General features: G+C 66.6%; 407 protein-coding genes, 6 tRNA genes and 4 pseudogenes (2 of these 417 cut by a window edge). 218 read left to right on the top strand and 199 right to left on the bottom strand.

All coding sequences use genetic code 11. From position 1 onward, the window contains the following. On the bottom strand, positions 1–665 hold the 5' end (the start) of the coding sequence (locus AAG895_RS11560) for a crotonase/enoyl-CoA hydratase family protein (protein ID WP_345792159.1). Its footprint begins 2,239 nt before the window's first position; only the first 665 of its 2,904 coding nucleotides appear in the window; its start codon is at positions 663–665; its stop codon lies beyond the left edge, outside the window. 234 nt (positions 666–899) lie between these two features. Here AAG895_RS11560 and AAG895_RS11555 point away from each other — a divergent pair, with 234 nt between their 5' ends. Next, a complete protein-coding gene (locus tag AAG895_RS11555; protein ID WP_345792158.1) occupies positions 900–1,436 on the top strand; it encodes a PadR family transcriptional regulator in 537 nt (178 codons plus the stop codon). Positions 1,437–1,486: 50 nt separating this feature from the next. Here the strand turns inward: AAG895_RS11555 and AAG895_RS11550 are convergent, their stop codons facing one another. From AAG895_RS11550 to AAG895_RS11540, 3 genes are all read right to left on the bottom strand, one after another. Next, positions 1,487–2,584 (bottom strand): NADH:flavin oxidoreductase/NADH oxidase, encoded by a 1,098-nt coding sequence (locus AAG895_RS11550; RefSeq protein WP_345792157.1) that lies wholly within the window; start codon positions 2,582–2,584, stop codon positions 1,487–1,489. 40 nt (positions 2,585–2,624) lie between these two features. Continuing rightward, positions 2,625–3,782, bottom strand: coding sequence for an iron-containing alcohol dehydrogenase (locus AAG895_RS11545; protein WP_345792156.1), 1,158 nt, complete (start codon positions 3,780–3,782; stop codon positions 2,625–2,627). Between the two features lie 143 nt (positions 3,783–3,925). Beyond that, complete coding sequence (locus AAG895_RS11540; RefSeq protein ID WP_345792155.1) at positions 3,926–4,510, bottom strand: TetR/AcrR family transcriptional regulator; 585 nt, start codon at positions 4,508–4,510, stop codon at positions 3,926–3,928. A 97-nt stretch (positions 4,511–4,607) separates the two neighbouring features. Here AAG895_RS11540 and AAG895_RS11535 point away from each other — a divergent pair, with 97 nt between their 5' ends. Continuing rightward, the gene (locus AAG895_RS11535) at positions 4,608–5,135 is read left to right on the top strand and encodes a CIA30 family protein (protein WP_345792154.1); all 528 of its coding nucleotides are present in this window, start codon (positions 4,608–4,610) and stop codon (positions 5,133–5,135) included. Positions 5,136–5,266: 131 nt separating this feature from the next. Here the strand turns inward: AAG895_RS11535 and AAG895_RS11530 are convergent, their stop codons facing one another. Both AAG895_RS11530 and AAG895_RS11525 read right to left on the bottom strand, forming a co-directional pair. After that, on the bottom strand, positions 5,267–6,001 hold the full coding sequence (locus AAG895_RS11530; protein WP_345792153.1) for an ABC transporter ATP-binding protein: 735 nt from the start codon (positions 5,999–6,001) through the stop codon (positions 5,267–5,269). Next, on the bottom strand, positions 5,991–6,764 hold the full coding sequence (locus AAG895_RS11525; RefSeq protein ID WP_345792152.1) for an ABC transporter ATP-binding protein: 774 nt from the start codon (positions 6,762–6,764) through the stop codon (positions 5,991–5,993). The genes AAG895_RS11530 and AAG895_RS11525 overlap by 11 nt, the downstream gene beginning before the upstream one ends. Before the next feature lie 218 nt (positions 6,765–6,982). On the opposite strand from AAG895_RS11525, the gene AAG895_RS11520 reads away from it, so the two are divergent. Further along, entirely contained in the window at positions 6,983–7,978 is a 996-nt protein-coding gene (locus AAG895_RS11520) for a hypothetical protein (RefSeq protein ID WP_345792151.1), read from the top strand. Between the two features lie 6 nt (positions 7,979–7,984). Here the strand turns inward: AAG895_RS11520 and AAG895_RS11515 are convergent, their stop codons facing one another. The 3 genes from AAG895_RS11515 to dbpA form a co-directional block, all read right to left on the bottom strand. Beyond that, positions 7,985–8,821: a DUF429 domain-containing protein gene (locus tag AAG895_RS11515; RefSeq protein ID WP_345792150.1), complete on the bottom strand. Its 837-nt coding sequence runs from the start codon at positions 8,819–8,821 to the stop codon at positions 7,985–7,987. Between the two features lie 76 nt (positions 8,822–8,897). After that, entirely contained in the window at positions 8,898–9,818 is a 921-nt protein-coding gene (locus tag AAG895_RS11510) for a histone deacetylase (RefSeq protein WP_345792149.1), read from the bottom strand. A 130-nt stretch (positions 9,819–9,948) separates the two neighbouring features. After that, positions 9,949–11,412 carry an ATP-dependent RNA helicase DbpA gene (dbpA, locus tag AAG895_RS11505; RefSeq protein WP_345792148.1) on the bottom strand — a complete coding sequence of 488 codons (1,464 nt, stop codon included), beginning with the start codon at positions 11,410–11,412 and terminating at the stop codon, positions 9,949–9,951. Positions 11,413–11,656: 244 nt separating this feature from the next. Here dbpA and AAG895_RS11500 point away from each other — a divergent pair, with 244 nt between their 5' ends. The 5 genes from AAG895_RS11500 to purT all read left to right on the top strand — a co-directional run bounded on the left by AAG895_RS11500 (position 11,657) and on the right by purT (position 18,193). Continuing rightward, entirely contained in the window at positions 11,657–12,829 is a 1,173-nt protein-coding gene (locus AAG895_RS11500; protein ID WP_345792147.1) for a M20 aminoacylase family protein, read from the top strand. Between the two features lie 10 nt (positions 12,830–12,839). Next, positions 12,840–15,338 (top strand): FtsX-like permease family protein, encoded by a 2,499-nt coding sequence (locus tag AAG895_RS11495; protein WP_345792146.1) that lies wholly within the window; start codon positions 12,840–12,842, stop codon positions 15,336–15,338. Positions 15,339–15,341: 3 nt separating this feature from the next. Then, positions 15,342–16,598, top strand: coding sequence for a DNA recombination protein RmuC (locus tag AAG895_RS11490; RefSeq protein WP_345792145.1), 1,257 nt, complete (start codon positions 15,342–15,344; stop codon positions 16,596–16,598). 76 nt (positions 16,599–16,674) lie between these two features. Then, positions 16,675–16,959 (top strand): hypothetical protein, encoded by a 285-nt coding sequence (locus AAG895_RS11485; protein ID WP_345792144.1) that lies wholly within the window; start codon positions 16,675–16,677, stop codon positions 16,957–16,959. Positions 16,960–16,993: 34 nt separating this feature from the next. Continuing rightward, the gene (purT, locus tag AAG895_RS11480; protein WP_345792143.1) at positions 16,994–18,193 is read left to right on the top strand and encodes a formate-dependent phosphoribosylglycinamide formyltransferase; all 1,200 of its coding nucleotides are present in this window, start codon (positions 16,994–16,996) and stop codon (positions 18,191–18,193) included. Positions 18,194–18,212: 19 nt separating this feature from the next. Here purT and AAG895_RS11475 read toward each other — a convergent pair whose 3' ends face one another. Together AAG895_RS11475 and AAG895_RS11470 are read right to left on the bottom strand one after the other, a co-directional pair. Next, complete coding sequence (locus AAG895_RS11475; protein WP_345792142.1) at positions 18,213–20,123, bottom strand: diguanylate cyclase; 1,911 nt, start codon at positions 20,121–20,123, stop codon at positions 18,213–18,215. Positions 20,124–20,273: 150 nt separating this feature from the next. Further along, complete coding sequence (locus AAG895_RS11470) at positions 20,274–21,875, bottom strand: sulfatase-like hydrolase/transferase (RefSeq protein WP_345792141.1); 1,602 nt, start codon at positions 21,873–21,875, stop codon at positions 20,274–20,276. 128 nt (positions 21,876–22,003) lie between these two features. On the opposite strand from AAG895_RS11470, the gene AAG895_RS11465 reads away from it, so the two are divergent. Next, positions 22,004–22,876: a creatininase family protein gene (locus AAG895_RS11465; RefSeq protein WP_345792140.1), complete on the top strand. Its 873-nt coding sequence runs from the start codon at positions 22,004–22,006 to the stop codon at positions 22,874–22,876. A gap of 32 nt (positions 22,877–22,908) precedes the next feature. Here the strand turns inward: AAG895_RS11465 and ribA are convergent, their stop codons facing one another. Then, positions 22,909–24,066, bottom strand: coding sequence for a GTP cyclohydrolase II (ribA, locus tag AAG895_RS11460; RefSeq protein WP_345792139.1), 1,158 nt, complete (start codon positions 24,064–24,066; stop codon positions 22,909–22,911). A 261-nt stretch (positions 24,067–24,327) separates the two neighbouring features. Between ribA and AAG895_RS11455 the strand changes: the two genes are divergently transcribed. Then, positions 24,328–25,014 carry a RibD family protein gene (locus AAG895_RS11455; RefSeq protein ID WP_345792138.1) on the top strand — a complete coding sequence of 229 codons (687 nt, stop codon included), beginning with the start codon at positions 24,328–24,330 and terminating at the stop codon, positions 25,012–25,014. A 346-nt stretch (positions 25,015–25,360) separates the two neighbouring features. Beyond that, a complete protein-coding gene (locus AAG895_RS11450; RefSeq protein ID WP_345792137.1) occupies positions 25,361–26,188 on the top strand; it encodes a helix-turn-helix transcriptional regulator in 828 nt (275 codons plus the stop codon). A gap of 11 nt (positions 26,189–26,199) precedes the next feature. Here AAG895_RS11450 and AAG895_RS11445 read toward each other — a convergent pair whose 3' ends face one another. The 5 genes from AAG895_RS11445 to AAG895_RS11425 form a co-directional block, all read right to left on the bottom strand. Beyond that, positions 26,200–27,144, bottom strand: a complete 945-nt coding sequence (locus AAG895_RS11445; RefSeq protein ID WP_345792136.1) for a lysylphosphatidylglycerol synthase transmembrane domain-containing protein — start codon at positions 27,142–27,144, stop codon at positions 26,200–26,202. Positions 27,145–27,170: 26 nt separating this feature from the next. Continuing rightward, complete coding sequence (locus AAG895_RS11440) at positions 27,171–28,115, bottom strand: class I SAM-dependent methyltransferase (protein ID WP_345792135.1); 945 nt, start codon at positions 28,113–28,115, stop codon at positions 27,171–27,173. 26 nt (positions 28,116–28,141) lie between these two features. After that, entirely contained in the window at positions 28,142–29,185 is a 1,044-nt protein-coding gene (locus tag AAG895_RS11435) for a glycosyltransferase family 4 protein (protein WP_345792134.1), read from the bottom strand. A gap of 100 nt (positions 29,186–29,285) precedes the next feature. Next, entirely contained in the window at positions 29,286–29,684 is a 399-nt protein-coding gene (locus AAG895_RS11430; protein ID WP_345792133.1) for a 6-carboxytetrahydropterin synthase, read from the bottom strand. A 22-nt stretch (positions 29,685–29,706) separates the two neighbouring features. Beyond that, positions 29,707–30,714 (bottom strand): zinc-binding alcohol dehydrogenase, encoded by a 1,008-nt coding sequence (locus AAG895_RS11425; RefSeq protein ID WP_345792132.1) that lies wholly within the window; start codon positions 30,712–30,714, stop codon positions 29,707–29,709. 173 nt (positions 30,715–30,887) lie between these two features. Here AAG895_RS11425 and AAG895_RS11420 point away from each other — a divergent pair, with 173 nt between their 5' ends. Together AAG895_RS11420 and AAG895_RS11415 are read left to right on the top strand one after the other, a co-directional pair. Then, entirely contained in the window at positions 30,888–31,625 is a 738-nt protein-coding gene (locus tag AAG895_RS11420; protein ID WP_345792131.1) for a CDP-alcohol phosphatidyltransferase family protein, read from the top strand. A gap of 42 nt (positions 31,626–31,667) precedes the next feature. Further along, the gene (locus tag AAG895_RS11415) at positions 31,668–32,282 is read left to right on the top strand and encodes a YceI family protein (protein WP_345792130.1); all 615 of its coding nucleotides are present in this window, start codon (positions 31,668–31,670) and stop codon (positions 32,280–32,282) included. A gap of 24 nt (positions 32,283–32,306) precedes the next feature. Here the strand turns inward: AAG895_RS11415 and moaA are convergent, their stop codons facing one another. Beyond that, on the bottom strand, positions 32,307–33,386 hold the full coding sequence (gene moaA, locus AAG895_RS11410; protein WP_345792129.1) for a GTP 3',8-cyclase MoaA: 1,080 nt from the start codon (positions 33,384–33,386) through the stop codon (positions 32,307–32,309). A 150-nt stretch (positions 33,387–33,536) separates the two neighbouring features. On the opposite strand from moaA, the gene AAG895_RS11405 reads away from it, so the two are divergent. Then, on the top strand, positions 33,537–35,966 hold the full coding sequence (locus AAG895_RS11405) for an AAA family ATPase (protein WP_345792128.1): 2,430 nt from the start codon (positions 33,537–33,539) through the stop codon (positions 35,964–35,966). Between the two features lie 23 nt (positions 35,967–35,989). Here AAG895_RS11405 and AAG895_RS11400 read toward each other — a convergent pair whose 3' ends face one another. The 4 genes from AAG895_RS11400 to AAG895_RS11385 form a co-directional block, all read right to left on the bottom strand. Then, entirely contained in the window at positions 35,990–36,601 is a 612-nt protein-coding gene (locus AAG895_RS11400) for a DUF2238 domain-containing protein (protein WP_345792127.1), read from the bottom strand. An 80-nt stretch (positions 36,602–36,681) separates the two neighbouring features. Beyond that, positions 36,682–36,757: transfer RNA gene (locus tag AAG895_RS11395), tRNA-Asn, on the bottom strand. 79 nt (positions 36,758–36,836) lie between these two features. Continuing rightward, positions 36,837–36,912 (bottom strand) — tRNA-Asn (locus AAG895_RS11390). Positions 36,913–37,009: 97 nt separating this feature from the next. Then, on the bottom strand, positions 37,010–38,218 hold the full coding sequence (locus tag AAG895_RS11385; protein WP_345792126.1) for an amino acid aminotransferase: 1,209 nt from the start codon (positions 38,216–38,218) through the stop codon (positions 37,010–37,012). Positions 38,219–38,369: 151 nt separating this feature from the next. Here AAG895_RS11385 and uvrB point away from each other — a divergent pair, with 151 nt between their 5' ends. After that, positions 38,370–40,457 carry an excinuclease ABC subunit UvrB gene (gene uvrB / locus AAG895_RS11380; protein WP_345792125.1) on the top strand — a complete coding sequence of 696 codons (2,088 nt, stop codon included), beginning with the start codon at positions 38,370–38,372 and terminating at the stop codon, positions 40,455–40,457. Positions 40,458–40,483: 26 nt separating this feature from the next. Next, on the top strand, positions 40,484–40,957 hold the full coding sequence (locus tag AAG895_RS11375) for a low molecular weight protein-tyrosine-phosphatase (RefSeq protein WP_345792124.1): 474 nt from the start codon (positions 40,484–40,486) through the stop codon (positions 40,955–40,957). A 117-nt stretch (positions 40,958–41,074) separates the two neighbouring features. On the opposite strand, the gene AAG895_RS11370 is transcribed toward AAG895_RS11375, so the two are convergent. Then, positions 41,075–44,098 carry an Rne/Rng family ribonuclease gene (locus AAG895_RS11370; protein ID WP_345792123.1) on the bottom strand — a complete coding sequence of 1,008 codons (3,024 nt, stop codon included), beginning with the start codon at positions 44,096–44,098 and terminating at the stop codon, positions 41,075–41,077. A gap of 448 nt (positions 44,099–44,546) precedes the next feature. Between AAG895_RS11370 and AAG895_RS11365 the strand changes: the two genes are divergently transcribed. Together AAG895_RS11365 and AAG895_RS11360 are read left to right on the top strand one after the other, a co-directional pair. Next, positions 44,547–45,506 (top strand): RluA family pseudouridine synthase, encoded by a 960-nt coding sequence (locus AAG895_RS11365; protein WP_345795281.1) that lies wholly within the window; start codon positions 44,547–44,549, stop codon positions 45,504–45,506. Further along, a complete protein-coding gene (locus AAG895_RS11360) occupies positions 45,499–46,155 on the top strand; it encodes an HAD-IA family hydrolase (RefSeq protein WP_345792122.1) in 657 nt (218 codons plus the stop codon). Before AAG895_RS11365 ends, AAG895_RS11360 begins: the two co-directional genes overlap by 8 nt. An 8-nt stretch (positions 46,156–46,163) precedes the next feature. Here the strand turns inward: AAG895_RS11360 and AAG895_RS11355 are convergent, their stop codons facing one another. Both AAG895_RS11355 and AAG895_RS11350 read right to left on the bottom strand, forming a co-directional pair. After that, the gene (locus AAG895_RS11355) at positions 46,164–46,916 is read right to left on the bottom strand and encodes an SAM-dependent methyltransferase (RefSeq protein WP_345792121.1); all 753 of its coding nucleotides are present in this window, start codon (positions 46,914–46,916) and stop codon (positions 46,164–46,166) included. Further along, positions 46,913–47,488: a Maf family nucleotide pyrophosphatase gene (locus tag AAG895_RS11350; RefSeq protein WP_345792120.1), complete on the bottom strand. Its 576-nt coding sequence runs from the start codon at positions 47,486–47,488 to the stop codon at positions 46,913–46,915. Before AAG895_RS11350 ends, AAG895_RS11355 begins: the two co-directional genes overlap by 4 nt. Before the next feature lie 205 nt (positions 47,489–47,693). On the opposite strand from AAG895_RS11350, the gene AAG895_RS11345 reads away from it, so the two are divergent. The 9 genes from AAG895_RS11345 (at position 47,694) to AAG895_RS11305 (ending at position 54,435) form a co-directional block, all read left to right on the top strand. After that, positions 47,694–48,218, top strand: coding sequence for a YceD family protein (locus tag AAG895_RS11345; protein ID WP_345792119.1), 525 nt, complete (start codon positions 47,694–47,696; stop codon positions 48,216–48,218). Positions 48,219–48,247: 29 nt separating this feature from the next. Further along, positions 48,248–48,427 (top strand): 50S ribosomal protein L32, encoded by a 180-nt coding sequence (gene rpmF / locus AAG895_RS11340; RefSeq protein ID WP_320367401.1) that lies wholly within the window; start codon positions 48,248–48,250, stop codon positions 48,425–48,427. Positions 48,428–48,523: 96 nt separating this feature from the next. After that, positions 48,524–49,540, top strand: coding sequence for a phosphate acyltransferase PlsX (plsX, locus tag AAG895_RS11335; RefSeq protein WP_345792118.1), 1,017 nt, complete (start codon positions 48,524–48,526; stop codon positions 49,538–49,540). Next, the gene (locus AAG895_RS11330; protein WP_345792117.1) at positions 49,537–50,502 is read left to right on the top strand and encodes a beta-ketoacyl-ACP synthase III; all 966 of its coding nucleotides are present in this window, start codon (positions 49,537–49,539) and stop codon (positions 50,500–50,502) included. The genes plsX and AAG895_RS11330 overlap by 4 nt, the downstream gene beginning before the upstream one ends. A gap of 36 nt (positions 50,503–50,538) precedes the next feature. Beyond that, positions 50,539–51,468, top strand: coding sequence for an ACP S-malonyltransferase (gene fabD, locus AAG895_RS11325; protein ID WP_345792116.1), 930 nt, complete (start codon positions 50,539–50,541; stop codon positions 51,466–51,468). Positions 51,469–51,471: 3 nt separating this feature from the next. Then, positions 51,472–52,221, top strand: a complete 750-nt coding sequence (gene fabG / locus AAG895_RS11320) for a 3-oxoacyl-ACP reductase FabG (RefSeq protein WP_345792115.1) — start codon at positions 51,472–51,474, stop codon at positions 52,219–52,221. An 88-nt stretch (positions 52,222–52,309) separates the two neighbouring features. After that, the gene (acpP, locus tag AAG895_RS11315; protein ID WP_002930040.1) at positions 52,310–52,549 is read left to right on the top strand and encodes an acyl carrier protein; all 240 of its coding nucleotides are present in this window, start codon (positions 52,310–52,312) and stop codon (positions 52,547–52,549) included. A 101-nt stretch (positions 52,550–52,650) separates the two neighbouring features. After that, positions 52,651–53,886 (top strand): beta-ketoacyl-ACP synthase II, encoded by a 1,236-nt coding sequence (gene fabF, locus AAG895_RS11310; protein ID WP_345792114.1) that lies wholly within the window; start codon positions 52,651–52,653, stop codon positions 53,884–53,886. Positions 53,887–53,973: 87 nt separating this feature from the next. Beyond that, complete coding sequence (locus tag AAG895_RS11305; RefSeq protein WP_345792113.1) at positions 53,974–54,435, top strand: hypothetical protein; 462 nt, start codon at positions 53,974–53,976, stop codon at positions 54,433–54,435. 41 nt (positions 54,436–54,476) lie between these two features. On the opposite strand, the gene nadB is transcribed toward AAG895_RS11305, so the two are convergent. After that, positions 54,477–56,075, bottom strand: coding sequence for an L-aspartate oxidase (nadB, locus tag AAG895_RS11300; protein WP_345792112.1), 1,599 nt, complete (start codon positions 56,073–56,075; stop codon positions 54,477–54,479). Between the two features lie 287 nt (positions 56,076–56,362). Between nadB and rpoE the strand changes: the two genes are divergently transcribed. From rpoE to uvrC, 16 genes are all read left to right on the top strand, one after another. Then, on the top strand, positions 56,363–56,962 hold the full coding sequence (gene rpoE / locus AAG895_RS11295; protein ID WP_345792111.1) for an RNA polymerase sigma factor RpoE: 600 nt from the start codon (positions 56,363–56,365) through the stop codon (positions 56,960–56,962). Positions 56,963–56,971: 9 nt separating this feature from the next. Continuing rightward, the gene (locus AAG895_RS11290) at positions 56,972–57,517 is read left to right on the top strand and encodes a sigma-E factor negative regulatory protein (RefSeq protein WP_345795280.1); all 546 of its coding nucleotides are present in this window, start codon (positions 56,972–56,974) and stop codon (positions 57,515–57,517) included. Next, entirely contained in the window at positions 57,514–58,482 is a 969-nt protein-coding gene (locus tag AAG895_RS11285) for a MucB/RseB C-terminal domain-containing protein (RefSeq protein WP_345792110.1), read from the top strand. Before AAG895_RS11290 ends, AAG895_RS11285 begins: the two co-directional genes overlap by 4 nt. Continuing rightward, positions 58,482–58,949 carry a SoxR reducing system RseC family protein gene (locus AAG895_RS11280; RefSeq protein ID WP_345792109.1) on the top strand — a complete coding sequence of 156 codons (468 nt, stop codon included), beginning with the start codon at positions 58,482–58,484 and terminating at the stop codon, positions 58,947–58,949. The genes AAG895_RS11285 and AAG895_RS11280 overlap by 1 nt, the downstream gene beginning before the upstream one ends. After that, positions 58,946–60,403, top strand: a complete 1,458-nt coding sequence (locus AAG895_RS11275) for a DegQ family serine endoprotease (protein ID WP_345792108.1) — start codon at positions 58,946–58,948, stop codon at positions 60,401–60,403. Before AAG895_RS11280 ends, AAG895_RS11275 begins: the two co-directional genes overlap by 4 nt. Continuing rightward, positions 60,400–60,666 carry a glutaredoxin family protein gene (locus AAG895_RS11270; RefSeq protein WP_345792107.1) on the top strand — a complete coding sequence of 89 codons (267 nt, stop codon included), beginning with the start codon at positions 60,400–60,402 and terminating at the stop codon, positions 60,664–60,666. The genes AAG895_RS11275 and AAG895_RS11270 overlap by 4 nt, the downstream gene beginning before the upstream one ends. Positions 60,667–60,744: 78 nt before the next feature. Further along, a complete protein-coding gene (gene lepA, locus AAG895_RS11265; RefSeq protein WP_345792106.1) occupies positions 60,745–62,541 on the top strand; it encodes a translation elongation factor 4 in 1,797 nt (598 codons plus the stop codon). A 48-nt stretch (positions 62,542–62,589) separates the two neighbouring features. Continuing rightward, positions 62,590–63,378 (top strand): signal peptidase I, encoded by a 789-nt coding sequence (gene lepB / locus AAG895_RS11260; protein WP_345792105.1) that lies wholly within the window; start codon positions 62,590–62,592, stop codon positions 63,376–63,378. Between the two features lie 16 nt (positions 63,379–63,394). Continuing rightward, complete coding sequence (locus tag AAG895_RS11255) at positions 63,395–63,757, top strand: DUF4845 domain-containing protein (protein ID WP_345792104.1); 363 nt, start codon at positions 63,395–63,397, stop codon at positions 63,755–63,757. Between the two features lie 4 nt (positions 63,758–63,761). Beyond that, entirely contained in the window at positions 63,762–64,433 is a 672-nt protein-coding gene (rnc, locus tag AAG895_RS11250; RefSeq protein ID WP_345792103.1) for a ribonuclease III, read from the top strand. After that, positions 64,430–65,362 carry a GTPase Era gene (era, locus tag AAG895_RS11245; RefSeq protein ID WP_345792102.1) on the top strand — a complete coding sequence of 311 codons (933 nt, stop codon included), beginning with the start codon at positions 64,430–64,432 and terminating at the stop codon, positions 65,360–65,362. Before rnc ends, era begins: the two co-directional genes overlap by 4 nt. A 15-nt stretch (positions 65,363–65,377) precedes the next feature. Continuing rightward, the gene (gene recO / locus AAG895_RS11240; RefSeq protein ID WP_345792101.1) at positions 65,378–66,130 is read left to right on the top strand and encodes a DNA repair protein RecO; all 753 of its coding nucleotides are present in this window, start codon (positions 65,378–65,380) and stop codon (positions 66,128–66,130) included. Next, positions 66,130–66,882, top strand: a complete 753-nt coding sequence (locus tag AAG895_RS11235; protein ID WP_345792100.1) for a pyridoxine 5'-phosphate synthase — start codon at positions 66,130–66,132, stop codon at positions 66,880–66,882. The genes recO and AAG895_RS11235 overlap by 1 nt, the downstream gene beginning before the upstream one ends. A gap of 60 nt (positions 66,883–66,942) precedes the next feature. After that, a complete protein-coding gene (gene acpS, locus AAG895_RS11230; RefSeq protein ID WP_345792099.1) occupies positions 66,943–67,320 on the top strand; it encodes a holo-ACP synthase in 378 nt (125 codons plus the stop codon). Between the two features lie 19 nt (positions 67,321–67,339). Then, on the top strand, positions 67,340–68,485 hold the full coding sequence (gene nagZ, locus AAG895_RS11225) for a beta-N-acetylhexosaminidase (RefSeq protein ID WP_345792098.1): 1,146 nt from the start codon (positions 67,340–67,342) through the stop codon (positions 68,483–68,485). A gap of 317 nt (positions 68,486–68,802) precedes the next feature. After that, positions 68,803–70,626, top strand: a complete 1,824-nt coding sequence (gene uvrC, locus AAG895_RS11220) for an excinuclease ABC subunit UvrC (protein WP_345792097.1) — start codon at positions 68,803–68,805, stop codon at positions 70,624–70,626. 53 nt (positions 70,627–70,679) lie between these two features. Here uvrC and AAG895_RS11215 read toward each other — a convergent pair whose 3' ends face one another. The 12 genes from AAG895_RS11215 to cydP all read right to left on the bottom strand — a co-directional run bounded on the left by AAG895_RS11215 (position 70,680) and on the right by cydP (position 79,752). Continuing rightward, positions 70,680–71,120, bottom strand: a complete 441-nt coding sequence (locus AAG895_RS11215; protein WP_345792096.1) for a GatB/YqeY domain-containing protein — start codon at positions 71,118–71,120, stop codon at positions 70,680–70,682. Positions 71,121–71,235: 115 nt separating this feature from the next. Beyond that, positions 71,236–72,591, bottom strand: a complete 1,356-nt coding sequence (locus AAG895_RS11210; protein ID WP_345792095.1) for a GAF domain-containing protein — start codon at positions 72,589–72,591, stop codon at positions 71,236–71,238. Beyond that, positions 72,588–73,079 carry a hypothetical protein gene (locus AAG895_RS11205; protein ID WP_345792094.1) on the bottom strand — a complete coding sequence of 164 codons (492 nt, stop codon included), beginning with the start codon at positions 73,077–73,079 and terminating at the stop codon, positions 72,588–72,590. Before AAG895_RS11205 ends, AAG895_RS11210 begins: the two co-directional genes overlap by 4 nt. Before the next feature lie 70 nt (positions 73,080–73,149). Next, the gene (locus tag AAG895_RS11200; RefSeq protein ID WP_345792093.1) at positions 73,150–73,641 is read right to left on the bottom strand and encodes a cytochrome C; all 492 of its coding nucleotides are present in this window, start codon (positions 73,639–73,641) and stop codon (positions 73,150–73,152) included. Between the two features lie 201 nt (positions 73,642–73,842). After that, positions 73,843–74,391: a rhodanese-like domain-containing protein gene (locus tag AAG895_RS11195; RefSeq protein WP_345792092.1), complete on the bottom strand. Its 549-nt coding sequence runs from the start codon at positions 74,389–74,391 to the stop codon at positions 73,843–73,845. Positions 74,392–74,474: 83 nt separating this feature from the next. After that, entirely contained in the window at positions 74,475–74,813 is a 339-nt protein-coding gene (locus AAG895_RS11190) for a hypothetical protein (protein ID WP_345792091.1), read from the bottom strand. An 11-nt stretch (positions 74,814–74,824) separates the two neighbouring features. Then, positions 74,825–76,177: an FAD/NAD(P)-binding oxidoreductase gene (locus AAG895_RS11185; protein ID WP_345792090.1), complete on the bottom strand. Its 1,353-nt coding sequence runs from the start codon at positions 76,175–76,177 to the stop codon at positions 74,825–74,827. A 126-nt stretch (positions 76,178–76,303) separates the two neighbouring features. Continuing rightward, complete coding sequence (locus AAG895_RS11180; RefSeq protein WP_345792089.1) at positions 76,304–76,612, bottom strand: cyd operon YbgE family protein; 309 nt, start codon at positions 76,610–76,612, stop codon at positions 76,304–76,306. A 19-nt stretch (positions 76,613–76,631) separates the two neighbouring features. Next, on the bottom strand, positions 76,632–76,814 hold the full coding sequence (cydX, locus tag AAG895_RS11175; RefSeq protein ID WP_345792088.1) for a cytochrome bd-I oxidase subunit CydX: 183 nt from the start codon (positions 76,812–76,814) through the stop codon (positions 76,632–76,634). A 29-nt stretch (positions 76,815–76,843) separates the two neighbouring features. Beyond that, positions 76,844–77,986: a cytochrome d ubiquinol oxidase subunit II gene (gene cydB, locus AAG895_RS11170; protein ID WP_345792087.1), complete on the bottom strand. Its 1,143-nt coding sequence runs from the start codon at positions 77,984–77,986 to the stop codon at positions 76,844–76,846. A 16-nt stretch (positions 77,987–78,002) separates the two neighbouring features. Further along, positions 78,003–79,565, bottom strand: coding sequence for a cytochrome ubiquinol oxidase subunit I (locus AAG895_RS11165; protein WP_345792086.1), 1,563 nt, complete (start codon positions 79,563–79,565; stop codon positions 78,003–78,005). Next, positions 79,555–79,752 (bottom strand): cytochrome oxidase putative small subunit CydP, encoded by a 198-nt coding sequence (gene cydP, locus AAG895_RS11160; RefSeq protein WP_345792085.1) that lies wholly within the window; start codon positions 79,750–79,752, stop codon positions 79,555–79,557. Before cydP ends, AAG895_RS11165 begins: the two co-directional genes overlap by 11 nt. Positions 79,753–80,256: 504 nt before the next feature. Here cydP and petA point away from each other — a divergent pair. Further along, the gene (gene petA / locus AAG895_RS11155; protein ID WP_345792084.1) at positions 80,257–80,850 is read left to right on the top strand and encodes a ubiquinol-cytochrome c reductase iron-sulfur subunit; all 594 of its coding nucleotides are present in this window, start codon (positions 80,257–80,259) and stop codon (positions 80,848–80,850) included. An 85-nt stretch (positions 80,851–80,935) separates the two neighbouring features. Next, positions 80,936–81,289: a nitrogen fixation protein gene (locus tag AAG895_RS11150; protein WP_345792083.1), complete on the top strand. Its 354-nt coding sequence runs from the start codon at positions 80,936–80,938 to the stop codon at positions 81,287–81,289. Positions 81,290–81,461: 172 nt separating this feature from the next. Here AAG895_RS11150 and AAG895_RS11145 read toward each other — a convergent pair whose 3' ends face one another. The 6 genes from AAG895_RS11145 to AAG895_RS11120 all read right to left on the bottom strand — a co-directional run bounded on the left by AAG895_RS11145 (position 81,462) and on the right by AAG895_RS11120 (position 87,439). Beyond that, positions 81,462–82,322, bottom strand: a complete 861-nt coding sequence (locus tag AAG895_RS11145; protein ID WP_345792082.1) for an MBL fold metallo-hydrolase — start codon at positions 82,320–82,322, stop codon at positions 81,462–81,464. Positions 82,323–82,362: 40 nt separating this feature from the next. Next, positions 82,363–83,355 carry an SLAC1 anion channel family protein gene (locus AAG895_RS11140; protein WP_345792081.1) on the bottom strand — a complete coding sequence of 331 codons (993 nt, stop codon included), beginning with the start codon at positions 83,353–83,355 and terminating at the stop codon, positions 82,363–82,365. 236 nt (positions 83,356–83,591) lie between these two features. Further along, positions 83,592–85,646 carry a TonB-dependent receptor gene (locus AAG895_RS11135; RefSeq protein ID WP_345792080.1) on the bottom strand — a complete coding sequence of 685 codons (2,055 nt, stop codon included), beginning with the start codon at positions 85,644–85,646 and terminating at the stop codon, positions 83,592–83,594. Positions 85,647–85,756: 110 nt separating this feature from the next. Further along, complete coding sequence (locus tag AAG895_RS11130) at positions 85,757–86,209, bottom strand: hypothetical protein (RefSeq protein ID WP_345792079.1); 453 nt, start codon at positions 86,207–86,209, stop codon at positions 85,757–85,759. 59 nt (positions 86,210–86,268) lie between these two features. Continuing rightward, positions 86,269–86,685, bottom strand: coding sequence for a hypothetical protein (locus AAG895_RS11125; protein WP_345792078.1), 417 nt, complete (start codon positions 86,683–86,685; stop codon positions 86,269–86,271). Between the two features lie 109 nt (positions 86,686–86,794). Then, the gene (locus AAG895_RS11120; protein WP_345792077.1) at positions 86,795–87,439 is read right to left on the bottom strand and encodes a peroxiredoxin; all 645 of its coding nucleotides are present in this window, start codon (positions 87,437–87,439) and stop codon (positions 86,795–86,797) included. Between the two features lie 345 nt (positions 87,440–87,784). Between AAG895_RS11120 and AAG895_RS11115 the strand changes: the two genes are divergently transcribed. Then, positions 87,785–89,173 carry a sigma-54-dependent Fis family transcriptional regulator gene (locus tag AAG895_RS11115; RefSeq protein ID WP_345792076.1) on the top strand — a complete coding sequence of 463 codons (1,389 nt, stop codon included), beginning with the start codon at positions 87,785–87,787 and terminating at the stop codon, positions 89,171–89,173. Positions 89,174–89,434: 261 nt separating this feature from the next. On the opposite strand, the gene AAG895_RS11110 is transcribed toward AAG895_RS11115, so the two are convergent. After that, positions 89,435–89,896: a cytochrome c gene (locus AAG895_RS11110; protein WP_345792075.1), complete on the bottom strand. Its 462-nt coding sequence runs from the start codon at positions 89,894–89,896 to the stop codon at positions 89,435–89,437. A 220-nt stretch (positions 89,897–90,116) separates the two neighbouring features. Here AAG895_RS11110 and AAG895_RS11105 point away from each other — a divergent pair, with 220 nt between their 5' ends. Then, positions 90,117–92,738 (top strand): PEP/pyruvate-binding domain-containing protein, encoded by a 2,622-nt coding sequence (locus AAG895_RS11105; protein ID WP_345792074.1) that lies wholly within the window; start codon positions 90,117–90,119, stop codon positions 92,736–92,738. Between the two features lie 69 nt (positions 92,739–92,807). Further along, positions 92,808–93,278: a hypothetical protein gene (locus AAG895_RS11100; protein ID WP_345792073.1), complete on the top strand. Its 471-nt coding sequence runs from the start codon at positions 92,808–92,810 to the stop codon at positions 93,276–93,278. Here AAG895_RS11100 and AAG895_RS11095 read toward each other — a convergent pair. Continuing rightward, positions 93,268–93,930: an MBL fold metallo-hydrolase gene (locus AAG895_RS11095; RefSeq protein WP_345792072.1), complete on the bottom strand. Its 663-nt coding sequence runs from the start codon at positions 93,928–93,930 to the stop codon at positions 93,268–93,270. The two genes, AAG895_RS11100 and AAG895_RS11095, sit on opposite strands and share 11 nt — an antisense overlap. 238 nt (positions 93,931–94,168) lie before the next feature. Then, the gene (pgi, locus tag AAG895_RS11090) at positions 94,169–95,824 is read right to left on the bottom strand and encodes a glucose-6-phosphate isomerase (protein WP_345795279.1); all 1,656 of its coding nucleotides are present in this window, start codon (positions 95,822–95,824) and stop codon (positions 94,169–94,171) included. A 169-nt stretch (positions 95,825–95,993) separates the two neighbouring features. Here pgi and pgsA point away from each other — a divergent pair, with 169 nt between their 5' ends. The 5 genes from pgsA to AAG895_RS11065 all read left to right on the top strand — a co-directional run bounded on the left by pgsA (position 95,994) and on the right by AAG895_RS11065 (position 98,386). Continuing rightward, positions 95,994–96,569, top strand: coding sequence for a CDP-diacylglycerol--glycerol-3-phosphate 3-phosphatidyltransferase (gene pgsA, locus AAG895_RS11085; RefSeq protein WP_345792071.1), 576 nt, complete (start codon positions 95,994–95,996; stop codon positions 96,567–96,569). A gap of 161 nt (positions 96,570–96,730) precedes the next feature. Beyond that, positions 96,731–96,806: transfer RNA gene (locus AAG895_RS11080), tRNA-Gly, on the top strand. A 73-nt stretch (positions 96,807–96,879) separates the two neighbouring features. Next, a tRNA-Cys gene (locus tag AAG895_RS11075) sits at positions 96,880–96,953 on the top strand. A gap of 69 nt (positions 96,954–97,022) precedes the next feature. Then, a tRNA-Gly gene (locus tag AAG895_RS11070) sits at positions 97,023–97,098 on the top strand. Positions 97,099–97,207: 109 nt separating this feature from the next. Further along, positions 97,208–98,386 (top strand): alkaline phosphatase family protein, encoded by a 1,179-nt coding sequence (locus AAG895_RS11065; protein WP_345792070.1) that lies wholly within the window; start codon positions 97,208–97,210, stop codon positions 98,384–98,386. Between the two features lie 57 nt (positions 98,387–98,443). Here AAG895_RS11065 and AAG895_RS11060 read toward each other — a convergent pair whose 3' ends face one another. From AAG895_RS11060 to AAG895_RS11010, 11 genes are all read right to left on the bottom strand, one after another. Continuing rightward, positions 98,444–98,887: a DUF1178 family protein gene (locus tag AAG895_RS11060; RefSeq protein ID WP_345792069.1), complete on the bottom strand. Its 444-nt coding sequence runs from the start codon at positions 98,885–98,887 to the stop codon at positions 98,444–98,446. 84 nt (positions 98,888–98,971) lie between these two features. Continuing rightward, positions 98,972–99,056 (bottom strand) — tRNA-Leu (locus AAG895_RS11055). Positions 99,057–99,065: 9 nt separating this feature from the next. Beyond that, complete coding sequence (gene minE, locus AAG895_RS11050; RefSeq protein ID WP_345792068.1) at positions 99,066–99,326, bottom strand: cell division topological specificity factor MinE; 261 nt, start codon at positions 99,324–99,326, stop codon at positions 99,066–99,068. A 1-nt stretch (position 99,327) separates the two neighbouring features. Next, positions 99,328–100,140 (bottom strand): septum site-determining protein MinD, encoded by an 813-nt coding sequence (gene minD, locus AAG895_RS11045; protein ID WP_345792067.1) that lies wholly within the window; start codon positions 100,138–100,140, stop codon positions 99,328–99,330. Between the two features lie 31 nt (positions 100,141–100,171). Continuing rightward, on the bottom strand, positions 100,172–100,942 hold the full coding sequence (gene minC, locus AAG895_RS11040) for a septum site-determining protein MinC (RefSeq protein ID WP_345792066.1): 771 nt from the start codon (positions 100,940–100,942) through the stop codon (positions 100,172–100,174). Between the two features lie 107 nt (positions 100,943–101,049). After that, complete coding sequence (locus AAG895_RS11035; protein ID WP_345792065.1) at positions 101,050–101,913, bottom strand: Hsp33 family molecular chaperone HslO; 864 nt, start codon at positions 101,911–101,913, stop codon at positions 101,050–101,052. Between the two features lie 36 nt (positions 101,914–101,949). Next, on the bottom strand, positions 101,950–102,303 hold the full coding sequence (locus AAG895_RS11030; RefSeq protein WP_345792064.1) for an ArsC family reductase: 354 nt from the start codon (positions 102,301–102,303) through the stop codon (positions 101,950–101,952). Positions 102,304–102,366: 63 nt separating this feature from the next. Further along, on the bottom strand, positions 102,367–104,721 hold the full coding sequence (locus tag AAG895_RS11025) for a Tex family protein (RefSeq protein ID WP_345792063.1): 2,355 nt from the start codon (positions 104,719–104,721) through the stop codon (positions 102,367–102,369). Between the two features lie 92 nt (positions 104,722–104,813). Beyond that, complete coding sequence (locus AAG895_RS11020) at positions 104,814–105,662, bottom strand: D-hexose-6-phosphate mutarotase (RefSeq protein ID WP_345792062.1); 849 nt, start codon at positions 105,660–105,662, stop codon at positions 104,814–104,816. A 3-nt stretch (positions 105,663–105,665) separates the two neighbouring features. Then, entirely contained in the window at positions 105,666–108,353 is a 2,688-nt protein-coding gene (locus AAG895_RS11015) for a GNAT family N-acetyltransferase (RefSeq protein WP_345792061.1), read from the bottom strand. Positions 108,354–108,534: 181 nt separating this feature from the next. Next, positions 108,535–109,803 carry an ATP-binding protein gene (locus tag AAG895_RS11010; protein WP_345792060.1) on the bottom strand — a complete coding sequence of 423 codons (1,269 nt, stop codon included), beginning with the start codon at positions 109,801–109,803 and terminating at the stop codon, positions 108,535–108,537. Between the two features lie 402 nt (positions 109,804–110,205). On the opposite strand from AAG895_RS11010, the gene AAG895_RS11005 reads away from it, so the two are divergent. Then, complete coding sequence (locus tag AAG895_RS11005) at positions 110,206–110,748, top strand: methyltransferase domain-containing protein (RefSeq protein WP_345795278.1); 543 nt, start codon at positions 110,206–110,208, stop codon at positions 110,746–110,748. A 24-nt stretch (positions 110,749–110,772) separates the two neighbouring features. Here the strand turns inward: AAG895_RS11005 and mnmH are convergent, their stop codons facing one another. Beyond that, positions 110,773–111,819 (bottom strand): tRNA 2-selenouridine(34) synthase MnmH, encoded by a 1,047-nt coding sequence (gene mnmH, locus AAG895_RS11000; RefSeq protein ID WP_345792059.1) that lies wholly within the window; start codon positions 111,817–111,819, stop codon positions 110,773–110,775. A gap of 58 nt (positions 111,820–111,877) precedes the next feature. On the opposite strand from mnmH, the gene selD reads away from it, so the two are divergent. Further along, positions 111,878–112,918: a selenide, water dikinase SelD gene (gene selD, locus AAG895_RS10995; protein WP_345792058.1), complete on the top strand. Its 1,041-nt coding sequence runs from the start codon at positions 111,878–111,880 to the stop codon at positions 112,916–112,918. A 6-nt stretch (positions 112,919–112,924) separates the two neighbouring features. Here the strand turns inward: selD and AAG895_RS10990 are convergent, their stop codons facing one another. Further along, the gene (locus tag AAG895_RS10990; RefSeq protein ID WP_345795277.1) at positions 112,925–113,596 is read right to left on the bottom strand and encodes an arylesterase; all 672 of its coding nucleotides are present in this window, start codon (positions 113,594–113,596) and stop codon (positions 112,925–112,927) included. Here AAG895_RS10990 and AAG895_RS10985 point away from each other — a divergent pair. Then, positions 113,580–114,290 (top strand): ABC transporter ATP-binding protein, encoded by a 711-nt coding sequence (locus AAG895_RS10985; RefSeq protein ID WP_345795276.1) that lies wholly within the window; start codon positions 113,580–113,582, stop codon positions 114,288–114,290. The genes AAG895_RS10990 and AAG895_RS10985 overlap by 17 nt on opposite strands. A 112-nt stretch (positions 114,291–114,402) precedes the next feature. On the opposite strand, the gene serB is transcribed toward AAG895_RS10985, so the two are convergent. The 4 genes from serB to AAG895_RS10965 form a co-directional block, all read right to left on the bottom strand. Further along, positions 114,403–115,236: a phosphoserine phosphatase SerB gene (gene serB / locus AAG895_RS10980; protein ID WP_345792057.1), complete on the bottom strand. Its 834-nt coding sequence runs from the start codon at positions 115,234–115,236 to the stop codon at positions 114,403–114,405. Then, on the bottom strand, positions 115,233–116,312 hold the full coding sequence (locus AAG895_RS10975) for a 3-deoxy-7-phosphoheptulonate synthase (RefSeq protein WP_345792056.1): 1,080 nt from the start codon (positions 116,310–116,312) through the stop codon (positions 115,233–115,235). The genes serB and AAG895_RS10975 overlap by 4 nt, the downstream gene beginning before the upstream one ends. Positions 116,313–116,487: 175 nt before the next feature. Beyond that, positions 116,488–116,832 (bottom strand): diacylglycerol kinase, encoded by a 345-nt coding sequence (locus AAG895_RS10970; RefSeq protein WP_345792055.1) that lies wholly within the window; start codon positions 116,830–116,832, stop codon positions 116,488–116,490. Beyond that, positions 116,829–117,506, bottom strand: a complete 678-nt coding sequence (locus tag AAG895_RS10965; protein WP_345792054.1) for a phosphatase PAP2 family protein — start codon at positions 117,504–117,506, stop codon at positions 116,829–116,831. Before AAG895_RS10965 ends, AAG895_RS10970 begins: the two co-directional genes overlap by 4 nt. Before the next feature lie 345 nt (positions 117,507–117,851). Between AAG895_RS10965 and AAG895_RS10960 the strand changes: the two genes are divergently transcribed. Next, positions 117,852–118,421, top strand: a complete 570-nt coding sequence (locus AAG895_RS10960) for a DNA-3-methyladenine glycosylase I (protein ID WP_345792053.1) — start codon at positions 117,852–117,854, stop codon at positions 118,419–118,421. Between the two features lie 54 nt (positions 118,422–118,475). After that, positions 118,476–119,105 (top strand): LysE family translocator, encoded by a 630-nt coding sequence (locus AAG895_RS10955; protein WP_345792052.1) that lies wholly within the window; start codon positions 118,476–118,478, stop codon positions 119,103–119,105. A 68-nt stretch (positions 119,106–119,173) separates the two neighbouring features. Here AAG895_RS10955 and corA read toward each other — a convergent pair whose 3' ends face one another. From corA to AAG895_RS10940, 3 genes are all read right to left on the bottom strand, one after another. Further along, the gene (gene corA, locus AAG895_RS10950; RefSeq protein WP_345792051.1) at positions 119,174–120,139 is read right to left on the bottom strand and encodes a magnesium/cobalt transporter CorA; all 966 of its coding nucleotides are present in this window, start codon (positions 120,137–120,139) and stop codon (positions 119,174–119,176) included. Positions 120,140–120,152: 13 nt separating this feature from the next. Beyond that, positions 120,153–123,632, bottom strand: a complete 3,480-nt coding sequence (gene mfd, locus AAG895_RS10945; protein WP_345792050.1) for a transcription-repair coupling factor — start codon at positions 123,630–123,632, stop codon at positions 120,153–120,155. Between the two features lie 111 nt (positions 123,633–123,743). Further along, the gene (locus tag AAG895_RS10940; RefSeq protein WP_345792049.1) at positions 123,744–124,319 is read right to left on the bottom strand and encodes a putative metalloprotease CJM1_0395 family protein; all 576 of its coding nucleotides are present in this window, start codon (positions 124,317–124,319) and stop codon (positions 123,744–123,746) included. 348 nt (positions 124,320–124,667) lie between these two features. Here AAG895_RS10940 and AAG895_RS10935 point away from each other — a divergent pair, with 348 nt between their 5' ends. After that, positions 124,668–125,360 (top strand): nitroreductase, encoded by a 693-nt coding sequence (locus AAG895_RS10935; protein ID WP_345792048.1) that lies wholly within the window; start codon positions 124,668–124,670, stop codon positions 125,358–125,360. A 12-nt stretch (positions 125,361–125,372) separates the two neighbouring features. Here AAG895_RS10935 and AAG895_RS10930 read toward each other — a convergent pair whose 3' ends face one another. The 4 genes from AAG895_RS10930 to amrB are packed head-to-tail and all read right to left on the bottom strand — an operon-like array spanning position 125,373 to position 128,557. Continuing rightward, a complete protein-coding gene (locus AAG895_RS10930) occupies positions 125,373–126,029 on the bottom strand; it encodes an alpha/beta hydrolase (RefSeq protein WP_345792047.1) in 657 nt (218 codons plus the stop codon). Then, complete coding sequence (amrS, locus tag AAG895_RS10925) at positions 126,026–127,183, bottom strand: AmmeMemoRadiSam system radical SAM enzyme (RefSeq protein WP_345792046.1); 1,158 nt, start codon at positions 127,181–127,183, stop codon at positions 126,026–126,028. Before amrS ends, AAG895_RS10930 begins: the two co-directional genes overlap by 4 nt. Then, positions 127,180–127,746, bottom strand: a complete 567-nt coding sequence (gene amrA, locus AAG895_RS10920) for an AmmeMemoRadiSam system protein A (RefSeq protein WP_345792045.1) — start codon at positions 127,744–127,746, stop codon at positions 127,180–127,182. Before amrA ends, amrS begins: the two co-directional genes overlap by 4 nt. Then, positions 127,733–128,557: an AmmeMemoRadiSam system protein B gene (amrB, locus tag AAG895_RS10915; protein ID WP_345792044.1), complete on the bottom strand. Its 825-nt coding sequence runs from the start codon at positions 128,555–128,557 to the stop codon at positions 127,733–127,735. Before amrB ends, amrA begins: the two co-directional genes overlap by 14 nt. Positions 128,558–128,743: 186 nt before the next feature. Between amrB and ispD the strand changes: the two genes are divergently transcribed. The 3 genes from ispD to thpR are packed head-to-tail and all read left to right on the top strand — an operon-like array spanning position 128,744 to position 130,537. Next, positions 128,744–129,454, top strand: coding sequence for a 2-C-methyl-D-erythritol 4-phosphate cytidylyltransferase (ispD, locus tag AAG895_RS10910; RefSeq protein WP_345792043.1), 711 nt, complete (start codon positions 128,744–128,746; stop codon positions 129,452–129,454). Then, positions 129,451–129,945 (top strand): 2-C-methyl-D-erythritol 2,4-cyclodiphosphate synthase, encoded by a 495-nt coding sequence (gene ispF / locus AAG895_RS10905; RefSeq protein WP_345792042.1) that lies wholly within the window; start codon positions 129,451–129,453, stop codon positions 129,943–129,945. Before ispD ends, ispF begins: the two co-directional genes overlap by 4 nt. Next, positions 129,938–130,537 carry an RNA 2',3'-cyclic phosphodiesterase gene (gene thpR / locus AAG895_RS10900; protein ID WP_345792041.1) on the top strand — a complete coding sequence of 200 codons (600 nt, stop codon included), beginning with the start codon at positions 129,938–129,940 and terminating at the stop codon, positions 130,535–130,537. The genes ispF and thpR overlap by 8 nt, the downstream gene beginning before the upstream one ends. A 213-nt stretch (positions 130,538–130,750) precedes the next feature. Here the strand turns inward: thpR and AAG895_RS10895 are convergent, their stop codons facing one another. The 3 genes from AAG895_RS10895 to AAG895_RS10885 form a co-directional block, all read right to left on the bottom strand. Then, complete coding sequence (locus AAG895_RS10895; protein ID WP_345792040.1) at positions 130,751–131,191, bottom strand: host attachment protein; 441 nt, start codon at positions 131,189–131,191, stop codon at positions 130,751–130,753. 226 nt (positions 131,192–131,417) lie between these two features. Next, the gene (locus tag AAG895_RS10890; RefSeq protein WP_345792039.1) at positions 131,418–131,882 is read right to left on the bottom strand and encodes an NAD(P)H-dependent oxidoreductase; all 465 of its coding nucleotides are present in this window, start codon (positions 131,880–131,882) and stop codon (positions 131,418–131,420) included. Further along, positions 131,875–132,675, bottom strand: a complete 801-nt coding sequence (locus AAG895_RS10885; RefSeq protein WP_345792038.1) for a M90 family metallopeptidase — start codon at positions 132,673–132,675, stop codon at positions 131,875–131,877. Before AAG895_RS10885 ends, AAG895_RS10890 begins: the two co-directional genes overlap by 8 nt. Before the next feature lie 160 nt (positions 132,676–132,835). On the opposite strand from AAG895_RS10885, the gene AAG895_RS10880 reads away from it, so the two are divergent. Further along, a complete protein-coding gene (locus AAG895_RS10880; protein ID WP_345792037.1) occupies positions 132,836–135,040 on the top strand; it encodes a bifunctional (p)ppGpp synthetase/guanosine-3',5'-bis(diphosphate) 3'-pyrophosphohydrolase in 2,205 nt (734 codons plus the stop codon). 80 nt (positions 135,041–135,120) lie between these two features. On the opposite strand, the gene ppk1 is transcribed toward AAG895_RS10880, so the two are convergent. Beyond that, positions 135,121–137,202, bottom strand: coding sequence for a polyphosphate kinase 1 (ppk1, locus tag AAG895_RS10875; RefSeq protein ID WP_345792036.1), 2,082 nt, complete (start codon positions 137,200–137,202; stop codon positions 135,121–135,123). A 184-nt stretch (positions 137,203–137,386) separates the two neighbouring features. Between ppk1 and ppx the strand changes: the two genes are divergently transcribed. The 4 genes from ppx (at position 137,387) to AAG895_RS10855 (ending at position 142,452) form a co-directional block, all read left to right on the top strand. Beyond that, on the top strand, positions 137,387–138,889 hold the full coding sequence (gene ppx / locus AAG895_RS10870) for an exopolyphosphatase (protein WP_345792035.1): 1,503 nt from the start codon (positions 137,387–137,389) through the stop codon (positions 138,887–138,889). Between the two features lie 188 nt (positions 138,890–139,077). Then, positions 139,078–140,730, top strand: a complete 1,653-nt coding sequence (locus AAG895_RS10865; protein WP_345792034.1) for an acyl-CoA synthetase — start codon at positions 139,078–139,080, stop codon at positions 140,728–140,730. A 129-nt stretch (positions 140,731–140,859) separates the two neighbouring features. Continuing rightward, the gene (locus AAG895_RS10860; RefSeq protein ID WP_345792033.1) at positions 140,860–141,660 is read left to right on the top strand and encodes an enoyl-CoA hydratase; all 801 of its coding nucleotides are present in this window, start codon (positions 140,860–140,862) and stop codon (positions 141,658–141,660) included. A gap of 21 nt (positions 141,661–141,681) precedes the next feature. Continuing rightward, positions 141,682–142,452 (top strand): TatD family hydrolase, encoded by a 771-nt coding sequence (locus AAG895_RS10855; RefSeq protein ID WP_345792032.1) that lies wholly within the window; start codon positions 141,682–141,684, stop codon positions 142,450–142,452. A gap of 2 nt (positions 142,453–142,454) precedes the next feature. On the opposite strand, the gene AAG895_RS10850 is transcribed toward AAG895_RS10855, so the two are convergent. After that, positions 142,455–143,060: a TetR/AcrR family transcriptional regulator gene (locus AAG895_RS10850; RefSeq protein ID WP_345795275.1), complete on the bottom strand. Its 606-nt coding sequence runs from the start codon at positions 143,058–143,060 to the stop codon at positions 142,455–142,457. A 168-nt stretch (positions 143,061–143,228) separates the two neighbouring features. Here AAG895_RS10850 and AAG895_RS10845 point away from each other — a divergent pair, with 168 nt between their 5' ends. From AAG895_RS10845 to AAG895_RS10830, 4 genes are read left to right on the top strand one after another with little or no spacing between them, the layout of a single operon-like run. Beyond that, positions 143,229–143,978, top strand: a complete 750-nt coding sequence (locus AAG895_RS10845; RefSeq protein ID WP_345792031.1) for an electron transfer flavoprotein subunit beta/FixA family protein — start codon at positions 143,229–143,231, stop codon at positions 143,976–143,978. A gap of 2 nt (positions 143,979–143,980) precedes the next feature. Continuing rightward, the gene (locus AAG895_RS10840; protein WP_345792030.1) at positions 143,981–144,910 is read left to right on the top strand and encodes an FAD-binding protein; all 930 of its coding nucleotides are present in this window, start codon (positions 143,981–143,983) and stop codon (positions 144,908–144,910) included. A 21-nt stretch (positions 144,911–144,931) separates the two neighbouring features. Then, complete coding sequence (locus AAG895_RS10835; RefSeq protein WP_345792029.1) at positions 144,932–145,597, top strand: energy-coupling factor ABC transporter permease; 666 nt, start codon at positions 144,932–144,934, stop codon at positions 145,595–145,597. 34 nt (positions 145,598–145,631) lie between these two features. Then, on the top strand, positions 145,632–147,428 hold the full coding sequence (locus tag AAG895_RS10830; protein ID WP_345792028.1) for an acyl-CoA dehydrogenase: 1,797 nt from the start codon (positions 145,632–145,634) through the stop codon (positions 147,426–147,428). A gap of 175 nt (positions 147,429–147,603) precedes the next feature. Here AAG895_RS10830 and AAG895_RS10825 read toward each other — a convergent pair whose 3' ends face one another. Genes AAG895_RS10825 through ompR form a run of 6 tightly spaced genes read right to left on the bottom strand, consistent with a single transcriptional unit; the run spans position 147,604 to position 151,796 of the window. Further along, positions 147,604–148,386 (bottom strand): peptidylprolyl isomerase, encoded by a 783-nt coding sequence (locus AAG895_RS10825; protein WP_345792027.1) that lies wholly within the window; start codon positions 148,384–148,386, stop codon positions 147,604–147,606. A gap of 10 nt (positions 148,387–148,396) precedes the next feature. Next, the gene (locus tag AAG895_RS10820) at positions 148,397–148,684 is read right to left on the bottom strand and encodes a BolA family protein (RefSeq protein ID WP_345792026.1); all 288 of its coding nucleotides are present in this window, start codon (positions 148,682–148,684) and stop codon (positions 148,397–148,399) included. Next, the gene (locus tag AAG895_RS10815; RefSeq protein WP_345792025.1) at positions 148,681–148,980 is read right to left on the bottom strand and encodes a YciI family protein; all 300 of its coding nucleotides are present in this window, start codon (positions 148,978–148,980) and stop codon (positions 148,681–148,683) included. Before AAG895_RS10815 ends, AAG895_RS10820 begins: the two co-directional genes overlap by 4 nt. Next, a complete protein-coding gene (locus AAG895_RS10810) occupies positions 148,980–149,588 on the bottom strand; it encodes a septation protein A (protein WP_345792024.1) in 609 nt (202 codons plus the stop codon). The genes AAG895_RS10815 and AAG895_RS10810 overlap by 1 nt, the downstream gene beginning before the upstream one ends. Next, positions 149,585–151,018 carry an ATP-binding protein gene (locus tag AAG895_RS10805; protein WP_345792023.1) on the bottom strand — a complete coding sequence of 478 codons (1,434 nt, stop codon included), beginning with the start codon at positions 151,016–151,018 and terminating at the stop codon, positions 149,585–149,587. Before AAG895_RS10805 ends, AAG895_RS10810 begins: the two co-directional genes overlap by 4 nt. A gap of 10 nt (positions 151,019–151,028) precedes the next feature. Then, a complete protein-coding gene (ompR, locus tag AAG895_RS10800) occupies positions 151,029–151,796 on the bottom strand; it encodes a two-component system response regulator OmpR (protein WP_345792022.1) in 768 nt (255 codons plus the stop codon). A 241-nt stretch (positions 151,797–152,037) separates the two neighbouring features. On the opposite strand from ompR, the gene AAG895_RS10795 reads away from it, so the two are divergent. From AAG895_RS10795 to AAG895_RS10780, 4 genes are all read left to right on the top strand, one after another. Further along, a complete protein-coding gene (locus AAG895_RS10795; protein ID WP_345792021.1) occupies positions 152,038–152,415 on the top strand; it encodes a hypothetical protein in 378 nt (125 codons plus the stop codon). A gap of 77 nt (positions 152,416–152,492) precedes the next feature. Next, a complete protein-coding gene (gene tsaB / locus AAG895_RS10790; protein WP_345792020.1) occupies positions 152,493–153,185 on the top strand; it encodes a tRNA (adenosine(37)-N6)-threonylcarbamoyltransferase complex dimerization subunit type 1 TsaB in 693 nt (230 codons plus the stop codon). Next, entirely contained in the window at positions 153,185–153,631 is a 447-nt protein-coding gene (gene rimI, locus AAG895_RS10785) for a ribosomal protein S18-alanine N-acetyltransferase (RefSeq protein ID WP_345792019.1), read from the top strand. The genes tsaB and rimI overlap by 1 nt, the downstream gene beginning before the upstream one ends. Beyond that, a complete protein-coding gene (locus AAG895_RS10780) occupies positions 153,631–154,539 on the top strand; it encodes a uracil-DNA glycosylase (protein WP_345792018.1) in 909 nt (302 codons plus the stop codon). The genes rimI and AAG895_RS10780 overlap by 1 nt, the downstream gene beginning before the upstream one ends. A gap of 93 nt (positions 154,540–154,632) precedes the next feature. On the opposite strand, the gene lplT is transcribed toward AAG895_RS10780, so the two are convergent. Next, positions 154,633–155,883, bottom strand: coding sequence for a lysophospholipid transporter LplT (gene lplT / locus AAG895_RS10775; RefSeq protein WP_345792017.1), 1,251 nt, complete (start codon positions 155,881–155,883; stop codon positions 154,633–154,635). A 228-nt stretch (positions 155,884–156,111) separates the two neighbouring features. Between lplT and AAG895_RS10770 the strand changes: the two are divergent. Further along, a pseudogene (locus tag AAG895_RS10770) lies at positions 156,112–157,023 on the top strand (LysR family transcriptional regulator). A 75-nt stretch (positions 157,024–157,098) separates the two neighbouring features. Continuing rightward, positions 157,099–158,511 carry a DNA repair protein RadA gene (radA, locus tag AAG895_RS10765; RefSeq protein WP_345792016.1) on the top strand — a complete coding sequence of 471 codons (1,413 nt, stop codon included), beginning with the start codon at positions 157,099–157,101 and terminating at the stop codon, positions 158,509–158,511. 132 nt (positions 158,512–158,643) lie between these two features. Here radA and AAG895_RS10760 read toward each other — a convergent pair whose 3' ends face one another. The 6 genes from AAG895_RS10760 to AAG895_RS10735 form a co-directional block, all read right to left on the bottom strand. Beyond that, the gene (locus AAG895_RS10760; RefSeq protein ID WP_345792015.1) at positions 158,644–159,090 is read right to left on the bottom strand and encodes a hydrogenase maturation protease; all 447 of its coding nucleotides are present in this window, start codon (positions 159,088–159,090) and stop codon (positions 158,644–158,646) included. Beyond that, the gene (locus tag AAG895_RS10755) at positions 159,087–160,553 is read right to left on the bottom strand and encodes a Ni/Fe hydrogenase subunit alpha (protein WP_345792014.1); all 1,467 of its coding nucleotides are present in this window, start codon (positions 160,551–160,553) and stop codon (positions 159,087–159,089) included. The genes AAG895_RS10760 and AAG895_RS10755 overlap by 4 nt, the downstream gene beginning before the upstream one ends. Before the next feature lie 10 nt (positions 160,554–160,563). Continuing rightward, on the bottom strand, positions 160,564–161,154 hold the full coding sequence (locus AAG895_RS10750) for an NADP oxidoreductase (protein WP_345792013.1): 591 nt from the start codon (positions 161,152–161,154) through the stop codon (positions 160,564–160,566). Continuing rightward, positions 161,154–161,903 carry a 2Fe-2S iron-sulfur cluster-binding protein gene (locus tag AAG895_RS10745; RefSeq protein ID WP_345792012.1) on the bottom strand — a complete coding sequence of 250 codons (750 nt, stop codon included), beginning with the start codon at positions 161,901–161,903 and terminating at the stop codon, positions 161,154–161,156. The genes AAG895_RS10750 and AAG895_RS10745 overlap by 1 nt, the downstream gene beginning before the upstream one ends. After that, a complete protein-coding gene (locus AAG895_RS10740; protein ID WP_345792011.1) occupies positions 161,900–163,786 on the bottom strand; it encodes an NAD(P)H-dependent oxidoreductase subunit E in 1,887 nt (628 codons plus the stop codon). Before AAG895_RS10740 ends, AAG895_RS10745 begins: the two co-directional genes overlap by 4 nt. 96 nt (positions 163,787–163,882) lie before the next feature. Further along, positions 163,883–165,520 (bottom strand): alpha-D-glucose phosphate-specific phosphoglucomutase, encoded by a 1,638-nt coding sequence (locus tag AAG895_RS10735; protein ID WP_345792010.1) that lies wholly within the window; start codon positions 165,518–165,520, stop codon positions 163,883–163,885. A 212-nt stretch (positions 165,521–165,732) separates the two neighbouring features. Here AAG895_RS10735 and AAG895_RS10730 point away from each other — a divergent pair, with 212 nt between their 5' ends. Next, positions 165,733–168,381, top strand: a complete 2,649-nt coding sequence (locus AAG895_RS10730) for a molybdopterin-dependent oxidoreductase (RefSeq protein WP_345792009.1) — start codon at positions 165,733–165,735, stop codon at positions 168,379–168,381. A gap of 34 nt (positions 168,382–168,415) precedes the next feature. Here the strand turns inward: AAG895_RS10730 and torT are convergent, their stop codons facing one another. Next, the gene (gene torT, locus AAG895_RS10725; RefSeq protein WP_345792008.1) at positions 168,416–169,483 is read right to left on the bottom strand and encodes a TMAO reductase system periplasmic protein TorT; all 1,068 of its coding nucleotides are present in this window, start codon (positions 169,481–169,483) and stop codon (positions 168,416–168,418) included. Positions 169,484–169,556: 73 nt separating this feature from the next. Between torT and AAG895_RS10720 the strand changes: the two genes are divergently transcribed. Then, entirely contained in the window at positions 169,557–172,613 is a 3,057-nt protein-coding gene (locus AAG895_RS10720; protein ID WP_345792007.1) for an ATP-binding protein, read from the top strand. Here the strand turns inward: AAG895_RS10720 and AAG895_RS10715 are convergent. After that, complete coding sequence (locus AAG895_RS10715) at positions 172,610–173,344, bottom strand: response regulator (protein WP_345792006.1); 735 nt, start codon at positions 173,342–173,344, stop codon at positions 172,610–172,612. The genes AAG895_RS10720 and AAG895_RS10715 overlap by 4 nt on opposite strands. 243 nt (positions 173,345–173,587) lie before the next feature. Here AAG895_RS10715 and AAG895_RS10710 point away from each other — a divergent pair, with 243 nt between their 5' ends. Next, positions 173,588–174,931 (top strand): helix-turn-helix transcriptional regulator, encoded by a 1,344-nt coding sequence (locus AAG895_RS10710; RefSeq protein WP_345792005.1) that lies wholly within the window; start codon positions 173,588–173,590, stop codon positions 174,929–174,931. Positions 174,932–174,997: 66 nt separating this feature from the next. Here the strand turns inward: AAG895_RS10710 and AAG895_RS10705 are convergent, their stop codons facing one another. From AAG895_RS10705 to AAG895_RS10690, 4 genes are all read right to left on the bottom strand, one after another. Next, the gene (locus AAG895_RS10705) at positions 174,998–175,786 is read right to left on the bottom strand and encodes a hypothetical protein (protein WP_345792004.1); all 789 of its coding nucleotides are present in this window, start codon (positions 175,784–175,786) and stop codon (positions 174,998–175,000) included. A gap of 3 nt (positions 175,787–175,789) precedes the next feature. Then, entirely contained in the window at positions 175,790–176,104 is a 315-nt protein-coding gene (locus AAG895_RS10700; RefSeq protein ID WP_345792003.1) for a hypothetical protein, read from the bottom strand. Beyond that, the gene (locus AAG895_RS10695; protein WP_345792002.1) at positions 176,079–177,173 is read right to left on the bottom strand and encodes a nitronate monooxygenase; all 1,095 of its coding nucleotides are present in this window, start codon (positions 177,171–177,173) and stop codon (positions 176,079–176,081) included. The genes AAG895_RS10700 and AAG895_RS10695 overlap by 26 nt, the downstream gene beginning before the upstream one ends. 159 nt (positions 177,174–177,332) lie before the next feature. After that, positions 177,333–178,562 carry a CoA transferase gene (locus AAG895_RS10690; protein ID WP_345792001.1) on the bottom strand — a complete coding sequence of 410 codons (1,230 nt, stop codon included), beginning with the start codon at positions 178,560–178,562 and terminating at the stop codon, positions 177,333–177,335. 329 nt (positions 178,563–178,891) lie between these two features. Here AAG895_RS10690 and AAG895_RS10685 point away from each other — a divergent pair, with 329 nt between their 5' ends. Genes AAG895_RS10685 through AAG895_RS10670 form a run of 4 tightly spaced genes read left to right on the top strand, consistent with a single transcriptional unit; the run spans position 178,892 to position 183,537 of the window. After that, a complete protein-coding gene (locus tag AAG895_RS10685) occupies positions 178,892–179,203 on the top strand; it encodes a hypothetical protein (protein ID WP_345792000.1) in 312 nt (103 codons plus the stop codon). A gap of 4 nt (positions 179,204–179,207) precedes the next feature. After that, positions 179,208–180,716, top strand: coding sequence for a class I adenylate-forming enzyme family protein (locus tag AAG895_RS10680; protein WP_345791999.1), 1,509 nt, complete (start codon positions 179,208–179,210; stop codon positions 180,714–180,716). Positions 180,717–180,730: 14 nt separating this feature from the next. Next, positions 180,731–182,149 carry a CoA transferase gene (locus AAG895_RS10675; protein ID WP_345791998.1) on the top strand — a complete coding sequence of 473 codons (1,419 nt, stop codon included), beginning with the start codon at positions 180,731–180,733 and terminating at the stop codon, positions 182,147–182,149. Continuing rightward, entirely contained in the window at positions 182,143–183,537 is a 1,395-nt protein-coding gene (locus AAG895_RS10670; RefSeq protein ID WP_345791997.1) for an amidohydrolase family protein, read from the top strand. Before AAG895_RS10675 ends, AAG895_RS10670 begins: the two co-directional genes overlap by 7 nt. Positions 183,538–183,541: 4 nt before the next feature. Here the strand turns inward: AAG895_RS10670 and AAG895_RS10665 are convergent, their stop codons facing one another. Both AAG895_RS10665 and AAG895_RS10660 read right to left on the bottom strand, forming a co-directional pair. After that, entirely contained in the window at positions 183,542–184,582 is a 1,041-nt protein-coding gene (locus tag AAG895_RS10665) for an enoyl-CoA hydratase/isomerase family protein (protein WP_345791996.1), read from the bottom strand. A 45-nt stretch (positions 184,583–184,627) separates the two neighbouring features. Continuing rightward, a complete protein-coding gene (locus AAG895_RS10660; RefSeq protein ID WP_345791995.1) occupies positions 184,628–185,266 on the bottom strand; it encodes an SRPBCC family protein in 639 nt (212 codons plus the stop codon). A 586-nt stretch (positions 185,267–185,852) separates the two neighbouring features. On the opposite strand from AAG895_RS10660, the gene AAG895_RS10655 reads away from it, so the two are divergent. Then, a complete protein-coding gene (locus tag AAG895_RS10655; RefSeq protein WP_345791994.1) occupies positions 185,853–186,725 on the top strand; it encodes a TIGR03619 family F420-dependent LLM class oxidoreductase in 873 nt (290 codons plus the stop codon). Between the two features lie 18 nt (positions 186,726–186,743). On the opposite strand, the gene AAG895_RS10650 is transcribed toward AAG895_RS10655, so the two are convergent. Continuing rightward, the gene (locus AAG895_RS10650; protein WP_345791993.1) at positions 186,744–187,940 is read right to left on the bottom strand and encodes an XdhC family protein; all 1,197 of its coding nucleotides are present in this window, start codon (positions 187,938–187,940) and stop codon (positions 186,744–186,746) included. Positions 187,941–188,205: 265 nt separating this feature from the next. Between AAG895_RS10650 and AAG895_RS10645 the strand changes: the two genes are divergently transcribed. The 3 genes from AAG895_RS10645 to AAG895_RS10635 all read left to right on the top strand — a co-directional run bounded on the left by AAG895_RS10645 (position 188,206) and on the right by AAG895_RS10635 (position 191,951). Then, the gene (locus AAG895_RS10645; RefSeq protein ID WP_345791992.1) at positions 188,206–189,210 is read left to right on the top strand and encodes an AraC family transcriptional regulator; all 1,005 of its coding nucleotides are present in this window, start codon (positions 188,206–188,208) and stop codon (positions 189,208–189,210) included. A gap of 163 nt (positions 189,211–189,373) precedes the next feature. Continuing rightward, positions 189,374–189,892 carry a nitroreductase family deazaflavin-dependent oxidoreductase gene (locus AAG895_RS10640; RefSeq protein ID WP_345791991.1) on the top strand — a complete coding sequence of 173 codons (519 nt, stop codon included), beginning with the start codon at positions 189,374–189,376 and terminating at the stop codon, positions 189,890–189,892. 61 nt (positions 189,893–189,953) lie between these two features. Further along, a complete protein-coding gene (locus AAG895_RS10635; RefSeq protein ID WP_345791990.1) occupies positions 189,954–191,951 on the top strand; it encodes an FAD-dependent oxidoreductase in 1,998 nt (665 codons plus the stop codon). A gap of 241 nt (positions 191,952–192,192) precedes the next feature. Here AAG895_RS10635 and AAG895_RS10630 read toward each other — a convergent pair whose 3' ends face one another. Then, positions 192,193–193,572 carry a DUF1329 domain-containing protein gene (locus tag AAG895_RS10630; RefSeq protein ID WP_345791989.1) on the bottom strand — a complete coding sequence of 460 codons (1,380 nt, stop codon included), beginning with the start codon at positions 193,570–193,572 and terminating at the stop codon, positions 192,193–192,195. A 29-nt stretch (positions 193,573–193,601) separates the two neighbouring features. Then, complete coding sequence (locus tag AAG895_RS10625) at positions 193,602–195,170, bottom strand: DUF1302 family protein (protein ID WP_345795274.1); 1,569 nt, start codon at positions 195,168–195,170, stop codon at positions 193,602–193,604. Between the two features lie 434 nt (positions 195,171–195,604). On the opposite strand from AAG895_RS10625, the gene AAG895_RS10620 reads away from it, so the two are divergent. The 9 genes from AAG895_RS10620 to AAG895_RS10580 all read left to right on the top strand — a co-directional run bounded on the left by AAG895_RS10620 (position 195,605) and on the right by AAG895_RS10580 (position 204,379). Beyond that, positions 195,605–196,786, top strand: a complete 1,182-nt coding sequence (locus tag AAG895_RS10620; protein WP_345791988.1) for a CoA transferase — start codon at positions 195,605–195,607, stop codon at positions 196,784–196,786. Positions 196,787–196,807: 21 nt separating this feature from the next. Next, positions 196,808–198,016: a CoA transferase gene (locus AAG895_RS10615; protein WP_345791987.1), complete on the top strand. Its 1,209-nt coding sequence runs from the start codon at positions 196,808–196,810 to the stop codon at positions 198,014–198,016. A 53-nt stretch (positions 198,017–198,069) separates the two neighbouring features. Continuing rightward, on the top strand, positions 198,070–198,999 hold the full coding sequence (locus tag AAG895_RS10610) for an enoyl-CoA hydratase-related protein (protein WP_345791986.1): 930 nt from the start codon (positions 198,070–198,072) through the stop codon (positions 198,997–198,999). A gap of 3 nt (positions 199,000–199,002) precedes the next feature. After that, positions 199,003–200,166 (top strand): transporter, encoded by a 1,164-nt coding sequence (locus AAG895_RS10605; protein WP_345791985.1) that lies wholly within the window; start codon positions 199,003–199,005, stop codon positions 200,164–200,166. 25 nt (positions 200,167–200,191) lie between these two features. Then, positions 200,192–200,617 (top strand): OB-fold domain-containing protein, encoded by a 426-nt coding sequence (locus AAG895_RS10600; protein ID WP_345791984.1) that lies wholly within the window; start codon positions 200,192–200,194, stop codon positions 200,615–200,617. Between the two features lie 63 nt (positions 200,618–200,680). Continuing rightward, positions 200,681–201,460, top strand: coding sequence for an enoyl-CoA hydratase-related protein (locus tag AAG895_RS10595; protein ID WP_345791983.1), 780 nt, complete (start codon positions 200,681–200,683; stop codon positions 201,458–201,460). Positions 201,461–201,499: 39 nt separating this feature from the next. After that, entirely contained in the window at positions 201,500–202,480 is a 981-nt protein-coding gene (locus tag AAG895_RS10590) for an amidohydrolase family protein (protein WP_345791982.1), read from the top strand. Further along, positions 202,480–203,193 carry a hypothetical protein gene (locus tag AAG895_RS10585; protein ID WP_345791981.1) on the top strand — a complete coding sequence of 238 codons (714 nt, stop codon included), beginning with the start codon at positions 202,480–202,482 and terminating at the stop codon, positions 203,191–203,193. The genes AAG895_RS10590 and AAG895_RS10585 overlap by 1 nt, the downstream gene beginning before the upstream one ends. Positions 203,194–203,230: 37 nt before the next feature. Then, positions 203,231–204,379 (top strand): MFS transporter, encoded by a 1,149-nt coding sequence (locus AAG895_RS10580; protein WP_345791980.1) that lies wholly within the window; start codon positions 203,231–203,233, stop codon positions 204,377–204,379. Between the two features lie 52 nt (positions 204,380–204,431). On the opposite strand, the gene AAG895_RS10575 is transcribed toward AAG895_RS10580, so the two are convergent. The 15 genes from AAG895_RS10575 to AAG895_RS10505 all read right to left on the bottom strand — a co-directional run bounded on the left by AAG895_RS10575 (position 204,432) and on the right by AAG895_RS10505 (position 220,230). Then, positions 204,432–205,706, bottom strand: a complete 1,275-nt coding sequence (locus AAG895_RS10575; RefSeq protein WP_345791979.1) for a CoA transferase — start codon at positions 205,704–205,706, stop codon at positions 204,432–204,434. A gap of 70 nt (positions 205,707–205,776) precedes the next feature. Then, a complete protein-coding gene (locus AAG895_RS10570) occupies positions 205,777–208,194 on the bottom strand; it encodes a xanthine dehydrogenase family protein molybdopterin-binding subunit (protein WP_345791978.1) in 2,418 nt (805 codons plus the stop codon). 46 nt (positions 208,195–208,240) lie between these two features. Further along, positions 208,241–208,735, bottom strand: a complete 495-nt coding sequence (locus AAG895_RS10565) for a (2Fe-2S)-binding protein (protein ID WP_345791977.1) — start codon at positions 208,733–208,735, stop codon at positions 208,241–208,243. A 23-nt stretch (positions 208,736–208,758) separates the two neighbouring features. Then, positions 208,759–209,637: a xanthine dehydrogenase family protein subunit M gene (locus AAG895_RS10560; RefSeq protein WP_345791976.1), complete on the bottom strand. Its 879-nt coding sequence runs from the start codon at positions 209,635–209,637 to the stop codon at positions 208,759–208,761. A 129-nt stretch (positions 209,638–209,766) separates the two neighbouring features. Beyond that, a complete protein-coding gene (locus AAG895_RS10555) occupies positions 209,767–210,417 on the bottom strand; it encodes a nuclear transport factor 2 family protein (RefSeq protein WP_345791975.1) in 651 nt (216 codons plus the stop codon). Positions 210,418–210,440: 23 nt separating this feature from the next. Continuing rightward, complete coding sequence (locus tag AAG895_RS10550; RefSeq protein ID WP_345791974.1) at positions 210,441–211,271, bottom strand: enoyl-CoA hydratase/isomerase family protein; 831 nt, start codon at positions 211,269–211,271, stop codon at positions 210,441–210,443. Between the two features lie 60 nt (positions 211,272–211,331). Beyond that, a complete protein-coding gene (locus AAG895_RS10545) occupies positions 211,332–212,255 on the bottom strand; it encodes a TIGR03619 family F420-dependent LLM class oxidoreductase (protein ID WP_345791973.1) in 924 nt (307 codons plus the stop codon). A 69-nt stretch (positions 212,256–212,324) separates the two neighbouring features. After that, entirely contained in the window at positions 212,325–213,545 is a 1,221-nt protein-coding gene (locus AAG895_RS10540; RefSeq protein WP_345791972.1) for a CoA transferase, read from the bottom strand. Positions 213,546–213,566: 21 nt separating this feature from the next. Then, positions 213,567–214,799, bottom strand: coding sequence for a CoA transferase (locus tag AAG895_RS10535; RefSeq protein ID WP_345791971.1), 1,233 nt, complete (start codon positions 214,797–214,799; stop codon positions 213,567–213,569). Positions 214,800–214,814: 15 nt separating this feature from the next. After that, entirely contained in the window at positions 214,815–215,567 is a 753-nt protein-coding gene (locus tag AAG895_RS10530; protein WP_345791970.1) for a DUF2889 domain-containing protein, read from the bottom strand. Positions 215,568–215,601: 34 nt separating this feature from the next. Continuing rightward, positions 215,602–216,762, bottom strand: a complete 1,161-nt coding sequence (locus tag AAG895_RS10525) for an acyl-CoA dehydrogenase family protein (protein WP_345791969.1) — start codon at positions 216,760–216,762, stop codon at positions 215,602–215,604. Between the two features lie 49 nt (positions 216,763–216,811). Continuing rightward, a complete protein-coding gene (locus tag AAG895_RS10520; protein WP_345791968.1) occupies positions 216,812–217,300 on the bottom strand; it encodes a hypothetical protein in 489 nt (162 codons plus the stop codon). Then, positions 217,297–217,818: a MaoC family dehydratase N-terminal domain-containing protein gene (locus AAG895_RS10515; RefSeq protein ID WP_345791967.1), complete on the bottom strand. Its 522-nt coding sequence runs from the start codon at positions 217,816–217,818 to the stop codon at positions 217,297–217,299. The genes AAG895_RS10520 and AAG895_RS10515 overlap by 4 nt, the downstream gene beginning before the upstream one ends. A gap of 52 nt (positions 217,819–217,870) precedes the next feature. Continuing rightward, a complete protein-coding gene (locus AAG895_RS10510) occupies positions 217,871–219,031 on the bottom strand; it encodes a CaiB/BaiF CoA-transferase family protein (protein ID WP_345791966.1) in 1,161 nt (386 codons plus the stop codon). A gap of 17 nt (positions 219,032–219,048) precedes the next feature. Beyond that, positions 219,049–220,230, bottom strand: coding sequence for an acyl-CoA dehydrogenase family protein (locus AAG895_RS10505; RefSeq protein WP_345791965.1), 1,182 nt, complete (start codon positions 220,228–220,230; stop codon positions 219,049–219,051). 404 nt (positions 220,231–220,634) lie between these two features. Here AAG895_RS10505 and AAG895_RS10500 point away from each other — a divergent pair, with 404 nt between their 5' ends. The 8 genes from AAG895_RS10500 (at position 220,635) to AAG895_RS10465 (ending at position 228,890) form a co-directional block, all read left to right on the top strand. After that, on the top strand, positions 220,635–221,582 hold the full coding sequence (locus tag AAG895_RS10500; RefSeq protein ID WP_345791964.1) for an electron transfer flavoprotein subunit alpha/FixB family protein: 948 nt from the start codon (positions 220,635–220,637) through the stop codon (positions 221,580–221,582). Between the two features lie 10 nt (positions 221,583–221,592). Further along, entirely contained in the window at positions 221,593–222,006 is a 414-nt protein-coding gene (locus AAG895_RS10495; RefSeq protein WP_345791963.1) for an OB-fold domain-containing protein, read from the top strand. A gap of 12 nt (positions 222,007–222,018) precedes the next feature. Beyond that, the gene (locus AAG895_RS10490) at positions 222,019–223,212 is read left to right on the top strand and encodes a hypothetical protein (protein WP_345791962.1); all 1,194 of its coding nucleotides are present in this window, start codon (positions 222,019–222,021) and stop codon (positions 223,210–223,212) included. 53 nt (positions 223,213–223,265) lie between these two features. Continuing rightward, complete coding sequence (locus tag AAG895_RS10485; RefSeq protein WP_345791960.1) at positions 223,266–225,230, top strand: (Fe-S)-binding protein; 1,965 nt, start codon at positions 223,266–223,268, stop codon at positions 225,228–225,230. 197 nt (positions 225,231–225,427) lie between these two features. Further along, complete coding sequence (locus AAG895_RS10480; RefSeq protein ID WP_345791959.1) at positions 225,428–226,522, top strand: alkene reductase; 1,095 nt, start codon at positions 225,428–225,430, stop codon at positions 226,520–226,522. 39 nt (positions 226,523–226,561) lie between these two features. Continuing rightward, a complete protein-coding gene (locus AAG895_RS10475; RefSeq protein ID WP_345791958.1) occupies positions 226,562–227,314 on the top strand; it encodes an electron transfer flavoprotein subunit beta/FixA family protein in 753 nt (250 codons plus the stop codon). Between the two features lie 9 nt (positions 227,315–227,323). Beyond that, positions 227,324–228,271, top strand: coding sequence for an FAD-binding protein (locus AAG895_RS10470; RefSeq protein ID WP_345791957.1), 948 nt, complete (start codon positions 227,324–227,326; stop codon positions 228,269–228,271). 46 nt (positions 228,272–228,317) lie between these two features. Beyond that, the gene (locus AAG895_RS10465) at positions 228,318–228,890 is read left to right on the top strand and encodes a nucleotidyltransferase family protein (RefSeq protein WP_345791956.1); all 573 of its coding nucleotides are present in this window, start codon (positions 228,318–228,320) and stop codon (positions 228,888–228,890) included. A 101-nt stretch (positions 228,891–228,991) separates the two neighbouring features. Here AAG895_RS10465 and AAG895_RS10460 read toward each other — a convergent pair whose 3' ends face one another. From AAG895_RS10460 to AAG895_RS10415, 10 genes are all read right to left on the bottom strand, one after another. Further along, positions 228,992–230,554: an MFS transporter gene (locus AAG895_RS10460; RefSeq protein ID WP_345791955.1), complete on the bottom strand. Its 1,563-nt coding sequence runs from the start codon at positions 230,552–230,554 to the stop codon at positions 228,992–228,994. Positions 230,555–230,929: 375 nt separating this feature from the next. Continuing rightward, positions 230,930–233,329: a 5-amino-6-(D-ribitylamino)uracil--L-tyrosine 4-hydroxyphenyl transferase CofH gene (gene cofH, locus AAG895_RS10455; protein WP_345791954.1), complete on the bottom strand. Its 2,400-nt coding sequence runs from the start codon at positions 233,327–233,329 to the stop codon at positions 230,930–230,932. Then, positions 233,275–233,949: a 2-phospho-L-lactate guanylyltransferase gene (gene cofC / locus AAG895_RS10450; protein WP_345791953.1), complete on the bottom strand. Its 675-nt coding sequence runs from the start codon at positions 233,947–233,949 to the stop codon at positions 233,275–233,277. The genes cofH (AAG895_RS10455) and cofC (AAG895_RS10450) overlap by 55 nt, the downstream gene beginning before the upstream one ends. 93 nt (positions 233,950–234,042) lie before the next feature. Next, positions 234,043–234,714, bottom strand: a complete 672-nt coding sequence (npdG, locus tag AAG895_RS10445; RefSeq protein WP_345791952.1) for an NADPH-dependent F420 reductase — start codon at positions 234,712–234,714, stop codon at positions 234,043–234,045. A gap of 266 nt (positions 234,715–234,980) precedes the next feature. Continuing rightward, positions 234,981–236,282 (bottom strand): MFS transporter, encoded by a 1,302-nt coding sequence (locus tag AAG895_RS10440; RefSeq protein ID WP_345791951.1) that lies wholly within the window; start codon positions 236,280–236,282, stop codon positions 234,981–234,983. Between the two features lies 1 nt (position 236,283). Further along, positions 236,284–237,318 carry a 4-hydroxy-2-oxovalerate aldolase gene (dmpG, locus tag AAG895_RS10435; protein WP_345795273.1) on the bottom strand — a complete coding sequence of 345 codons (1,035 nt, stop codon included), beginning with the start codon at positions 237,316–237,318 and terminating at the stop codon, positions 236,284–236,286. 27 nt (positions 237,319–237,345) lie between these two features. Beyond that, positions 237,346–238,272 carry an acetaldehyde dehydrogenase (acetylating) gene (locus AAG895_RS10430; protein WP_345791950.1) on the bottom strand — a complete coding sequence of 309 codons (927 nt, stop codon included), beginning with the start codon at positions 238,270–238,272 and terminating at the stop codon, positions 237,346–237,348. 133 nt (positions 238,273–238,405) lie between these two features. Then, the gene (locus AAG895_RS10425; RefSeq protein ID WP_345791949.1) at positions 238,406–239,194 is read right to left on the bottom strand and encodes a fumarylacetoacetate hydrolase family protein; all 789 of its coding nucleotides are present in this window, start codon (positions 239,192–239,194) and stop codon (positions 238,406–238,408) included. Between the two features lie 40 nt (positions 239,195–239,234). Continuing rightward, positions 239,235–240,008, bottom strand: coding sequence for a glucose 1-dehydrogenase (locus AAG895_RS10420; protein WP_345791948.1), 774 nt, complete (start codon positions 240,006–240,008; stop codon positions 239,235–239,237). A 59-nt stretch (positions 240,009–240,067) separates the two neighbouring features. Continuing rightward, positions 240,068–241,045: a flavin reductase family protein gene (locus AAG895_RS10415; protein WP_345791947.1), complete on the bottom strand. Its 978-nt coding sequence runs from the start codon at positions 241,043–241,045 to the stop codon at positions 240,068–240,070. Between the two features lie 206 nt (positions 241,046–241,251). On the opposite strand from AAG895_RS10415, the gene AAG895_RS10410 reads away from it, so the two are divergent. After that, positions 241,252–242,688: an aldehyde dehydrogenase family protein gene (locus AAG895_RS10410; protein ID WP_345791946.1), complete on the top strand. Its 1,437-nt coding sequence runs from the start codon at positions 241,252–241,254 to the stop codon at positions 242,686–242,688. A gap of 139 nt (positions 242,689–242,827) precedes the next feature. Here AAG895_RS10410 and AAG895_RS10405 read toward each other — a convergent pair whose 3' ends face one another. Beyond that, positions 242,828–244,333 carry an FAD-dependent oxidoreductase gene (locus AAG895_RS10405; protein WP_345791945.1) on the bottom strand — a complete coding sequence of 502 codons (1,506 nt, stop codon included), beginning with the start codon at positions 244,331–244,333 and terminating at the stop codon, positions 242,828–242,830. Positions 244,334–244,520: 187 nt separating this feature from the next. Between AAG895_RS10405 and AAG895_RS10400 the strand changes: the two genes are divergently transcribed. From AAG895_RS10400 to AAG895_RS10385, 4 genes are read left to right on the top strand one after another with little or no spacing between them, the layout of a single operon-like run. Continuing rightward, positions 244,521–246,230: an FAD-dependent oxidoreductase gene (locus AAG895_RS10400; protein WP_345791944.1), complete on the top strand. Its 1,710-nt coding sequence runs from the start codon at positions 244,521–244,523 to the stop codon at positions 246,228–246,230. Between the two features lie 23 nt (positions 246,231–246,253). Beyond that, on the top strand, positions 246,254–247,015 hold the full coding sequence (locus AAG895_RS10395; protein ID WP_345791943.1) for a glucose 1-dehydrogenase: 762 nt from the start codon (positions 246,254–246,256) through the stop codon (positions 247,013–247,015). Between the two features lie 26 nt (positions 247,016–247,041). Next, positions 247,042–248,631 (top strand): FadD3 family acyl-CoA ligase, encoded by a 1,590-nt coding sequence (locus tag AAG895_RS10390; protein ID WP_345791942.1) that lies wholly within the window; start codon positions 247,042–247,044, stop codon positions 248,629–248,631. A 58-nt stretch (positions 248,632–248,689) separates the two neighbouring features. Beyond that, entirely contained in the window at positions 248,690–249,916 is a 1,227-nt protein-coding gene (locus tag AAG895_RS10385) for an NADH:flavin oxidoreductase (RefSeq protein ID WP_345791941.1), read from the top strand. 89 nt (positions 249,917–250,005) lie between these two features. Here the strand turns inward: AAG895_RS10385 and AAG895_RS10380 are convergent, their stop codons facing one another. Together AAG895_RS10380 and AAG895_RS10375 are read right to left on the bottom strand one after the other, a co-directional pair. Continuing rightward, positions 250,006–250,797, bottom strand: a complete 792-nt coding sequence (locus AAG895_RS10380; RefSeq protein ID WP_345791940.1) for an SDR family NAD(P)-dependent oxidoreductase — start codon at positions 250,795–250,797, stop codon at positions 250,006–250,008. 108 nt (positions 250,798–250,905) lie between these two features. Continuing rightward, positions 250,906–251,709, bottom strand: a complete 804-nt coding sequence (locus AAG895_RS10375) for an enoyl-CoA hydratase (protein WP_345791939.1) — start codon at positions 251,707–251,709, stop codon at positions 250,906–250,908. Between the two features lie 172 nt (positions 251,710–251,881). Between AAG895_RS10375 and AAG895_RS10370 the strand changes: the two genes are divergently transcribed. From AAG895_RS10370 to AAG895_RS10360, 3 genes are all read left to right on the top strand, one after another. Beyond that, positions 251,882–252,685 carry an SDR family oxidoreductase gene (locus AAG895_RS10370; RefSeq protein WP_345791938.1) on the top strand — a complete coding sequence of 268 codons (804 nt, stop codon included), beginning with the start codon at positions 251,882–251,884 and terminating at the stop codon, positions 252,683–252,685. A gap of 125 nt (positions 252,686–252,810) precedes the next feature. Further along, positions 252,811–253,263, top strand: a complete 453-nt coding sequence (locus AAG895_RS10365) for a VOC family protein (RefSeq protein ID WP_345791937.1) — start codon at positions 252,811–252,813, stop codon at positions 253,261–253,263. 342 nt (positions 253,264–253,605) lie between these two features. Next, positions 253,606–254,094: a cytochrome P460 family protein gene (locus AAG895_RS10360; RefSeq protein WP_345791936.1), complete on the top strand. Its 489-nt coding sequence runs from the start codon at positions 253,606–253,608 to the stop codon at positions 254,092–254,094. 70 nt (positions 254,095–254,164) lie between these two features. Here AAG895_RS10360 and AAG895_RS10355 read toward each other — a convergent pair whose 3' ends face one another. Both AAG895_RS10355 and AAG895_RS10350 read right to left on the bottom strand, forming a co-directional pair. After that, positions 254,165–254,413, bottom strand: a complete 249-nt coding sequence (locus tag AAG895_RS10355) for a bile acid:sodium symporter (RefSeq protein ID WP_345791935.1) — start codon at positions 254,411–254,413, stop codon at positions 254,165–254,167. Between the two features lie 107 nt (positions 254,414–254,520). Next, complete coding sequence (locus AAG895_RS10350) at positions 254,521–254,751, bottom strand: hypothetical protein (RefSeq protein ID WP_345791934.1); 231 nt, start codon at positions 254,749–254,751, stop codon at positions 254,521–254,523. A 147-nt stretch (positions 254,752–254,898) separates the two neighbouring features. Between AAG895_RS10350 and AAG895_RS10345 the strand changes: the two genes are divergently transcribed. Continuing rightward, on the top strand, positions 254,899–255,738 hold the full coding sequence (locus AAG895_RS10345; protein WP_345791933.1) for an AraC family transcriptional regulator: 840 nt from the start codon (positions 254,899–254,901) through the stop codon (positions 255,736–255,738). Positions 255,739–256,669: 931 nt separating this feature from the next. On the opposite strand, the gene AAG895_RS10340 is transcribed toward AAG895_RS10345, so the two are convergent. The 4 genes from AAG895_RS10340 to AAG895_RS10325 form a co-directional block, all read right to left on the bottom strand. Beyond that, a complete protein-coding gene (locus tag AAG895_RS10340) occupies positions 256,670–256,909 on the bottom strand; it encodes a hypothetical protein (protein WP_345791932.1) in 240 nt (79 codons plus the stop codon). Between the two features lie 499 nt (positions 256,910–257,408). Next, the gene (locus tag AAG895_RS10335; RefSeq protein ID WP_345791931.1) at positions 257,409–258,425 is read right to left on the bottom strand and encodes a hypothetical protein; all 1,017 of its coding nucleotides are present in this window, start codon (positions 258,423–258,425) and stop codon (positions 257,409–257,411) included. A 21-nt stretch (positions 258,426–258,446) separates the two neighbouring features. Continuing rightward, positions 258,447–258,800 (bottom strand): helix-turn-helix transcriptional regulator, encoded by a 354-nt coding sequence (locus AAG895_RS10330; RefSeq protein WP_345791930.1) that lies wholly within the window; start codon positions 258,798–258,800, stop codon positions 258,447–258,449. Positions 258,801–259,182: 382 nt separating this feature from the next. Continuing rightward, on the bottom strand, positions 259,183–259,746 hold the full coding sequence (locus AAG895_RS10325; RefSeq protein ID WP_345791929.1) for a helix-turn-helix domain-containing protein: 564 nt from the start codon (positions 259,744–259,746) through the stop codon (positions 259,183–259,185). Between the two features lie 109 nt (positions 259,747–259,855). Here AAG895_RS10325 and AAG895_RS10320 point away from each other — a divergent pair, with 109 nt between their 5' ends. Next, positions 259,856–260,353, top strand: a complete 498-nt coding sequence (locus tag AAG895_RS10320; protein ID WP_345791928.1) for a cytochrome P460 family protein — start codon at positions 259,856–259,858, stop codon at positions 260,351–260,353. Between the two features lie 150 nt (positions 260,354–260,503). Here AAG895_RS10320 and AAG895_RS10315 read toward each other — a convergent pair whose 3' ends face one another. Further along, positions 260,504–262,084, bottom strand: coding sequence for an MFS transporter (locus AAG895_RS10315; RefSeq protein WP_345791927.1), 1,581 nt, complete (start codon positions 262,082–262,084; stop codon positions 260,504–260,506). A gap of 337 nt (positions 262,085–262,421) precedes the next feature. Here AAG895_RS10315 and AAG895_RS10310 point away from each other — a divergent pair, with 337 nt between their 5' ends. The 13 genes from AAG895_RS10310 (at position 262,422) to AAG895_RS10250 (ending at position 274,846) form a co-directional block, all read left to right on the top strand. Beyond that, entirely contained in the window at positions 262,422–263,399 is a 978-nt protein-coding gene (locus AAG895_RS10310; protein WP_345791926.1) for an OB-fold domain-containing protein, read from the top strand. A 10-nt stretch (positions 263,400–263,409) separates the two neighbouring features. After that, positions 263,410–264,543 carry an acyl-CoA dehydrogenase family protein gene (locus AAG895_RS10305; RefSeq protein ID WP_345791925.1) on the top strand — a complete coding sequence of 378 codons (1,134 nt, stop codon included), beginning with the start codon at positions 263,410–263,412 and terminating at the stop codon, positions 264,541–264,543. Beyond that, positions 264,515–264,934, top strand: a complete 420-nt coding sequence (locus AAG895_RS10300) for a MaoC family dehydratase (protein ID WP_345791924.1) — start codon at positions 264,515–264,517, stop codon at positions 264,932–264,934. The genes AAG895_RS10305 and AAG895_RS10300 overlap by 29 nt, the downstream gene beginning before the upstream one ends. A 19-nt stretch (positions 264,935–264,953) precedes the next feature. Further along, positions 264,954–266,132 (top strand): lipid-transfer protein, encoded by a 1,179-nt coding sequence (locus AAG895_RS10295; RefSeq protein ID WP_324525350.1) that lies wholly within the window; start codon positions 264,954–264,956, stop codon positions 266,130–266,132. A 17-nt stretch (positions 266,133–266,149) separates the two neighbouring features. Further along, positions 266,150–267,316: an acyl-CoA dehydrogenase family protein gene (locus AAG895_RS10290; RefSeq protein WP_345791923.1), complete on the top strand. Its 1,167-nt coding sequence runs from the start codon at positions 266,150–266,152 to the stop codon at positions 267,314–267,316. Between the two features lie 20 nt (positions 267,317–267,336). Beyond that, positions 267,337–268,560, top strand: a complete 1,224-nt coding sequence (locus tag AAG895_RS10285; RefSeq protein ID WP_345791922.1) for an acyl-CoA dehydrogenase family protein — start codon at positions 267,337–267,339, stop codon at positions 268,558–268,560. Between the two features lie 13 nt (positions 268,561–268,573). After that, on the top strand, positions 268,574–269,740 hold the full coding sequence (locus AAG895_RS10280) for an acyl-CoA dehydrogenase family protein (protein WP_345791921.1): 1,167 nt from the start codon (positions 268,574–268,576) through the stop codon (positions 269,738–269,740). 3 nt (positions 269,741–269,743) lie between these two features. Then, positions 269,744–270,544, top strand: coding sequence for an SDR family oxidoreductase (locus AAG895_RS10275; protein ID WP_345791920.1), 801 nt, complete (start codon positions 269,744–269,746; stop codon positions 270,542–270,544). Between the two features lie 14 nt (positions 270,545–270,558). After that, positions 270,559–271,998, top strand: a complete 1,440-nt coding sequence (locus AAG895_RS10270; RefSeq protein WP_345791919.1) for a DHA2 family efflux MFS transporter permease subunit — start codon at positions 270,559–270,561, stop codon at positions 271,996–271,998. Positions 271,999–272,115: 117 nt separating this feature from the next. Further along, positions 272,116–272,505 (top strand): hypothetical protein, encoded by a 390-nt coding sequence (locus AAG895_RS10265; RefSeq protein WP_345791918.1) that lies wholly within the window; start codon positions 272,116–272,118, stop codon positions 272,503–272,505. Between the two features lie 5 nt (positions 272,506–272,510). Beyond that, positions 272,511–273,011 (top strand): sigma-70 family RNA polymerase sigma factor, encoded by a 501-nt coding sequence (locus tag AAG895_RS10260; RefSeq protein WP_345795272.1) that lies wholly within the window; start codon positions 272,511–272,513, stop codon positions 273,009–273,011. Then, a complete protein-coding gene (locus tag AAG895_RS10255; RefSeq protein ID WP_345791917.1) occupies positions 273,008–273,808 on the top strand; it encodes an anti-sigma factor in 801 nt (266 codons plus the stop codon). Before AAG895_RS10260 ends, AAG895_RS10255 begins: the two co-directional genes overlap by 4 nt. Positions 273,809–273,835: 27 nt before the next feature. Next, positions 273,836–274,846 (top strand): catalase family peroxidase, encoded by a 1,011-nt coding sequence (locus AAG895_RS10250; RefSeq protein WP_345791916.1) that lies wholly within the window; start codon positions 273,836–273,838, stop codon positions 274,844–274,846. A 30-nt stretch (positions 274,847–274,876) separates the two neighbouring features. Here AAG895_RS10250 and AAG895_RS10245 read toward each other — a convergent pair whose 3' ends face one another. The 17 genes from AAG895_RS10245 to AAG895_RS10165 form a co-directional block, all read right to left on the bottom strand. Continuing rightward, positions 274,877–275,905, bottom strand: a complete 1,029-nt coding sequence (locus AAG895_RS10245) for a TIGR03617 family F420-dependent LLM class oxidoreductase (RefSeq protein ID WP_345791915.1) — start codon at positions 275,903–275,905, stop codon at positions 274,877–274,879. 35 nt (positions 275,906–275,940) lie between these two features. Beyond that, positions 275,941–276,792, bottom strand: coding sequence for an SDR family NAD(P)-dependent oxidoreductase (locus AAG895_RS10240; RefSeq protein WP_345791914.1), 852 nt, complete (start codon positions 276,790–276,792; stop codon positions 275,941–275,943). 13 nt (positions 276,793–276,805) lie between these two features. Then, positions 276,806–278,257, bottom strand: coding sequence for a hypothetical protein (locus AAG895_RS10235; RefSeq protein ID WP_345791913.1), 1,452 nt, complete (start codon positions 278,255–278,257; stop codon positions 276,806–276,808). Further along, the gene (locus tag AAG895_RS10230) at positions 278,250–279,443 is read right to left on the bottom strand and encodes a sulfotransferase (RefSeq protein WP_345791912.1); all 1,194 of its coding nucleotides are present in this window, start codon (positions 279,441–279,443) and stop codon (positions 278,250–278,252) included. Before AAG895_RS10230 ends, AAG895_RS10235 begins: the two co-directional genes overlap by 8 nt. 10 nt (positions 279,444–279,453) lie before the next feature. Continuing rightward, positions 279,454–280,116, bottom strand: coding sequence for a TetR/AcrR family transcriptional regulator (locus AAG895_RS10225; protein WP_345791911.1), 663 nt, complete (start codon positions 280,114–280,116; stop codon positions 279,454–279,456). A gap of 176 nt (positions 280,117–280,292) precedes the next feature. Beyond that, positions 280,293–281,075, bottom strand: a complete 783-nt coding sequence (gene cysQ, locus AAG895_RS10220; protein WP_345791910.1) for a 3'(2'),5'-bisphosphate nucleotidase CysQ — start codon at positions 281,073–281,075, stop codon at positions 280,293–280,295. 53 nt (positions 281,076–281,128) lie between these two features. Next, the gene (gene cysN / locus AAG895_RS10215) at positions 281,129–283,036 is read right to left on the bottom strand and encodes a sulfate adenylyltransferase subunit CysN (protein ID WP_345791909.1); all 1,908 of its coding nucleotides are present in this window, start codon (positions 283,034–283,036) and stop codon (positions 281,129–281,131) included. Then, a complete protein-coding gene (cysD, locus tag AAG895_RS10210) occupies positions 283,036–283,935 on the bottom strand; it encodes a sulfate adenylyltransferase subunit CysD (RefSeq protein WP_345791908.1) in 900 nt (299 codons plus the stop codon). Before cysD ends, cysN begins: the two co-directional genes overlap by 1 nt. Before the next feature lie 92 nt (positions 283,936–284,027). Further along, complete coding sequence (gene cofH, locus AAG895_RS10205; protein ID WP_345791907.1) at positions 284,028–286,448, bottom strand: 5-amino-6-(D-ribitylamino)uracil--L-tyrosine 4-hydroxyphenyl transferase CofH; 2,421 nt, start codon at positions 286,446–286,448, stop codon at positions 284,028–284,030. Continuing rightward, positions 286,430–287,062, bottom strand: coding sequence for a 2-phospho-L-lactate guanylyltransferase (gene cofC, locus AAG895_RS10200; protein ID WP_345791906.1), 633 nt, complete (start codon positions 287,060–287,062; stop codon positions 286,430–286,432). The genes cofH (AAG895_RS10205) and cofC (AAG895_RS10200) overlap by 19 nt, the downstream gene beginning before the upstream one ends. A 285-nt stretch (positions 287,063–287,347) precedes the next feature. Further along, the gene (locus tag AAG895_RS10195) at positions 287,348–289,081 is read right to left on the bottom strand and encodes an SLC13 family permease (RefSeq protein ID WP_345791905.1); all 1,734 of its coding nucleotides are present in this window, start codon (positions 289,079–289,081) and stop codon (positions 287,348–287,350) included. A gap of 280 nt (positions 289,082–289,361) precedes the next feature. Then, a complete protein-coding gene (cofD, locus tag AAG895_RS10190) occupies positions 289,362–290,312 on the bottom strand; it encodes a 2-phospho-L-lactate transferase (RefSeq protein WP_345791904.1) in 951 nt (316 codons plus the stop codon). Next, complete coding sequence (cofE, locus tag AAG895_RS10185; RefSeq protein ID WP_345791903.1) at positions 290,309–291,076, bottom strand: coenzyme F420-0:L-glutamate ligase; 768 nt, start codon at positions 291,074–291,076, stop codon at positions 290,309–290,311. The genes cofD and cofE overlap by 4 nt, the downstream gene beginning before the upstream one ends. A 10-nt stretch (positions 291,077–291,086) precedes the next feature. After that, a complete protein-coding gene (gene npdG / locus AAG895_RS10180) occupies positions 291,087–291,767 on the bottom strand; it encodes an NADPH-dependent F420 reductase (RefSeq protein ID WP_345791902.1) in 681 nt (226 codons plus the stop codon). A 348-nt stretch (positions 291,768–292,115) separates the two neighbouring features. Continuing rightward, entirely contained in the window at positions 292,116–292,793 is a 678-nt protein-coding gene (locus tag AAG895_RS10175) for a hypothetical protein (protein WP_341649107.1), read from the bottom strand. A gap of 88 nt (positions 292,794–292,881) precedes the next feature. After that, entirely contained in the window at positions 292,882–293,814 is a 933-nt protein-coding gene (locus AAG895_RS10170) for a hypothetical protein (protein ID WP_345791901.1), read from the bottom strand. Between the two features lie 336 nt (positions 293,815–294,150). Continuing rightward, complete coding sequence (locus tag AAG895_RS10165) at positions 294,151–294,720, bottom strand: tyrosine-type recombinase/integrase (RefSeq protein ID WP_345791900.1); 570 nt, start codon at positions 294,718–294,720, stop codon at positions 294,151–294,153. Positions 294,721–294,826: 106 nt separating this feature from the next. On the opposite strand from AAG895_RS10165, the gene AAG895_RS10160 reads away from it, so the two are divergent. Continuing rightward, positions 294,827–295,126 (top strand): type II toxin-antitoxin system RelE/ParE family toxin, encoded by a 300-nt coding sequence (locus tag AAG895_RS10160; protein WP_345791899.1) that lies wholly within the window; start codon positions 294,827–294,829, stop codon positions 295,124–295,126. Positions 295,127–295,129: 3 nt separating this feature from the next. Continuing rightward, the gene (locus tag AAG895_RS10155; protein ID WP_345791898.1) at positions 295,130–295,417 is read left to right on the top strand and encodes an addiction module antidote protein; all 288 of its coding nucleotides are present in this window, start codon (positions 295,130–295,132) and stop codon (positions 295,415–295,417) included. A 222-nt stretch (positions 295,418–295,639) separates the two neighbouring features. Here the strand turns inward: AAG895_RS10155 and AAG895_RS10150 are convergent, their stop codons facing one another. From AAG895_RS10150 to AAG895_RS10135, 4 genes are all read right to left on the bottom strand, one after another. Continuing rightward, positions 295,640–296,095 (bottom strand): nuclear transport factor 2 family protein, encoded by a 456-nt coding sequence (locus tag AAG895_RS10150; RefSeq protein ID WP_345791897.1) that lies wholly within the window; start codon positions 296,093–296,095, stop codon positions 295,640–295,642. 128 nt (positions 296,096–296,223) lie between these two features. Beyond that, positions 296,224–298,356, bottom strand: coding sequence for an FAD-dependent oxidoreductase (locus tag AAG895_RS10145; RefSeq protein ID WP_345791896.1), 2,133 nt, complete (start codon positions 298,354–298,356; stop codon positions 296,224–296,226). An 8-nt stretch (positions 298,357–298,364) separates the two neighbouring features. After that, positions 298,365–299,195: an alpha/beta hydrolase gene (locus tag AAG895_RS10140; protein ID WP_345791895.1), complete on the bottom strand. Its 831-nt coding sequence runs from the start codon at positions 299,193–299,195 to the stop codon at positions 298,365–298,367. Between the two features lie 36 nt (positions 299,196–299,231). Next, on the bottom strand, positions 299,232–300,575 hold the full coding sequence (locus tag AAG895_RS10135; RefSeq protein WP_345791894.1) for an MFS transporter: 1,344 nt from the start codon (positions 300,573–300,575) through the stop codon (positions 299,232–299,234). 260 nt (positions 300,576–300,835) lie between these two features. Between AAG895_RS10135 and AAG895_RS10130 the strand changes: the two genes are divergently transcribed. The 4 genes from AAG895_RS10130 to AAG895_RS10115 all read left to right on the top strand — a co-directional run bounded on the left by AAG895_RS10130 (position 300,836) and on the right by AAG895_RS10115 (position 304,545). Beyond that, positions 300,836–301,570, top strand: coding sequence for an SDR family NAD(P)-dependent oxidoreductase (locus AAG895_RS10130; RefSeq protein WP_345791893.1), 735 nt, complete (start codon positions 300,836–300,838; stop codon positions 301,568–301,570). 11 nt (positions 301,571–301,581) lie between these two features. Continuing rightward, complete coding sequence (locus tag AAG895_RS10125) at positions 301,582–302,223, top strand: nuclear transport factor 2 family protein (RefSeq protein ID WP_345791892.1); 642 nt, start codon at positions 301,582–301,584, stop codon at positions 302,221–302,223. Between the two features lie 55 nt (positions 302,224–302,278). Next, the gene (locus AAG895_RS10120; RefSeq protein WP_345791891.1) at positions 302,279–304,126 is read left to right on the top strand and encodes a long-chain-acyl-CoA synthetase; all 1,848 of its coding nucleotides are present in this window, start codon (positions 302,279–302,281) and stop codon (positions 304,124–304,126) included. Positions 304,127–304,341: 215 nt separating this feature from the next. Beyond that, complete coding sequence (locus tag AAG895_RS10115) at positions 304,342–304,545, top strand: hypothetical protein (protein ID WP_324525334.1); 204 nt, start codon at positions 304,342–304,344, stop codon at positions 304,543–304,545. Between the two features lie 90 nt (positions 304,546–304,635). On the opposite strand, the gene AAG895_RS10110 is transcribed toward AAG895_RS10115, so the two are convergent. Then, entirely contained in the window at positions 304,636–306,705 is a 2,070-nt protein-coding gene (locus AAG895_RS10110) for a PQQ-dependent dehydrogenase, methanol/ethanol family (protein ID WP_345791890.1), read from the bottom strand. Between the two features lie 226 nt (positions 306,706–306,931). Here AAG895_RS10110 and AAG895_RS10105 point away from each other — a divergent pair, with 226 nt between their 5' ends. Both AAG895_RS10105 and AAG895_RS10100 read left to right on the top strand, forming a co-directional pair. Continuing rightward, positions 306,932–308,143 carry a thiolase family protein gene (locus tag AAG895_RS10105; protein WP_004256711.1) on the top strand — a complete coding sequence of 404 codons (1,212 nt, stop codon included), beginning with the start codon at positions 306,932–306,934 and terminating at the stop codon, positions 308,141–308,143. Positions 308,144–308,148: 5 nt separating this feature from the next. Continuing rightward, positions 308,149–309,108 (top strand): OB-fold domain-containing protein, encoded by a 960-nt coding sequence (locus AAG895_RS10100; RefSeq protein ID WP_345791889.1) that lies wholly within the window; start codon positions 308,149–308,151, stop codon positions 309,106–309,108. 387 nt (positions 309,109–309,495) lie between these two features. On the opposite strand, the gene AAG895_RS10095 is transcribed toward AAG895_RS10100, so the two are convergent. Further along, complete coding sequence (locus AAG895_RS10095; RefSeq protein WP_345791888.1) at positions 309,496–310,017, bottom strand: GNAT family N-acetyltransferase; 522 nt, start codon at positions 310,015–310,017, stop codon at positions 309,496–309,498. Continuing rightward, the gene (locus AAG895_RS10090; protein WP_345791887.1) at positions 310,014–310,295 is read right to left on the bottom strand and encodes a DUF1778 domain-containing protein; all 282 of its coding nucleotides are present in this window, start codon (positions 310,293–310,295) and stop codon (positions 310,014–310,016) included. Before AAG895_RS10090 ends, AAG895_RS10095 begins: the two co-directional genes overlap by 4 nt. A gap of 394 nt (positions 310,296–310,689) precedes the next feature. On the opposite strand from AAG895_RS10090, the gene AAG895_RS10085 reads away from it, so the two are divergent. From AAG895_RS10085 to AAG895_RS10020, 14 genes are all read left to right on the top strand, one after another. Beyond that, the gene (locus AAG895_RS10085) at positions 310,690–311,592 is read left to right on the top strand and encodes a VOC family protein (protein WP_345791886.1); all 903 of its coding nucleotides are present in this window, start codon (positions 310,690–310,692) and stop codon (positions 311,590–311,592) included. 26 nt (positions 311,593–311,618) lie between these two features. After that, entirely contained in the window at positions 311,619–312,494 is an 876-nt protein-coding gene (locus tag AAG895_RS10080; protein ID WP_345791885.1) for a CoA-transferase, read from the top strand. Positions 312,495–312,508: 14 nt separating this feature from the next. After that, complete coding sequence (locus AAG895_RS10075; RefSeq protein ID WP_004256781.1) at positions 312,509–313,309, top strand: hypothetical protein; 801 nt, start codon at positions 312,509–312,511, stop codon at positions 313,307–313,309. Positions 313,310–313,331: 22 nt separating this feature from the next. Then, positions 313,332–314,243 carry an enoyl-CoA hydratase gene (locus tag AAG895_RS10070; protein ID WP_004256783.1) on the top strand — a complete coding sequence of 304 codons (912 nt, stop codon included), beginning with the start codon at positions 313,332–313,334 and terminating at the stop codon, positions 314,241–314,243. Continuing rightward, positions 314,240–315,382, top strand: coding sequence for a nitronate monooxygenase (locus AAG895_RS10065; RefSeq protein WP_345791884.1), 1,143 nt, complete (start codon positions 314,240–314,242; stop codon positions 315,380–315,382). Before AAG895_RS10070 ends, AAG895_RS10065 begins: the two co-directional genes overlap by 4 nt. A 63-nt stretch (positions 315,383–315,445) precedes the next feature. Continuing rightward, a complete protein-coding gene (locus AAG895_RS10060; protein ID WP_345791883.1) occupies positions 315,446–316,198 on the top strand; it encodes an enoyl-CoA hydratase family protein in 753 nt (250 codons plus the stop codon). 7 nt (positions 316,199–316,205) lie between these two features. Continuing rightward, entirely contained in the window at positions 316,206–317,375 is a 1,170-nt protein-coding gene (locus AAG895_RS10055) for an acyl-CoA dehydrogenase family protein (RefSeq protein WP_345791882.1), read from the top strand. A gap of 13 nt (positions 317,376–317,388) precedes the next feature. Further along, positions 317,389–318,447, top strand: a complete 1,059-nt coding sequence (locus AAG895_RS10050; protein WP_345791881.1) for an acyl-CoA dehydrogenase family protein — start codon at positions 317,389–317,391, stop codon at positions 318,445–318,447. A 2-nt stretch (positions 318,448–318,449) separates the two neighbouring features. After that, positions 318,450–319,613, top strand: coding sequence for an acetyl-CoA C-acetyltransferase (locus AAG895_RS10045; protein WP_153169034.1), 1,164 nt, complete (start codon positions 318,450–318,452; stop codon positions 319,611–319,613). 14 nt (positions 319,614–319,627) lie between these two features. Then, positions 319,628–320,503 (top strand): SDR family oxidoreductase, encoded by an 876-nt coding sequence (locus AAG895_RS10040; RefSeq protein ID WP_345791880.1) that lies wholly within the window; start codon positions 319,628–319,630, stop codon positions 320,501–320,503. Position 320,504: 1 nt separating this feature from the next. Then, positions 320,505–322,091 carry an amidase gene (locus AAG895_RS10035; protein ID WP_345791879.1) on the top strand — a complete coding sequence of 529 codons (1,587 nt, stop codon included), beginning with the start codon at positions 320,505–320,507 and terminating at the stop codon, positions 322,089–322,091. A gap of 18 nt (positions 322,092–322,109) precedes the next feature. Further along, positions 322,110–322,934, top strand: coding sequence for an SDR family oxidoreductase (locus AAG895_RS10030; protein WP_345791878.1), 825 nt, complete (start codon positions 322,110–322,112; stop codon positions 322,932–322,934). A gap of 52 nt (positions 322,935–322,986) precedes the next feature. Beyond that, complete coding sequence (locus tag AAG895_RS10025; RefSeq protein WP_345791877.1) at positions 322,987–323,868, top strand: SDR family NAD(P)-dependent oxidoreductase; 882 nt, start codon at positions 322,987–322,989, stop codon at positions 323,866–323,868. Between the two features lie 12 nt (positions 323,869–323,880). Next, the gene (locus AAG895_RS10020) at positions 323,881–324,306 is read left to right on the top strand and encodes a nuclear transport factor 2 family protein (protein ID WP_345791876.1); all 426 of its coding nucleotides are present in this window, start codon (positions 323,881–323,883) and stop codon (positions 324,304–324,306) included. A 37-nt stretch (positions 324,307–324,343) separates the two neighbouring features. On the opposite strand, the gene AAG895_RS10015 is transcribed toward AAG895_RS10020, so the two are convergent. Both AAG895_RS10015 and AAG895_RS10010 read right to left on the bottom strand, forming a co-directional pair. After that, complete coding sequence (locus AAG895_RS10015; protein ID WP_345791875.1) at positions 324,344–324,634, bottom strand: type II toxin-antitoxin system RelE/ParE family toxin; 291 nt, start codon at positions 324,632–324,634, stop codon at positions 324,344–324,346. Further along, entirely contained in the window at positions 324,627–324,872 is a 246-nt protein-coding gene (locus AAG895_RS10010; protein WP_345791874.1) for a type II toxin-antitoxin system ParD family antitoxin, read from the bottom strand. Before AAG895_RS10010 ends, AAG895_RS10015 begins: the two co-directional genes overlap by 8 nt. 147 nt (positions 324,873–325,019) lie before the next feature. On the opposite strand from AAG895_RS10010, the gene AAG895_RS10005 reads away from it, so the two are divergent. After that, positions 325,020–325,292 (top strand): AbrB/MazE/SpoVT family DNA-binding domain-containing protein, encoded by a 273-nt coding sequence (locus AAG895_RS10005; protein ID WP_345791873.1) that lies wholly within the window; start codon positions 325,020–325,022, stop codon positions 325,290–325,292. A 164-nt stretch (positions 325,293–325,456) separates the two neighbouring features. On the opposite strand, the gene AAG895_RS10000 is transcribed toward AAG895_RS10005, so the two are convergent. After that, on the bottom strand, positions 325,457–326,071 hold the full coding sequence (locus AAG895_RS10000) for a HipA domain-containing protein (RefSeq protein WP_345791872.1): 615 nt from the start codon (positions 326,069–326,071) through the stop codon (positions 325,457–325,459). A gap of 284 nt (positions 326,072–326,355) precedes the next feature. Next, positions 326,356–326,616, bottom strand: a complete 261-nt coding sequence (locus tag AAG895_RS09995) for a helix-turn-helix transcriptional regulator (protein WP_345791871.1) — start codon at positions 326,614–326,616, stop codon at positions 326,356–326,358. A 220-nt stretch (positions 326,617–326,836) separates the two neighbouring features. Here AAG895_RS09995 and AAG895_RS09990 point away from each other — a divergent pair, with 220 nt between their 5' ends. From AAG895_RS09990 to AAG895_RS09960, 7 genes are read left to right on the top strand one after another with little or no spacing between them, the layout of a single operon-like run. Further along, complete coding sequence (locus tag AAG895_RS09990; RefSeq protein WP_345791870.1) at positions 326,837–327,622, top strand: SDR family oxidoreductase; 786 nt, start codon at positions 326,837–326,839, stop codon at positions 327,620–327,622. 16 nt (positions 327,623–327,638) lie between these two features. Further along, a complete protein-coding gene (locus AAG895_RS09985; RefSeq protein WP_324525305.1) occupies positions 327,639–328,094 on the top strand; it encodes a MaoC family dehydratase in 456 nt (151 codons plus the stop codon). A gap of 22 nt (positions 328,095–328,116) precedes the next feature. Continuing rightward, positions 328,117–329,319 carry an acetyl-CoA C-acyltransferase gene (locus tag AAG895_RS09980; RefSeq protein WP_345791869.1) on the top strand — a complete coding sequence of 401 codons (1,203 nt, stop codon included), beginning with the start codon at positions 328,117–328,119 and terminating at the stop codon, positions 329,317–329,319. Continuing rightward, positions 329,319–330,443, top strand: coding sequence for an acyl-CoA dehydrogenase family protein (locus tag AAG895_RS09975; protein ID WP_345791868.1), 1,125 nt, complete (start codon positions 329,319–329,321; stop codon positions 330,441–330,443). Before AAG895_RS09980 ends, AAG895_RS09975 begins: the two co-directional genes overlap by 1 nt. 24 nt (positions 330,444–330,467) lie before the next feature. After that, the gene (locus tag AAG895_RS09970; RefSeq protein ID WP_345791867.1) at positions 330,468–331,625 is read left to right on the top strand and encodes an acyl-CoA dehydrogenase family protein; all 1,158 of its coding nucleotides are present in this window, start codon (positions 330,468–330,470) and stop codon (positions 331,623–331,625) included. 55 nt (positions 331,626–331,680) lie between these two features. After that, the gene (locus AAG895_RS09965) at positions 331,681–332,697 is read left to right on the top strand and encodes a nitronate monooxygenase (RefSeq protein ID WP_345791866.1); all 1,017 of its coding nucleotides are present in this window, start codon (positions 331,681–331,683) and stop codon (positions 332,695–332,697) included. Then, complete coding sequence (locus AAG895_RS09960) at positions 332,694–333,371, top strand: EthD domain-containing protein (protein ID WP_345791865.1); 678 nt, start codon at positions 332,694–332,696, stop codon at positions 333,369–333,371. Before AAG895_RS09965 ends, AAG895_RS09960 begins: the two co-directional genes overlap by 4 nt. A gap of 8 nt (positions 333,372–333,379) precedes the next feature. Here AAG895_RS09960 and AAG895_RS09955 read toward each other — a convergent pair whose 3' ends face one another. The 11 genes from AAG895_RS09955 to AAG895_RS09905 form a co-directional block, all read right to left on the bottom strand. Then, positions 333,380–333,769 (bottom strand): type II toxin-antitoxin system RelE/ParE family toxin, encoded by a 390-nt coding sequence (locus tag AAG895_RS09955; protein ID WP_345791864.1) that lies wholly within the window; start codon positions 333,767–333,769, stop codon positions 333,380–333,382. Further along, positions 333,766–334,059 (bottom strand): type II toxin-antitoxin system Phd/YefM family antitoxin, encoded by a 294-nt coding sequence (locus AAG895_RS09950; protein ID WP_345791863.1) that lies wholly within the window; start codon positions 334,057–334,059, stop codon positions 333,766–333,768. Before AAG895_RS09950 ends, AAG895_RS09955 begins: the two co-directional genes overlap by 4 nt. A gap of 62 nt (positions 334,060–334,121) precedes the next feature. Next, positions 334,122–335,018 (bottom strand): alpha/beta hydrolase, encoded by an 897-nt coding sequence (locus AAG895_RS09945; RefSeq protein WP_345791862.1) that lies wholly within the window; start codon positions 335,016–335,018, stop codon positions 334,122–334,124. An 83-nt stretch (positions 335,019–335,101) separates the two neighbouring features. Then, positions 335,102–336,487: a hypothetical protein gene (locus AAG895_RS09940; protein WP_345791861.1), complete on the bottom strand. Its 1,386-nt coding sequence runs from the start codon at positions 336,485–336,487 to the stop codon at positions 335,102–335,104. A 47-nt stretch (positions 336,488–336,534) separates the two neighbouring features. Next, a complete protein-coding gene (locus AAG895_RS09935; protein ID WP_345791860.1) occupies positions 336,535–338,187 on the bottom strand; it encodes a VWA domain-containing protein in 1,653 nt (550 codons plus the stop codon). After that, complete coding sequence (locus AAG895_RS09930) at positions 338,180–339,223, bottom strand: VWA domain-containing protein (RefSeq protein ID WP_345791859.1); 1,044 nt, start codon at positions 339,221–339,223, stop codon at positions 338,180–338,182. Before AAG895_RS09930 ends, AAG895_RS09935 begins: the two co-directional genes overlap by 8 nt. Then, a complete protein-coding gene (locus AAG895_RS09925) occupies positions 339,220–339,810 on the bottom strand; it encodes a DUF4381 domain-containing protein (protein WP_345791858.1) in 591 nt (196 codons plus the stop codon). Before AAG895_RS09925 ends, AAG895_RS09930 begins: the two co-directional genes overlap by 4 nt. A 7-nt stretch (positions 339,811–339,817) precedes the next feature. Then, positions 339,818–340,879, bottom strand: coding sequence for a DUF58 domain-containing protein (locus AAG895_RS09920; protein WP_345791857.1), 1,062 nt, complete (start codon positions 340,877–340,879; stop codon positions 339,818–339,820). After that, positions 340,876–341,934 (bottom strand): AAA family ATPase, encoded by a 1,059-nt coding sequence (locus AAG895_RS09915; protein WP_345791856.1) that lies wholly within the window; start codon positions 341,932–341,934, stop codon positions 340,876–340,878. The genes AAG895_RS09920 and AAG895_RS09915 overlap by 4 nt, the downstream gene beginning before the upstream one ends. Next, positions 341,931–343,466: an arylsulfatase gene (locus tag AAG895_RS09910; protein ID WP_345791855.1), complete on the bottom strand. Its 1,536-nt coding sequence runs from the start codon at positions 343,464–343,466 to the stop codon at positions 341,931–341,933. The genes AAG895_RS09915 and AAG895_RS09910 overlap by 4 nt, the downstream gene beginning before the upstream one ends. A gap of 34 nt (positions 343,467–343,500) precedes the next feature. After that, positions 343,501–344,766, bottom strand: a complete 1,266-nt coding sequence (locus tag AAG895_RS09905) for an anaerobic sulfatase maturase (RefSeq protein WP_345791854.1) — start codon at positions 344,764–344,766, stop codon at positions 343,501–343,503. 169 nt (positions 344,767–344,935) lie between these two features. Here AAG895_RS09905 and AAG895_RS09900 point away from each other — a divergent pair, with 169 nt between their 5' ends. From AAG895_RS09900 to AAG895_RS09880, 5 genes are all read left to right on the top strand, one after another. Then, positions 344,936–345,676 carry a TetR/AcrR family transcriptional regulator gene (locus AAG895_RS09900; RefSeq protein ID WP_345791853.1) on the top strand — a complete coding sequence of 247 codons (741 nt, stop codon included), beginning with the start codon at positions 344,936–344,938 and terminating at the stop codon, positions 345,674–345,676. Positions 345,677–345,844: 168 nt separating this feature from the next. Then, a complete protein-coding gene (locus tag AAG895_RS09895) occupies positions 345,845–346,636 on the top strand; it encodes an enoyl-CoA hydratase-related protein (protein WP_345791852.1) in 792 nt (263 codons plus the stop codon). Positions 346,637–346,714: 78 nt separating this feature from the next. Next, complete coding sequence (locus AAG895_RS09890) at positions 346,715–347,401, top strand: nitroreductase (RefSeq protein ID WP_345791851.1); 687 nt, start codon at positions 346,715–346,717, stop codon at positions 347,399–347,401. A gap of 1 nt (position 347,402) precedes the next feature. Beyond that, positions 347,403–349,007, top strand: coding sequence for a GMC family oxidoreductase N-terminal domain-containing protein (locus tag AAG895_RS09885; protein WP_345791850.1), 1,605 nt, complete (start codon positions 347,403–347,405; stop codon positions 349,005–349,007). Between the two features lie 37 nt (positions 349,008–349,044). Continuing rightward, on the top strand, positions 349,045–350,490 hold the full coding sequence (locus tag AAG895_RS09880) for an aldehyde dehydrogenase family protein (protein ID WP_345791849.1): 1,446 nt from the start codon (positions 349,045–349,047) through the stop codon (positions 350,488–350,490). 36 nt (positions 350,491–350,526) lie between these two features. Here the strand turns inward: AAG895_RS09880 and AAG895_RS09875 are convergent, their stop codons facing one another. Continuing rightward, positions 350,527–350,820: a hypothetical protein gene (locus AAG895_RS09875; protein WP_345791848.1), complete on the bottom strand. Its 294-nt coding sequence runs from the start codon at positions 350,818–350,820 to the stop codon at positions 350,527–350,529. 81 nt (positions 350,821–350,901) lie between these two features. Continuing rightward, positions 350,902–352,008, bottom strand: coding sequence for a Rieske 2Fe-2S domain-containing protein (locus AAG895_RS09870; protein ID WP_345791847.1), 1,107 nt, complete (start codon positions 352,006–352,008; stop codon positions 350,902–350,904). Positions 352,009–352,255: 247 nt separating this feature from the next. On the opposite strand from AAG895_RS09870, the gene AAG895_RS09865 reads away from it, so the two are divergent. The 4 genes from AAG895_RS09865 to AAG895_RS09850 all read left to right on the top strand — a co-directional run bounded on the left by AAG895_RS09865 (position 352,256) and on the right by AAG895_RS09850 (position 358,273). After that, positions 352,256–353,329, top strand: a complete 1,074-nt coding sequence (locus tag AAG895_RS09865; protein ID WP_345791846.1) for an MBL fold metallo-hydrolase — start codon at positions 352,256–352,258, stop codon at positions 353,327–353,329. 16 nt (positions 353,330–353,345) lie between these two features. Then, complete coding sequence (locus AAG895_RS09860) at positions 353,346–355,046, top strand: class I adenylate-forming enzyme family protein (RefSeq protein WP_345791845.1); 1,701 nt, start codon at positions 353,346–353,348, stop codon at positions 355,044–355,046. 174 nt (positions 355,047–355,220) lie between these two features. Beyond that, complete coding sequence (locus tag AAG895_RS09855) at positions 355,221–356,603, top strand: DUF1329 domain-containing protein (RefSeq protein ID WP_345791844.1); 1,383 nt, start codon at positions 355,221–355,223, stop codon at positions 356,601–356,603. 32 nt (positions 356,604–356,635) lie between these two features. Continuing rightward, the gene (locus AAG895_RS09850; protein ID WP_345791843.1) at positions 356,636–358,273 is read left to right on the top strand and encodes a DUF1302 family protein; all 1,638 of its coding nucleotides are present in this window, start codon (positions 356,636–356,638) and stop codon (positions 358,271–358,273) included. 186 nt (positions 358,274–358,459) lie between these two features. Here AAG895_RS09850 and AAG895_RS09845 read toward each other — a convergent pair whose 3' ends face one another. The 6 genes from AAG895_RS09845 to AAG895_RS09820 form a co-directional block, all read right to left on the bottom strand. Next, positions 358,460–360,085, bottom strand: a complete 1,626-nt coding sequence (locus AAG895_RS09845) for an AMP-binding protein (protein WP_345791842.1) — start codon at positions 360,083–360,085, stop codon at positions 358,460–358,462. Between the two features lie 73 nt (positions 360,086–360,158). After that, positions 360,159–361,331 carry a CoA transferase gene (locus tag AAG895_RS09840; protein WP_345791841.1) on the bottom strand — a complete coding sequence of 391 codons (1,173 nt, stop codon included), beginning with the start codon at positions 361,329–361,331 and terminating at the stop codon, positions 360,159–360,161. 25 nt (positions 361,332–361,356) lie between these two features. After that, complete coding sequence (locus AAG895_RS09835; RefSeq protein ID WP_345791840.1) at positions 361,357–362,586, bottom strand: acyl-CoA dehydrogenase family protein; 1,230 nt, start codon at positions 362,584–362,586, stop codon at positions 361,357–361,359. Between the two features lie 15 nt (positions 362,587–362,601). Then, positions 362,602–363,702 carry an acyl-CoA dehydrogenase family protein gene (locus tag AAG895_RS09830; protein WP_345791839.1) on the bottom strand — a complete coding sequence of 367 codons (1,101 nt, stop codon included), beginning with the start codon at positions 363,700–363,702 and terminating at the stop codon, positions 362,602–362,604. Between the two features lie 76 nt (positions 363,703–363,778). Next, positions 363,779–365,962 carry a 3-hydroxyacyl-CoA dehydrogenase NAD-binding domain-containing protein gene (locus AAG895_RS09825; protein ID WP_345791838.1) on the bottom strand — a complete coding sequence of 728 codons (2,184 nt, stop codon included), beginning with the start codon at positions 365,960–365,962 and terminating at the stop codon, positions 363,779–363,781. 33 nt (positions 365,963–365,995) lie between these two features. Further along, positions 365,996–367,204: an acetyl-CoA C-acetyltransferase gene (locus AAG895_RS09820; RefSeq protein ID WP_345791837.1), complete on the bottom strand. Its 1,209-nt coding sequence runs from the start codon at positions 367,202–367,204 to the stop codon at positions 365,996–365,998. 276 nt (positions 367,205–367,480) lie between these two features. On the opposite strand from AAG895_RS09820, the gene AAG895_RS09815 reads away from it, so the two are divergent. After that, positions 367,481–368,239 (top strand): TetR/AcrR family transcriptional regulator, encoded by a 759-nt coding sequence (locus AAG895_RS09815; RefSeq protein WP_345791836.1) that lies wholly within the window; start codon positions 367,481–367,483, stop codon positions 368,237–368,239. A gap of 46 nt (positions 368,240–368,285) precedes the next feature. Here the strand turns inward: AAG895_RS09815 and AAG895_RS09810 are convergent, their stop codons facing one another. Together AAG895_RS09810 and AAG895_RS09805 are read right to left on the bottom strand one after the other, a co-directional pair. Next, the gene (locus AAG895_RS09810) at positions 368,286–369,212 is read right to left on the bottom strand and encodes a TauD/TfdA family dioxygenase (protein ID WP_345791835.1); all 927 of its coding nucleotides are present in this window, start codon (positions 369,210–369,212) and stop codon (positions 368,286–368,288) included. A gap of 28 nt (positions 369,213–369,240) precedes the next feature. Further along, the gene (locus tag AAG895_RS09805; protein WP_345791834.1) at positions 369,241–370,011 is read right to left on the bottom strand and encodes a class II aldolase/adducin family protein; all 771 of its coding nucleotides are present in this window, start codon (positions 370,009–370,011) and stop codon (positions 369,241–369,243) included. Between the two features lie 277 nt (positions 370,012–370,288). Here AAG895_RS09805 and AAG895_RS09800 point away from each other — a divergent pair, with 277 nt between their 5' ends. The 3 genes from AAG895_RS09800 (at position 370,289) to AAG895_RS09790 (ending at position 372,294) form a co-directional block, all read left to right on the top strand. Continuing rightward, entirely contained in the window at positions 370,289–370,525 is a 237-nt protein-coding gene (locus AAG895_RS09800) for a hypothetical protein (protein ID WP_345791833.1), read from the top strand. Positions 370,526–370,633: 108 nt separating this feature from the next. Continuing rightward, on the top strand, positions 370,634–371,266 hold the full coding sequence (locus tag AAG895_RS09795; RefSeq protein WP_345791832.1) for an NAD(P)-dependent oxidoreductase: 633 nt from the start codon (positions 370,634–370,636) through the stop codon (positions 371,264–371,266). Positions 371,267–371,289: 23 nt separating this feature from the next. Continuing rightward, positions 371,290–372,294, top strand: coding sequence for an AraC family transcriptional regulator (locus AAG895_RS09790; protein ID WP_345791831.1), 1,005 nt, complete (start codon positions 371,290–371,292; stop codon positions 372,292–372,294). A 91-nt stretch (positions 372,295–372,385) separates the two neighbouring features. On the opposite strand, the gene AAG895_RS09785 is transcribed toward AAG895_RS09790, so the two are convergent. Further along, complete coding sequence (locus AAG895_RS09785) at positions 372,386–374,839, bottom strand: efflux RND transporter permease subunit (protein WP_345791830.1); 2,454 nt, start codon at positions 374,837–374,839, stop codon at positions 372,386–372,388. Then, positions 374,836–375,825 (bottom strand): YCF48-related protein, encoded by a 990-nt coding sequence (locus AAG895_RS09780; protein ID WP_345791829.1) that lies wholly within the window; start codon positions 375,823–375,825, stop codon positions 374,836–374,838. The genes AAG895_RS09785 and AAG895_RS09780 overlap by 4 nt, the downstream gene beginning before the upstream one ends. Before the next feature lie 328 nt (positions 375,826–376,153). Here AAG895_RS09780 and AAG895_RS09775 point away from each other — a divergent pair, with 328 nt between their 5' ends. From AAG895_RS09775 to AAG895_RS09730, 10 genes are all read left to right on the top strand, one after another. After that, positions 376,154–377,368 (top strand): acyl-CoA dehydrogenase family protein, encoded by a 1,215-nt coding sequence (locus AAG895_RS09775; RefSeq protein WP_345791828.1) that lies wholly within the window; start codon positions 376,154–376,156, stop codon positions 377,366–377,368. Between the two features lie 31 nt (positions 377,369–377,399). Beyond that, positions 377,400–378,443 carry a ferredoxin--NADP reductase gene (locus AAG895_RS09770; RefSeq protein ID WP_345791827.1) on the top strand — a complete coding sequence of 348 codons (1,044 nt, stop codon included), beginning with the start codon at positions 377,400–377,402 and terminating at the stop codon, positions 378,441–378,443. Positions 378,444–378,630: 187 nt separating this feature from the next. Beyond that, positions 378,631–380,295, top strand: coding sequence for a DUF1302 family protein (locus tag AAG895_RS09765; RefSeq protein WP_345791826.1), 1,665 nt, complete (start codon positions 378,631–378,633; stop codon positions 380,293–380,295). A 19-nt stretch (positions 380,296–380,314) separates the two neighbouring features. Beyond that, complete coding sequence (locus AAG895_RS09760) at positions 380,315–381,700, top strand: DUF1329 domain-containing protein (RefSeq protein ID WP_345791825.1); 1,386 nt, start codon at positions 380,315–380,317, stop codon at positions 381,698–381,700. A gap of 257 nt (positions 381,701–381,957) precedes the next feature. Further along, positions 381,958–382,725, top strand: coding sequence for an SDR family NAD(P)-dependent oxidoreductase (locus AAG895_RS09755; RefSeq protein WP_345791824.1), 768 nt, complete (start codon positions 381,958–381,960; stop codon positions 382,723–382,725). Positions 382,726–382,733: 8 nt separating this feature from the next. Beyond that, positions 382,734–383,816, top strand: coding sequence for an alkene reductase (locus AAG895_RS09750; RefSeq protein ID WP_345791823.1), 1,083 nt, complete (start codon positions 382,734–382,736; stop codon positions 383,814–383,816). Then, a complete protein-coding gene (locus tag AAG895_RS09745; RefSeq protein ID WP_345791822.1) occupies positions 383,813–384,265 on the top strand; it encodes a MaoC/PaaZ C-terminal domain-containing protein in 453 nt (150 codons plus the stop codon). Before AAG895_RS09750 ends, AAG895_RS09745 begins: the two co-directional genes overlap by 4 nt. Positions 384,266–384,304: 39 nt before the next feature. Further along, the gene (locus tag AAG895_RS09740; protein ID WP_345791821.1) at positions 384,305–385,054 is read left to right on the top strand and encodes an electron transfer flavoprotein subunit beta/FixA family protein; all 750 of its coding nucleotides are present in this window, start codon (positions 384,305–384,307) and stop codon (positions 385,052–385,054) included. A gap of 8 nt (positions 385,055–385,062) precedes the next feature. Then, positions 385,063–386,007 (top strand): FAD-binding protein, encoded by a 945-nt coding sequence (locus AAG895_RS09735; protein ID WP_345791820.1) that lies wholly within the window; start codon positions 385,063–385,065, stop codon positions 386,005–386,007. Between the two features lie 47 nt (positions 386,008–386,054). After that, positions 386,055–387,194 carry a helix-turn-helix transcriptional regulator gene (locus AAG895_RS09730; RefSeq protein ID WP_345791819.1) on the top strand — a complete coding sequence of 380 codons (1,140 nt, stop codon included), beginning with the start codon at positions 386,055–386,057 and terminating at the stop codon, positions 387,192–387,194. Between the two features lie 96 nt (positions 387,195–387,290). Here the strand turns inward: AAG895_RS09730 and AAG895_RS09725 are convergent, their stop codons facing one another. Continuing rightward, positions 387,291–388,181 carry a cache domain-containing protein gene (locus AAG895_RS09725; RefSeq protein ID WP_345791818.1) on the bottom strand — a complete coding sequence of 297 codons (891 nt, stop codon included), beginning with the start codon at positions 388,179–388,181 and terminating at the stop codon, positions 387,291–387,293. Positions 388,182–388,334: 153 nt separating this feature from the next. Here AAG895_RS09725 and AAG895_RS09720 point away from each other — a divergent pair, with 153 nt between their 5' ends. From AAG895_RS09720 to AAG895_RS09700, 5 genes are all read left to right on the top strand, one after another. Then, a complete protein-coding gene (locus tag AAG895_RS09720; protein WP_345791817.1) occupies positions 388,335–389,102 on the top strand; it encodes an SDR family oxidoreductase in 768 nt (255 codons plus the stop codon). 141 nt (positions 389,103–389,243) lie between these two features. After that, positions 389,244–390,098: an SDR family oxidoreductase gene (locus tag AAG895_RS09715; RefSeq protein ID WP_345791816.1), complete on the top strand. Its 855-nt coding sequence runs from the start codon at positions 389,244–389,246 to the stop codon at positions 390,096–390,098. 32 nt (positions 390,099–390,130) lie between these two features. After that, entirely contained in the window at positions 390,131–391,780 is a 1,650-nt protein-coding gene (locus AAG895_RS09710) for an electron transfer flavoprotein-ubiquinone oxidoreductase (protein ID WP_345791815.1), read from the top strand. Positions 391,781–391,918: 138 nt separating this feature from the next. Then, on the top strand, positions 391,919–392,527 hold the full coding sequence (locus AAG895_RS09705) for a TetR/AcrR family transcriptional regulator (RefSeq protein WP_345791814.1): 609 nt from the start codon (positions 391,919–391,921) through the stop codon (positions 392,525–392,527). Positions 392,528–392,844: 317 nt separating this feature from the next. After that, entirely contained in the window at positions 392,845–393,447 is a 603-nt protein-coding gene (locus AAG895_RS09700; protein ID WP_345791813.1) for a transposase, read from the top strand. Positions 393,448–394,003: 556 nt separating this feature from the next. Here AAG895_RS09700 and AAG895_RS09695 read toward each other — a convergent pair. Further along, positions 394,004–394,947: pseudogene (locus AAG895_RS09695) on the bottom strand (IS5 family transposase). Positions 394,948–395,671: 724 nt separating this feature from the next. Here AAG895_RS09695 and AAG895_RS09690 point away from each other — a divergent pair. Next, the gene (locus tag AAG895_RS09690; protein WP_345791812.1) at positions 395,672–397,699 is read left to right on the top strand and encodes a hypothetical protein; all 2,028 of its coding nucleotides are present in this window, start codon (positions 395,672–395,674) and stop codon (positions 397,697–397,699) included. 154 nt (positions 397,700–397,853) lie between these two features. Here the strand turns inward: AAG895_RS09690 and AAG895_RS09685 are convergent. Beyond that, positions 397,854–398,254: pseudogene (locus AAG895_RS09685) on the bottom strand (transposase); the annotation flags it as partial. A 221-nt stretch (positions 398,255–398,475) separates the two neighbouring features. On the opposite strand from AAG895_RS09685, the gene AAG895_RS09680 reads away from it, so the two are divergent. After that, positions 398,476–399,465, top strand: coding sequence for an ATP-binding protein (locus AAG895_RS09680; RefSeq protein ID WP_345791811.1), 990 nt, complete (start codon positions 398,476–398,478; stop codon positions 399,463–399,465). A 5-nt stretch (positions 399,466–399,470) separates the two neighbouring features. After that, the gene (locus AAG895_RS09675) at positions 399,471–400,913 is read left to right on the top strand and encodes a hypothetical protein (RefSeq protein WP_345791810.1); all 1,443 of its coding nucleotides are present in this window, start codon (positions 399,471–399,473) and stop codon (positions 400,911–400,913) included. Positions 400,914–401,427: 514 nt separating this feature from the next. On the opposite strand, the gene AAG895_RS09670 is transcribed toward AAG895_RS09675, so the two are convergent. The 5 genes and pseudogenes from AAG895_RS09670 to AAG895_RS09650 form a co-directional block, all read right to left on the bottom strand. Next, on the bottom strand, positions 401,428–401,703 hold the full coding sequence (locus AAG895_RS09670) for an H-NS histone family protein (RefSeq protein ID WP_012585333.1): 276 nt from the start codon (positions 401,701–401,703) through the stop codon (positions 401,428–401,430). Between the two features lie 72 nt (positions 401,704–401,775). Then, complete coding sequence (gene umuD, locus AAG895_RS09665) at positions 401,776–402,231, bottom strand: translesion error-prone DNA polymerase V autoproteolytic subunit (protein WP_345791809.1); 456 nt, start codon at positions 402,229–402,231, stop codon at positions 401,776–401,778. Between the two features lie 372 nt (positions 402,232–402,603). Beyond that, positions 402,604–403,076, bottom strand: a pseudogene (locus tag AAG895_RS09660) (IS1634 family transposase); the annotation flags it as partial. Between the two features lie 476 nt (positions 403,077–403,552). Further along, the gene (locus AAG895_RS09655; protein WP_345791808.1) at positions 403,553–408,028 is read right to left on the bottom strand and encodes a TIR domain-containing protein; all 4,476 of its coding nucleotides are present in this window, start codon (positions 408,026–408,028) and stop codon (positions 403,553–403,555) included. Between the two features lie 452 nt (positions 408,029–408,480). After that, positions 408,481–409,101, bottom strand: a complete 621-nt coding sequence (locus AAG895_RS09650) for a tyrosine-type recombinase/integrase (RefSeq protein ID WP_004265658.1) — start codon at positions 409,099–409,101, stop codon at positions 408,481–408,483. Positions 409,102–409,442: 341 nt separating this feature from the next. Here AAG895_RS09650 and AAG895_RS09645 point away from each other — a divergent pair, with 341 nt between their 5' ends. After that, a complete protein-coding gene (locus AAG895_RS09645) occupies positions 409,443–409,904 on the top strand; it encodes a GNAT family N-acetyltransferase (protein ID WP_345791807.1) in 462 nt (153 codons plus the stop codon). Positions 409,905–410,039: 135 nt separating this feature from the next. Here AAG895_RS09645 and AAG895_RS09640 read toward each other — a convergent pair whose 3' ends face one another. Continuing rightward, positions 410,040–410,990, bottom strand: a complete 951-nt coding sequence (locus AAG895_RS09640; RefSeq protein ID WP_345791806.1) for an IS5 family transposase — start codon at positions 410,988–410,990, stop codon at positions 410,040–410,042. Between the two features lie 114 nt (positions 410,991–411,104). Here AAG895_RS09640 and AAG895_RS09635 point away from each other — a divergent pair, with 114 nt between their 5' ends. From AAG895_RS09635 to AAG895_RS09600, 8 genes are all read left to right on the top strand, one after another. Next, positions 411,105–411,713 carry a DUF1780 domain-containing protein gene (locus AAG895_RS09635; protein WP_345791805.1) on the top strand — a complete coding sequence of 203 codons (609 nt, stop codon included), beginning with the start codon at positions 411,105–411,107 and terminating at the stop codon, positions 411,711–411,713. Between the two features lie 181 nt (positions 411,714–411,894). Beyond that, positions 411,895–412,890, top strand: a complete 996-nt coding sequence (locus tag AAG895_RS09630; protein ID WP_345791804.1) for a hypothetical protein — start codon at positions 411,895–411,897, stop codon at positions 412,888–412,890. A gap of 316 nt (positions 412,891–413,206) precedes the next feature. Next, positions 413,207–413,773 (top strand): hypothetical protein, encoded by a 567-nt coding sequence (locus AAG895_RS09625; RefSeq protein ID WP_345791803.1) that lies wholly within the window; start codon positions 413,207–413,209, stop codon positions 413,771–413,773. Between the two features lie 89 nt (positions 413,774–413,862). Continuing rightward, positions 413,863–415,563 carry an IS1634 family transposase gene (locus AAG895_RS09620; protein ID WP_345791802.1) on the top strand — a complete coding sequence of 567 codons (1,701 nt, stop codon included), beginning with the start codon at positions 413,863–413,865 and terminating at the stop codon, positions 415,561–415,563. A gap of 1,289 nt (positions 415,564–416,852) precedes the next feature. Beyond that, complete coding sequence (locus tag AAG895_RS09615; protein ID WP_345791801.1) at positions 416,853–417,488, top strand: hypothetical protein; 636 nt, start codon at positions 416,853–416,855, stop codon at positions 417,486–417,488. A gap of 150 nt (positions 417,489–417,638) precedes the next feature. Next, complete coding sequence (locus AAG895_RS09610; protein WP_345791800.1) at positions 417,639–418,262, top strand: uracil-DNA glycosylase; 624 nt, start codon at positions 417,639–417,641, stop codon at positions 418,260–418,262. Between the two features lie 83 nt (positions 418,263–418,345). Beyond that, complete coding sequence (locus AAG895_RS09605) at positions 418,346–418,876, top strand: hypothetical protein (protein WP_345791799.1); 531 nt, start codon at positions 418,346–418,348, stop codon at positions 418,874–418,876. A 22-nt stretch (positions 418,877–418,898) separates the two neighbouring features. Further along, on the top strand, positions 418,899–419,333 hold the full coding sequence (locus AAG895_RS09600; RefSeq protein ID WP_345791798.1) for a hypothetical protein: 435 nt from the start codon (positions 418,899–418,901) through the stop codon (positions 419,331–419,333). A 604-nt stretch (positions 419,334–419,937) separates the two neighbouring features. Here the strand turns inward: AAG895_RS09600 and AAG895_RS09595 are convergent. Then, on the bottom strand, positions 419,938–420,978 hold the full coding sequence (locus AAG895_RS09595; RefSeq protein WP_345791797.1) for an IS630 family transposase: 1,041 nt from the start codon (positions 420,976–420,978) through the stop codon (positions 419,938–419,940). Between the two features lie 890 nt (positions 420,979–421,868). On the opposite strand from AAG895_RS09595, the gene AAG895_RS09590 reads away from it, so the two are divergent. The 6 genes from AAG895_RS09590 to AAG895_RS09565 all read left to right on the top strand — a co-directional run bounded on the left by AAG895_RS09590 (position 421,869) and on the right by AAG895_RS09565 (position 428,281). Then, positions 421,869–422,546, top strand: a complete 678-nt coding sequence (locus AAG895_RS09590; RefSeq protein WP_345791796.1) for a hypothetical protein — start codon at positions 421,869–421,871, stop codon at positions 422,544–422,546. Between the two features lie 949 nt (positions 422,547–423,495). Next, positions 423,496–423,702: a hypothetical protein gene (locus tag AAG895_RS09585; RefSeq protein ID WP_345791795.1), complete on the top strand. Its 207-nt coding sequence runs from the start codon at positions 423,496–423,498 to the stop codon at positions 423,700–423,702. A gap of 480 nt (positions 423,703–424,182) precedes the next feature. Then, positions 424,183–425,262: a tetratricopeptide repeat protein gene (locus AAG895_RS09580; protein WP_345791794.1), complete on the top strand. Its 1,080-nt coding sequence runs from the start codon at positions 424,183–424,185 to the stop codon at positions 425,260–425,262. A 19-nt stretch (positions 425,263–425,281) separates the two neighbouring features. Further along, positions 425,282–425,812 carry a hypothetical protein gene (locus AAG895_RS09575; RefSeq protein WP_345791793.1) on the top strand — a complete coding sequence of 177 codons (531 nt, stop codon included), beginning with the start codon at positions 425,282–425,284 and terminating at the stop codon, positions 425,810–425,812. A 22-nt stretch (positions 425,813–425,834) separates the two neighbouring features. Beyond that, positions 425,835–426,506 (top strand): SOS response-associated peptidase, encoded by a 672-nt coding sequence (locus AAG895_RS09570; protein ID WP_345791792.1) that lies wholly within the window; start codon positions 425,835–425,837, stop codon positions 426,504–426,506. Positions 426,507–426,538: 32 nt separating this feature from the next. Beyond that, positions 426,539–428,281 (top strand): NERD domain-containing protein, encoded by a 1,743-nt coding sequence (locus AAG895_RS09565; RefSeq protein WP_345791791.1) that lies wholly within the window; start codon positions 426,539–426,541, stop codon positions 428,279–428,281. A gap of 81 nt (positions 428,282–428,362) precedes the next feature. Here AAG895_RS09565 and AAG895_RS09560 read toward each other — a convergent pair whose 3' ends face one another. Genes AAG895_RS09560 through AAG895_RS09550 form a run of 3 tightly spaced genes read right to left on the bottom strand, consistent with a single transcriptional unit; the run spans position 428,363 to position 434,444 of the window. Beyond that, positions 428,363–430,186, bottom strand: a complete 1,824-nt coding sequence (locus AAG895_RS09560) for a hypothetical protein (protein WP_345791790.1) — start codon at positions 430,184–430,186, stop codon at positions 428,363–428,365. Positions 430,187–430,210: 24 nt separating this feature from the next. Next, the gene (locus AAG895_RS09555; protein WP_345791789.1) at positions 430,211–433,342 is read right to left on the bottom strand and encodes an SNF2-related protein; all 3,132 of its coding nucleotides are present in this window, start codon (positions 433,340–433,342) and stop codon (positions 430,211–430,213) included. Continuing rightward, complete coding sequence (locus tag AAG895_RS09550; RefSeq protein ID WP_345791788.1) at positions 433,335–434,444, bottom strand: hypothetical protein; 1,110 nt, start codon at positions 434,442–434,444, stop codon at positions 433,335–433,337. Before AAG895_RS09550 ends, AAG895_RS09555 begins: the two co-directional genes overlap by 8 nt. Before the next feature lie 216 nt (positions 434,445–434,660). Here AAG895_RS09550 and AAG895_RS09545 point away from each other — a divergent pair, with 216 nt between their 5' ends. From AAG895_RS09545 to pglZ, 14 genes are all read left to right on the top strand, one after another. Next, entirely contained in the window at positions 434,661–435,548 is an 888-nt protein-coding gene (locus AAG895_RS09545) for a WYL domain-containing protein (protein ID WP_345791787.1), read from the top strand. Then, positions 435,545–436,144 carry a DUF1819 family protein gene (locus AAG895_RS09540; protein WP_345791786.1) on the top strand — a complete coding sequence of 200 codons (600 nt, stop codon included), beginning with the start codon at positions 435,545–435,547 and terminating at the stop codon, positions 436,142–436,144. The genes AAG895_RS09545 and AAG895_RS09540 overlap by 4 nt, the downstream gene beginning before the upstream one ends. Before the next feature lie 2 nt (positions 436,145–436,146). Further along, positions 436,147–436,731: a DUF1788 domain-containing protein gene (locus AAG895_RS09535; RefSeq protein ID WP_345791785.1), complete on the top strand. Its 585-nt coding sequence runs from the start codon at positions 436,147–436,149 to the stop codon at positions 436,729–436,731. Positions 436,732–436,774: 43 nt separating this feature from the next. Beyond that, on the top strand, positions 436,775–440,386 hold the full coding sequence (brxC, locus tag AAG895_RS09530; protein WP_345791784.1) for a BREX system P-loop protein BrxC: 3,612 nt from the start codon (positions 436,775–436,777) through the stop codon (positions 440,384–440,386). A gap of 53 nt (positions 440,387–440,439) precedes the next feature. Next, positions 440,440–441,057: a hypothetical protein gene (locus tag AAG895_RS09525; protein WP_345791783.1), complete on the top strand. Its 618-nt coding sequence runs from the start codon at positions 440,440–440,442 to the stop codon at positions 441,055–441,057. Continuing rightward, positions 441,044–442,033 (top strand): nucleotidyl transferase AbiEii/AbiGii toxin family protein, encoded by a 990-nt coding sequence (locus tag AAG895_RS09520; protein ID WP_345791782.1) that lies wholly within the window; start codon positions 441,044–441,046, stop codon positions 442,031–442,033. The genes AAG895_RS09525 and AAG895_RS09520 overlap by 14 nt, the downstream gene beginning before the upstream one ends. 3 nt (positions 442,034–442,036) lie before the next feature. Beyond that, positions 442,037–445,597, top strand: coding sequence for a BREX-1 system adenine-specific DNA-methyltransferase PglX (pglX, locus tag AAG895_RS09515; protein WP_345791781.1), 3,561 nt, complete (start codon positions 442,037–442,039; stop codon positions 445,595–445,597). Then, entirely contained in the window at positions 445,590–451,013 is a 5,424-nt protein-coding gene (locus tag AAG895_RS09510) for a hypothetical protein (RefSeq protein WP_345791780.1), read from the top strand. Before pglX ends, AAG895_RS09510 begins: the two co-directional genes overlap by 8 nt. Positions 451,014–451,153: 140 nt before the next feature. Further along, positions 451,154–451,279, top strand: coding sequence for a hypothetical protein (locus AAG895_RS09505; RefSeq protein ID WP_281054840.1), 126 nt, complete (start codon positions 451,154–451,156; stop codon positions 451,277–451,279). 13 nt (positions 451,280–451,292) lie between these two features. Next, on the top strand, positions 451,293–452,165 hold the full coding sequence (locus tag AAG895_RS09500; protein WP_345791779.1) for a GTPase domain-containing protein: 873 nt from the start codon (positions 451,293–451,295) through the stop codon (positions 452,163–452,165). Further along, positions 452,165–453,040 (top strand): hypothetical protein, encoded by an 876-nt coding sequence (locus AAG895_RS09495; RefSeq protein ID WP_345791778.1) that lies wholly within the window; start codon positions 452,165–452,167, stop codon positions 453,038–453,040. Before AAG895_RS09500 ends, AAG895_RS09495 begins: the two co-directional genes overlap by 1 nt. Beyond that, positions 453,037–454,431, top strand: coding sequence for a hypothetical protein (locus AAG895_RS09490; RefSeq protein WP_345791777.1), 1,395 nt, complete (start codon positions 453,037–453,039; stop codon positions 454,429–454,431). Before AAG895_RS09495 ends, AAG895_RS09490 begins: the two co-directional genes overlap by 4 nt. Before the next feature lie 72 nt (positions 454,432–454,503). Next, a complete protein-coding gene (locus AAG895_RS09485) occupies positions 454,504–455,418 on the top strand; it encodes a hypothetical protein (protein WP_345791776.1) in 915 nt (304 codons plus the stop codon). A gap of 102 nt (positions 455,419–455,520) precedes the next feature. Next, positions 455,521–455,532, top strand: partial view of a BREX-1 system phosphatase PglZ type A gene (pglZ, locus tag AAG895_RS09480; protein WP_345791775.1) — the start only. The gene runs 2,607 nt beyond the window's last position; only the first 12 of its 2,619 coding nucleotides appear in the window; its start codon is at positions 455,521–455,523; its stop codon lies beyond the right edge, outside the window.

Genomic DNA, 455,532 nt, shown 5'->3' with positions numbered 1-455,532 from the left:
AGGTCGAGGAGCGACAGGCGAAAGATGATGATGAACTCGCGCCCGAGGCGCTCGCGCGTACGGCGCACGATCTCGGTGGCGAAGCGGATGCGGTTGGCGTAGGCGCCGCCCCATTCGTCCGTGCGCTTGTTGGTGTGGGCGACGATGAACTCGTTGATCAGGTAGCCCTCGGAACCCATGATCTCGACGCCGTCGTAGCCGCCTTCGCGGGCGAGTTCGGCGCAGCGCACGAAGTCCTCGATCGTGCGCTCGACGTCGTCGCCAGAAAGCTCGCGCGGCGCGAACGGTGAGATGGGTGCCTGGATCGGGCTGGGCGCAACCAGCTCGGGGTGGTAGGCGTAGCGGCCGAAGTGCAGGATCTGCATGGCGATCTTTCCGCCCTCGCGATGCACCGCGTCGGTGATCACGCGGTGGCGGGCGGCTTCCTCCGCGGTGGTCAGGGTGGCGCCGCCGCTCCATGGCCGGCCCTCGAGGTTGGGGGCGATGCCGCCGGTGACGATGAGTCCGACGCCGCCGCGCACCCGCTCGGCGTAGAAGGCCGCCATGCGTTCGAAGCCCCCTTCGGCCTCTTCCAGACCGACATGCATCGAGCCCATCAGGAAGCGGTTGGGCAGGGTGGTGAAGCCGAGGTCCAGGGGGCGGAACAGGTTCGGATAGGTGGCCATCGTCTCGCTCGCAATCAGGTCTGGGGGCGCGTGATTCCGCGTGGTTTTGTCCGGGGCTGGCCGCATGGCCGGACGAGGACCCGAGGGAGGCCGACGCGCGCGCGAGGGGAGGGAGAACGCGCGCGCCGGCAGGCAGCCCCATCCGACTATGCAACCAGTTGCAGGACTGTAGAAGATCCTGTGCGACTATGCAACGCGTTGCATGGTTGCGCGGCGCACGGCTAGACTTCGCGAATGTCGCTCGCTCACGCCCTGCTCACCTCGCTGCTCGAACAACCCTCGTCCGGCTACGACCTGGCGCGGCGCTTCGACAAGTCCATCGGTCACTTCTGGCAGGCCACGCACCAGCAGATCTACCGAGAGCTCGGCCGCATGGAAAATGCAGGCTGGATCCAATCCGAGCCCGATCCCGAAGCCGGCCGCACACGCAAGCGCACCTACCTCGTGCTGCCCGCCGGGCGCGACGAGCTGATGCGCTGGGCGGCGGAGGCTGCGCCCCTGCCCGAGCTGCGTGACGAGTTCATGGTGCGCCTGCGCGCCGATGCGGTCATCGGACCGCTTGGCCTGCTGCCAGAGCTCCAGCGCCGCCGCGCACGCCACGCCGACAAGCTGCGCGCCTACCGCGCCATCGAGGCGCGCGACTTTCCGGCCGGCGGTGAATCCACCCGACAGCGCCGCATCCACCACCTGATCCTCAAGGCCGGCATCCAGTACGAACAGGGCTGGATCGCCTGGTACGACGAGGCGGTGAAAACACTCTCGGAAGTGTAATCAACGCCCGCGGTGGCCTGCGCCCCCGGGCGTTGCTTCGAACGTCTGGATCAGCGCGCAGAATAGCGCTCCAGCCAGTGTGCATACGGGGCCGGCAGCACCCAGGTCGGGCGCTCGACGCCGAGCGCGCGTGCAGCCTGCATCGGCCAGTGGGGGTTGGCGAGGTGGGCGCGGCCGACCATCACCAGGTCGAGCTGGCCGTCGCGCACGCAGGCGTCGGCGATCGCCGGGTTGTCGATGCCCCAGGCCGCAGCCACCGGCAGGTCGGCCTCCCGACGCACGCGCTCGGCGATCGGGGCGAGGAAGGCCGGGCCCCAGGGCACCTTGGCCGCGAGGGTGGAGAAGCCCACGCTGACGCTGAGCAGATCCAGGCCCTCGCGCCTGAAGTTGCGCGCGAGCTCGATCGACTCGGCCAGCGTCTCCTCGTCGCGGCCGTCGTACTCGATGACGCCGAAGCGCGCGGTCAGCGGCAGGTGCTCCGGCCACACCTTGCGCACCGCCTGCAGGGTCTCGAGTAGGAAGCGGCTGCGGTTGTCGAAGCTGCCGCCGTATGCGTCGTCGCGCTGGTTGGCATGCACCGAGAAGAAGCTCTGGCCGAGATAGCCGTGCGCAAAGTGCAGCTCCAGCCACTCGAAGCCGGCCTCGCGCGCGCGCCGGGCGGCGGCGACGAAGTCCGCGCGCACGCGGGCGATGTCGTCCACCGTCATCGCGCGCGGGACCTTGGGCAGGTTGGCGCCGAAGGCCGTCGCCGAGGGCGAGATCGTCGGCCAGCCGCGCGCATCGTCGGCGGCGATGTGGTCGTCGCCCTCCCACGGCCGGTTGGCGCTGGCCTTGCGGCCGGCGTGGCCGATCTGGATGCCGGGCACGGCGCCCGCGGCCTTGATCGAGGCGGCGATCGGCGCCAGCGCCTCGGCCTGGGTGTTGTTCCACAGCCCGGTGCAGTTGGGCGTGATGCGGCCTTCGGGCGACACCGCGGTGGCCTCGACGATGACCAGGCCGGCGCCGCCGCGCGCGATCGCGGGGTAGTGCACCCGGTGCCAGTCATTGACCACACCGTCGGTGGCCATGTACTGGCACATCGGCGGCACGACGATGCGGTTGCGCAGGGTGAGGTCCTTGAGCTTGAAGGGCTCGAAAAGTGCGGTCATGCGGGGTGTCCTTGCAGGGTGTTCGGGAAGCGATGGGGTTTCAGAGGCAGGCTTCGAGGATGCGGCGGCTGGTGGCGAGGTCGAGGTCGCGGTGTTCGCCGATCGCGGTCATGCCGTGGGCCTCGAGCTGGGCGACCAGCGCGTCGATCGCTTCGGCACCGATGCCGTAGCCCGATAGCCGCGTCCTCACCCCGAGCGACTCGAAGAATTCACGCGTGCGCGCGATCGCGGCATCGATGCGTGCGTCCTCGTCGCCGTCGCGGATGTTCCACACCCGCGCGGCGTACTGCAGCAGCTTCGCGCGCTTGGGCGCCCGGCGCTCGGCGAGCAGGGCGGGCAGTACGATCGCCAGCGTCTGGGCGTGGTCCAGGCCGTGTAGCGCGGTGATCTCGTGGCCGATCATGTGCGTCGCCCAGTCCTGCGGCACGCCTGCGCCGACCGGGCCGCTGAGCGCCTGCGTCGCCGCCCACATCAGGTTGGCGCGCACGTCGTAGTCCTGCGGCGTGGCCAGCGCCTGCGGGCCGACCTCGATCAGGGTCTGCAGCAGGCTCTCGGCGTAGCGGTCCTGCACCGCTGCGCTCACCGGGTAGGTGAGGTACTGCTCGGCGACGTGCACGAAGGCGTCGACCACGCCGTTGGCGATCTGGCGCGGCGGCAGGGTGTACGTCTTCACCGGGTCGAGTACCGAGAAGCGCGGGAACACATGCCGGCTGAAGAAGCCGATCTTGGCGTTGAGGGACCTGCGCGTGACGACCGAGGCGCAGTTCATCTCGGAGCCGGTCGCGGGCAGGGTGAGCACGCAGCCGAGGGGCAGGGCGCTGGAGACGCTCTTGCCTCGCGTCTGCAGGATCTCCCACGGGTCGCCCGCGTGCCCGACCGCTGCGGCGACGAATTTGGTGCCATCGATCACCGAGCCGCCTCCCACCGCGAGCAGGAAGTCGAGGCCCTCGCGGCGGATCTGCTCGACGGCCTTCATCAGGGTCTCGTAGCTCGGGTTGGGCTCGATGCCGCCGAAGCGCTGCACGCTGCGCTGCCCGAGCGCGGCCTCGACCTCGGCCAGCGTGCCGTTGCGTTCGGCGCTGCCGCCGCCGTAGAGCACCAGCACGCGCGCATCGGCGGGCACGAGCTCGTCCAGGCGGGCGATGGTGCCCTCGCCGAAGACGACGCGGGTGGGGTTGTAGAAGTCGAAGTTCAGCATGTGAGGGTCCTTGGTTCGTGGCGTCGGGCGACAGTGGCCGGACGGGGATGCGTGGGGATCGAGCGGATCGGCCCGCGGTTCGACATGGCGAAATGCTGTGGGGCGCTTTGCGCGCACTGCGTGATTGGGCGCACGCTGCCGGATCAGGCCGCCAGCAGGTGCAGGCTCGCCGTCCACGCCTGCTCGAGCGGTTCGGCGTTGCGGTGGAGCTTGGCGAGCAGGTTGGCGCCCAGCCACAGCGAATAGAGCGTGCGCGCCGTGGAAAGCGGCTCGACCGCCGCGAGCGAGCCGTCCTCGACAGCGTCCGCCACGCACTGCGCCAAGCGCGCGATGACGCGCTCGGTGCCGTCGCGCAGCGTCAGCCGCATCGGCTCGGACAGGTCCGAGACCTCGGCGCTGAGCTTGACCACCAGGCATTTCTGCTCGTCGCAATCGTCCGCCTGGGTCGTGCGCCACTGCTCGAAATAGCGCAGCAGACGATCCCGGCCCGACAGGGCGGGCGTCTGCATCAGCGTGTCGAGCTCGGCGAGATAGTCGGTGAAGTAGTCCTCGAGCAGCGCCTGGCCGAAGAGCTCCTTCGACTTGAAGTAGTGATAGAACGAGCCCTTCGGCACTTCGGACGCCTGCAGCAGCTCGGCGAGGCCGACGCTGGAAAAACCCTTGGCCGCGATGATCTGCTTGCCGATACAGAGAATGTGCTGGCGGGTGTCGGTATGGCGGGTCGTCATGGGCCGTCAGTGTACGCAGGAATAGACCGGTCGTCTAGATGTGTGCCGGAATTCTGCTCCGCATCGCAATGCCGGTCATCGGCGCCATAATCCCGCCATGCCCGAAACGCTATTCCACTTCGACCGCCCCGAAACGGTGGTCGCCTGGTCCGCCATCGACGACCGCGTCATGGGCGGCCTCTCCCGCAGCGCGCTGCGCTTCGATCCGGCCGGCCACGCCGTGTTCGGCGGGCAGGTCTCGCCAGACAACAACGGCGGCTTCGCCTCGGTGCGCGCATCGGTTTCACCGCCGCTGGCCTCGGACATCGACGCGATCGAACTCGTCGTGCGCGGCGATGGCCACCGCTACAAGCTCAACCTGCGTACGGACCGCGGCTTCGATGGCGTCAATTACCAGGCCGCGTTCGAGCCACCTGCCGGACGGTGGGTCACGCTGCTCTTGATGATCGATGCTTTCCAGTCGAGCTGGCGCGGTCGAGCCGTGCCCGACGCACCGCGCTTGCGCGGCGCGCGTATCGAACAGGTCGGGCTGATGATTGCCGACCGACAGTTCGGAGCCTTCGCGCTTGCCGTTGGCGCGATCCGCGCGCGAAGGGCTGGCGCGCGCGACGAGGCGCCTGGATGAAGCAGTGGCGCGGCATGCCGATGCCGTCGGCGAGCATGCAGACGGTCAGTCCGCACGCGCTGGCGACGATGAATGCCATGCGCTGTTCGGCGCCATCGAGCCACGCCGGACGGGCGCGCTTGCGCTTGTCCTCAGGGCGCCTCGCCGAGGTACGCCGCGCGCACGCGCGGGTCTGCGAGCAGGTCGGCGCCGCGTCCGGCGAGGACGATGCGGCCGGTGTCCATCACATAGCCGCGCGCGGCGAGCTCCAGCGCAAGGCGCGCGTTCTGCTCGACGAGCAGCAGCGCGACGCCCTCGCGGGCGATGTCCTGGATGACGGTGAACACCTTTTCCACCATCCGCGGTGCCAGACCCATCGAGGGTTCGTCCAGCAGCAGCAGGCGCGGACGCGACAGCAGGGCACGTCCAATGGCCAGCATCTGCTGCTCGCCGCCCGAGAGCGTACCGGCGACCTGATGCAGGCGTTCGCGCATGCGCGGCAACAGCGCATGCACGCGCTCGAGATCGGCCGTTACGCCGGCGCGGTCGCTGCGGCTGTACGCGCCCATGCGCAGGTTTTCCTCGACCGTGAGGCGGGCGAAGATGCCGCGGCCTTCCGGCACCAGCGCGATGCCGCGGCGCACGCGCTCGTGGGCGGGCAGCGCGTCGATGCGCGCGCCGGCGTAGCGGATCTCGCCGGCGAGCGGCTGGATGCCGGCCAGCGCGTGCAGCGTGCTCGTCTTGCCTGCTCCGTTGGCGCCGATCAGGCAGACCAGTTCGCCCGCGCCCAGTTCGAGGTCGATGCCGCGTACCGCGCGCACCCCGTTGTAGGCGACGTGCAGGTTGCGGATCTGCAGCAGGGGCGACGGCGCCTGATCAGTGCCCATGGGGGCCGCCTCCCAGGTAGGCTTCGATGACCCGGGGGTCCCGCTGGACAACGGCGGGGGCGTCCTCGGCGATCTTGCGGCCGAAGTCGAGCACCGCGACGCGGTCGCACAATCCCATGACCAGCTTCACGTCGTGCTCGATCAGCAGCACGGTGATGCCGTTGGCCCGGATGCGCTCGATGAGTTCGCGGAGCGCGCCGGTCTCGGTCGCGTTCATGCCGGCGGCCGGCTCGTCGAGGGCGAGCAGGCGCGGCTCGGTGGCAAGGGCGCGGGCGATCTCTAGCCGGCGTTGGTCCCCGTAGGACAGCTGCTGGGCGAGGCTGCCGGCAAGGCGGCCGATGCCGACGTAGTCGAGCAGCGCGCGCGCGCGCTCGGCACACGCCTGCGCCTCGGAGCGGCTCGCTGCGCTGCCAGCGAGCACGCTCCATACTCCGGCGCGGGTGTGCACGTGCCGCGCGGCCATGACGTTCTCGAGCACGCTCAGTTCGCGGAAAAGGCGGATGTTCTGGAACGTACGGGCGATCCCGCGCGCAACGGCAGCCTGCGGGCTGCCCGGAATCAACGCGGCCCCATCGAATACGAAGCGGCCCCGATCGGGCGGGTAGAGCCCGGTAAGCGCGTTGAAGAAGGTCGTCTTCCCGGCGCCATTGGGGCCGATGAGGCCGTAGATCTCGCCGCTGCCGATGCTCAAGGACACGCCGTCGAGCGCCTGCAGGCCGCCGAAGCGCTTGGCGATGTCATGGGCTTCGAGGAGCGCGCTCATCGGCGACCGCCGCATCGGGCGAGCGGCCCTTGCCTGAACTGATGGGTGTTCGCTGCTGGCAGCACGAACGGCGCAGAGTTCGGATCAAGGAGGCAGTTGCAGGGCAGGGGGGCTCTTTCGGGCAAGATCGTTCGACGTCCATGTCATTTTTCGCAGGGGACTACCACGCCCCGTGGCTATACTGCGCAGCCTTCGAGAAGCTGTCGTGGAGTTTCGTAATGCCAATCCAGCGTTGTAATCAATGCGGCCATACCGGCGAAGTCCTGGATATTTTGCCCGGAACGCAGGCGAGTTGCCCTTCCTGTCAGGCCGATGCGCCGGTCTACGACACCACATTCTTCGTGCGCCGACTGCTTCAGCAATACGGGGTGCTGAACAAGGAGGTCAAGCGTCTGCGGGCGCTTCAGCCCGAGGTTGCCGAGGCGCCTGCGGCTTCCGCTGTCGGCAGCGAGCTTGCCGGACTGGACCTCCACAACACTTCGGCTCTGGCGGCGGCCGAGCAGCATGCCCCCATCGTCGCGTGGTTCCACCAGCGCGGCATCCAGGCGCGGCCCGTGCCGGAGTCCGTCGAGACCTCCGGGTTCTTCGACGAGATCGCGGTCGAGATCGGTGACAACTACGCACTGCTCGGCGAAGTCGTGTCCAAGATCCGCTGGGGGCAGCGCAAGGACGTGCCGAACTTCAGCCTCAAGCTAGGCGACTACAGCCAGAAGGACGCCCAGGTCATCAATGCCTTCTGCAAGCGCCTTTACGAACACACCTTTCTTGCCAAGTACTTCTATCAGAAGCCCGAGAAGATCGTCCGCGTGACGCTTCAGCAGGCCGCACCGGTGCGCGACTTCTTTGGGGGCGAATGGGTCGAGTGGTACGTCCTGATGAAGGCGCTGACCCTGCTCAAGGATGGGCGCCACAACGCGGCCTGCGCACGTAACCTCGACATCGTCTTCGACAACGATGACCTGCACGAATTGGACGTCTTCATGCTCGTCGACGGTAACAAGCCGGTGGTGGTCGAGTGCAAGAGCGGCGAATTCCGCCAGGACATCGAGAAATACCTGAAGCTGCGCAGGCGCATCAACGTCGACCGTAGCCAGTTCATCATCTTCAGCCCCGATTTGAGCGAGGAGCAGGCGGTGGCACTCAGCAACATGTACGAGCTGACCTTTGCCAACCGTGAGCGTCTGGACAGCCACCTGCGGGGGTTGCTGCGCTAGGCCTGGCTAGCTGTCGACGATCCAGCCTTCCAGCGGGTCTGTCGTGGCGGGCAGTCCGAACGCGGGCGGGCCGGCGCGCGCGGCGGATGCGGCCTGGAGCAGGGCGAGCGTGGCGTCGAGCAGATCGCCGCTCGCGTCGTCGATGAGGGCCGCGCGCAGTGCCGGAGGGGCGCACAGCCAGTTGCGTGCATCGGCAGGGGTATCGGCCGAGCGAGGAGCGGTGATCGCATCGACCATGAGCGCGCGCGCCGCGCGCCGCTCGGCGGTCTGCTTGCGGCGCTCGTCGCTCTTGTAGGAGGCCGTCGTGATGCGGCGCGCAAGCAGTCCGGGGTAGGCCTCGACGGCAATTCGCAGCGGATCGCCCGCGTGCATGCCGGGCACATGCACGCCGGCAGCGAGCAGTCGCGGCGCGCCCTCGAGAAACATCAGCCCCACCGGCGGATTGACCAGCTTCAGGGGGCTGTGCGAGCGCGCCGGCAGATCGGTGGCGCGGTGGGCATAGCGCTGGCCCACCGGGCGCGTCGCCCTGTAGGTATCGAGCGCGGCGCGAAAGCCGGCCTTGCCGAGTGCTGCGCAGTGGCGCACCAGCGCCGGCCAGGTCTGCGGCCAGCCGAGGTCGATGACCGCCTCGCGCGGCAGGCCGAAGGGAAAGTCGAAAGCCCCCAGCCACGGGCCCGGCTCCGCGAGCACGGTCTCGAACGCCGGCCAGTCCTCGCAACGGGCGATGTGGTCGAGGACCACGCGCGTGCCGTCGATCCGGCCCCGGGCAACGGTGATGGGCTTGGCGCGGCGGGGGGCGGAGGTGAAGTCGACGCCGAGCAGGCGAGGCGTGGTCGGTGGCACGGGCTGGGTCCAGTCGAGGCAACGGGCGTTTTGGGCGTGTCCAGGCAGCGGTGGCGCGGAGCGCGTGGCGCCGGTGTCAGCTGCGCCCGGCGAAGAGGCGCGCCGCGGTGCTCACGGTGTTGAAATGCACGGTAACGGTGTCCTCGATCGGCTGCGCATAGCCGCCCGCCATCGCGACCGCGACCGCCACGCCGGCCGACTTGCAGGCGCCGAGCACGCGCTCGTCGCGGGTCTGCAGGCCCTCGATGCTGAGCGCGAGCCGCCCGAGGCGGTCGCCGGCGTAGGGGTCGGCGCCGGCGAGGTAGATCACCAGCTCGGGGCGGGCGCGGGTGAAGACGGTGTCGAGCGCCGCGTCGAGCGCGGCGAGGTAGGCCGCGTCGCCGGTGTCGTCGGGCAGTTCGACGTCGAGGTCGCTCGCCTGCTTGCGGAAGGGGAAGTTCTTCGCGCCGTGCAGGCTGCAGGTGTAGACCTCGGGGACGTCGGCGAGGATGGCGGCGGTGCCGTCGCCCTGATGCACGTCGCAGTCGATGATGGCGATGCTGCCGGCGCGGCCTTCGGCGCGCATCGCCAGCGCGGCGATGGCGGCGTCGTTGAAGACGCAGAAGCCCGAGCCGAAGTCGCGGTGGGCGTGGTGGGTGCCGCCGGCGAGATTGGCGGCGCAGGCGCTGCCGCCTTCGTGCGCGAGCGCGCTGCGGCAGGCGGCGAGCGTGGCACCGGCCGAGCGGCGCGAGCGCTCGACCATTGCTTCTGACCACGGAAAGCCGATGCGGCGCACCTCGGCCGCGTCCAGCGTGCCGGAGGCGACGCGCGCCAGATAGCCGGCGTCGTGGGCGCGCAGGATCTCGGCGTCGCTGGCGGCAGCGGGCACGCGGAAGTCATCGTCGTCGAAGCGCGCGCTGGCGTGCAGGCGCGCGCGGAGAAGCGAATACTTCTCCATCGGAAAACGGTGCCCGTCGGGCAGCGGGAGGACGAAGTGATCGGCGTAGTAGAGCTTCAAGATGGCTGGCTTCCTTCCGGGAGGTCGCGGTCGGTTTGCTGGGCGCCCGGCACGGTTCTCGCGTCCGCCGCCCTCGGACACCGCGCGCGGCGCGAAGTGCGCACAGGATAAACCGCCTCCTGTGCGCGCCTCACGCTTCCAGCGCGCGCACCTTCACCTTTCTGCCCTTGAGCCTGCCGGCCGACAGGCGACGCACCGCCTCGCGCGCGATCGCGCGCTCGACCGCGACATAGGTGGTCTGGTCGGTGACGGTGATCTTGCCGACCTGCTCGCGGGTGAAGCCGGCTTCGCCGGTGAGCGCGCCCAGTACGTCGGCCGGGCGGATCTTGTCCTTGCGTCCGCCCAGGATCAGCAGCGTCGTCATCGGCGGCTGCGCCGGCCGGGAGTCGTCCTCGACCAGCTCGTCGATCGCGTGCCACTCGGGCTCGAAGCCCAGCACCTGGGCGATGGCCGCGACCCGGCGCCTGTCCGCGCTGCTGCACAGGCTCAGCGCCCAGCCGTCTTCCTCGCCGCGGCCGGTGCGGCCGATGCGGTGGATGTGGATCTCCGGGTCGGGGGTGACGTCGACGTTGATCACCGCCTCGAGCTGGGCGATGTCCAGCCCGCGTGCGGCGACATCGGTGGCGACGAGTACCGAGCAGCTGCGGTTGGCGAACTGGATCAGTACCTGGTCGCGCTCGCGCTGCTCCATCTCGCCGTTGAGGGCGAGGGCGGCGAAGCCCTGCGCGCGCAGCAGCTCGACCAGGTCGCGGCACTGCTGGCGGGTGTTGCAGAAGGCCAGTGTGCTTGCCGGGCGGTAGTGGCGAAGCAGACGGGCAACCGCCTGCAGCCGCGCCGGGTGCTCGATCTCGTAGAAGCGCTGGCGGATCTTGCTGCCGGCGTGCTGCTCGAGCAGCTTCACCTCCTGCGGCCGGCGCAGGAAGCGTGCGGCCAGCGAAGCGATGCCTTCGGGGTAGGTGGCGGAGAACAGCAGGGTCTGGCGTGCGGAAGGACAGCGGCTGGCGACGAAGGCGATATCGTCGTGGAAGCCCATGTCCAGCATGCGGTCGGCCTCGTCCAGCACCAGGGTGTTCAGGGCATCGAGCACGAGGCTGCCGCGCTCGAGGTGGTCCATGATGCGCCCGGGCGTGCCGACGACGACATGGGCGCCGTGCTCAAGGCTGTCGCGCTGCGGCCGCATGGGCGTGCCGCCGCATAGCGCCAGCACCTTGATGTTGGCCTCGAAGCGCGCCAGGCGGCGGATCTCCTGCGTGACCTGGTCGGCCAGCTCGCGCGTCGGGCACAGCACCAAGGCCTGCACGGCGAGCGTGCGCACGTCGAGCCGGGCCAGCAGCGGCAGCGCGAAGGCCGCGGTCTTGCCGCTGCCGGTCTTGGCCTGGGCGATGAGGTCGTGCCCGGCGAGCGCCAGCGGCAGACTGGCGGCCTGGATCGGGGTCATGGTCCGGTAGTCGAGCTGGCACAGGGTGTCCAGCATGGCCGGGGAGAGCGGCAGACCGTCGAAGGGCAGGCCGGGAGGCGTTGCCGCGGCGTGCCCCGGGGACTCGGTCTGGGGGCTCGCGGTGGAGGCGGAGGAGGGGTCGATAATTTCGGTCATGCGCAATTATCGGGCCTGACCCGGGCTCGTCAGCAGAAAACTTGTCGATCGAAGTGGGCGCGGCTGGCCTCGTGTGACTCGGCCACGCCGGTCCGGGGGCGTTGGCTGCAAGGGCGGGAACTTCGTCCGTGCCCCGGCTTCAGATCGGGCGAGTCCCGAGAAGTGCGCAAGGCATGAGCCGCCGGCCCGCCCGCCTGTACTAAACTCGAACACCCGCAACAAACCACAACAACACGGTGCAGCCATGAGCCTCATCGAAAGCGTCCGCCCCCTGCAGAACAAGCTGACCGCGATTCGCCGCGACATCCACGCCCACCCGGAGCTCGCCTTCGCGGAGCACCGCACCGCCGAGCTGGTCGCCCGCCATCTGGAAGCGCTCGGCATCGAGACCCATCGCGGCATCGGCGGCACCGGCGTGGTCGGCGTGGTGCGCGGCCGCCGCGGCCTGCGCGCCATCGGCCTGCGCGCGGACATGGATGCGCTGCCGATCACCGAGCGCAACGAATTTGCGCACAGGTCCACCATCCCGGGCTGCATGCACGCCTGCGGCCACGATGGCCACACCACGATGCTGCTCGGCGCGGCCGAGGCGCTCGTCGCACGCAAGGACTTCGATGGCACCGTGTACCTGATCTTCCAGCCCGCCGAGGAGGGCGAAGGCGGTGCGCCGGCGATGATCGCCGACGGCCTGTTCGAGCGCTTCCCGATGGAGGCGGTGTTCGGCATGCACAACTGGCCGGGCATGGAGGCGGGGACCTTCGCCATCCACAGCGGGCCGGTGATGGCGAGCGCCGACCGCTTCGACATCCGCTTCACCGGTGTCGGTGCGCACGCGGCGATGCCGCACCTCGGCGTGGATCCGGTGGTGGCGGGCGCAGCCTTCGTGCAGGCGGCGCAGACCCTGGTGAGCCGTGTGCTCGACCCGATCGACGCCGGTGTCGTCTCGGTGACCCAGTTCCACGCCGGCGAGGCCTACAACGTGATCCCCGACCGCGCCGAGTTGTGCGGCACGGTGCGCACCTTCTCCGCCGAGGTCCGCGACCGCCTCGAGCGCGGCCTGCGCCAGGTCGCCGAGGGCATCGCGCAGAGCCATGGCGTGCAGGTCGATTTCGCGTTCCGCCGCGGCTACCCGCCGACGGTGAACACCTCCGCCGAGGCTGCGCTGTGCGCCGAGGCTGCGCGCGAGGTGGCGGGGCCGGAGCGCGTGTTCACCGACCGGCGCCCGAGCATGGGCGCGGAGGACTTCGCCTATTTCCTCGAGCACAAGCCGGGCGCCTACGTCTGGATCGGCAACGGCCCGGGCGAGGGCGGCTGCATGCTGCACAACCCCAACTACGACTTCAACGACGAGGTGATGCCGGCGGGCGTGGCCTACTGGTGCGCGCTGGTGCGCCGCCTGCTCGGCGAGCGCGCCTGAGGCCGGGCCGATGATGCGGAACCTCCGCCTCGCCCTGCGCATGATGCTGCGCGACCTGCGCGCGGGCGAACTGCACCTGCTCGGGCTGGCGATCGTGATCGCGGTGGCGAGCCTGACCAGCGTGGGCTTTCTCGCTGACCGCGTCGGCCGTGCGCTCGACCGTGAGGCCAACCAGCTGCTCGGCGGCGACCTGCTGCTGCGCGCCGATCGGCCCTGGCCCGCCAGCTTCACCGAGGAGGCGCGCGGCCGAGGCCTGCAGACGGCGCAGACCGTGCTCTTCACCAGCATGGCGAGCACGGCCGAGACGTCCGCGCTCGCCGGGGTCAAGGTGGTGGAGGACGGCTATCCGCTGCGGGGCGCGATCCGGATCGCGCCCGGGCCCAACCAGCCCGACGCGCCGGCCGTTCGGGCGCCTGAAGCGGGCGAGGTCTGGCTGGACGAACGCCTCTTCGCCGAACTCGGCGTCAGGACCGGCGACACCGTCGGCCTGGGCGAGCTCGCGTTCCGCGTCGGTGGCATGGTCAGCTTCGAGTCCGACCGCGGCGCCAACTTCTTCAGCCTGCTGCCGCGGGCGATCTTCAATCTGAAGGACCTCGATGCCAGTGGCCTGATCGCGGAGGGCAGCCGTGCAACCTGGCGGCTGCATGTCGCCGGCACGCCACAGGCGGTCGAGTCCTATGAGCGCTGGGCGCGTTCGGAGCTCGGCCGCGGCCAGCGCGTGGAGACGGTGGAGAACGCCCGTCCCGAGGTGCGTGCCGCGCTCGACCAGGCCCAGCGCTTCCTGCGCCTGGCGGCGCTGCTGGCGGTGATCCTCGCCGCGGTGGCGGTGGGGCTGTCCGCGCGCCGCTTCATGGCGCGCCATCTGGATGGCTGCGCGGTGATGCGGGTGCTCGGTGCGCGCCAGGCGCAGGTGCTCGGGATCGTGGTCGGCGAATTCCTGATCTTCGGCCTGGCGGCGGCGGTCACCGGCACCGCGCTCGGCTGGAGCGTGCAGTGGGGATTGGCCGGCGGACTGCGCGAGATCCTCGCCACCGAGCTGCCGGCACCGTCGCTGTTGCCGCTGGCGCACGGGCTGGTGGTGGGGATGGCGCTGCTGGTCGGCTTCGTCCTGCCGCAGTTGCTGCGCCTTGGCAAGGTGAGCACGCTGCGGGTGTTGCGGCGCGAGTTCGACTTTGCCGAGCCGGTGTCGGGGGCGGCGTGGGCGCTCGGACTGGCCGCGCTGCTTGGCCTGATCTTCTGGATCGCCGCGGATGCGCGCCTGGGCGCCATGGTGGCGGCGGGTTTTGCGGTGGCGCTCGGCGTGTTTGCGCTCGCGGCCTGGGGGGTGCTCCAGCTCGCGGGCCGCCTCAAGGGCCAGGGCAGCCTGCGCGGCGGCGGCTGGCGCTACGGCATCGCCGCGCTGGGCCGGCGCATGGGCAGCAGCGTGATCCAGGCCGCCGCGCTCGGCCTGGGCATGACCGCGTTGCTGCTGCTGACCCTGGTGCGCGCCGACCTCCTCGACAACTGGCGCAGGATGGCGCCGCCCGATGCGCCCAACCGCTTCGTCATCAACATCCAGCCCGATCAGCGCGCGGGCATCGCTGCCGCCTTCGCCGCCGAGGGGCTGGCGGTGCCGGCGATCCAGCCGATGATCCGCGGCCGCATGGTCGAGATCAACGACACGCCGGTCGATCCGGCTGCGTACGAGGACCAGCGGACGCGGCGGCTCGCCGAGCGCGAGTTCAACCTCTCCTACGGCGCGTCGCTGCCTGCGGGCAACGTGGTGCAGGCCGGGCGTTGGCACGGCGAGGGGGGCGCGCCGCAGTTCTCGGTGGAGGCCGGGCTCGCGCAGACCTTCGGTCTCGAGGTCGGGGACCGCGTCACCTTCGAGATCGCCGGACAGCGTGTCGAGGCACCGATCACCAGCGTGCGCAAGCTCGACTGGGACTCGATGCGGGTGAACTTCTTCTTCATCGCCTCCGAGGGCCTGCTCGAGCGCCATCCCGCCAGCCTGATCACCAGCTTCCATCTTCCCGCGGGCAAGCATGACTTCACGACGCGACTGGTGGCGCAGTTCCCGAACCTGACCGTGATCGACACGGCTGCCGTCATCGCTCAGGTGCAGGCAATGACCGACAAGCTGATCGTGATCGTGCAGTTCGTGTTCGGCTTCGCCGTGCTCGCGGGGCTGGTCGTGCTCTATGCCGCGCTGCAGTCGACGCACGACGAACGCGACTACGAGCTTGCCATGCTGCGCACGCTCGGCGCGCGCAACCGCCAGGTGCGCCAGGCACTGTTCGCCGAGTTCCTCGTGCTGGGCGGCGTGGCGGGTGTGCTGTCCGGCGCCGGTGCGAGCGCGCTCGGCTGGGTGCTGGCCGAGCAGGTCTTCCGCATGGCCTATGTGCCGGCGCTGCTGCCGGTCGTGGTGGCGGTCGCGCTGGGCGCGGCGGGCGTGGTGGCGGGAGGCTGGCTCGGCACCCGCGCGCTGTTGAAACGGCCGCCGCTGGCGAGCCTGCGTGCGCTGGGCTGACGGGTGCAGACGCTGCAACTGACCCAGGCCGAGCTGCTGCTCGCCGGCCTGCTCGCCGCGGCGCTGGTGCTGCTCGCCTGGCTGCTGGTGCGCAGCCACGCGGCCGAGCGCAGTCTGCGCACCCAGCTTGGGGATGAGCTGGCGGCGTTGATGGAGCAGCAGCTCAACGTCCAGCACCGCGATCTGTTGCGTGACCTGCACGAAGGCCTCGCCCGCCAGACCGACCGCATCGGCGAACACGCCCGCGCCGACCGCGAGTTGCTGCAGCGCGGCCTCACCGCCGCCTCGCTGCAGCTGTCGCGCGGCATGAAGGTGCTGACGCAGAGCGTCGATGGCCGCCTCGACACGCTGTCGGGCCAGGTCAACCAGCGCCTGGACGAAGGCTTCCGCAAGACCAACGAGACCTTCGCCAGCGTGATGGCGCGGCTGGCCACCATCGACGAGGCGCAGAAGAAGATCGACGGGCTCACCACCAACGTGGTGAGCCTGCAGGAGCTGCTCGGCGACAAGCGCGCGCGCGGCGCCTTCGGCGAGGTCCAGCTCGAGGCCCTGGTGCAGAACGTGCTGCCGCCCGACGCCTACGCCTTCCAGGCCGTGCTGCCCAACAACACCCGCGTCGACTGCCTGCTGACCCTGCCGGCGCCCACCGGCCTGGTGGCGGTGGATGCCAAGTTCCCGCTCGAGAACTACCACCGCATGTTCGACACCGAGGCGGCCGAGCTCGACCGCCGCGCCGCGCAGCAGGCTTTCCGCGCCGACGTGAAGCGCCACGTCGACGCGATCGCCTCGAAGTACATCCTGCCCGGCACCACCTCGGACGGCGCGGTGATGTTCCTGCCCGCCGAGGCGGTGTTCGCCGAGCTTCACGCCTACCATCCCGAGGTGGTCGCCTACGCGCAGACCAGACGCGTGTGGATCGTGTCGCCGACCACGCTGATGGCGGTGCTCAACACCGCCCGCGCGGTGCTGAAGGATGTCGAGACGCGCAAGCAGATCCATGTCATCCAGGATGCGCTCGCCAAGCTGGCCAAGGACTTCCGCCGCTTCGACGAGCGCATGGCTGCGCTCGCGCGCCATATCGACCAGGCCAACCGCGACGTGCAGGACGTGCAGACCAGCAGTCGCAAGATCAGCGCGCATTTCGAGAAGATCGAGTCGGTGCAGCTCGAGGACGAGGGGGCCAAAGCGTCCCCATCGGTAACCAGGGACGCTGCGGCCGACGCTGCCCACCCTCAGCAGACGATCGATCCCCGGATTTGACCCGGAACAGGGACGCGACCGCCCGAGGCCCGTATGGTCCTGAAACTTCTTGTCTTTTCATGAGGCGCACGAGCCGATGTCTTCCGTTCCCTTACCGATCCTCTTCATCATGGCGGTCTTCTTCACCTTCTGGCTGATCCTGCGCAAGTTCCATCGCCTGGAGCAGAAGAAGCGCGCGCTGCCCGACCTCGCGGGCTACCTCGACGCGAACAAGCAGGCCGAGGCGCGGTGCTCGGCCTGCGACTGCACCGAGTTCAAGGACGAAGGCCTCAGCCATGGCAAGGACGCGCGCCGCATCATCTCCTGCGCGCGCTGCAATACACTGCTTTACCGTTTCGATCCACCCGAACAGCCGGGCTGATCGAATTCCCGGCAACGCTTGAAGGAGACCCTCGATGAATCTCGGAACCCCGCTGTCGGACGCTGCGCTGCGCGTGATGCTGCTCGGCGCCGGCGAGCTCGGCAAGGAAGTCATCATCGCGCTGCAGCGCCTGGGCGTGGAGGTGATCGCGGTCGACCGCTATCCCGACGCGCCGGGGCATCAGGTGGCGCATCGTGCCCACGTGATCCAGATGACCGACGGTGCCGCGCTGCGCGCGCTGGTCGAGCAGGAGCGCCCGCACCTGATCGTGCCCGAGATCGAGGCGATCGCCACCGCCATGCTGGCCGAGATCGAGGCAGCCGGCCTGGCCGAGGTCATCCCGACCGCGCGCGCCACCCAGCTCACCATGAACCGCGAGGGCATCCGCCGGCTGGCGGCGGAGACGCTCGGCCTGCCCACCTCGCCCTACCGCTTCGCCGACTCCCTCGAGGCCCTGCAGGCGGCGATCGACGGTGGCATCGGCTATCCGTGCATCGTCAAGCCGGTGATGTCGTCCTCGGGCAAGGGGCAGTCCACGCTGCGCGGGCCGGACGACGTGCGCAGGGCGTGGGATTACGCGATGCAGGGCGGTCGGGTGAGCCAGAGCAGGGTCATCGTCGAGGGCTTCGTCGACTTCGAGTACGAGATCACCCTGCTCACGGTCCGTGCACGCGATGCGCACGGCGAGGTGCAGACCTACTTCTGCGAGCCGATCGGGCATCTGCAGGTGGCGGGCGACTACGTCGAGAGCTGGCAGCCGCAGGCGATGCGCCCCGCGGCGCTGGCGCGGGCGAAGGAGATCGCCGCGGCGGTCACCGGTGACCTGGGCGGGCGCGGGGTGTTCGGCGTCGAGCTGTTCGTGAGGGGCGACGAGGTGTGGTTCTCCGAGGTCAGCCCGCGTCCGCACGACACCGGGCTGGTCACGCTGTGCTCGCAGCGCTTCTCCGAGTTCGAGCTGCACGCGCGCGCGATCCTGGGGCTGCCGGTGGATACCGCGCTGCGTGAGCCGGGGGCGTCCGCGGTGATCTACGGCGGGGTCGATGCCCAGGCCTTGCGCTTCGAGGGCGTGGCCGAGGCGCTGGCGGTGCCGCGCAGCGACCTGCGCCTGTTCGGCAAGCCGGAGTCCTTCGTCAAGCGCCGCATGGGCGTGGCGGTCGCCAATGGCGCCGATGTCGCCGAGGCGCGCGCGCGCGCGAAGCTGGCGGCAAGCAAGGTGAGGCCGTCGAGGGCCTGACGCGTCTGGGCGGTCGGGGTCAGGCGGCCGGAGCGCGCCGGGAGAAGCGGTTCTTGCCGGCGTCCTTGGCTGCGTACATGGCGGTGTCGGCGTGCGCGAGCAGCGTCGCCGACTCGTCGCCGTCGTCAGGAAAGACCGCAGCACCCACGCTGGCCGAGATGCGCACCGTCACACCGTCGATGTCGAACGGCACTGCAAGGGCGTCGATGATCTTGCGGCCGACCGCCTCGCAGTCTTCCGTGTGCGTCAGGTTGGCCAGTACCGCGCCGAATTCGTCGCCCCCGAAGCGCGACACCGTGTCCTCTGCCCGTACGCAGGCGGTGAGGCGTTGTGCCACCTGTACCAGCAGCCGATCCCCGGCGGCATGGCCGTGGCTGTCGTTGACGGCCTTGAAGCCATCGAGGTCGATGTAGAGCACTGCGGCCCGGCCGCCGTGGCGGCGTGCGCTCAGGAGCACCCGCGACAGGCGGTCCATGAATACGACGCGGTTGGGTAGCGCGGTGAGCGGGTCGTGCAGCGCGGCATGCTGAAGGCGCGCTTCGAGGTCCTTGCGTGCCGTGATGTCTTGCGCGACGGCGACGAGGAAGTCCGGTTCGCCGTGGGCGTCGGCAATGACGCCAAGCGCCTCGCACACCCAAAGTGTCGTGCCGTCCGCGCGGCGATAGGTCTTCTCGATCTCGGGCGAGCCAGCCGGCTGGGCTCCGGATAGCCGCTGGGCCAGGAAGTGGCGCGCGTCGTCCTGGTGTAGCGGGTCGCTGAGCTCGAATATCGAGCGAGCGCGCAAGGCCTCGAGCGTGTAGCCGAGCATGTCGCAGAACTTGTCGTTGGCGCCGAGGATGCGGCCGTCGGGCGCGATGTGGGCGATGCCCATGGCAGCCTGGTTGAAGGTTGCGCGGTAGACCGCCTCGCTGGCATGAAGGGCGCGTGCGGCCGCACGTTGGCGGGCGAGGACGACGATAAGAAGCGTGGCAAAGACCAGCAGTGCCGCGCTGGCACTCCATGCCATCAAGCGGTAGTGCGCTCGCCTTTGCTCGACGTCGGCGAGATCGGCTGCGTAGGACGTGCCGACGGTGACCATCAGGGGGTAGTCGGCCATGCCGCGATAGCTGACGATGCGCGCCACCCCGTCGAGGGCGGCTCCGTCGTCGACGAATGCGCCGGCCGCTTCTTCGGCGCGGCGGACGAACCACGGCAGGCGTGCGGCATCGAGTCCGAAGCTGCTGTCGTTGCCGGTCTTGCGCCCGCGCACCACGCCGTCCAGCCCGGTCAGCTCCAGCAGGCCTTGCGGGCCGAGGTCGGCGTGGCTGTAGAAATCGGTGAGGTTGGCGGGGGCGACGGACATGACCACCACGCCGCCGAAGCTGCCGTCCGCTTGCGAGATCCGCAGCGACATCGGGATCTGCCACTGTCCCGAAACGCGGCCGAGCACGGGCGGGTTGACGAACAGGCTGTCGTGGGTGCCGTCGCGCTGGGTGGTGAAGAACGGGCGGTCGGCATAGTTGACCGTGCCCGCCGCCGAACGCGTCGTGCTGGCGACGATGTCTCCGTCCTGGTCGACCACGCTGACGATCGTGAACGCGGCGTCGCGGATCACTCGTTGATCGACGAGCTTGTGCAGGTCGATCCCCGCGCCCTCGCGCACGTACTGGTCGCACACGAAGGCGGCAACCTGCTCGGCGGCCTTGAGGGTACGGGACACCTGCTGCTCGAACGCGATCGCGAGGTTCGAGTTCGACTTCATCGCCGCTTCGACGGCCTGCTCACGCTCGAGCGCGATGCGTTGCAGGGTGATGAGCCAGATGGCGACGACTGCGGCGAGAGCCGCGATGACGATTGCCAGGTCAGGAAGGGCGCCGGGTCGCCCGGAGCGCCGCGCGCGAGGCGATCGCGTTGCTTCGCTGCAAGCATCCGACAGCCGTTCGGACGTCATCGAGTCGCGCTCCTGAGGGAAGATCATTGGGCCTGCGACGGTGTGCCGAGCCGGCGTCGCGTGCGTATTCTAAACGGCCGCGCTGCGTTGCTGACCCGACCGGCGCTTCGGCTTGCGCGCCGGATCCATGAAGGGCCGACGCAGCCGGCTTCAATCGCGTCCGAAGGCTTCGATCAGCAGCGGTGTCATCGCGCGCATCGGACCGAGCGCGGGGCGCTGTGGCACCAGGCCGTGCACGAAGCCGCGCGCGACGAGGCGAGCGAGCAGGGTCTCGTTGCGGGTGATCACGTGCACCGGCACGTCCCAGTCGGCCCCCGGGCCCGTCACGGTGCCGATCGGCTGGTGGTCGCCGATGACGATCAGCACCGCGTCGGGCGGCGCATGTCCCTTCAGCCAGCCCGCCAGCCAGTCGAACTGATAGCGCATGGCGGCGAGATAGGCGGGGATCGGCTGCTCCCAGGACACCGGGGCGGCGCGGGCGGCGACGGCCTCGGCGCCCGCGTAGGGCTGGCCGGCGTGCAACTCGGCCCAATCCTCCACATACGGCGCAAGCGGGCGGAAGGGCGCATGGGTGCTGATGGTCGGGAAGACGACCAGGCGCGGTCGGTGCGGGTCCTCGCGCCGTTGGCCGAGCTCCTGGTCCTGCAGCAAGGCCATCGCGGCCTGATCGGGTATGCGCCAGTAACCGAACACCGGCCCCCCGTAGCCCACGGTGTCGGCGGTTCCGATGCGGTCGAAGCCGTAGAACCGCCCCTCGGGCCAGGGACGCTGGATGCCGGGCATCCAGCCCACGGTGCGATAGCCGTGAGCGGCGAAATGGCTTGCCAGGGTAGGCCTTCGGGTGGTCAGCAGCAGCCGGTAATCGCTCTGGTTGCGCATGTCGAGCCCGGACAGCAACTCCGCATGCGCCAGCCAGGACCCCCCGCCGAAGGTGGGCGAAACGAGGCGGGCCGACACGACCTGGCGGCCGCTGCCCTCGATCGCCTCGCGCAGCGTGCGCCGCGGCTCGACGAGGGCGGCGGCGAATGCGGGGTGATCGAGCGTGATCGCTCCATAGGCCTCGGCAAACACGATGATCACGTCGGCTCCCTCGAGCGTGTCGAGGTCTGCATCGAAGGCCGGGCTCGCGCCGAGCAGCCGCTCGTCGTCGGCCGCGATCAGGGCGCGATCAAGCAGGCCCGCCTGCTCCGCAAGGAGGCCTGCGACGGTGGGCGCGTAGGCGCGTTGCGCTGCGGGTCCGAGTTGCCCGGCCAGTAGCCCGACCCCCGAGACCACGAGCGCTGCCGCCAGCACCGATGACCGAACGCGCGGATGCTGCAAGCTGCCTGCGAGCACGGCCAGGCAGCGGCGGACGAGGCCGTAGAGGGCGGCAATGGCGAGCGCGAGAACGACGCCGACCCCCACGAGCTTGCTCGCCGAGGGGCTGGCCGCGCCCATCTTCAGCACCTCCCATGCGTGCTGCCCGTCCCAGTACAGATCGAGCCTGCGTCCGAAGACCGCGGGTACCGTGACGTTCGTATAGTGAAGCAGGATGCTCGCCGCGATCAGGCCCGCGGCGAGGCTCAGGACGCCGCTGCGCAGCGGTCCGCGGCGGCCGCCCAGGGCGAGCGCAGCGATGACGATGGCCAGTTCCAGCGACAGCCGCGCTTCCGGTCGCGGCCACAGCGTGGGCCAGGCATTGCCGAAACTCAGCAGGAGGTTCAGCAGCCCGATCGCGACGAGGGCGTGGAGTGCGGCGCGGCGCAGGCTCATGTCGGCGAGCGGGGGGCGTGCGCGCAGTGCAGCGGCGTGCCGGCCGCTGTCGCCGGGAGCGCAAGGGTGCCCGCAGCGCGCGCCTGCGCATCGGCGAGGGCTGGCCCGTGTGCGCCGGGACAGCTAGCATGCCCTTCATCGACGAGCCCGCTGGAACGACCCCGATGACCGACACCGCAGCGCACGGCGCAGCAAGCCCATGGTGGCAGGACCGCACCCCGCAGGAGATCGCCGCGCTCGCGGCCGCGGATGGCGTGGCGCTGCTGCCGCTGGCCGCGATCGAACAGCACGGCGAGCACCTGCCGCTGTCGACCGACCTCGACATCGCGCTCGGCCTCGTCGACGCTGCGCTGCCACGGGTGCGCGCAGGCGTGCCGGTGTGCGTGCTGCCGCCGCTCGCGGTCGGCTTGAGCCTCGAGCACAGCGCCTTCGCAGGGACCCTGAGCCTGCGCCCGGAGACCGCTCTGGCGGTGATGGTGGAGCTGGGCGAGCGGGTGGCCGCGGCGGGCTTTCGTCGCCTCGTCCTCTTCAACAGTCATGGCGGCAACAAGGCGCTGGTCGATCTGGCCGCGCTGAAGCTGCGTGTCGAATGCCGGATGCTGGTCGTGCGCGCGAACTACTTCCGCTTTGCGCCCCCGCCGGACGCGCTGCCCGCGGACGAGCTCCGCCACGGCCTCCATGGTGGGGCGCTGGAGACGGCGATGATGCTGCATCTGGCGCCGGCCAAGGTACGCAGCGGGCGGGTCGGCAACTTCGACTCGCTCGGCCGGCATCTGGCGGCTGCCGGGCGATTGCTCGGCCCCGAGGGCGAGGCGGGCTTCGCGTGGATGGCGCAGGACCTCAACCCCTGCGGCGCCACGGGTGATGCGCGCCTCGCCACGCCGGCTCTGGGTGACCGCCTCGTGCAGCACTTCGCCCGCCAGCTCGCCCGCCTCGTCGAGGAGGCGCATGCATTCGATCTTGCCCGCCTCGATGGCGGTGCGCTCGACCGCGCTGACTGATCCGCAGCGACGCGCACGCACCTTCGCCGTACTCAATCGCGCGCGATGGTGGCCGGCGCAGGCAGGCTCTCGGGCGTCGCGGAGGCCGGCTCGCCCTGCTCGTTGAGCAGTTCGTGCAGCCAGTGGCCGTGACGGCTGGCCTTGGTCTTCAGGTAGCGCTGATTCTGCTCGGTGACTTCGCCGTAGATGGCCTGGCGTGCGACGACGTTGATGCCGGCATGCTGCAGGGCCTCGACCTTGCTCGGATTGTTGGTCAGCAGGAGGACCTGGTTCACGCCGAGCTGGTCGAGCATCTCGTGGGCGACGCGGAAGTCGCGCTCGTCCTTCGAAAAACCGATGACCTGGTCGGCGTCGATCGTGTCGAGGCCTTCGTCCTGCAGCCCGTAGGCGCGCAGCTTGTTGGCGAGGCCGATGCCGCGCCCCTCCTGCGACAGGTAGAGCAGCACGCCGCCGCCGAGGGCGTTGATCGCGGCCACGCCGCGGCGCAGCTGCTCGCCGCAGTCGCAGCGCAGGCTGCCGAAGAGGTCGCCGGTGAGGCAGGACGAGTGCAGGCGCACCGGTACCGCGTCCGGCCATTGCGCGGCATCTCCGATCACGATGGCGACGTGCTCGTGCACGCCGTCGGCTTCGCGAAAGAGCACGAAGCGGCTGTTCTCTGCCTCGGCGAGCGGCACGCGCGCCTCGCTGATTCGTGTCAGCGTACCCGGGCCGCTTTCGCACAGCTGCAGCGCTTCGGCCGCGGTGACGGCGAGCAGGCGGCCGCTCGCCATCTCGGCGTTCACGGCCTCGACGCGCTCGGCGACGACGTCGCAGACGACGGCTGCCGGAACGAGCTGCGCGCGGCCGAGCAGGCGCAGGGCGGCACGCTCGATCGCCGCGCCCTGGGTCTGGTTGGCGCCTGCGGGCAGGACTGCGTTGCGCGTCCAGGCGAGGTCGCGCAGGGCGCGGGCGGACGGCAGCGGCGACAATGCGAGCGCCGCGGCTTCCGGAGCATCGTGCTGACCGAGCGCCGCCATGCGATGCTGGCTGAGGACGAGCCGCGCCGGGGCGCCGGTGAGGGCCTGCATGGCGGCGAGCGCCGCGTCATCGAGGCCCTCGACCGCAGACACCACCGCGTCACGGCCGGGTTGGCGCAGCAGGATAGGAAGTCCGCGTCGCAGGTCGAAGAGGGCACGCTCGGCTTGGCGCATTTGTTTTTCTCCGTCGGGGGATTGGGCCTGTCCTGGTTCGATGCGCAAGGGGTGGGGCGCAAGGACAAACCGTATTTGAAGGAATGATGAATGTCGGAAAGACTTCTACCAGATTGGGGCTGGCGCTGCATCCTGCAAGCGCGTGACACGGATTGGGCCGCGTCACGCGCCACAAGTTTCATGGTCGAGGGGGTTCGCATCGACATCCATGCCGGCGGGGCGTGGAACTGCGATGCGCCCGTCGCGGACGAGACCGCGCGCATGCTCGATCTGTTCCTGCCCTGGGTTGCCGCGCCCGGGCCGCTCACGATCGGACAGCTCGGCCAGAGCCTGGACGGCCGGATCGCCACCGAGAGCGGCGCGTCGCACTACATCAACGGCCTCGAGGCGCGCACTCACCTGCATCGGCTGCGCGCCCTCGTCGATGCGGTCGTGGTCGGTGTGGGCACGGTCAATGCCGATGACCCGCAGCTGACCGTGCGCCACGTGAGCGGCCCGAACCCGGTGCGCGTGGTGCTCGATCCGCGGGGGCGGGCAGACCCTGCAGCGAAGCTTTTCACCGATGGCGTGGCGAGGACGCTTCACTTAGTCGGCCAGACGCTGGCGGCACCGTACGCCGCGCAGGCAAAGGTCGCGGAGCGCGTTGCCTGCAGACGTGTCGGGCTCGCGGTGGATGAGCGCGGCTTCGATCCCGCCGACGTGATCGCGCTGCTCCACGCCTCGGACTGCCGGCGCGTGCTCATCGAAGGCGGTGGGGTCACGGTGTCGCGCTTCCTCGAAGCAGGACAGCTCGACCGGCTCCATCTGCTGGTCGCACCGATGCTGATCGGGTCGGGACGCCCAGGGCTGGACCTGCCGGTGATAGACAAGCTCGACGATGCCTTGCGGCCCGAGTGCAGGCTTTTCATGTGCGGCGGGGACAGCCTGTACGACCTGAGATTCCGATGAGGTGCAGGCATTCCACCAGGAGGAAGCTGTTGTAAAAAATTTTCGAGAATAAAGAAAAAACTCGAGAAAAAATTGATGAAGAGAGACTTCCTCACCCACAATTCGCGCCGCTTCACGCCCCGATCGTTCCCGATGGGGCGGCCTTGCGGAACCCGATGCCAGGCTGACTCCTTACAGGGGGGACGGTCGTGCTGGATTCACCAGCGCCGGGATCACGTCTTGCGGTGGAAAACGTATGTCAGAGGAAGTTCGGTCGAAGTCTGGATCTGTGCCGGTGCTTGGAGATGTGCCTGCTTCGGCGCGTCCGCGCGTCATCGGGAATGCTGCGGCAGCAGCAGGGCTTCCGGTGCGTCCGGCAACCGAGCACCGCCTCGACTTCTGCCGGTTGCTGTCAACGGCGGGGACCGAGCGCACGCCGACGGAGGCGAGCGAGCAGTACGAGGTGCTGGTGCTCGTGCAGGGGGGGTGCCAATTCCGTACGGAGCGCGCGACCGTGACCCTCGAGCCGGGGCAGGTCTTCATCAGCGCCGGCATTTCCCCCGAACTGGCCTACTCCGCCGACTGCGTGGTCTGGAGCGTTCTGCTTCCGGCGACGGTCCTGCGCGAATCGTGCGCCCAGACCGGCTGGTTCAAGCTCAGCGAATGCGTGCGCTTCAACAGCAACCCCTGCCCGCGTGACGAACTCGACCACCTGCTGGCCATGTTGCGACTGGTGGCGACCGAGACCGCCACGGGGAGCCACCAGGGTGCGCTGTTCACCCACTACGCGCATGTGGTCGCGAACAAGCTGCTGTCCATCCTGCAGCGCAACCGGCCGGCCTCGCATGAATGTGCACACACACGGCTGTTCGAGCGCGTCGAGCGTCATATCGAGTCGCGTATCAAGCAGGACATCACGGTCGAGCAGCTCGCCCATTTCGCGGGCCTGAGTCAGCGTTCGCTGTATCAACTGTTCCGCCAGCATGCGCGCATGTCGCCGCGCAACTTCATCCGCCACAAGAAGCTCGAGCACGTCTATGCGACGTTGATGGATCCGGCGGTGCGGGTGGCGAGCGTGACCGCAGTCGCGCTCGACTATGGCTTCACCCACCTTGGCCGCTTTGCCGAGCTCTACAAGGCAAGCTTCGGTACCCTGCCTTCGGAAAGCCTCAAGGCCAGGCTCCCGCGCAAGTAGCGCCCCGCCCTTCAGTGAGTCCGTGCCATCCCCGCGGGCGCACGCAGGGCGAGCGCGCCGGGAAGGCTCGACAGCAGCACCACGACGCCGTAGCTGACCGAGATCGCCACCCCTTCCGCCGGATTCAGCCCCGCTGCATGCCAGACGAGCGCGGCGGCGCCCTCGCGTATGCCCCAGCCTGCGACCGAGAGCGGAATCGCCATCGCCAGCAGCACCCAGGGCACCAGGGGTGCGGCGTCCGCCACCGGCGTACCGATGCCGATCATGCGCATGCAGCACAGATAGATGCCGACGTAGCTGGCGATGATCAGCCACGAGGCGAGCAGCTGGCGCAGGACGACCTCGCGTGCGAGCAGGGCGTGGCCAGCCGCACGTGCGAACCGGCGCAGCAGGTTGCGCACGCGCCCTGCGCCCAGCACGCCGGCGAGGAGCGCCAGCGCAGCGAGTGCGAGCATCGGCATGGCCACGCCGCCGGCTGGGGTGGACGACAGGCGCTCAGGGAGCGCGCGTACCGTGGGTGACAGGAGCAGGGTGGCGAGCACGACGGTCAGCAGCGCCGCCTGGCCGGATGCGCGTTCGAGCACCACGGCCTGCCAGGCTGCGAGCGTGCTTGCCGCACCCGAGCCGGCGTCGCGTCCATGGCGCCAGGCGCGCGCCGCGTCACCCATCACCCCGCCCGGCAGCACCTGGTTCAGGAACGTGGCGAGGTAGTACTCGCGCACCGCACGCGCAAAGCCGAGCGGCGCGCCAAGGCGGGCGGCGGTGAGCTGCCAGCGCCAGGCCGACAGCAGGATCTGGGGTACGCTCAGGGCGAGCGCGAGCGCGAGCCACGCCGGTTGCGGCGCGGCGAAGGCGGTGGCGAGGGCGCTGGGTTCCAGCCACCACAACACGACGGCGAGCAGGGCGAGGCTCGCGGCCAGGCGGAACCGGTTGGTCAGCTGCAGCGGGCGATCCATGGCGCGTCAGGCTCGGGGCGCCTGGCTCAGGCGGCGGACGGGGTGGCGGATGGGGTGGCGAAGAGGTCGACGTGGCCGACCTCGAGCATGCCGGATCGCGGGGTGCCACCGGCACCCCCGGCGCCGGTCTCGCAGGCGCTTCGGCGGCGGCGGTGCCAGGCGCGGATGCGGTCGGCCGCCTCGGGGCACTGTGCGACGGCAGCGTCGCGCCAGCCGTCGATCAGCGCGCCTGCGAGCGCGGCGTGCTGCGTGCGGGCGAGATCGAGGCGCCACGGGCTGGGCTCGCACTGGACTTCGAAGCTGCGTGCCGCGAGTGCGCGCGCGAGCGCAGGCGCGGCGTCGGGGCCGAGGGCAGCGCCCAGGCCCTTGTCGCGGCGCTGGTGGTCGTTGAAGGCGTTGCGCACGAAGCGATCTTCGGGGTCCTCGGGGACCGTCCACGGGGCCTCGCCTGCCTCCCGCGCGCCATCGAGGAAACGCCAGCTCCCGTCCACGCTGAGGGTGACCAGCAGCGCGCATTTCGCGCGCGCACAGGCCTGGGCGAGTCCTTCAAGCCATTCAGCGGACATCAGGTCGAGGAGTGCCGAGGCGCACACGAGGTCGCACGCAGCCAGCATGTCCGCCCCCGGCTCGCCCAGATCGAGGCAGCGCGTGTGGACGGCGACGGCGCATCCGTCGGCGTCGCGCAGGGTCGCGCAGCGTCGGCCTGCCTGCTCGAGCAGGCGGGGGTCGTGGTCGAGCAGTGTCCAGCTTTGCGGACCGGGCAGGCGCGGAGCGAGGTGGCAGGGGTTGGCGCCGCTGCCCGTCCCGAGGTCGATCAGCCGCAGCGGTCCGGTCCCCCTGCGTGCACGCAGCCACGCCGCCGCACGCGCCTCGAGCGCGGGGGCGCGCGCGGCGCGGTCGGCCGGGGCGCGCAGTGCCAGCCAGTCGGCGTCGAAGCAGGCGTCGGGATGAAGCGTCGGCATGGCATCCATGGCGTTCTCGCGTCTGTCGTTTGGATTCATGGGTTGGCGAGGGCGCGTGCGAACTCGGCCCCGGCTTGCGGCCAGGTGCGCAGGCCGGCGCGCGCGCGGCGGGCGCCGGCGCGCAGGCGAGCGCGCCGCGCGTGATCGGTGAGGAGCGCGCCGAGCGCCTCGGCGAGTGCCTCGACATTCCCCGGCGGCACCGCGATGCCGGCTTCGGCAGGCAGGGTCTCGGCCAGGGCGCCGCCGGTGGTGGTGAGTACCGGGAGGCCGGCTGCGATCGCCTCGGTCACGACCATGCCGTAGCCCTCGTAGAGCGAGGGCAGCACGAAGAGATCGGCGGCGGCGTAGGCCGCGCGGAGGGCTGCGTCGCTGCATTCGCCGCGCATGTGGATGCGTCGCGCGAGTCCGGCTGCGGAGATCTGGCTCGCCACGTCCTGCGCATAGGCGGGCGCGCGGGTGGTGCTGCCGATCAGCTCGCATTGCCAGGGCAGGGCATGGAGGCGGGCCAGCGCGCGCACCAGCAGGTCCTGTCCCTTACGCGGAGCGAGGCTGCCGACGCAGAGCAGGCGCGGTGGGTGTCCATCGGCCGTGGCCTCGGGGAGCGCCGCGACGCCGGGTTCGACGACGCGCATCCGCTCCGGGCGCAGGCCGAAGGCAGCGATGCGGCGGGCGGTGAAGGCGCTGGTCGTGATCACGCGCTGGACGGCGGCGAGGGCCGCGCGCTCGCTCGCCAGGAGACAGCGCCGCTGCACAGGATCAATGCCGGCCTCGTCGCCGAGGGGATGGTGCACGAGGGCGATCAGGCGCAAGCGCCGGGCGTGCTCGATCGCCACCTCGGGCAGCCCACCGAGCGCCAGGCCATCGACGACCACCGTGTGGCCGGCGGGCAGCGCCTGCAGGGTGTGCCGCAGCGCGTCGCGCGCCCTTGCGTCCGCGCTGGGAAAGCGACCGGGCAGGCCATGGACCTCCACCTTCCAGCCCAGCAGGCGCAGTTCGGAGACGACGTGCGCGTCGTACAGATACCCGCCCGTGCGCTGAGTCGGGTCGCCTGGGACGATGAAGGCCAGCTGCCGGCTCATGCACCCGCCTGCCCGTCGCCCGCGCGCGGCCACGCCCGGCGGAGCCTGCCGCGACCGCTTCGGCGCGCGTGGCGGGCGGCGCCCGGCTGGCGTGCAGGCGTCACAGCACGCCCTCGTAGCTCGCCCATGCGATGTGCGACTCGTGCAGCGTGATCTTGAGCCGCACGAGGTCGAGCGCGCCCGCGCCCAGACGACCCGCGCGGATTGCCGTGGCCATGCGATCGAAGATCGCCCGCGCCATGAACTCGGTGGTGGTGTTCACGCCGCGGAACTCCGCCACCTCGTCGAGATTGCGGAAGTTGAGCTCGGCGAGCACGGCCTTGAGCGTCTCGCTGGCCAGGCCGATGTCGACGACGAGGCCGTCGTCATCGAGCTCGCCGCGCTGGAAGCAGGCATCGACGATATAGGTGGCGCCGTGCATGCGCTGGGCAGGGCCGAAGACCTCGCCCCGGAAACTGTGGGCGATCATGAAGTGGTCGCGGACGTTCAAGCTGTACATGGGGATCTCCGGTGAAGGTGGGTCAGGGGATGCTCGGAGCCGAGGCGTCGTAGCGGATGCGTTCGCACAGCGCGCCCGCGGGGGCGTGGGCGAGCCGCTGCATCAGCGCCGGAAGCGCGTTGAAGTCGGTCTCGCCGCTGATGAGCGCATCGAGTCGTGGATCGACGAGCAGGGCGAGCGCGAGTTCCATGCGCCGACGAAAGTCCCAGCGCGCGCCGCGTTGCGGCGGCAGGTGGCCGACCTGGCTCGACTGCAGGCGCAGTCGACGGGCATGGAAGGCGGCGCCCAGCGGGAGGCTGACGGCCGTGCTGCCGTACCAGCTCATCTCGACCACGGTGGCATCCTGGCCGGCGAGCTCGAGCGCACGCACCAGCCCCGCGGGGTTGCCGCTGGCATGGAAGACGAGGTCGCGATCGCCGCTTGCCGCGCCGGGAAGACGATGGACGAGGCCGAGCGCCGCGGCCAGATCGGCGCGGGCCGGATCGTTGTCGATGAGCTCGACTTCGACGCCCGGGACGCGCGCGCACAGCCAGGCCACCAGGCTGCCGACCACCCCGGCGCCGACCACCGCGATGCGGTCGCCGACCGTCGGCGCACCGTCCCAGCACGCGTTGATCGCGGTCTCCATGTTTGCGGCGAGCACGGCGCGCTGCGGTGGCACCCCCGGCGGCAGCGGAACGACTGCGCGGGCGGGCACGACGTAGCGCTGCTGGTGGGGGTGCAGGCAGAACACCGTGCGTCCGCGCAGCGCTTCCGCGTCGCGGCCGACACCGTCGTCGACCCGGCCGACGCTGATGTAGCCATACTTGACCGGGCCCGGAAAGTCACCCTCCTGGAAGGGGGCGCGCATGCGCGCATACTCGCTTGCCGGCACCTCGCCGCGGAAGACCAGGCCTTCCGTGCCGCGGCTGATTGCGCTGAACAGGGTGTGCACGAGAACCTCGCCCTCGACGGGAGCACGCAGCGGGGCGGGGCGCAGCGCGCCCTGTCCGGGGCGGTCGATCCAGAACGCGAGATTGGTGTCGGGCATGCGCTGTGTGACTCCTGTGCGGCCTGCGGGTGACCTCGGCGCCGGACGGGGAACGGTGCCGGGCGCGAACCCTTTCGTGGCGGGAATGATCGAAGCGGGCATGGTAGCAGGGCTGCGCACCGCGCTCATCGAGCGGGGGCGCGAGGATCAGCAACGGAGGAACAGGGGTGCGCATGGAGGACCGTGGGTTGCCGATGCGGTGCCGGGTGTCGCCGCGCCTGGGGCTGGAGCTGGCCGTGGCGCTGGCGGCCATGCTGGCGCTGGCGCTGCTGGCGATGAGCGCGCTGGCCATGCCCGCGCAAGCGGCGGCGGGGGCGGTCGGGATCTTCGTCGCGATGGGCGCGCTGATCCTGTACCAGTGGCCGGATCCGCAGCGCGGGCTGGGACCGGCGAACCAGGTCACGCTGGTGCGCGCGGTGCTGGTGGCCTTGCTGGCAGGCGCGCTCGGGGCGCCGCAGTGGGTCGAGGCGCACGCGTTGCCGATCGCGGCGGTGGCGGGTGTGGCGCTGCTGCTCGACGGGGTCGATGGTTGGGTGGCGCGCCGCTACGCATGCGCGAGCGCCTTCGGTGCCCGCTTCGACATGGAGCTCGACGCCTTCCTGATCCTCGTCCTGTGCGTGCAGCTGCTGATGATGGGCAAGGCCGGACCGTGGGTGCTCGCGATCGGCGCGATGCGCTACGCCTTTGTTGGCGCGATGCGTCCGTGGCCCTGGCTGGATCGCCCGCTGCCGGAGCGTTTCCGGCGCAAGCTGGTGTGCGTCTGGCAGGTGGGGACGCTGCTCGTGTGCCTGCTGCCGGTGATCGACGGCGGACTGGCGACGGTGCTGCTTGCCCTGGCGCTCTGGCTGCTGGCGGTTTCATTCGCGATCGACGTTCGATGGCTGCATCGCACCCGTCCGCGCCGGTCGTGACCGCCCAGAAGTGTTCCCGACAACCCGGAGGAGAATGCACAAATGGAATCGAGCAAACGGTATTCGCGCCTGCTGGCCGCGGCCGCGCTTGCAGGCACGCTGGGCGTCGGCCCCGTGTGGGCCGAGACCCGCAGCTACACGATCGACCCCGACCACTTCGCGATCGCGTTCCAGGTCAATCACATCGGCTATTCGGACGTGATCGGCATGTTCCTGAAGGCGAACGGCCGCTTCGAGTACGACGAGGCGGCGCGCACGCTGAAGTCGGGCAGGGTGGTGGTAGCAGCCGACAGCGTGTTCAGCAACCACAAGGCGCGCGACCGCCATGTCCGTGACAGTGATTTCCTCGATGCGGCCAAGCATCCGGAGATCGTCTTCGAGGCCACCGCGTTCGAGCCCGGCGCCGAGGAGGGCGGGCGGCTCATGGGCAAGCTGAGCGGACAGCTCACCCTGCTCGGCCAGACGCACCCGGTGGTGCTCGAGGTCAGCCTGAACAAGGCGGCTGCCTATCCCTTCGGGCATCGCAAGCACACGCTGGGGATCTCCGCGCGCACCACGATCCAGCGCAGCCAGTGGGGCATGAACTACGGCATCGACCGCGGCATGGTGGGCGATGACGTCGTGCTCAGCTTCGAGCTGGAGGCGCTCCGCGACTGATCGGGCGCAGCGCCCGCCGTGCGGTCAGCCGCCGATGTAGGACATCTCGATCTTGCGCAGCGCGGCCGTGTCGGCGGTGCGGATCTCGGAGTAGCGATCCTCGCGCGCCAGCCACACGCCGGCGATCGCCGCATCGATCGCGTCGTCGGCGGCGTCGCCACGCAGCAGCGTGCGCAGGTCGTGGCCCTGCTGGGCGAACAGGCAGGTGTAGAGCTTGCCCTCGGTGGACAGCCGGATGCGGGTGCAGGTGGAGCAGAAGGCCTGGGTGACCGACGAGATCACGCCGATCTCGCCGGATCCGTCCCTGTACCGCCAGCGCTCGGCGACCTCGCCCTCGTAGTTGGGGTCGATCGGTTCGAGCGGGAACAGCCGGTCGATGCGGTCGATGACCTCGCGCGAGGGCAAGACCTCGTCCATCTTCCAGCCGTTGGAAGCGCCCACGTCCATGAACTCGATGAAGCGCAGGATGTGGCCGCTGTGGCGAAAATGCGCGGCCATCGGCTCGATGTCGGCGTCGTTGGTACCGCGCTTGACGACCATGTTCACCTTGATCGGGCCGAGGCCGGCGATCTTCGCGGCTTCGATGCCTTCGAGCACCTTCGCGACCGGATAGTCGGCGTCGTTCATGCGCCGGAAGAGCGCGTCGTCGAGCGCGTCCAGGCTCACGGTGACGCGATGCAGGCCGGCGTCCCTGAGACGGCGCGCGAGCTTGGGCAGCAGCACCCCGTTGGTGGTGAGGGTGATCTCGACGCCGTCGAGCGCGGCGAGCATGCCGATCAGGCGATCCACGTCCTTGCGCAGCAGGGGTTCGCCGCCGGTGATGCGGATCTTGCGCACGCCGCGGGCGACGAACAGGCGCGCCACGCGCGTGATCTCCTCGAAGCTCAGCAGCTCGCGCCGGGGCAGGAAGGCGTAGTCCTCGCCGAACACCTCGCGCGGCATGCAGTACACGCAGCGGAAGTTGCAGCGGTCGGTGACCGAGATGCGCAGGTCGCGCACGCTGCGTCCGCGGCGGTCGAGGAGCGCCTCGCCGGGCGCCGGGCGGCATGCGGGATCCGCTGCGGTGACGGGAGCAGCGGCCTGCTGGATCGGAATGACTTTCATGGTCGGCTGCGGGTTGGAGTGGCGGGATTATCGAACCGTGGACAGTGGGGTGCAAGGGTGGGTTCGGTCCGGCACCCGGGACGAGGCGCTGCGCGGTGGGGGTGTATCATTGCGCTCCGTGCCGACCGGGCACAAGGAGAAAAATCGAACATGGCCGATCTCGTGCCGCTGCCGCCGACGGCATTGCGCAAGCGCTGCGACCCCACCTGCTTCACCTTCGAAACCACCGAATCCCTCGCCGACCATGCCGGCGACCTCGGCCAGGAGCGCGCCGTCGAGGCGATCCGCTTCGGCCTCGCGATGGGGCACACCGGGTATCACGTGTTCGTGCTCGGCGACGCCGGCAGCGGCAAGCACGCGACCACCTTCCGCCTGCTGCGCGAGCGCGCGGCGGGCGAGCCGGTGCCGCCCGACCTGTGTTACCTGCACAACTTCGACGAGGCGCTCAAGCCGCGCCTGCTGACCCTGCCCGCCGGGCGCGGCGTCGCGCTGCGCACCTGCATGCAGACCTTCATTCGCGATCTCGGCCCGGCGCTTGGCGCGGCGCTCGACAGCGACGCCCATGTCGAGCGCGTCGAATCGCTGCAGAGCGCGCACAAGGCGCGCGAGGAGGCGGCGTTGCGCGAGCTCGGTCAGGCCTGCAGCGCCGAGGGCATATCGCTGCTGCAGACGCCGGAAGGCTTCGTGTTCGCGCCGACCAAGGATGACGAGCCGATGTCGCCGGAGGTCTTCGAGGCGCTCCCCGATGACGAGCGCAAGGCGATCGAGGCGCGCATCGGTGCCTGGAGCGACCGTCTGGAGGACCTGCTCAACGACTTCCCGGGGTGGCGCAAGTCGGTGCGCGAGTCGATCGACCGCGCCGAGCGCGAGGTGCTCGGGCCTGCGGTCGCGCACCTGCTGCGCGAGGTGCGCGAGGCGCACGAGGACCTGCCCGCAGTGCTCGCCTTTCTGGATGCAGTCGAGCGCGACGTCATCGACAGCGCGGTGCGCGGCACCATGCTCGACGAGGAGGACGACGAGGCGCCCGAGCCGGAGGAGAACACCCGCTACCACCGCTACCAGGTGAAGCTGCTGGTCGACCACTCCGCATCTCACGGCGCGCCGGTGGTGTTCGAGAACAACCCCGGCTACGGCAACCTGATCGGCCGCATCGAGCATGTCGTGCAGCAGGGCAACCAGGTCAGCCACTTCAACCTGATCCGTGCGGGGGCGCTGCACCGGGCCAACGGCGGCTACCTGGTGCTCGACGCCGAGCGCCTGCTGTCGCAACCCTTCGCCTGGGAGGGGCTCAAGCGCAGCCTGCGCGCAGGCGAGATCCGCATCGAACCGCCCGCCGAGGCGCAGGGCTGGAGTGGCGCGCTGACGCTGGAGCCGGAGGCGGTGCCGAGCGCGCTCAAGGTGGTGCTGATCGGCGACCGCGACGTGTATTACTTGCTCATGGAGCACGATCCCGAGTTCGCCGACCTGTTCAAGGTGGCGGCCGACTTCAACGACGACATCCCGCGCACGCCCGACAACGAGTGCGAATACGCGCGCCTCATGGCGCTGCTCGCGCGCGGCGCGAAGCTGCTGCCGGTGCATCGCAGCGGTGTTGCCCGCCTGGTCGAGGAAGCGTCGCGGCTTGCCGAGGATTCGGGGCGTCTGTCGCTCAATACGCGTTCGCTGTCCGACCTCATGCGCGAAGCCGACTTCCACGCTCGCCAGAAGGGCCTGAGCGCCACCGGACGGAGCGAGGTGGAGGACGCGCTCGCGGCCCGAGAACGGCGCGCCAACCGCTATCCGACACGCGTGCTCGAGTCGATGCTCGACGGCACGACGCTGATCTCCACCGACGGCGAGCGCGCCGGCCAGATCAACGGCCTGGTGGTGATCGAACTCGCCGGCGAGCACTTCGGCCATCCGGTGCGCATCACCGCCACGGTGCGCATGGGCGAGGGCGACGTGGTCGACATCGAGCGCGAGACCGAGCTCGGCGGCGCGATCCACTCCAAGGGCGTCCTGATCCTGTCCGCCTTCCTCGCCGCGCGCTACGCCCGCCACCAGCCGCTGTCGCTGTCGGCGAGCCTGGTGTTCGAGCAGTCCTACGCGCCGGTCGAGGGCGATTCGGCCTCGCTCGCCGAGCTCTGCGCGCTGCTGTCGGCGCTCACGCAGATCCCCATCCAGCAGCGCTTCGCGATCACCGGCTCGGTGAACCAGTTCGGCGAGGTGCAGGTGATCGGCGGGGTGAACGAGAAGATCGAGGGCTTCTACGACCTGTGCAAGGCGCGCGGGCTGGATGGGTCGCACGGCGTGGTCATCCCGGCCGCCAGCGTGCGCCACCTGATGCTGCGCGAGGACGTCGTGCAGGCGGCCGCCGAGGGACGCTTCCACATCCATGCGGTGGAGACCGTCGACCAGGCGATGAGCGTGCTGACCGGGGTCGAAGCGGGCGAGCCCGACGCCAAGGGCGTGATCCCGAAGGGGACGCTCAACCACAAGGTGGCCACCGTGCTGGCCGAGATGACTGCGGCGCGGCATGCATATGCGGATAGCGAAAGTTCGGCTGCGTCGCGCCAGCATCGCCGGCGGCACGGCGTCTGAGGATATGAAGCGCCCGGCCCGCCTCAGTCTGCGGTGCCGGGTAATCGTCCGAGCTGACGATCATGCAGGCGGCTCAGCGCCGCCTGAGCCAGCATCGCCCCCAGCAGTGCCATCAGCATGTCGGCTTGCGCGTCCCAAGGATCGCCCTGCATGCCGACGAACTCCACCGCCCCGCCCGCCCACAGCTCGGCGGCTGCCCATTCGATCAGCTCGTAGAGCGCGCTGATGCCAAGACAGCTCAGGGTGACGAGGGCGAACAGCCACTTGCCCGGGCGCAGCGGCGAGGTGCGCAGTAGCAGTTCGCGGCCGAGGATGGCCGGCGTCACGCCCTGGAAGAAATGGCCGAATCGGTCGTATGGGTTGCGCGCGAGATCGAACCAGTCCTGCACCGCGAAGCCGATTGGCACCCGCGCATAGGTGTAGGTACCACCCAGGATCAGGATCAGTGAGAAGAAGGCGATCAGACCGTAGGTGAGCGGGGTGAGCGGGAAGCGGCGCGCACTTGCGACCAGGATCGGCACGGCGATCAGCACCGGCATCACCTCCGCCCACCACACGCCTCGATCGTACGGCGACACGCCGGAGGCGAGGAGGGCGGCGAGTACGATGATCAGGAGCAGGGCGGGAAGGCGCATGTTCGCGGATACGGTGCTGGCGCGAGGGCGCCCACGCAAAGCAAAAGGCCAACCCCGGAAGGTTGGCCTTTTGCCTGTCTTGGCTCCCCGACCTGGGCTCGAACCAGGGACCTACGGATTAACAGTCCGGCGCTCTACCGACTGAGCTATCGGGGAATTGACTTTTTTGCAGCCTGCGCTGCGGGTGACGCTGTGCGACTTGCTGTTCCTTGGAGAAACACCAAGTCCTGAAACTTGGCTCCCCGACCTGGGCTCGAACCAGGGACCTACGGATTAACAGTCCGGCGCTCTACCGACTGAGCTATCGGGGAACAGAGGCGCGCATTCTAGGCAGCGTGCGCGCTTGCGTCAAGGCGAAGGCGGCAAATTTGTTGAGTCAGCCGCTTCCGCCTCGACGCGGGAGGACGATCAGCCCTTGACCACCTGCGCGATCGCCTTGGCGACGTAGCCGATGTTCTTGGAGTTGAGCGCCGCCAGGCAGATACGGCCGGTCGACACGGCGTAGATGCCGAAGTCCGACTTCAGCTGCTCGACCTGGGCGGCAGTGAGGCCGGTGTAGGAGAACATGCCGCGCTGCTTGATCACGAAGGAGAAGTCCTGCGCCACGCCCTCGGCCTTCAGCTGCTCGACCAGGCCGGTGCGCATGGCGCGGATGCGCTCGCGCATGCCGCCGAGCTCGTCTTCCCACATCTGGCGCAGCTCGGGCGAGGAGAGCACCGCGGCGACGATGGCGCCGCCGTGGATCGGCGGGTTGGAGTAGTTGGTGCGGATCACGCGCTTGACCTGCGACAGCACGCGCCCGGCTTCTTCCTTGCTGGCGGTGACGATGGACAGCGCGCCGACGCGCTCGCCGTAGAGCGAGAAGCTCTTCGAGAACGAGCTCGACACGAAGAACTGCAGGCCGCTGGCCGACAGCGCACGCACCGCCACGGCGTCGGCGTCGATGCCTTCGGCGAAGCCCTGGTAGGCCATGTCGAGGAAGGGGATGAGGCCACGCTCACGGCACACGGCGACGACTTCGTCCCACTGCGCATCCGACAGGTCGGCGCCGGTGGGGTTGTGGCAGCAGGCGTGCAGCACGATGACCGAGCCGGGCTGCAGGCTGTCGAGCTTGGCCTTCATGCCGGCGAAGTTCACGCCGCGGGTGGCGGCGTCGTAGTAGGGGTAGTTCTCGACCGGAAAGCCGGCGGACTCGAACAGCGCGCGGTGGTTCTCCCAGCTCGGGTCGGAGATGTACACGGTGGCGCCGGGCACCAGGCGCTTGAGGTAGTCGGCGCCGACCTTGAGCGCGCCGGTGCCGCCCAGGGCCTCGATGGTGACGGTCTGGCCGCTGGTGGCGAGCTGCGAGTCCTTGCCGAAGAGCAGGCCCTGCACCGCGTTGTTGTAGGCGGCGGGGCCTTCGATCGGCTGGTAGCCGCGCGGCGGCATGGCTTCGAGGCGGGCCTTCTCGGCGGCGCGCACGGCGGCGAGCAGCGGGATCTTGCCGTTGTCGTCGTAGTACACGCCGACGCCGAGGTTGACCTTCTCGGCGCGGGTGTCGGCGGCGAAGGCCTCGTTCAGGCCAAGGATCGGGTCACGGGGCGCCATCTCGACGGCGGCGAAGATCGAAGCGGACATGAGGACTCCAGTTGTTCCGGTAGGGCAGCAGTGGGTGCGCGTGGCGGGAACGGCGGTGCACCGTGCCTTGTCACGCGATTTGGGAAATAATCGGCGTTTTCGTCCGGTGCCGCCGGGTGGCGATGCACCGGAATGGAGCGGGAATTTTAGCATGACGAGTCAAGGCAATAGCGGCGGAAACGATGCGCTGCAGCAAGGCGGGACCGTGCTCACTTACGCGGGCAGCCCCTTCCGCCTGCACCAGCCCTTTCCGCCCGCCGGCGACCAGCCCGAGGCGATCCGCCTGCTGTGCGAGGGGGTCGAGGACGGCCTGATGTACCAGACCTTGCTCGGCGTAACCGGCTCGGGCAAGACCTACACCATGGCCAACGTCATCGCCCGCATGGGGCGGCCGGCGCTGGTGCTGGCGCCGAACAAGACGCTGGCGGCGCAGCTGTATGCCGAGTTCAAGGAGTTCCTGCCCGAGAACGCGGTCGAGTACTTCGTCAGCTACTACGACTACTACCAGCCCGAGGCCTACGTGCCCTCGCGCGACCTCTTCATCGAGAAGGACTCATCGATCAACGAGCACATCGAACAGATGAGGCTGTCGGCGACCAAGAGCCTGATGGAGCGCCGCGACGTGGTGATCGTGGCCACGGTGTCGTGCATCTACGGCATCGGCGACCCGGTGGATTACCACGCGATGATCCTGCACCTGCGCGAGGGCGAGCGCCTGGCGCACCGCGACCTCATCCAGCGCCTGGTGGCGATGCAATACACCCGCGCCGACATCGACTTTCGCCGCGGCACCTTCCGCGTGCGCGGCGACGTGATCGACGTGTTCCCGGCGGAGAACGCCGAACTCGCGGTGCGCATCGAGATGTTCGACGACGAGATCGAGCATCTGACCCTGTTCGACCCGCTCACCGGCCACCTCAAGCACAAGCTGGCGCGCTTCACCGTGTATCCGTCCAGCCACTACGTGACGCCGCGCGCGACCGTGCTGCAGGCGATTGAGGCGATCAAGGAGGAGTTGAAGGAGCGTGTGTCCTTCTTCCAGCGCGAGGGCAAGCTGGTGGAGGCGCAGCGCATCGAGCAGCGCACCCGCTTCGACCTTGAGATGCTCAACGAGATGGGCTTCTGCAAGGGCATCGAGAACTATTCACGGCACTTGTCGGGGCGCGGCCCGGGCGAGCCGCCGCCGACGCTGATCGACTATCTGCCGCAGGACGCGCTGCTGTTCATCGACGAATCGCACGTGGCCATCGGTCAGGTGGGCGGCATGTACAAGGGCGACCGCTCGCGCAAGGAGAACCTGGTCGGCTACGGCTTCCGCCTGCCCTCGGCGCTGGACAACCGGCCGCTGAAGTTCGACGAGTTCGAGCGCCTGATGCCGCAGACCGTCTTCGTCTCCGCCACGCCGGCCAAGTACGAGGAGGAACATCAGGGCCAGGTGGTGGAGCAGGTGGTGCGTCCGACCGGCCTGATCGACCCGATGGTCGAGGTGCGCCCGGCGATGACGCAGGTGGACGACCTGCTCGGCGAGATCAAGAAGCGCCTGGCGGTGAACGAGCGCGTGCTGGTCACCGTGCTCACCAAGCGCATGGCCGAGGACCTCACCGACTACCTCGCCGACAACGGCATCCGCGTGCGCTACCTGCACTCGGACATCGACACCGTGGAGCGGGTCGAGATCATCCGCGACCTGCGCCTGGGCGAGTTCGACGTGCTGGTGGGCATCAACCTGCTGCGCGAGGGCCTGGACATCCCCGAGGTGTCGCTGGTGGCGATTCTGGACGCCGACAAGGAGGGCTTTCTGCGTTCCGAGCGCTCGCTGATCCAGACCATCGGCCGCGCCGCGCGCCACCTGCACGGCACCGCGATCCTCTACGCCGACCGCGTCACCGACTCGATGAAGGCGGCGATCGGCGAGACCGAGCGCCGCCGCCACAAGCAGATCGCCTTCAACGAGGCCAACGGCATCGTGCCGAAGTCGGTGACGAAACGGATCAAGGACATCATCGACGGGGTCTATGATTCGGATGGAGCCAAGCGCGACGTGGCGCGCGTGGCCGACAAGGGCGCCGACTACGCGGTGATGGACGAGAAGGCGCTGGCGCGGGCGATCAAGCGCCTGGAAAAGGAGATGCAGGAGCACGCCCGCAACCTGGAGTTCGAGAAGGCCGCCGCCGCGCGCGACGAGCTGTTCAAGCTGCGCCAGCGCGCGTTTGGCGCGGACCAGCACGGTAGCGTTTGAAGAAGAAAAAACAAGGAGGGGAAGACATGACCAGGATCCTGTTCGTGTGCTCTGGAAACATCTGCAGGTCACCGACCGCGGAAGGGGTGGCGCGGCACTTCATCGAGACGGGGGGGCTCGCCGGGCGGGTCGAGGTTGATTCGGCCGGCACCCAGGGTTACCACGCGGGCGAGGCGCCCGATCCGCGCACGCAGAAAGCGGCGAAGCTGCGCGGCTACGATCTGTCGAGACTGCGGGCGCGCAAGATCGAGCTGCTCGACTTCCAGAGCTTCGATCTGGTGCTCGCGATGGACCGCGGGCATCTCGAGTCGATGCGACGGCTGTGTCCGCCGGTGTATCAGCCGCGGCTGGGCCTGTTCATGCAGTTCGACGGTTCGGGGCGCTTCGATGACGAGGTCCCCGATCCCTATTACGGCGGGCCGCGCGGCTTCGACCTCGTGCTCGACATGTGCGAACACGGGGTGCGTGGCTTGCTGGAAACGATCAGCGCCCGGGTCTGAACGCCGCGCGAGGGGTGCGCGACCAGCGCGGATGGTGCTTGCGCGCGCGGGTCCGGCAAGCTGAAAGAAAAAGGCCACCCGTTTCCGGGTGGCCTTTTCGTCAGCGGCTGCGCAACCTTACTTGTGCGTCTCGACCTGTTGCAGCGGTTCCTCGATGATCACCGGCGCAGGCCGCGGCTTGCGACCGAGCCGGGGCGCTTCCACCGCGCCGCTACCGAACTGAGCGAGCTTGCTCGGGTCGGTCTCGATCTTGATCAGGCCGCTTGCAGCCTCCTGGGCGGGCAGCGTGATCGGCGCGCTCGGCGCGCGGTCGTCCTGGGCGGCGACCGCCTCGACCGCAGCCGGCTCGACTGCGGTCGGTGCCTCTTCGACCTGGGTGTCGGCGACGACAGCGGGCGTGGCTTCGGGTGCCGACTGCTCGGCAACCGCGGCGGGCGCCACGGCTTGCGTCGCGAGCTCGACGGGCGCTTCGGCCGGAGCCGCTTCGGCCGCGACTACCTCCGTCACCTCTCCCGCAGCCACTTCGGTCACGACCTCTGCGGCCTTGACCTCTTCTTCCCCGGTTGCAATTGCCGCGGCGACCGTCTCGGTGTCGCGCGCCGGCTCAGCCTCGGCCTGGGCCTCGGGTCCGACCGTCGGCACCGTCTCCACGGCCTCCGGGGCGGTCGCAACGACCACCGGCATCGGCGCAGGTTCGGGCGATGCGCTCGCCGTCACCGTGGTCGCCTCGGTCGCCGGAGCGGGCACCGGCAGGTCGGCAACCGGAGCCGATTCCTGCTCGACCGCCGGGGAGGCACTCGCCGGCGTGGTTGCGGCATCGGCACTGACCATTGCGGAGGCTTCGGTCTCGTCGGCAAGATCGGCCGCCTCGGCGCTCGTGCCGGCGGCGGCTTGTCCCTCGCCACTGCGACGACCGCGGCCGCGGCCACGACGGCGACGCTTTTCGGTGGGCGCTCCTTCCTCGCCGGCGGTATCACCCGTGACCGCTTCGGCGGCGACCTGGTCACCTGCGTCTGCGCTGGGGGCGATCGTGCTCGCCGCGGCGGCGGCCTTCAGCATGTCCTCGTCCGCCGCGGCACGCTCCTCGGCCACCTTGTCATTGCGTTCGACGGCCTCGTCCGTTCGCGCGCCGCGCTGATTGCGACCGCGGCCGCGGCCGCCCTCGGCACGTTCGCCGCGCTCGTTGCGCTCCTGCCGCTCGGTGGCGGAGCGTTGGGGCTTGTCGGCACTCTCTCCCCGGTCGGCGCGTTCGCCGCGTGCGCCGCGGCCGGCCTGCGGCTGCGCTTCGCCATCGCGCTCGTTGCGGCGGCCACGGTTGCCATTGCCGCGGCGACCTTCGCCGCTGCGTTCGCCTCGGCTGCGAGGCTGCTCGCGCTTGGCGGGCTCTTCCACCACCGGCGCAGGTGCGGGGGACGGCTCGGCCTTACCGCCGCCGAACCAGCTCATGATGCGGGCGATGAGGCCCTTGGGCGCGTCGGATGCAGGTGCCTGCGCGGCGGCCGGTGCCGGTTCGACCGCCGCAACGGGAGCGGGCTGAGCCGGTGCGATGCCCTTGACCGCGGCTTCCGGACGCGTCGGGCGTTCGTTCGCCTTGGACGGCAGGCGGGCGTCCTCCTCGGCGGGCTTCTGCACCATCTGATAGCTCGCCAGCGCGATGTCCTCGGCGTTGAGCTGGTCGTGGCGCAGGCGGATGATCTCGTGTGCCGGCGTCTCGAGGTGGCGGTTCGGGACGATGATCAGCTGCACCTTGTGGCGCATCTCGATGCGGGCAATGTCCACCCGCTTCTCGTTGAGCAGGAAGGTGGCGACATCGACCGGCACCTGCAGGTGCACCGCTCCGGTGTTCTCCTTCATCGCTTCCTCTTCGAGGATGCGCACGATGTGCAGCGCCGACGATTCGGTGCTGCGGATGTGACCGGTGCCGTTGCAGCGCGGGCAGGTGATGTAGCTGGTCTCGGCGAGCGCCGGGCGCAGGCGCTGGCGCGACAGCTCGAGCAGGCCGAAGCGGCTGATCTTGCCGGTCTGCACCCGCGCGCGATCGTGGCGCAGGGCGTCGCGCAGGCGGTTCTCGACCTCGCGCTGGTTCTTCGCCGACTCCATGTCGATGAAGTCGATGACGATGAGGCCGCCGAGGTCGCGCAGGCGCAGCTGGCGGGCGATCTCGTCCGCAGCCTCGCAGTTGGTGCGGAACGCGGTCTCCTCGATGTCCGAGCCCTTGGTGGCGCGCCCCGAGTTGACGTCGATCGAGACCAGCGCCTCGGTGTGGTCGATGACCACGGCGCCGCCCGAGGGCAGGTTCACCTGGCGGGAGTAGGCCGACTCGATCTGGTGCTCGATCTGGAAGCGCGAGAACAGCGGCACGTCGTCGCTGTAGCGCTTCACGCGGGCGACGTTGCCGGGCATGACGTGAGCCATGAACTGGCGCGCCTGCTCGTAGATGTCGTCGGTGTCGATCAGGATCTCGCCGATGTCGGGCTGGAAGTAGTCGCGGATCGCGCGGATGACCAGGCTGCCTTCCTGGTAGATCAGGAACGCGCCGGTCTGGCCCTGGGCTGCGCCTTCGATTGCGGTCCACAGCTGCAGGAGGTAGTTGAGGTCCCACTGCAGCTCTTCGGCGCTGCGGCCGATGGCTGCGGTGCGCGCGATCAGGCTCATGCCCTGCGGCACCTCGAGCTGGTCCATGGCCTCGCGCAGCTCGGCGCGCTCGTCACCCTCGACGCGGCGCGAAACGCCGCCGCCGCGGGGATTGTTGGGCATGAGCACCAGGTAGCGGCCGGCGAGCGAGATGTAGGTGGTCAGCGCCGCCCCTTTGTTGCCGCGCTCGTCCTTCTCGACCTGGACGATCAGTTCCTGGCCTTCCTTGAGGGCCTCCTTGATCGAGGCCTTGCTCGCGTCGACGCCCGGCTGGAAGTAGGCGCGCGAGATCTCCTTGAAGGGCAGGAAACCGTGGCGATCGGCGCCGTAGTCGACGAAAGCCGCCTCGAGGCTGGGCTCGATGCGGGTGATGACCGCCTTGTAGATGTTGCTCTTGCGTTCTTCCTTGGCGGCCGATTCGATATCGAGGTCGATCAGTTTTTGACCGTCCACGATCGCGACGCGCAGTTCTTCGGCCTGCGTCGCATTGAAAAGCATGCGCTTCATTTGGATCGTTCTCCCGCGAAAAGACACACGGGCAGGACGAACGGCGCGCACCATCGCGCTTTCCGGGTTCAGGAGCGATTGGGTAGGACTGCTGCTTTCATCCGGTGGGTTTGTCGGGCTGTGATGGGTCGGCTGGTCGAAATTCTCTTGCTCCCGCCCGGCGGGCCGTTTGGGCCTCGGGCCGGAGCATTTGATCCTGCGTGTGCGGCTAACGCGTCAAAATCCAACCCTCGGGCTGGATGGGTATGTCGAAGGGAGTCTGTTGCGTTACCATCGGCGCCTTTTCGGCCTTGGATGGCGGAGCAACGGTCAAGCCGGGAGCGCTCTTCAGGGCTCTTTGCCAGCAGTCTGCGCGCGTCTTCCGGAGCAGGTGTTTCGACCTGACGGAGCTTGCGACGTGCCGCACTTGGCTGGCCGCGACCGGTTTAACCGCGCAGAAGTATATTTCATGACGATGATTGAAGGCAAAGCCATTGCTGTCCGCCACGAGCGCATCGACGAGGGCGCGGCCGGTCAGCGCATCGACAACTACCTGATGCGTATCGCCAAGGGCGTGCCGAAGAGCCACGTCTATCGGATCCTGCGCAGCGGCGAGGTGCGGGTCAATGGCCGCCGGGTGCAGCAGACCTATCGCCTTCAGGAAGGCGACGAGGTGCGCATTCCCCCGGTTCGCGTGGCCGAGCCGGCGCAGGGTGCGCCCGCGCCGGTGGGGAAGGCCCTGCCCGTGGTGTACGAGGACGATGCGATCCTGGTCATCGACAAGCCCTCGGGCAAGGCGGTCCACGGTGGCAGCGGAGTGAGCTATGGCGTGATCGAGCAGCTGCGGGCGCAGCGGCCCGAGGCGCGGATGCTCGAACTCGCGCATCGCCTCGATCGCGAGACGTCCGGTCTGCTCATCGTGGCGAAGAAGCGCTCGGCGCTGACGGCGTTGCACGACATGATGCGCGAGGGCAGTGTCGAGAAGCGTTACTTCACCCTGGTCGCGGGGCGCTGGTCGAACCCGTTGCAGCACGTGAGGGCGGCGCTGCACAAGTACCTCACCCCGGAAGGAGAGCGCCGCGTGCGCGTCAGCGATGAGGGCAAGGCCGCGCACAGCATCGTGCGGCTGGTGAAGCGCTGGCGGGAGTACAGCCTGCTCGAGGTGGAACTGAAGACCGGTCGTACCCATCAGATTCGCGTGCATCTGACCCATCTCGGGTTTCCCTTGTGCGGCGACGACAAATATGGCGATTTCGCACTCAACAAGCGCCTGGAAGGGGAGGGGCTGCGGCGCATGTTCCTTCACGCGGCGCAGCTGCGCTTCGCACATCCGCTGACCGGTGTGCCGCTCGCCTTCGCCTCGCCGCTGCCTGCCGACCTGCAATCCTTCATCGAGCGGCTCGATGCCGCGGAGAAAAAGAATGGCTGAGCGTTTCGATCTGATCGTCTTCGACTGGGATGGCACGCTGATGGATTCGGCCGGTGCGATCGTGCGTGCCATGCAGGCTGCCGCGCGCGACCTCGGTCTTGCCGAGGTCCCCGCCGAACGGGCGCGCTTCGTGATCGGACTCGGACTGGGCGAGGCGCTGCGTCACGCCGTGCCCGATCTTGAAGAGGCTGCCTATCCGCGCATGGTCGAGCGCTACCGCCACCATTACCTGTCCTCGGATCACGAACTCACGCTGTTCGAGGGCGTGACCGAGATGATCGATGCGCTCGCCGCGCGCGGGCACATGCTCGCGGTCGCGACCGGCAAGAGCCGGCTGGGGCTGAACCGCGCGCTCGGTCATTCGGGGCTGGGCGCCTACTTTCACGCCACGCGCTGCGCCGACGAGTGCTTCTCAAAGCCACATCCGGCGATGCTCGAGGAGTTGATGGGCGAGCTCGGTGCCCGCCCCGAGCGCACGCTGATGATCGGCGACACGACGCACGATCTGCAGATGGCGCGCAATGCGGGTACTGCGGGAGTCGCGGTCAGTTTCGGGGCGCACCCCGTGGCTGCGCTCGAGGCCGAGGGGCCGCTGGCCTGCATGCATACCCCGGGGGCGCTCGCGCGCTGGTTGCGGGAGAACGCCTGAGTCGGTTCTCAGGCCAGCAGCAGGAAGAGCGCCGGGCGCTTGGCCAGGGCGGGGCGCTCGGTGCGGCGCCAGTCGCGTACGCTGCGGGTGTGCAGGGTTTCGTTCGCGGTGTTCAGTTCGCAGGCCACGCACAGCCGCGTGTCGGGCTTGAGTTGCTTGAGCATGGCCTCGAGCATGCGCTCGTTGCGGTATGGCGTCTCGATGAAGATCTGTGTGCGCCCGAGCTTGCGCGATTCGTCCTCGAGCGCACGCAGCATCGCGTCGCGCTCGATCTCGCCGACCGGCAGGTAGCCATGAAAGGCGAAGCTCTGGCCATTGAGCCCGGAGCCCATCAGTCCGAGCAGGATGGACGACGGCCCCACGAGCGGGACGACGCGGATCCCGAGTGCGTGCGCGCGCGCCACCAATAGCGCGCCAGGGTCGGCGACTGCGGGGCAGCCGGCGTCGGACATCAGGCCGAGATCTTCGCCAGCCAGCGCGGGTGCGAGCAGGGCGTCGAGCACGGCGTTGCCAGCGCGCGCAGTGTCTGCCGGGAGCTCGCGGATGTCGGTTTCGCGCAGGGGGTGCGGGTAGTCGATCTGCTTCAGGTGGGCACGCGCGGCGCGCGCCGTCTCGACCACGAAATGCCGCAGGCCTGAGGCGATCGCCTGTACCTGCGCGGGTAGGAAATGCGGCCATGGCGCCGCCTCCCCGAGGGCGACCGGAAGAAGGTAGAGCGTGCCGCGGCGTGCCTCGCGGTCGGTCTTTGCGCCTGTGGTCACGGCAGCTCCAGCCCCTCGGCGCGGAGCATGCGTGAGAGCGCGATCAGCGGCAGGCCGATCAGCGCGGTGGGGTCCTCTCCGGGCATGGCGTCGAGCAGGGTGATGCCGAGTCCCTCCGACTTGGCGCTGCCGGCACAGTCCAGCGGGCGCTCCTTGGCGACGTAGCGACGGATTTCCGCGTCGCTCAGGTCGCGAAACCGTACCTCCGTCGGAACGCCCTCGACCTGGAGGCGGCCGTTGCCCGTATTGAGGAGCGCGAGTGCGGTGTGGAACACAACTGTCTTGCCCCGCATGCGCTGCAACTGCGCGATCGCGCGCTCTTCCGTACCGGGTTTGCCGAACACCTCGTCACCGATGTAGGCAACCTGGTCGCTGCCGATGACGAGCGCGTCGGGCCAGCGTCCCGCCACTGCGCGCGCCTTCTCGGCGGCGAGGCGCTCGGCGATGGCAGCGGGCGCCTCGCCGGGAAAGGGGGTTTCGTCGGTCTCGGGGCGGTCGGTCTCGAACGGGACGTGCAGGCGCTCGAGCAGCATCTTGCGGTAGGCCGAGGTGGAGGCGAGGACGAGTTTCATAGGGAAAATGGGCTCGGGCTGTGGAAGACGCCGGGAGTGGTGGGGTGGCGGGTCGTGCGTGCGCGGCGGGCAAGCGATCATGCATGCCGGGGTGGCGGCAAGCCGATGGCCCTGCAAGGGATCGAGGCGCGACGCTGGTGAAGCCGTTTACAAGTGAATTGAAGGCTTTACACGCGACTCGAAAAAATAATATCATGCCGGGCTTATGTCGCAACAAGGCGTTCCGTCCAGAATCATCCCGGACCCATTCCGGTTCGCCGCGGAGTCCCGCTCGATCGAGGGCGAACTCGCCGTGGCCGATCTGTTGCGCCTGTCCGATGCGCTGGCGTCCACGCAAGACGTGCTCGGCTGGCGGGTCGCGGGCTCGATGGTCGAGGGTGCCGAGGGCATGGAGCCGCGCCTGCGCTTGCAGGTGGATGGTGTGCTCCAGCTGCGTTGTCAGCGCTGTCTGGCCGGGCTCGAGTGGCCGCTCAGGCTCGATACCTTGCTGCAGCCGGTGCGCGTCGGCCAGCCGATTCCCGAAGAGGAGCTGGAGAACGACGAGGTCGACGCGATCGAGATTGAAGGGGAGCTCGATGTGCTGGCGCTGCTCGAGGACGAGATCCTGCTGGCGCTGCCGATCGCCCCGCGACACCAGGTTTGTGAGGCGCCCCGCCCTGATGGCGGGTCGTCCAAAGAATCGCCTTTCGCTGCGCTGGCGTCGCTGCGAGGCAGTCCCAGCGCGAAATAGGCGCGATATTTGATTTAGGAGCTTTACTCATGGCCGTTCAGCAGAACAAGAAGTCCCCGTCCAAGCGTGGCATGCACCGTGCGCACGACTTCCTCACCGGTCCGGCGCTGGCCGTCGAGCCGACCACCGGCGAGGTGCATCTGCGTCACCACATCAGCCCCAACGGTTTCTACCGCGGCAAGAAGGTCCTGAAGACCAAGGGCGAGTAATTCTGCAGCCCCAGAAAAGCAGGGCGGCGCAGGGCGCATCGCGCCTGCGCCGCCTTTTTTCCGACCTCTATAACTAGAAGATCACGCGAGATGCCGATGGGTGTCACCATTGCGATCGACTGCATGGGTGGCGATCACGGCCCGGTCGTGACCGTGCCCGCCGCGTTGTCGTTCCTGCGTTCGCATCCCGATGCCAGTGCCGTTCTGGTCGGGCGCGAGGAAGCGATCCGCCCGCTGTTGGGCAGTGCAGCCGCGGAGTTCGGTTCCCGACTGCGCCTGCATCCGGCAACCGAGGTCGTGGCGATGGACGATCCGCCCGCGATCGCGATGCGCACGAAGAAGGATTCCTCGATGCGGGTCGCGATCGACCTCGTCAAGGAAGGTGTCGCCAGTGCCGCCGTGTCGGCGGGTAACACCGGCGCGTTGATGGCGATCTCGCGCTTCGTGCTCAAGACGCTGCCCGGGATCGACCGCCCGGCGATCGCGACCGTGCTGCCCTCGATGCACGGCCACACCTATGTTCTCGACCTTGGTGCCAACGTTGATTGTTCTGCCGAGCATCTCCTCCAGTTCGGCGTCATGGGCGCGATGCTGGTCGCCGCGATCGAGCACAAGGACCGCCCGTCGGTGGGTCTGCTCAACATCGGCGAGGAAGTCATCAAGGGCAACGACGTCGTCAAGGAAGCCGGCGAGCTGCTGCGCAACAGCGGCCTGAATTTCTACGGCAACGTCGAGGGCAACGACATCTACGAGGGCACGGTGGACGTCGTGGTATGCGACGGCTTCGTCGGCAACGTCGCGCTTAAGACTTCGGAAGGCCTCGCGCAAATGATCGGTGCCTTCCTCAAGCAAGAGTTCAAGCGCACGCCGCTGACCAAACTGCTGGCGATCCTCGCACTGCCGGTGCTCAAGCGCTTCAAGCAGCGCGTCGACCACCGCCTGTACAACGGCGCGCCGCTGCTCGGACTGCGCGGCGTGGTCCTCAAGAGCCATGGTTCCGCCGACCCGGTGGCCTTCCAGAACGCGCTCTCGCGCGCCGCCGAGGCGGCATCGAACCGGCTGATCGAACGCATTTCCGAACGCATGGCGAGCATGAACGAGGTGAAGGCATGATCTACGCACGGATTGCGGGCACCGGCAGTCATCTGCCGGGGAACCCGGTCAGCAACGACGACCTGGTCGCGCGCGGCATCGATACCTCGGACGAGTGGATCGTTTCGCGCTCGGGCATCCGCAGCCGCCACCTTGCCGCCGCCGACGTCGGCGCGAGCGACCTTGCCCGCGTCGCTGCGGAGCGCGCGATCGAGGCTGCAGGGTGCGAGCCGGACGACATCGACCTCATCATCGTCGCCACCTCGACCCCGGACTACATCTTCCCGAGTACCGCGGCGCTGGTGCAGGCCAAGCTCGGTATCCGCAATGGCGGTGCGGCCTTCGACGTGCAGGCGGTGTGCAGCGGCTTCGTGTATGCGCTCACGGTGGCCGAGAAATTCATCCGTTCCGGCAGTCACAAGCGTGCGCTGGTGATCGGCGCGGAAGTCTTCTCGCGCATCCTCGACTGGTCGGACCGCGGGACCTGCGTGCTCTTCGGCGACGGTGCCGGCGCAGTCGTTCTCGAAGCCTCCGATCGTCCGGGCATCCGTGCCTCGGCCCTGCATGCCGATGGCAGCCACCATCCCATCCTGTGCGTGCCGGGCGGCGTCGCGTCGGGTCAGGTGATCGGCGACCCGTTCCTGCGCATGGACGGCCAGGCAGTGTTCAAGTTCGCGGTGAAGGTGCTCGGCGACGTCGCCCAGGAGGTTCTGGAGCAGGCGGACGCGGGCGCGGACAGCGTGGATTGGCTGATTCCGCACCAGGCCAACATCCGCATCATCCAGGCCACCGCCAAGCGCCTCGGGCTGCCGATGGAGCGCGTGATCACCACCGTCGACCATCACGGCAACACCTCGGCTGCCTCGATTCCGCTCGCGCTCGATGAAGCAGTGCGCTCGGGCCGGGTGCGTTCGGGACAGCGCGTGATCGTCGAGGGCGTGGGCGGCGGCTTTACCTGGGGCGCTGCCCTGATCGATTTCTGAGTGTCCTCCCCCAACAACCGAAAAGTGGAGAACAGCATGCCATTTGCGCTGGTTTTTCCCGGCCAGGGTTCGCAGTCGGTCGGCATGATGGCCGCCTACGGCGAGTCGGCCGTGATTCGCGACACCTTCGCCGAAGCGTCCGACGCCCTGGGTGAAGACCTCTGGGCCATGGTCTGCGATGGCCCGGCCGAGCGGCTGGCCCTGACCGTGAACACGCAGCCCCTGATGCTGACTGCTGGCGTCGCCGCGTGGCGTGCCTGGCTCGCCGCCGGTGGCCCGAAGCCGGCCATGGTCGCCGGCCACAGCCTGGGCGAGTACTCCGCGCTCGTGGCGGCAGGTGCGATGGCGTTCAAGGATGCCGTGCCGCTGGTGCGCTTCCGGGCGCAGGCGATGCAGGAAGCGGTGCCTGCCGGTGAGGGTGCGATGGCTGCGGTGATGGGCCTCGAACCAGACGCGGTGCATGCCGCGTGTGCCGAAGCGGCGCAGGGGCAGGTGGTCGAAGCCGCCAACCTGAACGCGCCGGGTCAGATCGTCATCGCCGGCACCAAGGCTGCCGTCGAGCGTGCGAGCGAGATCGCCAAGGCCAAGGGCGCCAAGCGCGCTGTGCTGCTGCCGGTGTCCGCGCCCTTCCACTGCGCCCTGATGCGCCCCGCGGCGGAGCGTCTTGCCGAGCGTCTGGCGGGCGTGAGCATCGTCAAGCCGGAAATCGCAGTCATCAACAACGTCGACGTCGCGGTCTACGATGAGCCCGAGAAGATCCGCGACGCCCTGGTGCGCCAGGCTTATTCGCCGGTGCGCTGGATCGAGCTGGTGCAGGCGATGGCTGCGCGCGGCATGAGCCACGTCATCGAGTGCGGTCCGGGCAAGGTCCTCGCAGGAATGACCAAGCGTATCGCCAAGGACGTCGAAGGCGGCTCGGCGCACGACGCGGCCAGCCTTGAGCAATCCATCGCCGCAGTGAGGTAGATCATGAATTTTTCGCTTGAAGGCCAGATTGCCCTGGTCACCGGTGCATCGCGCGGTATCGGTCGTGCCGTCGCGCTCGAACTCGGGCGACTGGGCGCAACGGTCGTCGGTACCGCGACCTCCGAGTCGGGTGCCGCGGAGATCGGGCAGGCGCTCGCCGAGGCGGGCATTCAGGGCGCAGGCATGGCACTCAACGTCACCGACGCCGCCGCCTGCGAGGCGCTCGTCGGCGACATCGAGAAGCGCTTCGGCGCGATCGGCGTCCTGGTGAACAACGCCGGCATCACTCGCGACAACCTTGCCATGCGCATGAAGGACGACGAGTGGGACGCCGTGCTCGACACCAACCTGCGCGCCGTCTTCCGCATGAGCAAGCTGGTGATGCGCGGCATGATGAAGGCGCGCAACGGCCGCATCATCAACATCACTTCGGTCGTCGCCAGTTCCGGCAACCCGGGCCAGGCCAACTACGCCGCGGCCAAGGCCGGCGTGGCGGGCATGACGCGCGCACTGGCGCGCGAGCTCGGCAGCCGCAACATCACGGTCAACTGCGTCGCCCCCGGGTTCATCGACACCGACATGACGCGTGCGCTGCCCGAGGCGGCGCGTGACGCCCTGCTCGGCAACATCGCGCTGGGTCGTCTCGGCCGTCCGGAGGAAATCGCCGGCGCCGTGGCGTTCCTCGCTTCCCCCGCTGCCGCCTACGTAACGGGCACCACCCTGCACGTCAATGGCGGCATGTACATGTCCTGATTCGCGTCGGGATAGCGGTTCCCCGGCGTTTTGGTAGAATACGCCGGCTTTTTACATTCACCTGTCACCCTCAGGAAGGAGTTGGTTCATGGAGAACATCGAACAGCGCGTCAAGAAGATCGTCGCTGAGCAACTTGGCGTGAACGAATCGGAGATCAAGACCGAGTCTTCGTTCGTCGATGATCTGGGCGCGGATTCGCTGGACACCGTGGAGCTGGTCATGGCGCTGGAAGAAGAGTTCGAGTGCGAGATCCCGGACGAAGAGGCCGAGAAGATCACCACCGTCCAGCAGGCGATCGACTACGTCAACGCCCACCTCAAGAAGTAAGCATCCGCTGCGCTGTTCCAGCGTTCCCTGTCCGGCGCCCGCAGCAACCTGCGGCTTCCGGGCAGGTTTTGTTTCGTTCAATGATTTAGACGGAGTTGCCCGTGTCGCGTCGTAGAGTCGTCGTCACCGGTCTGGGCGTGATATCGCCGGTCGGCAATACTGTTCCCGAGGCCTGGGAAAACCTGATCGCCGGCAAGAGCGGCATTGGTCCGATCACCCGTTTCGATGCGAGCAATTTCGCCTCTCGCATCGCCGGCGAGGTGAAGGGGTTCGACGTCTCCGCCTATCTGTCGGCAAAGGAAGCGCGCCGGATGGATGTGTTCATTCATTACGGCATGGCGGCCGGCATCCAGGCGATCCGCGATTCCGGCATCGAGGTCACCGAGGCCAACGCCGACCGCATCGGCGTGAATATCGGCTCCGGCATCGGCGGTCTGCCGATGATCGAGGAAACCCACGATGATTTCCTCGGTGGCGGCCCACGCAAGATTTCGCCCTTCTTCATCCCCGGCACGATCATCAACATGATCTCCGGCAATCTGTCGATCATGTTCGGCATGAAGGGGCCCAACCTCGCGGTCGTGACCGCATGCACGACCGGTCTTCATGCGATCGGAATGAGCGCGCGGATGATCGAGTACGGCGACGCCGACGTGATGGTGTGCGGTGGCGCCGAGTCGACGGTGACCAATCTCGCGATCGGCGGTTTTGCCTCGGCCAAGGCGCTGTCCACCCGCAACGACGATCCGGCGACCGCCAGCCGGCCGTGGGACAAGGACCGCGACGGCTTCGTGCTCGGCGAGGGCGCCGGTGTGATGGTGATCGAGGAGTACGAGCACGCCGTCCGTCGCGGCGCGAAGATCTACGCCGAGCTCGCCGGCTTCGGCATGAGCGGGGACGCCTATCACATGACGGCCCCCGACACCGATGGCCCGCGCCGCAGCATGCTGAATGCCATGCAGAACGCAGGGGTCAGCCCCGATCAGGTGCACTACCTCAATGCCCATGGCACCTCGACGCCACTGGGGGACAAGAACGAGACCGATGCGATCAAGCTCGCCTTCGGGGAAGACAGCGCGCGCAAGCTGGTCGTGAACTCCACCAAGTCCATGACCGGCCATCTCCTCGGCGGAGCAGGCGGACTCGAGTCGGTGTTCACCGTGCTGGCCGTGCATAACCAGATTTCGCCGCCGACGATCAACATCTTCGAGCAGGACCCGGAGTGCGATCTGGACTACTGCGCGAACGTTGCGCGCGACATGAGGATCGACGTCGCGCTGAAGAACAACTTCGGCTTCGGCGGAACGAACGGTACCCTGGTGTTCCGCCGCGTCTGATCCTTTTTCCCTTCAGTTTTGCCCGGGGGCGCCATGCAGTTTCCGTTGGAACTGAGGTTGCGCTCTTCGCGGGCGATCATCGCGTCAGTGCTGGTCGCACACCTTGCGGCCGCGCTGGCGCTTTTTCATGTCCCGGCGGTCGTGGACGCCCTGCATGCGCATGAGGCGTCCGCCCTGGAGCGCACCGGTGCGCTGCTGGTTCTGCTGACCGTGTTCGCCTCGCTGTTGCGCGCGCTATGGTCCGAGTTCCGGAAGCGCGGCTGCATGCTGTGCCTGCACGAGGATGGCCTGCTCGAGGTCCTGCCTGCGACAGGGGAGGGCGGGAGCGTCTGGCGGGTGGCTCCGGATTCGGTGGTCGTGCTGGGCTGGGCGGTGTGGTTTCGCCCGGTCGCGCTGGACGGCGCTGCGCCCTGCTGCGACGGCGTGATCCGCGTGCCGGCGATGATGTTGCTGGCGCGCAACCTCCACGCAAGGGACTGGCGCCTGTTCCGCATCTGGCTGCGCCACAAGGCAGGGCGCCCCGTTGCGGACGCTCCGGTTTTGGCCTGAACCGCAGCCGGCGCGAAGCGACCGGCGCGCCTTTCTGCGCTTCAGGCGCCCTTGCGCCGCGTTCTCCGAGGACGCAGCACGGTATCGCGCGCCCGGGCTAGGGTGTCGGGGTAGTCACGCGAGTGATGCAGGCCGCGACTTTCCTTGCGCCTGAGAGCGCAGGCGACGATCAGGTCGGCCGTCACCACCAGGTTGCGCAATTCGATCAGGTCGTTGCTGACGCGGAAATTCGAGTAGAACTCGTCGATCTCGCGGGCGAGCAGCCGGATCCGGTGCTGTGCCCGACGCAGTCGTTTGGTCGTTCGCACGATGCCGACATAGTCCCACATGAACCGCCGCAGTTCCGCCCAGTTGTGCGAGATGACGACCTCCTCGTCGGCGTCGGTGACCCGGCTCTCATCCCAGTCGGGCAGGACGGGGGCCCGCTGCGCGGGCTTGGAGAGGATGTCGTCCGCCGCAGCCTCCCCGAACACGAGGCATTCAAGCAGCGAGTTGCTCGCCAGACGGTTGGCGCCGTGCAACCCCGTGCACGCGCACTCGCCCACGGCGTAGAGGCCGGGGACGTCCGTGCGTGCCGCAAGGTCCGTCATGATGCCGCCGCACGAATAATGGGCGGCGGGCACTACCGGGATCGGCTCCCTGGTGATGTCGATACCCAATTCGAGGCAGCGCGCATGGATGTTGGGGAAATGCTCGCGCAACCAGGCGGCAGGCTTGTGGCTGATGTCGAGGTAGACACAGTCGAGGCCACGCTTCTTCATCTCGAAGTCGATCGCGCGCGCCACCACGTCGCGCGGGGCGAGTTCCTCGCGCGGGTCATGCTCGGCCATGAAGCGCGTGCCATCCGGCAGCTTCAGCAAGCCGCCCTCTCCACGCACGGCCTCGGAGATCAGGAAGGATTTGGCTTGCGGGTGGTACAGGCAGGTCGGGTGGAACTGGATGAACTCCATGTTGCCAACCCGGCAGCCCGCGCGCCACGCCATGGCGACGCCATCGCCGGTCGCCACGTCGGGATTCGTGGTGTACAGATAGACCTTGCCGGTGCCACCAGTTGCGAGAACCGTGTTGCGTGCAGCAAAGGTGACGACCTCGTCGGCCTCGATGTCGAGCACGTATGCGCCGAGGCAGCCGGCTCCCGGCTGCCCGATCTTGTCGCCGATCACCAGGTCGACCGCGATATGGTGCTCGAAGATGTCGATGTTGGGATGATTGCGGACATGTTCGCCGAGCGTGGCCTGTACGGCCGCCCCGGTGGCGTCGGCGGCATGAATGATGCGCCGGTGCGAATGGCCGCCCTCCCGCGTGAGGTGGTAGCCGAGCTGGGAGTCGGCTTCACGAGTGAAGGGGACGCCACGATCGATCAGCCACTCGATTGCACGCTTGCCGTTCTCGACGACGAAACGGGTCGATTCCGCGTTGCACAGCCCGGCGCCCGCGACGAAGGTGTCCTGAATGTGGGCTTCGATACTGTCGGCGTTGTCCAGTACCGCGGCAATGCCGCCTTGCGCCCAGTTGCTCGCGCTGTCGGCCAGTTCGCGCTTGGTGACGACCGCCACGCGCAGGCGATCGGCGAGGCGCAGCGCCATGGATTGGCCAGCCGTGCCGCTGCCAAGGATGAGGACGTCGTATTGTTTCAGCAAGATTTGGCCCTGGCTCTGGGAAGGGGTCGCGAAAGAAAGGACGCGGGGAATATAGCACGCCGTGACAAGGCATCCGCCAGCGCCGGCCGCACGCGCACGCCTTGGGTGCGGGGCGCTCGCGCTCGAGGTGCGGGCGGATCGGGCAGGGGGGCAATGACCCTGCGCGGGCCTGAACTATTTCAATCTGTCCGTGTCTGTTGGGTGTCTTCGAATTCAGCGGTATTCGCGGCCGGTCGCTTATAATCCGGGTGTTTTGAAACTTGAATATCCGGAAGAACCAAGATCCCATGAGCGATCGTGAAATCGATCAGCAACTCGTCGAGCGCGTCCAGCGCGGCGACAAGCAGGCGTTCGGGCTGCTGGTATCGAAGTACCAGCGCAAGCTCAACCGTTTGCTATCCAGGCTGATCCGCGATCCCGCCGAAGTCGAGGATGTTGCGCAGGAGACCTTCATCAAGGCCTACCGCGCACTCGGTTCGTTCCGCGGAGATAGCGCGTTTTATACCTGGTTGTACCGTATCGGCATCAATACGGCGAAGAACTACCTTGTATCGCAAGGACGCAGGGCGCCGACCTCGACGAGTTTCGACTCCGAAGAGGCCGAGACCTTCGAAGATGGGGACCAATTGCGTGACATCAACACGCCCGAGCGCCTGTTGATGACACGGCAGATCGGACAAACCGTCGACGATGCGATGGCCGCGCTGCCCGAGGAATTGAGAACCGCCATCATGTTGCGCGAGCTGGAGGGCCTGAGCTACGAGGAGATCGCCAACATCATGGAATGCCCGATTGGGACGGTGCGTTCACGGATCTTCCGTGCGCGTGAAGCGATTGCAGAACGTCTGCGGCCCTTGCTCGACACGGCCCCGGACAAACGTTGGTAGGTGGCAAGCATGAAGGATAAATTGTCGGCGCTGCTCGACGGTGATCTCGACGAACAGGCAACGCGTGCGGTTTTCGACGGGCTGCGACGCGACCCGGATCTGAGACGGGACTGGGAAACCTACTGCCTGATCGGCGACAGCTTGCGTGGCGACCGTGATGGTTCGGATGATTTCGTTGCGCGCATCATGGCCAATCTCGACGCGGAACCCACGGTGCTTGCGCCGCGGGTCGCGCCCGATGCCGGAGCGCGTCAGCGCATGTGGCAGTCGCTGATGCCGATCGCGGCGTCGGTGATGGGGGTTGCAGCGGTCGGCCTGGTGGCGGCGACCCTCTACAAGCAGGATGCGTCTGCGCCGCAGACGCTCGCCGCGGCGCCGGCCGTCAAGGTGGTGAGCGCATCGAGTTCGGTGCGTCCGGTCGCGCAGACGGCGAGTGAGGACGTCCTGCGCGAATACGTCTTTGCCCACCAGGGGCTGTCGCGCGGCGGCCCGCTTCCCGCCGGTGTGCAGTACGTGCGTACCGTATCGGACCAGCGCCAGGGTATGGATCGATGAGGTTTTTCGCCGCCGTGCTCGGACTTTGCGCGCTGCTCGCGCAGGGCCCGGCCCATGCCGAGCTGCCATCGGATCCGCTGTCCTGGCTGGGGCGGATCTCGTCTGCGGGACAGCGGCTCAACTACGTCGGCACCTTCGTCTACCAGTCGGGAGGGCACGTCGAAACTTCCCGCATTGCGCATCGGGTCGACGCGAACGGCGAATATGAGCGTCTCGAGGTGCTCGACGGCAGCCCGCGAGAGATCATCCGGCGTGGCAACGAGGTTCATTGCGTACTTCCCGACGAGCGCACCGTGATCATCGATGAGGCGGGTGGACGTCGCGCGTTTCCGGCCCGCCTGCCCGCATCGCTGAGCGGACTCGCCGAAAGCTACCGCATCCGCAAGGGCGAGGTGAGCCGCGTTGCGGGTTACGAGGCGCAGGCGCTCGTGCTCGAGCCGAAGGACGACCTCCGCTACGGCCACACCTTGTGGGCCGAGATGCAGAGCGGTCTGCTGCTGAAGTCGCGCATGGTCGACGAGAAGGGTGGCCTGATCGAGCAGTTCAGCTTCAGCGATGTGCGAATCGGCGGCGAAGTCGATTCCGAGCTCCTCGAGTCCCGTTTCGAACCCGGAGAGGGCTGGCGCGTCGTGAATGCGCGCGGCAGCGACATGCCGATGGAAGAGGCGGGCTGGGTGCTCGCGGAGGCCCTGCCCGGATACACGCTCAGCTCGGTCATGCGCCGCCCGCTGGGGCGCGACCGCGGGCCCGCGTTGCATATGGTCTTCAGCGACGGGCTCGCGGCGATCTCGGTCTTCATCGAGCCGGTGGGCGACGGGTCCGCGGTCGGATTGGGGCCGGTATCGAATGGTGCGATCAACATCTACAAGCGCACGGTGAACGGGCATCTCGTGACCGCGCTCGGCGAGGCGCCCGAGACGGCGGTGCGGCGGATCGGCGAAAACATCCGCTCGGTGGCGCAGTGATGCAGGCGCGCGCGCGCGTGCTGCGGGTCGAGGGCCGCCAGGCTTGGCTGGAGCTGACCGAAACTGCGGGCGGCTGCGGGCGTTGCGATGAACCCGGCGGTTGTCGTTCGGTCCAGATTCACCACGCCTTCGGCTTGCCGGAGAAGGTCTTCTCGCTGCCCGTCGATTTCCCGGTCGGACCCGGGGACCGGGTGGTGATCAGCATCCCCGACGGTGCGCCGCTCAGTGCGGCGCTCGTCGCTTATGGGCTGGGCACTGTCCTGTTGCTGCTCGGGGCGGCGCTTGGCAGCCTTGTCGCCCCAGACGGACGCGCGGACCTTTTCGGCGTGATCGGCGGCGTGGCAGGGCTTGCGCTTGCCTGGCTCATCAACAGGGCGCTGCCGCGAAGCCGCCGCTGGCGGCACCGACTGCGCCTAGAGCTTGCCCCTGCAGACCACTGCGTTCAATCAGTCGATACCTCGCGATGACTCCTTCGTCGACGGCCCCGCGCGCGGGCCTTCATCGTTTCCTGATCGTCCTGCTCGCCCTGCTGACGGTCGCGCTGCTTGCGGTCGAAGCGCGGGCGGCGGGCGTGACCTTGCCGGACTTCACCGAGCTGGTCGCTCGTCAGGGCGCCGCCGTCGTGAACATCAGCACCACGCAGGCCCGACAGCAACCTGCCCGGCTGCCGTTCCAGATTCCGGAGCTGGACGAGTCGGACCCGATGTTCGATTTCTTCCGCAAGTTCATCCCGCGCATCCCCGAGTATCCGGGGCCGGACCCGGACAACCAGTCGCTCGGCTCGGGCTTCATCATCAGTCCCGACGGCTACATCCTGACCAACGCCCACGTCGTCGAGTCGGCCGAGGAGATCAAGGTCCGACTCGCCGACAAGCGGGAGTTCGATGCGGTGGTGATCGGTGCCGATGCGCGCAGCGACGTCGCGCTGATCCGCATCGAGGCCAAGGACCTGCCGCATGTGGTGCTCGGTGACCCGGAGGCGCTCAAGGTCGGGGAGTGGGTGCTGGCAATTGGCTCGCCCTTCGGCTTCGAGCAGTCGGTCACGGCGGGCATCGTCAGCGCAAAGGGGCGAAGCCTGCCTGACGAGAACTTCGTTCCCTTCATCCAGACCGACGTCGCAATCAATCCCGGCAACTCGGGTGGCCCCCTGTTCAACCTGCGCGGCGAGGTCATCGGCATCAACTCGCAGATATACAGCCGCACCGGCGGGTTCATGGGGCTGTCGTTCGCGATCCCGATCGACGTCGCGATGGACGTTCAGCAGCAACTGCGTACGAAGGGCAGGGTGGAGCGCGGGCGGATCGGCGTGTCGATCCAGGAGGTCACCCGCGATCTGGCCGACAGCTTCGGTCTGCCGCGTGCGGCCGGGGCGCTGGTGAGCGCGGTCGAGCCCGAGAGCCCGGCGGCAAAGGCGGGTATCGAGCAGGGCGACGTCATCGTGCGCTTCAACGGGCGCGGCGTGGAGAACTCCGCCGACCTGCCGCGCATCGTCGCCGCGGCCCAGCCGGGGGGCCGTGTGGCCGTGGAGATCTTCCGGGGTGGCCAGTCGCGCAGCCTCACGGTCGATGTAGGTGAATGGCAGGATCCGGAGGCCGAGCCCGAGGGCAACCCCGCTGCGAGCAGCAGCGCAGCGCCGAACCGGCTCGGGCTCGAACTCGCCGTGCCGACGCCAGCGCAGCGGCGTGAGCGCGCGATCGAGCGCGGCCTGATCGTGCAACGCGCGCAGGGTACCGCGGCGCGCGCCGAGATCGTCCCCGGTGATCTCGTGCTCGCCGTGGTGGTGGGCGGACGGCAGGTGGCGCTCGACAAGCTCGAGGACTTCGATCGCATCGCCGCCGAGCTCAAGCCAGGGCAGCAGGTGACCTTGCTGGTACGCCGTGGCGAGGCAACGTCCTATGTCAGCCTGAGGGCTGCGCGATGAGCGCACCGAAGCGCTTTACGGTGATGAGCCGCGAGTGGTGCCACCTGTGCCACGAGCTGGTCGATGCCCTGCGCCCACTGGCGGCGGAGTATGGCTGGGCGATCGAGGTCATCGACGTCGACCAGCATCCCGAGCTCGAGGCGCGTTGGGACGAACTCGTGCCCGTGCTGCTGCACGGAGAGCACGAGCTGTGCCACTACCATCTCGACGAGGCCGCCGTTCGCGCTTATTGCAGCGGTTTTCCGCTAGAATCACGGGCTTGACGCGGTCAGGCCACCCGAGCCTCCGAACCCACGAACTCATTCCGAAACGGGTGCTGCAAGGCACCCTTTTCGTTTCGCATGAACCACATCCGAAATTTCTCCATCATCGCCCACATCGACCACGGTAAATCGACCCTGGCCGACCGACTCATCCACTTCTGCGGCGGCCTGTCCGAGCGCGAGATGGAGGAGCAGGTGCTCGACTCGATGGACATCGAGCGCGAGCGCGGGATCACGATCAAGGCCCAGACCGCGGCCCTGCACTACAAGGCCAAGGACGGGCAGGTCTACAACCTGAACCTGATCGACACCCCGGGACACGTCGACTTCTCCTACGAGGTCAGCCGCTCGCTCGCCGCCTGCGAGGGCGCGCTGCTGGTGGTGGATGCCTCCCAAGGCGTCGAGGCGCAGACCGTGGCCAACTGCTACACCGCGCTCGACCTCGATGTCGAGGTGGTGCCGGTGCTGAACAAGATCGACCTGCCCGCGGCCGACCCGGAAAACGCCCGCGGCGAGATCGAGGACGTCATCGGTGTCGACGCCTCCGAGGCCATCCTGTGCTCGGCCAAGACCGGCCTGGGCGTGGAGGAGGTGCTCGAGGCCATCGTCGCCCGCATCCCGCCCCCCAAGGGCGAGCCGGGGGGGCCGCTGAAGGCGCTGATCATCGACTCCTGGTTCGACAACTACGTCGGCGTCGTCATGCTGGTGCGCGTGGTGGACGGCGAGCTCAAGCCCAAGGATCGCATCCTGCTGATGTCGAACGGCGCGCAGTACCCCTGCGACCAGGTCGGCGTGTTCACCCCGCGCTCGGTGGGCCGGGAGGCGCTGCGCGCGGGCGAGGTCGGCTTCGTCATCGCCGGCATCAAGGAGATCGAGGCGGCCAAGGTGGGTGACACCATCACGCTCGCCAACAAGCCCGCGAGCGCGCCGCTGCCCGGCTTCAAGGAGATCAAGCCGCAGGTGTTCGCCGGCCTGTATCCGGTGGAGTCCTCCGAATACGACCAGCTGCGCGATTCGCTCGAGAAGCTGCGCCTGAACGACTCCTCGCTGCAGTTCGAGCCCGAGGTGTCGCAGGCGCTCGGCTTCGGTTTCCGCTGCGGCTTCCTCGGCCTGCTGCACATGGACATCGTGCAGGAGCGGCTCGAGCGCGAGTTCGACATGGACCTCATCACCACCGCGCCGACGGTGGTGTACGAGGTGGTGCTCAACGACGGTTCGGTGATCCACGTCGAGAACCCGGCCAAGCTGCCCGAGCCGGGCAAGTACCAGGAGATCCGCGAGCCGATCATCACCGCGACCATCTTCCTGCCGCAGGACTACGTCGGGCCGGTGATCACGCTGTGCAACCAGAAGCGCGGCAACCAGATCGACATGCGCTATCACGGCCGCCAGGTGCAGCTGATCTACGAGATGCCGATGAACGAAGTCGTGATGGACTTCTTCGACAAGCTCAAGTCGGTGTCGCGCGGCTATGCCTCGCTCGACTACGACTTCAAGGAGTACCGCACGGCCGATCTCGTCAAGCTCGACCTCATGGTGGGCGGCGAGAAGGTCGATGCGCTGTCGGTCATCGTGCACCGCGCCAGCGCGCAGTACCGCGGTCGGGAGCTTGCCGCCAAGCTGCGCGGCCTGATCCCGCGCCAGATGTTCGACGTGCCGGTGCAGGCCGCGATCGGCGCGCACATCATCGCGCGCGAGACGATCAAGGCATTGCGCAAGAACGTGCTCGCCAAGTGCTACGGCGGCGACATCTCGCGCAAGAAGAAGCTGCTCGAGAAGCAGAAGGAAGGCAAGAAGCGCATGAAGCAGGTCGGCAACGTCGAGATCCCGCAGGAAGCCTTCCTCGCCGTGCTGCGCACCGACGAAGGCAAGTGATCGAACCCGCCCGCCGTCTGCTGTCGGCGGGCTGACGACGGAACCCGCATGAATTTCGCCCTGACCCTGTTCCTGCTGCTGATCGCCACCGGCGCTCTGTGGTTTTTCGACCGCTTTCACGCGCGCAAGCTGCGTCCGGCGGGTGCGCCGAATCCGTGGTGGGTGGAATATGGGGCGAGTTTCTTTCCGGTGATCCTGATCGTGTTCGGCCTGCGCTCCTTCGTGGTCGAGCCGTTCAAGATCCCCTCCGGGTCGATGATTCCGACCCTGCTCGTGGGCGATTTCATCCTCGTCAACAAGTGGACCTACGGCATCCGCCTGCCGGTGATCAACACCAAGATCATGGACGTCAACGACCCGCAGCGCGGGGACGTGATGGTGTTCCGCTACCCGGCCGACCCCTCGATGGATTACATCAAGCGCGTCGTCGGCCTGCCTGGCGACCGGGTCGAGTACATCAACAAGCGCCTGACGATCAACGGCCAGGCCGTGCCGATCGACGAGGCCGGGAACTACCTCCACCCGGACCGCCTTTACTACTCGCCGCAATACACCGAGAAGCTGGGCGAGATCGAGCATTCGATCCTCATCGAGCGCGATGCGCCCGCCTTCGTGCCGCAGGTGCTGAATTTCCCCAAGCGTGAAAACTGCACCTATACCCACTCGGGCGTGAGTTGTACCGTGCCCGCAGGGCACTATTTCGTGCTTGGCGACAATCGCGACGCGAGCAGCGACAGCCGGGTGTGGGGGTTCGTGCCTGATGAGAACATCGTCGGCCGCGCCTTCTTCATCTGGTTCAACTTCAGCGACATGAAGCGGATCGGCGGCTTTCACTGAGACTCCGGGGACAAGCATGTACATCAAATCCCAACGCGGCCTGAGCCTGTTCGGCGTACTCGTCGTCGGCGCACTTGCCGCCTTCGTGCTGGTGGTCGGTTTCCGTACCGTGCCGGTGGTCAATGAATACATGGCGGTCAAGCGCATCCTGGGCATCCTCGCCGCGGAAGCCGACAATGGCGCACCGGTGATCGAGCTGCGCCGCAGCTTCGACCGCCGCAGGCAGATCGACGACATCTCCAGCGTCAGCGGTGCCGATCTGGTGATCGACAAGTCGGGCACCAAGACCGTGATCGACGTGCAGTACAGCCGTACGGTGCCGCTGGTGGCCAACGTCAGCCTGCTCTTCGACCTGCATCCGTCGAGCGACGCGCGCTGAGCCGATGACCGCGGAACGACTTCAGTCCCGGATCGGCCATCCGTTCGGCGATCCGAAGCTGTTGCTGGAGGCGCTCACGCACCGCAGCTTCGGTCAGCCCAACAACGAGCGCTTCGAGTTCCTCGGCGATTCGATCCTCAACTGCGTGATGTCGATCGCGCTCTTCGAGCGCTTCGGCGAACTGCGCGAAGGCGAGCTGTCGCGCGTGCGCGCCTCGCTGGTCAGGCAGGACGCACTCCACCGCATCGCCTGCGAACTCGAACTCGGCAGCTTCCTGCGTCTCGGCGAGGGTGAGCTCAAATCCGGCGGGAGCCGGCGGCCCTCGATTCTGGCCGATGCGCTCGAGGCGGTGTTTGCGGCGGTGTTCCTCGATGCCGGCTTTGGCGCGGCCAAGTCGGTGATCGACCGTCTCTACGCGCCATTGCTGGCCGAGGTGGATCCCCGCAAGCCGAGCAAGGACCCCAAGACCGCCTTGCAGGAGTGGCTGCAGGGGCGCAGGATTCCGGTGCCGACCTACTCCATGGTGCAGGCCCTCGGCGAGGCCCATGCGCAGGAGTTCGAGGTCGCCTGCGAGATTCCCAAACTCGGCGTGCGCACGCTGGGGCGCGGCCCCAGCCGGCGGATCGCCGAACAACAGTCGGCCGAGCTCGCGCTCGCCGCGGTGAGAAAGACATGAGCGAAGTCCCCAGCACGGCCCCCGCGGGCGATTCCGGAGCGGACGCCGAAGGTTTTCGCGCGGGTTTCGTCGCGATCGTCGGCCGTCCCAACGTCGGCAAGTCCACCCTGCTCAACCGCCTCATCGGGCAGAAGATCAGCATCGTCTCGAGCAAGGCGCAGACCACCCGCCACCGCGTCACCGGCATCGTCACCGAGCCCGGCGCGCAGTTCGTGTTCGTCGACACGCCCGGTTTCCAGACCCACCACCGCAATGCGCTCAACCGCTCGATGAACCGCACCGTGTCGCAGGTGCTGGCCGACGTCGATCTGGTGTTCTTCGTCATCGAAGCCGGGCGCTTCACCGACGACGACCGCAAGGTGATGGCGGTGATCCCGGAGGGGGCCAAGCTCATCCTCGTCATCAACAAGGTCGACCAGTTGAAGGACAAGGCACGCCTGCTGCCCTTCATCGACGAGGTGCGCAAGGTGCGTGACTTCACCGAGATCGTGCCGCTGTCGGCGGAGAAGGGGCGCAACGTCGAGGCGCTGATCAAGGCCGCAACGCCGTTGCTGCCGCTGGGCACGCCGATGTTCGAGGAAGACGAGATCACCGACCGCAGCGAACGCTTCCTGGCCTCGGAATTCCTGCGCGAGAAGCTCTTCCGCCTGCTCGGTGACGAGCTGCCCTACGGCATCGCGGTCGAGATCGAGAAGTTCGAGGTCGAAGGCAACCTTCGCCGCATCCACGCCGCGGTGATCGTCGACAAGCCGGGCCACAAGTCGATGGTGATCGGCAAGGGCGGCGAGAAGCTCAAGCGCATCTCCTCCGAGGCTCGCGTCGAGCTCGAGAAGCTCTTCGACGGCAAGGTCTTCCTCGAGGTCTGGGTCAAGGTCAAGAGCGGTTGGGCCGACGACGAGCGTGCGCTGAAGAGTCTCGGCTACGAGTAATCCGGGCGCCGGGTCATGGCGGGAGCCAAGCAGCGCGTCGAGCAGCAGCCCGCATGGGTGCTGCATACCTACCCGTGGCGCGAGACCAGCCTGATCGTCGAGATCTTCGCGCGCGACCACGGCCGCGTCGCGCTGGTCGCGAAGGGCGCACGCCGGCCGCATTCGCAGCTGCGCGGCGTGCTGATGGCCTTCCAGCCGCTGTGGATGGACTGGTCCGGCGGCGGCGAGGTCAAGACCCTGGTGCGCGCCGAATGGCAGGGCGGGCAGCCCTTGCTGACCGGACGTGCGCTGCTCTGCGGCTATTACCTCAACGAATTGCTGGTGCGCCTGACCGCGCGCGAGGATCCGCATCCGCGGCTTTTCTCGGCCTATGCCGATGCCGTGCGCGCCCTCGGTCGCGGCGAGCCGGAGTCACCGATCCTGCGCCGCTTCGAGCTGGTGCTGCTGCAGGAGCTCGGTTACGAGGCCGGGCTTGCCCACGAGGGCGACGGCGGAGACGTCGTCCGGCCGGAGGGGCGCTACGTTTATATAATCGAACGCGGCCCGACGCGGCTCGAGACCCTGGAAGAGGAGGGCGTCGATGCCGCCGCGCTCGGCGACCAGCCCGTGCTGTCTGGCCAGACCCTGCTCGACATGGCTGCGGACGATTTCTCGCGTGCGGAAACGCTGGCCCAGTCCAAGCAGTTGCTGCGCATGCTGATCAACCACACCCTGGGCGGCCAGCCGCTGCAGTCGCGCCGGGTGCTCAAGGAACTGCAGGAGCTCTGATGATCGAACTCGGCGTCAACATCGACCACGTCGCCACGCTGCGCCAGGCGCGCCGCACCTGGGAGCCCGATCCGGTGTGGGCGGCCGTCGAGGCCCACCTCGGCGGTGCGGACGGCATCACCATCCACCTGCGCGAGGATCGCCGCCACATCAACGACGAGGATGTGCGCCGGCTCGCCGAGCTCACCCAGGTCAAGCTCAACCTCGAGATGGCCGCCACCGACGAGATGGTCGCGATCGCCTGCCGCACGCAGCCGCAGATGGCGATGCTGGTGCCCGAGGGGCGCCATGAGATCACCACCGAGGGCGGGCTCGACGTGCTGTCCCAGGAGGCGCGCCTCACGGACGTGATCGGCCGCCTGGCCGAGGCCGGAATCGTCACCAGCGTGTTCATCGACGCCGAGGTCGAGCAGATCGAGGCCGCCGCGCGCATCGGCGCCCGTGTGTGCGAGATCCACACCGGCCCCTACGCGCACGCCTTCCATGCTGCCGGACGCGACGCCGAGGCGCCGGCGGTGACCGCCGAGCTCGACAAGATCCGCAACGCCGGCGAGGCGGCGCGCGGTCTCGGCATGCGCTTCAACGCCGGCCATGCGCTCAACTACTACAACGTGCAGCCGATCGCGCGCCTGCACGGGATCCGCGAACTGCACATCGGCCACGCGATCGTCAGCCGCTCGGTCTTCGTCGGTCTGCGCGAGGCGGTGGCCGAGATGAAGCGGTTGATGCGTGAAGCCGCTTCGGCCACCTGAGCCCCCCATGGCACACCCTCCGGCGATGAACCGTCGCCTGCGAGCCGGCCGGTGCAGTCCATGATCCACGGCATCGGCACGGATCTCGTTCAGCTGCGGCGCATGCGCGAGGCGCTCGAGCGTCACGGCGAGCGCTTCGCCTTGCGCATCCTGGCCGCGAGCGAGGTCGAGGCTTGGCACGCCCATCGCGACCCGGCGCGCTTCCTCGCCAAGCGCTTCGCGGCCAAGGAAGCCTTCGGCAAGGCGCTCGGCACCGGCGTTGCGGTACCGGCCACGCTGCACGCGGTCGCGGTCGGCCACGACGCGCGCGGCAAGCCGGAGTACCGCTACGACGAACGCCTCGCCGCGCACATGAAGGACAACCGGCTGCGCGCCCACCTGAGTATCAGCGACGAGGACGAGCACATCGTCGCGTTTGCGCTCATCGAGCGGGTCTGAGCCCAGGAGCTTCCAACCCATGAATTCGCCCATCGGCCGCCCGCGCGGCCCCGTCATGATCGACGTCGCCGGCACCGCGCTGACCGAGGAGGAACGCGAGCGCCTGCTCGACCCGCTGGTCGGCGGGGTCATCCTGTTCGCGCGCAACTTCACCGGCTCCGATCAACTCCGCGCGCTCACGGCCGAGATCCGCGCACTGCGCGACCCGGCGCTGATCATCGCGGTCGACCACGAAGGCGGCAGGGTGCAGCGCTTCCGCAGCGACGGCTTCACCCGCCTGCCGTCGATGCGCAGCCTGGGCGCGCTGTGGGAACAGGATCATCTCGCCGCGCTCGACGCCGCGCGCGCCACCGGCTTCGTGCTCGCGGCCGAGCTGCGCGCGCACGGCGTGGACCTCAGCTTCGCCCCGGTGCTGGATCTGGATTACGGCTGCTGCCGCGCGATCGGCAATCGCGCCTTCCACCGTGACCCGCAGGCCGTCGCCGCGCTCGCCCAGGCGCTGGTCGCCGGCATGGCGGAGGCGGGCATGGGCGCGGTCGGCAAGCACTTTCCCGGCCACGGCTTCGTCGAAGCCGATTCGCATCACGACGTACCGGTCGACGAGCGCGACTTCGACACGGTGTGGAACGAGGACGTCGCCCCCTACCGCCACCGCCTCGGCCGCCAGCTCGCCGGCGTGATGCCCGCGCACGTCATCTACCCCAACGCCGACCCCAGCCCCGAACCGCAGCCGGCAGGCTTCTCGCCGTTCTGGCTCAAGGACGTGCTGCGTGGCCGGCTCGGCTTCAAGGGCGTGATCTTCAGCGATGACCTCAACATGGAAGGCGCGCGCGTCGCCGGCGACATCGTGGGCCGCGCCAAGGCCGCGTACGCCGCCGGCTGCGACATGCTGCTGGTGTGCAACCGCCCGGATCTCGCCGCCGAGCTGCTCGACCGCTGGGCGCCCGCGCCCGAGCCGGACAATCTCGCCAGGCTCGCTGCGATCGTGCCTTCCGCCCCGCAGCCCGCCTGGCTCGCCGACCCCTTCGTGCTCGAACTCCACGCCGCCTACGTCCAGGCCCGCGAACGGATCGCAGCCATCCCCGACGACACCGGTACCGCGCCGACCATGACCGCAGCCACCATCGGCGAGCAACGCAGCGAGGACCTGAGCAAGCACGGATAATCAGCGAGCGGGCACCATCAGCCCTGCGGAACGACTCCCTACCGCAACGCGCCGATCCTCGTCCGACCGTGTTGATCGCCACGGGCGACACCACCGGTCGAGCCTCGACAGCGCTGGAGTGGAGGTGGGGCGCTCCTGGAATGGGCGAGGATTGTCCGAGCGAGGAATCGAGCGAGTTCCGCAGCCCACGGAAGCATGGAAGGAATGCCCCGCGTCCGCTCCAGATAAGCGATGGTTTATCCCAACCCCCGCACCCCGAACGCACCTGAAGCCCTCGCCAAGTGACGCGATGGCTTCGAATGACGCAGAGCAAGCGCATGACCGACCCACAGCCAACCGACGCCCAGGCCTTCGACCCCAAGCCCTTCCTGCGCACCCTCACCGAGGAGCCCGGCGTCTATCGCATGATCGGCGCCGACGACAAGGTGCTCTACGTCGGCAAGGCCAAGAACCTCAAGCGCCGCGTCTCCAGCTATTTCCAGAAGACCGTCTCCAGCCCGCGCATCGCGATGATGGTGGCCCAGGTGCTGCGCGTGGACATCACCGCCACGCGCAGCGAGGCCGAGGCCCTGATCCTCGAGAACAACCTCATCAAGAGCCTGGCGCCGCGCTACAACATCCTCTTCCGCGACGACAAGACCTACCCCTACATCGAGCTCTCCGCCGACGCGTTCCCCCGCCTGGCATACCACCGCGGCGCCTTCACCAAGGGCGCGCGCTACTTCGGCCCCTTTCCCAACGCCTGGGCGGTGCGCGAGAGCATCCACCTGCTGCAGAAGACCTTCCAGTTGCGCACCTGCGAGAACACCGTCTTCGCCAACCGCTCGCGCCCCTGCCTGCTGCACCAGATCAAGCGCTGCACCGCGCCCTGCGTCGGCCTGATCGAACCCGAGGCCTATGCCGCGGACGTGAAGCTCGCCACCCGCTTCCTCGACGGCCAGGCGAGCGAGGTCATCGACGACCTGACGAACCGCATGCAGGCGGCCGCCGAGCGCCTCGCCTTCGAGGAGGCCGCCGCCTGCCGCGACCAGGTGCGCGTGCTGCAGGCGGTGCTGCACAAGCAGTTCGTCGACAGCCGCAAGGACGAGGACGTCGACGTGCTCGCCGCGATCGAGGAAGACGGCCTGACCTGCGTGAACATCGCCATGGTGCGCGGCGGCCGCCACCTCGGCGACCGCCCGCAGTTCCCCAGCGGCGCGGCGGTATCGGGGGCGATGGACAGCCTGCTCGCCTTCGTCGAGCAGCACTACAGCCAGCACCCGATCCCGGCGCGCATCCTGGTCAACCTGCTGCCCGATGCGGTGAAGGAGACCCTCGCCGAGCTCACCGAGCGGCCGCCGGGCGTGGTGTCACCGCGCTTCGAAGCCGAGAAGGCGTGGATGGAGATGGCCGAGAAGAACGCGCGCCTGGCCATCCAGGCGCGCGCGCGCGACACCGGCCGCATCGAACAGCGTCTGGAAGCACTGCGTCAGGCGCTCGACATGGACGAAGCCCCGCAGCGCATCGAGTGCTTCGACATCAGCCACACCATGGGCGAGGCCACGGTGGCCTCCTGCGTCGTGTGCGAGGCCGGCGCCATGAAGCGTGCCGAGTACCGCCGCTACAACATCACCGGCATCACCGGCGGCGACGATTTCGCGGCGATGCGCCAGGCGCTCGAGCGCCGCTACGGCAAGGTTGCCGCGGGCGAGGGCGTGTGCCCCGACCTGATCCTGATCGACGGCGGCAAGGGCCAGGTGAGTGCGGCGCGCGCGATCCTCGCCGAGGTCGGCCTGGAGTCGGTGGCGATGGTGGGCGTGGCCAAGGGTGAAGGGCGCAAGGCGGGGCTGGAGACCCTTATCTTCCCCGACGGCCGCGAGGGGCTTGCGCTCGGCGGCGAGTCGGCCGCCCTGCACCTGATCGTCGAGATCCGCGACGAGGCCCACCGTTTCGCCATCACCGGCCACCGCGCCAAGCGCGGCAAGGCGCGGGTGGGCTCGAAACTGGAGGACATCCCGGGCGTCGGCCCCTCGCGCCGCCGCAATCTGCTCGCCGCCTTCGGCGGACTGGACGGGGTGCGCGAGGCCACGGTCGAGGACCTGTGCCGGGTCGAAGGCGTCAGCCGGAAACTCGCCGAGCAGATCCACGCCGCACTGCGCTGAAGATCAATGGGGTCTGACCCCATTGATCTTCATCCTGATCCCCGCCGGGGCGATCAGCCGGCGAGCGCTTCCTTCACCCAGGCATTCGCCTGCTTGGCGTCGAAGCTGGTGCCGAACTTCCCTTTCAGCGCGCCCATCACTGCGCCCATCTGTTTCGGCGAGCGGTCGGCCAGGCCGGCGACGGTGTCGGCGATGAAGGCCTTCACCTCGGCTTCGCTCGCCATCGGCGGCAGGTAGGACGTCAGGATCGCCGATTCCTGCGCGAGCACCGCGAGGCGGTCGGCATCCTTGATCACCGCCACCGCCTCCTGGTTGTTCTTCAGGAACTTGCGAATGGTCTGCTGAACCTCGTCATCGCTGCTCTCGCGGTTGCCGGCGTTCTTGCCGACCATCTCGGCCTCGGCGATCAGCGTGGACAACAGGGTGGCGCGCACGCTGTCGGCGGCCTTGCGGGCGAGGAGGGAATCCTTTTTCAGTTGGGCGAGCAGGCTCATGGGTGACTCCATCGGGTTCGGTGGCTGGGCGCGGCGGGCGAATGCCGAGCGGGCGCGCGTTTGCAGGGCGCCGAGTTTAACCCAGCGGCGCCGCGTGCCGCCAAGCAGCCGTGCTTCAGCCGGGGGCGGGCACGTGGCTGAGCTGGAGCGGGCGTTCCACGCGCAGCGCGAAGCAGCCGCGGGACGTCTTCTCGATGCGGATCGGCACCTTGCGTTCGACCAGCCGGCGGCTGAGCAGGATCAGCCTGGCCTCGAGGTTGTCGCTGATGTCGGGCAGGCGGATGCGGGGGTCGAGCCGCAACTCGCGGTTGCTGAACGCGGTACGGCCTGTTTCGGCGTGGTCGCGCAGCAGCGTCCACAGGATCGATCCGGCAACGCCCTTGATCAGGTATTCCGCGTCGAGGAAGATGCTGTCGTTCTCGCCAAAATGGCGGACCTGCAGCGGTGGGCCGGTCGGCGCGGCGGGCGGCAGGTGGGCAGTGCCCCGGTTTTCATCGCAGTGATCCTGCGTACCGTGATGCAGCAACTGCATCGCCGCACCCAGGCCGCCCGCCAGCGACACCATGACGTCCTCGTCGTCGTAGCTGAAGCGCTGCTCCTGCGCGCTCTCGACATAGAGCACGCCAAGCACGCGCTGGCCGGTGCGGATCGGGACCGCGAGCTGGCTGTTCGCGCGCGGCAGGCCGGGCAGGGGAATCTCGGTGTCCATGCTGGCCGCCTGGCCGCTACGCTCGAGGTTGTCGCGGATCGCCTTGCCGTAGCTGTAATCGGCGGCGAAATGGCCGATCCGGATCGGGGTGCGCTCGCGCGCCGCGACGCCGATCACTCCGTCGCCAAGGGCAATCTCGGAGCCGATGCCGGAGGCGTCGTAGCCCTTGCTGGCGACGGTGTAGAGCCGACCGGCCGAAGAATCGAGCATCAGGATCATCGCGTGGTGGATGTCGAAGTGGCGCTCCAGGCAGTCGAGGGTTTGCGCCAGCAGGCCATCCAGTTCGCTGCACAGGCAGAGCTCCTCGACGCTGGCGCGCAGCGCGGCGAGCAGGTTGGCGCGAGGCGGCGGGGGCGGCAGGGTGGCGCCGGGGACCTGGACGATCTCGAGCACGCGATAGACGTCGGCGCCGAGCAGGCGGAAGACGCCGGCCATGCCGGTGTGCGAGGCGATCCCGGCCAGTTTCGCCCTCATGATCTCGAACAGCGGTCCTTCTTCCTCGGTGCGCCGGTAGCGCAGCAAGAGCCGGTAGTGCGCCGCCGTCAGCGGGTCGATGAGGGCGACGCGCGCGAAAGGATTGGCCAGGATGTTGCGGCGGGTGGTGTTGAAGAACTGCCAGGACAGGGCGACATGGTCGGCGTCCACGTACTGCACCTGGGAGAGATACGCCGCATTGGGCACGCCGTCCGCCGAGCAGGTGGCGATCGTTCCCGGGATGGCACCGTCGAGGCAGCCGCGGATGGCATCGAGCTTGAGCTTCATGCGCGCAGTGCCTGCCCGGCTTCGGGGCCGGGTGTCTGCAGGCTGCCGAAGCTCGGTGTGAAGCGGATCGCGACGAGTTCAGCGGGCGCGGCCTGGAGCACGCTGCGGATCACCGCCGCTGAATAGCCGAGCAGCTCGAGGCCGCTGGCGAAGGCGTCGGCGTGGCGGGCGGCGTGTTCCGCGTCGCTGGGTGCCGCGCTGACGACGACGGCGTCGACACCCTTTAGCTGCAGGGTGCGGTGCGTCGCCGGCAGGCTGAAGACGACCGCGACGCGCCCGCTGCCGCGGACGTCGGCGAGCACCTCGGCTGCCGCAGGCGCGGCCAGCAGCACGGTGAGCTGGCGCCGGTCGGGCGAGATGCGACAGCCGGTGCCGCGGGCGAGGTGAGGAATCCGATCGTCGTCGCAGCTCGCGACGGTAATCGAGACCTCGCGACAGACGAACGCGGCGAGCTCGTCATCGAGCAAAGGCGGATCGGTGTGGTCCATGGTGCCTTGAGCATAGACACCCTGGACCGGATCTCAAGCTTTCCACCCAGGCCACATACGGGCGGGGCCCCTACTCGGGTGCTGCCGGGAACACGATCGCGACGCCCTGCGGCTGCACCCCGGGAGGAAGGTAGGCGGGGGCCGGTTCGCCTGCCGGACCGAGCGCGCGCACGAAGCGGTAGAACGCGCGCAGGTCGCGCTCGTCCATGTCGCGCAGCGCGAACCACGGCATGGGTGGGCGAGCACTTGCCGTGCGCGCGTTGCGCACCCAGCTGTCCTCGTCGACGCGGCTGACCGACAGCCGCAGGTTCGTCGGGTAGGTCGTGCCCCAGGGGCCGCGCCAGCCCAGGCGATCACCGGTGAGCCACTGCTGCTCGGGTACCGCGCCGCCGGTCATCGCATAGTTCGGCGTGTGGCAGTCGTTGCAGCCGGCGATGCGGGCGATGTAGCGGCCGCGCTCGATCATCGCCTGCTCCGGGTCGGTGTCGCCGGCAAGGGCCGCCGGCGCCGTGCTGGCGAGGATGAGGGTTGCGGCGAGGATGGAAGGGCGCGCTCGTTTCATGGTCTGTCGTCTCCTGCAGGTTGATGCCCCCGGCTGGACGGCTGTCCAGCGCGAGCACCTGCAGTGTGGCGACCGCATGCGCGACGCGTTGCTAAAAAGGCGCTGCCGGAATGCTAAGAATCCCTTAAGCGGCGCCGCGGGCTCTGGGCCGGAGGCGCCGGCATCGTGCGCGCGGGCCCTCGCAGCCGGCCCATCCCGGGTTCAGCGCTGGTCGGTACGGTAGATCTTTTCCGGATTCATCTTCGCGGACCACGGCAGGCCGCTGTTCTGCCAGCCGTTCTTCAAGCGGAAGCCGGCCTGCGGGCCGTCCTTGATCGCCGCGCCCTGGAAACCGTCGATGACGAAGCGTGCATTCGGAAAGCCATTCTTGCGCAGGAAGTCTGCGCTCGGCTCGCCGCGCTCGCTGCCCGAACGGCACATCGTGATGATCTCGGCGTCCATGCCCATGCCGCGCTTTTCCAGCTCGGCCTTGACCTGGGCGACGAAGTCGGGGTTCTGGTAGAGCCTGAACACCCCGCGCTCGGCGTTCCACTGCGTGCGGTCGACCATCAGGTAGGGGATGTTCGCATGCACGACGTCGCTGAAGCCGACGAACATGATCTCGACCGGGTCGCGTACGTCGATGAACAGCACGCTGGGTTCGCCGACCTGGATCTTGGCGTAGGTTTCCTGGGCGGAGATGCCGATGTCGGCGGCCTGGGCGGTGAGGGCTGCGAAGCCGAGTGCGGCGGCGATCAAGAGTCGTTTCATGGAGGATCTCCTTGGTTCAGACAAAGAAAGCCCCGTCGCCCGGCGCGCGGGCGGCGGGGCTTGCGTGCAGCGGTGGGGCTGGCTCAGGCAGAACGGCGCATCATCGCGGCGAGCGGCCAGACCAGCGCGGCGGCCACGCCGCCGAATGCCGCTGCATAGAGGAAGAGGTTCGCCCAATCCACCCAGTAGCCCATGTTGGCGAAGGACGACCGAGTGAGCCCGGGTGTGATGAAGAAGGTGATCGCCGTGACGACCACGAAGGCGACCACCGCAGGCTTGATCGCCTTGCCCCAGCCCGGGCGGCCGCGGCTGGCGGCAACGCCCATCAGCACCACCCACAGCACGGCGGTCGCGACCACCACGGGCAGATACTGCAGGCCCAGTTCGAAGAGGATGTTCAGCGTCAGCCAGATTTCGTACATGTCGTATCCCCCTAGACCCGACCCTTGGCCACCGCCATGTAGGCGGGCTTGAGCAGGCGGTATTTCATGACCCAGGCGAAGTAGCTGTCCTGGAGCGGATCGATCATCGGCAGGGAGGGCGTGAGATTGTTGTTGTAGTCGAACTCGATGAGTAGGGCCGAGCCCTCGCGCAGCAGCAGCGGGCAGGAGGTGTAGCCGTCGAAAACCAGCGAGGGCTCGCGACCCGCGATGACGTCGATGAGGTGCTGTGCCACGATCGGCGCGCTCTTCTTGACCGTGGCGGCGGTCTTGCCCTTGCCGGTGCCGTTGATGTCGCCAATCCCGAACACGTTCGGGAAGCGGCGGTGGCGCAGGGTCTTGGGGTCGACCTCCAGCCAGCCACCGGCGGCGAAGCCGCCTTCCTTCCATGACAGCGGGCTGTTCTTCACCGGGTCGGGCGCGCGCATCGGCGGCACGACGTGGATGAAGTCATAGTCGATCTCGGTGCGTTCGCCTTCCGGACTGCTCACGGTGGCGCGGCGCGCGCCGACGTCCACCGCGACGAGCTTGCTGTTGAAGGTGACCGGGATGTCGAGCTCGGCCCAGCGGCGCAGGACCTCTTCGTTGATGCGCGGCACGCTGAAGATGTTGCCGAGCGCAGAGTGGAAGTCGATCTTCGAGCGCGTACGCGTGCCGGCCTGCTTCAGGCGGTCGGCGATCATGAAGGTCATCTTCAGTGGCGCGCCGGCACACTTCAACGGCGTGGCGGGCAAGGTCATCAGCGCCTGGCCGCCCTTCTGGCGGAAAGCGTCCATCGCCTGCCAGGTTGCTTCCGCCGCGGCGGGGCTGGGATAGACGCAGCCCAGGCCGTGGGTGCCGATGGCGGCGACGTCCATGCCTTCGATCTGGGCGAAGTCCAGATGCAGGCCGGTGGCCACCACCAGGTAGTCGTACGCGATGCGCTTGCCGCTGTCGGTGACGACCGCGTTGGCCTCGGGGTCGAACTCGGCCACCATCTCGCGCACCCATTCCACGCCGGCGGGCACCAGGTCGGCGTTGCGGTCGCTGACCTTGTCGACCGGCCAGATGCCGGTCGCCACCAGGGTGTAGCCGGGCTGGTAGTTGTGGACTTCCTTGCGGTCGATGATCGTGATCCTGGCGCCGTCGAGCTCGCGCGACAGGCGGCTGGCAATGGCCAGGCCACCCAGACCGCTGCCGGCGATGACGATGCGCGCCGTGGTCTTCAGCGACGCGCGAGCCGGCTGGGTGGCCACGGCGAGGCCGCTGCCGGCGACCACGGGCAGCACGGAGGCGCCGAACAGCAGGCGACGTCGCGTGGCATCGACGTCGGGCGTGGCGCAGGGGGATTCAGGCGTATGGGACATGTGTCTCTCCTTCCCGGTCGGGGGTCTGTGCCATGCGCGCAGCCCCGTTTCTATCGTCGCTTCTTCTTCAATCATATAAGTAATTGATCAAATAGCCATGTGCCGATCAGGGCTATGTGACCGAGGTCACATAGCGCCGCCCTGCAAGGAAACGAGGCGGCCGACAGCCAGGGCGAGGCCGAGCAGGCAGGCCAGGCTCGAGAAAAGCAGGCGCCAGGCCACATGGCGCGGCACGAAGCCGACGCCGCGCACGAAGCCCGCGCTCATGGCCCAGAACAGCGCCAGGGCGGCCCAGTGGTCGGCGACGCCTTGCGGACCGGAGAGGGCGGCAGGCCAGGCCGTGATGCCCAGCATGATCGCGATCGCAGCCAGCAAGGGCAGCAGCCGGATGCCGCCCGCCGGCGCCGCGGGGAGGGGTGAGACCTTGGTGTGCATCGTCGACTCCTTGCCGCCCTCAGTGCGCAGCCTTGCCGTTTGCGCGGGCGGGATCGACGTCGGCATGGGCCTGGCGCAGGGCGTCGGCACGCGCCTGCTCGCGCGCCTCTTCGCGCGCGTCTTCATTTTCGCCCCACAGCGCGTTGAGGATGGCCAGCAGCACGGCGAAGCCGATGCCCAGGACCCAGGCGAAGTACCACATGTCGTTCTCCTTGTTCGGTTCGTACGGGTTCAGTACGCGGAGTGCTCGTTCTCGCGGATGTAGGCTGCGGTGACCTTGCCCGCCATCACGCTGTAGGCCCAGCTGGTGTAGGCGACGATGATCGGCATGAAGATCAGCGTGGCCCAGAACATGATGCCCAGCGTGCGCTGGCTCGAGACGGCGTCCCACACGGTGAGGCTGGCGCCCGGCACGGTGGAGGAGGGCATCACGAAGGGGAACATCGACACGCCGGCGGTGCCGATCACGCCCACGATGGCAAGCGACGAGGCGACGAAGGCAGCCAGCGTGCGGCCCTTCCATACCAGCGCCAGCGCGGCGAGTCCGCCCGCGTAGGCCAGCGCCGGCACCAGCATCGTCAGCGGCGCGGTGTCGTAGTTGGCCAGCCAGGCACCCGGCTTCAGTTCGACCGTCTTGGCGAGCGGGTTGGGCAGCGCCGCGGTGTCGATCACGGAGGTGATCACATAGCCGAAGTCGCCGTTGGCGATCCACAGCCCCGCGGCGCTGAAGCCGGCCAGCATCAGCACGCCGAAGATCAGCGCGGCGGTGATCGAACGGCGCTGGATGCCGCCCTCGGTGCGGTGCGCAAGATAGATCGCGCCGTGGAAGGTGATCATCGCCGTGCTCACCACGCCGGCCAGCAACGCGAAGGGATTGAGCAGCCCCCAGAAGCTGCCGGTGTAGTAGGGCACCAGAGTGTCGTCGAAGTGGAAGGGCACGCCCTGCAACAGGTTGCCGAAGGCCACGCCGAAGATCAGCGGCGGCACCGCCCCGCCGATGAAAAGGCCCCAGTCCCAGGTGCTGCGCCAGGTGGCGTTGTGGATCTTGCTGCGGTAGTCGAAGCCCACCGGGCGGAAGAAGAGCGCCCACAACACCGCCAGCATGGCCCAGTAGAAGCCCGAGAAGGCGGTGGCATAGACGATCGGCCAGGCGGCGAAGATGGCGCCACCGCCGGTGATGAACCACACCTGGTTGCCGTCCCAGTGCGGGCCGACGGTGTTGATGACGACGCGGCGCTCCTCGTCGTTCCTGCCGACGAAGGGCAACAGCGTGCCCACGCCCATGTCGTGGCCGTCCATGATGGCGAAGCCGACGAGCAGCACGCCCACCAGCAGCCACCAGATGAGTTTCAGGGTCGGGTAGTCGAAGATCATGATGTCCGCTCCGGGATCAGGCGTGGGCGTGGTGGGTTTCGTTCTTGTAGCGGCCGGTGCCCAGGCTGCCCGGGCCCTGGCGGGCGAACTTCACCATCAGATACATCTCGACGATCAGCAGCAGGGTGTAGAAGCCGACGAAGCCGGCGAGCGAGCCGTACAGGCTTTCCACCGTCAGTGTCGAGACCGACAGGTGGGTGGGCAGCACGCCGTAGATCGTCCACGGCTGGCGGCCGTACTCGGCCACGAACCAGCCCATCTCGCAGGCCAGCCAGGGCATCGGGAGGAACCACAGCGACCACCTGAGCAGCCACGGCCGCTGGGCGAAGTCGCCCTTGATCGAGTACCACAGCGCAGCGCCGAACAGCGCCAGCATCGCGAAGCCCAGCGCCACCATGATGCGGAAGGTCCAGAACAGCGGCGTCACCCTGGGCAGCGTGTCGCGCGCGGCGCGGTCGATGAGTTCGGGGGTGACGTCGTCCATCGAGGCGACGTACTTCTTGAGCAGCAGGCCGAAACCGAGGTCGGCCTTGACCTCGTCGAAGGCCTCGCGCAGCGCCGCGTCCTGCGGGTTCTTGCGCAGCGCTTCGAGCAGCTTCACCGCCTCCACGCCCACGATCACGCGTTCGCGGTTCAGCGCGTAGATCTGGTTGAGGCCGGGCAGCTCCTTGTCCAGCGAGCGCGTGCCGATCAGGCCCATCACCCAGGGGATGTGGAGGGCGAAGTCGTTCTTCATCTCGGCTTCGTTGGGCACGGCGATGACGTTGAAGCTCGCCGGGGCCGGTTCGGTCTCCCACATCGCCTCCATCGCCGCGAGCTTGGTCTGCTGGGCCTCGCCGAGCGCGTAGCCGGACTCGTCACCGAGCACGATCACCGAGCAGATCGAGGCGAAGCCGAAGGCCGCCGCGATGCGGAACGAGCGCTTGGCGAACTCCACGTCGCGCCCGCGCAGCAGGTACCAGGCCGAGATCGACAGCACGAACATCGCGCCGGTCACATAGCCAGCCGACACCGTATGCACGAACTTGCCCTGCGCCACCGGGTTGAACACCACCGCCCAGAAATCGGTGAGTTCCATGCGCATCGTCTCGTAGCTGAATTCCGAGCCCACCGGGTTCTGCATCCAGCCGTTGGCGATCAGGATCCACAAGGCCGACAGGTTGGTGCCCACCGCCATCAGGATCGTCACCAGCAGGTGCTGCTGGCGCGACAGGCGGTCCCAGCCGAAGAAGAACAGGCCGATGAAGGTCGATTCGAGGAAGAAGGCCATCAGGCCCTCGATCGCCAGCGGCGCACCGAAGATGTCGCCCACGTAGTGCGAGTAGTAGGCCCAGTTGGTGCCGAACTGGAACTCGAGCGTGATGCCGGTGGTGACGCCGAGCGCGAAGTTGATGCCGAACAGCTTGCCCCAGAAGCGGGTCATGTCCTTGTAGATCGTCTTGCCGGTCATGACATAGACGCTTTCCATGATGACCAGCATCCACACCATGCCGATGGTGAGCGGCACGAACAGGAAGTGGTACATCGCCGTGGCGGCGAACTGCAGCCGCGACAGATCGACGAGTTGCTCACTGACCATGGGTTTCTCCAGATGTCGTGTGTTGTGTCTTGCTTGCCGGGGCGAGCACCTGCGCAGCCATGGCGCCAGGGTCGACTGCCACCTTCGCGTCGCGGATGAACACCCACCACAGCGCGGTGATCAGCACCAGCTTGATCACGAGTACGAGGGTGAGATGACGCAACAGGCCTTGGTCGGACGGCTTCATGCGGGCGCTCCGGTTGTCTGGTGCTCCATTAACAAGTGCCGTGCCAGCGTGAGCGGAAGACGTTTTTTGCGATAAATCAAAAACTTCGATCAGGTCGCCGGATTGGGAATGATGTCTTGGCTGTCAGGGTGGCAGTCAAACTGCCGCCATGACTGTCGATTTGGCGGGGCGTGACTGCATCGATGAGTGGAGACCCTTGTGCCCGAACGCGGCGGGCCTGAGCTCCAGTTGGCAGTCTGGTGGCAGATGCTGCCTCGATTGGCAGTCGTGGCGGATCGACGGCTTGGTCGCCTTGTGCGGAAATCCGCCTCTCCACTGGGTTCTCGCGGGCTGGCACGGCCGTTGCTAAATGGATTCGCAGAAGCGGAGCCGTGTCGTGGTCGCCACCAAGATCGTCCTCCCTCTGCGGTCTCAACCCCCGTGGCGACGGCCCGATGAACTCCACCGGCTCCGCTTCCCTTTTCTTCAGCGCACTGCGCACCACCCCCACCGGAGATGCAGCACATGTCGGATAACCTGAAGAAGGAACGTCGTCGGCTCCTGATCGCGACTTCCGCTGCCGGGGCTGTCGGCGCCGCGGCCACTGCCGTTCCCTTCGTCGCCAGCCTGACGCCGTCCGAACGGGCCCGCGCTGCTGGCGCGCCGGTCGAGGCCGATGTCAGCAAGCTCGCCGCCGGCGAGATGATGACCGTCGAGTGGCGTGGCAAGCCGGTGTGGATCCTGCGCCGCACGGCCGAGATGCTGGCCAGTCTGGAAGGGCATGAGCCTCGGCTGGCCGACCCCGCGTCGGCTGAGCCGCAGCAGCCCGACTACGCCGCCAATCGTCATCGTTCGATCAATCCCGACTACCTCGTGGTGATCGGTATCTGCACCCACCTCGGCTGCTCGCCGTCGGAGAAGTTCGCGTCCGGGGCCGCCAGCGGCATCGGCGATGACTGGCCCGGCGGCTTCCTGTGCCCGTGCCACGGTTCGATCTTCGACCTCGCCGGACGTGTGTTCCTCAGCCAGCCGGCACCTACCAACCTCGAGATTCCGCCGCACAAGTGGCTGTCGGGGAGCCTGGTGCTGATCGGCGAGGACGACTCGACCACCGCCTGAGCCGCGCGCGGCCCGTCCCATCCTTCCAACCCCCGGCGCCCGCCCGCGTGTGCGGGGCTGCGCGCCGCATCGATCGAGGCACAGCATGAAGATCGCCGTCACCAGCCAGAACTTCCGCACGGTCACCGCGCACGCCGGCAAGGCCCGGCGGTTTCTCATCTACGACATCAGCTGCCCCTGCTCCCCGCGCGAGGTCGATCGTCTCGACCTGCCGATGGAGATGGCCTTCCATGCGTTCCGTGGCGACCGACACCCGATCGACGGCATGACCGCACTCATCACCGCGGGTGCGGGCGAAGGCTTTCGCAAGCGGATGGCGCAGCGCGGCATCGAACTGGTCGTGACCGGCGAATCCGATCCCCTGCAGGCCATCGTCGACTACACGCAGGGCGTGGTGAAACCCGCGGCGGCCCACGATCACGCGGACCACACCTGCTAGGCGGAGATACGCCGGCACTCTGCGGCGAGGGTGTTGAAGGCTTCGGCCTGGGTCATGAAGATGCGGCCCGATAGCCACGCTGTCACCCCGGCCCGGTCCAGCCGGTCGCCGTGCCTGCGCGCGAGCAGGATGCGGGGGCGACGGCAGTTGTCGCGGGCAGCGGGTGGCGCGCCTACAGCAGGTCGATCGGGATCTTCAGGTAATGCACGCCGTTGTCCTCGGCCGGTGGCAGGTTGCCGGCACGCACGTTGACCTGGATCGCCGGCAGGATCAGCGTCGGCATGGCCAGCGTGCGATCGCGTGCGGTGCGCATGGCAACGAAGTCGGCCTCGGCTACGCCTTCATGGACGTGGACGTTCTTCGCCCGCTGCTCGGCCACCGTGGTTTCCCACACCGGGGCGCGGTCGTCGGGCGGATAGTCGTGGCACAGGTGCAGGCGCGTCTCGGGCGGCAGCGACAGTAGCTTGCGGATCGAGCGGAACAGCGTGGCCGCATCTCCGCCGGGGAAGTCGCAGCGTGCGGTGCCGTAGTCGGGCATGAACAGGGTGTCGCCGACGAAGGCGTCCTGCCCGACGATGTAGGTGAGGCAGGCCGGCGTGTGGCCGGGCGTGTGCATCACCTCGACCGCCAGCCCGCCAATGCGGAAGCGCTCGCCGTCCTCGAACAGGTGGTCGAACTCGGCGCCGTGGGTGTTCATGTCCTTGGCGTTGAAAAGGTCCTTGAACACGGCCTGCACCTGGCGGATATGCGCGCCGATGCCGATCTTGCCCCCGAGCTGCTGCTTGAGGTAGGGCGCGGCCGAAAGGTGGTCGGCGTGGGCGTGGGTCTCGAGCAGCCAGTCGACTTGAAGCCCGGCGTCGCGCACGTAGGCGATGACGGCGTCGGCCGAGGTGCGCGATGTGCGTCCCGACCTGGGGTCGTAGTCGAGCACGCTGTCGATGATCGCAGCGCGTGCTGTCGCGGGGTCGGACACCACGTGAGTGACGGTGTTGGTGGCGGCGTCGAAGAAGGACCGGATCTCTGCCTGGGGCATTGGTAAGCTCCTCATGTCGTTTCGTGACTGAGTGAGCGGCTCACTCGGGCACGCAGATCTGGCCGCGGCTGGCGGCCCGCAGGGTCTTGAAGGCCAGCAGCGCGACGACGCCGCTCAGCACCGCGAGCATCGCCCAGGACAGCCCTGCATAGAAGACCTGGCCGCTGCGAGCACTCATCTCGAAGGTGGCGATCGTCATCGCTGCCAGCGGGAAGGAATAGGCCCACGCCGAGATGAAGAACGGCAGGCGGAAGAAGCGCACCGCATTGCTCGCCAGCAGCAGGGTCAGGAACAGCGCGGTGAAGTACAGCACCCGGGCGAAGGCGTCGACCTGGTCGGTGAGGCCGACATAGGCCAGGAAACCGACCGCGGGCGGGGCGATCAGGATGAAGAGCGTGGGCGTCAGGCGCGCGGGCAGCGGCTCATGGAAGAACAGCCGGTACAGCACGATCGTCATCAGCACCAGCCAGAACACCAGCCCGATGCTGAAGAAGAACCAGCTGATGTCCGCGGGCGCGAAGCGCACGCCGGCGATCGGCACGATGATGTTGCCCACCACCGGGATGAACCAGGCCGGGTTGGCGTGCTTGATGTCGTAGTGGGTGTGGTGGATCCAGCTGCTCATGGCGAACAACGTGAACATGAGATGCACGGCGGCGCCGATGCCCCACATCCATTGCGCGACGGCCGGGGCGTCCTGTGCCCAGCTGATCGACAGCAGCAGCAGGCCGATGGAGATCGCGGGGAAGAAGTTCAGGCGCACCGGATGGGCGCGATCGGCCTTCACCGCCTCGGGGTGTCGCAGCAACTTGGCTCCGTACGTCGCCAGCAGGAACAGGTACAGCGCACTCGCCAGCCAGCGCAGCGCGACGCCGATCTCGAGCGGCACGCCGCCGGTGTGATGGGCCTTGAGCCAGGCAATGGTGAGGCCCGCCATGCCCATCACGGTGGAGAACAGGGCGACCGGGAAATGCGCGAGCCGCTCGAGCGGGGGGCTCACCGCCGTGGGCGCGGCTGAAGCGTTCGTGTGCATGTTTCGTCCTCGCAGGTGGCAGTCGATGCGATGTGCACCAGCAAACAACATGCCACGGCCGGGCGACGTTTGGGGCCGCCCGAGAAACCCGGGCAATCCGCGTGAAACGGAGGACGTCGAGGCTCAGCGCGTGTTCGGGACCGAGGGTCTGTGCGCTGCCACGCGGCAGCAAGTGTGTCGTTGATGGCAGCGCACGTGTGCCGGAGGGCATTTGATGATGCGCCCTCCGACACCGGTCAGAAACCGAGCCTCATCCCGACCACCAGGTTACGACCTTCGAGCGGGGCGACGTTCTTGATGAACGAGGTGTGCGCGTAGGCCAGCTGGTTGCCGAGGTTGTTGCCCTTGACGTAGACCTGCCAGGGCGTGGCCTTGTAGCGGCCGCTGTAGCTCAGGCCGACATTGACCATGTTGTAGCCCGGCGTCTCAAGCTCGAACGCGGCGACATCGTCCTGGCGGCCGACGCGATAGACCTCGGCTTCGGCACGCCAGGCATTCCACTTGGCATCCAGTCGCAGGCCGACGCGATGAGCCGGGATGCGCGGCAGGTCGCGGTCGCCGTCGCCGGCCTCGAGCCTGGCGCGAACGTAGTCGCCGAAGAGCGTCAGGCCGAAGGTGGCGTCGAGCTGCTGGCGGATGGCGCCCTCGATGCCGGTGAAGCGGGCGTCGCGCTGGGCGTACTCGATGAGCTGGAAGTCCTCGTAGGCGTCGAGCGTGCGGGCGTGGATGTAGTCGTCGATGCGGTTGTGGAACACGCTGACGGAGAGGGTAGTCGGACCGGCGAGCTTGCGCAGCGTCAGGTCGACGTTGTTGGCCGTCTCCGCCTTCAGCTCGGGGTTGCCGCGTTCCCAGGTGCTGGTCGCCATGTGCAGGCCGCGCGCGTAGAGTTCCTCGGCCGTCGGCAGGCGCTGGGTGCGCGACAGCGTCATGCCCAGGCTGTACTGCGGGGCGAAGTCCCACACCGCGCCGAGCGACACCGAGTTGCCGCGGTGGCTGCGGTCGCGCTGGGTGCTGCTGTCCACGTCGATGTCCTGCCATTCGTGACGCAGCCCGGCTTCGAAGCGCCAGTCGGCCAGTGTGTACTCCTCGATCAGGAAGGCCGCGTGCCGGGTCGTCACGGTCGGCGATACGTAGGCTTCATCGCCGTCCGCGCGGAAGTCGCGGCGGCCGGTCTGCAGGCCGAGCACACCGCGCCAGCCGCCGAGCGGCGCATGTTCGAGTTCGACACGGGCATCGCTGGCCTTGCTGCGGAAGCGGGTGCCGACGCTGTCGATCCCTTCGTCCTGCTCGATCTCGTCGTGGCCGTAGTCGGTGTAGGACGCGCGCAGGCGGGCGCGGGTGAAGCCGGCGAAGGGTTCCAGCAGTTCGCCGCGCAGGTCCCAACGTTCGCTGTCGAGCTTCACGTACGGGGTGGCGGCGTGCTCGTCGTGTTCATGCTCGTGATCGTCTTCCTCGCCGTGGTGGCCGCAGTGCAGGTGGTCGCCGTGCGGGTGGCAGGCTTCGTATTCATGGCTGTGGCCGGGCAGCCCGTACTCGTTCCGCTGACGGCTATACGCGACACCGAGATAGCCGCGCGCGCCCACCCACGACACGCCGAGGCTGCCGGTCTCGGTCTGGTTGTAGCTGCCCCCGACCCGGCCGTGGTCCCAGCCGCTGCCGACACGGTAGTCGCGCGCGTCGCGCTTGAGCCCTTCGGCGTGGAAGGCGAGGTTGCCGCTGCCCGCGGTGACTTCGAACGCGCCGGCGACGCCATTCGCGACACTGTCGGCGCGCAGTTCCACGCTGCCTTCGACCCCGCGTTCGGGGACCGCGGTGGGGACGCGCTTGTCGAGCACGTTCACCACGCCGCCGATCGCGCCGCCGCCATAGGCGAGCGCGGACGGGCCGCGCAGCACCTCGATCTGCTCGCTCAGCATCGGCTCGATCGCCACGGCATGGTCGGGGCTGATCGTGGATGCGTCCATGATCTCGCTGCCGTCCGACAGCAGCTTGACGCGCGGCCCGTCCATGCCACGGATGATGGGCCGGCTGGCGCCGGCCCCGAAGTAGCTGGCGGCGATGCCGGGTTCGCCGGCCAGCGTCTCGCCGAGCGTGGCGGCACGACGGCGTACGAGCTCGTCGCCGGCGATCACGCTGACCGGGGTGCTCATCTGATCGCTGCCGAGCGCCAGCGCGCTGGCCGAGACGGTGACCGGGGCAAGCGCGGTGTCGTCCGCGTACGCGGCGGCGGACCCGAAAGCGAGGGCGAGGCTCAGCATGAGCGGGGTGGGTGAGGTTTGAAGCCTGGACATCGGTGTTCTTCCTTCGTGTTCTGTTTGCGCAAGGAAAAGGCCGTCCCGCGTCCGGGCTAGCGCACCGGACGGAGAGGCGTCATGCAGGCCGGGTCACGGACCCGACGGTTTCAGCAGGGGATGGGGCGAAGGGCCGATGAGGGCGGCGCGCGGCAGCGTGGCCGCCGCGGGCTGGACGACGAGGGGGACGGCGCGAGGGCGGTCGGCGTGAGCGCGGCGCCATCATCGTCACAGGTGAAGGTCGCCGGCGCGGCCGGAGGAAGCTCGAGCGCGGCGAGCGCCAGGCATTCCAGGCAGAGGGCGCCGGCGTGACGGCGGTCTTCCTCGCCCGGCGATGCATCGTTCGCGGCAGCCCGGGTTGTCTCTGCCAGATGGGTCAGGGCATGGGCGTGCACCTCGATCTGCGCGGCGAGCAGCGCGAGCGCAAGCACGACCAGCAGCGCCCTGCCGGCAAGCACGTGTCCGTCGCTGATGCGGCGGGCGAGTCGGCGGGGGTGCGGAAGCGACAGGAAGAAAGCACGCAGCCCGGCGCGGGGCCGGGCTGCGGGTGCGGCGCAGGACATCGCCGCATTCTAGGGTGGGGATCTTTCTAAGGCAACAAAGTTGCAATAGAACTCGCCAATCAGAAACCGATGACTTTGCGGTTCGGCTCCAGCAGTGCGGCGCCCATGTCGGCGGGCTTCGCCGGCTTGATACCGTCCTTCAGGTCTTCGGCTTGCTTGCCACTGTTGGGCAGGTAGAGCGCGCATACCGAGGCGGTGGCGCCCTTCTTCAGCGCGCCGTCGAGCAACTGTGCCGGCGTCACGTTGTTGGGCTTGAGCGCGTCGCCGCCGGCACCCTTGAGTGCGAGGTCGCCGGCCTGATCGCATAGCAGGATGTCGACCTGTGCGCCCTGTTCCTGCATCTGGTTGGCCAGCACCATGGCCATGCCCTGGGTCATCGGGCTCTCGGCGTTGAGGACGACGGTGACGGCCTGCTTGTCGGCAAATGCAGTGGTGGAGGCGAAGGCGATGGCGAGGGCAACGAGGGTTTTCTTCATGCTGGGATTCCTTTGGTGAGTCGGAAGGCGCCCGCAGACCGGCGGCTACGAGTGGGTTTGCGGACGGGATCCGGGCCGATCGGGAGAGTCATGCCGCAGGGCAGGGCGCTTACAGCGACCTGGTGGAGAAGTACCAGTCGACCGTGTTGTAGCCCTCGGTGGCGCGCTTGTCGGCCGCCTCGGTGGTCTTGGGCGGGGAAACGATCACGTCTTTGCCCGGGCACCAGTTCTCGGGCGTGGCCACGCCATGCTCGTCCGAGGCCTGCAGCGCCTGCAGCAGGCGGACGAACTCGTCGATGCTGCGACCATTGCTCATCGGGTAATACACCATGGCGCGCAGGACGCCATTCGGGTCGATGAAGAAGGTTGCGCGCACGGCCTGGGTGTCGGCGGCGCCGGGATGGACCATGCCGTAGGCGCGGGCGACGTCCATCTTGATGTCCTCGATGATCGGGAACGGGATGTCGACGCCGAATTTCTCCTTGATGTTGCGTGTCCAGGCCAGGTGCGAGAAAAGGCTGTCGATCGACAGGCCCAGCAGCTCGCAATTCATCTCGGCGAACTTGGGCGCCGCGTTGGCAAAGCCGATGAACTCGGTGGTGCACACCGGGGTAAAGTCGGCTGGGTGGGAGAACAGGATCAACCACTTGCCGCGATAGTCCGCAAGCGAGCGCTCGCCGTGGGTGGTCCGGACGTTGAAGGCGGGGGCTGGCTCATTGAGGCGGGGGAAGCTGAATTGGGCTGCGTTTTCCATGATGAAGCTCCGTGGCAGTGACGATGAAGGATTACGACGGGTTCAGAATTAGAAGAGGCTAATTGAGATTGCATGCTACTTCTGTGAATTGCATTCATAGCTGAGAGCTATGCCTAATGGGATAACTGTTTAAACCTAGGCATTGCTCAGAACGCAATTCACGTGCCAAGGCTCAGTCGCAAGCAAGGTGTCGGGGCTTGGCCGCGGGGTCGTAGCCCGCATTGGGCCTGAGGGTCTTGGGCTTTACCGGACATCAACGCCTGCGGAAATCTCGCGTGGGCGATTGAGGTAAGATCTGCCAGCACGGCAGATTTCTGCCAGAGCTGACGTCAGGAGTGACACGACATGCCGCCCGATCTGCGCCCGCTTCCCGAGTTGGTGTCCTTCCTCGAGACCTTGCCCGAGCCGCATATCCTGTGCGACCGCGATTACCGCATCATCGCCGCCAATGCGGCCTATCGCGCGTCATGGCCGGATGGTCGCAACGTCGTGGGGCGTACCTGCTACGACGTCAGCCATCACTACAGTGTCCCCTGCGATCGCGCCGGCGAGTCCTGCCCGCTTGCCCGCAGCCTGGCTTCGGGTCAGCGTGAGCGTGTGCTGCACCTGCACCACACGCCGCGCGGCGAGGAGTACGTGAACATCGAGCTGTCGCCGGTGCGCGACGCGAAGGGCGATATCGCCTGGTTCATCGAGAAGATGGAGCCGATGCACGTTGCCCGCGGCGTGTCGGATCACCGCGGCCTGATCGGTCGCTCGCCCGCCTTCCAGCGCATGCTGGAGATGATCGCGCGCGTGGCGCCCTCCGATGCGAGCGTGTTGCTGCAGGGCGAATCGGGCACCGGCAAGGAATTGCTCGCGACCGCCGTGCATGAGGCGAGCCGTCGCGCGGAAGGACCGTTCGTGGTGGTGGACTGCTCGGGCCTCCCCGAGACTCTGTTCGAAAGCGAGGTCTTCGGTCATGAGCGCGGCGCCTTCACCGGCGCCACCGCGCGCAAGCCCGGCCTCGTCGAGGCGGCCAGTGGCGGCACGCTGTTCCTCGACGAGGTCGGCGATATCCCGCTAGCGATGCAGGTCAAGCTGCTGCGTCTGCTCGAGACCGGCACCTATCGCCGGGTCGGTTCCACCGAGCTGCGCCGCGCGGACATCCGCCTGGTCTCCGCCACCCACCGCCCGCTCAAGCGCATGATCGCCGAGGGCAGCTTCCGTCAGGACCTGTATTTCCGTATCAACACCTTCCCGATCGCGGTGCCGCCCTTGCGCGAGCGCGAGGGCGACCTGCCGCTCCTGATCGATTCCCTGCTCGAGCGCGTGGCGCCCAAGCGCCGCCTGACGCTGTCACCGGCCGCGCTGCGGCTGCTGTGCGCGTATGCGTTCCCGGGCAACGTGCGTGAGCTGCGCAACGTGCTCGAACGCGCGAGCCTGATGTGCGATGGCGACGTGATCGGCCCGGAGCACCTTCCGGAAGAGGTGCTGCATCCCGAGCCCGAGGCGACGAGCGCGAGGGGGGCCGGGCCGATGCCTGCTGGCGCTTCGGTCGCGCAGTCGGGCGATGCGCTCGATCTCGATGAGGTGCAGCGCCAGGCGATGCTGCGCGCGGTGCGCAGCCACCGCGGCAGCCGGCGCGAACTGGCACGTCGCCTCGGGATCAGCGAGCGTACGCTCTACCGGCGGCTCAAGGAGTTCGGACTGGTGGAACGCGGCGGCGAGGATACGGCGGCGGGCGAAGGATAGGCCGAGCTGTCTCCAATACGCCAAGCTGGCAGCAATGGCTGCCTCAAGGCAGTAGATGGCAGTGAGCTTTCGCACAGGAGCGGCTTGAAACGCCCGGACGGCGGGGCTGAAGCAACCTGGCACGGGCTTTGCTGATCTACTGCTGTGCGAAGCGGGACCGAGTCGTGAGCGCTGCGTGATCGTCTCCCCTCAACGGTCTTGCCCCCTGCAGCGTCGGCCCGATGAAGTCCTCCGGCCCGCTTCGCCCTTTTCCTCTCCGACTTATCTGCGGAAATCGCGGTGGCAGGCCTTGCAGCTGTCCTGGACCTCGGCGTAGGCGCTGCGGGCGTCTGCTTCGTTGCGCGCAGTGGCGGCGGCGATCAGCCGGTCACTGGCTTCGATGAAGGATGTGCGGCGCTGCTCGAAATCGGCCGGTTTCTCCCAAACGGCAGGGAGGGCCTTGGTGGGCGGGTAGTTGGTATCGGGGCCGAAATGCGACCAGGGTCGTTCGCGCAGGCTGGCAAGCTCATTCGCCAGGCGCGCGAAGGCGTCGGGGTCGTAGCGACGGTCCTTGAGCATCGTTCCCATCGGCTCGAAGCTGCGCAGCATCGCCTTGAAGGCCTGCTGGCGCTTGGTCACCGGTTGCTCGGGATGGGTGTCGGGAATCTCGCTCGAGCATGCGGCCAGCGTAAGGGCGGACAAGGAAAGAAGGGCAAGGCGGACGGACAGGGTCGGGCGGGGCATGATCTTGGTCTGTTTGCTGGAAGGTCGACTGGGCTGGGCGAAGGGCGGCTGCCGGCATGCGCACGCTGGAGAAGCAAACGGCGTGCCGCGAATGCTCGCCCGGCGAACGCGCGATCCTAAGGGTTCGCTGCCGCCCAAAAAGTTCCCGCCTTGCGGCGCTCGTTGCCGGCTGCGGCCCGGGCTGCTGTTCAAGCAGCGCAGGCCGCGCTAGGGTTGCAGGATGAACCCGACGCCCATCCCCCGCGCGCGCGGCTTCGCGCCCACCACCGGCCTGCCAGGACTCGACGCCGTGCTCTCCGGCGTCGCGCCGGGCGACAACATCGTCTGGCAGATCCAGTCGCTCGCCGACTATGGCGCGCTGGTGCGTCCGTATGCAGCCGCGGCGCTGGCGCGCGGCGACCGGCTGATCTACTTCCGCTTCGCCAGCCATGCGACGCTGCTCCCCGAGGACGGCGGGGCCGAGATCCACCGCCCCCGCCCGGAGGATGGTTTCGACGCCTTCGTGGATCAGGTGCACTCGGTCATCGAGGCCGCAGGCCCGCAGGCGCTCTACGTGTTCGACTGCCTGTCCGAGTTGGCCGACGCCTGGCAGTCCGACCGCATGCTCGGCAACTTCTTTCGCCTGACCTGCCCGCGGCTCTTCGATCTGGATACGGTGACCTACTTCGGTGTGTTGCGGAACCGGCATGCGCACGCCGGGATGGACATGATCACCGAGACCACGCAGTACCTGCTGGACGTGTTCCGCTGCCGTGACCGGCTCTACGTCAAGCCGATAAAGGTGCAGCACCGGTCGGCCGCGGCCATGAACCTGATCCACGCCTGGGAGGCGGGCGACCGCTTCCGCCCGGTGGCCGACAGCGGCACGGTGGCCGAGATCCTGGCGGGCTCGGGCTGGCCCGGGCTCGAGGACGAGCAGATCCGCAGTCACTGGCAGCAGCTCTTCGACGCAGCGCGCACGGTGTCCGCCCTGCGTCGGGCCGGGGCGCCCGACACGGCCGCCGAGGCCAGCTGGTTCGCCCGCTTGGCCCGCCTGCTGTTTCCGGAGGAGGCCGGTCTCCAGCGTCTGCTCGAGCGCTACCTCACGCTCGACGATCTGCTCGAAGTGCGGGCGCGCATGATCGGCATCGGTACCATCGGTGGCAAGGCGGCGGGCATGCTGGTGGCGCGCGCGGTCCTGCGCCGCGATGCGTCCGGGCTGCATGCTCGGCTCGAGGCGCACGACTCCTTCTATGTCGGCAGCGAGGTGTTCGACACCTTCTTTGTGCGCAACGGGTTGTGGTGGATCCGGCGGCGTCAGCGCGATCCGGCGGGCTTCCTGCAGGGGCTGGACGGGGACGATGGCGCGCGCGCGCGCATCCTGCGCGGTAGCTTCCCCGATTCGACGGTGCGCCAGTTCGAGGCCATGCTCGACTACTTCGGCGAATGGCCCTTCATCGTGCGCTCCAGTTCCCGGCTCGAAGACCGCTATGGCAATGCCTTCGCCGGGCAGTACGACAGCGTGTTCTGCGTGAACCAGGGCCCGCGCGAGAAGCGGCTCGCCGACCTGCTCGATGCGGTGCGCCAGGTCTATGCGAGCACGCTCTCGGAGCAGGCGCTGCGCTACCGCCAGCGACGCGGCCTGCTCGACGAGCACGAGCAGATGGCGCTGTTGATCATGCGCGTGTCGGGTACCGCGGGCGGGCGCTATTTCCACCCGCACGCGGCCGGCGTGGGGCTCTCGGTCAATCCCTATCCGTGGAATCCGCGCATCGACATGAGGGCCGGCGTCGTGCGCCTGGTGGCGGGTCTCGGTACGCGGGCGGTGGACCGCGCCGACGACGATTACACCCGGCTCATCGCGCTCAACGCGCCGGAGTTGCGACCCGAGACGAACTTCGGCGCGATCGCCCGCCACGCCCAGCGCCGCATGGATACGCTCGATCTCACGCGCAACGAGGTGGTCACCGGCCCCTTCGCGGAGCTGGTGCGCGGCCAGGCGGATTTTCCCGAGGCGCTGTTTACCACGCGGGAAGGTCCGGACCGTCCCGCCTTCCTCACCTTCGACGGACTGATCGCGCGCACGGACTTCGTAGCCGACCTGCGCCTCCTGCTCGCCCGCCTGCACGACGCCTATGCGCATGCGGTCGAGATCGAGTTTGCGCTCAACTTCGTGCCGGACGGTGGCTATCGCATCAACCTGCTGCAGTGCCGGCCGATGCAGGTGCGCAGCGTCGAGGGGGTGGCCGAAGTCGTGCCGCCGGCGGATGCGACGAGGCTGCTCAGCGCGCGCGGTGCGGTGATCGGGCCGGGGCGCGTGATCCGGCCCGAACGCGTCGTATATGTTCGACCGGCGGCCTATGGCGCGCTCAATCAGGCGCGCCGGCTCGCGGTAACGCGGGTCCTCGGGCGCCTCAATGCGCTCGCCGGGGGGCGCTGCGTGCTGATGCTCGGCCCCGGGCGTTGGGGATCCAAGGATCCGTTCCTCGGCATTCCGGTGCTGTTCTCCGAGATCAACCACGTGGCGGCGCTGTGCGAGATCGTCGCGATGCACGACACATTGGTCCCGGACGTTTCCCTCGGCACGCATTTCCTCAACGAGCTGATCGAGGCCGATCTGCTCTACTTCGCCCTCTTTCCCAGGTTGGCCGGCAACGAGATCGATGAAGACGCCATCCTGCGCTGGCCGAACCGCCTGGGCGAGCTCCTCCCGGGCGATGCCGAATGGGCAGACGTGGTTCACGTCGCCGATCCCGCGCGGGGCGTGCTCACGCTCTATGCCGATGCCGCGGGGCAGCGGCTGGCGGTGACGATTGCGGGCGCGGGAGATGATGCAGCGGGTGCGGGAGATGACGCGGCTTGATTCAGTTCAAGCCTTTCTGCGGGGCAGACGGGTAGCATCCGCCGGTCCGATCCTCATCCGGAGCAAAGCATGCGATCGACTGTCCCCCTCGCCGCGCTCGCCTTGGCCGCTGCGCTCGCCGGGCCCGTGCCCGCGCTCGCCGCCGAAGGAGGCGCCCCGCAACCCAGGCTGCAGGCACCCGGTGACGAAAAGCCGCGCCCCACCGACGAAAGCCTGCGTGACGCGATGGCCACGTTGCGTGAGACCGTCGCAGCCCGTCTCGCGGGCGATGCCGCAGAACCGCTCGACGAGGCGGGCTACGTGGCGCTTGCCACCGAGATCGAGCGCCAGCTTTCGGCGCTTGCCGCGGGGCGCGACTTTCACAGCAAGGCGGGCCGTCACCTGCAATGGATGCTTGGCGACATCGGCGATGGCGCCGGCCTCATGCGCAGCGCGCCACGCGTGCCGGGCAAGCGTCTCGGCCTGATGCGCGTGGTCGAGACGCTCAATTACTACGGTCGAGAGTACGACCATCCAGGGTGGGAGCCCCTCAAGCCCTGAGCCCGCGGCCGGGCAGGCGCTCGCGGCGCTGGATCACGTCGCTGATGAATCCGTCCCGGCTGTGCTTCAGGCGCGGTGCGTAACGCGCGCGCAGTTCGCCGAGCGTGGCCACATGGCGTCCGTGGAGCGGGTGTGCCGGAAATACGAGCGTTTGCTCGGGCAAGGTGAAGAGGCGTCGCGTGAGCGTGTCGAACAGCATGCCGGGGTCGGCCTCGCCGTCACCCGCGCTGCAGCTGCCGACGTCGAAAGCGTCGCCGCAGAACAGGCGGTCGCGCCAGAGATAGCTGAGGCAGCCCGGCGTATGGCCCGGTGTGCTCAGCACGCGCACCACCTCGTTGCCGAAGACGAGCCGGGTGCCGTGCGCAGCGCGCAGCACGTCGGCCTGGCATCCGCTTGGCAGGGCGGCCGCTTCGCCGACCACGAGCTGCGCGCTGCTGCGGTCACACAGCGGGCTGCAGTCCGCAGCATCGACGAGATGTACGTGCGTGCGCAGCACATGGCACAGGCGCAGGCTGCGTTCGGTGAGCAGGGCGAGGACGAGTTCGGTCTCGCGCGGTGGCGGATCGATGACGACCGCCTCCTGTTCATCGAGGTCGGCGAGCAGGTAGCCGATCTGGCTCGAGTCGGCGCTATGGAGCGGATGGAAATACATGGCAGGCCTCGGTTGCGATCGTCCGCGCGGGCTCAGCTCGCCGCGTCCGAGGTCAGACGCAGACAAGAAGCGTGCCAATGCTGATCTCGGGCAGCGGCACGCCTGACGGCGCACCCTGTGGGCGGCCACTGCGGCGCCAGGCGCTGCCAGCAGGCTGCCAGCGCGGTCAGGATGGCAGAGAAACTCGGAATGCTGGCGGCGCTGGTGCGTGTCCCGCTCGCGGGGCCAGCGTGAAAGCTCAGCAGGCGAGCTGCGCGCGATAACGTTCGATCAGGCCGCGGGTGCTGCCGTCGTGCGCCTCCGAAGCCACCGCAGGGGTGGCCGGATCGAGCTCGTCGAGCACGCGTGCGGCGAGCTGCTTGCCGAGCTCCACGCCCCATTGGTCGAAGCTGTTGACACCCCAGATCGCGCCCTGCACGAAGGTGCGGTGCTCATAGGCGGCGATCAGCGCGCCGAGCGTGCGGGGGTCGAGGCGCTCGAGCAGCAGCACGTTGCTCGGCCGGTTGCCGCCGAACACGCGATGGGGAAGCAGTTCCCGGATACGCTCCTCGGGCAGGCCGGCTGCCCGCATCTCGCCTTCGGCTTCGGCAGCCGTGCGGCCGCGCATCAGGGCTTCGGCCTGGGCTACGAGGTTGGCGAAGGCGATGCGGTGCAGGCCTTCATCCGCTCGCCCGGGTTCGAGCACGCCGATGAAGTCCACGGCGACTTTCTGCGTCCCCTGGTGGAGGAGCTGGAAGTATGCATGCTGGCCGTTGATGCCTTGCTCGCCCCACAGGATCGGGCTCGTGGGGCAGGGTACCGCGCTGCCGTCGAGGCGCACGGACTTGCCATTGGACTCCATGTCGAGCTGCTGGAGGTAGGCCGGGAGACGGTGCAGGCGCTGGTGGTAGGGTGCGATGAGTTGGCTCGGCAACTCGAGGAAGTTGACGTTCCAGATACCGCACAGCGCCATCAGCACGGGCAGGTTGGCCGCCAGCGGTGCGCTGCGGAAGTGCTCGTCCATCGCATGCGCGCCGGCGAGCAGAGCGTCGAAACGCTCCGGTCCGATTGCGACCATGATGGGCAGGCCGATTGCGCTCCACAGCGAAAAGCGTCCGCCGACCCAGTCCCAGAAGCCGAACATGTTGGCGGGATCGATGCCGAAGGCCGCGACCGCGGCGGCACTGGTCGATACCGCCACGAAGTGGCGCGCGACCGCCTCCGCCGACCCCGCATGGTGGATCAGCCATGCGCGCGCGGCGCGGGCGTTCGCCAGCGTTTCCTGGGTGGTGAAGGTCTTCGATGCGACGATGAAGAGCGTGGTCTCGGGGCGACAGCCGCGCAGCACGTCTCCAATCTGGACGCCATCGACGTTGGAGACGAAATGCATGCGCAGCCGTGGGTGGGCCTGGTCGCGCAGCGCCTCGCACACCATGGCCGGCCCGAGGTCCGAGCCGCCGATGCCGATATTGACCACGTCGGTGATCGGATTGCCGCCATGACCGAGCCAGGTCCCGTCCCGCAAGCGCTCGGCGAATGCGCGCATGCGCCGGCGCACCGCGTGCACCTCGGCGGCGATGTCCACCCCATCGACCATCCATTCGCGTCCCGGCGGAGCGCGCAGGGCCATGTGCAACACGGCGCGGTCCTCGGTGGCGTTCAGGTGCGCGCCGGCGAACAGGGCGGCGGTGCGCGCGGGCAGATCCGCCTCGGCCGCCAGCCTCAACAGCAATGCCAGCGACTCGGCGCACAGCAGGTTCTTGGAGTAGTCGAGGGTGATGCCGCAGGCACTCGCCTGCATGCGGCGGGCTCGCTCGGGGTCGGTACGGAACAGGGTGCGCAGGTCGGTGCCGAGGAGGGCGTCGCGCCGGGCCTTAAGCGCAGGCCAGGCGGACGATTGCAGGAGGTCGTGCATCACGGGAGGGCTTGGCGAAAAATGCAGTGGGGGTGCGCGGCGCGGGTGGAATTGCATGCGTGATGTTACAGACTGCCAGGGGGGCTGTGTGCACGGCCCCCGCGAGCCGAGCGGACCCGCCACTGAGATATACTCGGCGCTTCCTGAATCACGCGAGTTGCGCCGAGGCATGCCGCTCAATATTCCGAATGCGCTGACCTGGGCGCGCATCGTCCTGATCCCGATCTTCGTCGGCATGTTCTACCTGCCTGAGGCGCTGATGGGGGCGCAGACGAAGAACCTCGTCGCCACGCTCATCTTCGTCGTGGCTGCCGTCACCGACTGGTTCGACGGCTACCTTGCGCGCGCGCTCGGCCAGACCTCCGCTTTCGGCGCGTTCCTGGATCCGGTTGCCGACAAGCTGATGGTGGCGGCGGCGCTGATCCTCCTCGTCCAGCTGTCGCGTGTGGACGCGCTGATCGCGGTGGTCATCATCGGGCGCGAGATCACGATCTCCGCGCTCCGTGAATGGATGGCGCGCGTCGGGCAGTCGGCGAGCGTGGCAGTGGCCTACGTCGGCAAGCTCAAGACGGCGGCGCAGATGGTTGCGATCCCGATGCTGCTCTTCAACGCGCCGATCTACGGTGTCGACATGCGCATGTTCGGCAACATCCTGATCTATGTCGCCGCGGCACTGACCCTGTGGTCGATGGGCTATTACCTGCACCGGGCCATGCCCTTGCTGCAGGGAAAGCTCGGGCAATAGGGTTCGCGGCGCACCGCGCCCGGCAGGAAGGCGAACGGTGGTGGCAACGGCCGCCGAACCGGTCCCGGTCAAGTGTTCTCACGCGGCGATCCGCTGCCTTGCATGGCCTCAAAAGAGGTTGACGATCAGAAAATTTTGCCTATAATGGCGGTCTTTCCCGAGCGGGAATAGCTCAGTTGGTAGAGCGCAACCTTGCCAAGGTTGAGGTCGCGAGTTCGAGACTCGTTTCCCGCTCCAAAGAATTCGACGATCGGGCGTCAGCCCGATCCGGAGGCTCCAGCAGCGCGGAGCAACCGGCCGAAAAGGTCGTGGCGCGATGGCAGAGTGGTTATGCAGCGGCCTGCAAAGCCGTGTACCCCGGTTCGATTCCGAGTCGCGCCTCCAGCAGTAAAGTGGTTTTGCAGTATTGCGGCAGGGTAGGGAACTTGATATAGTTCGCGCCCTGTCGGCAAAGCGGGAATAGCTCAGTTGGTAGAGCGCAACCTTGCCAAGGTTGAGGTCGCGAGTTCGAGACTCGTTTCCCGCTCCAGAACAAGCAGCCGGATGAGTACAATGTGCTCATCCGGCTTTTTTGTCTGATGCGCCCGGGCGTTGATGCGTTGCGTCACGGGCGCACGCCGGCCCACGCTTGCGCCGCCATGCTCGACATCCAGTTTCCCCTGCCTGCTGACGCCATCCTGCCGGACTACGGCGAGGGGGGGCTGTTCGGGCTCGCCGCGAGTCTGCGGCACTGGCTCCACTCGCCCGAAGCCGGCTGGGCGGCAGGCGAGATCGCAGACGGTGAACGGGCGCTGGTCGTCCTGCTCGTGATCGATGGCCTCGGCGATCGTTTCCTGCGCACGGCAGGGAGGGGCTCCGCGCTCGAGGCGGCGCGCAGGGCTACTTTGACGTCGGTGTGTCCGAGCACGACGGCGAGCGCAGTGACCACGTTGTTGACCGGAGTGGCTCCGGCATCGCACGGTCTCAACGGCTGGTTCATCCACGACCGGCGCTTCGGCGGGGTGATCGCCCCGCTGCCGCTCACGCAGCGGGGCGGACCGCCGGTCGAGGCCTTTCGCCTGCTGCCGCGCCTGTATCCGGTTGCGCCGATGTTTCACCACGCGTGTCGCCCGGTGAATCTGGTATCGCCCGCCGATATCGCCTTCTCGCGCTTCAGCCTGCATCATGCCCGCGGCGCCCATATCGAGCCCTACATGGGGCTGGAGGATTTCGGTGCCGCCATCCTTGCGATGGCCGATGCGCTCAGGACCAGCGGGGGGCTCATTCACGCCTACTACCCGGTCTTCGACGCCCTCAGCCATCTCCATGGCAGCCGTTCGGCCGAGGCGCTGCGCTGTTTCTCGCGCGTCGATGATCTCTTCCGTCGGCTGCAGCACGCCCTGGCGGGGCGCGACGTGCGCCTGATGGTGACGGCCGATCACGGTTTTACGGATTCGAGTCCTGAGCGCTGCATTGACCTGCCGTCAGACGGCGAGGTCGCGGCGATGCTCGCCGCGCCGTTGTTCGGCGAAAGAAGGCTGGCATTCTGCCGGGTACGCGAAGGTGCGAAGTGCGAGTTCGAGGCCTGGGCGCGCGAGCACCTTCCCGGCAAGGCCGCGCTCGTTCCGGGCGACGCGTTTCTCGGTTCAGGTCTGCTTGGCCCGGGGCGGCCGCATGCGCGCCTCGCCGAACGGGTGGGCAGCCATGTGCTGCTGATGGAACCAGGATGGACGATCGTCGATCACGTCGAGGGTGAGGTTGCGCATGAAATGATCGGGGTCCATGGCGGCCTGAGCGCGGACGAGATGCTGGTTCCGCTGGCCTTGGTGCGGACGTGATCGGCGCTGTGGCGGGTCGCTAGCCCCGTGGGGCCGTTGCGCGAGTGCGTGCGCGGCTCAATGCGCGTTCTCGTCCGGCGGCACCGGGAGGACGACGATGCCCTCGTCGAGGAGTTCCGCGATGTCGTCCCGGGAGGCGGCACCACGGATGTCGCGTGCCTCGGCGTCACCGTGGTGGATCCGGCGAGCCTCCTCGGCCAGGCGATCGCCCACGTCCTCGGCCTTGCGCGCCATTTCGCGCAGGGCGCCCACGACCTGGGCGACGACTTGAGACGGCAGGGCCGGGGCAGCGTGCGAGGTGTCGTAGGCCGCCGGGGGCTTGGGCGCAGGCGCGCTCCGCGTGAGGACATAAGGCGCGCTTGGAAGCCGCTGAACCCGTGTGTCGCCGCATGAGGGACAGGCGACCAGGCCACCCGCGAGCTGGGATTCGAAGTCCGCGCTGGAGGCGAACCAGCCCTCGAAGCGATGCGCGTTGGTGCAGGAGAGATCGAGGACGATCATGCAGCGCGGAGTCGGGTCGCGGAGGCGGTGCGCCGGCAGCGCACGGGAGCCGGCATCACCCTGCCAGAGGGGGCGAAGCCAAGCTGGTGCCCGGAGCGGGGATCGAACCCGCACGGCTTGCGCCGAGGGATTTTAAGTCCCTTGTGTCTACCAGTTTCACCATCCGGGCGGGTCGGCTTCAGCGGTTCTGCTCCGGCAGCACAATGTTCACCTCGAGCACCTCCATGTTGTCCTGCTTGTCGAGGTGTACCTTGATGTCGTCCGGATTGACCGCGACATACTTCGAGATGACCTCGATCAGCTCGCGCTGGAGCGCAGGCAGGAAGTCGGCGGTGGTACTGCCGCCCGCTCGCTCGTGGGCGATGAGCAGGGACAGACGGTTCTTGGCGATCTCCGCGGTCTTCTTCTTTTCGCCGAAGAGGCGGGCGAGGAAGGACATGTCACTTGCCTCCGAACAGGCGCTTGATGAGGCCGGGCTTCTCGTAGCTCACGTAGCGCAGCGGGCGGTCCTCGCCGAGGAAGCGGCTGACGACGTCGGCGTAGGCTTCGGCGACGTCCGTACCCTTGAGGTGGATCGCCGGCGTGCCCTGGTTGGAGGCGTGGAGCACCGATTCCGATTCGGGGATCACGCCGATCAGCGGCACGCGAAGCAGCTCCTGCACGTCCTTGTACGAGAGCATCTCGCCGTCCTCGACGCGCTTCGGGGAGTAGCGCGTGATCAGGAGATGTTCCTTGACCGGTTCGCCACCTTCGCGGGCGCGCTTCGACTTGCTTTGCAGGATGCCGAGAATGCGATCGGAGTCGCGCACGGAGGAAACTTCGGGGTTGGTCGTGACGACCGCCTCGTCGGCGAAGGTCAGCGCCATCACCGCGCCGCGCTCGATGCCGGCCGGGGAGTCGCACACCACGTAATCGAAGCCCATGTGCTCAAGCTCCTGCAGCACTTTCTCCACGCCATCCTCGGTGAGCGCATCCTTGTCGCGCGTCTGCGACGCCGGGAGGATGAAGAGGTTGTCGCAGTGCTTGTCCTTGATCAGGGCCTGGTTGAGCCGGGCCTCGCCGTTGACCACGTTCACCAGGTCGTACACCACGCGGCGTTCGCAGCCCATGATGAGGTCGAGGTTGCGCAGGCCGACGTCGAAGTCGATGACCGCGGTCTTGAAGCCGCGCAAGGCGAGCCCCGAGGCGAAGGCTGCACTGGTGGTGGTCTTGCCCACGCCGCCCTTGCCGGACGTTACAACGATGACTCTCACGGTTTCCCCTTTGTGATGCTGTGTGGCTGGCTCAGTCGAGCTTCAGCGCTTCGATGTTGAGTGTGTGTTCGGCGCCGGTCAGGCGGACGAGGGTCGGCTTGCCGGCGTAGGCCTCCGGGATGCCGCGCTCGAAGGTCCGGAAAACGCCGGCGATGGAGACGAGCTCGGGGCCGAAGTTGCTGGCCAGGATGCGCGCGCCTTGGTCGCCCTGGGCGCCGGCGATGGCGCGGCCGCGCAAGGGGCCGTAGCAGTGGATGCTGCCGTCGGCGATGACCTCCGCGCCGGGACTCACGCCACCGAGCAGCACCAGATCGGTGCCGCGGGCATAGACCTGCTGGCCTGAGCGCAGCGGACGATCGACGAACATCGTCGGCGTGGTGCTTGCTGCCGCCGGCGCCGGAGGCGCAACCGGGGCGGGTGCGGGTTCCTGGCGGGGCGCAGGGCGCGGCGCGGCGTCGGCAGGCGCCTGTGCCACGAGCTGCGCAGGATCGATGAGCGCCAGCCCGGCACGGCGCGCGACCTCGTGATGCTCGTCGGGGAGGCGGATGACGCCAATCGGCTGCAGGCGGTAGCGACGCAGCAGTGACTGCAGCCCCGACCAGTCGATGCGCGCGGGCAACTGCGAGACCGCACCGAAGTCGAGGATCACTGCCTCGCCATTGAAGAAATCGGGCATGCCGCCGAGCATCTTGTGCATCGCATCGGCCAGCGTGGTTGGCTCCGCGGCCTGCAGCACGGCAATGGTCGCGCCCAGCGTCGTGTTGCGGAACTCGATCGGGCGGACGGACGCGTTGGCGGACATGGGCTGAAGGGTCTTCAAAATCAACGAAGTGTACTGATCGGCAGGCGATCGGGCAAGCATGCTCGCGCGCCTGTCATGCGCCCGTCCGACTGGCACCGATCGCGTGTTCAGTGCAGGGTCGGCGGACGGAAGAGGGCATCGACGTCTGCCGCGTCGAAGCGATAGGTATGGTTCGAGAGGTCGTCATGAACCACGATCTCGCCATGCTCCTCGAGGACCGCGCGCACCTCCGCCTCACCGAGCGAGCGCAGCATGGTCGCGACCTTCTCCGGGTCCGCCGGCCAGTCGTGGGTCACCGGACGAGCCTCGAAGACACGCACGTTCTCCTCGGCGAACAGGCGGCGCAGGATCTCGGTGGCCTCGAGGCCGAGCAGCTCGTCCTCGCGAACGGTGTGCGCCAGTTGCTGCACGCGATCCCAGCCGTCGATGTCCTTGAGATCGGCGCCGGGCAGTTTCTGCACGAAGAGCGCCACTGCGGCGTCCGCGCTGCAGGCGAGCCAGAGACCCGCGGGCTGCTGTTCGGACTGCGCCAGGTAGTGCTCGAAGACCTCGGCGATGCTCTCGCCTTCGAGCGGCACGAGGCTCTGATATGGCTGCTCCAGCCCCTCGATGTCGAGCGAAAGCTGCAGCCGACCGTCACCGACGAGCTCGTTCAGCCCGCCGCCCCCCGGGACATCCTGCGCTTTCGCATAGCCGCGCAGGTTGAGCGTCGCGGCGCAGTCGATCACCAGCAGGCTCACCGGACCGTGACCGGTGATCTGGAAGGTCAGGCGGCCGGGCTGCTTGAGGTTGCCTGCGATCACCGTAGACACTGCGCTCATCTCGCCAAGCAGGCGGGCGACCGGCTGCGGGTAGCCGCGACCGGCCTGCATCGCTTGCCAGACATCGGTCAGGCGCACGACCGCGCCTCGGATGTCGAGGTCTTCGAGCAGGAAGCGCTGCACGTAGCTGGAGGGGAGGGTCTTGTTCATCATGGGCGTCCGGTTATTCCCGCGGGCGAGAGGGGCTCAGCCTCTGCAAAGGCGTTCGAGCGCAGCGGTGTCCAGGCCGACGAGCAGTTCGCCGTCGGGGAACTCGACGACCGGGCGACGGATCAGGCTGGGTTGCGCCTGCATCAGCGCGATCGCGCCCGCGGTATCGACGATCGCCTGCTGCTCGGGTGCGAGCTTGCGCCAGGTGGTGCCGCGCCTGTTGACGAGCGCTTCCCAGCCGAGCCGGTCGCACCAGCGCGCGAGCGTTGCGGCGTCGATGCCGGCTTTCTTGTAGTCGTGGAACTCATGCGCGACACCGGCGCCCTCGAACCAGGCAAAGGCCTTCTTCATGGTGTCGCAGTTCTTGATGCCGTATAGGGTCGGATTCATGAGAGGTCCGTGTGCTCGTTGATTCGCGTCACGCCCGCGTGCGGTCGCGCCCGATCGTCGCGCTCACTTGCTGCCGCGGGCACGGGCAAAGGCTTCGGCCAGGGCATTGCCGCCACCAGGCGCGCTCGCGCGAGCGGACGCTCTGCCGTTGGCGCGGTCGTGCTCGTTCGGACGGCGCCCGCGGCTGCCCTCGCGAACGGGCTGGCTGGGGCGGGTGTCGGCGCGCGCACCGGCTTCGCGGCGCGGCGTCTCGTCGCCCAGGCGCATGGTGAGCGCGATGCGGTGGCGCGGGATGTCGACTTCCAGCACCTTGACCTTCACCACCTGGCCCGCCTTGACCACGCTGTGCGGGTCCTTGACGAAGGTGTTCGACAGCGCCGAGATGTGCACCAGGCCGTCCTGATGCACGCCGATGTCCACGAAGGCGCCGAAGTTGGTGACGTTGGTGACCACGCCCTCGAGCAGCATGCCGGGCTGCAGGTCCTTCAGGGTCTCGACGCCCTCACGGAAGCTCGCGGTGCGGAACTCCGGGCGCGGGTCGCGGCCGGGCTTCTCGAGTTCGGCGAGGATGTCCTGCACGGTGGGCAGGCCGAAGCGCTCGTCGGTGAATTCGGCGGGCTTGAGGCTCTTCAGGAAGCTGTCGTTGCCCATCAGCTCGCGCACGCTCTTCTGCACCCTGGCGAGGATGCGCTCGACCACCGGGTAGGCCTCCGGGTGCACCGAGGAGGCGTCGAGCGGGTTGTCGCCGCTCGGGATGCGCAGGAAGCCGGCGGCCTGCTCGAAGGTCTTCGGCCCGAGGCGCGGCACCGCCTTCAGCGCGTCGCGGCTGCGGAACGGCCCCTGGGTGTTGCGGTACTCGACGATGTTGCCGGCGAGGGTGGCGTTGAGCCCCGAGATGCGCGCCAGCAGCGGCGCGGAAGCCGTGTTTACGTCCACACCGACCGCGTTCACGCAGTCCTCGACGACCGCGTCCAGGCTCTTCGCCAGCCGTCCCTGGTTAACGTCGTGCTGGTACTGGCCGACGCCGATCGACTTGGGGTCGATCTTGACCAGCTCGGCGAGCGGGTCCTGCAGGCGGCGGGCGATCGACACCGCGCCGCGCAGGCTGACGTCGAGCGTGGGGAACTCGCGCGCGGCGAGCTCGGAGGCCGAGTACACCGAGGCGCCGGCTTCCGAGACGACGATCTTGGTCAGGGCCAGTTCGGGGTAGCGCTTCATCAGCTCGGCCACCAGCGCGTCGGTCTCGCGCGAGGCGGTGCCGTTGCCGATCGCGATCAGCTCCACGGCGTGCTTCTTCGCCAGCGCGGCGATGGTGGCGATCGCGGACTCGCGGTCGCGGCGCGGCTCGAAGGGATACACGGTGGCGGTGTCCACCAGCTTGCCGGTGGCGTCCACCACCGCGACCTTGACCCCGGTGCGGATGCCCGGGTCGAGGCCGATGGTGGCGCGCGTGCCGGCGGGGGCGGCGAGCAGCAGGTCCTTGAGGTTGCGCGCGAAGACGCGGATCGCCTCTTCCTCGGCGCGCTCGCGCAGCTCGCTCATCAGCTCGAGCTCGAGATGGATGGAGATCTTCACGCTCCACGCCCAGCGCGCGGTTTCAAGCAGCCAGCGGTCGCCCGCGCGGCCCTGGTTGCGGATGCCGAAGCGCACCGCGATGCGGCCCTCGCAGGGGTGCGGGGCCTCGGGGTCGGCGCGTTCCACATCGAGCGCCAGGCGCAGCACACCCTCGTTGCGCCCGCGCAGCAGCGCCAGCGCGCGGTGCGAGGGCATGGTGGCGATCGGCTCGGCGAAGTCGAACCAGTCGCGGAACTTGGCGCCTTCGGTCTCCTTGCCTTCGATCACGCTCGCGCGCACCTGGCCGTGCTCGTGCAGGTAGGCGCGCAGCTCGCCGAGCAGGGCGGCGTCCTCGGCGAAGTGTTCCATCAGGATCTGGCGGGCGCCGTCGAGCACCGCCTTGGTGTCGGCGAAGCCGGCCTCGGCGTTGAGGTACTTCTCGGCTTCGAGCTCGGGCGTCAGGTTCGGGTCGGCGAGCAAGGCCTCGGCGAGCGGGCCGATGCCGGCCTCGCGCGCGATCTGTGCCTTGGTGCGGCGCTTGGGCTTGTAGGGCAGGTAGAGGTCTTCGAGGCGCTGCTTGGTGTCGGCATGCTCGACCTCGGCGCGCAGCTCGGCGCTGAGCTTGCCCTGTTCCTCGATCGAGGCGAGCACGGTGGCGCGGCGATCCTCGAGCTCGCGCAGGTAGCCCAGGCGCTCTTCCAGCGTGCGCAGCTGGGTGTCGTCCAGGCCGCCGGTGACTTCCTTGCGGTAGCGGGCGATGAAGGGCACGGTGGCGCCGTCGTCCAGGAGCTGGACGGCGGCCATGACCTGGCGCGGCGAGACGCCGAGCTCGTCGGCGATGCGGTGTTCGATCGGGGGGAGCATGGGGAGGACGGCGGCGGTGCGAAAAGGGAAGGGCGCGATAGTGCAGCAAGCCGCCCTCCGGGATCAACCTCGGGCGGCCGTCACGCAGGATCTCAGAGCGCGACCAGGGTCTGCCGGCCCCACCAGCTTTCGCCGGCGGGCAGGCGTACCGGCTGGCGCGCGACCGCGGCCTCGATGCAGAGCATGCGGCGGAAGCCGTCGTCGGGCAGGTCGGCGATCGCGGCGCTGCGCTCGACCCACGGATTCCACACCACCACGTCGGGGAATCCGTCGCCGTTGATGCCCAGGCTACGGTCGTATTCGCGCAGCAGCAGCGGGCGGTTGACGTCGTGATACACCCGGTCGGTCTCGGCCTCGATCACCAGCACGTCGCCGCTGTCGCGCCTGATGCGGTTGGCGTCGGTCTTGTCGCGATACTCGAAGCCATGCAGGCCCTCGATCCGCGATTCCTCCACCTCGCGCACGCCGAGATAGGTGTGCAGCGCAGCGGTGAAATCGAAGGCCTCGCCGCCGGTGTTGTCGATCTCGAGCTCGAGGTCGAGCCGGCTGTCCTCGATCAGGACCGAGAGCTCGGCGGCAAAACCATGGGGCCAGACGGCGCGCGTCGCGTCGTCATCGACGAGCCGGAGGCTGACCAGTGCGAAGTCGTCGCCCGTGCGCTCGGTGGCCAGCGTCCACCGTAGCGTGCGCGCGAAACCGTGGGCGGTGAGGGGGCCGAGGTCGGCGAACTGCGGGAAGCACACCGGGATGCCGCCGCGAATCGGCGTGCTGCCGTCGAACACCGCGCGCGGACTCAGGTACAGGCGCTCACCACCGCCCGGTGGCGACCACGACAGCACCTGGGCCCCCTGCAGGGCGACGACCGCGCGCGCGCCCGCCGCGGTGGCGAGATGCAGCGCCGGCTGCCCGTGGTGGTCGATGTGCTCGATCTTGGCCGCCATCGATCAGTCCTGCAGCGCCAGCACGCCGAGCTTGACCGAGCTGTCTTCCGGGTCGTTGCTGAGCACGAATCCAAGCTTCTGAACGAACTTGAGCATGCGCTCGTTGTTGGCGAGGAAGACGCCGTTCATGTACTGGATGCCGCGGCTGCGCGCGGTCTCGATGAGCACGCCCATCAGCTTGCGGGCGAGGCCGCGGTGCTGCCAGTCGTCGGCCACCACCACCGCGAACTCGCAGGATTCGCCGTCCGGGTTCACCGCATAGCGGCAAACGCCGATCTCGTTCTCGACGCCGTCGACAGCGAGCGTGGCGACGAAGGCCATCTCGCGGTCGTAGTCGATCTGCGTCAGGCGTGCCACCATCGCCGGCGGCAGCTCGCGCATGGTGTTCATGAACCGGTAGTACTTGGTCTCGGCAGACAGGCGGCGGACGAAATCGACCTCGAGCTCCGCATCCTCCGGCTTGATCGGACGGATCGTCACCGTGGTGCCATCGGGCACCGTCCAGGTGCTGATGAGGTGCGACGGGTAGGGATGGATCGCCATGTGGTCGTAGCGGTCGGCGGTCGGCGACACGTTGTCGACGATGATGCTGGCGTCCACCGCGACCACGCCGTTCTCGTCCACGATCAGCGGGTTGATCTCCATCTCGGTGATCCACGGCAGCTCGCAGACCATCTCCGAGATGCGCAGCAGCACCAGCTCGAGCGCATTCATGTCCACCGCGGGCATGTTGCGGAACTCGCCGAGCCGGGCGGAGATGCGCGTGGAGCGGATCATGTCGCCGACCAGGAAGCTGTTGAGCGGCGGCAGGGCGACCGCGATGTCGCGGTTGGCCTCGACCAGGTTGCCGCCCTCGCCGAAGGTGATGGCGGGGCCGAACACCGGGTCGCGCTTGACGCCGACCACCAGCTCGCGGCCGTTGCGCTTCTGGATCATGGGCTCGATGGCGATGCCGTTGATCACCGCATCGGGCTGCACGCGCTTGACCTCGTCGAGGATCTCCTGGTAGGTCGAGCGCACTGCGGCCAGGCTGCGGATGTTCAGCCGCACGCCGCCGACGTCCGACTTGTGGGCGATGCTGGGCGAGTCGATCTTCATCACGACCGGCAGGCCGATCTCGGCCGCCAGCACCATCGCCTCGGCCGCCGAGCGCGCGACCACGGTCTGGGCGATGGGGATACGGAAGGCGGCGAGCAGGGCCTTCGACTCCATCTCGTTGAGCTTCTTGCGGCGCTCGGACAGCGCCATCTCGATCACCAGGCGCGCGCTCTCGATCGAGGGCGGCGGCAGGTGCGACAGCGAGGCCGGCGTCTGCATCAGCAGCTTCTGGTTCCGGTAGTAGGCCGAGATGTGGCTGAACAGCTCGACCGCCGGCTCCGGCGTACGGAAGTTGGGGATGCCGGCGAGGTTGAACTTCTGCCGCGCCTCGGTCACCAGTTCCTCGCCCATCCAGCAGGTCACGACCGGCTTGTCGGCGGTCTTCTCGAGCTCGATCACCGCCTCGGCCACGCCGGTCGGGTTGCTCATCGCCTGCGGCGTCAGCATCACCAGCACGCCATCGACGTTCGGGCCCTCGAGCACGGCGCGCAGCGCCTTCTGGTAGCGCTCGGGATCGGCGTCGCCGAGGATGTCGATCGGGTTGCCGTGCGACCAGCCCGAGGGCAGGACGGCATTGAGCTTCTCGACCGTGCCTTCGGAGAGTTCGGCGAGCGGGATGCCGATGTCGGCCGCGCGATCGGCTGCCATGACACCCGGCCCGCCGCCGTTGGTGATGATCGCGAGGCGGTTGCCGCGCGGGCGGAAGTGCGAGAACAGCGCGTTGGCGGCCGCGAACAGCTGCCCCATGTTGTAGAGGCGGATTACGCCCGCGCGGCGCAGGGCCGCGTCGAACACCGCGTCGTCGCCCATCGGTGCGCCGCTGTGGGACAGGATCGCGCGCGAGGCGTTGGGGTGGCGGCCGGTCTTGATCAGGAGCACGGGCTTGACGCGTGCGGCGCCGCGCAACGCGCTCATGAAGCGGCGGGCGTCACGGATACCTTCGACGTAGAGGAAGATGCTCTCGGTGCGCGGGTCCGAGATCATGTATTCGAGCACCTCGCCGAAATCGATGTCCGACGAGGAACCCAGCGAGACCACCGCCGAGAAGCCGACGTTGTTGGGCTTGGCCCAGTCCAGGATGGCAGCGCACAGCGCGCCCGACTGCGAGATGAGGCCGATGCTGCCCTTGAGCGCCGACGCGTGGGCGAAGGTCGCATTCACGCCGAGCTGCGGACGCATGATGCCCAGGCAGTTCGGGCCGAGCAGGCGGATGCGGTGGCGGTGGGCAGCCTCGATCACCTGGCGCTCGAGCAGCGCGCCGCGCGGACCCGCTTCGGAGAAACCTGCGGAGAGCAGGATGGCGGCCTTGACGCCGGCGCGCCCGCAGGCGTCCATCAGCGCAGGGGCCTTCTCCGCACGAACGGCGATCACCACGAGGTCGAGGCGCTGCGGCACGTCCTCGACCGACTTGTAGCAGGCAACCCCATGCACCTTCTCGTGCTTGGGGTTGATGGCGAAGAGCTTGCCCTTGTAGCCGGCGTCGAGCATGTTGCGCATGAGCACGTTGCCGAGCGAGGACTCGCGTTCGCTGGCGCCGATGATGCCGACCGAGCGTGGTTCCAGCAGCGGTGTGAGGTAGTGCTTGTCTTTCATGATTGGAACCCGACTGACTTGTTGAATGCTGTGTGACGCTGTGTGACGAGGGGCAGGGCGCGACCGTGCGCGTCAGCCTGCTGGATCAGGTCAAAATTATACTGCGGTGCACAAACCGCCTGCGTGCGATGTGTCGCATTTTTGTCCTTGTTCTGCCTGCGGGTATCCGGAACAGTCCGGCTCACCGACCCAGGACGAAGCAGAACCGTGCGCCCGCGCCGGGCCGGGCGTCAACCCAGATTCGGCCGTCGTGGCGCTCGATGATGCGTTGCACGGTCGCCAGCCCGATACCGGTGCCGGGGAATTCGCTCTGGGCATGCAGGCGCTGGAAGGGTTTGAAGAGCTTGTCTGCGTAAGTCATATCGAATCCGGCGCCATTGTCCTCGACGCAGTACACCGTGCGCCCGCCCTCGCGGCGGGCGCCGAAGCCGATGCGGGCGTCGGGCGCGCGGCGGGTGAACTTCCACGCGTTGCGCAACAGGTTGTCCAGCAGCACATGAGCCAGCGAGGGGTCGGCGCTGGCCGTGAGGTCCCGCGTGATCTCGACCACCACCTTGCGCTCGGGTTCTTCGGCGTGCAGTTCGCGAATCACCGATTCTGCAAGCTGGGAAAGGTCGACCGTTTCGCGTCGGAGCGGCTGGCGGGTCACGCTGGCGAGGTCGATCATCGCGTCGATGAGCACCGCCATGCGCTCGGCTGCGCTGCGGATGCGCTCGAGTTGCTCGCGCTGCGCGGGTTCGAGGCGCTCGCCGGCATCGTCGGCCAGGATGCGGGCAAAGCCGTCGATCGCGCGCAGGGGGGCACGCAGGTCGTGCGACACCGAGTACGAAAAGGCTTCCAGCTCGCGGTTCGCCGCCTCGAGCTCGGCGGTGCGGGCGCGCACGCGCGCCTCGAGTTCCTGGTTGAGGTTGCGCAGGCTGAGTTCGGCGATCTTGCGTGCCGAGATGTCGTCGAGCGCCCCGGCGACCCACGCGTCGGCACCGTCCTTTTCCGTCACCCGGCAGCAGTCGACCTCGATCCAGCGGATCTCCCCGCCCCGCGTGCGCAGGCGCAGCTCGCCCGTCCAGGTCGGCAGCTCGCCGCGCAGCAGGTCGCGCAAGGCATCGCGGGCGCGGGCGCGGTCGTCGGGATGCAGGAAGTCGCACAGCGGGCGATCGCGGCTCTGTTCGAGCGTGTAGCCGGAGAGCGCGTTCCAGTAGTCGTTGAGCAGGACCAGCCGACCCTCGGTGTCGGTCCGGAAGAGCACCTGATGCACCGAGTCGACCACTTCCAGGTAGGGCGGGCGGGCGGGAGCGGGGGCGCTGACGGCGGCGCCAGCCAGCGGCGCGGGCGGGGTGGCCGCCTCGGTCGTTCCGGGCCTTTCGTGGCGGTCCGGCCTGGCGCTGCGCGCTCGCGCCGAGCGCGACCCGAGCAGGTGGCCGAGGATCAGCCCGGCGAGGAGGAGCGCCATCGAGCCGAGTGCCAAGGACCCTTCATCGGAGGCTGCCAGCGCCAGGCCGGGCATGAGCAGAAGCGCAGCGCTCGAGACGACCCGAGGGGCCGCGCAGGCGAGACGCTGGGGGATACGGTGAGCGCGGGGCTGCAGACGATCTTTCACTGGAGCGCTGCCGTGCGAAGCGATGGGTAGCGGGGACGATCGCGTCGCAGCGGGGGGCTGGCGAGAAATGAAGTGAGTCCTGTATAGCATAGTTCGCAGCCGGCAAGCACGACCGCGGCGGGCAGCGCCCCGGAGGAGGGCGCCACGCAGCCTGCCGCGCATAGAATGCGGGCTTCGATGCCAGCGGACCTACGAAGAATGTCTGACCACGCCTCCCGCAGCGGCCTGGCCGCGCCTGCCCCCCTCTCACACCCGATGGCGGCCGGTGCGGCTGCCGCACCCTCGCCATGGGTCCTGCGCTTCGCGCCGCTGATCCCGGAGGGCGCCACCGTGCTCGACTATGCCTGCGGCAGTGGCCGCCATGCGCGCGCGCTCGCCGCGCGCGGGCTGCAGGTCCATGCCGTCGATCGCGACCCGGACGCGCTTCGTCCGCTCGCGGCCGTTCCCGGCGTGCAGGCGCGGAGGCTCGAACTCGAGGACGATGACTGGCCCTTGCAGGGTGAGACCTTCGATGCGGTGGTCGTCACCAACTATCTCCATCGCGCGCGCTTCGATGCGCTGCTCGGCCTCGTGCGTGCGGGGGGCTTGTTCATCTACGAGACCTTCATGATCGGAAACGAGCGCTTCGGCAAGCCATCCAATCCGGCCTTCCTGCTGCGCCCGGGCGAGTTGCTCGAGCGTGTGGGCGCGGGCTGGACGGTGATCGCGTTCGAGCAGGGCGAAACCGCCGTGCCGCGCAGCGCCGTGGTTCAGCGCATCTGCGCGGTGAAGGCGACGACGATCCCCCGCCTCCCCTGAGCCGCCGGCGAAGCAGGCGGGCGCTCAGGGCCGGGCGAGGATGCGGGTGGCGAGGTTGCGGATGCCCGCCGCGCTCAGATCGTCCGTCTCCACCCGCAGGGCTTCGTTGTAACCGGCGTAATTGACGTTCTGCGAGCGATGGTAGAGCGGGTCGTAGTGCTGGTCGATGAGCTCGCCGAAGAGCTCGCGGAGCGCGTGTGCCGCGGCGAGCGTCTTCCAGCGCTCGAGGGTTTCGCGGCTCTGGTGTTCGCGCAGCCGGTGCAGCTTGTCCTGGAGCGCGCCGACGTCGTCGCCGAGATAGGCATAGTCGCGCACCAGGAAGTCGAGCCGGGCCTCGCGCGTGGCATCGATCAGGATGCAGCGCGCGCGTCGCATCGCCAGGATGAGCGGCTCGGGGACGAAGAGCAGGCCGATCTTTCGGCTTTCGGCCTCGACATGCACCGGGCGGGCAGGATCGAGCCGCCGCAGGCGATCCCACAATCGCGTCTCGAAGCCCTTCTGCGCCGGCTGCGGACGGTCGGGCAGGGCGCCCAATACCGAGCCCTTGTGCGCCGCCAGATCCTCCAGATCGAGCACCTGCGCACCCTGGGTCGCAAGCGCCTCGAGCACGCGCGTCTTTGCGCTTCCGGTGGGGCCGCAGACGATGCGCAGGTCCAGAGTGGGCACGATGCGCTCGATTTCGGCGATGACGTGGTGGCGAAAGGCCTTGTAGCCGCCTTCGAGCTGGCAGGCGTCCCAGCCCACCATGCGCAGCCAGGTGGCGAACGAACCGCTGCGCTGGCCACCGCGCCAGCAGTAGATCAACGGGCGCCAGTTCTTCGGCTTGTCCTGCATCGCCGCGAGCATGTGGCGGGAGATGTTTGCCGCCACCAGCGCACCGCCGAGCCGGCGGGCATCGAATGCGGACTGCTGCTTGTACAGGGTCCCGATGACGATGCGCTCCTCGTTGTCGAGCACCGGCAGGTTGATCGCCCCGGGGATGTGATCCTCGGCGAACTCGGCCGGCGTGCGCGCGTCGATGATCTCGTCAAAGCCGGACAGCTGTGCTACGGTCGCGACGCTTTTTTGCATGATGTTGACACGACGCGCGGCGCCCATTGCGCCGCGCGTCGCTTTCTCCTTCGGAAACATGAACGAAATCAGACTGACCGAATTCTCCCATGGCGGCGGCTGCGGCTGCAAAATCGCCCCTGGCGTGCTCTCCGAGCTGCTCGCCACCATGCCGGCGGGCCTGGTGCCGCCCGAGCTGCTGGTCGGCACCGACACCGCCGACGATGCCGCGGTGTTCAAGCTCAACGAGCGCCAGGCCATCGTCGCCACCACCGACTTCTTCACCCCGATCGTCGACAATCCGCGCGACTTCGGCCGCATCGCCGCCACCAATGCGCTCTCCGACGTCTACGCGATGGGTGGCACGCCCATCATGGCCCTGGCGATCGTCGGCATGCCGCTCGACAAGCTGCCGCCCGAGGTGATCGGCGAGATCCTCAAGGGCGGCGCCGAAGTCTGCCGCGACGCCGGCATCCCGATTGCGGGCGGGCATTCGATCGACGTGCTCGAGCCGATCTACGGCCTGGTCGGCCTCGGCGTGGTCGATCCGGCGCGGGTGCGCACCAATGCCGGCGCCAAGGCGGGCGACGTGCTGATCCTGACCAAGCCGCTCGGCATCGGCATCCTGTCCGCGGGCCTGAAGAAGGGCCGGCTGTCGGAAGACGGTTACGCGCAGATGATCCGCTGGACGACCACGCTCAATCGCGTCGGCGCGAAGCTCGCGGACATCGATGGCGTGCATGCGGTGACCGATGTCACCGGCTTCGGCCTCGCTGGTCACCTGCTCGAGATGTGCCGCGGCGCGTCGCTCACCGGTGCAGTGCGTTTCGCGGCCTTGCCGGTGATCGAGGAGGCGCGCGCCCTGGTGCAGGACGGCGTCGCCACCGGCGCGTCGACGCGCAACTGGGCGAGCTACGGCGCCAGCGTCACGCTCCCGGCGGACGCCCCCGAGTGGCAGCGCAAGCTCGTCACCGACCCGCAGACCTCGGGCGGACTGTTGATCGCTTGCGCCGCCGACACGGTGGACGCCGTGCAGGCCGCGATCTCAGCCGAGCAGGGCGCTCCAGGCGTGGTGATCGGCGAGATGCGCGCAGGCGCAGCGCGCGTGCTTGTCGGCTGAGAGTGCCTAGCGCCGCCGCGCCTGCGCCGTGGCGCCTGTGAGCATGGGCTGCAAGCTATGCCATACCGTATCGAGGATCAGCCCCTGGGCCTCGGCCGTCGGGTGAATACCGTCGGCCAGGAACAGCTCGGGACGGTCGGCAAAGCCTTCCATCAGGAAGGGGACGAGCGGAAGCTCCTCGCTTTCGGCCAGGTCGCGGAACACCGCGCTGAATCGGCGGGTGTAGGCCGGGCCGTAGTTCGGCGGCATCTGCATGCCAACCAGCAGCACCTGCGCGCCGGATGCGGTTGCGGCGTCGATCATCGCCTTCAGGTTGTCGGCAAGCAGTCTGGGCTGCAGTCCGCGCAGTCCGTCGTTGGCGCCGAGCTCGAGAATCACGATCGCGGGTGCGTGTTCGGCCAGCGCGGCGGGCAGGCGGGTGCGGCCGCCGGACGAGGTTTCACCGGAAACGCTGCCATTGACGACGACATGGCGGAACCCTTTGTCCTGCAGCCGCGTCTGCAACAGGGTGGGCCAGTCCTGCCCCCTGTCCAGGCCATAGCCGGCGGACAGGCTGTCGCCCCAGACGAGGATGGCCGGTGCGTCAGGGTTGCCGGCGGGCGGGGTTGCCGCGCTGGCGATGTGTGCGGCGGCGAAGAACAACAGGAAGACGAAGCGCGTGATGAATCGTAGCGGCATGGAAATCTCCAATCCGGTCATCGAGGTCGATGGCCTGTCCAAGCAGGTGCGGCTCGCCGACGGTCAGGGCGACCTCCACATTCTGCAGGACGTGAGTTTTGCGGTGGGCGCCGGCGAGTCGGTCGCGATCGTCGGCGCCTCGGGTTCGGGTAAATCGACGCTGCTGGGATTGCTTGCCGGCCTCGATGTTCCCGGGCACGGGGCCGTGCGCCTGCAGGGCATCGACCTCTTTGGCCTCGACGAGGATGCACGTGCGGCATTGCGCGGCGAGTCGATCGGTTTCGTGTTCCAGTCCTTCCAGCTCCTGCCCGCGCTCACCGCGCTGGAGAACGTCATGTTGCCGCTGGAACTGGCGGGCATGGCCGATGCGCGTGCGGTGGCCGCCCAGTGGCTGGAGCGTGTCGGTCTGGGCAGCCGCCTGCGGCACTACCCCAAACACCTGTCCGGCGGCGAGCAGCAGCGTGTTGCGCTCGCGCGCGCATTCGCGCCGAATCCGCGCGTGCTGCTGGCCGACGAGCCGACCGGCAACCTCGATGCCGAGACCGGCAAGGCGATCATCGAGCTCATGTTCTCGCTCAACCGTGAGGCGGGCACCACGCTGATCCTGGTCACCCATGACGAGTCGCTCGCGCGCCGCTGCGGGCGCGTGCTGCGCATGCAGGCCGGACGCCTGGTGGAAGAGGACGCCCGCTGAGGCGAGCGGGGCGCGCTTCGCGCGTTCGCGGGCAAGCCCGCTCCCACGGGTACCTCGAGCTCAGCGTCCGTGGGAGCGGGCGTGCCCGCGAATCGGTCGGGCCGATGAACGGTCAGCTACCGAAGATGTCGAGGATGCCGTCGAGGCCGGTGTGGTCGAGGCAGCAGTGCGCGACGTCACGCAGCACCGGCTTGGCGTGGAAGGCGACGCCGAAGCCCGCCGCGCGCAGCATCGGGATGTCGTTGGCGCCGTCGCCGGCGGCGATCACCTGCTCCGGCTTCAGGCCGAGCGCGTCGCGCACGCGCTCCAGATGGGCCGCCTTGGCCTCGCCGTCGACGATGTCGCCCACCACCTTGCCGGTGAGCTTGCCGTCGATCACCTCGAGTTCGTTGGCGTGAGCGTGATCGAAGCCGAGGCGCACCTTGAGCCGCTCGGTGAAATAGGTGAAGCCGCCCGAGACAAGCATGGTCTGGATGCCCGCGCGCTGCAGCCCCTGCAGCAGGCGCTCGGCGCCCGGATTGAGCTGGAGGCGGTGATCGAAGACCTCGGCGAGCGCGGACTCCGGCAAGCCGGCGAGCAAGCCGACGCGGCGGGTGAGCGATTCGCGGAAATCGATCTCGCCCTGCATCGCCGCCTCGGTGATCGCCGCCACCTCGCGCTTGAGGCCCTGCATGTCGGCGATTTCGTCGATGCACTCGATGTTGATCAGCGTCGAGTCCATGTCGGTGACGAAGAGACCGAAGTCGCCCAGCTTGCGCCCCTCGGGCAACCACACATGATCGAGCCCGCCCTCGGCGCAGGCGGCGACCAGGCCTTCGTGCGGCTTGGCGCCAACGAGGCGGAACGAGCGCGTGGTGATCTGCTCGATCTCGCGCGTCTCGGTGAGCTTGGCGACGTTCTTCAGCGCGACGCTGTCGACGTCGCTGGCCAGCACGACAAGGTTCATGCGCGCCGCTCCACGCGGGGCAGCACGTCACGCAGCACGGCAGCGGCGTTGCGGATCATGTCCTCGGTGGTGTCCCAGCCCACGCAGGCGTCGGTGACCGAGCAGCCGTACTTGAGCTGAGAGAGGTCGGCCGGAATCGGCTGATTGCCGGCCTCGATGTTGCTCTCGATCATCAGGCCCACCACCGACTGGTTGCCCTCGCGGATCTGGTGCATCACGTCCTTCATCACCAGAGGCTGGTATTCGGGCTTCTTCCACGAGTTGGCGTGCGAGCAGTCGACCACGATGTTCTTCGCCAGCTTGGCCTTGGCGAGCGCCTGCTCGGCGAGCGATACCGAAACCGTGTCGTAGTTGGGACGGCCGCCGCCGCCGCGCAGCACGACGTGGCCGTAGCGGTTGCCGCGGGTGCGGGTGATCGCCGACTGGCCATGGTTGTTGATGCCGAGGAAGCTGTGCGGGCTGCCTGCCGAGATGATGGCGTTGATCGCCACCTCGAGGTCGCCATCGGTGGCGTTCTTGAATCCGACCGGGGTGGACAGGCCCGAGGCCATCTCGCGGTGCGTCTGCGATTCCGAGGTGCGGGCGCCGATCGCGGTCCATGAGATGAGGTCGCCGTAGTACTGCGGCGCGATCGGGTCGAGTGCCTCGGTCGCGGTCGGCAGACCGATCTCGCATACGTCGAGCAGGAACTTGCGCGCGCGCTCCATGCCGACGTCGATGCGGAAGGAATCGTCCATGAACGGGTCGTTGATGAAGCCCTTCCAGCCGGTCGAGGTGCGCGGCTTCTCGAAATAGACGCGCATCACCAGCAGCATCGTGTCCGAAACCTCGTCGGCGAGCTTCTTCAGCCGGCGCGCATAGTCCAGGCCTGCCACCGGATCATGGATCGAGCACGGCCCGACCACCACGAACACGCGCGGATCCGTGCGATCGAGGATGTCCATCACCGCCTTGCGACCCGCCACCACCGCAGCCGCCGCGCGCTCGGTGAGCGGCACGCGCGCCTTGATCTCCTCGGGCGAGGGCATGTGGTCGAAGGCGAGGACGTTGAGGTTTTCGGTCTGGGTGAGCGGCATTGCAGGGGGCTCCGGTTGCGGCCTGGAAAGCTTGCAATTGTAGCGCCGGCGCCTGGGCATGTCGTTGCGGATTTCCGGCCTCCGGGGCGCGTGTCCGCCGCCCCGTTCGCCCATCGCGTCGCACTGCACCGACTCCGGCGCGCTGCCGCCGCTGGCCGGGCTGCCACGCGGGCGCTCAGCGCAGCACGAAAATGATCGCGACGAGGACCGCGACGATGCTGGCGAGCAGCACGGCTGCGGCGGCGACGTCCTTCACCACGCGGATCTCCGGATGCCGCTCCGGATGGAGCCGGTCGGCCAAGGCTTCGATCGCGGTGTTGAGCAACTCCGCCACGAGCACGAGGCCGACCGCCAGTGCGGCGATCGCCCACCACACCGCGGGCGGCCGCGTGAGCAGCAGCACGGCGAGCACGGCCGCGCCGGCCAGCACGTGCGTTCGCACGCTGCGCTCGCGGCTGAAGGCCAGTGCCAGACCCGAGAGCGCAAAGCCGAGGCGACGGAGCAGCCCTTGGCCCTTCACCGCTCGATCTCCTCACCCAGGTGAATCGTCTGCGCCGCAGCCCACCAGCCCAGCGCCCAGGCGGCCCCTCCGGCCCAGCCGGCGAGCACGTCGCTCGGCCAGTGCACGCCGAGATGAATCCGGCTCAGGCCGATGAGCGCGGACAGCACGAGGGCGACCGACATCAGGTAGAGCTTGAGGCGCCGCGCGGTTACGAGGCGCGCGAGGAGCGCGCCGAGCGTCAGATAGACGAGCGCCGAGAGCATCGCGTGACCGCTGGGAAAGCTCGCGCTCGTGACATAGGCGTGGTGCGCCACCAGATCGGGACGCGGACGATTGAAGGACAGCTTGAGCAGGACGCTGGCGAGCGCGCCGCTTGCGGTCGCGCCGAGCACGAACAGCGCGGTCCGCCGGCGCCGGGCGAGCAGCAGGAACAGGCAGGTCGCCGCCACGAGCAGGCCGAGCACGCCCGGGCTGCCCAGCGCAGTGATGTCGCGCGAGAACGCGTCCAGCCAGGGCGGGCCAAGGGGGTCACTTGCGTCGCCGGGTGCGCGAAACGCCATCAGGATCGCCGTGTCGATGGCGCGCGCGTCGCCCTCGACAACTTCTTCGGCGATCTCGACGAACACCCACAGCGCCGAGCTCGCCGCCAGAATGCCTCCGAGGACGCGAAGCTCGGGTCCCTCTCGTCCCATTCGCAACATGTCCTGCCTCCCTGATCACCGCGCCATGCGCCCGGGTACATGGAAATCCGCCTTGAGAGAGACCGCACCCGGTCGTCGCTCGATGCCCGACGGGTGATCGGGCTGAAGGCGACCGATGGTATCAGGATCTCCGCCACGGCCTTCGCGCGCGCCCTCGGTCAGGTCGCCATCCTCCGCAAGCGTGGGCCGCGGCTCAGGACGCGAAGCCCATGCACCTGTGCCCGCGCAGGCGCTCATGGGCTACCCTCACCGCAGGATCAACAGCCGGCTGCCGCCGGCCCGGGGCGCGCCCTCTGCACGATCAGCGCCCACCCACTTGCATGCTGGAGCCCCGCAATGACCAACCGCTGCGCCTGGTGCGGCACCGACCCGCTCTACACCGCCTACCACGACCTCGAATGGGGCGTGCCCAACCACGACGACCGCCACCTCTTCGAGATGCTGGTGCTCGAAGGCGCGCAGGCGGGGTTGAGCTGGATCACCATCCTGAGAAAGCGCGAGAACTACCGCCGCGCCTTCGCCGACTTCGATGCCGACAAGGTCGCCCGCTACACGTCGGCCGACGTGGAGCGGCTGATGGCTGACGCCGGCATCGTGCGCAACCGGCTGAAGATCGAGTCGGCGATCGCCAACGCGCGCGCCACGCTGGAGGCGCAGACGCACTTCGGCTCGCTGGACGCGCTGCTATGGAAATTCGTCGATGGCGTGCCGCGTGACGGTGGGCGGCGCTTGCTCGCGGACGTACCGGCCGAGACGGTGGAATCGAAGGCCATGAGCCGCGAACTGAAGCGACTGGGCTTCCGCTTCGTCGGGCCGACGGTGTGCTACGCCTTCATGCAGGCGGTGGGCATGGTCAATGACCATGTGGCGGATTGCTACCGCCACCGCGAGGTGAACGGGGGCTGATCCGCGCGCCGGGCGCTATACTCCGCGCCGGTTTTCACGCGCGCCGAGCCATTCATGACCGTCGAACAGAGCCTTGTCGCCTTCACCCTGGCCGCCATCGTGCTCGCGGCGACGCCCGGGATAGACACCGCACTGGTGCTGCGCATTTCCATCTCGGCCGGCGCGCGACGGGGGCTGGGCGCGGCCTTGGGCATCGCGGCGGGGTGTCTGCTGTGGGGGGCGGCGGTGGCGACCGGGCTGGGGGCGCTGCTGGCAGCGTCCGGCTCGGTATTCACCGTGGTGAAGTTCATCGGAGCGGCCTATCTGGTGTGGCAGGGTTTCGCGCTGTTGCGCAGCCGCGGCGTGCGGTCGGACGCACCGGCCCTGGTGGCGGGCGGGGAGACAGTGGGCTCGGCCTTCGCCAAGGGCTTCCTCACCAATGCCCTCAATCCGAAGGTCGGCATCTTCTACCTGACCCTGTTGCCGCAGTTCGTACCTGCCGGTGTCGGCATGGCGGGGTTCAGTTTTCTGCTCGCCGCGATCCATGTGGCGATGTCGCTGCTGTGGTTCGCGCTGCTGATCGCGCTGACCGGGCGCTCGGTGCGACTTCTGCAGAGGCCCGCGGTCGTCGCCGCGCTCGACCGCCTCACTGGCGCAGTGTTCCTGGGCTTCGGGCTGAAACTGGCGGTGTCGCAGCCCGGCTGAAGGCTGCGGGGGGCGCCGGGATCGCGACTTCCCCGTCGGCGACCTTCAGCGCTGCGGCGTTTGCCGCGCTACAGCCAGCGCGCCTTGCGGAAGCGCCACCACAGGAAGGCGCTCGCGCCGATGATGACGCCGAGCCCGGCGAAATAGCCGTACTCCCACTCCAGCTCGGGCATGTGGCTGAAGTTCATGCCCCAGATGCCGGCGAAGGCGGTGGCCACCGCGAAGATGCCGGCCCAGGCCGCCAGGCGCTTGCTGACCTCGGTCTGGTCGATGGTGACCAGCGAGATGTTCACCTGGATGGCGGTGCCGATGGTGTCGCGGATGCCGTCGAGCGAGGCGTTGATGCGCGTCAGGTGGTCGTAGACGTCGCGAAAGTAGTGCCGGCTCTTGGCGCAGACCTCGGGCACGCGTCCGCTGTGAAGCTTGCCGGCGGCTTCCAGCAGCGGCAGCACGGCGTGCTTGAGCAGGGTGACCTTGCGCTTGAGCCGGTACAGCCGGCGCATGTTCGAGTTGCCCGCGCCCTTGGTGAAGATGCGCTCCTCGAGCGCCTCGACCTCGTTCTCCAGTTTCTCGATGAGCGGGAAATAGCGGTCGACGACCGCGTCCATCAGCGCATAAAGCACGAAGCCTGCGCCCTTGGCGAGCATCTTCGGCTCACGCTCGCAGCGCGCACGCACGCCGAGGAAATCGCGCGTGCTGTTGTTGCGCACGGAGAGGATGTAGTTGGGGCCGACGAAAACATGCACCTCACCGACCTCGAGCTTGCCTTCGCGCTCCTCGATCAGGTGCATGACCACGAAGAGTTCGTCGTCGTACTCCTCGACCTTGGGGCGCTGATGGCCGTGGTTGGCGTCCTCTACGGCCAGCTCGTGCAGGCCGAACTCCTCTTTCATCACCGCGAGCTCTTCGGGCGTGGCGTCCTTGAGCGCGACCCAGACGAAGGTGTCGGGCTGCTGCAGGTAGTCGCTGATGTCCTCCACGGGGAGGTCGGCGAGCTTGCGACCGTGCTGGTAGGCGGTGCAGTTGATGAGCATGGTCGTCCCTCGCTTAAGCCTTCACCCCACTTGCCTTCACTGGGTCGGCTCTCACCGCGTCGAGCAGGTCCTTCACCGCCTTCACCCGGTCCTTGAGGTTGGGCAGGCTGGCGCGGCGCACCAGCTTCTCCGGGCCGGCCATCTTGGTGCTGCGGTCCTTCTGGATCAGGAAGATGACCTTCACCGGGTCGATCGGCGCGTCCTTGGCGAACTGCACGCTGATCTGCGCATCCGAGGCGTCGAGCTTGTGCACGCCGTAGTCCTTCACCAGCATGCGCAGGCGGTGGGTTTCGATCAGTGCGGCGGTCTGCGGCGGCAGTTCGCCGAAGCGGTCGATGAGCTCTTCCTGCAGCGCGCGCAGGTCGTCCTCGATGTCGCAGTTGGCCAGGCGCTTGTACAGCGTCAGGCGCTCCTGCACGTCGGGGCAGTAGTCGGTGGGCAAGAGCGCCGGCGTGTGCAGGTTGATCTCGGAGACCACTTCCAGCGGCTGCGACAGGTCGGGCTCCTTGCCGGCCTGCAGGTCCTTGACCGCGCGCTTGAGCATCTCGGTGTACAGGCTGAAGCCGACCTGCTGGATCTCACCCGACTGGTTCTCGCCCAGCACCTCGCCGGCGCCGCGGATCTCGAGGTCGTGCATCGCCAGGTAGAAGCCGGAGCCGAGGTCCTCCATCATCGCGATCGCTTCCAGCCTCTTCTGCGCCTGCGCGGTCGGTTTGGCGCCCGGCATGGTCAGCAGGTAGGCGTAGGCCTGGTGGTGGCTGCGGCCGACGCGGCCGCGCAGCTGGTGCAGCTGCGCGAGGCCGAAGCGGTCTGCACGGTTGATGATGATGGTGTTGGCGGTGGGGATGTTGATGCCGGTCTCGATGATGGTGGTGCACAGCAGCAGGTTGGCGCGCTGCTGGGTGAAGTCGCGCATCACGCGCTCGAGCTCGCGCTCGGGCAGCTGGCCGTGGCCGACGACGATGCGGGCCTCGGGCAGCAACTCCTCGAGGTCGTTACGCATGTTGTCGATGGTGTCGACCTCGTTGTGCAGGAAATACACCTGGCCGCCGCGCTTGAACTCGCGCAGCACCGCCTCGCGGATCACGCCGCGACTCGAGGGCTGGACGAAGGTCTTGATCGAAAGGCGCTTCTGCGGCGGCGTGGCGATCACCGAGAACTCGCGCAGGCCTTCCATCGCCAGGCCCAGGGTACGCGGGATCGGGGTGGCGGTCAGGGTCAGGATGTCGACCTCGGAGCGCAGCTGCTTCAAGGCCTCCTTCTGGCGCACGCCGAAGCGGTGCTCCTCGTCGATGATCACCAGCCCCAGGCGCTTGAAGACGACGTCTTTCTGCAGCAGGCGGTGGGTGCCGATGATGATGTCGACCTTGCCCTCGGACAGCAGCTGCAGCGCTTCGGCCTGCTCCTTGGCGGACTTGAAGCGCGACAGCTCGGCGATCCTGATCGGCCAGTCGGTGAAGCGGTCGGCAAAGGTCTGGTAGTGCTGTTCGGCAAGCAGCGTGGTCGGGCACAGCACCACGACCTGCTTGCCGTCGGCCACCGCGATGAAGGCCGCGCGCAACGCGACCTCGGTCTTGCCGAAACCGACGTCGCCGCACACCAGACGGTCCATCGGGCGGCCGGACCTCATGTCGCTCACCACCGCATCGATGGCCGATTGCTGGTCGGGCGTGGTCTCGAAACCAAAGCCCTCGGCAAAGGCCTCGAGGTCGTGCTGCCTGAAGTCGAAGCGGTGACCGGGGCGGGCGGCGCGCTGGGCGTAGAGCGCGAGCAGCTCGGCGGCGGTGTCGCGCACCTGCATCGCAGCCTTCTTCTTGGCCTTCTCCCACTGGCCCGAGCCGAGGCGGTGCAGGTCGACCGCGTCCGGGTCGGCACCGGCGTAGCGGGTGATCACGTGCAGCTGCGACACCGGCACGTAGAGCTTGTCGCCGCCGTTGTATTCCAGGTGCAGGAACTCGGTGTCGCCCTCGCCGAGGTTCATGTGGAGGAGGCCGAGGTAGCGGCCGATGCCGTGCGACACGTGCACCACCGGGTCGCCGACCTTGAGCTCGGACAGGTCGCGCAGCCAGCCCTCCATGGTGGCGGCCTTGCGCGCGTCGCGGCGCACGCGGCTGCGCGCGGTGGCGGCGTAGAGCTCGGTCTCGGTGAGCACCGCGAGCCTGGCCGCGGGCAGCACGAAACCGCGCGCGAGCGGGGCGACGCCGAGCGCGAGGCGGGCGTCCGAATCCAGGAAGGCACCGAAGTCGGCGGTGGCCTCGGGGCGCACCTCGTATTCGGCGAAGAACTCGGCCATGGTCTCGCGCCGGCCGGGCGAGTCCGACAGCAGCAGCACGCGGCCGTCGAAGCCGGCGAGGAAGGCCTTGAGCTTGTGCAGCGGGTCGGTGGCCTTGCGTTCGACCGCGACCTCGGGCGGTGGCAGCGCGAGCGCGTCGGCCGTGTTGGCGACGGCTTCGGCCCCGATCGTCAGTCGCGGCAGGTTCTTCAGCGCGATGAAGAAGGCCTCGTCGCTCAGGAAGAGCTGCTCGGGCGCCAGCACCGGGCGGGTGCGATCGCCCTTGAGCAGGTCGTAGCGCGAGCGCGTGTCCTTCCAGAACTCGGCGATCGCCGCCGGCACGTCGCGGTGCAGCAGCACCGGGGTATCAGCGGGCAGGTAGTCGAGCAGGGTCGCGGTCTCGTCGAAGAACAGCGGCAGGTAGTACTCGATGCCCGCGGGCGCGATGCCGTTGGAGACGTCCTTGTAGATCGACGCGCGCGTCGGGTCGCCCTCGAAGGTCTCGCGGAAGCGGCTGCGAAAGCGCGTGCGGCCCTTGTCGTCGATCGGGAACTCGCGCGCCGGCAGCAGGCGGATCTCCTTGGTCGGGTACACCGTGCGCTGGGTGTCGGGGTCGAAGGTCTTGATGCTCTCGACCTCGTCGTCGAAGAGATCGATGCGGAAGGGCAGCGGCGAGCCCATCGGGAATAGATCGACCAGCCCGCCGCGCACCGAGAACTCGCCCGGGCTCACGACCTGGGTCACGTGCGCGTAGCCGGCGAGCGCCATCTGCGCCTTGAACTGCTCGACGTCGAGCCTTGCGCCCTGCTTGAGGAAGAAGGTGTAGGCCGCCAGATAGCTAGGCGGCGCCATGCGATAGAGCGCGGTGGAGGCAGGCACCAGCACGATGTCGGCCTCGCCGCGGGAGATGGCGTAGAGCGTCGACAGGCGCTCGGAGATGAGGTCCTGATGCGGCGAGAAGGTGTCGTAGGGCAGGGTCTCCCAGTCGGGCAGCAGGTGCGCGCGCAGGCCGGGCGCGACCCAGGCGATCTCGTCCTGCAGGCGCTGGGCGTCGAGCGGGTTGGCGGTGATCACCACCAGCATGCGGCCGCGGTTGGCGAGCTGGGCGAGCGCGAGCGCGTCGGCCGAACCCGCCAGAGCGCCGACTTCCAGCCTTGCGCCCGGCTTGGGCAGCACGAGCGTCGACAAGGGGCGGAGGAGGGCGTCTAGGGAAGTGGGCATGGTTTTCCAGTCGGGGTTGCTGCTGTGCGATGCGATGAGGGCGTTGCCGGGCTGAGTGGGACAGGCCGCCGCAGGCGCGCATTATCCCCGCAAAAAAGGCTCCGATTGCGCTCAGGCCATCAGATCGAGAGCGGGCGCGGGCACTGCCGCCGCGGATCCGGCCGCGACCTCGTAGGCCGTGCGTGCCTGGCGTGCGAGGTAGGCGGAGGCGGTGTCCATGGCCGCGGCACCCTGTTCCCCCCGCGTGCCGCCGACGGCTTCGGCGCCCGCGGACAGACTGCCGGCCTCGCCGCGTTCGAAGGCCTGGCGGGCGATCTCCATGCGTGCGTCCATGGCCATGCGGGTCGCCTGCGAGGCGACCTGACGATCCTGCGGCGAGGGGTCGGCAGGGGCGAGCGCCGCGGCGCGGACCCGCTCGGCCTTGGCGAGCGTTTCCTCGGGTGTGCGCCCGGGAGAGGTGTCGATGCTGACCTCGCCGCCGATGGCGTAGCGTTGGCCGTCGGGTCCGGTCTGGTAGGTGTAGCTGGCGCCACGGGTGACCAGTCCCGCGCCGGCCGCGACGTGAGCCATCTCGTGCGCCCGCACCTCGCGGTCGCGCGTCTGCAGCTGCCGGAGCTCGCGCAGATCGTCTTCCGAGAGTTCCGCGCTGCGCGTGGTCGCCGGTCCGCCCGCGCCGGGCTCGGCCACGCGCGCCTCGTCCTGTGGCTGCCGGCCAGCCGAGCCGCCGGCCGTTCCGTCAGCCCTGTCACGAAGTGCAGAAGCGTAGGGCGATGCGCCGGCCAACAGGTACGCCCAAGCCGATGCACTGGCGGGTGAAATGGCCATGCGATTCGAGTGGCTTGATTGATAAGGTTTTTATTCTAGCCCAGCGGCAGTTCCGATGCGCGGCTGCGATACGCCGCCGTGTCCATGCGAGGTGGCACGGAGTGACGCGTTTCACGCAATCAATTACCGTTGACGTCAACGGCACAGGAGCGCCGCCACCGCCGCTGTCCATTCACGCTCGCCCATCATCACATAGGAGCCCCCGGAGCCATGAGCAACCCCCTGCAGTCCGCCGTCGACGAAGTCATGACGAGCCGTTATTCCTGCCGCGCCTTTCTGCCCGATCCGGTGCCACGCGAGCTCATCGCCGGGATTCTCGCCGTCGCGGCGCGTGCGCCTTCAGGGACCAACATTCAGCCCTGGAAGGCCTGGGTGCTGACCGGCGAGACCAAGGCGCGCGTCAGCGAGCGACTGCTGGCGGCATTCGACGATCCCGAGGAGGCAGCGACCCATTCCGATCCCTGGCAGTACTACCCCAGGCAGTGGGTGTCGCCCTACATCGACCGCCGACGCAAGGTCGGCATGCAACTCTATGGCCTGCTCGGCATCCAGAAGGGCGACGCGAAGCGCATGCACGAACAGTTCGCGCGCAACTACACCTTCTTCGACGCACCGGTCGGCCTGATCTTCACCGTGGACCGGGTCATGGAGCAGGGCTCCTGGCTCGACTACGGCATGTTCCTGCAGAACGTCATGCTTGCCGCCCGGGCGCGTGGGCTGGACACCTGCCCGCAGGCGGCGCTGATCCAGTTTCATCGCCTGATCCGCCAGGAGGTCGGCATCCCCGAGAACGAAACCCTGATCTGCGGCATGTCGCTCGGTTACGCGGATCCCGACGCGGTGGAGAACACGCTCAGGACCGAGCGCGCGCCACTCGAGGAGTGGGTTTCCTTCCGCGATTAGGCGCGGTCGCACTCACGGTTGCGCCGACCCCTCGACCTGCGGGAGGTGCTGGCGCAACCAGGTCGTGGCTGCGCGCGCTGCGAGAAGCTCGAGCTCGCGCTCGTTGTCGCTGGGGGGGAGCGCCAACCAGTGATGGTCGCCCCTCATCAGCGGATAGGCGCGTTCGAGAATGCCCGCCTCGGTCGTGCCCGGGGTGACGATCAGGCGCACAGGTGTACGCACCGCACGCAGGGGCTCGGCCCCGGCGAGGTCGGCGCGTCCGCCCAGGCAGGCGATGGCGCTGAAGCGCTCGGGCGCGCGCACCGCGGCGCGGATGGCTGCGGCGCAGCCGGTGCCGCTGGCGACCAGGGCGAGCGGCAAACCGGTCAGGGGTGGCTGATGGGTCGCCCACTCGGTCGCCGCGAGGATGCGCTCGGTGAGGCGCGGAATGTTGTACGTGGCGTCCGGGTCGCGCTGAGCCTCCTGGCGCGTCAGCAGGTCGATCACCATGGTGGCGAATCCCGCAGCCTGCAAAGCCAGCTCCACCGGACGCGCAGGCTGTTCGAGCGAGGGGTGGCCGTGCGAGTGAAGGCACAGGGCCAGCGCCCGGACATCCGGCGCGTGCGCCAGCATGCCGTCCAGCCATACGCCGTTGGCAGGGATGCTGAGCTGGGTGTGACGCAGTTTCACGTGGGCTGTCCGCGACCTGGGTAATGGCGGTGGATGTTAACCGGAATCCGCCGTGCGCCGAAGGCATCATTCACGGCGGCACCCACGGCGCCGAAGCGCCCGGCAAGGCGCTCTCCACAGCTTGGACAGGCGCCCTCCGCCGTGAGCCGGTAGCTGCGGATCTCGTACCAGTCGCGCTCGATCAGGGGTTCGCCACAGCCGGCGCAGTGCGTCGTGTCGCCCTCGGTGTCATGCACGTTGCCGGTGTAGACATGGTGCAAGCCCGCATCGCGCGCGATCTGGCGCGCGCGGCGCAGGGTCGCAGGCGGCGTCGCGGGCACATCCACCATCTTGAAGTCGGGGTGAAAGGCGCTGAAGTGCAGCGGCACGTCGGCGCCGAGCTCCCGACGCACCCAGTTCGACAACGCGGCGAGCTCCGCGTCGGAGTCGTTGTGTCCGGGAATGAGCAGGGTCGTGAGCTCCACCCACACCTCGGTTTCGTGACGCAGCCAGACCAGGGTGTCGAGCACGGGCTGCAGGTGGGCGCCGCAGAGCTTGAGGTAGAAGTCGTCGGTAAAGCCCTTCAGGTCCACGTTGGCGGCGTCCATGCGCGAGAAGAAATCGCGCCGCGCACATGCGGAGATGTAGCCGGCGGTGACCGCCACCGTCTGCAGGCCGCGGGCATGGCACGCGTCGGCCACGTCCATCGCGTACTCGGCAAAGATCACCGGGTCGTTGTAGGTGAATGCGACGCTGTGGCAGCCCCAGTGCAGGGCGGTGTTGACGATCTCCGAAGGGGCGGCCTGGTCCATCAGGGTGTCGAGGTCGCGCGACTTGGAGATGTCCCAGTTCTGGCAGAACTTGCAGGCCAGATTGCAGCCGGCTGTGCCGAAGGAGAACACCTTGCTGCCGGGGTAGAAGTGGTTGAGCGGCTTCTTCTCGATCGGGTCGATGCAGAAGCCCGAGCTGCGGCCATAGGTGGTGAGCAACATTGCATCGCCGTCGCGCATGCGCACGAAACAGGCGCCACGCTGGCCCTCGTGCAGCTTGCACAGGCGCGGACAGAGGTCGCACTGGATGCGGCCATCTTCGAGGCGTTGCCAGTAACGCGCCGGGAAGCGGCTGCCAAGGTCCGGTCTGTCACCGTCGGCAGCCGGCTCGGGCATCGGGTTCATGAGGCCTCCTGTTCAGTCTCCTTCCACTTCTGCACGTGGTAGCGCGCGGCCATCAGGCCGGCTTGCTCGCGCCTGGACGACAGCCCCGCCTTTTCCTTGAGCGCGGCGAGAAACTGACGCGGCTCGGGCAGCTGGTCCCACACCTGGGGCAGGAACGTGGCGCTGCGGCAGCCGGAGAAGATGATCAGCCCGTCTTCTCCGGGGCGCAGCTGTGCGAGCAGCTCTTGCTCCCCGGCGAAATCGAGGAACTCGGGCTCGGACAGCACCGAGACCTCGATCGCGATCGCGTCGAGCGCGTCGGCGGCCAGCGGCGGGAAGCGCGGATCCTCGGTTGCGGCGGCGACCGCGTTGGCGACGACGTCGTCGCCGAGCAGGCGCGAACGACGCAGGCTGCCGATGCAGCCGCGCAGCTCGCCATCGCGGGTGAGGGTGACGAAGCTGGCGCCCTTCTCGCGCAGGCGCGGATCGTCGGGCACCGTCGGCGCCGGACCGCGCCCGAGACGATGGGCGATGGCCTGGCGGGCGAGCGTGAGCAGGGTGGCGCCAAAATCAGTGTCGGACATGGCTGAGGGGTTCCGTCTCGCAGAAGGCGATGCTCGTGTATCCGACGACCTGGGCGCGGTCGCCCGCGGTGTCGCCGGAGTTGCGCAGGTCGAGGAGGTGCGCCCGGAGCTGATGCGCGTGAGCGGCCACCAGCAGGCCGTTGATGGGCGTGGCGCCGCAGGCTTGCTCATGGTCCAGTCCGGGACGCAGCGCCAGGATCTGTTCGACCGCCGCACGGTCCGACCATTGCGCCTCGCGGTAGCTGAGGTAATGGGAGAGATCGGAGCTGATCAGGATCAGCGTCTCTGGCCCGCCCCACAGCGATTCGATCAGGCTCGCGACCGCATCGGTGGGGGCGTCGCCGACCAGGATCGGGACGATCTCGAAGCGCTCGAGGATCATCTGCAGGAAGGGCAGCTGAACCTCGAGGCAATGCTCGAAGGCGTGCGGGCGATCGTCGACGAGGACGTCGTCCCGCGCCTGCAGGTCCAGCCAGTCGGCGCGTGCAACCGGAACGTCACCGAGTGGCGTCGCGAAGGTCTGCGCCGCCGGGAGCGCGAAGCCGCGAATCGGCACCCTGTGGGTCGGCCCGAGCATGACGACACGATGGATGGACTGGCGCAGCGGCCCCAGTTGCGCATAGGCGTTCGCCGCCACCGGGCCGGAGTAGATGTAGCCGGCGTGCGGCACGATGATCGCCTTCGGCTGCGGTGCGGCTTCGAGCGCCACGGCGGTGCTGAGCATCTCGGCAAGCTGTGTACGCAGTACGCGCTCGTCCTGCGGGTAGAACTGGCCGGCAACGGCCGGCGGGCGAATGGACGCAAGCGCCATCGGGGCATCCTCTGCAAAGGCGGTTTGGCGAGAACGCTTTCAATTATAGGCCTCGAGCCGCAGCCCTGCAGGCGTGGCCCGGCGTTCGGCGCGCTGCCGCTCGCGCACACCATGCCGCTGGCGCACGCCGCGCAGCTTGCTCGGCAAGCCGCACGGCGTCGTGCGTGCCCGGCTAGAATGCGCGCCATGCAGAACTTCCAAGCCCGACATTTCGCCATCGTTCCCGCCGCCGGTACCGGCTCGCGTATGGGGGCGACGCGTCCAAAGCAATACCTTCCGCTGCTCGGCAAGCCGCTGATCCATCATGCGCTCGCGGTGCTCTGCGCTGCGCCCGAGATCGATCGCGTGTTCGTCGTGCTGTCGGTGGATGACATCGAGTGGTCGCGTCACGACTGGTCGGCCCTGGGCCCCAAGCTGTGCCCGCTGTTCTGCGGTGGAGCCACGCGTGCCGACAGCGTGCTGGGCGGGCTGCGCACGATCGCAGGCGAGGCGGCGCAGAGCGACTGGGTGCTGGTGCACGACGCTGCGCGCCCCTGCCTTGCCCCCTGGCACGTCGACAAGCTGGTGCGCGAACTGGCCCACGAGGAGGTCGGCGGGCTGCTGGCCGTCCCGGTCGCCGATACGCTCAAACGCGCCGATGCGCACCGCCACGTGCTCGCGACCGTGCCGCGCGACAGCCTGTGGCAGGCACAGACGCCGCAGATGTTTCGCTATGTCATGCTGCGCCGCGCGCTCGAGCACGCCAAGGACGTCACCGACGAGGCGAGCGCGATCGAGGCGGCCGGCTTGCGTCCGCGCCTCGTTCAGGGCGACGCCACCAATCTCAAGGTCACCTATCCGCTCGACCTGCACCTGGCCGAGTGGATACTGCAGAACCGACAAGGATCGAACACATGAGCTTTCCCTTCCGCATCGGCCAGGGTTTCGACGTGCACGCGCTGGTTCCGGGGCGGGCGCTGATCGTGGGGGGTGTCAACATCCCGTTCGAGCAGGGGCTTCTCGGACACTCCGACGCCGATGTGCTGCTGCATGCGCTCACCGATGCGCTGCTGGGCGCAGCGGGCCTGGGCGACATCGGCCGGCTGTTTCCCGATACCGATCCGGCGCATGCCGGCGCCGACAGCCGCGCCCTGCTGCGCGAAGCGTTCGCGCGCGTGCGGGCCCAGGGCTGGGTGGTGGTGAACGTCGACGCCACGCTGATCTGCAAGGCGCCACGCATCCTGCCGCATGCCCCCGCGATGGTGCGCAACATCGCCGCCGATCTCGGCATGGACGAGGACGCGATCAACATCAAGGGCAAGACGACGGAGAAGCTCGGCTTCACTGGGCGCGGCGAAGGCGTCGCGGCGCAGGTCGTGGCCTTGCTCGCCCGCGCGGAGCATGACTGAGGACACCACGGAGGAGGGCGTGTCGGACCGGGGTGTGGCGGACCACCAGCGGGTGTTCTTCGCGCTCTGGCCGGATGCCGCCACCGCAGCGGCCTTGCATGCGCGCGCCAGCGGCCTGAAGACTTCGTGCGGTGGTCGCGCGATGCGTCGCGACACCCTCCACCTGACGCTGGCCTTTCTCGGCGAGGTCGCGGCCAAGCGGCTCGAGGCCCTGCAGGGGATCGCACGCTCCATGCGCATCGAGCGCTTTACGCTGGCGCTGGACCGCATCGGAAGCTGGCACGGCAATCGCGTCCTGTGGTGCGGTCCGTCCCGGTCACCCGCCGCGCTGGACGAACTCGCCCGGGCGCTGGCAGAGCGCTTGGCTGCGGCGGGCTTCGCGCTCGAGGCGCGCGGCTTCTCGCCCCACGTGACCCTGGTCCGCAACGCGCAGCGGGCGCCCGTCGCGCAACAGGCCGAGGCAATCCATTGGCCGGTGGCGAGCTTCGTGCTGGTCGCTTCGGAGCGCACGGCCAAGGGAGCAGGTTACCGCGTCCTCGCGCGCTGGCCACTGGCGGGCGATGGCAAGCCGGCGCCTTGGCGAACGTCGTGAAATGAAAACGGGGCGCCCAGCGCCCCGTCGTTTGTGGAGCCCCGGTCGAGTGGCTCCGGTCTCCCGAGTGGAGACGATCGATTCAAGTGATTGTTGCGTTCAGCAAATTGGGTGAAGCCCTGGCGTTACCTTCAAACGCTTCCTCCTTTGCCCCGGCCAGGCGGCCTTCGGCGAGTGAATGCGTGGTCTTGAAGCGAAGCGAGAAGCCCTCCATCAAAGAAAGATTGCCGACCCCAGACGTTCGCCGAGTTCGTTCTCGGGCGTCTTGGTGTAGTCCTTTTCGAATCGGTCGGTGATCAACTGTGCCGTGGGGCCGTCGATGACCGAATTCAGCAAGCCCATGAAGGCGGGTGGTGCGATCAGGATGGCGCGCTTGAATGCATTGCTGGTTCGCCCTTGGTAGAGCGCCTGGGCGAGTTCCTGCGCAAAGATCTTGGCCTCGTGTTGTTTGGGAAGCGTCTGCGGCTGCATCGAGCCGCCGCCGGAGCCGACCGAGCCCATCGCTCCAGCGCGGTCGGAGACGAGATCGCCGTTTTTCTGCCTGCTTTCGGGGTGGATCAGTTCCTTGACCAGCGTCAGCCCCTTGTTGGGGCCGAGGTTCGCGTACAGCTTCGCCAGGCTGGCGTTGGCAACCAAAATCCAGGTAATGGCCATGAAGCACCCTCCGTTGCTAGGGGACGAGTTGGGGCCGCCGCGGCGGCAACGACAGGTTCGAACGACAGATGCGCTTTCAGCTTAGGCCAGACCGGCGGGGTCTGCCAACGTCGATTGTTTCCGGCATGTGAAAACCGCTTGCGTGCGAGGCGACACGTGAGGCTGGCGCGAGCGCGACCAGGCCGCCGCAGCCGGCGTCGGAGGTCCGTTGCCGGTTCGCCGGGGCTCAGAAAATGCCCATCTCGACGCCGGCCGCCATCGCCTCCCCGAGCTCGGCGGCGTCGGCGAGCGCCGCGTCGGTGATCGCCTTGCGCACGATCAGCGCATCGGCCACCGCCTTCCAGCCGTATCCGTTGGCGATGCGGCCGATCTCGCGGACGGCGCCGCTCCCGTCATTGCCGGCGCTCACGAAGATCGCGTAGGGAAGTCCGGTGAGCTTGCCCTCGCAGGGGTAGTAGGTGCGATCGAAGAAGTCCTTGAGTGCCCCGGACATGTAGCCGAAGTTCTCCGGCGTGCCCAGCAGCAGGCCATTGCAGGCGAGCAGGTCGTCCGTGCCGGCATCGAAGGCGCGCTTGATCACGGTCTCAACACCCTGCACCCGCCGCGCCCCGGCAAATGCTGCGTCGGCGAGTCGGCCGGTATTGCCGCTCTGGGTGTGATAGATGATCAGCAGTCTTCTGGGCTCAGCCATGGGGTGGTTCCTCCGACGTGGCGCCCGCCCTTTCGCGCAGTTCGCGCGCAGCCGGGTCGAGCCCGTAGAACTGCGCGAGTTGTGCGTAGACCGCTGGAAAGCGGGCGCGCAGACGTCCCGGGCTCTCGAAGAAGGCTTCCGAAACGACGGCGAAGAACTCCCCCGGATGTTCCGCGCCATAGGGATCGATATCGGTCTCGGCGCCGCGATCGACCTCGTCGCAGAACGCCACATACGCGCCCTCGAAAGCATCGGCCCAGGCCGCGCGCGACATCCCCGGACGCAAGCGGGGCAGGCCATCGACCCCGCCGTTCTCCATGTCGAGCTTGTGCGCGAACTCGTGGATCACCACATTCACGCCGGCGGGCCCGTCGTCCTCCCCGAACCAGGAGAGCAGCACCGGTCCGCCCTCCCAGGCTTCGCCAAGCACCTCGTCATCGTATTCGTGAAGCACGCCCGCCTCGTCGACGATGCGCCTCGGAATGACGAAGTCGCCGGGATAGACGACCACGCCGACCCATCCGTCGTATGCCTGCAGGCCGATGTTGAGCACCGGCAGGCAGGCCTGGAGGGCGATCGCCAGCAACATGTCGTCATCGAGCTGCAGGCCCTGGGCGCCGTGGAACTCCTTGCGACGCAGGAGCTCGAGCGCCATGTCGCGCAGTCGGCCGCGATCCTGCGGCGGCAGGTAGTCGAGGAAGGGCAGGGTGCGCTCCACCCGCTGCCAATGTTCGGCGCTGATCTCGGGTGCGGGTGCGGCAAGACCCAGAAGTCGTCTGACGAAGCCCAGCATCGGAAGGTTTGACGTTCGATCGTGTGTGATGAAGCGGGCGAAAGTGGAGGTACGGCGTGGGAATCATCGCACACGGTGCATGTGCGGGACGAGCGGGGTGAGCCTCATTGCGCGACCGAAGACGCGATCGACGGATAGTCCGATGTGGGATAATCGCGCCATGGTTTCCGTCACTCACGCCATCGCCCAGGGCGATACCGCCGCCCCGATCGACCTCCTGTCTGCCGGCCTCGAGGCGGAGGATCGCAGACGTCTCGAGGATGCCCTCGACTGGATTGCCGAGCTCTACGAAGGCAAGGTTCTCGGTACCGGCGAGGCGATCTGGACGCACGCGCTTGGTGCCGCCCTGATCGCGGCTTCGCTTCGCCTCGACGCCGAGACGCGGCTGGCGGCGCTGCTGTTCGCCGTCTGGGAAGAGCTCGAGGACCCGGCCGAAGAACTCGTCGGCCGCTTCGGCGCGGTCGTCGCCGGTCTGGTGCGTGGTCTGCACAGGCTCAACGGACTGCGCGTGCTCACCCGCCTGACCGCGACCACCTCGGCGCCCGAGATCCGCGCCCAGACCGAGGTCCTGCGCAAGATGCTGCTGGCGATGGTCGAGGACATTCGCGTCGTGCTCGTGCGGCTGGCCTCGCGCACCCAGACCCTGCGCTACTACACCGACCTGCCGGGCGACGCGCGGGTGGATGTGGCGCGCGAGAGCCTGGACATCTACGCCCCGCTCGCCAACCGCCTGGGCGTTTGGCAGATCAAGTGGGAACTCGAGGATCTGTCGTTCCGCTTCATCGAGCCCGACACCTACAAGCGCATCGCCAAGATGCTGGACGAGCGCCGCGTCGAGCGCGAGCAGTTCATCGAAGACGCGATCGCGCGCCTGCGCAGCGAGCTCGCGACGGTGGGAATCGAGGCCGAGATCACCGGACGTGCCAAGCACATCTACAGCATCTACAACAAGATGCGGAAGAAGCGCCTCGACTTCTCGCAGGTCTTCGACATCCGCGCCCTGCGCGTGCTGGTGCCCGAGATCAAGGACTGCTACACCGTCCTCGGCATCGTGCACCAGATGTGGCACCCCATCCCGCAGGAGTTCGACGACTACATCACCAAGCCCAAGGGCAACAACTACCAGTCGCTGCATACGGCGGTGCTGGCGGGCGACGGTCGCGCGCTCGAGGTGCAGATCCGCACCTTCGACATGCACAAGCACGCCGAGCTCGGAGTCGCCGCGCACTGGCGCTACAAGGAAGGCGCCAAGGACGGTGGCGACTACGACGAGAAGATCGCCCTGCTGCGCAATCTGCTGTCCTGGCGCGACGAGGTCACCGATGCCGCGCACTGGATGGAGCAGTTCAAGCGCGCCTCGCTCGACGACACGCTCTACGTCCTGACGCCTCAGGGCAAGGTCGTCGACCTGCCGCGCGGGGCCACGCCAGTGGATTTCGCCTACCGGCTGCACACCGACGTCGGGCATCACTGCCGCGGTGCGAAGGTCGATGGCCACCTCGTGCCCCTCAACACTCAGCTCGAGAGCGGGCAGACGGTCGAGATCGTCACCGCGAAGGAAGGTGGCCCCTCGCGCGACTGGCTGGATACCCGCCAAGGCTATGTCGCCACCTCCCGTGCGCGCACGAAGATCAAGCAGTATTTCGCCCAGCTCGACGAGGAGGAACTGCTCAACCGCGGGCGTAGCTTCGTCACCAAGGAGATGCAGCGCGACGGCCACGCTCAGGCCAACATCGACGGCCTCGCCGAGCGCATGGGCTTCAAGAACGCCGAGGCGCTCTACCTCGCGGCCGGGCGCGGGGAGGTCGGACCGCGGGCGGTGCAGACCGCCTTGCGCGAGGGCAACGCACCCGAGCCCGGGGCCGGGACGGCGCCGGAGTTCGTGGTCAGCCGCAGCCGCTCGGGCGACAACCAGGACAAGATCCTGATCGTCGGTGTGGGCAAGTTGATGACCTCGCTGTCGCGCTGCTGCAAGCCGGCGCCGCCCGATGCGGTCGAGGGCTTCGTGACGCGTGGCCGGGGCATCTCGATCCACCGTGTCGACTGCGCGGATTTCCAGGAACTTGCACGCAAGCACCCCGAGCGCGTGATTCCTGCCGAGTGGGGCGAGAAAGCCCACGACAGCCGTACCGCGCTCTATCAGGTCGATATCACGGTCCAGGCCAGCGACCGTCAGGGCCTGCTGCGCGACATCTCGGAAGTCCTGTCGCGCGAGAAGCTCAACGTGATCGCGGTCAACACCCTGACCAAGAAGGGCACGGCCTACATGCGCTTCACGATGGAAGTCGGGGGCATCAAGCAGGTCCAGCGCGCGATCACGCTCATCCGCGAGGTCTCGGGCGTCATCGACGCGCAGCGCAAATGAGGGTTTGCCGGCGAGCGTGAAGATGCAGCGGCGGCACCCTGTCGGTGGCGCCGCAGGGGCCTCGCGGCGGGCCGGGCCGCTCAACTGCTCGCGGCAAGCTCCTTCAGCAGGATCAGCTGGGCCGCGCGGCGGACGCTGCGCGGGTGCTTGCGGCGGTACCTGCCGTCAGACTGCATGTCCCAGGCCTGGCAGTTGTCGCCGAGGTAGGGGCGCAGGCCCTCCTTCATGACGCGGCGCTTGAGGCGCGGATCGAGCACCGGGAAGGCGATCTCGATGCGGCGGAAGAAGTTGCGGTCCATCCAGTCCGCGCTCGACAGGTACATCCGGTCTTCGCCGTCGGCATAGAAGTGGAAGATGCGATGGTGCTCGAGGAAGCGGCCGACCACCGATCGCACCCGGACGTTCTCCGACAGCCCGGGCACGCCGGGCCGCAGTGCGCAAGGGCCGCGCACGATCAGATCGACCTCCACGCCCGCCTGCGAGGCCTCGTACAGAGCCTCGATCGTTTCCGGTTCGAGCAGCGCATTCATCTTGGCAATGATGCGGCCGCGCCCGCCCGCGCGTGCGATCTCGGCCTCGCGCCGGATGGCGGCGACAACGTTCGGCTGCAGGGTGAACGGCGCCTGCCACAGGTGGCGCAGTTCGGTTGCCGTCCCCAGGCCGGTGAGCTGCTTGAACACGGCTGCGACGTCCTCGCCGATCTCGCGGTTGCAGGTGAGCAGGCCGAAGTCGGTATAGAAGCGCGTGGTGCGCGGGTGGTAGTTGCCGGTACCCATGTGCACATAGCGGCGCAGGCCATCGTCCTCGCGGCGCACGATCATCAGCAGCTTGGCGTGCGTCTTGTAGCCGAACACGCCGTACACCACGTGCGCGCCGACCTCTTCCAGACGGTTGGCCAGGGTGATGTTGGCCTCCTCGTCGAAGCGCGCCATGAGCTCCAGCACCACGGTCACTTCCTTGCCCTTCTGCGCGGCGCGGGCGAGGTGTTCCATCAGCACCGAATCGGTGCCGGTGCGATACACCGTCATCTTGATCGCCAGCACCTGAGGGTCGTCGGCGGCCGCGCGCAGAAGCTCGATGACCGGCGCGAAGCTCTGGAAGGGGTGGTGGAGCAGGATGTCGCCGCTACGAATGGCGGTGAAGACATGGCGACGCTTGTCGAGCGCCTTGGGCAGGCCGGGGACGAAGGGCGCGTACTTGAGGTCGGGGCGTTCGACCCAGTCGGGCACCTGCATCAGCCGCACCAGGTTGACGATGCCCGGTGTGCGATAGAGGTCGTCAGGCATCAGGTGGAAGTGCTGCAGCAGGAAGGTCGCCATCTCCTCCGAGCAGTTGTCGGCGACCTCGAGGCGCACCGCGTCACCGAAGTGGCGCTGCTGCAGTTCGCCCTTGAGGGAGGCGCGCAGGTCCTTGACCTCCTCCTCGTCGACGAACAGGTCCGAGTTGCGGGTGACGCGGAACTGGTAGCAGCCGAGCACGTTCATGCCGGTGAACAGCTCGCCGACGTGGGCGTGCAGGATGGAGGACAGGAATACGAAGCAGTATTCCTGCTCGCAGAGTGTGCGTGGGAGGCGAATCACGCGCGGCAGCGCGCGCGGCGCCTGCACGATTGCCGCGCCCGAGTCGCGACCGAAGGCGTCGCGACCCTCGAGCTCGACGGCGAAGTTCAGGCTCTTGTTGAGCACGCGCGGGAAGGGGTGGGCGGGATCGAGGCCGATCGGCGTCAACACCGGCATCACTTCGCGCATGAAATAGTCGTGGATCCAGGCGCGCTGGGCATCGGTCCACAGGGTACGGCGCAGGAACACCACGCCTTCCTTTTCCAGCGCCGGCAGGATGTCGTCATTGAGCAGTTCGTACTGCTCCGAGATGATGTCATGGACCTCGTCGCTGACGCGCTCGAGCAGGTCTGCGGGCGCGATCCCGTCCTCGCCGGACTTCCGGCTGCCGATGCGGATCTGCTCCTTGATGCCGGAGACACGGATCTCGAAGAACTCGTCCAGGTTGCTCGACACGATGCACAGGAAGCGCAGGCGCTCGAGCAGCGGCACGGTCGAGTCGGCCGCCTGCGCCAGCACGCGGCGCTGGAACTGCAGCAGCGAGAGTTCGCGGTTGAGAAAATGTTCTGGCGGGTACGGGAGATTCGATCGAGGCGTAAACATGGGCAGTCCTGTGCGCGATGCGGCATTCATGATTATGTGACACTTTCTTTGCGTCTTCATGACAGCGATCGCCCGCCGGGCGGGGGTTTCCAGGCCCGGCCGGCCCGCGCCGCGGGCTCCGGCTGCGCAGAGTGCGGTGCTAGAATCCGCCCCTTCGGCGCCACGTGCGTCAGTTCCGACGACGATGATGCGAGATCTGATTGCAGCGATCGATTTGGGTTCGAACAGTTTCCGGCTTCAGGTCGGGCGTATCGTCAATGACCAGATCTATCCGCTCGATGGCCTCAAGGAGGCGGTGCGGCTGGCTGCCGGCCTGTCGCCCGACAAGAAGCTCGACCTCGCATCGCAGCAGCGTGGGGTGGTGGCCCTGCAGCGCTTCCAGGAGCGCCTGCGCGACTTCCCGCCCGAGCGCGTACGCGCGGTGGCGACGAACACGCTGCGGGTGGCGAAGAACGCACCCGAGTTCCTGATTCGTGCCGAGGCGGCGCTCGGCTTCCCGATCGAGGTCATCGCCGGTCGTGAGGAAGCGCGCCTGATCTATGTCGGCGTCGCGCACACGCTGCCGGACCCCCACAAGCAGCAACTCGTGGTCGATATCGGCGGCGGCTCCACGGAGTTCATCATCGGCAAGAGCTTCGAGCCGCTGCTGCTCGAGTCGCGCTACATGGGTTGCGTGGGATTCAGCCTGCGCTTCTTCCCCGATGGCAGGATCGACAAGCGCAGCCTCAAGGACGCCGAGCTCGCCGCACGGCGAGAACTGCAGACGATTTCCGCCGCCTATCGCGAAGCGGGCTGGGAGGAGGCGGTCGGCTCCAGCGGCACGGCGAAGGCGCTGCTCGAGATCCTCGAGCAGAACGGATTCTCGCGCGGCGGCATCACCCGGGACGGCCTCGAGCAGTTCAAGGCGGCCTTGCTGCGTGCCGGCAGCGTCGACGCCGTGGATCTCGCCGGCCTCAAGGGGGACCGTCTGCCGGTGATCCTCGGCGGCTTCGCGATCATGAACGCCGTGTTCAAGGAGTTCGACCTGGAGCACATGGTGTTCTCCGAAGGTGCATTGCGCCTTGGCGTGCTCTACGACCTGCTCGGGCGCTATCACCATCACGACCTGCGCGACGCCACCGTCGGCGCCTTCATGCGGCGCTATGGCGTTGACCTGCGCCAGGCGCAGCAGGTGGCGGACACGGCCTGCGCATTGCTCGCGCAACTCGAGCCCGGGATGGCCGAGTCCGAGCACATCGACCACCGGTTCCTGCGTTGGGCGGCGATGCTGCATGAGATCGGGATCTCGGTCGCGCATTCGAGCTATCACAAGCACAGTGCCTACATCGTCGGCAATGCGGACATGCCGGGCTTCTCGCGCATGGACCAGGCGCGCCTGGCGCGGCTGGTGCTCGCGCATCGCGGCAAGCTCGAGCGGGTGGCATCGATCGACGCGGGCAGCGTGGACTGGCTGCTGATCGCCTGTCTGCGCCTGGCGGTGGTCATCCACCGTGCGCGCGATGCGCGCGGGCTGCCGCCCGTGACGCTGGGACGCGAAGGGCGGGGCTTCACCCTCACCGCGGCGCCGGGCTGGCTGCAGAAGCTGCCGCTCACCGCCGCCGCGCTCGAAGAGGAGCGCCGCCAGTGGCAGGGGCTCGGTCGCGCGCTCTATGTGCGGGCGCTGAGCCTGCGCACGCCGACCGCCTGACCGCCCTCTGCCTCACGCACCGGCCCGCACGCGCCGCGCGCATGCGTGGCGCCCTGATCCACGCCTTTCCTCGCTGCCCTTGACCACGGGCGTGCCCCCGGGTTGAATGCAGGCGCGCACCACAGCGCCCGAACGATACCAACGAGCCGCCGCCAAGGCGGGCACATCAGGACGAGGAGGAACGTGAAGTGAGCGAGAGCGGACAATCGCCTTACGCAGTAGGGCTCGAGAAGAATGCAGCGAACTACGTGGCGCTCACCCCGCTCACGTTCATTGAGCGCAGCGCCTACGTCTATCCGGATCGCGTGGCCGTGATCCACGGTGCGCGCCGTCTCACCTGGCGTGAGAGCTATGCGCGTGCGCGGCGCCTCGCCTCGGCGCTCAAGCAGCTCGGCGTGGGCAAGGGCGACACGGTCGCCGCGATCCTGAACAACACGCCCGAGATGTTCGAGGCCCACTTCGGCGTCCCTGCCTGTGGTGCGGTCCTGAACACGATCAACACCCGCCTCGACGCCGAAGCGGTCGCCTTCATCCTCAACCACGGCGAGGCAAAGGTTCTCCTCACCGACCGCGAGTATTCGCGCATGGTGAAGAAGGCCATCGAGCTTGCCGGCCGCGCGGACATGATCGTGGTCGATGTCGACGACCCCGAGTACAGCGGTCCCGGCGAGCGCGTCGGTACGCACGAGTACGAGGCGCTTCTCGCTGAGGGCAGCGAGGACTTCGTCTTCGAGCAGCCCGCCGACGAGTGGGAGGCGATCTCGCTCAACTACACCTCGGGCACCACCGGCAACCCCAAGGGCGTGGTGTATCACCACCGCGGCGCCTACCTCAACGCGATGTCGAACATCGTCTCCTGGGGCATGCCGCCGCATGCGGTGTACCTGTGGACGCTGCCGATGTTCCACTGCAACGGCTGGTGCTTCGCATGGACGATGGCCGCCAATGCAGGCGTGAACGTCTGCCTGCGGCGGGTCGATCCGCGCCTGATCTTCGATGCCATTCGCGAACATGGCGTCACTCACTACTGCGGCGCGCCGATCGTGCATTCGATGCTGGCCAATGCTCCGGAAGAGTGGCGCAAGGGCATCAATCACAAGGTCTCGGGACTGGTGGCGGCCGCGCCACCCCCGGCCGCGGTGATCGAGGGGATGGCGAAGATCGGCTTCGACATCACCCACGTCTATGGCCTCACCGAGACCTACGGACCGGCCGCGGTGTGCGCGAAGCACGACGAATGGCGCGCGCTGCCGCTTGCCGAGCAGGTGACGCTGAACGGGCGCCAGGGCGTGCGCTATCACGCCCAGGAAGGGATCACGGTGATGGATCCAGCCACCATGGAGCCGGTGCCCTGGGACGGGGAGACCATGGGTGAGATCATGTTCCGTGGCAACCTGGTCATGAAGGGTTACCTGAAGAATCCGGACGCCACTGCCGAGTCGTTTCGTGGCGGCTGGTACCACACCGGCGACCTCGCGGTCATGCAGCCCGATGGGTACGTCAAGATCAAGGATCGCTCCAAGGACATCATCATCTCCGGTGGCGAGAACATTTCCTCGATCGAGGTCGAGGATGCGCTCTACAAGCACCCCGCGGTGATGGCGGCGGCGGTGGTCGCGCTTCCCGACGAGAAGTGGGGAGAGGTTCCCTGCGCCTTCGTCGAGCTGCGCGACGGCGCCGAGGCCACAAGCGAGGCGATCGTCGCGCATTGCCGCGAGCACCTGGCCGGCTTCAAGGTGCCGAAGCGGATCATCTTCGGCGAGCTGCCGAAGACCTCGACCGGCAAGATCCAAAAGTTCGTCCTGCGCGAGAAGGCGAAGTCGACCGACGCGTTCGAGTGAGTCCGGCGCTGCGGAGGCGTGTGCTTCCGCAGCGTTCCGAGGGCTGGCGCCGAGCGCTGATTGACGTTAACGTTAACTGGAGGGTGCGCGCTCGCCGCCCGCTCAACACCACGTCGAGGAGACCCCAGCATGAGCATCGCCACCACCGAGACCCGCGAATCCATCCTGTTGCGCCGTGACCAGGGCGGCGTCACCACGCTCACCCTCAACCGTCCGCAGCAGTTCAACTCGCTGTCCTTCGAGATGCTCGAGACCTTGATCGCGGCCGTTGACGAGATCGCCCGCGACGACAGCGTGCGCGTCGTCGTCATCGCCGGCGAGGGTAAGGCGTTCTGCGCCGGCCACGACCTCAAGGAGATGCGTGGCAACCACACCCTCGAGTTCCAGCAGCGCCTGTTCCGTCTGTGCGGCAAGTTCATGATGAAGCTGACCGAGCTTCCGCAGCCCGTCATCGCCCGCGTTCACAGCATCGCGACCGCTGCGGGCTGCCAGCTGGTCTCGATGTGCGATCTGGCGGTCGCTGCCGACACCGCCCGCTTTGCCGTCTCGGGCATCAACGTCGGTCTGTTCTGTGCGACGCCGAGCGTCGGCCTGTCGCGCAACATGGGGCGAAAGGAGGCCTTCGAGATGCTGGTGACGGGCGACTTCATCGACGCGAACGAGGCGCAACGGCGCGGGCTCGTCAATCGCGTGGTGCCGCTCGAGCAGCTCGATGCGGAGGTCGAGCGCCTCGCCGCGTCCATCGTGGCCAAGTCGCCGGCCGCGGTCCGCATGGGCAAGCAGATGTTCTACAAGCAGCTCGAGATGGGGCTGGATGCCGCCTACCAGCTCGCCTCCGAGACGATGGCCTGCAACATGATGTGCGAGGATGCTGCCGAGGGCATTGACGCCTTCATCGCCAAGCGCAAGCCCGAGTTCAAGGGGCGCTGAGGCGCGGTGGGTGAGGGGGCGATGCTGATCGACTCCCACATTCATCTCGACGCCGGTGAATTCGACGCCGACCGCGATGAGCTCATCGCCGCGGCACGCGCCGTCGGCGTGCGGGGCTTCGTGGTGCCGGCGGTGGATCGCGCGAGCTTCGAGCGCGTACGCGCGCTCGCCACCACGCGCACCGATGTCTGTCCCGCACTCGGCATCCACCCCCTGTACGTGATGGGTGCGCAGGAGGACGACCTCGGCGTGCTCGAGGGGTTGCTCGCGCGCGGGGAGGCGCGAGCGGTCGGCGAGATCGGCCTCGACAATTTCTTCACCGATGTGGATCCCGAGCGGCAGCTAGAATTCTTCGTCGCCCAGCTCAAGCTTGCGCGTCGACATGCCCTGCCGGTGATCCTGCACGTGCGGCGCGCGGTCGACCCGATCCTCAAGCAGCTGCGCCGCATCGAGGTTCCCGGCGGCATCGCTCACGCGTTCAACGGCAGCAGGCAACAGGCGCAGATGTTCATCGACCTCGGCTTTCGGCTCGGTTTCGGCGGGGCGATGAGCTTCGAGGGTTCGACGCGGATCCGGGAGCTCGCGCGCAGTCTGCCGCTCGATGCGATCGTGCTCGAGACCGACGCGCCGGACATTCCGCCCGCCTGGGGCCAGGGAGCGCGCAACGTCCCTGCGAACCTGGCCCGCTACGCGGCCATCCTGGCTGAGCTGCGCGGAATCAGCGTGGACGAGGTGGCGGCCACCACCGGGCGGAACGCCCGCAACGCACTCGGCGGCTGGCTCCCAGCCTGAGATCAGGCCGCCTTCGGTGCGTCGGCCATTGCCGATGAGCGCGCGATCAGATCGGCGATGTCGCGCTTGAGGCGGACAACGTCGCTGTCGAACTTCTCGTAGATCATCAGCGACACGCCGAACACATAGGCGTAGAGCAGCATGCAGCGGCTGGAGGCTTCTTCCATCGGCACGCCACAGGCGAGGAACAGCTCGCGCGCGCAGCGCAGGCGAACGTCATCCACCTCGGCGACGATCGCGCCGGCCTCGGCGTCGCGCCGCGCCCAGTCCCGAACGGCGAGCTCGATCATCATCCCGCGCCGGCTGCGGCTCGCGCTGTACACGTCGATCACATGGTAGATCTGTTCCAGCTCCCGGCCGGCCTGGGCGCGCGTCTGCTTGATGATGTCGCGGATGCGGCCTTCCTTCCAATGGCTGAGCACCGCCAGCAGGAGGTCGCGGCGGTCGGTGAAATGCCAGTAGAAGCTTCCCTTGGTGACCTTGAGGCGCTTGGCGAGTACTTCGACGCGCAGGCCGGCGATGCCTTCTTCAGCCAGAACCTCGACGGCGCCCGCAACCCAGGCGTCGCGGTCGAGTTGGCTACGCGGTTTTTTTACAGTGTTTTCCATACGGCGTAGTATTGACGATTCTGCCTCCATACGCTACCGTATGCGCCATACTCTCCCGTATGGCTCGTGCTGCTCCGCAGCAGTGCCTTCGGGTGAGCGCGGTGACATAATCAGCGTGTCCGGCGCATCGCCGGTAACTCAATCAGCACATACAAGGAGCGCGGCAGAGTGAAAGTTCTCGTACCCGTCAAACGCGTTGTCGATTACAACGTCAAGGTTCGCGTCAAGGCCGACGGCAGCGGCGTGGATCTGGCGAACGTCAAGATGAGCATGAACCCCTTCGACGAGATCGCGGTCGAGGAGGCCGTGCGCCTGAAGGAAGCCGGCGTCGTCACCGAAGTGGTGGCGGTGAGCTGCGGTGTCGGCGCATGCCAGGAGACCCTGCGCGCGGCGATGGCCATTGGTGCCGACCGTGGCATCCTGGTCGAGACGGATGTCGAGCTGCAGCCGCTGGCGGTCGCCAAGCTGCTGAAGGCGGTGTGCGACAAGGAACAGCCCAATCTGGTGATCTGCGGCAAGCAGGCGATCGACGACGACGCCAACCAGACGGGCCAGATGCTGGCCGCGCTGGCCGGGTGGCCGCAGGCGACCTTCGCCTCCAAGGTGACCCTGGCTGACGGCAAGGCCCAGGTGACGCGCGAGATCGACGGCGGTCTCGAGACGCTTGCGGTGAAGCTGCCGGCCGTCGTGACCACCGACCTGCGCCTCAATGAGCCGCGTTATGCCACGCTGCCCAACATCATGAAGGCCAAGAAGAAGCCCCTCGATACGGTCAAGCCGGCCGATCTGGGTGTCGATGTCGCCCCGCGCCTGGCGACCCTGAAAGTGTCCGAGCCGCCCAAGCGCAGCGCCGGTGAGCGCGTGGCCGACGTGGCCCAGCTGGTCGACAAACTCAAGAACGTTGCGAAGGTGATCTGAACATGGCCATTCTCGTCATTGCTGAACACGACAACCAATCGATCAAGGCGGCCACGCTCAACACCGTGACTGCTGCCACCAAGCTGGGTGGCGATGTGCACGTTCTCGTGGCGGGCGCAGGCTGCGCCGCCGTGGCCGAAGCTGCGGCCAAGATCGCCGGCGTGGCCAAGGTGCTGGTGTGCGATGCGCCGCAGTACGAAGCGCAGACCGCCGAGAACGTCGCCGAACTGGTGAAGGGCCTGGCCACTGGCTACAGCCACGTGCTCGCTCCCGCCACCCCGGCCGGCAAGAACATGCTGCCGCGCGTGGCTGCGCTGCTCGACGTTGCCCAGATCAGCGACATCGTCGCCATCGAGGCAGCCGATACCTTCGTGCGCCCGATCTATGCCGGCAACGCCATGGCGACCGTGAAGAGCGCCGATGCGGTGAAGGTCATCACCGTGCGCACGACCGCCTTCGACGCCGCAGGCGAGGGCAATGCCGCGCCGGTGGAGGCCGTCGCTGCAGCCGCCGACCTTGGCGTCGCCAGCCTGGTGAGCCGCGAGATCGTCAAGAGCGCACGGCCCGAGCTCGGCGCGGCCAAGGTCATCGTTTCCGGCGGCCGAGGCCTGGGTAGCGGCGAGAACTACCACCAGTTGCTCGAGCCGCTCGCCGACAAGCTCGGTGCTGCGCTCGGAGCCTCGCGGGCCGCGGTCGATGCGGGTTTCGTGCCCAACGACTACCAGGTCGGGCAGACCGGCAAGATCGTCGCGCCGCAGCTCTACATCGCGATCGGCATCTCGGGCGCAATCCAGCATCTGGCAGGGATGAAGGACTCCAAGGTGATCGTGGCGATCAACAAGGATCCGGAAGCGCCGATCTTCCAGGTCGCCGACTACGGCCTGGTGGGCGACCTCTTCCAGGTGGTGCCGGAACTGACCGGCGCGATCTGATCGCGCTCGCCGCCCACGCGCATGGACCTTCCTGCGACGCTTTTTTCCGGAGCAGGTCAGGGCATCATGCTGGCGCTCACGGTGCTGGGTCTGTTGCTGACCCTGCGTCGTGCGCCATGGGGGCGGCTGCGCGACGGGCCGCAGCTCAACCTGCTGCTGGGCTTCGCCGTCGGCCTGATGCTCTTGTGGACCATGCGTGCGGGGGTGAAGCCCGGACTGAACCTGCATCTGCTCGGCGCGATGGCCGCGACCCTCGCGCTCGGTCCATGGCTCGCGGTCCTCGCGATGGCCCTGGCCTTGACGGGCGTGATGCTCAACGGGGTGATCGAATGGATGGACTGGCCGGTCAATTTCGTGCTGATGATCGCCATTCCGGTGGCCGTGGCCCATGGTCTGCAGCGCGCGGTGGAGCGTTGGCTGCCCGCGCATTTCTTCATCTTCGTGTTCGTGATCAGTTTTGCCTGTGCCGCGCTGACCGTGATGGTTCAGGGCGCGGTGGCCGCCGCGGCCCTGGCCAGCGCGGGGGCCTACACGGTGGAGTTCCTGCTCAGCGAATACCTGCCGTTCTTCCTGTTGCTCGGCTTCTCCGAGGCCTGGATCAGCGGTGCAGTGATCACCTTGATGGTGGTGTATCGACCCGGATGGGTTGCCGCGTTCGACGATCGCCGCTATCTCCTCGACAAATGAGTGCTTTTCACAATCTTCTGGAGCGCAAAGACATATGAGTAGCTACAACGCCCCCGTCCGCGACATGCAATTCGTGATGCGAGAGCTCGCAGGTCTGGATGAAGTCATGCAGTTGCCCGGTAACGAGGAGGTCTCTGCCGACCTCGTCGACGCGATCCTCGAGGAGGCGGACAAGTTCGCGAGCGGCGTGCTCGCTCCGCTGAACTGGACGGGCGATCAGGAAGGCGCCAAGTGGAAGGACGGCGAGGTTGCCACCGCGCCGGGCTGGAAGGATGCCTACAAGCAGTTCACCGAGTCGGGCTGGACGGCGCTCCCCTGCGACCCGGAGTACGGCGGCCAGGGCCTGCCCAAGCTGCTTGCCACTGCAGTCATGGAAATGTGGAAGTCGGCCAACATGGCCTTCTCGCTGTGCCCGATGCTGACCAGCGGCGCGATCGAGGCGCTGATGCTGCGCGGTACCGACGAGCAGAAGAATCTGTACCTGCCGAAGATGATCGCGGGCGAGTGGACCGGCACGATGAACCTGACCGAGCCGCAGGCCGGCTCCGACCTCGCGGCGGTGCGCACCAAGGCCGAGCCTCAGGGTGACGGTACCTACAAGATCTTCGGCCAGAAGATCTTCATCACCTACGGCGAGCACGACCTTACCGACAACATCGTGCACCTCGTCCTCGCCCGCCTTCCGGACGCGCCCGAGGGTGTCAAGGGCATCTCGCTGTTCGTGGTGCCCAAGTTCCTCGTCAACGCCGATGGCAGCCTGGGCGCACGCAACGACGTGCATTGCGTGTCCATCGAGCACAAGCTCGGCATCCACGCCAGCCCGACCGCCGTGCTCGCCTTCGGCGACCGCGGTGGTGCGATCGGCACGCTCGTGGGCGAGCCGAATCGTGGCCTGGAATACATGTTCATCATGATGAACGAAGCCCGCTTCGCCGTCGGCATGGAAGGTCTGGCGCTGTCCGAGCGCGCTTATCAGCACGCGCTCCAGTACGCCAAGGACCGCATCCAGGGCACCGACGCCGGCGTCCGCGGCGGCCCGAAGGTCAACATCCTGCACCACGCCGACGTGCGTCGTCTGCTCATGAACATGAAGAGCAAGACCGAAGCGATGCGTGCGCTCGCCTACGTCGTCGGTGCCGCCATCGACAAGGCCCACAACCACGCCGACGAGGCGGTGCGCGCACAGAACCAGGCCTTCGTCGACCTGATGATCCCGGTCGTCAAGGGCTGGTGCACCGAAAATTCGATCGACGTGACCTCCGACGGCGTGCAGGTGCACGGTGGCATGGGCTTCATCGAGGAGACCGGTGCAGCGCAGCACTTCCGTGATGCCCGCATCACCACGATCTACGAGGGCACGACCGCGATCCAGGCCAATGACCTGATCGGGCGCAAGATCGCGCGCGAGAATGGCGCGACCATCGGCGCGGTGGTGAAGATGATGCGCGCCGTGGAGGCCGAGGTGAGCGCCGTGCAGGACGAGCGCTTCGCGGCGATCGCACGTTCGCTGAAGTCCGGGATCTCGGCGGTGGAAGAGGCCGTCGCCTATATCCTCGCCACCTACGCCAAGGACATCAAGGCGGCATCGGTCGGCTCCGTCCCCTTCCTCAAGCTCCTCGGCATCGTGGCGGGCGGCTGGCAGATGGCGCGTGCGGCGTTGGTGGCCAAGCGCAAGCTCGAAGCGGGCGAGGGCGATGCAGGCTTCTACAAGGGCAAGATCGTCACTGCGCGCTTCTATGCCGACCACGTGCTCGCACAGGCCGGCGGCCTGGCCTACAGCGTGGTCAACGGTGCGCCGGGCGCGCTCGAGCTGCCCGAAGAGCTGTTCTGATGCACCAAGGCCTGGCGGAAGATCGCCAGGCCAGGCGAACAAAAAAACGCTGCGGGGCGATGCCTCGCAGCGTTTTCATTTGCAGGACGCCTCGTGACCGCCGGCGCCACCAGGCGGGAACGGACGTCCAGCCCCCACGGATGAGCGCCACATCGGGCGCTCATGTCGTTGGCGTTCAGTCGACCTTGGCCTTCTCGCGCAGCTCGAGGACGTGGCGCTCGACCTTCTGTTGCTGAAGGCGCTGCTGAAGCTGCGGCTTGACCTCGTCGAACGGGGGCGCCTGGACATCGCGTACGTCGTCGAGCTGGATCACGTGATAGCCGAAATCGCTCTTCACCGGCGTGCTCGTGTATTTGCCCTTCTGAAGCTTGACCATGGCGTCCGAGAACGGCTTCACGAACATGCCCGGATTGCTCCAGCCGAGCTCGCCACCACGATCCTTCGAACCCGGGTCGCGCGACTCCTTGGCCACTTCCTCGAACGGGGTGCCGTTCTGCAGGCGAGCGATGACCGCCTTGGCTTCGGTCTCGGTTTCGACCAGCACGTGACGCGGCTTGTATTCCTTGTCGCCCATGCGGCTCTTGATGGCGTCGTATTCCTTCTTGAGGTCGGCGTCGTTGATCGGGTTGGCGCGTACATAGTCCTGCAGGTAGGCGCGGATCAGGATCGCCTGGCGGGCCATGTCCATCTGCGCCTGCACCTCGGCCTTCTTGTCGAGCCCCTTCTTTGCAGCTTCCTGGCTCAGCACCTCGCGGCGAATGAGCTCCTCGCGCACCGCGTTCTGAAGTTGCTCGCTATCGGGCGTGCCCTGCGCGCGTTGCTCCGCCAGCATGGCTTCGGCCATGGCGGAAGGAATGGCAACGCCATTCACGCGCGCGACCGGGTCGGCAGCGACGACGGGGAGGGCCAGGAAGCCGGCCAGCAGGGCGACGGCGAGGCGGCTCGGGAAAAGTTTCATGGAGATTCCTTCAGTGTCCTTGTTTGTTGGCCTCGGCGGCCGAGAGCGCGCGGATGGCGAGCGCATGAATATCCTGCTTCATCATGTCGCCAAGCGCGTCGTAGATCATACGCTGTCGCAGCACTCTGCTGCAGCCCTCGAAAGCGGGCGATACGATAAAAACCCGGTAGTGACCGCCCCCGTCACGTGCTCCAGCATGGCCGGCGTGCAGGGCGCTGTCGTCCTCGATGTCGAGGACGTGCGCATCGAAGCGGTCGGAAAGGATTTCCCGGATCCGGGCGACCGTCCCGGCGCTCACGGCAGCGTCTTCCGGAATGGGCGCACGGTGGTGCGGGCGAACACGCCATGACGCACATACGGATCGTCGCGCACCCAGGCCTCAGCCTGCGCGAGCGATTCGAACTCGGCGACGATCAGGCTGCCGGCGAAACCCGCCGGACCCGGGTCCGGCGAATCGATGGCCGGCATCGGCCCGGCAAGCAGCAGGCGACCCTCGTCGCGCAGCGCCTCGAGGCGCGCGACGTGCTCGGGGCGAACGGCAAGCCGGGTTTGCAGTGTGCCGGGGGCGTCTTCGCCGATCAGTGCATAGAACATCAGTTGGTTTCCTCTTCCATATGGCGGGACAGGTAGAAGCCTTGAGCGAGCACGAAGGCCAGCATCAGGCCCATGCCGCCGAACATCTTGAAATTGACCCACGCTTCTTCGCTGAAGTTGTAGGCGACGTAAAGGTTGAGCAGGCCCATCGCGATGAAGAAACCCGCCCACGCGAGGTTCAGCCGCCCCCACACAGGATCGGGCAGCTTGATCTGCGCCTCGAGCATCTTGCGGATGAGGTTGCGTTGCAGCAGCCAGGCCGATCCGAGCAGCACGCCGCCGAAGAGCCAGTAGAGCGCGGTCGGCTTCCACTTGATGAAGGTCGGGTTGTGGAAGAAGAGGGTGGCCCCACCGAAGACGACGATGATCGCGAGGCTGACCCACAGCATCGTGTCGACCTTGCGGTGCTTCAGCCACACGAGCGCGATCTGCAGCATGGTTGCCAGGATGGCCACGAAGGTCGCGATCAGGATCGGCGCCTGGGTGGGGGCGATGCCGTCGCCCAGCCAGCCTGTCGCCATCGCATGCGCAGCGTCAGGATTGGCACCGCCTATCTTGTAGGCTGCGAAGAAGAGGATGACAGGCAGAAGGTCGAAGAGGAATTTCATGATTCTCGTGGTGCACCCGATTCGGAGCGCGGCATTTTATCCCGGAAGGCGGTCGAGGCCCCGAGGGGAAGGCAGAGTACAGCGCGCAATCCGCCGCCCTCGCGCGGCAGCAGGTCGAGATGGCCGTGGTGCGCGCGCATCACGCGGTCCACGATGGCAAGGCCCAGTCCCGCGCCCTTGGTGTTGCTGCGCGCCTTCTCGAGGCGGGTGAACGGACGTCGGAGGCGTTCCACCTCGTGCTCCGGAATGCCTGGGCCGCGGTCCGCCACCTCGATACGAGCCAGGCCGGCATCCGCATCGACTCGGACATCGAGCACTTCGTTCCCTTCGGCGTAGCGCAGGGCATTGTCGATCAGGTTGGCAAGCGCGCGCCGTATCGACAGCGTGCGAACGGGGGCGAGCAGGGCTTCCGGGACGGCGAGACGGATATCGACGCCGCGCAGACGGTAGGGCTCGGTCACCTCGCGTACCAGGGCGACGAGGTCGGTCGGCGACACGGCCTCCTGTGCGTCGCCGCGACCGAAGTCCAGGAACTGTCCGATGATGCGGTCCATTTCCTCGATGTCGGCGACCATGGCCGTAACCTCGCCTTCGGGTGCGCCCGACATCTCGATTCCCAGCCGCAGGCGTGCCAGCGGTGTACGCAGGTCGTGAGAGACACCGGCGAGGATCAGCGCGCGATCCTCGTCCATGCGCGCGAGATTGCCCGTCATGCGGTTGAAGGCGCGGGCGACGACGGCGATCTCCTGCGGGCCGTCCTCCTCCTGCGGCGGCGGCGTATCGCCACTGCCGACGATGCTCGCGGCGCGGGCGAGTTGTCGCAGCGGGGCGTTGATCCGCGCGACGATCAGATAGGCACCGAGCAGGGCTGCGAGTAAGGCGCCGCTGCCCCAGCCCAGCCAGCCGAAACTGTCCGGGTTCTCGATCCGCTCGGCGGGCAGCATGACCCAGTATTCGTCCTGGGCGTCGTCAGGGTCGAGGCGGAAGCTCACCCAGAAGCCCTCCAGCGACTTCCAGCGCGAGGCAAAGCGGGTGTGGTCACCGAGCTGGCGGCGCACATCGGCCATCAGCAGGCGCATCGGCCGGGTGTCGTCGAGCGGGATCAGCTCGTCGGTCGCCTCGGCCGGGTAGATGCGGATCCCCTCGAGTGCGGCGAGATCGATGAGCAGGTCGATGCGGCGGTCGAAGTCGGCGTTGATGAGTGCGGTGCGGGTGAGGTTGACCACCGACACTACCATCTGCGCCACGTCTCGCGCGCGCGCCGGCTCCTGAAAGTAGCGGAAGATCTGCGACCACGTACCCAGGGCAAGAATGAGCAGAAGTGCGACCAGCAGGAAGGTCTGCCACAGCAAGGTCCGCGGCAGCCATGACCTGCGGCGCGCGGGCGGCGCCGGCCGTGGCCCGGGCTGGGCCGTCTGCGCTTGCGTCATTCCGCGGTCTTCAGCTGCCGGTGCCGCCCGCTGCGCCGTCGTCCGTCTCGGCGGGCGACTTGCTGTCGTCGGGAACGAAGACATAGCCGAAGCCCCAGACGGTCTGGATGTAACGTGGTTTGGCGGGATCGTCCTCGACCAGCTTGCGCAAGCGCGACACCTGCACGTCGATCGCACGATCGAACACGCCATATTCGCGACCGCGCGCCAGTTCCATCAGCTTGTCGCGCGACAGCGGCTGGCGGGGGTGGGTGAGCAGCACCTTGAGCAGCGAGAACTCGCCGGTGGTGAGCTGGATCTCCTCGCCATCGCGCACCAGCGCACGCGTGCCGAGGTTCACCCTGACGCGCCCGAACACGACGATCTCGTCCTCGGGCGTCGGCGCGCCCGGCAGCGTCTGCGGCTGGCGTCGCATCACCGCCTGGATGCGGGCAACAAGCTCGCGCGGATTGAAGGGCTTGGCGATGTAGTCGTCGGCACCCATCTCAAGGCCGACGATCCGATCGACATCGTCGCCCTTCGCGGTGAGCATGATGATCGGGATCTGATTCTCGGCCGCGCGCAGGCGGCGGCAGATCGCCAGCCCGTCCTCGCCGGGCAGCATGAGATCGAGCACGATGAGATCGTAGTGCTCGCGATGCAAGGCGCGGTCCATCATCGGCGCGTCACCCACTGCCTTGACCGCGAAGCCCTGCTCCTGGAGGTAGCGTGACAGCAGCTCGCGCAAGCGGGCGTCATCGTCCACGACGAGAATGCGATAGCGTGTTTTCTGGTTCATGCGCGGAATGCTAGCCTGAGAAATGAACCCGTGCCAGCGTCTCCGCGTGTCGCCGGGCGGGCCTTGGGGTAACCCTTCGTAAGCATGTGGTTGGCGTGCAATATCGCCTTACAAACACGCGCCAGATCCGGCCGAGCGGGCTACCGAAGCGGCCCGGATTGCCGTATGTTCCGGGTGTCCTCATTTCGCGCCATCGGGCTCAGGCGTGCGCCTTCTTCCGCCCGATCGTCGATCGTCCTCCATGAAGAGCTTTTCGTATCAGATCGCCGTATTCCTCGAACGTCATCCGATGCAGCGCAGCTTGCGCGCGCGATGCCGGGTCGGGGCGCTGATCGTCGCGATCATGGGCCTCAGTGCGGGCAGTGTGTCGATCGCCCACGCGCAACCTGGCGGTGGCCTGTTTGCGAGCGACGGTAACCCTGATGCCAGGGAGCCGGCTGCCAACCGCGGTCATCGGGACTGGCGTAACACGCTCGGTGGCCAGGACCACGCCAGCGAGTCGGCCGTTCAGCGGCGCAAGATGAGCGAGGAGGAGCGCAGCAGCCTGCGCGAGCACCTTCGCAACGCGGCACGCGGGGCCTATCCCGAACAAGCGCCCAAGCGCAAGGGCAAACGCTGAGCCGCATCCGCTGGCGCGATGCCGCCGGCGCTCGGCGCGCTCCGGCTCACGCTTGCAGCCGGTAGAATAGCGGCCCCATGAACATCCTCTCCATCGAAACCGCGTGCGAGCACGGCAGCGTCGCCCTGATGCATGGCGGCGAACTGCTGGTGCGGCGCATACGAGGCGCCGCGAATCATTCCGAAGCGATTCTGCGCGATCTGCGCGAGCTGCTCGCCGAGGCCGATGTCGCTGTTGCGCAACTCGACGCGGTCGCCTTCGGTGCCGGCCCCGGGGCCTTCACCGGCCTGCGTCTTGCATGCGGCGTTGCCCAGGGAATCGCGCTGGGCGCGGACCTCGGCATCGCGGTCGTCAACAGCCTGCAGGCGCTCGCCCTGCAGATCGATACAGCGCGCGTGTTCGTCGCCACCGATGCGCGCATGGGGGAGGTCTACCATGCGGCATTTGCACGCGACGCGGATGGCATGCCCGCGCTTGTGGGCAGTGTCCGGTGCAGCGCGCCGCTCGACGTCGAACTGCCCACCGGGGACTGGTTTGCCGCGGGCTCGGCGTTCCAGGTCTGGCCCGAGGAGCTCGGCGCCCGTCATCTGGGGCGCCTCACGGGGTGCCGGCCAGAGGCGGTGCCGCGCGCGGACGAGGTTGCGCGCTTGGCGGCGACGGCGGTGACGCGGGGCCTGCTGGTGCCGCCCGAGCGGGCCGCGCCGCTGTACGTGCGCGACAAGGTGGCCATGACCACCGCCGAGCGACTCGCGCGCGGGGGACGGGCCTGATGCCCGAGCTGTCCTTCGTCGCGATGCGTGCCGAAGACCTCGACTGGGTCGCGGCGCGCGAGGCGGAGCTGCACGCTTATCCCTGGTCGCGCGGCAATTTTGCTGATTCGCTCGCTGCCGGGCACGACGCCTGGATCATGCGCCACGGCGACGATACGGTCGGCTACGCGATCGTGCTCAAGGTGCTCGACGAAGCGCACCTGCTCGACATCGGCATCGTCGCGTCGGCGCAGGGCCAGGGGCTCGGGCAGAGTTTCATGGCGTGGTTGTGCGGAGAGGCGCGCGAAGGCGGGGCTGAAACCTTCTACCTCGAGGTGAGACCGTCGAACGCTGCAGCGCTGCGGCTCTACCAGCGCATGGGATTCGAGGAGATCGGACGCCGGCGTGCTTACTACCCGGCTGGCAGCGCACGCGAGGACGCGATCGTGATGCGGCGGGTGCTGTGATGGGCGCGCGCACGTCTTCCTGGCGCGACGCCGCGCTGCGCGAGATGGGCCTCGGGCCGATCTGGCGTCTGCGGGCGCGCGAATCGGCGGGCCCGGCGTTCGCCGAGGCCGAGGCCGCAGCTCCGTCGGGCTATCCCGACGCCCCGGATCGAACACCTGCGGCGTCACCGCCGGCGGCGGTTGAGTCGCGCTTGCGCGCTCCTGCACCGCAGGCAATGGCCAATCGGCCTGCCCATCCATCCGCGCCGTCCGCCGTACCCGCCAGTGGCTCGTCCGGCGTGCCCGCCACGAAGACCGTCGCCGCCCCCGTGGTTGCCGGGCAAGGCGAGCGTGCGGCCCGCATCGCCACCCTCGACTGGGAGGCTCTGGAGAGCGACATCCACAGCTGTCGGGCCTGTGGGCTGTGCGAGCGCCGCCGGCAGGCGGTGCCCGGGGTCGGTGACCGCCACGCGGGCTGGATGCTGGTCGGCGAGGGGCCGGGGGCGGAAGAGGATCAACGCGGCGAACCCTTCGTCGGCCAGGCGGGGCGCCTGCTCGACAACATGCTGTCCGCGCTCGGTCTCGAGCGTGGCAAGGACGTCTATATCGCCAATGCGGTCAAGTGTCGTCCACCGCACAATCGCACGCCCGAGCGCGACGAGCTGGCGGCCTGTCTGCCATATCTGGACCGCCAGATCGAGCTGGTGCGGCCCCAACTGCTGATCGCGCTGGGCCGGCCGGCCGCGCAGGCGCTGCTCGATCGCGAAGTGGCGATCTCCGCGGCGCGCGGCAAGCGTTTCGAGCGCCAGGGGATTCCCGTGGTGGTGACCTATCACCCCGCCTACCTGCTGCGCAACCCGCAGGACAAGGCCAAGGCGTGGGAGGACCTCTGCTTCGCCCGCCGCCTGATGGCGGAGCTGGCGCGCTGAGCGCGGAGGCGCGTCACGCCTTCGCCCCGTGCCCGGCAGCGACGTCAGGCGCCTGGCGTTCGTCCTGCCTGCCGCCAGCGGAGCAGGCGGTGGTCAGTGCCTCCGATCCTCGAGCAAGGCGACGTTGTCGAACTCGCGCTGGTTGGCTTCGTGGCGACGCTTCACCATCCACATGGTTCCGGCCACGAAGAGCCCGAACATCACGATCACCGTGTTGATCGACAGGCCCAGCATGATCAGCAGCGCGTAGGTGCCGGTCATGACGAGGATCGACAGGTTCTCGTTGAAGTTCTGTACCGCGATCGAGTGTCCGGCCCCCATGAGGATGTGGCCGCGATGCTGGAGCAGGGCGTTCATCGGCACGACGAAGAAGCCGGCGAGTCCGCCCACGAGCACCATCAGCGCCATGGCGATCCACGTCTCGGTGACCCCGATCATCAGCATCACGCCGAGGCCCATCGCAATGCCGAGCGGGATCACGCGCACCGCACCGCGCAGCGAGATGTAGCGCGCGGCCAGGATCGAGCCGGTCGCCACGCCGAGCGCGACCACACCCTGCAGCATCGAGGCCTGCGACAGGTTCATGCCGAGGTTGTGCTCGGCCCACTTGATCACGATGAATTGCAGCGTCGCCCCGGCGCCCCAGAACAGCGTGGTGACCGCGAGCGAGATCTGCCCCAGCTTGTCGCGCCACAGCAGGCGCAGGCAGTGGTTGAAGTCGTGCAGCAGATAGAGCGGGTTGTTCTTGAGCGGCTTGTGGTCCACTCCGGTGTCCGGGATGTACACGTTGAAGATCGCCGCTACCAGGTAGAGCGTCCCGACCACCAGCACGGCGGCCTCGAAGGCCGAGTCGACCATCGGCAGCTCGAGCGCCACCAGCCAGGCGGAAACGTCGCCGCGAATCATGATGCCGCCGATCACGGTGCCGACGATGATCGCCGCGACCGTCAAGCCCTCGATCCAGCCGTTGGCGACGACGAGCAGGCGGTGGGGCAGATACTCGGTGAGGATGCCGTACTTCGCGGGCGAATAGGCTGCCGCGCCGAGGCCGATCACCGCGTAGGCGAACAGTGGATGGGTACCGAGGAACAGCATCAGGCAACCGCCGATCTTGATCGTGTTGCTGATCAGCATCACCCGCCATTTCGGCATCGAGTCGGCGAAGGCGCCGACGAAGGCGGCCAGCGCCACGTAGGAAACGGTGAAGAAGAGCTTGAGAAGCGGTTCGTATTCCGACGGCGCCGCCATGTCCCGGAGCATGGCGATGGCGATGATCAGCAGGGCATTGTCGGCGAGCGCAGAGAAGAACTGCGCCGCCATGATGATGTAGAAGCCGAGCGGCATCGTCAGTGTCTGATCACGGGATGGAGCGCGGTTTATATCACGAAGCTGTTTTTGCGGTTGTGATCCCGCTCAAGGTCCGTGAGATGTTGCCGCAAATGTTCGCAGACCGCGGTTTGGCAGGCGCGCGCGCAGGAAAATCCGGGCCTTGCGCACGTGACCGACAAGGCGCACCCAAAAACGCCCCGGACTGTGCTTTAATTCGCGAAATAAATCGTACTTATTATTACCATGGCAGACCGTAGACTCCAGGTATTCCACGCGGTGGCGAAGCATGGCTCGTTCACCCGCGCAGCCGAACACCTCCACATGACCCAGCCCGCGGTCACCTTCCAGATCAAGCAGCTGGAAGAGCATTTCGACACCCGCCTGCTCGACCGCGGCCACGGCAAGATCACCCTGACCCCCGCCGGCGAGCTGGTTCTCGCCTACGCCGAGAAGATCCTCGGCCTGTCTGCCGAACTCGACTCACGCGTCTCGGAGCTCACCGACGAGCTTGCCGGACAGCTCAAGATCGGCACCAGCACCACGATTGCCGCCTACTGGCTGCCCGAGATCCTCTAGGGATTCAAGCGCCGCTTCCCAGGCGTGCTGCCGCGCGTCGTCGTCGGCACGTCGAAGCTCACCGAGGACCGCGTCGCCGCGCGCGACCTCGACATCGGCCTCATCGAGATCGCCACCGAGCAGCCCAGCATCGAACGGCGCAGCGCCGCGCGGGACGAACTGTTCGTGATCTGCAGCCCGGACCATCCGCTCGCAAAGTTCAAGGAACTGACCGCACAGGATCTCGTCGGTCACCCGTTCATCGACCGTGACCCGGGCAACGGCATCCGCCAGATCGCCGACGATTTCTTCGAGGCCGCCGGCATCGCGGGCAGCCAGATCACGCTGTGTGCGGAGCTGGGCAGCCTCGCGGCGATCAAGCAGCTTGCCGCTGCCGGCCTGGGTTTCGCGATCGCGTCGCGGCGCGCCATCCTGCGTGACGTCGAAGACGGCCGGCTGGTGGCCATTCCGCTCACGCCCCGCATCTACACGCCGCTCGAGGTGATCCTGCCGCGCGACAAGTTCCGCTCGCGTCTCATCAATGCCTTCGCCGATTACGTCTGCGAGGAGTTTGCGCGCATGGAACGCGAGCAAGACTGAGCCACGACCCATTCGACGCCCCGCGCCGCATGCCTCAGGCAGCGGTGCGGGGCGTTTTCATTACGGATCCCCTCGATGGCACGCTCGAAATCCGCTTTCGTCTGCACCGAATGCGGTGCGCAGGCCGTGCGCTGGCAAGGCCAGTGCCCGCAATGCCAGGCCTGGAATACCATGGTCGAGACGGTACTGGAGCCGTCCGCGCCCGCAGCAGGTAGTCGCTTCGCCGCATTGGCGGGCGAAACCAGCCGCTTGCAGCCCTTGTCCGCACTCGAACCCCGCGAGGAACCGCGTCAGCCCACCGGCCTGGACGAGTTCGACCGCGTGCTCGGCGGCGGCCTGGTCGCCGGCGGCGTGGTGCTGATCGGTGGCGACCCGGGGATCGGCAAGTCGACGCTGCTGCTGCAGGCCTTGTCCCATCTTGCAGGATCGCGTCCGGCCGCGGGCGGAGAGGGCGCGGCCGCCAAGGCGGCTGCAGGGGTGATCTACGTCAGCGGCGAGGAGTCGGGCGAGCAGGTCGCGCTGCGCGCCCAGCGCCTGCAACTGCCATCGTCGCCGCTGCAGATGCTGGCCGAGATCAACCTCGAGCGCATCCTGCACACGCTGCGCGCGGCGCGCCCGCGGGTCGCGGTCATCGACTCGATCCAGACCGTGTATTCCGAGACCCTGCAGTCCGCCCCCGGCTCGGTCGCCCAGGTGCGCGAATGCGCCGCGCAGCTCACCCGCTTCGCCAAGCAGAGCGGCACCAGCCTGATCCTGGTCGGCCACGTCACCAAGGATGGCACGCTCGCCGGTCCGCGCGTGCTTGAGCACATCGTCGACACCGTGCTCTATTTCGAGGGCGACACCCACTCCAGCTTCCGGCTGATCCGGGCGTTCAAGAACCGCTTCGGCGCGGTCAACGAGCTCGGCGTGTTCGCGATGACCGAGCGCGGCCTGCGCGGCGTCTCCAATCCCTCGGCGATCTTCCTGTCGCAGCACTCGCAGCAGGTCGCCGGCAGCTGTGTGCTGATCACCCAGGAAGGCACCCGCCCGCTGCTGGTCGAGGTGCAGGCCCTGGTCGATTCATCGCAGAGCCCCAATCCGCGCCGGCTGTCGGTCGGCCTGGAGCAAAACCGGCTGGCCATGCTGCTTGCGGTGATGCACCGCCACGCCGGTGTGGTGTGCTTCGATCAGGACGTGTTCGTCAATGCCGTCGGCGGGGTCAAGATCACCGAGCCGGCGGCCGACCTCGCGATCCTGTTCGCGATCGTGTCCTCGCTGCGCGACCGTCCGCTCAAGCGCGGGCTAGCGGTGTTCGGCGAGGTCGGCCTTGCCGGCGAGATCCGCCCCGCGCCGCGCGGGCAGGAACGGCTGAAGGAAGCGGCCAAGCTCGGCTTCGACACCGCGATCGTTCCGCGCGCGAACGCGCCCAAGCAGCCGATCGAGGGACTCACCGTGATCGCGGTCGAGCGGGTGGAGGAGGCGCTGGAGCAGTTGCGCGGCTTGTAAGGGGCAAGCGCCGGCTATCGTTCGGGCCCAGCGGCAAGCGGGAGCGCGCTCGCTCCGGGCGGGGCATCGCGGTCGCTCGCGAATGCGGGCGATCTGCGCGGCGGGCGCGGACCGGACGGTCCAGGGAAATCCCTAGGCGGGACCGGAGAGCCAGGTGCCGAAGGCGGCAAGGGCTGCGTGCAGGTTTGCGCGAGCGGACGCCCCCAATGGCATGCCGAGCTCCCACGATTCGCCCCGGATGGCGAGCAACCAGCTGCGCGGGACAGGGCGGCCCTCGATGTCCTCGAAGACCTGAAGGATGGCGTGTGGCGACACCGCATGGCTGGTGAAGCTCGCGTCACGGGCGGCTTGGATCGGCTCGATCTGGAAGGGCGTCGCCATGCTGGCCGAAGCATCCACGAACAGCACCCGCTCGCGCCCCTTGAGATCCAGCGCATGCTCTACCTGAAGCTGGAAGTCGGTGAGGCATTCCACACCCGGTAGCGCCATCGCCTCGACCGCCTCCACGAACAGCGGCCCGAGCGCATCATCGCCGCGGCTCGGGTTGCCCCAACCGAACACCAGCACCGGCGCCGTCATTGCTTGTATTTCCGGTCCAGCTCCGTGCCTTCGGCGTCGACCAGGGTGACCTCGAGCGGCATCTTGCCGAGCGCGTGGGTGGCGCAGGACAGACAGGGGTCGTAGGCGCGGATGGCGACCTCGATGTGGTTGAGCAGACCCTCGGTGATCTCGTTGCCATCGAGGTATTGCCTGGCCACTTCGCGCACCGCGCTGTTCATCGCCTGGTTGTTGTGGGTGGTGGAGACGATGAGGTTGGCCATGCTGACGAGGTCGTCGTCGCCCACCTGGTAGTGGTGGAAGAGGGTGCCGCGCGGTGCCTCGATGACGCCCACGCCTTCGCGCCGGCGTTGGCCGCTCGTCATCAAGTCAGTGCCGGAGAGGTCGTCGTCCTGCAGCAGTTCCTTGATGGTCTCGGCGGCGAACAGCATCTCGATCATGCGCGCCCAGTGGTACGCGAGCGTGGCGTGCAGCGGCTTGCCGCCGGCGTAGGCGACGAATTCGCGGCGTTCGTGCTCGGCAAACGGCGTGGGGATGCTGTCGCAGTTCTGCACGCGCGCGAGCGGGCCGACCCTGTACCAGCCGTTTTCCGGGCCCATGGCCGTGAAGTAGGGGAACTTCATGTAGCTCCAGGGCTTGACCTCCTCGGTGATGAGGCGGTCGTAGGTCTGGTAGTCGACCTGGTCGAACAGGATGCTGCCGTCGGCGTCCTTGGCGCGCAGCACGCCGTGGTAGAGGTCGAGGCTTCCGTCGGGCGCGACCATGCCCATGAAATTCGAGCGGAAAGTTCCGAAGTGGTCGTAGAGGGCGGGGTTCTGCTGGTGCAGCTCCTTGATGATGTGCACCGCCTCGCGGCTCCACGCGATCATCTGATAGGCGTCCTTGAGCAGGTCCTTGCGCTCGTCGACGCTCAGCGCACGATTGACGCCGCCCGGTACCGCACCCGTGCCGTGCACCCGCTTGCCGGCGGTGAGGCGGATCACCTCCTGGCCGTACTTGCGCAGCAGGATGCCCTTCTTCGCGATCTCCGGGTACTTCTCCGCCACACCGACGATGTTGCGCCGGCCGACCTCGGAGTCGAAGCCGAACAGCAGGTCGGGCGAGGACAGGTGGAAGAAGTGCAGCGCGTGCGACTGCAGGATCTGGCCGTAGTGCATCAGGCGGCGCATCTTGTCCGCGGTGGGCGTGACCTTGGTCGCGCCGACGACGAGGTCGAGCGCCTTGCTCGCGGCGAGGTGGTGCGACACCGGGCAGATGCCGCACAGGCGCTGCACCATGACCGGGACTTCCCAGTACGGGCGGCCCTGGATGAAGCGCTCGAAGCCGCGGAATTCGACGATGTGCAGGCGCACCTGGTGCACCTTGTTGTGCTCGTCGAGCAGGATCGTGACCTTGCCGTGGCCTTCCACGCGCGACACGGGGTCGATGGCGACGCGGCGCAGGGTACCGGCGTCGGCGGGGGCGGTTTCGAGTTCGAAGCTCATTGCGCGAGTCTCAGTCATACTGCAGCAGCCCGTGGCCGAGGGCCGGGTCCTTGCCCTCTATGAGTTGGGTCAGAAAGGCCCAGATCGCGTCGCCCGAGGGCGGGCAGCCGGGCAGGAAGTAGTCGATCTTCACCACCTCGTGCACCGGATGCACCTGGTTCAGCGGCAGCGGCAGCTCGGGGTCGTCGGGGATGGCGCTGCCCGGGGCCAGGCCGTGGCCGGTGCGATACACCATCTGCAGGATGTCGCCGAGGTCGAGGTGGTTGCGCTGCGCGGGCAGGCCGCCATTGACCGCGCACGCCCCGAGCGCGATCAGGACCTTGCAGTTGGCGCGGAACTCGCGCAGAACGTGCACATTCTCGGCGTTGCACACCCCGCCTTCGATGAGGCCGATGTCGCACGGGCCGCAGTGCTTGACGTCGGTGAGCGGCGAGCGGTCGAACTCGACCAACTCGAGCAGCGGCAGGATGCGCTCGTCGATGTCGAGGAAGGACATGTGGCAGCCGAAGCAGCCCGCGAGGGACACGGTGGCGACCTTAAGCTTGCGCGGCGGCGCAGCGGGGCTCGAGCCCGGTGCCTCGTTCACGTTGTGCCGGTCCATCAGCGGGCCTCCTTCTCGCGCGCCGTGGCGGTCACCGAGGCATCCTTCGGCGCGCCTTCAGTGGCCGCGGCGCTGATCGGTTTCAGGTCGTAGGTGCGTGCGCCGATCGGCACCGCGAAACCCACCCGCTTCTTCAGGATCACGCCCACCGGGCAGACCTCGGCCGCGCGGTCGGTCGCGGCGAAGTCGGTATCGGCGAGGCGCCCGCTCTCGCTATTGACGATCAGATGCGACCGCGTACCGCGCCCGGCGAGCGCGAACACGTTCTTGCCGTCGACCTCGCGGCTGGCACGCACGCACAGCTCGCACAGGATGCAGCGGTTGAATTCCAGCAGCACCTCGGGGTGCGAGGCGTCGACCGGGCGGTCCGGGTAGAAGTGGTCGAAGTGCGGCGTCAGCATGCCCATCTCGTAGGCGGTGGCCTGCAGCACGCAGTCGCCGCTCTTCTCGCACGAGGGGCAGAAGTGGTTGCCTTCGACGAAGAGCAGTTGCAGCAGGGTGCGGCGCTTGGCGTCGAGCGCTTCAGTGCGGTTCTCCACCTCCTGGCCGGCGGCGGCGCGCACCGTACAGGACGTGGCGAAGCGGCCGCCGATCTTCACGGTGCACAGCTTGCACGAGCCATGCGCGGCAAAGTCCGGATGCCAGCACAGATGCGGGATGTACTTGCCCGCAGCGGTGGCGGCCTGCATCACGGTCTGGCCGGGCGTGAAGGGAATCTCCTCGCCGTCGAGCAGGAAGGAATCGTTCATGGCTGCAAGCCCCGTTTTTGAGCGGCCTTGACGGGGGAGGGCGTGAGCCACTCGGCGGCCAGGGCAGCGTCGCCCCGCGCGTGGGCGCGTTCTGCGGCCAGCGCCGCGCGGTTGTCGCCCAAGTGTGCCCCCGGGTCGTCGCGCCCGGTCATCCGGCGCGCCTGCGAGAGCGCGGCGTCGAGGTCGAAGGCCGGCTCGTACTCGGTCGACATCAGGCGGCGTTCGAAGGCGGGGCGGAACCTGGCGAGCATGTCGTCGATCGCGATCGTCGCCGTGTTGCCCAGCCCGCAATGGCTGGCGCCCTGCATCAGGCGGTGCATCTTCGCCATCTCATCGAGATCGTAGGGCGAGCCGCGGTCGGCGGCGAGCTTGTCCATCAGCCGCGCGTTGACCGCGGTGCCGACGCGACACGGCGTGCAGAAGCCGCAGCTCTCGTGCGCGAAGAAGTGGGCGAAGTTGCGCGCCGCCTCGAACATGTCGCGCGAGGCGTCGAAGACCATGATCGAGCCGCCGGTGGCGACGTCCTCGAAGGCAATGCGGCGGCCGAACTCGTCGGCCGCCAGACAGTGGCCGGCCGCGCCGGCGCTGGTCACCGCCTGGGTGTCGCGCGCGCCGGCGGCCTCGAGCACCTCGGCCACCGTGACGCCAAATGGAAATTCGTAGATGCCCGGACGCTCGACGTCGCCCGACACCGACAGCAGCTTGGTGCCGGTCGAGGCCGGCGTGCCGATGGCGCGGAACCACTCGCCGCCGCGCACCGCGATCAGCGCTGCCAGCGCCAGCGTCTCGACGTTGTTCACCGTGGTCGGCTGGCCGCGGTAGCCGTTTGTGACGGGGAAGGGCGGGCGGATGCGCGGCTTGCCCGGCTTGCCCTCGAGCGACTCGATCAGCGCCGACTCCTCGCCGCAGATGTAGGCGCCGGCGCCGAGGTGGATCTCGATGTCGAAGGAGAAGCCGCGGCCGAGGATGTTGCGACCGAGCAGGCCTTGCTCGCGGCGCTGCGCGAGCCGGGTCTCCAGGCGGTCGAGCAGGTAGCGGTACTCGCCGCGCAGGTAGATGAAGCCCTTGTTCGCGCCGATCGCCAGGCCGGCGATGCACATGCCGTCGACCACCAGGTCGAAGTAGCTCGCGAGCAGCACGCGATCCTTGAACGTGCCGGGTTCGCCCTCGTCGGCGTTGCAGATCACGTAGTGCGCGTCGCCCCAGGCGTCGCGGCACGAGCGCCACTTGATGTCGCTGCCGAAGCCCGCGCCGCCGCGCCCGCGCAGGCCGGAGCGTTCGATCTCGGAGAGCAGGGCGGTCGGCCCGCGGTCGAGCGCAGCGGCGAGCGCCTCGCCCGGCGCGAGGCCGTGGTCGAGCAGCACGTCGCGGCGGCGGATGTTGTCCTCGACGAGGAACCACTCCGGCGGCCAGTCGCCCACCGGTACGCGGCGGCGGATCAGGTGCGCCATCTCGTCGATGCGTTCGGGGGTGAGGCGGGTGATGGTGCGCCCGTTGGCCAGCGCCGCCGGCCCCTGGTCGCACATGCCCGTGCAGGAGGTGGTGTCGACGCAGACGAGTCCGTCTTCCGACACCTTGCCCGGCTCCAGCCACAGCGTGTCGCACAGCGCCCGCATCAGCGCCTGGTTGCCGAGCATGCGGTCGGTGATGTTGTCGGAGAACAGGATGCGGAACTCGCCCGCCGGCCGGGTGTGCAGGAAGCTGTAGAAGCTCGCCGTGCTCTCTACCCGGGCGCGCGGGATCGCGAGGCCCTCGGCGATGGCGCTCAGCGTGGCCGGTGGCAACCAGCCCTCGTGAGCCTGGACATCGATCAGGATCTGCAGCAATTGCAGCGGGTCCCTGCGGTGTCGCGCAAGGATGCGTTCCAGTTCTGGTGTGGCCACGGGCGGCTCCCGATGGTTGCCTGCGGGAATGCCGCCATTATGACCCCGTTGGGTGTGGGGATGGCATGACAGTCGCCACGGCCAGCCCCGCCCCGATCACGTGACCACGGTGGCCGCCTCCATGCCGCTGTGCTGGCGGATGCCCGCCACCTGGTCGGCGATGCGGATCAGCGCGGCCAGCGCCTGCTGCACCGGCTGCTCGTGGCGGGCGGGGTCGGCCTCGTAGCGCTCGAGGTACACGCGCAGCGTGGCGCCCTCGGTGCCGGTGCCCGACAGGCGGAAGACGATGCGGCTGCCGTCGGTGAAGAGCAGGCGCACGCCCTGGCGGGTGCTCAGGGAGCCGTCGACCGGGTCGGTGTACGCGAAGTCGTCGGCCGCTTCGATTCGGAGCCCGTCGCCGCAGTCGCGCCCGGCAAGGCCTGGCAGACTTGCGCGCAGCGCCGCCATCAGCGCGTCGGCGCGCTCGGTGGGGATGCCCTCCCAGTCGTGGCGCGAGTAGTAGTGGCGGCCGAAGCGCGCCCAGTGCGCACGCACCAGGTCCGCGACCGAGCGCCCCGTGGCGGCGAGCAGGTTGAGCCAGAACAGCACCGCCCACAGGCCGTCCTTCTCGCGCACGTGGCCGGAGCCGGTGCCGTAGCTCTCCTCGCCGCACAGCGTGGCCTGGCCGGCGTCGAGCAGGTTGCCGAAGAACTTCCAGCCGGTGGGCGTCTCGTGGCACGGAATGCCGAGCGCCGCGGCGACCTTGTCCGCGGCACGCGAGGTCGGCATCGAGCGCGCGATGCCGGCGAGCCCGGCGCGATAGCCGGGGACGAGCGTGGCGTGCTCGGCGAGCACCGCCAGGCTGTCGGACGGGGTGACCACGAAATCGCGGCCGAGGATCATGTTGCGGTCGGCATCGCCGTCCGAGGCGGCGCCGAAGTCGGGCGCATCGGGGCCGGACATCGCCGCCATCAGCTCGGCGGCGTGCGCCGGGTTGGGGTCGGGGTGGTGGCCGCCGAAATCCTCCAGCGGCTCGCCGTTGATGACCGTGCCCGCCGGAGCACCGAGCTGGCCCTCGAGGATCGCGCGTGCGTAGGGCCCGCTCACCGCGCTCATGGCGTCGAAGCGCATGCGGTGGCCGGCGGCGAACCAGGCGCGCATGGCGTCGAAGTCGAACAGCTGCTGCATCAGCTCGGCGTAGTCGGCGACCGGGTCGATCACCTCGACGGTCATGGCGCCGAGCGCGCGCGTGCCCAGGGTGTCGAAGTCGATGTCCGCACCCGCGTCCTCGATGCGGTACTCGGCGAGCTCCAGGCTGCGCGCGTAGATCGCCTCGGTGAGCCTCTCCGGTGCGGGGCCGCCGTTGGCGGCGTTGTACTTGATGCCGAAGTCGCCGTCCGGCCCGCCCGGGTTGTGGCTGGCCGACAGGATGAGGCCGCCGAAGGCGCCGCGGTGGCGGATCACCGCGCTCACCGCGGGCGTCGACAGCAGCCCGCCGCGGCCCACCAGCACCTTGGCGAAGCCGTTGGCCGCCGCCATGCGCAGGATGGTGCGCACCGCCCTGCGGTTGTGGAAGCGGCCGTCGCCGCCCAGCACCAGGGTCTGACCCGCGTGGCCGGGCAAGGTGTCGAACACCGCCTGCACGAAATTCTCGAGGTAGTGCGGCTGCTGGAAGACGGTGACTTTCTTGCGCAGGCCGGAGGTGCCGGGGCGCTGGCCGGCGAAGGGGCGGGTGGGGACGGTCTGGATGCTCATGACGTTTGGGCCCGGAGGCCATGGAGAGGATGGTGCGGAACCTGCATGCGCCGCGGCTCGGTGACGAGGCGCCGGGTCGAAGTTAATGCGGTTAACGAAGAAGCGAACGCGGTTAGCAATTCTCCAGCCTCGGTTAACGCGCGGCAAGGATGATGAAAGCCATGAAGAACCGCGGGCCGCTTCGGCCGGCGGCCGAAACCGGGAGATCCATCATGTCGCTCAGCCGCCGCGCCTTCCTCAAGTCCTCCGCCGCCATCGCCGTCGCCGCGGGCGGTCTCAAGCTTTTCGGCCTCAACGAGGTGTTCGCCGCCGACACCGTGCTGATCCCGCATGCCTCGCACTACGGTCCCTTCAAGGCGGTGGTGAAGAATGGGGTGCTGATCGGCGTGCAGCCGCTGCCGGGCTTCGACCCCATGCCGACGCAGATGCTGCTCGAAGGTGTGCTCAGCCGCACCTACCATCCCACCCGCGTGCAGTACCCGATGGTGCGCCGCTCCTACCTCGCCAATCCGCGCGGCGACGTCAAGGCGCACCTGCGCGGCAAGGAACCGTTCGTGCGCGTGTCCTGGGAAGATGCACTCGCCCTGGTGGCCGACGCCAGCCTGCGCACCATCGAGCAGCACGGCAACGACGCCGTGTTCAGCGCGTCCTACGGCGGCTGGTCGCATGCCGGCGTGCTGCGCCCGCAGGTGCTGCAGGGGCGGCTGTTCGGCCTCATCGGCGGCCACAGCGTGACCACCGGCGACTACTCCGGCGGCGCCTCGCAGGTCAGCCTGCCGCACATCATCGGCGACATGGAGGTGTATTCGCCGCAGACCTCCTGGGAAGTGATCCGCGACCACACCGAGGTCTTCGTGCTCGTGGGTTGCGACCCGTGGAAGAACAACCGCATCGAATACACGGTGGCCGACCACCAGATGTATTCGCGCTGGGAGGCGATCCGCGATGCCGGCGTGAAGTTCGTGTCGATCAACCCGCAGCGCACCACCACCGACGAGGCCATGCGCGCCGAGTGGGTGAAGATCGTTCCCAACACCGACACCGCGCTGTTCCTGGCCATGTGCTGGCACGTCTACACCACCGGCAAGTACGACAAGGCCTACCTGGACAAGTACACCGTGGGCTTCGAGAAATTCCTGCCCTACCTGCTCGGCAAGGACGCCGACGGCACGCCGCCCAAGACCCCGGAATGGGCGGCGAAGATCACCGGCATCCCGGCGGCGAAGATCGTCGAGATGGCCGACCTGTTCGCCAGCAAGCGCACCGAGTTCGCCGGCGCCTGGTCGCTGCAGCGCGCCCACCACGGCGAGATGACGCACTGGGCCATCATCGCCTTCGCCGCCATGACCGGAAAGATCGGCAAGCCGGGCGAGGGCGTGGGCTTCTCCTGGCACTACGGTGGTGGCGGCATGCCGGTGTCGGGCAAGCGCGGCGCGGTCGGCATCCCGCAAGGACGCAACCCGGCCAAGGGGCGCTGCCCGGCCTCGCGCATCTCGGAGATGCTGCTCAACCCCGGCAAGCCCTACACCCGCGACGGCGCGAACTTCACCTTCCCCGACGTGCACATGATCTACAACGCCGGCAACAACTTCGTCCATCACCAGCAGAACACCAACGAGCTGATCGAGGCGATGGCGAAGAAGGTGCACACCGTGGTGAACCAGGACCCGTGGTGGTGCGCGTCCTCGCGCTACGCCGACATCGTGCTGCCGGCCACCAGCCACCTCGAGCGCGACGACATCAGCACGGGCGGCACCTACAGCAACGACAAGATCTGGGCGATGCGCCAGGTGATCCAGCCCTATGGCGAGAGCCTGGACGACTTCGAGATTTTCCGCCGCCTCGCCGAGCTGTTCGGCGTCGAGTACGGCTTCACCGAGGGCCTGACGGTGATGGACATCGTCAGGAAGAGCTACGCCAACACCGACGCCACGATCCCCTTCGAGGCGTTCTGGGAAACCGGCGTCGCCGAGATGGAAGTGCCCGCCGCCGCCCGCCGCTGGGTGCGCCATGGCGACTTCTATGCCGATCCGGTCAAGAACCCGCTGCACACCGCCACCGGCAAGATCGGCCTGTACGTCGAAGCCTTCGAGCGCTTCGGCACCAAGGAATGCCCGCCGATCCCGAAGTACCTCGAGCCGGCCGAATTCCTCGGCAATGCCAAGCCGGGACAGGTGCATGTGGTGAGCCCGCACCCCTACATGCGGGTGCACTCGCAGATGGCCAACGCCGAATGCGCGAAGCACCTCAACATCCAGGGCCGCGAGTTCGCGCTGGTCAGCGAGGAGGACGCGCGCGAACGCGGCGTCAAGGACGGCGACCTGATCGAGGTGTACAACGACCGCGGCGCGGTCATCGTCGGCGCCCGGGTGTCGTCCAACATCATGAAGGGCGTGATCAGCATCTACGAAGGCGCCTGGTTGTCGAAGGACAGCAAGGGCCGCTGCAACAGCGGCGCGATCAACGTGCTCACCACCAGCGTGGCGGCGAGCGACCTCAGCCAGGCCACCAGCGCCAATACCTGCCTGGCCTACTTCCGCAAATGCACCGACGCCGAAGGCCCCAACCGCGCCTACGAGCCGCCGGTGGTCGAGACCACGACCGGGCGTGTGGAGGCCGCCGCGCTCGCCCTGACCGAGCGCGCCCAAGAGGCCAAGGCCGCCGCCACCGCCGGTCTGACGCCGGGCGAGAAGCTGTTCTACGAACGCTGCACGCTCTGCCATGTGCCGCGCGAGCCGGGTGACTACACCGTCAAGCAGTGGCACGGCATCACCGAGAGCATGTTCCCGCGCGCCGGGCTGAGCGATGAGGAACGCGCCCTGGTACTCGACTTCCTGGAGCGGAACGCCAAGCCGATGTAAGCCTTCCGGAACGCGTTCGCGCGCCGACCGGGCCTCAGGGCCGGGTCGGCGCGATCTCGTACACGGGAACGAAACCGGCGGGCGGCAGCATCCACTGCGCCGGGAAGCGCGCCAGCGAGGCGCGGTCGACGAGCTCCACGGCCGGCCCCACGTAGGGCTCGATCGCCAGCCCCTCCAGCGCCAGCAGGGCCTGGCGCACCGCCAGCCGCCCCTGCAGCACGGGAAAGTCGGTCACCGCGGCGAGGATGCGGCCGCGCATGATCCCGCCATGTACGCCCGGCGTGAGGTAGGAGGCGACGATGGCGGTGGCGTCCTCGCGCCCGCGGCGCTGCAGTTCGGCGATCGCGGCCTCGGCCATTGGCGCGTTGCCCACCAGGTAATCGAGCTGCGGCTGCGCGTCGAGCACGGTCTCCACCAGCCGGCGCTGGATTGCGCGGCCGGTGTCGCCGTGGCGCTCGATGACGATCTCGACCGCACTGCCCGTGATCGCGTCACGGAAGCCACGGTCGATGAAGCCGACCCAGTCCGCGTCGGCCGGTCCGGGCAGCCAGGCGATGCGGGCCCGCGGGCCGCCGCCCGGATGGCGCCCGGCCAGCCAGCGGCCGACCGCCCAGCCGAGCTGATACCACGGCACCCCGATGCGCGCGCGCACCACCTGCGGGTCGATGTCGTTGACCAGGCCGAGCACGAGCGTGCGACCGAGCTGGGGGGCGAGCAGGTCGTTGAGCCCGCTGCGGCTCACGGTGCCGATCAGCAGCGCATCGTTGGCGGCATCCCGCAGGCAGTCCGTTACCCGCTCGCGCTGGCGCGCGAGCTGGCCATAGCCGCCGGCCTCGCGCACCCCGAGCCCGACGCCGAGCGCGCGCGCCTCCTCGGTCATGCCGAAATTGACCGCCAGCCAGTAGCTGTCCTTGAGATGTGGATAGACCGCGCACAGCATCCAGCGCTGCGTCGGGGAGGGCAGTGAATGGCCTGCCGGTCGGGCGTCGGCGCGGGGCTCGGCGCGGTGATCGCCCTCCCAGCGCTCCAGCGGCCACTCGGGGGCGGCCGGCGTAGCGCCCTGCGCCGCGCTTGCGGCCAGCGCGGTGGCGAGTGCGCACATGCGCAGCCCCCGCCGGGCGCACCACCGGTAAGATGAAACCCGGCGCATCATGGTCCTCCACCGCTGCACACGCATGCCCCACTCAATCCAGAACCCGACCGCCCAATCTTACGTGAATCGCCCGCGCGCACGCCGGTTCGGTCTGCGCGAGCGCCTGCTGCTCGGGCTGCTCGTAGCTGCGATCGGTACGGTGCTGGTGGCGGCCGTGGGCTGGCTGAGCTTCCAGCGCGTGGTGGGCAGTCAGCAGGCCATCGTGCGCGAGACGCTGCCGGCTGCCGACGCCTTGCACGAGGCCGTCCGCGCCAACGCACGTCTGGCCGCGCTGGCACCACGGCTGGTGCGCGCCGACTCGGCCGCCGAACTCGAGCTGTTGCGCGCCGCGCTCGGTGCCGACGTGCCGCTCGTGCGCGACCGCCTTGCCGCGCTGCGCTCGCCCCACGTCGAAGCCGAGCTGCGCACTCGTCTGCAGACGACCGGCGACCAGCTCGCCACCGGCCTCGAGTCCATGAGCCACACCATCGCCGAGCGCCTGCTGCTGCGTGCCGAGCGCATGGAGCGCGTCCGCGCATTGCGCGCCGGAATCGACGAACTCGACGAACTCGCCCGCATCCACGCCGACAACGCCACTGCGCAGCTCGTCTCGACCCTGACCACGCTGCTGCAGCCGGGCGCGGCCGAACCCGGCCTGCCCGCGCAGGTGCGCGAGGCCGCGCGCGATCGTGTGCTGGACCTCGATGTCGATGCGCTCGAACGCATGCACGAACTCAATCTCACCGTGCATGCGCTGGCTTTCCTGATCGACCGCCTCGACGAGCTCGAGTCGGTGTCGCGGCTGCAGGGGGCACGCGCCGAGTTCGGCGACCATCTTGTGCTGCTCGGGCGGCGGCTCGCCGATATCGCCGACCCGGGCGGGCGGGAGCAGGGTCTGCAGGCGCACAGGCTGCTGTCGTCGGCACTGGAAGACGAAGGGGCCTTCGCGCTGCGCGCGCGCGAGATCGCGCTGCGGGGGCAGCTTGATGCCCTGCAGAACGCGGTCGGCGAGCTCACCACCGAGCTCGACGCCCTCGCCGGCGAGCTCATCCACCGCGGCGGCCGCATCCTCGCCGCTGCCGGCTCGGCCGCCGAACGCAGCGCCACCTCGGGGCTGATCGCCTTCGGCGTGATCGCCGCCGCGCTCCTTCTCGTCACCGTGCTGGTCGGCATCCACGTGCTGCGTCGGCACACGCTCGGCCGCCTGCTCGCGCTCGAGGAGGCCACCCTCGCGCTCGCTGCGGGACAGCGCGAAGTCCGCATCGACACGACCGGAGACGACGAGCTCGCCTCGCTCGCGCGCGCGCTCGAGCGCTTCCGCAACGATGCGATCGAGCGCGACCGCCTCGCCGCGGCGCTCAGGCGGCAGCAGCAGGAGCTCGAGAGCGAGGTCCTCGCCCGCACCGCGCAGCTGCGCGAAGCCAATGCCGCGCTCGCGCGCGAGACCGCCGATCACGCCCGTGCGCGGCAGGTTGCCGAGGGCGCCGACCGCGCGAAGACGGCTTTTCTCGGCACCGTCAGCCACGAGTTGCGCACGCCGCTCTCGGGCATCCTCGGCCTGCTCGAGCTCGTGGAGGAGTCCACGACCGCCGCCGAGCGCACCCAGTACCAGGCGCAGATGCGCGCTGCGGCGCTGCTGCTGCTCGAACTGCTCGAGGACATGCTCGACTTCGCCCGCATCGAGGCCGGCGGCGTGCAGCTCGACAGCATGACGTTCAGCCTGCGCGACACGGTCAATGACGTGTTCGCGGTGCAGGGCACGCGGGCCGCGGCACGGGGGTTGGCGCTCGTCGCCGAGGTCGATCCGGCGGTGCCGGACGCAGTGCAAGGCGACCGCCGCAAGCTCAGCCAGATCCTGCTCAATCTGGTCGGCAATGCGATCAAGTTCAGCGACGAGGGCGCGGTGACGGTGCATGTGCGATGCGGCGTCGGGCCGGACGTGCTGCACTTCGCGGTCGAGGACCACGGCATCGGCATCGAGCCCGCCCGCCAGCAGGAGGTGTTCGAGCCCTTCGTCCAGGTGCGCGACAGCGGCCGCCATCACGCCGGCACCGGGCTCGGGCTCGCGGTGTGCCGGCGCCTGGTCGAGGCGATGGGTGGCCGCATCGCGCTCGTGAGCGCGCCGGGGCAGGGCACGACGGTCGCCTTCGATCTGCGCCTGCCCGCGGTCGCGGCACCTGCCGCCGGCGATGCATCCACCGCGGCCGATCCGGGCGCGAATGGACTCGCGCGCGGTCACCGGGTGCTCGTGGTCGAGGACGACGAGGTCAACCGCATGGTGGTGGAGCGCTTCCTGGACGCCCTCGGCCAGCAGGCCGTCAGCGCGCCCGACATCCAGAACGCCTTGCGCCTGCTCGAGGCGCGGCCGGTGGAGCTCGCCCTGGTCGACATGAACCTGCCCGACGGCGACGGCCGCGAACTGCTCACGCGCATGCGCATGCTGCCGCAGCATGCGCGTACCCCGGCCGTGCTGATGTCCGCCCACATCCCGCGGCGCGAGGTCGATGCGCTGCTCGAGTCCGGGTTTGCGGCCTTCCTGTCCAAGCCTTTCTCACGGGCAAAGCTGGGTGCGGTGCTGGCGGCGCTGCTCGGCGAGGGCCTTGGCAAGGACATGAGCGGGGGCGGCCCTCCGGAAGACGGGCGGACGGATGTCGGCGCGCAGGTCGCGGCAATCCCGGCGCGCATGGAGGCCGAGGGCCGAACACCGCCGATTGCCGATGCGAACGAATGGGTCGATGTCGCCTTCCTGCGCGAGGAGGAGGTGGCGCTCGGCACCGAAGTGGTCGACGACATCGTGCGCATCTTCCGCACCCAGGGCGACCCGCTCGTCGCCGCGCTGCTCGCTGCGGCGAACGAGGCGGACACGGCGCGCTGCGCCAGGCTCGCACACAAGCTGCGCGGCGCGGCGGTGAGCGTCGGCGCGGTGCGCCTGGGCGCGGAGGCCGCGGCGCTCGAACAGGACGTCCTGAGGGGAGGCGTGGAGAGCCTGCTCGTCGCACGCGTCGAGGCGCTGGCGGGGACCTGGGTCGCGACCCTCGTGGCGCTCGAGGGTGCGCGCGCCATCGCCCGCGGCGTGTCCGCGCCCGAATCCGACCGCTAGCCGGACACGCGCTCGGCGTCCACCGCGAGCCGGTAACCCTCGCCGCGCACCGTGGCGATCAGCGATTCCGCGCGCTCGGGCGCGTCGAGCTTGGCGCGCAGCCTGCGCACAAGCACATCCACCGAGCGATCCTCGGGCGACCAGTCGTGCCCGCTGACGGCGCGCGAGAGGCGGTCGCGGTTGATGACCTCGCCGGCGTGGCGCACGAGCATCGCCAGCAACTCGAACTCGCCGCGCGTCAGCACCACCTCGCGCCCGAGCGGGTCGCTGAGCCGGCGCCGCGGCAGATTGAGCGTCCACCCGGCGAAGGCGAAAAGATCCTCGTCGCCGCCCGGCCTTGCGCCCGTCGTCCGCCGCAGCAGGCTCTTGACGCGGGCGAGCAGCTCGCGCGGATTGAAGGGCTTGGTGACGTAGTCGTCGGCGCCGACCTCGAGCCCGACGATCTTGTCGACATCGTCGCTGCGGCTGGTGACCAGGATGATGCCGATCGACGGATTGCGCGCCCGCAACTCGCGCGCGAGCGACAGGCCATCCTGTCCCGGAAGATTGATGTCGAGGAGCACGAGCTCGGCCTCGCCCTTGCCGATCTGCCGCCAGAAGCTCTCGCCATCCTCGGCGAGCAGCACGCGATAGCCTTCCTTGCTGAAGTAGGCCTTCATGCGTGCCTGGGCGACGAGATCGTCGTCGACGACGAGCAATGCGGCAGCGTTCTGGTCGGGGTTGGGCAACATCTGGCAGGCTGAGGGATCGACAGGCGGCAATCTTACGGCCAATGGACGCGTGCGCGCCCGGAAATATCCTTCCCGAGCATGGCGTTTCGAACCAACGGCTTGCGTCGGCCCGGGTGAGGTTTCATCCGATTCGTTAGTCATCAGCAGGTCTTCAAGCTCGCCTCCGCCGGGGCCCAGATTGTGGAAATCAGGCGGCAGCCGGCGCGGCCGCTTGATCAACCTCCGTTTCGTGGGGCGGTTCAGATGTTCGACGTCAGGACGTCGGACCGCCCAGAATTGCGGCAGGTCAAGGACGATCGCCACGGTTCGGGGCTACCGTGGAAGCCTTGCATCGTGCGGCTGAATGCTTGTTTACCCAACTGCAACTGGTTTCTGCCCGTTGTACGCGATGAGGCTTTGGCCGAAAGGAAGCCCGAAAGCGTGGATATCTCTGGAAGCGACTTCGAAGACTTGTTCCTGAAATCCGGTCTTACGCTGGCCGAATACGATCGGCTTGTGCGAATGGTCCATGAGGGCACGTCTGATCCGACACCATGGAGCGGGTTCCTTAGTGTCCTTCGCGACAGGCTGGATGCCAACTACGTGACGATGATCCTGCGCCCGCCGTCGCCCGAGCACCCCTGGCAGGTGGTTTTTGCCGGTGAGGCAAAGCCGGAGATCGCAGAGACCTACAACAGTTTCTTCTACGCCGTCGACCCGTTCGTCAATCTGCCGGTGGGGCAGGTAATGACAGTCGAGGAAGTGGTGAATGAAGAGGAGTGGCTGCGCAGCGCAATCTACAAGGAGTTCCTGTCGCCGCTGACGATCCGCTACTACCTGGGCGCTGACCTGGGGGATGGTGGCGATCCTTGTTGCCGATTGCGCGTTAGCCGTGCAGAACGGAGCCAGAATTTCGGTGATGCCGAGCGTGCGATCTGTCAGGTCCTGCTACCCCATATTCGCTGCGCGGTCAGGCTGCGTAATCAGATCGATGTGACCGAGGCGGAACGCCAACTGTACGCCGGGACGCTCGAACGGCTCGCCGTGGGGGCGGTGATCCTCGACAGGTGCGGGCACATACTGCGCAGCAATAATGCGGCGATGGAGATCCTGCATCAGCGCGATGGTCTAAGCGTGATCAACGGTCGCCTCCATGCCGCATTCGGCGCCGAGAACAGAGAACTGCAGGGCATGATCGAGCATGCAATCAGTGGCGAGACGACTCCGCGGCCTCACCTTGTCTCGGGCATGTCCCTGACGCGACCGTCCGGGCGCCCGAACCTTGGGGTCGTGATCAAGGCTGCGCCAATGACCGAGTGGTCCGACTCTGCTGAAAGCCCAGCCGTGGTGGTGATCATCCGCGATGCGGAGCAGAAGTCGCAGGCATCCCAGTCCGTGCTCCAGCGACTTTACGGACTGACTCCCGCTGAGTCCACCCTCGCCCTCCAGTTGCTCGGAGGAATGACTGTTGACGAGGCTTCCGAGCAGTTGTGTATCAGCCGTAATACCGCGCGATGCCAACTGCGTGCGATCTTTGCAAAGACGGGTGTGACGCGGCAGACGGAGCTGGTACGCCTGCTGCTCAGCGGGGTCGCGCCGCTGGCCTGAGGGTGGCTCTGGCAAGGGCGCCCGGGCCGAGTCCGGCGGCGGCCGCGCTCGCCGGATTCTCGACGCTCAGACTGCGCGAATGCGTGCCATCAGAGCCTGCGCGATCTCGGAAGGAGAGCCCGTGATGAACTCGCAGTTGCCTTGAACCTGCGGTACGACCTGTCGTTGCAACTCGATCTGCGGCGTAAGCGTGGCCGGATCAACGCCGAGGCTGTCTATCGGAACGACTTCAGCGACCATTTTGCGGGCAGCCATCTTTGCCTTGGCAGTCGGGAAGCGCGGGGCGCCGAGTTCGTTGCTGACCGTGACGACTGCCGGCAGCTTTCCACGCACGACCTCATCGCCTTCCGGGGTTGCGCGCGTGACGGTCAGTTGACCGTCAGCGAAGTTGACATCGCGCGCGAGTGTGGTCACTGCATGGCCAAGGGTTTCCGCGAGCGCGAGCGGCACTACGCCCTGATCGTCGTCGGACGCCTGGCGTCCGCAGAGCACAAGGTCGGCCCCGCCAGTGTTCTGGATCCAGGCAGCGAGCACTTTCGCGATGCCGCTGGTATCCGATGCAATCCCTCCCGGGTCGATGGCAACAATCTCGTCGGCGCCGAGTGCCGCGCATTGCTTGAGCATCGCGGTCGCGTCGCTGCCGATGGTGAGCGCCACGATGCGGCAGTCCACGCCCGCGTCGCGCAGACGCAGGGCGGCCTCGAGCGCTTGTTCGTCATAGCCGTTGATCAGCCGGGGGATGGCGGCGACGTCCGGGTGACGACCGTCGGCGCTCATCCTGAGGCCGCCTGCCAGGGCGTAGTTGTTGACCGCAGCCGGGTCCAGCACTTCCTTCACGCAAACCACGATTCGCATTGTTTACTCCGTTCTGCAGGATTGTTCGATCGTCCGCCCGGGGTCGGAGACCGGGTACAGGCTGTCGGCGTCGCACCAGACTGCTTCATGGGCGAAGCCCTCGGGTTTGCGTGTGAGCGAGCCGAGCAGGTACCAGCGCCAGGGATAGGGGCCGTAGTCCCGGTAATGTCCGGTCAGGCGGCCGGTAAAGGATTGCCGCCCGGCGAAGTGGGTGCCTTCGATCGGGCGGCCCCCGTCGCATTCGGCCTCGAGGTCGCGAAGTGCCGGTTCGAACCCGGCACTGAAGGGCGACTCAGGCTGAGAATCGGTCGAAGACATCGAGTGCCTCCTCGACGATGTCGGAAAGGATCTGCCGGGCGGGCTTCATCTCCTTGACGTAGTGGATGCCCTGGCCGGCGGCCTCGGTCATCAGGTCCTTGCGCTGATAGTCCAGCGAGCCCTGAATGTAGTTCGACGACAGGATCATCTGCAGCGGTGGCTTGAGCACTGCGGGTGCGGCGTCGCTCATCCACTCGTCGTGCCACGGGCAGCGCGTGGTGCGCATGGTGTAGCCCGAGATGCAGTTCGAGTACATGGTGTCCTCGGTCTCGGCCTCGAGCAGACGCTCCTTGAGGGGCATGTTGACGTCCGATTCGCGCGAGGTCAGCCACAGCGAGCCCGTCCACACGCCGTCGGCGCCGAGCGCGAGCGCTGCAGCGAGGTGGCGACCGGTGGTGACGCCGCCCGCGGCGATCACCGGGACGCCCGTGCCACGCGCCGCATCTACCACTTGCGGGACGATGGAGAAGGTGCCGATATTGCCGGTGTGGCCTGCGGCATCGTAGCCCTGGGCAATGATGACGTCGGTGCCGGCCTCGATCTGGCGCTTGGCCTGCCGTGGCTTGCCGACCAGGCCCCACACCTGCATGCCCAGCTCGTGCGCGCGCTTGAGCAAAAAGGCCGGCGATCCCAGGCCGGAGGCAAACACCGGCACGCGCTCGTCGAAGATGACCTCGAGCTGGTCGAGCGCACGCTTCTGGTCCAGCCCGCCCCAGTGGTGAATGTCCGGCGCCACCTTGGGATCGGGGACGTTGTACTTGCGCTTGATCTGCTGCTCGAAATCGCGTTGCTCCTGCGGAATCATCGCCATCAGTTCGTCGACGGTCTTCTCCTCGGGCACCGAGGAGGGCAGAACGAGGTCGATGCCGAATGGCTTGCCGCCGATGCGCTCGCGGATCCACTTGATGTCGGCGGCGATCTGGTCCGGGGTGTGCAGGGCCTCGCCCAGCACGGCGAAACCACCGGCGTTTATCACTGCGACGGCGACGTCCTTGCAGTGTGTGAAGGCGACGACGGGATACTCGATGCCGAGCTTGTCGCAGAGCGGGGTATGAAGGGGACTGTCCATGTGTCATTGCCTCCGGATGCTGTTTCGATGCGTGGGGCGCACCGGATGTCGTGCGCCCTTCCTGTCGAATCGATTTTATGCAGCCACCTCGTGCCCGCTCCGCGCTTGCGGTATCGAATGTGGCCGCTCATGTTTCATTGCATGACGCGCTGCGCACGATCAGCCGAGGGCACCCTTTTCGCGCAGTTCGGCGATCCGGGTGGCGTCATAGCCGAGGACCTTGTTCAGCACGGCTTCGGTGTGTTCTCCAACGGTCGGCGCGCGTTCGGGGGCAACCTCGGGCTCGCCGATGAACTTGACCGGAAAGCCGAGCATGTCGGCGCCGTGCCGCTCCTGCGGCAGCACGTGGAAACGGTCCTTGAACTGGGGGTCGTCCACGATGTTCGCCGGCGTGTTGACGGGGGCGATCGGCGTGTTGAACTCGACACCGAAGTCGAGCCATTCCCGGGTCTTGCGCGAGCGGAAGATGTCGCGCAGGATGGCCTGGAGTTCGCGATTGCCGCGCGCGTGGTCGGCGTATTTCGAGCCCGGCCATTTCTCGAAAAGATCGATGCGGCCGACGCCGGCGCAGAAGTTCTTCCAGAATGCCTGCTCGGAGGCCATGAACAGCACGTGGCCGTCGGCGCTGTCATAGAGCTGATAGCGGACGCCTTCCTTCATGCCCGCCGTGGCGACGGGACGGCGCACGTAGTTGTCGGCCTTGTTGCCGGTGACCACGTCCTCGGGGCGGGCGTAGGCCATGTGGCTCTCGCTGCGGTACCAGTCGAAAGCGGCAGCCGCGTCGCTCTGCGCGAGCTCCATGAAGCAGCCTTCGCCGGTCTCGCGCGCACGGATGACGCCCGCGAGGACGGCCAGCCCGCCGAAAAGCGGCGCTGCGTTGATGCCGATGCCGATGTGCTCGGGGATGTAGCAGAAGCCCTCCTCGTCATAGGCCGGCTTCACGATGCCGCTCCAGGTGTCATAGGCGATCCCGTGCGAGGGCATGTCCTTGTAGGGGCCGGTCATACCGTAGCCGGATACGGTGCAGAACACGATCTTCGGGTTGATCTTGCGCAGGTCGTCGTAGCCGAGTCCGTAGCGGGCCAGTGCCCCCGGCTTGGATGCCTCGATGACGACGTCGGCACCGCGCACCAGCTCGCGATAGATCCCGCGGGCGACCTCGACCTTGAGGTCGAGCGTAATGCTCTTCTTGCCGCGATTGAGGTGGTAGTGCATTAGCGAGACCCCCTCGATGATCGGCCAAGTCATCTCGCGGATGTAGTCGCCGGTTGGGGATTCGACCTTGATCACGTCGGCGCCCAGGTCGGCCAGTGCGGTGGTGATTGCGGCAGGGCCGAGAATGGAACTCTCGATCACGCGAAGGCTGGAAAGAGGAGGAGGTGGCTGCATGCTCGTGTCTCGTGCTCGTTTGCGGAATAGGGTGAGGCTGCCTGGGGTGTCGGATCAGGTAGTGCGCGACATGGCTGGTCCGAGGCACGGGCGGAAGGTGCAGCCCCAGAGCCAAGATAGAAAAAAACCGTGAGGGGCGGGATCGCCGCAAAGGTCTGATTCGGCCTATTCGGGCTCAATTCAGGTCAGGGTGCCGGAGAGGCGTTGATGAGCGCGCTTTGCATCGAACAGAATTCGCTCATCGATAGCGGCGGCCGGAGATTTCGGTTCCGGAAGGGTGCTTGGCACGTTCGCTGTCTTTCCAACCCTGGATCGTTCGAGGAGCTGAAATGGCTACGTTGAAAGCAGGTTCGCGACTGAAAAGTGCGGTGTGCGATACCGAGGTGATGGTGGTTCGAGCGGCTGCGGACGATATCCGCCTCGAATGCGGTGGCGCCGAGATGCTTGCGATGACCGCAGAGAAGTCGGCGGGTCTGGCCCCGGAGGCTGCGCTTGCCCAGGGCACGTTGGTGGGCAAGCGCTACACCGATGAAGCGGAGCGTTTCGAGTTCCTGTGCACCAAGGGTGGGAAGGGTAGCCTGTCGATTGACGGCGGTGAGCTCGTGGTCAAGCAGGCGAAGGCCCTGCCGTCCTCGGACTGAGGCCATGAACGTGCTGATGACGCTGGAGATGGCGGCGGAATGCCATCCGGAACGGGTTGCAGTGACCTGTGGTGAGCGCTCGATACGCTATGCCGAGATGCTTGAAGCTGCGCGTCGCGCCGGTGCGAAGATCCGTGGGAGCGGTTGTCGTCACGTCGGCTTCCTGGACATCAACAGCATTGCCGCGCCGGTCGCGCTGTACGCTGCGGCGTGCGCCGGGCTTCCGTACGTGCCGATGAACTACCGGCTGACAAAGCCGGAGATCCAGGCGCTGCTGGCCCGGATCGCTCCGGCCTGGCTGATTGCCGACCCGGCCCTGCTCGAAGGCGTGGAGATTCCGCCAGGATTCATCGTGGTCGACCGCGAGACCTTCCTCCGCGAGGCGTTCGATGCGGGCGTGCCGGCAGACGACGCTGTCCCCGCAGAGCCGGATGCGGTCGCAGTGCAGCTGTTCACCAGTGGCACGACGGGTGCGCCCAAGGCGGCCGTCCTGCGCCACGAAAATCTGATGAGCTACATCCTCGGTACCGTGCAATTCGGTGCGGCACAGGATGACGATGCCACGCTCGTCGCGGTGCCGCCGTATCACATCGCCGGAATTTCGGCGATCCTGAGCTCAACGTATGCCTGCCGTCGCATGGTGCAGTTGCCTAATTTCGATGGCGAGGCCTGGCTCGACACCTGTCAGCGCGAGAAGGTGACGAATGCCTTCGTCGTCCCCACGATGCTTGCGCGCGTGATCGAGTACATCGACACCAGCGGGGGAGATGCGGCGCTGCCGAGCCTGCGCGCGCTTGCTTATGGTGGCGGCAAGATGCCTGCGCCGGTGATCGAGCGTGCCATGCAGCTCTGGCCCGGGGTCGATTTCACCAATGCCTATGGCCTCACCGAGACGAGCTCGACCATCGCACTGCTCGACCCCGACGGCCACCGCGAAGGCTTCTTCAGCGTCGACCCCGAGGTCCGGAAGCGCCTGCATTCGGTCGGCCGCCCGATCGGCACGGTCGAGATCGAGATCCGCGATTGCGACGGCAAGGCCTTGCCGGTGGGAGAGGTGGGAGACGTCTTCGTGCGCGGTGGGCAGGTATCCGGTGAGTACCTGGGCATCGGCAGCCTGCTTGACGGGGACGGCTGGTTCCCGACGCGGGACCGTGGCTATGTGGACAAGTACGGTTTTCTCTACCTCGATGGTCGGGCCGACGACGTGATCGTGCGCGGTGGTGAGAACATCTCGCCGGGAGAGATCGAGGATGTGCTGCGTCAGCATCCGGCGATCGCCGATGTGGCCGTGGTTGCAGTTCCCGATACGGAATGGGGCGAGACCGTCGGCGCGGCGGTGGTCATCAATCGCGGTACGGATGTCAGCGAGGCCGAACTGCGCGACTGGGTGCGTGCGCGCCTGCGCTCCTCGCGCGTGCCTGCCGTGATCAGCTTCCGTAAGCAACTGCCCTACAACGAGATGGGCAAGATCCTGCGCAGGGTGCTGCGCGACGAGCTCTCGCTCCCGACCTGAAGGCGGGTGCGAACATGGATGCCGGACGTGCAGTGCCCTCCAACTCGACGGCGGGGATGCTTCTGTCCGGCCGCGGCTTCATCCTTGCGGGGGAGGGGTGTGAGACCCGTTACGCCGCGCATCTGCTTGCGGCGCTCGGTGCGGATGTCCGCATCGAATCTGGACCGGCAGACCTTCATCCGGCGCTGGCCTGGGTGTGCAGTGGGCTGATGTGGATTACCGGGAACCCCTCACGACCCGGCAGGATGCTGCCCGCCCCGGTTGGGGCATGTGCCAACGCTGTGCTGAGGGCGCTCGCGGCACTCGGTGTCAAGTTGCCACCCGCGTGGCAGCAGGCGGACGTCATGCTTGTGCACCGTGCCGCACTGCTCGGCCTGCGCCGGCAGGGGCGCCACTCTCCCGGCGGTAGCTGCCGTCTGCTGCAGGCCGCAGACGGCATGCTGGCCGTCAATCTGGCGCGCGCCGAGGATTGGGAGCTGGTACCCGCATGGATGGAGGGGCGTGAGATTGCGGACTGGGCGCAGCTCGCCACGGCCCTTGGTGCCCATACGGTGGAGGCGGCGCTTGGGCGTGCGCGGCTGCTCGGCTTGCCGGCGGCCGACGCGAATGCGTTGCCGCGGGACGGTGTCCCTTGGTGTCGTGTGCAGAACTTCGGTGAGCGCGTTGAGCCTGCGCGAAGTGGACGCGTACCCCGGGTGGTCGACCTCTCTTCACTCTGGGCGGGGCCGCTCTGCGCGCAGATACTGCACCAGCTCGGTGCCAGCGTGATCAAGGTCGAGAGCACGCTCCGCCCCGACGGCGCCCGCGCCGGCAACCCGGACTTCTTCGATCTGCTCAATTCGGGCAAGACCTGCGTGGCGATCGATTTCACGTCCGCCCAGGGGGTGGCTCGGCTGCGCCGACTGATCGAGACGGCCGACATCGTCATCGAGGCCTCCCGGCCGCGCGCACTGCGCCAGCTTGGCATCGACGCCGAGCGCATGCTCGCCGAGAATCCTGGCCTGAGCTGGGTCAGTATCACCGGCCATGGTCGCGAGGAACCCGAGGCGAACTGGGTCGCCTTTGGTGACGACGCCGGCGTGGGGGGCGGATTGTCTGCGGTGCTTGCGCAAGCCACCGGAGAATGGGCGTTCTGCGGGGATGCAATCGCCGATCCGCTGACGGGGCTGCATGCCGCGCTTGCGGCCTGGTGCGCACATGCCGCCGGGGGTGGAAGCCTGGTCTCGCTCGCCATGCGCGATGTGGTGGAGTGCTGCGCAGCCTGGGAACAGTGGCGCGGTGTGGATGCGCTTCAGGCGCGCATGCGGCGCTGGCATGCGCTGGCGTCCGCATGCGGACTGCTTGGCTGCAGGCCGCAGCGGCCCATTGTGGGCGGCGTTGCGCGCACGCATGGTGCCGACAACGCAGCCCTGGACGAGTTGCTCGCATGCTGATCGTCAATGCGAACACGCCCGAGCACGCGCAGGTCGCTCTCCGTATCTACGGTGCGCACATCGTCGCGCTTGCGCCGGACCTTACTGTCGAGCCGGGCGAGAGCGTGTTCGATGCTGCGGGTGGCGCGGTGTTGCCTGGCCTGCACGATCATCACCTGCATCTACTCGCCTACGCCGCAGCGATCGACTCGGTGCATTGCGGACCGCCGCAGCTCGATTGCGCGCAAGCGCTTGCTGCGACGCTCACCAGATGCGCCGGAGGTTCCAACGGCTGGATCCGTGGCGTTGGCTATCACGAGTCGGTGGCGGGCGATATCGACCGATGCTGGCTGGATCGTGTCGTGCCCGGACGCCCGGCTCGCATCCAGCATCGCAGCGGTCAACTCTGGATCTTCAACTCTCTTGGCCTGCAATGCCTCGGGGTCGATGAGAGGGGTGGGGAAGATCCGTTCGAGCGCGTCGAGGGCAGACTGACCGGGCGCATCTACAGCGCGGATGCCTGGCTGCGGGAGCGGCTCGGCGGGTCCATGCCGGCGCTGGGGGAAGCCAGCCTGCGGCTTGCCCGCTTCGGCATCACTGGCGTGACCGAGGCGAGCCCTGGAAACGGCCTCGCCGAGTTTCGCCATTTTGCTGCCGAACGTGAGGCAGGGCGTCTGAAACAGAATGTGCTGATGATGGGTAGCGAGGCGCTCGACCCGTCTTGGACGATGCCCGGTCTCTCCGTAGGCGCAACAAAGATCCATCTGCGCGAAGCGGCTCTGCCCTCGTTCGACGCATTGTGCGAGCGGATCGAGCGCAGCCACGGCGTGGGCCGTCCGGTGGCCGTTCATTGCGTGACGCTCGTCGAGCTCTTGCTAGCGGTAGCGGCGCTGCAGGCAGCAGGCGTGCAGGCCGGCGACCGCCTGGAGCATGCGGCCCTAGCGACTGCGGAGGCGGTCGAACTGATCCGCGAGGCGAGCCTGCACGTCGTCACGCAGCCGAATTTCATTTTCGAACGCGGCGACACCTACCTCGCCTCGCTGTCGACAACTGAGCTGGAAGGGATCTACCGTGCAGGAAGCTTCGCTGCTGCGGGGATTCCTTTAGGTGCCGGATCCGATGCGCCGTACGGGGATCCCGATCCTTGGCAGGCGTTGGCCGCGGCGCTGGAGCGGCGGACACGCGCGGGACATCTGCTGGGCGCCACCGAGCGGCTCGGGCCCGCCTCGGTGCTCGATCTTTACTGCTCGGACCCGCTACGACCGGGTCTCACCCGTCGCAGGCTGGCGGTCGGTAGTGTCGCCGATCTGTGCGTGCTTGACCGGCCCTTAAAGCAGGTGTTCGAGGACGCCGCCGCGGTCGAGGTTCGTCTGACGGTTGGCGCCGGACGCGTCATCCATTACGCGTAAGCTGCTAGGGTGTAGCTGCCGGCCTGATCTCGTCGACAAGACCCCATTCGAGCGCCGTGGTCGCATTGATGCGACGTGCAGAGAGTGCCAGGTAAGCGGTTCGCTGCCTGCCGATCCGGCGCGGGATGCTGACGCAGCCGCCAGCGCCGGGTATCAGCCCGAAGTGGATCTCCGGGAGTTGGAAGAAGCTACCCGGACTGGCGCTCAGGTGGTTGGCGAACGCAGGCAACTCGATGCCCGATCCGATGCATGCGCCGTGCACATGGAACCGAGTGGTCGCATTGCTGCGCAGCAGGGTGGCTGCGGGCAGGCGCAGGCTACGCACCGCGTGTGCGTTGGCGGGGTCGACGGCAGTGCCAAACTCATCGAGTGCGCCTCCGGTGGAGAAGCAAGCGCCGACCCCGCTCACCTCGATGGTACTGACGCTGTCGTCCGTGCTCGCTAGCTCGAATGCTTCGACCAATGCGTCGCGCATCTCCAAGGTCATAGCGTTGCGGCTGGAGGGGCGATTCAGCCTGATCTCAATCGTCCCGTTGTGGCGTTCAATGCAGACCGGAGGGCCGTTGTCGGTCGGAATCCGGCTCGGCTCAGGTGGATGGGACTCGGACCATCGGCGAAACTCCGCCCCCGACTGCAGCGTGGCATATGCGAGTGACTCCACCGTGAGCGCCTGCGCGGCGGGCATTCTCTCGGTCAGCCGCAGGACCTGAACGAGCGTCGTCGCTGTGATCGGTGCCTTCGCGATGTTGTCCAGCAGCGTGCCCAGCCCCTTGTCGTCAGGGAGGACGAGATCACAGGTTGCGCCGAGTGCATGCCGGCCAGCGCTCGCGTTACCGACGCCGATCACTGGACCAGCCTGCGTCGCAACCCACTGGTGCAGGCGTGGAGGCAACTCCGTACCTTCGGCCTTGCTGCTGCCGTCAAGCTCGATGAGCAGGCAGAAGGGACCGTTCAGTGGTGAAAGCGCGCTCGAGTAGGCTGACTCGAAGGCGAGTTCTCCGAGCCTGCTCGCCGTGATCGTGGCACAGCCAGAGGTCGAGAACATCGAGCCTGCTCCGCTGGTGAGTTGCTCATGCCGATCTGGTCCGCCTCAGGCACGCCCGAAGAGGCGGCGGAAAAAGCCCGCAATGCGATCAATCATGACCTTGAAGACGACCGCCGCCACGTTGATCGAGTCCTCCTTCGCGGCTCGCAGCGGGGGAGCGGTGGCCGTGGTCGGCGCTTCCGATGCACCGGTGCCGGCCTCCGTCGGCACCTTGGTTGCGGCCTCGCCGGGCACCTCGAGGAGGTTGCGCACATTGCCCACGTATTTCTTGATGATCTGCGCCGAGACCCCTTCGATCATGCCGCGACCGACCTGAACGATCTTGCCGGTAAGGTCGATGCTCGACTCGCACTCGACGCGCGTGGTAACGCCTGACGGCAGCGATTCGAGCCGGGTGAGAATCGTGCCGCTCACGGTTCCTCCCCCGCGCTCGTTGCCGGCGGCGAGCATCTTGACCGCATAGGCAGCCTCGTCGCGTTCGGCGTAGGTGATCGTGCCTTGGTACTGGGCGCTCACGGCACCGATCTTGAGCTTGACCGCACCGATGAACTGGTTCGCGTCGACGATTTCCTTCAGGCTGGCTCCGGGCATGCAAGCCACCACGTTTTCTGGATCGTTGATGAAGGCCCACACCTTGTCGATCGGCGCGGCCACCTCGAAACATTCCTTGATCTCAAGGGCCATGGTGACCTCCTCTTCCTCAAATCAGTGTCGGGAGCACGTTAACGGAGGGGGGGGGTGATCCGCATCATTCAGATGAATGACGGAACACGTTTCAGCGGGCGCGAGGATTCGGCGCATGGCTCATGTGCCGATGCCCTGCTCTCGAACGGTACTATGCGCCGCACCGTCCTGTGATGCTGGTCGGGCACGGCGCTCGGGACGCAAATCGGCTGCATTGAAGAGGCGCTCGCCCCGAGCGCGCAGTTTGGAGTGTGCGAGCCGGAGTATCTCGGCCGGCTCGCCTCCTTCGAGCGCGCAAGCGTAGCCAAGGTGGCTGATAGCGGACACAAACCTTCGCCATGACGAGCCGGAATCGGTTGTAGCCTAGCTGGTGGCCCATTTTCAGCGCTAGGCGCATGCCTAATCCCTATTGGTGATGCCCGCGGGCCCGGGACTGCGCAGAATCGTCTGTGCATCGGGGCTACGGCAACCCCGACATGACCGCTTGTGGCTTCTCGCATGGAACATTTATCGAGGCTGAACGGGCAGAGTGTGCATTGAAGATGCCACACCGAAGCCGCACCGCCATCACCAAGGGAGCATTCCGATGAAATTCGTCCTTCAGCTCGGCTTCGCCAGCTATCGCCACTACATGGATATTGCCCGCGAGGCCGAAAGGGCGGGATGGGATAGCCTTTCCATGCCCGACAGCCTGTTCTACCCCAAGGCGACCGAATCCGACTATCCGTATGCGGACACGGAAGCGATCCGTGGCTACCTGGAGCAGTCGGAGTTCATCGAACCGTTCGTGGCGATGGCATCCATGGCGGCGGTCACCACGCGCCTGCGTTTCTATCCGGGGGTGCTCAAGGTCCCGGTCCGTCAACCCCTCATCCTGGCCAAGTCGCTTACCTCTCTTGCGGTGATGTCGGGCGGACGGATCAGCCTGGGTGCAGGCCTCAGCCCCTGGAAGGAGGATTTCGTCTACAACGGGGTCAACTTCGACAAGCGTGGCGAGATCATGGACGAGTGCATCGAGATCCTGCGTGCTGCCATGGGCGGCGATTTTTTCGAGTATCACGGCAGGCATTTCGAGTTCGGTCCGCTGCGCATGCGCCCTGTACCCGAGCACCCGGTGCCGATCCTGATCGGCGGGCACAGCAAGCCGGCGCTCCGTCGCGCCGCGCGCCTCGGTGACGGCTGGGCCTCGGCGAATACCGACGTTGAAACCCTGAGATCGCTGGTTTCGCAGCTCAATGGCTTCCGTGCCGAGTATGGATCGCTCGATCGGACTGACTACGAGATCCACGGTATCGATTTCAGTGCGAGGACGCTGGACGATTTCCGCCGCCTGCGCGACCTTGGCCTGACACACGCCGGACTGGTCCCGTGGGATATGAAATGCGGTCCCAACGACAAGCTCGCCCAACTCGATGCCATTCGTCGCTTTGGCGACGAGGTCATCGGCCGAATGGACTGAGTTGTGAGCCCGGGCCGGTCAGACCGGCTCGAGCTTGCAGAGGCGCAGGCTGGGCTGGCCTTCGAGCGCACGGGCGTCCGCCCCTCGGGTGAGGACGTCGGTGTGCAGCGGTCCATTGCGCAGGCGGGCATGTCCGCCATGACGACCCTGCATCAGGGCCTGGATCTCGGCGCTGATGGCCAGTGCGACCTCCGCGGGAGTCTCGGCGCCGATGTCCAGCCCGACTGGGCCGAAGATGCTGTCCCGCATCGCATCATCGATGCGCGTTCCACGTGCCGCCGCTTCCTCGATCAGGCGCTGGGCGCGGTGCTGCGGCCCGAGCATCCCGAAAAAGCGCGGCCGAACCGGCGCCAGTGCGCAAAACGCCTCGACGTCGCGCAAAAAGTTGTGCGACATCAACAGAACGACGCTGTCGCCATTGGGGTGCAGGGTGGCCACCGCGTCACGTGCCGAGCCGATATGGACGGCGTCCGCCGCGACGAATTGCTCGCGCACACCGAACCCGCCGGTGGCAGCAACCACCTGCATGCGCCAGCCGAGCGCATTGCCGAAGGAAACCAGCGGCACCACGTCTTGGCCGGCCCCGAATATCAAGACCTGAAGCGGCGGCGTGAAGACCTCGATGAAGGCCGAGATGTTGCCGTGACCGGTCTGTTCGGACCAGTCTCCGCCGTAACCTCGCTCGAGGGCCTGCGCAACGGCGCTGCCGAGCGCAGCGGCGAGCCGATCCGATGCGATCCCGGAACTTTGGGGCGTCTCGCCCTCGATCATCGACACGCGCGCGCCGAGTTGTGCGTTCGCTCCGTCCTGGCACGCATACACGGTGGCGATCGCTCCACGGCGGCGGTGGGCGAGGCAGGCTCGCTGGACACGCATCAGGTGCAGGACATTCTCGTTGGCGGGCTCGATCAGGACGAGCACCGCACCGTTACAGCCGAGCGCGAAACCTTCGGCGAGGTCCTCGTCCAGCGAATCGTAAAGCCTCAGGGCGGGCATGCCGCGGGTGAGGACCTTGCTCGCCTGTCGGGTCACGTCGCGCTCGAGGCAGCCGCCGCTCACCTGCCCCGTCCGCCGACCGGTCTCGGTGATCAGCATGCGTGCGCCGGGACGGCGGTAGGTCGAGCCGCGGACTGCAACCACGCTGGCGAGCGCGACGGCTTCGCCTTGGCCGCGCGCATCGTCAAAGGCGTTCGTGATCAGCTGGCGCTCGTTCATGTTCGTTCACCCCGCGTGTGGAGCCCCACTCTCGCACACGCCGGCGATCGGCCGCATCACCTCTATGCATTAACAGCGGGTGCGCGAAGGGGCGGCCACAGATTCCGAACTTCGCGCTGGATCGGGTCCGTGAATGAATCCCAACAGGCCGCGGGGGAATTTAACTCGATCAGGTGATGCGGCGTCCGCCCGGGTTTGATCAAATGCGGCCACATCGACGCGGACGGTCGGGTGATGGTCCTGCAGTCGTCTGCCGGAGGGGAACATGAAAGACCTGAAGCCCAAGAGCAAGATCGATTTCTATCTCGAGCGCATGCAATACCGCGGGTTCACTGCCGAGCAGGTGCTTGAAGGCACCGGACTGAAGGCCGATCGCCTGGATGATCCGCACGGTCGCCCGAGGCCGCCCCAGTATCGCCAGATCATCCTCAACATGCTCGCGCTCACCGGTGATCCGCATCTGGGAATCAGCCTCGGGCAGGAGTTCAAGATCAGCGATCTGGGCATCCTCGGCTATGCCGCGCTCAGTGCGCCGACTCTGAAGGCGTCGCGCGAACTTTATGACCGCTATCGTGACTTGAATGAGCAGCATATTTTCGCCTCGAGGAACTACATCGCCAACGGGCGGTGGTTCTCCGAGATTCAGGACGTTCACCGCATGACCGATGTGCTCCGCTTTGGGATCGAGGAATTCGTCAGTCAGACCATCGAGCTTGCCTCGTCGCTGACGAACCGCCCCTTCCCGGTGCTGGAACTCCACCTGACCTATCCGCAGCCGGCCGACATCTCGCGCTACGTTCGGCGCTTCAATTGCCCCATCTACTTCAATCAGCCGCGGAACGTGGTCGTTTTCGACATCAACCGCCTGCAGGATCCGATCAGCCTCGCCAACGAGGAGGTGTTCAAGCTGTGCGCACGCAACTGCGAACTGCTCGCCGCCAAGAATCGGGACAAGACGGTGCTTGCGGAATCGATTCGCAACTACCTCATGAACAATCCAGGCAATTTCCCGACCCTCGACGAGATGGCCCGGCAACTGAAGATGGGGGCACGCACACTGCGCCGCCGCCTCGTCGAGGAAGACATGAGCTACCAGCAGATCCTCGACCAGACCCGCCAGGATCTTGCCGTCCAGTATCTGAAACACACCATGCTCACGCCCAAGGAAATCGGTTTCCTGCTTGGCTACAGCAGCGTCAGCAACTTCAGGCGGGCATTCAAGGGCTGGACAGGCAGGACGCTATCGGACGTGCGCGGGCTGGAAACCTGATTTGCCGGATTTCCGGAGCTGTGTCTGCGACCTCCGAAGGGTGTCCCGAATTGGCATCGCAAAGGCCGCATCCGAAATTCCGGCTTCGGGAGGGGGGCGAATCCGCTTCACTAGACTGAGCGCTGGGGTCATTCTTTATTGAAACTGGCTGGAGAGCGGAATCATGTCAACGCACGATCGGGAAAAGATGGTGAAGCCGGACTTCATGTCCGACGCGGATTGGGAGGGGCTGAAGGGGGCAACGGCCTCGCTGGATCGTATACGCGGAGATGCGAAAGCCGATGTCGAGCGCTATCTCGCCAACCCGGATGGGTGGTCGACCGGTGAGGGCTCGCCGTCTGGTCTGCCCACCTTGCTGCTCACCATGATCGGTCGCAAATCCGGAGAGAAGCGGACCACCCCGCTGGTTTTCCTGCAGGACGGCGAGAACATGGTCGTTGTCGCGTCGCTGGCCGGTTACGACGAGCCTCCGGCCTGGTATCTCAACGTGAAGGCTAATCCGGAATGCTGGGTGCAATGCGATCGGAAGCGCATGACGGCGACGGCTCACGATGCGACCCAGGAAGAGCGTGACGTGCTCTGGCCGCGGCTGAATGCACTTTTCCCGACCTGGGGCTATTTCCAGTCGCAGACCGACCGGCCTTTCGGGATTGTGATCCTGACTCCGACCGGACCCGCTTGAGAGCTGGCCTGGGGGCACGGAGGCGTCGTCTTCCGTGCCGGTTAAACCGGAGGAGACATTCATGAGCAATGTGAATTTCGAGCACCTGTTCTCGCCGCTGCAGATCGGTCCGATGCGGGTGCCCAATCGAATCTGCGAAACCACGAACACTATTAACTCATCGCGCGCACCGGGGCTGATCGACGAGCACTTCATCGCCCACCACGGCGCGAAAGCCAGGGGCGGCACGGGCTGGATCGGTAGCGAGACCTGGCTGCTCAACTTGCCCTTTCCGGAGGGCGCCCCCGACGAGGTCTCCTTGCGCGGGGGGTTCGGCTGTCATTTCGCGGCCCACCAGAACCCGGCCTTCATTGAGGGATGGACGCGCTTCGTGGACGAGATCCACGCCAGTGGCGCGGTCGTGGTGGTCCAGCTGACGCATCTGAACGCGCTGTGGGCGCCGTCGCCGGTGCCGGTCGTCGGCGCCCAGGACTACACGCCGCACGTGCTCGGCGAGAAGGAGATCGAATTCCTGCTCGAGGGCTATGCCGATGCCGCCGAAGCGGCGATGAAGAGCGGGGCGGACGGGGTGGAAATCCATTGTGCGCACGAGACGGTTGGCTACAGCTTCCTGTCCCCGGTGACCAACCGCCGCGCCGACCAGTGGGGTGGCGGGCCGAAGGAGCGCGTGCGCTTCGTGATCGAGGCCTTGCGTCGGGTCCGCATGCGCGTCGGCGACAAGCTCGCCGTCGGCATCCGCATCAACGGCCAGGAGTCGCGCGATGGCGGTTACGACAACCTCGAGCTGCGCGAGATGCTCTACTACATCGCCGAGACCGGCTTGCTCGATTTCGTCGACCTCGATGTGGGGCATTGCTGGGGGGCGCCGTCATACGTGCCCTCGTCCTACCATCCTCACGCCGAGTACCGCGAATTCGGCAAGGCGGCGCGTTCGGACATGGCCGAGCTGGATCGCAGGATCGCCGTCCTGTTCACCGGCCGCATCAACGACCCGGTGCTGGCCGAGGAACTGCTCAAGGGCGGCTTTTGCGACCTGGTGGGCATGGTCAGGGCAGGCATTGCCGATCCCGAGTTCGCCAACAAGGCGCGTGAAGGGCGGCTGGGCGAGATCCGCCGCTGCATCGCATGCACGCGATGCATTGACGAGGCCTCGGAACCGATGACGATTCCCTACGTCCCCACCTGTTCGATCAATCCCGAGATCGGCAACGAGCTGCAGTGGCGGGACAGCTTCCGCCCGGCCGCGCAGCCAGGGCATGTGGTGGTGGTCGGCGGTGGGGCGGCGGGTTGCGAGGCCGCCCGCGTCGCCGCCCTGCGCGGCCACAAGGTGACGCTGCTCGAACAGGGGAAGCGCCTCGGTGGGCAGTTGCTGATCGCGGCGCGCGCGCCGGGGCGCGATTCCTTCGAGGACCAAGTGTATTTCGAGGAGAACGCGCTCGCGCGTCTGGGCGTCGATGTCCGCCTGCAGATACGTGCCGACGTGGAGACGATCAAGGCGCTCGCGCCTGATGCGGTGGTCGTGGCCACCGGGGCCCTGCCGCGCGTTCCCGAGGCCGTGCCGGGGATCGATTTGCCGCACGTGGTGCAGGGCTGGGACGTGCTGCTAGGCAAAGTCGAGACCGGAAAGCGCGTGGCGGTAGTTTCGCAGGAAGACTATTACCAGACCCCTTGCGTGGCCGAATATCTCGCCGCGCAGGGTCGCCAGGTCGAGGTGTTCCACAAGTCCGTCCATCTCGCCACCGAGGTGGCGCGCTACTCGATCGGCATGGTGCTCAAGCGCATGGAGCAGTGCGGGGTGGCGGTGCACCCGAATCGGGTGCTCAAGGCGGTGGCGCCGGACGCGCTCGAGTTCGTGTCGTCCTGGGGCGAACGGAACTACCGCGAGCCGGGCTTCGACAGCGTGGTGCTGGTGTACGGCGCCGTCCAGCAGCCCGAGCTGTACTACCAGCTGCAGGCCGACGGCAGCCTTCCCCGCGTCTTCCTCGCCGGTGCGGCCTGGGTACCGCGCCGACTGGCCGAGTCGACCCGCCACGGCGCGAGCGTGGGCATGATGGTGTAGGCGGCGCGCGCGAGCGCGTCGACCGGAAGGATGACGAAGGGCCACCGTTTGCGGTGGCCCTTCGTCCTTTTGCGAGGTGCTGCGCGCGCGGCGGGAGCCGGTGCAGGAGGACGTGTCCGGGCGCGCTGTCATGCGGCGCGAGGCGGCGCCGCGGCAGAAAAAAACCTGCGTGTCCCGAAGGACGGACGCAGGCAGGAGGGAGAGCCGGTGGCCCCCGGAGCGGCGCCGGGGGCGTGGAGCTTTACTGTCCGATACGACGCGCCGCCTCGGGACCGAAATCGCGCTCGCTGACCTTGTTCTCGTTCAGGCGGTAGGCGTTCGGCTGTTCATTGATGAGATTGAAGCCCAGATAGGTGCCGGCATTGAGGTCGTGGTAGAAGCCTGCGCCGGCCTGCCAGGTGTTCATCTCATAGGCATAGAAGTGGTTGAGCATCGAGGTGCGCCACATCTCGCCGCGAGCGTCGTAGTTGTCAGCCATGATCGGGAACATCGTGTCCGCATCGATGTACATCACACGTTTGCCGTAAAGGTGACGGAAGCCCTCCTTCAGCTTGCCCTCCAGCACCCAAACCCTGCGCAGTTCATAGCGCATGTACTCCGGGTTCGCGTGCCCCTTCATCAGCAGCTCGGAATACTTGATGTCCGGCGAATGGACGCGGTAGGCGTGGAAGGGGATGTAGAGCTCGCGCTTGCCGAGGATGTTCCAGTCGTAACGCTCGGGCGATCCGTTCCAGATCCGCACCTCGTCGACCGTGATCGAGCCGCCAGTGCCCGGGAAGGACATGTCGAAGCCGTAGCCCGGCGACTGTCGCACGCGGCGGGTACCGGGATCGTAGCGCCAGCTCTGACGCGGCTGCTTGCCATAGTTGTAGAACTCGACGCCGGTGTTGATCTCGCCGCGGTCACGCTCGGGCAGCAGGGTTTCGTTGAGATACCAGGAGGCGGCGCGCTCACCGACCGGCTCGATCATTCCGGGCTTGTGGCTGGGACCCATGTTGCGCGACTTGACCCGCCCCCAGTTGATGCTGCCGTTGGCGATCACGTAGGCGTTGTCCGAGATCAGCTCCTCGGTGTAGGCGCGGTAGGGGACGGTGATGTTCCACAGCAGCTCGAGGCCGCTCTTCGGGAACGGGAACATGACGCCGTTGGTATAGGCATGCACGCCCATGCCGTCGTCGAGCAGCTCGGCCTCCTCTGCGTTGCGCTTGGTGGCCTCGCACACCGCGTCGGGGTAACGGAAGTCCCGGTGCGTCGGGTAGATCAGCATGCGGAAGGTGTCCGGGTACTTCGCAAACAGGGCCTTCTGGCCGTCGGTCAGGCGCGCGGCATATTGCGGCAAGTTCGCCGCTGTGATCTCGAAAAGTGGTTTCTCGCCGGCGTAAGGGTCGATCGGGTGGTTGCCCGTGCCCTTGAAGTCGACCTGCGGGGGCACGCCGAGCCACTTGCCGCTCCACGCCGGAATGCTGCCGTCGGCGTTGCCGGCCTTGTCGGCGCCGATGCAGTTTGTATCCTTGCCGAGGCGGGCGATCTCGTCCGCCGTCGCCTTGGCGTGCGCGGTACCGGCGGCAAAGGGCAGGGCGAGTGCCGCGGCGACCGCCAGGCCAATGAGTCTGGGTTTCATGTTCGATTCCTTGGTTCGTTGCACAACGATCAGAAGGTGTATTTGGCACTCAGCGAGACATAGTCGCGGTCGGCCAGGTTGCGGCCATTGGCGACGCTGGGCGAGCCGAGGTAGCCGACGTAGGTCAGGCCGATGGTGAAGTTGCCGAGGTACTTGAAGTCGGCGCCCAGGGTCAGGCGCTTCTCGTCACGTCCCATGCCGCTGTAGGCGCTGCCGGCGACGTTCTGCGTCCAGATCGCCTTGGTGGACAGATCCCAGCCGGAGAACACCGCGGGATAGTCGAAGATCGCGCCCAGGCCGACGAGGGTGGAGCCGCGAGTCTGCTCACCGGTGGCGGTCTTGTAGGTGTAGTCGTCGAAGCGGCCCAGATCGAAACCGCCGCTGCTGATCGCCAGGTCGTCCACGCTCTGGATGCGCTGGTGCACGATCTCGCCCATCAGCGTGGTCTGGTGGGCGATCTTCGACGGGCCGAGGATGTAGAGTGCGTTCAGGTTGCCCTGGAAGTAGCTGCCGCGTGCGGGTGCCGGGCCGAGCGGGGTCATCACGTAGACCGGAGCGTCCTCGCGGTAGCTCAACTCGGCCGCCCACTGCACCGCGTCGCCGACCTTCGAACTCAGGCTGATGCCGGTGAGCTTGATGTCGTCGAAGTAGGCGAGCTTGTAGTAGGGCACGCTGCCGGGCGAGGCCTGGCGCGCGAAGCGGTCGAAGGACGAGTAGGTGGTATCACCGCTGAAGTCGAAGAACATCGCGCCCACGCGGTCGTGGTAGCGGTAGTGATAGAGGCCGAGTTCGGTGGCCTCGCTGACCTGGAAGCGGGTGCCGAGGCCCCACTGGCCGGAGTCGCGCGGATCGATCTCGCCGGCGAAGTTGGCGACGGCGAAGCTGTTGTCGGGCAGCGCACTGATGACTCCGGGTGCGAGGCGGAAGAACTCCGCGCCCGGGCCGAAGAAGTCCGAGCCGAAGTAGTCGCCCACCGGGTTCAGCCGGGTCTTCTCCCACTCGTACTGATAGAAGCCGGTCAGCGTGACCTGGTCGTTGAGCGTGAACGAAGCCGACAGCTGGCCCACCGGCAGGTAGCCTTCCTTGGCCTCGGTGCCCGGCACGTTGAACACCGTGGCGTCGAGCGGCGCCTGACCCTGGCTGATGTTGGGCCAGAACAGGCTCTCGCCCCAGGCCAGCACATGGCGGCCGGCCTTCAGCGAAAGGTACTGCTCCTCGCCCACCGCCCAGTTGCCATACACGTAGGCGTCGAGGATGCGTGACGAGCGGCCGCTGTCGCGGCGGGTGATGGCGGTGAATTCGTCATGCGGGCCGATCTTGTTGACGGTGCCGGGCGAGTCGTTGTCGTTGCTGCCGCGATAGGCGTGGTCATAGAAGGTGCTCGCGCGCAGCATCGCGCCCAGGTTGTCGTGGCGCAGGCGCAGCTCGCCGAGCACGTTCGTGCGGTTGGTGATGAGGCTGCCACGGTCGAAATTGCGTGTCCCGTCGTCATAGTTCAGGTCGGCCAGATACTCGCGTGCCGGCTTGCCCAGGCGGCTGGAAAGCGTGTGCGAAAGCGTCAGCGAGTAAGCCAAGGTGGTGTCGTCGCCAAGGTGAATGGTGGGTCCCGCGTGTGCGGTCGTGGCCGTGATCAGGCCAAGCGCAAGTGCGATGGGGGTCAGGCTGTGTGCTGCTTGCCTGCCGGGTCTCCTTTCCCTCTTTCCGGTGCTCATGTCGTTCCTCTTTGGTGTTGTCGTCCGGTACATGCGTGATGCGGACAGCGCGCCGCAGATGTGAGCCTGTCAGGTCGTGACCAGGCCATCATCACCCGTTTGGATGATTCTCCGGAGCGGCCGTTTTTGACGTTCCAACGGCCGCAATTGAGCCAATCCCGAGCCTGTTCGCCGGCGACGGATGACTAAACTCGTTTCCAACATCGCAGGCTGTGCGTGGGTCGTGGCACTCGTACCGACCTCACGGAGGCCGGCTCAGTCCCGATGCCGCGAGCCAGTGGCAGTGGCCTGAATGTTCTGAACCGAACGAGGAGAACGAGATGAGTCGTCCGCTCGAAGACGTGGTCGTGATCGACCTCACAAGACTGTTCTGCGCTTCGCTGAGCGCGGCCTTCCTGGCCGACTTCGGCGCACGCGTCGTTCGCGTCGAGCGCCTCGCGCCAGGCGTGCGCGAGGCCGATGGCTGGAATTGCGAAGCCGATCTCATCCATCGCAACAAGGAGAGCATCGCGCTGGATCTGGGCGGCGATCAGGGTGTCAGCGTGCTGCGCGAGCTGGTGGCGAAGGCCGATGTCGTGGTGACGGACTGGCGCGTGATCGAGCTGGAGGCGCTCGGCATCGACTACGCCGGGGCCTGCGCCCTGCGCCCGGACATCGTGTTCGGGCGCCTGTCGGGTTTCGGGCCGGTCGGCCCGGACAGCACGCTGCCGGCAATCGACGAGCTGGCCGCCGCACGCACCGGGATGATGCCGATCCTGCCGCAGCCCGGACAGCCGCCGGTCTATACCGGTGCGGGGGCCATGCACTCGAGCGCGATGCTCGCCTTCGGGGTGGTCACGGCGCTGTTGCACCGCATCGATTCCGGCGAGGGGCAAGCGGTGGATGTGTCGCTGTTCGGCGCCAACATGTACGGCGCGGCGCTCGACATCCAGGCCTTCCTCGCCATCGGCAAGGGCGACCGCCTGCTCAACCCGATCTCGCGCCTGGACGTCTCCAACCCGATGTCGGGCGCCCTGTATCCGAGCGCCGACGGGCGCTGGGTCACGCTCACCATGCCCGACACCGACCGCTGGTGGCCGATGTTCTCGGCGGCGGTCGGCATCGCCGCGGACGATCCGCGCTTCGACACCCATGACAAGCGCACCGAGACGAACCGGATCGCGCTCATCCACGCGCTCGAGGCCGCCTTCGCGACACGCCCCGGTGCGCACTGGCGCCAGGTGTTCATGGAGAAGCAGATGTCGGCCGATGTCATCGAGCGTTTCGACTACCCGGCCTCCGATCCGCAGGCGCTGGCGAACCGCTACATCCTCGAGCTCGAGCACCCCAGCTTCGGTGCGGTGAAGAGCCTCGGATTCCCGATCTTCCTGAGCGAAGGCAGCGCGCGCCTCGATGCGCTCGCACCCTGCATCGGCCAGCACTCGTCACAGATCCTGCGCGATCTGCTCGGCTATTCGGAAGACGCCGTCCATGCCTGCCGACGCGCAGGCGTGGTGGCATGACGGCAAGCAAAGGAGGCTGACGTGGCACGAGCATTGGAAGGCATGCGCGTCCTCGACCTGACGGTCTGGTTCCAGGGGCCGGTGTCGGCTCAGTACCTGGCCGACTTCGGTGCCGAGGTGATCAAGATCGAACGCCCGCAGGGCGGTGACCAAGCGCGTGGCGTGCGCTCGATCAAGTCGCTCGAGATCGGCGACTGGAACCAGTACTTCCTGGTCATCAATCGCAACAAGAAGAGCGTCGCGCTCGACCTCAAGACCGAGGGCGGACGCGAGATCATGTACCGCCTGGTGGCCGAATCGGACGTGTTCCTGTCGAATCTCGCCCCCGCCCTGCTCGAGAGCTGGGGCTTGTCGTACGAGAAGCTGAAGTCGATCAGGCCGGACATCATCTACGCCACCAACACCGGCTACGGCCGTCAGGGCGACGTGTCGAAGCCGTCCTTCGACATGACCGTGCAGGCGCTCACCGGGATCATGGCCCGCCTGGGCGAGCCGGGCGAGCCGCCGATCTACCTCGGCATGGGCTCGGGCGACGCCTATGGCGGCATCATGTCGGCGCTCGGTATCGTGCTGGCGCTTCATCAGCGCAAGCGCACCGGGCGCGGGCAGTGCCTGGATGCCTCCCTGTACGGGGCGCAGCTCTTCCTCGCCGCGCCTTTCCTGCAGTCCTTCCTGGCCGGTAACGAATCCGCGGCGCTGCAGCGCTCGCGCAAGCAGGTGGAGAACCCGCTGTGGAACCTGTACCCGACCGCGGGCAAGTGGGTCTACCTGTGCGAGCCCAACGAGGACGCCCGCTGGGCCGCGCTGTGCCGCGCCTTCGGCGACGCGCAGCTGGCGGTCGAGCCGCGCTTTGCGAGCGCGGCAGGCCGGGGCGCGCACAACGAAGCGCTGATCGAGGTCATCGAGGCGCACGCCCTGCGCCACGACCACGAATCCCTGATGGACGCGTTCCGCCGCGAGGGGCTGGTGGCGAGCCCGGTGAACAACCTCGCCGACGTCATCCGCGACGAGCAGGCCTGGCGCAACAAATACTTCATGAAGACCTGGTGCGAGGAGGTGCAGCGCGAGGTCGAGATCCGCGGATTGCCGATCACCCTGTCGAAGACGCCGGGCGAGGTGCATTGCCTCGGCCCCCAGCTCGGTCAGGACACCGAGCTGGTGATGATGGAGCTGCTCGGCTACGAGTGGGACGAGATCGAGGCCATGAAGGCCTGCGGCGCGATCCCCTGAGCACGGTTTGTGCGCGGGCGGGGATCGGGGACAACAGCGAGGACGGACGAGCGATGAACGTGAGCGAAGACCAGGGTGTGAGCGCGTGGAGCGCCTGGGAGCAGGTGGGCGGCGAGGGGCTGGACGACTTTGCGGAGATCCTCTACGAGAAGAAGCGGCATCTGCTGACGGGCGGCAGCATCGCCCGCGTGTCGCTCAACAAACCGGAGAAGATGAACACGCTCACGCTGGCGACGGTGGATGAGATGTTCCGCGCCTTCTACGACGCCAACCACGACCCCATGGTCGGCGTCATCGTCGTCGCCGGCAAGGGCAAGCACTTCGGTGCCGGCGGCGATGTGGAGTGGGAGCGCTGGGGCCTGCGCGAAGCCTTCTACAACCGCTACCCGCACAACCGCCTGATCCGCCTGTCGCGCAAGCCGGTGATCGCCCAGGTGCAGGGCTATTGCATTGCCGGGCACAACCACATGGCTTACTGCTGTGACTTCACCATCGCCGCCGACAACGCGGTGTTCGGCCAGGCCGGCCCGAAGGTGTCCTCGCCGGCGGACGGCTTCTTCGTGCCCTATCTCACCAAGGTGGTCGGCGCCAAGAAGGCGCGCGAGATGTGGATGCTGTGCCGCAAGTACAAGGCCGAGCAGGCGCTCGAGATGGGGCTGGTGAACACGGTGGTGGCGCTCGACGAGCTCGAGGCCGAGGTGGACCGCTGGTGTGCCGAGCTGCTCGAGAAGAGTCCCGGTTGCCTGGAGGTGCTCAAGGCCGCGTTCGACCAGGAGATGGAAGGCTATCGCGAGTCGTGCGTGACCTCGGCGGCGATGTACCCCGACTGGTTCGACATGCCCGAGGGCAAGGAGGGCGGCGCGGCCTTCCTCGCCAAGCGCAAGCCCGGGTTCTGGGCGCTGCGCGAGCGCGAGGCCGGCGCGCGGCAGGATCTGCTCAACACCTATCAGGCCGAGCATCCGCCCGCGGCGGCGGGGGGCTGAGCCATGCTGCGCGACAAGGCCTGCATCGTCGGGATCGGCGAAACCCCCTTCTGCCGCAAACCGGGCTCCGGACTGTCGGAGATGGGCATCCAGCTCAAGGCGGCGATGGCGGCGATCGAGGATGCCGGCCTGAAGCCGGCGGACATCGACGGCATCATGCCGTTCCCCAACGTCGGCAAGGCAGAGGCCTTCGCCGCCGAGCTCGGCTGCACCAACCTGCGCTTTGCCGCGACCCTGCACATGGGGGGCGCGGCGCCGGTCGCCTCGCTGCGTGCGGCAGCGATGGCGGTCGCCACCGGGGTGGCCGAGCACGTGCTGGTGCCGGGCGGCTGGAACGGCTACTCGGGTGCCCGGGTGCGCGAGACGGCTGCCAACGATGTCGACTCCATTCCGGGCGGCGCGATCGCGCGCGACTTCTACCTGCCCTTCGGGCTGACCGCGCCGCCGCAGTGGTATGCGTTGATGGCGCGCCGGCACATGCACGAGTTCGGCACCACCGAGGAACAGCTGGGTGCGGTGGCGATCGCGATGCGCCGCCACGCCCAGCTCAACCCGGCCGCGCTGATGCACGGCAAGCCGTTGGACATGGCGCAGTACCTGGACTCGCCGATGATCTCGTCGCCCTACCGCCTGTTCGACTGCAGCCTCGAGACCGACGGCGCCGCCGCCTTCATCGTGACCAGCGCCGAGCGTGCGCGCGACCTCCGCCAGCGCCCGGTATTCATCATGGGCGCTGCGGCGAGCCAGCCCTATCCGGCCGACGAGATCTGCGGCCGCCCGGACTTCCATCGCATCGGGCTCACCACCGCTGCGCCGGAGGCCTTTCGCATGGCTGAAGTCAAGCCTGAAGACGTCGACTTCGCGCAGATCTACGACTGCTTCACCTTCGAAGTGATCCAGCAGCTCGAGGAGGCCGGCTTCTGCAAGCGCGGCGAAGGCGGTGGCTTCGTTGCCGACGGCGGCATCGAGCTCGGCGGGCGCCTGCCCGTCAACACCCACGGGGGGCTGTTGTCCCAGGCCCATGTGCTGGGCATCAGCCACGTCGTCGAGGCGGTGCGTCAGTTGCGGGGCGCGGCCGATGCCCGCCAGGTGGCGGGTGCCGAGATCGGCGTGGTTACCGGCTGGGGCGATTTCGGCGATGGCAGCATCGCCATCCTGCGGCGCTGAGCCTGAAATGGAGGAGAGGCACGACATGAACGCAGCAAGCGCCGACTACGGCAAACCGCTTCCAGCCCGGACCGGCCTCACGGGGGAGTTCTATCGCTGGTGCGCCCTTGGAGAGCTGCGCTTCCAGTGCTGCGAGGACTGCGGGCGCCACCGCCACGTGCCACGCGAACTGTGCGCGCACTGCGGTTCACCCAATTGGGTGTGGGCCCGTTCGAGCGGACGTGGCAAGGTGTTCTCATGGACAGAGGTGGTGCGTCCCCTGCACCCGGCATTCGCCGCCGATGCGCCGTATGCGCCGGTGATCGTCGAACTCGACGAGGGCGTGCGCCTGCTCACGCGGGTGATCGACTGCGCGCCAGCGGCGCTGGAGATCGGCATGCCGGTGGAGCTTGCCATGACACAGGTGAGTGATGACGTCTGGTTGCCTTGCTTCAGGCGATCCGGGGATTGAAGGGCGGCGGGTTGCCGCGCGTCCCGATCGCGGCCCCGCCACACGATGACGACAGGAGACGAGATGGAACTGAATCTGCCCGAAAGTGTGGTCTACGAGAAGCGTGGCCCGATCGCGATCATCACGATGAATCGCCCGGACGCGATGAACTCGCTGACCAAGGAGATGCTGATCGGACTGGAGGCGGCCTTCGACGACTTCGAAGCCGACCCGGCGCTGCGCGTCGCGATCTTCACCGGGGCCGGGGACAGGTCCTTCTGTACCGGCCTGGACATGAAGGCGGCGCTGCCCGCGCTCAACGATGGCGATGCGCTCGGCTACGAGGACCCGGCCAAGCGCCCCTTTCAGCGCAACTTCAAGCCGATCATCACCGCGGTGAACGGCATGTGCGTGGCGGGCGGACTGGAGTTCATGCTCGGCACCGACATCCGCATCGCGGTCGACACGGCCAAGTTCGGCCTCGCCGAGGTCCGCTGGGCCGTCGTGCCCGCAGGCGGGTCGCACATCCGCCTGCCGCAGCAGATCCCGTGGGCGATCGCGATGGAGCTGCTGCTCACCGGCAACACGATCGACGCCCAACGCGCCTACGAGGTCGGCCTGATCAACAAGGTCGTTCCCGCCGACCGGCTCATGGACGAGGCCCTCGCCTATGCGCACCGGATCTGCGAGAACGGGCCGCTGGCGGTGCGCACCGCCAAGGAGATCGCGCTACGCGCGCTCAACAACGAACCGGCCTTCGTGCTCGAGAAGACGATGTCCGCACGCGTGTTCGCATCCGAGGACGCGCAGGAAGGCCCGCGCGCCTTCGCCGAGAAGCGCAGACCCCAGTACACGGGCCGCTGAGCGGACCGCCCACCGATCATCACCAGAGGAGAAGCGAGCATGGCTGACAAGGACTATTTCGTCGCGATGACCGAGTTCCACTTCATGAACCTGCAGACCATGAGTGAAATCGGCTACTACCCCGGCATGCAGCATTTTCATGACAGCGTCAATGGCGTGCTGCGTGCATGGGCCGGGCGCGACCTCGACAGCGAGTGGCCGTCGCCGATCGCGAGCGAGCTGATCAAGTACATGGACCAGGCCAACATCGACGTGGCGTTCTGCCTGCGCGAGCCGATGATGGACATCACCGGCGGCACCGTGTCGATGTCGACCAACGGCTTCATGCTGCAGCAGATCGCGCCCTATCCCGGCCGCATGTACCTCGAGGCCAACTGCGGCCCGGTGGTCAAGCGCGGTCTGAAGCACGCGATCTGGGAGCTGGAATACCTGGTCAAGGAGCGCGACGCCCGCCTGTGCAAGGTCTATGCGCCCGAGGACGAGGCCGCGCTCAACGACCGCCGCATGTGGCCGTTCTACGAGAAGGCGCAGGAGTTGGGGGTGCCGCTCACCATCCACACCGGCATGAGCTACGTCTGCCCGCAGCCGAGCAACCACTGCGCGGTCGGCCAGCTCGACGACATCATGCTCGACTTCCCCGAGCTGAAGGTGATCGCCTATCACGCCGGCTGGCCCGACACCGAGGAGCTGATCGGTCTGTGCGGCAAGCACAAGAACCTCTACATGAGCATCTCCGGCATCATCGGCTGGTACCAGCGCGCACCCTACCGCGGCTATCACGCGATCGGCACCGCGCTGCAGTGGATGAACTCCGAGAAGATCGTGCTCGGCTTCGACCTGCCCTTCGACGACCTGCAGCGCGTCACCGACTACATCCGCTACTTCGACATGCCGCAGGAGCTGCAGGAGAAGTGGGGCTACGCTCAGCTCACCGAGGAGGACAAGGCCAATATCCTGGGTTTGAACCTTGCCCGCCTGACCGGCATTGAGCCGACCAAACGCGCTCCGAAGGTGGCCTGATGGAAAAGCTCATCTATGTGCTGTGGCGTGATCCGCGCATCGACGCAGCGGATTTCCACCGCCGCCTGCGCGAGGAGGTGGCGCCGCAACTGCTCGAGTTCGGCGCGCGCGGCCTCGTCCTCAATCTCGCCGACGAGGCCGCGCGCGGCGCGGCGCCCGAGTTCCATGCCTGCGTGCCGGCGATGGAGGCCTTCGTCTCGGTGTGGCTGGATTCGGCCTGCCGCGCCGTGCGCCAGCCCTTCGACGCGGTGCTCGTCAGCCTGGGCGGGCGGGTGGCGAGCTATGTCGTGAGTGAATCGCAGGCCTTGCTGAATACGCGCTTCCCGACGCCGCTCGGCGAGCGTACGCCCGGCTTCGTGCAGATCGCGATGTTCCGCCGTCCGCCCCGGGTAGCGCGCGAGGCCTGGCTGGAGATCTGGCTGGAGTCGCACACGCAGGTGGCGATGGACGCCCAGGACACTTTCCTCTACACCCAGAACGTGGTCGGGCGCGCGCTCGGCTTCGACTCGCCGCACTATGACGCGATCGTCGAGGAGGGCTACCCCCCTGCGGCCCACGGCGATCTCCGCGCCTTCTTCGACGCGCCCGGCGACGAGGACAAGTGCCTGCGTAATCAGGCCCTGATCGGCGAGAGCTGCGCCCGTTTCATCGACTTCGACAAGCTCGACGTGGTGCAGACCAGCCAGTATGTCCTCAAGTCCGCCGGCGCATGAAGCCGACCGGCTGACCGCGGTCCTGAGGTGGGTCCACATGACCCACCTGGTGGACTTCATGCTCTTCATGCCGCTCGCGCCGCAGCTCTTGCGTGCGCTCGGCCTACCGCTCGCTGCCCTCGGCGAGTTCGTCTTTGCCTACACCGCAAGCGCCGGCATCGCTGGGCTTGCGCTGGGCGCGACGATCCATCGCTTCTCGCGGCGCAAGCTCCTGCTCATCGTCTATGCCGGATTCGCGGCCTCGCTGCTGCTGACCGTGCTGGCGGGCAGCTTCGCCTGGCTGATTGCAGCGCGCGTGCTGGCTGGCGCCTGCGGGGGCGTGCTGTCCTCTCTGGTGCAGGCGACCGTGGCGGATTTCGTGCCGCTCGAGCGCCGTGCAGCCGCGCTCGGCACCGTGATGACCGGTCATGCGTTGGCTTCGGTCATCGGGGTGCCGCTCGGGCTCGCGGTTGCCTCGGCGTTCGACTGGCGGGCGGCCTTCGCGCTCCTGCTGATCCTGGTGGGGCCGCTGATGCTCGGCATCCGCCGCCACATCCCCTGCGTGGACAGGGCGCAGGAGCATGGCGTGACCGCCGGCGGCGCCCGGATGCCCGGCCTGCGCGAGCTTGCCGCCCTCGCGCCCGCATTCGTGCTGACCTTCGCGATTAGCGGATCGGCCTACGCGCTGGGGGCCTACTTCGCCCCCTACTGGGTGGGGAACGTGGGCGTCAGCGAAGGCCAGTTACCGCTCGTCTTCCTCGCCTCGGGGGCGCTCAGCCTCCAGACGTCGCCCCGCATCGGTCGGCTGGCCGATCGGCATGGCCGGTTTCGCGTGTTTCTCTGGGCCGTGCTCGCCTCGGTGATCACGATCGCGCTGGCGAGCCGCAGCGAGTCCCTGCCGCTCTGGCTGGCGGTGGTGCTCGGCGCGGCCTTCTTCATCACCGTGTATGGGCGCTGGATCCCCACCCTCGCACTGCTTTCGGAGTGGCCACCCGCCAGCCTGCGCGGCGGCTTCATGATGCTCAACGGCGTCGTCACCCAACTGAGCATGGGCGCGGGCGCGCTGTTCGCGGGGTGGATGATCGTCTTCGACGACAGCGGCCGCCTCAGCGGCTTCGCGCGCGTCGGGGAGATCGCCATCCTCATCTCCCTGCTCTCGATCGGAGTGGCGTGGGGCCTGAGCCGGCGCATCAGCGCGCGGCGCTGAGATCGATCGGCTGTGCGGGGGCGGGCAGGGCCGTGCCTGCACACCGTCTTGCTCAGCTGGCCGGCGCGCGCTCTGCGGCGCGGCGGGTGCGGCGTTCAGAGCGCTGGCGGCGCAGTTCCAGGTGGTCGGCTGCGAGACCGGAGGTGATCAGGGTGTCGATCTCGCCTTGCGCGTAGCCCAGTTCGGCGAGCAGCTCGCGCGTATGCTCGCCCTGCATGGGCGGGTGCTTGCGCACCTCGACGGGGGTGCCGTAGAAGTGCAGCGGGATGCCGGTGACGTCGATGCGACCGAGTTCGGGGTGCTCGACCGGCACGATCATGCGGTTGTGCAGGATCTGCGGGTCCTTGATCACATCCTCGACCTCATTGATCGGGGCGGTGAGCACATCGGCCGCGATCAGCCGGACGACCAGCTCCTCGCGATCGAAACGGCGTGTGTGCACGGCCATCACGCGATCGAGCTCGTCCTGGTTGGCAAGCCGTGCGTCGATGTCATGGAAGCGCGGATCGGTGTCCCAGTCGGTGCCCAATGCGCGGCACACCTTGGCGAAGAATTTCTCGCCCGGCGTGGTGATCACGACGTGCTTGCCGTCGCGCGTCGGATACACGCCGGAGGGCGCGAAGTAGAGGCTGCGGTTGCCGGTGCGCTGCGGACGGTCGCCGGTCGCCAGGTAGGTGCCGATCGAGCTCGCCTGCGCGTGCATCAGGGCGTCGAGCAGCGAGACCTCGATGCGCTGCCCCGCGCCGGTGAGTTCGCGCGCGCGCAAGGCGGCGAGTGCGGCGTTGCTCACCAGCAAGGAGGTCATCACGTCGACCGCGGGGAAGCCGGTGCGCACCGGCTCGCCCTCGGGCGCGCCGTTCAGGGTCAGTACGCCGGTATAGCCCTGGGCGAGGAAGTCGATGCCCGGGCGGCCGGCATACGGTCCGTCGGCGCCGAAGGCGGTGACGCGGATCCAGATGATGTCGGGCCGGTGCCTGCGCACCTGCTCGTAGTCAAGGCCGAGCTTGCTCAGCGCCGGTTCGCGAATGTTGGTGACCAGGATGTCGGCGCTTGCGGCCAGGCGGGCGAACACGGCCTGGGCATCGGGCTGCTGAAGGTCGAGCACGATGTCGCGCTTGCTGCGGTTCAGGCTCAGGTAGGGGCCGCGCTCCTCGCCGCGCTTGGGGCCGAGGTGGCGGCTTTCGTCGCCATAGGGGGATTCGACCTTGATCACGTCCGCACCGAGATCGCCGAGCAGGGTCGCGCCATACGGCCCTGCCAGCATGGTGGAGAGGTCGAGTACGCGCAGGCCGGCCAGCGGGCCGGCGGAAAGATCGGGCTTGCTCACTTCGGAAATCCTCGTCTGGCGGGTGACCGCGGCATCCCGCGGCACGCAAGGGCCGCGGGCGCGGTTCGAATCAAATGCGGCGGGCCTCGTCACGCAGCAGCTTCCACAGGCGGTGGGGCGAGGCCGGTGTCTCGAGCAGTTCCTTGCCCAGCGGCGCGAGGGCGTCGTTGATGGCGCACAGGATGGTCGCCGGCGTGGTGTGGATCGCGCCCTCGCCACAGCCCTTCGCGCCCAGCGGTGCGACCGGTGAGGGTGTGACCAGGTGATCCTTGCGCGTCATCGGGACTTCATGGATGGTCGGGATCAGGTAGTCGACGAAGGTGCTCACCAGCGGCTGGCAGTCGGCGTCGTACACATACTCCTCGTACAAGGCCGCGCCGATGCCCTGGGCGACGCCGCCCTGCAGCTGGCCCTCGACGTTGGCCGGGTTGAGGCGGGTGCCGCAGTCGTCGACGATGGTGTAGTCGAGGATGTGGGTGCGGCCGGTGTCGCGGTCGATCTCGATGAGCGCGATGTGCGTGGCGTTGGCCGCGGTGAGGTAGCTGCGGCAGCGGCCCTGGTCGTCCGGCGCGTTGCGGTTGGGCGAGGCCCATACGTAGGTCGCTTCCGGGCAGGGCTCGACGCCTGCCGGCAGCAGGTCGGTGCGCGACAGCATCAGGCCGGCGATCTCGGCCAGCGACATCGAATGTTCGGGCGCGTCGATGCGGTGCAGGCGGCCGTTGCGCAGGGTCACGGCCTCGGCGGGCGCCTGCATCACGTGCGCGGCCACCCTGCACAGGGTCGCCCGCAGCTTTTCGCAGGCGCCCAGGACCGCGCCGGTGACGGCAACGCCCAGGCGACTGCCGCCCTGGCCGAAGTGGGGCAGGGCCACGTCCGAGGGCGTATTCGCGATGCGGACCTGCGCGATGTCGATGCCGAAGTAGTCGGCGGCGACCTGCGCGGCGACGGTGAACTGTCCCTGTCCCTGGAGGCTGAAGCCCACGGCCACGGTCACGTTGCCGAACAGATCGACCGCGACCTTCACGCCTTCGGGCACGCCGACGCCGGGGACGCCGACGGTGGCATAGGCGTTCCAGTCGAACACGCCGGGCTCGACGGTATTGACCACGCCGATACCGACCAGCCTGCCCTCGGCGCGGGCTGCGGCCTGGCGCTCACGCAGGGCCTTGTAGTCGGCCAGATCGAGGACGCGATCCAGCACCGCCTCGTAGTCGCCGCTGTCGTATTCGTTGCCGCTGGGCACGGTGTACGGAAACTGTTCCGGCCGGATGTAGTTGCGCCGGCGCAGCTCGGCCGGGTCGATGCCCAGCTCGCGCGCGGTGCAGTCCATCAGCGACTCGAGCACCAGGTTGTGCGGCGGCGGCCCGTAGCCGCGGTAAGGGTAGGTCGGTGCGCGGTTGGTTGCCACCAGCGTCAGGTCGTAGCCGGCCGCCTCGATGCGGTAGTTGCCGGTGAAGGCCGCCAGGGGTTTCGCCGCGGAGATCGTGCCGTAGCCCTCGGCGCCGGCGCCCTGGTCGTCCACCAGGCGCACGCGGAAGCCGGTCACCGTGCCGTCGGCCTTCACCGCGAGCGCGGCGTCGTAGTAGCGGTCCCAGGACTGCCCGCCGCCGGCGAGCAGGTATTCCATGCGGTCCTCGATGTACTTGACCGGCCGTCCCTGCGCCTTGCGCGAGAGCAGGGCGGCAATGTCGGTGCCGCGCGGTCCGCCCTTGCCGCCGAAGCCGCCGCCCTGCGGGTGGGTGACGATGCGGATGCGGTTGGCCGGCAGGTTCAGCGATGCGGCGCGGCCGATGGCCATGAAGCGGGGGGTCTGGTAGGCGCCGTGGCAGGTGAGGCTGTTGTCGGCGAGATCCCACTGGCAGATGCAGCCGAAGGTCTCGGTGGGGTTCGCGCCCACGCGGTTCCAGCGGAAGCGCCGGCTCACCACGCGGTCGGCCTCGGCGAACACGCGATCGAGATCGCCCCAGGTGTAGGTCCGGCTCAACATGACGTTGGTGCCGTGATCCTCGAAGACCAGCGGCGCGCCGGGCGCCATCGCCTGCTCGGGGTTGGCGACCGGCGTCAGCGGCTCGTATTCGATTTCCACCAGCTCGAGCGCGTCCTCGGCCAGGTAGCGGCTGCTCGCCGCGATCGCCACGACCGGCTCGCCGACGAAACGTACCTTGTCCACCGCCATGCAGTAGTTGCCCCAGCCTTCCGGGGCGGTGAAGCAGGGATTGGTCCAGCGCCGCACGTCCGCGCCGGTGAGCACCGCGGCGACGCCTTCGGCGGCACGCGCGGCGTCCACCCTGACCGACAGGATGCGGGCATGGGGATGCGGGCTGCGCAGGATCGCGCAGTGCAGCATGCCGGGCAGGGAGAGGTTGTCGATGAACTGGACGGTGCCCGACACCAGAGCGGGATCCTCGACGCGATTGACGGCTTTGCCGACATAGCGCGGGGCATCGTTCGGCAGCTGGTCCGGCAGGGTGGGAATTTCGATTGCCATGGTCTTGTCGCTATGCTGGTTTGCGTGCGCCCCGAGCGTGCAGTGCTCAGGCAGGGGCGTTCGAGTTCATGCGCCGGGCGGCGAGCTTCACCGACTCGAGGATCGACTGATAGCCGGTGCAGCGGCAGAGGTTGCCGCCGAGGGCTTCCTTGATCTGCTCGTCGCTCGGATCCGGGACCTCACGCAGCAGCTCGAGCGTGGTCATCATGAAACCGGGCGTGCAGAAGCCGCACTGCAATCCGTGACCATCCACGAAGGCCTGCTGGATCGGGTGAAGGGCGCCGCTGTCGCGGTCGCGCAGGCTTTCGACCGTGGTCACCTCGCTGCCGTCGGCCTGTACCGCCAGCGTGAGGCAGGCGCGTGCGCTGTGCCCGTCGATCAGGACCGTGCACGCGCCGCAGATGCCGTGCTCGCAGCCGACATGGGTGCCGCCGAGGTGGAGCTCGTGGCGGAGGAAATCGGCGAGCGTCAGGCGGGGCTCCACCTCACGGACGTATGTGATGTCGTTAACCCGGACTTCGATGCGCTGATTGCTCGCCATGTGTGCCTCCCAGGATCGGTTGGTCAGTGCTCGCGTGCGGCGGCTTCGCCGAGCGCGCGTGCGGTGAGGACGCCGACCAGATGGCGGCGGTAGTCGGATGAGGCATGGATGCAGCTCATCGGATCGTCGAGCGTCGTAGCGGCGGCCTTGCCCGCGTCCTCGAAGGCGATGCGCTGCGCGGGGCGGCCTTCGAGCATCTGCTCGGCCGCAGTCAGGCGGACCGCGGTCGCCTCGACGCCGAAGGCGGCGATGCGCACGTCGTGGCACAGGCCGTCCTCGACATCGAGGGTGACCGCCACGCCGGCGAGCGCGAGGTCGCCGTTGCGCCGCGCGAACTCCTGGATCGCCCAGCGGCGTCCGGACGGGAACGGCGCGAAGCGCACCGCGGTGAGGATCTCGGTGGGTTCAAGCGCAGTGGTCATATAGGTGACGAAGAAGTCCGCCGCCGGGATCCTGCGCGGACCGTCGGGTCCGATCACGTCGAACTCGGTGTCGAGCACCAGCGCCACGGCGGGGTACTCCGAGGCTGGGTCGGCGTGGGCGAAGGAGCCGCCGACGGAGCCGCGGTTGCGGATCTGGCGGTGGCCGACCAGCTCCGTGGCCGCCTGGAACAGGGGCTGAGTGCCCTTGACTAGAGGCGAGTTGGCCGCGGCCTGCTTGGTCGCCATCGCCCCGATCAGCAGGGCGCCGTCGTCCGTCCTGCGGATGTAGTCGATTTCGCGCAGTCGGCGCAGATCGACCAGCGCCTCGGGCCGCGCCACCCGTAGCGCCAGCATCGGCATCAGGCTCTGCCCGCCGGCGATGATCTTCATGTCGCAACCCTCGTCGTCGAGGCGGGCGAGCAGCCCGACCGCCTCGTCAAGGGTGGCGGGAGCATGGTAGTCGAAGGGTGCCGGTTTCATGACTTCATCCTTGTCGCGGCGCCAGCTTGGGGCACCGGGCTTGCGTGAGAGGGACGATACGGCGGGCGCAGGTGTGGCGCATCACCTATCTGAATGACAGGTTCGCGCGGCGCGATCACTATCGCGTGGCTACTGGGCGTCACGGCACAGCGCGTCCTTGTGGCAGTCCCTGTCCACGACGCGACCGTGCTTGGCCAGGTAGTTCACCGTGATGTTCGGCAGCGCCTTCATCGGGGTGACGATCTCGTAGTGGCGCACGTAGCGCGTGCTGGCGATCTGCCAGCGCCCATCCACCTTGCGGTAGCGGTCGTGGTAGAAGGCGCTGCCAGTGGTGAACAGCCGCGCGCGCAGGTTGTAGAAGTTGTCGTGCAGGTACCAGATGCCCCCGGCCTCGGTCTCGCTCTCGATCGTGATCTCGGGGTGGTGGCCGTTGTGCTGGGCGATGACCTCGGAGTTGAAGTTGCGCCCGACGGCCTCGATGTATTCCTCGCGCCCCTTGAGGCTCCAGTCGTAGTCGCCGCCGATGAAGCGGACCTCCACGTCGGGTGTGACGAGGGTCTTCAGCAGCGCCACGTCCGCGCTGTCGATCGCCCGGAAGTAGGCGTGCTTGAGGCGCTTGATGGCCTCGATGTCCTGCAACTCGCGGACCTGCGCCTGCAGCGCGACGAGGGCCGTCGCGGTGGCGGCGGGATCCTCGGCCGCAGCGGAGGCGGCGGGAGCGCCGAGCAGGCCGCAGCAGGCGAGCAGCGCCAGGCAGGCCTTGAGGGAAGGGTGGATCATCATCGACTCCGCTCGCGCCCGATTCAGATGCCGCGATACGCCGGCTTGCGGCGCTCGAGAAAGGATTGCGTGCCCTCGCGGGCGTCGAGGCTCGAGGCCACGATGACGCCGGCGATGCCCTCGTAGTCGAGGATCTGCTCGAGGGTCGCGGTCTGACCCATCAGCACCATACGTCGGGCCATGGAAACGGCGACGGTGGCGCGGCTGGCGAGCGTGCGTGCGTATTCGAAGGCGGCCTCGAAGCTCTGGCCCTCGGGCACGAGCTCATCGATCAGTCCGAGCACCTTGCAGTCCTCGGCTCTGAACACCTTGCCGGTCTCGACCATCATCAGCGCGGTCGGCAGCCCGACCACGCGCGGCAGGAACCAGGACAGGCCGCAGTCGGGGGCGACACCGACGTTGGTGAAGATCGCCGACATCTTGGTGGTGGTGTCCCCGAAGCGGCGGTCGCAGACGATCGCGTAGGCGAGGCCGGCGCCGACCGCGTGGCCATGGATCGCCGCCACGATCGGCTTGTCGACCGCCACCATCTGCCGGGTCACGTCCATGAAGGGGCCGCCCGGGGTCATGCGCTGGGAGCGCGGAATCGGGCGCGAAGGATCGGAGGTGCCCGGCATCGGGCGGTCGCTCTCGCCGGAGATCCAGTCCACGTCGCCGCCGGCGCAGAACGAGCGTCCGGCGCCGTGCAGTAGGATGCAGCGCACCTCGTCGTCGTAGCGCAGGCGCCGCAGCAGGGCAGCGAGTTCCTCGACCAGTTCCCAGCTCAGTGCGTTGAGCTTTTCCGGGCGGTTGAGGGTGATGATTCCGACCTTGTCCTCGGTGCGGAACTTCAGGTAGCGCAGATCTTCGGTCATGCATGCGTCCTCGTCAGATTGGCCATCGACGCCAGGCGTGCGGCGGTGGCCGTCGTTCGTTCAGCGGAAGTTCGGGATGATTTCGTGGTCGTACCACTCGATCCAGTCGAGGGTCTGCTCGATGGAATCGAAACGGGGCGGCATCACCTGCACCGAGGTCGCGCCGGCCTTCTTCAAGGCCTCGATCTCGCGCAGCACGCTGTCGCGGTCACTCGAGATCTGCGTCTCGCCGGATTCCGCGTGCGAGTAGTCCTCGACCTTGTATGCCGTGGTGGTGACGAGGATCTCGAAACGGTCTGCCTTGGCCTCGTACGCGGGCAGGCTCTTCAGGTAGGCGATGCACCCGGGCAGGTCCTCGCTGGTGACCAGCCAGGGGATCCAGCCGTCTCCGTGTTCGGCGGCGCGCCGCATGGCCGGCTGCGAGTTGCCACCGATGAAGATCGGCGGATGCGGCTTCTGTATCGGCTTGGGCTCGATGGTGATGTTCTTGAAGCGCACGAACTCGCCTTCGAACTCGGGCGCGTCGGAGGTCCACGCCACCTTCATCGCTGCAAGGTATTCGTCGGTCATCGCGCCGCGCTTGTGGAAGGGAATTCCGAGCGCTTCGAACTCCTTTTCCAGATGACCGACCGCGGTGCCGAGGGTGAACCGGCCGCCGGCCAGGAACTCCATCGTGGCGATCTGCTTGGCCAGCATCAGCGGGTGGCGGTAGGGGAGTGGCAGGATGTAGGTGAGCATGTGGATGCGTTCGGTCGCCCCCATCAGGGTGGCCGCGGCGACGATGCTCTCGGCCCAGCGCGGCCCCATCACCTCCTTCATCTCGCTGGGCATCACGATGTGCTCGGGCAGGGTCAGCCAGTTCCAGCTCAGGGCGTCGGCCTTGCGTGCATAGCGCAGGATCTCGGCCCCTCCCGCACGCGGCTCCCAGGGAGCCATCGCGGCCGGATAGGTGTTCAGTGCGGGCGTTGCCAGTGCGAACTTCATGGTCTGCTGTCTCCGTATCGTTTGCGTCCGGACCGCCGGACGGGCGGTGCAGGCTGGGTGCGGCGAGGGTCAGTAGATGACTCGGCTGTCCTTCAGGCGCTGGTACTCGTCGGCCGGCAGCTTCAGGATCTCGAGAAAGGCGTGGTCGTTGTCCTGCCCCATGGCAGGGCCGGGTCGCACCGCTGCCGGGCTGCGGCTCATCTTCACGTAGGGGCCGTAGATGGTTTCGCGGAATCCGAGCGGGTGGGTGACCTCGATGAAGGTGCCGCGCGCCCGGTAGTGAGGATCGTCGAGCAGATCCGCGACCCGCAGCACCGGCGTGGCGGCGACGCCCGCGCGCTGGAGGCGCTCGGCGAGTGCGCGGACCTCGAAGTCGCAGGTCCAGGCCGCGATTGCGTCGTGGATCTCCCCGATCGCCCGCAGCCGACCGGCCGTCGTCACCAGCGCAGGATCGCAGGCCCAGTCGGGCCGATCCATGATCTCGATCAGAGCCATCCACTCGGCGTCACTGGCAACCGCGATCGCGATCCAGCGATCGTCGCCCCGACAGGGAAAGACCCCGTGGGGCGCCATCGTCGCGGTCGGATGTTCGTTGCCCCGGGGCGTGCCCGAGCGACCGTTGAACAGGTAATCCATGTAGGCCGGTCCGACCATCTGCATGACCGCCTCCTGCTGCGAGAAATCGATGTGCTGCCCCTGGCCCGTGCGCCGCCGGTTGCGCAGCGCGGTGAGGATTGCGAAGGCTCCGAAGATTCCCGCGAAGGGGTCGGAGTAGGCGTTCTCCACCGGGATCGGTGGGCCATCCTTGTAGCCGACGAGGCTGTCGAGGCCGGTGAGCGAGGTCAGGCTCAGGCCGTAGGTGCGCACATGCTCGAGCGGGCCGTAGAGGCCGGCGGCGGGCATGGAGAAGAGGACGATGTCCTCCCTGACCGCACGCAGGGCCTCGTAGCCGAAACCCAGCCGCTCCATCACGCCTGGGCCGAAGTTCTCGATGACGACGTCCGACTCCGCGATCAGGCGCAGCGCCAGGGCGCGGCCTTCGGCGTGCTTGAGGTCGATCGTCACCGAGCCGTTGCCCGCCCAGCAGGCATGGTTCGAGAGGCTCCGATCGGGGTTGGCGATGCCTTCTGCGAAGGGGGGCAGGTTGCGCGTCATATCGACGCGGGCGCGAGACTCGATCTTGAGCACCTCGGCACCGAGGAAGCCGAGCGTCTGGCCTACGACCGGCCCGGCCCACACCCAGCCGAAGTTGATGACGCGGATGCCTTGCAGCGGGAGCTTGTTCGACATGGCTTGATCCTGTGAGCGTGCTCAGATGGCGCCGATCGCGCCGAGGTGGTCGAGTTCGGCGGCCGTTCTGCCGAGCAGGCCTGCGAAGACCTCCCGGTTGTGCTCGCCAAGCAGCGGTGCCGGCGTGCGCGGGCCGCCCGGACTCGCGGGCAGCTTGAAGGGGGCGCCGAGGCAATGCAGGCGTCCCAGTTCGGGGTGCTCGATGTCGACAAAGTAGTGCCGGGCCTGGAGGTGGCGGTGGCGTGCCGCCTCCTCGATGGTGAACACCGCGGTGACCGGGCAGCCGGCCGCCTGGCACTTCTCCATGATCTCCATCTTGTCGTGCGCCATCAGCCAGTCGCTCATCAGGCCGTAGATGAGGTCGGCGTTCTGCGCGCGGGTGTACATGTCGTTGAACATCTCCAGGCTGGCCCACTCGGGGTCGCCCATGACCTTGCACAGCCCTTTCCACTGGCCCGGTTCGAGGGCGAGCATCCAGACGTGGCCGTTCTTGCAGGGCAGGATCGTCGCCGGCGCGCCGAGCGGCATGCCGACGCCGGTGCGGGAGTCCCAGCGTCCGTCCTGCGCCAGCCCGCCGATGTTCTGTCCGCCGACGAAGGCCGCGGCGATCGCCTCGGCGCACGACACATCGACCTGCTGGCCGCCGCCGACCATCTCGCGGCCCATTACCGCCGCGAGCCCCCAGGCGGCCGCGGCCACCGAGCCGAAGTAGTCGGCGGAGAAGGTGCCGTGCTCGAGCGGCATCTCGCCCGGACGGCCGCAGTAGCGGGCGCTGGCGCCCGACAGGTGGTAGGCGTTGAGATCCTGCCCATGCCACTCGCTGTAGGGGCCGGTCTGGCCGAAGGGCGTGATCGAGATCATCACCAGGTGCGGGTTGATCGCCGCGAGGGTCGGATAATCGAGGCCCCAGGCGCGCATCTGCGCGGGCAGGTTGTTCTCGATCAGCACGTCCGCCCGCCTCACCAGGTCCAGGAACAGGGCGCGCCCCTCGGGGTGCGAGACGTCGCAGGTCACCCCGCGCTTGTTCGTGTTGTGGAAGAAGAACAGGCCGCTGCGTTCGGGATGGGGCTGATCGCCCGGGTAGGGGCCGCTGCTGCGCGCGGCATCGCCGTGGCGGGGCTCGATCTTGATGACGTCGGCACCGTAGTCGGCGAACAGGCGCGCGCAATGCGGCGCGGACACACCCTGGCCGAAGTCCAGGATGCGCAGGCCGGCGAGGGCGCCCGTTCCTTGCGTTTGCTTGCTGTCGTTCATTCCGGGTGTCCTCGTTCAGGGTTCGAAGCGGAGCAACTTTTCGGGGGTGTGGGTGAAATCGCGCACCGTGCCTGCACTGCGCAGGGCGCGTTCGACCGCGCCGTGGTTGTACGAGTAGCAGCAGCCCTGGGGCATGCCGTCGCCGATCCCGGGGTTGGCAGCCGGCGGATCGAAGTCGTGGCGCCGGCTTTGCGCGACGAAGTAGGCCCGTTGCAGCGCGGTTGCGGCCTCGAGTCCGGGCGCGTCGAAGGCGCGCGAGGCCCAGGCGTGGAAACCGCGCATCATGGGTTGTCCGGCCAGCGCGGGCGGCGAAACGACCCGGTGATCCTTGACCGTCCAGGCGTGGACGAGCTGCCCGTTGCAGCGGATCTCGACCCGTGCCGGCGTCGCGCCCTGATCCTCCACGGCCATCAGGTAGTCCAGCGCGAGGTCCTTCTGCCCGGCGTGGGCGACGGCCAGCGCGGCCATGTCGAACAGGTGCGTGCAGTTCTCGCCCGGAACCGCGCGCTCACGCAGCGCCTGCGCGTCGCCATCGAGCGCAAAGCCGACGATGCGGCGCAGGGGCGTGACCGCCTCGGGGCAGGTGTTGAACGGGTAGCGGACGGTGTCGACCGTGATGTCCGTCACCCGCTCGCCGTCGTGCGCCAGCCGGACTCGAAAACCGTGATTCCCGTCCTCGAGTTCGACCTTCACGGCGCCGGCTTCCCCGCGCACGAAGATGCGGCGGCGGAAAACGCCCTTTCCGTAATCGGGATTCGGTCTTGCCATGGGTGTGCTCGCTCGGGAATGGGGCCGGCCGTGGTCAGACGGTGAAGGGGTCGTCGATGGTCCGGCCGGTGCCGTCGAGGATCTCGCTTGCGATCAGTTGCTCGAGATGGCGGGCGTCCCACCAGTTCATCTGCAACTGCTTGGCGCGGCGGTAGTAGAGCTGGATGTCGTAGTCGAGCGTGAAGCCGATGCCGCCGTGGACCTGTTGCGCCATCGAGGTCACGTCGCGGAAGGCCTTGCAGGCGAACAGCTTGGCCATCGGTGCGAGCCGCGCGATCGGCTTGCCGGCGCCGTGCGCCCAGGCGGCCTCCAGCACGAGCGTCTTCGCACCGTCGACCACCGCACTGGCGTCGGCCATGTAGTGCGCGAGCGACTGGAAGGCCCCGATCGGCTTGCCGAACTGTTCCCGGTCCTTGGCGTACTGGACCGTGATCTCGAGTGCCCGCTCGGCACCGCCCGCCGCCCAGGCGGCGAGCAGCACGATGCCTTCGCGCATCGCCGCGTCCCACGCCTTCCAGCCGGCGTTCTCGCGGCCGACCAGGCTCGCGTGCGGCACCTTCACCTGGTTGAAGACGAGCTTGTACTGGGTGTCGGAGGCCATGCTCATCTGTTGCGTGTATTCCAGGCCGGGGCTGTCCGCATCGACAATGAACAGGGAGACCGCATCCTCCGCCTCGCCGGTGCGGGCAAGGACCAGCAGCTTGTGGGCGGCGCGGGCGTGGAACACGTGGCGCTTGACGCCATCGAGCAGGTAGCCGTCGCCTTCCCGGCGGGCACGCATCTGCACGCCGGCCGCACCGAAGCCGTTGTCGGGCTCCGTCCACGCGGGGACGACGATCGTCTCGCCGGTGGCGATCGCGGGCAGCAGCCCTGCCTGCCAGTCGGCGTCGGCCGAATGGACCAGCGCGCCGGCGCTCATGACGGTGCTGGAGAAATACGGCCCTGGGGCGAGGAAGCGGCCGAACTGCTCGTAGATCACCGCGCAGTCGAGCAGGCTCAGCCCCATGCCGCCGTGCGCCTCGGGGATGCGCATGCCGAGCAGCCCGGTTTCCTGCATCTGCGCCCACAGCGCCGCCGGCATGCCGGTCGGGTCGTTCTCCATCTTGCGCACCACGTCGACGCCGCTGTAGTCCGCGCACAGGTTGTGCGTCATGTCGCGGAGCATGTTCTGCTCGTTGCTAAATTTCAGATCCATGATGACCTCTTTCGATTCCGTGATTGTTGTGGTCGCGGTGAAGCCGCGCTCAGGGCTGCCAGCGCTCGCCCTTGCGGCGCCAGGGGTTGTCGTCGATCGTGGCGGGGAGGGCGACGCGCGCCTTGCCCACCGTCCGCGGCTCGCCGTTCACGCGGATGCTCAGCTCGAGATCGGCCCAGTGGCAGCCGGTCTCATCGGCCGTCAGCGCCGTGACCTCGGCGCCGAAGCACATGTCGTCGCCGGGGAAGACCGGGCTCTTCATCTGGAAGCTCAGGCGCCCGAGGCGGCCGAAGGGGCCGGTCCAGTCGGTGATGTAGCGTTCGAACCAGGCGGCGTTGTTCGGCGTGTTGATGAAGATGTTGGGCGTGCCATTGCGCTCGACGGCAAAGTCCTTGTCGTGATGCATCGGCCGCCAGTCGCGGCTGGCGAGCGCGCCGAGCACCACGGTGGTTGCCGTCACCCGGTGCTCGAGTGCGGGCAGGCGGTCGCCGACCTGGATGTCGCCGGCCAACAGCGTCGGGGCGTGGCTCGTGTTCATTGCGCGGGTCTCCGGTAGCCAAGCAGGGTGTAGGCCTCGGTGCCGACCCACTCACCGTGCTGGTTCGTGGTGCGCACGTCGATCGTCCAGAAGCGCCCGGTCCCGAGCCGGGTCTGCTTGACCGGGCCGACCGAGCGCACGATCTGGCAGGTGGTGAGCACGTCGCCCATCCGCACCGGCTCGCCGAAGCGGGCCTCGTTGTTGGCGACCACCGCCTCGGGCAGGTCGAGCAGCGTCTTGATGTCGAAATGGGCCTGAAGGGCCTTGCGCTCGCCGGTCGCGCCCGGTGCCCAGTAATGCGGGCGGAACCAGACCGACAGCATCGTCGGCAGCGCGATGCGGCCGCCGGCGATCTGTTGCGCAGCGTCCTCGTCCCAGTAGAGCGGGTTGCCGTTCTCGACGGCGGCGCAGGTGTTGTAGACGTAGCCGATCTCGATCGGAAACTCGGTGCGTTCCTCATACAGCGGCACACCGATCATGTTCCGGACGGCTTCGGGCAGCGTGTCGTCTTCGTTCATCGGGCTGCGCTCCTTGGTGCAGGGCGGGTGATGGCAGATGGATTCGCGCGCTTCATTCGATGCATCCCTCCGCGCGCAGGGTGGCGATCTCGGCGGTGCTCAAGGCCGCTGCGCGCAGGATGTCGTCCGTGTCGGTGTGCGCAGCGGACCGGACCGCATGGGGCGGCGGAGTCCGCTCGCAGCCGGCCAGGGTCGGGGCGAGCTGCTCGAATTCGCCGCGCTCGGGATGGACCGCGGTGATGAAGTCGCCGCGTGCGCGCAGGTGGGGGTCGGCACAGACTTCGGGCACCGACAGCACCGGGGCGACACAGGTATCGGCGCCGGCCAGCAGCGCGACCCACTCGTCGCGGTCGCGGCTGAGGAAGCGCGCCCGCAATGCCGCGCGCATCTCGGCCTGTGCGGTGCCGTCGTACTGGCGGTCGGCGAACTGCTCGAGTTCGAGCAGACGGCACAGGTTGCGGAAGAAGTGCCCTTCGATGGCACCGACCGAGATGAACTTGCCATCCCGGGTCGGATAGACCCCGTACCAGGCGAACTTCCCGGTGAGCACGCCGGAGCCCGGCTGCGTGTCCTCGCCGGTGGCCAGATACTGATCCAGGTACAGGGACATCAGGTTCAGCATGCCGTCGGTGACCGAGACGTCGAGATACTTCCCGCGGCCGGTGTGCGCGCGCTCGAGCAGCGCGGCGACGATGGAGAGCGCCGCGTGCATGCCGCCACCCGCGCCATCGGCGATGGTGGCGCCCGGCAGCGCCGGCACGCCCTCGGCGTCGGGCGCGGTGCATGCCAGATAGCCGCTGAGGGCCAGATAGTTGATGTCGTGCCCGACCCAGGCGGCGTAGGGGCCGTCCTGGCCGTAGCCGCTCGTCGAGCAGTACACCAGGCGCGGGTTTAGCGCGCACATGTCCTCGTGCCCGACGCCGAGCCTTGCGGCAACCCCGGGGCGGTAGCTCTCGATCAGCACGTCGGCGAAGGAGGCCAGGTGGCGGATCAGCCGGCGGCCCTTGTCCGCCTTGAGGTCGACGCGCATCCTGCGCATGCCCCGGCCTGCGCCATAGGCGTGAAACACCGGGTCGACCTGTTTGGCGCCCTTCGCGCTTACCGGCGCGACCTTGATCACCTGCATGCCGAAGTCGGCGAGGATGCGCGAGGCGCGTGCGGCCGGCCCCACGCTCGCCAGGTCGAGCACGATCAGATCCTTCATTGCGGACATGGGCTTCCGCTCCTGGCTCAGAAGTTCTTCGGCAGGCCGAGCTTGCGCTTGGCGATGATGTTCTTCTGTACCTCGGACGAGCCCCCGCCGATGGTGTCGATCACCGTGTACGTGTAGCAGCTCTCGCCGCGACCCCGCAGCGGCGCGTCCTCGGTGCCGAGCGCCAGCTGGGCGCCCGGCCCGACGATGTCCATCGTGGCGTCGGCAATGCGGCGCGACAGCTCGGTGGCGAAGAGCTTGTAGGCCGAGGCCTCGTTGGTCGGCGTCTTGTCGCTGTGCAGCGCGGCGTCGACGAAGCGGATGCTCAGCACCCGCGCGACCTCGCATTCGGTGGCCAGCTGGGCGATGCGCTGGCGGATCACGGGATCCTCGCGCAGGGGCTTGCCGTCGCGGCGCGCGCTGCGCACGTAGTCGCAGAGCAGTTCCATGCGACCGCGGATCGGCGACAGTGTGAACATGGTGAAGCGTTCGATGTCGAGCGCTTCGGCGATGTACTGGAAACCCTTGTTCAGCTCGCCGACGCGGTATTCGTCGGGCACGAACACGTTGTCGAAGAAGACCGCGTTGGTGCGCTCGTTGCCCATCGTGTACATCGGGTGGATGGTCAGCCCCGGATGGTTCATCGGCACCAGGAAGAGCGATATGCCGTGATGCTTGGGGGCATCCGGGTCGGTGCGGGCGCCGACCCAGTACCAGTCGGCGAAGTGCGCCGAGGTGGTGAAGACCTTCTGGCCGTTGAGCATCCAGCCGTCACCGCTGCGCTCGGCCTTCAGGCGCATCGCCGCCGAATCGGAGCCTGCGCTCGGTTCCGAGTAGCCGACCGCGAACTCGACCTCCGCGCTGAGTATCTTGGGCAGGAATTCCTTCTTCAGCTTTTCCGAGCCGACCTTGATCAAGGTCTTGCCGATGATGCCGATGCCCTTGCCGATCTGCGGCGCGCCGACCGAGGAAAGCTTCTCGTTGAGCAGGAACTCGTAGAAGCCCTCGCCATCCTGCCCGCCGCATTCCTTCGGCCAGGTGATGCCCAGCCAGCCTTTTGCAGCGAGCTTCTTCATGAACGCGCGCCGCTCAGGCGTATCGCATACCTGGGCCATGTTCTCGCGGGTGACGTCCATCACCTTCGGATCGTGATTCTCGGCGAGGAATTGGTCGACCTCGCGCAGGAACGCGCGCTCCTGTTCCGAAAACTCAAAGTCCATGTTTGTCCTCTGCGTGATTCTTTCTGGAAAAAATACGAGGGTGGGGTGCGTTCCGCGTCTGCTGCCCCTCATGCCGGAATTCATTCTAGCCAGCACGAAAATCGGCGGATTCGCCCCCGGGTTTCGTAAGTGGCCGGAGTAATGGCAGATGCGGACACCCTGCAGCGGCCCCGCCGCGAGGGCGTGCGAGGGCCGCTGCGGGCGCACTGGCCCAGCCTCTTCCGTTGGTGGGCAGGGGAAAACACCGCTGGCCGAAAATGAAATGGCAAAGGCCCCAACTGATTCGATGAGGCGCAGTGCGTCCGAGATCGCTCCTCTAGACTCTGCTGCAGGTTATGCGGGGTCGGGCCGCTTATCCGGCTGTCGGCCCGGGTCGAATGGAAACGAAGCAAGGAGCGGATGTCATGACGGTCGTTCTGTTTTCCTGGGGTGACAGGATCGAAGGGGGTGCGGTGGAGGCCTTGACGCTTGCCGCGGAGGTTGCGGCTGCGCAGGGCGCCGAGGTGCGCTGGGTGGTGACGCCCGCGCTCGAGCAGGCGGCAGCATCCGCGGCCGCACAGCATGGCGTGTGCAAGCTGGACGTGATCACGGTTTCGCCTGGAAGCGTGGATGAGCGTGTTTCGGTCATCGCCGGCTATTGCAAGACACAGGCGCCCGAACTCATGCTCTTCAACCAGACCGTCGAGGGCCGTGTGGTGGCGGCGCGCGTCGCGGGGCGCCTGGGTCTTCCGGTACTCGCGAACGTGGTCTCGCTGGCGCCGGGGGGCGCTGGCCTCAAGGCCGAGGCGAGCGCCTACGGTGGCGACACCCGGGCCGAGTACCTGCTGAAGGCGCCGCGCAACGTCGTGTCCGTGGTGACGACCGCCGTCGTCGCCTGCAAGGTCGATCCGGCAGTCCAGGTGGAAACACGGCGCGTCGAGGTGGAGCCGGTCGGTGGCGGCGCGGCATTCGAGGTGATCTCCGCGCCGCAGGTTCAGGGCCAGCGCCTCGAGGATGCTGAGATCATCGTCTCGGGCGGCCGCGGTCTGGGCAAGCGCGAAAACTTCGAGTTCGTCAAGCAGATGGCCGATGCGCTCGGCGGGATGTGGGGCGGATCGCGCGCGATCGTGGATGACGGCTGGATCGATTCCTCGCGCCAGGTCGGTCTCACCGGCAAGATCACACGCCCAGGCCTTTACATCGCGCTCGGCATCTCCGGGGCAAGCCAGCACATGGCCGGCTGCTCGGCGGCAAAGACGATCATTGCGATCAATTCCGATCCGGACGCCTCGATCTTCCGCTACGCCCGTTATGGCGTCGTCGGGGATTGCGTCGCACTGCTGCCGGAGTTGATCCGCGCGGCGAAGGCCTGAGGAGACCGGCATGAGCGAAGTGCGCGAACCCTGCGTGCCGCGCCTCTTCAACGAAGAAGGCGGCGCGCGTCTGCTGGGTGCCCGCTGCCGCGGCTGCAGCACCCCGTATTTTCCCGCTCCGGCGCATTGCCGCAATCCTGACTGCGGCGGCTCCGATCTGGAGGCGCATGGCTTCGGTGGGAGCGGAACGCTGTGGAGTTATTCGGTTGCCAATTTTGCGCCGCCGGCGCCGCACAAGTTCGATGCGCCGTTTCGCCCCTACGTGATCGGTGTGGTCGATCTGGACGAGGGGCTGCGGGTGGTCGGGCAGATGGCCGGGGATGCGGAGGGCATGCGGGTTGGCGCGCGCGTCGAACTCGTCGTCGAGCCGGTTTATCACGAGGGTGGGAAGGCATTCACGTCCTGGAAGTTCAGGCTGGCCTGAGGGAGCGGAAACATGCAGGAAGTCGTGGTTCTGGGGGTGGGCATGCATCGCTTCGGCAAGACCGGCGATGCCATTGTGGGCAACAAGTCGGTCACCGAGCTGTGCCGCGCGGCAGTCGACATGGCGCTCAAGGACGCCGGCGTGTCCTGGCGGCAGATTCAGGCCGTGTCGGCGGCGAGCTCGAGGTTTTCCGGCGGCAAGGGCTGGGGACTGAACGGCAACGACATCGTCGAGGATCTCGGGTGCACCGGCGTTCCGGTGTACAACCTGTCGGCCGGCTGTGCCGCGGGGGGGAATGCCTTCAATGTGGGCTACTCGCTCGTCGCAGGCGGCATCTACGACATGGTGCTGGTGGTCGGCGGCGAGGTGATGCCCAAGGGCATGATCCAGACCTCGGGCGTTGAGGATGTCAATGATCCGGAATTCCTGCGCCAGCGCTGCGTCGGCATGCCGGGGCCATCCTTCTGGGCCACGCTGGCCCGTCGCCGGATGCACGATTACGGCACGACCGAGGAGCAGATGGCGAAGGTGACGGTCAAGGCGCGCAAGTGTGCCGTCGGCAACCCGTTTGCCCGTTTCCAGAAGGAAGTGAGCGTCGCGGAGGTGCTCGCGTCGCCCTACGTCAGCGATCCGCTGCGCCTGTTCGAGATCTGTCCCGTGTCGAACGGGGCTGCCGCGGCGGTGATCTGCTCCGCCGCCATGGCGCGTCGCTTTACTCGAAAGCCGGTCACGGTTGCTACGAGTGCGGTGGCGACGATCGCGTTCGACGACGCGCTGCCGCGCAGCCTCGCCGGTCCGGTGCCGTCCGGCCCAAGCTTCCACACCGAGGCCAAGGCTGCAGTGATGCGTGCGTTCGAGCAGGCCGGCATCGGCCCGCGCGAGATCAGCCTCACCGAGCTTCAGGACAATACCTGCTACTACGAGCTCGCCTTCCCGGAAGAGTGGGGGCTGTGCGAGCCGGGCGAGGCCGAGCGACTGGTGGAGGCGGGGGAAACGGCGCCCGGCGGCCGGATGCCGATCAATCCTTCGGGCGGTTTCGTGTCCTTCGGCGAGGCGACGACCGCGATGGGCGTATTCCAGATCGCGGAGCTGACCTGGCAGCTGCGTGGCGAGGCCGGTGCGCGACAGGTGCCGGGCGCGCGCGTCGGCCTGGCTCAGACGAATGGCCTGGGCGGCAACGCCACGGCCGCCATCCTCAAGCGCTGAGCGCATTCACAGGCATTCGGCATTCGAACGCAACCTGAGCGGAGAAGCCCGAGATGAACGCTCCTTCGGTGATCCAGTACCTCCTTCTCGCGGTCCTGCTGAGCGCTGCGCTGGTGGCGCTCGCCCTGGGCTTGCGGCGTTACCGTCAGCGCATCGCCCGCGGACGCGAGGGGGCTCCCGGCAGCACGGGCAACGCCTTCCTCGGGCGCGAGTTCAATGCGGCGAGTTTCGTCCATCGTGCCCTGCTCACCTCCCGGCTCTGGAAGCGGCCGGTGGCTGGGCTGGCACATGCGCTGCTGCTCGGCGGTGCGCTGGTCGCGATTCTCGGTCATGCGAGCTTCGCGCTCAGCTTTGTGGGCGTCGATGTGTACGCGGGCTGGTTCGGTACGGTGGTGATGCGCTGGGCACGCGAACTGGCGGGGCTCGCAATGCTCGCGGGAGTGAGCTTTTTCCTCCTGCGCCGATTGGTGCGCCTGCCGCGGCTGGTCGAGGGGGGAGAGCGTCAGGGCTTTGTCGCCATGGAGTTGTTGCTGCTGGCGACCGTGCTCGCAGGTTTCATCGCCGAATCCTTCCGCCTGGCGGGGCTGCAGCAGCCATCGTCCGGCGAATTTGTCGGGAACCTCGTCGCTGCGGGCTTGAGCGGACTGGATGCCGACACGATCATGCGCGGCGACGCGGTGATGTGGTGGGTCCATGGGCTGCTGGGCGTGGGCTTCATCGGCCTGATCGCCTACACGCCGCTGTCGCACATGGCCCTGGGGCCGGCCAACTCGGCGTTTGCGCGCAAGCGCTCCGGCATCCAGCTTGCACCGATCGACTTCGACGCCGATGAGGACACCCTGCGCCTGGGTGCCACGCGGCTCGATGAACTGCCGCGCAAGAGCCTGCTCGACCTCTCCGCCTGCCTGGGCTGCGGCCGTTGCCAGGAGGTCTGCCCTGCGGCGCAGACCGGCAAGGCGCTGTCGCCGAAGAAGGTCATGCTCACGTGTGCCGAATATCTCGAGCAGGGCCGCTTCGACGACTCCGCGCTGATCGACGAGATCGGCAGCGAGGCGATCTTCGACTGCACGACCTGCGCCGCCTGTGTCGAGGAGTGCCCGGTCAGCAACAATCCGGCGGAGATCATTCTGGAGTTCCGCCGCAACCTGGTGATGGACCGCTCCGAGATGCCGGACACCCTGGCGATGGCGAACCGCAACCTGGAGTCGCGCGGCCACCCCTTTGCCGGCACCGCTGCCAACCCGGACGACTGGTGCAAGGGGCTGGACGTACCCCTGTTCGAGGCCGGGAAGACCGAGTACCTGCTCTGGCTCGGCTGCGCGGTGACCTACGAGGAACGCGCCCAGGAAGTCGCGCGTGCGATGGTGCGCATCCTCGAGGCCGCGGGCGTGTCCTGGGGCGTGCTCGGCGAAGCGCGCTGCACCGGGGATCCGGCCAAGATGGCCGGCAACGAGATCCAGTTCGTCGAGATGGCCCAGGACAACATCGAGACCTTCCGCGAGCGTCGTATCCAGAAGGTCATCACGATGTGTGCGCACTGCTTCAACAGCTTCGACCGCTACTACCCCGAACTGGGGGCGGAGTGGGTCACGATCCCGCATTCCGTGCTGATCGAGCAGTGGATCGCCGAGGGCCGCCTCAAGGTCGAACGCGACGAGGCGGACAAGATCACCTTCCACGACCCCTGCTACCTGGCGCGTCACAACGACATCGTCGAACAGCCGCGCAAGGTCCTGTCCGCGCTCGGGCAACTGATCGAGATGCCCCGCAACCGGAAGGACAGCATGTGCTGCGGTGCCGGCGGCTGCAACTACTGGAGCGCAGGGAAGAGCGGCAGCGCGCGCATCAACGACGTACGAACCACTGAGGCGCTCGGTACCGGTGCCGACAAGATCGCCACCTCGTGCTCGTTCTGCCTGCTGATGCTGAGCTCAAGCGCGTCCCGCGAGGGGCCGGAGCGCAAGGTGTTCGACATCGCCGAACTGGTTGCCGACGCACTGCCCGGCGCAGATGGCTGAGAGCCGGAGCCGTCATACCTTTGCCCGAGCCGCCAAGGCGTGGCCCCAAGCTGGTGCTGGAGGCCGAGTGGAGCATTGCGTGGTCATGGACGATTGGAGGAAACGAATGGCGGGACGATTGGATGGAAAGGTCGCGCTTGCAGGCGCTGGCGGTGGTGCCCGCGTCGTGCCCACGGCGATTCGAGGAGCGGTGATTCATGCAGACCGATGAACCCTGTGTCGAGCTCGGGGAGAGCGCGATCTTCCAGCCCCTCGCGTTGGGGGCGCTGAGGCTCGCCAACCGTATCGTGATGGCGCCGATGACACGCAACCGGGCGCGGCCTGACGGTGTGCCCGACGGGCTAATGGTCGAATACTATGCTGCGCGTGCCGATGCCGGGCTGATCGTGGCCGAGGGCGCGTGGCCCTGTGCCGAAGCTCAGGCTTACTGTCGTCAACCCGGGATCGCGACCGACGCCCACGTGGCGGGTTGGCGCAGGGTTGTCGATGCGGTGCATGCCCGTGGTGCGCGGATCGTGCTGCAGATCATGCATTCGGGTCGGATAGGCAGCTCGCGCATCAAACCCGAAGGGGGGGAGACCGTTGCGCCCTCGGCCATCCGCGCCCACGGGCAGATCTATACCGACGCAGCCGGGATGCAGGATTTCGACATGCCTCGCGAGATGACGCAGGACGACATCGAGCACGCGATCGATTCCCATCGCATGGCCGCGCTGCGAGCCCGCACAGCCGGGTTCGATGGCGTGGAACTGCACTGCACCAGCGGCTACCTGCCCATGCAGTTCATGTACTCGGAGACCAACCGTCGTGTGGATGCTTACGGTGGCGATGCGCCGGCACGGGTGCGCTTCGCGGTCGAATGCCTGAAGGCGATGGCGGACGCCATCGGTGCAGATCGAGTGGGTTTCCGCGTGAACCCGGGCAACACCTTCAACGATGCGCGGGATGTGGATTCGGCGGCCACGCATGAGGCGCTCCTGTCTCAGGCCGCGCCGCTCGGCCTTGCCTACCTGCACGTGATGCGCGCGCCGGTATCGGACATCGACGCCTTCGCGCTCGCGCGCAAGTATTTCCCCGGGCGCCTCATCCTCAACGACGGCTTCGATCCGGAGTCGGCCGAGCGCGCGATCGCCGGTGGTGAAGGCGAAGCGGTCTCGTTCGCACGCCACTTCATTGCCAATCCGGATCTTGTTCGCCGGATGCGCATGGGTCTGCCGCTGGCGAAGTTCGATCGCCGCACGCTCTATACCCCGGGCCCCGCGGGCTATACCGATTACCCCGTGGCGGCCTGAGCGGCCCATATGCGGAACATTCTGTAGAGGAGAAAGGACGTGAAGATACTGGTCCCGGTCAAGCGGGTGGTGGATTACAACGTGAAGGTCAGGGTGAAGTCGGACAACTCCGGTGTCGAGTTGTCCGGCGTGAAGATGTCCATAAACCCGTTCGACGAGATCGCGGTGGAGGAGGCGGTACGCCTGCGCGATGCGGGCAAGGCCAACGAAGTGATCGCGGTCAGCTGCGGGGGGGGCGCATCGCAGGAGACGCTGCGCACGGCGCTCGCCATGGGGGCCGATCGGGCCATCCTGGTCGAGGTCGAAGCGGAGTTGCAGCCGCTCGCGGTCGCCAAGTTGCTGAGGGCGGTCGCCGAGCGCGAGCAGCCCCGGATGGTGATCTGTGGCAAGCAGGCGATCGATGACGATGCGAACCAGACCGGTCAGATGCTCGCGGCGCTGCTCGGATGGTCGCAGGCGACCTTCGCCTCGCGCCTGCTCGTCGATGGCGATGCCGGCTTACGGGTCACGCGTGAGGTCGATGGCGGCCTCGAGATGGTCGAGGTGAAGCTTCCTGCCGTGGTGAGTGCGGATCTGCGGCTCAACGAACCCCGTTACGCAAGCTTGCCGAACATCATGAAGGCCAAGAGAAAGCCGCTGGACATCGTGACCGCTGCGGAACTCGGGGTCGATGTGAGACCTCGGCTGCGCCACACGCATTACGCCGAGCCGCCTGCGCGCAAGGGTGGCGTCAAGGTGGCCGATGTGTCGGAACTGGTCGGGAAGCTGCGCGACGAAGCCAAGGCGATTTGAGGACAGGACATGAGAACACTGGTTATTGCAGAACACGACAAGGTCCGACTCGCTTCTGCGACGCTTGGCGCCATCACTGCGGCGAGCCGGTTTGGCGGGGAAATCGATGTGCTGGTGGCGGGGGACGCATGCGATGTGGTAGCTGCATACGCGTCGACGGTGCAGTCCGTAACGCGCGTGCTGAAGGCCGAGGCATCGCATTACGGGGACGGCACGGCCGAGAACATGGCGGCCCTCGTGCAGCGGCTTGCGAGTGGTGGCGTCTATCGGGCGGTGGTCGCGGGCGCCTCGAGTTTCGGGAAGGACCTGACGCCCCGTGTCGCCGCCCTGCTCGACGTGGCACCGGTTTCGGACGTCATCGCGATCGAGGCCCCAGGCCTCTACCGGCGGCCGATCTACGCGGGCAATGTCATCGTCACCGTCGAGTCCGACCAGCCGGTCGACGTGTTGACGGTACGTGGTACGGCCTTCGATGCGGCCGCCGCCGCCGTCGGATCGGCCGCCATCGAGCGGATCGAGGCGGCCGACGATCAGGGGCTTGTGCGTGTGACCGGGCGCGAGATCAGCAAATCGGAGCGCCCCGAGCTTGGTTCGGCCACGATCGTGGTGTCCGGAGGTCGTGGTCTCGGTAGCGGCGAGAACTACCATCGTTTGCTTGAGCCGCTCGCCGATACGCTCGGCGCTGCACTGGGCGCCTCGCGTGCCGCGGTTGACGCCGGTTTCGTGCCCAACGACTATCAGGTCGGCCAGACGGGCAAGATCGTGGCGCCCGCCCTCTACATCGCGGTGGGCATTTCCGGTGCCATTCAGCACTTGGCCGGCATGAAGGATTCAAAGGTGATCGTGGCGATCAACAAGGATCCCGAGGCGCCGATTTTCCAGGTGGCGGATTACGGACTGGTCGGCGACCTCTTTGAGGTCGTCCCGGCGCTCACCGGGCAACTTGCCGCGCGATGAGCGCGTGGGGACGCCGGCCCCAGCGCTCGACGCCTGGAGAACGCGCGTGACGCAGGGCATTCTGCTTGCTGCCGGCAACGGGCAGCGATTCGATCCTTCAGGTCTGAGGGACAAGCTATTGCAGCCGCTCGACGACGGGCGCGCTGTGCTCTGGCACAGTGCGTTCAACCTGTGCAGTGCGCTCGGCGCCTGCGTCGCGGTGATCAGGCCGGGGCAGGATGCACGCAGGGCAATTCTGGAAAGCGCTGGCTGCAGCGTCCTCGTGGCTCGGGCGGCCGAAGCCGGCATGGGCGAGACGATCGCCGCGGCGGTGCGCGAGACCGCGCAGGCGCAGGGCTGGTTGATCGCGCTCGGTGACATGCCCTGGATACCGCCGGCGCTGATCCGGCGCGTCGCTCGGGCCGTGGTGACGCCTGCCTGCGTTGCCGCGCCCTGGCATGGCGGGAGAAGAGGGCATCCGGTTGCTTTCGGGGCGGGCTGGTACGCTGCACTGACCGGGCTCAAAGGCGACGCAGGCGCGCGCGATGTGCTCCTGCAGGCTTCGATAGACCGCGTGGAGCCAGCTCCCGCGAGCGTGCTTCGTGATGTGGACGTGCCTGCGGACCTGTCCGGTGTGTGAGCGGAAAAGACCAGATCTCAGTGCGGAACTTTCCTGCTGCATGCGCCGTGCGCTGCCCTGTGGATAAACGAGAGCGGCTTTAGTGCCTGGACGGCTCCGGATCAGTCAGACGCTGCGCCGCTCTGCACCGAGGCGGATGCCTGCCTGCGAAGACGAAGCGCAAGCAGGAGCGCGAAGCCGATCATCGCGGTGAGCAGGTAACCCACATTGGTGAGTGCCGCTTCCAGGCCGTCCCGACTGGCTTGGTGAAGCAGCGACTGGGCTTCCACCCCCTGCGCTGCAACACGTGCGCTCAGATCCGTTGGCAGGATCTGGCGGCGGGATCCGGCGAACTCGGTCAGCGCATCGATCGTTTGCGGATCCAGTCCGGTCGATATGCCGTGGTGTTGCAGCGAGGCGCGGGTCTGATGGGCGAGCGTGGCACCGAAGACGGCGAGCGAGAGCGATGAGCCCGTCGGGCTACCGAGATCACGGAACATGCTGAACAGCCCGGTGCCCGCTCCCATCTTCTGGAGCGGAACCGCACTGAAGGCCATCTTCATGATCGATGGCGTGTTCGCACCCATGCTGAAACCGAGCACACAGGTGATCGCGATCACCACCCAGAGCTGCGTATCTACCTTGATGCCGACGAAGAGCAGTGCGCCCGCGAGGCTTCCGGTGAGGGCCAGGATCGAGATCGTCCGCGGCTCGAAGCGGTCGATCAGGCGTCCTGCCAGCGGCGCGCTGAGCAAGCCGCTTCCGTACAGGAAGAGGGTGACGAAGCCGAACTGCGCTGCGGTGCCGCCGGGGCGGTTGTTGATGAAGAAGGCAAGTGAATACACGACGCCACTGAAGAACAGCATGTGCAGCCAGTAGATTGCCGAGGGCAGTGCGAAGGTCGGGCGCGACAGGATGGCTGCGTCCACCACCGGTGTGACCGTACGTCGGCTGTGCTTCCACAGCACCACCAGGCTGGTGCAGCCGATCACGACGATTCCCCACGTGATCGGTGAGCGGGCGCCGAAGTTGCTGGCCCAGGTCGGCAGGGACAGCAGCGAGGCGATCGTGGCGAACAACAGCATTGCGCCCGAATAGTCGAAGGCGCCCTCCTTGCGCTCGGAGCGGATCTCCGGGACCAGCATGCGGACAGGCAGCAGTCCGGCGAGCGCGAGGGCACCGCTGATCCAGTAGACGCTCGGCCAGCCGAGGCGGTCGATCAGCAGGCCGCCGAGCAGTCCACCGGAGGCGGCACCGAAGGTCATCGTGAAGGTCAGCACGCCCAGGGCCGTGCCGCGCCGCTGTTCCGGGAAGAGATGGGTCACATAGGCGAACACGCCCGGCAGGATGCAGGCCACGCCGAAGCCCTGTGCGAAGCGTGCGGCGAGGAAGGTCGCGAAATTGGGCGCCCATGCGGCGGCGAACTCGGACAGCGCGAAGATCAGCAATCCGCCCGTAAGCACCTTCTTGCGGCCGTGCTGATCGCCGAATCTGCCCATGATGGGGGCAAAGACGGTGAGCGCGAGGAAGTAGAGGACGAGGATCAGCGCCGCGAGGCTCACAGGTATGCCGAAGTGACGGGTGACGCTGGGCAGGGCCGGCGCCTGGAATGCGGCAGCCTCGATCGTTACGAAGGTGCCGAACAACAGGGCGATGAAGACACCCCAGGGATTCCGAGCTTCCATCGATGATTCTCCGGATCGGATGTTGGTCTGCGCAGCTGCGGTTGCAGGGCGGTGAGGGTGGCGGCGCAGCGGAGGGTGAGCGCGGGAGGTGCACACTCGCTTCGAAGGCACTGCGCACAATCACGTGCACCGCGTTGGCACCCAGGCAGGTCGATGTCGCGGCCGCGAGGGGCACCGGTGCCGACGAACGCCGCATCCCAGTCTTCGCTGAGCAGCGCGTCGAGGTTGCCGACCCGGCTGCTCGGGTGGAACGCCACGCCAGGCGCCTCCATATGGCCGCGCTCCGCATCGATCACCGACTCGGGCAGCCGAAACGCCGGGATCTCGTTGCGCATCATGCGTGAGGGTGCTCGGTTTCACGGGACCCTCGCGCTGTCAGATTGCGGCGACGGTGAGCGTGGTGCTGTCCGGCGCCAGATGCGCCTGTTCTTCATCGACGCGCCCATAGACCGTCGTGCGTCGCCGCAGGGGGCGGCCTGCCGCGGTGGCAATGGCGCGCAGATCCTCATCGTTCATCCACTGTCCGTTGGCTCCGCCCGCAGCGCGGGTGATCGACTCGTACATCAGCGTGCCGCCAAGGTCGTTGGCACCGGCCCGCAGGCACAGGGCGGCGCCCTCGCTGCCCATCTTCACCCAGGAGGTCTGGACGTTGGGCAGCAGCGCGCCGAGCACGAGGCGCGGGACTGCATGCATCAGGATCGCCTCGCGCAGGCTGGGGCCGGAACGGGCCTTGCCCTTGTGCCAGAGCGGGGACTCCATATGCACGAAGGGCAGCGGGACGAATTCGGTGAAGCCGCCGGTGTCGGCCTGCAGGGCCCGAAGGTGCAGCAGGTGGCGGGCCCAGTGCAGCGGCGTATCGACGTGCCCGAACATGATCGTTGCCGTCGTGCGTAATCCGCTGCTGTGCGCGGCGCGCATCACGGCCAGCCACTCGGCCGTGTCGAGTTTGTCGGGGCAGATGAGCGCACGCACTTCGTCATCGAGGACCTCCGCGGCCGTCCCCGGCAGGGAGCCGAGCCCGGCCTCGCGTAGCCGGCCGAGGTAGGCCTCCAAAGGCAGGTTCAGGCTGCGCGCGCCGTGCAGGATCTCGAGGGGCGAGAAGGCATGAAGGTGCATCCCGGGGATTGCGGACTTCACCGCCCTGGTGAGCTCGAGATAGGTGTGGCCGTCGTAGCCCGGGTGGATTCCGCCCTGCATGCACACCTCGCGGGCGCCGCGCTCCCAGGCTTCGTGCGCGCGGTCGACCACTGCATCCGCGTCGAGCGTGTAGGCCGGACCGCGCAGGGCGCTTGCGGCGTGGCTCTTGGCAAAGGCGCAGAATCCGCAGCGGTGCTTGCAGATGTTGGTGTAGTTGATGTTGCAGTTGCGCACATAAGTCACGCTTTCGCCTACAAGCCGGGCGCGCATCGTGTCAGCCGCCTGCACGATGGCCGCAAAGTCTTCGTCGCGGGCGACGAACAGGCGCGCGATGGCGGCTTCGTCCAGCGTTTCACCGTCCGTTGCCCGGTGCAGGATCGTGGTGATCTCTGAGCTCGGCCGCGCCTGTGCGGGCCGGGTGATGAGCCTTCTTATCGACGCGCTGGGCGGCATCCGGGTGCCGGCGATCCAGTCGTCCTCGCGTACCCAGCCTTGCGCATCGGTGCTGCGCAGCACCGATGCACGGATTTCGCCCTCGGTCCATCGTGCTGCCCTGCGTGCAAAGGACGGTGCCAGCGCCAGACGTTCGACGAGCAGGCGATCACAGCGACGCGTCTCGGCGTCAAGACGCTCGAGTTCGGGCCAAGCGGCCTCGGGATTGACATGGTCGATCGTGACGGGGGAGATGCCGCCCCAGTCGTTCACGCCCGCATCGATCAAGGCGCGCAGTTCTCCAGAGCGCAGGTTTGGCGGAGCCTGGATGGACATCTGTGGGCCGAACACCATGCGTGCCATCGCGATCGTCCTCGCGTGCTCTTCCAGCGTGGGCTCGGGCGCGCCGGCCATCGGCGTGCGCGGCTTGGCGCGGAAGTTCTGCACGATGACTTCCTGAAGGTGGCCATGGCGCTCGTGCACGGCGCGCAGTGCGAGCAGGGCATCGACGCGTTCCAGGGGCGTCTCCCCGATGCCGATGAGCAAGCCGCTCGTCATCGCTACGCCCGCCGCGCCCGCGGCCTCGAGCGTGGCGAGGCGTGCCCCGGGCTGCTTGTCCGGGCAGTTCCAGTGCGGCTGCCCGCGTAGCCCAAGACGTTCGGCGGTGGTCTCCAGCATGATGCCCATCGATGCGGCGTGAGGGCGGAGCATGCGGAACTCGGCCGCCTCGAGGTTGCCGGCATTGATGTGCGGCAGCAGGCCGGTCTCCCGGAACACGCGCTCCGCGAGGGCCGCCACGTATTCCACGGTGCGGGCATATCCCAGTCCCTCGAGCGCCTCACGTGCCGCGCGGTAGCGCAGTTCGGGCTTTTCGCCGAGCGTGAACAAGGCTTCCCGACATCCGGCGGCGGCACCCGCACGTGCGATATCGAGCACTTCGTCGGGGCTCAGGAATGGAGCTGTAATGCACTTTGGCGAGGTCGCGAAAGTGCAGTAACCGCAGGCGTTGCGGCAAAGGCGGGTGACCGGGATGAATACCTTGCGGGAGTGCCCCACCAGCCGCCCGTGCCCCTGCAGGGTCAGGGCAACGGCGCAGTCGAACAGAGCCTCGGGTGACGCATGCGCTGCGAGCGCGCGGACCTGCCCGTCGTTCAGCCGTGCTCCGCCACGTGCAAGGGCGAGAAGTGTTTCGGGCTTGCTGTCCATCGCGTTGTACTCCAAGGTGAGAGGAGCGGCTCCAGAAGGCCGCCTCGCGTGTCGAGGTAGTGCTGAAGGTCTGCTGGCTCATCGATGTCTACGGCGAATCCGCGCGGAGCGCTAACGACCGGCTCGAGCCCGCGCATGCGCGCCTCAGCAAGGTGCCGCCTGAAACTGGAGGTGCCAAAACGAAAACTGAAGGTGCCCGGGGGGGAGAGGAAGATCGCGTTGGTACCGGAACCGTGATGGTCCGGTGCGAGCGCGAGCCCCGTCTTGCGGCCATGGCACACGAAGCTGTCCACCTCTGCCGGGCTGAGCCAGGGGAGATCGGCGTGTAGTACGAGCACTTCGGTCGCACCGCAAGCGGTGAGCGTGTCGCGACCTTCGTCGAGCGCGTGATTGAGTCCGGCTCCACGGTCCCTGAGCGCATGCACCCCTCGCGGCAGTATCTCCGGAACCGGTGTGATCACTGCGATCTGATCGATCTCGCTTGCGGTGTCGAGCGTCTCCAGCACGTGCTCAAACATCGAAATGACCAGGTTTTCCCGCTGTCGGCGCGTAAGCGTGCCGCCAAGCCGGCTCTTTCCCTGATGCGGAGGCTTGAGCGCGAGAAGTGCCCAGCAACTCATGGCTTTAGTCCGCCTTTTCGGTTCGGGAGGGCGCGGGCGAAGCGGAAGGTCCGGCTGCGCCAACCCCATCCGCTCTGGGATGTCATTCGGGGCTCACTCTGCGGCAGCGGAACGATCGAGCCGGCCCGTGATGCGGATGCCTGCCCCATCGACCTTGTAGGTCTTGTTGAGGAAAATGAGGATCGAGGTCAGTGCCTCGGCGGCGGCGGAGTTAGCCAGCACGCCGGCGTGTAGGCCGCGTAGGCCCGCGCAGTCCGCCAGGGCCACGGCGACCGCACGTGCTTCCTTGTCATCGCCGAAGACCAGGACGTCGCACTCCACCTTCTGGTCGGTGGCGAGCTTGTGGGCCGCGACGTTGTGGAAGGCGGAAACGACTCGCACCGTCTCGCCGACCAGTTGTCGTGCGCGCTGGGCGGCGCTGCCCTCGGCGGGCAACTGCACGCGCGCAACCTTGGGCGGCATGAGTGGGACGGTGGTGTCGATCAGGATCTTTCCGGCCAAGGCGGGACGGATCTCCTCGAGAACGGCCGCTTGGGAGGAAAAAGGCACGGTCGTCACCACGATGTCGGCAGCGCAGGCGGCCTCCAGATTCGAGGCAGACAGGATTGCGGTGTCGAGTCCCGCGCCCAGGCTTATGGCGGCTTCCCGTGCCTTCTCCGCGGTGCGTGAGCCGATGATCACCTTCTTGCCCGCCTTGGCCCAGCGCCTTGCGAGTGCAGCGCCAAGGTTACCCGTTCCGCCGACCACGGCGATTGTCTGCTCCATGTCCTGCTCCCGTCCTGATTTCAATTGTCACCAGGGCAAACCGCCAGGATGCGGCCTGAGGCATTGAGTTCGCCCTGTGGTGCTGTGTATCCACCTTAGGGAAGGAGCCCTCATCAGGCATCGCCTGATTGAGTTATGGGTGCGATTCAAATATGGACAGACGCCCCGATCGGGGGCCAGCGGTCCCCGCGGGGGTGGGTAGGGTAGTCCTGAGCTTCACGCGCGGCCGATCCGCGTGGATCAGGCGCGGGATACTGACGCGGGACTCATGTGCGGGGGAGATGTCGGCCGGTGCGATAGAGGAGGATCATCGCGCTCAAGGACGTCGCGCAGCCGACGAGCAGCGCGTGGCGCAGCGCCTCGCTGCCCAGCAGCGGGTGCAGCAGATCGCTCAGCGTGCCGATCAGCAGCGGGCCGAAGCCAACGCCGAAAAGCGTGCTGAGCAGGGTCTGCAGGGCGATCGCGCGGGCGCGGATGTGCGGACTCGTGAGCGTGGTCAGCAGGGCGAACGAGGGGCCGAGCCACCATACCGCGAAGAAGCCGTGCAGGCCGCACCACAGCATCGCTTCGGGCACCGGTACGCCCGCGATCTCCATCCAGATGTCGGCCGGCCAGAAGAGATAGGTGGCCAGTGAGAGCAGTCCGACCGCGTGGCCGAGGATCGGGACTCCGAGACGCCAGTGCGCACCGCGCGAGCCGGTGCGATCACTCAGCCAGCCGGCGAACATGACCCCGAGGCCGGCGCTGACGCCGCCCACCAGCCCGGTCAGGAGGCCGGCATGCTGCAACGCGAGGCCGTAGGAGCGCACGAGGAAGGTCGCGTTCCACATTCCGAACGCGGTGCCGCCCAGTGTTGCCGTGGCCCCCGCCAGGATCAGGTAGCGCACGGCCTTCTCCGCCCACAGCGCCTTGAGGGGCGAACGAAGGTCGAGCGGTCGCGCGTGTTCGGCCGCGGCATCCCAGCGGCCCCGCCCGGGCTCGCGGCCTAAGGCCAGAACCAGCATGCCGATCAGCAGTGCCGGCGATCCGACCACGATGAAGGTGGTACGCCAGCCCCAGACATCGACCATCCAGGCCCCGAGGCTGAGCGCGATGATCGCGGCGAAGGTCGGGGCAGCGGTGAAGAAGCTGATGGCGAAGGCGCGCCGTTGCGGCGGATAGAGATCCGCGATCAGTGACAGCGCGGCGGGCGCCGCCGGCGCTTCGGTAACCGCCACGGCCATGCGTGCCAGCACCAGCAACAGGAAACTGCCCGTGAAGCCGCACAGGATGGTGGCGACGCCCCACAGCATGCAGGACGCTGCCACCACCCCGATGCGCGGCAGGCGGTCGGCCAGACGCCCGGCCGGCAGGCCGAGCACCGCGAACACCGCCGCGAAGGCGAGGCCGGAGATGAGGCCCATCGAGGTGTCGCTGGCGCCGAACTCCTGCTTGATCGGCTCGATCATGACGGCCACGATCTGGCGGCCGACGAAGTTGTCGGCGTACATCATCGCGAGCAGGAAGAGGAGGCCATGACTGCGCCACGGCGATAGCGCGGCGGGAGGGGCCAGGGCCTCGGTCGTCATGTCAGGCCTGCGCCACCTGTCGTGCGCGCGCCAGGTTCAGCGCCGTATCCTCGATCATGTCCTCCTGGCCGCCGACCATGCCGCGGCGGCCCATCTCGACCAGGATCTCGCGCGCGGGCACGCCGTACTTCTTCTCGGCGCGCTTGGCGAACAGCAGGAAGGAGCCATACACGCCGGCGTAGCCGAGCGTGAGCGCGTCGCGGTCGATGCGGATCGGGAAGTCCATGATCGGCACCACCAGGTCTTCGGCCACGTCCTGGATCCTGAACACGTCCACGCCGGTCTCGATGCCCATCAGGTCGCACACCGCGATGAAGACTTCCAGCGGCGTGTTGCCCGCGCCGGCACCCAGGCCCGCGGCGGCGGCGTCGATGCGGTTGGCGCCGACTTCGAGCGCGGCCAGGCTGTTGGCCACGCCCATGGCGAGGTTGTGGTGGCCGTGGAAGCCGAGCTCGGTCTCGGGCTTCAGCGCGTCGCGCACCGCGGCCAGGCGCGCCTTGACCGTGTCGGGCAGCAGGTGGCCGGCGGAGTCGGTGACGTAGATGCAGTTGGCGCCGTAGCTCTCCATCAGTTTCGCCTGCTTGACCAGCCCTTCGGGGCTGTTCATGTGCGCCATCATCAGGAAGCCGACGGTGTCCATGCCGAGCTTGCGGGCCATGCCGATGTGCTGCTCGGAGACGTCGGCCTCGGTGCAGTGGGTGGCCACGCGGATGGTGGAGACCCCCAGCTCGTGCGCCATCTGCAGGTGATCGACGGTGCCGATGCCCGGCAGCAGCAGCGCCGAGACCTTGGCCTGCTTCATCAGCGGGATCACCGCGCCGAGGTACTCCTCGTCGCTGTGCGCCGGGAAGCCGTAGTTCACCGAGCTGCCACCGAGGCCGTCGCCGTGGGTGACCTCGATCAGCGGCACGCCCGCTTCATCGAGCCCGGTGGCGATGCTCTTCATCTGCTCGAGCGTCATCAGGTGGCGCTTGGGGTGCATGCCGTCACGCAGGGTCATGTCGTGGACGGTGATCTTCTTGCCGCGAAGTTCCATGTTCATCTCTCCTTGTGGCCGGGGCGCTCAGGCCACCATGGTGGCGCGGTTGGATTCGAGCTTCAGACGCCCGGCGAGGATCTCCTCGGCGAACATCTCGGCGGTGCGCGCACCGGCCGCGGTCATGATGTCGAGGTTGCCGGCGTACTTGGGCAGATAGTCGCCCAGGCCTTCGACCTCCAGGTACACCGAGACGCGGTTGCCGTCGAACACCGGGCCATTGACCAGGCGGTAGCCGGGCACGTACTTCTGCACCTCGCGGATCATGGCGTGGGTGGATTCGGTGATCGCGGCCTGGTCGGGTTCGGTCTCGGTCAGGCAATGCACCGTGTCGCGCATGATCAGCGGCGGCTCGGCCGGATTCAGGATGATGATCGCCTTGCCCTTCTTCGCGCCGCCGACCTTCTCGACCGCGCCCGCGGTGGTGCGGGTGAATTCGTCGATGTTCTTGCGCGTGCCGGGGCCGGCCGACTTGGAGGACACGGTGGCGACGATCTCGCCGTAGGCCACCGGCTGCACGCGCGACACGGCCGCAACCATCGGGATCGTGGCCTGGCCGCCGCAGGTGACCATGTTGACGTTCATCTCGCCCTTGCCGACGTGTTCCACCAGATTGACCGGCGGCACGCAGAAGGGGCCGATGGCCGCGGGGGTGAGGTCGATCATCAGCACGCCGAGTTCGTTGAGCTTGCGGCTGTTCTCGGCATGGACGTAGGCGCTGGTGGCGTCGAAGGCGATCTGCACGCCGTCGGCCAGCACATGCGGCAGCAGCCCATCGACGCCCTCGGCGGTGGTCTTGAGGCCGAGTTCGCGCGCGCGCGCCAGGCCCTCCGAGGTGGCGTCGATGCCCACCATCCAGACCGGCTCGAGCACCGGGCTGCGCTTCAACTTGTACAGCAGGTCGGTGCCGATGTTGCCCGGACCGATCAGGGCGCATTTGATCTTGTTGCTCATGTGAATAGCTCTCCGCGTTGCGGCCGCGAATGGCCGTGTGCTGGAATGGGGAAGGATTGCGCGGGGTGCAGGCAGCGCGGCGGCGGGGGGACGAGGGAGAGAGACGCCGCCGCACGCCTGCAGACGGTCGAGATCAGCTGAACGCCACCGAACAGCGGCCGAGGCCCTCGATCTCCATTTCGAAACGATCACCTGCGCGCGCAGGAACCAGCGGCGCGAGCGAACCGGACAGGATCAGCTCGCCGGCGCGGAAGGGGATGCCGAAGCGGCCGAGCGTGTTCGCGAGCCAGGCCACGGCCTCGGCCGGATGGCCCTGCACCGCGGAGCCGAGGCCTTCGCCGACGGGTTCGCCATTGCGCGACATGCGCATGCGCACGGCCGCGAGGTCCAGCCCGGCCGGGTCGGTGTGCTGCTCGCCGATCACGAATACGCCGCAGGAGGCGTTGTCGGCCACGGTGTCCTGGATCCGGATCTTCCAGTCGTCGATGCGGGAATCGACGATCTCGAAGCAGGGCGCAACCCAGGCCGTGGCCGCGAGCACGTCCTCCCTGGTCACGCCCGGGCCGTGCAGGTCCGACTTCAGCATGAAGGCGATCTCGCCCTCGGCGCGCGGCTGGATCAGTCCGGCCGCGGCGATCGCGATGGTGGCGCCGTCCGCATAGTGCATGGCATCGGTGAGGAAGCCGAAGTCGGGCTGATGCACGTTGAGCATGTCCTGCACCGGCTTGCTGGTGACGCCGATCTTCTTGCCCACCACGCGCTCGCCGGCAGCCTGGCGGCGCTCGAGCATGTGCAGCGAGATGTGGTACGCGTCGTCGATGCCGATCTCCGGATGGCGGTCGGTCAGGGGCGTCAGCGTGCGGCGTTCGCGCAGGGCGGCGTAGAGTTCGTCGCCGAGGCGACGGATCAGCGAAGTGTCCATGTTCGGGTTCATTCGTGAGCGAGAGCCAGGTCGGGAGGGATCAGCCGGGCCAGACGCTCGACTCGGCGCCACCATCGACCTCGATGATCTTGCCCGTCACCCAGGCCGAGGCCGGCGTGGCGAGATAGAGCGCGGCTGCGGCGATGTCCTCGACCTCGCCGAGGCGCTTCAGGGGCGTGTTCTTGATCATGCCCTCGCGCATGTTGGCGGGCAGGGCACGGTCGAGCGCGGCGGTCATGATCGGTCCGGGCGCGATCGCGTTCACGCGGACGTCGGGCGCGAAATCCTGCGCCAGCAGGCGCGTCAATTGGGAGAGTCCGGCCTTGGCGGTGCCATAGGCGCTGAAGTAGGGCTGGGCGTAGCGAGCCGCGCCCGAGGTGATGTTGATCACGTTGCCACCGCCGGCCGCGCGCATGTGCGGCACGCACAGGCGGGTGAGCTCGTAGGCCGAGCTGACGTTGAAGCGGAACACCCCCTCGAACTTCTCGGCGGACATCTTGAGCGGGTCGTTGGGGCCGGAGCCGCCAGCGTTGTTGACCAGGTGGGTGATGCGGCCGAAGGCCTTCAGCGCGGCCTCGACCACGCCCGCCAGCTGCGGCAGGTCGGTGACGTCGCACTGCACGGCGAGCGCGCGCCGGCCGAGGCCGCGGACCTCTTCCGCCACGGCCTCGACGTCGGCCAGCGTGCGCGCCGCGCACACCACGTCGGCCCCGGCCTCGGCATAGCTCAGGGCGATGGCGCGGCCGATGCCGCGGCCGCCGCCGGTGACGATGGCGACCTGGTTGTCCAGGCGGAAGCGTTCGATCAGGGGCATGGGGTGTCCTTTCTTGTCGTTCGGTGGCGCGGGAGAGTGTGGCGAGTCGGCAGGGCGTGTCAGCGCGCCGACCAGAGGTCGGGCATGCCGGGGTCGCTGGTCGAGATCAGGCGCTTGAGCAGCAGCTTGAGGGCCATCGTGTCGCCGGTGCCGAGCTTGGCGGCGATGTCTTCCTCGACCGCCTTGGCGAGCGCGATCTGGCGCAGCGAGGCCTCGCGACCGTCCGCGGTCAGCGCGTAGCGTGTCTCGCCGTCGTCGGTTTCGAGCGCGACGAGCTGCTGGGACTCGAGGGCAGCCATCGATTCGGCGCTGGCCAGCATGCCGGTGTAGGCAATGAAGGCGTTGAGTTCATCGAGGGTCAGGCGGTCCTGGATCGACAGCACCGACAGGATGAAGAACGAGCGCTCGTCCAGCGCCTGGGTGCTCAGCAGCTGGCGCAGGGCGTACAGCATCTGATAATGCGCACGGCCCAGCAGGTAGCCGAGGAGGTCCTCGGTGTAGCTGCACTCGGGCGGCGGCGTGGCGCCCAGGCGGACTTCCTCGCGCGGCTTGCGCGCGGCCAGCGCGTACTGCCCGCTCTGGAACACCAGCGGCGGCAGGTTGCTGTGGTCGTAGGCCAGCACCTCGCCGACGAAGATGACATGGTCACCGCCGTCGTAGCTGAAGGCGGTGCGGCACTGGAAGCGCGCGGTGCAGTCGGTGAGCAGCGGGGCCTTGCTGATGCCCTCATCCAGCTCGAGGCCGGCGAACTTGTCCTCGCCCTGGCGCGCGAAGCGGCCCGACAGCGCCTCCTGCTCGGCCGACAGCACGTGCACGTTCCAGTGCTTGGCGGTCGAGAAGGCCGCCAGGCTGCGCGCGTTCTTCGCCAGGCTCCACAGCACGAGCGGAGGGTTGAGCGAGACCGAGTTGAAGCTGTTGGCGGTGATGCCGATGGCCTCGCCATCTGCAGCCCGGGTCGTGATGATGGTGACGCCGGTGGTGAAGGTGCCGAGCGCCGCGCGGAATGCCTGGGGGTCGAAGCCCGTTTGCGTCGTCATGTTCTGTCTCGCAGGACCGGAAGGGTGATGGCATCGAGTATGGATTTCGGCGGGGCCGAGGGTCATCGTCCCAACGGACTAGCGTTTCTGCGCATGACGGGCGTCGCGCTCGTCCGATCGGACGACGCGTATTCCTGGCGCTCGGGGTAAGGTCGCGACAGCATGCAGGTGTCTGCAATTCTGTCCCGCAACCCGGAGCGATCCCCGTGACGAAAGAGATCATCACCACCGCTGCAGGCCTCGCTGGCCTGCTCCAGCAACAGCGCCAGGCCTTCAATGCCGCCGGTGCGGTCAGTGCCGCCGAGCGCAAGCGCCGCATCCAGACCGCGATCGACCTGCTGGTGAAGTACCACAAGCCTCTGGTCGAGGCGATGGACGCGGACTTTGGCGGGCGCCCCAGGGGCTACTCGCTGATGAACGACGTGCTCGGCTCGCTGACCTCGCTCAAGTACGCGCGCGATCACTTCGAGCCCTGGATGGCGAGCGAGCCGCGCACGCCGTTCCCGCCCTACGACCAGCTCGGCGCCCAGGCCTGGGTCATGTACCAGCCCAAGGGCACGGTGGGCATCATCGGCACCTGGAACGCGCCGTTGTTCACGCTGTTCAGCCCGCTCGCCAGCGCGCTCGCCGCCGGCAACCGCGCCATCCTCAAGCCCTCCGAGGTGGTGTCGCGCACCGCTCAGGTGGTGGCCGAGGCGGTGGTCGACATGTTCGATCCGCTCGAGGTCGGCGTCGTCACCGGCGGCCCGGACATGGGCGAAGTCTTCACCGCGCAGCCTTTCGATCACATCGTGTTCACCGGCAGCACACAGGTGGGCAAGGCGGTGATGCGCAACGCGTCGCAGAACCTGGTGCCGGTGACACTCGAATTGGGTGGCAAGTCACCCACCATCGTCGCCCGCAGCGCCGACCTGGCGACCGCGGCCTTCCGCATCGCCGCGGCGAAGGCGAGCAACGGCGGCCAGCTGTGCGTGAATCCGGACGTCGTCTACGTGGCCCGTGAGCAGCTCGAGGCCTTCGTCGCCGCGCTCAAGCGCAGCTTCGGCGAGCTGTTCCCGAGCGTCGCGGGCAACCCGGACATGGTGGCGGTGGTGAACGATCGCCACCTGGCGCGCGTCGAGTCCTACGTGAGCGATGCCGTCCAGGCCGGCGCGCGCGTCGAGTGCGCACCGGCGCCGCTTGCCGCCGATGCGGCAGGCCGCCGGCGTCCGCTCTCCATCGTTATCGACCCGCCGCAGGGCGCGAAGATCATGCAGGAGGAGATCTTCGGGCCGGCGGTGGTGGTCAAGCCCTTTGAGACGATCGATGCTGTGATCGCCGACATCAATTCCCGTCCGCGCCCGCTCGCGCTGTACTACTTCGGCGAGGACGAAGCCGAGCAGCAGCGCGTGCTCGAGCACACGCTGTCGGGCGGGGTCACGATCAACGAGGCGATGTTCCACGCCGCGATGGAGGATGCGCCCTTCGGTGGCGTGGGCGATTCCGGCATGGGGCACTACCACGGCCGCGAAGGTTTCCTCGAGTTCAGCCACACGCGCACGGTGTTCAAGGCGCCGGCCTACGACCCGCGTCGGGAGTGGGGCCTGCTGCCGCCGTACTCCGAGCACTTCCTGGCGATGATGGAGGCGCAGGTCACGCCCTGAGCCTCGCACGCAGCCGGGGCGCCGCCTTCGGGGCGGCGCGGCCCGCTGCGCGTGCGCGCCCGCTGCGATGAAAAACGCCGCGCCACCCCGAGGGGTGAGCGCGGCGTTCTCGCTTTCGGCGCCCTGTCGCGAGCCGCCTTCAGCGCCGGGCGGCGGCCCGCCCGGCCTCGCGGCCGAAGAAGGTGGAATCGCCGAGCGACATGCCCGAGCTGTAGCCCTCGCCCCAGCGCGGCAGGCCGCAGGCCGTGCGGCCGGCGGCGTAGAGGCCGGCGATCGGCTGGCCGTCGGCGTCGAGCACCTCGCCGCTGGGCCGCGTGTGCAGGCCGCCCATGGTGAAGGCGTGCGCCTTGAGCTCGCCGATGCAGTAGCTCAGCGCAGCGAAGGGCGCCTCGGTGAGCGGACGCAGCCAGTTCGCCGCCTTGTGGAACAGCGGGTCCTCGCCCTCTGCGGCATGGCGGTTGAACTCGGTGACGGTATGCACCAGGCTGCCCGCAGGCAGGCCGAGCTCCTGCTCCACCTCTTCCCAGGTCTCGCCCACCGCGGCCACCTCGATGTCGGGCTCGATCACCGGACGGCCGAAGATCTCGTTGTCGACCAGCAGCCAGGCCTTGCCCTCGGGCTGGCGCAGCACGTAGTGGCCGACGCGCCCGTGGTAGGCGTCCTCGTTGATGAAGCGTTCGCCGCGCGCATTGACGAAGATGCCCTTCACCAGCGACTCGGGCGGGAAGAAGGGGATGGTGGCAAAGAACTGGTCCATGTGTATCGTGGCGCCGCCCACGCTCATGCCCATGCGGATGCCCGAGCCGTCGTCGTTGCCGCCGGAGACGACCTCGGTGCAGGCGAGCGCCCCGGGTGCGAAGCGCGCCACCATGTCGCGATTGACGATGAAGCCGCCGGCGCACAGCAGCACGCCCTTGCGTGCGCGCACGAACTTCTCCTCGCCCTCGATGCGCACGATCACGCCGACCACGCCCTGGGCGTGGTCCACGATCAGGCTCAGCGCGCGCGCGTTGCAGTGCACGATCGCGCCCACGGCTTCGGCGCGCGCGCACAGCTTCTCCATCAGCACCTTGCCGCCGCCCCAGCCCTTGAATTGGGCGGTGTGGCCACGCGGCGCCGGCTTCGCCCGGGCGCTGAAGGGCCACGCCGCCTCGCTGCCCGACCACAGCAGGGTGTCGTCGGTGGTGGGCTCGATCCACTTGCCGGGCAGGTAGGTGCCCTTGAAGGGCACGCCCTGGGCCTCCAGCCAGTCGAAGTGGGCCGCCGCCTGCTCCGCATAGACGCGCACGCGCTCAGCATCGGCGCCGGGGCCGCCTGCCATCATCAGATAGGTGTACAGGTCCTCGGTGCTGTCCTCGAAGCCGTGTTCGCGCTGCACCCGCGTACCGCCGCTGCCGCCGACATAGACCTCGCCGCCCGACCACGAGGCGCTGCCGCCCGGCGCAGCCGCCACCTCGAAGACATGAACCTCGGCGCCGGCCGCGCGCGCCTCGATCGCCGCGCAGCTGCCTGCGGCGCCGAAGCCGATCACGGCGACGTCGGTCTCGATGTCCCAGCGCGGCACGTCCTCGACGCGGCAGGCGCGGGCCGGGGAGTGGCGAGGGGAGGCCTGCGGGGAGGAGGGTGTAGGTGTCGTTGTGCTCATGCCGGTTTCCTTGTCCCGTTTCTGTGTGCGCACGATGATCGAAGGAGTGCTCGCCGGCGGCATCCTCCGATTGAACGATACCGCTCCGCTGCGGTGCGGATCGTGGGTTCATAGTCCGCATTGACGATGAAACGCCTCTGCGCCGCCGCCAATATCGTCCGCATTCCAACAAGATCAGGGGTGGAGCGTGAGCGAGCAAGATCAGTCACAGATGAGCTGGGACGTCATCGTCGTCGGCTCCGGTGCGGGCGCGATGACCTCGGCGGTGGTCGCTGCCGACCGTGGTCTGTCGGTGCTGGTGATCGAGAAGAGCGACAAGTTCGGCGGCACGTCGGCGATCTCGGGCGGTGGCATCTGGATCCCCAACAACCACTACTTCAAGGCCAAGGGCGGCAAGGACAGCTACGAGAAGGCGCTGCAGTACATCCTGGCGGCCGGCGGCGGCCGGGCCGACGAGGCCAAGGTGCGCGCCTACCTCGACCATGCGCCCAAGATGATCAAGTACCTCGAGGACAAGTCCCGGGTGCGCTACGACGTGGCCGAGAAGTACCCCGACTACTACCAGCACCTGCCCGGCGCATTGCCCGGCGGACGCTCGCTCGATCCCGAGCTGTTCGATACCAGCGCGCTCGGTGACGAACTGCAGAATCTGCGTCGGCCCTCGCCCTCGACGCTGCTGATGGGGCGCATTTCCTGGACCGCGCGCGACGCCCACGTCGCCATGGCGCGCGAGCGCGGCTGGCGCTTCAAGATCCTTGGCCTGATGCTGCGCTACAAGCTCGACTTCAAGTGGCGCAAGAAGAGCAAGTACGACCGCCGCGCCGGGCTGGGCAGCTCGCTGGTGTGCGCGCTGCGCGCCTCGCTGCTCGACCGCAAGGTGCCGCTGTGGCTGAAGACGGACTTCCGCGACCTGGTGCTCGACGGCGACCGCGTGATCGGCGTGCGCGTGATGCGCGAAGGGCGCGAGCTGACGTTGATGGCCCGCCGCGGCGTGATCCTGGGGGCCGGCGGCTTCGAGCAGAACCAGGCGCTACGCGAGAAGTACCTCCCTCAGCCCACCAAGCGCGAGTGGAGCGCCACGCCGCCGGGCAACAACACCGGCGCCGCGCTCGAGGCCGGCATGGCCGCGGGGGCCGCCACCGACCTGCTCGAATGGGCGTGGTGGGCGCCGACCATCGCCGTGGTCGGCGAGGAGAAGCCGCGCGGCGTGTTCGCCGAGCGCGCCTTCCCGGGCGCGATCGTGGTCAATGCGCTCGGCAAGCGTTTCTGCAACGAGGCCCAGGGCTATCTCGAGTTCGGCGACGCCATGTACAAGGACCGCGACGCCACCGGCGGCAAGAACGTGCCGGCGTGGTGCATCTTCGATGCCCACTTCCGCTTCAACTACGCGATGGGTCCGCTGATGCCCGCGCAGATCATGCCCGACAGCCGCCTGCGCAAGGAGTGGCTGGGCAGCGTGTACTGGAAGGCCGACACCCTCGACGAGCTGGCGCGCCAGATCGGCGTCGATGCCGCCGGCCTCAAGGACACCGTGGCCAAGATGAACGACTACGCCCGCAGCGGCAAGGACGCCGATTTCGGCCGCGGCGACAACGTCTTCGATCGCTACTACGGCGACGTCAACGTCAAGCCCAATCCCTGCATCGCGCCGATCCAGAAAGGGCCGTTCTACGCCATGCGCATGGACGCGGGGGACATCGGCACCAAGGGCGGGCTGCTCACCGACGCCCAGGCGCGCGTGGTGCGCCCGGACGGCTCGCCGATCGACGGCCTGTACGCCATCGGCAACACCTCGGCCTCGGTGATGGGCACCGCCTATCCCGGCGCCGGCGCCACCATCGGGCCGGCGATGACCTTCGGCTACATCGCCGCCCACCACATCGCAGGCAACGCGTGACGAATCGACAGGAGACAGTTCACATGGCAGGACGGATCGAAGGCAAGGTGGCGCTCGTCACCGGGGGCGCGAGCGGCGTCGGGCGCGCGACGGTGGAGCTTTTCGTCAGCGAGGGCGCCCGGGTCGTGTTCACCGACCTCAACGCGGACGCCGGCGAGTCGCTGGCGGCGAGCCTGGGCGGCCAGGCGACGTTCATCCGCCAGGACGCCGCCTCGCCGGCCGACTGGGACGCCGTGATGGCGACGGTCCGCGAGCGCTTCGGCCGGCTCGACATCCTGGTGAACAACGCCGGCATCCTGCTCAAGGGGTCGATCGAGGACGCCTCGCTGGAGGACTGGCAGCGCCTGATGCGGATCAATGCCGACAGCGTCTTCCTTGGCTGCAAGGCCGGCGTGGCGCTGATGAAGGAGGGCGGCGGCGGCTCGATCATCAACATGTCCTCGATCGCCGGTATCGCCGCCAAGGAAGACTACGCCGCCTACGGCGCCTCCAAGGCCGCCATCTCCGGGCTCACGCGCGCGGTGGCCGCGCATTGCCGCAAGGCCAAGTACCGCATCCGCTGCAACTCCATCCACCCCGACGGCGTCATGACGCCGATGACGGCCGGCTCCTACCCGAAGGGCGTCGACCCGGCGCGCTTCACCATCGACGCCGACCCGATGAACCGCGCCTGCCTGCCCGAGGACGTCGCCGCGGCGATCCTGTTCCTCGCCGACGACACCTCGCGCGCGGTCAACGGCATCGAGCTGCGCGTCGACAGCGGCCAGTTCGTCATGAGCATCTGAGCCGCCGCAACAACACCGGAATCATCATGACCGCACATTTCGTACCGCCGCTCGCCCGCACCCTGCCGGCGCTCGTGCTCGAGGCCGCAAAGCGCCACGGCGAGCGCATCTTCATCGAGGACGGCGACACCCGCATCGACTATGCCAGCCTGCCGGCGCGCGTGTTCGCCGTCAGCCGCGCGCTGATCGCCCATGGCATCGAGCCGGGCGACCGGGTCGCGATCTGGGCGCCCAACCGCGCCGAATGGATCCTGGCCGCGCTCGGCATCCATTGCGCGGGCGCTGCGATGGTGCCGATCAACACCCGCATGAAGGGCGCCGAGGCGGCCGACATCATCGAGCGCAGCCGGGCTCGCGTGCTCTTCGTGGTCGACCGCTTCCTCGACATCGACTACCCGGCGATGCTCGCCGGCTGTCGTCCGGCCACGCTGGAGAAGGTGGTGGCGATCGGCGAGGCCGGTGCCCATGCCGACACCGACTGGGCGCGCTTCCTCGCCGACGGCGAGGGCGTGAGCGAGGGCCAGGCGCGCGTGCGGGCGCAGGCGGTGCAGCCCGACGACATGTCGGACCTGATGTTCACCTCCGGCACCACCGGCCGACCCAAGGGCGTCGTCAGCGCCCACCGCCAGATCATCCAGGCCTTCATCGAGTACGTGAAGATCGCCGGCATCGAGGCCGGCGACCGCTACCTGATCGTCAATCCCTTTTTCCACACCTTCGGCTACAAGGCCGGCTGGGTCACCTGCCTGATTGCCGGCGCCACCGTGCTGCCGCATCCGGTGTTCGACGCCGAGGCGGTGTTCCGCCGCATCGAGGCCGACCGCATCAGCGTGCTGCCCGGGCCGCCCACGCTCTACCTGTCGATGCTCGCCCACCCGAAGCTGGCGCAGACCGACCTCTCCAGCCTGCGCGTGGCCGTCACCGGCGCCTCGACCATCCCGCCGGTGCTGATCGAGCGCATGCGCGCCGAGCTCGGCTTCAAGGTCGTGCTCACCGCCTACGGCCTCACCGAATGCGGTGGCCTCGCCACCATCTGCGCAGCCGACGACGACGCCGAGACGGTGGCGCTCACCAGCGGCCACGCCATTCCGGGCACCGAGGTGCGCATCGTCGATGCCGACGGCCGGCCGCTGCCGGCCGGCGAGGCGGGCGAAATCTGCCTGCGCGGCTTCCACGTCATGCAGGGCTACTTCGAGGACGCCAAGGCCACCGCCGAGACCATCGACGCCGAGGGCTGGCTGCACACCGGCGACGTCGGCACGCTCGACGCGCGCGGCTACCTGCGCATCACCGACCGCCTCAAGGACATGTTCATCGTCGGCGGCTTCAACTGCTACCCGGCCGAGATCGAGGCCGCGCTCACCGCGCACCCCTCGATCGCCCAGGTGGCGGTGATCGGCGTGCCCGACGAGCGCATGGGCGAGGTTGGCTGCGCCTGCGTGGTGCTGCGGCCCGGCCAGGCGCTGGACGAGCGCGGGCTGATCGCCTGGTCGCGCGAGCGCATGGCCAACTACAAGGTGCCGCGCTTCGTGCGTTTCTTCGCCTCGTTGCCAGTCAATGCGTCGAACAAGGTGGCCAAGAACGAGCTGCGGGCGCTGGTGCGTGTTCCTGCGTGAGCGCGCCGCGGCGTCGCCACCCCATGTCGAATCCAGCGTCGAATCCACCGAGGTCCGCATGAGCCAAGCATCCGATCTGTTCGCCCCGTTCAAGCTGGGGCCCGTGACCCTGCGCAACCGCTTCATCCGTGCCGGCGCCAACGAGGGCATGGTGCTCGATGGCGCGCCCACCAAGGCCCTGGTCAAGCACCACCGCGACATGGCCGCAGGCGGGGTGGGGCTCACCACGGTGGCCTACGGCGCGGTCGCCAAGGTGGGCCGCACGCTGCCCAACCAGGTGTGGATGCGTCCCGATATCCTCCCCGACCTCAAGGCCCTGGCCGATGCCGTGCATGCGGAAGGCGGCGCGATCTCGTACCAGCTCACTCACGGCGGCTCCTTCGTCACCTCGGTGAAGGTCGACGGGCCGACGATGAGCGCCTCGGGCGGCCTCAACAAGGCCGGCCTGATGCGCGGCAACTTCTTCCAGCGCGCGATGACCCGCGCCGACATGGACATGGTCGCCCAGCAGTTCGTCGACGCCGCCGAGCTGTGCCGCCAGGCCGGCTTCGACGCGGTCGAGATCCACATGGGCCACGGCTACCTGCTCAACCAGTTCATCTCGCCGCTCTCCAACAAGCGCAAGGACGAATACGGCGGCAGCGCCCGGAACCGCGCGCGCTTCCCGGCCGAGGTGCTGCGCCGGGTGAAGGAGAAGGTCGGCGGACAGATGGCGGTGCTCGCCAAGATCAACGTCGCCGATGGCGTGCCGGGCGGCGCCACCGCCGACGACGCCATCGTCACCGCACGCCTGCTGCAGGAGGCCGGCGCGGACCTGCTGGTGCTGTCGGGCGGGCGCAACATCGAGTCGGGCTGGTTCATGTTCGGCAGCAACTTCGACATGGACGAGATGAAGAAGGTGCTCAAGGGCAGCTGGCTCACCGGCCTGATGATGAAGCTGTCGCAGCTCGGCACGCCGAAGGTGCAGTTCCGTGAGATGTATTTCCTCGAGTACTCGCGCCGCATCCGCGCGGCGGTCGACATTCCGCTCGGCTACCTCGGCGGTGCGCGCTCGCTCGCCAACGCCGAGCAGGCGATGGCCGAGGGCTTCGATGCGGTGGTGATGGCGCGGCCGCTGATCCACGATCCGCAACTGGTGAACAAGTTCCGGCGCGGCGAGGCGCGCACCTCGGGCTGCATCAACTGCAACCGCTGCGTGCCCTACATCTACCACCCGGCGGGCACCCTGTGCGTGCTGAACCCGCCGAACGAAGTGGCCTTGAACCAGGTGCGCGCCTCCGGCTGAGCGCGGTCTCAGCGTGGGCGCGCGCCCACGTCCTGCGCTGTTCCCGGCGCCCGCCACCCGATCTGGGCCGCGGGCGCCGTCGGTTTACGTCAGGCAGTGATGCCGCCGCCGTTCAGCGGCACGATCTGGCCGGTGACCCACTCGGCCTCGCGCGAGGCCAGGTAGGCCACGCCGGCGCCGACGTCGGCGGGCGATCCTGCGCGCGGGATGATGCAGTTCTTGCGCGCCAGCTCCTCGGAGCCTTCCCAGTTGTTCATCGTGCCCAGCGACAGCGCGTTCACATTGACGCCCTTGCGCCCGACCTCGGCCGCGAGCTGGCGCACGAAGCCGACCACGCCGGCCTTGGACGCCGCATAGGCAGCGATACCCATCGGCACCGCGGCGCGCCAGGACTCGGAGGTGATCGCCACGATGCGGCCCCACTTCTTCTCGATCATGCCGGGCAGCACGGCGTGGCAGCCGTTCATCAGCCCGTACATGTTGAGCTTGACGAAACGTTCCCAGTCCTCGGGCTTGGACTCGAGGAACTTGCCGTAGCCCATGCCGCTCGTCGGTACGCCGGCGTTGGAGACGTAGACGTCGACGATGCCGCCCTGCTCGCGCACGGCGGCCACCATCTTCTGCACCGCCTCGTAGTCGGTCACGTCGGCGGGCGCGGCCAGCGCCTTGAGCCCGGCGGCGCGCAGCTCGGCGGCGGCCGCCTCGGCACGCTCTGGGAAGAAGTCGTTGATCGCAACCGTGGCGCCCTGGCGGGCCAGGGTCTCGGCCACGCCGCGGCCCATGCCGCGGCCGGCGCCGGTGACGATGGCGACGCAACCGTCGAGGCGGAAGAGCGGCGCGGTGGGGGCGGGGGAGGCTTGGGTCAGGGGCGAGTCGGACATTTGGTCGGTGTTCCTGTCAGGTGGGGGAAACGGGGGGGCGGAGTGGGGCGGACGAAGTCGGGCGGACGCAGCCGGTGCCGGTCGGCATCGGCGTGCGCCTCACGGGCTTCAGCGCCCCTCGAACGTCGGCGGCCGCTTCTCGATGAAAGCCTGCATGCCTTCCTTCTGGTCGCGCGAGGCGAACAGCAGCGCGTTGGCGCGGCGCTCCATCGCCAGCGCGGTCTCGAGCGGGGCGTCCATGCCCAGCAGGATGCATTCCTTGATCTGCTCGGCGGCGAGCGGCGGCATCGCGGCAACCATGCGCGCCAGTTCGATCGCGGTCGGGATCACCTGGTCGTCGGCCACCAGGTCGCTCACCAGGCCGGCGGTCCACGCCTCGTGCGCGGTGATCGGCTTGCCGGTGAGCGCCATGCGCATCGCCTTGACCTTGCCCACCGCGCGCACCAGGCGCTGGGTGCCGCCGATGCCGGGCATGATGCCGATGCGGATCTCGGGCTGGCAGAAGCGGGCGCCCTCGCCGGCGACGATGATGTCGGCCAGCATCGCCAGTTCGCAGCCGCCGCCGTAGGCGTAGCCGCAGACTGCGGCGATCACCGGCTTGGGGCAGTGCTGGATCGGCCCCCACACGCGCTCGGTATGGCGCTGGGTGATCTCGATCGGGCCGACGCCGGCCATGCTGGTGATGTCGCCGCCGGCGGCGAACACCTTCTCGCCGCCGGTGAGCACGATGCAGCGCACGGTGTCGTCCGCCGCCAGCTCGGTGAAGCGCTGCGACAGCAGAGCCTGCAGCTCAAGCGACAGCGCGTTGGTGGCCTGCGGGCGGTTCAGGCGCAGCAGCGCGACGCCGCCGTCGAGGCGTTCGAGCAGCAGGGGCGAAGCGGTTTCTGACGGAGATGTCGGGTCTGTGGTCATGGAGCCTCCAGGAGCGCCCCGGGGGCGGACGGCCTGTGCGGGCGCGGCAACCGGGGAAGGGGATGGAATGCATGTTCCGTCCTCCACGCAAGGCGCTCATCGTCCATTCAGACGAAGAATGCTGCGGGAGCCGAACCTAGACTCGCAGGCATCAACCATCGTGGAGAAGTGCATGAACAATCAGGCTTCGACGGGCGCCGCGGCGCTCGACTACCGCGGCAAGGTCGTGCTCGTGACCGGCGGCACCAAGGGCATCGGCGCAGGCATCGCGCGGGGCTTCCTGGCCGCGGGGGCGGCGGTCGTCGTCTGCGGCCGCAATGCGCCCGAGACGCTGCCCGAGGCCGGCGGCAAATCGGCCGACTTCATCCCTGCCGACGTGCGCGACATCGAATCGCTGCAGGCCCTGTTCGCCGCCATCCGCGAGCGCTTCGGCCGCCTCGACGTGCTGGTCAACAACGCCGGCGGGGCGCCGTTCGCGCTCGCCGACAAGGCCTCGCCGCGCTTCCACGAGGGCATCATCCGCCTCAACCTGATCGCGCCGCTCAACGTCGCCCAGCAGGCCAATGCGCTGATGCAGCAGCAGGCCGAAGGCGGCGTCATCATCTTCGTCGGCAGCGTCGCCGCCTCGCGGCCCTCGCCGGGCACCGCCGCCTATGGCGCGGCCAAGGCCGGCGTGCTGTCGCTGGCGTCCTCGCTCGCGGTGGAGTGGGCGCCCAAGGTGCGCGTGCTGGCAATCAGCCCGGGGCTGGTGCAGACCGAGCAGGCCCACCTGCACTACGGCGACGAGGCCGGCATCGCCGCCGTCGGCGCCACCATTCCCGCCGGCCGCATGGCCACGCCCGACGACATCGCCAACGCCTGCCTGTATGCCGGCTCGCCGATGGCGGCCTACTTCGCCGGCACCAACCTGCTGCTGCATGGCGGCGGCGAGCGGCCGGCCTTCCTCGCCGCGGCCAATCCGGGCGAGCAGCACTGACGGAGCGATGGCCGGTCCTGAGCACGGGCAGGCTGTTTCCGTGTCAGCGGAATACGCCAGCCGGTGCTTGCGCTGAACTTTGCTGTCATTTCTGCACCGGGCGGATATCGATAAGGGAGTGGAGCATGGCCGTCAAAGGGGTTAATCGAGTCATCTTGGCGGTACATGATCTGGAGGCATCGAAAGCCTTCTACAGAGAACTTCTCGGCGCTGAATTCCACGAAGCCAACTGGACAGGTGAAGCGTTTGGCATTCAAGTGGCGATCAGCTGGAACGCAGGCATTGAACTTTGCGCTCCAATGCCTGGGCGACAAGCCGACTGTTTTCTGGCGCCAATGCTGAAGAGCAGGGGAGAAGGCATCCTCAATGTCGTCTTTGATTTCGACGATGTCGATGAACCGTATGCGCGTGCGAAGGCTATGAGCATTGCGACGGTCAACGCAGTCGACTACACGCAAAGTGAGATTGATGCGCACCTGGACGGGATGTTCTCTCGATACAAAGAGTATTTCCTTGGCACAAGGGAAAAATGCGGGTTTGCGATCACTCTTGGTGAATTCAAGGCGAAGCGCGAATAGCGCTGATGAATTCACCGCGCTGCCAGAACCTATGCTGACCCGGCAGGCGTTCATCATTTCGCACGAGTGAACTCGGGCCGATTGGGCCGACCAGCGCCACTGGCTCGAACGGCCAGCTCGGGCCGTCGACCGCCTGGCAACTCTGCATGTGGTCGTAGCTATCCGCCGGAAGAGGGAGCAGAAATCTCAGGATCCTGCCCCTTCCCTGAGCCGGGGAATCAAGAATTTCTCTATTGTGAATTGCATCTTTTGGCGATCCGTTTCGAGCGCCTCGGGCATATGGTCGAACCTGCCGTGGCATGTCCACGGCTGCAGTTCGACTTCAGCAGAGGAGGAAAGGAAATGATCAGCAGACTGGCAATTGCCATCGCCATGGGCGCGGCGATCAGCGCTGCAGGCGGCGCACTCGCTGCGCAGGACACCAGCCAGATACCTTTCCCGGAAGGCTATCGCAGTTGGTACCACCATCATTCGACGGTTAACCTCGCCGGCCACGATCCCGCAGGCAACGTCGGAATCCAGCATGTCTATGCCGATGCCGCCGCCAGGGAGGGCCTGAGGAGCGGGAAGTTCGCCAAGGGCGCCACTTTCGTCGTCGACCGCTTCGCCTATTCGGAAGACGCGAACCACGCGCTCTCCCAGGGCGCGCGCAAGGTCATCGCGGTCATGGTGAAGGACGACGACCGCTATCCCGAAACCGGCGGATGGGGTTTCCAAGCCTTCAAGGGCGGCGACCCGAATGTCCGAGCGGTGACGGACGGCGGTATCCAGTGCTTCACCTGCCACATCCCGCTCGCGGACAACGACCATCTGTTCACTCGCGGTGAGTGAGCACCGCCATCTAAGACCTGCAAAGCCGGCCAGCAGGCTCGCCGTCCATTCGACCAGGGAATGGACGGCGCTACTGAGGCTCAGCCCGCAGGCGCCTGCGACCGCCAGCGCCAGCGCCAGGGTGCGCTTGAGCGGCAGGCTCAGCATCAACGCCGTCGATGATCGCGCGGCGCGACAGGCGGGCGCCGTGCAGGAAGAACAGCAGCGCGATACCGGCATGGGTGAGCCCGTCGAAGAGCGCAGCGAACGCGCCCTGTGCGGGCAGGACGGCGGTGAGCAGGATCGTGAAGCGATCGAAGAGGAGCGTCAGCAAGTTCATGGCGGTCCGGGGCCGGGAGGGGCGTGAGCGGGCAAGGGTGGAGAGAAGGGGAGCAGGGCGACGGGCGGAGCGGCCAGGCCGCAAAGCCGGTGCGCTTGTGACGAAGCCTAGCGCACGGCGATACTGCCGACTAACGCCAACGCGCTCTTCAATGTCGCTGACCAGACATGCCGCCCACCCTGCACGATGAGCTTGCCGGGCTCACCGTTCTGCCGCGCCCGGTCTTCGGCCACGCCGAGTCGGTCGCCAATCGCGCGCTTGGCTATCGCCACGCCCATCCCTGGGTCCAGTTCGCCTATGCGCTGCTCCGCCGACACCGAGATCCGCAGCCTGTACATCGACCCCGCCGCCTCGCCCAGCGCGCAAGGCGGCTGCCGCGTGCTCGTGGTGAGTCCCTTGCTGCGTGAGTTGATCCGCGCCTTTGGCGCCTTGCCCGCCGAGTACGACGAGTACGACGAGCACGGAGCGGCGGCCGGCTTGCCGCAGTGCTGCTCGATCAGGTGGCCGCAGCGCCCGCGCTCGGCCCGACGCTGCCGCTGCCGCAGGAGCCGCGCCTGCGCCGGGTGTGCGAGGCGCTCGAGGCCGAGCCCGATTCGCGCGACGGGCTGGCCGCCTGGCGCGCGCGCCAGGGGTGTTCGGAGCGCACGCTGGCGCGGCTCTTCCGCGAGCACACCGGCCTCAACTTCCGGCTCTGGCGCCAGCGCCTGCGCCTGATCAGCGCCTTGCCCCTGCTCGAGGCCGGCGAGCGCGTCACCGACGTCGCGATCGCCTGCGGCTACGATTCGGTGTCGGCCTTCATCGCCCGCTTTCGCGAGCATTTCGGGGCGACGCCGGGGGCGTTTGCGGGGGGCGTGAGAATGAGTGATGCCGGTGAAGGGGAAGAAGGCAATGTGATCGTGGTGATAAATCGGCTGATCGGCAGGTGCGACGGTTCGGGCGGATCCACAGGTCATGGACAGGCTTTGACCGCGATCAACAGCAGCTATGCGGATGCGGATGCCAACAGGGGGAGCCGGTCATCACCTGCCGTCGGGAATCCTGCCAGAACTCCCCTCGTCGGCTTGTCCTGGATGACCGGTTTACGGCGACGAACTGGGGCCCCGCGTTGGCTCAACCGGCCAGTTGCTGTCGCTCGGCCTGAAGGTGGGCCGGCCGTTCGAATGGCGGCTACCCTTGATCTGCCGCCCTTCCGTCTGTGTCCTATCGTGCTCTTTTCCAATTGGCGGGATCAAGAAGTGCCTCGAAGCCGCGCTGTTGCTGAGGTTCCCATACCGCTTCAGACAGACTGGTTCGCTTCTTCCTATCGTGTGGTGCCGTCTCCATAAACGACCGCGACCTCATCACGCAAAGGCTTTGCGCCGCCCCTTCCAATGGGTCCGGCTTTGCGTTCCATCGTGGAGCGGCAAACGTAGCTCCATTAGTCAAAATCTAGCCCAAATGGATGCTGGCAAGAAAAGCCTTCACCCAACCGTTTACGACATTCAGCCGCGTTTACCTCGCAGACCTTCTTCGAAAGGCGACGCAGACCAGTCTACTTGGTCGTCCGAATAAGGACGCCCGCGTTAACCTTGATTTAATTCCCCTGCATGATAAAACTACAGCGACATCGTTACTACAGGAGTAAATCAAATGACCAAGCCGACGCTCAACGGCATATTCACAAATCTGAACAACCGGCCCCTGAGAGTTGTCCTTCGCCGTCGCATTACAGCACGCTGGAGTCAATACGAAGTTTTCCGGCCAAAGGATAGAATCAGCGGCGTAGTTATCGCAATTCAATCCTTATCGGACGAAGACTCGCCATTCTTGGAGAAATTCCTTGCGTTAGACGAGGTCCGCTACCGAAGCAACGAGCGTCGAACTCGTCGCTACATCCACAGGGAAAAGAGCGGATTGTACTGCTCTGCCAGCAGCCACCTAGCTTGCTACGCCCGGCCCGTCGCTGGAGTATGGCTTGCGACGAATCTGAATCAGACCGTTATGGAGACCGTCATCCAGGAGGCGTGCGAAGCAGCTGATATCGAGTACGGACGACTTTCAAGTCTTCACTGGTAAAGTGTTCGCCCCTTGCGCAGTTCCCGCACGATTTGATTTCGAGGCGGCGGGAACTGCCAGACGATACTTTCACCAGGTTCACGTTGCAATGGTTCTTATAGTGTGGGTAGATTCCGCAGTCGCCGTAATGACATTCATCGTCTGGTTCGCCTTCAAGAGGTCGTCGCCAGTCTTAAGTCGACTTCAAAGTCAAGAAGACTATCAAGTCGGTGGGTCGGTCTTGGCGATGAAGAAGGCGAGGCCCGTAACTGTAAGCACTATCAGCCATTGAGTGACTAGCATTCCAACATTGACAGTTGAGCCCGCTGGCTGCGAGAAAATCCAGCGATAACCCTGGTTGATCACAACTTCTTTCGCGATGAGGTGATAAGGCGGATAAAGCAGCATTGCGACGAAAAAAAGTGCCGCAACTAGCAGGATAACTCTCTGTGCGCCATTCATGATGGCAAACCTCCTGAGGCCAATTACTGCATATCCTACGTCTAATCATTTGAATTAGCTGTCGCCGCGCGCGTGCAAAGTGACAGGGGTGAGTCGCATGTTGTCTTTATTCCTCATATCCAAGCTTACTGCGCGCTGCAACCGCATCTTTGCGGGCTTCCGTTTCAGTCTTGTGTCTGTACACGAAGTAGTTCGCGATGGTAGCGAGCATTATGAGATTTGTGTAGGGTGAAGCACCGATCGCGGCGAAGAGTATGTGATACGGGAAGTATGAGGCAACGCACAGGACGATCGCAGTAGCCTTGGGTAACGAGCGACGCCAGACGAGCCGAATAAGAGTCGGAGGAAAAAAGAGGATTACAAAGATCAGGGCGTAGTCTAGCCAGGGTTCGAGTACAGGCATCGTAAACTCCGACTGAAGAGTCAGCAGTGAAGCGAGTTGATGAGTGAGTGGGAGTGCAGTACATTGCGGAAGGCAAAAGCGACTTCCAGTTATCGATTACCAATTTCCTTCCTTAATCTGATGCGATGGAGAATTGATCTGAATAACTTTCTGTTCAGGTATAGGCGCATTCTCAGATAGTGGTTTCTCGGAGAGTTTCACGCTCTTGGCTCCAATACTATCTAGTCCTGCAAGGCTCTTTGCTCCCCTCAGCGGACAGAGCTTTTCATCGTAATACTCGAACCAAGGCAACGCCGCTTTTGTATAGTCGGCCGCCGACGGTGGCTTTCGTGGCACAGACTTGCCAGTGACGATCTCCCACTGGGCGCTGTTGAGTATATGAATGAAGCAGCGACTTGATCTGGACGTATCCCAAGCGTCGTAACCATACTTGTCTTCATAGATCTCCTGCCGCATCAGCCCGCCGGGCGCCAATCCCATCGATACCGACTCGCATGGGTCGGCAAGGCTGTAGCAAATGTCTGGATCGAATAAGGGCGTGGTCCGATTCACCAACTTTTCATAGCGATCTCGCTTCATCGGATAGACAATGATCTGAATGCCGCCATGTGCAGCGGTGCCAGAGATCTGTTCTTCCGCCGTGTAACCCGCTCCCATGGGCATCGCAACAAACTGTCTGATTAGACCCTTCTGGACGCAGAATCCGTCTAGCCAAGGTTGGTCAGGTACCACGATATAGTCCTGCGGATCCTTGGCGAGACCGTTGGTCCATTCATCCCCAGTCACCGCGTTAATCTTTCCTGCTGCAATTTTTACTGCGAACGGATAACTGATGCTCCGTCGGGAACTGCTCCCACTGGAAAAGTTAATCCACAGCGCCTCTGCCTGGTACATCGGAAGTAGGACCCCGCCACGCTCGACCCATGCGGCAGGCAATCGTGATGAGTGATCTTCAACGTGCTCTACTGAAAAGCGCCCCAAACCTGGCGGCAGAGGATAGTCCCGGTTGTCGTCGGGAATGCGCAGCGTCCGCTGAAAGTCAACACGGCAAAGTGCATCCTCATGCACATCGGGGAACTGAATGAGAAGCTCGTCGTTCTTTAATTCGATCATGGTCCTCGCTCCTGAACGTTGTTACCACTGTCCGTCTCTGACCTCCCGAACCACGCGAAGAATTGCGTGATCAGGAACCTCTCTCAGCTGGCGAAGAAGTTCCGCGAAGAGTTTGGGCCGCTGAATGATTATTTGCTGCAAGTCGCTGGAGAGCTTGCCCGCCAAGGCGAGCAGGACGTCCTTGTCTTCTCCTAGGACCCCGGCCAGTTTCACGATGACGTCCTCTGACGGTGGCTGAAAAATGCCCCGCTCGATCTTGGAAAGGTAGGCTGGTTCGATACCCACGCGAGCAGCAACCTGACGTAGCGAGAACGTCCGGTCCTGCTCCTGTAGGGCTTCACGAGCCTGTCTTATGTGTTCGCCAAAATGTAGCATGTGTAATTAATACTACACGCTAACCCTCGATGCAAGGTCTCTATGCCTTCCCCCTTGATCTCTGGCAAGCCCGTGCAAGCGATGGCGTGTCCGCGAACGACTGCGGGATCGCCCGCAGACGGCAGGCCGGTTTGCTCCGAAAGGAGGCGCACAAGCTTCGCTTCCGCGACCGACGGGTGAGGGTCGTCAGCACTCAGCGACGAACGGCTGCTTCCGGGAAGTGAAACTTCGACGACCGCTTTCCGCCGATGAACTCGAAGAGACGTCAGCGCACCCCGACCCAAAAAGGATAGATGAGGTATTCATCGCCATTGGCGGCTGAGTAGTTGGAAACCTGCCGTTCAAGATCTGGCGTGGCTGACAGTCCCGGCCAGGCATGTAATCAAACGCAGTCCGCCGTGGCTGCTGTCCACTCACGACAGATGCGAATGGTTTGCTCGGTGGCGAGCGGCTCGCGAGTCAGTCCGCAGCGTGCGCCACTTTCCTCGGTCAGGAAGTGAGCGCACTGGTGACAGAGGCCGAAGGCACGCTGTCCATTCACGCGCTGCATGGCTGAAAGCAGTTTGCGCAGCGTGCTTTCGAGTGCAGCAGCCTCACTCGTTCGGTCGCAGAGCAACTGCTCCACACGCTCGACCCAACTCTCGCTCAAGACAGACTCGCCTGCGGCGGTCAGCTTGAGGTGCACGCGCTTGCCGTGACGGGCGTCCGGTTCCTTGGTCAGCAATCCCTTGCGTTCAAGCACAGCCAGCGTCTGCGACACCGTCCCGCGGGTGATGCCGAAGTACTCCGCAATCGCGATAGGCAGATCGCTATACCGATTGGCCAGTTTGAGGTAGTGCAGGACCTGAATGTGGATGGGCAGCAGCCCGTGCCGTGCCGCGTCGTCGCGGACGGACTGGTGAACGAGTGCTCCCAGGCGCTCGAGTAGGAGAGTGGTTTGGTTCATGCTTGCAATGTATCGCCTCGATGCATTTATTGACAAGCACGGTCTGGTGACTCTAGTCTGATAGTGCATCGAGTCGATGCAAAAAATCCTTATTCCTGAGGAGTCAATCATGAGCGAAGCCTTGTCGAAGATGAAACGCATCCTGACTCTCCTGTCCTCGATGGCGCTCGTCTTGCCGGCCGTCGCGGCCGAGCCGCGGGTGCCATACCCGGAGGAGTATCGCGGCTGGCATCACGTCAAGAGCATGGTCATCGGCGAAGGTCATCCGCTGTACGAGGCCTTCGGCGGGATCCATCACCTCTACGCCAACCCGAAAGCCGTCGCGGGCTACCAGTCCGGGAAGTTCCCGGATGGCGCAATCATCGTGTTCGATCTTCTGGAAGCGAGATCAGCCGACAATGCCGTCACTGAGGGGACGCGAAAGATCGTCGGTGTGATGCACAAGGACGCGAGGGCATACGCGGCGACCGGCGGTTGGGGGTTCGAGGGTTTTGGCGGTGGCGACAGAGCAAATCGGGTCGTGGGGGGCAACGCGGCCAGCGCCTGCTTTGCTTGCCACGAGCCGCAGAAGGACCACGACTACGTGTTCAGTCGCCTGCGAGATTGAGCTGCGGTGTGGATGAGCGCGCCGATGGCATCCGAGTGCCTGGCAGAGGTCTGGTTGGACACTCGGGCGCCATTGGCGCTGCCACAGCGTCGGGCGGTCAAGGCCACACGAATTCGGGCGTGTTGATGGTCAGCCTTCAGCCCTCGGCCCTCAGCCCGCAGGCGCCTGCGCTTCGCCCGCGACCGCCAGCGCCCGCGTGCGCTTGAGCCGCAGGCTCAGCAGCAGCGCCAGCGCGATCAGCCCCAGCAGCATGTAGCCCACGTTGCTCAGCGCGGCGTTGAGCGCTTCGCTGCTTGCCTGCTGCATCACCGTTTCGGCCGAGAGTCCGGCCGCGTCGAGGCGGCTGGCGAGTTCGGCCGGGACTTCGCGTGCGCGGCTGCCGGCGGCGCGCGCGAGCGCATCCAGGCTCGCGGCATCGAGACCGAGCGCTTCGGTCTGGCGGCTGATCGCGGCCTGGGTGGCATACGCCAGGCTGGCGCCGAACACCGCCAGCGACAGCGACGAACCGGTGGGGCTGCCGAGGTCGCGGAACATGCTGAACAGGCCGCTGCCCGCGCCCATGTTCTTGGCCGGCACCGCACCCAGCGCCAGCTTCATGATCGCCGGCGTGTTGCAGCCGATCGACAGGCCCATGATGCAGGCCACCATGATCACCATCCACAGCGGCGTGGCGACGTCGATGTTGAGGAAGAGCAGGGTGCCGCCCAGGCTGGCGAGCATGGCGACGATGACCAGCACGCGCGGTTCGATGCGGTCGACCAGCTTGCCGGCAATCGGTGAGCTGATGAGTCCGCTGCCGTAGAGGAAGAGGGTGACGAAGCCGAACTGCGCCGCGCTGCCACCCGGGCGGTTGTTGATGAAGAAGGCCAGCGAATAGACGACGCCGCTGGAGAAGATCATGTGCAGCCAGTAGATCGCCGAAGGCGTGGCGAAGGCGCCGCGCGCCAGGATGCCGAGGTCGATCACCGGATTCGGCGTGCGCTTGCTGTGCCGCCACAGCATCGCCAGCGCGCTGACGCCCACGATCACGATCGCCCAGGTGAGGGGCGATTCCTTGCCGAAGTTGGTCGCCCAGGTGGGCAGCGAGAGCAGCGAGGCGATCACCGCGAACAGCAGCATCGCGCCGGTGTAGTCGAAGACGCCCTGCTGCCTGACCGGGGCGATCTCGGGCACCAGCAGGCGCAAGGGAATGAGCCCGATCAGGGTCAGCGCGCCGCTGATCCAGTACACGCTGGGCCAGCCCAGGCGGTCGATCAGCAGGCCGCCGAGCAGCCCGCCCGAGGCCGCGCCGAAGGTCATCGTGAAGGCGAGGATGCCCAGCGCCATGCCGCGCTTGTTGTCCGGGAACAGGTGGGCCGCGTAGGCGAACACGCCGGGCAGGATGCAGGCCGCGCCCAGGCCCTGGACGAAGCGCGCGCCGAGGAAGAACCCGAAGTTGGGCGCCCAGGCGGCGGCAAACTCCGATACCGCGAACACCAGCATGCCGATCGTGATCACTCGCTTGCGCCCGTACTGGTCGCCCAGGCGGCCCATGATCGGCGCGAACACGGTCAGCGCCAGCGAATACAGGATCAGGATCAGCGCCGACATGTTCACCGGAATGCCGAAGTGCCGGGTCACGCTCGGCAGCGCGGGGGCCTGGAAGGCGGCAGCCTCGATGGTGATGAAGGTGCCGAACAGCAGCGCGGCATACACCGCCCAGGCCGAGCGCGTGTCGGTACGTGAATCCATGTGCTGTCTCCGTATGCAGCGCATGCGGATGCGCGCCGCCTTGTTCTGTCGGGCGGATGGTCGGGCCCGGGGGGTGGGGGCACATCGTCCGATGGGACTAAAGCGGGCTCGGAAACGGACGCTGGCCATCGGCACCCGGATCGCCGCCGAATGTCGGGTTTCGCTTGCCTTGTCCATCGTCCGTTTAGACGAAGTGTCGCCGGGGGGCTGCTCTTAGACTCGCTGCAAGCGCTGCGTAAAGGATCGGCCTCATCCGCGATGAGGGCTCCGCTCGCAGCAGGGTCCAGCAGGCGCGGCGACATCGGCTCGGCGCCTCACACAACCGCAGGAGACGAACTTGGCTGAACAGGAATGGATGTCCGAAGTGCGTGCCAAGGTGGGTCGCGAGTACGGTCGCGTCTACGCCTGGGACGAGGTGAACGCGCCGATGATCCGGCAGTGGTGCGAGGTGATGGGCGTCGATAACCCGCTCTATCTCGACGCGGACTATGCCGCCACCACCGAATTCGGCGGCATCGTGGCGCCGCCGGCGATGCTGCAGGCCTGGTGTCTCGAAGGCCTGCACATGAACAACTATGCGCCGGGCTCGACCGACGAGAACCCCTACGAGGTGCTGAAGACCCTCGAAGCGCACGGCTTCCCCTCGGTGGTGGCGGTGAACTCCGACCTCAGCTTCGAGCGCTACGTGAAGCTGGGCGAGAAGCTCTACTACACCACCCGCCTCGATGCGGTCGGCGAGGAGAAGACCACGGCCCTCGGCACCGGCTACTTCGTCACCCTGATCATGAGCTTCTTCTCGCAGAAGCCGGAAGGTGACGAGAAGGTCGGCCAGCTGCTGTTCCGCGTCTTCAAGTTCCGCCCCGCCAACGTGCCCAAGCCCGTCGAGAAGGGCGCGGCCCCGGCAGTGCCCAAGTTCAAGCGCCCCAAGCCGGGCGTCAGCGACGACACCCGCTTCTTCTGGGAAGGCGTCGACGCCGGCAAGCTGCTGATCCAGCGCTGCACCTGCTGCAGCACGCTGCGCCACCCGCCGGCGCCGGTGTGCATCAAGTGCCATTCCTTCGACTGGGACACCGTCGAGGCGTCCGGAAAGGGCAGCCTGTATTCGTTCGTGGTGATGCACTACCCCGAGGTGCCGCCCTTCGAGCACCCCAACCCGATCGGCCTCATCGAGCTCGATGAGGGCGTGCGCCTGATCGCCGGCCTGGTCGGCGTCAAGCGCGACGAGATCAAGATCGGCCAGCGCGTGCAGGTCGAGTTCCAGTCCTTCGACGACGGCGAACTGACCCTGCCGATGTTCCGCCCGATCGCGGCCTGAGGAGACGAGCATGGATTTTCAACTGACTGACGATCAGCGCGCCATCGCCGAGATGGCGGGCAGCCTGTTCGGCGACCTGTGCACCGACGATCGCCTGCGCGCCTTCGACACCGCGGGCGAGGCCTTCATGGCCGACCTGTGGAGGCAATGCGTGGAAACCGGCCTGCACGCGCTGGCGATTCCCGAGGAAGCGGGCGGCACCGGGCTCGGCATGACCGAGCTGATGCTGGTGCTCGAGGCCCAGGGCCGCGGCCTCGGCCACGTGCCGCTGTGGCGCCACCAGCTCGCTGCCGCCACGCTGGCCCGCTTCGGTGGCGCCAGCGGTGCAGAGACCGCTGCGGCCGCCGCCGAGGGCAAGCTGATGATCACGCTGGCGCTCGGTGCCGCGGCGCGTGCCCACGGCGTCGCGCTCAAGGCGCGCCGCGACGGTGACGGCTGGATGCTCGATGGCAAGGTCGCCGCCCTGGCGCTGGGTGCGGAAGTTTGCCGCGGGCTGCTGCTGGCCGAGACCGACGACGGCCCCAGGCTGGTGTCGGTGAATCTGCGCGACGCGGGCATCGAGAAAGTGCCCGGCGTGTTCACGCACCGCGAGGCGGTCGCCGACCTCGGCTTCCGCGCTCATCGCCTGGCCGCCGACGCCGTGCTGCCCGAGGCCGCGCTGCCCTGGCTGGAGCAGCGCGCGATCGCCGCGATCGCGGCATTGCAGCTGGGCGTCAGCGTCGAGCAGGTGCGCCGCACCGTCGAGTACATCAACGAGCGCCGCCAGTTCGACCGCGCCATCGCCACCTTCCAGGCGGTGCAGATGAGCATGGCCGACGCCCACATCGCCATCGAGGCACTGCGCTCCGCACTGTGGCAGCTGGTGTATCGCCTGGACGCCGGCCTGCCGTCGCCGTCCGAGGCGCTGGCGGTCAAGTACCTCGCGGCCGAGTGCGGCCATCTCGTCGGCCACAAGGCGCAGCACGTGCATGGCGGCATCGGGGTCGATCTGACCTACCCGATCCACCGCTACCTGTACTGGAGCCGCGCGCTCGGCATCACCCTGGGCGGCAGCGCCGCCACGCTCGAACGACTCGGCGACTGGCTCGCCAACAACGACAAGCTGGGATGGAAATATGACCTCGAAGAACAGCAAGCGCTTTGACGACGTGCGCCCCGGCGAGGCGCTGCCCGAGCTGGCGATCCCGATTACCACGACGCTGATCGCCTCAGCGGCGATCGCCACCCGCGACTACTTCCCCGGCCACCACGACATGGAGGCCGCCCAGCAGCTCGGCTCGCCGCACGTGTTCATGAACATCCTCACCACCAGCGGCCTCACCCAGCGCTTCATCGAGAGCTGGGCCGGTCCGGCGGCGCGCTTCAAGGATCTCAAGATCAAGCTCGGCGCGCCCAACTACCCGGGCGACACCATGACCTTCAGCGGCGAGGTCGTCCGCACCGACGCGGCCCGCCGCGAGGTCGAAGTCGCGCTCAAGGGCAAGAACTCGATGGGCAGCCACGTGACCGGTTCGGCCACGCTGGTGCTGCCCTGACACGCGGAGAAACGAACACATGACGGATATGTCCCTTTCCGGCCGCGCCGCCATCGTTGGCCTGGGCGCGACCGAATTCTCCAAGAACTCCGGCCGCACCGAGCTGCGCCTGGCGATGGAATCGACGCTGGCCGCGCTCGCCGACGCCGGCATCGATCCCTCCGAGGTCGAGGGCTTCTCGTCCTACACCATGGACAAGGTGCCCGACTACGAGATCGCGCGCTTGCTCGGCTGCAAGAACGTCAAGTTCTTCTCCCAGATCCCGCACGGCGGCGGCGCCGCCTGCGCGCCGGTGGTGCATGCCGCGATGGCGGTGGCGACCGGCCTGGCCAAGGTGGTGGTGGTGTTCCGCGCGATGAACGAGCGCTCCTGGTACCGCTTCGGTACCGGCACCTACGGCTTCGGCTCGACGCCGATCTTCGAGAACGTGAACTACGGCTGGTACATGCCCTACGGCTTCCACACCCCGGCCGCCTGGGTGGGTATGTTCGCCCAGCGTTACATGCACGAATACGGCGCGACCAGCGAGGACTTCGGTCGCGTGTCGGTCGCGGTGCGTGACTTCGCCGCCACCAACCCGGCCGCCTTCTTCTACGGCAAGCCGATCACGCTCGAGGAGCACCAGGCCTCGAAGTGGATCGCCGAACCGCTGCGCCTGCTCGACTGCTGCCAGGAGTCCGACGGGGCGGTGGCGATGGTCATCACCTCGGCCGAGCGCGCCCGCGACCTCAAGCAGAAGCCGGTGATCATCAAGGCCGGCTCGCAGGGCATCACCGAGGGCCAGCAGAGCATGACCTCCTACTACCGCGACGACATCACCGGCCTGCCGGAGATGGGCGTGGTGGCGAAGGAGCTCTACGCCCAGTCCGGCCTCGGCCCCGACGCCTTCCAGACCGCGGTGATCTACGACCACTTCACCCCCTTCGTGCTGCCGCAGCTGGAAGAGTTCGGCTTCTGCAAGCGCGGCGAGGCTAAGGACTTCATCCGCGCCGGCGAGCACGCCCGCGGCGGCAAGCTGCCGATCAACACCCACGGTGGCCAGCTGGGCGAGGCCTATATCCACGGCATGAACGGCGTGGCCGAGGCGGTGCGCCAGGTGCGCGGAACGGCGGCCAACCAGGTGGCCGATGTCGAGAACGTGCTGGTCACCGCCGGCACCGGCGTGCCCACCAGCGGCCTCATCCTCGGCGTGGCCTGAGCGAAGGAGAACGGACGATGTTCGTCGATCTGACCCCGGAACAACACGCGCTGCGCCTGAAGGTGCGCGACTACTTCCAGACCCTCATGACCCCCGAGCTGCGCAGCGAACTGCGCGGCAAGGAAGGCGGCGATCTGTATCGCAACACCATCCGCAAGATGGGCGCGGACGGCTGGCTGGCGGTGGGCTGGCCCAAGGAGCACGGCGGCCAGGGCTATGCCGCCACCGAGCAGCTGATCTTCTTCGAGGAGGCCAACATCGCCGGCGCGCCGCTGCCCTTCGTCACCATCAGCACGGTCGGTCCGGCGCTGATGGAGGCGGGTACCGAGCTGCAGAAGAAGAAGTTCCTGCCCGGCATCGCCGCCGGCGAGATCATGTTCGCCATCGGCTATTCCGAGCCGGAAGCCGGCTCCGACCTCGCCACGCTTAAGACCAGTGCGCGGCTGGAAGGCGACCACTTCGTGGTCAACGGCAACAAGCTGTGGACCTCGGGCGCCGAGGCCGCCGACTACGTCTGGCTCGCCGCGCGCACCGACCCCAACCTGCCGCGCCACAAGGGCGTGTCCATCCTGATCCTGGACACCCGGGCGGAAGGCTTCTCGCACACCGTCATCCCCACCTGCAGCAACCCGACGGCCGCCACCTACTACGACAACGTGAAGGTGCCGAGGGAGATGCTGGTGGGCGAGCTCAACGGCGGCTGGAAGCTCATCACCGCCCAGCTCAACCACGAACGCCTGGGCCTGGGTTCCTGGTCGGACAAGGTCGTCGCCCTGTTCCGCCGCGTGCTGCTGTGGGCCAAGGCCCAGGACGAGAACGGCCGCCGCGCGATCGATGCGGCCTGGGTGCGCAGCCTGCTCGCCGAGTGCTACGCCAAGATCGAGGCCATGCGGCTGATCAACTTCCGCATCGCCGCCGACCTCGAGCGCGGCCACATGGACGTGGCGCTGGCGTCGGCGACTAAGGTATACGGCTCGGAGTCGGTGGTCGATATCCTGCGCAAGCTGTCCGAGATCGTCGGCGCCAGCGGCCTGGTGCGCGAGGGCTCGGCCGCCGCGGCGCTGCTCGGCGAACTGGAGTACGAGGTGCGCGCCTCGGTCACGCTGACCTTCGGCGGCGGCACCAACGAGATCCAGCGCGAACTGGTGGCACAGTTCGGCCTCGGCATGCCGCGTTCGCGCTGAACCCCGCACAGGAAGAAGACATGAGCACCCTCGAAGATTTCCGCCGCGAGACCCGGGCCTGGCTCGAGGCCAACTGCCCGCCTTCGATGCGCACCGCGATGCCCGACGGAGAGCTGGTGTGGGGCGGGCGCACGGTCGAGTTCAAGAACGCGGACCAGCGCCTGTGGTTCGAGCGCATGCGCGACAAGGGCTGGTTCTGCCCCGACTGGCCGGCCGCATATGGCGGCGGCGGGCTGAGCCCGGAGCAGAACGCGGTGCTCGAGTCCGAGATGCGCCGCCTGCGCTGCCGCCCGCCGCAGATCAACCTCGGCATCTGGATGCTGGGCCCGGTGGTGCTGGAGTTCGGCACCGAAGAGCAGAAGCGCGAGCTGCTGCCGCCGATGGCGCGCGGCGAGATCCGCTGGTGCCAGGGCTTCTCCGAGCCCAACGCCGGCTCCGACCTCGCCAGCCTCAAGACCAGCGCGGTCGATGCCGGGGATCACTTCGTGGTCAATGGCACCAAGATCTGGACCTCCTACGGCGACAAGTCGGACTGGATGTACATGCTGGTGCGCACCAATCCCGACGTGCCCAAGCAGCAGGGCATCAGCCTGCTCGTGGTCGATATGGCGTCGCCGGGCATCGAGGCGCGGCCGATCGACCTCATCAGCGGCAAGTCATCGTTCTGCCAGGTCTTTTTCGACAACGTCAAGGTGCCCAAGCGCCAGCTGATCGGCCCGGTGAACGGCGGCTGGACCCTGGCCAAGGCGCTGCTGCAGCACGAGCGCCGCGCGATGTCGAAGTTCGGCGAGTTCAGCCTGCCGACCCACTTCGACCTGCTGTCGATCGCCGGCAAGTACCTGCCGGCGCAGGACGCGTCCTCGCCGGCCGACGTCGCGCTGCGCCAGCGCGCCTACGCGATGGCGATGGACGAGATGGCCTACAGCCTCACCGCCCAGCGCATGGGCGAGGAGGCGCGTGCGCGCAAGAACGTGTCCGGGCTGATGTCGATCATGAAGCTGGTGCACTCCGAGCAGGAGAAGGACAAGTTCGAGGTGCTGGTCGATGTGCTCGGCCACCGCGCGCTGGGCTGGGAAGGCGAGGGCTTCGAGCCGCAGGAGCTCGCGATCACCAAGGCCTGGCTGGGCAGCTTTGCGCAGACCATCGCCGGCGGCTCGTCCGAGGTGCAGTTGAACGTGATCGCCAAGCGCGTGCTGGAGTTGCCCGAGGGCAGCGCCGCCAGCGCGGGCAAGCAGGGCAAGTGAGGAGCAGGGTGTCATGAGTCTGGTTTATTCCGAAGAGCAGCAACTGCTGGCCGACACCGCCGCCGAGTTCCTGATGGCGAAGAGCCCGGTCACCGCCCAGCGCAAGCTGCGCGATGAGGGTGCGTCAGGGGGCGCCGCCGCCGGCTTCGACGCCGCGCTGTGGCGCGAGATGGTCGACATGGGCTGGAGCGCGATTCCCTTCCCGGAAGCGCTCGGTGGCCTTGAGTTCGGCTGCAAGGGCCTGGGCGCGGTGTTCGAGCAGATCGGCCGCAACCTGTCGGCCTCGCCGCTGCTGTCGAGCATCGTGCTCGGCGGCTCGGTGATCGAGCTCGCCGGCTCCGAAGCGCAGCAGGCGGAGTGGATGGCGGCGCTGATCGGCGGCGACAAGCGCGTCGCGCTGGCGGTGGACGAAACCCCGCGCCACGACCCGGCCGCGGTCGCGCTGCGCGCCACGCGTGAGGGCGCTGGCTACGTACTCACCGGCACCAAGGCCTTCGTCGCCGACGGCGTGGGCGCGGATGCCTTCATCGTCGCTGCGCGCACCGGCGGCCAGCCAGGCGAGCAGGGCGGCATCAGCCTGTTCGTCGTCGCCGCGGATGCGCCGGGCGTCCAGGTGTCGCCGATGAAGACGCTGGATTCGCGCAACCACGCCACGCTGGTGCTGAACGAGGTGCGTGTCGACGCCGCAGCGCTGCTCGGCGCGGAGGGCGAGGGCTTCGCCGCGCTCGATGCGGCACTCGATCGTGGCCGGGTGTGCCTGGCGGCCGAGCTGCTCGGCTCGACGCAGAGCCTGTTCGACACCACCGCCGAGTACCTGAAGACGCGCGTGCAGTTCGACGTGCCGATCGGCAGCTTCCAGGCCCTGCAGCACCGCGCCGCGTGGTGCTATGCGCACCTGCAGCTCGCACGCAGCGCGGTGATGGCCGGACTGGCGGCGATGGACGACCCGGCGCTCGACCCCGCGACGCGCGCGCGCATGGCCAGCCTCGCCAAGTGGAAGGCCGGCGACGCCGCCCACCGCATCAGCCGCGAGGCGGTGCAGATGCATGGCGGCATGGGCGTCACCGACGAGCTCGACGTCGGCCTTTACCTCAAGCGAATCCGAGTCGCCCAGGCCAGCCTCGGCGATGGCGACTTCCACGTGCAGCGCTACGGCGACCTGAGCGCGGTCGAGGCCTGATCGATGGCGGCCACCGGCAGCGGGTTTCTGTGCGGCAAGGCCGCCATCGTCACCGGCGCGGGCCAGGGCATCGGCCGTGGCGTGGCGCTGCAGCTGGCGGAGCAGGGCGCCCGTGTGGTGGTGGCCGACATCAACGCGGACACCGCAGCCGAGACGGTGGCCATCGCGCAGTCGCGCGGCGGTGACGCGGTGGCGATCGGCTGCGACATCGCCGACAGCGCGAGCGTCGAGGCGCTGGTCGACACCGTCGTCGAGCGCTTCGGGACGTTGCACGTCCTCATCAACAACGCCTACCTCGGCAACCTGCCGGGGCCGCTCGAGACCAAGCCGGCGCACGACTTCGCGCGTGCGCTGCAGGGCAGCTTCTACGCTCCGCTGGCGGCGATGCAGCGCGCCTTCCCGCACATGAAGGCGCAGCGCTGGGGCCGCGTCATCAACATGTGCTCGCTCAATGGCGTCAATGCGCACATGTACACGGCCGACTACAACGTCAGCAAGGAAGCGCTGCGCTGCCTCACCCGCAGCGCCGCGCGCGAATGGGCGGCGCACGGCATAACCGTCAATGCGATCTGCCCGGGCGCGCGCACGCCGGCCTACGAGCGCTTCGCCGCCGCATCGCCGGGCAACGCCGCGCAGCTGCTCCGGCAGAACCCGATGGGCCGCATGGGCGAGCCCGAGCAGGACATCGGCAGCGTCGTGGCCTTCATCTGCAGTGATGCCGGCCGCTACATGACCGGCAACACGGTCTTCCTCGACGGCGGCTCGCACATCAACGGCGTGTCCTGGCAGCCTTCGGCGGGCTGAGGCGAGAAGGCGCGATGCGCTGGCTGCCGCAGGCCCAACCGCGCGACCAGTTGATCGCCCGCCACGGCGAGGCCTTCAAGTGGCTGGCGCTGACGGTGGTCGGGCTCGGCACCATCGCCGCGGTGCTGGCAACGACCAGCTTCAACGTCGCCGTGCCGGCCCTGGGTGCGTCCTTCGGCCTCGGCCAGCACCAGGTGCAGTGGGCGATCACCGGTTTCATGGCGGCGCTCACCGTTGCCATGCTGCCCACGCCCTGGGTGCTGGACCGCATCGGCTTCCGCCGCCTCTTCCTCGGCGCCAATCTGCTGCTGGGCCTGAGCAGCGTCGCCGGGGCGCTGGGCGACAGCTTCGGCTTCGTCGTCGCCATGCGCATCGTGCAGGGCGTGGCCGCGGGTCTGCTGCAGCCGCTGCCGATGCTGGCGGTGATGCGCCTGTTCCCGGCCGGCAGCCAGGGGCGGGCACACGGGCTGCTGGGTTTTGGCATCGTGCTGGCACCGGCGGTCGCACCGGCGCTGGCGGGCGTGCTGCTCGACCGCTTCGGCTGGCCGTCGATCTTCCTGATGAGCCTGCCGTTCTGCGTGGTCGCCGGCGTGCTGGGCCTGTATCTGCTGCCGCGCCACGAGCCGTCGCCGGGCCACCGCTTCGACTGGCTCGGGGTGGCGATCCTGTGCGCGGCCTCGCTGCTGGCGATCGACTTCATCGCCAGCCTGCGCGGGCATGGCCTGCTCGCGCCGCGCACGCTGGCGCTGCTCGGCCTGTCGGTGCTGTGCGCGCTCGCCTTCGTGCGCCATGCGCGGCGGGCGTCGGCGCCGATCGTGTCGCTCGAGCTGTTCGCCGAGCGCAGCTTCGCGATGGCTGCGCTGGTCACCGTCGTGTACGGCTTCGGCCTCTACGCCTCCACCTACCTGATCCCGGTCTTCCTGCAGAGCGCGCTCGGCTACGACGCCACCTACGCCGGCCTGGCCCTGCTGCCTTCGGGCATCCTGCTCGCGGTGGTGATTCCGCTTGCCGGCGTGCTCACCGATCGCTATTCGCCGCGCTGGATCACGGTATGGGGGCTGGCGCTGTTCGGGCTGTCCTTCGTCCTTTTCGCCTGGCGGGGCGGGGCGATCAGCTACGCCGAGGTTGTCGGCTTCAGCCTGGTCGGGCGCCTCGGCCTCGGGCTGACGGTACCGGCGCTGATGGTTGCGACCATGGCCCATGTCGCGCCGGCCCGGCTGGGCCAGGCCTCGATGGTCAGCAACTACACCCGCCAGCTGGGCGGCGTGCTCGGCGTGGCGGTGGTGGCGGTGTTCGTCGAGTGGCGCACGACTGCGCACGGCGCGGCGGCCGATGGCGTCTTCCTGGCCTACGCGCAGGCCTTCCTGCTGCTGGCGTTGAGTTTCGCGCTCGCGGTCGCGGTCGCGGTGCGCATGCGGCCGCGGCGGGGGCGCCGCAGACAGCCGGCCGCCTGAGACCGCATCGAGGAGGGGCTTCGGCAACAATCTTCTCGCGCAAGGGAATAATCGGACGGTCCGGCTCGTTTACCGGGTTGTAGGCCAACCGTTCCTAGACCCTCCCAGGAGACAAGCATGAAGATCCTCAAGATTTCCGCCCCGCTGATCCTCGCCGCCACCGTGCTCACGGCATGCGCCGGCAGTGCCGTCCAGACCGCCGGTCCGGCGCGCGTGAGCGATGGCGTGCTCACCGGCGCCAACGGCATGACCCTCTATACCTTCGACAAGGACGCCGAGGGCAGTGGCAAGAGCGTCTGCAACGGCCCCTGCGCCACCAACTGGCCGCCCCTGCTCGTCACCGCGGACGAATCGGCCGCCCCCGGCTACAGCGTCGTGATGCGCGACGATGGTGGCAAGCAGTGGGCGTACCGGGGCAAGCCGCTCTACTTCTGGGTCAAGGACCAGAAGCCGGGCGACCGCACGGGCGACGGCTTCAACGGGGTCTGGCGCGTGGCGAAGCCTTGAGCGTGATGGACAGCCGCGCCATCCTGGCCGAGCTGCCGCGCCTGCGTCGCTATGCACGTGCGCTCGTCGGTTCCCGCGAGGCGGCCGACGACCTCGTCCAGGACACGCTCGAGCGTGCCTGGTCGCGGGTGGCACAGTGGCAGGCCGGGAGCGACCTGCGTTCCTGGCTGCTCGCCATCATGCACAACCTGCGGATCGATCAGATGCGGCGGCCGGCACTGGCCGTGTCGCCGCTCGACGAGGAGGCCGTCGAGGTGCCGGCGCGCGCCACCCAGACCGACCTCATCGAGCTCGGCGAGCTGGAAGCGGCCGTATCCTGCCTCCCCGAGGAGCAGCGCGCGGTGTTGCTGCTGGTCGCGCTCGAGGACATGAGCTACGCCCAGGTCGCCGCGACGCTGAACATTCCGGCCGGTACCGTGATGTCCCGCCTCGCCCGCGGGCGCGAGCGCCTGCGCGGGATCCTCGATGCCCGCTCCAAGCCTGCCCAACTGAGAGTCGTACGATGAGTTCCGCTCCGATTTCCGATGCCGATCTGCATGCCTTCGTCGATGGCGAGCTGTCGGAGGCGCGCCATGCCGAGATTGCCGCATGGCTCGCCGAACATCCCGAGGATGCCTTGCGGGTGAGCGCCTATCGCGAGCAGAAGGCGGGCCTGCACCGGCTGTTCGACCCACTGCTCGACGAGCCGATACCCGATCGCCTCAGAGCCCTCGCGGTCCCGCCCGCCGCGCCGCAGGAGGCGCCGCAAGGCGGCCCGCTGTGGCGCTGGTCGCTGCAGCGCATGGCAGCGAGCGTGGCGATCGCGCTGCTCGGTGGCATGGCGGGGTGGCTGGCGAACGATCATTTCCGGCCGCCGCCAGTCGTGGCCCACGCGTCGCCGCTCCCGCATCAGGCCGCGATCGCGCACGTGGTCTTCAGTCCGGACGTCAAGCGCCCGGTGGAGATCACCGCCGAACATGAGGATCAGCTCGTGACCTGGCTGTCGAAACGGCTCGGCACGACGGTCCGGCCGCCAAGGCTGGGAGCGCTCGGCTACGAGCTCATCGGCGGCCGCCTGCTCCCCGGCAACAGCGGCCCGGTGGCGCAGTTCATGTACCACGATGTCAGCGGGCAGCGGCTCACCCTCTACGTCAGCACCGAGAACACCGCCAATCGCGACACCGCCTTCCGCTTCGCCCAGGAGGGACCGGTCAATGTCTTCTACTGGATCGACGGCAAGTTCGGTTACGCGCTCTCGGCAGGCATTTCAAAGGACGAACTGGCGCGCATCGCCACGGCGGTCTACGACCAGTTCCAGAACTAGACGACACCCCATACAGGAATGATGAAGATGAAGCTGAAATTGAACCCGGTCCGGCTGGCCGCGCCCGCCATCGCGGCAGGCGTGCTCCTGATCTCCCCGCATGCGCTCGCCGCCGGCGAGGTCTCGGCGCCCGAGGTGGTCGAGGCGATCGAGGGCGCCTTCGGCGTGACGCCGGGCGAGCGACGCAACCACATCAAGGGCACCTGTGCCCTCGGTGAGTTCGTCGGCACGCCCGAGGCCGCGGCGTATTCGCGCTCGGCGCTGTTCTCCGGCAAACCGGTGCCGGTGGTCGCCCGCTTCTCGCTGTCCGGCGGCAACCCCAAGGCGCCCGATACCGCCCGCAGCGGGCGCGGCATGGCGCTGGCCTTCAAGCTGCCGGAAGGGCAACTGCACCACATGGCGATGCTGAACACGCCGATCTTCGGTGCCGCCACGCCGCAGACCTTCCTCGACCTGATGCAGGCGATGCGACCCGACCCGGCCACCGGCAAGCCCGACCCCGAGAAGCTCAAGGCCTTCCGCGCCAGCCACCCCGACAGCCATGCGCAGGCCGACTTCCTGGCCCGCAACAACCCGCCGGCGAGCTACGCCAACAGCGCCTTCTGGGGCATCCATACCTTCAGGTTCGTGGATGCGGAGAACCGGGTCACCCTGGTGCGCTGGCAGTTCGTGCCGCAGGACGGGGAGAAGCGCTTGAGCGACGAGGAACTGAAGACGGCCGGGGCGAACTTCCTCGAGCAGGCGCTGATCGAGCGCAGCGCCCGCGGCCCGGTGCGCTGGGACATGATGGTCAGCCTCGGCCAGGCCGACGATGCGCAGACTGACCCGACCATCGCCTGGCCGGCCGAGCGGCGGCAGATCAAGGCCGGGACGCTGACGATCACCGCAGCCGTGGCGCAGAAGGGCGCCGAGTGCGAACCGCTCAACTTCGACCCGATGGTCATGGCCGACGGCATCCAGGCCACCGAGGACCCGGTCCTCAAGTTCCGCTCGCCGGCGTATGCCGTGTCCTTCGGCAAGCGGCTCGGCGGCCTGTGATGCGGGTCGGGGGCCGCGCGAGCGCAGGCGTCAGCGATAGGCGCGAATCTGCCTGATCGCTTCCGCGGCCGCCGCATCGTTGGCCGGGTCGGTCGGCACCGTCAGGGTGATGCGATCGACCAGGCCGCCGAAGCGTGAGCACAGGCGTTCGGGCAGCTGGTCGTAGCGGCCGGACACCAGGAAGGTGTCGAGCACCTCGTCGGTGAACACGCCCGGCATGTCCTTCCAGCGCCCCTCGCGGGTGAGCGCCAGCAGCGCTTCGCCGATGTGCTGCCAGCCGAACAGCTCCAGGCTCGCCCAGTAGGCCGGGGTGGAGAACAGGAAGGCGAGCATGTCGCGGAAGCGTTCGCGCTCGGCGGCGACGGTGGCGTCGTCCGGTCCGGTGGCGACGAACTGGCTGGCGCTGATGAAGGGCTTGGCGCGGCCGGGGTCGCGCTGCGCGGTGCCGACCGCGATCTGCGGCAGGATCACTTCCTTCAGGTAACGCACCGAGGTGTTGCTCGGATGGGTGTGGATGCCGTCCGCGGTCTTGCCGACCAGCTCCAGCATCTTCGGGCCGACTGCGCCGAGCATCAGCGGCACGTCCGGGGCATCGATCGGCCCCGGGTTGAAGAAGGGCTGCAGGCGGGTGAACTTGTAGTGCTCGCCGATGTACTCGAGCCGTTCGCCGGTGCGGAAGGCGTGGAAGATGGCGCGCAGCGCGCCGACGTACTCGCGCATGCCGGCGGCCGGCGGCAGCCAGCGCGCCGAATAGCGATCCTCGATGTTCTGCTTGATCTGCGTGCCCATGCCGAGCTCGAAGCGGCCGCCCGACATCTTCTGCAGGTCCCAGCTCGCGAGCGCGACGTTCATCGGGCTGCGCGGGAAGACGATCAGCACCGAGGTGCCGACCTTGAGTTTCGAGGTTGCCGACAGCGCCTGGCAGGCGAGCAGCAGGCCGTCGTGGATGGCGTCGGACACGAACAGGCCGTCGTAGCCCATGGCCTCGACGCGGCGGGCGAAGGCGCCCATGTCGGCCAAGTTCAGGTTTTCAGGGGTTGAAGCGAAGATCTCGAACATGGAGGCTCCAGTGCAATGAGGGGGAAGAGCGGGGCTTAAGGGTGGAAGTCGGGCAGGGGCGCGCGGCCGTCGAGGCCCATCACCGGCAGGCCGAGCTCGCGCAACAGCGGCAGGCTCAGCGCGACCCGGCCCGAGAGCGCGGCCTGCGGCCGCGAGCACAGGGCGAGCGCGGCCTCTGCCATGGCTTCCACCGGCTCCATGTGGGCGAGGTCGTCGATCGAGCCGCTGACCAGTGCGCCTTCGCTGGCGACGGCCTCCACCGGTGCCAGGGTGTTCACCGCGATATGGTCGGCGGCGAGCTCCATCGCCATGCCGGTGCTCAGGCGCTCGAGCGCGGCCTTGGTCGAGCCGTAGAGCGTGGGCGAGTGCGTGGTGTGGAAGCGGTAGGCGCGGTCCTTCGGGTCGTAGGGCGCCGGGCCGGGGCGGGTGCTGGTCGCGCTCGACAGGTTGAGGATCCAGCCGCCGCCGCGCGCCTTCATCGCCGGGATGACGAGCTGCGCGAGGTGGTGGGGCGCGAACAGGTTGACCGCATAGGCGAGCTGGACGCGTTCCAGCGACTGCGCGTAACCCGCGCCGAAACGCGCCCAGGCGGCGTTGTTGACCAGGATGTCGACGCCGCCGTAGTGACTTAGCGTCTCGCCGACGATGCGCTCGCGGTCGGCGGCGCTGGCGAGGTCGGCCTGCACGCACAGGCAGTCGCCGCCGGCCGCACGGATGCGCGCTGCGGTCTCGTCGAGCGAGCCGGGCAGCTTGCCGCCGGGTTCACCGGTGCGTGCCACGAGCACGACCTTGGCGCCTTCGGCGGCGAAGCGCGCGGCGATCGCTGCGCCGATGCCGCGGCTGGCGCCGGTGACGATCGCGACCTTGTCCTTCAGGGTGTGGGTCATGCGGGGCTCCTCGTCAGTGCTGGCGGTAGCGGCGTTGCACGTGTTCCTGGCGGATCGCGATCTGCTGCCGGCGCTCCTCGGGCGAGATCAGGCGGGTGTCGTCCGGCAGGTGCTGGCGCAGCTCGGCGAGCGGCACCTTCTTCGCCGTCGCCCAGGGCAGGTTGTCCATGGGCTTGACCGGGTAGGCCCAGCGGATCGCCATGTAGCCCTCGGGCTGGCCGGTGGTGTCGAGCCAGTTGGCGATGCCCGGGTCGCTGTGCGAGACCACCAGGCGGAAGACGTTGTCGGCATCGCGGTGCGCCTGCAGGCCGCCGAGGCTGCTCTGATAGTTGGCGAAGTCCAGCGATTCGCCCCACATGTTGCCCAGGCTGAAGCCGATGTACACCGGCTCCACCGGCTGGTGCATCTCGACCACCAGCGCTTCGTCGGCTGCCAGCTCGAAGATGCCGCCGCAATACACGTTGGTGGCCATGCCGCCGGCGGTGGCGAGCGAGGCGGCGTTGGGCTTGTTGAAGTCGTTGCGCGGCATGAAGCACTGGCCGTCGCCGTTCATGTCGCCGTAGCACTCGCACACGACGGCGTAGAACTCGTTCCAGAAGTGCACCTGGTTGCGGGTGAAGCGGCCGATGTCGGCGATCTGCTTCGCCGCGACCTCCGGCGTGTAGGCTGGCATCGGCTTGCCGAGCAGGTCGTTGCGGTAGATGAAGAGCTCGAGCAGGTCCTCGTTCGCCCAGTCCGAGAACAGCTCGCGCAGCATCACCAGCTGGCTCACGTACTCGCGCGTGACGCTGCTGCCGTCCTTCTGCTTGCGGGTGCGGCTGGCGCGGGTGAGCATGAAGTTGCCCTCGTAGCCGGGCGGCTTCTCGGGGGCGAGCAGGATCTCGAAGCTGCCGTCGGCCTCCACCTTCAGCTCGGTGCAGTCCAGCTCGGCGCAGTTGATGCGCGAGCCGGGCGTCATCTCCTTGAGGCTGCCGCTCTCGCCCGAGTAGCCGCTGGGCGTCTCGAAGATCACGTAGTGCGGGGCCTTGCGCACCCCGGCCGGCGCCTTGCCGCCGCGCCAGGCGCTGGTGTCGCCGGCGCGACCGCGGATGGTGTAGCTGTAGTTGCCGTCGATCGGCGCCATCAGGTAGAGGGCGTCGCAGTTGTCGATGGTCGAGCGGTTGAGCGGCTGGATGGCGCGCACGAAGTAGGGGAACTCCGGCGTCGGTCCGAGACAGCGCGAGATCGAGCCGTACAGGAAGCCGAGCACGTAGCGGTAGCCTTCGGCGAGGTTGCGCGGCGTGGCGGGCGGGGGCCACAGCTTGGGGTCGTCGATCGCGTCGCGGGCGTCCTGCAACTGCGCGATCATGCCGTCCCAGGCCTCGCGCAACTGGACTGCGGCGTCGCGGGTCTCCGGATCGCGCGCCTCGACGTGGGCCTTGACGATGTCGAACACGGCGTCGTGCCGGGGATTGGGCTCATGCATGGGCCAGCTCCTTCTTGTCTTGCGCGGGTGCGCTCTGCGGGTTGGGGGGGACGTCCTCGTCCCAGTTGAACTTCTCGAACAGCGGCGCCAGTCGCGCGCGGATCTCGGCGTCGTCGAGACCGAATTCGGCCAGGCTGTAGCGGTGTTCGGTTTCGTGCTTGCGGGTGCGGGCGGCCTCGGCCTCGAGGAAGCTCGCAAAGGCGGGGGTGATGTCGAGCCCGAGGTCGCGGTAGACGTCCTCGATCGTGCCCTTCGGGTCGGTGGTCAGGCGGCGGTAGTCGATGACCGCGCGCGGGGTCTCGGGGTGGCGTTCCAGCACCGCGAGCGGATGCAGGTAGGACTCGTAGGAGAGCCCGGTCATCACCTGGTTGGATTCGCGGATGCGGTCCTCGGACAGGTTGCCCTGCAGCTTCCAGCCCACGTTGAGGAGCTTGAGCAGGCTGGGGATGGTCTCGTGCGGGTTGCGGTAGAGGATCACGAAGCGCGCATCGGGAAAGGCCTCGATCAGCGACTCGACGCGGCCGCAGTAGGTGGGGTTCTTACTCAGGTGGATGCGGTCGCTGCCGTTCAGGTAGAGCTGGCGGCGCACGCATTCCCGGTAGAACTTCATCATCCGGCGCCGGCTCGCGGCCGGGCGCTGGTCGATGTGGAAGAAGTCGAGCTCGCTCATGTACGGGAGCTTGGTCAGCCAGAAGCCCGAGGCGCAGGAGTTGAAGTACAGCAGGTCGTCCTCCTCCGGGATCGTCAGGCCCATCTTGTGGATGTGCTGCATGGGGCCGAACTTGCGCTTCTCCCAGGCCTGCAGCCTGCGTTCGAGCGCGCGTCCGAGCAGGTGGGCGTCGATCCATGCGGCCAGGCGCACGAGCTTCTTCTGCAGCAGCGAGGGCAGCAGCAGCTCGTAGTACTTGAAGGTCGAGAAGCGCTCGTCCGCGTCCATCAGGCGGTGGGCGAGCGTGGTCCCGCTGCGGGCATGGCCGATGATGAAGACCGGCGTCTTGATGCGGGTACGCCACAGCCCCGGAAACAGGATGCCGTCGAGGAAGAAGCACACGGCGGTGACGGTGGCGCGCAGGGGCACGTGCAGCAACAGCAGCTTGTAGAGCCCGCGCCGCCGGCGCGCGTTCGGTTCCTGGCCGACGAGGCGCAGCAGCTTGAACCAGACGGTGAAGTCGAAGTAGTAGAACAAGAGGGTCTCCTTAGTCGTTCCGGATGCCTTCGCCGGGCATCTTCTTGAGATAACGGACGAGCATGACGTGCAGCTCGTCGATGAATTCCTGCGTCAGGATCAGCTCGGGGTTGTGGTCGAGGGTGGCGTGGATCGTGCCTTCGAGCGCGTTGGCGACCATGCGCGCGGCGAGCGTGAAGTCCTGCACCCGCAAGGTGTCGCGGTGGCGCTCGAGGGCGGACGGCAGCCACTCGGCCGTGGTGGGCTTGTTCGGGTAGCGCTTGCGCGAGTAGGCCTCGAAGTCGTACTTCCAGTGGATCTCGAGGTAGAAGTCGCGCAACTGCAGGTACAGGCGGCGATGGCGCGCAACCTGCTCCGCGACGAAGAACGCGAGGGTGGCGTCGAGCGAGTTCTCGGCGAGCGCGATCGCCTGGCGGTCGAGGCGGCGGATGTCGTCGAGCTCGGAGGTCAGCAGCTCGTTGCAGATGTCCGCCGCGATCGAATGCTTGTCGGCGTAGTACTGGTACAGGCTGCCGATGCTGATCCCGGCCACCTCGGCGATGCGGTTGGTGGTGAGGCGCGCATGGCCTTCCTCTTTCAGGATGCGCAGCGCAGCCTCGCGGATGGCCCGCAGCGTGGCGGTGGCGCGGGACTGGGTGGGGCTGCGACGAAGCGGTGAGTGTTGGGAGGCCATGAGCGTTCCTTCGCGTGACGCGGTCAATTGGAGCAAGCCGTCCCCGGCCTGGCTACTCGCATTCGATGCGATTTCGCGAGCCCGAGGGGAAAGAATAAAGCGCGTTGAAACAAGGGCTTGCCAATTGAACCCGATTTTGTGCCGCGGAAACCGAGCAAAGCTCGGTTTTTGTGGCGCTAGACCGCGGCGGTCGTGCCCCAGGCGGCGAAGTGCGGGTTGGCAAAATCCGCCTTGCCGTATCCCAGAACACCGCCGTCGAGGGTGCGGACGATGCCGCCCGCGGCACGCAGCACGGCGTCACCGGCGGCGATATCCCATTCCATGGTGCGGCCGAGGCGCGGATAGACATCGGCTTCGCCGGCGGCGACCAGGCACAGCTTGAGCGACGAGCCGGCGTTGGTCTGGCTGGCGACCTTGCGCCCGGCGAGAAAGGCGGCCAGCGCTTCGGCGTCGCCGTGCGAGCGGCTGGCCACCACGGTCAGGCCTTCGGCGGGCGGGGTGCGGCTCGCGATCGTGCGGCGCACGCCCTTGTCCTCGACCATCGCGCCGAGCGTCGCGCCACCGGCGAACAGGCGGTCGAGCGCAGGCGCGAAGACGACCCCGAGTACCGGTACGCCGCGCTCGATGAGCGCGATGTTGACGGTGAACTCGCCATTGCGGCTGATGAACTCCTTGGTGCCGTCGAGTGGATCGACCAGCCAGAAGCGCTCGCCTACCGAGGGAATGCGCCCGGCCGCGGCCTCCTCCTCGGAGACCACCGGAATGTCCGGGGTGAGGCGGGCGAGCGCGGGCAGGATCAGGGCTTCGGCGCGCTCGTCGGCTTCGGTCACCGGCGAGGCGTCGGTCTTCCCGCGCACCTCGAAGTCGGTGGCATAGATCTTCATGATCTCTTCGCCGGCCGCCCGGGCGACCGTGAGCAGGGCGTCGAGCAGGGCGCTCGGTTCGTATGACTGGGCCATGGTGGCTCCTGTTCGTGTGTGGGGGAGAGCGGGCCCGCGCGGGCCCGCTGCCTTCAGTCGGCGATGACGCCGCGCAGGCGCAGCGTGGCGATGACCGCGTCGGCGGCCGCGTCGAGCGAGAGCTGGGGCGTCGTCAGCTGCAGCTCGGGGCTCTCCGGCGCCTCGTAACGCGAGTCGATGCCGGTGAAATTCTTCAGCTCGCCGCGGCGCGCCTTCTTGTAGAGGCCCTTGACGTCGCGCTGCTCGGCGACCTCGAGCGGCGTGTCGACGAAGATCTCGATGAACTCGTCCTCGCCCATCAGGCTGCGCGCCATGCGCCGCTCGGACTTGAAGGGCGAGATGAAGGCGGTGAGCACGATCAGGCCGGCATCCACCATGAGCTTGGCCACTTCGGCCACGCGGCGGATGTTCTCGACGCGGTCGGCATCTGTGAAGCCGAGGTCCTTGTTCAGCCCGTGGCGCACGTTGTCGCCGTCGAGCAGGTAGGTGTGGTGGCCGAGCGCGTGCAGCTTCTTCTCGACCAGGTTGGCGATCGAGGACTTGCCCGCGCCCGACAGGCCGGTGAACCAGAGCACGCAGCTCTTCTGGTGCTTCAGGGCCGAACGCGCGACCTTGTCGACATCGACGTGCTGCACGTGGATGTTGTGCGCGCGCCGCAGCGCGAAGTGCAGCAGACCGGCGCCGACGGTGTTGTTGGAGAGCCGGTCGACCAGGATGAAGCCGCCGGTGTCGCGGTTGTCGCGATAGGCATCGAAGGCGATCGGACGGTCGAGGCTGAGGTTGCACACGCCGATCGCGTTGAGTTCGAGCTTCTTCGCCGCGACGTGCTCGAGCGTGTTCACATTCACCTGGTACTTGATGTCGGTGATCGTGGCCGTGACCGTCTTGGCGCCGATCTTGAGCAGGTAGGGGCGGCCGGGCAGCATCGGCTCGTCGTGCATCCACACCAGCGTGGTCTCGAACTGGTCGGCCACCTCGGCGGGGGCCGCCACCGTGGAGATGACGTCACCGCGCGAGATGTCGATCTCGTCGGCCAGCGTCAGTGTCACCGACTGGCCGGAGACCGCCTGCGGCAGGTCGCCGCCGTGGGTGACGATGCGCGCCACCGTGCTCTCGCGCCCCGAGGGCTGCACGCGGATGCGGTCGCCCGGGCGGATCACGCCGCTCGCCACCTGGCCGGCGAAGCCGCGGAAATCCAGGTTCGGGCGGTTGACCCACTGCACCGGGAGGCGGAAGGGGGCGCGCTGCATGCGCGCGTCGTCGATCTCGACCGTCTCCAGGTAGCCCATCAGCGTGCTGCCGTGGTACCAGGGCATCGCGCTGCTCGGCTCGATGATGTTGTCGCCCTTGAAGGCCGACAGCGGGATGAAGCTCACGTCCTCGAGGCCGATCTGCGCGGCGAAGGCGGAATAGTCCTCGCGGATGTCGCGGAAGACCTTCTCCGAATAGTCGACCAGGTCCATCTTGTTGATCGCCACCACGATGTGGCGGATGCCCAGCAGCGACACCAGGTAGCTGTGGCGGCGAGTCTGCGTCAGGATGCCCTTGCGCGCATCGACCATCAGGATGGCCACATCGGCCGTGGAGGCGCCGGTGACCATGTTGCGGGTGTACTGCTCGTGGCCCGGGGTGTCGGCGACGATGAACTTGCGCTTGTCGGTGGAGAAGAAGCGGTAGGCCACGTCGATCGTGATGCCCTGCTCGCGCTCGGCGGCGAGGCCATCGACCAGCAGCGCGAAGTCGATCTGGTCGCCCTGGGTGCCGAACTTCTTCGAGTCGGCCTCGACCGCGGCGAGCTGGTCCTCGAACAGCATCTTCGATTCATAGAGCAGGCGGCCGATCAGCGTGCTCTTGCCGTCGTCCACGCTGCCGCAGGTGATGAAGCGCAGCAGGCTCTTGTGTTCGTGCGCCTTCAGGTACTGCTCGATGTCGGTGGCGATGAGGTCGGAAACGTGTGCCATCAGAAATACCCCTCTTGCTTTTTCTTTTCCATGGAAGCGGCGGAATCGTGGTCGATCACGCGGCCCTGGCGCTCGGAGGTCCGGGTGAGGAGCATCTCCTGGATGATCGCCGGCAGCGTGTCGGCTTCGGACTCCACCGCACCGGTCAGCGGGTAGCAGCCCAGAGTGCGGAAGCGCACCTTCTTCATCATCGGCACCTCGCCGGGCTTGAGCGGCATGCGGTGGTCATCGACCATGATCAGCGTGCCGTCGCGCTCGACGACCGGCCGCTCGGCGGCGTAGTACAGCGGCACAATCGGGATGTTCTCCAGGTAGATGTACTGCCAGATGTCGAGCTCGGTCCAGTTCGACAGCGGGAACACACGGATCGACTCGCCCTTGTGCCTCCTGGCGTTGTAGAGCTTCCACAGCTCGGGACGCTGGTTCTTCGGGTCCCAGCGGTGCTGGGCGGTGCGGAACGAGAACACGCGCTCCTTGGCGCGCGACTTCTCCTCGTCGCGTCGCGCGCCGCCGAAGGCCACGTCGAAGCCGTATTGGTCGAGCGCCTGCTTGAGGCCCTCGGTCTTCATGATGTCGGTGTGGATCGCCGAGCCGTGGGTGAAGGGGTTGATGTCCTTCTCGACGCCCTCGGGGTTGATGTGCACCAGCAGGTCCATGCCCGTCTCCTGCGCCATGCGGGTGCGGAAGCGGTACATCTCCTGGAATTTCCAGCGCGTATCGACGTGCAGCAGCGGAAAGGGCGGCACCGCCGGGTAGAAGGCCTTCATCGCCAGGTGCAGCATGACCGCGCTGTCCTTGCCGATCGAATACAGCATGACCGGGTTGTCGGCCTCGGCGACAACTTCGCGCAGGATGTGGATGCTTTCGGCTTCGAGCCGTTGCAGGTGGGTGAGTGTCATGGATTCTCCAGCTTGTTGCGGGATCTAGGGACGAGAGGGGCCGGCCGCGCCACCGGGGCGGCGCGGTTCGGTACTGCGAGGAGCGTGGGGGGTCAGGCGGTCGCGTGCAGCCTATGCGCCTGCCGCGGGCGTTGAGGTGGATCGGCCGCGGCCCCATCGGCCGCAGGCGGCACCGCCTCGTAGAGGGTGGTGCGCTGGCGCAGCGGACGTTCGCAGCGCGCCGCGATCGCACGCAGGTCGGCGGTCTCCATCAGCTGGCCGTTGGCGCCGCCCGCTGCGCGCGTGATCGATTCGTACATCAGCGTGCCGCCGAGGTCGTTGGCGCCGGCCTGCAGGCAGAGCGCCGCGCCTTCGCCGCCCATCTTGACCCACGAGGTCTGGATGTTCGGGATCAGCGGATGCAGCACCAGGCGCGCGACCGCGTGCATCAGCACCGACTCGCGCAGCGTCGGGCCCGAGCGGGCGCGGCCCTTGTGCCACAGCGGCGACTCCATATGCACGAAGGGCAGCGGCACGAACTCGGTGAAGCCGCCGGTCTTCGCCTGCAGGCGGCGGATGGCGAGCAGGTGGCGCGCCCAGTGCCGCGGCGCATCCACATGGCCGAACATGATGGTCGCGGTGCTGCGGATGCCGACCGCGTGCGCGGCCTCCATTACCTCGAGCCATTGTGCGGTGTCGAGCTTGTCCGGGCAGATGATCGCGCGCACCTCGTCGTCGAGGATCTCCGCCGCCGTGCCCGGCAGCGTGCGCAGGCCGGCGTCGCGCAGGCGGCGCAGGTAGTCGTGCAGCGACAGGCCGAGGGTGGCGGCGCCGTGACGGATCTCCAGCGGCGAGAAGGCATGGATGTGCATGTCGGGCGTCGCGCGCTTCACCGCCGCCAGCAGCTCGAGGTAGGTGTCGCCGGTGTAGTGCGGGTGGATGCCGCCCTGCATGCACACCTCGGTGGCGCCGCGTGCCCAGGCTTCGAGCGCACGGGCGGCGACCTGCTCGGCTTCGAGCCGGTAGGCCGGGCCGCGCAGCGTGGAGGCGGCGTGGCTCTTGGCGAAGGCGCAGAAGCCGCAGCGGTGCTGGCAGATGTTGGTGTAGTTGATGTTGCAGTTGCGCACGTGGGTGACCGCTTCGCCCACGGTGTCGCGCCGCAGGCGGTCGGCGGCCGCCATCACGGCGTGCAGGTCGGCGCCCTGCGCGTCGAAGAGGCGCACGATCTCGTCCTCGGCCAGTTCGCGGCCCGCCAGGGCCTTGTCGAGCAGCGCGCGGATGGCCTGCGAGGGCGCCGTGGCCCCGGCTTGCGGCGCGAATACGCGCAGCGCCGCGGGCGAGGGGGCCTGGCCAGTGCCGGCGATCCAGTCGTCGGCGCGGGCGAAGCCGCTCGCGTCGGCGCGGCGCAGCAGGGCGGTGCACATCGCGGTGTCGTTCCACCGCGCAGCCTCGCCCACGAAGGACGGGATCAGCGGCAGGCGCGGGCGCAGATGCCGGCCGTGCGTGGCCGTCTCGGCGGCGAGCGCGTCGATCTGCGGCCAGGCCGCTTCCGGGTTGACGTGGTCGAGCGTGACCGGCGAGATGCCGCCCCAGTCATTGACGCCGGCGCGCAGCAGCGGGCCGAGCTCGCCGGGCCGCAGGTTGGGCGGCGCCTGGATCGACATGCGGGCGCCGAAGATCAGGCGCGCCATCGCGATCGTCCAGGTGTGATCGTCCAGGCCGGGCTCGTCCGCCCGCGCCATCACGGTCCCGGGCTTGGCGCGGAAGTTCTGCACGATGATCTCCTGCAGGTGCCCGTGCGCCGCGTGCAGCTCGCGCAGCGCGAGCAGGGAGTCGACGCGTTCGCGCCGCGTCTCGCCGATGCCGATCAGGATGCCGGTGGTCATCGGCACCGCCTGCTCGCCGGTGAGGCGCAAGGTCTCGAGGCGGACGTCGGGGTGCTTGTCCACGCACTTCCAGTGCGGGCCGCCGCGTTCGCACAGGCGGCTGGAGGACGACTCCAGCATGATGCCCATCGAGGCCGACAGCGGGCGCAGCAGGGCGATCTCCTCGGCGCTCATGGTGCCGGGGTTCACATGCGGCAGCAGGCCGGTCTCACGATGCACCAGCGCTGCCATCTCCGCGAGGTATTCGATGGTCGAGCCATGGCCGAGCGCGGCGAGGGCGTCGCGCGCCGCCTGGTAGCGCGACTCCGGACGTTCGCCGAGGGTAAACAAGGCCTCGTGGCAGCCTGCTGCCGCGCCGGCGCGGGCGATGGCCAGCACTTCGTCGGCGCTCAGGTAGGCGCTCGGCACCGACTTCGGCGTGGTGGCGAAGGTGCAGTAGCCGCAGGTGTTGCGACACAGGCGGGTGAGCGGGATGAAGACCTTGCGCGAGTAACCGACGTTCGATCCGTGCCCGGCCAGCGTCAGGGCCTCGGCGGCCTGCAGCAGTTGGGCGTGCGACGCGTGCTCGGCCAGCAGGTGGATGTCGTCGGCCGACAGCGTGTGTCCAGCCCGCGCGCGGTCGAGAAGGCTCAGAGTGAGGTCGTGCATGGCATCGGGCTCCAGCGGGAAGGCGTGAAGGGCGCTGCGGCGGCCGGCCACAGGCAGGCGAGGTCGGCAGGGGTGTCGATGTCGATGGCGAGGCCGTTCAACGCGGGCAGGGCGGGCGTGATCCGGCGCAGGCGGGCTTCGGCCAGATGGCGCGACAGGCTGTCGGTGCCGAAGCGGAAGGGGAAGTCGAGGCCATCCGCCACGAACAGCGCGTTGGTGCCGGTGCCGTGGCGGTCGGTCGCCAGCGCCATGCCCTGGCGGCGGCCGGCGCGCACGAACTGGTCGATGTCGCTCGCGCGCACCAGCGGCAGGTCGGCGTGGATGACCAGCAGCGAACGGGCACCGTGGTCGAGCAGCCTGTCGGCGGCGGCGTGCAGCGCCGGATTCAGGCCCTCGCCGGGGTCGGGCAGGGCGAGCACGCCGGCGGGGATCCGCTCGGGTTCGCTGCTGACCACGGCGATGCGATCGATCTCCTGCGCCGCCGACAGCGCCGACAGCACGGTCTCGAGCATCGACTGCACCAGCGTGGCACGGGCGGCCTCGTCGAGCAGGCCGGACAGCCGCGTCTTGCCGGAGCGGCGCGCCTTGAGCGGAACCACGGCCCAGCAGCTCATGGCCGTGCTCCCGGCGATCCGGCCGCGGCAGCGCGCGCGACACGCTGCGAGGCAGGTGTGGCGTCGTGGGCTGCGAGAGGTTCGAGGTGTCGTGTCTGCATGGTCTGGGTGCTGTCCTTGGCAAAATTGAAACATCTCAGATACGACGACGGCTACTCGCTTTGAGCCCGTCTCTGTTTCCTGGGGTTTGAATAAAAGCATCAATAAAACAGTGTGTTGCGACCCTGCTTGAGATGCGTTCCGGCTGAATCTGAAAGAGCTCGGTTTTTGCAGTGCGGGACCGCGTCAGGGGTACAGGGGAAACAGGTAGGGGACGACCGTCAGCGCGACGGCGCTGTAGGCCAGCGTGATGGGCAGGCCCAGACGTACGAAGTCCACCGCGCGGTAGTGCCCGGTGGAGAACACCATCAGGTGCGTCTGATAGCCGAAAGGAACGAGGAAGCCGGCGCTCGCGCCGTAGCAGACGATCATGATGAAGGGCGTCGGATCGGCGTCGAAGGCCCGTGCGGCCGCCAGGGCGATCGGAAAGCCGAGCGCGGCGGCGGCGTTGTTGGTGAGCACCTCGGTCAGGAGCAGCGTGATCAGATAGGCCCCGATGAAGGCGCCCCAGACCCCATGGCCGGCGGACACCGCGCTCATCGACTGCACGATCAGCCCGGCGGCGCCCGAATCCTCCATGACGCGCGCAATGCTCAGCGCCGATCCGATGATCAGCACCAGTTCGAAGGGAAAGCGCCGACGCATCTCCGCCACCTCCAGCAGGCCGGACGCGATGAACAGCCCGGTCAGCATCAGCAGCCCCGGCAGCAGCGGCAGGCGCTCGAGCGCTGCCAGCGCGATCACGGCGAAGAAGCCGGCAAAGGCCAGGAGGCTCTGACGCGCGCTCAAACGGGGCCTTACGGGGGCGCCGCTGACGATGACGAAGTTGCGGTCGAGGTTGCGGTGCTGGCCGAAGTCCGCCCCGGTGGCAAGCAGAAGGCAGTCGCCGGCGTGCAGGACGATCCGCCCCAGCTGACCCGAGAGCTGCTGGTTGCCACGGCGGATGCCGACCACCCCCGCGTCGAACATGGTGCGGAAATCCAGATCGCGCAGGGTGCGCCCGTCGAGTTCCGATTCGCCGGTGATCACGACCTCGACGAGATTCGAGTGCAGCAGCGCGCCACTCTGATGGCCGAAAAGTTGCAGGCTGGGGAATCGTTGCAGGGTCGATACCTTTGCGATCTCGCCGGTGAAGATCAGGCGGTCGTCCGCCTGCAGGATCTCGCTCGGACTCGCGGGTGATATGAGGTGAGCGTTGCGAACGATCTCGACCAGGTACAGGCCATCGAGCTGGCGCAGCCGGTTCTGTTCGATCGTGCGTCCGACCAGCGGCGCGCCCGGCATCACCCGTGCTTCGAGGAAGTAGCGCTGGGCCTGCGCCTCGGCGCGGCCCTGATGAAGCGGAAGGTAGCGGCTGCCGATGGCGAGCACGATCAGGCATACGACCGCGATCGGCACCCCTGCCCAGGCGAGGTCGAACATTCCCATCGGCGGCAGCCCGGCTTCGACGGCAAAGGCGTTCACGACGAGGTTGGTGGACGTGCCGATCAAGGTGGTGATGCCACCCAGTATCGCGGCGTACGACAGCGGCAGCAGGACGCGCGAGGGCGGGAGGTGGCGTTGCCGGGCCAGGGTGCCGAGCAGCGCGGCGACGATCGCGGTGTTGTTGATGAAGGCCGACGCGATCGCGGTGAAGCCGGTCAGGCGCAACACGGCGAACGTCGGACGTCCGCGCAGGAGGCGCGCCGGCAAGGCGTCGAGCAAGGGCGCGCGCTCGAGCACCAGCGAGACCATCAGCAGCAACGCCAGCGTGACCACGCCCGGATTCACGTAGCTGGCGAGAAAGCTCTTCTCGTCCGTCCCGATCAGCAGGTGATAGCCGACCGCCCAGCTGACGAACAGGCTCGCGGGCTTGAAGCGGCCGCTCAACAGCAGTGCGAGCAGGACGGCGAGGGAAGCGAGGACGAGATAGGCCGTCATCGCTTGCCTGCGACCGGGGTCGAGCCCGCAGGGGCTGCAAGAGGGGTGAGGTGTCGTGTCTGCATGGTCCTGGCGCTGTCCTTGCCAGGATTGGAACACCTCGTATACGCGGACGGCTACTCGCTTCGGGATACTTCGAGCGCGCGCGCAAGGCTTGCTAAAGCGTTTAAAACCAGACGCTTGCGACTCTCCCCAAGATGCATTCCGGCTGAATGTGAAGAAGCTCGGTTTCTGGGCCGCGCGGCGGCATCGCTCTGCAGATGGACGACGCGCGCCTGGGTCAGGGCCTGGGCGGCAGGGTGGCGGCGAAGGCCAGGGTCTCCTGCGCGACGCGGATGCGGTCGGCCGGCGTCAGCATCAGCGTGTCGGTCACCTGCACCGGCACGCCGATCCGCACGCGCAGGTGCGCGTCGCGCGCATCGAGCACGAAGCCGTCGAGCAGATCGCCGTAGTGGCGGACGATCTCGTCCGCGCTCACCGGCACGCCCAGCTCGCTCATGATCTTCGCGGTCGGCCCCTTCACCGCGGCGCCACCGACCAGCGGCGACACCGCGACGATCGGCACGCTGCGCGCGCGCAGCAGCGCACGCAGGCCGGGCACGGCGAGGATGGGGGCGATGCTCAGATAGGGGTTGGACGGGCAGATCAGGATAGCGCCCAGCGCCTCGTCGGCGAGCGCCGCCTCGAGCGCGGCGCAGGGTCGCGTGTCGGGCGCGAACACGAACTCGACTGCGCGCGTCACCGGCCGGCATTGCTGGCGGACGAAATAGTCCTGGAAGTCGAACGTGCCTTCGTCCGTCCGCACCCGGGTGCGCACCGGCTGGTCGGACATTGGCACGATGTCGGCCTCGATGCCGAAGCGGCGCGCGAAGTCGGCGACGATGGCCGACAGCGGCTCGCCCGCCGCGAGCCGGCGGGTGCGCTCGACATGAGTAGCGAGGTCGCCGTCGCCGAGCCTGAACCAGGTCTCGCCGCCCAGGCGGGCGAGCGCATCCATGAAGGTCCAGGTCTCGTCGCGCCGGCCCCAGCCGGTCTCGGGGTTGGCGAGGTCGGCGAGGGTGTAGAGCGCGGTGTCGATGTCGGGCGAGACGTGCAGGCCGAGGTGGGTGAAGTCGTCGCCGGTATTGACTGCGACCGTGAGCCGCCCGCGGCCGGCCGCGTGCAGCAGTCCATCGGCGAGCTTGGCGCCACCGACGCCGCCGCTCAGGGCAAGGATGCTGGGTGCGCTCATTGGAAGAGGTCCGTGTCGATCGGGCGCACCAGCGCCCGGCAGTCCGTCTCGGGCGCGGCCGGCATGAAGCCGCTGGCGACCACCACCGGCATGCCCTCGTCGCCTTCGCCCATCACCACCGCGGCGCCGGCGGCCACCGCATCGGCAAAGGCGGTCTGGGTGATCTGCAGCGTGCGGCCGTGGCGGTCGGTGTCGCCGCGGCGGTCGATCAGCGCCGGGATGCCGGCCGAACCGAGCGCCACGTTCACCACGCCGTTGCGCCATGGGCGGCCGAAGCTGTCGCTGACGATCACGCCCACCGCCTGCCCGGTGGCCACGCGCAAGGCCTCGCGCAGCGCGGCGGCCGAGGCGTCCGGGTCGAGCGGCAGCAGCAGGGCGCGCTCGCGGTCGGCCTCGCCGGGGACGTTGGACATGTCGATGCCGGCATTGGCCATCACGTAGCCCAGGCGATGACGCACGATCAGCACGCCCGGCACCGCGCGCAGCACGCGCGTCGATTCGTACAGCGTCAGCTCGACCAGGCGCGCATCCTTGCCGGTGATGCGGGCGAGCTCCTGCGCCTTGTCGGAAGGGACGACCTCATCGAGCCAGGCGAAGCGGCCTTCCGACTTCGACACGATCTTCTGTGCCACCACGACGATGCTGTCGCTGCCCAGCGCACAGCCATTTTCCGCCAGCGCCGCGACGATCAGCGGCGCCAGTGCGTCGCCGGGCCGGATCTCGGGGATGCCGGAAAGCGCTTCGAAACACAGCCGGCGTCCCATGGCCGGATCCTCAGGCGTCGGCATTCATGTCGAGCGCGCCGGTGATGCACAGGCCGGCGCCGTCGACACGATAGGTCTTGTTGAGAAAGATCAGCACCGAGGTCATCGCCTCGGCTGCGGCCGAGTTGACCAGGGCGCCGCCGTGCAGCCCGCGCAGGCCGGCGGCATCGGCCAGCGCCACGACCTGGGCGCGGTCGGCCTTGTCGTCACCGAACACCAGCACGTCGCAGGCGATGTCCTCGTCGGTCGCGAGCTTGTGGGCGGCCACATTGTGGAAGGCTGAGACCACTCGTACCGCTTCGCCCAGCGTCTGCTGCGCGCGCACCGCGGCGCAGCCCTCGGGCGGCAGCTGCACGCGCATCACCTTGGGCGGCATCAGCGGCACGGTGGTATCCACCACCAGCTTGCCGGCCGCCGCCGCGCGGATCTCCGCGAGCGTCGCGACCTGCGAGGCGAAGGGCACGCTGACCACGATCAGGTCGGCGCGGGCGGCAACTTCTGCGTTGAGTCCCGAATCGACCGCGGCACCGGTCTCGGCTGCCAGCGCGGCGGCCGCTTCGCGCGCCTTGTCGGCGTCGCGCGAGCCGACCGCCACGCGCAGCCCGGCTTTCGCCCAGCGGCGGGCGAGGGCGGCCCCGAGCTTGCCGGTGCCGCCGATGACGGCGATTGTTCTTGTCTTGTCGATGACCATCTGAATCTCTCCATGGGGTGGGCGCGACGCCCGGCAATGCGGGCACCGAGGGTGTGAGCCACGCTACGGGAGTTGATGGTCGGAGGGCATCGTCCGATCGGACGAAGTCATGGGGGGCGGGTTGCGGGTGCGTTGTTGGCCTCAGCTGCCAGTGGCTTGATGGGGCAGTCAGCCAGCAATCGTGCTGGTCACCTGCCGCTCGAGCGTCGGGCGACGGCGAACGGCGGCTTCTCCAGACTGCGAACTAGAACTAGCGACCCATTGCGGCCGTCGAGCGCTCAGGGAAGCTGTCATTCAACGCTCGAGCGCAGGGGCGCGCCGCTTGCGACGCGTCCCTTGGGCGAATTGTTAGCAGCAATGTGAAACATAAACTGCGGATACTTTGCTGTTTCCATAGAAATGAAGCCTAACCATTGCTAGCCCATCGACCTCTACGAATTGATAGGAGAAGACTTCCGGATTGGCTCCCTTGTGAGGTACATGAGCCAGCATTTCATTAGCAGTACGTGCCATTTCAGCTTGACGTTCATTTTGCTCAATGTCCGTCATGGAAAGAATGAACTCAATAAGCACACTAACCTTGCCCAGCCATATTTCCGATTTCTCAATTAAGTAGATTGCTTTTGCTATGTGTGTAAAGAGGTTGATTAGCCGTTTTTCGTCAGGCTGTATGGCAATGCTTCTGTGCCAAGTGTTATTTACTGTGTCGTGAAGAGTCACTTCCCTAATTTCGATGAGCAATGCCTGAAGAAGCGCGGGCTTTCTTTGGATTGCGCGTTGCACTTTTGTCAGAAACTGATGTTTTGCTAGCTCGTTAGATGGAAGGCACATAGCGAGAACATAGAGAAGATACTCATCGTCTCTGGATTTCGCAGAATTATGTTCTGCGCATGACCGGACCGTGATGAGATCTTTCCTATAATCGCGCCCATCCGGTGAGTCCTTAGGCTTCGGGAAGATAGCCTTGGGTGGAACGTGCTCATCAGATGAGGCTGCTTTTCCGCAGTAGTAACAGATGCCCGTCATGGCTGCTAACTCCGCGTTAAGCGGCCGCCGGCCGACGACGCTTCAGACAACATCGAAACGTTTCCCCGCGGTCCGCTTGAACGCATAGTTATGCCTCAGCGCGAGGCGTCTTAACGAGTGAATCCCGAACCTTCTCAATCACCGCGGCGGCTTGCTCAAGGTCGGCTAATTTGAAGGAAGGGATCGGAGCTGCCGAGAACGCATTGGAGCCCATTGTGTTCCAGTTCGCGAAAGCGTCTTTCACTTGCGACCAATCGGCAGCGGCTCCGTAGGACTCCAAGTAGAACTCTCCAAAGTTGATCGCGTGGCGTCGATCCGCATTCTTTAAAGCTTCACGCATGTACGAAGTGCTAAACAGAAATGCATACCGAGCGAGCGCACCCAGAAGCGCAACTGCAACCACGCCTTTTGTAAGCGAGAGAATAATGAACTCCCAAGAGAGGGGGTCTGGTATTGCAGAAACGCCGGACCACCACATGTAAGCAAAGAACACGAGGCCTACGATGAGTGACAGCGCGCCTACACCAGCCCAAAGCTTAGACATTTTGTGGAATGCTGCTTCTTTGACTTCCAGCAAAGTGAGCGCTTTTGAAACGTAGGTCTTGGAGGTTGCTTCAATCCTTTTTCGGCCCTCAATGTTGTAGCGTTCCTTTTCCTGCTCAAGTGCTGCAACCGCCTCTTGTAGTTTCGCCTCCCTAGATGAGACCTCCTCGGTGAGATGCTTTCGCAGCATCTCAATCTCGGATTGCCGGCGAGCAAGCTGCATTTCGAACTCACGTTGCCGCGCCATAAGCGCATGCTCACGTTCGGCGAATAATGCCTCCCGAGCCGCCATTTCTTGATGGAGCTTTCGTTCCTTCTCAAGCTGCTCTTCGCTGAGCTTCTCCCGGATCTGCTCGAGCTGGCGCTCCCGCTCAAGCATTGCCTTCCGAGCGCGAAGCATTTCTCGCTCGTGCAGCTCTAGGCGCTTCCGCTCCTCGAGAGTATCAGCGCGATCCGATTGGCTCATACGTTCCTGCATCTGCGACAACTCCTACAATGAGGCATAACTTCGTTTTAGGGCGACAGTTCTGCCGCATAACATCGGAATGCCGAATAACATGTCCTGCAAGTTACTGTTTAGAAGCAGGAACTACGCTCAACACAGAATCACAAGACAGGAAACGCTGCAGCCGACGGCCTTGCGGGTCGATGCGAACGGTCTGGCACACAGGCCGGTAGCATACTGCCTCACCCGGATGACCGCTATCCGGAGCGGGTGTCCAGTGACAGCTTGTGGCCGATAGAACGCCCTCAGCATCATCACCGTAAGCAGCCGCCCGCCGGCAAAAGGCGCTTGGCGGGCAGCCGCGCCGGGTCAGATCTCAATCTGCTCGGAGATCCCCAAGGCATCATCGACCTCGATGCCCAAGTACCGCACTGTCGACTCCAGCTTGGAGTGACCCAGCAGGAGTTGAACGGCCCTCAGGTTCTTCGTGCGCTTGTAGATCAATGTCGCCTTCGTGCGTCGCATCGAGTGCGTACCGTAGGCGGACGGATCGAGGCCGGCGGCCACCACCCAGTGCTCAACGATCCTCGTGTACTGACGGGTAGAGACATGCGGTGAGTCGTGAAGGCGGCTCGGAAAGAGGAAGTCTTCCGACCTCAAGGCGGCCTTCGCGATCCAGGCAGCCACAGCCGTACGCGTCGGCTCGGTCAGTTCGAACTGCACGGGCCGCTGTGTTTTCCGCTGCAGCACCATGGCGCGTGAGAGCACCTGGTTTCCATGGGTCACGTCGCGCACCCGCAGGCTGACGAGGTCACACCCTCGGAGCTTGCTGTCGATCGCGAGGTTGAACATGGCGAGGTCGCGCACTTCGTGCGCGTTCTGCAGATGAATACGGATGGCCCAGATGTCTTTGGGTTTGAGCGGTGCCTTCTGGCCCACCGCGTGCGATCGTGCAACTCCTGCCGCCGATGTGCAGGGGTGGGGTCTCGGTTTTCGTCACCGGCTCGCCCTTGTGTGACCGTATCCATATGGATACACTGCCAGCATGAACACTTTCCTGCGCACGGACGATTTCGATGCCTGGCTTTCCGGCTTGAAAGACAACGTTGCACGGGCCCGCATCGTCCACCGTATCCGCTCTGCCGAGCACGGGAATTTTGGTGACTGTGAGCCGGTAGGTGAAGGCGTTTCGGAAATGCGCATCCACGTGGGCCCTGGGTATCGCGCTTACTACACGCGGCGCGGGGCAGTGATCTACCTGCTTCTGCTGGGCGGGGACAAGTCGTCGCAAAAGCGCGACATCAAACGCGCCATCGAGATGGCGCGGGCTTTGGACAAGGAGTGAACGATGGTCAAGACCGCCGCCTTTGATGCTGCCGACTACCTGAACGATGAGGAAACCATCGCGGCGTATCTGACGGCCGCCCTGGAGGACCCGAACCCTGATGTGTTTCTCGCTGCCGTCCGCGACGTTGCGCGGGCCCGTGGCATGGCGCAACTCGCCAAGGATGCGGGCCTTGGCCGTGAGAGCCTCTATAAAGCACTCACGCCCGGCGCGAAGCCACGCTATGACACGATGCTCAAACTACTTCATGCCCTGGGCGTGAAGATCTCAGCAACGCCAATCCATTCGTGAGGCTTGCGGCAGCGTCGGCCACCGCGCCCGAGCAGTCGATCGACAGAACCGCCTGCAGTCTTTCTCCGAACTTCAATCTCTGCCGCTCGAACGGCAGGTGACCGGCACATTGTTGCCTGACTGCGCCATAAAGCCACCGGCAGCTGAGGCCGACAACCCGCCGCCCACCCCCCCAATCATCGAACCGCAGCGCCTATTTCAAATCCCTCGCCGTTTCGCCGTTCAGCGCTGCGACCCGGGCTTGATCGCGATGTTCAGGTGCCGGCTCAGATCCCCGATGAAGTCGAGCTGCCGGTAGTCGCGCGCGACGAAGCACCATTCGCCGTCGATGCGCGCGAAGCGGTCGTGGTAGCGGCCGCTGGCGATGATCTGCAGCGGCAGATCGTCGGTGGCCTGCATCACCGTGAAGCATGAGCGGCTCGTGGCCGTGCCGGCGGCCTCGTCGATGTCGAGGATGGGGTTGGTGACCAGGTGACGTGTGCGCGGCGTGCCGCAGGGGTGGATCACCAGGATCTTGCGCCACAGGGCGAGCAGGCCGTCGGCGTCGAGCGGGCCGGCGGCACCGGTCTCGATGCGGGCATGGCGGAAGAGGGCGGCGGCGTCTTCCAGGCGGCCTTCGTCGATCGCTTCCGCGTAGCGGTAGAGGAGGTTGCAGATCGCGGTGGCGGAATGGTCCATCGTGCGCTCCGTTTGCGCCGCCCGGCGCGCGGGCGGGGGCGGAAGATGAAAAAAAACCGGGTGGCGGCAATGAGCGCCGCACACCCGGAGGAGGGAGGATCTGAAACTGCGCGCAGGCGCGCCGGTGCTCAGGCGCTGAGTCCGGCGAGCATGCCCGACTTGACGGCGCCTTCGATGTAACCGATCTGCGCGCCGTCGCCCACCGAGCTGACCGGCACGCCGGCCGCTTCGAGCGCGCGCGCGAGGCTGTCGTCCGGACGGGCGCCGACGGCGAGCACCACCGAATCTGCCGCCAGGGTGTGCTGGACGCCCTCGGCGTCGGCATAGCGCACCGCCTTCTTGTCGATCGACTCGATCTTCACCTTGGTGTGCAGCGCCACGCCGTGCTCGCGCAGGGTATCGAGCACGCGCCAGCGGCGCACGATCGACAGCTCGCGGCCCAGGCTGGGGCCTTCTTCCAGCACCACGACCTCGCGGCCGCGGTCGACCAGGAACTCGGCGAGCTCGATGCCGACCAGGCCGCCGCCGATGATGGCGACCTTCTTGCCCAGCGGCATCCACACCCGCGACAGGTTCTGGATGGCGTCGGTGCTGTCGGTGACGCCGACCAGGCTGCCGGCCTTCATCAGCGTGCGCTGGGTGAAGGACAGCTTGCGCTTGGCGATCTCCTCGGCGCGGTCGTCGGTCATCAGCCGGCGCAGCTCGTCGCCCGACCACACGTGGTCCATGTCGGCGCCGGGAATGGGCGGCGCATTGCGTTCGGCGCCGGTGGCGACGATCACCGCGGTGGCGCCGAGCTGGCGGATGAGCTCGGGGGTGGCGAGGGTGTTGAGGCGCACGTCGATGTCGAGCTTCTTCATCTGCGTGGTCAGGTAGTCGAGCAGCCCGCCGTTCTCGGCGTAGGCCAGCGCGGCGAAGAACAGCGTGCCGCCCAGCCGGCTGCTGCGCTCGACCAGGGTGACCTTGTGGCCGCGCAGCGCAGCGGCGCGCGCGGCCTCCATGCCGGCGGGGCCGCCGCCGACGACGAGCACGTGGCCGGGTTTCTCGGCCGGGACGAGGCGAATCTCGGCCTCGTGGCCGGTCATCGGGTTCACCGCGCACTTGACGCGCTGGTTCACGAAGATCTGGCTGACACAGGCGTAGCAGTAGATGCAGGGGCGGATGTCCTCGGGGCGGCCCTCGATCAGCTTCTTGGGCAGTTCCGGATCGGCGAGCATCTTGCGCGCCATGGCGACGAAGTCGCACTGGCCCGCGGCGATGGCGTTGTCCGCGACCTCGGGCTCGAGGCGGCCGACGGCGATCACCGGGATCTTCACCGCCTCCTTGATCTCGGCCGCCCACAGCAGGAAGCCGGCCTTCTGCTGCACCAGCGGCGCTTCGGTGAAGGCCACGCCGGTGCTGGTGTTGGCGTAGGCCGAGACGCTGACCGCGTCGCAGCCGGCGTCGGCGGCCATGCGCGCGAAGACCCTCGCCTCTTCCAGGGTGATGCCGCCCTCGGTGCGCAGCTCATAGGCGTCCAGGCGCAGCCACACCGGGTAGTCGGCACCGACGCGCGCGCGCACGGCGGCGATCACCTCGCGCATGAAGCGGCCACGGTTCTCGATCGAGCCGCCGTATTCGTCGTCGCGCCTGTTGTAGTAACCCGACAGGAAGCCGGCAATGATGTAGTTGTGCGCGGCGTGCAGTTCGACGCCATCGAAGCCGGCGCGCTGGGCGCGCTCGGCCGCGGCGGCGAACCATTCGATCATCTGCGCGATGTCGGCCTGCTCCATGACACGGATCTTCACGCCGGCCTTTTCGCGGCCCTTCGACGAGCTGATGAAGGCGCCGAGCTCCTCCTGCGTCAGCGCGGCGAACATGTCGGTCTTGACCGCCGGCGGCATGGACGGCACCCACAGCTCGCGGCCCTCGGCGAGGTCGCGCACCGAGTTCTTGCCGGCGTGCTGCAGCTGCGCGGCGATCTTCGCGCCGTGCTTGTGCACGCGGTCGACGATGCCCTTCAGGCCGGGGATGAACTTGTCGTCCGAGAGGCCCACCTGGTAGGGCTCGGCGGTGCCGTGCGGATAGGCGATGGCGACCACGCCCATGGTCAGCAGACCGGCGCCGCCCGCGGCGCGCGCTTCGTAATAGGCCTGGATGCGTTCGCCGCAGGTGCCGTCGGCTTCGGCGAAGTTCGACCCCATCGGCGCCATCACGATGCGGTTGCGCACTTCCATCTTGCCGATGCGGCCGGGTTGCAGCAGGTTGTCGAAGGATCCCATGGCGTGGCTCACCCCTTGGTCAGAAAGTCGATGCAGCTGCGGTTGAAGAGGTCGCTGTGCTCGACCTGCACCCAATGCCCGCAGCGGTTGAGCAGGATCATGCGCGCGTTGGGCGCGTTCTCGATCACCTTCAGCGCGCCGGTATGGGGGTTGAACTTGTCGTCGGTGCCCCAGAACCCGAAGATCGGCGCCTTGATCTCGTGCAGGCGGGTGGTCATGTTCGGGACCATCATGGTCGAGAACAGGTTGGCCGGCTGCGAGGGGGCGATCGCGGAGCGCTCGTTGATGATGGTGTCGTCGAGCATCGAGGGATCGAACACCTGCAGGCTCATGACGTGGCGCATCTCGACCGGTCCCATCGGGCCCTTGGCGAAGGTCTCGACCATGCGCACGATGCCTTCCATCCTGAAGTAGGTCTCGCGCTCCTCGACGCCGCCGGGCGCCATAAGGATCAGCCGCTCGACGGTGTCCGGGTGGGCGAGCGCCTGGCCGAGCGCGATCGCGCCGCCAAGCGAGTTGCCGAGCAGGGTGCACTTCGTGACGCCGATCTTCTGCAGCAGGCCGTTCAGGCAGGCGACGAAGAAGTCGAGGTTGTACTGCACGTCGGCGGGCTTGTCCGAGCGCCCGAAGCCGGGCAGGTCGAGCACGATGTTGCGGAAACCGGCCGCGGCGAAGGCCGGGTAGTTGCCCTTGAAGTTGCTGTAGCCGCTGGCACCCGGGCCGCTGCCGTGCAGCCACACCACCACCGGCCCCTCGCCGATGTCGAGGTAGTGCAGGCGAAGGCCACTGTCGAGCTCGACGAAGCGGTCGAGGGGAATCGGCAGGTCGGGTGAATTCATCGGGTCATCTCCAGCGGTAGGTTTCGAATCGGTTGTTCAGGCGCTTGCCGCCGCGGCGGCCGCGGGCGGCACTGCATCGGCGCGCAGCTTGCGGCGATAGCTTCCGACGGCCGCCATCAGGCAGCCGGCGGCCGCCAGATACAGCAGCACCGAGGCGGCCAGTGCGTAGCGCAGGGCTTCCTGGCCGAGCTCCGGGTTGAAGACGTCGGAGAGCGTGCCGACGATGATCGGCCCCAGGCCGACGCCGAGAAGCGTCAACGACATCATGAAGATCGCCGTCGCCTGCGCCAGGCGGTTCGGCGGGAAGAGGTGGCTGATGGCGCCGAAGCAGGGCACCGACCACCAGATCGCGGTGAAGCTGAACCCGAGGTAGAACAGGAAGGCTTCCGGAATCGGCAGCGAGCCGATGTGGAAGGCGACGTCGGCCGGCCACAGATAGAAGGCGAGCCCGAGCGGGACGCTCACCACGCAGCCGATGACCGGAATCAGCAGTTGCCAGCCCGGATCGCGCGCCACCAGGCGGTCGGTGACGCTGCCGCATACCAGCGTGCCGATCGTGGAACAGATTCCCCCGCCGAGTCCGACCAGCAGGCCGGCTTGCTGCATGGTCAGCCCGTGCGAGCGGATCAGAAAGCTCGGGTTCCAGGTGCCGATCGCATAGCCCATGACCGCCGCCAGCGTCCCGGCCGCGACGACGAGGAGGAAGGCCGGCGTGGCGAACACCTCGCGCAGGGTCGTGCGCCAGTCTTCCTTCGGCGCACCTGCCGCGGGCTGGGGGCGCACAGGCATCGCGGGGCTGCGCACGGTGAGCCACAGCAGCATGCCGAGCAGCACCCCGGGCGCGCCGATGACGACGAAGGCGGTGCGCCAGCCGTACTCCTGCGCGATCCAGCCGCCCAGACCAAGGCCGAGGACGGCGCCGAGGCTCGGCCCCATCAGGAACACCGCCAGCGCACGCGAGCGCTTCTCGGGCGGGTAGAGGTCGGAGACCATTGCGACCGACGGTGCGGTGCCGCCGGCTTCGCCCACCGCCACCCCGATGCGGAACAGCAGCAGCATCGCAAAGCTCGTCGCCACCCCGCACAGCATGGTCATCGCGCTCCAGGCGATGCAGGCGAGGGCGATCACCGGCTTGCGGCCGATGCGATCGGCGAGGCGGCCGAAGGGCAGGCCGAACAGGGTGTAGAAGATCGCGAACGCGACCCCGGACAGCAGGCCGATCTGGGTGTCGGAGATGCCGAACTCGAGCTTGATCGGCTCGATCAGGATCGAGATCAACAGACGGTCGATGTAGTTGAAGACGTAGATGATCGCCAGCATCGCGAGGGCATAGTGCGTATTCCAGGTGATGCGGTGCTGGGTGCCTTGGCTTGTGTTCACGACCTGTCTCCTGGGCGGTAATCCTGGATGCAGGCAGTGCTTCGCCACCTGCGAGTGCTGCGTATCGTGGGTTTGGCGGACGGTCAAGGCATCGTCCATTCAGACGAACCCGCACTTTGCCCCGACCGAGGGCGCCAACTGTTCCGCATTAGTCTTAGTGGACGATGTCCGTCCGACCCAGGCCGAGAAAACTGTGCCACACATGGTCGGAGCCCCGCATTCGAGGCGGTTCCGTCAGGACACGCACAAGGAGGCGACAGATGAGTCTTGCGGACAAGGTGGTTTTCGTGACCGGTGCCGGTCAGGGCATGGGGCGGTCGATCGTCGAGTACTTCGGCGCGCAGGGCGCGAAGGTGGTGGCGGCGGACATCAACGCCGACGCAGCTGGGGCAGCGGTCGCCGGGTTCGGGGCGAACGGCCTCGCGCTCGCCTGCAACGTCGCCGATCCGGCCTCGGTGAGCGCGGCCTTTGCCGCCGTCGCCGAGCGCTTCGGTCGCCTCGACGTGCTGATCAACAGCGCGGGCATCGGCTCGGTCGACGCCTTCCTCGACACCCCCGACGACAACTGGACGCGCGTCATCGGCGTGAACCTCACCGGCACCTTCCTGTGCTGCCGCGAGGGCGCGCGCCTGATGCAGAAGAGCGGCGCCAAGGGCGCGATCATCAACGTCTCCAGCACCGCCGCGATGTCGGGCGAGGGCCCCAGCCACTACTGCGCCTCCAAGGCCGGCGTGATGGGTCTCACGCGCAGCATCGCGCGCGAGCTCGCCGCCAGCGGCATCCGCGTGAACACCATCGTCCCGGGGCCGACCAACACCCCGATGATGGCCGGCATCCCCGACGAGTGGATGCAGTCGATGATCAAGGCCATCCCGCTCGGCCGCATGTGCGAGCCCGAGGAGATCGCGCGCGTCGCTGGCTTCCTCGCCAGCGACGACGCCAGCTTCATCACCGGGCAGAACATCGCCGTCAACGGCGGCATGGCCTTCATCTGAGCGGCGCCGGCATGACGACCTCCGCACCGCAGGCCGACCTGCTCGGCCGCATCGACCGTCTCGAGTCGACCGAGGCCATCCGCCAGCTGGTGGCCCGGTACGCGCTGTCGCTCGACATGCGCGACCTCGACGCCCATGTGAACCTGTTCGCGCCCGACATCCGCGTCGGCCGCGAGAAGGTGGGCCGCGCCCATCTCAAGGCCTGGGTCGACGACACCCTGCGCAACCAGTTCTCGGGCACCTCGCACCACCTCGGCCAGCACGTCATCGAGTTCACCGACCCCGACCATGCCGTCGGCGTCGTGTATTCGAAGAACGAGCACGAGACCGGCCCGGAATGGGTGATCATGCAGATGTTGTATTGGGACGATTACGAGAGAATCGACGGGCAGTGGTATTTCCGCCGCCGCCTGCCGTGCTACTGGTATGCGACCGACCTGAACAAGCCGCCGATCGGCGACCGCAAGATGCGCTGGCCGGGACGCGAACCCTACGAGGGCAGCTTCCACGACCTGTTCCCGTCGTGGCGCGCGTTCTGGGCCGAACGTCCGGCCAAGGACCAGCTGCCCGAAGTGGCGGAACCCGCCGCGCTGGACCGCTTCCTCGCCACGCTGCGCCGTGGCGCTCCCGATCCCCGCATCCGCGTGCGCTGACGCGCGCGGTCGCTCTCCGAACAGCAATGCTCGAACACAACATGGAGAAGGGCGCATGTCCGATTCTGCCGTCGTTATGAATCCGCCCGCGGCCCGCAGCAAGGTGGTCCCGCGCGAAGAAACCCAGGCCAAGCTCGACGCGCGCTCGCGCGCGGCCAATCTGATCAAGCCGGCCGACCGCTACACCGTGGCCGACCGCCTCGAGGAGCAGGCCGCGCGCTTCGGCGAGCGCGACTTCCTGATCTACGGCGGGCGCCGCTTCAGCTATGCCGAGGTGGACGCACGCGCCAACCAGGTCGCCCATGCCCTGCATGCGCGCGGCCTGCGCTGCGGCGACGTGTGCGCGCTGGCGATGGAGAACCGGCCCGAGTTCTTCTTCTACTGGTTCGGTCTGGCCAAGCTGGGCGTGGTGGTCGCGGTCATCAACACCCAGGTCAGCGGCCGTCCGCTCGCCCACGCGCTGGAGTCGACGCGTGCCCGCGCCGTCGTGCTCGGCGAGGAGTGCGTCGAGAACTTCGCGCTCACCCCCGAGCGCCCGGCGCAGCCGCTGTACCTGGTCGCCGACCCCGAGAAGCCCGCCGCTGCCGAGCATCGCGCGCTGGCGAGTGCCGACCTGAGCGCCGAGGTCGAGGCCGCCGCGCGCAGCCCCTTCCCGCGCGAGGGCCGTGCCGAGGTGCGCGCCGAGGAGACGATGCTGCTGATCTTCACCTCGGGCACCACCGGCTTGCCCAAGGCGGCGCGCTACAGCCACATGCGCTGGATGTCCTCGGGCGACGTCATGCAGGTGACCCTCGAGGTGACGCCCGACGACGTCTTCTACTGCTGCCTGCCGCTGTACCACGGCGCGGCGGCGACCTCGGTGACCTCCACCGCGCTGAAGTCGGGCAGCAGCATCGTGGTGCGGCGCAAGTTCAGCACGCGCGAGTTCTGGACCGACGTGCGCGCCAACGGCATCACCATCTTCCAGTACATCGGCGAGATCTGCCGCTACCTGCTCAACGCGCCCGCCCAGGCCAACGACCGCGACCACAGCCTGCGTGCCATGCTCGGCGCCGGCCTCACCGCGGAGACCTGGACGCGCTGGCTCGAGCGCTTCGGTCCGATCCAGATCTTCGAGGGCTGGGGTTCGACCGAGGCCAACACGGCGGTGATCAACGTCGACAACCACGTCGGGTCCTGCGGTCGCATCCCCGACTGGAACAAGACCAACTTCCGCCTGGTGCGCTACGACGTCGAGACCGAATCGCATCCGCGCGACGAGAACGGGCACTACATCCTGTGCCAGCCGGGCGAGGTTGGCGAAGGCATCGCCTTCATCGTCAATCATCCCGAGATCGGCGGCGGGCGCTTCGAGGGCTACACCTCCGAAGAAGCCACCGAGAAGAAGATCCTGCGCAACGTCTTCACCGAAGGCGATGCGTACTGGAGTTCGGGCGACCTGCTGCGCTACGACGAGGATGGCTACTTCTACTTCGTCGACCGCATCGGCGACACCTTCCGCTGGAAGAGCGAGAACGTCTCCACCGCCGAGGTCGCCGATGCCTTGTCGGACTGCGCCGGCGTGGAGCTGATCAACATCTACGGGGTGAAGGTGCCCGGCCACGAGGGGCGTGCGGGCATGGCGGCCATCGTGATGCAGCCTGGCCACGCCTTCGATCCGAAGGCGTTCTACGCGCTCACCGAGGCCCGCCTGCCGCGCTATGCGGCGCCGCAGTTCGTGCGCGTATCGAGCGCCGCCGACCTCACCACCACCTACAAGCTGCGCAAGGTGGACCTGCAGCGGCAGGGCTACGACGACAAGGCCTTCGACGACCCGCTGTACGTGCGCGACGAGGCGGGCGCCACCTACGTGCCGTACTCGGCCGAGGCGCTCGCACGTGCGGGCCTACCCCCGTTCGCCTGAGGCGGGGCGGCAAACGATCGATCGGCGCTCTTCGGAGCGCCGTTTTTTTTGATTTAGTCCATTCGGACGATGTCGCGCTTGCGCGCCTTCGACAGTCTACACACCGTGCAGGAGGAGACACTTGGGCGGCAGTCGCAGCGAAGCGGCGTCGCATCACGTTCCTGCAGGCGGCGTGCAGCGCGCACGCAAAACTGTAGCGCACGAAGGAGAAGCACATGATTACCAAGGCCCTGTTGTGCGGGTGCGTGTTTGGATGCCTCGCGGCCTTTGCGGCAATGCTCGATCGTGGCCATGCCCGGGTGCTCGACTCCCTGGTGCAGATCCCGGCCTGTGGCGCCACCGAGACCGAGTGCCACACCACGGGTTCGCCCGCGAACGCCTCGACCGGCCGCTTCTTTGCGATGCTGGCGACGCACTGAACCAAGCCCCGCGACCGCCGATGCGGTCGCGACTGACAAAATGGCCCTGCCTCCGGACGCCGAAGGCAGGGCCATTTTGCTTTGCGGCGCTCAGTCCTTTGCGGGCAGCTGGGCGAGGGTATGCGCCATGCGGATGATGTAGTGGCGGATCGCGTCGGCATCCGCCGTAGTCAGCGTCTGCGCGAAGCCGGGCATGCCGCGCGCGGCGAGCAGGCCGTCGAGCAACGGACGGCGGAACAGCGCGGCCTCGCTCAGATACGGTGAGTGGCGCAGGTCGGGCATGCCGCCGCCGGCCACCGCCGCGGCGCCATGGCACTGCATGCAGTAGCGCGCGTAACGCGCCGCGCCGTGCGCGACCTCGGCGTCGGTGCCGGTGTCGGGCGGCGGCGCCACGCGCGGGCGCTGCGTCGGCTCCGGCATCGCGGCCTGGCCGCCCAGCTTCCACACGAACAGCCCGCCCGGCACCGGCGCGCCGGTGCGCGGCAGCAGGGCGCTCGAGGTGATGTGCATCGAGCTGCCGAAGCCGGCCGCGGCGGCGATGTACTGCTCGCCGTCGAGCGTGTAGCTGATCGGCCCACCGAGGATGTCGAGCCAGGTGTCGGACTGCCACAGGCGGCGGCCGTCGCGCGCATCGAAGGCGGCCAGGCCCTCGCCGCCGACGCCCTGGAACACCAGGCCGCCGGCAGTCGCCAGCACGCCACCGTTCCACGAGCCGGCATGGGGCGTGCGCCAGGCGGCGGTGCGACGTACCGGATCCCAGGCCAGCAGGTGGCCGCGCATCGAGGCCCGGGCCTGCGCGAGCACGGCGGGGTCGGGCGGCATCGGCGGATTGAGCACGCCGGTGTTCCAGCGCTCGGGTTCGTGGCGAAACGCCGGCTCCTTCATCATGAAGCCGGTGTTCTCCTGGGCCGGGATATAGACCAGGCCGGTCGCCGGGCTCCAGGCCATCGGCTGCCAGTTGTGGCCGCCCAGCTGCGAGGGCTGGACGAGGAAGGGCTGGCCTGCGGGATAGCGCGCACCTTCAGTCTCCACCGGGCGGCCCGTCTCGGGGTCGACATGGCTCGCCCAATTCACCGCCACGTACTTGTCGGCGGACAGCAGTTCGCCGCTGGCGCGATCGAGCACGTAGAAGAAGCCGTTCTTGGGCGCCTGCATCAGCACCTTGCGGGTTCGCCCGTCCACCGCCAGGTCGGCGAGGATCATGTGCTGGGTGGCGGTGTAGTCCCAGCTGTCGCCCGGCGTGGTCTGGTAGTGCCACACGTATTCCCCGGTGGCGCGGCGCACCGCGACGATCGAGGACAGGAAGAGGTTGTCGCCGCCGCCCGGGCTGCGCAGGTCGCGGTCGTGCGGCGAGCCGTTACCGACGCCGAAGTAGAGCAGGTCGAGCTCGGGGTCCCAGGCCATCGAATCCCACACCGTGCCGCCGCCGCCCTGGCGCCACCATTCGCCCGTCCAGGTCGGCCGCGCGAGCGTCTCCAGCGCGCGGTCCGAGGCTGCCCCGTCCGGGCCGTCCGCCGGGTTGCCGGGCACGGTGTAGAAGCGCCAGCGCAGCGCGCCCGTCTGCGCGTCATAGGCCGAGACGAAGCCGCGCACGCCGTACTCGGCGCCGCCGTTGCCGATCACCACCAGGCCGCGCGCGACCCGCGGTGCGCCGGTGATGGTGTAGGGCAGGGCGGGGTCGAAGGTCCGCGTCGACCACAGCAGGCGGCCGTCGTGGGCGTCCAGCGCCTGCAGGCGACCGTCGATGGTGGCGACGAAGACGCGGCCATCCTCGACCGCCACGCCGCGATTGACCACGTCGCAGCAGGCGTGCATGCCCTTGCCGGCCGGCACCTCGGGGTCGTGCTGCCACTTGAGCCGGCCGCTGCGCGCGTCGAGCGCGTACACCACGCCCCATGGCCCGGTGACGAAGAGCGTGCCGTCGACCATGATCGGCGTCGCCTCGACTCCGCGCGGGCGGTCGAAGCGGAAGTGCCAGGCCAGGCCCAGGCGCGCGACGTTGGCGGTGTCGATCGCCGACAGCGGGCTGAAGCGGGTTTCGGCGGCGTCGAGGCCGTGGCGTGGCCATTCGCCGGCGGCGGCGGACGGGGAGGGTGGCGCGTTAGCGATCGCCACGGCCTGCGCGGGGAGGGCGCTGGCGGCCGCGAGCGCGATGAGCATCGTTGTTTGCCGGAAGCGGCGCATGGGGAACTCCTTCGGGCGCGACCGCCCGCATGGTGGGGATGACCTGCGCATCATCGGGCGCGCGGGCGCGCGCCGAATCGTCCGTCCGGAGGGTCTCCCCCGCTCCGCCTAGTCGATTTGAACGATTGCCGGCCGCGGCGCGTGTGGCATCTTTGTCCCCACTACAGAGCGGGCGGTGCCCGCACCAGCGAGGTAAGGGAGCATGGGTCTGAAAGGAAACGCAGCAATCGTCGGCGCCGCGCAGTACAAGCCGGAGAAGTACGCGACCGCGCCGCGGATGTTCCATCTGGAGCAGGTGGCCGACCTGGCCGGCCTGGCGCTGGCCGATGCCGGGCTCAAGGCCTCGGACATCGACGGCCTGGTGATCCATGGCCCGCAGTTCCACGAGGCGCAGGTCTTCGTGCCGGCGATGGCGGCCGAGTATCTCGGCCTGTCGCTCAACTTCGCCGAGGTCGTCGACCTGGGCGGTTGCTCGTCGGTGGCGGCGGTGTGGCGCGCGGCGATGGCGGTCGAGATGGGCCTTTGCCAGGCCGTGCTGTGCGTGATTCCCGCGCGCATGGCGCCCTTCGGGCCGGACGAGGACCCGAGCTGGATGGCCCGCGCGATGCGCTTCGGTGGCCACAGCACCGCCTTCGGCGCGCCCGAGGCCGAGTTCGACCTGCCCTACGGCCACATGGGCCAGAACACCGGCTACGCGATGATCGCCCAGCGCTACGCGGCCAAGTACGGCTACGACCCGGTAGCGATGGCCAAGATCGCGGTCGACCAGCGCACCAACGCGCTCGCCAACCCGGACGCCAGCTTCTTCGGCAAGCCGCTGTCCATCGAGGACGTGCTCGCCAGCAAGATGGTCGCCGAGCCGCTGCGCGTGCTCGAGATCGTGATGCCGGTCGCCGGCGGTGCCGCCGTGATCGTCGCCTCCAAGGAAGTGGCGGCGCGGGCGAAGAACCGCGGCGCCTGCATCACCGGTTTCGGCGAGCACCTGTACTTCAAGTCGCCGACCTACGCGACCGAGATGACCGACACCCCGATCGGCCCCGCGGCCGAGCGCGCCTTCGCGATGGCGGGCATCCAGCGCAGCGACATCCACGCCGCGCAGATCTACGACTGCTACACGATCACCGTGCTGCTGACGCTGGAAGATGCCGGCTTCGCGCCCAAGGGCGAGGGCATGCGCTGGGTGCGCGAGCACGACCTGACCTACAAGGGCAACTTCCCGATGAACACCCACGGCGGGCAGCTCAGCTTCGGCCAGAGCGGCACCGCGGGCGGCATGTCGCAGGTCATCGAGGCCTTCCACCAGATTTCCGGCCGCGCCGGCGAGCGCCAGCTCAAGCGCTGCGACACCGTGTTCGTCTCGGGCACCGGTGGCGTGATGAGCGAGCAGGGCGCACTGATTCTCCAGGGAGCATGACGAGCATGTCGACCAATAAACCGCTGCCGACACCGACCGAGATCTCGGCGCCGTACTGGAACGGCCTCAAGGAAGGCCGCCTGACCCTGCCGCACTGCAAGTCCTGCGGCCACTGGGTCTTCTTTCCGCGCCGTCACTGCGACAAGTGCTGGTCGCAGGACCTGGAATGGAAGGAGGTCAAGGGCACCGGCACGCTCTACACCTATACCCTGACCCGTGTCCCGACGCTGCCCGACTTCGCCGACGAGATGCCGCAGAAGATGGCGGTGGTCGAGCTCGACGAGGGCGTGCGCATCAACACCACGCTGATCGGCCTCGACGAGGCCGAGGTCAAGGTCGGCATGCGGGTCAAGCCTGTGTTCGACACGGTGAAATCCGATGGCACCGCGCTGCTGCGCTTCACCGCGGCAGACAAGGATCTCCCGTCCCGCATCGACAGCACCCCGGCCGCGCTCGCCGCGGCCACCGAGGCCCAGGCGAGCGCCGAGCCGGCGGCCACGAAGCGCCAGGTGCGTTTCGACGACGAGGCGGCCATGAAGGCGCTGGTCAGCGAGACCTACTCAGCCTGGAGCAACCAGGTGGTGGTCGATCAGGCGCTGATCGACGAGTTCGCCAGGCTGTCGGGCGACGACTACTGGATCCACACCGATCCCGAGCGCGCCCGCAAGCAGAGCCCCTTCGGCGGCACGATCGCGCACGGCGCGCTGGTGCAGGTGCTGCAGTCGCGCTTCCGCATCCCGCTCGACTACGAGGTGGTCGGCTTCAACAACATGGTCAATTACGGTTCGGACCGCCTGCGCTTCCCGGCACCGGTCCCGGCGGGGTCGCGCATCCAGGCGCGCTCGCGGGTCAAGTCGGTGGAGAAGCTGCCCAAGGGCATGCAGATGACGATGGAGATCGTGACCCATGTCGTCGGCAGCGAGCGGCCGTCCGTCATCAACGATCTCGTGATCCTTTACATGTGAGGCGCCGCCGTCCCGCGGTGCCTGATGTGCAGTTGTTCCTGTAGTGCGCAGTCGTAGTACCTGCAGTTTCGTTGCATGGTTGTCCCTCCTCTTTTCGAGGCCGCCTCCCCGCAAGGGTTGGCGGCCATTTTTTTGCTGCCTTGGCCGGAGAGGGCTAATTGGAGTCTTGGTTGTCCTCGGCCGATCGACGCTGGTCCTGCGCCTGTTGCCAAGCCGTGAATTCCGAGCGCCGCAGCCGGTAGCGGGCAATGTTGCCCTCGTGCAGCTGGCGCAGGGCCGCGGTGAGCATTGCACGGAATGCCGCCAGGTCGGCTTCGATCGCGTGCGTACGTGCCTCGTTGGCGATGACGGTCTTAGCCCAACCTGACCTGCACGAATACCAACGGCTTAGCGCGCTTTATCTTCCGTTTTACGAGACGCCTCCACCGTTCCCAGCGGCAGGAAAAGCGTGAACGGTGAGTCGGGCAAAGCGATGAAGCCATGATGTCGGTAGAAGGCCGCTGCCGCCTCGTCCTTCGCATCCACCATCAAGGCATAGGCGGCAATCTCGGAACGGACAGCACGATCAAGCGCATCGGCCAGCAGTGCGCCGCCCAGCCCTCGCCCTTTGAAAGCCTGATCGACGGCCAAGCGGCCCATGCGAACCGCTGGGACGGTCGGATAGCGCGGCAGCTTCTTGCCGACGCTGGCCGGAAGATCGGCCAGCAGCAGGCTTGCCGACGCCAGCGTGTAGTAGCCCGCGATGCGCGGCCCTTCCGCCAACGCCACGAAGCAGGCAGCCACACGGCGGCGAACATCTTGGGTGGCTTGTTCCCGCAGGTAACGCTCAAGCGGTTCGGAACCGCAGTTGAACGCCGCGCGAACGTGCGCTGCATCGAGCGGCGTGAGCCGGAACGGTGCGCTGCTCATTCAGTACGCAAGAGCTTGCGGCGACGGGCGAAAGCGCGTTCCAAGGCCGGGGCCGGTTGCGGCGGCGACAGCAACGCTTGTGCAAAGCACTCCTGATCGGCCAGCGACAGGCGGATGACCTCGGCTTGCTCGATGGCGCGTTGCGCGGCGTCCTGGACGGCAGCGACCACGAAATCAGTCATGGTGCGCCCCTGAAGTTCGGCGGCGCGCTTGAGCATCGAATGCAGATCGGTGCTGATCCGCGCTTCGAGGCGGGCGGTAGAAGTGGTTGTGGGCATCGTCTTGTCCTCCTGCTGAAATGATACGGCAGATTGCCGTACAAGGCCACGCCACCACCATACGATTTTTCCGTTTCGTGAGCTGGCCCCTTCTACGTCGCCACCACCTATCCAAACCACCACTGCGGCCGGTGGCAAGACGCTCGCCTACCAGAAGAACGATGCGGTGGCCAATGCAATCGGCTTGACGTGCTTTGTTCCGTTTTCTGAGACGACCCAAAGTTGAATCCTTCGCCTGCCAGCTCACCTGCAGCGAGCACGCTTGACACCTCGTGCGGAGGCTTGGGCCTGTCACCTTCGGGCGTCCGTTTTTCGTAGTCTCAACGGACGATGATCGCGCGGCCGCCTGTTCGCACAATGCTCCCACGTATCCGACCAATCTTTGGGGGCAGCAATGATCGACATCCGCGGTTTGGCCTACTTCGTCGCGCAGATCGACGACCTCGCCGAATGGAAGCATTACGCCGAGGAGGTGCTCGGCATGATGACCTCGACCGCGCCTGGCGGCGGTCTGTACATCAAGATGGACGAGCGCCCCTTCCGCATCCTGGTGGTGCAGGGCGCCGAGCGCCGCTACGTGGCATCCGGCTGGGAGCTGGCGGGCGAGGGCGCCTTCAAGGCTGCGCTCGCCGAACTCGACGCCAAGGGCGTGGGCTACGAGCTCGCCGATGCCGCCACCGTCGCCCAGCGCGGCATGCAGGCGGTCGCGGTGGTGACCGACCCCTCGGGAAACCGCCACGAGCTGTGCTGGGGCCATCTGTCGGACTGCCAGCCCTTCGTGTCGCCGCAGGGCGTGCCGCGCTTCCTCACCGGTGACATGGGCCTGGGCCACACCGTGATGCCGGCGCCCAACTTCGACGCCACCGCGGCCTTCTTCCGCGACGTGCTCGGTTTCGGCCTGTCGGACATCTTCAACTTCCGTCCCGATTCGTCGGCGCCGCCGGTGCGCATCCACTTCCTGCACTGCAACAACGCCCGCCACCACAGCCTGGCGATCGCCGAGTACCCGGTGCCGAACGGCTGCGTGCATGTGATGGTCGAGGTCGACTCGATGACCGAGGTCGGCCGCGCCCACGACCGCCGCATCGCGCACAAGGTGCCGCTGTCGGCCACCCTGGGCCAGCACCTCAACGACCGCATGATCTCCTTCTACATGAAGACCCCCTCGGGCTTCGACCTCGAGTACGGCTATGGTGGGCTGCAGTGCGACTGGGAGCGCCACAACGCCTTCGAATTCACCCGCGTCAGCATCTGGGGCCACGACTTCGGCGTGGGTCAGCAGGAACAGGCCGCCTGAGCGCGGCCGGCAACAGGAAAGAATCCATGAACAAACTGATGACGACGGCCGATGTCGTCGCCCAATTGCGCGATGGCATGACCATCGGTTTCGGTGGCTGGGGCCCGCGGCGCAAGCCGATGGCGATCGTGCGCGAGATCCTGCGCTCGGACGTCAAGGACCTCACCGTGGTGTCCTACGGCGGCCCGGACGTGGGCATGCTGTGCGCCGCCGGCAAGGTGAAGAAGCTGATCTTCGGCTTCGCGACCCTCGATGCCATTCCGCTCGAACCCTGGTACCGCAAGGTGCGCGAGGCGGGCAAGCTCGAACTGCTGGAGCTCGACGAGGGCATGTGGCAGTGGGGCCTGCGTGCCGCCGGCATGCGCGTGCCCTTCCTGCCCACGCGCTGCGGCCTGGCGACCGATGTCACCAAGCTCAACCCCGAGCTCAAGACCATCCAGTCGCCCTATGACGACGGCGAAGTGCTGCTGGCGATGCCGGCCTTGAAGCTCGACGTCGCGCTGGTGCACGTCAACGTCGCCGACCAGCTCGGCAACACCCTGATCCAGGGCGGTGACCCGTATTTCGACCACCTCGTCGCACGTGCGGCGGACGCCTGCTACGTGTCGGCCGAGCGCGTCGAGGAGCGCCTGGCGCTCACCCCCGACCAGGCCCGCCTCAACACCTTCGAGCGCTACCTGGTGAAGGGCGTGGTGCATGCGCCCTGCGGCGCCCACCCGACCACCTGCGCGCCCGAGTACGGCTGGGACATGAGCCACTTCAAGCGCTACGTCGCCAGCGCGGCGGAAGAGGGCGGCTGGCAGGCCTACATGGACGAGTTCGTCACCCCGGGCGAGGCCGCCTACCAGGACAAGAACGGCGGCATCGAGCGCATGGGCAAGCTGCCCCTGCCGGTGTTTTGAGGAGCGCGAGCGGCATGAGCAACAACACTGAATTCACCCTGGCCGAACTGATGATCGTCGCGGCCTCGGAAGCCTGGCGCGGCGACGGCGAGGTGCTGGCCTCGGGCATCGGCGTGATCCCGCGCCTGGGCGCCAGCCTGGCCAAGCTCACCTACGCCCCCGAGCTGCTGATGACCGACAGCGAATGCTTCCTGGTCGAGGAGCCGATTCCGCTCGGCCCGCGCGGCGACTACGTGCCGAAGTACTCCGGCTACATGTCCTTCGAACGCGTGTTCGAGTGCGTGTGGGGCGGCCGCCGTCACGCCATGATCGGCCCGACCCAGATCGACCGCTTCGGCCAGACCAACCTGTCGGTGGTGGGCGACTACAGGAAGCCCAAGGCCGCCATCCTCGGCGTGCGCGGCCTGCCGGGCAACAGCATCAACCACATCAACTCCTTCTTCGTGCCCAACCACAGCAAGCGCGTGTTCGTCGAAGGCGAGGTGGACATGGTGTCGGGCGTCGGCTTCAACCCGGCGCGCTGGGAACCCGGCATGAAGCAGGACTTCATGGACATCCGCCGCATCGTCACCGACCTCTGCGTGCTCGACTTCGAAGGTCCGGAGCGCGCCATCCGCGTGCGCTCGCTGCACCCGGGCGTCAGCTTCGACGAGGTGCAGGAGAAGACCGGCTTCCCGCTGCTGAAGGCGCCGGAGCTGGGCGAAACCCCGCACCCGACGGCGGCGCAGCTGGAGATCATCCGCCGCCTCGATCCGCACGACCTGCGTGGCGCGCAGATCAAGGGCAACCCGCCCGGCATCCGCACTGCAGCCTGAGGCCGCAAAGGAAGAAGCAGAGATGAGCGCCCCCGACCAGAACTTCGTCACCCGCCCCGACAACGCGGTGTACGAGACCGACAGCCCGGTGCACTACGCCGTGGCCGACGGCATCGCCACGGTGACGATGAGCCGTACCGAGTTCAACAACGCGCAGAACTCGCAGATGACCTATGCGCTGGACGCCGCCTTCCGCCGTGCGGTGGATGACGACGCCGTGAAGGTCATCGTGCTGCGCGGCGACGGCAAGCATTTTTCCGCCGGCCACGACATCGGTACGCCGGGGCGCGACATCAACAAGCCCTTCGACCGCGTGCACCTGTGGTGGGACCACACCAACAAGCCGGGCGGCGAGTACCTCTACGTGCGCGAGCAGGAGGTGTACCTGAACATGTGCCGGCGCTGGCGCGACCTGCCCAAGCCGACCGTCGCCATGGTGCAGGGCGCCTGCGTCGCCGGCGGGCTGATGCTGGCCTGGGTGTGCGACCTGATCGTCGCCAGCGACGACGCCTTCTTCCAGGACCCGGTCGTGCGCATGGGCATCCCGGGCGTGGAGTACTTCGCCCACCCCTACGAGCTCAACCCGCGCATCGCCAAGGAATTCCTCATGACCGGCGACCGCATGGGGGCCGAGCGCGCGTACCAGATGGGCATGGTCAACCGGGTGGTGGCACGCGAACAGCTCGAGGCCGAGACCTACGCGCTCGCCGCGCGCATCGCCAAGCAGCCGCGCATGGGCCTGGCGCTGACCAAGCAGGCGATCAACCACGTCGAGGACCTGCAGGGCAAGCGCACCGCGATGGATGCGGTGTTCGCCTGGCATCACTTCGCCCACACCCACAACGAACTGCTGTCGGGCGACAAGCTCGGCGGCTATGACGCGAAAGCCATGGCCAGCGCCAACAAGCAGGCCGCCGGCGAGCGCAAGGCATGAGTCACTCCGCCATGAATCCCGATTTCTCCGCGCTGCTGCGCACGCCGCTCACCGAGCGCCTCGGCTGCCGCTACCCCATCATCCAGACCGCGATGGGCTGGGTGGCCGATGCCAACCTGGTCATCGCCACCACCAAGGCGGGCGGCTTCGGCTTCCTGGCCGGCGCCACCATCGACGCCGACAAGATCGAGGGCGAGATCCAGAAGGTCATCGCCGCCACCGGTGGCAGCAACTTCGGCCTCAACTTCCACATGTTCCAGGAGAACGCCGCGCAGTGCGTCGACCTGGCGATCCAGTACAAGCTGCGTGCCGTGAGCTACGGCCGCGGGCCGGACAAGAAGACCATCGCCCGCTTCAAGGAAGCCGGCGTGCTGTGCATCCCCACCGTGGGCGCGTTGAAGCACGCGGTGAAGGCGGTCGAGCTCGGCGCCGACATGATCACCATCCAGGGCGGCGAGGGCGGCGGCCACACCGGCGGCGTGCCCACCACCATCCTGCTGCCGCAGGTGCTGGCGGCGGTGAAGGTGCCGGTGATCGCCGCCGGTGGCTACTCCACCGGGCGCGGCCTGGCCGCGGCGCTGGCCGCTGGTGCGGCGGGCATCGCCATGGGCACGCGCTTCCTGATGACCACCGACTCGCCGACGCCGCCGGCCACGCTCGACCGTTACGTCAAGGTCGACGACCCGCAGAAGGTGCGCGTCACGCTGGCGGTCGATGGCATGCGCCACCGCATGATCGAGAACCCCTTCATCAACAAGCTCGAGGGCGCCAGCCCGATGGGACGCCTGATGATCGCGCTCAAGAGCGCCTGGCACTGGAAGCAGCAGACCGGCATGAGCCTCGGCCACATGCTCGGCGTGTTCCGCCAGGCACTCAAGGAAGATCCCGGCGCGGTGTCGCAGACGGTGATGTCGGCCAACCAGCCGGTGCTGCTGCAGCGCTCGATGGTGGACGGCTTCCCCGACGAGGGCATCCTGCCCAGTGGCCAGGTGGCGGCGGCGATCGGCAAGCTCGAGAGCTGCGAGGACGTCATCCACGGCATCGCCGCCGAAGCCGAGGCCTGCCTCGCCGCGCTGTACGCCCGCCTCGACGACGGGCGCGGCACCGAACCCTGCAAAGAGACCGCGGCCGTCGCCTGAGCGCGCAGCCCGAGCCCCAACGCAACCCCAGACCCGACAAGAGACCCAACGGAGCCCGATAACGTGAGCCAGGCCTTCCAGACAACGATCGACGGCGGCATTGCCGAACTCGTCATCAACAAACCGCCGGTCAATGCGCTCGACAGCAGCGAGTGGCTCGCGCTCGCGCACCGCATCGACGAACTCGGCCACGACCCCGAAGTGCGCGTGATCGTGATCCGCGCCGAAGGCCGCGGCTTCTGCGCCGGCGTCGACATCAAGGAACTCGACGCCCATCCCGAGCGCATCGTCGCGGTCAACGGCGGCAACTACGCCACCTTCAAGGCGGTGCACCGCAACCCGGTGCCGGTCATCGTCGCGGTGCACGGCTTCGTGCTCGGCGGCGGCATCGGAATCACCGGCGCGGCCGACATCGTGGTCGCCTCCGACTGCGCGACCTTCGCGCTGCCCGAGGTCGATCGCGGCGCCATGGGCGGCGGCGCCCACCTGCAGCGCCTGTTTCCGGTGCAGAAGGTGCGCTACCTGTTCTTCACCGGCGAGAAGATCGGCGCCAGGGAAGCCGAGCGCTACGGCTTCATCGAGCGCGTCGTGACCAAGGCCGAGCTGCGCGGCGCGGCGCTCGAGATCGCCCGCAAGATCGCCGAGAAGAGCCCGGCCATGATCCGCATCGCCAAGGAGGCGCTCAACGGCATCGAGGACGGCAACTTGGAAGACAAGTACCGCTGGGAGCAGGGCTTCACGCTGCAGGCCTACACCAGCCCCGACTCGGCGGAAACCCGCCGCGCCTTTGTCGAGAAACGCGAAGCCAAGTTCTGAGGACACCATGGATCTCGCCTACACCCCCCGGCAGAAAGCCTTCCGCGAGGAAGTGCGCGCCTGGCTCGCGGCCAACCTGCCGCGCGAGCCGCTGGCCAGCTACGACACCCGCGAGGGCTTCGAGCAGCACCGCGAATGGGAGCGCAAGCTGTTCGACGCGCGCCTGTCGATGGTGATCTGGCCCGAAGCCCTGGGTGGCCGCGGCTGCGACCTCATCGAATGGCTGATTTTCGAAGAGGAGTACTACGGCGCTGGCGCGCCGATGCGGGTGAACCAGAACGGCCAGCTGCTGCTCGGCCCGACGCTGATCGAGTTCGGCACCGAGGCGCAGAAGGCGCGCTTCCTGCCGCGCATGGCCTCGAGCGAGGACATGTGGGCGCAGGGCTGGTCCGAACCCAATGCCGGCTCCGACATGGCGGCGATCACCAGCAAGGCCATCCTGTCGGCCGACGGCACGCATTACGTGGTCAATGGCCAGAAGACCTGGTCGACGCGGGCGAGCTTCGCCGACTGGCTGTTCGGCCTGTTCCGCAGCGACCCAGGCTCGAGCCGCCACCACGGCCTGTCCTACCTCGCGGTGCCGCTGGACGCGCCCGGCGTGACCATCCGCCCGATCCAGGCGCTCAACGGCAAGCAGGCCTTCGCCGAGATCTTCTTCGACGACGTCAAGGTGCCGGTGGAGAACCGCATCGGTGACGAGGGCCAGGGCTGGCATGTGGCGATGGCCACCGCCGGCTTCGAGCGCGGCCTGCTGCTGCGCTCGCCGGCGCGCTTCCAATACACCGCGCGCAAGCTGGTCGAGCTCTACAAGGCGAACCGCGAGGTGGCCGACCGCGACCCGAGCATCCGCGACGCCGTCATCGAGGCCTGGACCGGCACCGAGGCCTACGCGCTGTCGGCCTACCACACCGTCGGCCGCCTGGCGAAGGGCGCCCGCATCGGCGCCGAGGCCAGCACCAACAAGATCTACTGGTCCGAGCTCGACCTGAAGATGCACGAGACCGCGATGCGCATCCTCGGCCCCTTCGCCGAGCTCACCGGCGACGCCCCGGAGGCGGTCGAGGCCGCGCGCTGGCTGGATGGCTTCCTGTTCGCCCAGGCCGGGCCGATCTACGCCGGCACCAACGAGATCCAGCGCAACATCATCGCCGAGCGCATGCTCGGCCTGCCGAAATAAGGAAGGGGCCGCCATGGACTTCACCTTCACCGACGACCAGCTCACCTTCCGCGAGGCGGTGAGCCGCTTCCTGATGACCGAGGCCGCCCCCGAGCGGCTGCGCGAGATCTGGGACACCGACACCGGGCGCTCGCCCGAGCTGCGCAAGAACATCGCCGAGCAGGGCCTGACCGCGCTGTCGGTACCGGAGGACTGCGGCGGCCTGGGCATGGACGACGTCGCCTGGGCGCTGATGACGCAGGAACTCGGCTACTACGCGCTGCCGGATTCGCTTGCGGATGCCGCCTACGTCGCCGCCGGCCTCATCACCGCGCTGCCTGCCGGCACCGCGTCGCGCGAGGAATGGCTCGCCCGCATCGCCGAGGGCAGCATCCGCATCGCGGTCGGCCATCCGGTCAACCCGCTGGTGGCCGACGCCAACCCGGCCAACCTGCTGCTGCTCGCCGACGGCGACGCGGTGCATGCCGTACCGCGCGAGCAGGTCGAGGTCGAGGCCAACCCCAGCATCGACCTGTCGCGCCGCCTGGCGCGCGTGCGCTGGACGCCGGCCACCGCCACCCTGATCGCCGACGGCGAGACCGGCCGTGCGCTGTGGGCGCAGACGCTCAACCGCGGCGTGCTGTCGGCCGCCGGCCAGCTGCTCGGCCTGGCGCAGCGCATGCTGGACCTGTCGGTCGACTACGTCGCCCAGCGCAAGCAGTTCGGCAAGCCGATCGGCAGCTTCCAGGCGGTCAAGCACCATCTGGCCGACGTCGCCACCAAGATCGAGTTCGCCAAGCCGGTGCTGTACCGCGCAGCCTACGCGCTCGCCCACGGCGAGGCCGGTGCCGATGCGCGCGTCTCGCACGCCAAGCTCGCCTGCGGCGAGGCCGCCTGGCTGGCCGCACGTCACGGCATCCAGGTGCACGGCGCGATGGGCTACACCTGGGAAGTCGATCTGCAGATGTTCATGAAGCGCGCCTGGGCGCTCGATGCGTCCTGGGGCGACCGCGGTTTCCACAAGGCGCGCGTCGCCAACGCCATCCTGGTCGAGGGCGCGGCCCTCGGCCCCGGCCAAACTTTCGAGGAATGAAGATGGCGCAAGCCTCCAATCAAGCCTACATCGTCGATGCCCTGCGCAGCCCCACCGGCAAGCGCAAGGGCGGTCTGTCCCACGTGCATGCGATCGACCTCGGTGCGCATGTCCTCAAGGCGCTGGTCGAGCGCAACGCCATTCCCGCCGATGAATACGACGACGTGATCTTCGGCTGCGTCGACACCATCGGCTCGCAGGCCGGCGACATCGCGCGCACCGCCTGGCTGGCCGCCGGCCTGCCGCTGAACGTGCCCGGCACCACGGTGGACCGCCAGTGCGGCTCCTCGCAGCAGGCGGTGCACTTCGCCGCCCAGGCGGTGATGAGCGGCACGCAGGACGTGGTCGCGGTGGGCGGCGTGCAGACCATGACGCAGATCCCGATCTCGTCGGCCATGCTCGCCGGTCAGCCGCTCGGCTTTCCCGACCCGTTCTCGGGCAGCAAGGGCTGGAAGGCGCGCTTCGGCGACCAGCCGGTGAACCAGTTCTATTCCGCGCAGCGCATCGCCGACCACTGGCAGTGCAGCCGCCGCGACATGGAGGTCTATGCGCTCGAGAGCCACCGCCGCGCGCTGGCCGCGATCGCCGAAGGCCGTTTCGAGCGCGAGATCGTCGGCCTGGAGGGCGTGACGAAGGACGAGACGCCGCGCGTGTCCACGCTCGAGAAGATGGCCGAGCTGGAACCGGTCGGCCCCGAGTACCCGTCGATCACCGCCGCGGTGTCGAGCCAGACCTGCGACGCCTCGGCCGCGCTGCTGGTGGTGTCGGAGGCCGCGCTCAAGCGCTACAAGCTGACGCCGCGCGCGCGCATCCACCACCTGTCGGTGATGGGCGACGACCCGATCTGGCACCTCACCGCGCCGATCCCGGCCACCCGCGCCGCGCTCAAGAAGGCCGGCATGCGCATGAGCGACATCGACGTGGTCGAGATCAACGAGGCCTTCGCCTCGGTCGTCATGGCCTGGCAGAAGGAACTCGACTACGACCCCGCGCGCATGAACCCCAACGGCGGCGCGATCGCGCTCGGTCATCCGCTCGGCGCCACCGGCGCCCGCCTGATGACCGCGCTGCTGCACGAGCTGGAACGCAGCGGCGGCCGCTATGGCCTGCAGACCATGTGCGAAGGCGGCGGCCAGGCCAACGTCACCATCATTGAACGGCTGTAAGAGAAGGGATCGACATGGGAATTTGTGAAGGACGCACCGTCATCATCACCGGCGCCGGCGGCGGCCTGGGCCGCGCCTATGCGCTGGCCTTCGCAGCCGAGGGCGCCAACGTGGTGGTCAACGACATCCGCAAGGAGGCCGCCGACGCCGTCGTGGCCGAGATCACCGCGGCAGGCGGCAAGGCGCTCGCCAACGCCGACGACATCACCCGCATCGAGACTGCGCAGCAGATCGTCGACGCCGCCGTGGCGGCCTTCGGCGAGGTGCACGTCGTCGTCAACAACGCCGGCATCCTGCGCGACCGCATGTTCATCAGCCTGTCGGAAGACGACTGGGACCAGGTCATGCGGGTGCACCTGAAGGGCCACTTCTGCCTCGCCAACATCCTCGGCAAGCGCTGGCGCGACCAGGCCAAGGCCGGCAACAAGATCGCCGCGCGCATCATCAACACCAGTTCCGGCGCCGGCCTGCAGGGCTCGGTCGGGCAGTCGAACTACTCCGCGGCCAAGGGCGGCATCGCCGCGCTCACCCTGGTGCAGGCTGCCGAGCTGGCGCGCTACGGCGTCACCGCCAACGCGCTCGCCCCGGCCGCGCGCACCTCGATGACCGAGAGCGCGATGCCCGACGTGGTCAAGGCGCCCGAGACCGGCTTCGACGCCTGGGCGGCGGAGAACGTGGCCCCGCTGGTGGTCTGGCTGGGCAGCGAACTGTCCTCCCACGTCACCGGCCAGGTGTTCGAGAGCCAGGGCGGTCGCATCTCGGTGTGCGACGGCTGGCGCACCGGCCCGCAGAAGGACAAGGGCGCGCGCCTGACGGTGCAGGAAGCCGGGGCCATGGTCGATGAACTGATGAAGCAGGCCGTGCCTGCGCAGAAGGTATGGGGAACCTGACATGAGCGAACGGGCGGTGGAGCAGGGGCGTCGTGATTTCCTGAAGGCGGGTGCAGCGCTCGGTGGCGCGGCGGCTGTGGGTCTGGGTGGGGCCAAAGCGGCTGGTGCTGCGGGTACCGCTGCGGCCGCCACGCCTGCGGCTCTGCCACTGCCCGAGTACGAGCAGTGGGACGCGACCGAGATCGCGCTGCGCATCCGCCGCGGCGACGTCAAGCCGAGCGAGGTGCTCGAGGCGGCGATCGTGCGCGCCGAGGCCTACGCGGCGATCAACGCGGTCACCGTGCCGCACTTCGATCTCGCCCGCGAGTCCGCCCGGGCGCTGGATGCGGCCGGGCAGGCCGAGCGCGCGGCGCGCCCGGCCTTGTCCGGCGTGCCTTTCGCGCTCAAGGACCTCGGCATCGCCCTCAAAGGCACGGTCACCACCAACGGCTGCGCCTTCTTCAAGGACGCCGTCGCCGACCACGACTCCACCCTGGTGCAGCGCTACCAGGCGGCGGGCCTCAACATCTTCGCCAAGCTCGCCTCGCCCGAGTTCGGCCAGACCGCCTCCACCGAATCGCGCCTGTTCGGCGCCACCCGCAACCCCTGGGATCTGGAGCGCAGCTCCGGCGGATCCTCGGGCGGCGCCTCGGCGGCGGTGGCCGCGGGCGTGCTGCCGGCGGCCCATGCCAGCGACGGCGGCGGCTCGATCCGCATCCCGGCTTCGCACTGCGGCCTGTTCGGTCTCAAGCCCAGCCGCGGCCTCATCCCGATGGGGCCGAAGTCGCTCGAAGGCTGGCTCGGCCTGTCGGCGCACAACGTGATCAGCCGCAGCGTGCGTGACACCGCGCTGCTGATGCAGCTCAGCCAGGGCGCGGAGGCGGGCACCCGCACCGCACCGCCCACCGCCGACCTGCTCGCGGCGCTCGAGCAGGCACCGCGCGGACTCAGGATCGGCCTGTTCCAGACCAACCTGTTCGGCGCCGGTGTGCACGCGGAGTGCATCGAGGCGTCCAGCAAGGCGGCCACGCTGTGCACCAGCCTCGGCCACCACGTCGAGCCGATCGACCTGTCGGCGCTGCCCTTCCTCGAAATGGCGGGCAGCATGGGCGTCGTCACCGCCAGCGGCATGCTCTACACCGTACAGGCGCGCGAGAAGGCGATCGGCCGCGAGGCGCGCGAGGACGAGTTCGAGCCGATCGACTGGCAAAGCATGCAGAAGGCCAAGACCTACACCGCGCAGCAGGTCTTTGCCGCGCGCACGGTGTTCGATCGGGGTGGCCGCGTGTTCGATGAGCTGTTCTCGCGCTACGACCTGATCCTGTCGCCGACCACGGCCGCGCTGCCGCCCAAGCTCGGCGAGCTCTCGCTCGACCAGCCCTTCGAGAACTTCGCGCGCCGGGCGGTGCTGGCCTCGGCCTTCACCTCGATGTTCAACATGACCGGGCTGCCGGCGATGTCGGTGCCGCTGCACTGGAGCGCGGAAGGCCTGCCGATCGGCGTGCAGTTCGCCGCGCCCTATGGTGGCGAGGCGCGCCTGATCGCACTGGCCGCGCAGCTCGAGAGGGCCGCGCCGTGGGCAGATCGCCGCCCGCCGCGGCTGGGCTGATCGACGCGGAGCGCGGCCTTGGCTTACACACTGACGGGCCTGGAAGGCAAGCTCGCCGTCGTAACCGGCGCGGGGCGGATGCGCAGCATCGGCCGTTCGATTGCGGTCGAGCTCGCGCGCGCGGGCTGCGACCTCGTCATCACCGGCAGCGGCCGCTCGCCGGATTCCTTTCCGGATGACGAGAAGCAGGCCGGCTGGCGCTACATCGATTCGGTCGCGGAGGAGATCCGCGCGCTGGGCCGACGCGCGCTGCCGGTGGTCAGCAACGTCGCCGACCCGGACGCCGTGACCGCCCTGGCCGACACGGTGATGCGCGAGTTCGGCCGGGTGGATTTCGTCATCAACAACGCCGGCGCCGCGCGCGCGGGCGACCGCGCGCCGGTGGTCGATGTCGATGCTGCCGCCTGGCGCAAGGTCATCGACGTCAACCTGAACGGCAGCTTCTACATGAGCCAGGTGTTCGGTCGCAGGCTGATCGAGCAGGGCGAGGGCGGCGCCATCATCAACATCTCGTCGGTGGGCGGCAAGCTGATGGCGCCCAACACGGCCGCCTACGCCGCCAGCAAGGCCGGGGTGCATGCCCTGACCGCGGCGATGGCGGGCGAGGTGGGGCGCTACGGCATTCGCGTCAATGCGATCTGCCCGGGCATCGTCTCCACGTCCCGCCTGGACGACCTGTCGCCCGCGCAATGGGACGCCATCATCGACACCTACGTGCCCCTGAAGCGCGCCGGCGCGCCGGCGGAAATCGCCAGCATGGTGGTCTATCTGTGCAGCACCCAGGGCGCGTGGATCAGCGGCCAGCTCTACAGCGTCGATGGCGGGCAAGTGGCTGGGCGATAGGCGATCCGCAGCCGCCCGGCGCATGTCCGGACCTCATTCCCAAGGAAAACCGATGAATACATCCGCCTCACAGGGCGTTGCCGTCGTCACCGGCGCCAGCCGCGGCGTGGGCCGCGGCGTGGCCGAAGCGCTCGGCGCGGCCGGCATGACGGTCTACGTCACCGGGCGCAGCACCACCGACGGCGCATCGCGCATCGGCGACACGCCGCTGCACGGCACCATCCACGACGCCGCCGCCGCGGTCACCGCCGCGGGCGGGCAGGGCATCGCGGTGAATTGCGACCATGGCGACGACGCCCAGGTGAAAGCGCTGTTCGAGCGCATCGAGCGCGAGCAGGGCCGCCTCGACATCCTGGTGAACAACGCGCTGTGCATCGACGACAGCCTGATCGAGCCCGGCCCGTTCTGGACCAAGCCGCTCGCCCAGGCCGACATGTTCGGCGTCGGCTTGCGCTCGAACTACGTCGCCGCCTGGCATGCCGCGCCGCTGCTGCTGAAGGCGGGGAAAGGGCTGGTCGCGTTCACCTCCTCGTATGGCGCCGGCTGCTACATGCACGGCCCGGCCTACGGCGCGCAGAAGGCCGGCTGCGACAAGATGGCCGCCGACATGGCGGTGGATTTCGAAGGCACCGGCGTGGCGGCGGTCTCGTTGTGGCTGGGTGTGCAGCGCACCGAACGCACCGAGATCGCCGCCCGCCTGCGCGGCGACGCCTACGGCGACTTCATGGCGCGCAGCGAAAGCCCGCAGTTCGTCGGCCGCGTCATCCATGCGCTGTGGCGCGATCCCGAACGGGCCGCGCTGACCGGGCACACCCAGATCGTCGCCGAGCTCGCGCAGCGCTATGGCGTGCGCGACGAGGACGGCCGCGAGCCGCCGACCTGGCGCAACATCCTCGGCGCGCCGTGCGCCTTCCATCCGGCGCGAGTGAGCTGAGGGCGCGGGGCCATGACGCTCGAACAACGCATTGCGCGGCTCGAGGCGCTGGAAGCGATCCGCCAGCTCAAGCACCGCTACCTGAACGCCTGCGACCTCAAGGAGGTCGAGACCATCCGCGACTGCTTCGCCAGCGGCCCGATCGTGGTCGATTTTGAAGCCGTCGGCCGCTTCGAGGACCGCGACAGCTTCGTCGCCCTCTACCAGTCGCTCGCCTGCCACCCGCGCGTGCGCGACAGCCACCACGGCGCCAATCCCGAGATCGAGCTGCTCGGCGAGGACCATGCGCGTGGGCGCTGGGCGCTGGCCTATTTCAATCTGGATGCCGAAACTGGTGCCACCCGTCGGCTGGGCGTGATGTACGACGACGAATACCGTCGCATCGATGGCGCGTGGAAGATCGTGGCGACGCGGTCGCGGATACTGGCGGCGGTGTAGTCGGCGCTTTGGCAAGCGCGCCGGCATGCGGTGGCGGTCAGAGATGGCGGCCAGTGTCCATGCGCTCATGCAGTACGCGCATCACAACGGTCACCCCCTGATCGATGCGGAAATAGACCCAGTGGTGTTCTACCCGGCAGCGCCGGTAGCCCTTGCGGATATGGTCGCAAGCCGGCGCGGAGAGGGGCTTCCGGGCAAGCTGTTCGAAGGCTGCGTTGAGAAGATCCAGGTATCGCTCTGCCTGCGCAGCACTCCATCGCAGCGCCGTGTAGCGCCAGATGTCTTCCAGATCACGAACCGCTGCTGGCGAGAGTTGGAACTTAGCCATGCTCGGCTTTCATACGTGCTTTGAAGGCCTCAAGATCAAAGGGCTGTGCGGGTCCGCTGTTCTCGCCCTCGATCAGAGCAGCACGGATCGCTTCGGTTTGCGCCGTGCGCGCCTGTTCACGACGAATCAGGTCGCGGATGTATTCACTGTCGTTCGTGTAATGCCCCGCCTCGATCTGCGCTTTGATCCAGCGATCCTGCTGGTCGGTCAAGGTGATGGTCTTGCGTACGACAGACATAATGATCTCCTGGAGAAAGCGCCCTTAATCATACTAGTGGTGCAATTATTGTCCATCTTGATGCCGGGTTGCTTGTCACCACTGTGTATCCAAGTGGCAGGCTCGACTATTCCGAGCTGGCCCCAGAGCAGGTTGGCTGTACTCTTCTTGTCGCGTAAATCTGACCGAGGTGCAACCATACAGGTCGCCAAGTGGGGCAATTCACTCGCCGTCCGCCTGCCTGCGGCGGTGGTTCAGGCACTCGACCTGAAGGAAGGGGACGATATCGAGCTGCATGTCGTCGGCGAGCGCTCGATCGAGGTCGCACGCAAGACGCCGCCTCAGGAGCTGCTAAGCCGCCTGCGTAGACTTCGTGGCCGGCTTCCTGCGGATTTCCGCTTCGAGCGCCTCGAGACCAACGATGCCGACCGCGAGCGCTGAACCGATCCTGCGGGTGTTTTCACCCGCTGCTAGATCGCTTGGCTCATTGCCCTGCAGCCTTTTCGAGCAAGGCCAGTCCTTCGCCGAAGTAGCCGATGTTGGAGAGGCAAAGGCGATGGGGTCGTCGCAGGGATGGCGGGTGAAACCCGCCTTCGTTCGTCCGCTTACTGCGGGGACGCGGGACCGTCGCCGTCGCGCGAGGCGGGTGCGCTCAGCTTGCGAAGCGTCAGCGCGCAGCGTTGTTCGATCAAGGCGACGATGCTTTCAACGACGCCGTTCCCGGCAAAACCATGCGCGCGGTCGGATTGGAGCGCACGCGCGGCGCGGGGCAGCGCGCTTGCCAGTTCCAGGATGCGCCGCCGCGCCTGCGCCTTGGCGAGCCCCGCACCCTCGGCGAATTGCTCCCAGTGCCGTGCCTCGACTTCGCTGAACTTGTACTTGCTGCCGATCTTCATCGCCATCTTTGGCGTCAGGGTCGGATAGACGGCGGTCGAGAGCGTGTCGTAGAGCGGGGCCAGGACCGGCGCCCTGCCCGAGTAAAGCAGCGAGAAGTTCTTGGCGTGCGCGTCGTGATTGCCGATGAGCGCGTTGAAGATCACGTAATCGAACAGGCGCAGCAGCTGTGGTGCACTTGGACGTGTCGCACGGCGTACCAGATCGAAGCATTGCGCCAGGTCCGGCCCGCCCCCGTTCTGATACTTCATCTCGGGCACCACGCCGAGTGCCTGGCAGAAATCTTCCTGGTGGAGGCGTCGCCGGCGCCCCTGCGGATCCAGCACACGGTCGTAGCGTTCGACCAGCAGGAAGGGGCGATGCAATGTCGTTCTGGCCCGAGACCTGGAACTGCCGCGCGATAAGGCGACGCATCTGTCCTTCCGGCAGCAGGCCGGCGAAGAAGGGGCGCGTCGCGCGATCGTCGAACGGCTCGGCCCGCAGAGGCAGCGAGTGCGACAGGGCCACTGCGTTCGGCCGCGACAGCCAGCCGGGGGCGTAGCAAAAGCCGAGGCGCCCACCGACCAGCGCCAGGGTGCCGACGCGGTCGGAGAACAGCCAGACCTCCAGTTCATGCGTCATGGCCGCTGCCCTCTGTCGAGTGATCGACTTCCGCTGCGGGCAGACCGCTCAACTGGAGTTCTCCTCCGAGCGCATCGATCACCCGCAGGACATTCTCCAGTCGCACGGTCGGCTTGCCCGCTTCGAGGTCGACGATGAAGCGCACACCCACGCCCGCGGCCAGCGCCAGCTGAGGCTGGGTCAGACCGAGCTGCTTGCGGGCGGCACGCAGTGCGTTGCCGAGTTGCTGGGGGGAGCGGATGGATGTCATGGCTTGCCTTGTTTCCCGTTCGGGAAATTATGGGCTGGGATTCTGCGTTGCGCCAGCGATATTTACCGATCGGGAAACATGTACTCAGAGAGCCGGATCAGGAGGAAGAAATTTACCGATCGGGAATCCACCCCTGCGGTGGCACCGTCCGTTTTGACGATGCCGCGCCCCTGCGACCTCCCTATAAATGGGGCCATATCCACCCTTCGAGGTTCGCGCCGTGAAAGAAGCTCCCGCCTACGTCCCCGGTCACCAGTTGCTCGCTGGCAAATCCGTCCTGATCACCGCAGCGGCCGGCGCCGGCATCGGCTTTGCCGCCGCGCGCAAATGTGCGGAGGAGGGCTGCCGCGCGCTGATGATCTCCGACATCCATCCGCGCCGCCTGGAAGAGGCGGTCGCCAAGCTCAAGGCCGACACCGGGCTGCAGAACGTCTGGGGCCAGCTGTGCAACGTCACCAATGAAGAAGAGGTGCAGGCCCTGGTCGCCGCAGCCGAGGACAAGCTCGGCGGCGTCGACGTGCTGATCAACAACGCCGGCCTGGGCGGCGAGAAGCGCGTCACCGAGATGAGCGACGAGGAGTGGAGCCGGGTGCTCGACATCACGCTCACCGGCACCTTCCGCATGACGCGCGCGATGTTGCCGCACATGGAAAAGCGCGGCCGCGGCGCCATCGTCAACAACGCCTCGGTGCTGGGCTGGCGCGCGCAGAAGGGCCAGGCCCACTACGCCGCGGCCAAGGCCGGCGTGATGGCGCTGACGCGCTGCTCGGCGGTGGAAGCGGCCGAGCATGGCGTGCGCATCAACGCGGTGTCGCCGTCGATCGCGCTGCATGAGTTCCTGAAGAAGGCCTCGAGTGAGGAGCTGCTCGCCCAGCTCGCCAGCCGCGAGGCCTTCGGCCGTGCCGCCGAGGTGTGGGAAGTGGCCAACGTGATGGTCTTCCTCGCCAGCGACTATGCGTCGTACATGACGGGCGAAGTGCTCTCCGTCAGCTCGCAGCACGCTTGAGGGCGCGGCGATGACCATGGTTTTCTCCAGCGCCGAGCAGCTCGTCGCGGCCGAGGGCCAGGACCTGGGCACGACCGACTGGGTCGCGCTCGACCAGGGCCGCATCGACCAGTTCGCCGATGCCACCGACGACCACCAGTGGATCCACGTCGACCCGGTGCGCGCCAAGGACGGCCCCTTCGGCGCCTGCATCGCGCACGGCTACCTGACGCTGGCGCTCGCCAACCTGTTCCTGCCGCAGCTGATCCGCGCCGACAACCTGAAGATGGGCGTGAACGTCGGCTGCGACCGCGTGCGTTTTCCGGCGCCGGTCAAGGCCGGCTCGCGCATCCGCGGCCGCGGCGAGATCCTGAAGGTCGAGCGCATCAAGGACGCGGTGCAATCCACCGTGCGCGTGACCATCGAGATCGAGGGCAGCGAGCGCCCGGGCTGCGTCGTCGACACCATCAGCCGCTACACCTTCAACGATTGAATTCCCGAGAGAGAGCATCGCCATGACCGAAGCCGTCATCGTTTCCACCGCCCGTACCGCGCTCACCAAGTCCTTCCGCGGCTCCTTCAACGACACCGAGGCGCCGGTGCTGGGCGGCCATGTGGTGCGCGCCGTCGTCGAGCGTGCCGGCATCGAGCCCGCCGCGGTCGAGGACGTGATCATGGGCGCCGCCGTGCAGCAGGGCACCCAGGCCTACAACATCGGCCGCCTGTGCGCCTACACCGGCGGCCTGCCGGACACCGTGCCGGGCATGGCGCTCGACCGCATGTGCGCCTCGGGCCTGATGACGATCGGCGTCGCCGCCAAGAACATCCTGGCCGGCGAGATGAAGATCGCGGTGGCCGGCGGCGTCGAGTCGCTGTCGCTCACCCAGACCAAGCACAAGAACACCTACCGTGCGCAGTCCGAGGCGGTGAAGGCGATCGTGCCCGCGGCCTACATCCCGATGCTGGAGACGGCCGAGATCGTGTCGGCGCGCTACGGCATCTCGCGCGCCGCGCAGGACGAGTTCTCGCTGCAGAGCCAGCAGCGCACCGCCGCCGCGCAGGCCGCCGGCCTGTTCGACGCCGAGATCGTGCCGCTTGCGGCGAGGAAGCTCGTGTTCGACAAGGAAGGCAAGCCGGTGGGCCACGAGGATGTGGTCGCCACCCGCGACGAGTGCAACCGCGCCTCGACCACGCTGGCGGACCTCGCCAAGCTGAATCCGGTGGTGAAGGACGGCCAGTGGGTCAAGCAGGGCGAGTTCGTCACCGCCGGCAACGCCTCGCAGCTGTCGGACGGCGCCTCGGCCGCGCTGGTGATGAGCCGTGACGAGGCCGAGCGCCGTGGCATCGCGCCGCTGGGCGCGTATCGCGGCATCGCGGTGGCCGGCTGCGCGCCCGAGGAGATGGGCATCGGTCCGGTGTTCGCCATCCCCAAGCTGCTCGAGCGCTTCAACCTCAAGGTCAGCGACATCGGCCTGTGGGAGATCAACGAGGCCTTCGCCTGCCAGGTGCTGTACAGCCGCGACAAGCTCGGCATCCCCAACGACCGCCTGAACGTGAACGGCGGCGCGATCGCCATCGGCCACCCCTTCGGCATGTCGGGTGCGCGCATGGTCGGTCACGCGCTGCTCGAGGGCCGTCGCCGGGGCGTGCGCTACGTGGTGGTGTCGATGTGCATCGGCGGCGGCATGGGCGCGGCGGGCCTGTTCGAGGTGCTGTGATGAACCTGTCCGACGAACAGCGTGCGCTGCAGCAGACGGCGGCTGACTTCCTCGCCGCCCATACCAATGCGCGCAAGGAAGCGGATGCCGACGCCGAGCTGTGGTCGCGTATCGTCGAACTCGGCTGGGCGGCGGTACAGGTGCCGGAAGACCTCGACGGCCTCGGCCTGGGGCCGGTCGAGCTCGCGCTGCTGATGGAGGAGATGGGCCGGCGCCTGGCGCGCACGCCCTTCCTGGCCAACGTGGTGCTGGCGCAGACCGCGCTGCTGCAGGCCGGCACGGCCGAGGCGCAGCAGCGCGCGCTGGCAGCGCTGGCCTATGGCGAGCGCACCGCCACGCTGATCCTCGGTCCGGGCCTGGACGCGGCGCCGACGTCGTTGACGGTGAAGGCGCGTCGCGACGGCGAAGGTTGGGTGCTGGCCGGCGAGGCGGCCCAGGTGCTCGACGACGGGCTGCTGACCCACGCCTACGTGGCGGCTCGCATCGAGGAGGCGCCGGGCGTTGCGCTGTTCGAGCTGGCGGTGGACGCCGCCGGCCTGTCGCGCACACCGCTCGAGGTCTGGGACCTGACCCGTCCGCAGGCGCGCTGGCGCTTTGATGAAGTCCGGCTGACGGCCGATGCGCGCGTCGATGACCCGACGCGGGTGCTAGCCGGCCTCGCGCGCACGCGCGTGCTGGCGGCGCTGCAGGTGGCGGCCGAGCAGGTCGGCGGTGCGGCGCAGTGCCTGCAGCTCGCGGTCGATTACACCAAGGAGCGGGTGCAGTTCGGCAAGCCGGTGGCGAGCTTCCAGGCGGTCAAGCACCGCGCGGCCGAGATGATGGTGCGCATGGAGACCGCGCGCTCCACCGTGCTCGGCGTGACGGCCCGGGTGGCGCAGGGCGCGCAGGGGAACGAACTCGACGACGCCGCGCTGGCCGCGGAGGTCGCCGCAGCGGGCGTGCAGGCCACCGAGGCCTATCGCTACTGCGCGCAGGAAGCCATCCAGCTCCACGGCGGGGTCGGCTTCACCTGGGAATACGACCCGCAGATGCACTTCAAGCGCGCGCAGTGGGCGAGCCAGTGGTTCGGCCCCACCCGCGACTGGCGCGAGGCGCTCGCCGCCCATCTGCTCGACGCCGCCTGACAGGACCGACAAGGACCGATGAGCATGAACGAACAGGAATTTCGCCAGGAGGTCGCCGACTGGATGGCGACCCACCTGGTCGGCCGCTTCGCCTGCCTGAAGCACCGCGGCGGCCCCGGCGACGAGGAAGCCTTCCCGGCGCTGCGCAAGGAATGGGAACAGGAACTGGCCGCAGGCGGCTGGGTCGGCCTGGGCTGGCCCAAGGAACACGGCGGGCGCGACCTGCCGCTCGCGCTGCAGCTCGCCTTCCACGAGGAATACGTGCGCGCCGGCGGGCCCGGCCGCATCGGCCACATCGGCGAGACGCTGATGGCGCCGACGCTGATTGCGCTCGGCACGCCCGAGCAGCAGCGCCGCTTCCTTCCGGGCATCCGCGAGGGGCGTGAATACTGGGCGCAGGGCTACTCCGAGCCGGGCGCCGGCTCCGACCTCGCCGCCATCACCACGCGCTGCTGGCAGGACGAGGACGGCCGCTGGCGGCTGCAGGGGCAGAAGGTGTGGACCTCGCTCGCGCACGAATCCGAATGGATCTTCGTCGTCGCGCGCAGCACGCCGGGCTCGGTGGGGCGGGAAGGCCTGTCCTTCCTGCTGGTGCCGCTGGCGCAGCCGGGCATCGAGATCCACCCGATCCGCCAGATGACCGGCGAGGCCGAGTTCAACTCGGTGTTCTTCGACGGCGCGGTGACCGAGGCCGACTGCATCGTCGGCAAGCCGGGCGAGGGCTGGAAGGTGGCGATGGCGCTGCTCGGCTTCGAGCGCGGCGTGTCGACCCTCGGCCAGCAGATGCACTTCATCCACGAGCTGCAGCTGGTGATCGACGTCGCCCGCGCCAACGGTGCAGCGCGCGATCCGGTGATCCGGCAGCGCATCGCCGACGCCTGGGTGGGCCTGCAGGGCCTGCGCTACAACGGCCTGCGCATGCTGGAAGAAGGCACCGGCTCGACCAAGGTCCGGCCCGAGGCGCTGATCTACAAGTACGCGTGGTCGAACTGGCACCGCGAGCTCGGCCAGCTGGCGATGGACGTGATCGGCGTGGCGGGCGACGTACGCTCGGACGACGACGCGGTGCGCCGCCTGCAGCAGGTGTTCTTCTTCTCGCGCGCCGACACCATCTACGCCGGCACCAACGAGATTCAACTCAACATCATCGCCGAGCGCGGGCTGGGCATGCCGCGCGGCTGAGCCGGCCGCGCCGGGCGGCTCTCGCGCTGCCCGGCCTTTCCATGGAGGTGAGGGGATGGCCATTCCCGAGATGTTTCGCGGGCGGCTCGCACTGCCGCTGATCGGCTCGCCGATGTTCCTCGCCAGCGGCCAGGAGTTGGTGCTGGCGCAGTGCAGGGCGGGTGTCGCGGGCAGCTTCCCGACGCTCAACGCGCGCACGCCCGAGCTGCTCGATCAGTGGCTGACGCGCATCGCGGCCGAACTTGCGCAGTGGGACCTCGAGCATCCGGATCGTCCGGGGGCGCCCTTCGGTGCCAACCTGATCCTGCACAGATCCAACCCGCGGCGCGAGGCCGACCTCGAGTGCGTCGTGAAGCACCGCGTGCCCTTCGTGATCACCTCGGTGGGGCGGCCGGATGCGGTGGTCGAGCGCGTGCACGACTACGGCGGGCTGGTGTTCCACGACGTCATCAACGTCGAGCACGCGCGCAAGGCCGCGGCCAGCGGCGTCGACGGACTGATCCTGGTGTGCGCCGGGGCGGGCGGCCACGGCGGCACGCTGTCGCCCTTCGCCCTGGTGGCCGAGGTGCGCGCCTTCTGGGACGGCCCGGTGGTGCTCGCCGGCGCCTTGTCCAGCGGGCGCGCGCTGCGCGCCGCCGAGGTCATGGGCGCCGACCTGGGCTACATGGGCACGCGCTTCATCGCCACCCGCGAGGCCGCGGCCGACGCCGGCCACAAGGACATGATCGTGCGCGACGGCGCGGCGGACATCGTCTACACCCCGGTGTTCAGCGGCATCTGGGCCAACTACCTGAAGAACAGCGTGCGCGCGGCGGGGATCGACCCCGACGCGCTCGCGGGCAGCCAGGACGGCGGCAAGGACGACCTCTTCGCCGCGCTCGACACCAAGCCCAAGGCATGGAAGGAGGTGTGGTCGGCCGGACAGGGCATCGGCAGCATCCACGACGTGCCCTCGGTGGCCGAGCTGGTGGCGCGCATGAAGCGCGAATACACCGAGGCCGCCGCGCAACCGGCCGCATTTGCCGAATCCGCCGGGATATCGGTAGCAGCGTCAGCCGGAGCATCGGCATGACCATGCAGTGGAAGATGATCTACCTCGCCTGCCGCAACCCTGCGCTGGCGCCCGAGGACTTTCCGCAGGCCTGGCGCGAGCACTCCGCGCTCGGGCGCGAATGCCGCAACGTGCAGGACAAGGTCAAGGCGGTGCGCCAGTGCTCGCGCGTGCTCGACCGCCCGGGTGTGCCGAACGGCGCCAGCCTAGACTACGACGGCGTCAACCTGCTGTCGCTGCGCGACCGCCAGGCCGCCGACGACATCTGGAACGACGAGGAGACGCTGCGCATCATGCGGCCCGACGAGCCGCGGGTGTTCTCGACCTACGTGCGCGACTTCACCCTGGTCGCGCACGAGCAGGTGCTGGTCGACGGCGCCGAGACCGGCGTGTGTCTGGTGCTGTTTCTGCGCGCGCGGCCGGAGCGCACCTTGCGGGCGCTTAACCTCGCCGACGCCCCCGCCGCGCCGTGGTCGGCTGCGACGCGCCTGGTCTGGAACGAGGTGGCAGGCGCGAGACCGCCCGGCTACGAATACGACGCGATCGTCGAGGCCTGGTACGAATCGGTCGATGCCGTGGCCGCAGCGTTCGCGGGTCCGCCGGTGTGGAACTGGCTACCGCCGGCCTTGGCGGACGCTGTCGACACCGCCGGATCGGTGTGCATGCTGACGCGGATCACGCACCGGCGGCCCTGAGCACCGTTTCAGTACGAGCGATCGAGCTTCCCGAGATCAAAGTCGAACTGGCGGTGATGGCGGATCGCGAGCAGGTGCACGGTCTCGGGCAGTCGTGCGTAGAGGATCAGGTAGTGGGTCAGTACGTACTCGCGGATGCAGCCTGTAGCGTCCAACGTGCGTAATGACTCGATCACCGCTTCGCGCTTGAGTTGTGCTTCCATCGAGTCGGCGGAGAGGGCGAGATGATCCCGTCCGATGTCGGGATGCCGCTCAAGCATGGGGATCACGCGTTCTGACAACTCATCCAGCAGTCGATCGAAGGCCTCGGGTACTTCGGCTCGAGTGAGAAAGGCTTCGATCTCATCCAGATTGCGCTCGAAGTTGCGCGTAATCCGCACCGCGATCGGCCTGCTCATGCTCGCGAGCGCACCTGCTTGCGCGCCGCCAGCGCTTCCCTCGCGTCACGCGTGCGGCCGGACGCAAGGTCCTGCAGGCCCCGCTGCACTTCGTCCAGCATCACCAGGTGGAGATGGGCTTGCTCCAGTCGATGGTAGTAGTCGAGCCGGTCAGCATCGACGAGCGCAACGTAGCTCTCACCGTTCTTGGTGATGATCTTCTCTGCACCGGCTTTGACCTGCTCGGCCAGTTCGGACAACTGCGCGCGCGCTGAAGTCAGCGACACGATGTCTTGGGCTGTGATCGTCATGGCAGAACCTCCATGTACAGAATTAAGTACTGAATTCTAGAGCATCGAGCGGACGGCGAACATCACCGTTCTTCAGGCGTATCCAGGTAGTGCAGGATGTTTGAGGCCACCGCTTCGGGCTGCTCCGGCAGCAGGGCGTGGCCGGCGTTGGCGATGACGTGGCGGGTCGCCCGCGCGCCGAGCTGTGCGGCAAGCTTCTCCGAGTCTGCGGGCGCGGCGGCCGTGTCGTCGGCCGGCTGCAGGATCAGCATCGGGGCCGACCCACCATGGCTCCAGCTCGAATAGGCCTGCGCGGTGGTCGCGCGTGTCTGGTGCAGCGCCGCGAGCGGATACCAGCCGGTGACCCAGGCCGCCGGCACCGTCTCGCCGGCGAAGAAGGCGAGCGCGATCGCCGCCTCCCGCGCCGCACCATCGAAGCCGAACACGGCCTTGCGGATCGCCGCGTTGATCTCGGGTGGTGGCGGCTTGCCGCCCCCCGCGGCCAGCAGGACGAGCTTGCGCACTCTTTCCGGATGCTTGAGGGCGAACACCCGGGCCACCCGGTTCCCGTACGCGTGGCCGATCACCGCGCGCGCAGCGGCGACGCCCTCGGCGTCGAGTACGGCGGCGACGTCGGCGGCGTAGTCAGCCAGGCTCACGTCCAGGGTACCGAACGCCGAACCCTCGATGCCCCGCGGCTGAACCGCGAGGCTGCGATAGCCGGCATCGGCCAGTGCCTCGGCCAGGCGGTTGAAGTCGGCGGCCGAGCGGGCGAAGCTGGGCAACAGCACCACCGCGTCCCCCTGTCCGAGGCGGTGATAGACCAGGTCGCCACCGGGGCCGGTGATCACGACCCGCTCGCCGGCGGCGGGCTGCGCCGGGCGGTCCTGCAAGACCGCCCCCAGGCCTGCAAGCAGCAGGATCAGGATGACCACGGTGAAGATCGCGCCACGTTTCAGGAGAAGCTTGGTATTCATCATGCGAAGGCCTGGTTTTCCAATCTCTGGGGTGGTGGATGGCGACGGACCCGGTCTTGCGTGGGCTGCCCGTGCCGTGGGTGGCGTCATCTGCGTGACGCCGGAGGGGGACGCTCTGCGTCGCCCTGCATGCGGGGATTGAGCTCGGGGAGTGTGGCGTCCAGATCCCGCGTCTTCGGCAAGGCAGCACGCGCGCGCTGCACCGCGTGCCACAGCGCAGCTCCGTTCCAGTGCGCCGGGCGCTGTGGCGCCTGCGGGCCGTGCAGATGGCGCACCAGCGCCTCCATGGCCTCGGCGCAGGCGGTGTCGGCGTGAATGCGCCGTCGCGACGCTGGATCCAGGGTCTGCAGCCAGGCGCGCAACGCGGCGGCGGCCTGTGCGGGCTGGTTCTGCAGGCAGGTACGACGCAGGCGCCAGCGTGCCGTCGTCTCGCTCGCATGCACACGCTGCAGCGGACGGCGGATCGCCGCGGCGAGCGCGCTGCGGTGTCGCCAGGCCCAGGTGCCGAGCGCGAGCGTCAGTGCGCCGGCGGGTATCCAGCGCCAGGCCTGCGCGGTGACGGCCCGATGCGAGTGGTCCGCCGCGTCGGCCCCCAGCCCGCTGCCGGGTTCGGCGAACGGGTCCGCGGGCATCGACGCCGCCGAGACCGTCACCGTCCGGCCGGGCAGCTGGCTGATGCGCACCCTGCGTTGTTCGAGATCCCACCAGGCCAGCTCGACGGCGGGCAGATGCAGCGTGCCGGGCGCTTTCAGCACGTACGTCGCGACGTGCTCGTGGGCGGTCTGGGCGGAGTCCGCTTCCGCGGTGCGGGCGGGCGTGCTGTGGCGCTGCAGCTCGGTGCCCTCGACGCTCGCCAGCGCGGGCACGGTCGGCGGCAGCGGGGAAGGGGCGTCGGTGACGAGCGTGATCCGGCGCAGCAGCATGTCGCCGACCTCCCAGCCCTGGTCCGGGTCAGGCGTGGGCACCCACTGCTGCTGCAGCGCGAGCGCGCGCGCGGCGACGAAGGGCTTCAGCCCCTCGGCGCCCTTCGGCACGTGCACGGCCAGACGGAGCGGCGCCGGTGGCGATGCGCGCAAGGGCCGGCCATCGCCGCGTCCGGGCAGGACCGCGAGCGCTGCGGGCGGTGCGAGGACGAACTCGCCGGGGTGCAGTGGATGGACGCGGTAGTGGCGGATCAGACCGGTCCACCGCCGGCCGTCGATGTCATCGAACCTCGCTTCGGGCGAACCGCCGATCTCCTCGACGATGGCCGACTCGGTCGCCAGCGTGGCCGGGAAGTCGACCGGCGCCTGGAACCAGGTGCTGACCCAGACCTCCAGCCGGATGGTGATCGGCTCGCCGAGCTCGAATGCCGCCTCATCGTCCCGCCCCGCCGTATCGACGGCCCAGCGCAGGCGCGCCTCGGGGGCGGCGCGATCGCTGGCGAGGATGCGCCCCGGGACTGCGGCGGCCGCCGCGAGCAGTGCGGTCATGCGCAGCAGCTGGCGGCGCCGGGCATCGGGTGGGATCCGGCGCGCATTCATCGGTTTGCGGATCCGGTGTGCTCGGGGACAGACGGCTGCGCCTGCAGGGCGAACTTGCGTCGCAGGAAGGCGGCCGGGCTGGTGTCGAGGCGGCGCAGCCAGGCGTCGGCCGCCTCGGCCTCGGCGGGTGGCTGGGTGCTGCGTTCGCCGTCCTCTCCCTGTTCGTCGCCCTCGCCGGGGGCGGTGGCGGGCTCGCCCTCGTCTGCGGTCGTGGGCGCGGACAGCAGGCTGCGCACGCGTGCCTGGTCGGCGAGTGCCTCGGGCCAGCCCGGCACGCGGATCAGGGCCTGGTCGTATGCGGCCAGCGCTTCGCCGTAGCGGCCGAGGCGGGCGAGCGCTTGCGCCTGGTTGAACCAGGCCGCCCCCGAGTCCGCCTGCGCGAAGGCCTCGGCCGCAGCCTGCCAGCCCCCGGCACGGGCTGCGGCGATGCCGCGCCAGAGCGGGTCGTCGAAGAGGTCCGCGGCGCGCGCCGGGTCGCCGCGTTCCAGCCACAGGTGGCCCTGCTGGTCGCGGGTGAGCCAGAGGTCGACGAAGCCTTGTGACAGGCGATTCGTCCAGCCCGCATCGTCATCGCCGGCGTGGACGGGCGAGGGCATCGAAAGCAGGGAAAGCACGACCGTGCCGGCGAGCACCGGGCCGCAGAAGGCGCGCCAGGGGACGACCCAGCCACGGCGGAAGGACATCAGCAGCGCGAGCAGGCCGGGCCAGACCCAGTCCGCCCCGCGATCGCGCCAGCGCGTGTCGGCCGCCGCAACGGCCTCGGCCTGCTGGCGGGTGATGAGGGCCTGGATGCGTTCGAGGTCGCCCTCGTCCGCGGTCACGCTCACAAGGTTCGCGCCGGTGCGCGCGCGCAGGCTGCGCAATTCGGCGACTTCGAGGCGGGCGCGGCGCTGCGTTCCGCTGGTCTCGGTCGCGGGCCCACCCTCCGCGTTCGGGATCGGGCCGCCACGCTCGGTGCCGATCGCCCATACGATCAGGCGGTGGCGGGAGGTGGCAGTCCCGCGCTCGGCGCCGGGCTGTTCCGCTTGCGGCCAGGCGGTGGTCAGGAACAGCACCGTACCCGGCAGCCCAGTCCGCTCCAGCCAGGCATGCGCGAGCGCGAGCGCGGCTGCGGGACGCGCGCCGTCGGCGGGCATCAGTGCGGTGGACAGGACATCGATGTAGGACGCGAGAAGCTGGCGGTCGTCGGTGGGAGGCAGCACGAGGTGGGCGCTGCCGGCATAGACGATCAGGCCGGTCGGTGCGTCGCCGCGGCGCGCCATCAAGGCGTGCAGCTTCGAGCGCGCCCAGGCCAGCCGGCTGGGCGGCAGGTCGGTCGCATTCATCGCGCTCGACAGGTCGACCACCACCATGAGCGCGGCCTGTTCGCGGGCGAGTGTTGGGGGCTCGCGTTCCCAGGCCGGACCTGCCAGCGCGACGCTGAAGCAGGCCACCGCCACGGCGAGCGTGTCGGCGGGCTGCACCCAGCGCCGGCGGCCGCCATGCACGAGCAGGTGCGGAAGCAGCTTCGGGTCGATGACCTCGCGCAGCGCACGCATCTCGTCGCGGCGGCGCCCAAGGACGATCAGCAACAGCGCCAGCACCAGCCCGCCGAGCGCCCAGGGACGCAGCCAGTGCGCGGGCAGGAGGGCGTCGAACCATTCAGTCATTGCGATTGTGCCCGTGTCGGACCACGACGCGCGCTGCCCGCCAACCGTGCAGCGCGGCAGCGGCCTGGTGGGCGATGATCAGCACCAGCGCCATTGCCACGAACCAGTGAAAGAGCGGGCGCCGCGGGCGCTCGGCCGCGAGCGCCTGGTCGCGGCCCTCGAGGGCGTCCAGTTCGCGGTAGATCTCGGCGAGGCCGGCGCGGTCGTCGGCGCTGAATGCGCGCCCACCGGTGATGGCAGCCCAGGCGCGCAGTGCCTCGAGGTCCGGTTGCTCGCCGGCCGCCGCCTCGGCGGTGCCGATGGCGACAGTGTGGATGCGTACGCCCCGCTGGGCGGCGATCTCGGCCGCCTTGGCCGGCGGGATGCGACTGCCGGTGTCCACCCCGTCGGTCAGCAGCACCAGGGTGCGCTGCGGCGCCGCCGACTGCTCGAAGACCTTGATGGCCATGCCGATCGCGTCGCCGATCATCGTGCGCGAGCCGGCCATGCCGATCTGCGCTTCGGCCAGCAGCGCGCTCACCGCCCCGTGGTCCCGCGTGAAGGGCGCCTGCACATGGGCCTGCTCGGCGAAGACCAGCAGGCCGATCCGGTCGTGCGCTCGCCGCGCGAGAAACTCGTCGAGCACGCCGCGCACGACGCTCAGGCGGTCCACCGGACGGCCATCGGCATCCTTGAAATCGGTGGCCTGCATGGAAGGCGACAGGTCGATGGCCAGCAGCCAGTCGCGTGCCGACTGCACGCGCGGGACCGGCGGTTCCAGCCAATGGGGCTGCATCACCGCGAGCACGCCGGCGCTCCAGGCCTGACCGAGCATCAGCCAGCCCCATGCGCCGTGCGCGCGGACGATGGCGCCGGCACGCGGGCGCTCGCCGCTGCCGGCGACCGCGAGCGCGAAGAAGGGCACGCGCAGCGCGGTACGCCGCTCCCGGTGCGGTGGCAGGGCAACCCACAGCAGGGCGAGCGGCCACAGCAGGGCCGCCCAGGGATATTCCCAGGCCAGGTTGGCCAGCCAGTGCGCCCCCGGCCACGCGCTCATCCGCGCCTCCCCGGGCCGCTTGCGTCGTGCTCGACGCGATGCGTGCGGATCCAGCGCTCCACCAGGTCCAGGCTCGGCTCGAGCAGCTCCCAGGGCAGGGTCTCGGCGGGGCGATACGCCCAATCGCCCAGTACCTCGCCCAGGCCCACACCACTCGAGAACGGTCGGGCGGGATCGCCCAGGCTGCGATCCAGCCAGGCATGCCAGGCCGCGCCGTGCAGGGCGGCGACCTCGGCGCGCGGTGCGTGGGCGAGGGCCAGCCGGCGCACCAGCACAGGGATCTGCCGGGCGGCTGCGAGCCGCAGGGCGGGGTCCCGCATGGATGCGCGCAGACGCTGAAGCTCCGCAAGGGCCGCGCGTCGGTGCCGGCCGGTCCGCCAGCGCCGGAAGGTTCGCCATGCAAGCACGGCCAAAGCCGTCAGCGCGACGGCGGCAAGCACCGTCCAGCCCGGCGCCTGGGGCGACCAGGCGGGAACGGGCGGGACCTGCAGCGGGTGAAGCTGGTCGAGCACGGCTCGGGCGTCGATCGCGGGCGGGATGTCCGCCACCTCGTGGGGCAGCAGGCGGGGCGCGTCGAGGGTCTGCATCGATCGTTCAGCCACCACCCGGACGCGGCGCACGCGCGGCCGGGCTCGCCATGCCGCGTGCCAGCTGCAGCAGCGCCGGTTCGCTGGTGACGAGCGGGAAGACGACGCAGCCGATCTCCCTGCGCAGCGCGAGCAGGCTTTCCATGCGCGCATGCGCGAGGTCGGCCAAGCGGCTGCGCACGGCCTCGTCGGTGTGGTCGACCGGAAGCTGGAGGCTGCCGTCGGTGACGACCACGCGGACCGGGCGCGCGGTGCCGGGATCGTCGCGGATCGGCAGCAGGACCAGGTCGTTGTGGCGGGCGAGTGCGATCAGCTGCTCGCGGCTGCGCGCGCCCATGCCGTCGAGGTCGGACAGCACGACGACGACGGCATCGCGTGGCGCCCGGGCGAGCAGTTGCGCCAAGGCGGCATCGAGCTGCTCGGGATCAGCGGGGCAGGGGGTGTCGGCGCGCAGCCGGTGGTTGCGGGCAACCAGGCGGTCGAGCAGGCGCAGCAGCGAACGCCGACCGCGACCCGGCGTGATGGCGTCGATGCCGTCGTCGCCGAACACGAGCCCGCCGACGCGGTCACCCGCCGCGAGCGCACGCCAGCCCCAGACGGCTGCGGCTTCGCCCGCCACCACCGAGCGCAGCGCGCCGCGCCGGGCGAAGAACATCGAGATGCGCTGGTCCACCACCAGCCAGGTGGGGTGTTCGCGCTCCTCGCCATACACCCTGAGCTGGGTCTTGCCGGTGCGGACGCTTGCTCGCCAGTCGATGCTGCGGGTGTCGTCGCCCGGCAGGTACGGGCGCAGCTCGATGAAGTCCAGGCCGCGGCCACGCACGCGGGCGCGATGGCGGCCGGCCAGCTGGCTGTGGACCGGCGCGCCGCGCGCGGGCCAGCGCAGCCGGCGGACGGGATGTTCCAGTGCCAGCAGATCGCCCAGCGCGAGGTAGACGCCGGGCGTCGCCACTGCGCCGGGCGTCGGCCCTGCGCCAGGCGTCGGCGCCGCGCCCGCGGCGGACGCGGTGGTGCGCGCGCGCGACCAGGGCCACCCGCCGCCGGGCAGCAGGCGCTGGAGCAGGGTCATGGCGCGGCGACCAGCGCGGCAATGCGATCGATGATCGCGTCGGCCTCCACCCCCGCGGCCAGGGCTTCGTGGCTGAGTACCAGCCGGTGCCGGAGGCAGGGGTGGAGCACCGCGAGCACGTCGTCGGGGCCGACGAAGTCGCGCCCGTGCAGCCAGGCATGGGCGCGTGCGCAGCGGTCGAGCGCGATCGTGCCGCGCGGACTGGCGCCGGCCTCGATCCAGCGCGCCACCTCCGGGCTGAGGCGCTCGGGCGTGCGCGTGGCCTGGATCAGATCGACCAGATAGGTGTCGATGGCGGCCGACACATGCACGGCATGGACCGCCCGCCGGGCGTCGGCCAGCCAGGTCACGGACGCGTGTTCGGGCTGCGCCCGCCCGGCTTCGGGCACGCCAGGCAGGGCGCCGAGGGGTTCAGCGAGGCGGCCCGCATCCGTGTCGGGGTGGCACTGCGCCACGGCGAGCCGCCGGCCTTCTTCCTCGCGCACCAGGTGCAGGATGTCGCGCTCGGCAGCGAGATCCGGATAGCCGATCCGGGTCTTCATCAGGAAGCGGTCCGTCTGCGCCTCGGGCAGGGGATAGGTGCCCTCATGCTCGATCGGGTTCTGCGTCGCCATCACCAGGAAGGGCCAGGGCAGGGGATGGGTCTTCCCGGCGACGGTCACCTGGCGCTCTTCCATCGCCTCCAGCAGCGCGGACTGCACCTTGGCCGGCGCCCGATTGATCTCATCGGCCAGCACCAGCGGCGCGAACACCGGGCCCGCCTCGAAGACGAAGCGACCCTGGCCCGGCTCGGTCTGGTGATAGACCTCGGCACCGATGAGATCCGATGGCAGCAGGTCGGGGGTGAACTGGATGCGCGACAGGCGCAGGTTGAGGGCCTGCCCGAGCGCCTTGATCGCGCGCGTCTTGGCCAGACCGGGCAGGCCCTCGAGCAGCAGGTGACCGTCGGCGAGCAGGGCGATCAGCAGCGCGTCGATCAGCGCCGGCTGACCGACGATCGCCTGGTCGAGCTGCCCGCGCAGGCGTGCGAAGGCAGCGTGCGCGGTCTCGCTCATTGGCCTCCCATCCGCAGCGAGCCTCCCTTCTGCCGCGGCGGGCAGGCCTGGAAGCTGGCCATGTGGGCGCCGGCGGCGTCCGCGACCTGGCCGCCGAACCCGATGCCCATCTTCATGGCGAGATCGTTGCTCTTCTGTCCGCCATGCCGCTCGTATGGGTCCATGCGCAGGTTGAACACCAGCGAGCTCGGCTTGTGGCTGTCGAAGAAGCCCTCGCGCGTCTGGAAGTGGCTCTTCCACGCGCCGATGCGGATCGCCGTGTACTTGCTCTCGTCGTAGTAGTGGACCACGTTGCGCGCCGAGGGGGCATTGCCCGTCCAGTGCGTCAGGTTGTCGACACCGTCGATGCAGACGCCATCACGCTCCTTGAGCTTGGCCGCGACCTTGTCATGGCCGGCGGCGCTGGCCAGCGTGGTGAACATGTCCTCATGGGTCTGGATGCCGTTCGAGACCTTGCCGGCGGGGATCTTCGCCGGCCAGCGCACCAGCATCGGCACGCGCACGCCGCCTTCCCAGGTGGTGGCCTTCTCGCCGCGGAAGGGGGTTGCGCCGGCGTCGGGCCACCAGGCCACCATCGCGCCGTTGTCGGTCGTGTAGACCACGATCGTGTCGTCGGCGATCTTCAGCTTGTCGAGCAGGTCGAGCAGCTGGCCGACGTGGCCGTCATGCTCGATGAGCCCGCTGCCGTAGATGTCGAACTCGCTGGAGAGGTCGCTGGCGAGGTGACGAGACTCGGGCTTCAGGTGCGTGTAGATGTGCATCCGGGTGGTGTTCAGCCAGGCGAAGAAGGGCTCGCCCGCCTGGGTGGATTGGGTGATGAAGCGCTTGGTGCGCTCCAGGAACTCTTCGTCCACGGTTTCCATGCGCTCGGTGGTGAGCGGGCCGGTGTCGCGCACCTTCTGTTTGCCGACCTTGCCGAAACGGGGGTCGACGGTCGCGTCGTCCTCCTTGCTCGCCACGCTGTCGATCACGCCGCGCGGCCGGTAGCGCGCATTGAAGCCGGGATCCTTGCGCCACATGCGCAGTTCCGGCTCTTCCTCGGCGTTGAGGTGGTAGAGGTTGCCGTAAAACTCGTCGAATCCATGCACCGTGGGCAGGTGCTCGTTGCGGTCGCCGAGGTGGTTCTTGCCGAACTGTCCGGTGCGATAGCCCAGCTCCTTGAGCAGCTCGGCCAGCGTCGGATCGCGCGCGTCGAGCCCGACCGGCGAGCCGGGCAAGCCGACGGTGGTCAGGCCGGTGCGGATCGGCAGCTGGCCGGTGATGAAGGCCGCGCGCCCGGCAGTCGAGCTGGGGTGGGCGTAATGATCGGTGAACAGGATGCCTTCGCGCCCGATGCGATCGATGTTGGGGGTGGGCACCATCATCCCGTGACTGTAGAGGCCGACGTTCGAGTAGCCGATGTCGTCACCCATGATCACGAGGATGTTCGGCCGCTTGGGCGCCTGCGATTGTGCCTGCGCCTGCGCGCTGCCAAAGCCGGCGATGGCGGCGGCGAGGGCCAGGCGGTGCCAGCGGCGTTGGGGGTGTTTCATGAGGTATCCTCTCTCGGGTTGGGGTCCTGGGGGCTTACCGGCCGAGGCGGCGCCGGATGGCGGGCATGTCCCTGCGGACCTGTTCATAGAAGTGGGCGAGGCCTTCGCACAGGTAGTTGAGGCCGGTCTCGCCGTCGGGCGCACGCAGCAGCCGGTTCTTCGGGCATTCGCCCCAGCACAGCTGCAGGTGCGGGCAGCGCCGGCAGTGGCCGGGCAGGCTGTCATGCTTGGCGAGGCCGAACCGGACCTGCTTGTCGGCGAAGGCGAGGTCGCCTTGGTGAACCTCGCGGATGTTGCCGAGACGGTATTCGGGATAGACGAAGTGGTCGCAGGCATAGAGCTCGCCGTCGTGCTCCAGCGCCATGGCCTTGCCGCACACCGGCGCGCTGGTGCACATCTGCGCGGGCAGGCCGAGCGACTGCGCCACCGCGGTCTCGAACACATTGATGTGCAGGCGACCAAAGTCGTGCGCCAGCCATTCCGCCCACACGGCACACAGGAAGTCGCCATAGTCGCGCGCATCGACCGACCATTCGGTGACGATGGACAGCGGGTGATCGGGCCGCGTGCGCGGGGTGCCGAGCAGCGGCATGTCGGCCGGCCTGGCCAGCCCGGGCGCACGCAGCTTGAAGTCGCGCGTCTCGACGCAGGGCGTGAACTGGATGCGGAAGCTGCCCGGGATCGCGCGCAGGCTGCGATAGACCTCGAGCGGTGCCCGCGCCACGTCGCGATTGACCACGCACAGCAGGGAGAAGGGCACCTCGGCCGCCGCCAGCCGGGCGGCGGCGGCGATGACGCGGTCGTAGGTCGGCTCGCCGCCCTTGGTCGGGCGATAGCGGTCGTGCAGCTCGGGCGTGCCGTCCACGCTGAGGCCGACAACGAAGCCGTGCGCCTTCAGGAAGGCGACCCATTCGTCGTCGAGCAGCAGGCCGTTGGTCTGCAGGTCGTTCTCGATACGCTGGCCGGGCTTGCGATGGCGCGCCTGCAGTTCGACCACGCGGCGGAAGAAGTCCAGCCCCATCACCGTGGGCTCGCCGCCCTGCCAGGAGAACACCACCTCGTCGCCGGTCTGGGCCTCGATGTACTGCCGGATGTGGGTTTCCAGCAGCCCCTCGTCCATGCGCGCGTTGCGGCCGTGCTGCAGCAGGTCGGTCTTGTGCAGGTAGAAGCAGTACGGACAGTCGAGGTTGCACAGCGCGCCGGCCGGCTTGACCATCACGTGGTAGCGGTAGTGTCGCCCGGCTGGCAGGGGCGGCAGCGCGCAGCGCGGCGTGGCGGTCACGGGGTCGGCGTGGCTCACATCTCCCTCCATCCTTGTTACAGTGCCCCTGCCGTCCGGCCCGCCGATGCGGGACGTGACGACAGATGGAACCGAGTATAGGTAGCGGGGGCAGCGGTCGGAATTCGCATTCGCCATCTCCGCTCGCCATCGTTAAATGTCTGTTTAAAAAGGGACTTCAGCCTTTCGAATGGCTGAGTCCGGAACCGTCTTCGTATTGCATATGGCGCAAGGAAAGCCCGTCTCCTCCGAACGTCCCCGCAAGGGGCGCGTCCCCGCACCGCGCAAGCTGCCTTCCCAGTCGCGCTCGCGCTCGCTCGTCTCGGCGCTGATCGAGGCCTGTATACGTGTGCTGGAGGAGGAGGGCAGCGAGGCGCTGACGGTCAACCGCCTGGCCGAGGTGTCGGGCGTCGCGGTCGGCTCCTTCTACCAGTACTTTCCCAATATCGAGGCGGTGCTCGGCCAGGCCTTCGAGCACGTGCTGCGCGAGGAGGCCGCCGTGTCGGTGCCGGCGCTGCGGGCCTCGGTCGCCGGCCTCCCGCTGGAAGGGGCGCTGCGCGAGATCCTGCAGAACATGGTGAGGACCGAGCTGCGCCTGCACCGGCTGCACGCCGGGTTCCATCTCAAGTACCACCCCGAGCTGCAGATGGGCATGCGCATCGGGCCCTACGCGAGCTCGCGCGAGTTCGTCGAGGACGCCTGGCTGCCCTTCGTCACGCTCTACGTACCCGAGCTCGAGCCCGAACGCGCCGACATGGCGGCCTACATGCTGTGCATGGCCATGCGCTCGGTGATCCGGGCGGCGCTCGAGGACGCGCCGGAACGCGTCGGGCAGGCTGCCTTCCTCGACTGCCTGCTCGCCATGGCGCTCGGGATGCTCGACCCCCGCCTGCCCACCCGCGACCACCGGGACAGGGCTGGCGAAACGTGACGGGCTGGCCTGCCGAGCGCCGCGTACGCTTTTTTCTTTCGCTTTATCAGTAGCTTGCTCCCCATGTTCGGTTCCACCTAATGCGAATCGGGATGGCGGGAGTGGCTCCCTATACTTGAGGCGTCCCGGCGACAGCGTGTGCGCCGGATGCGATAGGAGCTGCGTCCCGTGAGCAAGGTCTTGACCCGTATCGACGGCCATGTGCTGACCGTCACCATCAACCGGCCCGAGGCGATGAACGCGCTCGACCCGGAAACCCAGGCCCTGATGTCCGAGGCCTTCGATGCCTTCGCGGCCGATGACGAGCTCTGGATCGCCGTGGTGCGTGGCGCGGGCGGGCGGGCGTTCTCGGCCGGCGGCGACATCCGTGCGATGCGCACCGCGCTCGAGGGCGGCGCCCCCTACACGATCCCCGCCACCGGCTACGGCGGCCTCACCAGCCGTTTCGACCTCGACAAGCCGGTCATCGCCGCGGTCGAGGGCATCGCCATGGGCGGTGGCTTCGAGGTGGCGATGGCTTGCGACCTGGTGCTCGCGACCCGCAGCTCGAGCTTCGCGCTGCCCGAGCCGCGCATCGGCGCCGTCGCCTACGCCGGCGGCATGCACCGCCTGCCGCGCCAGATCGGCATGAAGCGGGCGATGGAGCTGCTGCTGACGGCGCGCAGCATCGATGCCGACCAGGCAGCGGAGTGGGGGCTGGTGAACGAGGTGGTGGACGACGGCGCCATGGACTTCGCCATCGCGCGCTGGTGCGCGCAGCTGTGCGCCAACGCGCCGCTGGCGCTGCGCGCGACCAAGGCCGCGGTGCGCGACGGCCTGGCGCTGCCGCTCGACGAGGCGATCCGCCGCCAGGATGCGGGCGGCTACCCGGCCATCGAGGCGATGCGGGGCAGCCGCGACGTGGTCGAGGGCATCATGGCCTTCAACCAGAAGCGCGCGCCGGTGTGGGAAGGGCGCTGAGGCGGCAGTCCGCCCAGCGCGCCCCCTGCGGTGGCCCCTCAGGCCGATCCTTTGGCATCAACCCGGATGAAGCTTTCCATGCAACAGACTGATACCGATCTCGCTGCGGCTTTCGCCGACATCGTCGCGCGTCGCGCGTCGACCCGTGCCTTTCTCGCCGAGCCGCTGCCGCAAGCCGACATCGAGCGCGCCCTCGCGCTCGCCTGCCGTGCGCCTTCGAACTGCAACACGCAGCCGTGGACGATCGCGGTGGCCTCCGGCGCCGCCCGCGACCGACTGGCGGCCGCCATCTCCGCCGACATGATGCGCGGCCACATGGCGCCGGACCTGCCCTATGACGGCCGCTATGCCGGCGTCTATCGCGAGCGCCAGGTCGCCGCCGCCGAGGCCCTCTACGGGGCGGCCGGCATCGCGCGCGAGGACAAGGCCGGGCGCCAGGCGCAGTTCATGCGCAACTACGCCTTCTTCGGCGCGCCGCACGTCGCCTTCTTCTTCCTGCCTGCAGGCTTCGGCATCCGCGAGGCCGCCGACCTGGGCATGTGCGCGCAGACCTTCATGCTGGCGCTCACGAGCATGGGCCATGCGAGCTGCCCGCAGACCGCGCTCAGCTTCCACCCCGAGCGGGTACGCGCCGAGTTCGACATCGCGCCCGGTGCCCAGCTCCTGTTCGGCGTGTCCTTCGGCCGCCCCGACCCCGCGGCGCCGGTCAATGACGCGCGCCTCGGCCGCGACGTGACCGCCTGCACCCTGATCCGTGAGGATTGAGATGGACAGCTTCGACTACATCGTGGTGGGCGCGGGCAGCGCCGGCTGCGCAGTCGCCGCCCGCCTGTCGGAAGACCCCGGCTGCAGCGTGCTGCTGCTCGAGGCTGGCGGGCGCGACGACACGCTGCTGATCGACATGCCCGCCGGCTGGGGCAAGACGCAGGATCCGGCGAGCCCCTTCAACTGGGCCTTCGAGACCGAGGCCGAGCCCGGTCTCGAGGGCCGCCGCGTGCCCTTGCCGCGTGGCAAGGTGCTGGGCGGCAGCTCGGCGATCAACGGCCTCATCTACATTCGCGGCCAGCACGAGGACTACGACGACTGGGTCGCCGCCGGGGCGCCCGGCTGGGGCTGGGCCGACCTGGCGCCGTACTTCCGCCGCATGGAGCGCAACCTGGGCATCGCCGATGAGCATCACGGCCAGGACGGTCCGATCGCGGTGTCCGACCTGGTCGACCCGACGCCGCTGGCCGAGGTCATGATCCGGGCCGCCGAGCAGGCGGGCGTTCCCCGCACTCGCGACTTCAACGGCGCGCGCCAGGAGGGCGTCGGCCCCTACCAGGCCACGATCGCCCACGCGCGTCGGTGTTCGGCGGCGCATGGCTACCTGCGCCCGGCACGCGCACGCCAAAACCTGGCGGTGCACACGGGGGCGCTGGTCGCCGGCGTGGTGATCGAGGGCGGGCGCGCGACCGGCGTGCGCTACCAGCTCGGCGGGCAGGCACGGCTGGCTGGGGCGCGCGCCGAGGTGATCCTGTGCGCCGGCGCCATAGGCTCGCCGCAGATCCTGATGCTGTCGGGGATCGGGCCGGGCGCGGAGCTCGCACGCCATGGCATTCCGGTGCGCGTCGATGCGCCCGCGGTGGGCGCAGACCTGCAGGACCATCTGGTGGTGCCGCTGATGTGGCGGCTGCGCGACGGCCAGCCGTCGATGAACCCCCGCCTGGGCGGGGCGCGCGTGCTGCTCGAAGTGCTGAACTACCTCGTGCGCAAGCGCGGCGCGATGACCATGCCGGCGGCGGAGGTCGGCATCTTCCTGCGCAGCCGCGCGGATCTCGTGCGTCCCGACCTGCAGTTCCACGTGCTGCCGCTCTCGGGCGACCTCGACGGCGAGCACAAGAAGCTGCATGGCTTTCCCGGCTACACGCTGGCGCCCAACGTCTGCCGGCCGACCTCGCGCGGCGTCGTCAGCCTGGCCTCGGCCGATCCCGCGGCGCGGCCGCGCCTGCGCATGAACTACCTGAGCACCGACCACGACGTCGAGGTCACGCTCGCCGGCATGGCGTGGGCGCGGCGCATTGCCGCTGCCCCTGCACTGGCGGCGATCACCGCGGACGAGGTGTATCCCGGTACCGTCGCGACCACGCGCGAGCAGTTGCTGGACTACGCCCGCCGTGCCGGCACCACCGGACATCATCCGGTGGGCACCTGCCGCATGGGCAGCGACGCGGCCGCCGTGGTCGATACCACGCTGGCGGTACGCGGCGTGACGGGCTTGCGCGTGGCCGACGCCTCGGTGATGCCGCGGCTGATCTCGGGCAACACCAATGCCACCGCGATCGTGATCGGCGAGCGCGCGGCCGAGTTCGCGCGCGCCGCGCGGGGCTGACGTCGGCCGTCCGGATGAAGTGAGGAATGGGATGAAAATGAACAGCGATGAGATGGTGCGGCTGCATAGCGCGGACGAGGCGACGCTGCACGCCTGCCTGGAGGCGATGAAGGCCGCGCAGGCGCGTAAGGGTCTGGCCGACGCGGCCCTGCGCACCGATCGCCTCACACGGCTGATGGTTCTGCTGCGCGAGCGGGCGGACGACTTCTGCGCTGCGCTCGACGCGGATTTTGGCGGGCGGCCACGCGAGACCTCGCTGATGAGCGACGTGATGGCGACCTTCAACACGGTCAAGTACGCACGCGGGCGGGTCCGGCGCTGGATGAAGCCAGACCGGCGCGACGGCGTCGTCCCGTTCAACCTGTTCGGGGCCCGGGTCGAGGTGCAGCGCATGCCCAAGGGGGTGGTGGGCATCCTGGGGCCGTGGAACGTGCCGCTGTTCACCACCCTGGCGCCGCTGGCCTTTGCGCTCGCTGCCGGCAACCGCGCGATGCTGAAGCCGTCCGAGTTCGTGCCGCGCACTTCGGCCCTGTTGCAGGCGGCGGTCGCAGACCGGTTCGCTGCGGACGAGGTCGCCGTGTTCACCGGCGATGCGGCGGTTGCGGGGGCATTCAGTGCCTTGCCCTTCGATCACCTGGTGTTTACCGGCAGCACGACGACCGGCACCCGGGTGATGCGGGCGGCGGCCGAGAACCTGGTGCCCGTCACCCTGGAGTTGGGCGGCAAGTCGCCGGTGATCGTCGGCCGGAGCGCAGATGTGGCGATGGCCGCCGAGCGCATCGTGAGCGCAAAGGTGATGAACAGCGGCCAGGTCTGCGTCAGTCCGGACACGGTGCACGTCGCGGACGCGCTCGTCGAGCCCTTCATTGCGGCGTGTGAGGCGGTTCATCGGCGCCTGTTTCCCCCGGTCGCCGGCGATGCCGCGCTGACCTCGGTCATCGACGCGCGCCACTTCGCCCGCATCCGCGGCTACCTGGACGAGGTCCGCTCGGCAGGCGGGCGGATCGTTGACTGCGGTGGGGGCCTGGTCGCCAGCGGGCGCAAGCTGGCGCTGCATCTGGTCGTCGATGCGCCTGTCGGCAGCCGGATTGCGCGCGAGGAGATCTTCGGCCCCTTGCTGCAGGTCGAGCGCTACGCGGACATCGATGCGGTCATCGACCGCATCAACGCCGGCCCGCGTCCGCTCGCGTTGTATTACTTCGGCACCGACCGCGCGGAGGAGCGCCAGGTGCTCGAGCGCACCCTGTCCGGTGGCGTGGCGATCAACGACGTGATGCTGCAGGTCGCCGCGCACGATGCGCCCTTTGGCGGCGTAGGCGCCTCGGGCATGGGGGTGTATCACGGGCGCGAAGGATTCAACGAATTCTGTCATCCGCGCACGGTGTATCGCAGCGGATGGTGGGATCCGCGCAAGGCGCTCGGCTTGCTGCCGCCCTATTCGAAGAAGCTCTATGGGCGTTTGCTGGCAACGCTGAAGGTGTGAGGCATCGCGGCCCCGTGCATACGGGGCCGCGACGTTTCAGGCGATCGCGCGGAGCGCGAAGGGCAGCCCGGCGAGACCGGCCCAGCCCAGGCGTCCCCAGAACGCGAGCTTCGGAGACTGATGGTTCCACAGCCCCAGCGCCCCGAAGGCGCCCATGGCGCCGGCGCCCTCGATCCAGATGCCGGCGAGCCCGGCCAGGCCGAGCAGGCCCAGCATGCGGATGGCCGCGCCGGAGCGCGCGGGGAGGACCGGCCGCCGGATGCCGGCGAGTCCGGCGAGGCCGATGAGACCGATCAGCCCGACCCAGGGTGCGAACGATGCAATGGCCATGTCTGGCGTCCTTTTCTGCGATGGATGAAAAAACGGCCTGTCGGGGAGACAGGCCGTGCGTGCTTCATGACGATCCCGCGCTCAGGCGGCGACCGGGGTCTCGGAGTAGGGCGGGATGCCCTTCGGGACGTAGTAGCCCTCGCACTGCTCGAGGTACTCGTGCTTCTTCGCGCGCGGGTTGAAGAACTGCTTGTACCAGATGCGCGCCTTCATGAAGGGGCCATCGCTGGGGATGAAGAGACCGTTCAGGCACGGTGCCTTGTTGGTCCACACCTCGAAGTCCTGCGCGAAGGCGAGGCGACTGGCTTCCTGGAACTGGCGGGCGGCGATCATGTCGGTGCGCGTGGCGACCGCGCTGTTGCTCGGCGACTTGACCAGCAGCGCATGCCAGACCTTGAGCGAGCCATCCTCGACCGGCGTGTGAGTGATCATCAGCACGGCGTCGTAGAGGCCGGTCAGGTGGGAGATCAGCACGCCGGGGCCGTGGTAGATGGTGATGGTGTGCAGGATCGGGCTGACGCCGTTCTCGCCCACCAGGGTGCGGTGCGGGCCGCACTGGCGCTGGATGGCGTGGTGGGCCTTGAACTCGTTCTCGTAGCGCTGCACGGTCGAGCCGTGGATCGGGCTCAGGTGGCCGTAGTCGCAGATGTTGTCGATGACTTCCTGCGGATGCTGCTGGAGCATGCCGAGGTGGTCGAACTTCCAGTGCACCCAGGCCGGATCGTCCCACTCCTTCAGGCTCGGGTGGTCCCACTCGGGCTCGCCGCCCTCGGGGTCGTACCACACCCAGACCGCACCCAGGCTCTCGACGACCGGCCACGACTTCACTTTCGCGGCGGCGGGAATCTGGCCCTCGTGATAGGGGATGTCGTTGCACTTGCCGTCGGCACCGAAGCGCCAGCCATGGTAGGGACAGCGGATGCCGTCACCATCGACGTTGGAGCCGCCGCCGTCGATGACGACGTAGGAGGTGTTGTTCGGCGCCGCCAGGTGGGTCTTCATGTGCGGGCAATAGGCGTCGAGCAGCACGACCTTGCCGGTTTCGCGGCCGCGGTAGAGCGCGAAGTCCTGGCCGAAGAAACGCACCGACAAGGGCTTGTGGGTGTCGAGCTCGGAAGCCTCCGCGATCATGAACCAGCCGCGAGGGAAGGTGAATTCACCAAGGCGATAGTCTTTCGTTGTGGCCATGCGGGCCTCCTCTTCGTTGTGATCCAGTGTGCGATTCATCGGGCTGGCACCAGATGCTGGCCTGAAACCCCGACCCTGGCTGATTGTCGGGGGCGGCATCGGGGGGCGCATCCCCTGTTTGGACGATGGGCGGCGTCGGCGGGGCAGGGCGGCGGGAGGACGGGCCTATCGTCCTTTTGGACGTGTCCGCGTGCTGCGCTCCCGCCTAAGGTTAGGCTCGGACAACAATCACAAGGACGGAGACTCCATGGTCCACACCGCGCATTCCCCGGCAGAAGTGGCGTCCGGCACCCCCGAGCCGATCGCGTTTCCGTTCGATCCGCCCCGGCCCGACGGCGAGGTGGTCACGCTCGCCCCCGGTGTGCTGTGGGCGCGCATGCCGATGCCGATGCAGCTCGACCACATCAACGTCTATCTGCTGCGCGATCACGACGGCTGGTTCATCGTCGACACCGGCCTCAATCTGCCGGCCTCGCGCGCGCTGTGGGAGACGATCGTCGAGCAGCATTTCGACGGCCTGCCGCTCAAGGGCCTGATCTGCACGCACTTCCACTACGACCACGCCGGCTTGTCGGCGTGGCTGACCGAGCGCTTCGATGCGCCGCTGTACATGACGCATGGCGAGTACTTCACCATGCGCACGCTGGCCGGCCCGCCGCCCGAGCCGCTGCCCGACTCCATGCTCACGTTCTACCTGCGCGCGGGCATGCCGCGCGAGCGCGTCGAGGAGATGTTCGCCAAGCTGCGCCGCGATCCCTTCATGCCGCCGCAGCCGCGCGCGTTCACCCGGCTGCGCGAAGGGCAGGTGCTGCACATCGGCGGTCGTGACTGGCGGGTGGTGATCGGCGAGGGCCACTCGCCCGAGCATGCCTGCCTGTATTGCGATTCGGACCGCCTGCTGATCGCGGGCGACCAGCTGCTGCCGCGCATCACCTCCAACGTGCTGGTCTCCGACATCGAACCCGAGGCCAACCCGCTCAAGCTCTGGCTCGACTCGCTCGACCGCCTGGCCCAGCTTGCCCCCGATACCCTCGTGCTGCCCTCGCACGAGCGGGTGTTCCGTGGACTGCTGCCGCGCGTCGCGGAACTTCACGCCCACCATGTCCTGCAGTTCGACATCGTGCGCGGCCACCTGCGCGAGAACGGCAGCGCCACGGCCTTCGAGACCAAGAGCAAACTGTTTCCGCGCGTGCTCAGCGCCGTCGAAGACATGATGGCGCTCGGCGAGACGATCGCCCATCTGTCCTGCCTGCGCTACGCGGGCGAGGTTCGCCGCGTGCTGGACGACGACGGGCTTTACCGCTTCAGCCTTGCAAACTGATCTTCAGGAGTTACCGATGTCCCCGCTTTCCGAACTGGCCCACAAGGTTCGAGCCCAGCTGACCGCGCCCGGCGCGCCCTTCGAGACGATGGAGGCCGAGGTCGACGGGCGCACCGTGCGCGTCTACCGCAACGCCTTTCCCAACCTGCCTGCGCTGATCTCCAGCGCACGCGCGCACGGCGCCAAGCCGTTCATCCGCTTCCAGGGCGAGACCTGGAGCTTCGACCGCTTCTTCGCCGAGGCGGACGCGATCGCCGCGCAGCTGCGCGCCTGGGGCGTGCAGCCGGGCGACCGGGTCGCGATCGCGATGCGCAACCGGCCGGAGTGGGCGGTGGTGTTCGCGGCCGCCGCGCTGATCGGCGCGGTGCCGGCGCCGCTCAACAGCTTCGGGCTCGGCGAGGAGCTGCATGCGGCGATCGACGACGTCGAGCCGCGCGTATTCGCCTGCGACGCCGAGCGCCTGGCCCGCATCGACGGCAATACCCGGGTGGCGGGCTGCCGCATTCTGTGCGTCGGCGAGGGCGACCTGCCGGCCGCTGCTGCCGACTATCGCGCGCTCGCGAGCCAGGCGGCAGAGCCGGCACCCGCGCCGGCGCTCGGACCGGACGACCCGGCCCTGATTCTGTTCACCTCGGGTGCGACCAGCCGTGCCAAGGGCGTGCTGTCCTCGCAGCGCGCGGTCTGCCAGGCCCTGTTCAACATCGACTTCATCGGTGCACTGTCGGGCATGACCTCGCCCGAGGCGGTCGCGGCGCTGATGGCCAAGGGCCTGCCGCCGACCACGCTCACCGCGGTGCCGCTGTTCCACGTCAGCGGCCTGCATGCGCAGCTGCTGAACTCGCTGCGCAACGGCCGCCAGCTCGTGTTCGTGACGCGCTGGGATCCGGCGCAGGCGATCGAGGTCATCCGCGAGGAGCGCATCACCCAGTTCAACGGGGCGCCGTCGATGGTGATGCAGCTTCTGGCCCAGCCGGGCTTCGACGATCCGGCGCAGACCGGGACCCTCGCCGGGCTGGGTTTCGGCGGAGCAGGCCTGCCGCAGCGGCTGATCGAAGAGGTCATGCGCCGGCGCCCGAACTCGCTGTCCGGCATTGGCTTCGGCCTCACCGAAACCAATGGCGTGGGTGCCGCCGCCTCGGGTGCGCTGTTCGCCTACAAGCCGCGCAGCTCGGGCGTCACCTCGCCGATCGTCGAGGTACGCATCGCCGACGCCATGGGCCAGCCGCTGCCGGCGTGCGAGCAGGGCGAGATCTGGTTGCGCGGCGTCACCATCATGAAGGGCTACTGGCGCAACGCGGACGCCACCGGCGCGGCGATGCAGGACGGCTGGTTCCGCACCGGCGACGTCGGCTATGTGGATGACGAGGGCTTCCTGTTCGTCGTCGATCGCATCAAGGACGTCATCAACCGCTGCGGCGAGAAGATCGCCGCGGCCGAGGTCGAGTCCTGCCTGCTGCAGCAGCCCGAGGTGCTCGAGGCCGCGGTGTTCGCGGTACCCGACGAGGAGACCGGCGAAGCGATCGCCGCGGTGGTATCGGTGCGCGAGGGCTGCGGCCTGGATGCCCAGGCCCTGCGTGCGCACGTGGGTGCCCACCTCGCCGCCTACAAGGTCCCGGCCGTCGTTCACGTGCTCACCGACCCCTTGCCGCGCAACCCGGCCGGCAAGCTGCTGAAGGCGCAGCTGCGCAGCGCGTTCATCGCGACCACGCAGGCCTGAAAAAAGTTCGCTCCATCGCGCCGACTTAGTCCCATCGGACGATGTAGCAGGTGACCCGAAAACAAAACAATGCAACCGGATGCAGAAGCGGCGCGCGTCAGAAGCTGCGGCACCTGCATCCGGTTCGCTGGATCAATCGGGACATTTGAAACGCCCACCAGGAAGGAGACTTAAATGATTAAAACCCGTGTTTGGGTGCCGGTCATGACCACGATCGCGATGTCGATGGCTTCCGGTAATGCAATGGCGAAGGTGACCGAGGCCGAAGCCGCCAAGCTTGGCAAGGAACTTACTTGCGTCGGCGCCGAAGCCGGCCCGAACGCGGACGGCAGCATTCCCGCCTTCTCCGGCAAGTGGCTGGGCAAGCCGCCGCACGTCGAGTACACGCTCCACTCCGGCCAGCATCCGGTCGACGTCTATCCGGAAGACAAGCCGCTGTTCGAGATCACCGCGGCGAACATGGAAAAGTACGCCGACAAGCTGAGCGACGGCCAGAAGGCCCTGTTCAAGCGCTTTCCCGACACCTTCCGCATGCCGGTTTATCAGAGCCGCCGTGACTTCCGCTACCCGGACGTGATCTGCGAGCTGGCGAAGAAAAATGCGCTCGAGGCGGAGCTGATCGATGGCGGCCTCGGCTACACGGGCTACAAGGGGCCGGTCGGCTTCCCGATTCCCAAGGCGCCGATGGAAGTCCTCGCCAACATGAACTTCCCCTACCGTGCCTTCACCGAGCACATCGTGCGCGACATCGCCGACGTGGCGTCGGACGGCAGCGTCACCTGGGGCCGGCAGGTCAACAAGAACCTGAACGTGGTCACCTCGCCCGATGAGCTCGGCAAGCCGATGGAAGGGCTGATGGCCTACTCGATCTCCGGCACCCTGCTGCCCGAGCGTGATCGCGGCAGCTTCACCGCCTCGCAGGAGCCGGTGAACTTCGCGCGGGCCAAGCGCCTGGCGTGGCAGTACGACCCGGGCACCCGTCGCGTGCGCCAGCTGCCGACCTACGGCTTCGACTCCCCGATGGGTGGTACCGGCGGCAAGATGACCATCGACCAGGACCGCCTGATGAACGGCGACCCGAGCCGCTACGAGTGGACGCTGCACGGCAAGAAGGAGATGTACATCCCGGCGAACGCCTACCGCATCCATTCGAAGAACGTGAAGTACGCCGACCTGCTGACCAAGGGCCATGCCAACCCCAACTACATGCGCTACGAACTGCGCCGGGTCTGGGTGCTTGAGGGCAAGCTCAAGGAGGGCTACCGCCACGCCTTCGGCAAGCGCGTGATGTTCATCGACGAGGACAACTGGCAGGCCTCGGTGGGTGACTACTACGACACCCGCGGCGAGCTGTGGCAGCACGCCTTCATCAACCACTTCTACGCCTTCGACCTGAACGCCTGGCAGGCCGGCACCGCCTTCTACCACGACCTGAACTCGGGGGCCTATGTCGGCTTCAACCTGGTCCAGGAGCGCGACAAGGCATGGGTGCTCAATGCCGGCGACCTGACCCCCGACATGTACACCCCCGCCGCGCTGCGTGCGATGGGCCAGTGAGCGATCAAAGCAAACGATAGGGAGCACGCAGCATGAAACTGCACAAGAAGATGAAGCCGGTTGCGCTCGCCGTGATCGGGATGGGGGTGATGTCGCCGGCCTTCGCGGGCAAGGCGATCGAGTTCGACAATGGGATGGTGCTCGACTGGCGGGTCAACTCGACCTACACGATGTCGACCCGGCTGGAGTCGCGCGACGCCCTACTGTCCTCGGAAGCGACGAACGCCAACGGCAATGACGGCAACAACAACTTCGACCGGGGCGCGCTGACTGCCAACCGCCTCAGCCTGTTGCTCGACGCCAAGCTGACCAAGGGCAACTCCGGCCTGGTGATGTCGGCGAGTACCTTCTACGACGACGTCTATCACCGCTCGAACGACAACTCGCTTTCGACCTCGCCCAACAAGCTGTCGGGCGCGCCGGACGAGTTCAACAGTGCGACCAAGCGCTACCACGGCGGCTACAGCCGCCTGCTCGACCTCTACGGCTACACGTCGGTGGATATCGGCGAGGAGGGCCGGGCCACGTTCCGCCTCGGCAAGCACGTGGTCTCCTGGGGCGAGGCGCTGTTCTTCCCCGGCATCTCGCTTGCGCAAGGCCCGGCGGACGGCACCAAGACCGGCGTGCCGGGCACCGAGGTCAAGGACCAGCTGCTGCCCGAGGACCAGCTCTCGGTGCAGTACGAGGTCAACGACAAGCTGTCGCTTCTCGGCCATGTCCAGTACAACTGGCATGAGACGATCGCGCCGGCAGTGGGGTCCTTCCTGAGCACGAGCGACGTCACGGGGCCGGGGGCGGAGTGCCTGAAGGTCAGCGGCTTCTGTGCGGTGCAACGCACTGCCGACGATCGCCCGGGAAAGACGGGGCAGTGGGGCGTCGGGACACGCTATCGCGTAACGGATGAGACCGAGGTCGGCCTGTACTACCTCAACTATCACGACCGTACGCCGAACGTGGACACGAATTTCATCAGTGGCCCGTCCTACTCGATTCGTTACCAGGAAGATGTGAAGCTCCTTGGCGCGACTTTGAGCACGACGTTCGGGGTTGCGACGCTCGGCATGGAAGTGTCCTACAAGAAGGATGCGCCGGCCCTGGTCAAGACGGCGCTGGTCAACCGCGGCGTGGCCTCGGTGATTCCGACCGCGACGACGGCAGACATCCTCCAGACCAACGTCAATACGTTCATCAACCTTGGGCGTACCTGGCTCGCACCTCAGTCGCAACTGCTTGCCGAAATCTCGTATGTCGACGTGCGCAATCCCGCCGCCCGTCGCGTTCCGGGGGCCAGCTCACTGCCGGCAGCGTTCGTCGATTTCGTGGCGCCCGAGAACAGCGACCTGTTCTTCGGCAGCCATGGCATGGCGTTCCAGGCGCTCCTGAGCTCGACCTATCCTGGAATCGTCGAGAACTGGGAGCTGGGCACGACCGTCGCCTATGCGCGTCAGCTGCAGGGTCGCACCCTCCTGGGCGGCGTCGGGGGTGAGGGCGACCACCGCTTGAGCGTGGGCGCCACCATGACCTACAAGCGCAACTTCCAGGTCGGTCTCACCTATCTCGGTTACTTCGGCGATGCCAATCTGGGTCGTCTCGGGATCGAGGGGCCGAAGAATTTCCGTGGCCTGACCGACCGCGACCAGCTCTCGCTGACGATGAAGTATTCGTTCTGATCTGACGTTCCGCTGCAGCCGAAGCCCGCGGGGTCTATCCGACCCGCGGGCTTTTTGTCGTCCATCTTCCGCCCGGTAAAAAGATGAACGCCACTGGCTCGACGAGGCAGTGGCGTTCTTCGGGCCCTTCTCAGCAAGGGCGTCCTGCGCGGCGGGGCCGATCCCCTGGCCGGCCCCGCCTCCCGCTCACCCGGCTTGGGCAGCCGAGGCCAGTGCGCTCTGCGCCACTTCCTTCGCCCACACGTAGTTCGCCTTGCCCGCGGCCGAGCGCAGCACCTCCGGTACGGTCACGATCTCCTTGGGCACCTTGTAGCCGGCCAGGTGCGCGTGGCACAGCGCCTTGAGCGCATCGAGGTCGAGCGTCATCCCCGGTCGCACCGACACCACCGCCGTCACCTTCTGCCCCCAGCGCGGGTCGGACAGGCCGACGACGACGGCGTCGAGGATCTGCGGGCTCATGCGCAGGACCTCCTCGACCTCTTCCGGGAACACCTTCTCGCCGCCGGTGTTGATGCAGTTGTTGCCGCGGCCGAAGATCACGATCGAGCCGTCCTCGTCGCGCCGGGCGGCATCGCCGGTGATCGCGTAGCGCGTGCCGTCGATGGTGACGAAGGTCTCGGCGGTCTTGGCCGGATCACGGTAGTAGCCGAGCGGCAGGTAGCCGCTGCGGGCAAGGATGCCAGACTCGCCCGGCGCGGCGATGCGCTTGCCCTCGACCACGACGGCGAGGTCCGGGCGCGCCGCGATCTTGATCATGCCGCCTTCGACCGGCTTGGCGCCCATGCCGAGCTGGCCGCCCTCGGACGAGCCCATGCCGTCGCTGAAGTAGACGTTCGCCGGCAGGAAGGGCTTGAGGGCCTCCTTGACGTGGGCCGACATCACGGCGCCGCCGTTGCCGAACAGGAACAGCGCGGACAGGTCCCAGCGCCCCGGGTGGGCCTTCAGGGCGTCGAGGATGGGCAGCGCCATGGCGTCGCCGACGAGGGTGATGCCGTTCAGCTTCTCGGTCGCGGCGATGTCGAGCACATGCTCGGCGTTGAAGTGGTGCTGGTCGTTGAGCACCACGGTGTGGCCGGCGAACAGCGACACCATGGTGGCCCAGTGTGCGGCGCCATGCATCAGCGGCGCGACCGGCATGAAGCGCAGCGGGTGCGCCTTGCGGATGCGGTCGGCGAGCTGTTCCGGGGTGGTCACCGGACCGTCGGCCGGGGCGTAGAAGCCGCCGCCGCCGAGGCAGCCGAAGAAGAGGTCCTTGTGCGGCCACATCACGCCCTTGGGCTTGCCGGTGGTGCCGCCGGTGTAGAGCAGGGAGAGGTCATCGTCGCTGCAGCGGACGTCCTGCAGGGCGCGGGTGTCGTCCATCCGCGCGTGCTCGTACGCGGTGGCGCCGGCCAGCGCGGGCGCGCCGCCGCCGGTACGTACCTTCACCTTCAGCCCGGGCGCCGCGTCGAGCACCTCGGCGACGGCGGGCTCGAGCTCGGCGCTGTAGAACAGCGCCTTGATGCCGGCGTTGTCGTAGATGTAGCGCAGCTCGTCGGCGACGTAGCGGTAGTTGATGTTGGCCGGCACCGCGCGCACGCGGCAGGCGGCGAGGAAGGCCTCGAGGTATTCGGCCGAGTTGTACATCTGCAGACCGACGACGTCGCCCGGGCCGATGCCCTGGGCGTGCAGCCAGGCGGCGAGGCTGTCGACGCGCTCGGCCATCTGGCGGTAACTGCGGCGGGTGTCGCCGATGACCAGCGCGTCGCGCTCGGGTACGGTCTCGGCGGTGATCGCGAACAGGTCCGCGAGGCTGAAGGTGCGTGGGTTCATGATGTCTCCGTCGTGTGGTTGTCGTGTGATCGTCCCGATCGGCGCCAGCGTGCCCCGGACGGCAGCGGCGTGCTCAGATCGCACCGGCGGCTTTGAGCGCTGCGATGGCGTCATCGCCGTGGCCGAGCGCGCGCAGCACCGCCTCGTTGTGCTCGCCGGCGGCGGGCGGCGGACGGTCGAGGCTGAAGACGTAGTCGCTCATCTTCACCGGGAAGGCGAAGTAGGGCGCGCTGCCGCCATCGGGCAGCGGCGTGTCCACCGTCATGCCGCGTGCGCGGGTCAAGGGATGGTCGAGCACCTCGTCGATGCGCAGCACCGGGCTCACGCAGGCGTCCACGCCGGCGAGCACCGCGGTCCATTCCGCCAGGCTGCGCGCCTTGATGATGTCCGCGACCTGGGCCTTGACTGCGGCGCCGGCCTTGCCCGCCGCCCAGCCACTCTTGCTCAGCTCGGGACAACCGGCGGCCGTGCAGAAGGCCTGCCAGAACTTGGGCTCCAGTGCCCCGACCGCCAGATGGCGGCCATCGGCGGTCTCGTAGGTGCCGTAACAGGGCAGCCCGCCCGACAAGGTGTCGTGGCCGGCGGGCACCGGCTGCTTCCAGCTGTGCAGGCTGGCGAGCGGTTGCACGTTGAGCGCCATCGCGCAGTCGGTCATCGACACGTCGATGAAGCGGCCCTGGCCGCTGCGCTGCGCGTCGAACAGCGCGGCGAGGATCGCCATCGCCGCCGACAGCGCGCCACCGGCCAGATCGGCGATCGGGAAGTTGCCCGGATGCGGCGTGCCACCGGGCGCTGCGCTCTGCTCGAGGATGCCGGCGTAGCTCTGGTAGTTGATGTCGTGGCCGCCGAGTTCAGCAAGCGGGCCGTCCTGGCCGTAGCCGCTGATCGCGCAATACACCAGCTTCGGGTTGATCGCCTTGAGGTCGTCATAGCCGATGCCGAGCCGACTCATCACGCCGGGGCGGAAGCCCTCGACGACGATGTCGGCGTCCTTGGCCAGCGCATGGATGAGCTCGCGGGCGCCGGGCGCGCGCAGGTTGATCGCCAGCGAGCGCTTGTTGCGGTTCACCGCGAGAAAGAAGTGCGAGATCGGCGTGCCGGCCGGGCCACGCGCGGCTTCGCCGCCGGGCGGCTCGATCTTGATCACGTCCGCGCCCATGTCGGCCAGATGCAGGGTGCACATCGGCCCGGGCAGCAGCTGGGTGAAGTCGAGCACCTTCACGCCACTCAGAGGTTTGCTTGCCATCGTCTTGTCTCCTGCTTGAGGGGCTTCAGCTGCGTTCGAGGTCGCGGAACGGGACCTTGCGGTCGCTGCGGATCTCGCCGGGCAGGCCGAGCACGCGCTCGGCGATCACGTTCTTCAGGATCTCGTCGGTGCCACCGCCCATGCGCGCGCCGGGCGAACCCAGCCACAGCCGCTGCATGTAGCGCCAGTCCCCGCCCAGGGCCTCGTGGCCGATCATGCCCTCGGGGCCGGCGAGTTCGAGCGCGAAGGCCGCGATGTCCTGCATCGCCTTGCCGGCGACCAGCTTGGTGATCGACATCTCGGGGCCGGGCGCCTTGCCCTTGGAAATCGCGGTGAGGCCGCGGGCGATGACGAGCTCGACGCCTTTCTGCTGCAGGTAGGCGTCGGCGATGTGGGCGCGCACGCGGTCGTCCTCGATCGCCGGACGCTCATCCCACGCGCACTTCTGCGCCAGCGCGATGAGATGCTCGTGCAGGTCGGTGGGCAGGTTGCCGCCGACCGACAGGCGCTCCTGCATCAGGGTGCTCAGCATCACCTTCCAGCCGCCGCATTCGGGGCCGAGGCGGTACGCGTCGGGGATGCGCACGTCGGTGAAGAAGACCTCGTTGAATTCCGAGTCGCCCGACATCTGGTGGATCGGGCGGACCTCGACGCCGGGGGCCTTCATGTCGACGATGAACATCGTCAGGCCTTCCTGCTTGGGCTTGTCCCAGTCGCTGCGCGTGAGCAGGATGCCGTAGTCGCAGAAGTGGGCGCCCGAGGTCCATACCTTCTGGCCGTTGACGATCCAGTCGTCGCCGTCGCGCACCGCGCGCGTGCGCACGCCGCCGGTGTCCGAGCCGGCGCCGGGCTCGGAGAAGAGCTGGCACCAGATCTCCCCGCCGGCAAGGCCGGGGCGCAGGAAGCGGGCCTTGAGCTCGGGCGCGGCCCAGGTCATCACCGTGGGCAGGCCCATGCCGATGCTGATCTCGAAGATCATGCCCGGCACCACGAAGGCGGCTTCCTCCTGCTGGTAGATCACCTGCTGCATGGCGGTGCCGCCGCGGCCGCCGGCCGCCTTCGGCCAGGTGATGGCGGCATAGCCGGCAGCGGCCTTCTTGGCCTGCCAGGCCTTGGCGGCGGCGAGCCGCGCGGCGTCGTTCAGGCCTTCGCCAAAGACCTCGTCGGGGCGGCTGCGTTTCTGGCCGTTGGCTTCCAGCCAGGCGCGCACTTCGGCGCGGAAGGCGGCTTCTTCGGGGGTGTCTCTGAAGTCCATGTGGGCGTGTTCCGCTTACGCGGCCTCCTTGATGAGTTCGTCCGCCAGGCGTGCGCGCCAGGCGTGTTCGCTGCCGATGAGCTGGCCGAGGTGGCGGGCGCGGCGGTAGTGGAGATGGCAGTCCATCTCCCAGGTGAAGCCGATGCCGCCGTGCAGCTCGATGCCTTCCTCGGCGGCGACCACATAGGCGCGGGTGGCGGCCACACGCGCGGCGGCGGCGGCCCTGGGCAGCTCGGGCGCGTCGGAGGACAGCGCCCAGGCGCCGTAGTAGGCGTGCACCCGGGCGAGCTCGATCGCGGTGTAGATCTCGGCCATCTTGTGCTTGAGGGCCTGGAAGCTGCCGATCTGGCGGCCGAAGGCCTTGCGCTCGAGCGAGTAGTCGCGCGTCGCCTCCAGGATGCGGGCGGCGCCGCCCACCTGCTCGAAGGCGAGCAGTACCGCGGCGCCGTCGAGCACGCGGGCGGCGACGGTGGCAGCATTGGTGGCAGCGTCGGCGGCCGGCAGGCGCTCGGCAGGCGTGCGATCGAAGTGGAGCGCGGTGAGCGGGCGGGTGGGGTCGAGCGTGGGCACGGGCGTGCGGCTCACACCGGTGCCGGCGAGGTCGACCAGCACCAGCTCGTCGGCCACCCGCAGCACCGCCAGCCCGGCGATACCGCCGTCGACCAGCGCCGGGCTGGTGCCGGTGAGGGTCGTGCCGTCGAAGGCGAGCGGGGCCGGGGCGCGATAGCGCTCGCGGCTGCCGAGCGCGGCGGTGGCGACGAGCTCGCCGCTGGCGATCTTCGGCAGCCAGTGCTGCTTCTGCGCCTCGCTGCCGGCGCGCAAGATGGCCTCGGCTGCCAGATAGAAGCTGGACGAGAGGGGCACGGCGGCAAGGTGGCGGCCGGCTTCCTCGGCAACCAGGCACAGTTCCAGGTAGCCCAGTCCGGCGCCGCCGTATTGCTCGGGGATGGCGGCAGCGGCCGCCCCCATCTCGATCAGGTTGCGCCAGACGGCTTCGGAATGGCTCGCCCGGCCCTCGAGCACCTCGCGCACCGCCTGCGAGGTGCTGGTGTCGGCGAGCATGGTGCGCACTGCGTCCTGCAGCAGGCGCTGATCGTCGGAAAAATCGAAGTTCACGCTTTACTCCTTGGCAAGCCGCCGCCGGCTCCCTGGAGAGGCGGCGGCGGATGCGGGTTTCGTGGGGTGGGGCCGGTCAGCGCACGGCGGCCGGCGGGAGGACCCGGTTCGCGCCGTAGAAGCGCTGTCCGCGGGCCGCCATGTCACGCAGCAGCTGCGGTGCGGCGTACTGCGCGCCGTAGCGCGCGGCCAGGCGGTCGCACTCGGCCACCACCTTGTCGAGCCCGATCGTGTCCATCATCGAGAACGGGCCGCCGAGGTAGGCCGGGAAGCCGACGCCGAGGATGGAGCCCACGTCGCCGTCGGCGGGGTCGATCACCACGCCCTCGGCCATCGCCTTGGCGGCATCGACGAGCTGGGCGTAGAGCATGCGCGCCTTCACCTCCTCGACGCTGGGCTGCTCGGCGAGCGGCGGGAACAGTTCGGCGAGGCCGGACCACAGCTTCTTGCTGCCGTCCGCGGCGTACTCGAAGAAGCCCTTGCCGTTCTTGCGGCCGTGGCGGCCGAGCTCGCCGACGAGCTTTTCCACCAACTTGAAGGTGGGCGTCGGCTTGAAGGCCTCGCCCTCGTCCTTCTTGCGCTGCTGGCTGGCGTGGTAGGCGGTATCGAGACCAATCTCGTCGGACACGGTGAGCGGGCCGACCGGGATGCCGGCCATCTTCGCCGCGTTCTCGATCAGCGCCGGATTCACGCCCTCGGTGACCATCGCCAGGCTCTCGTTGATGTAGGCGCCGATGAAGCGGCTGGTGAAGAAGCCCGGACCGTCATTGACCACGATCGGCGTCTTCTTCATCGCCTGCACCAGGTCGAGCGCGCGTGCCAGCGTCGCGGGCGAGGTCTTGCGGCCACGGATGACCTCGACCAGCGGCATGCGCTCCACCGGCGAGAAGAAGTGCATGCCGATGAAGTTCTCGGGGTGGGCGCCGGCTTCGGCGAGTTCGCTGATCGGCAGGCCGGAGGTGTTGGAGGCGATCACCGCGTGCGGCGGCAGCACCGCGTCGAGCTTGCGCGTGATCTCGGCCTTGAGGCCGCGGTCCTCGAACACCGCCTCCACCACCAGCTCGACGTCGGCCAGGCCGGCGTACTCGGTGGTGGGGTGGATGCGGGCGAGGATGGCGTCGGCCTTGTCCTGCGTCATGCGGCTCTTGGCGATGTCCTTCTCGAGCCGCTTGCTGGAGTACGCCTTGCCCTTGTCGGCGGCGGCCTGGTCGCGGTCGATCAGCACCGTCTCGATGCCGAGCTTGGCGCAGTGGTAGGCGATGCCCGCGCCCATCAGGCCGGCGCCGACCACGCCGATCTTGCGGAAAGTCGTCTTCGGCACGCCCTCGGGGCGGTGCATCAGCTTGTCCGCCTTGCCCTTGTTGATGAAGAGCGTGCGGATCATGTTGCGCGACACCGGGTCGAGCTGGAGCAGGGTGAAGTACTTGGCCTCGACCTCGAGCGCCTTGTCCATCGGCAGCTGCGGGCCCTCGTACAGGCAGGACAGGATGGCCTTGGGTGCCGGCAGGTTGTGGAAGGTCTTGGCCTGCAGCATGGCGTTGCTGACCACGAGCATCTGCGCGACCGCGGGGGCGGACGGGCCGGCGCCGCCGGGCACCTTGAAACCCTTCTTGTCCCAGGGCTGCACCGGGTCGCCTTGCTCGACGAGCCAGCGCTTCGCCTCGGCGAGCAGCTCGCCGGCAGGCACGACCTTGTGCACCAGCCCCATCTTCAGCGCCTTCTCGGCGGACAGGGCCTGGCCTTCCATCACCACCGGCATCGCCGCCTGGATGCCGATCAGGCGCGATACGCGCTGGGTGCCGCCGCCGCCGGGCAGCAGGCCGACCTGCACTTCGGGCAGGCCGAGCTGGATGCCGCGGGCGTCGGACACCACGCGGTAGTGGCAGGCGAGCGCGATCTCGGTGCCGCCGCCCAGCGCCGTGCCGTTGATGGCGCAGGCCACCGGCTTGCCGCAGGTCTCCATGCTGCGCAGCAGCTTCGACAGCGAGGCGTTCATCTTCAGGCGCTCGGCCACCGGGATTTCGTCCGCCTTGTCGAGGTTGGCTTCCATCTCCTTGAGGTCGGCGCCGGCGGCGAACACCGGCTTGCCCGAAGTGAAGATGGCGCCCTTGATGGCGTTGTCGGTGGCGAGGCGCTCGATCGCGGCCTCGATCTCGGCCATGAACTTCGTGTCCATGGTGTTCATCGCGCTGTCGCTGCGATCGAAGAGCAGGGTGGCGATGCCGTCGGCGTCCACCGTGATGTGGATGACTTCAGTCATGTCGGTCGATTCCTTGATGTGGTCCGGTGGCGCTCAGACGAGCTCGATGATGGTGGCGGTGCCCATGCCGGCGGCCTCGCACAGCGTGACCAGGCCGGTGCCGACCTGGCGGCGCTCCATCTCGTCGAGCAGGGTGCCGAGGATCATGGCGCCGGTGGCGCCCAGCGGATGGCCCATGGCGATGGCGCCGCCGTTGACGTTGATGCGGTCGTGGGGGACCTTGAGGCGCTCCATCAGGCACAGCACGACCGAGGAGAAGGCTTCGTTGAGCTCCCACAGGCCGATGTCGGAGGCGGTCATGCCGGCCTTCTTCAGCGCCTTCTGCGCGGCGTAGCTGGGGGCGTCGAGCATCAGCGTCGGCTCGGAACCGACGGTGGCGACCGAGCGGATGCGCGCGCGCGGCTTGAGGCCGGCGCGCTTGCCGGCTTCGGCATTGCCCACCAGCACCGCGGCGGCGCCATCGACGATGCCCGAGCTGTTGCCGGCGTGGTGCATGTGGGTGATGGCTTCGAGCTGCGGGTACTTGAGCAGCGCGACGCCGTCGAAGCCGTACTGCGTGCCCATGTCGAGGAAGGCGGGCTTGAGCGCGGCGAGTGATTCCAGCGTGGTCTCGGGGCGGATTGCCTCGTCCTTCGCCAGCACCGGCAGGCCGAGCACGTCCTTGACCGGCACCACCGAGCGGTCGAACCAGCCGTTCGCCCAGGCCTGGGCGGCACGGCGCTGGCTCTCCACCGCATAGGCGTCGCACTGTTCGCGGGTGAAGCCATGCAGCGAGGCGAGCAGGTCGGCACTGACGCCCTGCATGGTGAAAACCATCTTGAAGGCGACCTGCGGGTCGAGCGCCATGGCGCCGCCGTCGCTGCCCATCGGCACGCGCGACATGCTCTCCACACCACCGCCGATCGCCATGTCGACCTGGCCCGAGCCCACCTTGGCGGCGGCAAAGTTCACCGCCTCCAGGCCCGAGCCGCAGTAGCGGTTGAGCTGCATGCCGGGCACGCCGTGGTCGAATCCGGCCACCAGCGCGGCGACGCGGGCGATGTTGCCGCCCTGTTCGCCCACCGGCACCACGCAGCCGAGGAGCACGTCCTCGATCAGCCGGCTGTCGAGCTGGTTGCGGTCGCGCACCGCCTGCAGCATCTGCGCGGCGAGTTGAACGGGGGTGATCTCGGCGAGCGCGCCGTCGGCCTTGCCCTTGCCGCGCGGGCTGCGCACATGGTCGTAGATGAAGACGTCGGTCATGACTGTCCTTGGGTGATTGCAATGATCGGGACCGCCCGTCGTGCTGCGGACATGGGCCGCAGAACGGTGCCGGGGCGCCATTGGGCGGCTTGGCAAGGGCAATCCTAGGGGAAGCGCGGCGCACCCGAGAAAAGATGAGCAGTAAACCGAACGGCGTCGGTTTATGATGTCTATCTCGCTGAAAAGAAAACTGTTTTTTGCATTGCACGAAACCGAACAAAATCCGGTTTTGCGCGTGCTCCGAGCGCGCCGGCACGAGGGCCGGCAGGAGGTCGAATGGACAAGGCAACACCCAAGGACGCCCCCGCTTCACGCCGGGGCAAGGCCCGCGCCGCGGGCAGGGCGGGCACACGCGAGCCGCGCGCGGCCGAGCCGGCGCGCGCCCAGCCCACGCAGGCGCGCGCGCGATTCACGCTCGAGGCGATCGTCGGCGCGGCGGACGAGCTCCTGCGCACGCAAGGCGTCGAGGCCGTCACCACGCGCAACGTGGCCGCGCGCGCCGGCGTCTCGGTGGGGGCGCTGTACCAGTACTTCCCGAACAAGGAAGCGATCCTGATCGAGATCAGCAAGCGGATCATGGACGAGGCCTCGGTGGCAGCCTCGCCCGAGCTCTTCCGCCTGCACCGGCAGTCGCTGGACGAGCTGCTGCAGGCGCTGTTCCACCGCACGGTGCACACCGAGAAGCGGCTGTTCTCACTCGGCAAGGACTTCTATCGGCGCTATGCCCGCCAGATGCAGTTCGGTCGCGCGCAGGGGCTCGGGCGCGGGGACTGCACCTCCGAGCAGTTGGTCGCCAACATGGCACGCCTGCTGCACCAGCACGCGGACGCGGTCGGCGAGGCCGACACCGAGCTCGCGGCCTTCATGCTCGTGCGCGGCATGCGCATCCTGCTCGCCACGCTGGTCGAGGAGCGCCCCGAGCTGCTCGATTCGCCCTCGCTGGTACCAATGCTGGTGCGTATCGCCCGCGCGATGACCGATGCCAGGCTGGAGGAGGGGGCGGGGCACGACGGTGGCGTTACCGCCAGCCCCTGATGGTCATTTGCGCGCGCTGGACAGCACCCTGCGCGCTGGAGCCAGGTCACTCCGCCGTGAGTGGGCGGCCCAGCTGGTGCTTCCCCTCGATCGTCGTGCGGTTGATGACGCGACGCACGCCGGGCTTGGTACCGGTCGCGCAGTGCATCGCCCGCCAGTTGTCCCAGAGCACCATGTCGCCCTGACGCCATGGGTGGTAGTAGATGAACTCCGGCTTCTTCGTGTGGGCCACCAGCCGTTCCAGCAGTTCGATGGATTCGTCATTCGAGATGCCGAAGCGCTGTGGCGTGATGACGCGATCCAGGAACTGCTCGACGATGTTCAGAACCTTGCGCCCACTGACCGGATGGGTGAGCACCGCGGGGTACACCGCGTCCGGGAAGTCGGGGAACTTCATGTCCGAAGGCTTCCTTGGGCTGAACGGGCCCGGTTCGTAGCCCTCGAGGTCCACGAATCGCATGTGGCGGCGCTGCATGCTGAAGCTGTAGGCAACCTCGAGCTTGGCGAGCAGGGCCTTCGTGTCCTCGTCCAGTGCGTCGTAGGCCTTGGCCAGATCGCCGAATCCAGTCAGTCCGTCTTCCTTCGCGACCTCGACGGCGGTGAGCACGGCGCCGTGATTCGGACAGCCGGTGTAGTGGAGATCGATATGCCAGTCGAGACGACCGACGATGGTCTCGCCCTTGTAGCTCGCGGTGACGTACTTGTCCTTGTCGCTGTTGTTGATGAGCTCGAACAGCTCGGGGTGCTTCTCCGAACGCGTCGCCTTGAGGGGATGCAGGGCCAGCGTGCCGAAGATGCGGCTGAAACGGATCTGGCTGTCGGGCGTGATGTCCTGACCGCGGAACAGCAGGATGCCGTGTTCGTACCACAGCGATTTGAGTTCCTCCTGGAGTTCGGGGCTGTAAGGTTCATTGATGTCGAAGCCGGAAACTTCGACGCCAACGTTTTCGAGGGGTTTTGTGATCAGTGCCATGGCCTTGCCTGTGCGGAGTCGTGGGCTGTCATTCCAGGATGGACGGGTCGGCGCGGAGCTCGCGGCGCGCCATGGCTTCCCAGCAGAACGGGAAACCGTTTGCGTCGGTGATGCTCAGGCGTTCGACGACCTCGTCAGGCAAGCCGGGCGCACCGCCGGCCAGCTTTACCTCGTAGGCGCGCTTACAGCGCCATTCGAGCGTGATCACCCTCAGGTGCGCCTGCCTCAGATCCTTGCCCACCACGAGGGCGCCGTGATTTGCGAGCAGCGCCCACTTCGCGTCGCCCAGTGCCATGGCGGCTGACTGGCTCAGGTCGGTCTTCTCGAAGGTTCCTGCATATTCGTCGTACAGCGGCAGATGCACGCCGCAGTAGGCGCCGGCCTGGTCATGCACCGGGGGGACCTGCTTCAGGTTCGCCCAGATGCCGCTCCAGTGAGCATGGTTGTGGATGACCACGTTGATCTCGGGGCGGAGCTTGTGGAGCTGCAGGTGCAGACCGATGGCGGGCGTCGTGTTCCACTGGCTGTCGAGGACCTTGCCGTCTTCGTCGATCGTCACGATGTCGCTGGCGCGCAGCTCGTCCCAGGCGAGCCCCCAGGGGTTCGTGAGCACGGTGCCGTCGGGCTGACGCACCGTGATGTGCCCGGCGATATGTTCGTTCCAGCCCTCGCGGCTGAGCATGCGGCACATCAGCGCAAGCTGCGCCTTCGGACTCAAGGGGGGAAGCAGTGGGCGCTCGCCCGGGTTGACGGCGAACTTCTCGAATAACAGGCGGTTCACGCCATCGGTTTTCAGCATTCGGGGTCTCCTTGTTGGGCTGTTTGGCCTCGCTCAATGTTAAGGAGACGGTGTCCGGCTGCTCTGGCCGAAGCGGACGGGAAACTGTCCGAAGCGGCCATGATGAAGTGGCATGGCTATACTTCCTCCGGCCTGTGAATGGCACCAGGCGTGCCGAGCGCTTCCTCTGGCGTGTACGCATGGGCCGCGGCGTGAGCGGTGGCGACCCGATCGGCTGATGGCCGTTAAGGACAGGTATTGGCCCGCTGTGTCCTGTTGCCTTCACAGGACTCGGCAGATGATGCGCGTTCCCTTGCCCACCGCGGCCATTCACGAGTTCATGATCATGCGACTAGCCCTGAATCTTGATGCACCCGGTATCGTCCAGCTGCTGCGGGAGAACGCTCCGGAGCTGGAGATCGTCCATTCGAGCGCGCCGCCTGCGCAGCTGCAGGAGGTCGAGGTGCTGCTGACGCCCGCCGCCGGCGCCTCGAACCCGTCCGAGCTGCTCTCGGCATGTCCCCGCCTCGAGTGAATCCACATCCTGGGCACGGGCGTAGACGATTTCCCGCTCGAGCTCGTCGGCGATCAGCGGGTCACCTGTTCGCGGGGGGCCACTGCGTCACCGATTGCCGAGTGGGTGATGGCAATGATTCTGTGCTTTGAAAAGAAGCTGCCCGACAGCTGGATCGTCGAACCGCCGCAGAGCTGGTATGTGGCGAACCTGGGCGGCCTCGAGGGCAAGACGCTGGGGCTGCTCGGGTTCGGCGCCATCGGGCAGGCCGTCGCACGTCGTGCGCTGGCGTTCGACATGCGCGTCCTTGCCAAGGTGCGCCAGCATCGGGAAAGCCCGGTGCCCGGGGTGGAGTTCATCGAGAGCCTCGACCACCTCCTGCCCCAGGTCGATCATCTCGTGCTCGCGTTGCCCGCCACCGCGGAGAGCAGTGGCCTGATCGGCAAGGCCCAGCTGCTGCAGACCAAACCCGGCGTCCATCTGATCAACGTGGCGCGCGCGAGCTTGCTTGACCAGGCGGCGCTGCGGCCGTTTCTGGACAGCGGGCACGTGGCCGCCGCATCGCTCGATGTGGTCGAGCCCGAGCCCTTGCCTGCCGGCCATTGGCTTTACGCGCATCCGCGCGTGCGCCTGAGCCCGCATATCTCGTGGAGCTCGGTCGGCATCGTGAGCAGGATGCTGGGCGTCTTCCTCAGGAATGTCAGGGCCTATCGGCAGGGCGCGCCCCTGGAGGGCCTCGTGAATCGCAGCGCAGGGTATTAGGTCGGTCCGCCGGGGAGGGCGTCATGATTTCGATGAGTTATCTGGCCTGGGTCTGCGAGTTCATGAAGTCCTATGAGGTCGGCAGGGCGCAGCTTCTGCTCGGGACAGGTCTCGAGGACAGCGATCCGGCCGACCTCGCCGGCGAAATGACCGACGCGCAGCATCTGCTGCTCGTCCGCAACGCCATGCGACTCAGCGGCGACCCCGGCCTGGGCCTGGCGATGGGTTTCAATCGTCACATCTCCACCTTGCAGAGCTACGGATTCGCCATCATGTGCTGCGAGACCTACGGCGAGGCGATCCGGGTCGGCTGTGAATATCAGGGCACGCTCGGTCGCTTCAGTGGCCGCTTTCTCCAGCTGTCCATGCACCAGGAGGGCAGCGAGGCGGTCATGGATATCGAGACCCGGGCGGGCCTGGGCGAGCTGACGACCTTTGCCGTCGAAGAGATGCTGGGCAGCATTGTCGCGAGCACCCACTGGGTGACCGGCAAGGTGCTCCCGCTTCGGGAGATCCGCTGCGCGTATCCGCCCCCGGCCTACCAGGATGCCTACGCGCGGTATTTTTCCTGCCCGGTCCGCTTCAATGCACCCCGCACTCAGGTGCGCTTTGATGCCGCGTTCCTCCACACGCGCCTTCCGATGGCGAACGCCAGCGCCGCGCGTGTTCACCTCGAGCACTGCAAGCGGCGGGCGGACGATGTCGACGGCGTCCAGGATGGCCTGGTCGCCAGGATCCGTACCCAGATCGTCGGCGCCGTCGCGACCGGTCTTGGCCTGGAAGCGTGCGCGAACAGCCTGGCGATCAGTCCGCGGACCTTGCGGCGCAAACTGCAGCAGCGAGGGCTCACCTATCAGGCGCTGGTCAATGACGTACGCCTTGGGCTCGCCTGCAGCCATCTCGAGAAGACGGATCTTCCGGTGGAGGTGATTGCAGAGCGTGTCGGGTTCAAGGAGCCGACGAGCTTTTCCCGCGCCTTCAGGCGCAGCTTCGGGTGTTCGCCGCGGAGCTTCAGGCAGAACAGGTGAGCCGGGAGCCCAGGGGGCGGCAGGCTGAAGTGACGATAAAGAAGAGGGCGCCGACGGCATCGTCGGCGCCCTCTTCACGTGCGGGGACGGGTCAGGAACGCTGGGGCTGAACCGCGGCGGCGGGTTCGGCGCTGCGCATCATGCCGGTGTGCGGGGCTTTCCCGCCCGGCGCGGCCCGCTGCTCGACGTCGGCCGGCTTCTCCCGTCCGATGCCCAGCCAACACGCCAGGGCCGGCAGCAGGAAGATCGCGCCGAGCACGTTCACCAGGAACATGAAGGCGAGCAGGATGCCCATGTCGGCCTGGAATTTCAGCGCCGAGAACGCCCAGGTGCCGACCCCGATCGACATCGTCACCGCGGTGAACACCGCCGCGGTGCCGCGCTGGCGCATGGCCTCGTAGAAGGCTTCGCGCAGGCCGTAGCCATGCTCGGCCATCTCGTGCTGCAGGCGCTCGTAGATGTAGATGCCGTAGTCGACGCCCACGCCGACGCCGAGCGCGATCACCGGCAGCGTGGCCACCTTGAGGCCGATGCCGAGCAGCGCCATCAGCGCGTTGCACATGATCGTCACCAGCATCAGCGGCACGATCACGCACAGCACCGCGCGCCAGGAGCGGAAGGTGAGCCAGCACAGCAGCGAGATCGACGCGAAGATCGAGGCCAGCATCTGCACCTCGGCCTTCTCCACCGCCTCGTTGGTGGCGATGGCGACGCCCGCGTTGCCGCCGGCGAGGCGGAAGGTGGCGTTGGCGGTCTTGTCGGCAGCGATGAACTTCTGCACCTCGTCGACCACGTGCTTGAGCGTCGGCCCCTGGTGGTCGGTGAGGTAGATGGCGATGTGGATCGTCTTGCAGCCGTGCGAGTTGAGGCCGTTCTCGGGGTTGGCGGCGCGGCCGCCGGTACGCAGGGCGGCCTCGCTGCGCTGCAGCGCAGCCCAGCGCGGGTTGGCCTCGTTGTTGCCGGACGCGTAGAGCTTGGCGAGGCTGGCCACGCTGCTCACTGACTGCACGCCGTCGACACCGCGCATGTGGAAGTCGAAGCGCTCCACCGCGTTCATGACTTCCCAGTTCAGGCAGGCCTCCTTGAGGTTCTCGGTCTCCACATACACCGACAGCACGTCCATGCCGATGGAGTAGTTGCTGATGATCCTGTCGTTGTCCTTGTTGTAGCGCGAGTCGGCGTGGAGTTCGGGCACGCCGCTGCCGATGTCGCCGGTGAGAAGCTGGCGCGAGTAGTAGGTGGCGGCACCGAGCAGCACCAGCATCACGGCGAAGGTCACCAGCGCCGGGCGGGGCTCGGACAGCGCCGAGACCTTCCACCAGGTCGGGTGCTTGGACTTGTTGTCCACCGGCTGGTCGAGCGCCATGCGCTCGAGGTGCAGGTGCGACAGGATGATCGGCATGAACATCTTGTTGGTCATGATCATCAGGGCGACGCCGAGGCAGGCAGTGAGGCCCAGCTCATGCACGATCGGGATGTCGATCACCATGATGACGAGGAAGCCGAGCGCATTGGCGAGCAGGGCCATGATCCCGGGGATGGCGAGCTTGCGGAACGCGCCTTCCGCGGCCTCCATGGAGGTTTCGCCCGACAGCACGTCCTGCTTCCAGGCGTTGGTCATCTGCACCGCGTGGGAGACGCCGATGGAGAAGATCAGGAAGGGCACCAGCACCGACATCGGGTCGATCCCGTAGCCGATCAGGGGCAGGATGCCGAGCAGCCAGATCACCGGCAGCAGCGCCACCGCGATCGCCAGCACGGTGAGCTTGAGCGAGCGCGAATACAGCCACAGCAGCAGGGAGGTGATGACGAAGGCGACGAGGAAGAACATCACCACGGTGAACAGGCCTTCCATCACGTCGCCCATCACCTTGGCGAAACCGACGATCTGGATGTCGATGTTCTCGCTGGCGAACTGGGCGCGAATGGCCTCGAGCTTGCGGGCGACCTCGGCGTAGTCGAGCCGTTCGCCGGTCTCCGGGCTGATCTCGAGCAGGTCGGCCTGGACGAGTGCCGACTTGAGGTCGTTGGCGACCAGGCGGCCGACGACGCCGGCCTTGGCGACGTTGGCGCGCACCTGGTTGAGGCCGGCCTCGGTGGTCTCGAAGCGCGCCGGGATGACCACGTCGCCGTTGAAGCCCTGCTCGGTGACCTCGATATAGCGTACGTTGGGGGTGAAGATCGAGCGCACGCTGGCGCGGTTGACGCCTGGCGTGAAGAAGACCTCGTCATTCACCTTGCGCAGGATGGGCAGGAATTCGGCGTTGTAGATGTCGCCTTCGCCCTTCCACTCGACGCTCACCAGGATGCGGTTGGCGCCGGAGAAGGTCCCGGAGTGCTCCAGGAAGGCGGCCATGTACTCGTGCTTGAGCGGAATGAGCTTGTTGAAGCCCGGGTCGAGGCGGGTGTTCAGCGCCGAATAGCCGAGTCCGACCGTCAGCAGCATGAAGAACAGCCCAAGCGGCTTGCGCCACTTGATCAACATGCGGGCCATGACGGCCACGACGGCGTCGGTCCGGGTGATGGTGTGGGCTTGCGTCATCATGCGGCTCCATCTTTCTGGGTGGTGTTGGCGGCGGTCGGGGCGCGCAGCTGAAGGCCACCGTCGCTCGAGAGCATCCAGCGCCCATCGCCGGAAACCAGGATGTCGGTCAGGCTGGCGCGCCCTTCGCGACGGGCGATGGTGAGCGTCCTGCCGTCGTCCTTGCTCGACAGCACGATTCCGCCCTGGCCGACCAGCAGCAGTTCGCCATCGGGGAGCAGGGCGTGGCCGTAGAGCGAGATGGGCGCGGGTACGGCGGACGCGGTCCATGAGAGCCCGCCGTCGGCGCTAGTGAAGACGTTGCCGCGCATGCCATAGCTGACCCAGTGCGTTCCGCCCAGATGGACCGCGCCATACAGCGAGCCGTCATAGAAGGGTTCGATCACCTGCCACGTCTGCCCGCCATCCGCCGAGCGCAGCGCGGTGCCCGCCTCGCCCACGATCAGCCACTGCTGGCCATCGGCGGAGGACGCGATGTCGTTGAGGTGCCAGTCACTGAGATCGGGCAGGGGATCGGCCTGCCAGCTCTTGCCGTCGTCGGTGGAGCGGAGCACGCGACCGAAGGCGCCGACGGCAAGCCAGTCGCCGCTGGGCAGCTGGCGTGCCGACATCAGCGGCTCGCCATTGGCTTCGTCGAAATGCGCCTCCTGCCAGCTCAGGCCGCCGTCCTCGGTGCGCAGGATCCAGCCTTCATGCCCGAGGGCGATGCCGCGCTGAGGGTCGGCGAAGACGATGCGGGTGATGAGGGCCTGGCGGTCCTGCGACAGGGTCGCCTTCTTCCACGTCTGCCCGTCGTCGGACGAGACGAGGATGGACCCGAGCTCGCCGGCGACGACGATGCCCGCCTTGCTGCGCTCGATGGTGGTGAGCTGCATGCGGTCGACCGGGATGCGTGTCTCCTGCAGCGGCGGCACATGCCGGGGTGAGAACGAATAAATGCTGGCGGCCGTGACGATCAATGCCATGGCCATGCCGACGGGGGCGAGCATGGGCGTCTCCTGTGTGTTTCGGGATGCCGACCGGCGAGGTGCAGCAAGGTCCGGCCATTATTGGCGCTTGGCGCGGGGGGGCATCGTCCAAAAGGGTTACGGTGCGCTCATGATGCAGACGCCCGCCGCGACCCCGGGCCCGGCACCCGGAAATTGCTGCAGGTGCGTGCAGCAAAAGGGAAAGAAGCTATATCGGTCAGCCATTTACGTTAGTCCATTCAGACGATGATGGCCGGCGTGCGGTGTGGAACATTGCGTCCATCGCAGCACGGATTTCACCCGAAAAACGCCTTGGTTGGCGATCACGGAGGTCATGGAGATGGGCGCAATGGACAAGGATCAGGTTCTCGGCATTCTGGCCGAAGATTACATGACGCCGGAGGCGGTCGAGCTGGTGGCTCGCGCCAGGGCGATGGCCCCGCGGCTGGCTGAGCGTGCACGCGCTGCCGAGGCCGCCGGGATGGTGCCGGTCGAGACCGTGCAGGAGATGAAGGAAGCGGGCCTGTTCCGCGTGCTGCAGCCCAAGCGCTTCGGCGGCTACGAGCTCGACCCGCGCGTGTTCTACCGCGTGCAGATGGCACTTGCCGAGGGCTGCATGTCCACCGCCTGGATCTACGGCGTGATCGGCGTGCATAACTGGCAGCTGCCGCTGTTTCCCGAGCAGGCGCAGCTGGACGTCTGGGCCAAGGACACCGGCGTGCTGATCGCCTCGACCTACATGCCCACCGGCAAGGCCGAGGCGGTGGAGGGCGGCTATCGCTTCTCCGGGCGCTGGGGCTTCTCGAGCGGCGTGGAGCACTGCGAGTGGATCTTCCTCGGCGGCCTGCTGCCGAAGAAGGACGGCTCGGGCGTGCTGGAGCACACCACCTTCCTGCTGCCGAAGTCGGACTTCCGCATCGAGAAGAACTGGGACGTGCTCGGCCTGCGCGCCACCGGCAGCCATGACATCGTGGTCGACGGCTGCTTCGTGCCCGAGCACCGCACGCACCGCACCAACGACCACAGCGACGCCGGCTGCCCCGGCCGCCAGACCAACCCGGGCTGGGTGTACAAGATCCCCTTCACCCAGGTGTTCCAGCGTGCGGTGTCGTCGGCCTGCATCGGCGCGCTCGATGGCGCCATCGCCCACTTCCGCGAGCGCGCGGCGGCCCACGTCGGCAAGCACGGCGCCAAGACCGCCGAGGACGTCAATGCGCAGCAAGCGGTGTCGGAGGCGATGATGACCACCGACCAGCTCAAGCTGGTGCTGTTCCGCAACTACGCCCGCATCGTCGAGTGCGCCCGCACCGGCGAGCGCATGCCGGTGGAAGAGCGCCTGCTGCAGCGCGCCCAGGCCTCGCAGGTGCCCAAGCAATGCGCGACCGCGGCCAGCGAGCTGATGCGTGCGTGCGCAGCATCGGGCACCTACAAGAGCAACCCGATCGAGCGCGTGTTCCGCGACATTCACCAGGCGCGCGGCCACATCGCCAACAACACCGACGCGTACGCACGCGCGTACGGCGCGGTCATGCTCGGCCTGCCCAACGCCGATCCGTACATCTGACCGACTGGCCGCCCAGGGAGAGCCGCGCACGATGACAACCCAGCGCTACCACGCCCTCAAGGTGAGGGCGGTGACCGAGGAGACGCACGACGCCAGGTCGGTCGTGTTCGAGGTGCCGCCCGAGCTGGCCGAGACCTTCAAGTACCGCCCCGGCCAGTTCCTGACCCTGCGCCTGCCGGTGCTGGGGCGTCATCTGCCGCGCTGCTATTCGATGTCGAGCGCACCGACGCTCGATGCGCACCTGCGGGTGACGGTGAAGCGGGTGAAGGATGGTCGCGGCTCGAACTGGGTATGCGACCACGTGCGCGCCGGCGACACGCTCGAGGTCATGGCGCCGGCGGGGGTGTTCACACCCGCCTCGCTGCAGGGTGACTTCCTGCTGTGCGCGGGCGGCAGCGGCATCACGCCGGTGTTCTCCATCCTTCGCTCGGCGCTCGCGCATGGCCAGGGGCGGATCCGGCTGCTGTACGCCAACCGCGACGAGCGCTCGGTGATCTTCCGTGACGAGCTCAACGCGCTCGCCGCGGCGCACCCGGCCCGGCTGCAGGTCATCCACTGGCTCGATTCGGTGCAGGGCGTGCCCTCGGTCGCGCAGCTGGCCGAGCTTGCCCGGCCGTGGGCGCAGGCGCAGGCCTTCATCTGCGGCCCCGGCCTGTTCATGGACGCCATGGTGTCGGCGCTGGAGAAGGCAGGCATGCCGGGCGAGCAGGTCCACGTCGAGCGCTTCGTGTCGCTCCCCGACGAGGAGGACGTCGCCGCCATCAATGCCGCGGCGCCCGCGCCGGCCGCGACGGTCGAGCGCGCCACCGTCGAGATGGAGCTCGACGGCGAGCTCTACACGCTCGAGGTCGGCGGCACCGAGACCCTGCTCGATGCCGCGCTCAAGGCCGGCATCAACGCGCCGCATTCCTGCCAGGCCGGCATGTGCGCCTCGTGCATGTGCCAGGTCGTCGAGGGCGAGGTCCATCTGCGCCACAACGAAGTGCTCGACGCCAAGGACCTCGCCAAGCGCTGGACGCTGAGCTGCCAGGCGCTTCCCACCACCGAGCGCGTCAAGGTCCGCTTCCCGGGCTAATCCGCACGGGTTCGCATGCCGGCCCCCTGGAGGGTCGGCGGTGCCTCCCTGCGCCAATTCTCGTCGCGTAGTCCGAATGGTCGATGCTCCGTGCATGTCACGCGGGCAGCTTCCGTAGTGCCCGTGCGCGCTGCGTCGCGGGCTGCAGTTTCCATCCGGAACAAAACTCTAAGAAAGGAGCAAGGGTATGAGACTTTCGACACCTGTCCGCGAGGGGGCGGGTCCGCTGCGGGGGCTGGCGTTTCGAGCGCTTCCGCTCGCGATTGCCCTCATCGGCAGTGGCGCCCACGCGGCGGAGACCATTTACCTGGGCGAGGACACCACGCTCGACTCGTCGTTGACGCTTTCCTACACGGCGTCGGCGCGCACGTCACGGCCGTCCGGCGAATACCTCAACGACCTCAACAGCGATGATGCGACGCGCAACTTCAAGCGCGGTGCGCTGGTTAACAACCGCGCCAGTGCCCTGGGCGAGCTTCGTCTGAAGCACGACAACGTCGGCGCCATGTTGCGCGGCAACATCTTCTATGACGCGGTCTATCGCAGCAGCAATGACAACGACTCACCGACGACGGTCAACAAGATCGGTCCCGCGAACGAGTTCGTCGCCAAGACCCGCGAGCGCAGCGGCCAGGACGCCCAGCTTCTGGATGCCTTCGTCTACGGCAACTGGGTCGTCGGCAACGACCAGTACCTGTCGCTGAAGCTTGGCCGTCACGTCGTGGCCTGGGGCGAGAGCCTGTTCTGGCCCAACATCAGCCAGGGCCAGTTGCCGGTGGATGCCACCAAGTTCAACGTGCCCGGCACCGAGGCGAAGGAGTCCTACCTCCCGGTCGGCCAGCTGTCGGCGACCCTGACGCTTACGGATGCGCTCAGCCTCACCGGCTATTACCAGTACAAATGGGAAGAGACCCGCCTCAATCCGGTTGGGGACTTCTTCGGCAGCGATTTCTTCGGACCGGGTGCGGAGTTCATGCGTCTGGCTCCGGGGGTGATCTCCAACCTTCCGGACAACAGCTTCCGGGTCGCGAACTTCGCCGGCGAGATCAAGCCCCGGGATTCCGGCCAGTGGGGTCTCGGTCTGCGCTATCAACTCAGCGACGCGCTCGAGATGGGGCTGTTCCATTATCGATACCACGATCGTGTCGGTGCGCTGTTGTTCGACTTCACCGGCACGACGAACTACTCCTCGTTCTCGCGCTTCGGTCGCGAGGCATCCCCGGGAAGCACGCCTTACTTCAAGCTCGGCTATTTCGACGACATCAAGCTGACCGGGATCAGCCTCAGCAGCAAGATCGGTGACTCCGTGCAATTCGGTGGCGACCTCAGCTATCGCGACGGTGCGCCCGTGTATCTGGACAACGGCGCGCCTGCCCGCGGCAGCTACCTGCAGGGCAACCTCAACGCAATCTATATCCTCGGTCCGAGCAAGCTTGCACACCAGACCACGCTGATGGGCGAAATCGTGCACCAGCGCATCACCGGCGTCGATGCCTTGACGGTCTCCGGCGGTCTGCCGGGCCAGAACGGCACCTTCTCCAACTACGAATACGACGGCCAGACCCGTGGCTCGACCGTGGTCGGCCTCGGCGCGATCTTCGATTACCCGAGCATCTTCAGCGGCTGGGACCTGAGCACGCGCGCGATCTGGACGCAGAACGTCCAGGGCAGCGCCTATTCGGGCATGGGGCGTGACGAGAAGCGGCTCACGCTGGGCGCCGACTTCAAGTACCTCGGGAACCTGTCTCTCGGCCTGACCTGGGTGAACTACCTCGGTTCGCCCAGTCTCGTGCATCAGCGCAACCTGGCCGACCGCGACTACGTTTCCTTCAATGCCAAATACACCTTCTGAGCCTCAGGAGTCGAACACGATGAATGGAAAGATCACTGGGCTGCTGTTCGCCGTCACCGCAGCGTCCCTGCTGCACGCGCCTGCGCTGCAGGCCAAGGCCACGGCCGAAGAGATCGCCCGCCTGGGCAAGGACCTGACCTGCGTCGGCGCCGAGCGCGCCGGCAATGCCGATGGCACGATTCCCGAGTGGAGCGGGAAGTGGCTGGGCAAGCCGCCGCACGTCGACTTCAAGGGTACGGGGGGCCATCCGGTCGACCCCTATCCTGAGGACAAGCCGCTGTTCGTGATCACTGCCGCGAACATGGCGCAGTACGCGAATCGTCTCTCCGACGGGCAGAAGGCGCTTTTCCAGAAGTATCCGGAGACCTTTCGCATGCCGGTCTATCAGAGCCGGCGCGACTTCCGCTTCCCGGATGCCGTCTGCGCGGTCACCCGCGAGAATGCCGAGAAGGCCGAGCTCGTAGACGAGGGCGAGGGCGTCATCGCGACGACCGGGGGCATCCTGTTCCCCTTTCCCAAGACCGGTCTCGAGCTGCTGTGGACCTCGTCGATCTTCACCTACCGTCCGTATACCGAGGAGCTGATCTCGGACAACGCCTATGTACTCGCGGACGGCAAGGTGAACTGGGGACGGGTGAAGTCGCGCAACTTCGCACCCCACCTCGAGCCGGGCAAGCGCACCAGCACCACCGAGGGTCGCCAGTCGTCCTTCTACCTGAACGAGACGCTGCTCCCCGAGCGCGACAAGGGTGAGATCAACACCGGCATGGAGTTCTGGAACCACAAGGCGGCGCCGCGCCAGAGCTGGCGTTACGACCCGGGCACGCGCCGTGTCCGGCAGTCGCCCGGCTACGGCTTCGACATGTCTTTCCCGGGTACCGGCGGATCGATCACGGTGGATGAGGTGCGCCTGTTCAACGGGACGCCCGAGCGCTTCGACTGGAAGATCGTCGGCAAGCGCGAGCTCTACATCCCCTACAACACCTACCGGCTGCACTCGCCGGACGTGAAGTACGAGGACCTCATCAAGCCCGGCCACGTCAATCCCGAGTTCATGCGCTACGAGCTGCATCGCGTGTGGGTTCTCGAGGGCAACCTCAAGGAAGGCTACCGTCACCTTTACGGCAAGCGCGTCATGTACATCGACGAGGACAGCTGGCTGATGAAGATGGCGGAGAACTACGACGCCCGCGGGGGCCTGTGGCGGACCTCGATGATGAACTACTTCTACGCCTATGAAGCCAACACCTGGCAGGCGGGCGTGGGCCTCTATCACGACCTGCAGACCGGGACCTACCTGGCCTTCAACCTGGTGAACGAGCAACGTGGCGGATACACGCTGAACACCGGCAAGCTGAGCGACAAGGACTTCGGTCCGGAAGCTGCGCGTCGGGCCGGTCTCTGATCCGGAGAGAAGCATCGGAAGGGCGGCAGGCTCGCAAGGGCTGCCGCCCTTTTTGTCCTGGCGGCCTGCCTCCGTGCCGCGCCAAGGGCTCGTCCATTGCCGCTAGTCCCATCGGACGATGGCGCCGGGGGGCGGTTTTCCTACCCTTGGATCAGCAGCTTGCCGGGTCCGGCGGGCTGGCCTGCCGACAAGGCGGGCCGCGCAATCACAACTCACGCGCCGCGCCAGTCGCGGCGCCAGCCACGAGGAGACAGGACATGGCAGATCGTATGCAGGGCAAGGTGGCGTTCGTGACGGGCGGTGGCAGCGGGATCGGCGCAGCCACCGCGCAGCGGCTGGCGCAGGAAGGCGCAACCGTCGTGGTCTGCGGCCGGCGCCGCGAACCGCTGGATGCGGTCGTCGCCGGCATCGTCGCCGCCGGCGGCAAGGCCGAGGCGGTGGTGGCGGACGTCAGCGACGAGGCCGGCTTCACCGCCGCGCTCGAGGCCGCGGCGCAGCGCCACGGCCGGCTCGACGTGCTGGTGAACAACGCCATGGCCTACACCTGGGGCAGCATCGAGGAGATGAGCACCGCCGACTGGCATGCCAACTTCTCCACCTCGGTCGATGGCACCTTCTGGGGCACGCGCACCGCGATGCGCCTGATGAAGGGCAAGGGCGGCGCGATCGTCAACGTGTCCTCGATCTGCGGCCAGCTCGGCACGCCCTGGATGGCGGGCTATTCGGCGGCCAAGGCGGCCATCGACAATTTCTCGCGCGCGGCCGCGGCCGAAGGCGCGCCGCACGGCATCCGCGTCAACGTGGTGATCCCCGCCGTGGTGGAAACGCCTGCGACCGCCGGCATGCTGGCCGACGAGGCTTCGCGCAGGAACACCGAAAAGCTGATCCCGATGGGCCGCGTGGGCCAGCCGGAGGAACTCGCCAACGCGATCCTGTTCCTCGCCAGCGACGAGGCGTCCTACATCACCGGTGCCAGCCTGCCGGTCGACGGCGGCCGTTCGTCGGTGCTGGTCACCGCGCTGTGAGCGCCGCCATGGCAGCGCTTTCCCGCCTCTTCAGCCCGACGCGGATGGGTGAGCTCGAGCTCGCCAACCGCATCGTGATGGCACCGATGACGCGCAACCGCGCCGATGCGCAGGGCGTGCCCGGCGAGCTGATGGTCGAGTACTACGCCCAGCGCGCCGAGGCCGGCCTGATCGTCGCCGAGGGCACCTGGCCGAGCGCCGAGGGCCAGGCCTACTGCCGTCAGCCCGGGATCGCCACTGCCGCGCAGATCGCCGGCTGGCGCAAGGTGACCGATGCCGTGCATGCGCGCGGCGGATGCATCGTGCTGCAGGTCATGCACGGCGGCCGCATCGGCAGCCACCACATCAAGGGCGAGGGCGTGGCCACCGTCGCACCGTCGGCGCTCCGCGCGGCGGGCGAGGTGTTCACCGACAGCGCCGGCATGCAGCCCTACGACACGCCGCGCGCGCTCTCCACCAATGAGGTGCGCGCCGTGGTGGCGGAACATGCGCAGGCCGCGATCAAGGCCCGCGAGGCCGGCTTCGACGGCGTCGAGCTGCACTGCACCAGCGGCTACCTGCCGATGCAGTTCATGTGCTCGGGCACCAACCAGCGCACCGACGCCTATGGCGGCAGCGTAGCCAATCGGGTGCGATTCGTGGCCGAGTGCCTGCAGGCGATGGCCGCGGCAATCGGCGCCGGACGCGTGGGCCTGCGCTTTCGCGTCGGCAACAGCTACAACGACATCCAGGACGACGACACCGTCGCCACCCATGCCGAGCTGCTGCGCCAGGTGAAGGACATGGACCTGGCCTACGCGCACGTGATGCGCGCCGAGACGCTCGGCGTCGATGCCTTCGCGCTCGCCCGCGCGGGCTTCGACGGCAACCTGATCCTCAACGACGGCTTCGACGCCGCTGCGGCCGAGGCTTCGCTCCAGGCCGGGCAGGGCGAGGCGGTGTCCTTCGCGCGCGACTTCATCGGCAACCCCGATCTCGTGCGCCGTCTGCGAGAGGGGCTGGCGCTCGCCCGCTTCGACCGCCGAACCCTGTACACGCCGGGCGCCGCGGGCTACACCGATTACCCCGTCGCCGAAGGAGTGAGCGCATGATCTACTTGGAAGACGTGGTCCTCGACGACCCGCGCGAGTCGTCCGAGCGCTACCTGCTCACCGCCGAGAACATCAAGGCCTTTGCCACCGAGTGGGATCCGTTCCCGCCCCATGTGGACGAAGCCGCAGCGGCGAAATCGCCGATCGGGCAGCTGTTCGCGGCCGGGGTGCATCTGCTCTCGGTGACCATCCGCCTGAGCCATACCATCCCCAGCGGCGAGACGGCCTCGATCGCCGGCCGCGGCTGGGACAAGCTGCGCTTTCATCGCCCGGGCATCGCGGGCGACGAGCTGCGCGCCCGCGTCACCCATGTCGAGCGCGGTCCGGGCAGCCGGCCCGAGCGCGGCGTGCTCGTTTCGCGCTTCGAACTGCTCAACCAGCGCGACGAGCGGGTGATCAGCTTCGATGCGCAAGTCGTGATGCTGCGCCGCGAGCCGCTTGCGGCCTGAGCCAGCGTCCAGTTTACGAATATTCGCGAGGAGAACACCTTGAAGATTCTTGTCCCGGTTAAGCGGGTCGTCGATTACAACGTGAAGGTGCGGGTCAAGTCGGACCAGAGCGGGGTCGAGCTGGCCGGCGTGAAGATGTCGATCAACCCCTTCGACGAGATTGCCGTCGAGGAGGCGGTGCGCCTCAAGGAAGCCGGCGTGGCCACCGAGGTCGTCGCGGTGAGCTGCGGCACCACCGCCTGCCAGGAGACCCTGCGCAGCGCGCTGGCGATGGGCGCCGACCGCGCCATCCTGGTCGAGACGGATGCGGAGCTGCAGCCGCTGGCAGTGGCCAAGCTACTGAAGGCGGTGGCCGAACGCGAACAGCCGCAGATGGTGATCTGCGGCAAGCAGGCGATCGACGACGACGCCAACCAGACCGGCCAGATGCTGGCCGCGCTGATGGGCTGGCCGCAGGCGACCTTCGCCTCCAAGGTGGCGCCGGGCGAGGGCGTGGTGGCGGTGACGCGCGAGATCGACGGCGGCCTGGAGACGGTCGAACTGAAGCTGCCGGCGGTCGTCACCGCCGACCTGCGCCTGAACGAGCCGCGCTACGCGACCCTGCCGAACATCATGAAGGCGAAGAAGAAGCCGCTGGACGTGATCGCCGCTGCCGGGCTGGGCGCGGACATCGCCCCCCGCCTGCGCCACGTTCGGCATGCCGAACCGGCGGCGCGCAAGGGCGGCGTCAAGGTGGCCGACGTGGCCGAACTGGTGAACAAGCTTCGTAACGAAGCGAAGGTGATCTGAGGCAGACGATGAAGACACTGGTCATTGCAGAGCACGACAACAGCCGTCTGGCGACGGCGACCCTGAACGCGGTCACCGCCGCGGCGCGCTTCGGCGGCGACATCGACGTGCTGGTCGCGGGGCAGGGCTGCGAGGGCGCCGTGGCGCAGGCCCAGGGGCTTGCGGGTGTGTCGCGCGTACTGAAGGTGGAGGCGGCACACTATGCCGAGCCGCTGGCCGAGAACCTCGCCGTGCTGGCGCAACGCGTGGCGGGCGAGGGCGGTTACCGCGCGGTGCTTGTCGGGGCCACGAGTTTCGGCAAGAATCTCGCCCCCCGCGTGGCGGCCCTGCTCGATGTGGCGGCGGTCTCGGACGTGGTCGCGATCTCCGCGCCGGGGCGCTACGAGCGTCCGATCTACGCCGGGAACGTCATGGTCGCGGTCGAGTCGGATCAGCCGCTGGACGTCCTCACCGTACGCACGACGGCGTTCGATGCCGCCGGAAACGGTGGGGGCGCGGCAGCGGAGACGGTCGCGGCCGGACCGGATCTCGGCCTGTCGCGCGTGCTCGGGCGCGAGCTCAGCAAGTCCGAGCGGCCTGAACTCGCTTCGGCGGCGATCGTCGTATCCGGTGGGCGCGGTCTGGGCAACGGCGAGAACTATCACCGCCTGCTCGAGCCGCTCGCCGACACGCTCGGCGCCGCGCTGGGCGCGTCGCGCGCTGCCGTCGATGCGGGCTTCGTACCCAACGACTACCAGGTCGGCCAGACCGGGAAGATCGTTGCACCGGGACTGTATGTGGCGGTCGGCATCTCGGGTGCGATCCAGCACCTGGCCGGAATGAAGGACTCCAAGGTGATCGTGGCGATCAACAAGGATCCGGATGCGCCGATCTTCCAGGTCGCCGACTACGGCCTGGTGGCGGACCTGTTCGAAGCGGTGCCGGCGCTGACCACGAGCCTGTCGGCAGGATGAATCGGCGGGCCGGCGGCCCGTCTGCCTGAACTGTGAGGGGAAGGGGTTTGAATACGATCGAACTGGAACTGGGCGAATACGACCGCATCGTGTCGGCGCTGTACGACGCTGCGCTCGACAGCCGGCGCTGGGGCGAGGCGCTGGAAACGTTCCGCGTCCTGTTCGAGGCCAACTACGTCACCCTCATCCTGCGCAGTCCGGACGAGAGCAACCTGGGCATGATGATTGCCGTGGGCGTGGAAGGGGGCGACAAGGTCACCTATCTGCCCTACGGCCATTCGATGACGCCCTTCGTCAATCAGCCGATCGACAAGGTGTTCACCGTCGAGGACCTGATGACCGAGGCCGAATGGCGGCGCACGCCGTACTACCAGCACTGGTGCGCGCCGGTCGACGTGTTCCACGTCATGGGGGTCGACATCTCGACCCCCGACTCGGGCAAGCTGCGTTTCCGCATCACGCGTGGCGAGACCGCGCCCAGGTTCAGTGCGCTCGATCGTGCGCGCTGCGAGGCACTGCTGCCGCATCTGCGCCGGGCGCTGCACATCCACAACCTGCTCGACCGCAGCGAGTCGCTCGGCAGCCTGTACTCGCAGGCGATCGGTCGGCTGTCGGTCGGCACCCTGGTGCTCGACGAGACCGGCAAGGTGCTCGAGCAGAACCTGATCGCGCGCGAACTGCTGGCGGCCAATGACGGCCTCAAGCTCGTCGGCGGCCGACTCGAGGCCTCGTATCCGAGCGACAACCGCGAGCTGCAGCAGTTGATCCGCAACGCCTTTGCACGGCATTCGGGCGACCCGCTGGCGGTGGCGTCGGCAATGTCGGTGTCGCGCCCCTCGGGCCAGGTCAGCCTCGGCGTGGTCGTAGAGCCGGTGCGGTCGCAGGAATGGGCGGAGGGCAAGGGTCAGCCGTCGGCCGTCGTGTATATCCGCGATGCGGCCGGCAAGTCGCTGGCGAGCACTGCCGCAGCGAAGCAGCTCTTCAACCTCACGCCGGCCGAGACCGCGCTGGCGATGGAGCTCGCCAACGGCCTGTCGCTGGAGGAGGCTGCCGAGGCGTTGAACATCCGTCGCAACACCGCGCGGGCGCACCTACGCTCGATCTTCTCCAAGACCGGCGTTCGCCGTCAGACCGAGCTGGTGCGCATCATGCTCAACAGCGTGGCCGCGCTCAGCCGGGATAACTGAGGCGCAGGGCTTTCGGGCTGGGGGGCAGAGGGTGCAACGCCCCCCGGTGGCTGAGGCGCGAGCCCCAGCCGTGGCGAGCCTTAGCCGTGGTGGGCCTTATTTCGCGGCGCCCGCGTAGGCGCCTGCGCCCACCAGGTAGTTCCCCACCCGCACCACGTAGCTGCGCTTGGCTTCGTTCTTCAGCGTGAGCGGATTGCGGAAGGTGTAGCTGATCTCGCCCTCGCCCTGGCGCTTGGCGATATCGATCATCTCGAGCAGGAAATGCCTGCCCTTGGTGTCGGTGAGCTCGGCAGCCTTGCGGCCGACCTGGCGCGGTTGCGCGCCATGCGCATGGACGATGCCGTCCTCGATGCCGATCGCGAACACGTAGAGGTCGTCCTGAACGAAGCCGCCGTTGAGGTCGTTGAAGCGCGTGAAGGCACTCTCTCCGCTCACCTTGAGGGCGTGCACCGCCCGCCACACGAGCGATTTCGCGAGCTCGAAGCTGGCGTTCGGCGCGTAGTAGCCAACGACGAGGATACGGTCGCCGACACGTCGGTAGGTCGCGATCTTCGGTTCGTTGCGCCCGGTGACCGGATTCGCCCAGCGGTACTCGATGCGGCCGCTGGCCCTCGATTGGGCGTCGCCGAGGAGCTCGCGGATGAAGAGCCGGCCTTCGGAGTCGGTCAGGTCGATCACGTTGCGACCGATCAGGGTGGTCGAGCTGCCGCCGCTGGCGAGGAAATTGCCCTGTGTATCGATCACGTACACATAGAGCTCCCCGTCGACGAATTCGCCGGCACGGCTGAAGCTGGCCATCGCCTGCTCGCCCTGCTCGCGCAAGTGCGCTTCCGCGCGGTCGAGCAGCGCCTGCGTACGAGCGCCCTCGTCGCCTTGTCGCGCGCTCGCCGCAGCGACCGTTGGGGCGTTGTCGGCCGCGATCGCAGGGGCGGTCAGCACGGCGCTGCCCAGCATCATGGCGAGGACGAGGGTCTTGAGCGGTGTCATGGTGCGTGTTCCTCGAGGGGATGGCGGTGGGTCGATTTTAGGCCCAATGGCGGGTCGGGAGTTTAGTCCGCCCGGACGATGCGCGCGCCCGCACGGGCCGTTGACAATCCACAATCGTCGTCAAGTCAATCGTTGGCAACCAGGGAGTCTGTCATGGCCGTATCCGTTGTTACCGGTTCCGCTTCGGGGATCGGCGCTGCCGTTTGCGATCAGCTCGCGCGCGCGGGGCATCGTGTGATTGGAATCGACCGGCAGAACGCCGACATCGTCGCCGACCTGTCGACCGCCGAAGGCCGCAAGGCGGCCGTGCAGGCGGCGCTGGCCGCGTGCGACGGCGTGCTGGACGGCCTGGTCTGCTGCGCCGGCCTCGGGCCGACCGCGCCTTCGAGCAGCGTGATCGTCGGCGTCAACTATTTCGGCATGACCGAGATCGTCGACGGCCTCGAAGAGGCACTGGCGCGCGGCAGCAAGCCGTCCATCGTGCTGATCGGCTCGGTGGCCTCGGTGCATCCCGGCATGGACAAGCTGCCGATGGTGGGGGCGATGCTGGCGGGGGACGAGGCGGGCGCGCTGGCGCAGGCCGACGCCATGGCGGTCCCGCAGGCGGCGTATGCCGGCTCCAAGTACGCGGTCACGGTGTTCGCACGTCGCAAGTCGGTGGCGCTCGGCCCGAAGGGCATCCGCCTGAACGTGATCGCCCCGGGGGCGGTCGAGACCCCGCTGCTGGACGCGTCGCGTGCCGATGCGCGCTTCGGCGAGGCAATCCGCAAGTTCGTGGCGCCGATCGGACGCAACAGCACGCCGGACGAGATCGCCAATGTGGTGAGCTTCCTGCAGTCGGAGCAGGCCAGCTTCGTGCACGGCACGGTGGTGTTCGTGGACGGCGGCATGGACGCGATGAGCCGCAGCGACCGCTTCTGAGCGCAGGCAGGCCGGCAATCCCGGCCCGGGCGAGTCGAGGAACCGGCCCCTGCGGCCGGTTTTTCATGGTCCGAACCGACGATGGCGGCCCGGACGGGGTGCGCCACAGTGGACACGGTCCGAATTGAACGGGGAATGGAAATGAGCAGGGTGGCATTCATCACCGGCGGCAGCCGCGGAATCGGTCGCGAAACGGCGCTCGCCTTCGCGCGTGCGGGGTTCGACGTGGCGATCAGTGCGCGCACGCTGGAGGAGGGGGAGACGCATGCTCATTCCCTTTCCCACGCGGATGGGCGGCCGCTCGCAGGCAGTCTGGCGGAGACCGCAGCAGCCATCCGCGCGCTCGGGCGCGAGGCTTTTGCGGTGCGCATGGATCTGCTCGACGAGCAGTCGGTACACGCCGCCGCGGCCGCGGTGCTGGCGCGTTTCGGCCGCGTCGATGTGCTGGTGAACAACGCGATCTACCAGGGCAGCGACCTCAACCTGCCGTTCATGTCCCTCGGCGCGGATACCCTGGAGCGCGTGTTCCGCGGCTACGTGATGGCTCCGGTCGTGCTGACCCAGTGCCTGCTGCCTGCCATGCTGGCCCAGGGCGGCGGTACGGTGATCAACGTCACCTCCGGCGCGGGCGAGAGCGACCCGCCCGTTGCCACCGGCAAGGGCGGCTGGGGGTATGCCTACGGCGCGGGCAAGGCTGCGGTTTCACGCCTGTCGGGCGTGCTGGCCGCCGAGTTCGGCGATCAGGGCATCCGCGCCTACACCGTCAATCCGGGGGTGGTCAGCACCGAGGCGCTGCGCGCGACCATCGGCGAGCGAGGTGTGCTCGCGATGCGCAAGGGCGTGGCGCCGCCCGAGGTGCCCGCGGCCGTGCTGTGCTGGCTCGGTACCGCCCCGCAAGCGCCGGACTTCCAGCGTCGCACCATCCAGGCCCAGCCCTTCGCGCTTGAACAAGGCATCGTGCCCGACTGGCGCGCGCCGTCCCCGGTGACCGCCTGAGGCCGCCCCTTCACAACAGGAATCTCGTTCCCATGACTACTGAACGCGAATCGATGGAATTCGACGTGCTGATCGTCGGTGGCGGCCCGGCCGGGCTGTCGGCGGCGATCCGCCTGAAGCAACTGGCCGAGGCCAAGGGCCAGGACCTCTCGGTGTGCCTGATCGAGAAGGCCGCCGAGATCGGCGCCCACATCCTGTCGGGCGCGGTGATGGACCCGAAGGCGCTCGGCGAACTCTTCCCCGACTGGAAGGAGCGCGGCGCCCCGCTCAACACCGCCGTCACCGAGGACCGCGTGCTGTTCCTCACCGAGACCGGCGCCCGCCAGGCCCCCAACGGCCTGCTGCCCGACTGCCTGGTGAACCACGGCAACTACATCGTGCGCCTGGGCAACGTGGTGAAGTGGCTCGGCGAGCAGGCCGAGGCGCTCGGCGTCGAGGTCTATCCGGGCTTTGCCGGTGCCGAGATCCTGTTCGATGAGGCGGGCGCGGTGAAGGGCGTCGCCACCGGCGACATGGGTCTGAACCGTGACGGCACGCCGGGCCCGCACCACCAGCCGGGCATGGAGCTGCACGCCAAATACACGCTGTTCGCCGAGGGCTGCCGCGGCCACCTGGGCAAGCAGCTCGAGGCCCGCTTCAATCTGCGCGAGGGCGCCGACCCCCAGACCTACGGCATCGGCATCAAGGAGCTGTGGGAGGTCAAGCCCGAGCACCATCGCCCCGGTCTGGTGGTGCACACCGCCGGCTGGCCGATGGACAAGGCCACCTACGGCGGTGGCTTCGTCTATCACCTCGAGGACAACCTGGTGGCGGTCGGCTTCGTGGTCGGCCTCAACTACGAGAACCCGCATCTGTCGCCCTTCGAGGAGATGCAGCGCTACAAGACCCACCCCGAGATCCGCAAGTACCTCGAAGGCGGCAAGCGCCTGCAGTACGGCGCGCGCGCGATCGCCGCCGGCGGCCTGCAGAGCCTGCCGCGGCTGATCTTCCCGGGCGGCGGGCTGATCGGTGACGACGCGGGTTTCCTCAACGCCGCGCGCATCAAGGGCAGCCACGCCGCGATCAAGTCGGGCATGCTCGCCGCCGATGCGGCGTTCGAGGCGCTCGCGCACGAACGCCAGCGCGACGCGCTCACCGCCTACCCGAGCGCCTTCCGCGACTCGTGGCTATACGCGGAGCTGCACAAGACGCGCAACTTCAAGCCCTACATGAAGAAGGGCCTGTACCTGGGGTCGCTCTTGTTCGGCATCGACCAGGTGCTGTTCAAGGGCAAGGTGCCCTGGACGCTGCACAACAGCGCCGACCACGACAAGCTCAAGCCGGCGGCCGAGTGTCCGAAGATCACTTACCCCAAGCCCGACGGTGTGCTCACCTTCGATCGGCTCTCGTCGGTGTTCCTGTCGAACACCAACCACGAGGAAGAGCAGCCCTGCCATCTGCAGCTGAAGGACGCCTCGGTGCCGATCGCGATCAACCTCGCGAAGTACGACGCCCCCGAGCAGCGCTACTGCCCGGCCGGGGTGTACGAGATCGTGCGCGACGAATCCGGCGCCAACCCGCGCCTGCAGATCAACGCGCAGAACTGCGTGCACTGCAAGACCTGCGACATCAAGGACCCGACCCAGAACATCAACTGGGTGGTGCCACAAGGCGGCGAAGGGCCGATCTACCAGGGGATGTGAGGCCCGCAGGCGATCGCGCGCGCGGGGTGGCCTGAGTAGGAGGGAGGGAAGGGCGGCTTTGCCCCGAAATCGGAAATGGGGTGCGTCCGGCGGGCACGGTCAGTGCCCGCTCCGGGCGACACCGAGGACAACATCGTGATGGAACCGCTGTCTGACTGCACGCGTGCCGACGCCCGCCGACAACAGATCCTGACCGCAGCAGCGCGATGCTTCTGTGATCACGGCTTTCATGGCGCAAGCATTGCGCAGATCTCCAAGGTAGCCGGGATGAGCCCGGGGCACATCTACCACTACTTCGACAACAAGGACGCGATCATCGGAGCGATCGTCGCCCAGGATCTCGAGCACCGCCTCGCGTTGACCGAGATCCTTCGGGAGGTTGCCAACACGCGAAGCGGCTTGCGGACGCACGTGGCCCAGGCCATCGGCAAGCAGCTCGATTCGGACACTGCCGCGCTGAAGGCCGAGATCGTCGCCGAGGCCGGCCGCAACCCGAAAGTGGCCGAGATCGTGAGAAAGGCGGACGCGGTGGGCCGGCGCGGACTCGCGGCTGCCATACGCGAGATCCGCCAGCGCTCGGGGTTCCAAGACGATCGGGCCACCATCGACGGGATGGTCGAACTGTTCTCGGCACTGTTCGGTGGCCTCCTGTTGCGCAGCATTACCAATCCAACGCTCGATGCAGGGGCCCTGACGGCAAGGATCGTCCGCATCATCGAAGCAACGCTGTACGAGGAGAACGGCTGAAGGGTGGCGTCGGGCACGCGTGGCCCGTCACATATTCAGCAGTCGCTGAACCGTTCATTCCACTAACGCTGTAACTGGACGCATCATTTCTAATCAAGCCCTTAGCGACAGGTGGTCACAGATTTAGTGGAGGCTATTTATCGTAATCATGTAACTCTCGCGACGTTTTACGTAAGAATGTAGATCCGATCCCCAGAACGGCTTTAAGTAGGCGCCGGCCCCGTGCCGTCTTACCTCCAGCTTGGCCGTCGCTGACTATCAGCCCCTCGGAGTGAGCACCCACCTTTGTGCCCACAATGAATTGCACGGGCACAAGAGTGGACCAACGCCCGCGTCGCGGTACCCGTTGGCCGTACCGCCGCCACACCATTGAGCTAAAACGCGCCGTCGTCGAGCAGTCGCGGCAGCCAGGTGCCTCCGTGTCGCGGCTTGCGCACCCCCACGACATCAACGCCAAGCAGATATTCGCGTGGCGCAAGGGCCAGCACGAAGGTCGCTTGGGCGTGGCTGCGTTCGTGCCGATCATCCGCACCGACACCGATGCGTTGGACGCGCCCGAGATGCTCGATGCCCCAGCGGCCGCGCTCGGTCGGCTGACGATCGAGGCAAGGGCGCACGGCTCACCGTCGAAGGAGGTCTCGACGGCACGTCCCAGCGCGGCTTCATGCTGTGCTACTGCTGCGACGAGCGTCCCGCATTACGGCAAGCGAATCTGTACCGCGGCCGGCATTATCGACATGCGGCGCGGCTTCGATGGGCTCGCTGCGCTCGCTCAGACACCATTCGAGACCGATCCCTTTAGCGGCCACATCGTCGCGTTCAATCGTGTTTCGGGGCCTAGCGCGGAAACCGGATCAGGGTGTTGCGGTGGAATGGCGACGGATTCACGCGGGATGCGACCGTGCACCGGCGATCTGTAACTTGATCGGCGGGGCCAACCTCAACGAGGCTGACTCCGAGGCCTGCCTCCGGCATGTGATCGGCTGCAAGCCGATCGGGCTCCAGGGCGCAAACCTGATCTTCCAGGTGATATCAGCCGCCGGTATGAGCGCGGACCGATGATCCTGACCACTAACCAGAGCTCCGGTGCCTATAGCGAGGTGTTCGGCTACCGAGTCATCTAGACCGCCATCCTCGACCGGATACTGCATCACGCTGTCACGCTACACATTCGTGGCAACTCGTACTGACTGGAAGAAAGAAAGCCGGCCTCGCGTGCTCACACGAGACTCAGTCCTGAACCGGGTGGGAAGTTCTCGATTCCCTTGAGCCGGGAAAACTCGCCTATCCAGTTCGATTTGCTGACCGGCATGCACGCCTAGGGAACCCCAGATCAATTGGCCTTTTGGGTGCGCTCACCCAAGCCAGCCGATTGAACCGACTACGATGATCGACTTTTCCGCTTCTACCGCTATTTTTCGAGGCCTTTCCGGCCCCGAGCGCCCTTTCCTGGGCGCAGCGGGCGGATTTCGCCCATCAGTTCATCAAGGCGCGCCTCGCAAGATAGAGATTGGTCAAACCGATCAGCGAGAACACCTGTACGGCGTTCTTCGCAAATCCCCTTGTAACGCACCTTCGTGTAGCCGAACTGGCGCTTGATGACGCGAAAAACGTGCTCGACGCGCGCCCCGATCGAGGACATCTTGTGGTTGAAGCGCTTTTTCGCCTCGGTCAGCGGGTGCTGCTTGCTGGCCTTGAGCGAGACGCCCCAGAACAGGCCTGCCTTGCGGACCAGACGCTTGAGCTTGTTGTTCTCGTAGCCCTTGTCGCCGAACACCGCCCGGTCATCTTCACGCACCTGGTGCGGCAACTGGTTGATGTCTGAGACGTTGGCTGGCGTCACGGATACGGTATGCACGAGCCCGGAATTGACGTCGGCACCCACGTGAACTTTCATGCCGAAGTACCACTCGTTGCCCTTCTTGTCTCGGGGCCGCGCTGCTTGTCTCAATTCTTCGTCGAGGGCGGCGCATGGATGATCGTGGCGTCAACCATCGTGCCGCCCCTTGAGTCGTAGTCCGCGCTACTCGAGCGTGTCGTTGATGATGTTCACCATCTGCGAGGTCAGTGCGTGCTTCTCGAGCAGGTGGCAGACCTTGAGGATCGTCGTCTCGTCGGGCATCCCGTCGTCGGTCAGGCCCAGCCCCGCAAAGCGGCGCATCGACTCGACCTCTTAGAGCGCATCCTCCATCGCCGGATCGGACAGCGCGTACCAATGCCGCATGAACTAGATCCGCAGCATCGCCGCAAGCGGCATCGGCGGACGCCCGCGTCGGCCCCGTCGTCGGGTAGTGCGCCTCGATTACTGCCAGCAGAGCAGCCCAAGGCACGACCTTCTCCATCTCGGCCGGGAAGCGCTCCCCGCGCGTCTGCTTCTTCTGCCGTTCGAAAGCCAGCGAGGCGAAAGTCGTTTGCTTCATGGTGGCAGTGCGCCTCATGACCTCAGTACTTTGCCGGCTCCGAGTCGATCAGAGCTTCCCTAGACGCACCCCTCCCTCGAAAAACAAGGGTGAATCCCCCACCGCAGGCCATAAATGGGCTCAGGAGGTTCTGGTTGTCGAGTTGCCCCAGTGCCGCACGGGCTTCGTCCTCCCGAACCATGAGCAGATCTGCGCGCCTGAGTAGATCCTGTTGTGTCACAGCAGAACTACCACGATAGCGAGACTACACGTGCCCACAGCGCGAGCATTGCCGTAGCCGTCTTATCTCGCGACCAAGTACAAAAATCTATTAAAAACAAAACGTTAATAATTAAAACCTTAGCAAGATTGCCGAAAGGTGAAAAAACACTCCTTGTGTGTATCACCTTCAGCCGAGAGCAGCAAAGTGAAAAATAATCCGGAAGATTTTCACTTTGCTATCAATCTTTTGAACGCGCGAGATTTTGTAGTAAATTCCATCGTATCGCAGATACGAAAACTGTAGCTACAAAGTGAGTCGTCAGCGTCTCCGGAAGTCACCTTTCCGAAAAGGCGATGAAGGGTAGGAAAGCGCTTTAATTTACACGCGCCAATTCAAGTGCATTGAAAAGTTTTTAAAAAATATATTAATTATTGAATTCGCTTTTATCTTTCGATGTAAATAAGCAAGCTCTTTATAAAAATTGCATGAAAGAAATTAAACCGCTCTGGCCGGCGTACGAACATGAAGACGCGTGAAAATCCACTAGGCAGACAATTGCCCTGTCTACTGAGAACTGGGAATGAAGATCTAGATGCTTGGCCCACTCCAGATGATGGGGTTCTCACAGAGTTCGATCGAAAAAAATATCTGATGAGAAAAGAAGCCGTAAGACTATACCTCGCAGGCTACGGCGATAGCTTAATTCGAGAAAAATGCGAGATCGGACTAAAACAGACGTACCGATTGATCACAGAGCGATGCCTTAAGACCCATCCCGATGGTCGCATATATGGATTCCGGGGGTTAATACCGAAACTAAGAATTAAACCTTACAAGCGAAAGCGAAAAGTAAAAGTCAACGAATTTGGTGGAGGTGCTGTCGGTGCGATGGGTCTGGTTCTTGATTTGAATCCAGATCTACGTAGATCCTTCGATAAGAAGATATTGGAGTCCGCCAGTTCAAGCACCCTATCTCTGATAAGAAAGCCGCGCCAAGCTCTATGGAAGTGGTTCTTAGATCGCCTGCGAGACTTAGGCTATGAGGTTAGGGGCGAGTGGCCGTTTAATACAATCACTAATGGATATAATTCCGTATGCCGACACATCGATCTCGTTTACAAATTAAATCCAAAAATGGCCGCGCGAGCCATTGGTGGCAAAACCCTTGAAAGAAAGTTGATTACTGGGGATGGCGTGGACCGTCCCGTAAAGAGGGTGCTGCAGCGGGTAGAGATGGACGCCCATAAACTAGATGGGCGATTCTGTGTATTGATGCCCAATGGTGATGGCGAGCATGTGCCGCGAATCGTCCACAGGTTATGGGTAATCGTAATTTTGGATGTTGAATCACGAGCCGTTCTGGGATACCACTTTGCATTAGGAAAAGAGGTTTCTAAGACTGACGTCCTTAGAGCGATTAAATCTGCTCTGACTCGATGGCGGCGACGAATATTATCTCCCGGCCTCGAACATATCTATTGGGATGATGCTAATTTTCCTTCAGGGATGTCGGACAGATATGTTGGCATGTGCTGGGACGAAACGAGCGTTGACGGCGCTCTCGCCGAGACGTGCAAAAGCGTAGAACAGTTTCTAAGGGATGTCGTAAATTCGAGATTAATTTCGCCAAAGGAGGGATTTGCCTCCCGGCGAGGCCTGGATGAGCGGCCATTTATTGAAACATTCTTTCGAGTTCTTGCAGGCGGCGGGTTGCACAAAATGTCAAATACCACAGGCTCAAAACCCAAGGATCGTAAGGGGCGGGAGCCGGAGGAAGTTGCATTGAATAGTCAGTTTCAACTTGAGTATGCGGAAGACTTAATTGATGTCTTGATTGCGAATTATAATGCAACGCCCCATACCAGTCTTGGGTATCGCACTCCATTGCAGTTTCTCGAGTATGCAACTAATCGCCCTGACTTCTCTTTTCGATACGCAGACCCCGAGCAGGTTAGCCTCCTGCTAAGCTTAAGAAAAAAATGCAAAGTGCAGGGCGGCGTCCAAGAAGGAAGAGCGCCTTATGTGAATTTCGAGAACGCCAGGTATACAAACGAGATACTTTCGCAGCGTTTTGACCTAGCGGGGAAATATATAGACGTGATCAATCATGAAGAGAATGACGCAAGAATCGCACTAGCCTCCACGTCGGACGGACAAAGCCTCGGCGTTCTTCGTGCTGGTCCGCCATGGCATAGATTCCCCCATAGCTTGCGAATTAGGGCCGCCATTAAAGGCATGATAAGGAAGAAAATGTTCTACGTGGCATCAGGCACCGATGCGACCGAGGCCTTTGTGGAATATTGCGAGTCTCAGTCCAATAAAAAACTTCCGCCACATCCATCTTGCCTCGAATTTCGCAGAATAATCGCGAACTCGGAGCGGAACGAATCCGAAGAACTCCTCAGGGTTGCGCTAGATACCATTAGCTCGAGCGATGAGGCGGAAATTGCTCGAAGAGATCAAGCCATCGGTGGAAAGGATTCTGATAGTGAGGTGAATGAGTGCTCTCAAGGAAGTTCCCCTCGACGCCGAAAAGCAGCATCGAGTTAAGGAACCTCTGATCAATCCATGTTCTGAGCGCGCTCACCCAGGCCAGCCGTTTCCACTAATCCCGATGATCGATATCTCCGCTTCCACTGCTTCTTTTCGAGGCGTTTCTGGCCGCGAGCGCCCGTTTTCGGGCGCAGCGGGCAGATTTCGCCTATCAACTCGTCAAGGCGCGCGTCGCAAGATAGAGATCGGTCAAACCGAACGGCGAGACCCCACGCGCGGCGTTTTTTGCGATCCCCTTGTAGCCCCCTTCGTGTAGGGGAACTGGCGCTTGATGACGCGAAACACGTGCTCGACGCGCGCGCGGATCGAAGACATGTTGTGGTTGAAGCGCTTGTTCGCCTCGGTCAGCGGGCGCTGCTTGCAGGCCGTGAACGACGCGGTCCAGAACAGGCCCGCCTCGCGCACCAAGTGCGGCAACTGGTTGATGTCCGAGACGTTGGCGGGCATCACCGAAACAATCTGCACGCGTCCGGAATCGAGGTGGGCGCCTGCGCGGACCTTCATGCTGAAGCACCGCTGGTTGACCTTCTTGGTTTGATGCATCTCGGGGTCGGCGTGGAATGACCGCGGAGTGACACCCCGTGGCTCAAATACGCTCATAAGGGCATGGCACGCATACGTGAGAGGTCCTCTCCCCGTATGAGGTAGCCAGAACCAGATCTGTTCGTCATTGAACAGAAAGCACGAGAAGCGGTAGGTGTCTGTCTCGCGGAGTAATTTTCGTCGGCACCTATTGGATATTGCTGCGTTCGAATCAACAAGGAGCTTTATCGATGGATAGCCAAGAAGGACTCGACGTCGACGATCGCCATCCTATCCTACGTGGCGAGTACGCTATATTCACAGCTCCGATAGACGAAATGATTCGAACGATTGGAAATTGGATCGACCTTAGAGTAACCGGTGGATATATTTATGGCCCATCTCGTTACGGAAAATCTAAAACTATAAAGTGGTTCCTTTTCTCTCTCCTAGAAGAAAGATTTGGGACAAGAGTGCCTCTCGTTGTTTGGATTCGCCGTGATTCGTCGATCACTGAAAGAGAGTTTTGGAATGATCTTCTTGAGGCTGCTAATTATGAATTCTATGATCCACTAAAACCGAAGAGCCGAACAGTTGGCCGCTATCTCTTTACAGAAAGACTTTATACTATGGCTTTGTCATCTAGGAGGAGTTTCGTTACTCTTCTAATAGACGAAGCGCATGAGGTAACGCTAAAGGAATGGAAGTGGCTTCTCGGACTACAGAATGCTCTCGATGCCAGAGGCGTTCGTCTTTGCGTTATATCAATAGGCTCACATGGCATTTTATTTCAACCTAACTACCTAGCCAGAACGGGCAATGCACACATTACTGCTCGATTTTTCTCTCAAGACATGCGTTTTCGAGGATTGAGGTCGAGTAAAGAACTCGAGTTTGTTCTCAATGGCTACGACCTTGATTCTGAGTGGCCTGCAGAGAGTGGAATAACTTACCTACAATATTTTGCGCCTGATTATTTCAAAAAAGGAAAAAGGCTTGCCGCTTATTCGACTGATATCTGGGACGCGTTTGTCAAACTAACCCCAGACGACGTAAAGAAACAGAAGGACTACAAACCAGAAATAGGCATGAAACATGTAGCTGAAACGGTAGAGACTATCCTTAGACGCTTACAAAATGGGGAAGATTGGGATGCATTAACGGATAAGGGTGAGTTATTGAGAGTGGTTGCTAGCACTAAATTCACAGACTACATGCGAACCGTTATGGCAAAACAGTAGTTGTCATGTCAATAATGAAAACTATATCAAAGGACAATAAAATAAATAACAGAAAAACCCCGCCATGCTTAAATTGGGGGAGGGGAAGACTTATATACTATCAATCATTTACTAGTTTCGCGGCGATCTTCTGCAATTTAAATTCCATCGGACCGAGAGAATTTAGAGAGTATTGGTTCAAAACCACCGGCGTGAATATTTTGGAATGGAACAAAGCTGGATATAACAAGGAGCAAATCAAGCTTATAGCAAACGCCATTGATGAGCCTATTTCGATTGTTAAAACTGTTTTCTATGAGGCACTCTCGAACAGAAAATTTAGGCTTATAGAAGAAAAATTAAGAATAATCGATTCTGTTCGATACTGTGAAAAGTGCTTGCAATTAGGTTATCACGGCCGAGTTCATGAAGATGCACTTATGGCGAAGTGTCCGGTGCATGGCGAAGATTTGAAAGTTACGTATAGCCCAAGGATCACTGGGGCGAAGTGGGACTGTGCGGTGCGAGCTTTAAGCGATGTATTCAGAGAATACTACGTTGATTGGCCTGGTTGCGTCTCAGGTGATTCTCTTCGAATTCAAAGAAGGTTATTTGCATCTCAGAGAAGATATTTCGAGTGGAAGCATTCAGTTTCATCTGAGATCGGGAGTTGGACTCCTTTGGACACAGAGGACTCTTATGAAAGCAGGGATTGCGTCGTTAACGAAATTGATTCACTCCTCGGTAGGCTGCAATGGATCAAGAGGCTTGATGCAAAATTTCTAAAATTCATGATCGCCGCACCACGTTCATTAAGCCCTAAGAGCTATAAGTTAAGCAAATCTTTATCACGAGAGCTAACAAGCCTTCTTCAGAGAATCGATCTAAATATCTTGCTGGACATTCTCAATACCTCATACCTTATCGAAGAAATGAAATTCCTTGGTGTCAAGAACGACATTCAAGATGAGTATGAGGACATAATCACACATAGATCGGATAGGTGTGAGTGCGTTTGGAGAAGAGGGCGATATTCGCGCTGGACCAAGGTCCCAAAAGAGGAGGTGCGGTATAGTATTGACTATATTTGTCCGTATGTAGATGCTCGGGGCGAACTAGAATTGCGGTGGGGAAATCCGTTGATGTCCAGTATGTTCCGAGCGGGCATGGAAGCGTTTTGTTACTCTGCGCGCGTCTGTTGTTACGCAGAGAAAGGTGTTTTCGACGTTGAATGGGTCAGTAGGGGTGCGATACCTAAGGTTGCCTTGGTTCGCCCTAGATTTACGCTTGAGCTTTCTGATTTTCTAACCTCAATACAGGTTGCTATATTTGAATCGTATTTATCTGAGTTGAGGAACTGGCTGAATCAGGCGGATGAGGGAAAGGATATTGATTTTGAAATCGGCGTTTTGCCAAGAGCCTTTCTGATAGAGAAGGATGGTTTGGTGGATGCGGTGCTGGTTTGGTGAGACCTGCTTGCTCTACTTGCATTCACTCAGTAGGCGTGGAGTTGACTGAACATCACCTATGGAAACCCGATCTATTCCGGGCTGAGACGATACCAATCTCGTAAAGCGCAACGCCTTCATGGAGTAAAGCACGTTCGCCCTCTGGCATTCGAACGGAAAGGCAAGTAGACGCTTCGGGAGCGCTTCTTCGGTCATGCGGTGGGCGGCCCTGCTGGCGGTGATCGAGCCGCACTCTTCGATGACTGGCTGAAAGGGGATGCCCGGCGGTGGGAGCAGATCGAGAGTGGTGGTTGGTTGCGTGCCTCATACCTTCCGAAGTCGCCCATCAGGGCCATGAGGGGGGCGGTTCTTCCCGCAGCAGATGCGTGTTGTGTTGAAATCGCTGTACCGTACGGTCGGTGGGAGGTTCTGAATCAAACGGCAGGCAGATTGAAAAGCGGCCGGCACACTCAATCAAGAGTGACCGACCGTCTTTCACACAAACGCACTCAGCCTGAGCCCTGCATTTCTATCGTCAGACCGCAAAGTCCTCCCGGTTCTTACCATCGAGCCAGCGCGGAGCGCGCCCACGGCCGGTCCAAGTTTCGCCGGTTTCCGGGTTGCGGTACTTGACTGCCACTGCTTTTCCAATGGACTTCTGCTTGCCGAAAAGCTCGTCAACCGTGAGGTCGAACGTGCCGATCAGGCTACGGGCATTCTGCAGTGCGTCCGCGCGCTCAGCCTTCTTGATCTGAGCGATCTGTTGTTCGAGGGCTTCTTTTTGAGCAAGGAGTTCTTGAAGGGACGTCATTATTCTCTCGTGGCGAGTCTGGAAAGGGTTACTCCGTTTCTGGAGTCGAGCGAGAGAATAACACGGCTTTTATCAAGCGGGGATGCGTTTGAACTTCCCGATAACGACTACCCAGACTTCCAGATCGTTTCTCTCCTTCAACGTTAAAGGCGGGTATTTTGGATGTCCCGCCAGAAGCATCACACTGCCAACCCTGATTGAAAGCCTCTTTACGAGCCGCTCGCCGTTCACAAAAGCCACGACGAGGTGACCGTGTACCGGTTTAATGCTTCGATCAACGACCAGAACATCGCCCTCGAAAGTGTCCGCTTCTTGCATCGAATCGCCTTTGACGGTGAAGAAAAAGGTCGAGATCGGATTGCGGACGAGGTACTCCTTGATGTCCAGACGCTTCTGCGCGTAGTCCTTTGCGGGTGATGGAAAACCTGCGGAAACAGGCGTCGGCCCGGTCGGGATGAACATCGCCGGAGAGTCGAGCGCTGCCAAGAGGAACTCTTCGTTGATAGGGGAGGGACTCACGAACATCATTCTTTCTTGTTCTCGGGTGCCAGTGTAGGGACGTCTTCCGGGCCAGCAGCTTCAGATGGCCAGGGCGATCGGTAGGTCGCTCCAGGAGGTGGTGTAAGCGGGAGCTGTACTGCAATCGGTCAAAGGTGCGTGACGGACGCCCCGTGTCGGTCATCTATCGATGCCTCATCGGCGCGCGTGTTTCGTAAGCGTCCGCCCACTGCCGTCTTCCCCCCGGGATAGCTGTCGCTGACGATCGCCCCAAGGAGGGGGCACCCAAATTTGTGCCCACAATTGCATTCATGGACACAAATTTGGACCAACGCCGGCATCGCGGCCTGCGCGGGCCATACCGCCGCCATTCGATCGATTTCAAGCGCGCAGTCGTCGAACTTCGCTGACCGCGTGGTAGAAGCGCGCGTTGGCGCCGCTGTCCGAGTACCGCGCCCGCGGAGATTCACACCTTCGCCCTGCTCGGTGAGCTAGCCCGACCATTGGTTTGCCTGGCGGATCAGCTCATCGAGACGCGCATTGCGCTGATCCGCCTTGGTGGCCGAAGCCATTGGATCGTGCGCGACCACCAACCGCGGCGCGCTCCAGGGGTGCTCCGCGATCACTTCCTGCGTGGGCGGTGGTGTCGTTGGTCGTGGAAGGGTTAGAGCAACTCGACGAACTCGTTGTAGCCCCGGCCCGGCGCCGCGTCGATGAATTCGAGCGGCTTGTCGCTGGCTAGCTAGGCGCACGGCCTTCAACGCCTCGAGGTGTGTCCAGGCTGAGCAGCCAGCGGTCTGCGTCCAGCATCAGGCGCTGCGCCGACAGGAAGCGCTCGTGCACCTCTTGTTGAGCGTGGGCAACAGGGGGGTTCTCATCCATCAGGTGCTGACGCACTCGGGGCTGCTACCGACTGGGTGTCACTGACCGCCACACGTGCTGGACCGTGTTGAAGACGTGGGGCGGGAGTCGTTTGAGCTCACGCCGGAGGACGGCTCCGAGGCACGCTAAGGTTTCACGCTTTTCGACTCGAGCGCCACAAAAGCTGCAAGTTGTGAGGAAAACTCAAGTGCTTTGACGATTTCTCGAGTTCAGCGGGCGAGGGTAGTGCGAACTTCTGGTTGTCGGCCTCAGCTGCCGGTGGCTTGATGGCGTAACCAGGCAGCAATGTGTTGGTCACCTGCCGTTCGCGCGTCGGGCGACGGCGAACGGCGGCTTCTCCGTCCTGCCAACTGGAACTAACGACCCTGAGCCGCCGGTCAAGCCGTAAAAGGTTCAGCGGCAGGTATCAAAGTTGAGCTGTCATTTGGTGCTTCTGTCCAAGCATAGTTCAGGCTTGCCAGGGTTCCTGTCAGGTGGGCGGGCGATCGAGGGGGGACATCGGTTCGGCGGGCTTGCCGGGGCAAAGCTCTGCCTTCCCGTTCGATTTGGGATCGTCCGGCGGAATTGGCAGGCCGGGGCACTGACACTTGTACTCGATCTCGGGCGACACCCACTCGCGCCACTGCTGACGGCTCATGTTGTACGGCGTCTTCTCACACAGCGCATCTACCCATTTCTCGAGAACGGGCCAGCGAAGCACGATTCCGTCGTCGCTACCCGCATAGAGGTACTTGGCCGGGGCATCGAAAGCCACGCTATAGAGCTTGCGACCACCCGAGTCGAGTGGGAGGCCTACCAATTCACCCTTCGGCATGCTCCAGATGCGCGCTGACTTGTCATGGCTTGCCGAGGCAAGAAATCGCCCATCTTCGCTGAATGTTATCGCGCCAATCACATCCTTGTGAAATAAGTCGAATCCGGAGCGCGCTCCCCCAATTTGATCTAAAGCAGCTCTCCATGGGTCTCTTTCTTTCCCGATAGATACACTCCTGGATAAAAAACTGCCGTCACTCCAAATGCGAATCACATGATCCATCGATGCAGAGGCGATCGCTTTCCCATTTCTTGAAAACGCCACAACATTGACCCATTTGGAGTGGCCTATAGATCTGTAAACTCCAAAGTCATCCAAATTGCTTGATGCAACAAGGAAGTTATAGCCATCGTCATCGAGAGGCGGCAATTCATCAAATCTGTCGCCATAGAAGAGTGCGATCCGCCTGCCATCGGCACTGACCGACGCATTCAAGGGATATGTAGCGTCAGCAACAATACTGGAGAGAAACTCGTGGTCTTTCTCTGAAAGAAGACGAATTTCTGCATCCGAGAATTGACGCGAGAGCGAGGTGCCATCGGTACCGATGCCAATGACTCGCAGGCTTCCATCTGCGCCACCCGTCAATACCTCCCTCGAGCCAACCTTGAACCCACATGTTGTAACGGAGGCTCCTTGCTCAAAACGCAAAGGATGACTCACTTTCTTAAAGCGAGACTCCCAGATCAAGACGGTTCCGTCATCGCTTCCGGAAACAATTCGCTCACCATCCGGACTAAAAGCGACGCAATTGATGTTGCCACTATGGACGGCGGGCGAGTCAAGGAACTGCGATTCGGCGGCATCCCAATATCGGAGAGATTTGCCTGCAGCAAAGACCATTCCGTCGCCGTTTGGACTGACCGCAATGGCTGCGACTTTTCCTGGTGACCCTACGTTGATTTCATCGAACTGAAACCTATTATTATTCGTCCAGACACGCAGTGTTTTATCTTCTCCAATTGTGACGATATCTCCATTGGTTTTGGGAATGAAAGAAGCGGCTCGAACAATGGCGAAAGAATTGTGATCAGCAATAACGCTGGGCTTTTCCGATACATCCCACTCAACTACATGGGAATTTAGTCCAACTGCGACCAGTCGCTTCCCATCTGGGCTGAATGCAACCGAAGTAACGAAGCTTTCGTTTTCAGTGAGTGGTTCATAGAGTGGGGTTAGTTCCGGATTCCAGAGGCGAACCTGCTTGTCTGCCCCTCCCGAGGCTAGCAGCGTAGCTGAAGGGCTAAATGCGATAGCTGTCACATTCCCTGAGTGGCCCTTTACGGACTTGATGTGCCTTCCCTTGCTGGCGTCCCAGAGCGACAACTGCCCTTTTTCATCTCCGGATATTACATATCGTCCATCGTTGCTGAAGGCCACACTTCGCACCCCGGCGCCATCCCCTTCCCAATCCGGACCAATCTGAGCACCAGTTCCGGCATCCCACAGACGAAGCTTGCCGCTGTGGTGCCCAGAAATCACAAAGCGACCATCGGGGCTAAACGCGATGGGGTCAAGTATTCCCAAGCTAATTTTCCAAGGTGGCGCAATACGTCTACCACTTGAAGCATCCCAGAGAATTAGGTTCCCATCTCCCCTTCCATGGGTCAAGAGCCTGTTGCCATCATTGCTTAAAAACACTTCAGTAATCTTTGCAGCGAGACTACCAAACGTCAGGTTGATGTCCCTGCCCGTTAAGGCGTCAACTACTTGAAGGGCGTTGCCGATTCCAATCACGATTCGCTTGCCATCCGAACTAACCGCTAAAGCAGTCGGTTCCTCCGGGAAGGTCCGCATGTACTTTACGCCCTTCAGCAGTTTCCAAAGGCGTCCTGATGCTTTGAAACTCAGCTCTTTTGGTGCTTCACTCAATTTTTGGGAAATACGAGTCGCTGCGATGACGGAGAGCAGCCTGCGTTGTGGTTCCTGCTGCAGACCTAGCAGCTCCGCGAAGTCATCCTCGAAGTACCCAACAATGCGAACAACCGTTGCCTCCAGGAAGTTGGTCCTTGCCCGGGAGAACATCCCGACAGCAACTACCGCAGCAAGAGCAACACTTACCAACGCCCAGATCAATTTGCGGCGCCCCGTCCGTAAGCCCGCTGCGTTCGCTTCTGCATCCAGCCGCGCTTGTGCCTCGATCGCGGCGCGCATCTTCTGCTCCTCTGCCAATTGCTGTGCTGCTTCCAACTCCGCCCGTCGATGCCTTTCCTCCTCGTCATGCTTGGCTTTTTCTCGCCACCGTGATGCCAATAGGAATTCCTGACACTCATCGAGCCGCTTGCTGAACCCTGGTTTTGCCGCAAGTGCCTCGGCAATCGCCAGCCGCTCTCCCTCCATCAGCCAGGCATCCTTGCGCCCACTTTTCTTCCATGCCTGATCGGCCCGTTCCAGCACGTCGGCGTCCTTCAGATCCTCACGCTCGGCCTCCAACCAGGTCGTCAGCACGTCCCATTGACGTAAGAGAGCTTCGTGAGCCACTTCGATCACCGTTACCCCGTTGCGGCGGTCGGTAAGCAGCAGACGTTTCTTGGCGAGTGCATCGATCAGGGGATGTGCCCCCCCCGGCAGGTCGGCACGGCGCGCCAGGCGGCGCATCGGCTGGTCGTTCTGCGGGTTGATGGTGGCGAGCCAGGGGATGAAAGCCGAGTGCAGCAATTCCAGTTGCTGCTTGCGTATCGCCTCGTCGGCCGAAAGGACGAATTCCGCCTCGGTCTTGACGATGTCTTCCAGACCACCCATGGCTCGGTACTCGTCCAGCCGCAGGTCGCCGTCGCCGCCGTAGTCGCGGAACAGCCGCGCCAGGGTGAGGCCCAAGAGCGGCAGCGCATCGCCGCCCTCAGTGCACTCGCCGACCAGCCGCTCCACCAGCTCGTGCTCGACCGTGAGCCTCTTGCCCTCGGCCGAGGCTCGCAGCGCCGGGCCGAGGATCACTTCACGAAAGCGCGTCGGCGGCATCGGCTTGAGATCGTCGAACACGACGCTTTGAATGCCGGCCAGTTCGGGCGCGGTTTGCAGCGGCTCGTAGCGGTCCGAGCGGATGGTGAAGGCGACGATGATCGGCGGCGCCACGCCGTTCTCGCGCAAGGCACTGCCGATCACGCGCAGGAAATCGCGCGCCTCGTCGCTGGCATCGGGGTTGAACAGTTCCTCGGCCTGATCCACCGGCAGGACGAGCGTGGGCGGCGATGCGCCTTCGGGCAGGCCGAGCAGGCGGGCGCACAGGGCGTCCTGCAGTTGTCGCAGCAGGCCGGCCAGCACAGCCGGCCCCTGCCGCAGCTGTGCCTTGATGTCGCCGAGATTGATGGCGGGAAGCTTCAGTTCGGCCAGCGCGCGATGCAGCGCATGGGCTAGGCCGCGCTCGCCGAAGAGGGGTTCGTGCTCTGGCCGGATTGGCGCAAGCGGGTAGAAGTGCCGGTCGTCGCGCGCCAGGCGCGGCAGCAGGCCGGCGCGCAGGAAGGATGATTTGCCAGCGCCTGAGGCGCCGAGGATGATGAAAAGATGTTTGTCGCCGGCGTCGCGCATGCCGCGCAGGGCATCGAGGCCGCGCAAGATTTCCACGTCGCGGCCAAAGAACACTGCGGCGTCGCTGGCTTCCAGTGGTTCGAGGCCGCGGTAGGGCGCACGCTGGGGATCGTCTTTCGGCGGCCAGGGGAAGAAATCGGCGCTGAGGCCGGCCTTGTGCAGGCCATTGCGTAGGCGCAACAGGCCCTGGGCGAGGAAGCCGATTTGATCCGTGGCCTCGCGGTAGGTGAAGCGGATCGTCTCGCTGCTGCCTTCGCCTACGAGGCGGCACAACTGCCACTCGGCCGTCATCTCGGTCGGCAACTCACCGATTGGCACGTCCTTCAATACGACGCCGAAGATGAGCTTGTGTAGGCTCTTCGCCAGCAGGAATTCCGCCAGGCACCACTTCGACTTGGCCCAGGCCGGCGAGACGATGAACACCACTGCCTCGCAGCGATCCGCTGCCCGGCGCAGCGCCTCCTGCCAGCGCTCGCCCGCTGCGAGACCGCGTTGCGGGTCGACGTCGAGGAAGACATCATTCCAGCCATTGTCAGCCAGCCACTGCTTGAGCGCGACAGCCTCGCGTTCATCGGCGCTGGAGTGGCTGAGGAAGATGTTGGACATGGGGATGACCGATGGTTCGGTTGGGAGGCTCGCGCCATCCTTAGCGCGCTCCGGGATTGTCCAGTTGTGGGTGGAAGAGCTTCCGTCCCTGGCATTTCCAAGCACTTTCTCGGAACGGAAAACACGGATGCATCATTACGTTCGTAAATATCGCCAAGCGCCCTTACCTTTAAAGAAATGACTGCTTCATTGGTGTGCCTGGAGTTATGGGTAAAGATAGCCGCTCCGAGCGAAAGGTCAAACTTCAGCGCTTCAGGCTGCAAGCTTCAGAAGCCCGAATGGCCAGGCGTTGCTGACGGGAGACAGGCAGCTGTCAGAGCTGAACCGACGTCCCAATGTCTAATCTTGATGGACAACCAGCGGCCGGACTTGGCCGATAGTACCCCCTCAGCATCATCACCGTAAGCAGCCGCCCGCCGGCAAAAGGTGCTTGGCGGGCAGCCGCGCCGGGTTCAGATCTCAATCTGCTCGGAGATCTCCAAGGCATCATCGACCTCGATGCCCAAGTACCGCACTGTCGACTCCAGCTTGGAGTGACCCAGTAGGAGTTGAACGGCCCTCAGGTTCTTCGTGCGCTTGTAGATCAATGTCGCCTTTGTGCGTCGCATCGAGTGCGTACCGTAGGCGGACGGATCGAGGCCGGCGGCCACCACCCAGTGCTCGACGATCCTCGCGTACTGACGGGTAGAGACATGCGGTGAGTCGTGCAGGCGGCTCGGAAAGAGGAAGTCCTCCGCCCTCAGGCCGGCCTTTGCGATCCAGGCAGCCACAGCCGTCCGCGTGGGCTCGGTCAGTTCGAACTGCACAGGCCGCTGCGTTTTCCGCTGCACGACCATGGCGCGTGAGAGCACCTGGTTTCCATGGGTCACGTCGCGCACCCGCAGGCTGACGAGGTCACACCCTCGGAGCTTGCTATCGATCGCGAGGTTGAACATGGCGAGGTCGCGCACTTCGTGCGCGTTCTGCAGATGAATACGGATGGCCCAGATGTCCTTGGGTTTGAGGGGTGCCTTCTGGCCCACCAGCTTCCCCTTGTTCCAGGCTTCCCGATGCGGATGTTCTCGGGTTTCCATGACAGACTCCTTGTTGTTGATCGGAGTCTGATTCTTGAGCCCGTGGCGTGCGGCGGCTATCGGGGAAGAAGCCCACCGCGTACTATCGGCCATCAGCCGTCAGTTACCAGCCAATCCGGAAGCGGCCTTTCGGGCGAGGCGGCATGCCTTCTTCCTACGTGCAGATGAAACGCATCAGCCCAGTAATCTGTCTGCTGCTATTCCTGTCCCTTTATCTTGCCTTGCGCGTGGCTCCCGCATCTAAACTGTAACTTGCAGGGAGCGTTATCCGGCATTCCGATGTTATGCGGCAGAACTGTCACCCTAAAACAAAGTGAGCGCCTAACACGAGGCGCAGCGAAGTGTCATTGACCATACCTCTGAACGACTCTCTTGATGACCCTGAGGTTGTCGAGCTCTACAACGCAAACGCTTGGTCGTCTGCTGAGAAGCCACGTCAGCTCCTTGCGGCACTTCGGAACTTCCATGCGCTGGTTACCGCTCGACTGGAAGGTCGCTTAGTCGGTCTAGGAAATGCGATCTCGGATGGACACTTGGTGATGTACTTTCCGCACATGCTTATGCACCCCGAGTTTCAACGGCAAGACGTCGGACGAGCGATGATGGGCGCACTGACGGAGAAGTACGAGGTGTTCCATCAGAAGATGCTTACTGCGCATGGAAAGGCCGTGGAGTTCTACAATGGGATGGGTGCCAGCGGGCGGGCAGAACCGAGCCAATGTGGGGTTACGCGGGCAATGACCACTGGGCTTCGCGAACCGAAGATGCCTACCCTTCCTTCTAGGGAATCCCTGATCAATTGACGCTCTGAGCACGCTCACCCAAGCCAGCCGGTTCCACTGACCCCGATGATCGATTTTTCCGCTTCTTCCGCTGTTTTTCGAGGCCTTTCAGGCCCCGAGCGCCCATTTTCGGGCGCAGCGGGCGGATTTCGCCTATCAATTCATCAAGGCGCGCCTCGCCAAGTAAAGGTTGGTCAAACCGATCAGCGAGAACACCTGGGCGGCGTTCTTCGCGATCCCCTTGTAGCGCACCTTCGTGTAGCCGAACTGGCGCTTGATGACGCGAAACACGTGCTCGACCCGAGCACGGATCGAGGACATCTTGTGGTTGAAGCGCTTGTTCGCCTCGGTCAGCGGGTGCTGCTTGCTGGCCTTGAGCGAGACGCCCCAGAACAGGCCCGCCTTGCGGACCAGACGCTTGAGCTTGTTGTTCACGTAGCCCTTGTCGCCGAACACCGCCCGGTCATCTTCACGCACCAGGTGCGGCAACTGGTTGATGTCCGAGACGTTGGCAGGCGTCACGGATACGGTATGCACGAGCCCGGAATTGACGTCGGCACCCACGTGGACCTTCATGCCGAAGTACCACTGGTTGCCCTTCTTGGTCTGATGCATCTCGGGGTCGCGCTGCTTGTCCCGGTTCTTCGTCGAGGGGGGCGCATGGATGATCGTGGCGTCGACCATCGTGCCGCCCTTGAGAAGCAGCCCGCGCTGTTCAAGGGTGTCGTTGATGATGTTCATCATCTGCCCGGTCAGCGCATGCTTCTCGAGCAGGTGGCGGAACTTGAGGATCGTCGTCTCGTCGGGCATCGCGTCGTCGGTGAGGTCCAGCCCAGCAAAGCGGCGCATCGACTCGACCTCGTAGAGCGCATCTTCCATCGCCGGATCCGACAGCGCGTACCACTGCTGCATGAAGTAGATCCGCAGCATCGTCGCAAGCGGCATCGGCGGACGCCCGCGTCGGCCCGTCGTCGGGTAGTGCGGCTCGATTACTGCCAGCAGCGCTGCCCAAGGCACGACCTTCTCCATCTCGGCCAGGAAGCGCTCCCGGCGCGTCTGTTTCTTCTTCCGCTCGAAAGCCAGCGAGGCGAAGGTCGTTTGCTTCATGGTGGCAGCGCGAATTATGACCTCAGTATTTTACCGGCTATGAATAGATCAGAGCTTCCCTAGCGGAAGCCTTACGGCGCCGTTCAAGTCAAACATCGTAAGGCGTAAAGAAGAATGAGCGATATGCAAAATGCTTGGAGAATCGAACGCATTCAAGCCCTGAAAGAATCGCTAGCTTTCTTCAGTAACCCAGAAAAATTAAATCGAGAAAAATGGGTTGTCAGGCGCCTTCTTCAGGCGCTTCGTGTTTGTTTCAAAAAAGAGGAGATGACAGAGGCGCAGGAGCCCGTGGACGTCGCATTCCGTGATGCAGGTTTTCAAGTTAAGGAACTGCTCGATGAGGGACGCCGCAGAAATGACGAATTCAGAAAAAGAATTGCAGCAGCAGAGTCGGCAAAAGATTATAGCGAACTAATCGAACACTACACGCCAAAGGATATTGCGTTTTCTGAGATTGTGAGGCGCTGTTCTCTCTACGCTGAGAAACTCCTGAAGGAGTCGAAGTATGGACCCAGAGAATGCAAAAGCATTGACCTTGTTTGCTATTTTAACTGGCTGGACCATGATGTTGTGCCGCCGATTGATGTGCCAAAAAAAGAACTGGCCTTTAGGTCTCTTTCTATCGTGAGCAATCGTTACTGCGCAGTGGTCTATGCCAGCCCAGCGGCCACAGCTCTATTGAGAGATAACGTCGGTAAAGCTGTAGAGTATTTTGACACTTAGGAAATTTTTTCTAACGCACGTTCAACCTCAAGAGTTGCGTCGACGCTTCGTGCCTCGTATCTCACAGGTCTTCAGGAATGTAAAAACGCCCCCGAATCTGCCGAAAAATCATCTTATTTAGATAAAGAAGATGAGTATGAGTCATAATATATACCTCACGCCTTTGATAACTCTCGCTGTCATGATGCTGCTTGCCGTTGGAGCTGCATTGACGCTAAGATTTTCCTTTATGGGTGGTGGTCCCGCGCGCCGTTTTACAGCCTATGTCCTTTCTTTTGTTTATTTTTTTATTTCACTAGGCCTTGCATTATTCTTGAGGATCTATCTAGCCAGATTGTTCCTCAGTGAGCACGGCATTTCCGCGTCTTCGCATAGTATCGTAGATGTGCCCTATGCTTTTATTTCTTCGCTTCTGCTATTTCGTCTATTGACCAAAGTGAGCTCTGGTGAGAAAAGGAGTGCGACAACTAATCAAGGCATAGATTTTGAAGAGGATTATGATCTCTACTATCAGGAAGCCCTGACAGAGGTGTCGGAGAACCGGACCATTGGCGCCCTTTGGGCACGAGCGCTTGTTGATGCAGAAGGAAATACAGACCTTGCTTCATCTAAATATATTGCGTGGCGCGTTCAAAGACTAAAAGAGCAGAACGCCAAGAATGAGATCAACCCTGAAGGCGCTTGCGATGATAAAGAGGCTAGTTCTGAAGACTGGATAAGTAGTAAGTTGCTGACGGTAATTATCGCAGTTCTTTCAGTGCTAATAATCATGGTTGGTTTTTATGGATATAAACTTCTAGTGGAACAAGATCGAAGTAAGCTGGATGATTACTTGAACAGTTCCGTCTCAGAATTCAAGTCGCGCGGCCCAATAATGATTGACTCAGTAACGCAGCTTTATTCTGTTCAGAGGACAGGTAGGGACGAGTTAACGATCAGTTTTAGGCTTCCAAGCAACTTGGTTTATGATCGAAATGAATACGAAAATTTCTTCAGAATAAAGCTTGCTTCTGAAAAGTGCAAAGATCTGGAAGAAAGCATAGCGCTGGGAGCGAAGTTTGCTTTTATCTATTATTCCGGGGAAGTGGTTATCGGCAGATTGAGACTCGATGAGAGAGTATGCAGAAGGGTTCCGTTACGATTAAGCGACCCTGCAGCCTCAGTGCAGATTCCGTAACGCGGTGTAAGAAACTCAGCTCCACCGATTTTTCACGGAACGCATCTTGATAATTCTAAATCAGAGTGTTGCGGCTGGTTTTATTAGCATGAAATTAAGTTGGGCGCCTCCACGGGCAGCTTGGCTCAAACGGTGAGCGACAAGTTTCCTCAAGGCTCAACGCCGGCAACAGGTCCAGGCTGTGTCAAAGCCTGAGAAGCCCCAGATTTGCTAAACTTCCTGTTTGTGATGTCAGGATCCGTACGTCCTTTTCGCTCAGAAAAACAAGTCTTTAGCCACAAACTGAGCTGCGACAATGGTTTTTAGAATAGTTAGCATGGAAACTGATGCGAAATTGCTGATTGCACTGATCTCTGCTGGGTCGGCCATAGCCGGTGGAGTGATCGCCCAGTTTGTTTCGATCCTCCGGGATATTCTCGACAAGCGGCACAAGCGTGGTGTCTTGTTGCGTGAAAAGTACGAGGAACTGGCGGATATGGCAACAAGCAGCCAGGAATGGTTTGGCAGGCAACTTAACGCAATGAGCCTTACGGAATTGAAGACGTCGCCTATTGAAGCAAGGAAAGCAATGGTCCTTTCTCACGTTTATTTCCCATTGCTTCGGGATGCATGCGAAGGCTACGTCAATGCTTGTGCGCGTTTTCAGAAAATGCTGATCGATAACCACGAATTTGTGGAAGGAGTAGACGCTGGCACACAGGCAGCACACAAAAACAGGGTGGAGTTCGAACGTGTCGCAGAGCACCTTTACCTGTGCCGGCAACGCTTGGAAGAAGAGATTATTAGGCATGCCCACAGGTACACGAAGGCCTCCAGGGTTCGACACTTAACCCCGATTTTCGCGCCTTTTCGGAAAGTGACTCCAGTTCCGGCGCGGGTTTGAAGGCCATGATCGCAAAAGTGCTGTGGTGGCACGTTTGTAACAGCCACCGCCAAACTTGACGGCACTTTGTAGGTCGCTAAAGTGGCGGCATGCACGTCAAGCTCACCACCTCCGGAGGCCGCCGCTACGTCCAACTCGTCGAGTCCTATCGCGACGAGGCGGGACGAGTGAAGAAGCGCACCGTCGCCACGCTCGGCCGCGCCGAACAGGTCGATGGGTCGCTCGACGCGGTCATCAACGGCCTGCTGAAGATCACCGGTCGCGAACCGATGGGCGCCAAGCCGCCGGCGCCCACGGTGTCGTTCGAGTCCGCGCGGGCACTCGGTAACGTGTGGGCGCTGACCGAGCTGTGGAAGTCGCTGGGCTTCTCGGAGCTGCGGCGGGTATTTCGCCGTACGCGCCGCACCACGGACGTGGAAGCGCTGATCCGGCTGATGGTGCTCAACCGCCTGTGCGACCCTGAATCCAAACTCGGCGTGCTGCGCTGGGTGCAGACGGTGGCGCTGCCCGACTTCGGGCCGAAGGCGGTCACGCACCAGCAGTTGCTGCGCAGCCTCGATGCGCTGATGGATCATCAGGACGAGGTCGATGCGGTGGTCGCCGGGCTGCTTCGCCCGCTGATCGATCAGGATCTCTCGGTGGTCTTCTACGACCTCACGACGATCCGAAGCGAAGGACTCAGCCAGCAGGCCGGCGACGTGCGCCAGTACGGCATGGCCAAGGAGGGGCTGATTGCCCGCCAGTTCATGCTGGGTGTGGTGCAGACCGCCGAAGGGCTGCCGATCTACCACGAGGTGTTCGACGGCAACACGGCCGAGACGCGCACCCTGCTGCCCACGCTCACCCAGGTGCTCGAGCGCTTCCCGTCGGTGCAGCGCCTGGTGCTGGTGGCCGACCGGGGGCTGCTCAGCCTGGACAATCTCGAAGCGCTGAAGGCCGTGCGCTTGGCCAGCGGCAAGCCGCTCGAATTCATCGTCGCCGTGCCCGGTCGGCGCTACAACGAGTTCATCGAGCTGCTCGAACCCTTCCACGAAGCGCAGTGCGCTGGCGCCACGCAGGAGGTCATCTCGGAGCACACCTGGAACGACCTTCGGTTGGTGGTCGCGCACGATCCCGCGACGGCCGCAACCAAGACCGAGCAGCGCAATGAGCGTGTCGACGCGCTGATCCGCCAGGCGGACCAATGGTCGGGCAAGCTCACCGAGCAGGATGAAGGCGTGAAGCACCGAGGGCGCAAGCTCTCGGACAGCGGCGCCAAGGCGCGCTTCTACCACGCGGTCAGCGAAGCGCACCTGTCGCGCATCATCAAGGTGGATCTGAGCGAGGAGCTCTTCAGCTACCACATCGACGACAAGGCGAAGCGTCTTGCCGAAATGATGGACGGCAAGCTGCTGCTGGTCACCAACGCCGAGGGCCTCGCCGCGCAGAGCGTGATTCAGCGTTACAAGTCGCTCGCCGATATCGAGCGCGGTTTCAAGGTGCTCAAGTCCGAGATCGAGATCGGCCCGGTGTATCACCGCCTGCCCGAGCGGATCCGCGCGCACGCGTCGATCTGCTTCATGGCGCTGATCCTTCACCGGGTGATGCGCAGTCGCCTGAAGGCGGCCAATGCGGGCTACACGCCCGAGCGGGCGCTCGAGCAACTGCAGCGCATCCAGCATCACCGCGTGCGCCTGAACGGCGGCGAGCCGGTGGCGGGGGTGTCGACGCTCAGCACGGAACAGAACGAGGTGCTTCATGCATTGGGGATAGAAAAACCAGCGGCGCCGGAGCAGTTGGCGCTGTTGTAGTGGCATTTTTGAAAGTGCGATCTAGCAAAAACAAGCACTTGCGAGCGTAACTGTCGAACTCGGGAGGCCTAACCATCGGCTCCAGGCGACGTCCTAGTCAGCACTTCGTTCCGTTGGGCGCTCCTGAGATGAAGGGTTGAATGACAGCTTCCCTAAGAGTCCAACGGCAGCAACGGGTCGAAGCGAGCCAGTAAAAGATTAGCAAATGAAAGACCTTGTCCCGCAACGCCAATAACTCCCTCAACGCCTCCCTAAGTGAGTATGAGTAATGAAATACACGCAAAAGATCGCTGTCGTTCTATCAGCACTTACGCTCATCTCCTGTTCTAGTGAGAAAGGAGAGCCACCACTGTCAGCCTCTCAGGAATCGACCGCACACCCCACGGACATTATTTGCTCGTACGCCCCCAGCCAAAGCGCAGTCGTGGCGAACCTCAGTGGTGGGGCAGGTGGCAGCGCCGCAGTAGTCGCTGCGCTAGCGCAAGCACTTGGCCTTTCGGTCGTCCCGCACAGCAGTGGCGCCCTGATACTCACCGGTGGTAGCGGGTACATTGCGGGCACAATTGGGGCTGCTGCTGCGGGGCCGGTCGTCATCGGAGTCGGAGTTCTCGCTGCGGGGTCTGCTGGGGTCGTTGAAATCTTGTGCGCGCCTAAAAACCATCCCGATATGGTGGCAAAGGTGGAGGCCGCTGCTGCGGAGTTCGCGAGCCGCAGCAGTAGGGCGGCGTCTGAGTCTGCTGATGTAGTGCGCTCATTCGTTGCCGAGCGTCGCATCGCGCTCATGAGGACGGGTGAAGAGGCTATCGCTTATGCCAATCGTAAGAGCATCGAAGTCTCAGAAGCCTTAAAGCATGACTAGCCCTGATGCCTGCAATGACGTCTAACCCCTAGCGCAGACAAGCGCGCAAGGGCGTGGTGTTACGCGTCACGCAGCTCGGACGTTGAACGTCAGCTTCTCATAGGCGCTAGTGAGTGTTGCGGGGCGGGTTGAGACTATCGAGGTCGGACTGCCGGACTGCTGCGAAGGTTAGGAGTTAGAGGTCTCACTGCGGCCATGAGCTGCCGGTGACGGTTACATTTTACTTGCGGGTCGATGGCGCTCGTCTATGTTGAAGCCATGGCATGACGACGGGCTCGTGCCGGTCGAAGGAATGCAGTGAGAATCCAGCGCAGCAAGGAGATGTCCTCCATCTGTATGCGTTACGGTCGGTGAGTTTAAGCGTAGCCGAATTTGCCGCGCTGTTAGTAGGAAAAAGCGAGACTCCAAACCCCGTTGGTCGTCATAGCAAATGGCATCCAGTAAACCAGCAATCGAAGAGGTTTCCGGATTCTTGGGCGTAGGTTCGCTCCAGATTCTCGGTGTTTTCTTAATTCTGGACGGCACATTAGGGTTTCTCGCGTTCTTGGAGACGTATGCAAAGACCAGCACCTGGGCGATTCTTGTTACGGTTCCCCTGCTCGTAGTCTCTTACGTTTTCGGCCTTATCTCGAGTTTGGGAACCCAGGCGCTTCTTGAAAGGTTCATTCCGAGCCAGCTCACGCCCGCACTATTCCGTTTAGTCTCCGAATCTAAGAGTGATGCGCTCATGCAGAAGTGGTTCGATGCGGAGCGTCATAGTCTGCTGCTGCACGGATGCGTCGCCGCCTATCTTCTGCTCGCAGTCGGTTCATGGGCCGAAGTATCAATGATGGCGCCATTTGGCTTCGTTGGATACGTTGGGCTTGTTGGAGGCGTGGTTATTGCGCTCCTCTGTCCGCTGCTCGCACGTCGAATTCAGAGGCAAGTTGCGGTCTTTGCGGAAGCTCTCACCGAGCCAGGGGGCACACCCATGGCAAGCGAGATGCCGCCCAACAACGCGCCCAACTTCGACGGTCAGCAAGCTGGCTCCGCCCGCTCGCCGGGCGCCAGCCAGTGTGAACGTTAAGTGGCAGCTCTCCTAAAAGCTCAACAACACCAGCGGGTCGAGACGCTGGCGGGCGGTTCGCCTTGCCGCAGCGAAGAGTGCGGGTCTCAGACCGGCCAGGAGCGGTCCGTCGCTGTTACACTTCAGTTCGCAACTGCTGCGGCCCAAAACATGTTGAATGACAACATCGGAATGAATCCCGGCCTCCCAAAGTTGCTTGGAGTTGACGAGGCAGTCGCCGCTCGAATGCGAGAGCTTCGCGCCCCACACATAGCTCCGCTGACCGCATTCGTTGAAAAGCTTCGGGCGGAAGCGGGTTTGGGAGCGCAGGTTCCCTACTTTGATCCGTGGGACGGCGGGATTGAGGCAACCACGCTATTTCTGCTTGAGGCTCCAGGACGTAAGGCGGTTTTCTCACGTTTCGTGTCCCGGGACAATCCAGACGAAACAGCGAAGAACTTCTTTGAGCTGAATGTCGAGGCCGGGATCGATAGAAAAAGGACGGTAGTCTGGAACGCTGTGCCCTGGTACATCGGCGATGGTCAGAGGATTAGAGCGGCCACGCCAAAGGATCTTGAGGCTGGATTGAGGCCACTTCCACGCCTATTGGCTTTGCTGCCAAGCGTAGATACGGTTGTTCTCGTCGGACGTAAGGCCCAGAAAGCGGCGAGGCAATTCGATAGGGGGAGGTACGCAATCTTCACCTGCCCGCATCCGAGCCCGATGTTCGTAAACAGGTCGCCGGGAAACAGAGGAAAGATTCTTGACGTACTCAGGCAAGTTGGCCTTCATTAACGCATTCCAGCCGACGGACTCGCCACGCTTCAGTCGCCTCTCTGCCGCCGAACGCAGGGTTGGGCGTCACACGAGGTGCTGAGATGATTGACCTTCTGATTGCTGACTCAACGGGCAGCGAACTCGCGCTGACAACCAGCATACGCGATCACTCGTTCGACACAGTGACCTGCTCGCCGCACGCCGACGGTTTCACTGTTCTCAACGGGCTTCTTGGTAGATCAGTGCCCAAGGCGCAGCTCGAAGCCGCGTGTAACGAGACTGTGAGGCGCAATGAAGTTTGTGTCCTTCCGATAGACGTTTCCTCTAAGTGGAGAGTCCTGCTTACACCAGCGTTGCGTTCGCTTGACTCGGACAGTCGCCGAGATGCTTCGCGTCTGATGAAAGATTTGTTCAGCGCGACGCAAACGCAGCAGGTCCGCGCGAATCGATTGCTGATAACTCATTTCGCCTACATCAGAAGATACCCCGAGCCACACATTCAGGGAATTTTCGACGCCCTCAAGGATCTGATGAGCGGTTCATTTCTCGCCCTCGAAGTTCTGGGCTTCGACATCGCCGAGCAGCATCTGGCACGGTTTGAGCGGCAACTATGCGATACGTTTGCAGCCTAAGACAAAGTTAGCCATATCAATCATGGACCCGCGCGTTGCCAAACTGAAAACCCCCAAAGAGTGCGAAATATTCGCTAAGAATGCTCGTGAGCGTGGAGCACCGGAATTAGCCGATGAAGCGAGGCAGCGGGCTGTACAACTCCGAGCAGAAGCTCACGGCGCCACGACAGATGTTGAACGCGAATGCCTTGAGGCCGTGTACGCCTACGAGGAAGTGCTATCTGCGCAGAAGGGAAAGAAAGTACCCGCAGGCCGCACGTGGCCAATGATTGACGAGTACGGCGTCATTCCCGCTGTCGAACGTATCGTGATGAAGAGACAGGAGTCTGTGGGCTTTACCGCGCTCGCAGAAATGGGGCTGGAGGATTTTGCTTTTGAGGCGGTAATTCTTCGCCATCCAGAACAATTCACAGCAGCGGCAGTAGCGCGTTCGCGAGAACGCCTTGGAAAGATCTGAATAGGTCAGAGCTTCCCTAACAGCTACGCTGTTGGGTTCCCTCCGCTCTGTGGGCTCCGGCGGTCGGTTAGCTTCATGTTGAGACTGTAGAGATTCCGTCCTCGTGAACGTCGGCTTCTCGTCGCAGGCGACTGACGGCAGTGGGTCGAACCGGCCCGTGACAGACGAGCAAATGAAGGTTCCGGCCCCGCAACCAGCTATAGTTCATCCTGTCGCAGATCAGTTCGACTTTGAGCTTTGGGCCGAGGCTGGAAAGACCCACTTTGGCTTCCTAAAAAAATAGGCATAACCCTGCAGTCGAGCGGACCTGCGCGAAAAGCCGTGCAGGGCGCTCAGTTCCACGCTAGGCCACACATACGACGCGGAGGTAGCTTGGCAGAACAACAATCGCACTCGATAGGGATGTTCGTCGCCGCAGTGATTGCGGCTATTATCGGCGCACTTGGCTCCGTTGGTGCCGCGTACGTTGGGCTCCTTAAGCCAACAGAGCGGCAGATCGATAACTCAGACAGGTTCATAACGCTAGCTCGTGAAAGTGAGTCATACAAGGCACAAGTTCAGGATCTAACGCGTCAGCTATTAACCCGGCAATCAAATAGCTAAATTACTGAGCGTACCGAACGTACTCATGGCTGAAATACGACCGCACACGATCCGGCATCGCAGCGATGCGTTCCATGCACGTACGCGCCTTCTCGAGAAGTGCGGCGGCGGTCCTGGCAATCCGCCCGGAGCGTATCGTCGTTTTCAGATCCCGGTTCAGGTGCTCATCGGGGTTGAGCTCAGGCGCGTACGGCGGCAGGTAAAACAGCTCGATCTTCTCGGTGTTTTCGGCAGCCCACTCGCGGACACGGTTGGCGCGGTGCACGCGCAAGTTGTCGACGATCAGGAACACTTTACGCTGCGCATCCTGAATCAGGTCCTTCAAGAACACGATGAAGCGCTCCGCATCGATGGCGCCCTCGAAGAACGAGAAGCGCACCAAGCCCTGGTTGGTGATCGCCGAGATCATCGATGTCGATCCGTGGCGACCGGCCGGCAGTCGAAGCTCAGGCGTCAGCCCCGCCATCGAGTAGCCGCGCACCCAGTGCGAGTCCTGGCGAATGGCGGTCTCGTCACCCCAGTAGATCTCGGCATCCTCAGTCTTGGCGCGCGCAACGATCTTCGGATACTCGTCCTCAAGCCACGCCTTGAGCCGGGCCGGATCCTGCTCAAGCGCACGCTTGACCGGCCGCTGCGGCGTGAAACCCCACCGTCGAAGGTACTCGCCGACGGTGCGAATGGGCATGTCGATGCCAAAGAGCTGCTTGATGGCGAGCATGACCGCGCGACGATTCCACAGCGCAAACTCGAGCTGCAGTTGGGCGGGGTTCGAGCCGATGATCTTCAAACGCAGTTGCTCCTCTTGAACCAGCGTCAAAGTTCGCCCCGAGCCATGGCGCCGACCACGTTGCCCGCCCTTGATGACGGCGTCGAGGTCGTCAGCCTGGGCGCGCCGCGCCCATTTCAAAACGGTACCGACATGAACCCCACACACTTCAGCGATGTGCGTCCATGTGTAGCCTTGCTTGCGCAGTAAAAATGCTTGGCGACGAATGTGTTCCAGGGCTTCGGGCGGAAGCTTGCGGGCATCGATCTTTTCCATGCCCGAATTATATCAAAACCTATTTGATTGCCGGGTTAATAAGAGCTGCACAGAGCACTAGCGCTCAGGCAAGGTCTGAGGAAGAGAAGCGACTCGCTGGCGAGATATCGGAGTTGAGAACTAGAAACCAGGAGCTAGTGCAACGAATTCAGTCGCTACTATCGGAGCTCGATGCCCTATCCAAGAGACTAGCCGACACGAAAAGCCCGGGAACACAACCATTGTCAGCAAGTACCGGCGGCGGACCTACACTTGGGCCACAGCAATCCAGTGAAACGCTGGCACGCCCGCAGATGGATCTAAAGATGCTAGTCGGTAGATGGGTTGGGCTCGCGGAATGCAGCAGGGGTGATAGACCAACATCTATTGACGTAGTTTCTGCAAGTGCGTCGGAGCTCAAGGTCAAGTATTCGGATTCACTAAACAATACAGTTGAGGATGCCTTTCTCATACTTCTTCCATCCGCTTCCGGCAAAGCTACGTTTGCATTTCGTACTAAAGATGATCGCTTTATATCCTTGAAGAATGGAGATCGTCTTATCTGGGATGGAAGCGGCCTACTGGTTTCTCCCAGCAACGCATCAAAGCAATGCAAGCTCGCACTAAGGAAGTCATGAGGTTCAGTGATTGTGGCCTGCCGCTGTCGCCCGCTTAGCTCGAACGTTGAATGACAGCTTCCCTGAAAGTTCAACGGCGGCAACGGGTCGGGTCGAGACGCTCGGGGGCGGTCGGCCTTGCCGGATCACAGGTGAAGGTCTCAGTCCGGCCAAAAGCGGTCAGCGGTGGCTACAATTTAACTAGACTCCTCATGAACCTTCTAAGGCATCTGATTCTGCTGCTCAGTAGTTTAGAATTTGAGAAAAATATTCGATAAATCAGGAACCGTAGAGATGCTACCTTTGATTGCTGTACCCCTTCTCCACTCTTCTGGTGCTTGGATCGCATCAACGGCTGCAGGGGGTTATGTTGCGGGTACTTTATCAAGCACGTGGATCGGTGCTTTCATTGCGGGTAATGCAGGAATACTTTCTGGATTGGGGATTACATCAGCCGCTGGCGTTCTCGCTGCGATGGGTGGAGGGTTGTCTAGTGTAGGAGCCGCTTTTGGAAGCGGATTGTCAGCGATTGGATTAGCAGGTGTCGCTCAGAGTTTAGGCCTAGCGCCCGCAACTTTTCTTGGTCTGACAGTAGCGAGTTGGGCTTTAGTCGCCACCGGTGTTGCCGCCGTTGGTGTAGGCTATTTCTTTGCGAGTAAAAAGCTGGCGGAAATCAACCAAGAGCGAGCTAAAGGTGGTCTCTTAGCAGTGACTTGGGCGGAGATCATCGCCGAGGCTCGTGATTATGAGAAGCAAGCGTTGATGAGCATACTAGAGGGCTTGGAGGCTGAATTTCAAGGAGAAATTATTCTAGATCGCTCGAGCGAGACTGCCGTAATCAGGAGTAAAAATTACAAGATTAGCGATCTTAAATACGTTATTGAGAAAAGTGGCAGAGAGTATATTGGCCTGCGTTCCAACATACCCTTCAGAGAGGTCTTACTCTTTGTGGTTAAGAAGCGAAGCGATTAGTTAGATGCCGATAATGTGGCCTTTGATGGAGTTAATTATATTGAGGTGGAAAGTCTGCTTTGGGTCCACCTGAGAGTGTCGTGGGTAGCCTTCCGAGGTGCTGAGTGGGTTCGGCGCTGGAAGTCTCAGCCGGCCATAAGCCGCCATTCACCACCCGATCCGCATAGCGACCATCTGGACGAGGCGGTATGCTTTCTACCTATACGCCAGTAGGGAAGCCATAAGCCGTAAAGGAGATCACCGTGCCGTCATCGCCAATGCTATCTACGACTGAATTGCTGCAAGCGCAGTCACTTGTCAGAGGCCTACAACCCGGAAGATACGAACTGAGTCAGATCTATGGCCCCTCTTGGCTAAGCGTCACCAATCCAACCAATTTCGGAGCAAGATTTAAGGCCTCAGTTATAGCTGGCCAGTTAGAATTTATTGAGCTTTCTGAAAAGAAATCCAACAATCATCAAACGTACGAAATCTTGCGCAGCACTCTGCGAACACAATAGATAAACTACGGAAAATCTATGTCTATAATCGCAAAAACTTTTAAAAACGTACTCCCAGCAATAGTCGGCTTGATGGTTGCCTCATGCGGGACCCAGGAAACTGAGGCAGAGAAGGCGGTGCTGTCGGTTTTGAAAGACCTGGATTCTGCAAAGTTCGGAAAATAAACGAGGATTGACGAGCGAAGTGCTTGCATTACGGTTAACGCAAAGAATGCGATGGGAGGCTATACAGGCGATCAGCAAGCTTCGCTAGTAAAGTACAAAGACTCCGATCGTGGGACGTCCTCAGCATAAGAGAGGGAAGCCACGAGACGTGCATACAAGTTCTTTCGGAAGTAATGAAGACGTCACCCCACTGAAATTTACCGCAATTTCTGCCCAACAATGGGTTGCAGCGGACCATCAAGAAGCTGCGCTTTTTGCCGCCCGCTGACGACGCGCGTTGAACGATGGCTTTCTTCAAGGCTGAACGGCAGCATTGGGTCGGTACTTCCAGTTGGCAGGATGGAGAAGCCGCCGTTCACCGTCGCCCGACGCGCGAACGGCAGGTGACCAACACATTGCTGCCTGACTGCGCCATCAAGCCACCGGCAGTTCCGGCCGACGAGGAGCCACCATCCGTCAAAATCTGGGGTCTGACACTGCTGCCGAACTGAGGAGCTGATCTGGGAGCCTGACGATCCATCGCGCCTATGCTCAGGGCCTCGACACGGACGCCTTGCAGTTGGCGATCAGGGGGTGGCCACAGGCACCCCTCCCATGGGTCGGTGACCTCGGTTCATAAACCTGCACCCTGCCCGTGCTGGTCCCGGGTGCAAGATCGACATCAACTGCAGCCATACGCCCGTCCCGCACGACCGTCCCTGTTCTCGAGTCATCTGACCGCGCCAAGCGGCGGGCACCGACTTATTGATAGCCAGCTTGTCCCCAGTCGCTGGGGAAAGGGATGTGGGAGATCCTGTGGATAAGCGATGGCAGCCCAAGTGGCGAGCCAGATCTACATGCTTGCCTATTCCTGAGGCAGTTACCCTGTGGATGTGGCAGAGGCCCGTAAGAGCAGTGAGCGGTCCGGAAGGCTTGGCCCTCCTGTGCGACAATCCGCCACCGAGTTCCCGTCGCCAGTTGATTGAATCGTCATGACCACCCGCCAAGCCCCCGAAATCTTCCAGATCCCACTCGACGACCTCAACCCGGCGGGCCTGCCGCCGCGCGGGACCCCCGAGTTCGAGCAGGCGGTGATCGGGCGCTACGCGCTCGACTACGCCGCACGCGGCTGGCAGGCCGTGGTGGCGGTCGATGACGCGTTCGTGCGCGTGGTCGCGGTCCCCGAGCGCGGGGTCGAGCCGAAGGCCTACGTGCTGGGGCTGGTGCAAAACGGCTTCCTGGAGGATGCGCTGCCGGTGCTCGAGGCGCTCGACGGCATGCTGGACGACGCCGAGCTCGCCTACAGCCACGGGCTGTGTTTGTCCGAACTGGGGCGACCGGCAGAGGCGGTCGCCCCGCTGCAGCGGGCGGTCGAACTCGACCCCACGCACGCGAACGCGTTCATCGCGCTCGGGGTAGCGTTCGCGCGCACCGGGCGCGCCGACGAGGCGGCCAACGCGTTGCGCGACGCGGTCAAGCTCGAGCCCGAGAACGCCTTCGCCAAGCGCAACCTGGCGGCGGTGCTGATGCGGTCCGGCCGGGCGGCCGAGGCGCTGCCGTTCTTCCGCCAGGCGGCGAGCCTCGCGCCGGCCGATCCGGGGGCGCAGCTCGGGCTCGCGCAGTGCCTGGAAGCGCTCGGGCCGTCGCACGTGAAGGAAGCGGCCGAGCAGTACAAGGCGGTGGTCAAGCGCTTCCCCGAGCACCAGGCCGGCGAGATGGCCGAGGAGGCGCTCACGCGCATCGGTCACGAGGAGATGCGCGCGGCGGTCGACGGCGGCCTGCGCATGGACGCGGTGATGTACATGCAGGCGGCGCAGGACCGCTTCGCCAAGCTCGACCAGGCGAAGGTCGGGCAGATCGTGATGGAGATCGCGCTGCTCGGCCGCAACGGACTCGAGATCAACAAGCCGGCGGTCCGCTACACGCTGCAGAACCTCGAGGGCGAGTTCTCCGGCCTGGCGCTGCTGGCTTACATGCACGTGGGCTTTCGGATGTTCGACGCCAAGGGCGACGCCGGGACCGGGCTCGATCGCGAATACGACGCGGCGGTGAAGATGCGCCGCGAGCGCTGAGCCCGGCAAGGATCCCGACATGAGCCAGCTCCCCGAACGCTACCAGGCGGCGATCGCGCCGCTGATCGGCAAGGCGCGCGAGTTTCTCGAGAAGGGCGAGGAGCTCGCGGCGATGGCCTTCGTCGGCAACTTCACCACCGGCGCCGTGGTGCCGACGCCGCTCTTCGGGCGCGGGCCGGCCGACAAGGACGTCGCGGCGCGCTCGGTGAAGATGCTCGCCGAGCAGCTCGACGCCGACTTCGTCTTCGTGCTGATGGAGGCCTACAGCCTGCGCGCCGACAAGGTCGCCCGCTACGAGGAGATCCTCGACGAGTACGGCTCGCTGGCCGACTGCCCGGCGAGCTGGCGGATCGACGTGGTGAGCCTGTCGCTCGAGACCCGCCACGGCGTGTGGGTCGCCCAGGTGCCGATCAAGCCGAAGGGGATCAGCAAGAAGAAGCGCACGATCGGGGTGCCCGAGTTCCGGCATTACACCGACGTGCGGGGGCGGTTCACGGATTTGCTGCCGGTGAAGGAAGGCGAGGGCGGGCCTTCCGGCCCCCTTCACTGAGGCAGTCGGGGAGGGCGCGCGCATGTGCGGTCGTTATGCCCTCTACGGTCCGGTCTCGCGCCTACGCGAGGCCTTCGACGCGGTGCCCGAAGGCTTCGAGTTCGAGCCGCGCTGGAATGCGGCGCCGATGCAGTGGCTTCCGGTGGTGCGCCAGCGGGCGAACGGCGAGCGGGTGATCCACCGCCTGCGCTGGGGCCTCGTGCCGTCGTGGGCGAAGGACGAGACGATCGCCACAAAGCTGATCAACGCGCGCGGCGAGTCGGTCGGCGAGAAGCCCTCGTTCCGGGCGGCGTTCCGCCGCCGGCGCTGCATCGTGCCGGCGAACGGCTTCTACGAGTGGCAGCAAGTCGCCGGCGGCAAGCAGCCGTTTTACATCCATCCGGTCGGGGGCGAGTTCTTCGCGCTCGCCGGGCTGTGGGAACGCTGGACGAGACCGGCCGACGGCGAGGAGCTCGACACGTTCACGATCGTCACCACCGAGGCCAACGCGGCGATGCGTCCGTTGCACGATCGTATGCCGCTGATCCTGGCGCCGGCGGATTACTGGGCGTGGTTGAACGGGGCGACTGCGGCCGACCAGGTGCAGGCGCTGGTGCGGCCGTGTCACGAGGCGGCGCTCGCGGTGTATCCGGTGGGGAAGGCGGTCGGCAACGTGCGCAACGAAGGCGCCGGGTTGATTCAGCCGCTCGTCTAGCTGCTCTGCTTCCCGTCGCTCGCAAGTTGCGCGTGATTATCGAGTATCAATGGCCGCATCCAGGCCGCCAGTCACGCGGCGACCGAGCTGCCGTCGGCGCGTTCTCATTGTGGGAGAATCCATGCCGTCATCCTCAACAACAAGCACACCCGATGGCGCAAATATCCCCGGCTCTGGATACCCTCCGGCATGATGCCGGCCTGTACCGTGAGCTTGATGTTCTGGACCGCCTGCAGCAGCCGCTGCCTGGCGGTTACGAGGTCTTCCATAGCGTCGCCTGGCAGACCGCGCATCAGGGCGAGGATCGGCACGGCGAGGTCGACCTCGTCGTCCTGGCGCCGAGCGGCAACATCCTCCTGGTCGAGGTCAAGGCCGGCGAGCTCGCGCTGATCGAGGGCAATCTCGTCAAGCTTTACGGGCAACGCGAACGCGATGTCGCCCGCCAGACCCGAGTGCAGCATGCGGCCATGCTCAACCGCCTTGCCGAGGCCGGCCTGCATGCGCACGTCACGGGCTGCGTCGTCCTGCCCGACTACCAGGTGGAAGAGGCTCGCATCGTCTCGATGCCGCGCGAGCGCATCATCGACGCGCACGACTACGCGCATCTTGGTACCCGTGTGCGAGAGCTGCTCGAACATGGCAGCAGTCGCAGCGACGTGGAATCGCTCCGCCGCTTCCTGGGCAACGTCTTCAAGGTCTCGATTGACCTGCAGGTGCTCGGTGACCAGGTGCGGCAGACGAGTCGTCGCCTCGCCGATGGCCTCGCGACCTGGGTTCCGCGCATTGCATCGCCAGCGGGCGTGGTGCGTATCCAGGCGACGGCGGGTTCCGGCAAAACGCAGCTTGCGCTCCGTCTGCTCGACGACGCGGCGGCCGCAGGGCAGCGGGCCCTTTACGTCTGCTTCAACCGCACCCTGGCGGATCACATCGGCCGCATCGCGCCGGCGCGTGCGCGGGTGTCGAGTTTTCATGAGCTCTGCGTGGAGCACTGGCGGCGCACGCAGGGTGAGCCGGACTTCACCGCCGAGGGCATCTTCCAGGCGGTGGTCGAGCGCTACGGCAGGGACGCACAGGACTTCGAGGCGCTGCACGACCTCGTGATCATCGACGAAGGGCAGGACTTCGACCCCGCCTGGGTCGCGAGCCTGCTGCCGCAATTGAAGGAAGACGGGCGGCTCTATCTGCTCGAGGACGAGGCGCAGCGTCTCTATGAGCGCGAGGGTTTCGATCTCGACGGTGCAGTCGCCGTGCGCTGTAACGACAACTTCCGTTCGCCGCGCGCCATCGTCGATGTGATCAACGCCTTGGGCCTGGCGGAGGGTGTGGTCGAGGCACGCAGCCCCTACGTGGGCGAACTCCCGACGTTTCGCGCCTACGACGACGAGCGTGGCCTGCGCCGCGAGACGCTGGCGGCGGTGGAGGCCTTGCGCGAGCGCGGGATCCCGCTTGCCGACATCGTCGTCCTCAGCGCGCGTGGTCACGGGCGTTCGCTCCTGCTCAAGGAGGCGAAGCTGGGGGCGTTCGGGCTGCGGAGGTTTCTGGGGCGATATACCGCCGACGGCGAGCCTGTGTGGTCCGAGGGCGAGCTCCTGATCGAGTCCGTGCATCGGTTCAAAGGACAGAGCGCCATGGGCGTCGTGCTGGCGGAAGTGGACTTCGACAAGCTCGACGAGGCAGCACGCAGGCGCCTGTTCGTGGGGATGACCCGGGCTCAGTTGGGGCTGGAGGTGGTGGTGTCGAGGCGAACAGAGGCGGATCTTGCCGCCTTGCTGTAGGGCGATCCTTCGTTGATCGACGCGGTATTGGATTACGACGCCCTACCGCGTGCCAGACATCATCAACGGCGATCCTGCCGCTCAGCAGTGTTCCTTTCCGACATAGTTCTCTGCCCAGGATGTGTCTGGTTTTAAGGACAGCTTCGGGGGAGGGAGTGCTCTCGTAACTTTGCCCACCTCGAGGAAGCTCAGGCCATAGGCGACGGTCATCCGGTCGTAATTGCTCCGGTGAAGCCCCGGGGCCTCGAGGTTCTTCGGCAACTCGACTCGCCTGGGTTCAGCCCTGAGCCAACTGTAGCCAGGCATCGACTGCATCTGGCTTTGCAGCCTGCTGTAGAACTCCATGCGCATGCCTCCGCCGCAGTAGAACGCAGGTACGCCGATCAGTTGGGCTTGGGTTAGATGCCCGTCCTTCCATGCATGCCAGTAGCTCTTGCCGCGCACCTGGCTGACAACCTTTTTCTGGAAGAAGGTGTCGTCGGGGTCGTCCGAGGGCTTGCGTAAGAACACCTTCGCATCATGGACGTAGCGAGTGAAGCGACTCGGCAGAGCGACGGTCCGATCCGTCGGATACTTGTGCTCCGCGAGCGCATTCGAGATGAGTTCGGCCGTGGGTTCGCTGCACCGCGAAAGCGCCTCTTCCCACCACCCCACACGATGACGATGGAGGTTCATGACGCCGTGCGGTTCGACGATCGAGGTGAAGAATTCGAAATCCCATTTTCCCCCGCGCGCCGGCTTGACGTGGAACAGCGATGAATCGACCGAGCCGGCGCCGACGTCCACCATCAGGTAGATGTTCTGCTCCCTACGATTGAAACGGCTCGAATTCACGAAGCCGAAGATCTGCGCGGCGATCTCCGGAACGACGCTGATCTCGACATCCTCGTCCTCCGACAGGCGCTCAGGGGCGGCCGCGATTTCGTGCTTACGATCCCTTGCTACTGCGATTGTGGTGCGTGAGATATCTCGAGGCATGCACGCGGCAAGCCAGGCCACGTGCGCGACGTCGTTGAAGGTCTGGGTCAGCTCATCGTCCAGGTGGTGGGCGACGGGCAGGCCAATCGAGAGCTTCCACAGGAGTCGGGTTCGGGCGAAGACGTCGGCATGCGTTGCGAATAGCCAGCCCCGAGCTTGCCTGATGACCAGGGCGAGCATGGCGGACACGCGCTCGCGCAACACCACGTCGCCGGGGTTCGCAATCAATGCGAGTTTCAGGTCGCGATGTGTTTCTTCTCCTTCGCATAAGGAGAACCGTCCTGCCGATTCGTGCAAGCGGGTCGGCAGGAGATACCGGGCGACATCGCTTGCCGTTGTGAACGGTACTGCGAAGGCTTTGCCAAGGGCAGGGTCGCCGATCACCACCTTGATGCTCGATGTCCCGAAATCGACTCCCATGGCGATCAGGTGCTCGTCATCCGCCGTCTCGCGGCAGCACTGGCTGCGCCGTCCCAACTCCTCGTAAGCATCCAGCACTTCGAGCTCGACCTGTTCGTCGAGGGTGAGCGCAAGCCTTGCGGCGGCGCCGAGGCGAACCTCATAGGGCGACACCTTGCCTTCGGGCGATTTGCCTGCACGCACGGGCGACGAGTCGTAGCAAGCGAGGGGAGGGGCCTTTTGAGACGATCTGACTGGCACCTTGGCGCGAGCCACCGAATGCTCCGCACGCCACTTCTTGCAAGCTTCGGCGATCGGGTCGGATCTCTTTCCTTCCTTGGGCGCCGGGGGTGCCTTGGGGCCCGCCGGGGGCGACACCGTCGGTGTTATCGCGCTTTGGCCCGTGTGCTGTGATGACTCGCCACTGCCGGGTGGGAGAACCTTTCGGGTCTCGACCTTGGCGCCTGGAAGCTGCACGCCCTTCTCTGCAAAGGCCTTCTTCAACAGTTCTGCCATCTGGCCAGCCATCTTCTTCTCCCTTTTCGTGCCGGTTCAGACCACTCGGATAACGCCGCCCGACACCATGCTGTCGTGGGCCTGGATCGACTCCTTCAGGCCCAACTCAGCGATCCGTGCCTCGATGCGCTGGGTGAGCTTCTTGAGCCGGCCCTCTTCCGCTGGAATCAGTCGCCTCTGCTTGTCGGTACCGTGCAGTCGATACTTCTCGATTCGTTCGTGGAAGCGCCTGCGCTGGTTATCCAGGTGATGCCGAAGGGTGTTCACCATGAAGCTGACGCGATCTCGGTTTTCGCGGATCTGTGCGTCACGAAATGCGCGAAAACGCTCTTCGAGCTCGGCACGGCAGTCGTCGAGCACGCCGGCGGTGTGCGCATGGTTCAGGCTCGTGCTTGCGCCCAGCCAGTCCCGGCCCTGGAGACCGGCGGCATTCACGAGAAACTCCGCCTGCTCGCCGTCGAGCAACGAACCGTCCGCAAGCCGCTGGACCAGATACTCCAGCCGCTCGATGTCGCGGGCACCTGAGACGGTCCAGCGTGCGATCGCATAGACGTAGATGTCGCGCTCGACGGTTCCAACCGTGTTGCCCAGGATCTCCACTGCAGCAACCGGGCTGTAGAGCGGCCCCTTTCCAGCCTTCTTCAATTCATCCGCCACGAAGCGCACGAGCGGATGATCTTGCGTGATCCGTTCCTTTCCGGACGGGTTCCGCCCATGACGGTTCTCGAAGATGAGCCTTGGCGGTGCGGCACCAAGGAGGCGCGTTGCGCCCTGAAGCCGTTGTTGCTGGAGAAACTCGGACAAAGCGACGCGGGCCTCGGTCGAGAGCTCGATCACATGCTCGAGCTCGTCGTCATCGTCCGCAAGCAAACGCGTCCCGGGAAACTCACGCTCGAGAAAATCCTTCACGTAGGCGAGCAGATCTTCGCCTCGGATGAAGCGACCCAGCTCCTTGGCGGCCTGTACCTTGTTCTGGATAAAATCGCCGTGGGCGATCAGTTGGGTGGCTTCCTCTTCCAGCAGCGCCTGCTGCCTGCTCACTCGCTCGATGGCAAGACTTGCGCGGTCGATGCGTTCCTGCTCCTGCTCCGGTGTGAGCTTGTGCGACAGCAGCTCGTAGCTCAGCGTGCGGATCTCGGTGCCCAGCATCGCCTCCATGCTGCCGAGCGCCTGGCGGAAGATGTCGAGGCGCTCCAGCAGTCGGTCGTAGATCCGTTCATCAATCGTGTGCGTGTAGATGAAATTCCAGATCAGGATCTTCTCGGCTTCCTGTCCGATCCGGTCGATACGACCAATGCGCTGTTCGATCCGGGCTGGGTTCCAGGGCAGGTCGTAGTTGATGAGCAGGCTGGAGAACTGGAGGTCCACACCCTCGGAAGCGACCTCTGAAGAAATCAGGATGTCGGGGCCTTCGGTCGACTCGAAGTGCCGCAGCACGCCATGCTTGTCCATCCCGCCGTGGAGCACTGCAGACTGGATCCCTTCTGCCGCCAACCGGCGTGCGAGGTAGTGGAGTGTGTTGCGGTAGAAGGAGAACAGAACGATCTTCTTGCCGGGGTAGGCGGCCCAGTATTGCTTCAGGTTGCGGACCAGCATGTCGTACTTGCTGTCCACCGCTTCGAGTGCCGTGTGATCGCCAACGCGTCGTGCAATGCCCACGAGTGTTCGCAGTAGGGCGCCAAGGTTCGGGCGTTTCTCGTTGTCCTCGGCATCGCCGTAGAGCTCGAAGACCTCGCTTTCAAGCTCTTCGTCATCGACTTCCGTGCGATCGAGCCAACCCTTGCACGCGGCTGCCACGCAGCTGGACAACTGGCGCTGCGGAATCGTCAGCATGAAGCCTTCGGAGATGTCGATCCGCGCGCAGAACTCGCGAACCGCCTCGGTCACTCGATCGTAGAACTCGCGCTCGATAGGGTTCATTTCCACGCGGATTGTCACTGGATCTCGCTGCACGCGCATTTCCTGCACGTCGCGTTTCAGGGTTCGCGTGACGACCTTGGTCAACGGGTTGATTCGGTCCAGCTGATCGGCAATTTCTGAGCGTCCGCGCGGCGAGGAGAGGTCCTCGGCAGAGGGCGGATGATTGATGAGGTGCTCGAGTTGCGCGTTGTCGCCGAAAATGCGACTACCAACTGCCTCACGCAAGGTCTCTACGAAATCCGTGGGCGAGACCACGTGGCTCAGAATCCGGTCGCGCAAGGCGACGATCGGTGCGTTTTCCTGCAGGGAATATTGGAACGAGGAGGGAAAGGGGAAGGAGTCCTCGTCGATCAGGTTGAGCAGGTTGAAAAGATCGTCGCTCCGCAACTGGATCGGTGTCGCCGACAGCATCACCATGCTCTGCACGACTGGACGAAGCAGCCGGGCCAGACGATGGGTAGCCGTTTCGTCGTTTCGCAAGTAGTGCGCCTCGTCGATGATCAGCATGTCGAGCAGGGGCTCTTCGAGGTCCGCCTCGTTCAGAAAGCGCGCCAGCTTTGCAGTGGTTGCCTGGGAGGGTTCCTCATCGTCATTCCAGCCCTTCGAAGGGCGCAAGCCCTGCATGCTGGCGATCAGCGCGAACTGTTGCTGGGGGCGTTCCCCTACGCTCTGCAGGTGGTCCAGCAGGCCGCGTGCATCGACGATCTCCGCGCTCACTCCGAAGCGCTCGGATAGTTCGGCTTTCCACTTCTCGCGAAGCATCGCGGGACAGATCACCAGGAGGCGCTTTGCATCGACACGGGCGCGGAGCTCCGTCCAGATCAGGCCGGCCTCGATGGTCTTGCCGAGGCCGACCTCGTCCGCAATGAGGATGCCGTTCGAAGGCGAGTCGAGGAACTGCAGTACGGGCTTGAACTGGTAGGCAAGGAACTGCGTGTTCGTCGTGTTCAAGCTGTAGATGAGGTTCGCCAGCCGACCGCTCAAGCGGTAATACGTGATCGCGCCACGGAGATCCTCGACTCGGCCGTAACGACCGCTGGCCACCATTGCGTAGGGTCCTGCAGATGCCCGGTCGACCTTTTCGAGCGAGTTCTTGAGCACGAATTGCTCGTCGCCATCCGTGAAAGTGACGAGAACCCGGAGTCGATGTGGTGGGCCATCGGTTTCGTTACCGAGGATGCCAACCCTTCCGGGGTTGGCCTTCAAGCGGACCTTGTCGCCGGGCTGCAAGCTGAGGGTCTCACTCATAGTCATCATGAGATGGGTAGGAGCCAAATTGGCCGCTTCCATACTCCCTGAAGACATGCGTACCGCTTGTTCCGTCTTCATCGCGACCACGAGGAGGCAAGCGAGAGTCTCCCATATCTGTAGAGGCTGCACGCGTGGAGGGGGTGTCCCCCGGCGACACGTGCTTGTGCCTCACCCGACCATGAAATTTCTTCTTCGAGGTGGAGCCAGCAGACTTCACTGGCGTGGGGCTATTCGGCTTGATCTTCTCCTTTCGCTGTTTGCTTGTTCGCTTTGCTTTGGGGGGCTGGGGGGTGGGAAAAGGGCGATCGGATCGCGTGCGTTGCCCGCTGATCGGATGGACCAACTCGGCCAAGCTGTCGTTGATAAGGCGTGCTGGATAGCTCACCCCACGAACGACGACATCGCACTCGTCCAGCGAGTGCCAGATCAGCAGATCCGGCATTCTTGGCAGCCAAGCGATCAGATAGTGTGTCCTCTTCTTGAGCGATGAAATATGCGCAGCAATGACGTGGTTATCCATTCCGAATCGCATGCGGCCAATCATTACCGGTGGCAGTGCATCGGGAGGTGCTGCGAAAAGCGATTCGCGGTTGAACTTGTGGGTGCTGCGATGGAGCGGGTTCACCAGTGAGGGCTCGTCCTTCTGCAGTACCTTTGTTGCCTCTTGCAGGTAGGCTTGAACTTTCTTTGTCAGCGCCCTGAGCTTCTCGATTCTGCCTACGTCGCTCAGAAAAGTGACTTCGTTGAATTCTTTCTGAAGCGCCTCACGTGCCCGAGTGACTTGATTGATCCAACCGATAGTCGCCTTTCTTACGACAACTGGGTTGGATCGAAGCTCGATCAGCTGATCGAGCCCGACCCGGATCTCATGCCCGAGTCTTTGAGACTCCTGATCGAGCTTTCCCTGCACTGCGTTTGAGGTGACGGTGTCGGAACGTAGGGTCGCAAAACCTGTGCCGCTGCACAGCGGGCAGCGCCCCTCGAACCCATCGCCGTTGCATCGTTGACATATCGTCGCCCCGTTCGAACGAGCGCGAGCCTGCGGTTTGGGTGATCCGCTTTGCTTGCTTTTCCTGCGGCCATTTGCAAGCGGGTACATTCTTATGCAGCCTCCTAAAGCCAAGCAGGGCGGGGTTCTGCCGCTTCCGCGTTACGTCACCCTGTGAGCAGCCGACCATGATTCTGGACGCGGTGAAGCTACCGTGCAGGTAGGTGATCCTGTTCGTGATGTCTTGCATAGTATGCATCAAAATGATGCTCATCCAGCCCTTGCGCTGGTACCATCCATGACAGATTCCTCAACCGGTGGTCCTCCATGCAGCTTCCGCTGTCGCATTCCCAGCGCGAACGCCTTGCCTACCTCGAGCTGAAGGCCTTTTTCGTTGGCGAGCTGCGTCGAGGTGATCTCGAGGCACGCTTCTCGATCAAGCCGGCGGCTGCGACGCGCGACCTCAATGCCTATCGCGAGTGCGCCCCCGACAACCTGGCCTACGACCGCTACGTCAAGGCCTACATCCCCACTGAGCATTTCCGTCCGCTGTTCCCCTTCTCGGCAGAACGCATCCTGTCCTGGCTGCTGCATGGCTTTGGCGATGGACAGGCGCCGACGGTTGCGCGGACCTTTCCGTGCGAGGGCGCGGGTGAGCTGGTCCGGCCGGACTTTGGCCTGTTGGGCGTGATCACCCGGGCGATGCATGGCGATCGTCCCTTGCAAGTGACCTACCTCTCCGTCAACTCGGGGCCGGCAAAGCGGGTGATCGTCCCGGTCGCGCTTGCTGACAACGGCCTGCGCTGGCATGTCCGCGCCTACGACCGGCAGCGCAAGCGCTTCTCCGATTTCGTGCTCACACGGATCGCCAAGGCCAAGCCGCTCGACGAGCGCGCCGAACCGCACGAGGGCATCGAGGCCGATGAGCAATGGAATCGGCGGGTCGAGCTGCAGCTCGTTCCGCATTCCCGCTTGAAGCATCCCGAAGGGGTGGTCGCCGATTACGGCATGAAGGACGGCACGCTGACCCTCGACGTCTCTGCCGCGCTGGCCGGGTACGCGCTGCTGCGCTGGGCGGTGGATTGCTCTGCCGAGCACAGTCTGGATTGCGCACGGCATCACCTTTGCCTTGCCAACCGCGCTGTGTTGGAAGGTGTGGAGAGTGCGGTTCTCGCACCGGGCTACGTCCTGCCCGCCGCTGGAGGCGAAGCGTGAGCGCAGCCATCTACAACGCGGAGATCTCCGCCGGTTCGCTGATGCTGCCCGAGAGCCGGCGCGTCGCCCGCTTCATGCTCACACAGCCCGACCGCGCGACCTGGTTCGATACGCTCCGAACCGAGAACATCCTGCAGAAGAAGTCGCCCGCGACCGCTCGCCGGCAGGCGCGGCTCATCCGCAACCGCCTCGAAACGCTCGACGAGCATGCGTGGCAACTGGTGGCCGAGGGCGAGCAGGAGCTCGCGCTGCAGATCCTCCTTGCCGCCTCGGTCAAGCACAGCCGCCTGCTGGGCGATTTCATGCGCGACGTGGTCGCCGGCCACGTTCGCCGATTTGAAGAGCACCTGGTTCCGTCGGACTGGGATGCCTTCCTCGCCGATTGCATCCAGCGTGACCCGGGCGTCGCCAGTTGGTCCGACACCACCAAGGCCAAGCTCCTGCAGGTCATCCTCCGCATCCTGGCCGAGGCCCGCTACCTCGAATCGACCCGTAGCCTGCGCCTCACGCCGCCGCTGCTGCATCCCGAGGCGCAGCGCTACCTCAAGTCCCGCTCCGAGGGGGCCGTGCTCGCCGCCATGGAGCTCACGCACTGACCATGACCATGACGCAGACCTTCGAGGAACGCCTCAACCAGATCCTGCCGCGCATCACGTCCGAGGACTTCCTGCAGAACCGGGGGCTTGGCAACGAGATCGGCTTCTGGATCTTCGACTACCCGCCTGAGCAGGAATTGGCGATGCGCGAGTTTCTGGCGAGTGTCGTCGAGCCCACGCTCAAGAAGCGGCAACCCCCGCTCCGCTTTGCCACGATCAATCTGTTCGAGCTCGTCATCGGCCTGCTCGAGGATCGCAAGCTCCTTGAGAAGGCCATCGACATGCAGGGCAAACAGGGCGACGACAAGGCGCTCGAATCGCTGCGCCGCGTGCTCAAAGAAGACAAGCTCGCCGAGCGCCTGGTGCAGCAGCACGACCCGGCTGAACTCGATTTGCTGATGCTTACCGGTGTAGGCGCGGTCTACCCGATGCTTCGCACTCACACGCTGCTCTCGGCCCTGCACCCACACCTGTACCACACGCCGCTGCTGATGTTCTTCCCGGGTCGTTATGACGGCTATTCGCTGCGGCTCTTCAACAAGCTGTCGGAAGACCACTACTACCGCGCCTTCCGCCTCGTGCCTTGAGCTTTGCGCTTTGACCTTTTCGATTGATCACGGACAACAAGAAATGAAGATCGGCGACCTTTTCACCAAGCCCATCAACCGCCCTATAAACGGGGTGATCAAGGCCGACCAGAAGGACGCCGAGAGCGTCTGGCAGGAGCTCGACGAGTACGTCGTCACCAAGCAGCTCACCGAATACTTCCGCCGCTTCTTCGACGCCTACCTGGCAGCGGCCGACAATCCCAACGACCCGGTGCTTGCCGCGCGCATGGGTGTCTGGGTGTCGGGCTTCTTCGGCTCGGGTAAGTCGCATTTCATCAAGATCCTGTCTTACCTGCTCGAAAACCTCGAAGCCACCAACCCCGCCACCGGGGAGAAGAAACGCGCCGCTGCCTTCTTCGACGAGCACAAGATCAAGGATTCGATGCTGCTCGCCGACATCCAGCGCGCGGTGCGCGGCAGTGCCGACGTGGTGCTCTTCAACATCGACGCCAAGGCCGACAGCAAGGACGAGCGCGACGTCATCCTCCAGGTGTTCCTGCGCGTGTTCAACGAGAAGCTCGGCTTCAGCGCCGATGCGCCGCACATCGCCCACATGGAGCGCTACCTGGTGGAGAAGGGCGCGTATGACGCCTTCCGTGCGGCCTTTGCCGAAAGCAACGGCTCCACCTGGGAGGCCGAGCGCGATGCGGTCGACTTCCTGCGCGACGACGTCGTACGCGCGCTCGCGGTCGCGCTCAAACAAAGCGAGGAGTCCGCCGGTCAGTGGTTCGACCGCTCGCGCGACGAGTACCGCATCAACATCGAATCCTTCGCCAGGCTGGTGAACACCTACCTCGAGACCCGGCCTGCCGGCCACCGCCTTATCTTCCTGGTGGACGAGGTCGGTCAGTTCATCGGCGACAACACCAAGCTGATGCTCAACCTGCAGACGATCACCGAGCAGCTCGGTACCGCCACGCAGGGTAGGGCGTGGGTCATCGTCACCAGCCAGGAAGACATCGACGCTGCGCTCGGCGAGGCCAACAAGGCCAAGTCGCAGGACTTCTCCAAGATCCAGGGGCGTTTTCACACCCGGCTGTCGCTCGCCAGCTCCAACACCGACGAAGTCATCGGCGAGCGCCTGCTCGCCAAGCGCGAGGGCGCGCACGATGCGCTGCGCGACACCTTCGAGAAGTCCGGCGACATCATCAACAACCAGCTCGCCTTCGTCGGCAACTCGGTGAACCTGCGCGGCTACAAGGACGCCGCCGAGTTCGTCAGCGTCTATCCCTACGCCCCCTACCAGTTCACCCTGCTGCAGAAGATCTTTGAGTCCATCCGCAAGGTCGGCGCCACCGGCAAGCACCTGTCGCGTGGCGAGCGCTCGCTGCTCGACGCCTTCCAGTCCGCCACCGTGCGCAACATGGATCGGGACGTCGGCCTGCTCATCCCGCTGTACGACTTCTACCCGTCGATCGAGAGCTTCATCGACACCGTCGCCAAGCGCTCCATTGACGAGGCGCCCAACAACGGCGCGCTCGAAGCCTTCGACGTGTTGCTGCTCAAGGCCCTGTTCCTGATCCGCTACATCGCCGACATCGTCAAACCCAACGTCGACAACCTCGCCACGCTCTGTGTCGATCGCATTGACACCGACAAGCTCGCCCTCAAGCGCCAGATCCAGGAGAGCCTCGGCCGGCTCGAGCAGCAGCGCCTGGTCAGTCGCAATGGCGACCTGTGGTTCTTCCTCACCAACGAAGAGCGCGATGTCGCACGCGAGATCGGCAACGTCGAGGTGTCCTCGTCCGAGAAGGCCCGCCTGCTGTGCGAGCTGCTGTTCGACGACATCCTGCAGGGCAGCACCCGCATCCGCCACCGCGACACCAAGGGCGACTACGACATCAACCGCCTGCTCGACGGCGCCCCGTACAAGAACGCCAGCCACGAACTCAGCGTCGAGGTCGTCTCGCCACTAGGGGATGACTGGGACGCACTCAACGACGCCCGCGCCGTCCTGCGCAGCAGCGAAGGCAATGGCCGGGCGCTGATCCGCCTCTCTGAGGGCGAGCGCTTCGACATCGAGCTCACCCTCTACCGCCAGATCGAGAAGTACATCGACAGCCCCAAGGCCAGCAACGCCACGCCTTCGCTGCGCAACATCCTCATCAACCGCAAGGACGAAAACCGCGAGCGCCGCGCCCGCCTGCGCGAGCAGCTCGCCACCATGATGCTGCAGGGTGACTTTTATGCCCTCGGTCAGCGCGTCGAGCTCAAGGCATCCAACCCCGGCAGCCTGCTCGACGAGCTGGGCAACTACCTCATCACCAACACCTATAACAAGCTCGGCTACCTCAAGCACCGCAATGCCGACCCCATCGCCGAGATCAAGGCCGTCCTGCTCGCCGACGACACCGCCCAGCGCAAGCTCGCGCTCGGGGGCGAGGAGGGCAACCCGCTCGCGCTCGTCGAGCTGCGCGATTTTCTCCAGATCAAGGCCAGCAACACCCGGGTGATCCTGGACGAGGTGGTCAACCGCTTCACCGGCATCCCCTGGGGTTGGAAGCCCGACTGGGAGGTTGTCCTGCTGGTGGCGCGCCTCTTCATGGCCGGCGAGATCAAGCTGATGATGGACAGCGCCGACCTCGAACCCAAGGCCGCCATCGAGCCGCTCACCAAGTCGGCCCGCTTCAAGCACGTGTCCATCCTCAAGCGCAAGGTGGCCGACGCCGCCAGCATCAAGCGCGCGCGCGAGCTGCACCGCGACCTCTTCGCCGAGATGCCGCCCGAGGCCGAGGACGGCCTGGTCGCCGCCACCCGCGAGCGCCTGGCCGCGCTGCAGGCCGACCTCAAGGGCTACGCGCACGTCGCCGCCACGCCGCATCACCCCGGTAAGGCCGTCATCGACAGTGCGATCGCCGCCATCGGCAAGCAGCTCGGGGTGGCCGACAGCTATGAGTTCATCGACGCCTTCGTCAAGGGCAAGGACGACTGGCTGGACCTGTCCGACGACATCCACGACGTCATCAGCTTCTACAAGACCCAGATCAACACCTGGCGCCGGCTGCTCGAGGCTCTGGAGCGCTTCGAGCCCAACCGCGAAGCCCTCGACAAGGACCTCAAGGCCGCCGTGGCACTTTCCAACCTCGAAGGCATCCGCGACAACCCGAACCCTTGGGGTGCCGTCAGCCAGATCGAGCCGCTCATCACCACGGTCGACACGGTCAACGAGGCCCTCGCCCAGAGCAAGCGCGAGCATGCGTTGCTCTCCATCGACGCCAAGATCGCCGAAGTGGAAAAGGCGCTCGACGCCGCACAAGCCTCGGACGGCCTGCGCAACCGCGCGCTGCTCAAGCTACAGGAGCTCAAGACCAAGGTCGCTGGCCTCACCAGCATCCCGATGATCTTCTACAGCCAGGAGCGGGCGGGCGATGCGCTGGATGCGGCGATGACCATGATCGAGTCCGCCACGCCCAAGGCCCCCCCGACCACGGCCGCCGAAAAGGGCAGCACGACCGCTGCCACCAAGACAAGCGGCCCGGTCGTTGCGCCCAAGCCGACCAAACCGGTCCGCGCGGCCGACTTCAGCCCCAAGACCTATCTGGAAACCGAAGCGGACATCGACGCCTACCTCGCCAAGCTAAAGGCCGAATTGCTCGCCGTCATCCAAAGCGGCGGACGTGCTCGGCTGCAATAAGTCGATTCATCGACCATGGCATACTGCATGAAACGTCAACGAGGATTCTGACAATGCCCGCCACCGTCTCTGCCGACCTCTCCCGCCTGGGGCAGGGTGCCCGGCTGCATGCCGGCAAGGTCTTCCGCCGCAAGGATCTGGCTGCCTCTCTGCCCAGTGTCGACCGCGAGCTGGGCAGGGCGCTCAAGGCCGGGCTGGTGCGCCGGGTGGCGCAGGGGCTGTACTACGTGCCTCGGCACACCCCCTTCGGCGAAGCGCCGCCCAGCGAGGAGGAGCTGGTCCGCAGCTTCCTCGATGACGACCATTTCCTGCTCTTCAACCCCAGCGTCTACAACAGCCTCGGCCTGGGCACCACCCAGCTCTATCGGCGCAACGTGGTGTACAACCACAAGCGCCACGGCCTCTTCACGCTCGCCGGGTTCGAGTTCGATTTTCGCGACAAGCCGCGTTTCCCTGCGCGCGATCAGGTCAGCCGCGAATACCTGCTGGTCGACATGCTCAACAACCTCGAACAGCTCGCCGAAGACCCGGAAACGCTGCTCGATGCCGTGTATCGCAAGCTCGACACCTTCGATGCCGCACGCCTGGAGCAGGCGCTGCGTGACTACGGCTCGGCCCGCACGCGCCGCCTGTTTCGCCCATGGATGAGCGAGCACGATGCCCAGGCCTGACGCGGCAATGCCCGCCCCGGGCTTCCTGCACGATCACCCCAACTTCGTGGATCTGCTGCGCCAGCTCGCGCAGCAAACCGGCATCGCCACCTACCTCATCGAGAAAGACTACTGGCTCATGCACGGCCTCTGGGTCCTGCAGCAGCAGGGTTGGCAGTTTCAGCTCAAGGGCGGCACCTCGCTCTCGAAGGGCTTCGGCATCATCCAGCGCTTCTCCGAAGACATCGATCTGCGTATCGAGCCGCCTGCCGAACAGCAGGTGAAGGCCGGCAAGAACCAGGACAAACCCGCACACATCGAAACGCGCCGGCAGTATTTCGACTGGCTGGCGGCGCAGATCCGCACCCGCCCGCTGCCCGGCTTCGAGTCGGTCGAGCGCGACACCGAATACGACGACCCCAAATACCGGGGCGCCGGCATCCGCCTGCATTACCCGGTGCGCACCGACTACCTCCCCGGCATCAAGGAAGGCATCCTGCTCGAGGTCGGCTTCGACGACACCGCGCCCAACACCCCCTGCCTGATCAGCTCATGGGCGCTCGACGCCGCGCTGGCCAGCCCGGTGCAGGTGATCGACAACCGGGCCGTGGACGTGCCGTGCTACAGCCCGGCCTACACCTTCGTCGAAAAGCTGCAGACGGTGTCCACCAAGTTCCGCCTGCAGCAGGCGGCTGATCCGGCCGCCCCGTTTCCGAAGAACTTCCTGCGTCACTACTACGACCTGCATTGCCTGCTCGCCCACCCCGAGGTGCTGGCCTTCATCGGCACGCCGGACTACGAGGCGCGCAAGCGGCAACGTTTCCGGGGCGGTGACGAACTGAACATCGCCCGCAACCCCGCCTTCACCCTGAGCGACCCCGCCGTGCGCGAGCGCTACCAGCGCAAGTACGAGGAAACCGCCGGCCTGTACTACGCCGGCCAGGTGCCGTTCGCCGCCATCCTGGCGCGCATCGCCGAACACATCGACCGTCTCTGAGCCATGAACAAAGCCAAACTCAAAACCTACGCCCCCCAGGCCCGCAAGGACTTCATCGCCGCCGTCACCCAGCGCGCCAACCTGCTCGGCCTGTCCGAATCCGCCGGCAAGTTCGAAGCGCTGCCGGCCGAGCGCCGGGGCGATGTGGTGCTGATCGCCGGGCGCGAATGGCCGGCCCGCGTGGCCCAGCAGCGCGAGCGCCTGGTGCGCCGCATCCAGCGCGACGGGTTTGCCTACACCATGGAGGCGGTGGCCTACACCTGGTTCAACCGCTTCGCAGCGCTGCGCTTCATGGAGCTGCACGACTATCTCGGCCACGGCCACCGCGTGCTCTCCAGCGCCACCGCCGGCGGCCTGCCGGACATCCTCGCCCACGCGGCGGACCTCGCCGCCAGCCGCGAACTGCCCGGTCTGGATGCCGCCCACATCGCCGAGCTCAAGCTCGCCGGCAACAAGGACGGCGAGCTCTACCGTCTGCTGCTGGTCGCCCAGTGCAACGCGCTTTCCGCCGCCATACCCTTTCTCTTCGAGCGCATTGACGACGAAACCGAGCTGCTGCTACCCGACAACCTGCTGCGCACCGACTCGGTGATCGCCAGGCTGGTTGCCGAGATTGCGGAAGAAGACTGGGCGCAGGTGGAGATCATCGGCTGGCTCTACCAGTTCTACATCAGCGAGAAGAAGGACCAGGTCATCGGCAAGGTGGTCAAGAGCGAGGACATCCCCGCCGCCACCCAGCTCTTCACCCCCAACTGGATCGTCCAGTACCTGGTGCAGAACAGCGCCGGCCGCCTGTGGCTGATGGCCAACCCAACGAGCACGCTCAAGAGCCAATGGCCGTACTACATCGAGCCCGCCGAGCAGACCACCGAGGTCAACGCCCAGCTTGACGCCCTCATCCATGCCCGCATGGCCGAGGACGGCGGCAGCCTCAATCCCGAATCCATCACCGTGCTCGACCCCGCCTGCGGCTCCGGCCACATCCTGGTCGAAGCCTACGCACTGCTCAAAGGTATCTACCTGGAACGTGGCTACCGCCTGCGCGACATTCCGCGCCTGATTCTGGAGAAGAACCTCTACGGCCTCGACATCGACGACCGCGCCGCGCAGCTCGCCGGCTTCGCCTTGCTGATGAAAGCCCGCGCCGACGACCGCCGCCTGTTCAACGATCCACCCCGACTCAACGTGCTGAGCCTGCAGGAGAGCAAGGGGCTGGACCTGGACGAACTCGCCAACCATCTCGCGCCCCTCGGCGTCCAGCGCGCCACCGTCAAGGCGCTGCTCGACACCTTCGAACACGCCAAGACCTTTGGCTCGCTGATCCAGATTCCGGACGCGCTGAATGCCCAACTGCCGGCGCTGGCGGAGGCGCTGGCGAGGGCGAACGAGACCGGGGACTTATATGCGCAAGCGGCGGCGCAGGATTTGGTGCCGCTGGCGGAGCAGGCACAGGTGCTTGGGCGGAAGTTCGATGCGGTGGTGGCGAATCCGCCGTATATGGGCGGGAAGGGGATGAATGCGCCGTTGAAGGAGTTCGCCAGGGCCACCTTCCCCGACAGCAAGGCAGACCTGTTTGCCATGTTCATCGAGCGGGGGTTTGCTTGGTGCAAACCCAATGGCTTCAATAGCATGGTGACGATGCAGAGTTGGATGTTCTTGTCGTCGTATGAAGCCATGCGGGAGAAGTTGCTGATGCAGCGCACCCTAACGTCCATGGTGCATATGGGCAACGGGGTAATGGGCATTGCGTTTGGTACGGCTGCAACGGTGATGCTGTGTGACCATGTACCTAATTACGCGGGCAGCTTCTCGTATTGCGAAAACGAGGACATTGCGGAGAGTGGAAAGCCAAAGCAGTTCCCTGTTCAGAGCGAGCGACTGAAAGCCGTTAAGCCGGATGATTTCAAGAAGATTCCGGGGAGTCCGGTGGCGTATTGGGCAAGCAAAGTCTTGAGACACGTATTCTCGAGCACCCCGAAGCTCGGAGATATTGCTCAGACTAAGCAGGGTTTGGCTACGACAAATAATTCGTTGTTTATCCGGTATTGGTACGAGGTTTGTTTCAATAAGGTTGGGTTTGGTTTTGAATCGCAGGATGATGCTTTTGGTTCTGGTCTTAAATGGTTCCCACTCAACAAGGGAGGAGGGTTTAGGCGTTGGTATGGTAACAACGAATACGTCATTAATTTTGAGAATAATGGAAAGGCAATATGTGAATATATTGACAATACGCCTGGCGTAAATGTCAAGTCAAACGGGCGTGTCATTAATAGAGAATTCTATTTCAAAGAAGGGGCAACATGGTCAAGTCTCTCCTCCGGGGGCTTCTCAATGAGATGGAGTCCGAAAGGTTCAGTTTTTGAGACAAAAGGGGCGATGTGTTTCCCCAAAAAAAATGAAAATCTGTTCGAAATTTTAGCGCTATTTAATTCGAAGCTCATTGATCATTTTTTGCTTTGTTTGAGCCCTACGTTGGATTACCACGAAGGACCGCTAAAACTTGTTCCAACGAAAATTTCGGGAAATAAAAAAATTGCCCGTAATGCGAAAAGCGCAATAGAAATTTCAAAGCGCCAATGGGATAGCTATGAGACTTCATGGGATTTTCAGTGCGTGCCATTCTTGGTGGGCGAAGAAGTTTCCCTTCCCGGTTCTTGGAATGCTTGGGCGGAATCAGTGATAGCTGAGATAGCGGGTCTGCGCGGTCTGGAGGAAGAAAACAACCGCCTATTCATCGACGCCTACGGTCTCCACAACGAACTCTCCCCCGAAGTCCCCGAAGACCAAATCACCCTGACCCGCCCCGGCCGTGAAAAAGACTCCCAGCGCCTCATCTCCTACGCCATCGGCTGCATGATGGGCCGCTACAGCCTCGACGAACCCGGCCTGATCTACGCCCACGCTGGCAACGTCGGCTTCGACGCGACCCGCTACAAGACCTTGCCGGCCGACGCCGACGGCATCGTGCCGATCACCGACGAACTCTGGTTCGAGGACGACGCCGCCAATCGCGTGCGCGAGTTCCTGCGCGCCGTGTGGGGCGCCGACACGCTGGACGAGAACATGGCCTGGCTCGCCGAGAGCCTGGGCACCAAGGCCAACGAGACGCCGGACGAGACCATCCGCCGCTACCTGGCCGACAAGTTCTTCAAGGACCACCTGCAGACCTACAAGAAGCGCCCCATCTACTGGCTGTTCTCCAGCGGCAAACAGGGCGCCTTCCAGGCGCTGGTCTACCTGCACCGCTACCACGAAGGCACGCTCGCCCGCCTGCGTGCCGAATACGTCGTGCCTCTCACCGGCAAGATGCAGGCCCGCATCGACATGCTGGAAAAAGACGCTGCTGCCGCCCCCAGCACCGCCGCGCGCAACAAGCTCAACAAACAGATTGAGAAACTGCGCAAGAAACACGTCGAACTCCTCGCCTACGACGAAAAGCTCCGCCACTACGCCGACATGCGCATCAACCTCGACCTGGATGACGGGGTGAAGGTGAACTACGGCAAGTTCGGGGATCTGCTGGCGGAGGTGAAGGCGGTCACGGGTGGGGCGGGCGATGACTGACCTGGCTGTGCCCGTGGCCGCGAAGCACTCTGCGCGTGATGACATCGAGACCAAGACCCGTGGGGAGGTTGAGGCCTACCTCTCGGCGCGTGGGAAAACGCACATCTACGATGGTGCTCGCAACCTGTCGCAGAGCGTTTCTGACGACTACGGCGATCGATTTCTGGTCGAGCTGATCCAGAACGCCCACGATGCGCATGAGGCGGCGCGGGCCGATGGTGAGGTCGTGCTGGCATTCGCGCCCGACGAGTGTGATCACGGCTGCCTCTATGTTGCCAATCGGGGTAACGGTTTCACGAAACCGAACCTCGAGGCGATCACGAACATCGCGCAGAGCAGCAAGCCGGTCAACGAGGGCATCGGAAACAAGGGCCTCGGCTTTCGCAGCGTGCTGCAGATCTGCAGCTGGCCCGAGATCTACTCTGTACGTGGGGCCGGCGGTAGCGGGACGTTTGACGGGTATTGCTTTCGCTTCGCAAGGGAACCGGATATTCGGCGCTTCCTCCCCCCGGGACAGGATGTTGGGCTGGCGAGCGAGATCGTCCAGCGGATGCCGTTCTGGCACCTGCCGGTGTATGCGCAAGATCGGCCTGGGCTGGTTGGGCGCTTTGCAAGGGAGCGTTTCGCGACGGTTGTCCGGATGCCGCTCGACTCCCCCGAGGCCCGCCGCTCCGTGGAGGCGCAACTCGGCGTGCTGTGTTCGCACCCACGTCCCTTGCACCTGTTTCTCGACAGAGTTCATCGGATTGCGATCGAGGGCGGGGACGGGCGGAGTCTCGAGTTGCTGCGGAGGAGTGAAAGTCGGTGGGATCTGCCTTGCGGTACGCGCGTTGAGCGTGTGCGTGTGGGCGATGAGATCTATTGCATCGGGACGCAGGAAGTCCCCGAAGGTGACTTCCTTGTTGAGCTCGAGAAGAGCCTCGCGCTGAAGCAAATTCCCGAGTCGTGGAGAAAGTGGCGCGGCGCAGCGCGAGTCAGCGTAGCTGTCAGGATCGGGGCGCGCGTTGAAAAGGGACTGCTTTATTGCTTCCTGCCGCTTGGGGATGAAGGCCGAGCCCCCTTTGCTGGCTTCGTGAACGCGAATTTCTACACGAAGATGGATCGCAGTCGCGTGAGCGACGAGATCCATCTAAACCGATATTTCATGTCGGTTGCTGCCCGGGTGAGTGCGCGGGTAATCGAGTTTGCGATCACTCAGAACGGGGAGGAGTCTCCAGGAGTGGTCATCGATCTGCTGTGCTGGAGCGGACGCTACTCAGACGAAATTCGTCGGGCACTCGAAAGTGGTGGAAGCGACTTCCGCTCGCGAAAGCTGCTTCCCGTGATTGCGGGAGGCGGCGCATGGAATTGGGCGAAAGCGATCGAGACCCTGGTTTGGGAGCAGCCTGCAGAGGCTTGCATCTCGCCCCAGAAAGTTTCGACTGTTTGTGGTGCGCGGCTTCTTCTTGATTCGCTTTCAGACGATCGACGCAAGGCAGTCGAGACCTTCCTTGGTGGCTACGACTGTTCGTTCAAACCGTCGCCGGAGGTGATCGCGACTTGGGTCGAACAGATTGCCAGCGAGATGCACGCGGGCAAGGCTCCCCCCGAGCGATGGGCCGGATTGTATGACGAGGCGGCGCTTCACCTCCGGAAGACGCCCGAAGCGTTGTTTGGAAAACGCTTCTTGCTTGGGGTGAATGGCGAGTTGATTGCCAGCCAACCGGCCGATTCGGCAACGGGGCGAAGGCGCTCGGCCGATGTGTATTTCCCACCGGTGCTGTCGGTGGATGCGGACTCGGATGATGCAGAAACGAGGAAGTCGCTACCGCTCGAAGCGTTCCCTAAGAGCTTGCGCGACGGATTCGCCCTGCTAAGCCGTGATGTGCCCTGGATGAAGGACGACGGCGGTTATCGCCCGGCTCGCGCCTTCCTCCTCGAGGGCAAGCTTGTGCGCGAGTACGACACACGTGATGTCTTGCGCACGCTGGCAGGCGTGACCAGGTCGCGAACTGGTGACATGACGCGAATGCAGGCGCTTGAGTGGGCCTTCAGGCTCTGGTCGAGTGGTCGCGGGTCCTCGGGTAAGGAGACCCGGGACTCCAATTTCTTTGTGCCGACGAGGGGAGGTTGGACGAGCGCACGTGACGCGATGTTTTCGACTGGGTGGAGTGCGCCCAATGCAAAGCGTCTGGAGACTTTCCTGAATGGCGCTGGTGCCGACTTGCCTGATTTGTCTGAAGCACGCGAGAACTTGCTGCCCGGGTACAAGGACTGGTCTCTTGCTGATGTTGGATCCGCCGAGGAGTGGACTTGTTTTCTGTCGGAAACAGGCGTTCGAGATTGCTTGCGACCAGTGGGCGGCGACAACGAGATTACCTGCGAGGACCGTCCGTGGGGCCTGCCGCAGAAGATAGTGAATGCCGCCGCAAAGTACGTGCGTGAGGACACTCTGCAAAGTTGGCGTCCATCGCTGGAGGCCGCAGCGAAGAGCACCCCTCATGGAACGGTGCTGTATCGGGTGCAGATAGCGCTATGGCGAGTGCCGGGTCAGTTTGACCTTCAGAGATTATCGACCGAGCAGCGCGTAGAGTATGCGAGGCAGGTTGCGCGCATGCTCCCCCATCTGGGCAAGGAACATCTCGAAGGGCGTCTTTCACGTCCGGGGAGAGGGGCTGAGTGGGCGCCAAATTCTGTCTGGAAAACGCCGCTCAGGATTTTCTTCGAGGAAATGCCATGGATGCCAGTGCGACGTGCAGGCTCCCCTGTCTGCGAGTTTGTCCCGCCGCGTGAGGCGCGCTTTTTCAAGACTGACGAAGAGACAGCTCCTAGATTCATTGAGCTCGTCGCTTCAGAGGTCGCCAGAGAGCTTGACGACTTGGTGTCCGAACGACTCAGGACGTTGACTGGGCTTGTTGTTCTCAATGAGCCAGGTGATGTGCGTAAGGCGATTTCAGCCTACGCCGAAGCTGCACGGCAAAGGATCTCCGACCCCAAGGATGTCAAGCGCTTTAGGGAGTTGTTCAGCGCGCTCTGGTCTGAGGCTGTCACGGATAGTGACGGGCTCGTGCTTTCAAGTATTCCGGTTGTGGTCGGAGGTGAAGTGAGAGCGCTCGATGCGGGTGCTAAGGCTGTCGGGAACGATGACGGCTCGGTGACCGCATACCTTTTCGATGAGGAGAGTCCGGCCAAGCGTCAACTGCTTGATGAGCTAGCGATTCCTTATTTCGATTATGGCCTTGATGCTATGAGCGAGACTGAGGCCCTGCTCGACAAGTTGGCTCCCCACCGATTCAAGCGGATTTCGGACGAACCTTTGTCGGTGCTGGTTGATGGCTTCAAGGTCGAGGCGCTCGGCGATCCTCCGTATCTGTCCGAGGTCTTCGGGAGCTGGATCGTCGACTTCATCGTGTGTGCGGCGGAGCACAAGGGAGGTGTCTTCTTTTCGAGCACCCAGAAGAACCTCGCCAGGATCCGCCGCTCGGCCTCAAGTCTGCGTTTCTTGACGGGGCGTCGGGTACAAATCGGGATGACGTCAAATGTCCGTGATCTTCCTGCATCCCTGAGAGGAGGAGTGGTCGCCCGCTTGGGGGATTGCACGGTATTGGTTGCGCAGACGGCCTTGGATATGCCTGATGTGAGTCTGCTGGCCGGCCTCTCAGAGCAACTTGCGGTCGGGTTGGAGGAGCGACGACTCGCCAATGGCCTGGAGGCTGCTTTCCTGAGGCTTGAGCAGCGTGTTCATGGTCTCGATGCTCAAAGCCCAAGTGAGCATGACATTGCCGAGGCTCTCGGCACGACCGTTGAAGACCTTGCCCAAACCCGTCGTTACGCGCGTGCGGATCTCTCCAGCCAGGTGAGGTTCGCCCTCGTTCTGGCTTGCGCACTTGAGCGCCCATTGGAGCGCGAGAAGCTCTCACAACTCATGCGAGTGGAGGATCCTGCCGAAACGGATGTTCAGGAAGTGCTCGGCTGCCTTGGTGAGGCGCTTGCGCTGTCTTCGCACGAGATTCTGGAGCGCTTGAGTACCGTGACGAATCTGCAAGACCTCAAGGATACGTTCGGACTGAGCCTTGCGCAGTTGAATGAAGCGGTTCGATCCATGCCGGGCGTCTTCAAACCGATCCGATGCGAAGCTGCGAATCGCAGGCAGTTTGCCGCCTTCTTGAGCCAGCATGCGGAGGCACTCGAGGAGCGTTTGAGGGCGGCCTTTGCTCAGGCATTCGAACAACGCGAGGGGATGTCCGACTACGTTTCCTTGCGAGACTCGGTGCAGGCGATTGAACCCGATGAGGATTGGTTCGAGAAGTACGAGGATTTGCCAACGGGGGTCATGCAGGGATGCGTTGAGAAATGGTTCGAAGATCACGAGGTTGAATGTCCCGTCGAGACTTACGCGCTACCCCTGAAGCACGTTCGCAGGGAGAATGCTGCGCGGATCCGGGATTTCGTAGGAAGACATTCGAGGGTGCTGACTGCTTGGATCATGTCCGGTGCGCCAGAGGTAACGACTCGTTTGCGCAGCACGTGGGTTGAAGGGGCAAGCAGCGTCGACGAATGCCAGAGCAGCGCCTACAAGAACGGATGGGGTGACTTTCGCCCGCTTGATGACAAAGAGATTGCGGCTTGGCTTGGTGAGGAAGGGCTTTGGCCGCTTGGCAAACCGGTCAGCCCGCTTCTTGAGGACTGGGGAGTGTCCGAGTCTCAAGTTCGCGATATCCAGCAGACTTTGGCTGAAGAGCGAGAGGAGCGAAAGCGTCGTAGGTTGCTGATTCAGTTTGACGGCACGGACCTATCTGCCCTCGAGGCGGACTTTGGGAGCTTGGTTGATGTGGTGTCGCAGGGGCTGAGGGGAGTCACATCGTTGAACGACACAGCGAGTGCGAACGTCAAGTTGAGCGACATCCATAAGCCGGTGGGGAGCGGAGGGATGTCAGGTGCTGGGACTTCAGCTCGCAGGGCGCGGCCGGCCGAGTCCTCTCTGTCTGATGAACAAAAGGTGGCCGTTGGCCTCATCGGCGAGCTGGCTGCCCGTGAGTGGATAAAGGCTCACCACCGAAACCGTCACCAACTTGAACTCAGTGACGAATGCTGGGTTTCTGGCTATCGGGATCGCGTGCTTGGGACAAACAAGGGCGACGACATCCTGGGCTTCGATTTCAAGGTGCAGCTCAAGAGCACAACCTATTACTACGAGGTGAAGGCAAGTACGGGCGATGCGCACGTCTTTGAGATGGGGCCAACGGAAATCGGTGCGGCACTGAGATACCGTGCAGATCAGGACAATAAGTACCGGATTCTCTACATCTCTAATGTCCTCGATCCTAAGCGACTTGCGGTGACGCTGCTACCGAACCCGTTTTCCCGCGAGGGGGAGAAAAAGCTGCGGGCGATCGGGCGAGGAAGCGTTACTTATGAGTTCGCGGTTTGGAATTAGAGCGTTGCGGGCAATCGGCAGTCGTGCCTTGTGGATGGAGTGATCGCAGCTTCTGAGAAACCGGGCTGGGTTTCCTTTTATGGGATGTTTTCAGGATGAGGTTCATTCTTTTTTTCCTGATTCTAATCGGGATGATTTTCTTGTTCGCCACCATCCGTAGCGGCATCAGAGACGGTGCGACGTTGACGCTGAAGGTGATCCTGAGTGGGCTTGGCTTCATCGCGTCGCTCCTCTTGTTGGTCGCACTGGCTGGGTTGTTTGGTTGACGAGAGAGACGACATGAACAGGATTCGCGTACTTGTGTTTGGCGCAACGGGCTCCGGCAAGACCAGCCTGTGCAACGTGCTAACTGGGCGGACACGACCGACCGATAACGACGCGCGTGGGGTGACGAGCAGATCGCATTCCTATGCGCCGTTTGAGGCGCAGGGCCACCGTATCGAGCTGATCGATACGGTCGGCCTCCACGAAAGCACCGAGGGTACGGTTCCAGCCGACAAGGCGATCATCGAACTGGTCGAATTGCTCGAGAAGGCCCGGGACGGCTTCAGTCTCCTGATTCATGTGACCCGTGCCACGCGTATCACCAAGGAGCACGAGGACGACTATGCTTTCTTCGTGAAGAAGATGACTCAAGGGAGGATCCCGGTGATTCTCGCAGTGGCCGGCTGCGAGAACGAGCAGCCCATGGGTGCGTGGGTGGAGCGCAACCGCCAGGCATTTTCAAGTTACCGCTATCGTGAGCTGATTCCCTGCTGCTTTGCATCAGGCGGGGTACTCGAACCACACTATGAGCCGCTGCGGGAGCAGTCTCGTGAGGGGCTGATTGCATCGATCGTGCGCAACGCATTGCTTGAGCCCGAGAAGCTCTACGGTGAAGGAACGGGGAGCTCCTTCAACGAGGCCCTTGCCCGAATATGGAACGAGTTTGTTGAGATCGCCGGTCTGCCGCAGAAGTACCGACGGAGAGTCAACGAATCAGCGTATGACCTACTGAAGCGAATGGGGGTGCCGAAGGCACTGTGTGACGCGGTCGTTGCACACATCCCGGACCTGTTGCAGGAGATCGGTAATAGGGTGCCTGTGCCATTCGTCGGGCGGCTCCTAAAGTTTGTTGCCGAGAAGGCGCTCGGTTCGAGCAAGGGGCGTTGATGGCCGAAACGGCGTCCGGAATGAAGGGCTTGCGGGCAGGCGCTGCCATTTTGGGCGTTGGCGATGCAAGCGCCAGTTGGTCGCGCCTTCGCTTGGCATTACTGGGTTTCGTCACTGCATTGGCGATCGTTCTTGCGCCATCGGGTGAGGTGAGAGCCTTCTGGGGCTCCACCGGAAAAGCGGTCTCCGTCATCGCGAAGATCTCCAAGGCCAGTCAGGCCTTGCCGGAAAACGAGATTGTGCGGCTTGCGCGCCTTGCCGCCGACACCAAGGGCACCGCCCGGGCGGGCGAGGAGTTGGGGCGGCTTAATCTTCCCAATGAGGTGCTCGAAGATGCCTTCTTGCGCATTGCCGTTCATCAGGGACGGATCCCCCGGGCAGAAGCTGAGGGTATGTTCTCCCGCCTGACCGGCGCCCCGGGCTTCCGCACGACGCTACGAAAGGTCGTCGGCAACAGCGAGGTGGGGACGGCAGGCCATTTGTACGAACTGCGCTTGGCTGACGGTGCAGCCGGTCGCGGCATGAAAGTGCTCGGGATCGGCGAGAAATTCGACGATGGCCTGAAGCGGGCGCCGACCGATATCGACGTGCTGCTTGAGCATGGACGAACGACGTTTGCGATCGAAGCGAAGAACTACGCGCCCACCACATTGATGCCGCTCGATCGCTACCGTGCCGACCTGGATTCTCTGGTGGCTTACCGCAAGGTGCATGGAAAGAGGGTGGTGCCGGTTTTCAGCATGAGCAACCGCCCTGAGGATATGCGCTACCTGAAGTTGTTACAGCACGAGGCGAAGAAGCGGGAAGTGGAGTTGATCTTCGGCAGCGCGGAGGAGAGCGTGGAGCAGATCAAGCTCCTGGGAGAGCTGCGATGAGGGGCGTTGTTCTGTTAGGGATGCTGGTGACTCCACAGCTCGGTTTGGCAGGCGATGAGGTCGCGACGTTTGCTGCGTTCTATGAGCCGTCGGGCGTGGTGAACTGGCTGCTGATCAGCCTTATTGCGATCGCTGCCGGTGCCGCCATCTTCTTCACTGGAGGCGCGGCGAGCCCTGCTGTTGCAGCTATTGGAACGTGGGTTGGTGGAACGATGGGTTTGTCGGGAGCAGCTGCAACCAAGGCTGGCCTGGCCCTATTAGGTGGGGGTTCGATTGCCTCGGGTGGCTTTGGCATGGTTGGGGGGGCTGCGCTGCTTACCGCTGCGCTGACGTTCTCGACCGAACTGGCTTTCGACTATTCGTTCGGTGCGCTGTACGCGAAGTACGAGTATCACGAGCTGGTTGAACGGAGCAAAGGTCTTACGACGCTGCCATTGCCCAGGACTACGGGGGGACTTGAGAAGCGGATTACAGCGTTGGACGCGCTCGACGATGTAGACAAGGAAAAGCCACTTGTGGCGCCTGGGAATGTCGAGCTGATCCGTAAGACCATCACCGAGCTGCAAACTGCTGCCGAGAGTGGTGAGTTCGAGCGGCATGAGCAGGCGAGATTGCTCAGCCTGTTGTCGCTGCTGCTGTTCATCGCCAACGACTACCAGTCTGCACATGACCATGCCGAACGTGCGATCGAGATCAGCGAGGGGTTGGGTTTGTCGAGCACCTTGCCAACCTTCGTCCATGCCACAACTCGGTTGTATGACGAAAAACTGCGCTGGCAAGACGCATACGCGGACGGTTTGCGCACTGCGCTTGTCGATGAGCCAAAGAACAAGTTCATCCCGCTGTTGGTGGCGATCTATGTTGATCGACTTTCCTTGCGAATGGACGACGGCTCGGTCGGCCCGGAGGCGCTTGCAGTCATCAGGGCCGTGGTGAATGACCCGTTGCTCGAGAAGCACCGGACTACGAATCTGATCGGGCTGACTGGGCGTTACTTCGTCCGGTTGAAGCTTGCGCAACAGAAGATCGGTGCCCTCGCGACGAGCAACAGTGCACTCATCCAGGGCGATGCCCGCTCGGCCGACGTGCTGGAGCAGACGCTGTCCGATTACGACGTGTTGCTGGAGGGGGCTGAGTCCGCGCTGACCGATCTGCAGGGCACAAACCCATCTCGCAAGGATGCCGAGCAGATTCAGGTGTTCACGAAGCTCTTTGCGGACTACAGCGGGGATCGCCACCGGCTTGAGAGGCTTGTGAACGATTTCCGCGAGCGACAGGCTCAATCCGGCGTAGCCACAGGAGACGAGGTGATATGGCTGATTCTGGGGCCTGTGCTGTTGTTGCTGCTGGTTGCGCTTGTCGGGGTTCGCATGAGAGGAAAGGGGGCTTGAGGGGAAGGGGCAGGCTCAGTGGGGTGGGACAATCATTGCTAAATGCTTTATGGACACCGGCAGAGGTGACTTATGGGTTTCCTGGAATCATTGTTTTCTGGGGCGAGGGCATTCCTTCGAGAAGTGGTCGTACCGGTTCTCCAGGTCGCAAAACAGGTTGCGATCGACACGGTTCGAGCAGTGCTGGAGGAGATAGATCGCTCCGAGTTTGGGCGTGCGGCGACGCGATATATTGATGGCGCGTCACGGCAGTATTTCAACCGTGCTGAAGACCTTGCGGCCGAGCAGAGAGAAATCGCGGAGCGTGCCAGGCGGGATGGAAAAAGATCGTCCCGTGACGACGATCGGCTTCGTGAGATCGATCTCGAACGAAGAAGACTGCGCGAGGAATTGGAGGCCGCCAAGGCAGCGGAAGCGTCAGCTGAGCTGAAAGACGCCGCCACGCAGTTGGTGTCGGCCCCGGTATCTGATGACGAGACCAGCGCTGCGGTGGGGATTCTGTCGTCGCGGGTGTGCCCTACTTGCGGTGGGAGCATGAGGATTAGGCAAGGTGGTTATAACGGGACGACTCGTCGCCGAAGCTTTTACTGGTTGTGCTCTGCGCATCCGGGTGCCTGCCCGACGATCAATTTTGATCCCGCAAAGGAAAACCTGATGGCGCTCAGAAAATCCGACCCCAACCTCGACCTGCCGACGAAGGAAAGGCGCGAGATCTGGGAGCGGAAGGATGTTGTTCGCGAAACCCAGATTCGCTTGCGGCAGCACTTGGGTGAAAAGGACGACGAGGTGATCTGTCCGCACCACCTTCTGCCCATGAAGTTGCTGGAGCAACCCGGTAACAACGGGCTTCTTCTGACTACCTATCAGTACGTGTGTCTGCACGTGGATGACGACGGCCGAGCGTGTCAGCACCGTATCCCGCTTGAGACATTCCCACAGGTTTCTGAGACGCTTAGACGAAGCGAAGGGGCTGGGATCATTCACTGATCCGAGTTCGTGCAACAGGTGTTGCACAAATTGCCCCGCATCAATCTGCGTTTGTGCAAGCAGTGCTTGCACAATTTGAGCATTACAAGGGTCTGAACCAGAGTGAGTCACCAA

Origin of the sequence: Thauera sp. JM12B12, assembly GCF_039614725.1 — a bacterium.
Taxonomy (GTDB): Bacteria; Pseudomonadota; Gammaproteobacteria; order Burkholderiales; family Rhodocyclaceae; genus Thauera.
Note: the sequence above shows the minus strand (reverse complement) of the source record. Positions and strands in the feature narration are given on the sequence as shown.

Coding starts and splice junctions, on each gene's coding strand:
- AAG895_RS11555 (WP_345792158.1), top strand. CDS start 900: ATGTCGCTCGCTCACGCCCTGCTCACCTCGCTGCTCGAACAACCCTCG.
- AAG895_RS11550 (WP_345792157.1), bottom strand. CDS start 2,584: ATGACCGCACTTTTCGAGCCCTTCAAGCTCAAGGACCTCACCCTGCGC.
- AAG895_RS11545 (WP_345792156.1), bottom strand. CDS start 3,782: ATGCTGAACTTCGACTTCTACAACCCCACCCGCGTCGTCTTCGGCGAG.
- AAG895_RS11540 (WP_345792155.1), bottom strand. CDS start 4,510: ATGACGACCCGCCATACCGACACCCGCCAGCACATTCTCTGTATCGGC.
- AAG895_RS11535 (WP_345792154.1), top strand. CDS start 4,608: ATGCCCGAAACGCTATTCCACTTCGACCGCCCCGAAACGGTGGTCGCC.
- AAG895_RS11530 (WP_345792153.1), bottom strand. CDS start 6,001: ATGGGCACTGATCAGGCGCCGTCGCCCCTGCTGCAGATCCGCAACCTG.
- AAG895_RS11525 (WP_345792152.1), bottom strand. CDS start 6,764: ATGAGCGCGCTCCTCGAAGCCCATGACATCGCCAAGCGCTTCGGCGGC.
- AAG895_RS11520 (WP_345792151.1), top strand. CDS start 6,983: ATGCCAATCCAGCGTTGTAATCAATGCGGCCATACCGGCGAAGTCCTG.
- dbpA (WP_345792148.1), bottom strand. CDS start 11,412: ATGACCGAAATTATCGACCCCTCCTCCGCCTCCACCGCGAGCCCCCAG.
- AAG895_RS11500 (WP_345792147.1), top strand. CDS start 11,657: ATGAGCCTCATCGAAAGCGTCCGCCCCCTGCAGAACAAGCTGACCGCG.
- AAG895_RS11495 (WP_345792146.1), top strand. CDS start 12,840: ATGATGCGGAACCTCCGCCTCGCCCTGCGCATGATGCTGCGCGACCTG.
- AAG895_RS11485 (WP_345792144.1), top strand. CDS start 16,675: ATGTCTTCCGTTCCCTTACCGATCCTCTTCATCATGGCGGTCTTCTTC.
- purT (WP_345792143.1), top strand. CDS start 16,994: ATGAATCTCGGAACCCCGCTGTCGGACGCTGCGCTGCGCGTGATGCTG.
- AAG895_RS11475 (WP_345792142.1), bottom strand. CDS start 20,123: ATGACGTCCGAACGGCTGTCGGATGCTTGCAGCGAAGCAACGCGATCG.
- AAG895_RS11470 (WP_345792141.1), bottom strand. CDS start 21,875: ATGAGCCTGCGCCGCGCCGCACTCCACGCCCTCGTCGCGATCGGGCTG.
- AAG895_RS11465 (WP_345792140.1), top strand. CDS start 22,004: ATGCCCTTCATCGACGAGCCCGCTGGAACGACCCCGATGACCGACACC.
- ribA (WP_345792139.1), bottom strand. CDS start 24,066: ATGCGCCAAGCCGAGCGTGCCCTCTTCGACCTGCGACGCGGACTTCCT.
- AAG895_RS11455 (WP_345792138.1), top strand. CDS start 24,328: ATGCTCGATCTGTTCCTGCCCTGGGTTGCCGCGCCCGGGCCGCTCACG.
- AAG895_RS11445 (WP_345792136.1), bottom strand. CDS start 27,144: ATGGATCGCCCGCTGCAGCTGACCAACCGGTTCCGCCTGGCCGCGAGC.
- AAG895_RS11440 (WP_345792135.1), bottom strand. CDS start 28,115: ATGGATGCCATGCCGACGCTTCATCCCGACGCCTGCTTCGACGCCGAC.
- AAG895_RS11435 (WP_345792134.1), bottom strand. CDS start 29,185: ATGAGCCGGCAGCTGGCCTTCATCGTCCCAGGCGACCCGACTCAGCGC.
- AAG895_RS11430 (WP_345792133.1), bottom strand. CDS start 29,684: ATGTACAGCTTGAACGTCCGCGACCACTTCATGATCGCCCACAGTTTC.
- AAG895_RS11425 (WP_345792132.1), bottom strand. CDS start 30,714: ATGCCCGACACCAATCTCGCGTTCTGGATCGACCGCCCCGGACAGGGC.
- AAG895_RS11420 (WP_345792131.1), top strand. CDS start 30,888: ATGGAGGACCGTGGGTTGCCGATGCGGTGCCGGGTGTCGCCGCGCCTG.
- AAG895_RS11415 (WP_345792130.1), top strand. CDS start 31,668: ATGGAATCGAGCAAACGGTATTCGCGCCTGCTGGCCGCGGCCGCGCTT.
- moaA (WP_345792129.1), bottom strand. CDS start 33,386: ATGAAAGTCATTCCGATCCAGCAGGCCGCTGCTCCCGTCACCGCAGCG.
- AAG895_RS11405 (WP_345792128.1), top strand. CDS start 33,537: ATGGCCGATCTCGTGCCGCTGCCGCCGACGGCATTGCGCAAGCGCTGC.
- AAG895_RS11400 (WP_345792127.1), bottom strand. CDS start 36,601: ATGCGCCTTCCCGCCCTGCTCCTGATCATCGTACTCGCCGCCCTCCTC.
- AAG895_RS11385 (WP_345792126.1), bottom strand. CDS start 38,218: ATGTCCGCTTCGATCTTCGCCGCCGTCGAGATGGCGCCCCGTGACCCG.
- uvrB (WP_345792125.1), top strand. CDS start 38,370: ATGACGAGTCAAGGCAATAGCGGCGGAAACGATGCGCTGCAGCAAGGC.
- AAG895_RS11375 (WP_345792124.1), top strand. CDS start 40,484: ATGACCAGGATCCTGTTCGTGTGCTCTGGAAACATCTGCAGGTCACCG.
- AAG895_RS11370 (WP_345792123.1), bottom strand. CDS start 44,098: ATGAAGCGCATGCTTTTCAATGCGACGCAGGCCGAAGAACTGCGCGTC.
- AAG895_RS11365 (WP_345795281.1), top strand. CDS start 44,547: ATGACGATGATTGAAGGCAAAGCCATTGCTGTCCGCCACGAGCGCATC.
- AAG895_RS11360 (WP_345792122.1), top strand. CDS start 45,499: ATGGCTGAGCGTTTCGATCTGATCGTCTTCGACTGGGATGGCACGCTG.
- AAG895_RS11350 (WP_345792120.1), bottom strand. CDS start 47,488: ATGAAACTCGTCCTCGCCTCCACCTCGGCCTACCGCAAGATGCTGCTC.
- AAG895_RS11345 (WP_345792119.1), top strand. CDS start 47,694: ATGTCGCAACAAGGCGTTCCGTCCAGAATCATCCCGGACCCATTCCGG.
- rpmF (WP_320367401.1), top strand. CDS start 48,248: ATGGCCGTTCAGCAGAACAAGAAGTCCCCGTCCAAGCGTGGCATGCAC.
- plsX (WP_345792118.1), top strand. CDS start 48,524: ATGGGTGTCACCATTGCGATCGACTGCATGGGTGGCGATCACGGCCCG.
- AAG895_RS11330 (WP_345792117.1), top strand. CDS start 49,537: ATGATCTACGCACGGATTGCGGGCACCGGCAGTCATCTGCCGGGGAAC.
- fabD (WP_345792116.1), top strand. CDS start 50,539: ATGCCATTTGCGCTGGTTTTTCCCGGCCAGGGTTCGCAGTCGGTCGGC.
- fabG (WP_345792115.1), top strand. CDS start 51,472: ATGAATTTTTCGCTTGAAGGCCAGATTGCCCTGGTCACCGGTGCATCG.
- acpP (WP_002930040.1), top strand. CDS start 52,310: ATGGAGAACATCGAACAGCGCGTCAAGAAGATCGTCGCTGAGCAACTT.
- rpoE (WP_345792111.1), top strand. CDS start 56,363: ATGAGCGATCGTGAAATCGATCAGCAACTCGTCGAGCGCGTCCAGCGC.
- AAG895_RS11290 (WP_345795280.1), top strand. CDS start 56,972: ATGAAGGATAAATTGTCGGCGCTGCTCGACGGTGATCTCGACGAACAG.
- AAG895_RS11285 (WP_345792110.1), top strand. CDS start 57,514: ATGAGGTTTTTCGCCGCCGTGCTCGGACTTTGCGCGCTGCTCGCGCAG.
- AAG895_RS11280 (WP_345792109.1), top strand. CDS start 58,482: ATGCAGGCGCGCGCGCGCGTGCTGCGGGTCGAGGGCCGCCAGGCTTGG.
- AAG895_RS11275 (WP_345792108.1), top strand. CDS start 58,946: ATGACTCCTTCGTCGACGGCCCCGCGCGCGGGCCTTCATCGTTTCCTG.
- AAG895_RS11270 (WP_345792107.1), top strand. CDS start 60,400: ATGAGCGCACCGAAGCGCTTTACGGTGATGAGCCGCGAGTGGTGCCAC.
- lepA (WP_345792106.1), top strand. CDS start 60,745: ATGAACCACATCCGAAATTTCTCCATCATCGCCCACATCGACCACGGT.
- lepB (WP_345792105.1), top strand. CDS start 62,590: ATGAATTTCGCCCTGACCCTGTTCCTGCTGCTGATCGCCACCGGCGCT.
- AAG895_RS11255 (WP_345792104.1), top strand. CDS start 63,395: ATGTACATCAAATCCCAACGCGGCCTGAGCCTGTTCGGCGTACTCGTC.
- rnc (WP_345792103.1), top strand. CDS start 63,762: ATGACCGCGGAACGACTTCAGTCCCGGATCGGCCATCCGTTCGGCGAT.
- era (WP_345792102.1), top strand. CDS start 64,430: ATGAGCGAAGTCCCCAGCACGGCCCCCGCGGGCGATTCCGGAGCGGAC.
- recO (WP_345792101.1), top strand. CDS start 65,378: ATGGCGGGAGCCAAGCAGCGCGTCGAGCAGCAGCCCGCATGGGTGCTG.
- AAG895_RS11235 (WP_345792100.1), top strand. CDS start 66,130: ATGATCGAACTCGGCGTCAACATCGACCACGTCGCCACGCTGCGCCAG.
- acpS (WP_345792099.1), top strand. CDS start 66,943: ATGATCCACGGCATCGGCACGGATCTCGTTCAGCTGCGGCGCATGCGC.
- nagZ (WP_345792098.1), top strand. CDS start 67,340: ATGAATTCGCCCATCGGCCGCCCGCGCGGCCCCGTCATGATCGACGTC.
- uvrC (WP_345792097.1), top strand. CDS start 68,803: ATGACCGACCCACAGCCAACCGACGCCCAGGCCTTCGACCCCAAGCCC.
- AAG895_RS11215 (WP_345792096.1), bottom strand. CDS start 71,120: ATGAGCCTGCTCGCCCAACTGAAAAAGGATTCCCTCCTCGCCCGCAAG.
- AAG895_RS11210 (WP_345792095.1), bottom strand. CDS start 72,591: ATGAAGCTCAAGCTCGATGCCATCCGCGGCTGCCTCGACGGTGCCATC.
- AAG895_RS11205 (WP_345792094.1), bottom strand. CDS start 73,079: ATGGACCACACCGATCCGCCTTTGCTCGATGACGAGCTCGCCGCGTTC.
- AAG895_RS11200 (WP_345792093.1), bottom strand. CDS start 73,641: ATGAAACGAGCGCGCCCTTCCATCCTCGCCGCAACCCTCATCCTCGCC.
- AAG895_RS11195 (WP_345792092.1), bottom strand. CDS start 74,391: ATGAAACGACTCTTGATCGCCGCCGCACTCGGCTTCGCAGCCCTCACC.
- AAG895_RS11190 (WP_345792091.1), bottom strand. CDS start 74,813: ATGTACGAAATCTGGCTGACGCTGAACATCCTCTTCGAACTGGGCCTG.
- AAG895_RS11185 (WP_345792090.1), bottom strand. CDS start 76,177: ATGTCCCATACGCCTGAATCCCCCTGCGCCACGCCCGACGTCGATGCC.
- AAG895_RS11180 (WP_345792089.1), bottom strand. CDS start 76,612: ATGCACACCAAGGTCTCACCCCTCCCCGCGGCGCCGGCGGGCGGCATC.
- cydX (WP_345792088.1), bottom strand. CDS start 76,814: ATGTGGTACTTCGCCTGGGTCCTGGGCATCGGCTTCGCCGTGCTGCTG.
- cydB (WP_345792087.1), bottom strand. CDS start 77,986: ATGATCTTCGACTACCCGACCCTGAAACTCATCTGGTGGCTGCTGGTG.
- AAG895_RS11165 (WP_345792086.1), bottom strand. CDS start 79,565: ATGGTCAGTGAGCAACTCGTCGATCTGTCGCGGCTGCAGTTCGCCGCC.
- cydP (WP_345792085.1), bottom strand. CDS start 79,752: ATGAAGCCGTCCGACCAAGGCCTGTTGCGTCATCTCACCCTCGTACTC.
- petA (WP_345792084.1), top strand. CDS start 80,257: ATGTCGGATAACCTGAAGAAGGAACGTCGTCGGCTCCTGATCGCGACT.
- AAG895_RS11150 (WP_345792083.1), top strand. CDS start 80,936: ATGAAGATCGCCGTCACCAGCCAGAACTTCCGCACGGTCACCGCGCAC.
- AAG895_RS11145 (WP_345792082.1), bottom strand. CDS start 82,322: ATGCCCCAGGCAGAGATCCGGTCCTTCTTCGACGCCGCCACCAACACC.
- AAG895_RS11140 (WP_345792081.1), bottom strand. CDS start 83,355: ATGCACACGAACGCTTCAGCCGCGCCCACGGCGGTGAGCCCCCCGCTC.
- AAG895_RS11135 (WP_345792080.1), bottom strand. CDS start 85,646: ATGTCCAGGCTTCAAACCTCACCCACCCCGCTCATGCTGAGCCTCGCC.
- AAG895_RS11130 (WP_345792079.1), bottom strand. CDS start 86,209: ATGTCCTGCGCCGCACCCGCAGCCCGGCCCCGCGCCGGGCTGCGTGCT.
- AAG895_RS11125 (WP_345792078.1), bottom strand. CDS start 86,685: ATGAAGAAAACCCTCGTTGCCCTCGCCATCGCCTTCGCCTCCACCACT.
- AAG895_RS11120 (WP_345792077.1), bottom strand. CDS start 87,439: ATGGAAAACGCAGCCCAATTCAGCTTCCCCCGCCTCAATGAGCCAGCC.
- AAG895_RS11115 (WP_345792076.1), top strand. CDS start 87,785: ATGCCGCCCGATCTGCGCCCGCTTCCCGAGTTGGTGTCCTTCCTCGAG.
- AAG895_RS11110 (WP_345792075.1), bottom strand. CDS start 89,896: ATGCCCCGCCCGACCCTGTCCGTCCGCCTTGCCCTTCTTTCCTTGTCC.
- AAG895_RS11105 (WP_345792074.1), top strand. CDS start 90,117: ATGAACCCGACGCCCATCCCCCGCGCGCGCGGCTTCGCGCCCACCACC.
- AAG895_RS11100 (WP_345792073.1), top strand. CDS start 92,808: ATGCGATCGACTGTCCCCCTCGCCGCGCTCGCCTTGGCCGCTGCGCTC.
- AAG895_RS11095 (WP_345792072.1), bottom strand. CDS start 93,930: ATGTATTTCCATCCGCTCCATAGCGCCGACTCGAGCCAGATCGGCTAC.
- pgi (WP_345795279.1), bottom strand. CDS start 95,824: ATGCACGACCTCCTGCAATCGTCCGCCTGGCCTGCGCTTAAGGCCCGG.
- pgsA (WP_345792071.1), top strand. CDS start 95,994: ATGCCGCTCAATATTCCGAATGCGCTGACCTGGGCGCGCATCGTCCTG.
- AAG895_RS11065 (WP_345792070.1), top strand. CDS start 97,208: ATGCTCGACATCCAGTTTCCCCTGCCTGCTGACGCCATCCTGCCGGAC.
- AAG895_RS11060 (WP_345792069.1), bottom strand. CDS start 98,887: ATGATCGTCCTCGATCTCTCCTGCACCAACGCGCATCGCTTCGAGGGC.
- minE (WP_345792068.1), bottom strand. CDS start 99,326: ATGTCCTTCCTCGCCCGCCTCTTCGGCGAAAAGAAGAAGACCGCGGAG.
- minC (WP_345792066.1), bottom strand. CDS start 100,942: ATGTCCGCCAACGCGTCCGTCCGCCCGATCGAGTTCCGCAACACGACG.
- AAG895_RS11035 (WP_345792065.1), bottom strand. CDS start 101,913: ATGAACAAGACCCTCCCCTCCAGCTACGTGCAGCGCTTCCTGCTCGAA.
- AAG895_RS11030 (WP_345792064.1), bottom strand. CDS start 102,303: ATGAATCCGACCCTATACGGCATCAAGAACTGCGACACCATGAAGAAG.
- AAG895_RS11025 (WP_345792063.1), bottom strand. CDS start 104,721: ATGCTCCCCCCGATCGAACACCGCATCGCCGACGAGCTCGGCGTCTCG.
- AAG895_RS11020 (WP_345792062.1), bottom strand. CDS start 105,662: ATGGCGGCCAAGATCGAGCACATCGACCACCACGGGCAGCCGGCGCTG.
- AAG895_RS11015 (WP_345792061.1), bottom strand. CDS start 108,353: ATGAAAGACAAGCACTACCTCACACCGCTGCTGGAACCACGCTCGGTC.
- AAG895_RS11010 (WP_345792060.1), bottom strand. CDS start 109,803: ATGGCGCTCCTCCTCGCCGGGCTGATCCTCGGCCACCTGCTCGGGTCG.
- AAG895_RS11005 (WP_345795278.1), top strand. CDS start 110,206: ATGGCGGCCGGTGCGGCTGCCGCACCCTCGCCATGGGTCCTGCGCTTC.
- mnmH (WP_345792059.1), bottom strand. CDS start 111,819: ATGCAAAAAAGCGTCGCGACCGTAGCACAGCTGTCCGGCTTTGACGAG.
- selD (WP_345792058.1), top strand. CDS start 111,878: ATGAACGAAATCAGACTGACCGAATTCTCCCATGGCGGCGGCTGCGGC.
- AAG895_RS10985 (WP_345795276.1), top strand. CDS start 113,580: ATGAATCGTAGCGGCATGGAAATCTCCAATCCGGTCATCGAGGTCGAT.
- AAG895_RS10990 (WP_345795277.1), bottom strand. CDS start 113,596: ATGCCGCTACGATTCATCACGCGCTTCGTCTTCCTGTTGTTCTTCGCC.
- serB (WP_345792057.1), bottom strand. CDS start 115,236: ATGAACCTTGTCGTGCTGGCCAGCGACGTCGACAGCGTCGCGCTGAAG.
- AAG895_RS10975 (WP_345792056.1), bottom strand. CDS start 116,312: ATGCCGCTCACCCAGACCGAAAACCTCAACGTCCTCGCCTTCGACCAC.
- AAG895_RS10965 (WP_345792054.1), bottom strand. CDS start 117,506: ATGGGACGAGAGGGACCCGAGCTTCGCGTCCTCGGAGGCATTCTGGCG.
- AAG895_RS10960 (WP_345792053.1), top strand. CDS start 117,852: ATGACCAACCGCTGCGCCTGGTGCGGCACCGACCCGCTCTACACCGCC.
- AAG895_RS10955 (WP_345792052.1), top strand. CDS start 118,476: ATGACCGTCGAACAGAGCCTTGTCGCCTTCACCCTGGCCGCCATCGTG.
- corA (WP_345792051.1), bottom strand. CDS start 120,139: ATGCTCATCAACTGCACCGCCTACCAGCACGGTCGCAAGCTCGCCGAC.
- mfd (WP_345792050.1), bottom strand. CDS start 123,632: ATGCCCACTTCCCTAGACGCCCTCCTCCGCCCCTTGTCGACGCTCGTG.
- AAG895_RS10935 (WP_345792048.1), top strand. CDS start 124,668: ATGAGCAACCCCCTGCAGTCCGCCGTCGACGAAGTCATGACGAGCCGT.
- amrS (WP_345792046.1), bottom strand. CDS start 127,183: ATGAACCCGATGCCCGAGCCGGCTGCCGACGGTGACAGACCGGACCTT.
- amrA (WP_345792045.1), bottom strand. CDS start 127,746: ATGTCCGACACTGATTTTGGCGCCACCCTGCTCACGCTCGCCCGCCAG.
- amrB (WP_345792044.1), bottom strand. CDS start 128,557: ATGGCGCTTGCGTCCATTCGCCCGCCGGCCGTTGCCGGCCAGTTCTAC.
- ispD (WP_345792043.1), top strand. CDS start 128,744: ATGCAGAACTTCCAAGCCCGACATTTCGCCATCGTTCCCGCCGCCGGT.
- ispF (WP_345792042.1), top strand. CDS start 129,451: ATGAGCTTTCCCTTCCGCATCGGCCAGGGTTTCGACGTGCACGCGCTG.
- thpR (WP_345792041.1), top strand. CDS start 129,938: ATGACTGAGGACACCACGGAGGAGGGCGTGTCGGACCGGGGTGTGGCG.
- AAG895_RS10895 (WP_345792040.1), bottom strand. CDS start 131,191: ATGGCCATTACCTGGATTTTGGTTGCCAACGCCAGCCTGGCGAAGCTG.
- AAG895_RS10890 (WP_345792039.1), bottom strand. CDS start 131,882: ATGGCTGAGCCCAGAAGACTGCTGATCATCTATCACACCCAGAGCGGC.
- AAG895_RS10885 (WP_345792038.1), bottom strand. CDS start 132,675: ATGCTGGGCTTCGTCAGACGACTTCTGGGTCTTGCCGCACCCGCACCC.
- AAG895_RS10880 (WP_345792037.1), top strand. CDS start 132,836: ATGGTTTCCGTCACTCACGCCATCGCCCAGGGCGATACCGCCGCCCCG.
- ppk1 (WP_345792036.1), bottom strand. CDS start 137,202: ATGTTTACGCCTCGATCGAATCTCCCGTACCCGCCAGAACATTTTCTC.
- ppx (WP_345792035.1), top strand. CDS start 137,387: ATGATGCGAGATCTGATTGCAGCGATCGATTTGGGTTCGAACAGTTTC.
- AAG895_RS10860 (WP_345792033.1), top strand. CDS start 140,860: ATGAGCATCGCCACCACCGAGACCCGCGAATCCATCCTGTTGCGCCGT.
- AAG895_RS10855 (WP_345792032.1), top strand. CDS start 141,682: ATGCTGATCGACTCCCACATTCATCTCGACGCCGGTGAATTCGACGCC.
- AAG895_RS10850 (WP_345795275.1), bottom strand. CDS start 143,060: ATGGAAAACACTGTAAAAAAACCGCGTAGCCAACTCGACCGCGACGCC.
- AAG895_RS10840 (WP_345792030.1), top strand. CDS start 143,981: ATGGCCATTCTCGTCATTGCTGAACACGACAACCAATCGATCAAGGCG.
- AAG895_RS10835 (WP_345792029.1), top strand. CDS start 144,932: ATGGACCTTCCTGCGACGCTTTTTTCCGGAGCAGGTCAGGGCATCATG.
- AAG895_RS10830 (WP_345792028.1), top strand. CDS start 145,632: ATGAGTAGCTACAACGCCCCCGTCCGCGACATGCAATTCGTGATGCGA.
- AAG895_RS10825 (WP_345792027.1), bottom strand. CDS start 148,386: ATGAAACTTTTCCCGAGCCGCCTCGCCGTCGCCCTGCTGGCCGGCTTC.
- AAG895_RS10815 (WP_345792025.1), bottom strand. CDS start 148,980: ATGTTCTATGCACTGATCGGCGAAGACGCCCCCGGCACACTGCAAACC.
- AAG895_RS10810 (WP_345792024.1), bottom strand. CDS start 149,588: ATGAAATTCCTCTTCGACCTTCTGCCTGTCATCCTCTTCTTCGCAGCC.
- AAG895_RS10805 (WP_345792023.1), bottom strand. CDS start 151,018: ATGACGCAAGCGCAGACGGCCCAGCCCGGGCCACGGCCGGCGCCGCCC.
- ompR (WP_345792022.1), bottom strand. CDS start 151,796: ATGAACCAGAAAACACGCTATCGCATTCTCGTCGTGGACGATGACGCC.
- AAG895_RS10795 (WP_345792021.1), top strand. CDS start 152,038: ATGAAGAGCTTTTCGTATCAGATCGCCGTATTCCTCGAACGTCATCCG.
- tsaB (WP_345792020.1), top strand. CDS start 152,493: ATGAACATCCTCTCCATCGAAACCGCGTGCGAGCACGGCAGCGTCGCC.
- rimI (WP_345792019.1), top strand. CDS start 153,185: ATGCCCGAGCTGTCCTTCGTCGCGATGCGTGCCGAAGACCTCGACTGG.
- AAG895_RS10780 (WP_345792018.1), top strand. CDS start 153,631: ATGGGCGCGCGCACGTCTTCCTGGCGCGACGCCGCGCTGCGCGAGATG.
- lplT (WP_345792017.1), bottom strand. CDS start 155,883: ATGCCGCTCGGCTTCTACATCATCATGGCGGCGCAGTTCTTCTCTGCG.
- radA (WP_345792016.1), top strand. CDS start 157,099: ATGGCACGCTCGAAATCCGCTTTCGTCTGCACCGAATGCGGTGCGCAG.
- AAG895_RS10760 (WP_345792015.1), bottom strand. CDS start 159,090: ATGACGGCGCCGGTGCTGGTGTTCGGTTGGGGCAACCCGAGCCGCGGC.
- AAG895_RS10755 (WP_345792014.1), bottom strand. CDS start 160,553: ATGAGCTTCGAACTCGAAACCGCCCCCGCCGACGCCGGTACCCTGCGC.
- AAG895_RS10750 (WP_345792013.1), bottom strand. CDS start 161,154: ATGGACCGGCACAACGTGAACGAGGCACCGGGCTCGAGCCCCGCTGCG.
- AAG895_RS10745 (WP_345792012.1), bottom strand. CDS start 161,903: ATGAACGATTCCTTCCTGCTCGACGGCGAGGAGATTCCCTTCACGCCC.
- AAG895_RS10735 (WP_345792010.1), bottom strand. CDS start 165,520: ATGAGCATCCAGACCGTCCCCACCCGCCCCTTCGCCGGCCAGCGCCCC.
- AAG895_RS10730 (WP_345792009.1), top strand. CDS start 165,733: ATGTCGCTCAGCCGCCGCGCCTTCCTCAAGTCCTCCGCCGCCATCGCC.
- torT (WP_345792008.1), bottom strand. CDS start 169,483: ATGTGCGCACTCGCCACCGCGCTGGCCGCAAGCGCGGCGCAGGGCGCT.
- AAG895_RS10720 (WP_345792007.1), top strand. CDS start 169,557: ATGCCCCACTCAATCCAGAACCCGACCGCCCAATCTTACGTGAATCGC.
- AAG895_RS10715 (WP_345792006.1), bottom strand. CDS start 173,344: ATGTTGCCCAACCCCGACCAGAACGCTGCCGCATTGCTCGTCGTCGAC.
- AAG895_RS10710 (WP_345792005.1), top strand. CDS start 173,588: ATGTTCGACGTCAGGACGTCGGACCGCCCAGAATTGCGGCAGGTCAAG.
- AAG895_RS10705 (WP_345792004.1), bottom strand. CDS start 175,786: ATGCGAATCGTGGTTTGCGTGAAGGAAGTGCTGGACCCGGCTGCGGTC.
- AAG895_RS10700 (WP_345792003.1), bottom strand. CDS start 176,104: ATGTCTTCGACCGATTCTCAGCCTGAGTCGCCCTTCAGTGCCGGGTTC.
- AAG895_RS10695 (WP_345792002.1), bottom strand. CDS start 177,173: ATGGACAGTCCCCTTCATACCCCGCTCTGCGACAAGCTCGGCATCGAG.
- AAG895_RS10690 (WP_345792001.1), bottom strand. CDS start 178,562: ATGCAGCCACCTCCTCCTCTTTCCAGCCTTCGCGTGATCGAGAGTTCC.
- AAG895_RS10685 (WP_345792000.1), top strand. CDS start 178,892: ATGGCTACGTTGAAAGCAGGTTCGCGACTGAAAAGTGCGGTGTGCGAT.
- AAG895_RS10680 (WP_345791999.1), top strand. CDS start 179,208: ATGAACGTGCTGATGACGCTGGAGATGGCGGCGGAATGCCATCCGGAA.
- AAG895_RS10675 (WP_345791998.1), top strand. CDS start 180,731: ATGGATGCCGGACGTGCAGTGCCCTCCAACTCGACGGCGGGGATGCTT.
- AAG895_RS10670 (WP_345791997.1), top strand. CDS start 182,143: ATGCTGATCGTCAATGCGAACACGCCCGAGCACGCGCAGGTCGCTCTC.
- AAG895_RS10665 (WP_345791996.1), bottom strand. CDS start 184,582: ATGTTCTCGACCTCTGGCTGTGCCACGATCACGGCGAGCAGGCTCGGA.
- AAG895_RS10660 (WP_345791995.1), bottom strand. CDS start 185,266: ATGGCCCTTGAGATCAAGGAATGTTTCGAGGTGGCCGCGCCGATCGAC.
- AAG895_RS10655 (WP_345791994.1), top strand. CDS start 185,853: ATGAAATTCGTCCTTCAGCTCGGCTTCGCCAGCTATCGCCACTACATG.
- AAG895_RS10650 (WP_345791993.1), bottom strand. CDS start 187,940: ATGAACGAGCGCCAGCTGATCACGAACGCCTTTGACGATGCGCGCGGC.
- AAG895_RS10645 (WP_345791992.1), top strand. CDS start 188,206: ATGAAAGACCTGAAGCCCAAGAGCAAGATCGATTTCTATCTCGAGCGC.
- AAG895_RS10640 (WP_345791991.1), top strand. CDS start 189,374: ATGTCAACGCACGATCGGGAAAAGATGGTGAAGCCGGACTTCATGTCC.
- AAG895_RS10635 (WP_345791990.1), top strand. CDS start 189,954: ATGAGCAATGTGAATTTCGAGCACCTGTTCTCGCCGCTGCAGATCGGT.
- AAG895_RS10630 (WP_345791989.1), bottom strand. CDS start 193,572: ATGAAACCCAGACTCATTGGCCTGGCGGTCGCCGCGGCACTCGCCCTG.
- AAG895_RS10620 (WP_345791988.1), top strand. CDS start 195,605: ATGAGTCGTCCGCTCGAAGACGTGGTCGTGATCGACCTCACAAGACTG.
- AAG895_RS10610 (WP_345791986.1), top strand. CDS start 198,070: ATGAACGTGAGCGAAGACCAGGGTGTGAGCGCGTGGAGCGCCTGGGAG.
- AAG895_RS10605 (WP_345791985.1), top strand. CDS start 199,003: ATGCTGCGCGACAAGGCCTGCATCGTCGGGATCGGCGAAACCCCCTTC.
- AAG895_RS10600 (WP_345791984.1), top strand. CDS start 200,192: ATGAACGCAGCAAGCGCCGACTACGGCAAACCGCTTCCAGCCCGGACC.
- AAG895_RS10595 (WP_345791983.1), top strand. CDS start 200,681: ATGGAACTGAATCTGCCCGAAAGTGTGGTCTACGAGAAGCGTGGCCCG.
- AAG895_RS10590 (WP_345791982.1), top strand. CDS start 201,500: ATGGCTGACAAGGACTATTTCGTCGCGATGACCGAGTTCCACTTCATG.
- AAG895_RS10585 (WP_345791981.1), top strand. CDS start 202,480: ATGGAAAAGCTCATCTATGTGCTGTGGCGTGATCCGCGCATCGACGCA.
- AAG895_RS10580 (WP_345791980.1), top strand. CDS start 203,231: ATGACCCACCTGGTGGACTTCATGCTCTTCATGCCGCTCGCGCCGCAG.
- AAG895_RS10570 (WP_345791978.1), bottom strand. CDS start 208,194: ATGGCAATCGAAATTCCCACCCTGCCGGACCAGCTGCCGAACGATGCC.
- AAG895_RS10565 (WP_345791977.1), bottom strand. CDS start 208,735: ATGGCGAGCAATCAGCGCATCGAAGTCCGGGTTAACGACATCACATAC.
- AAG895_RS10560 (WP_345791976.1), bottom strand. CDS start 209,637: ATGAAACCGGCACCCTTCGACTACCATGCTCCCGCCACCCTTGACGAG.
- AAG895_RS10555 (WP_345791975.1), bottom strand. CDS start 210,417: ATGATCCACCCTTCCCTCAAGGCCTGCCTGGCGCTGCTCGCCTGCTGC.
- AAG895_RS10550 (WP_345791974.1), bottom strand. CDS start 211,271: ATGACCGAAGATCTGCGCTACCTGAAGTTCCGCACCGAGGACAAGGTC.
- AAG895_RS10545 (WP_345791973.1), bottom strand. CDS start 212,255: ATGAAGTTCGCACTGGCAACGCCCGCACTGAACACCTATCCGGCCGCG.
- AAG895_RS10540 (WP_345791972.1), bottom strand. CDS start 213,545: ATGTCGAACAAGCTCCCGCTGCAAGGCATCCGCGTCATCAACTTCGGC.
- AAG895_RS10535 (WP_345791971.1), bottom strand. CDS start 214,799: ATGAACGACAGCAAGCAAACGCAAGGAACGGGCGCCCTCGCCGGCCTG.
- AAG895_RS10530 (WP_345791970.1), bottom strand. CDS start 215,567: ATGGCAAGACCGAATCCCGATTACGGAAAGGGCGTTTTCCGCCGCCGC.
- AAG895_RS10525 (WP_345791969.1), bottom strand. CDS start 216,762: ATGGATCTGAAATTTAGCAACGAGCAGAACATGCTCCGCGACATGACG.
- AAG895_RS10520 (WP_345791968.1), bottom strand. CDS start 217,300: ATGAACACGAGCCACGCCCCGACGCTGTTGGCCGGCGACATCCAGGTC.
- AAG895_RS10515 (WP_345791967.1), bottom strand. CDS start 217,818: ATGAACGAAGACGACACGCTGCCCGAAGCCGTCCGGAACATGATCGGT.
- AAG895_RS10510 (WP_345791966.1), bottom strand. CDS start 219,031: ATGTCCGCAATGAAGGATCTGATCGTGCTCGACCTGGCGAGCGTGGGG.
- AAG895_RS10505 (WP_345791965.1), bottom strand. CDS start 220,230: ATGGACTTTGAGTTTTCGGAACAGGAGCGCGCGTTCCTGCGCGAGGTC.
- AAG895_RS10500 (WP_345791964.1), top strand. CDS start 220,635: ATGACGGTCGTTCTGTTTTCCTGGGGTGACAGGATCGAAGGGGGTGCG.
- AAG895_RS10495 (WP_345791963.1), top strand. CDS start 221,593: ATGAGCGAAGTGCGCGAACCCTGCGTGCCGCGCCTCTTCAACGAAGAA.
- AAG895_RS10490 (WP_345791962.1), top strand. CDS start 222,019: ATGCAGGAAGTCGTGGTTCTGGGGGTGGGCATGCATCGCTTCGGCAAG.
- AAG895_RS10485 (WP_345791960.1), top strand. CDS start 223,266: ATGAACGCTCCTTCGGTGATCCAGTACCTCCTTCTCGCGGTCCTGCTG.
- AAG895_RS10480 (WP_345791959.1), top strand. CDS start 225,428: ATGCAGACCGATGAACCCTGTGTCGAGCTCGGGGAGAGCGCGATCTTC.
- AAG895_RS10470 (WP_345791957.1), top strand. CDS start 227,324: ATGAGAACACTGGTTATTGCAGAACACGACAAGGTCCGACTCGCTTCT.
- AAG895_RS10460 (WP_345791955.1), bottom strand. CDS start 230,554: ATGGAAGCTCGGAATCCCTGGGGTGTCTTCATCGCCCTGTTGTTCGGC.
- cofH (WP_345791954.1), bottom strand. CDS start 233,329: ATGGACAGCAAGCCCGAAACACTTCTCGCCCTTGCACGTGGCGGAGCA.
- cofC (WP_345791953.1), bottom strand. CDS start 233,949: ATGAGTTGCTGGGCACTTCTCGCGCTCAAGCCTCCGCATCAGGGAAAG.
- npdG (WP_345791952.1), bottom strand. CDS start 234,714: ATGGAGCAGACAATCGCCGTGGTCGGCGGAACGGGTAACCTTGGCGCT.
- AAG895_RS10440 (WP_345791951.1), bottom strand. CDS start 236,282: ATGACGACCGAGGCCCTGGCCCCTCCCGCCGCGCTATCGCCGTGGCGC.
- dmpG (WP_345795273.1), bottom strand. CDS start 237,318: ATGGAACTTCGCGGCAAGAAGATCACCGTCCACGACATGACCCTGCGT.
- AAG895_RS10430 (WP_345791950.1), bottom strand. CDS start 238,272: ATGAGCAACAAGATCAAATGCGCCCTGATCGGTCCGGGCAACATCGGC.
- AAG895_RS10425 (WP_345791949.1), bottom strand. CDS start 239,194: ATGGACACTTCGCTGATCCGTCGCCTCGGCGACGAACTCTACGCCGCC.
- AAG895_RS10420 (WP_345791948.1), bottom strand. CDS start 240,008: ATGCCCCTGATCGAACGCTTCCGCCTGGACAACCAGGTCGCCATCGTC.
- AAG895_RS10415 (WP_345791947.1), bottom strand. CDS start 241,045: ATGACGACGCAAACGGGCTTCGACCCCCAGGCATTCCGCGCGGCGCTC.
- AAG895_RS10405 (WP_345791945.1), bottom strand. CDS start 244,333: ATGAGCACAACGACACCTACACCCTCCTCCCCGCAGGCCTCCCCTCGC.
- AAG895_RS10395 (WP_345791943.1), top strand. CDS start 246,254: ATGGCAGGACGGATCGAAGGCAAGGTGGCGCTCGTCACCGGGGGCGCG.
- AAG895_RS10390 (WP_345791942.1), top strand. CDS start 247,042: ATGACCGCACATTTCGTACCGCCGCTCGCCCGCACCCTGCCGGCGCTC.
- AAG895_RS10385 (WP_345791941.1), top strand. CDS start 248,690: ATGAGCCAAGCATCCGATCTGTTCGCCCCGTTCAAGCTGGGGCCCGTG.
- AAG895_RS10380 (WP_345791940.1), bottom strand. CDS start 250,797: ATGTCCGACTCGCCCCTGACCCAAGCCTCCCCCGCCCCCACCGCGCCG.
- AAG895_RS10375 (WP_345791939.1), bottom strand. CDS start 251,709: ATGACCACAGACCCGACATCTCCGTCAGAAACCGCTTCGCCCCTGCTG.
- AAG895_RS10370 (WP_345791938.1), top strand. CDS start 251,882: ATGAACAATCAGGCTTCGACGGGCGCCGCGGCGCTCGACTACCGCGGC.
- AAG895_RS10365 (WP_345791937.1), top strand. CDS start 252,811: ATGGCCGTCAAAGGGGTTAATCGAGTCATCTTGGCGGTACATGATCTG.
- AAG895_RS10360 (WP_345791936.1), top strand. CDS start 253,606: ATGATCAGCAGACTGGCAATTGCCATCGCCATGGGCGCGGCGATCAGC.
- AAG895_RS10355 (WP_345791935.1), bottom strand. CDS start 254,413: ATGAACTTGCTGACGCTCCTCTTCGATCGCTTCACGATCCTGCTCACC.
- AAG895_RS10350 (WP_345791934.1), bottom strand. CDS start 254,751: ATGTACAGGCTGCGGATCTCGGTGTCGGCGGAGCAGCGCATAGGCGAA.
- AAG895_RS10340 (WP_345791932.1), bottom strand. CDS start 256,909: ATGAATGGCGCACAGAGAGTTATCCTGCTAGTTGCGGCACTTTTTTTC.
- AAG895_RS10335 (WP_345791931.1), bottom strand. CDS start 258,425: ATGATCGAATTAAAGAACGACGAGCTTCTCATTCAGTTCCCCGATGTG.
- AAG895_RS10330 (WP_345791930.1), bottom strand. CDS start 258,800: ATGCTACATTTTGGCGAACACATAAGACAGGCTCGTGAAGCCCTACAG.
- AAG895_RS10325 (WP_345791929.1), bottom strand. CDS start 259,746: ATGAACCAAACCACTCTCCTACTCGAGCGCCTGGGAGCACTCGTTCAC.
- AAG895_RS10320 (WP_345791928.1), top strand. CDS start 259,856: ATGAGCGAAGCCTTGTCGAAGATGAAACGCATCCTGACTCTCCTGTCC.
- AAG895_RS10315 (WP_345791927.1), bottom strand. CDS start 262,084: ATGGATTCACGTACCGACACGCGCTCGGCCTGGGCGGTGTATGCCGCG.
- AAG895_RS10305 (WP_345791925.1), top strand. CDS start 263,410: ATGGATTTTCAACTGACTGACGATCAGCGCGCCATCGCCGAGATGGCG.
- AAG895_RS10300 (WP_345791924.1), top strand. CDS start 264,515: ATGACCTCGAAGAACAGCAAGCGCTTTGACGACGTGCGCCCCGGCGAG.
- AAG895_RS10295 (WP_324525350.1), top strand. CDS start 264,954: ATGACGGATATGTCCCTTTCCGGCCGCGCCGCCATCGTTGGCCTGGGC.
- AAG895_RS10290 (WP_345791923.1), top strand. CDS start 266,150: ATGTTCGTCGATCTGACCCCGGAACAACACGCGCTGCGCCTGAAGGTG.
- AAG895_RS10285 (WP_345791922.1), top strand. CDS start 267,337: ATGAGCACCCTCGAAGATTTCCGCCGCGAGACCCGGGCCTGGCTCGAG.
- AAG895_RS10280 (WP_345791921.1), top strand. CDS start 268,574: ATGAGTCTGGTTTATTCCGAAGAGCAGCAACTGCTGGCCGACACCGCC.
- AAG895_RS10275 (WP_345791920.1), top strand. CDS start 269,744: ATGGCGGCCACCGGCAGCGGGTTTCTGTGCGGCAAGGCCGCCATCGTC.
- AAG895_RS10270 (WP_345791919.1), top strand. CDS start 270,559: ATGCGCTGGCTGCCGCAGGCCCAACCGCGCGACCAGTTGATCGCCCGC.
- AAG895_RS10265 (WP_345791918.1), top strand. CDS start 272,116: ATGAAGATCCTCAAGATTTCCGCCCCGCTGATCCTCGCCGCCACCGTG.
- AAG895_RS10260 (WP_345795272.1), top strand. CDS start 272,511: ATGGACAGCCGCGCCATCCTGGCCGAGCTGCCGCGCCTGCGTCGCTAT.
- AAG895_RS10255 (WP_345791917.1), top strand. CDS start 273,008: ATGAGTTCCGCTCCGATTTCCGATGCCGATCTGCATGCCTTCGTCGAT.
- AAG895_RS10250 (WP_345791916.1), top strand. CDS start 273,836: ATGAAGCTGAAATTGAACCCGGTCCGGCTGGCCGCGCCCGCCATCGCG.
- AAG895_RS10245 (WP_345791915.1), bottom strand. CDS start 275,905: ATGTTCGAGATCTTCGCTTCAACCCCTGAAAACCTGAACTTGGCCGAC.
- AAG895_RS10240 (WP_345791914.1), bottom strand. CDS start 276,792: ATGACCCACACCCTGAAGGACAAGGTCGCGATCGTCACCGGCGCCAGC.
- AAG895_RS10235 (WP_345791913.1), bottom strand. CDS start 278,257: ATGCATGAGCCCAATCCCCGGCACGACGCCGTGTTCGACATCGTCAAG.
- AAG895_RS10225 (WP_345791911.1), bottom strand. CDS start 280,116: ATGGCCTCCCAACACTCACCGCTTCGTCGCAGCCCCACCCAGTCCCGC.
- cysQ (WP_345791910.1), bottom strand. CDS start 281,075: ATGGCCCAGTCATACGAACCGAGCGCCCTGCTCGACGCCCTGCTCACG.
- cysN (WP_345791909.1), bottom strand. CDS start 283,036: ATGGCACACGTTTCCGACCTCATCGCCACCGACATCGAGCAGTACCTG.
- cysD (WP_345791908.1), bottom strand. CDS start 283,935: ATGACACTCACCCACCTGCAACGGCTCGAAGCCGAAAGCATCCACATC.
- cofH (WP_345791907.1), bottom strand. CDS start 286,448: ATGCACGACCTCACTCTGAGCCTTCTCGACCGCGCGCGGGCTGGACAC.
- cofC (WP_345791906.1), bottom strand. CDS start 287,062: ATGAGCTGCTGGGCCGTGGTTCCGCTCAAGGCGCGCCGCTCCGGCAAG.
- AAG895_RS10195 (WP_345791905.1), bottom strand. CDS start 289,081: ATGACGGCCTATCTCGTCCTCGCTTCCCTCGCCGTCCTGCTCGCACTG.
- cofD (WP_345791904.1), bottom strand. CDS start 290,312: ATGAGCGCACCCAGCATCCTTGCCCTGAGCGGCGGCGTCGGTGGCGCC.
- cofE (WP_345791903.1), bottom strand. CDS start 291,076: ATGGGACGCCGGCTGTGTTTCGAAGCGCTTTCCGGCATCCCCGAGATC.
- npdG (WP_345791902.1), bottom strand. CDS start 291,767: ATGGTCATCGACAAGACAAGAACAATCGCCGTCATCGGCGGCACCGGC.
- AAG895_RS10175 (WP_341649107.1), bottom strand. CDS start 292,793: ATGACGGGCATCTGTTACTACTGCGGAAAAGCAGCCTCATCTGATGAG.
- AAG895_RS10170 (WP_345791901.1), bottom strand. CDS start 293,814: ATGCAGGAACGTATGAGCCAATCGGATCGCGCTGATACTCTCGAGGAG.
- AAG895_RS10160 (WP_345791899.1), top strand. CDS start 294,827: ATGAACACTTTCCTGCGCACGGACGATTTCGATGCCTGGCTTTCCGGC.
- AAG895_RS10155 (WP_345791898.1), top strand. CDS start 295,130: ATGGTCAAGACCGCCGCCTTTGATGCTGCCGACTACCTGAACGATGAG.
- AAG895_RS10150 (WP_345791897.1), bottom strand. CDS start 296,095: ATGGACCATTCCGCCACCGCGATCTGCAACCTCCTCTACCGCTACGCG.
- AAG895_RS10145 (WP_345791896.1), bottom strand. CDS start 298,356: ATGGGATCCTTCGACAACCTGCTGCAACCCGGCCGCATCGGCAAGATG.
- AAG895_RS10140 (WP_345791895.1), bottom strand. CDS start 299,195: ATGAATTCACCCGACCTGCCGATTCCCCTCGACCGCTTCGTCGAGCTC.
- AAG895_RS10130 (WP_345791893.1), top strand. CDS start 300,836: ATGAGTCTTGCGGACAAGGTGGTTTTCGTGACCGGTGCCGGTCAGGGC.
- AAG895_RS10125 (WP_345791892.1), top strand. CDS start 301,582: ATGACGACCTCCGCACCGCAGGCCGACCTGCTCGGCCGCATCGACCGT.
- AAG895_RS10120 (WP_345791891.1), top strand. CDS start 302,279: ATGTCCGATTCTGCCGTCGTTATGAATCCGCCCGCGGCCCGCAGCAAG.
- AAG895_RS10115 (WP_324525334.1), top strand. CDS start 304,342: ATGATTACCAAGGCCCTGTTGTGCGGGTGCGTGTTTGGATGCCTCGCG.
- AAG895_RS10110 (WP_345791890.1), bottom strand. CDS start 306,705: ATGCTCATCGCGCTCGCGGCCGCCAGCGCCCTCCCCGCGCAGGCCGTG.
- AAG895_RS10105 (WP_004256711.1), top strand. CDS start 306,932: ATGGGTCTGAAAGGAAACGCAGCAATCGTCGGCGCCGCGCAGTACAAG.
- AAG895_RS10100 (WP_345791889.1), top strand. CDS start 308,149: ATGTCGACCAATAAACCGCTGCCGACACCGACCGAGATCTCGGCGCCG.
- AAG895_RS10095 (WP_345791888.1), bottom strand. CDS start 310,017: ATGAGCAGCGCACCGTTCCGGCTCACGCCGCTCGATGCAGCGCACGTT.
- AAG895_RS10090 (WP_345791887.1), bottom strand. CDS start 310,295: ATGCCCACAACCACTTCTACCGCCCGCCTCGAAGCGCGGATCAGCACC.
- AAG895_RS10085 (WP_345791886.1), top strand. CDS start 310,690: ATGATCGACATCCGCGGTTTGGCCTACTTCGTCGCGCAGATCGACGAC.
- AAG895_RS10080 (WP_345791885.1), top strand. CDS start 311,619: ATGAACAAACTGATGACGACGGCCGATGTCGTCGCCCAATTGCGCGAT.
- AAG895_RS10075 (WP_004256781.1), top strand. CDS start 312,509: ATGAGCAACAACACTGAATTCACCCTGGCCGAACTGATGATCGTCGCG.
- AAG895_RS10070 (WP_004256783.1), top strand. CDS start 313,332: ATGAGCGCCCCCGACCAGAACTTCGTCACCCGCCCCGACAACGCGGTG.
- AAG895_RS10065 (WP_345791884.1), top strand. CDS start 314,240: ATGAGTCACTCCGCCATGAATCCCGATTTCTCCGCGCTGCTGCGCACG.
- AAG895_RS10055 (WP_345791882.1), top strand. CDS start 316,206: ATGGATCTCGCCTACACCCCCCGGCAGAAAGCCTTCCGCGAGGAAGTG.
- AAG895_RS10050 (WP_345791881.1), top strand. CDS start 317,389: ATGGACTTCACCTTCACCGACGACCAGCTCACCTTCCGCGAGGCGGTG.
- AAG895_RS10045 (WP_153169034.1), top strand. CDS start 318,450: ATGGCGCAAGCCTCCAATCAAGCCTACATCGTCGATGCCCTGCGCAGC.
- AAG895_RS10040 (WP_345791880.1), top strand. CDS start 319,628: ATGGGAATTTGTGAAGGACGCACCGTCATCATCACCGGCGCCGGCGGC.
- AAG895_RS10035 (WP_345791879.1), top strand. CDS start 320,505: ATGAGCGAACGGGCGGTGGAGCAGGGGCGTCGTGATTTCCTGAAGGCG.
- AAG895_RS10025 (WP_345791877.1), top strand. CDS start 322,987: ATGAATACATCCGCCTCACAGGGCGTTGCCGTCGTCACCGGCGCCAGC.
- AAG895_RS10020 (WP_345791876.1), top strand. CDS start 323,881: ATGACGCTCGAACAACGCATTGCGCGGCTCGAGGCGCTGGAAGCGATC.
- AAG895_RS10015 (WP_345791875.1), bottom strand. CDS start 324,634: ATGGCTAAGTTCCAACTCTCGCCAGCAGCGGTTCGTGATCTGGAAGAC.
- AAG895_RS10010 (WP_345791874.1), bottom strand. CDS start 324,872: ATGTCTGTCGTACGCAAGACCATCACCTTGACCGACCAGCAGGATCGC.
- AAG895_RS09995 (WP_345791871.1), bottom strand. CDS start 326,616: ATGACATCCATCCGCTCCCCCCAGCAACTCGGCAACGCACTGCGTGCC.
- AAG895_RS09985 (WP_324525305.1), top strand. CDS start 327,639: ATGGTTTTCTCCAGCGCCGAGCAGCTCGTCGCGGCCGAGGGCCAGGAC.
- AAG895_RS09980 (WP_345791869.1), top strand. CDS start 328,117: ATGACCGAAGCCGTCATCGTTTCCACCGCCCGTACCGCGCTCACCAAG.
- AAG895_RS09975 (WP_345791868.1), top strand. CDS start 329,319: ATGAACCTGTCCGACGAACAGCGTGCGCTGCAGCAGACGGCGGCTGAC.
- AAG895_RS09970 (WP_345791867.1), top strand. CDS start 330,468: ATGAACGAACAGGAATTTCGCCAGGAGGTCGCCGACTGGATGGCGACC.
- AAG895_RS09965 (WP_345791866.1), top strand. CDS start 331,681: ATGGCCATTCCCGAGATGTTTCGCGGGCGGCTCGCACTGCCGCTGATC.
- AAG895_RS09960 (WP_345791865.1), top strand. CDS start 332,694: ATGACCATGCAGTGGAAGATGATCTACCTCGCCTGCCGCAACCCTGCG.
- AAG895_RS09955 (WP_345791864.1), bottom strand. CDS start 333,769: ATGAGCAGGCCGATCGCGGTGCGGATTACGCGCAACTTCGAGCGCAAT.
- AAG895_RS09950 (WP_345791863.1), bottom strand. CDS start 334,059: ATGACGATCACAGCCCAAGACATCGTGTCGCTGACTTCAGCGCGCGCG.
- AAG895_RS09945 (WP_345791862.1), bottom strand. CDS start 335,018: ATGATGAATACCAAGCTTCTCCTGAAACGTGGCGCGATCTTCACCGTG.
- AAG895_RS09940 (WP_345791861.1), bottom strand. CDS start 336,487: ATGACCGCACTGCTCGCGGCGGCCGCCGCAGTCCCGGGGCGCATCCTC.
- AAG895_RS09935 (WP_345791860.1), bottom strand. CDS start 338,187: ATGACTGAATGGTTCGACGCCCTCCTGCCCGCGCACTGGCTGCGTCCC.
- AAG895_RS09930 (WP_345791859.1), bottom strand. CDS start 339,223: ATGAGCGCGTGGCCGGGGGCGCACTGGCTGGCCAACCTGGCCTGGGAA.
- AAG895_RS09925 (WP_345791858.1), bottom strand. CDS start 339,810: ATGCAGACCCTCGACGCGCCCCGCCTGCTGCCCCACGAGGTGGCGGAC.
- AAG895_RS09920 (WP_345791857.1), bottom strand. CDS start 340,879: ATGACCCTGCTCCAGCGCCTGCTGCCCGGCGGCGGGTGGCCCTGGTCG.
- AAG895_RS09915 (WP_345791856.1), bottom strand. CDS start 341,934: ATGAGCGAGACCGCGCACGCTGCCTTCGCACGCCTGCGCGGGCAGCTC.
- AAG895_RS09910 (WP_345791855.1), bottom strand. CDS start 343,466: ATGAAACACCCCCAACGCCGCTGGCACCGCCTGGCCCTCGCCGCCGCC.
- AAG895_RS09900 (WP_345791853.1), top strand. CDS start 344,936: ATGGCTGAGTCCGGAACCGTCTTCGTATTGCATATGGCGCAAGGAAAG.
- AAG895_RS09890 (WP_345791851.1), top strand. CDS start 346,715: ATGCAACAGACTGATACCGATCTCGCTGCGGCTTTCGCCGACATCGTC.
- AAG895_RS09885 (WP_345791850.1), top strand. CDS start 347,403: ATGGACAGCTTCGACTACATCGTGGTGGGCGCGGGCAGCGCCGGCTGC.
- AAG895_RS09880 (WP_345791849.1), top strand. CDS start 349,045: ATGAACAGCGATGAGATGGTGCGGCTGCATAGCGCGGACGAGGCGACG.
- AAG895_RS09875 (WP_345791848.1), bottom strand. CDS start 350,820: ATGGCCATTGCATCGTTCGCACCCTGGGTCGGGCTGATCGGTCTCATC.
- AAG895_RS09870 (WP_345791847.1), bottom strand. CDS start 352,008: ATGGCCACAACGAAAGACTATCGCCTTGGTGAATTCACCTTCCCTCGC.
- AAG895_RS09865 (WP_345791846.1), top strand. CDS start 352,256: ATGGTCCACACCGCGCATTCCCCGGCAGAAGTGGCGTCCGGCACCCCC.
- AAG895_RS09860 (WP_345791845.1), top strand. CDS start 353,346: ATGTCCCCGCTTTCCGAACTGGCCCACAAGGTTCGAGCCCAGCTGACC.
- AAG895_RS09855 (WP_345791844.1), top strand. CDS start 355,221: ATGATTAAAACCCGTGTTTGGGTGCCGGTCATGACCACGATCGCGATG.
- AAG895_RS09850 (WP_345791843.1), top strand. CDS start 356,636: ATGAAACTGCACAAGAAGATGAAGCCGGTTGCGCTCGCCGTGATCGGG.
- AAG895_RS09845 (WP_345791842.1), bottom strand. CDS start 360,085: ATGAACCCACGCACCTTCAGCCTCGCGGACCTGTTCGCGATCACCGCC.
- AAG895_RS09840 (WP_345791841.1), bottom strand. CDS start 361,331: ATGGCAAGCAAACCTCTGAGTGGCGTGAAGGTGCTCGACTTCACCCAG.
- AAG895_RS09835 (WP_345791840.1), bottom strand. CDS start 362,586: ATGGACTTCAGAGACACCCCCGAAGAAGCCGCCTTCCGCGCCGAAGTG.
- AAG895_RS09825 (WP_345791838.1), bottom strand. CDS start 365,962: ATGACTGAAGTCATCCACATCACGGTGGACGCCGACGGCATCGCCACC.
- AAG895_RS09820 (WP_345791837.1), bottom strand. CDS start 367,204: ATGACCGACGTCTTCATCTACGACCATGTGCGCAGCCCGCGCGGCAAG.
- AAG895_RS09815 (WP_345791836.1), top strand. CDS start 367,481: ATGGACAAGGCAACACCCAAGGACGCCCCCGCTTCACGCCGGGGCAAG.
- AAG895_RS09810 (WP_345791835.1), bottom strand. CDS start 369,212: ATGGCACTGATCACAAAACCCCTCGAAAACGTTGGCGTCGAAGTTTCC.
- AAG895_RS09805 (WP_345791834.1), bottom strand. CDS start 370,011: ATGCTGAAAACCGATGGCGTGAACCGCCTGTTATTCGAGAAGTTCGCC.
- AAG895_RS09800 (WP_345791833.1), top strand. CDS start 370,289: ATGATGCGCGTTCCCTTGCCCACCGCGGCCATTCACGAGTTCATGATC.
- AAG895_RS09795 (WP_345791832.1), top strand. CDS start 370,634: ATGGCAATGATTCTGTGCTTTGAAAAGAAGCTGCCCGACAGCTGGATC.
- AAG895_RS09790 (WP_345791831.1), top strand. CDS start 371,290: ATGATTTCGATGAGTTATCTGGCCTGGGTCTGCGAGTTCATGAAGTCC.
- AAG895_RS09785 (WP_345791830.1), bottom strand. CDS start 374,839: ATGATGACGCAAGCCCACACCATCACCCGGACCGACGCCGTCGTGGCC.
- AAG895_RS09780 (WP_345791829.1), bottom strand. CDS start 375,825: ATGCTCGCCCCCGTCGGCATGGCCATGGCATTGATCGTCACGGCCGCC.
- AAG895_RS09775 (WP_345791828.1), top strand. CDS start 376,154: ATGGACAAGGATCAGGTTCTCGGCATTCTGGCCGAAGATTACATGACG.
- AAG895_RS09770 (WP_345791827.1), top strand. CDS start 377,400: ATGACAACCCAGCGCTACCACGCCCTCAAGGTGAGGGCGGTGACCGAG.
- AAG895_RS09765 (WP_345791826.1), top strand. CDS start 378,631: ATGAGACTTTCGACACCTGTCCGCGAGGGGGCGGGTCCGCTGCGGGGG.
- AAG895_RS09760 (WP_345791825.1), top strand. CDS start 380,315: ATGAATGGAAAGATCACTGGGCTGCTGTTCGCCGTCACCGCAGCGTCC.
- AAG895_RS09755 (WP_345791824.1), top strand. CDS start 381,958: ATGGCAGATCGTATGCAGGGCAAGGTGGCGTTCGTGACGGGCGGTGGC.
- AAG895_RS09750 (WP_345791823.1), top strand. CDS start 382,734: ATGGCAGCGCTTTCCCGCCTCTTCAGCCCGACGCGGATGGGTGAGCTC.
- AAG895_RS09745 (WP_345791822.1), top strand. CDS start 383,813: ATGATCTACTTGGAAGACGTGGTCCTCGACGACCCGCGCGAGTCGTCC.
- AAG895_RS09735 (WP_345791820.1), top strand. CDS start 385,063: ATGAAGACACTGGTCATTGCAGAGCACGACAACAGCCGTCTGGCGACG.
- AAG895_RS09725 (WP_345791818.1), bottom strand. CDS start 388,181: ATGACACCGCTCAAGACCCTCGTCCTCGCCATGATGCTGGGCAGCGCC.
- AAG895_RS09720 (WP_345791817.1), top strand. CDS start 388,335: ATGGCCGTATCCGTTGTTACCGGTTCCGCTTCGGGGATCGGCGCTGCC.
- AAG895_RS09715 (WP_345791816.1), top strand. CDS start 389,244: ATGAGCAGGGTGGCATTCATCACCGGCGGCAGCCGCGGAATCGGTCGC.
- AAG895_RS09710 (WP_345791815.1), top strand. CDS start 390,131: ATGACTACTGAACGCGAATCGATGGAATTCGACGTGCTGATCGTCGGT.
- AAG895_RS09705 (WP_345791814.1), top strand. CDS start 391,919: ATGGAACCGCTGTCTGACTGCACGCGTGCCGACGCCCGCCGACAACAG.
- AAG895_RS09690 (WP_345791812.1), top strand. CDS start 395,672: ATGAAGACGCGTGAAAATCCACTAGGCAGACAATTGCCCTGTCTACTG.
- AAG895_RS09680 (WP_345791811.1), top strand. CDS start 398,476: ATGGATAGCCAAGAAGGACTCGACGTCGACGATCGCCATCCTATCCTA.
- AAG895_RS09675 (WP_345791810.1), top strand. CDS start 399,471: ATGTCAATAATGAAAACTATATCAAAGGACAATAAAATAAATAACAGA.
- AAG895_RS09670 (WP_012585333.1), bottom strand. CDS start 401,703: ATGACGTCCCTTCAAGAACTCCTTGCTCAAAAAGAAGCCCTCGAACAA.
- umuD (WP_345791809.1), bottom strand. CDS start 402,231: ATGATGTTCGTGAGTCCCTCCCCTATCAACGAAGAGTTCCTCTTGGCA.
- AAG895_RS09655 (WP_345791808.1), bottom strand. CDS start 408,028: ATGTCCAACATCTTCCTCAGCCACTCCAGCGCCGATGAACGCGAGGCT.
- AAG895_RS09650 (WP_004265658.1), bottom strand. CDS start 409,101: ATGGAAACCCGAGAACATCCGCATCGGGAAGCCTGGAACAAGGGGAAG.
- AAG895_RS09640 (WP_345791806.1), bottom strand. CDS start 410,990: ATGAAGCAAACGACCTTCGCCTCGCTGGCTTTCGAGCGGAAGAAGAAA.
- AAG895_RS09635 (WP_345791805.1), top strand. CDS start 411,105: ATGAGCGATATGCAAAATGCTTGGAGAATCGAACGCATTCAAGCCCTG.
- AAG895_RS09630 (WP_345791804.1), top strand. CDS start 411,895: ATGATGCTGCTTGCCGTTGGAGCTGCATTGACGCTAAGATTTTCCTTT.
- AAG895_RS09625 (WP_345791803.1), top strand. CDS start 413,207: ATGGAAACTGATGCGAAATTGCTGATTGCACTGATCTCTGCTGGGTCG.
- AAG895_RS09620 (WP_345791802.1), top strand. CDS start 413,863: ATGCACGTCAAGCTCACCACCTCCGGAGGCCGCCGCTACGTCCAACTC.
- AAG895_RS09615 (WP_345791801.1), top strand. CDS start 416,853: ATGGCATCCAGTAAACCAGCAATCGAAGAGGTTTCCGGATTCTTGGGC.
- AAG895_RS09610 (WP_345791800.1), top strand. CDS start 417,639: ATGTTGAATGACAACATCGGAATGAATCCCGGCCTCCCAAAGTTGCTT.
- AAG895_RS09605 (WP_345791799.1), top strand. CDS start 418,346: ATGATTGACCTTCTGATTGCTGACTCAACGGGCAGCGAACTCGCGCTG.
- AAG895_RS09600 (WP_345791798.1), top strand. CDS start 418,899: ATGGACCCGCGCGTTGCCAAACTGAAAACCCCCAAAGAGTGCGAAATA.
- AAG895_RS09595 (WP_345791797.1), bottom strand. CDS start 420,978: ATGGAAAAGATCGATGCCCGCAAGCTTCCGCCCGAAGCCCTGGAACAC.
- AAG895_RS09590 (WP_345791796.1), top strand. CDS start 421,869: ATGCTACCTTTGATTGCTGTACCCCTTCTCCACTCTTCTGGTGCTTGG.
- AAG895_RS09585 (WP_345791795.1), top strand. CDS start 423,496: ATGGCTTTCTTCAAGGCTGAACGGCAGCATTGGGTCGGTACTTCCAGT.
- AAG895_RS09580 (WP_345791794.1), top strand. CDS start 424,183: ATGACCACCCGCCAAGCCCCCGAAATCTTCCAGATCCCACTCGACGAC.
- AAG895_RS09575 (WP_345791793.1), top strand. CDS start 425,282: ATGAGCCAGCTCCCCGAACGCTACCAGGCGGCGATCGCGCCGCTGATC.
- AAG895_RS09570 (WP_345791792.1), top strand. CDS start 425,835: ATGTGCGGTCGTTATGCCCTCTACGGTCCGGTCTCGCGCCTACGCGAG.
- AAG895_RS09560 (WP_345791790.1), bottom strand. CDS start 430,186: ATGGCTGGCCAGATGGCAGAACTGTTGAAGAAGGCCTTTGCAGAGAAG.
- AAG895_RS09555 (WP_345791789.1), bottom strand. CDS start 433,342: ATGAGTGAGACCCTCAGCTTGCAGCCCGGCGACAAGGTCCGCTTGAAG.
- AAG895_RS09550 (WP_345791788.1), bottom strand. CDS start 434,444: ATGTACCCGCTTGCAAATGGCCGCAGGAAAAGCAAGCAAAGCGGATCA.
- AAG895_RS09545 (WP_345791787.1), top strand. CDS start 434,661: ATGCAGCTTCCGCTGTCGCATTCCCAGCGCGAACGCCTTGCCTACCTC.
- AAG895_RS09535 (WP_345791785.1), top strand. CDS start 436,147: ATGACCATGACGCAGACCTTCGAGGAACGCCTCAACCAGATCCTGCCG.
- brxC (WP_345791784.1), top strand. CDS start 436,775: ATGAAGATCGGCGACCTTTTCACCAAGCCCATCAACCGCCCTATAAAC.
- AAG895_RS09525 (WP_345791783.1), top strand. CDS start 440,440: ATGCCCGCCACCGTCTCTGCCGACCTCTCCCGCCTGGGGCAGGGTGCC.
- AAG895_RS09520 (WP_345791782.1), top strand. CDS start 441,044: ATGCCCAGGCCTGACGCGGCAATGCCCGCCCCGGGCTTCCTGCACGAT.
- pglX (WP_345791781.1), top strand. CDS start 442,037: ATGAACAAAGCCAAACTCAAAACCTACGCCCCCCAGGCCCGCAAGGAC.
- AAG895_RS09510 (WP_345791780.1), top strand. CDS start 445,590: ATGACTGACCTGGCTGTGCCCGTGGCCGCGAAGCACTCTGCGCGTGAT.
- AAG895_RS09500 (WP_345791779.1), top strand. CDS start 451,293: ATGAACAGGATTCGCGTACTTGTGTTTGGCGCAACGGGCTCCGGCAAG.
- AAG895_RS09495 (WP_345791778.1), top strand. CDS start 452,165: ATGGCCGAAACGGCGTCCGGAATGAAGGGCTTGCGGGCAGGCGCTGCC.
- AAG895_RS09490 (WP_345791777.1), top strand. CDS start 453,037: ATGAGGGGCGTTGTTCTGTTAGGGATGCTGGTGACTCCACAGCTCGGT.
- AAG895_RS09485 (WP_345791776.1), top strand. CDS start 454,504: ATGGGTTTCCTGGAATCATTGTTTTCTGGGGCGAGGGCATTCCTTCGA.